Source organism: Longimicrobiales bacterium, assembly GCA_029245345.1.
GTDB lineage: Bacteria > Gemmatimonadota > Gemmatimonadetes > Longimicrobiales > Gaopeijiaceae > CALFPJ01.
This window is the reverse complement of the sequence record JAQWPM010000012.1, coordinates 171,829-633,201: the sequence shown is the minus strand read 5'-3', so window position 1 is coordinate 633,201 and position 461,373 is coordinate 171,829. Positions and strand designations below refer to the sequence as shown.

417 protein-coding genes, 1 tRNA gene and 2 pseudogenes (2 of these 420 cut by a window edge) are annotated in these 461,373 nt (G+C 61.6%); 248 read left to right on the top strand and 172 right to left on the bottom strand.

Annotated features, from left to right (window positions below; translation table 11 throughout):
• The 4 genes in view from P8L30_05885 to P8L30_05870 are tightly spaced (at most 1 nt apart) and all read left to right on the top strand, a layout consistent with a single transcriptional unit that may run on beyond the window.
• Positions 1-232 carry the 3' portion of a hypothetical protein gene (locus P8L30_05885; GenBank protein MDG2239714.1) on the top strand. The gene continues 380 nt to the left of window position 1, outside the view, so 232 of the gene's 612 nt are visible here — the last part of the coding sequence; its start codon lies beyond the left edge, outside the window; its stop codon occupies positions 230-232.
• Complete coding sequence (locus P8L30_05880) at positions 232-789, top strand: hypothetical protein (protein ID MDG2239713.1); 558 nt, start codon at positions 232-234, stop codon at positions 787-789. Before P8L30_05885 ends, P8L30_05880 begins: the two co-directional genes overlap by 1 nt.
• Positions 789-2,219, top strand: coding sequence for a Dyp-type peroxidase (locus P8L30_05875; GenBank protein ID MDG2239712.1), 1,431 nt, complete (start codon positions 789-791; stop codon positions 2,217-2,219). Before P8L30_05880 ends, P8L30_05875 begins: the two co-directional genes overlap by 1 nt.
• Before the next feature lies 1 nt (position 2,220).
• Positions 2,221-3,156: a hypothetical protein gene (locus P8L30_05870; protein MDG2239711.1), complete on the top strand. Its 936-nt coding sequence runs from the start codon at positions 2,221-2,223 to the stop codon at positions 3,154-3,156.
• Positions 3,157-3,189: 33 nt separating this feature from the next.
• Here P8L30_05870 and P8L30_05865 read toward each other — a convergent pair whose 3' ends face one another.
• The 4 genes from P8L30_05865 to P8L30_05850 are packed head-to-tail and all read right to left on the bottom strand — an operon-like array spanning position 3,190 to position 8,650.
• A complete protein-coding gene (locus P8L30_05865) occupies positions 3,190-6,585 on the bottom strand; it encodes a GMC oxidoreductase (protein MDG2239710.1) in 3,396 nt (1,131 codons plus the stop codon).
• Positions 6,582-7,436: a metallophosphoesterase gene (locus tag P8L30_05860; GenBank protein ID MDG2239709.1), complete on the bottom strand. Its 855-nt coding sequence runs from the start codon at positions 7,434-7,436 to the stop codon at positions 6,582-6,584. The genes P8L30_05865 and P8L30_05860 overlap by 4 nt, the downstream gene beginning before the upstream one ends.
• Positions 7,433-7,900 carry a cyclic nucleotide-binding domain-containing protein gene (locus P8L30_05855; protein MDG2239708.1) on the bottom strand — a complete coding sequence of 156 codons (468 nt, stop codon included), beginning with the start codon at positions 7,898-7,900 and terminating at the stop codon, positions 7,433-7,435. Before P8L30_05855 ends, P8L30_05860 begins: the two co-directional genes overlap by 4 nt.
• A 3-nt stretch (positions 7,901-7,903) precedes the next feature.
• Positions 7,904-8,650 (bottom strand): nucleotidyltransferase domain-containing protein, encoded by a 747-nt coding sequence (locus P8L30_05850; GenBank protein MDG2239707.1) that lies wholly within the window; start codon positions 8,648-8,650, stop codon positions 7,904-7,906.
• A 135-nt stretch (positions 8,651-8,785) separates the two neighbouring features.
• Here P8L30_05850 and P8L30_05845 point away from each other — a divergent pair, with 135 nt between their 5' ends.
• From P8L30_05845 to P8L30_05825, 5 genes are read left to right on the top strand one after another with little or no spacing between them, the layout of a single operon-like run.
• Positions 8,786-9,376: a phosphoglycerate mutase family protein gene (locus P8L30_05845; GenBank protein MDG2239706.1), complete on the top strand. Its 591-nt coding sequence runs from the start codon at positions 8,786-8,788 to the stop codon at positions 9,374-9,376.
• Between the two features lie 55 nt (positions 9,377-9,431).
• Complete coding sequence (locus tag P8L30_05840) at positions 9,432-10,583, top strand: ABC transporter permease (GenBank protein MDG2239705.1); 1,152 nt, start codon at positions 9,432-9,434, stop codon at positions 10,581-10,583.
• A 2-nt stretch (positions 10,584-10,585) separates the two neighbouring features.
• A complete protein-coding gene (locus P8L30_05835; protein ID MDG2239704.1) occupies positions 10,586-11,353 on the top strand; it encodes an ATP-binding cassette domain-containing protein in 768 nt (255 codons plus the stop codon).
• 1 nt (position 11,354) lies between these two features.
• Entirely contained in the window at positions 11,355-12,314 is a 960-nt protein-coding gene (locus tag P8L30_05830) for an MlaD family protein (GenBank protein MDG2239703.1), read from the top strand.
• Positions 12,311-12,904 (top strand): PqiC family protein, encoded by a 594-nt coding sequence (locus P8L30_05825; GenBank protein MDG2239702.1) that lies wholly within the window; start codon positions 12,311-12,313, stop codon positions 12,902-12,904. The genes P8L30_05830 and P8L30_05825 overlap by 4 nt, the downstream gene beginning before the upstream one ends.
• Positions 12,905-13,409: 505 nt before the next feature.
• Here the strand turns inward: P8L30_05825 and crcB are convergent.
• Positions 13,410-13,787, bottom strand: a complete 378-nt coding sequence (gene crcB, locus P8L30_05820; GenBank protein MDG2239701.1) for a fluoride efflux transporter CrcB — start codon at positions 13,785-13,787, stop codon at positions 13,410-13,412.
• A complete protein-coding gene (locus P8L30_05815; GenBank protein MDG2239700.1) occupies positions 13,784-14,677 on the bottom strand; it encodes an alpha/beta fold hydrolase in 894 nt (297 codons plus the stop codon). The genes crcB and P8L30_05815 overlap by 4 nt, the downstream gene beginning before the upstream one ends.
• Before the next feature lie 163 nt (positions 14,678-14,840).
• Between P8L30_05815 and P8L30_05810 the strand changes: the two genes are divergently transcribed.
• The 3 genes from P8L30_05810 (at position 14,841) to P8L30_05800 (ending at position 17,960) form a co-directional block, all read left to right on the top strand.
• Positions 14,841-16,127, top strand: a complete 1,287-nt coding sequence (locus P8L30_05810; GenBank protein ID MDG2239699.1) for an MFS transporter — start codon at positions 14,841-14,843, stop codon at positions 16,125-16,127.
• A 123-nt stretch (positions 16,128-16,250) separates the two neighbouring features.
• Positions 16,251-17,447, top strand: a complete 1,197-nt coding sequence (locus P8L30_05805) for a BamA/TamA family outer membrane protein (GenBank protein MDG2239698.1) — start codon at positions 16,251-16,253, stop codon at positions 17,445-17,447.
• 72 nt (positions 17,448-17,519) lie between these two features.
• A complete protein-coding gene (locus P8L30_05800) occupies positions 17,520-17,960 on the top strand; it encodes a VTT domain-containing protein (protein MDG2239697.1) in 441 nt (146 codons plus the stop codon).
• A 15-nt stretch (positions 17,961-17,975) separates the two neighbouring features.
• Here the strand turns inward: P8L30_05800 and P8L30_05795 are convergent, their stop codons facing one another.
• Positions 17,976-20,099, bottom strand: a complete 2,124-nt coding sequence (locus P8L30_05795; protein MDG2239696.1) for an aconitase family protein — start codon at positions 20,097-20,099, stop codon at positions 17,976-17,978.
• 199 nt (positions 20,100-20,298) lie between these two features.
• Between P8L30_05795 and P8L30_05790 the strand changes: the two genes are divergently transcribed.
• Complete coding sequence (locus P8L30_05790; GenBank protein ID MDG2239695.1) at positions 20,299-21,600, top strand: hypothetical protein; 1,302 nt, start codon at positions 20,299-20,301, stop codon at positions 21,598-21,600.
• A gap of 142 nt (positions 21,601-21,742) precedes the next feature.
• On the opposite strand, the gene P8L30_05785 is transcribed toward P8L30_05790, so the two are convergent.
• Positions 21,743-23,143, bottom strand: coding sequence for a sodium-dependent transporter (locus P8L30_05785; protein MDG2239694.1), 1,401 nt, complete (start codon positions 23,141-23,143; stop codon positions 21,743-21,745).
• Positions 23,144-23,279: 136 nt separating this feature from the next.
• Between P8L30_05785 and P8L30_05780 the strand changes: the two genes are divergently transcribed.
• The 6 genes from P8L30_05780 (at position 23,280) to P8L30_05755 (ending at position 31,542) form a co-directional block, all read left to right on the top strand.
• Positions 23,280-24,308: a BMP family protein gene (locus P8L30_05780; protein MDG2239693.1), complete on the top strand. Its 1,029-nt coding sequence runs from the start codon at positions 23,280-23,282 to the stop codon at positions 24,306-24,308.
• Positions 24,305-25,792, top strand: a complete 1,488-nt coding sequence (locus tag P8L30_05775) for an ABC transporter ATP-binding protein (GenBank protein MDG2239692.1) — start codon at positions 24,305-24,307, stop codon at positions 25,790-25,792. Before P8L30_05780 ends, P8L30_05775 begins: the two co-directional genes overlap by 4 nt.
• Complete coding sequence (locus P8L30_05770) at positions 25,789-26,808, top strand: ABC transporter permease (protein ID MDG2239691.1); 1,020 nt, start codon at positions 25,789-25,791, stop codon at positions 26,806-26,808. Before P8L30_05775 ends, P8L30_05770 begins: the two co-directional genes overlap by 4 nt.
• Complete coding sequence (locus P8L30_05765) at positions 26,801-27,730, top strand: ABC transporter permease (protein ID MDG2239690.1); 930 nt, start codon at positions 26,801-26,803, stop codon at positions 27,728-27,730. Before P8L30_05770 ends, P8L30_05765 begins: the two co-directional genes overlap by 8 nt.
• Positions 27,731-27,830: 100 nt before the next feature.
• Positions 27,831-30,494, top strand: a complete 2,664-nt coding sequence (locus tag P8L30_05760; protein MDG2239689.1) for a PIG-L family deacetylase — start codon at positions 27,831-27,833, stop codon at positions 30,492-30,494.
• Positions 30,495-30,498: 4 nt separating this feature from the next.
• Complete coding sequence (locus P8L30_05755) at positions 30,499-31,542, top strand: substrate-binding domain-containing protein (GenBank protein MDG2239688.1); 1,044 nt, start codon at positions 30,499-30,501, stop codon at positions 31,540-31,542.
• A gap of 146 nt (positions 31,543-31,688) precedes the next feature.
• On the opposite strand, the gene P8L30_05750 is transcribed toward P8L30_05755, so the two are convergent.
• From P8L30_05750 to P8L30_05720, 7 genes are all read right to left on the bottom strand, one after another.
• Positions 31,689-31,892, bottom strand: coding sequence for a hypothetical protein (locus P8L30_05750; GenBank protein MDG2239687.1), 204 nt, complete (start codon positions 31,890-31,892; stop codon positions 31,689-31,691).
• A 219-nt stretch (positions 31,893-32,111) separates the two neighbouring features.
• A complete protein-coding gene (locus P8L30_05745) occupies positions 32,112-33,788 on the bottom strand; it encodes a sodium:solute symporter (protein MDG2239686.1) in 1,677 nt (558 codons plus the stop codon).
• Between the two features lie 12 nt (positions 33,789-33,800).
• A complete protein-coding gene (locus P8L30_05740; GenBank protein ID MDG2239685.1) occupies positions 33,801-33,932 on the bottom strand; it encodes a hypothetical protein in 132 nt (43 codons plus the stop codon).
• Positions 33,933-34,399: 467 nt separating this feature from the next.
• On the bottom strand, positions 34,400-36,823 hold the full coding sequence (locus P8L30_05735; protein MDG2239684.1) for a prolyl oligopeptidase family serine peptidase: 2,424 nt from the start codon (positions 36,821-36,823) through the stop codon (positions 34,400-34,402).
• Positions 36,824-36,830: 7 nt separating this feature from the next.
• Positions 36,831-37,919 (bottom strand): ATP-dependent 6-phosphofructokinase, encoded by a 1,089-nt coding sequence (locus tag P8L30_05730; protein MDG2239683.1) that lies wholly within the window; start codon positions 37,917-37,919, stop codon positions 36,831-36,833.
• Between the two features lie 130 nt (positions 37,920-38,049).
• The gene (locus tag P8L30_05725) at positions 38,050-39,192 is read right to left on the bottom strand and encodes a hypothetical protein (protein MDG2239682.1); all 1,143 of its coding nucleotides are present in this window, start codon (positions 39,190-39,192) and stop codon (positions 38,050-38,052) included.
• On the bottom strand, positions 39,189-40,625 hold the full coding sequence (locus tag P8L30_05720; GenBank protein MDG2239681.1) for a CsgG/HfaB family protein: 1,437 nt from the start codon (positions 40,623-40,625) through the stop codon (positions 39,189-39,191). Before P8L30_05720 ends, P8L30_05725 begins: the two co-directional genes overlap by 4 nt.
• A 198-nt stretch (positions 40,626-40,823) precedes the next feature.
• Here P8L30_05720 and P8L30_05715 point away from each other — a divergent pair, with 198 nt between their 5' ends.
• Together P8L30_05715 and P8L30_05710 are read left to right on the top strand one after the other, a co-directional pair.
• On the top strand, positions 40,824-41,510 hold the full coding sequence (locus P8L30_05715; GenBank protein ID MDG2239680.1) for a CsgG/HfaB family protein: 687 nt from the start codon (positions 40,824-40,826) through the stop codon (positions 41,508-41,510).
• Positions 41,510-43,303 carry a caspase family protein gene (locus tag P8L30_05710; protein MDG2239679.1) on the top strand — a complete coding sequence of 598 codons (1,794 nt, stop codon included), beginning with the start codon at positions 41,510-41,512 and terminating at the stop codon, positions 43,301-43,303. The genes P8L30_05715 and P8L30_05710 overlap by 1 nt, the downstream gene beginning before the upstream one ends.
• Positions 43,304-43,571: 268 nt before the next feature.
• On the opposite strand, the gene P8L30_05705 is transcribed toward P8L30_05710, so the two are convergent.
• A complete protein-coding gene (locus tag P8L30_05705) occupies positions 43,572-44,342 on the bottom strand; it encodes a hypothetical protein (GenBank protein ID MDG2239678.1) in 771 nt (256 codons plus the stop codon).
• Positions 44,343-44,500: 158 nt separating this feature from the next.
• Here P8L30_05705 and P8L30_05700 point away from each other — a divergent pair, with 158 nt between their 5' ends.
• Positions 44,501-45,292: a DUF1080 domain-containing protein gene (locus P8L30_05700; protein ID MDG2239677.1), complete on the top strand. Its 792-nt coding sequence runs from the start codon at positions 44,501-44,503 to the stop codon at positions 45,290-45,292.
• A gap of 246 nt (positions 45,293-45,538) precedes the next feature.
• Here P8L30_05700 and P8L30_05695 read toward each other — a convergent pair whose 3' ends face one another.
• Positions 45,539-46,183, bottom strand: a complete 645-nt coding sequence (locus P8L30_05695; GenBank protein ID MDG2239676.1) for a DUF2911 domain-containing protein — start codon at positions 46,181-46,183, stop codon at positions 45,539-45,541.
• A 233-nt stretch (positions 46,184-46,416) separates the two neighbouring features.
• On the opposite strand from P8L30_05695, the gene P8L30_05690 reads away from it, so the two are divergent.
• The 4 genes from P8L30_05690 (at position 46,417) to P8L30_05675 (ending at position 48,406) form a co-directional block, all read left to right on the top strand.
• Positions 46,417-47,379 carry a protein phosphatase 2C domain-containing protein gene (locus P8L30_05690; GenBank protein ID MDG2239675.1) on the top strand — a complete coding sequence of 321 codons (963 nt, stop codon included), beginning with the start codon at positions 46,417-46,419 and terminating at the stop codon, positions 47,377-47,379.
• A gap of 120 nt (positions 47,380-47,499) precedes the next feature.
• Positions 47,500-47,868, top strand: a complete 369-nt coding sequence (locus P8L30_05685; GenBank protein ID MDG2239674.1) for a hypothetical protein — start codon at positions 47,500-47,502, stop codon at positions 47,866-47,868.
• Positions 47,869-47,940: 72 nt separating this feature from the next.
• Positions 47,941-48,156 carry a hypothetical protein gene (locus P8L30_05680; GenBank protein MDG2239673.1) on the top strand — a complete coding sequence of 72 codons (216 nt, stop codon included), beginning with the start codon at positions 47,941-47,943 and terminating at the stop codon, positions 48,154-48,156.
• A gap of 121 nt (positions 48,157-48,277) precedes the next feature.
• A complete protein-coding gene (locus tag P8L30_05675; protein ID MDG2239672.1) occupies positions 48,278-48,406 on the top strand; it encodes a hypothetical protein in 129 nt (42 codons plus the stop codon).
• Between the two features lie 87 nt (positions 48,407-48,493).
• Here the strand turns inward: P8L30_05675 and P8L30_05670 are convergent, their stop codons facing one another.
• Positions 48,494-49,678, bottom strand: coding sequence for a hypothetical protein (locus P8L30_05670; protein ID MDG2239671.1), 1,185 nt, complete (start codon positions 49,676-49,678; stop codon positions 48,494-48,496).
• A gap of 143 nt (positions 49,679-49,821) precedes the next feature.
• Between P8L30_05670 and P8L30_05665 the strand changes: the two genes are divergently transcribed.
• Positions 49,822-51,159 carry a HupE/UreJ family protein gene (locus tag P8L30_05665; GenBank protein ID MDG2239670.1) on the top strand — a complete coding sequence of 446 codons (1,338 nt, stop codon included), beginning with the start codon at positions 49,822-49,824 and terminating at the stop codon, positions 51,157-51,159.
• A gap of 79 nt (positions 51,160-51,238) precedes the next feature.
• Positions 51,239-52,267 carry a peptidyl-alpha-hydroxyglycine alpha-amidating lyase family protein gene (locus tag P8L30_05660; protein MDG2239669.1) on the top strand — a complete coding sequence of 343 codons (1,029 nt, stop codon included), beginning with the start codon at positions 51,239-51,241 and terminating at the stop codon, positions 52,265-52,267.
• Positions 52,268-52,275: 8 nt separating this feature from the next.
• Here the strand turns inward: P8L30_05660 and P8L30_05655 are convergent, their stop codons facing one another.
• The 6 genes from P8L30_05655 to P8L30_05630 are packed head-to-tail and all read right to left on the bottom strand — an operon-like array spanning position 52,276 to position 60,480.
• Positions 52,276-53,919 carry an HD domain-containing phosphohydrolase gene (locus P8L30_05655; GenBank protein ID MDG2239668.1) on the bottom strand — a complete coding sequence of 548 codons (1,644 nt, stop codon included), beginning with the start codon at positions 53,917-53,919 and terminating at the stop codon, positions 52,276-52,278.
• Positions 53,916-54,839, bottom strand: coding sequence for a hypothetical protein (locus P8L30_05650; protein ID MDG2239667.1), 924 nt, complete (start codon positions 54,837-54,839; stop codon positions 53,916-53,918). Before P8L30_05650 ends, P8L30_05655 begins: the two co-directional genes overlap by 4 nt.
• Before the next feature lie 60 nt (positions 54,840-54,899).
• Positions 54,900-57,182, bottom strand: coding sequence for an adenylate/guanylate cyclase domain-containing protein (locus P8L30_05645; GenBank protein ID MDG2239666.1), 2,283 nt, complete (start codon positions 57,180-57,182; stop codon positions 54,900-54,902).
• Between the two features lie 53 nt (positions 57,183-57,235).
• Positions 57,236-59,119 (bottom strand): caspase family protein, encoded by a 1,884-nt coding sequence (locus tag P8L30_05640; protein MDG2239665.1) that lies wholly within the window; start codon positions 59,117-59,119, stop codon positions 57,236-57,238.
• 2 nt (positions 59,120-59,121) lie between these two features.
• Positions 59,122-60,030 carry an MBL fold metallo-hydrolase gene (locus tag P8L30_05635; GenBank protein ID MDG2239664.1) on the bottom strand — a complete coding sequence of 303 codons (909 nt, stop codon included), beginning with the start codon at positions 60,028-60,030 and terminating at the stop codon, positions 59,122-59,124.
• A 57-nt stretch (positions 60,031-60,087) separates the two neighbouring features.
• Positions 60,088-60,480, bottom strand: coding sequence for a hypothetical protein (locus tag P8L30_05630; GenBank protein MDG2239663.1), 393 nt, complete (start codon positions 60,478-60,480; stop codon positions 60,088-60,090).
• A 282-nt stretch (positions 60,481-60,762) separates the two neighbouring features.
• Here P8L30_05630 and P8L30_05625 point away from each other — a divergent pair, with 282 nt between their 5' ends.
• From P8L30_05625 to P8L30_05600, 6 genes are all read left to right on the top strand, one after another.
• Positions 60,763-61,941 (top strand): cyclic nucleotide-binding domain-containing protein, encoded by a 1,179-nt coding sequence (locus P8L30_05625; protein MDG2239662.1) that lies wholly within the window; start codon positions 60,763-60,765, stop codon positions 61,939-61,941.
• A gap of 47 nt (positions 61,942-61,988) precedes the next feature.
• Positions 61,989-62,288, top strand: coding sequence for a metal-sulfur cluster assembly factor (locus P8L30_05620; protein ID MDG2239661.1), 300 nt, complete (start codon positions 61,989-61,991; stop codon positions 62,286-62,288).
• A gap of 119 nt (positions 62,289-62,407) precedes the next feature.
• Positions 62,408-63,361 (top strand): phenylacetate-CoA oxygenase subunit PaaI, encoded by a 954-nt coding sequence (locus P8L30_05615; GenBank protein ID MDG2239660.1) that lies wholly within the window; start codon positions 62,408-62,410, stop codon positions 63,359-63,361.
• Entirely contained in the window at positions 63,358-63,783 is a 426-nt protein-coding gene (locus P8L30_05610) for a metal-sulfur cluster assembly factor (protein ID MDG2239659.1), read from the top strand. Before P8L30_05615 ends, P8L30_05610 begins: the two co-directional genes overlap by 4 nt.
• Positions 63,784-63,814: 31 nt before the next feature.
• Complete coding sequence (locus P8L30_05605; protein MDG2239658.1) at positions 63,815-64,033, top strand: hypothetical protein; 219 nt, start codon at positions 63,815-63,817, stop codon at positions 64,031-64,033.
• Complete coding sequence (locus tag P8L30_05600; GenBank protein ID MDG2239657.1) at positions 64,030-64,818, top strand: phenylacetate-CoA oxygenase subunit PaaI; 789 nt, start codon at positions 64,030-64,032, stop codon at positions 64,816-64,818. Before P8L30_05605 ends, P8L30_05600 begins: the two co-directional genes overlap by 4 nt.
• Before the next feature lie 265 nt (positions 64,819-65,083).
• Here the strand turns inward: P8L30_05600 and P8L30_05595 are convergent, their stop codons facing one another.
• Positions 65,084-65,644, bottom strand: a complete 561-nt coding sequence (locus P8L30_05595; protein MDG2239656.1) for a hypothetical protein — start codon at positions 65,642-65,644, stop codon at positions 65,084-65,086.
• Positions 65,645-65,753: 109 nt separating this feature from the next.
• Between P8L30_05595 and P8L30_05590 the strand changes: the two genes are divergently transcribed.
• Complete coding sequence (locus tag P8L30_05590) at positions 65,754-66,461, top strand: hypothetical protein (protein MDG2239655.1); 708 nt, start codon at positions 65,754-65,756, stop codon at positions 66,459-66,461.
• Positions 66,462-66,510: 49 nt separating this feature from the next.
• Here P8L30_05590 and P8L30_05585 read toward each other — a convergent pair whose 3' ends face one another.
• Positions 66,511-66,828 carry a hypothetical protein gene (locus P8L30_05585; protein MDG2239654.1) on the bottom strand — a complete coding sequence of 106 codons (318 nt, stop codon included), beginning with the start codon at positions 66,826-66,828 and terminating at the stop codon, positions 66,511-66,513.
• Between the two features lie 18 nt (positions 66,829-66,846).
• On the opposite strand from P8L30_05585, the gene P8L30_05580 reads away from it, so the two are divergent.
• The 9 genes from P8L30_05580 to P8L30_05540 all read left to right on the top strand — a co-directional run bounded on the left by P8L30_05580 (position 66,847) and on the right by P8L30_05540 (position 74,955).
• On the top strand, positions 66,847-68,289 hold the full coding sequence (locus P8L30_05580) for an aminotransferase class V-fold PLP-dependent enzyme (protein MDG2239653.1): 1,443 nt from the start codon (positions 66,847-66,849) through the stop codon (positions 68,287-68,289).
• On the top strand, positions 68,286-69,098 hold the full coding sequence (locus P8L30_05575) for a type II CAAX endopeptidase family protein (GenBank protein ID MDG2239652.1): 813 nt from the start codon (positions 68,286-68,288) through the stop codon (positions 69,096-69,098). Before P8L30_05580 ends, P8L30_05575 begins: the two co-directional genes overlap by 4 nt.
• 6 nt (positions 69,099-69,104) lie before the next feature.
• The gene (locus tag P8L30_05570; GenBank protein ID MDG2239651.1) at positions 69,105-69,518 is read left to right on the top strand and encodes a hypothetical protein; all 414 of its coding nucleotides are present in this window, start codon (positions 69,105-69,107) and stop codon (positions 69,516-69,518) included.
• A 73-nt stretch (positions 69,519-69,591) separates the two neighbouring features.
• Positions 69,592-70,050, top strand: a complete 459-nt coding sequence (locus tag P8L30_05565) for a hypothetical protein (protein ID MDG2239650.1) — start codon at positions 69,592-69,594, stop codon at positions 70,048-70,050.
• A gap of 30 nt (positions 70,051-70,080) precedes the next feature.
• Positions 70,081-70,398 (top strand): tetratricopeptide repeat protein, encoded by a 318-nt coding sequence (locus P8L30_05560; protein ID MDG2239649.1) that lies wholly within the window; start codon positions 70,081-70,083, stop codon positions 70,396-70,398.
• Positions 70,395-70,529 carry a hypothetical protein gene (locus tag P8L30_05555; protein ID MDG2239648.1) on the top strand — a complete coding sequence of 45 codons (135 nt, stop codon included), beginning with the start codon at positions 70,395-70,397 and terminating at the stop codon, positions 70,527-70,529. Before P8L30_05560 ends, P8L30_05555 begins: the two co-directional genes overlap by 4 nt.
• A 121-nt stretch (positions 70,530-70,650) precedes the next feature.
• Complete coding sequence (locus tag P8L30_05550; protein ID MDG2239647.1) at positions 70,651-70,851, top strand: hypothetical protein; 201 nt, start codon at positions 70,651-70,653, stop codon at positions 70,849-70,851.
• A 186-nt stretch (positions 70,852-71,037) separates the two neighbouring features.
• A complete protein-coding gene (gyrA, locus tag P8L30_05545) occupies positions 71,038-73,551 on the top strand; it encodes a DNA gyrase subunit A (GenBank protein MDG2239646.1) in 2,514 nt (837 codons plus the stop codon).
• Between the two features lie 330 nt (positions 73,552-73,881).
• On the top strand, positions 73,882-74,955 hold the full coding sequence (locus P8L30_05540) for a hypothetical protein (protein ID MDG2239645.1): 1,074 nt from the start codon (positions 73,882-73,884) through the stop codon (positions 74,953-74,955).
• Positions 74,956-75,271: 316 nt separating this feature from the next.
• On the opposite strand, the gene P8L30_05535 is transcribed toward P8L30_05540, so the two are convergent.
• The 4 genes from P8L30_05535 to P8L30_05520 all read right to left on the bottom strand — a co-directional run bounded on the left by P8L30_05535 (position 75,272) and on the right by P8L30_05520 (position 78,050).
• The gene (locus tag P8L30_05535) at positions 75,272-75,943 is read right to left on the bottom strand and encodes a CoA pyrophosphatase (GenBank protein ID MDG2239644.1); all 672 of its coding nucleotides are present in this window, start codon (positions 75,941-75,943) and stop codon (positions 75,272-75,274) included.
• A gap of 107 nt (positions 75,944-76,050) precedes the next feature.
• Positions 76,051-76,728 carry a radical SAM protein gene (locus P8L30_05530; protein MDG2239643.1) on the bottom strand — a complete coding sequence of 226 codons (678 nt, stop codon included), beginning with the start codon at positions 76,726-76,728 and terminating at the stop codon, positions 76,051-76,053.
• On the bottom strand, positions 76,721-77,665 hold the full coding sequence (locus P8L30_05525) for a proline dehydrogenase family protein (GenBank protein ID MDG2239642.1): 945 nt from the start codon (positions 77,663-77,665) through the stop codon (positions 76,721-76,723). Before P8L30_05525 ends, P8L30_05530 begins: the two co-directional genes overlap by 8 nt.
• A gap of 19 nt (positions 77,666-77,684) precedes the next feature.
• A complete protein-coding gene (locus P8L30_05520; GenBank protein MDG2239641.1) occupies positions 77,685-78,050 on the bottom strand; it encodes a hypothetical protein in 366 nt (121 codons plus the stop codon).
• A gap of 154 nt (positions 78,051-78,204) precedes the next feature.
• On the opposite strand from P8L30_05520, the gene P8L30_05515 reads away from it, so the two are divergent.
• Both P8L30_05515 and P8L30_05510 read left to right on the top strand, forming a co-directional pair.
• On the top strand, positions 78,205-79,242 hold the full coding sequence (locus P8L30_05515) for a zinc-binding dehydrogenase (protein MDG2239640.1): 1,038 nt from the start codon (positions 78,205-78,207) through the stop codon (positions 79,240-79,242).
• Positions 79,242-79,571, top strand: a complete 330-nt coding sequence (locus P8L30_05510; GenBank protein ID MDG2239639.1) for a nucleotide pyrophosphohydrolase — start codon at positions 79,242-79,244, stop codon at positions 79,569-79,571. The genes P8L30_05515 and P8L30_05510 overlap by 1 nt, the downstream gene beginning before the upstream one ends.
• Here P8L30_05510 and P8L30_05505 read toward each other — a convergent pair whose 3' ends face one another.
• Positions 79,572-80,051: a nuclear transport factor 2 family protein gene (locus tag P8L30_05505; protein MDG2239638.1), complete on the bottom strand. Its 480-nt coding sequence runs from the start codon at positions 80,049-80,051 to the stop codon at positions 79,572-79,574.
• The gene (locus P8L30_05500) at positions 80,018-81,166 is read right to left on the bottom strand and encodes an aminotransferase class V-fold PLP-dependent enzyme (protein ID MDG2239637.1); all 1,149 of its coding nucleotides are present in this window, start codon (positions 81,164-81,166) and stop codon (positions 80,018-80,020) included. The genes P8L30_05505 and P8L30_05500 overlap by 34 nt, the downstream gene beginning before the upstream one ends.
• 92 nt (positions 81,167-81,258) lie before the next feature.
• On the opposite strand from P8L30_05500, the gene P8L30_05495 reads away from it, so the two are divergent.
• Genes P8L30_05495 through P8L30_05485 form a run of 3 tightly spaced genes read left to right on the top strand, consistent with a single transcriptional unit; the run spans position 81,259 to position 85,213 of the window.
• Entirely contained in the window at positions 81,259-82,461 is a 1,203-nt protein-coding gene (locus P8L30_05495) for a glycosyltransferase (GenBank protein MDG2239636.1), read from the top strand.
• Positions 82,458-83,669 (top strand): tRNA epoxyqueuosine(34) reductase QueG, encoded by a 1,212-nt coding sequence (queG, locus tag P8L30_05490; protein ID MDG2239635.1) that lies wholly within the window; start codon positions 82,458-82,460, stop codon positions 83,667-83,669. Before P8L30_05495 ends, queG begins: the two co-directional genes overlap by 4 nt.
• Before the next feature lie 59 nt (positions 83,670-83,728).
• Positions 83,729-85,213, top strand: a complete 1,485-nt coding sequence (locus P8L30_05485) for an aminotransferase class III-fold pyridoxal phosphate-dependent enzyme (protein ID MDG2239634.1) — start codon at positions 83,729-83,731, stop codon at positions 85,211-85,213.
• 126 nt (positions 85,214-85,339) lie between these two features.
• Here P8L30_05485 and P8L30_05480 read toward each other — a convergent pair whose 3' ends face one another.
• The 4 genes from P8L30_05480 to P8L30_05465 form a co-directional block, all read right to left on the bottom strand.
• On the bottom strand, positions 85,340-85,717 hold the full coding sequence (locus tag P8L30_05480; protein MDG2239633.1) for a DUF2911 domain-containing protein: 378 nt from the start codon (positions 85,715-85,717) through the stop codon (positions 85,340-85,342).
• Positions 85,718-85,988: 271 nt separating this feature from the next.
• The gene (locus P8L30_05475) at positions 85,989-86,189 is read right to left on the bottom strand and encodes a hypothetical protein (protein MDG2239632.1); all 201 of its coding nucleotides are present in this window, start codon (positions 86,187-86,189) and stop codon (positions 85,989-85,991) included.
• A 48-nt stretch (positions 86,190-86,237) separates the two neighbouring features.
• Positions 86,238-86,399, bottom strand: coding sequence for a hypothetical protein (locus tag P8L30_05470; protein MDG2239631.1), 162 nt, complete (start codon positions 86,397-86,399; stop codon positions 86,238-86,240).
• Between the two features lie 238 nt (positions 86,400-86,637).
• Complete coding sequence (locus P8L30_05465; GenBank protein ID MDG2239630.1) at positions 86,638-87,255, bottom strand: hypothetical protein; 618 nt, start codon at positions 87,253-87,255, stop codon at positions 86,638-86,640.
• Positions 87,256-87,446: 191 nt separating this feature from the next.
• Here P8L30_05465 and P8L30_05460 point away from each other — a divergent pair, with 191 nt between their 5' ends.
• Positions 87,447-87,857 carry a hypothetical protein gene (locus tag P8L30_05460; GenBank protein MDG2239629.1) on the top strand — a complete coding sequence of 137 codons (411 nt, stop codon included), beginning with the start codon at positions 87,447-87,449 and terminating at the stop codon, positions 87,855-87,857.
• 4 nt (positions 87,858-87,861) lie between these two features.
• Here P8L30_05460 and guaA read toward each other — a convergent pair whose 3' ends face one another.
• Positions 87,862-89,679, bottom strand: coding sequence for a glutamine-hydrolyzing GMP synthase (gene guaA / locus P8L30_05455; GenBank protein MDG2239628.1), 1,818 nt, complete (start codon positions 89,677-89,679; stop codon positions 87,862-87,864).
• A 180-nt stretch (positions 89,680-89,859) separates the two neighbouring features.
• On the opposite strand from guaA, the gene P8L30_05450 reads away from it, so the two are divergent.
• From P8L30_05450 to P8L30_05425, 6 genes are all read left to right on the top strand, one after another.
• Positions 89,860-90,900, top strand: a complete 1,041-nt coding sequence (locus tag P8L30_05450; GenBank protein ID MDG2239627.1) for an iron dependent repressor, metal binding and dimerization domain protein — start codon at positions 89,860-89,862, stop codon at positions 90,898-90,900.
• Positions 90,900-93,113, top strand: coding sequence for a ferrous iron transport protein B (gene feoB, locus P8L30_05445; protein MDG2239626.1), 2,214 nt, complete (start codon positions 90,900-90,902; stop codon positions 93,111-93,113). The genes P8L30_05450 and feoB (P8L30_05445) overlap by 1 nt, the downstream gene beginning before the upstream one ends.
• 137 nt (positions 93,114-93,250) lie before the next feature.
• Positions 93,251-94,069, top strand: a complete 819-nt coding sequence (locus P8L30_05440) for a mechanosensitive ion channel (protein MDG2239625.1) — start codon at positions 93,251-93,253, stop codon at positions 94,067-94,069.
• A gap of 126 nt (positions 94,070-94,195) precedes the next feature.
• A complete protein-coding gene (locus P8L30_05435) occupies positions 94,196-94,483 on the top strand; it encodes a FeoA family protein (GenBank protein MDG2239624.1) in 288 nt (95 codons plus the stop codon).
• Positions 94,484-94,511: 28 nt separating this feature from the next.
• Positions 94,512-96,422 carry a ferrous iron transport protein B gene (gene feoB, locus P8L30_05430; GenBank protein MDG2239623.1) on the top strand — a complete coding sequence of 637 codons (1,911 nt, stop codon included), beginning with the start codon at positions 94,512-94,514 and terminating at the stop codon, positions 96,420-96,422.
• Between the two features lie 120 nt (positions 96,423-96,542).
• Positions 96,543-97,229: a hypothetical protein gene (locus P8L30_05425; GenBank protein ID MDG2239622.1), complete on the top strand. Its 687-nt coding sequence runs from the start codon at positions 96,543-96,545 to the stop codon at positions 97,227-97,229.
• A 163-nt stretch (positions 97,230-97,392) separates the two neighbouring features.
• Here the strand turns inward: P8L30_05425 and P8L30_05420 are convergent, their stop codons facing one another.
• Entirely contained in the window at positions 97,393-98,841 is a 1,449-nt protein-coding gene (locus tag P8L30_05420) for a hypothetical protein (GenBank protein MDG2239621.1), read from the bottom strand.
• A gap of 74 nt (positions 98,842-98,915) precedes the next feature.
• Between P8L30_05420 and P8L30_05415 the strand changes: the two genes are divergently transcribed.
• Together P8L30_05415 and P8L30_05410 are read left to right on the top strand one after the other, a co-directional pair.
• Positions 98,916-99,599, top strand: a complete 684-nt coding sequence (locus tag P8L30_05415) for a hypothetical protein (GenBank protein MDG2239620.1) — start codon at positions 98,916-98,918, stop codon at positions 99,597-99,599.
• A gap of 110 nt (positions 99,600-99,709) precedes the next feature.
• Positions 99,710-102,817: a hypothetical protein gene (locus P8L30_05410; protein ID MDG2239619.1), complete on the top strand. Its 3,108-nt coding sequence runs from the start codon at positions 99,710-99,712 to the stop codon at positions 102,815-102,817.
• Positions 102,818-102,915: 98 nt separating this feature from the next.
• On the opposite strand, the gene P8L30_05405 is transcribed toward P8L30_05410, so the two are convergent.
• Together P8L30_05405 and P8L30_05400 are read right to left on the bottom strand one after the other, a co-directional pair.
• Positions 102,916-105,969, bottom strand: coding sequence for an aminotransferase class III-fold pyridoxal phosphate-dependent enzyme (locus P8L30_05405; GenBank protein MDG2239618.1), 3,054 nt, complete (start codon positions 105,967-105,969; stop codon positions 102,916-102,918).
• Positions 105,970-106,082: 113 nt separating this feature from the next.
• Positions 106,083-106,304, bottom strand: a complete 222-nt coding sequence (locus P8L30_05400) for a hypothetical protein (protein ID MDG2239617.1) — start codon at positions 106,302-106,304, stop codon at positions 106,083-106,085.
• A gap of 13 nt (positions 106,305-106,317) precedes the next feature.
• On the opposite strand from P8L30_05400, the gene P8L30_05395 reads away from it, so the two are divergent.
• On the top strand, positions 106,318-106,611 hold the full coding sequence (locus P8L30_05395; GenBank protein MDG2239616.1) for a hypothetical protein: 294 nt from the start codon (positions 106,318-106,320) through the stop codon (positions 106,609-106,611).
• 13 nt (positions 106,612-106,624) lie between these two features.
• On the opposite strand, the gene ettA is transcribed toward P8L30_05395, so the two are convergent.
• A complete protein-coding gene (ettA, locus tag P8L30_05390) occupies positions 106,625-108,307 on the bottom strand; it encodes an energy-dependent translational throttle protein EttA (GenBank protein ID MDG2239615.1) in 1,683 nt (560 codons plus the stop codon).
• A gap of 179 nt (positions 108,308-108,486) precedes the next feature.
• Entirely contained in the window at positions 108,487-108,723 is a 237-nt protein-coding gene (locus P8L30_05385; protein ID MDG2239614.1) for a hypothetical protein, read from the bottom strand.
• A gap of 101 nt (positions 108,724-108,824) precedes the next feature.
• Here P8L30_05385 and P8L30_05380 point away from each other — a divergent pair, with 101 nt between their 5' ends.
• The gene (locus P8L30_05380) at positions 108,825-108,953 is read left to right on the top strand and encodes a hypothetical protein (GenBank protein ID MDG2239613.1); all 129 of its coding nucleotides are present in this window, start codon (positions 108,825-108,827) and stop codon (positions 108,951-108,953) included.
• Between the two features lie 182 nt (positions 108,954-109,135).
• The gene (locus P8L30_05375) at positions 109,136-109,609 is read left to right on the top strand and encodes a response regulator (GenBank protein ID MDG2239612.1); all 474 of its coding nucleotides are present in this window, start codon (positions 109,136-109,138) and stop codon (positions 109,607-109,609) included.
• Between the two features lie 62 nt (positions 109,610-109,671).
• On the opposite strand, the gene P8L30_05370 is transcribed toward P8L30_05375, so the two are convergent.
• The 9 genes from P8L30_05370 to P8L30_05330 form a co-directional block, all read right to left on the bottom strand.
• Positions 109,672-113,148 carry a hypothetical protein gene (locus P8L30_05370; GenBank protein ID MDG2239611.1) on the bottom strand — a complete coding sequence of 1,159 codons (3,477 nt, stop codon included), beginning with the start codon at positions 113,146-113,148 and terminating at the stop codon, positions 109,672-109,674.
• Between the two features lie 73 nt (positions 113,149-113,221).
• Entirely contained in the window at positions 113,222-115,345 is a 2,124-nt protein-coding gene (locus P8L30_05365; GenBank protein ID MDG2239610.1) for a BatA domain-containing protein, read from the bottom strand.
• Positions 115,342-116,265 carry a DUF58 domain-containing protein gene (locus tag P8L30_05360; protein MDG2239609.1) on the bottom strand — a complete coding sequence of 308 codons (924 nt, stop codon included), beginning with the start codon at positions 116,263-116,265 and terminating at the stop codon, positions 115,342-115,344. Before P8L30_05360 ends, P8L30_05365 begins: the two co-directional genes overlap by 4 nt.
• Positions 116,266-116,274: 9 nt before the next feature.
• Positions 116,275-117,315 (bottom strand): AAA family ATPase, encoded by a 1,041-nt coding sequence (locus tag P8L30_05355; GenBank protein MDG2239608.1) that lies wholly within the window; start codon positions 117,313-117,315, stop codon positions 116,275-116,277.
• A gap of 44 nt (positions 117,316-117,359) precedes the next feature.
• Entirely contained in the window at positions 117,360-118,178 is an 819-nt protein-coding gene (locus P8L30_05350) for a DUF4159 domain-containing protein (GenBank protein ID MDG2239607.1), read from the bottom strand.
• Positions 118,175-120,817, bottom strand: coding sequence for a tetratricopeptide repeat protein (locus P8L30_05345; protein ID MDG2239606.1), 2,643 nt, complete (start codon positions 120,815-120,817; stop codon positions 118,175-118,177). Before P8L30_05345 ends, P8L30_05350 begins: the two co-directional genes overlap by 4 nt.
• The gene (locus P8L30_05340; protein ID MDG2239605.1) at positions 120,814-121,836 is read right to left on the bottom strand and encodes a hypothetical protein; all 1,023 of its coding nucleotides are present in this window, start codon (positions 121,834-121,836) and stop codon (positions 120,814-120,816) included. Before P8L30_05340 ends, P8L30_05345 begins: the two co-directional genes overlap by 4 nt.
• A complete protein-coding gene (locus P8L30_05335; GenBank protein ID MDG2239604.1) occupies positions 121,833-124,118 on the bottom strand; it encodes a hypothetical protein in 2,286 nt (761 codons plus the stop codon). The genes P8L30_05340 and P8L30_05335 overlap by 4 nt, the downstream gene beginning before the upstream one ends.
• Before the next feature lie 47 nt (positions 124,119-124,165).
• On the bottom strand, positions 124,166-125,047 hold the full coding sequence (locus P8L30_05330) for a DUF4159 domain-containing protein (protein ID MDG2239603.1): 882 nt from the start codon (positions 125,045-125,047) through the stop codon (positions 124,166-124,168).
• Between the two features lie 147 nt (positions 125,048-125,194).
• Here P8L30_05330 and P8L30_05325 point away from each other — a divergent pair, with 147 nt between their 5' ends.
• Positions 125,195-125,416 (top strand): hypothetical protein, encoded by a 222-nt coding sequence (locus P8L30_05325; GenBank protein MDG2239602.1) that lies wholly within the window; start codon positions 125,195-125,197, stop codon positions 125,414-125,416.
• Positions 125,417-125,496: 80 nt separating this feature from the next.
• Here P8L30_05325 and P8L30_05320 read toward each other — a convergent pair whose 3' ends face one another.
• Both P8L30_05320 and P8L30_05315 read right to left on the bottom strand, forming a co-directional pair.
• Entirely contained in the window at positions 125,497-125,724 is a 228-nt protein-coding gene (locus P8L30_05320; GenBank protein MDG2239601.1) for a type II toxin-antitoxin system PemK/MazF family toxin, read from the bottom strand.
• Entirely contained in the window at positions 125,721-125,894 is a 174-nt protein-coding gene (locus P8L30_05315) for a hypothetical protein (protein ID MDG2239600.1), read from the bottom strand. Before P8L30_05315 ends, P8L30_05320 begins: the two co-directional genes overlap by 4 nt.
• 361 nt (positions 125,895-126,255) lie before the next feature.
• On the opposite strand from P8L30_05315, the gene P8L30_05310 reads away from it, so the two are divergent.
• Entirely contained in the window at positions 126,256-128,478 is a 2,223-nt protein-coding gene (locus tag P8L30_05310) for a DUF5916 domain-containing protein (GenBank protein MDG2239599.1), read from the top strand.
• A 262-nt stretch (positions 128,479-128,740) separates the two neighbouring features.
• Here P8L30_05310 and P8L30_05305 read toward each other — a convergent pair whose 3' ends face one another.
• Genes P8L30_05305 through P8L30_05295 form a run of 3 tightly spaced genes read right to left on the bottom strand, consistent with a single transcriptional unit; the run spans position 128,741 to position 130,577 of the window.
• Positions 128,741-130,036, bottom strand: coding sequence for an NAD(P)-binding domain-containing protein (locus tag P8L30_05305; protein MDG2239598.1), 1,296 nt, complete (start codon positions 130,034-130,036; stop codon positions 128,741-128,743).
• Entirely contained in the window at positions 130,033-130,263 is a 231-nt protein-coding gene (locus P8L30_05300; GenBank protein MDG2239597.1) for a hypothetical protein, read from the bottom strand. The genes P8L30_05305 and P8L30_05300 overlap by 4 nt, the downstream gene beginning before the upstream one ends.
• 38 nt (positions 130,264-130,301) lie before the next feature.
• Positions 130,302-130,577 carry a hypothetical protein gene (locus P8L30_05295; GenBank protein ID MDG2239596.1) on the bottom strand — a complete coding sequence of 92 codons (276 nt, stop codon included), beginning with the start codon at positions 130,575-130,577 and terminating at the stop codon, positions 130,302-130,304.
• A gap of 275 nt (positions 130,578-130,852) precedes the next feature.
• Here P8L30_05295 and P8L30_05290 point away from each other — a divergent pair, with 275 nt between their 5' ends.
• The 4 genes from P8L30_05290 to P8L30_05275 are packed head-to-tail and all read left to right on the top strand — an operon-like array spanning position 130,853 to position 138,843.
• Entirely contained in the window at positions 130,853-132,109 is a 1,257-nt protein-coding gene (locus P8L30_05290) for an NHLP bacteriocin system secretion protein (protein ID MDG2239595.1), read from the top strand.
• Positions 132,106-134,304 carry an NHLP family bacteriocin export ABC transporter peptidase/permease/ATPase subunit gene (locus tag P8L30_05285; protein MDG2239594.1) on the top strand — a complete coding sequence of 733 codons (2,199 nt, stop codon included), beginning with the start codon at positions 132,106-132,108 and terminating at the stop codon, positions 134,302-134,304. The genes P8L30_05290 and P8L30_05285 overlap by 4 nt, the downstream gene beginning before the upstream one ends.
• The gene (locus P8L30_05280) at positions 134,304-137,351 is read left to right on the top strand and encodes an NHLP bacteriocin export ABC transporter permease/ATPase subunit (protein ID MDG2239593.1); all 3,048 of its coding nucleotides are present in this window, start codon (positions 134,304-134,306) and stop codon (positions 137,349-137,351) included. The genes P8L30_05285 and P8L30_05280 overlap by 1 nt, the downstream gene beginning before the upstream one ends.
• Before the next feature lies 1 nt (position 137,352).
• Positions 137,353-138,843, top strand: coding sequence for a TolC family protein (locus P8L30_05275; protein ID MDG2239592.1), 1,491 nt, complete (start codon positions 137,353-137,355; stop codon positions 138,841-138,843).
• 23 nt (positions 138,844-138,866) lie between these two features.
• Here the strand turns inward: P8L30_05275 and P8L30_05270 are convergent, their stop codons facing one another.
• The 3 genes from P8L30_05270 to P8L30_05260 form a co-directional block, all read right to left on the bottom strand.
• On the bottom strand, positions 138,867-139,394 hold the full coding sequence (locus P8L30_05270; GenBank protein ID MDG2239591.1) for a cyclic nucleotide-binding domain-containing protein: 528 nt from the start codon (positions 139,392-139,394) through the stop codon (positions 138,867-138,869).
• A gap of 556 nt (positions 139,395-139,950) precedes the next feature.
• Positions 139,951-142,209, bottom strand: a complete 2,259-nt coding sequence (locus tag P8L30_05265; protein ID MDG2239590.1) for a penicillin acylase family protein — start codon at positions 142,207-142,209, stop codon at positions 139,951-139,953.
• A gap of 148 nt (positions 142,210-142,357) precedes the next feature.
• A complete protein-coding gene (locus tag P8L30_05260) occupies positions 142,358-142,969 on the bottom strand; it encodes a DUF2911 domain-containing protein (protein MDG2239589.1) in 612 nt (203 codons plus the stop codon).
• Between the two features lie 303 nt (positions 142,970-143,272).
• Between P8L30_05260 and P8L30_05255 the strand changes: the two genes are divergently transcribed.
• The 5 genes from P8L30_05255 to P8L30_05235 all read left to right on the top strand — a co-directional run bounded on the left by P8L30_05255 (position 143,273) and on the right by P8L30_05235 (position 148,597).
• On the top strand, positions 143,273-144,865 hold the full coding sequence (locus tag P8L30_05255) for an arylsulfatase (GenBank protein ID MDG2239588.1): 1,593 nt from the start codon (positions 143,273-143,275) through the stop codon (positions 144,863-144,865).
• A gap of 116 nt (positions 144,866-144,981) precedes the next feature.
• Positions 144,982-145,395, top strand: a complete 414-nt coding sequence (locus P8L30_05250) for a hypothetical protein (GenBank protein ID MDG2239587.1) — start codon at positions 144,982-144,984, stop codon at positions 145,393-145,395.
• Positions 145,396-145,551: 156 nt separating this feature from the next.
• Positions 145,552-147,873, top strand: a complete 2,322-nt coding sequence (locus P8L30_05245) for a DPP IV N-terminal domain-containing protein (protein MDG2239586.1) — start codon at positions 145,552-145,554, stop codon at positions 147,871-147,873.
• A gap of 224 nt (positions 147,874-148,097) precedes the next feature.
• The gene (locus tag P8L30_05240) at positions 148,098-148,319 is read left to right on the top strand and encodes a hypothetical protein (GenBank protein ID MDG2239585.1); all 222 of its coding nucleotides are present in this window, start codon (positions 148,098-148,100) and stop codon (positions 148,317-148,319) included.
• Entirely contained in the window at positions 148,316-148,597 is a 282-nt protein-coding gene (locus P8L30_05235; GenBank protein MDG2239584.1) for a CPXCG motif-containing cysteine-rich protein, read from the top strand. The genes P8L30_05240 and P8L30_05235 overlap by 4 nt, the downstream gene beginning before the upstream one ends.
• A 59-nt stretch (positions 148,598-148,656) precedes the next feature.
• Here the strand turns inward: P8L30_05235 and P8L30_05230 are convergent, their stop codons facing one another.
• Positions 148,657-149,124 carry a peptidylprolyl isomerase gene (locus P8L30_05230; protein MDG2239583.1) on the bottom strand — a complete coding sequence of 156 codons (468 nt, stop codon included), beginning with the start codon at positions 149,122-149,124 and terminating at the stop codon, positions 148,657-148,659.
• Between the two features lie 87 nt (positions 149,125-149,211).
• Here P8L30_05230 and P8L30_05225 point away from each other — a divergent pair, with 87 nt between their 5' ends.
• The 5 genes from P8L30_05225 to P8L30_05205 all read left to right on the top strand — a co-directional run bounded on the left by P8L30_05225 (position 149,212) and on the right by P8L30_05205 (position 155,406).
• Positions 149,212-151,167, top strand: coding sequence for a hypothetical protein (locus P8L30_05225; protein MDG2239582.1), 1,956 nt, complete (start codon positions 149,212-149,214; stop codon positions 151,165-151,167).
• 164 nt (positions 151,168-151,331) lie between these two features.
• Positions 151,332-151,568, top strand: a complete 237-nt coding sequence (locus tag P8L30_05220) for a hypothetical protein (protein ID MDG2239581.1) — start codon at positions 151,332-151,334, stop codon at positions 151,566-151,568.
• Positions 151,569-151,606: 38 nt separating this feature from the next.
• A complete protein-coding gene (locus P8L30_05215; GenBank protein ID MDG2239580.1) occupies positions 151,607-152,938 on the top strand; it encodes an asparagine synthase-related protein in 1,332 nt (443 codons plus the stop codon).
• Between the two features lie 20 nt (positions 152,939-152,958).
• Positions 152,959-153,924 carry a radical SAM protein gene (locus P8L30_05210; protein MDG2239579.1) on the top strand — a complete coding sequence of 322 codons (966 nt, stop codon included), beginning with the start codon at positions 152,959-152,961 and terminating at the stop codon, positions 153,922-153,924.
• A 3-nt stretch (positions 153,925-153,927) separates the two neighbouring features.
• Positions 153,928-155,406, top strand: coding sequence for an FAD-dependent oxidoreductase (locus P8L30_05205; GenBank protein ID MDG2239578.1), 1,479 nt, complete (start codon positions 153,928-153,930; stop codon positions 155,404-155,406).
• A 24-nt stretch (positions 155,407-155,430) separates the two neighbouring features.
• Here the strand turns inward: P8L30_05205 and P8L30_05200 are convergent, their stop codons facing one another.
• Both P8L30_05200 and nudC read right to left on the bottom strand, forming a co-directional pair.
• Positions 155,431-156,354, bottom strand: a complete 924-nt coding sequence (locus tag P8L30_05200) for a hypothetical protein (protein MDG2239577.1) — start codon at positions 156,352-156,354, stop codon at positions 155,431-155,433.
• 69 nt (positions 156,355-156,423) lie between these two features.
• The gene (gene nudC, locus P8L30_05195; GenBank protein ID MDG2239576.1) at positions 156,424-157,221 is read right to left on the bottom strand and encodes an NAD(+) diphosphatase; all 798 of its coding nucleotides are present in this window, start codon (positions 157,219-157,221) and stop codon (positions 156,424-156,426) included.
• Positions 157,222-157,517: 296 nt separating this feature from the next.
• Here nudC and P8L30_05190 point away from each other — a divergent pair, with 296 nt between their 5' ends.
• From P8L30_05190 to P8L30_05175, 4 genes are all read left to right on the top strand, one after another.
• The gene (locus tag P8L30_05190) at positions 157,518-159,875 is read left to right on the top strand and encodes a DUF5916 domain-containing protein (protein MDG2239575.1); all 2,358 of its coding nucleotides are present in this window, start codon (positions 157,518-157,520) and stop codon (positions 159,873-159,875) included.
• Positions 159,876-159,972: 97 nt separating this feature from the next.
• Entirely contained in the window at positions 159,973-160,188 is a 216-nt protein-coding gene (gene infA, locus P8L30_05185) for a translation initiation factor IF-1 (GenBank protein ID MDG2239574.1), read from the top strand.
• Between the two features lie 176 nt (positions 160,189-160,364).
• Positions 160,365-160,571, top strand: coding sequence for a hypothetical protein (locus P8L30_05180; protein ID MDG2239573.1), 207 nt, complete (start codon positions 160,365-160,367; stop codon positions 160,569-160,571).
• A 506-nt stretch (positions 160,572-161,077) separates the two neighbouring features.
• The gene (locus tag P8L30_05175) at positions 161,078-161,362 is read left to right on the top strand and encodes an HU family DNA-binding protein (GenBank protein MDG2239572.1); all 285 of its coding nucleotides are present in this window, start codon (positions 161,078-161,080) and stop codon (positions 161,360-161,362) included.
• Between the two features lie 124 nt (positions 161,363-161,486).
• On the opposite strand, the gene P8L30_05170 is transcribed toward P8L30_05175, so the two are convergent.
• From P8L30_05170 to P8L30_05160, 3 genes are read right to left on the bottom strand one after another with little or no spacing between them, the layout of a single operon-like run.
• Positions 161,487-163,028: a DEAD/DEAH box helicase gene (locus tag P8L30_05170; protein ID MDG2239571.1), complete on the bottom strand. Its 1,542-nt coding sequence runs from the start codon at positions 163,026-163,028 to the stop codon at positions 161,487-161,489.
• Positions 163,029-163,043: 15 nt separating this feature from the next.
• The gene (locus P8L30_05165; GenBank protein ID MDG2239570.1) at positions 163,044-163,346 is read right to left on the bottom strand and encodes a hypothetical protein; all 303 of its coding nucleotides are present in this window, start codon (positions 163,344-163,346) and stop codon (positions 163,044-163,046) included.
• A 39-nt stretch (positions 163,347-163,385) separates the two neighbouring features.
• Positions 163,386-163,997: a DsbA family protein gene (locus P8L30_05160; GenBank protein MDG2239569.1), complete on the bottom strand. Its 612-nt coding sequence runs from the start codon at positions 163,995-163,997 to the stop codon at positions 163,386-163,388.
• Here P8L30_05160 and P8L30_05155 point away from each other — a divergent pair.
• Complete coding sequence (locus tag P8L30_05155) at positions 163,975-165,258, top strand: pyridoxal phosphate-dependent aminotransferase (protein MDG2239568.1); 1,284 nt, start codon at positions 163,975-163,977, stop codon at positions 165,256-165,258. The two genes, P8L30_05160 and P8L30_05155, sit on opposite strands and share 23 nt — an antisense overlap.
• 15 nt (positions 165,259-165,273) lie before the next feature.
• Here the strand turns inward: P8L30_05155 and P8L30_05150 are convergent, their stop codons facing one another.
• Both P8L30_05150 and P8L30_05145 read right to left on the bottom strand, forming a co-directional pair.
• A complete protein-coding gene (locus P8L30_05150) occupies positions 165,274-166,155 on the bottom strand; it encodes a fructosamine kinase family protein (GenBank protein MDG2239567.1) in 882 nt (293 codons plus the stop codon).
• A complete protein-coding gene (locus P8L30_05145) occupies positions 166,152-166,718 on the bottom strand; it encodes a low molecular weight phosphotyrosine protein phosphatase (GenBank protein MDG2239566.1) in 567 nt (188 codons plus the stop codon). Before P8L30_05145 ends, P8L30_05150 begins: the two co-directional genes overlap by 4 nt.
• 99 nt (positions 166,719-166,817) lie before the next feature.
• Here P8L30_05145 and P8L30_05140 point away from each other — a divergent pair, with 99 nt between their 5' ends.
• The 3 genes from P8L30_05140 to ilvA are packed head-to-tail and all read left to right on the top strand — an operon-like array spanning position 166,818 to position 169,712.
• Positions 166,818-168,077, top strand: a complete 1,260-nt coding sequence (locus P8L30_05140; GenBank protein MDG2239565.1) for a DEAD/DEAH box helicase — start codon at positions 166,818-166,820, stop codon at positions 168,075-168,077.
• 4 nt (positions 168,078-168,081) lie between these two features.
• Positions 168,082-168,492, top strand: coding sequence for a hypothetical protein (locus P8L30_05135; protein MDG2239564.1), 411 nt, complete (start codon positions 168,082-168,084; stop codon positions 168,490-168,492).
• Positions 168,489-169,712, top strand: a complete 1,224-nt coding sequence (gene ilvA, locus P8L30_05130) for a threonine ammonia-lyase (GenBank protein MDG2239563.1) — start codon at positions 168,489-168,491, stop codon at positions 169,710-169,712. Before P8L30_05135 ends, ilvA begins: the two co-directional genes overlap by 4 nt.
• Before the next feature lie 318 nt (positions 169,713-170,030).
• Here the strand turns inward: ilvA and P8L30_05125 are convergent, their stop codons facing one another.
• Positions 170,031-170,978, bottom strand: coding sequence for an alkaline phosphatase family protein (locus P8L30_05125; protein ID MDG2239562.1), 948 nt, complete (start codon positions 170,976-170,978; stop codon positions 170,031-170,033).
• A 93-nt stretch (positions 170,979-171,071) separates the two neighbouring features.
• Between P8L30_05125 and P8L30_05120 the strand changes: the two genes are divergently transcribed.
• On the top strand, positions 171,072-171,437 hold the full coding sequence (locus tag P8L30_05120) for a cupin domain-containing protein (GenBank protein MDG2239561.1): 366 nt from the start codon (positions 171,072-171,074) through the stop codon (positions 171,435-171,437).
• A gap of 74 nt (positions 171,438-171,511) precedes the next feature.
• On the opposite strand, the gene P8L30_05115 is transcribed toward P8L30_05120, so the two are convergent.
• On the bottom strand, positions 171,512-171,943 hold the full coding sequence (locus tag P8L30_05115) for a hypothetical protein (protein MDG2239560.1): 432 nt from the start codon (positions 171,941-171,943) through the stop codon (positions 171,512-171,514).
• A 38-nt stretch (positions 171,944-171,981) separates the two neighbouring features.
• Positions 171,982-173,928, bottom strand: a complete 1,947-nt coding sequence (locus tag P8L30_05110; GenBank protein ID MDG2239559.1) for a PQQ-binding-like beta-propeller repeat protein — start codon at positions 173,926-173,928, stop codon at positions 171,982-171,984.
• A 151-nt stretch (positions 173,929-174,079) separates the two neighbouring features.
• Here P8L30_05110 and P8L30_05105 point away from each other — a divergent pair, with 151 nt between their 5' ends.
• Both P8L30_05105 and P8L30_05100 read left to right on the top strand, forming a co-directional pair.
• Positions 174,080-175,090 (top strand): alpha/beta hydrolase, encoded by a 1,011-nt coding sequence (locus P8L30_05105; protein ID MDG2239558.1) that lies wholly within the window; start codon positions 174,080-174,082, stop codon positions 175,088-175,090.
• A complete protein-coding gene (locus tag P8L30_05100) occupies positions 175,087-175,635 on the top strand; it encodes a prolyl-tRNA synthetase associated domain-containing protein (protein ID MDG2239557.1) in 549 nt (182 codons plus the stop codon). The genes P8L30_05105 and P8L30_05100 overlap by 4 nt, the downstream gene beginning before the upstream one ends.
• Positions 175,636-175,650: 15 nt before the next feature.
• Here P8L30_05100 and P8L30_05095 read toward each other — a convergent pair whose 3' ends face one another.
• From P8L30_05095 to P8L30_05075, 5 genes are all read right to left on the bottom strand, one after another.
• Positions 175,651-177,138: an amidase gene (locus P8L30_05095; protein MDG2239556.1), complete on the bottom strand. Its 1,488-nt coding sequence runs from the start codon at positions 177,136-177,138 to the stop codon at positions 175,651-175,653.
• 1 nt (position 177,139) lies between these two features.
• Positions 177,140-179,425 carry a tetratricopeptide repeat protein gene (locus P8L30_05090; protein ID MDG2239555.1) on the bottom strand — a complete coding sequence of 762 codons (2,286 nt, stop codon included), beginning with the start codon at positions 179,423-179,425 and terminating at the stop codon, positions 177,140-177,142.
• On the bottom strand, positions 179,422-180,132 hold the full coding sequence (locus tag P8L30_05085; GenBank protein ID MDG2239554.1) for a c-type cytochrome: 711 nt from the start codon (positions 180,130-180,132) through the stop codon (positions 179,422-179,424). Before P8L30_05085 ends, P8L30_05090 begins: the two co-directional genes overlap by 4 nt.
• 92 nt (positions 180,133-180,224) lie before the next feature.
• Positions 180,225-184,337: an amidohydrolase family protein gene (locus tag P8L30_05080; GenBank protein ID MDG2239553.1), complete on the bottom strand. Its 4,113-nt coding sequence runs from the start codon at positions 184,335-184,337 to the stop codon at positions 180,225-180,227.
• An 11-nt stretch (positions 184,338-184,348) separates the two neighbouring features.
• A complete protein-coding gene (locus P8L30_05075; GenBank protein MDG2239552.1) occupies positions 184,349-184,903 on the bottom strand; it encodes a hypothetical protein in 555 nt (184 codons plus the stop codon).
• Between the two features lie 215 nt (positions 184,904-185,118).
• Between P8L30_05075 and P8L30_05070 the strand changes: the two genes are divergently transcribed.
• Together P8L30_05070 and P8L30_05065 are read left to right on the top strand one after the other, a co-directional pair.
• On the top strand, positions 185,119-185,454 hold the full coding sequence (locus P8L30_05070) for a hypothetical protein (GenBank protein ID MDG2239551.1): 336 nt from the start codon (positions 185,119-185,121) through the stop codon (positions 185,452-185,454).
• A complete protein-coding gene (locus P8L30_05065) occupies positions 185,454-186,329 on the top strand; it encodes an arginine deiminase family protein (GenBank protein MDG2239550.1) in 876 nt (291 codons plus the stop codon). Before P8L30_05070 ends, P8L30_05065 begins: the two co-directional genes overlap by 1 nt.
• A 31-nt stretch (positions 186,330-186,360) precedes the next feature.
• On the opposite strand, the gene P8L30_05060 is transcribed toward P8L30_05065, so the two are convergent.
• The gene (locus tag P8L30_05060; protein ID MDG2239549.1) at positions 186,361-187,713 is read right to left on the bottom strand and encodes an aldehyde dehydrogenase family protein; all 1,353 of its coding nucleotides are present in this window, start codon (positions 187,711-187,713) and stop codon (positions 186,361-186,363) included.
• Between the two features lie 111 nt (positions 187,714-187,824).
• On the opposite strand from P8L30_05060, the gene P8L30_05055 reads away from it, so the two are divergent.
• Together P8L30_05055 and P8L30_05050 are read left to right on the top strand one after the other, a co-directional pair.
• Positions 187,825-188,598, top strand: coding sequence for an endonuclease/exonuclease/phosphatase family protein (locus tag P8L30_05055; protein MDG2239548.1), 774 nt, complete (start codon positions 187,825-187,827; stop codon positions 188,596-188,598).
• Between the two features lie 91 nt (positions 188,599-188,689).
• The gene (locus P8L30_05050; GenBank protein ID MDG2239547.1) at positions 188,690-190,462 is read left to right on the top strand and encodes an amidohydrolase family protein; all 1,773 of its coding nucleotides are present in this window, start codon (positions 188,690-188,692) and stop codon (positions 190,460-190,462) included.
• A gap of 13 nt (positions 190,463-190,475) precedes the next feature.
• Here P8L30_05050 and P8L30_05045 read toward each other — a convergent pair whose 3' ends face one another.
• The 4 genes from P8L30_05045 to P8L30_05030 are packed head-to-tail and all read right to left on the bottom strand — an operon-like array spanning position 190,476 to position 194,555.
• Positions 190,476-191,411: an AEC family transporter gene (locus tag P8L30_05045; protein ID MDG2239546.1), complete on the bottom strand. Its 936-nt coding sequence runs from the start codon at positions 191,409-191,411 to the stop codon at positions 190,476-190,478.
• Complete coding sequence (locus tag P8L30_05040; GenBank protein MDG2239545.1) at positions 191,408-192,367, bottom strand: aminopeptidase; 960 nt, start codon at positions 192,365-192,367, stop codon at positions 191,408-191,410. The genes P8L30_05045 and P8L30_05040 overlap by 4 nt, the downstream gene beginning before the upstream one ends.
• Positions 192,367-193,341, bottom strand: a complete 975-nt coding sequence (locus P8L30_05035) for an aminopeptidase (GenBank protein ID MDG2239544.1) — start codon at positions 193,339-193,341, stop codon at positions 192,367-192,369. Before P8L30_05035 ends, P8L30_05040 begins: the two co-directional genes overlap by 1 nt.
• Before the next feature lie 20 nt (positions 193,342-193,361).
• Positions 193,362-194,555, bottom strand: a complete 1,194-nt coding sequence (locus P8L30_05030; GenBank protein ID MDG2239543.1) for a cation:dicarboxylase symporter family transporter — start codon at positions 194,553-194,555, stop codon at positions 193,362-193,364.
• A 109-nt stretch (positions 194,556-194,664) separates the two neighbouring features.
• On the opposite strand from P8L30_05030, the gene P8L30_05025 reads away from it, so the two are divergent.
• Positions 194,665-195,525, top strand: coding sequence for an NAD(P)H-binding protein (locus P8L30_05025; GenBank protein ID MDG2239542.1), 861 nt, complete (start codon positions 194,665-194,667; stop codon positions 195,523-195,525).
• Here the strand turns inward: P8L30_05025 and P8L30_05020 are convergent.
• Positions 195,440-196,750, bottom strand: a complete 1,311-nt coding sequence (locus P8L30_05020) for a hypothetical protein (GenBank protein ID MDG2239541.1) — start codon at positions 196,748-196,750, stop codon at positions 195,440-195,442. The two genes, P8L30_05025 and P8L30_05020, sit on opposite strands and share 86 nt — an antisense overlap.
• 173 nt (positions 196,751-196,923) lie before the next feature.
• Here P8L30_05020 and P8L30_05015 point away from each other — a divergent pair, with 173 nt between their 5' ends.
• The 6 genes from P8L30_05015 to P8L30_04990 all read left to right on the top strand — a co-directional run bounded on the left by P8L30_05015 (position 196,924) and on the right by P8L30_04990 (position 203,439).
• Complete coding sequence (locus tag P8L30_05015) at positions 196,924-199,005, top strand: S9 family peptidase (protein MDG2239540.1); 2,082 nt, start codon at positions 196,924-196,926, stop codon at positions 199,003-199,005.
• A 6-nt stretch (positions 199,006-199,011) separates the two neighbouring features.
• Complete coding sequence (locus P8L30_05010) at positions 199,012-199,902, top strand: hypothetical protein (protein ID MDG2239539.1); 891 nt, start codon at positions 199,012-199,014, stop codon at positions 199,900-199,902.
• Positions 199,899-201,377 carry an SLC13 family permease gene (locus tag P8L30_05005; protein ID MDG2239538.1) on the top strand — a complete coding sequence of 493 codons (1,479 nt, stop codon included), beginning with the start codon at positions 199,899-199,901 and terminating at the stop codon, positions 201,375-201,377. Before P8L30_05010 ends, P8L30_05005 begins: the two co-directional genes overlap by 4 nt.
• Before the next feature lie 116 nt (positions 201,378-201,493).
• The gene (locus tag P8L30_05000; protein MDG2239537.1) at positions 201,494-201,955 is read left to right on the top strand and encodes a hypothetical protein; all 462 of its coding nucleotides are present in this window, start codon (positions 201,494-201,496) and stop codon (positions 201,953-201,955) included.
• 9 nt (positions 201,956-201,964) lie between these two features.
• Positions 201,965-202,579 carry a YceI family protein gene (locus tag P8L30_04995; protein ID MDG2239536.1) on the top strand — a complete coding sequence of 205 codons (615 nt, stop codon included), beginning with the start codon at positions 201,965-201,967 and terminating at the stop codon, positions 202,577-202,579.
• Positions 202,580-202,587: 8 nt separating this feature from the next.
• Entirely contained in the window at positions 202,588-203,439 is an 852-nt protein-coding gene (locus P8L30_04990) for a DUF5777 family beta-barrel protein (GenBank protein ID MDG2239535.1), read from the top strand.
• Positions 203,440-203,449: 10 nt separating this feature from the next.
• On the opposite strand, the gene P8L30_04985 is transcribed toward P8L30_04990, so the two are convergent.
• Both P8L30_04985 and P8L30_04980 read right to left on the bottom strand, forming a co-directional pair.
• Positions 203,450-203,626 (bottom strand): hypothetical protein, encoded by a 177-nt coding sequence (locus tag P8L30_04985; GenBank protein ID MDG2239534.1) that lies wholly within the window; start codon positions 203,624-203,626, stop codon positions 203,450-203,452.
• A gap of 118 nt (positions 203,627-203,744) precedes the next feature.
• Entirely contained in the window at positions 203,745-204,017 is a 273-nt protein-coding gene (locus P8L30_04980) for a hypothetical protein (protein ID MDG2239533.1), read from the bottom strand.
• Positions 204,018-204,262: 245 nt separating this feature from the next.
• Here P8L30_04980 and P8L30_04975 point away from each other — a divergent pair, with 245 nt between their 5' ends.
• Both P8L30_04975 and P8L30_04970 read left to right on the top strand, forming a co-directional pair.
• Positions 204,263-205,780 carry a peptide MFS transporter gene (locus tag P8L30_04975; GenBank protein ID MDG2239532.1) on the top strand — a complete coding sequence of 506 codons (1,518 nt, stop codon included), beginning with the start codon at positions 204,263-204,265 and terminating at the stop codon, positions 205,778-205,780.
• Between the two features lie 90 nt (positions 205,781-205,870).
• Complete coding sequence (locus tag P8L30_04970) at positions 205,871-206,395, top strand: DinB family protein (GenBank protein ID MDG2239531.1); 525 nt, start codon at positions 205,871-205,873, stop codon at positions 206,393-206,395.
• Here the strand turns inward: P8L30_04970 and P8L30_04965 are convergent.
• Positions 206,392-207,834 carry a sulfatase gene (locus tag P8L30_04965; protein MDG2239530.1) on the bottom strand — a complete coding sequence of 481 codons (1,443 nt, stop codon included), beginning with the start codon at positions 207,832-207,834 and terminating at the stop codon, positions 206,392-206,394. The two genes, P8L30_04970 and P8L30_04965, sit on opposite strands and share 4 nt — an antisense overlap.
• A gap of 209 nt (positions 207,835-208,043) precedes the next feature.
• Between P8L30_04965 and P8L30_04960 the strand changes: the two genes are divergently transcribed.
• Positions 208,044-209,681 carry a beta-N-acetylhexosaminidase gene (locus P8L30_04960; GenBank protein ID MDG2239529.1) on the top strand — a complete coding sequence of 546 codons (1,638 nt, stop codon included), beginning with the start codon at positions 208,044-208,046 and terminating at the stop codon, positions 209,679-209,681.
• Positions 209,682-209,805: 124 nt separating this feature from the next.
• A complete protein-coding gene (locus P8L30_04955; protein ID MDG2239528.1) occupies positions 209,806-209,949 on the top strand; it encodes a hypothetical protein in 144 nt (47 codons plus the stop codon).
• Here the strand turns inward: P8L30_04955 and P8L30_04950 are convergent.
• The 3 genes from P8L30_04950 to P8L30_04940 are packed head-to-tail and all read right to left on the bottom strand — an operon-like array spanning position 209,946 to position 212,774.
• The gene (locus P8L30_04950; GenBank protein MDG2239527.1) at positions 209,946-210,881 is read right to left on the bottom strand and encodes a GGDEF domain-containing protein; all 936 of its coding nucleotides are present in this window, start codon (positions 210,879-210,881) and stop codon (positions 209,946-209,948) included. The two genes, P8L30_04955 and P8L30_04950, sit on opposite strands and share 4 nt — an antisense overlap.
• Positions 210,882-210,921: 40 nt before the next feature.
• Positions 210,922-211,935 carry a D-cysteine desulfhydrase family protein gene (locus P8L30_04945; GenBank protein ID MDG2239526.1) on the bottom strand — a complete coding sequence of 338 codons (1,014 nt, stop codon included), beginning with the start codon at positions 211,933-211,935 and terminating at the stop codon, positions 210,922-210,924.
• Positions 211,932-212,774: a histone deacetylase gene (locus P8L30_04940; protein ID MDG2239525.1), complete on the bottom strand. Its 843-nt coding sequence runs from the start codon at positions 212,772-212,774 to the stop codon at positions 211,932-211,934. The genes P8L30_04945 and P8L30_04940 overlap by 4 nt, the downstream gene beginning before the upstream one ends.
• A gap of 196 nt (positions 212,775-212,970) precedes the next feature.
• Between P8L30_04940 and P8L30_04935 the strand changes: the two genes are divergently transcribed.
• Both P8L30_04935 and P8L30_04930 read left to right on the top strand, forming a co-directional pair.
• Entirely contained in the window at positions 212,971-215,334 is a 2,364-nt protein-coding gene (locus P8L30_04935) for a carboxypeptidase regulatory-like domain-containing protein (GenBank protein MDG2239524.1), read from the top strand.
• Positions 215,334-216,299: a hypothetical protein gene (locus tag P8L30_04930; GenBank protein ID MDG2239523.1), complete on the top strand. Its 966-nt coding sequence runs from the start codon at positions 215,334-215,336 to the stop codon at positions 216,297-216,299. Before P8L30_04935 ends, P8L30_04930 begins: the two co-directional genes overlap by 1 nt.
• A gap of 119 nt (positions 216,300-216,418) precedes the next feature.
• Here P8L30_04930 and P8L30_04925 read toward each other — a convergent pair whose 3' ends face one another.
• Positions 216,419-217,102, bottom strand: a complete 684-nt coding sequence (locus P8L30_04925) for a metal-dependent transcriptional regulator (protein MDG2239522.1) — start codon at positions 217,100-217,102, stop codon at positions 216,419-216,421.
• Between the two features lie 152 nt (positions 217,103-217,254).
• Here P8L30_04925 and P8L30_04920 point away from each other — a divergent pair, with 152 nt between their 5' ends.
• The 3 genes from P8L30_04920 (at position 217,255) to apaG (ending at position 218,528) form a co-directional block, all read left to right on the top strand.
• Positions 217,255-217,581 (top strand): hypothetical protein, encoded by a 327-nt coding sequence (locus tag P8L30_04920; protein ID MDG2239521.1) that lies wholly within the window; start codon positions 217,255-217,257, stop codon positions 217,579-217,581.
• The gene (locus P8L30_04915) at positions 217,581-217,898 is read left to right on the top strand and encodes a prepilin-type N-terminal cleavage/methylation domain-containing protein (protein MDG2239520.1); all 318 of its coding nucleotides are present in this window, start codon (positions 217,581-217,583) and stop codon (positions 217,896-217,898) included. The genes P8L30_04920 and P8L30_04915 overlap by 1 nt, the downstream gene beginning before the upstream one ends.
• Before the next feature lie 201 nt (positions 217,899-218,099).
• The gene (gene apaG, locus P8L30_04910; GenBank protein ID MDG2239519.1) at positions 218,100-218,528 is read left to right on the top strand and encodes a Co2+/Mg2+ efflux protein ApaG; all 429 of its coding nucleotides are present in this window, start codon (positions 218,100-218,102) and stop codon (positions 218,526-218,528) included.
• On the opposite strand, the gene P8L30_04905 is transcribed toward apaG, so the two are convergent.
• Positions 218,525-219,595: a hypothetical protein gene (locus tag P8L30_04905; protein ID MDG2239518.1), complete on the bottom strand. Its 1,071-nt coding sequence runs from the start codon at positions 219,593-219,595 to the stop codon at positions 218,525-218,527. The genes apaG and P8L30_04905 overlap by 4 nt on opposite strands.
• Positions 219,596-219,718: 123 nt before the next feature.
• Here P8L30_04905 and P8L30_04900 point away from each other — a divergent pair, with 123 nt between their 5' ends.
• The gene (locus tag P8L30_04900) at positions 219,719-219,910 is read left to right on the top strand and encodes a hypothetical protein (protein MDG2239517.1); all 192 of its coding nucleotides are present in this window, start codon (positions 219,719-219,721) and stop codon (positions 219,908-219,910) included.
• Positions 219,911-219,967: 57 nt separating this feature from the next.
• Here the strand turns inward: P8L30_04900 and P8L30_04895 are convergent, their stop codons facing one another.
• Both P8L30_04895 and P8L30_04890 read right to left on the bottom strand, forming a co-directional pair.
• Positions 219,968-221,764, bottom strand: a complete 1,797-nt coding sequence (locus tag P8L30_04895) for a hypothetical protein (protein MDG2239516.1) — start codon at positions 221,762-221,764, stop codon at positions 219,968-219,970.
• Positions 221,761-224,529 carry a pitrilysin family protein gene (locus P8L30_04890; protein ID MDG2239515.1) on the bottom strand — a complete coding sequence of 923 codons (2,769 nt, stop codon included), beginning with the start codon at positions 224,527-224,529 and terminating at the stop codon, positions 221,761-221,763. Before P8L30_04890 ends, P8L30_04895 begins: the two co-directional genes overlap by 4 nt.
• A 197-nt stretch (positions 224,530-224,726) precedes the next feature.
• On the opposite strand from P8L30_04890, the gene P8L30_04885 reads away from it, so the two are divergent.
• From P8L30_04885 to P8L30_04875, 3 genes are all read left to right on the top strand, one after another.
• Positions 224,727-225,170 (top strand): acetate--CoA ligase family protein, encoded by a 444-nt coding sequence (locus P8L30_04885; GenBank protein MDG2239514.1) that lies wholly within the window; start codon positions 224,727-224,729, stop codon positions 225,168-225,170.
• Positions 225,171-225,208: 38 nt separating this feature from the next.
• The gene (locus P8L30_04880; protein MDG2239513.1) at positions 225,209-226,795 is read left to right on the top strand and encodes an amidohydrolase family protein; all 1,587 of its coding nucleotides are present in this window, start codon (positions 225,209-225,211) and stop codon (positions 226,793-226,795) included.
• Between the two features lie 664 nt (positions 226,796-227,459).
• Complete coding sequence (locus tag P8L30_04875; GenBank protein ID MDG2239512.1) at positions 227,460-228,434, top strand: deoxyhypusine synthase family protein; 975 nt, start codon at positions 227,460-227,462, stop codon at positions 228,432-228,434.
• Here the strand turns inward: P8L30_04875 and P8L30_04870 are convergent.
• From P8L30_04870 to P8L30_04860, 3 genes are all read right to left on the bottom strand, one after another.
• Positions 228,431-228,787, bottom strand: a complete 357-nt coding sequence (locus P8L30_04870) for a hypothetical protein (GenBank protein MDG2239511.1) — start codon at positions 228,785-228,787, stop codon at positions 228,431-228,433. The two genes, P8L30_04875 and P8L30_04870, sit on opposite strands and share 4 nt — an antisense overlap.
• A 6-nt stretch (positions 228,788-228,793) precedes the next feature.
• Positions 228,794-230,092, bottom strand: a complete 1,299-nt coding sequence (locus P8L30_04865; GenBank protein MDG2239510.1) for a M20/M25/M40 family metallo-hydrolase — start codon at positions 230,090-230,092, stop codon at positions 228,794-228,796.
• Positions 230,093-230,171: 79 nt separating this feature from the next.
• Positions 230,172-231,923: a hypothetical protein gene (locus P8L30_04860; GenBank protein MDG2239509.1), complete on the bottom strand. Its 1,752-nt coding sequence runs from the start codon at positions 231,921-231,923 to the stop codon at positions 230,172-230,174.
• Positions 231,924-232,118: 195 nt separating this feature from the next.
• Between P8L30_04860 and typA the strand changes: the two genes are divergently transcribed.
• The 9 genes from typA to P8L30_04815 all read left to right on the top strand — a co-directional run bounded on the left by typA (position 232,119) and on the right by P8L30_04815 (position 242,973).
• Positions 232,119-233,966, top strand: a complete 1,848-nt coding sequence (gene typA / locus P8L30_04855) for a translational GTPase TypA (protein MDG2239508.1) — start codon at positions 232,119-232,121, stop codon at positions 233,964-233,966.
• 456 nt (positions 233,967-234,422) lie between these two features.
• Positions 234,423-236,084, top strand: a complete 1,662-nt coding sequence (locus P8L30_04850; protein MDG2239507.1) for a M14 family zinc carboxypeptidase — start codon at positions 234,423-234,425, stop codon at positions 236,082-236,084.
• A gap of 242 nt (positions 236,085-236,326) precedes the next feature.
• Positions 236,327-236,845: a thioredoxin family protein gene (locus P8L30_04845; GenBank protein ID MDG2239506.1), complete on the top strand. Its 519-nt coding sequence runs from the start codon at positions 236,327-236,329 to the stop codon at positions 236,843-236,845.
• Between the two features lie 83 nt (positions 236,846-236,928).
• Entirely contained in the window at positions 236,929-238,485 is a 1,557-nt protein-coding gene (locus P8L30_04840; protein ID MDG2239505.1) for a fused MFS/spermidine synthase, read from the top strand.
• Positions 238,476-238,850, top strand: a complete 375-nt coding sequence (locus P8L30_04835) for a cupin domain-containing protein (protein ID MDG2239504.1) — start codon at positions 238,476-238,478, stop codon at positions 238,848-238,850. Before P8L30_04840 ends, P8L30_04835 begins: the two co-directional genes overlap by 10 nt.
• 4 nt (positions 238,851-238,854) lie before the next feature.
• Positions 238,855-239,373 carry a deaminase gene (locus tag P8L30_04830; GenBank protein ID MDG2239503.1) on the top strand — a complete coding sequence of 173 codons (519 nt, stop codon included), beginning with the start codon at positions 238,855-238,857 and terminating at the stop codon, positions 239,371-239,373.
• A 577-nt stretch (positions 239,374-239,950) separates the two neighbouring features.
• Positions 239,951-241,063, top strand: a complete 1,113-nt coding sequence (locus P8L30_04825; GenBank protein ID MDG2239502.1) for an alanine--glyoxylate aminotransferase family protein — start codon at positions 239,951-239,953, stop codon at positions 241,061-241,063.
• A complete protein-coding gene (gene serA, locus P8L30_04820) occupies positions 241,060-242,658 on the top strand; it encodes a phosphoglycerate dehydrogenase (GenBank protein MDG2239501.1) in 1,599 nt (532 codons plus the stop codon). The genes P8L30_04825 and serA overlap by 4 nt, the downstream gene beginning before the upstream one ends.
• Before the next feature lie 96 nt (positions 242,659-242,754).
• On the top strand, positions 242,755-242,973 hold the full coding sequence (locus P8L30_04815) for a hypothetical protein (GenBank protein ID MDG2239500.1): 219 nt from the start codon (positions 242,755-242,757) through the stop codon (positions 242,971-242,973).
• Positions 242,974-243,028: 55 nt separating this feature from the next.
• Here P8L30_04815 and P8L30_04810 read toward each other — a convergent pair whose 3' ends face one another.
• Positions 243,029-245,950, bottom strand: coding sequence for an FAD-linked oxidase C-terminal domain-containing protein (locus tag P8L30_04810; GenBank protein ID MDG2239499.1), 2,922 nt, complete (start codon positions 245,948-245,950; stop codon positions 243,029-243,031).
• 93 nt (positions 245,951-246,043) lie between these two features.
• On the opposite strand from P8L30_04810, the gene P8L30_04805 reads away from it, so the two are divergent.
• The 6 genes from P8L30_04805 to P8L30_04780 are packed head-to-tail and all read left to right on the top strand — an operon-like array spanning position 246,044 to position 252,060.
• Positions 246,044-247,222, top strand: coding sequence for an aminotransferase class V-fold PLP-dependent enzyme (locus tag P8L30_04805; GenBank protein MDG2239498.1), 1,179 nt, complete (start codon positions 246,044-246,046; stop codon positions 247,220-247,222).
• The gene (locus tag P8L30_04800; protein MDG2239497.1) at positions 247,222-248,220 is read left to right on the top strand and encodes a TRAP transporter substrate-binding protein; all 999 of its coding nucleotides are present in this window, start codon (positions 247,222-247,224) and stop codon (positions 248,218-248,220) included. Before P8L30_04805 ends, P8L30_04800 begins: the two co-directional genes overlap by 1 nt.
• A 22-nt stretch (positions 248,221-248,242) precedes the next feature.
• On the top strand, positions 248,243-248,791 hold the full coding sequence (locus P8L30_04795; GenBank protein MDG2239496.1) for a TRAP transporter small permease: 549 nt from the start codon (positions 248,243-248,245) through the stop codon (positions 248,789-248,791).
• Positions 248,788-250,074, top strand: a complete 1,287-nt coding sequence (locus P8L30_04790) for a TRAP transporter large permease (protein ID MDG2239495.1) — start codon at positions 248,788-248,790, stop codon at positions 250,072-250,074. The genes P8L30_04795 and P8L30_04790 overlap by 4 nt, the downstream gene beginning before the upstream one ends.
• Positions 250,071-250,850 (top strand): enoyl-CoA hydratase-related protein, encoded by a 780-nt coding sequence (locus tag P8L30_04785; GenBank protein MDG2239494.1) that lies wholly within the window; start codon positions 250,071-250,073, stop codon positions 250,848-250,850. The genes P8L30_04790 and P8L30_04785 overlap by 4 nt, the downstream gene beginning before the upstream one ends.
• A gap of 4 nt (positions 250,851-250,854) precedes the next feature.
• Complete coding sequence (locus tag P8L30_04780; protein ID MDG2239493.1) at positions 250,855-252,060, top strand: CoA transferase; 1,206 nt, start codon at positions 250,855-250,857, stop codon at positions 252,058-252,060.
• Here the strand turns inward: P8L30_04780 and P8L30_04775 are convergent.
• Genes P8L30_04775 through cyoE form a run of 4 tightly spaced genes read right to left on the bottom strand, consistent with a single transcriptional unit; the run spans position 252,057 to position 254,858 of the window.
• Positions 252,057-252,278 carry a hypothetical protein gene (locus P8L30_04775; GenBank protein MDG2239492.1) on the bottom strand — a complete coding sequence of 74 codons (222 nt, stop codon included), beginning with the start codon at positions 252,276-252,278 and terminating at the stop codon, positions 252,057-252,059. The genes P8L30_04780 and P8L30_04775 overlap by 4 nt on opposite strands.
• A gap of 6 nt (positions 252,279-252,284) precedes the next feature.
• Positions 252,285-252,737, bottom strand: a complete 453-nt coding sequence (gene merB, locus P8L30_04770) for an organomercurial lyase (protein ID MDG2239491.1) — start codon at positions 252,735-252,737, stop codon at positions 252,285-252,287.
• A complete protein-coding gene (locus P8L30_04765) occupies positions 252,734-253,909 on the bottom strand; it encodes a P1 family peptidase (GenBank protein ID MDG2239490.1) in 1,176 nt (391 codons plus the stop codon). Before P8L30_04765 ends, merB begins: the two co-directional genes overlap by 4 nt.
• A gap of 58 nt (positions 253,910-253,967) precedes the next feature.
• A complete protein-coding gene (gene cyoE / locus P8L30_04760; protein MDG2239489.1) occupies positions 253,968-254,858 on the bottom strand; it encodes a heme o synthase in 891 nt (296 codons plus the stop codon).
• 352 nt (positions 254,859-255,210) lie between these two features.
• Here cyoE and P8L30_04755 point away from each other — a divergent pair, with 352 nt between their 5' ends.
• The 11 genes from P8L30_04755 (at position 255,211) to P8L30_04705 (ending at position 266,330) form a co-directional block, all read left to right on the top strand.
• Positions 255,211-255,894 carry a hypothetical protein gene (locus P8L30_04755; GenBank protein ID MDG2239488.1) on the top strand — a complete coding sequence of 228 codons (684 nt, stop codon included), beginning with the start codon at positions 255,211-255,213 and terminating at the stop codon, positions 255,892-255,894.
• Between the two features lie 69 nt (positions 255,895-255,963).
• Positions 255,964-256,239, top strand: a complete 276-nt coding sequence (locus P8L30_04750; GenBank protein ID MDG2239487.1) for a hypothetical protein — start codon at positions 255,964-255,966, stop codon at positions 256,237-256,239.
• Positions 256,236-258,068 (top strand): Xaa-Pro dipeptidyl-peptidase, encoded by a 1,833-nt coding sequence (locus P8L30_04745; GenBank protein ID MDG2239486.1) that lies wholly within the window; start codon positions 256,236-256,238, stop codon positions 258,066-258,068. Before P8L30_04750 ends, P8L30_04745 begins: the two co-directional genes overlap by 4 nt.
• 230 nt (positions 258,069-258,298) lie before the next feature.
• Positions 258,299-258,766, top strand: a complete 468-nt coding sequence (locus P8L30_04740) for an arsenate reductase ArsC (GenBank protein MDG2239485.1) — start codon at positions 258,299-258,301, stop codon at positions 258,764-258,766.
• 59 nt (positions 258,767-258,825) lie between these two features.
• Complete coding sequence (locus P8L30_04735; GenBank protein MDG2239484.1) at positions 258,826-260,403, top strand: response regulator; 1,578 nt, start codon at positions 258,826-258,828, stop codon at positions 260,401-260,403.
• Positions 260,400-262,247 (top strand): ABC transporter ATP-binding protein, encoded by a 1,848-nt coding sequence (locus tag P8L30_04730; protein ID MDG2239483.1) that lies wholly within the window; start codon positions 260,400-260,402, stop codon positions 262,245-262,247. The genes P8L30_04735 and P8L30_04730 overlap by 4 nt, the downstream gene beginning before the upstream one ends.
• The gene (locus P8L30_04725) at positions 262,244-263,197 is read left to right on the top strand and encodes a lysophospholipid acyltransferase family protein (protein ID MDG2239482.1); all 954 of its coding nucleotides are present in this window, start codon (positions 262,244-262,246) and stop codon (positions 263,195-263,197) included. Before P8L30_04730 ends, P8L30_04725 begins: the two co-directional genes overlap by 4 nt.
• 168 nt (positions 263,198-263,365) lie before the next feature.
• Positions 263,366-264,124, top strand: a complete 759-nt coding sequence (locus P8L30_04720) for a glycosyltransferase family 2 protein (protein ID MDG2239481.1) — start codon at positions 263,366-263,368, stop codon at positions 264,122-264,124.
• On the top strand, positions 264,121-265,050 hold the full coding sequence (locus P8L30_04715) for a DUF3108 domain-containing protein (protein ID MDG2239480.1): 930 nt from the start codon (positions 264,121-264,123) through the stop codon (positions 265,048-265,050). Before P8L30_04720 ends, P8L30_04715 begins: the two co-directional genes overlap by 4 nt.
• Positions 265,051-265,258: 208 nt before the next feature.
• Complete coding sequence (locus P8L30_04710) at positions 265,259-265,582, top strand: hypothetical protein (GenBank protein ID MDG2239479.1); 324 nt, start codon at positions 265,259-265,261, stop codon at positions 265,580-265,582.
• Between the two features lie 145 nt (positions 265,583-265,727).
• Entirely contained in the window at positions 265,728-266,330 is a 603-nt protein-coding gene (locus P8L30_04705; protein ID MDG2239478.1) for an isoprenylcysteine carboxylmethyltransferase family protein, read from the top strand.
• Here the strand turns inward: P8L30_04705 and P8L30_04700 are convergent.
• The 7 genes from P8L30_04700 to P8L30_04670 form a co-directional block, all read right to left on the bottom strand.
• Positions 266,308-267,177, bottom strand: a complete 870-nt coding sequence (locus tag P8L30_04700; GenBank protein MDG2239477.1) for a hypothetical protein — start codon at positions 267,175-267,177, stop codon at positions 266,308-266,310. The genes P8L30_04705 and P8L30_04700 overlap by 23 nt on opposite strands.
• A 6-nt stretch (positions 267,178-267,183) precedes the next feature.
• Complete coding sequence (locus P8L30_04695; GenBank protein ID MDG2239476.1) at positions 267,184-267,741, bottom strand: thiamine pyrophosphate-dependent enzyme; 558 nt, start codon at positions 267,739-267,741, stop codon at positions 267,184-267,186.
• A gap of 297 nt (positions 267,742-268,038) precedes the next feature.
• Positions 268,039-269,043: a glycosyltransferase family 9 protein gene (locus P8L30_04690; GenBank protein MDG2239475.1), complete on the bottom strand. Its 1,005-nt coding sequence runs from the start codon at positions 269,041-269,043 to the stop codon at positions 268,039-268,041.
• A gap of 68 nt (positions 269,044-269,111) precedes the next feature.
• On the bottom strand, positions 269,112-269,876 hold the full coding sequence (locus P8L30_04685) for a lipopolysaccharide kinase InaA family protein (GenBank protein MDG2239474.1): 765 nt from the start codon (positions 269,874-269,876) through the stop codon (positions 269,112-269,114).
• 5 nt (positions 269,877-269,881) lie between these two features.
• Complete coding sequence (locus tag P8L30_04680) at positions 269,882-270,709, bottom strand: hypothetical protein (GenBank protein MDG2239473.1); 828 nt, start codon at positions 270,707-270,709, stop codon at positions 269,882-269,884.
• Positions 270,706-271,125, bottom strand: coding sequence for a hypothetical protein (locus tag P8L30_04675; GenBank protein MDG2239472.1), 420 nt, complete (start codon positions 271,123-271,125; stop codon positions 270,706-270,708). The genes P8L30_04680 and P8L30_04675 overlap by 4 nt, the downstream gene beginning before the upstream one ends.
• Positions 271,122-272,741 (bottom strand): hydantoinase B/oxoprolinase family protein, encoded by a 1,620-nt coding sequence (locus tag P8L30_04670; GenBank protein ID MDG2239471.1) that lies wholly within the window; start codon positions 272,739-272,741, stop codon positions 271,122-271,124. The genes P8L30_04675 and P8L30_04670 overlap by 4 nt, the downstream gene beginning before the upstream one ends.
• Before the next feature lie 137 nt (positions 272,742-272,878).
• Here P8L30_04670 and P8L30_04665 point away from each other — a divergent pair, with 137 nt between their 5' ends.
• The 12 genes from P8L30_04665 to P8L30_04610 all read left to right on the top strand — a co-directional run bounded on the left by P8L30_04665 (position 272,879) and on the right by P8L30_04610 (position 284,655).
• A complete protein-coding gene (locus P8L30_04665) occupies positions 272,879-273,211 on the top strand; it encodes a hypothetical protein (GenBank protein ID MDG2239470.1) in 333 nt (110 codons plus the stop codon).
• 278 nt (positions 273,212-273,489) lie between these two features.
• On the top strand, positions 273,490-274,587 hold the full coding sequence (locus P8L30_04660; protein ID MDG2239469.1) for a N(4)-(beta-N-acetylglucosaminyl)-L-asparaginase: 1,098 nt from the start codon (positions 273,490-273,492) through the stop codon (positions 274,585-274,587).
• 511 nt (positions 274,588-275,098) lie between these two features.
• A complete protein-coding gene (locus P8L30_04655) occupies positions 275,099-276,211 on the top strand; it encodes a tetratricopeptide repeat protein (GenBank protein MDG2239468.1) in 1,113 nt (370 codons plus the stop codon).
• A 5-nt stretch (positions 276,212-276,216) separates the two neighbouring features.
• Positions 276,217-276,957, top strand: a complete 741-nt coding sequence (locus P8L30_04650; GenBank protein ID MDG2239467.1) for a zinc ribbon domain-containing protein — start codon at positions 276,217-276,219, stop codon at positions 276,955-276,957.
• Entirely contained in the window at positions 276,935-277,417 is a 483-nt protein-coding gene (locus P8L30_04645; GenBank protein MDG2239466.1) for a hypothetical protein, read from the top strand. Before P8L30_04650 ends, P8L30_04645 begins: the two co-directional genes overlap by 23 nt.
• 64 nt (positions 277,418-277,481) lie before the next feature.
• Positions 277,482-278,546 (top strand): 3-isopropylmalate dehydrogenase, encoded by a 1,065-nt coding sequence (locus tag P8L30_04640; GenBank protein ID MDG2239465.1) that lies wholly within the window; start codon positions 277,482-277,484, stop codon positions 278,544-278,546.
• A gap of 18 nt (positions 278,547-278,564) precedes the next feature.
• The gene (locus P8L30_04635; protein ID MDG2239464.1) at positions 278,565-279,827 is read left to right on the top strand and encodes a hypothetical protein; all 1,263 of its coding nucleotides are present in this window, start codon (positions 278,565-278,567) and stop codon (positions 279,825-279,827) included.
• A 35-nt stretch (positions 279,828-279,862) separates the two neighbouring features.
• A complete protein-coding gene (locus P8L30_04630; GenBank protein MDG2239463.1) occupies positions 279,863-280,942 on the top strand; it encodes a type IV pilus twitching motility protein PilT in 1,080 nt (359 codons plus the stop codon).
• Positions 280,943-281,002: 60 nt separating this feature from the next.
• A complete protein-coding gene (locus P8L30_04625; protein MDG2239462.1) occupies positions 281,003-281,569 on the top strand; it encodes a DinB family protein in 567 nt (188 codons plus the stop codon).
• 102 nt (positions 281,570-281,671) lie between these two features.
• Entirely contained in the window at positions 281,672-282,877 is a 1,206-nt protein-coding gene (locus tag P8L30_04620; GenBank protein MDG2239461.1) for an acetyl-CoA C-acetyltransferase, read from the top strand.
• 7 nt (positions 282,878-282,884) lie between these two features.
• Entirely contained in the window at positions 282,885-283,727 is an 843-nt protein-coding gene (locus tag P8L30_04615; protein MDG2239460.1) for a hypothetical protein, read from the top strand.
• Positions 283,728-283,776: 49 nt separating this feature from the next.
• On the top strand, positions 283,777-284,655 hold the full coding sequence (locus tag P8L30_04610) for a 3-hydroxybutyryl-CoA dehydrogenase (GenBank protein ID MDG2239459.1): 879 nt from the start codon (positions 283,777-283,779) through the stop codon (positions 284,653-284,655).
• Between the two features lie 710 nt (positions 284,656-285,365).
• On the opposite strand, the gene P8L30_04605 is transcribed toward P8L30_04610, so the two are convergent.
• A complete protein-coding gene (locus P8L30_04605; protein ID MDG2239458.1) occupies positions 285,366-285,515 on the bottom strand; it encodes a hypothetical protein in 150 nt (49 codons plus the stop codon).
• Between the two features lie 7 nt (positions 285,516-285,522).
• Positions 285,523-287,583 (bottom strand): polyphosphate kinase 1, encoded by a 2,061-nt coding sequence (gene ppk1 / locus P8L30_04600; protein ID MDG2239457.1) that lies wholly within the window; start codon positions 287,581-287,583, stop codon positions 285,523-285,525.
• Between the two features lie 381 nt (positions 287,584-287,964).
• Between ppk1 and P8L30_04595 the strand changes: the two genes are divergently transcribed.
• Positions 287,965-288,216, top strand: a complete 252-nt coding sequence (locus P8L30_04595; GenBank protein ID MDG2239456.1) for a hypothetical protein — start codon at positions 287,965-287,967, stop codon at positions 288,214-288,216.
• Here P8L30_04595 and P8L30_04590 read toward each other — a convergent pair.
• A complete protein-coding gene (locus P8L30_04590) occupies positions 288,204-289,529 on the bottom strand; it encodes an APC family permease (protein MDG2239455.1) in 1,326 nt (441 codons plus the stop codon). The two genes, P8L30_04595 and P8L30_04590, sit on opposite strands and share 13 nt — an antisense overlap.
• Before the next feature lie 219 nt (positions 289,530-289,748).
• Here P8L30_04590 and P8L30_04585 point away from each other — a divergent pair, with 219 nt between their 5' ends.
• Together P8L30_04585 and lepB are read left to right on the top strand one after the other, a co-directional pair.
• Positions 289,749-290,159, top strand: a complete 411-nt coding sequence (locus tag P8L30_04585) for a hypothetical protein (GenBank protein ID MDG2239454.1) — start codon at positions 289,749-289,751, stop codon at positions 290,157-290,159.
• A gap of 93 nt (positions 290,160-290,252) precedes the next feature.
• Positions 290,253-291,041: a signal peptidase I gene (gene lepB, locus P8L30_04580; GenBank protein MDG2239453.1), complete on the top strand. Its 789-nt coding sequence runs from the start codon at positions 290,253-290,255 to the stop codon at positions 291,039-291,041.
• 78 nt (positions 291,042-291,119) lie between these two features.
• Here the strand turns inward: lepB and rpsU are convergent, their stop codons facing one another.
• Positions 291,120-291,320, bottom strand: a complete 201-nt coding sequence (rpsU, locus tag P8L30_04575; GenBank protein MDG2239452.1) for a 30S ribosomal protein S21 — start codon at positions 291,318-291,320, stop codon at positions 291,120-291,122.
• A 65-nt stretch (positions 291,321-291,385) separates the two neighbouring features.
• Positions 291,386-292,132, bottom strand: a complete 747-nt coding sequence (locus tag P8L30_04570; protein ID MDG2239451.1) for a hypothetical protein — start codon at positions 292,130-292,132, stop codon at positions 291,386-291,388.
• 316 nt (positions 292,133-292,448) lie between these two features.
• On the opposite strand from P8L30_04570, the gene P8L30_04565 reads away from it, so the two are divergent.
• The 5 genes from P8L30_04565 to P8L30_04545 all read left to right on the top strand — a co-directional run bounded on the left by P8L30_04565 (position 292,449) and on the right by P8L30_04545 (position 295,182).
• Entirely contained in the window at positions 292,449-293,336 is an 888-nt protein-coding gene (locus tag P8L30_04565; GenBank protein MDG2239450.1) for a hypothetical protein, read from the top strand.
• A gap of 113 nt (positions 293,337-293,449) precedes the next feature.
• Positions 293,450-293,911, top strand: a complete 462-nt coding sequence (locus P8L30_04560) for a hypothetical protein (GenBank protein MDG2239449.1) — start codon at positions 293,450-293,452, stop codon at positions 293,909-293,911.
• A gap of 364 nt (positions 293,912-294,275) precedes the next feature.
• Positions 294,276-294,482: a hypothetical protein gene (locus P8L30_04555; GenBank protein ID MDG2239448.1), complete on the top strand. Its 207-nt coding sequence runs from the start codon at positions 294,276-294,278 to the stop codon at positions 294,480-294,482.
• Positions 294,483-294,606: 124 nt separating this feature from the next.
• Positions 294,607-294,936, top strand: a complete 330-nt coding sequence (locus P8L30_04550) for a hypothetical protein (protein ID MDG2239447.1) — start codon at positions 294,607-294,609, stop codon at positions 294,934-294,936.
• Between the two features lie 30 nt (positions 294,937-294,966).
• On the top strand, positions 294,967-295,182 hold the full coding sequence (locus tag P8L30_04545; GenBank protein MDG2239446.1) for a hypothetical protein: 216 nt from the start codon (positions 294,967-294,969) through the stop codon (positions 295,180-295,182).
• A 108-nt stretch (positions 295,183-295,290) separates the two neighbouring features.
• Here the strand turns inward: P8L30_04545 and ssb are convergent, their stop codons facing one another.
• Entirely contained in the window at positions 295,291-295,719 is a 429-nt protein-coding gene (ssb, locus tag P8L30_04540; GenBank protein ID MDG2239445.1) for a single-stranded DNA-binding protein, read from the bottom strand.
• Between the two features lie 196 nt (positions 295,720-295,915).
• Between ssb and P8L30_04535 the strand changes: the two genes are divergently transcribed.
• The 4 genes from P8L30_04535 to gyrB all read left to right on the top strand — a co-directional run bounded on the left by P8L30_04535 (position 295,916) and on the right by gyrB (position 300,227).
• Positions 295,916-296,701, top strand: coding sequence for an enoyl-CoA hydratase-related protein (locus P8L30_04535; protein ID MDG2239444.1), 786 nt, complete (start codon positions 295,916-295,918; stop codon positions 296,699-296,701).
• Between the two features lie 143 nt (positions 296,702-296,844).
• Positions 296,845-297,969 (top strand): DNA replication and repair protein RecF, encoded by a 1,125-nt coding sequence (recF, locus tag P8L30_04530; protein ID MDG2239443.1) that lies wholly within the window; start codon positions 296,845-296,847, stop codon positions 297,967-297,969.
• On the top strand, positions 297,936-298,271 hold the full coding sequence (locus P8L30_04525; GenBank protein MDG2239442.1) for a DUF721 domain-containing protein: 336 nt from the start codon (positions 297,936-297,938) through the stop codon (positions 298,269-298,271). The genes recF and P8L30_04525 overlap by 34 nt, the downstream gene beginning before the upstream one ends.
• A 33-nt stretch (positions 298,272-298,304) precedes the next feature.
• On the top strand, positions 298,305-300,227 hold the full coding sequence (gene gyrB / locus P8L30_04520) for a DNA topoisomerase (ATP-hydrolyzing) subunit B (GenBank protein MDG2239441.1): 1,923 nt from the start codon (positions 298,305-298,307) through the stop codon (positions 300,225-300,227).
• Positions 300,228-300,354: 127 nt separating this feature from the next.
• Here the strand turns inward: gyrB and P8L30_04515 are convergent, their stop codons facing one another.
• Positions 300,355-301,743 (bottom strand): ATP-binding protein, encoded by a 1,389-nt coding sequence (locus P8L30_04515; protein ID MDG2239440.1) that lies wholly within the window; start codon positions 301,741-301,743, stop codon positions 300,355-300,357.
• Between the two features lie 152 nt (positions 301,744-301,895).
• On the opposite strand from P8L30_04515, the gene P8L30_04510 reads away from it, so the two are divergent.
• Positions 301,896-304,082 (top strand): glutamine synthetase III, encoded by a 2,187-nt coding sequence (locus P8L30_04510; GenBank protein MDG2239439.1) that lies wholly within the window; start codon positions 301,896-301,898, stop codon positions 304,080-304,082.
• 101 nt (positions 304,083-304,183) lie between these two features.
• Here P8L30_04510 and P8L30_04505 read toward each other — a convergent pair whose 3' ends face one another.
• Positions 304,184-304,555 carry a carboxypeptidase-like regulatory domain-containing protein gene (locus P8L30_04505; protein MDG2239438.1) on the bottom strand — a complete coding sequence of 124 codons (372 nt, stop codon included), beginning with the start codon at positions 304,553-304,555 and terminating at the stop codon, positions 304,184-304,186.
• Positions 304,556-304,704: 149 nt separating this feature from the next.
• Here P8L30_04505 and P8L30_04500 point away from each other — a divergent pair, with 149 nt between their 5' ends.
• The gene (locus tag P8L30_04500; protein MDG2239437.1) at positions 304,705-307,836 is read left to right on the top strand and encodes a PD-(D/E)XK nuclease family protein; all 3,132 of its coding nucleotides are present in this window, start codon (positions 304,705-304,707) and stop codon (positions 307,834-307,836) included.
• Positions 307,837-307,865: 29 nt separating this feature from the next.
• On the opposite strand, the gene P8L30_04495 is transcribed toward P8L30_04500, so the two are convergent.
• Entirely contained in the window at positions 307,866-308,831 is a 966-nt protein-coding gene (locus P8L30_04495; protein ID MDG2239436.1) for a pyridoxal-phosphate dependent enzyme, read from the bottom strand.
• A 111-nt stretch (positions 308,832-308,942) separates the two neighbouring features.
• Here P8L30_04495 and P8L30_04490 point away from each other — a divergent pair, with 111 nt between their 5' ends.
• Positions 308,943-309,356 (top strand): hypothetical protein, encoded by a 414-nt coding sequence (locus tag P8L30_04490; GenBank protein MDG2239435.1) that lies wholly within the window; start codon positions 308,943-308,945, stop codon positions 309,354-309,356.
• A 30-nt stretch (positions 309,357-309,386) separates the two neighbouring features.
• Here P8L30_04490 and P8L30_04485 read toward each other — a convergent pair whose 3' ends face one another.
• The gene (locus tag P8L30_04485; GenBank protein ID MDG2239434.1) at positions 309,387-309,851 is read right to left on the bottom strand and encodes a thioesterase family protein; all 465 of its coding nucleotides are present in this window, start codon (positions 309,849-309,851) and stop codon (positions 309,387-309,389) included.
• 134 nt (positions 309,852-309,985) lie between these two features.
• Here P8L30_04485 and P8L30_04480 point away from each other — a divergent pair, with 134 nt between their 5' ends.
• Both P8L30_04480 and P8L30_04475 read left to right on the top strand, forming a co-directional pair.
• Positions 309,986-311,245, top strand: coding sequence for an aconitase X catalytic domain-containing protein (locus P8L30_04480; GenBank protein ID MDG2239433.1), 1,260 nt, complete (start codon positions 309,986-309,988; stop codon positions 311,243-311,245).
• Positions 311,239-311,646: a DUF126 domain-containing protein gene (locus tag P8L30_04475; GenBank protein MDG2239432.1), complete on the top strand. Its 408-nt coding sequence runs from the start codon at positions 311,239-311,241 to the stop codon at positions 311,644-311,646. The genes P8L30_04480 and P8L30_04475 overlap by 7 nt, the downstream gene beginning before the upstream one ends.
• Here the strand turns inward: P8L30_04475 and P8L30_04470 are convergent.
• Positions 311,633-313,027, bottom strand: coding sequence for a Na+/H+ antiporter NhaC family protein (locus P8L30_04470; GenBank protein ID MDG2239431.1), 1,395 nt, complete (start codon positions 313,025-313,027; stop codon positions 311,633-311,635). The two genes, P8L30_04475 and P8L30_04470, sit on opposite strands and share 14 nt — an antisense overlap.
• 92 nt (positions 313,028-313,119) lie before the next feature.
• Here P8L30_04470 and P8L30_04465 point away from each other — a divergent pair, with 92 nt between their 5' ends.
• The 4 genes from P8L30_04465 to P8L30_04450 are packed head-to-tail and all read left to right on the top strand — an operon-like array spanning position 313,120 to position 319,557.
• Positions 313,120-313,467 (top strand): TIGR04076 family protein, encoded by a 348-nt coding sequence (locus tag P8L30_04465; GenBank protein MDG2239430.1) that lies wholly within the window; start codon positions 313,120-313,122, stop codon positions 313,465-313,467.
• 17 nt (positions 313,468-313,484) lie between these two features.
• Positions 313,485-314,528, top strand: coding sequence for an aldo/keto reductase (locus P8L30_04460; protein ID MDG2239429.1), 1,044 nt, complete (start codon positions 313,485-313,487; stop codon positions 314,526-314,528).
• The gene (locus tag P8L30_04455; GenBank protein MDG2239428.1) at positions 314,529-316,088 is read left to right on the top strand and encodes a trypsin-like peptidase domain-containing protein; all 1,560 of its coding nucleotides are present in this window, start codon (positions 314,529-314,531) and stop codon (positions 316,086-316,088) included.
• Between the two features lie 52 nt (positions 316,089-316,140).
• Positions 316,141-319,557, top strand: a complete 3,417-nt coding sequence (locus tag P8L30_04450) for a UvrD-helicase domain-containing protein (protein MDG2239427.1) — start codon at positions 316,141-316,143, stop codon at positions 319,555-319,557.
• 15 nt (positions 319,558-319,572) lie between these two features.
• On the opposite strand, the gene P8L30_04445 is transcribed toward P8L30_04450, so the two are convergent.
• The 3 genes from P8L30_04445 to P8L30_04435 all read right to left on the bottom strand — a co-directional run bounded on the left by P8L30_04445 (position 319,573) and on the right by P8L30_04435 (position 324,262).
• Positions 319,573-319,827, bottom strand: coding sequence for a hypothetical protein (locus tag P8L30_04445; GenBank protein ID MDG2239426.1), 255 nt, complete (start codon positions 319,825-319,827; stop codon positions 319,573-319,575).
• Between the two features lie 89 nt (positions 319,828-319,916).
• Positions 319,917-322,622, bottom strand: a complete 2,706-nt coding sequence (locus P8L30_04440) for a prolyl oligopeptidase family serine peptidase (protein ID MDG2239425.1) — start codon at positions 322,620-322,622, stop codon at positions 319,917-319,919.
• 92 nt (positions 322,623-322,714) lie between these two features.
• A complete protein-coding gene (locus P8L30_04435; protein ID MDG2239424.1) occupies positions 322,715-324,262 on the bottom strand; it encodes a CRTAC1 family protein in 1,548 nt (515 codons plus the stop codon).
• Between the two features lie 209 nt (positions 324,263-324,471).
• On the opposite strand from P8L30_04435, the gene P8L30_04430 reads away from it, so the two are divergent.
• On the top strand, positions 324,472-324,861 hold the full coding sequence (locus P8L30_04430) for a hypothetical protein (protein MDG2239423.1): 390 nt from the start codon (positions 324,472-324,474) through the stop codon (positions 324,859-324,861).
• Here the strand turns inward: P8L30_04430 and P8L30_04425 are convergent.
• The 3 genes from P8L30_04425 to P8L30_04415 are packed head-to-tail and all read right to left on the bottom strand — an operon-like array spanning position 324,844 to position 327,521.
• Positions 324,844-325,047, bottom strand: a complete 204-nt coding sequence (locus P8L30_04425) for a hypothetical protein (protein ID MDG2239422.1) — start codon at positions 325,045-325,047, stop codon at positions 324,844-324,846. The two genes, P8L30_04430 and P8L30_04425, sit on opposite strands and share 18 nt — an antisense overlap.
• A complete protein-coding gene (locus tag P8L30_04420) occupies positions 325,040-326,143 on the bottom strand; it encodes an aminotransferase class I/II-fold pyridoxal phosphate-dependent enzyme (GenBank protein MDG2239421.1) in 1,104 nt (367 codons plus the stop codon). Before P8L30_04420 ends, P8L30_04425 begins: the two co-directional genes overlap by 8 nt.
• Positions 326,136-327,521, bottom strand: a complete 1,386-nt coding sequence (locus tag P8L30_04415) for an amino acid permease (protein MDG2239420.1) — start codon at positions 327,519-327,521, stop codon at positions 326,136-326,138. The genes P8L30_04420 and P8L30_04415 overlap by 8 nt, the downstream gene beginning before the upstream one ends.
• Before the next feature lie 158 nt (positions 327,522-327,679).
• Here P8L30_04415 and P8L30_04410 point away from each other — a divergent pair, with 158 nt between their 5' ends.
• The 4 genes from P8L30_04410 to P8L30_04395 all read left to right on the top strand — a co-directional run bounded on the left by P8L30_04410 (position 327,680) and on the right by P8L30_04395 (position 334,490).
• Positions 327,680-328,240, top strand: a complete 561-nt coding sequence (locus tag P8L30_04410; GenBank protein MDG2239419.1) for a nitroreductase — start codon at positions 327,680-327,682, stop codon at positions 328,238-328,240.
• A 69-nt stretch (positions 328,241-328,309) separates the two neighbouring features.
• Positions 328,310-330,454, top strand: coding sequence for an acylase (locus tag P8L30_04405; protein ID MDG2239418.1), 2,145 nt, complete (start codon positions 328,310-328,312; stop codon positions 330,452-330,454).
• Positions 330,451-331,881 (top strand): M20/M25/M40 family metallo-hydrolase, encoded by a 1,431-nt coding sequence (locus tag P8L30_04400; protein MDG2239417.1) that lies wholly within the window; start codon positions 330,451-330,453, stop codon positions 331,879-331,881. The genes P8L30_04405 and P8L30_04400 overlap by 4 nt, the downstream gene beginning before the upstream one ends.
• Before the next feature lie 893 nt (positions 331,882-332,774).
• Positions 332,775-334,490 (top strand): carboxypeptidase regulatory-like domain-containing protein, encoded by a 1,716-nt coding sequence (locus tag P8L30_04395; GenBank protein ID MDG2239416.1) that lies wholly within the window; start codon positions 332,775-332,777, stop codon positions 334,488-334,490.
• A gap of 17 nt (positions 334,491-334,507) precedes the next feature.
• On the opposite strand, the gene P8L30_04390 is transcribed toward P8L30_04395, so the two are convergent.
• Entirely contained in the window at positions 334,508-336,172 is a 1,665-nt protein-coding gene (locus P8L30_04390) for a hypothetical protein (GenBank protein MDG2239415.1), read from the bottom strand.
• 187 nt (positions 336,173-336,359) lie between these two features.
• On the opposite strand from P8L30_04390, the gene P8L30_04385 reads away from it, so the two are divergent.
• The 4 genes from P8L30_04385 to P8L30_04370 all read left to right on the top strand — a co-directional run bounded on the left by P8L30_04385 (position 336,360) and on the right by P8L30_04370 (position 342,205).
• Complete coding sequence (locus P8L30_04385; protein MDG2239414.1) at positions 336,360-339,065, top strand: hypothetical protein; 2,706 nt, start codon at positions 336,360-336,362, stop codon at positions 339,063-339,065.
• A gap of 111 nt (positions 339,066-339,176) precedes the next feature.
• Positions 339,177-339,800, top strand: coding sequence for a rhodanese-like domain-containing protein (locus tag P8L30_04380; protein ID MDG2239413.1), 624 nt, complete (start codon positions 339,177-339,179; stop codon positions 339,798-339,800).
• Between the two features lie 72 nt (positions 339,801-339,872).
• The gene (locus tag P8L30_04375) at positions 339,873-341,030 is read left to right on the top strand and encodes a serine hydrolase (GenBank protein ID MDG2239412.1); all 1,158 of its coding nucleotides are present in this window, start codon (positions 339,873-339,875) and stop codon (positions 341,028-341,030) included.
• Positions 341,027-342,205, top strand: a complete 1,179-nt coding sequence (locus P8L30_04370; protein MDG2239411.1) for a DUF1343 domain-containing protein — start codon at positions 341,027-341,029, stop codon at positions 342,203-342,205. The genes P8L30_04375 and P8L30_04370 overlap by 4 nt, the downstream gene beginning before the upstream one ends.
• Positions 342,206-342,239: 34 nt before the next feature.
• On the opposite strand, the gene P8L30_04365 is transcribed toward P8L30_04370, so the two are convergent.
• Together P8L30_04365 and P8L30_04360 are read right to left on the bottom strand one after the other, a co-directional pair.
• Positions 342,240-342,605, bottom strand: a complete 366-nt coding sequence (locus P8L30_04365) for a hypothetical protein (protein MDG2239410.1) — start codon at positions 342,603-342,605, stop codon at positions 342,240-342,242.
• A gap of 23 nt (positions 342,606-342,628) precedes the next feature.
• Positions 342,629-343,054, bottom strand: a complete 426-nt coding sequence (locus P8L30_04360; protein ID MDG2239409.1) for a hypothetical protein — start codon at positions 343,052-343,054, stop codon at positions 342,629-342,631.
• Positions 343,055-343,145: 91 nt separating this feature from the next.
• Here P8L30_04360 and P8L30_04355 point away from each other — a divergent pair, with 91 nt between their 5' ends.
• Positions 343,146-343,682: a GNAT family protein gene (locus P8L30_04355; GenBank protein MDG2239408.1), complete on the top strand. Its 537-nt coding sequence runs from the start codon at positions 343,146-343,148 to the stop codon at positions 343,680-343,682.
• Here P8L30_04355 and P8L30_04350 read toward each other — a convergent pair.
• From P8L30_04350 to P8L30_04325, 6 genes are all read right to left on the bottom strand, one after another.
• Complete coding sequence (locus P8L30_04350) at positions 343,679-343,831, bottom strand: hypothetical protein (GenBank protein ID MDG2239407.1); 153 nt, start codon at positions 343,829-343,831, stop codon at positions 343,679-343,681. The two genes, P8L30_04355 and P8L30_04350, sit on opposite strands and share 4 nt — an antisense overlap.
• An 8-nt stretch (positions 343,832-343,839) precedes the next feature.
• Positions 343,840-345,414 (bottom strand): hypothetical protein, encoded by a 1,575-nt coding sequence (locus P8L30_04345; protein ID MDG2239406.1) that lies wholly within the window; start codon positions 345,412-345,414, stop codon positions 343,840-343,842.
• Positions 345,415-345,487: 73 nt separating this feature from the next.
• Entirely contained in the window at positions 345,488-346,960 is a 1,473-nt protein-coding gene (locus P8L30_04340) for a sodium/solute symporter (protein ID MDG2239405.1), read from the bottom strand.
• Positions 346,957-348,237 (bottom strand): MFS transporter, encoded by a 1,281-nt coding sequence (locus P8L30_04335; GenBank protein ID MDG2239404.1) that lies wholly within the window; start codon positions 348,235-348,237, stop codon positions 346,957-346,959. The genes P8L30_04340 and P8L30_04335 overlap by 4 nt, the downstream gene beginning before the upstream one ends.
• Complete coding sequence (locus P8L30_04330) at positions 348,230-349,729, bottom strand: acyl-CoA synthetase (GenBank protein MDG2239403.1); 1,500 nt, start codon at positions 349,727-349,729, stop codon at positions 348,230-348,232. The genes P8L30_04335 and P8L30_04330 overlap by 8 nt, the downstream gene beginning before the upstream one ends.
• Positions 349,730-349,904: 175 nt before the next feature.
• Entirely contained in the window at positions 349,905-350,114 is a 210-nt protein-coding gene (locus P8L30_04325) for a hypothetical protein (protein ID MDG2239402.1), read from the bottom strand.
• A gap of 86 nt (positions 350,115-350,200) precedes the next feature.
• Between P8L30_04325 and P8L30_04320 the strand changes: the two genes are divergently transcribed.
• Together P8L30_04320 and P8L30_04315 are read left to right on the top strand one after the other, a co-directional pair.
• A complete protein-coding gene (locus P8L30_04320; GenBank protein ID MDG2239401.1) occupies positions 350,201-350,446 on the top strand; it encodes a hypothetical protein in 246 nt (81 codons plus the stop codon).
• A 111-nt stretch (positions 350,447-350,557) separates the two neighbouring features.
• The gene (locus P8L30_04315; protein MDG2239400.1) at positions 350,558-350,797 is read left to right on the top strand and encodes a hypothetical protein; all 240 of its coding nucleotides are present in this window, start codon (positions 350,558-350,560) and stop codon (positions 350,795-350,797) included.
• On the opposite strand, the gene P8L30_04310 is transcribed toward P8L30_04315, so the two are convergent.
• Positions 350,794-353,580 carry a PAS domain S-box protein gene (locus tag P8L30_04310; protein ID MDG2239399.1) on the bottom strand — a complete coding sequence of 929 codons (2,787 nt, stop codon included), beginning with the start codon at positions 353,578-353,580 and terminating at the stop codon, positions 350,794-350,796. The two genes, P8L30_04315 and P8L30_04310, sit on opposite strands and share 4 nt — an antisense overlap.
• A gap of 507 nt (positions 353,581-354,087) precedes the next feature.
• On the opposite strand from P8L30_04310, the gene thyX reads away from it, so the two are divergent.
• The gene (gene thyX / locus P8L30_04305) at positions 354,088-355,065 is read left to right on the top strand and encodes an FAD-dependent thymidylate synthase (GenBank protein ID MDG2239398.1); all 978 of its coding nucleotides are present in this window, start codon (positions 354,088-354,090) and stop codon (positions 355,063-355,065) included.
• A 4-nt stretch (positions 355,066-355,069) separates the two neighbouring features.
• Here the strand turns inward: thyX and P8L30_04300 are convergent, their stop codons facing one another.
• Complete coding sequence (locus P8L30_04300) at positions 355,070-356,437, bottom strand: NAD-dependent succinate-semialdehyde dehydrogenase (protein MDG2239397.1); 1,368 nt, start codon at positions 356,435-356,437, stop codon at positions 355,070-355,072.
• A gap of 156 nt (positions 356,438-356,593) precedes the next feature.
• On the opposite strand from P8L30_04300, the gene P8L30_04295 reads away from it, so the two are divergent.
• Complete coding sequence (locus tag P8L30_04295) at positions 356,594-357,139, top strand: asparaginase domain-containing protein (protein MDG2239396.1); 546 nt, start codon at positions 356,594-356,596, stop codon at positions 357,137-357,139.
• Position 357,140: 1 nt separating this feature from the next.
• On the opposite strand, the gene P8L30_04290 is transcribed toward P8L30_04295, so the two are convergent.
• Together P8L30_04290 and P8L30_04285 are read right to left on the bottom strand one after the other, a co-directional pair.
• Entirely contained in the window at positions 357,141-359,042 is a 1,902-nt protein-coding gene (locus P8L30_04290; protein MDG2239395.1) for a hypothetical protein, read from the bottom strand.
• Between the two features lie 82 nt (positions 359,043-359,124).
• Positions 359,125-360,000: a response regulator gene (locus tag P8L30_04285; GenBank protein MDG2239394.1), complete on the bottom strand. Its 876-nt coding sequence runs from the start codon at positions 359,998-360,000 to the stop codon at positions 359,125-359,127.
• Positions 360,001-360,149: 149 nt separating this feature from the next.
• On the opposite strand from P8L30_04285, the gene P8L30_04280 reads away from it, so the two are divergent.
• Positions 360,150-361,970, top strand: coding sequence for a DegV family protein (locus tag P8L30_04280; protein MDG2239393.1), 1,821 nt, complete (start codon positions 360,150-360,152; stop codon positions 361,968-361,970).
• Positions 361,971-361,988: 18 nt separating this feature from the next.
• Here P8L30_04280 and P8L30_04275 read toward each other — a convergent pair whose 3' ends face one another.
• The gene (locus tag P8L30_04275; protein MDG2239392.1) at positions 361,989-362,426 is read right to left on the bottom strand and encodes a hypothetical protein; all 438 of its coding nucleotides are present in this window, start codon (positions 362,424-362,426) and stop codon (positions 361,989-361,991) included.
• A gap of 143 nt (positions 362,427-362,569) precedes the next feature.
• Positions 362,570-363,829: pseudogene (gene rho, locus P8L30_04270) on the bottom strand (transcription termination factor Rho).
• A gap of 183 nt (positions 363,830-364,012) precedes the next feature.
• On the opposite strand from rho, the gene P8L30_04265 reads away from it, so the two are divergent.
• From P8L30_04265 to P8L30_04220, 10 genes are all read left to right on the top strand, one after another.
• Positions 364,013-365,173 (top strand): site-2 protease family protein, encoded by a 1,161-nt coding sequence (locus P8L30_04265; GenBank protein ID MDG2239391.1) that lies wholly within the window; start codon positions 364,013-364,015, stop codon positions 365,171-365,173.
• Positions 365,174-365,323: 150 nt separating this feature from the next.
• Complete coding sequence (locus tag P8L30_04260; protein ID MDG2239390.1) at positions 365,324-365,677, top strand: hypothetical protein; 354 nt, start codon at positions 365,324-365,326, stop codon at positions 365,675-365,677.
• Positions 365,678-365,767: 90 nt separating this feature from the next.
• The gene (locus P8L30_04255) at positions 365,768-366,547 is read left to right on the top strand and encodes an ABC transporter permease (protein ID MDG2239389.1); all 780 of its coding nucleotides are present in this window, start codon (positions 365,768-365,770) and stop codon (positions 366,545-366,547) included.
• Positions 366,544-367,293: an ABC transporter ATP-binding protein gene (locus tag P8L30_04250; GenBank protein ID MDG2239388.1), complete on the top strand. Its 750-nt coding sequence runs from the start codon at positions 366,544-366,546 to the stop codon at positions 367,291-367,293. The genes P8L30_04255 and P8L30_04250 overlap by 4 nt, the downstream gene beginning before the upstream one ends.
• The gene (locus P8L30_04245; protein ID MDG2239387.1) at positions 367,290-368,282 is read left to right on the top strand and encodes an MlaD family protein; all 993 of its coding nucleotides are present in this window, start codon (positions 367,290-367,292) and stop codon (positions 368,280-368,282) included. Before P8L30_04250 ends, P8L30_04245 begins: the two co-directional genes overlap by 4 nt.
• Positions 368,283-368,290: 8 nt before the next feature.
• Positions 368,291-368,764 carry an NUDIX hydrolase gene (locus P8L30_04240; GenBank protein MDG2239386.1) on the top strand — a complete coding sequence of 158 codons (474 nt, stop codon included), beginning with the start codon at positions 368,291-368,293 and terminating at the stop codon, positions 368,762-368,764.
• A complete protein-coding gene (locus P8L30_04235) occupies positions 368,757-370,013 on the top strand; it encodes an AI-2E family transporter (protein ID MDG2239385.1) in 1,257 nt (418 codons plus the stop codon). The genes P8L30_04240 and P8L30_04235 overlap by 8 nt, the downstream gene beginning before the upstream one ends.
• A gap of 53 nt (positions 370,014-370,066) precedes the next feature.
• Positions 370,067-371,071 (top strand): NAD(P)/FAD-dependent oxidoreductase, encoded by a 1,005-nt coding sequence (locus tag P8L30_04230; GenBank protein ID MDG2239384.1) that lies wholly within the window; start codon positions 370,067-370,069, stop codon positions 371,069-371,071.
• Positions 371,072-371,150: 79 nt separating this feature from the next.
• A complete protein-coding gene (gene trxB / locus P8L30_04225) occupies positions 371,151-372,164 on the top strand; it encodes a thioredoxin-disulfide reductase (GenBank protein ID MDG2239383.1) in 1,014 nt (337 codons plus the stop codon).
• Positions 372,165-372,179: 15 nt separating this feature from the next.
• Positions 372,180-373,139 (top strand): glycosyltransferase, encoded by a 960-nt coding sequence (locus P8L30_04220; GenBank protein ID MDG2239382.1) that lies wholly within the window; start codon positions 372,180-372,182, stop codon positions 373,137-373,139.
• A gap of 804 nt (positions 373,140-373,943) precedes the next feature.
• On the opposite strand, the gene P8L30_04215 is transcribed toward P8L30_04220, so the two are convergent.
• Positions 373,944-374,699, bottom strand: a complete 756-nt coding sequence (locus P8L30_04215; GenBank protein MDG2239381.1) for an SDR family oxidoreductase — start codon at positions 374,697-374,699, stop codon at positions 373,944-373,946.
• Between the two features lie 72 nt (positions 374,700-374,771).
• On the opposite strand from P8L30_04215, the gene P8L30_04210 reads away from it, so the two are divergent.
• Positions 374,772-375,482 (top strand): SDR family oxidoreductase, encoded by a 711-nt coding sequence (locus P8L30_04210; GenBank protein MDG2239380.1) that lies wholly within the window; start codon positions 374,772-374,774, stop codon positions 375,480-375,482.
• Positions 375,483-375,593: 111 nt separating this feature from the next.
• Positions 375,594-376,982, top strand: a complete 1,389-nt coding sequence (locus tag P8L30_04205; protein MDG2239379.1) for a class II fumarate hydratase — start codon at positions 375,594-375,596, stop codon at positions 376,980-376,982.
• Positions 376,983-377,088: 106 nt separating this feature from the next.
• Here P8L30_04205 and P8L30_04200 read toward each other — a convergent pair whose 3' ends face one another.
• Together P8L30_04200 and P8L30_04195 are read right to left on the bottom strand one after the other, a co-directional pair.
• The gene (locus tag P8L30_04200) at positions 377,089-377,796 is read right to left on the bottom strand and encodes a carboxypeptidase-like regulatory domain-containing protein (GenBank protein MDG2239378.1); all 708 of its coding nucleotides are present in this window, start codon (positions 377,794-377,796) and stop codon (positions 377,089-377,091) included.
• Between the two features lie 345 nt (positions 377,797-378,141).
• Positions 378,142-378,279 (bottom strand): hypothetical protein, encoded by a 138-nt coding sequence (locus P8L30_04195; GenBank protein ID MDG2239377.1) that lies wholly within the window; start codon positions 378,277-378,279, stop codon positions 378,142-378,144.
• A 168-nt stretch (positions 378,280-378,447) separates the two neighbouring features.
• Here P8L30_04195 and P8L30_04190 point away from each other — a divergent pair, with 168 nt between their 5' ends.
• Positions 378,448-379,320 (top strand): deoxyribonuclease IV, encoded by an 873-nt coding sequence (locus P8L30_04190; protein MDG2239376.1) that lies wholly within the window; start codon positions 378,448-378,450, stop codon positions 379,318-379,320.
• Here the strand turns inward: P8L30_04190 and P8L30_04185 are convergent.
• The 4 genes from P8L30_04185 to P8L30_04170 all read right to left on the bottom strand — a co-directional run bounded on the left by P8L30_04185 (position 379,317) and on the right by P8L30_04170 (position 383,142).
• A complete protein-coding gene (locus tag P8L30_04185) occupies positions 379,317-380,177 on the bottom strand; it encodes a metal ABC transporter permease (GenBank protein MDG2239375.1) in 861 nt (286 codons plus the stop codon). The genes P8L30_04190 and P8L30_04185 overlap by 4 nt on opposite strands.
• Before the next feature lie 31 nt (positions 380,178-380,208).
• Positions 380,209-381,297, bottom strand: coding sequence for a metal ABC transporter substrate-binding protein (locus P8L30_04180; protein MDG2239374.1), 1,089 nt, complete (start codon positions 381,295-381,297; stop codon positions 380,209-380,211).
• Positions 381,297-382,721 (bottom strand): hypothetical protein, encoded by a 1,425-nt coding sequence (locus tag P8L30_04175; GenBank protein MDG2239373.1) that lies wholly within the window; start codon positions 382,719-382,721, stop codon positions 381,297-381,299. Before P8L30_04175 ends, P8L30_04180 begins: the two co-directional genes overlap by 1 nt.
• Before the next feature lie 88 nt (positions 382,722-382,809).
• Positions 382,810-383,142 carry a hypothetical protein gene (locus P8L30_04170; protein MDG2239372.1) on the bottom strand — a complete coding sequence of 111 codons (333 nt, stop codon included), beginning with the start codon at positions 383,140-383,142 and terminating at the stop codon, positions 382,810-382,812.
• Between the two features lie 180 nt (positions 383,143-383,322).
• On the opposite strand from P8L30_04170, the gene P8L30_04165 reads away from it, so the two are divergent.
• The gene (locus tag P8L30_04165) at positions 383,323-385,566 is read left to right on the top strand and encodes a DUF5916 domain-containing protein (GenBank protein ID MDG2239371.1); all 2,244 of its coding nucleotides are present in this window, start codon (positions 383,323-383,325) and stop codon (positions 385,564-385,566) included.
• 144 nt (positions 385,567-385,710) lie between these two features.
• Here the strand turns inward: P8L30_04165 and P8L30_04160 are convergent, their stop codons facing one another.
• Both P8L30_04160 and P8L30_04155 read right to left on the bottom strand, forming a co-directional pair.
• Positions 385,711-385,893 carry a hypothetical protein gene (locus P8L30_04160; protein ID MDG2239370.1) on the bottom strand — a complete coding sequence of 61 codons (183 nt, stop codon included), beginning with the start codon at positions 385,891-385,893 and terminating at the stop codon, positions 385,711-385,713.
• A 44-nt stretch (positions 385,894-385,937) separates the two neighbouring features.
• On the bottom strand, positions 385,938-388,115 hold the full coding sequence (locus P8L30_04155) for a DUF5916 domain-containing protein (protein ID MDG2239369.1): 2,178 nt from the start codon (positions 388,113-388,115) through the stop codon (positions 385,938-385,940).
• Between the two features lie 452 nt (positions 388,116-388,567).
• Here P8L30_04155 and P8L30_04150 point away from each other — a divergent pair, with 452 nt between their 5' ends.
• The 16 genes from P8L30_04150 to P8L30_04075 all read left to right on the top strand — a co-directional run bounded on the left by P8L30_04150 (position 388,568) and on the right by P8L30_04075 (position 401,233).
• On the top strand, positions 388,568-388,993 hold the full coding sequence (locus P8L30_04150; protein ID MDG2239368.1) for a 6-carboxytetrahydropterin synthase: 426 nt from the start codon (positions 388,568-388,570) through the stop codon (positions 388,991-388,993).
• A 2-nt stretch (positions 388,994-388,995) separates the two neighbouring features.
• The gene (gene folE / locus P8L30_04145) at positions 388,996-389,580 is read left to right on the top strand and encodes a GTP cyclohydrolase I FolE (protein ID MDG2239367.1); all 585 of its coding nucleotides are present in this window, start codon (positions 388,996-388,998) and stop codon (positions 389,578-389,580) included.
• A complete protein-coding gene (locus P8L30_04140; protein ID MDG2239366.1) occupies positions 389,577-390,290 on the top strand; it encodes an SDR family NAD(P)-dependent oxidoreductase in 714 nt (237 codons plus the stop codon). The genes folE and P8L30_04140 overlap by 4 nt, the downstream gene beginning before the upstream one ends.
• Positions 390,287-390,709 carry a 6-carboxytetrahydropterin synthase QueD gene (gene queD, locus P8L30_04135; protein MDG2239365.1) on the top strand — a complete coding sequence of 141 codons (423 nt, stop codon included), beginning with the start codon at positions 390,287-390,289 and terminating at the stop codon, positions 390,707-390,709. The genes P8L30_04140 and queD overlap by 4 nt, the downstream gene beginning before the upstream one ends.
• A 12-nt stretch (positions 390,710-390,721) precedes the next feature.
• Positions 390,722-391,351 carry a hypothetical protein gene (locus P8L30_04130; GenBank protein MDG2239364.1) on the top strand — a complete coding sequence of 210 codons (630 nt, stop codon included), beginning with the start codon at positions 390,722-390,724 and terminating at the stop codon, positions 391,349-391,351.
• Between the two features lie 91 nt (positions 391,352-391,442).
• Complete coding sequence (locus P8L30_04125; GenBank protein MDG2239363.1) at positions 391,443-391,898, top strand: hypothetical protein; 456 nt, start codon at positions 391,443-391,445, stop codon at positions 391,896-391,898.
• Positions 391,899-391,921: 23 nt separating this feature from the next.
• Entirely contained in the window at positions 391,922-392,341 is a 420-nt protein-coding gene (locus tag P8L30_04120) for an OsmC family protein (protein ID MDG2239362.1), read from the top strand.
• A gap of 4 nt (positions 392,342-392,345) precedes the next feature.
• Entirely contained in the window at positions 392,346-394,190 is a 1,845-nt protein-coding gene (locus P8L30_04115; GenBank protein ID MDG2239361.1) for a long-chain fatty acid--CoA ligase, read from the top strand.
• Positions 394,191-394,300: 110 nt separating this feature from the next.
• On the top strand, positions 394,301-395,365 hold the full coding sequence (locus tag P8L30_04110; protein ID MDG2239360.1) for a tetratricopeptide repeat protein: 1,065 nt from the start codon (positions 394,301-394,303) through the stop codon (positions 395,363-395,365).
• Positions 395,362-395,886 carry a macro domain-containing protein gene (locus P8L30_04105; GenBank protein MDG2239359.1) on the top strand — a complete coding sequence of 175 codons (525 nt, stop codon included), beginning with the start codon at positions 395,362-395,364 and terminating at the stop codon, positions 395,884-395,886. Before P8L30_04110 ends, P8L30_04105 begins: the two co-directional genes overlap by 4 nt.
• 96 nt (positions 395,887-395,982) lie before the next feature.
• Entirely contained in the window at positions 395,983-397,542 is a 1,560-nt protein-coding gene (locus P8L30_04100; protein MDG2239358.1) for a transglutaminase-like domain-containing protein, read from the top strand.
• Positions 397,543-397,579: 37 nt separating this feature from the next.
• The gene (locus P8L30_04095) at positions 397,580-398,431 is read left to right on the top strand and encodes an ABC transporter ATP-binding protein (protein ID MDG2239357.1); all 852 of its coding nucleotides are present in this window, start codon (positions 397,580-397,582) and stop codon (positions 398,429-398,431) included.
• Positions 398,428-400,131: a hypothetical protein gene (locus P8L30_04090; GenBank protein ID MDG2239356.1), complete on the top strand. Its 1,704-nt coding sequence runs from the start codon at positions 398,428-398,430 to the stop codon at positions 400,129-400,131. The genes P8L30_04095 and P8L30_04090 overlap by 4 nt, the downstream gene beginning before the upstream one ends.
• Before the next feature lie 85 nt (positions 400,132-400,216).
• The gene (locus P8L30_04085) at positions 400,217-400,699 is read left to right on the top strand and encodes a TerB family tellurite resistance protein (GenBank protein MDG2239355.1); all 483 of its coding nucleotides are present in this window, start codon (positions 400,217-400,219) and stop codon (positions 400,697-400,699) included.
• 70 nt (positions 400,700-400,769) lie between these two features.
• The gene (locus tag P8L30_04080; GenBank protein ID MDG2239354.1) at positions 400,770-400,919 is read left to right on the top strand and encodes a hypothetical protein; all 150 of its coding nucleotides are present in this window, start codon (positions 400,770-400,772) and stop codon (positions 400,917-400,919) included.
• 71 nt (positions 400,920-400,990) lie between these two features.
• A complete protein-coding gene (locus tag P8L30_04075) occupies positions 400,991-401,233 on the top strand; it encodes a hypothetical protein (GenBank protein MDG2239353.1) in 243 nt (80 codons plus the stop codon).
• A 12-nt stretch (positions 401,234-401,245) separates the two neighbouring features.
• Here the strand turns inward: P8L30_04075 and P8L30_04070 are convergent, their stop codons facing one another.
• The 4 genes from P8L30_04070 to P8L30_04055 all read right to left on the bottom strand — a co-directional run bounded on the left by P8L30_04070 (position 401,246) and on the right by P8L30_04055 (position 404,996).
• Positions 401,246-402,817, bottom strand: coding sequence for a DUF445 family protein (locus P8L30_04070; GenBank protein ID MDG2239352.1), 1,572 nt, complete (start codon positions 402,815-402,817; stop codon positions 401,246-401,248).
• Positions 402,818-402,821: 4 nt separating this feature from the next.
• On the bottom strand, positions 402,822-403,523 hold the full coding sequence (locus tag P8L30_04065; protein ID MDG2239351.1) for a hypothetical protein: 702 nt from the start codon (positions 403,521-403,523) through the stop codon (positions 402,822-402,824).
• Positions 403,524-403,788: 265 nt separating this feature from the next.
• Positions 403,789-404,208 (bottom strand): DUF1499 domain-containing protein, encoded by a 420-nt coding sequence (locus P8L30_04060; GenBank protein ID MDG2239350.1) that lies wholly within the window; start codon positions 404,206-404,208, stop codon positions 403,789-403,791.
• A gap of 8 nt (positions 404,209-404,216) precedes the next feature.
• A complete protein-coding gene (locus tag P8L30_04055) occupies positions 404,217-404,996 on the bottom strand; it encodes an SIMPL domain-containing protein (GenBank protein MDG2239349.1) in 780 nt (259 codons plus the stop codon).
• Between the two features lie 117 nt (positions 404,997-405,113).
• Here P8L30_04055 and P8L30_04050 point away from each other — a divergent pair, with 117 nt between their 5' ends.
• Entirely contained in the window at positions 405,114-406,100 is a 987-nt protein-coding gene (locus P8L30_04050; GenBank protein MDG2239348.1) for a sugar phosphate nucleotidyltransferase, read from the top strand.
• A gap of 34 nt (positions 406,101-406,134) precedes the next feature.
• Here the strand turns inward: P8L30_04050 and P8L30_04045 are convergent, their stop codons facing one another.
• Entirely contained in the window at positions 406,135-407,364 is a 1,230-nt protein-coding gene (locus P8L30_04045; GenBank protein MDG2239347.1) for a M20/M25/M40 family metallo-hydrolase, read from the bottom strand.
• 163 nt (positions 407,365-407,527) lie between these two features.
• On the opposite strand from P8L30_04045, the gene P8L30_04040 reads away from it, so the two are divergent.
• The 6 genes and pseudogenes from P8L30_04040 (at position 407,528) to P8L30_04015 (ending at position 412,416) form a co-directional block, all read left to right on the top strand.
• Positions 407,528-408,763, top strand: a complete 1,236-nt coding sequence (locus P8L30_04040) for a LeuA family protein (GenBank protein ID MDG2239346.1) — start codon at positions 407,528-407,530, stop codon at positions 408,761-408,763.
• A 58-nt stretch (positions 408,764-408,821) separates the two neighbouring features.
• Positions 408,822-408,971, top strand: a pseudogene (locus tag P8L30_04035) (winged helix-turn-helix domain-containing protein).
• A gap of 69 nt (positions 408,972-409,040) precedes the next feature.
• Entirely contained in the window at positions 409,041-409,898 is an 858-nt protein-coding gene (locus P8L30_04030; protein MDG2239345.1) for a 3-oxoacyl-ACP reductase FabG, read from the top strand.
• Positions 409,899-409,938: 40 nt separating this feature from the next.
• Entirely contained in the window at positions 409,939-410,493 is a 555-nt protein-coding gene (locus P8L30_04025; protein ID MDG2239344.1) for a TRAP transporter small permease subunit, read from the top strand.
• The gene (locus P8L30_04020) at positions 410,490-411,788 is read left to right on the top strand and encodes a TRAP transporter large permease subunit (GenBank protein MDG2239343.1); all 1,299 of its coding nucleotides are present in this window, start codon (positions 410,490-410,492) and stop codon (positions 411,786-411,788) included. The genes P8L30_04025 and P8L30_04020 overlap by 4 nt, the downstream gene beginning before the upstream one ends.
• Positions 411,789-411,792: 4 nt before the next feature.
• Positions 411,793-412,416, top strand: a complete 624-nt coding sequence (locus P8L30_04015) for a hypothetical protein (protein MDG2239342.1) — start codon at positions 411,793-411,795, stop codon at positions 412,414-412,416.
• Between the two features lie 288 nt (positions 412,417-412,704).
• On the opposite strand, the gene dctP is transcribed toward P8L30_04015, so the two are convergent.
• The gene (dctP, locus tag P8L30_04010) at positions 412,705-413,838 is read right to left on the bottom strand and encodes a TRAP transporter substrate-binding protein DctP (GenBank protein ID MDG2239341.1); all 1,134 of its coding nucleotides are present in this window, start codon (positions 413,836-413,838) and stop codon (positions 412,705-412,707) included.
• On the opposite strand from dctP, the gene ggt reads away from it, so the two are divergent.
• Positions 413,828-415,711, top strand: a complete 1,884-nt coding sequence (gene ggt / locus P8L30_04005; protein ID MDG2239340.1) for a gamma-glutamyltransferase — start codon at positions 413,828-413,830, stop codon at positions 415,709-415,711. The two genes, dctP and ggt, sit on opposite strands and share 11 nt — an antisense overlap.
• Positions 415,712-415,796: 85 nt before the next feature.
• Complete coding sequence (locus P8L30_04000) at positions 415,797-416,348, top strand: cytochrome c-type biogenesis protein CcmH (GenBank protein ID MDG2239339.1); 552 nt, start codon at positions 415,797-415,799, stop codon at positions 416,346-416,348.
• 5 nt (positions 416,349-416,353) lie between these two features.
• Here P8L30_04000 and P8L30_03995 read toward each other — a convergent pair whose 3' ends face one another.
• The 7 genes from P8L30_03995 to P8L30_03965 form a co-directional block, all read right to left on the bottom strand.
• Positions 416,354-417,571, bottom strand: coding sequence for a 6-bladed beta-propeller (locus P8L30_03995; GenBank protein ID MDG2239338.1), 1,218 nt, complete (start codon positions 417,569-417,571; stop codon positions 416,354-416,356).
• 63 nt (positions 417,572-417,634) lie between these two features.
• A complete protein-coding gene (locus tag P8L30_03990) occupies positions 417,635-418,573 on the bottom strand; it encodes a branched-chain amino acid transaminase (GenBank protein MDG2239337.1) in 939 nt (312 codons plus the stop codon).
• Positions 418,573-419,364, bottom strand: coding sequence for an SDR family oxidoreductase (locus tag P8L30_03985; GenBank protein MDG2239336.1), 792 nt, complete (start codon positions 419,362-419,364; stop codon positions 418,573-418,575). Before P8L30_03985 ends, P8L30_03990 begins: the two co-directional genes overlap by 1 nt.
• A 5-nt stretch (positions 419,365-419,369) precedes the next feature.
• Complete coding sequence (locus P8L30_03980) at positions 419,370-419,756, bottom strand: cupin domain-containing protein (GenBank protein ID MDG2239335.1); 387 nt, start codon at positions 419,754-419,756, stop codon at positions 419,370-419,372.
• Between the two features lie 128 nt (positions 419,757-419,884).
• Complete coding sequence (locus P8L30_03975) at positions 419,885-420,334, bottom strand: FtsX-like permease family protein (GenBank protein ID MDG2239334.1); 450 nt, start codon at positions 420,332-420,334, stop codon at positions 419,885-419,887.
• Positions 420,335-420,373: 39 nt separating this feature from the next.
• Positions 420,374-421,393, bottom strand: a complete 1,020-nt coding sequence (locus tag P8L30_03970) for a hypothetical protein (GenBank protein MDG2239333.1) — start codon at positions 421,391-421,393, stop codon at positions 420,374-420,376.
• On the bottom strand, positions 421,390-422,982 hold the full coding sequence (locus P8L30_03965; GenBank protein MDG2239332.1) for a hypothetical protein: 1,593 nt from the start codon (positions 422,980-422,982) through the stop codon (positions 421,390-421,392). Before P8L30_03965 ends, P8L30_03970 begins: the two co-directional genes overlap by 4 nt.
• A 389-nt stretch (positions 422,983-423,371) precedes the next feature.
• On the opposite strand from P8L30_03965, the gene P8L30_03960 reads away from it, so the two are divergent.
• The 5 genes from P8L30_03960 to P8L30_03940 all read left to right on the top strand — a co-directional run bounded on the left by P8L30_03960 (position 423,372) and on the right by P8L30_03940 (position 427,289).
• The gene (locus P8L30_03960) at positions 423,372-423,983 is read left to right on the top strand and encodes a hypothetical protein (GenBank protein ID MDG2239331.1); all 612 of its coding nucleotides are present in this window, start codon (positions 423,372-423,374) and stop codon (positions 423,981-423,983) included.
• Between the two features lie 29 nt (positions 423,984-424,012).
• Positions 424,013-424,528, top strand: coding sequence for a hypothetical protein (locus P8L30_03955; protein MDG2239330.1), 516 nt, complete (start codon positions 424,013-424,015; stop codon positions 424,526-424,528).
• A gap of 51 nt (positions 424,529-424,579) precedes the next feature.
• Positions 424,580-425,593, top strand: coding sequence for an isocitrate/isopropylmalate family dehydrogenase (locus P8L30_03950; GenBank protein MDG2239329.1), 1,014 nt, complete (start codon positions 424,580-424,582; stop codon positions 425,591-425,593).
• Positions 425,594-425,638: 45 nt separating this feature from the next.
• Positions 425,639-426,010, top strand: coding sequence for a hypothetical protein (locus tag P8L30_03945; protein MDG2239328.1), 372 nt, complete (start codon positions 425,639-425,641; stop codon positions 426,008-426,010).
• Positions 426,011-426,104: 94 nt separating this feature from the next.
• Positions 426,105-427,289 carry an acyl-CoA dehydrogenase family protein gene (locus P8L30_03940; protein MDG2239327.1) on the top strand — a complete coding sequence of 395 codons (1,185 nt, stop codon included), beginning with the start codon at positions 426,105-426,107 and terminating at the stop codon, positions 427,287-427,289.
• Positions 427,290-427,335: 46 nt separating this feature from the next.
• On the opposite strand, the gene P8L30_03935 is transcribed toward P8L30_03940, so the two are convergent.
• On the bottom strand, positions 427,336-428,520 hold the full coding sequence (locus P8L30_03935) for an aminopeptidase (GenBank protein MDG2239326.1): 1,185 nt from the start codon (positions 428,518-428,520) through the stop codon (positions 427,336-427,338).
• A 224-nt stretch (positions 428,521-428,744) separates the two neighbouring features.
• Between P8L30_03935 and P8L30_03930 the strand changes: the two genes are divergently transcribed.
• Both P8L30_03930 and P8L30_03925 read left to right on the top strand, forming a co-directional pair.
• Positions 428,745-429,212, top strand: coding sequence for a YaiI/YqxD family protein (locus tag P8L30_03930; GenBank protein ID MDG2239325.1), 468 nt, complete (start codon positions 428,745-428,747; stop codon positions 429,210-429,212).
• A gap of 313 nt (positions 429,213-429,525) precedes the next feature.
• Positions 429,526-429,598: transfer RNA gene (locus P8L30_03925), tRNA-Lys, on the top strand.
• 241 nt (positions 429,599-429,839) lie between these two features.
• On the opposite strand, the gene P8L30_03920 is transcribed toward P8L30_03925, so the two are convergent.
• Entirely contained in the window at positions 429,840-430,241 is a 402-nt protein-coding gene (locus P8L30_03920; protein MDG2239324.1) for a hypothetical protein, read from the bottom strand.
• Between the two features lie 502 nt (positions 430,242-430,743).
• On the opposite strand from P8L30_03920, the gene P8L30_03915 reads away from it, so the two are divergent.
• Both P8L30_03915 and P8L30_03910 read left to right on the top strand, forming a co-directional pair.
• Positions 430,744-431,775 carry a hypothetical protein gene (locus tag P8L30_03915; GenBank protein ID MDG2239323.1) on the top strand — a complete coding sequence of 344 codons (1,032 nt, stop codon included), beginning with the start codon at positions 430,744-430,746 and terminating at the stop codon, positions 431,773-431,775.
• A gap of 454 nt (positions 431,776-432,229) precedes the next feature.
• Positions 432,230-432,601: a DoxX family protein gene (locus P8L30_03910; GenBank protein ID MDG2239322.1), complete on the top strand. Its 372-nt coding sequence runs from the start codon at positions 432,230-432,232 to the stop codon at positions 432,599-432,601.
• A gap of 46 nt (positions 432,602-432,647) precedes the next feature.
• On the opposite strand, the gene P8L30_03905 is transcribed toward P8L30_03910, so the two are convergent.
• Positions 432,648-434,036, bottom strand: coding sequence for a CapA family protein (locus P8L30_03905; GenBank protein ID MDG2239321.1), 1,389 nt, complete (start codon positions 434,034-434,036; stop codon positions 432,648-432,650).
• 246 nt (positions 434,037-434,282) lie between these two features.
• Here P8L30_03905 and P8L30_03900 point away from each other — a divergent pair, with 246 nt between their 5' ends.
• The 4 genes from P8L30_03900 (at position 434,283) to P8L30_03885 (ending at position 441,087) form a co-directional block, all read left to right on the top strand.
• The gene (locus P8L30_03900; protein ID MDG2239320.1) at positions 434,283-436,577 is read left to right on the top strand and encodes a prolyl oligopeptidase family serine peptidase; all 2,295 of its coding nucleotides are present in this window, start codon (positions 434,283-434,285) and stop codon (positions 436,575-436,577) included.
• Positions 436,574-438,214: a DUF885 family protein gene (locus tag P8L30_03895; protein ID MDG2239319.1), complete on the top strand. Its 1,641-nt coding sequence runs from the start codon at positions 436,574-436,576 to the stop codon at positions 438,212-438,214. The genes P8L30_03900 and P8L30_03895 overlap by 4 nt, the downstream gene beginning before the upstream one ends.
• Positions 438,215-438,649: 435 nt before the next feature.
• Positions 438,650-439,039 carry a hypothetical protein gene (locus P8L30_03890; protein ID MDG2239318.1) on the top strand — a complete coding sequence of 130 codons (390 nt, stop codon included), beginning with the start codon at positions 438,650-438,652 and terminating at the stop codon, positions 439,037-439,039.
• A gap of 104 nt (positions 439,040-439,143) precedes the next feature.
• Positions 439,144-441,087, top strand: a complete 1,944-nt coding sequence (locus tag P8L30_03885; protein MDG2239317.1) for an endonuclease/exonuclease/phosphatase family protein — start codon at positions 439,144-439,146, stop codon at positions 441,085-441,087.
• 25 nt (positions 441,088-441,112) lie between these two features.
• Here the strand turns inward: P8L30_03885 and P8L30_03880 are convergent, their stop codons facing one another.
• The 3 genes from P8L30_03880 to P8L30_03870 form a co-directional block, all read right to left on the bottom strand.
• The gene (locus P8L30_03880) at positions 441,113-442,384 is read right to left on the bottom strand and encodes an aminotransferase class V-fold PLP-dependent enzyme (GenBank protein MDG2239316.1); all 1,272 of its coding nucleotides are present in this window, start codon (positions 442,382-442,384) and stop codon (positions 441,113-441,115) included.
• Positions 442,381-443,733 carry an aminotransferase class I/II-fold pyridoxal phosphate-dependent enzyme gene (locus tag P8L30_03875; protein ID MDG2239315.1) on the bottom strand — a complete coding sequence of 451 codons (1,353 nt, stop codon included), beginning with the start codon at positions 443,731-443,733 and terminating at the stop codon, positions 442,381-442,383. The genes P8L30_03880 and P8L30_03875 overlap by 4 nt, the downstream gene beginning before the upstream one ends.
• Positions 443,734-443,893: 160 nt before the next feature.
• Entirely contained in the window at positions 443,894-444,097 is a 204-nt protein-coding gene (locus P8L30_03870; protein MDG2239314.1) for a hypothetical protein, read from the bottom strand.
• Positions 444,098-444,280: 183 nt separating this feature from the next.
• Between P8L30_03870 and P8L30_03865 the strand changes: the two genes are divergently transcribed.
• The 5 genes from P8L30_03865 (at position 444,281) to P8L30_03845 (ending at position 452,296) form a co-directional block, all read left to right on the top strand.
• Positions 444,281-444,970, top strand: coding sequence for an ABC transporter ATP-binding protein (locus tag P8L30_03865; protein MDG2239313.1), 690 nt, complete (start codon positions 444,281-444,283; stop codon positions 444,968-444,970).
• A complete protein-coding gene (locus P8L30_03860) occupies positions 444,967-447,516 on the top strand; it encodes an FtsX-like permease family protein (GenBank protein MDG2239312.1) in 2,550 nt (849 codons plus the stop codon). Before P8L30_03865 ends, P8L30_03860 begins: the two co-directional genes overlap by 4 nt.
• A complete protein-coding gene (locus P8L30_03855) occupies positions 447,513-448,670 on the top strand; it encodes a lipocalin-like domain-containing protein (GenBank protein MDG2239311.1) in 1,158 nt (385 codons plus the stop codon). The genes P8L30_03860 and P8L30_03855 overlap by 4 nt, the downstream gene beginning before the upstream one ends.
• A gap of 97 nt (positions 448,671-448,767) precedes the next feature.
• On the top strand, positions 448,768-449,877 hold the full coding sequence (gene ychF, locus P8L30_03850; protein ID MDG2239310.1) for a redox-regulated ATPase YchF: 1,110 nt from the start codon (positions 448,768-448,770) through the stop codon (positions 449,875-449,877).
• A 106-nt stretch (positions 449,878-449,983) separates the two neighbouring features.
• Complete coding sequence (locus P8L30_03845; GenBank protein ID MDG2239309.1) at positions 449,984-452,296, top strand: DUF5916 domain-containing protein; 2,313 nt, start codon at positions 449,984-449,986, stop codon at positions 452,294-452,296.
• A 13-nt stretch (positions 452,297-452,309) separates the two neighbouring features.
• Here the strand turns inward: P8L30_03845 and P8L30_03840 are convergent, their stop codons facing one another.
• The 3 genes from P8L30_03840 to P8L30_03830 are packed head-to-tail and all read right to left on the bottom strand — an operon-like array spanning position 452,310 to position 455,173.
• Positions 452,310-453,014 carry a hypothetical protein gene (locus tag P8L30_03840; GenBank protein MDG2239308.1) on the bottom strand — a complete coding sequence of 235 codons (705 nt, stop codon included), beginning with the start codon at positions 453,012-453,014 and terminating at the stop codon, positions 452,310-452,312.
• Position 453,015: 1 nt separating this feature from the next.
• Complete coding sequence (locus P8L30_03835) at positions 453,016-453,501, bottom strand: DUF6265 family protein (protein MDG2239307.1); 486 nt, start codon at positions 453,499-453,501, stop codon at positions 453,016-453,018.
• 22 nt (positions 453,502-453,523) lie between these two features.
• On the bottom strand, positions 453,524-455,173 hold the full coding sequence (locus P8L30_03830) for an amidase family protein (GenBank protein MDG2239306.1): 1,650 nt from the start codon (positions 455,171-455,173) through the stop codon (positions 453,524-453,526).
• Between the two features lie 86 nt (positions 455,174-455,259).
• Between P8L30_03830 and P8L30_03825 the strand changes: the two genes are divergently transcribed.
• Positions 455,260-455,439 carry a hypothetical protein gene (locus P8L30_03825; GenBank protein ID MDG2239305.1) on the top strand — a complete coding sequence of 60 codons (180 nt, stop codon included), beginning with the start codon at positions 455,260-455,262 and terminating at the stop codon, positions 455,437-455,439.
• A 271-nt stretch (positions 455,440-455,710) separates the two neighbouring features.
• On the top strand, positions 455,711-457,009 hold the full coding sequence (locus tag P8L30_03820) for a DUF4105 domain-containing protein (GenBank protein MDG2239304.1): 1,299 nt from the start codon (positions 455,711-455,713) through the stop codon (positions 457,007-457,009).
• A gap of 5 nt (positions 457,010-457,014) precedes the next feature.
• On the opposite strand, the gene P8L30_03815 is transcribed toward P8L30_03820, so the two are convergent.
• Positions 457,015-458,319: a M20/M25/M40 family metallo-hydrolase gene (locus P8L30_03815; protein ID MDG2239303.1), complete on the bottom strand. Its 1,305-nt coding sequence runs from the start codon at positions 458,317-458,319 to the stop codon at positions 457,015-457,017.
• A 368-nt stretch (positions 458,320-458,687) separates the two neighbouring features.
• Between P8L30_03815 and P8L30_03810 the strand changes: the two genes are divergently transcribed.
• On the top strand, positions 458,688-458,930 hold the full coding sequence (locus P8L30_03810; protein ID MDG2239302.1) for a hypothetical protein: 243 nt from the start codon (positions 458,688-458,690) through the stop codon (positions 458,928-458,930).
• On the opposite strand, the gene P8L30_03805 is transcribed toward P8L30_03810, so the two are convergent.
• The gene (locus P8L30_03805) at positions 458,927-459,082 is read right to left on the bottom strand and encodes a hypothetical protein (GenBank protein ID MDG2239301.1); all 156 of its coding nucleotides are present in this window, start codon (positions 459,080-459,082) and stop codon (positions 458,927-458,929) included. The genes P8L30_03810 and P8L30_03805 overlap by 4 nt on opposite strands.
• A gap of 102 nt (positions 459,083-459,184) precedes the next feature.
• Here P8L30_03805 and P8L30_03800 point away from each other — a divergent pair, with 102 nt between their 5' ends.
• On the top strand, positions 459,185-460,630 hold the full coding sequence (locus P8L30_03800) for a serine hydrolase (protein ID MDG2239300.1): 1,446 nt from the start codon (positions 459,185-459,187) through the stop codon (positions 460,628-460,630).
• A gap of 293 nt (positions 460,631-460,923) precedes the next feature.
• Here P8L30_03800 and P8L30_03795 read toward each other — a convergent pair whose 3' ends face one another.
• On the bottom strand, positions 460,924-461,178 hold the full coding sequence (locus P8L30_03795; GenBank protein MDG2239299.1) for a M48 family metalloprotease: 255 nt from the start codon (positions 461,176-461,178) through the stop codon (positions 460,924-460,926).
• A 14-nt stretch (positions 461,179-461,192) separates the two neighbouring features.
• Here P8L30_03795 and P8L30_03790 point away from each other — a divergent pair, with 14 nt between their 5' ends.
• Positions 461,193-461,373: the 5' end (the start) of a 4Fe-4S binding protein gene (locus tag P8L30_03790; GenBank protein MDG2239298.1), read on the top strand. Its footprint extends 1,946 nt past the window's final position; 181 of the gene's 2,127 nt are visible here — the first part of the coding sequence; the start codon lies at positions 461,193-461,195; the stop codon falls past the right edge of the window.

Here is a 461,373-nt window from a genome sequence, read left to right as displayed (position 1 = left end):
GTTCCCGAGCCCACCCCCCGCGGAGCCGTTGAAGAAGTGGATCGCCATGAACAGCATGGATGGGGGCAGCTACTACTGCGGGTACCCGCAGGCGAGCACGCGGATGGTGAAGGGCGCGCTGGCCACCGGCGACGCCTTGGGCGGGCTTATAGCGGACTCGGAGAGGCTCGGCGCGGACGAGTTCAAGGTGCGCTATGAGCAGTTCCTCTCCAGCGTACAGGGGCACCTCTGATGGGGGAATCGCGTAACCGCACGGGAACCGCGTACGCGCTCACCGTCCTGACTGCGATCCTTCCGGGCCACGAAGAGAAGCTTCGTCAGACCATCGAGAGTCTCCCCCTCGGAGAGGACTCTCCACTGGCGCGGCTCGGAACGATCCACACATCACGCATCCAGATTGTCGACCACCTGGTCTACCAAGGAGCCCCGCAAAAGCGGGACCAACTCCGTTCGAACTACCTGGTGTTCACGGCGGCCTTCGATGGCGCGGATCTTGATGTCTTCCTGGCTTCCATCGCCGACAAGCTACCGGCGGCGGCGGACTCTTGGTGGCGCCATTGCGTTGGGTATCCCGGCTTGAAGGACCGCGCAGCCTTCGGCCATTGGATCCGGCACAACCAGCTGCACACGTCCCTGTTCGCCGTGGCGTCCCCCAACCGCAGTGTTTCCGATGTGGTGGACAGTCTCGCCCTACGCGAGCAGGTGCTGGAATTCGCGATCGCCAATCAAGGGGTGGACGCAGTGGAGCTGCAGAAGCGGTTTCGTACAACCTTCGTGGAGGGTATCTGATGCAGAAACGTCGGCAGGCCGTAGGTTCCGGTGGGGAGCGACCCCTTCTGCAGCGTCGCCCCCTCAATCTTCCACGACGCCACGAAGAGCAGTCCGAGGTCGAAGCCGCCGACATCCAGGGGAACGTGCTGCGCGGGTATTCCCACCCGATGGCGGCGTACATCTTCCTCCGCATCGATGACGTGGCCAAAGGCAAGGCACTCATCGACAGGATGCTCCCCCGTATCACGACGGGTCAGCCCTGGTGCGACACCGCCCCCACCACGGCCATCCAGGTCGCTTTCACGTATGCGGGTCTTCAGCGCCTGGGTGTTCCCGACGAGATGCTGGCTACGTTCCCGGAGGAGTTCCGAGAAGGCATGGCCGCCCGGGCCGAATCCCTCGGCGATCGCGGTCCCAGTGCCCCGGAGCAGTGGGAGTCCGGTCTGGGGACCGGAGAGGCCCACGTGCTCGTGACGGTATGGGCCGTGGACAACGAGCACCTGGACGCGGTGCGCGAGGAGTTGCGGCAGGTGGGAGCCTCCGCGGGCGCCACAACGGTGATCAACGAGACCCGGGCGGAGGCCCTCAAGCACGGACGTGATCACTTCGGCTTCTTTGACGGCATCTCGCAGCCCGCCGTGGAAGGAACCGGGGTCCAGGGGCGGCCCGGCGACGGCCAGCCCAACGGTGCAGGCGGTTGGCGGGACGTGGCCACCGGGGAGTTCGTGCTCGGGTACGTGGACGAGGACGGCACCCTTCCCGACGCTCCCGCGGAGCCGTTCCATCGGAACGGTACGTTTATGGTCTACCGGAAGCTGCAACAACACACCGCTGCGTTCAGGAGGTCCATGGAGGAGCAGGGGGCGCGCTACCCGGGCGGAGCGGAGATGCTCGCTGCCAAGGTTGTGGGGCGGTGGCGCGACGGCACCCCGCTGAGCACCTCTCCGGAGGCGCCGGACGCCGACGTGTCCGCGGACCCGCTACGTATCAACGACTTCTCGTACATGGACGATCCCAAGGGGCTCAAGTGCCCCATGGGGTCGCATATCCGACGTTGTCACCCGCGTGATTCCGAGGGGTTCTTCGGTGGGCGGCTCACCAACAGGCACCGCATCATCCGGCGTGGGCGTTCCTACGGCCCGGTGCTGCCCAAGGGGGCCGCGGACGACGGGCAGGACCGGGGACTCGTCTTCGTGTGCTTCAACACCAGCATCTGGCGTCAATTCGAGACCATCCAGAGCCTGTGGTTGGACGATGGCGACCCCTTCGGCGTCGGCCCCGATAAGGACCCCCTCATTGGATGTCCGGCGGACGAATCCGGCAAGATGACCATCCCCGGTAAGCCCCCCTTCTTCCTCACGCCTCTACCCCGCTTCGTAACCCTGCGGGGGGGCGAATACCTATTCCAGCCGAGCATGGCCGCGCTTCGCTGGTTGGCGGACTTTTGATATGAAGTCTTGGATCGTTCGTGTTTTGGTGATCGTGGTCGCCATGTTCGGCGCCCTCGTCGTCGCTTCTTGTGGCGACGACATCACCGGGCCGGATCCGGTGGTCGACGTGGAGGCACGTCTCTTCGACGCCATGAACCGGGACGACTACGCGTCGGCCGGGGACTTCGTCGGAGAGCTGTGGGAACTGCACGACAAGGACCCCGAGAACCATCGAACCACGTTCCTGCTCGGAGCCACCGCGCTCTGGTGGCTGGGAGAGGTGGCTCGTCCAGAAACGGTCAACGGGCTTCAGGTCGTCGCTCAGGCGATTCCCTTGATTCTGGAGAGCTTCTTCGACGTCATCCTCAACGACGACCGGAACGGGCCGGGGGCCAGCGGTCTGTTGGGCGCCTTCCTCTTCGAAACCGGCTTCGACCGGGCCCAGGGGAGCGCGCTCGTGGACAGCGCTGCCAAGTATGTACCCGAGGTGGGCTTCTTCCAGCAGATGCACATCCGCCGCTTCGCCGCGGCCGACGACACGGTCACCGCAAACGCCATCGAGGCCGGCTTCAAGTTCTGGGAGTACTGTGCCGGAGTGCCCGTCGACCGGGACAACCCGGACTTCACAGATCTAGTGCGGCTGCCCACCGAAGCGATGCCCGAGGGCTTCTGCTGGGGGTCGCCGCGCGTTCCGCACGGTTTCGAGGGTAGTTGGCTGATCACGGGCGACCTGCTCGTGAAGGGAGGCCATCTAGGTGCAGCCAAGCGGGCCTACCTCAACGCCCGCCTGGGCGTCAACTACGACCGGTGGAAGCACAAGGACGAGTTGGAATCGCGTCTCTCGGAGGACCTCGAGGCGCGTTACGCGACGTATTTGAACCGGAACCCCGAGCTCTGGGCACCCGTCGGCCTGCCGCCCTTCTCGTGCACTCAGTGCCACGCCAGCAAGTTCTGACCCTGCGATAACAGAGCCGATTGGGCCGGGGCTCTACGAGGAGGTCTGCCGCTCCAGGTGCTCGAGGATCAGCGGGAAGACGTCGCGGGCGGCGTCCTTCCCGATGAGGCAGTCCATATCGCCGTAGTCGGGAATCACCGTGTGGTGATAGAAATCCGGCCCATTGGCGTCGGCCAGCGCCGCCATGGTCGCCTGCGTGCTCTCCGGAAGGAAGCACGCATTGTCCGCGCCGTGCAGGAACGTGATAGGCAGGGCCAGACGGTCCAGGTCCCGTAGCCAGGACCCCCCGGTGGCGCGCACCGCGTGCCCTTCGCGCACCATGCGCGCGAGGTGGTCGAAGACCTGGAGGTTCACGACCCCAAAAAGTTCGTGAAGGGCTTCGTGCGTCGCCAGGTTGATCTGGTCGTGCTCGTAGAGCGGTCCGTACATGAAGGTGATTCGTCGGCATACCGGGCTTGAGCACCGTTCCTCCAGCTCGACTGGGAGGAGTCTAAGCCCCACGTCGAAGAGCCTGTTCTTCCACCCCTTGGTGCCACCCCCGTCGGCGCGCAGGGACTGTTGCCCCAGCGCCTTGATCACACCAGGAAGGTAGAGTCCGGCTTTGACGCGGGCCGCCCGTTGCGTGACGACGTGGAGCCCGCCCTGTGAGCACACTGCGGAGCGCACCCCCTGGAGCCCCCCCACGATCGCCATGAGCAGGGTCGTCGCTCCAAGGCCGTGGGCGACCACGTCGACCGCTGCCGCTCCCGTGAGCTCGCGGACCTTGCCCACCGCTGCGGGGAGATCCTGCTCGGCGATGAGGTCGGCCGTGAACTGGTCCTCGGAGCCGGCGATGTCGATGCTCGCGCGGCTGTCCAGAACCCACACGTCGTACCCGCTCGCGGCGAGGTACTCCACGAGGTTCACATCCACCGTATCCACCGCGAACACCTGTCCGGACATGCCCAGGCCGTGGACCAGCAGGACCGGTCCCTTGGAGCCACCTTCATAGCGCACCAGCCGAAGCGACACGCCGTCGGCCGTACTGAAGTAGTGCGCATCCGGGGGATCGACCACCAATTCCCTGCGCGTCCTGGCCGTGGCTCCCGGATCGAGTGTGCTGCGGGGCGCGAGCACCCCACCGTACGTATCGTACAAGGCACCGGCGAAGAATTTCCCGAAGTCGGCCATGGCCTTCAGGCGCCGGGCGATCCCCCCGGCGTTGGTGATCTTGAACGTCCGGAGTTGCTTCGAGAAGTCCTTGGTCTTGATGCGAAGGACGCCACGCCCGACCACTGGGCCCGATTCATCTTCTCCCTCGTGGACCGACACGAACAGGGTGGTGGTGTCCGACCAGACGTCGAAGCCTCGGTCATCGTGGATACGCTTGAAGCCGTGCAGGAAGAACGTCCGGCCGTCGGGATGCTCCATGGGCATCTTGTACGTCATCCGCCGCGTACGCACCTCGTCGGGGTCGACCGTCAGGAGGTGGAACGTGCCCTTAGTGACGCTGAACGGCTCCGTCGACAGCGCAGGAACCGAGACGCTCCCGTACAGGCTCGCGCTGTGGTCCGGCCGGCGCAGCATGTCGTACAGGTCGTCTGAGTTTACCGTGAGCGTGAACTCGAGGGGCGAGTCGGACTCCTTCCCCTGCTCCGCGGCCTCTGCGAAGTCCAGGTCCGACCCGAGGGAGAAGAACCCCCTCATGGCCTCGGTGAACTGAACGCCGACTCGCTTCTCCACGGACGCGGCCCTGGGGGCAGACGGGAGGTCGTACGGGATCTCCCATCCGCGATCACGGGCGATGAGGTCGGCGGTCCGCTCTGCCAGGGCGGAAATCGTAAGCAACGGGTTGACCCCCAAGGAGCGCGGAATCACGGACCCGTCGGAGACGTAGAGCCCGTCGTGGACCTGGTCCCCCGACTCCCCCGAGAACACTCGGCCCCGGTGGTCGACTACGCCCGTCTCCGAGGTCTCGCCCATGCCGCAGCCACCCAACGGGTGGACCGTGACCAGGCTCTTCCCGGCGAACTTCGTCCAGAGCGGGTTCGTGACGTACGTGCCTCCCAGGGCAGCGGTAGCCCGGAGCAACTCGCCGTTGATTTTGTCGAACACGGCCTGGGATCCCACGCCGGGCCACGCGATGCGAACGCGGTCATCCGCCAGATGGATCCGGCCAGCCGAGTCGTCGTGGGCCATGACGAGAAAGGTCTGCGTGTTGCCGACGGCGCCAGTGCTCCCACCAGGCACGAGTGCCTGGATCTCCCGGTACTTCTCCTCTGCGTAGTCGCGCAGGCCGGCGTCTGTGTCCTCGCCGACCGCCCGGGAAGCCATCAGCAACGCCGGGGCCAGAATGGGGCCGAGAGTCGAGGGGATAACACCTTCCTCGATGATCATCCCGTCGTTCAGCCGGTCCGTTCCTCGTAGGTCGATAACCGACGTGATGCAGGGCCCGGGCCCTTTCTTCCCGCGCGTGCTTCCCACGCCCACGCCACCGATGAACTGGTCGGCGTTGTAGGCGAATCCGAGCACATCGCCGTTGCCCGTGAACCCCTCCCCAAGCCGGTCAGACACGGGCAGGCCGGATTCCCTCGAGCGGAGCAGGATTTCCGTGCTTCCCAAGCTACCGGCCGCCAAGACCACCACGTCGGCCGCCACGAACAGGCCGGGCGCGTTGAACCGCTTCGGACCCGCCTCCAGCAGATCGAAGTGGACGACCCACCGCGTGCCCCGACGCTCCACACGGCGCACGGCGGTGCACGTGAAGATCTCCGCCCCGTGGTTCCGTGCGTCGGGGAGGTAGTTCATCATCAACGTGTTCTTGGCTCCCACGTTGCACCCGCCGACGCAGTTGCCGCACGAGTTGCATGCGGGTTGCTCGACCCCGACGTGGTTGATCCGATCTTCGAAGTTCACCGTGATAGGGAGCCGCTCGAACCTGGCGCCCATGGCCTGAGCCGACTTCTCCATGGCCTGGAGCTTCGGAGGAGACTGATCCGACGGTAGGGGCGTGGGGCGGAGCATCTCCTGGGCACGCCGGACACCCTGGGCGACCCCATGCTGGACGTCCGCGCGGATCGCGTCGGGCCACAGTGGATCGGCCCACACCCGCTCGTCCGGAGGAATGGCGACGTTGGCGTTGATGAGCGACGTACCCCCGAGCCCGCATCCGGACAGCACGCTAATGTCCGGGTTGATATGGAGGTCGAACAGCGCTGTCGAGGAGCCGATCCGACGGTCGGGCGAATCCGCCTGAATCTCCCGAAGCCCCTCTGCCGAGTTCTCGGGGAAGTCCCCGGGGTGACGCTCCTCGCCGCGTTCGAGGAGGCACACGCGGCGTCCTGCCCGCGCAAAGCGGCTGGCGGCGATGGCCCCGCCGTAGCCCGACCCCACCACCACCACGTCGTACTCCCTCGCCAACTGTTCGATGGGTGTGGCCAGGTTGCTCATGCGCTCTGTTGGACCTCTGAATGGGTGTGGTCGTCCTTGGGTGCGGCAGCGGGAAACGGGTCCCCGTTCTGGGTCAGCTCCTCCACCGACCCAAACCACTCCTGTCCGTTCGAGATGGCGACACAGTGCGGCTTGGAGAACCACCCACCTGTGTTGTAGTAGCGGGCGCCCGAGGACAGACGCACAGTGCCGGCAAGGTGCGTATGCCCGAAGATCACCGTGTCGAAGCCACGGGCACCGACCTCCTCAGCACCCTGGCGGAAGCAGTCGCGTTCTCCCTCGATCACCTCACCGGGACGGTCCTTGTTCCGCTGCGCCTTGGTCTTGAACCCGGACAGAAGGAACTCGGCGAAGCCGATGATGGCGAGGTTGAGGTCATGGACCCGATCGTAGAACGCGGGGCTCACGCTGATAGCCAGCAAGCCGATGAACGTGAACACCGAATATGTACGGGGGAATTTGAGGAACATCCCGTCGTACATATGGCCGTGCTCGATGCGGATCCGCTTGTCCCCACAATGCACGTTCAGGAAAGGCACCACGGTCAGCCGGCCGATGTCGCTGAGGAAGTGCTCCAGCACGATGTCGTGGTTGCCCACGGTGTGGTAGATCTTGCGATCGGTCGCCCCGAACTTGAGAAACAGGGGCGTACATGCCGCCAGGTCGCCCGTGAGTTGGGACAAGGCCATCTGTTGGATGTCCACGCCATCGCCGTTGATGCAGATGGAGTAGTTGTTTTCGATGGCGAAATGAAGGAAGTCCATGAACGAGCGGCGAGGCCGGTGGAGTCGGTTCCCGAGATGGACGTCCGAAACCACGAGAAGGCGGTCCTCGGTGACCGTGGTGTTCATGGCTCCGTCTCTTCGTCGGGTCTGGACGCGGCGTACTCCGACGCAGCCGTCATCATGAAAGAGGAGCGTGCCAGCCGGTTCCCGAACTCGGCACCCGCCACTCTGAAGACGAGCTTGTCGTTCAGTTCGCGGACCCTTCGGCTCATTTGCTGGAGCAACTCGAAGGCGAACGTGGGGTCCCGGCGGATCTGGAGCAGGAGCGAGCCGGGCCGAAAGACCACGAGGGTGGTTGCACCACACGCGCGCGCATCGGCGCTGCGAGGCAGGCCCTCCAGGAGAGACATCTCGCCGAAGAAGGCGCCCCTGCTCAGCAGGGCAAGGCGGACCTCGTGTCCCCCCACCTGCTTGACGATCTCCACAGCCCCGCGCTGGATGACGAACATCTCTCGGGTCTCTTCGCCCTCCCGGACGATGATGTCACCGTCGGCGAAGGACTGCGTTTCGTGGTGGGAGAATTTCTTCATGGGTCAGGATGGGGAACCGGCGACGGTGCCCTCGGGGGGAATCCGGTCGATGAACGTCCTGAGATGCCGCGCGAACTCATGGTATTCCACGACCAGTGGAGCGGTGATGGACACCTGTGGGGGAGTCCGGGCACATTTCGCCTCGTAGCAGAGCAGCATCGGAGCCGGGTCCGCCCCAATGAGTTGCGCCGCCGACTCGATGACCTCCATCGTCTTCAGCGGCGCCTTGCGTCCGCTTAAGCGGAGAGCCGTCCGCATGTACGCCGCGAACGACGGGGTCCCGCTGACGAGGAGATTGCCGAGTTCCCGTGGGTCGTTCGCCGCCAGGAGTGTACGGAGACGAAGGTGCAGGATCGTGTCGCGGATCTCGTGCTCAGCGTGGAGGCGCACTTCGTGGTACTTCGGTGACGCGGCGGCAACGGGATCTCCTCCGTAGAGAACCTTCCGCGCGTCCTGCATGTCCGCGATCTCGAGGGCGAACGTGTCGCCCATTCCACCCCATTCTTCACAAGAGAAGATGTGCGGGGGCGTGTTTCCGGCGCGGACCCACTGCTGGAGCATTGGGGCTGCGGCCGCGAGCTGTTGTGCGTCGACCTCATCCAGCAGGACGAGAACGTTCACGTCGCTCATGCCTGGAATGGCTTCACCCCGAGCGACCGAACCGAACAGCACAACGCTTCGCAGGGCACTGCCGAAAATAGTGACGAACTGCTTCGACAGTTTCTCAGCGGTCGACAGAGGGTCGAGCATGGGGCAGTGCGAGTCGAATGAGGAATCGAAAATCGGTGGGGCCGAGATGGGCCGATGGTATGGAAGAGGGTATGGGAGAGGCAGGCAGGCAGCAAGCATAGCGCGGTCCCGCTCCGGCAGCGTTAGGATGGCGCCATGTCAAGTCGCATCTACCTGCTCCGTCACGGCCAGAGCCAGGCCAACGTCACAGGTCTGGTGGCCAGCAACCGAACCAATGCCGCCGCCGCTTTTGGGCTGACCTCCCTGGGGCGTGACCAGGTGCGGGCTTCGGTGGGTGCCGCGATGGCGGCGGGTGAGCTCCCCCCGGGGTGTCCCATCGTGTGCTCTCCCCTTTTGCGCGCCGTCCAATCGGCGCAGGAGGCAGCGGCGATCCTCGGTGGGGACGTTCGGGTGGACGATCGGCTGATCGAGAGGGCCTTCGGAAGCCTGGAGTTGGGGCCCGACGACGCGTACGAGGGCGTCTGGTCTGAGGACCGTGAAGATCCGGGACATGAGCGATGGGGCGTCGAGAGCACCCGGGCGATCCTGGAGCGGGGAGCCTCACTTCTGCGGGAGTTGGCGGAAGGTCCGAACGCCACCGTGCTGAGTACCCACGGGGATGTCGCGTCGGTGCTGTTTTGTGCCTCCCTCGGCCTTCCGCTGGGCCGACACCGCGAGGTCGGGCCCCTGGCCAACGGTGAGCTTCGGCTCTTGGCGCACGGCCTTCCGCCCGCCCGCCCCGCCTGAGCCGGCGGGCGCGCCGTCTCGACTCCGTCCCTCGCGCAGAGACTCAGTGGCGGCCATGTTGGCGCGTATGTCCTCCCAGTCGACTACCCCGGTGTACGGCCTCGATCGCCGTGTGGACGAGTCCATCGTGGTCCGTCTCGGGGGAAGTTGGGCACTCGCCCAGGGGTTACGGGGGGCAGACCTCCTCGAAACGGCTCTCGTTGACGAGCGGCCGGTGGCCATCCGCTTCGACACGGATGATCTGGGGGACTGGGACAGCAGCCTGCTCACGCATTTGGTCGCGGTCTCCGCTCTCGGCAAGGAGTACGGCGTCGATGTCGACACCTCGGGGCTGCCGCTGGGACTTCAACGACTCCTGTCGCTCTCCCAGGCCGTTCCGGCCCGGCCCGACGCGCGCACGGCGACGACGGGCAGCGACTTCATCGACCGCGTGGGAGAGACCGCCCTCCAGACCCACCGCGTCGCGTGGGAAGGGGTCGACTTCGTCGGCGACCTGACCATCGCGTTGGGCAGAGCCCTGCTGGGCCGCGCCCGGTTCCGCGGGTCGGACCTCGCGCTGCTGGTCGAGCAGAACGGCTTCGAAGCGCTACCCATCGTGACCCTCGTGACGTTCCTGCTGGGACTCATCCTGGCGTTCGTAGGCGCGGTCCAGCTCCAGACGTTCGGCGCCACGATCTACGTGGCCGATCTCGTCGGCGTCGCCATGGTGCGGGACATGGGGGCCCTCATCACGGGCATCGTGATGGCCGGCCGCAGCGGTGCGGCGTTCGCGGCGCAACTGGGCTCCATGAAAGTGACCCAGGAGACCGACGCGCTCACCACCATGGCCATCTCGCCGATGGAGTTCCTCGTGGTGCCGAGGGTGTTGGCGCTATGCCTGATGATGCCCCTCCTGACGCTCTACGGCGACGCGATGGGCGTCCTGGGCGGCGGGTTCGTGGGCCTGACCATGCTCGACCTCTCGGCCATGGAGTACCTCCGTCAGACCAGCACCGCGGTGAGCCTGACGGACGTCGCTGGCGGAGTCCTGAAGGGAACCGTGTACGGAATCCTCATCGCGATCTCGGGCTGCCTCAGGGGGATGCAGTCGGGGAAGAGCTCGTCGGCCGTGGGTGACGCCGCTACATCGGCGGTGGTGACCGGGATCGTGAGCATCATCATCGCGTGCGGGATGTTCGCCTTCGTCTTCTACACGTTGGGCATCTGACTGTGCTTTCGTCAGGTCCGGTCCAGGATACGGCGGCCATCACCGTCCGCGACGTGACGATGGCGTACGGCGACTTTGTGCTCCAACGCGACCTCGACTTCAGTATCGCCAAGGGGGACATCTTTGTCATCATGGGCGGAAGCGGGTGCGGCAAGAGCACGTTACTGCGTCACCTCGTGGGCCTGAACACGCCGGCCAGGGGAGAGGTCTACTACGGGCCGGAGAGCTTCACCGCGGCGGAGCCCGCGCGTCGCCGTGAGATCTTGCGTCGTGTCGGCGTCCTGTACCAGAGTGGGGCGCTCTGGAGTTCCATGACTCTCGCGGAGAACGTGGCCCTCCCCCTCGGCGAGTTCACGGACCTCAGTCCCAAGGAGATCCGGGAGGTCGCCTCCCTGAAGCTGGCGCTGGTCGGGCTTTCCGGCTTCGAGGACTACCACCCGTCCGATATCAGCGGAGGCATGCAGAAACGCGCCGGGCTGGCACGGGCCATGGCCCTGGACCCGGAGATCCTGTTCTTCGACGAGCCGGGTGCCGGGCTGGACCCGGTGAGCTCGGGGCTCCTGGACAACCTGATCTTGGAGCTACGTGACAGCCTCGGTGCCACCGTCGTGATCGTCACCCACGAGTTGGCGAGCATCTTCGCCATCGGCACCAATAGCGTCTTCCTGGACGCCGAGAGCCGCACCATAATTGCCAGCGGCTCCCCTAGTGAGCTCCGTGACCATTCCGAACACGAGCGTGTTCGTCGATTCCTGCGAAGGGAGACCTAATTTGAGTCGCAAGGCCAATCCTACCCTCATCGGAGCCTTCGTCCTCGGAGGGGTGTTCATCGCGGTCGCCGCAGTCGTGGCGTTCGGATCGGGTCAGTTCTTCCGCGATACCCAGGCATTCGTCACCTTCTTCGGAGGATCCGTGGCCGGCCTCGACGAGGGCGCACCGGTGAAGTTCCGTGGAGTCGAGGTCGGGGAGGTGACAGGCGTTCTCCTCGACATCCCCAACCTGGAGCGTGAGAGCGGGGACGTGCGTATTGCCGTCGTCTACGAGTTGGACCGTGGACAACTTGAAGCGAGGGGAGCCACAGTTCGGCTTTCGGACCCATTCAACATCGACACCCTCATGGCGCTAGGGGTCAGGGCCGAACTGTCCACAGAGAGTCTGGTCACCGGGCGGAAATACGTCGCCCTCGACTTCGTTCCGGCTGATCCCGTGTCTTTTGTTCCTGTGGTCGGCCTGGGGTACCCGGAGATTCCGGCGATAAACACCGGCCTGGATGGAATCCAGGAGGCGCTTCAGGGCATCATCGCAGATCTCGGCGCCGTTCCCCTGGACTCCCTGGTCAACGCCGCCATCGGGGCCCTGTCCGAAATCGGGACGCTGGCTTCTTCGCCGGAGCTTGGTCAAACCGTGCGCTCCCTGCCCGGCGCCGTGGAAGGCCTGAACGCGGCGGTGGCTGACCTCCGGGGTCTGATGGTCACCGTCGACTCGTCCCTCATCCCCATCCGGGACGGTGTACTGGCCACCGCCCAGCAGACGACGTCTGCGATGCATCAACTGGAATCCACGCTCCAGGAAGTCGGCGAGACCCTGGAGCCTTCCTCACCGGCTTCGGTGCGATTCGAGGAGGCCATGCGGGAGTTGAGCGCGGCGAGCCGCGCCCTCCGGGATCTTGCGGAGTTCCTGGAGCGGAACCCCAGCGCCATCCTGAGAGGCAAACCTGGAGGAGGACGATGAAGAAGATCTCACTGCTGGTCGGAGCATTGTTCGTGGCGGGGTGCCTAGGTCCCCGCCCCGACCCGTCCACGTTCTATCACCTGACCGCCGAGGCTTCGCGCGGTGCCTCCGCCGTCCCGGTGAGGGTGGGTCTCGGGCCCATCACGCTCCCTGGCTATCTGGACCGCCCCCAGATGGTCACCCGGATGAGCGAGAACCAGGTCGGGCGTTCGGAGGCCGCCCGGTGGGCCGAACCGCTCTACGACAACATATGGGGGGCCTTGGCGGAGAACCTGACGCGCTCGATCCAGCCGGAGTCGGTCGTCGCCTTTCCGTGGCACCCCTCCGTCGGCGTCGACTACGGGGTGGCATTGGACTTTGCCCACTTCGAAGCCGACAGCTCCGGAGTCGTTCGGCTGGAGGTGGCGTGGAAAATCACCGACGACCGTTCGGGGGCGGTGCTCGAGCGCCGGGCGACGGTGCTGGACGAGGACACTGAAAGAGACGGGACTGAGGCGAAGGTTGTCGCCCTCAGCCGGGCTCTGGCGCGCCTGAGTGACGAAATCGCGGCGGGCCTTCGGCACGTCCACAACCAGCGCGGCGCACGGTAGGGTGTGAGAGGTAGGGAGGGAACGTGTCAGAGCCGCTGGAGGGGAGGAGGCAGGGAGGCTCGATGGACCGGAGAGCCAGCGAGGGGATGCTGTACGGAGCCGGTCGGATGCTCAGATGGGCGAAGTAGTCGGGTAGGGATTGATCGAAGACGAATTCTGGGGTCGCCATGACAGAGCCTGCGCGGGCTTCCGGGGGGCTCCCATGGATCCAGCGGACCCGAAGCTGCTCCCTCTAGTTGCGCACCGTTTGGCGGCCCGTCGGCGACGGAGGGATCTGCACCGGCCCCGCGCTCTATCGTCCGCCTGTTGCTTGTAGCACGATCCCATCAAAGTGTAGCTTCTAACACACCACAGCTCGCCAGGGCTGGTCGGACAGCAGAAAAGCCTCTGTGTTTCAAGGATTTTTGGACCTGGTCGCTCTTGTTTCGAGTCCTGCAGCGACCATAAAGAAGCCCGCAGCCGATTCGTCGGCTGCGGGCTTCTTCTTTTTTGGTGCTTGTATCGCTCAGCCCCGTGAGACGAACGCCGTCGCCAGCGACATACCGACGGCGAGTGCCAACACTCCGAGCATCACCGATCCTGCCAGGTAGCCGCCGGCTCGCCACAGCTCTCCATCTCGCACCAAGGCGACCGCTTCGTAGCTGAAGGTGCTGAAGGTGGTGAAGGACCCCAGGAATCCGAGGGCGACGAACTGTCGGAGTTCGACGGAGACGTTTGCTTGCAGCCACACCAGTACGAATCCGAGCGCCAATGACCCGCTGACGTTGACCGCCATTGTGCCCCACGGAAACTCGCTGCCGGTCATGTTCTGGACCCAGCCAGAGGCGACGTATCTGGAGATCGCGCCCAGCGGGCCACCGATCCCGATGATGAGGAGTGTCACTGCGAGGCAAGGCTCGTGGTTGAAGGGATGCTGCCCAAGAAGTCCTTGATCGCTGCAGAGATCTCTACGGGACTGTCTTCCTGGATGTAGTGCTTCGCGTCGAGGCGGCACACTTGAGACCTCACGAAGTCCTCCCGGAAGCGATCCATATACTGGCGAGGGAAGGCGAGGTCATGGAGACCCCACGTCAGCAGAAGAGGGACATTTCTCAGCTTGTCCTGCACCTCGTCGGACAGATCGCCGAGCCACAGGGAGGCGTCGATGAGTTGCCGCGGGAACTCAGCCGCCCCGATTCGTCGTTGGCCGGTTGGCAGCGCTTCGCGGTAGTGATCCATGACCTCCTCCGCGAGAGGGTGTTTCACCGCCATGGGCATGATCTTCTCGACGAAGAAGTTCTTCTTGAGGATCTGCGTTTGCATGGGCGCCGCCGACATCGCGTACGCGAAGCCCTTCATGGTCACCGTGTCGATGGGCCAGTACCACGTGTTCCCCATCACGAGTCCGCGCACTTTGGGCAGGTTGTCCAGTGCGACACGCATTCCGATAGGTCCGCCCCAGTCCTGACCCATGATGGTCAGGTTGTCGAGCCCGAGGTGCCTCACCAAGTCGCTGACGACCTCGGCGTGTTCGGCCGGCGTGTAGTCGTAGCTGGCGGGCGCTTCGGAGAGCCCGAACCCTGGATAATCCACCGCGATACAGCGGAAGTGCTGCTTCAGGCGGATGATGATTCCGCGGTACAGGAAGCTCCATGTCGGGTTCCCGTGGAGGAAAAGGATCGGGTCACCGACCCCCTCATCTACGTAGTGCACCTGGCCTACGCGGCTGTCGAACCACTTCGACGCGAACGGGAAGAGGCGGCGATCAGGTGTGAAGGGTGGGATGTAGCTCAACGTGGCTACTCCAGGGGAAGTTGTTCCGCTAGCCGGCCTTACGATGCCGAAACCCGGTTAGTGACGAAAGTGGAGCCACGTATCCTGACGTATGAGCGAGCCACTAGGCCAGCCCCTAGGTTGTTGCACGTCGCATCAGCGCAAAGGTAAATGGAGTGTCTGCATGACAGAGCCCGCCGAGGCTGCCCGAGGCTTTTGGAAGACCGTCTTCACGAAGCCGGTGATGTCATGGGCTCTCTACGATCTGGCGAACACGATCTTCTCCATGAACATCGTGTCGTTGTATCTGGCGCTGTGGGTTCTCGACATGGGTGGGACCGACGCGACCTGGGGGTATGCGAACAGTCTCGCCATGCTCCTGGTCTTCGTCAGTGCCCCGATCCTCGGGGCGCTCTCCGACCAAGCAGGCAGGCGTTTGCCGTTCCTCAAGCTGTGCACCGTCGCTTGTGTGATCTGTACTGCGGCGCTCGGCGTGGGTGGGCTTTGGGTTACGCTCGGCTTCTTCGTCGTCGCCAACTACTTCTTCCAGGCCAGCCTGATTTTCTACGACGCGACGCTTTCGGTCGTGAGTACGCCGAAGACGAAGGGAGTCGTGGGTGGCTTCGGGGTCGGAATCGGATACCTCGGCTCGTTTATTGGTGTGGTTACTGGCCTGGTCCTTCTGGATCGGATCGGACACGTGGGCATCTTTCGGGTGACCGCTCTTCTGTTTGCGTTCTTTGCGATCCCGATCTTCATCTATGTGAAGGAGACAGGGGTACACACGAAGGTGCGGCTCACCCTGAAGACGGCAGGGAAGGCGTTGCGCCAGGTCAAGGATACGCTGCGCCATCTGCCACGATATCGCGGCCTCGGGCGATTCTTGTTAGGACGGGTCTTCTACACCGATGCCGCGAACACGGTGATCATCTTTCTGGGGATCTACACCCAAGAAGAAGCCGGATTCGACACCACAGGCACTCAACTTCTCATGCTTGCGGCGATCGTATCTGCGGTGCTCGGTGGTCTCATTCTCGGCTCGGTGGTCGATCGGATCGGACCCAAGCGGACGTTGAACTTCGTTCTCGGACTATGGACGGTCGCTCTGGTCGGTGCCGTGGCGATTCCCGTGTTCGGGCTTCCCGTTGCCACGTTCTGGGCCGTCGCATGTGTCGCCGGAGTCGCACTTGGAGGGACGTGGACGGCAGATCGCCCGTACATGTTGATCTTGGCACCACCAGGGCGCCTGGGTGAGTTCTACGGCCTGTACAGCATGGTGGGTCGCTTCGCCGCCATCATTGGACCCGCCATGTTCGCCCTCGTGTCCCATACCTTGGGCTGGGGTCGCCCCGCAGCGATGGGGAGCCTTCTGGTCTGGATTCTGATCGCGTGGGTGATCCTCAGGAAGGTGACCGACGAGGAACGCGACTGGGGGCCGGAGGATCTTCTGCCTCCGGAAGTCGCCGGCTAGGAGACCGCGGCTGCGGAGCGGCCGTCGTGAAGGCTCGACCTACGTCACCCTACGTATCGAACCCGCTTTGGCCGTGAGGTATGTTTTGGGGTCCAACCGAAGGGGATTAAATCGGAGGATGGCATGACTCGCTCCACGAAAGCCCGATTCATTGGTACGCTCGCCCTTGCCTGCCTTGTGCAGCCGGTCGATGTGGGGGCACAGGAGAGACCCACGGGACTCGAGGTCGGAGCCTTGCCAGCCATCACCTTCGATGCGGACGAAGGGTTCGGATACGGTGCGCTTGTCGAACTCTATCAGTACGGAGATGGTGCCCTGGGTCCGTACATGTGGTCAGCCCGGCCGACGGTCTTCCTGACCACAGAAGGGCGACGGGACTTCACACTGTTCTTCGATGCGCCGCATCTGTTGCCGGACGGATGGCGACTCGATGCCTTTCTCGGTACTGAAGAACAGATTGCGACTCCGTACTACGGTGTTGGCAACGCCTCTGCATACGACGAAGCGTTGGACTTGGAGGATGGCCCAAATCCGTTTTTCTACAGATTCGGTCGCAACAGGCGGAGCGCCACGTTCAATCTCCAGAGGCCTTTTGGAGAGTCCAAGTTGCGTGGGCTCTTCGGCGCGGGCTTCGTAAATACAGACATCACGGACGTCCCTGAGGGAGACGGTACGACGCTGTACGCCGGAGAGATCGTGACCGGCGAAGATTCGGAGTGGACGAATTACGTTCGGGCAGGGTTGGTCTGGGACTCGCGTGATCGTGAGACCGGGACACGAAGTGGCGCCTGGACGGAGTTTCTGTTTCAGCGCGTGGATGAGCAGTTCGGTGCGGATCGGAGTTACTCGCGGTGGACCTTCACCGACCGGAGGTATCTCTCGATTGGCTCGAAGCTGGTCTTCGCACACCGATACTTACTTCAGGGTGTCACGGAAGGCGCGCCGGCACACGACTTGTTCCGGGTGCAGACGTCCTTCAAGCAGCAGGAAGGGCTTGGGGGTGCCAAGACCGTGCGAGGTGTTCTCAAGAACCGCTTTGCTGGACGTGGGATGGTGGTATGGAATGCTGAGCTCCGGTGGCGAGCGGCGGAATTCAGATTGATCGGGAAACCGTTCCATGTGGTTCTTTCGGCGTTCGTCGACCAAGGCAGGGTGTGGGATGGTGACGTGCAGCTCTCCGAGCTCATGACAGACCTTCACCGTGGCTTTGGTGGGGGGGTGCGGATCGGCATGGGTGAGAACTTCATCATCGCCGCAGACCTCGGCCGTTCGGCCGAAGCCGGTATGCCCATGTACATCGGATTGGGATATCTGTACTAGGGGCTGGGGCCCACCCAATTCCTTCGGAGCCGTCGCCAAACCGCACGGCATGATACACCTTTGCCGATGGATTTGAGCGTCATAATCGGGGCTGCACTGACGTGTGCGGCGGGTGGAGCGTTTCCTTGGATCAGTTCTGAAGCGGTGATCCTAGGTGCAGCTCTGGTACTGCCGGTCGATCAGCTCCCGGTGCTCGTCCTTGCCTGCGCCACCGGCCAAGTCGTCGGCAAAACCGTTCTTTATGGGCTGACGCGGTGGGCTCCTGAAAAGCTGCCCCGTCGCGCTCAGGCGCTTCTGGCGAAGACGGAGCCCTGGCGGAAAAAGAAGAAACTTCTTGGTGCCGGGCTCTTCTCTGGAGCACTCGTGTCGGTGCCTCCGTTCGCCGTAATAACGCTAGCCTGCGGCACTCTGCGACTCCCGTTCCCCATCTTCATTGTGGCCGCGTTCGCGGGAACGGTGGGGCGGTATGGAGCGATTCTTTGGTTGGCCGTGCGAGCTGGGATCGGTACGTAGTCCCGACGGGCCGTCCTAGATGGTAGTGAGCTTCCGTGCGCTGACGGGCTTGAATGCCTGCCCAGGTGTCCAGCTCGTCACGTGACCGGTCACAGCGCTCGCGGCCACGGAGTACGGCGAACCCAGATAGAGATTTCCTGGCCCTGAGCGGCCGGGGAAGTTCCGGTTCTGAGAGGAAATCGAGACTTCATCAGGAGACGTTGTCACGCCAGGACCGGCCGCGATGCACGCTCCGCACCCGGGCTCAATGAATTCGGCGCCCATCTTCTCGAAGAGCTCCAGGTAGCCCTTTTCCCTGCAGTACTCACGAACCTCCGTCGAACCACACTGGATGAAGACGTTTACATCCGGGTGGGCGGTCAGGCCCTGTGCGTCTGCCTCCGCGAACACGGCGGCGTACATGTCCATGTCCTCTTTCTTGCCCGCAGTGCACGAGCCCGCATACGCGATGTCGATGCGGATGGGGTCGCTGCCCAACTCGTCGATGAAGACACCGTTGCCTGGATCGTTCGGAAGCGCCGCCATGGGCCGAATAGCGGAAGCGTCGATCTCGATGACCTTCACGTATTCGGCGTTGGGGTCGCTCTGCATGCCCACGATCAGTTCTTCGGCGCGAGCTCTGTCCATGCCGCGTTCGTTGACCATGAACTCGACGGACTTGTCGTCCGCCGCGATGATGCCGGTGAACGCACCGACCTCGGCCGCCATGTTCGTCATGGTGGCACGTTCGTCCACGGACAGAGCTTCGACGGCCGGCCCCGCGTACTCGACGATCTGGCCGATCGCGTGCCCGTCTCGAATGTACGGATGCCGGAGGATCTCCAGCATGTAGTCCTTGGCGGTCACGTTGTTTGCAGGTTCGCCTGAGACGACGACCTTGAACGACTCTGGTACGCTGACGCGGACGTCACGGGTGATCCAAGAGTTGAAGATCGCCGTGGTGCCTACTCCGAATGCGACGGCTCCAATGGCACCCGCGTGTGGTGTGTGGGAGTCGGTCCCGATCACGAGCATTCCCGGCTCGGCGTACTCTTCGAGGATCTTGGAATGGCAGATCGCTTGGGAGCCGAGCTTCTTGCCCATCTGTTCGCCGTAGAGCTTCACGCCCTGCTTTACGGAGAACTCGCGCTGTTTGACCTCGAGCTCCTTGGCGACGTCGAGCAGGCCCTGCTCGATGCGCTCCTGGCTCATGACTTTCTCGAGAAAGGTCAGGTGGTCCCGGAAGAACAGGATCGAATCAGGATCCACGACTTTCGCGTCCTTTCCGACTTTGTCCTCGAAGAAGATCGAGGCCATTGGGGTGACGTATTCGTGGCTGAACCGGATGTCCGTTTGGTAGAAGCCCGCGTCGCCCGGCTGTACCCAGGGGACGCCAGCCTCACCCTCGGCCGCATCGGTGACCAAGTGTTTGGCGAAGATCTTCTCCGCGAGCGTCATGGGTCGCGTCGCCGGAGGAGCCTGGAGCGTAGTGGCTCCTACGCCGGTGTGTCCGCCCTGCGCAGCGCTCAGCGGGATCGACACTTTGCCTTGAAGGCGTGCCACGTTGAACTCGAACAGTCCACCGAATTCGATGATCTGCCGGGTGATGTCGTCCTTGCCGGCGGTGAATTCCTCGAGCTGGATCTCCTCCCCTGCCTTGATGCGGTCGATGATGCCGAAGTCGTTCGTCGCTAGAACTCCGAGGTTTTGACAATTCTCGTTGTAGATACGCTCGATGCTCTCAGCGACCACCACCTTGATGCCCGAGTGCAGTTCGGCGTAGGGACTCGCCTCGCGGCTACTGCCCTTTCCGCGACGCTTTCCCGCGACGGAGCAGACGAAGCCGCCGTTACGAACCGCGTTGCGTTCTACCGGATACTCCGTCTCCCCGGTGGACTGGTTCGTTGTCCGTAGCCCGAGGTAGGGGAAGTCGCCCAGCGTCTCGTCATAGAAGAAGCAGATGTAGGCTGGGGTGATTTCATCCGTTGAGATCTGATCTCGTAGTTGATCCTTCAGCTCGTCGGTCAGCTCGACATTCAGGTTGTCGTAGAGCTGTCCCTTCACCAATTCGGCGTCGTCCAGCAGGTAAAGGATTCTGCCTTCGAACTTCAGGGTCGTCGGCCGCTTTTCGATTGGCCTTTCTCGGAGATCTTTGATCATGCGCGCCTGTTCGGTGGAGCCTCCAAGGGAGGTGGAGGGACCCGAAAGGTGTTCGCTCATCCGGCCGAAGCAAGACCCTTGGGGCCTCGATCTTTGGGGAGGGCGGCTATCGATGCGTCCTGGCAGGCAACCCTGAACAGGCCATGATTCATCTACAACTGTCGGAGATGTAGAACTGAAACCGAGAAGGGATGGAACCGTGAGTCGTTTCGGTGTTGGAAGAGTGCTTGTGCTGGCTGCCGCCGTCTTGGTCGTTTCCGGCGGCGCATTGGCCGCGCAGGAGGTCATCGATTTACCGGCTGCCGATCGTCGCCTCAACGCAAACTTCGACGAGGTCTTCCGGGTCGGGTCAATGAACGGGGAGTTGTGGGAGACGTTCGGTGAGGTGTCCTCCACGGGGTTCGACGCTGAGGGCTACCTCTACATCTTCGACCGGCAAGCGACCCGTATCGTGAAGGTCGATCGGGATGGGAATCATGTCAGCGACATCGGTAGGGCAGGAGAGGGCCCAGGTGAGATGCGAATGGCGTTCGGTTTTACCGTCATGAGGGACGGAACGGTCGTCGTCGGAGATCTGGGACATCGGGCCTTCACCCTGTACGGATCCGACGGGGAGTACCTGAGGTCTGTATCCATGGGCGCTCCCGGATCCATGAATATTCAGATGGGCCCGTACCTTCCGGATCCTGATGGAGACGCCGTCTATATAGGTGGTGAGGGAGGCATCCAGATACGTATGGGAGGTCCGGGTATGGCCGAGCCAACCACGCGACCCATCGAACGACTCGCGTTGACCGGTGAGACGACCCTATCCGAAGTGGTTGCAGAGGGTTGGCTGCCCCCGCCGCTAGAGGCCACCGAGGGCCGTACCCTTGGGTCGGGTGGCGGCGGGAACTTCCAGATTTCGATGCCTCCGCCGCGCGCGTTTGAGCCCGAACTGCTCGTCTCGGTCGTGGAAGGCGGGGTGGCCTACGTCGACTCCTCCGCGTACGAGGTGAACGTCACGGATGCGAGCGGGTCGCGCGTGCTGCGACGCTCGATCGTGCCAGAAGCAGTGACGCCGTCCGTGGAGGACGCCGAGCGTGAGCGCAAGATCGCTGAGATCGAAGAAGAGAGCAGTGGAGGCGGTGGCCGGGTGATGATGATTGGCGGTGGCGGCGGAGGTGGATCTTCGAACATGTCGATCGACCCGGACGATATGCGCAACATGCGACTCGAGTCGCTCGAGAACCTCGTCTTCTTTCTGGAAGTTCCGGTGATCCGAGCGCTGGCGTCGAGCTGGGGTGGGACGCTCTGGGTGCAGAGGCGCGGGGACGAGCCTGTTTCCAACGGGGCCATCGATATCGTCTCTCCCGACGGAGGATACGTGGGGACCTTCGCAGCTGGCGAAACGTCGATCCCGAGTTCGTTTGGGCCTGACGGGTTGGCTGCGTTCATCGAGATGGACGAATACGACGTCCCCACGATCGTGGTCCGCCGCCTGCCTGGGGCGATCAACTAGGACGCAGTACGAAACACGAGGGTCGCCCTAGGTGGCCTGCCGTGAGTAGTGGTGCCGGTCGCGATTGGACGCGTCGACCAGCGAAGTCGAAGGGATGGCAGCGACAGCTGCCATCCCTTCTTCGCGTCAGAAGCGGTCTTCTCTAAGCGAAGTCCACACCGAGCATCACCGCGATAATGATCGCCGCCACCGCGATCGGCGCGACGTAGCGGATGAAGAAGCGCCAAGCGCCGTACTTGAACCATGCAGGCTCAGTACCGTCGACTAGCTCCGCCTCGGTCTCCTCGCGAGTCATGAACCACCCGGCAGCGAGCGTGACCGCAAGCCCCCCCGTAGGCAGCATCCAGTTGCCCACGAAATGATCCATGGTGGCGAACCAACCCATCTTATTCGGGTTCCCGATGTCGAAGATCTGCCACGTCGAGAAGAAAGGCGTGTCGCTGAAAGAGAGTGCCGCGCAGATCGTGAACACGAAGACGGCCGCCCCAGACAACATGGTCGCCTTGGAGCGTTTGAGTCTGTGTTCGTCGATGACATACGAGACCGTTACTTCGAGCATCGCGATTGTCGACGTGAGTGCCGCAAATGCGACGAGCACGTAGAACAACGGCGCGAGGATCGTCCCGAATGGCACCGAGGTGTAAAAGAGCTCGGGTAGCGAGATGAAGAGCATGCCCACCGGAGAGGACCCGACCTGCTCACGCATTCCTGCGACCGAGAAGATCACCGAGAACATGATGATGCTCGCCACGATCGCGATGGCCGTGTCGAGCAGCACGATCCACCCGGCCGCTTTCACGATGGATTGGTCCTTGGCGAGGTACGATCCGTACGTGATCATTGCGCCCATGCCCAGCGAGAGCGTGAAGAACGCGTGCCCAAGCGCTTCCAGGACGCTGCTTGGCTCGAGCTCTGCGAAGTTCGGCCTGAATAGGAAGCTCAGGGCTTCCCCGGACCCATCCATTCCGAGTGCGCTTACGAGCAGCAGTAAGAGGATACCGAAGAGGATCGGCAAGAAGATTCGGGCGACGCGCTCGATCCCCTTCTGGATACCGAAGTACACGACGCCGACGGTCGCGATACTGAAACTGAGCGAGAGACCCAACTGCAGACCGATCTTGCTCACCTGTTGCCCGAAGACGTCCCCCATCGCGCCCGCCGCGGTGAAGCCTCCCAGGCTCCACTGGACCGACTTCCAGAAGTAGAAGAGGGACCAGCCCGCGATGACCGTGTAGTAGCTCAGCAGAATGAAGCCGCACAACACACCCCAGAGTCCGACGACGCCCCAGGCCGGGCCGATGGCCTCCTTAAAAGCGGGGACCGCACTCTTCTGCGTTTTCCGCCCGATGATCAGTTCGGCCATCATGATGGGCAGGCCGACTGCGGCGATGCAGAGCAGATAAACAAGGACGAACGCGCCGCCGTCGTTGTCCCAGGTGATGTAGGGAAATTTCCACAGATTCCCGAGTCCGATGGCGCTTCCTGTAGCGGCCAAGATGAAGCCCAGGCTTGAGCTCCAATTGCCGCGTTGCTGCTCGTCCATTCGATAACTCCGGGAAGGAGGTGCGGACCCATGTGGCGGGTACGCTGAATGGGCGACAACATACTGGGACCTTTGAACTCTCAACAGTCAGCGGTTTACTGTCAGTGCGTAAACTAATTCCTCTCCTGGAAACCGCATGAAGCGTCGATTTACGACCGTCTTTTTCGTCGCCTGCGCTGCGATCGTGGCCGCTTGTGGCGGCGCGGAGTCGGACGCGAGCGAGGACGATGTCTTCCGCGTCGCGCTGCTCACGGGAGGACCCGTCAGCGATGCTGGCTGGTACGCGGGAGCGTACGAAGGACTCCTGCTCCTACGGGACCAGATGGGTGCGGAAGTCAGTCATCAGCAGACCCGTACGCCCGCCGAGTTTGATGAGGCATTTCTCTCCTACGCATCGTCGGGATACGACCTCGTCTTCGCGCACGGCTTCGAGTATCAGGACGCGGCGATTCGGGCAGGCGAGCAATTCCCGAACACGATTTTTGTGGTCAGTGGGGGAGGACGGTTCTCGGCGAATGTCGTGCCTCTGATCTTCCAGCTCGAAGAAGCGACCTACGTCGCCGGAATGATGGCTGGAGGTATGTCACAGAGTGGCGTTGTGGGCATGGTGGGTGGGGTTGAAATCCCACCGGCTCAGAGCACGTTCCGGGCTTTTGAGGCGGGAGCTCGAGCCATGAATCCCGAGGTCGAGATTCTCGAGGCCTTTGTCGGGAACTGGGAGGATGTAGCGGCGGCGAAGGAGGCCACGATTGCGCAGCTCCAACGCCGTGCCGATGTCGTGATCCACAATATGGACGGCGGCTCCTTCGGGATCTTCCAGGCCGTCCGCGAAGCGGTCGCAGCCGGAGGCACGGTGTGGGCGCTCGGCATGAACAACGACCAAAACCATGTGGCTCCCGACGTCATCTTGGGGAGCGCGGTCATTCGCATCTCTCAAGCGTTCGCCGAAACGGCCCTCGCGTGGCAATCCGGCGAGTTGGGTGGCGCACCCATCTACGCCGGTTCGAGCGGCGAGGTGATCGACTTCGTGGTGAATCCAGCAATGACGGACCGCGTCCCGGCCGCGTTGCTCGAGGCGATAGACGAGGCACGAGCCAGCATTCGAGCCGGCACGCTCGAAGTGCCCAGTGTGCCTTTTGTTGAAGGCGGGCCCGGGGGGTCGTGACCAGAGTCCTTGCTCGACTCGACGGCGTCGTACGACGCTTTGGATCGATAACCGCGCTCGACGGGGCTCAACTCGAGCTGCGGGCCGGTGAGGTACACGGTGTCCTGGGAGAGAACGGAGCAGGCAAGAGCACGCTCCTGAACGTCCTTGGCGGACTCGTGCGGCCCGATTCCGGGACCGTATCCATCGAGGGCGTCCCCGTGACGATCGCGAACCCTCGAGATGCGTGGACCCACGGTGTCGGCCTCGTCCACCAACACTTCAAGTTGGTCCCGCGCCTTACCGTAACCGAGAACCTCACCCTCAGCATTCGGACCGCGCACACCGGATGGAGACTTCCGCTTGCGGATGTGAAAGAGCGAGCCCGAGCTCTGATGGCCTCGACCGGCCTCGACGTTCCGTTGGACGCGGACGTTGAAGACCTCGGCGTAGGCGATCGGCAGCGTGTGGAGATCTTGAAGGCGCTGCTCCGGGGACCTCGGGTCCTCGTTCTCGACGAGCCGACCGCTGTTCTGGCTCCCCCAGAGGTCGAGCCGCTCTTCGAGCTGCTGCGGAAGCTTGCGGACGAGGGGCGGAGTGTCGTCCTCGTGGCTCACAATCTCGAGGAGATCTTGTCGATTGCGGATCGAGTGACTGTCCTGCGGGAGGGTCGCTCGGTTCTGACCGCGGAGCGACGGGAGGTGACATCAACTGGCCTTGCGGCAGCCATGGTGGGGCGCGATGCAGCTGTGCCGAGCCGCGTTGCAGAATCGACGTCGGTTTCTAACGAGACGGGCGGCTCGCCGATCGTCGCGTCGTGCGCGTCGGCTCACGTCCTTGGGCCGCGCGGGGAGGTTGCGCTGGAGGATGTGGATCTCGAGATCCGAAGGGGCGAAATCGTGGGCGTCGCAGGGGTTGCTGGGAACGGCCAACGCGAGCTGGCGCGCCTCTTCTCTGGACGTACCGCTCCCATACGTGGCGCTGTCGATCTGCCGCCTCGCATTGGCTTCATTCCCCAGGATCGAATCGAAGAGGGCCTGGCGCTCGATCTTGATCTTGCTGAGAACGTTGCGCTGCATGAGCATAGAATGACGGATTCCCGGCTTCTCGACTGGACCGAGATCCGCGCCTCCACTGAGCGGATTGTCCAGGACTTCGACGTCCGAACGCCCGACACATATACACTCGCTCGGGCGCTTTCCGGGGGGAACCAACAGAAGCTTGTCGTGGGCCGCGAGATCCGTGCCGCCGGCGATTTGCTCGTGGCCGAGAACCCCACACGGGGCTTGGATGTCGTTGCAACAGGCTTTGTTCGCGCCCTCCTCCCGGAACTCGTTGCGGCACCCGACGGGCCTGGTGTTCTGCTTGTGTCGACCGACCTCAATGAAGTGATCGAACTCTCGGATCGGATCTTCACAGCTGTGCGTGGCCGACTGATTGAGATCCCAGCAGACGCACGCACCCGGGACAGCATCGGGTCCGTCATGCTGGCCGGCACGGTATGAAGCGCCCCGGCCCGGTGGTGGCAGCTGTCGTCGCTTTGCTAGCGACCACGCTTGTCGCGGCCGGATCGTTGTGGCTAGGGGGCTTCGATCCTCTCCAGGCCGGGGCTGCGCTTGTGAGGGGTTCGGTCGGCAGCCCGACTGCGTTGACCATCACGATGGTGCGAGCGGTCCCGCTTATCCTCACTGGCTTGGCGGTCTCTTTAGCCTTTCGGGCAGGTGTCTGGAACATCGGAGCTGAGGGTCAGTTGTACGCTGGTGCCATCGCGGCGGTCACGGTCGGGATCGGTGGGGCGGGGTTGCCGGCTCTGATCTTGGTTCCGCTCGTGCTGCTCGCCGCCGCATTAGCCGGGGCGCTCTGGGCTGCGGTGCCGGCGTTCATGCGGGTCCGACTCGGGGTCGGGGAGGTGATCACAACGATCCTCATGAACTTTGTCGGGGTTTATCTCGCCGCGTACATGGTGAGCGGCCCGCTGCAGGAGGCCCGTGGGATCTTCCCGCAAACGGACCCCATAGCGGACGCGGCGCAGCTCCCGATTCTCCTTCCAGGGACCCGCGTGCACATGGGCATCGTGCTTGCAGTCGCTGTAGGTGCTGTGATGTGGGTCGTCTTCAAGCGGACCCGATTCGGCTTTGCGGTACGAGCGGTTGGCTCTGCGCCGAAGGCGGCGAGAATCGTCGGTCTCATTCCTGTGGATCGCGTCATGATCATCAGCTTCCTGGCATCAGGCGCCATCGCGGGCCTCGCGGGCGGCGTCGAAGTCGCCGGGGTCACGTTCGCGCTGTATGCGGACCTATCCCCGGGGTGGGGATACACAGCGATCGCCGTTGCCCTCTTGGGTGGACTTCATCCGATCGCCGTTATCGGAACGGGTCTGCTCTTTGGTGCCCTCGGGTCCGGGGCGGCCGCGATGCAGCGGGATGCTGGCATCCCTCTGGCTTGGGCGTCAGCTGTCGAGGCTCTCGTGATTCTCTCAGTGCTCGCAGTCGATCAGGTCAGGAGGAGGACCGATGCCTGAGTCTCTCGCCCTGATCGCCTTCCTTGAGGCTTCGGTCCGTCTTGGCGTCCCTCTCGCCTTAGCGGCGATCGGAGAGACGATCACCGAGCGGAGCGGCGTGATCAACATCGGCCTTGAGGGGTCGATCATATCAGGCGCGTTGGGCGGGGCACTCGGGGCGCTTTGGTTGGGTGGAGCTTGGGGCGGGTTGGTAGTCGGAGCACTCGCCGGACTCTTCGTCGCTCTCGTGTTCGCAGCTTTTGCCATCGGTCTCGGTACAGATCAGATCATCACCGGTACGGCCATCACCCTCGGTGGCCTTGGTTTCACTGGAGCGATCTACCAGGCGGAGTTCGGCGCCACGGGCACAGCCCTGACCCTACCCACGCTTTCCGAGATGCCTATTCCGGGCCTGTCGAGCCTGCCCGTGATTGGCTCAGCACTATTCGACCAGGCACCCACCACTTATTTGGCCTATCTCCTCGCCCCGACCCTGTGGTACTTCCTCTTTCGTACCCAGTGGGGCCTCGAACTTCGGGCTGCCGGTGAAGAACCAGATGCTGCGGCTGCCGCAGGTGTACGTGTTCGGCTCGTTCGATTCTGGGCCACGGGCTTCGGGGGCTTACTCGGTGGCATCGCTGGAGCCCATCTCTCGCTCGCCCACGCGGGTACGTTCACCGAGAACATGAGTGCGGGGAGGGGCTTTATTGCGATCGCCGTGGTGGTTCTCGGACGATGGAATCCTCTTCTGGTCTTGATTGCGGCTCTGCTCTTCGGGGCCGCGTCTGCACTGCAGTTCCAGGCTCAGACGTTTGGCTTGGATTTGCCCTATCAGCTCTTCCTCGCTTTCCCATATCTGCTGACTCTGGCGGCTCTGGCTGGTTGGGTGGGGCGAACACGGGCGCCGGCCGCGTTGGCTGTGTCCTGGCCTCGCCGCCGCTAGGGGGAGCAACTTGGGGCCTATTGGGTGTCCTGAAAGGCAAGCTGCCCTCTATACTTGTGCCCCTAAGTAGCTCGATCGGCGATTCGAGGTTGGAGTGACAATGCGGTTGAACGGCATTCGGAGTCTTTGGGTGATCGCTGCTGCGGTCACACTGCTGGCCGGTGGCCCCCTACATGTCGTGGCTCAGTCCATGGATGGAACGGGTCTCGTGGCCACAGGCCTGCTGTTGCGCCAGATGGAAGGCGTCAAGCGGGTCCTGATGGTGGGCGCACACCCCGATGATGAGGACACTCCGATGCTCACCGTTCTCGCGCGTGGCCATGGCGCTGAGACGGCCTACCTATCTCTGACGCGTGGTGACGGGGGCCAGAATCTCATTGGCCCCGAGTTGTGGGAAGGGTTGGGCATCATCCGGACCGGAGAACTCGAGGCTGCGCGCGAACTTGATGGCGGAGAACAGTTCTTTACACGTGCGTTCGACTTTGGGTACTCCAAGTCTTCCGATGAAGCGCTGTCGTTGTGGCCACGTGATCAGATTCTATCGGACGCCGTCTTCGTCATCCGGAAGTACCGCCCGCATGTCATCGTGTCCGTCTGGTCGGGCACGCCCGCGGATGGTCATGGTCACCACCAAGCTTCGGGGATCCTGACGCGGGAGGCCTTTGAGGCCGCCGGCGACCCTACGCGATTCCCGGAGCACTTCGCCCAGGGCGTCGAGGCATGGAGGCCGGGCAAGCTCTATCTCTCGTCCCGCCGGCGCGGAGGGGGAGCGGACGCGCAGTCCTCCGTCCTCTTCCATGTGGGCGAGATCGATCCGCTTCTTGGAAGGTCGACGCTGCAGCTCTCGGCATTGAGCCGAAGTCAGCACCGTTCCCAGGACATGGGCTCTGCTCAGACGCTGGGTCCACGCATGGCCGGGGCCAACTTCATCGCGGGGCACGTCGAAGGCCCGGACGACGAGATGTTCGGCGGAATCGACACGACCCTGGTTGGACTCGCCTCCAACTTCGACGATGACGTGGCTCGAGAGGTCATCGTCCATCTTGAGGCGTATCGACGGGATGTGGCGATCGCACGGGCTACCCTCGGACTCACCCCCGCGGAGGTCGTGCCGCGCCTCGCGTCCGCGCTCCGTCATCTCGGACAAGCCAGCAACGTCGGTGGGTCGTCCGACCGCGAGTTCCGAGAGGTCATGGCGCAGAAGAAGACTGTGGCGACCCGCGCCCTCATGGCTGCAGCGGGTATCGTGCTCGACATCCGCTCTGGGGATGATCTGATCGTGCCGGGGCAGACCGTCGAGGTTCGGGCTCAGCTATGGAATGGGAGCCCGTTCAGTCTGTGGCTCCCCGAGGTTGAGCTACTCACGGCGGTAGCCCGCACCGTGTCCGAGGTGGCCGTAGAGGGTCTTGATGAGGACGGCCGGGTCGCGGCGGGTACCCTCGCTACTTGGCGCTACGAAGTTCGCATTCCGGGTAACGAAGCACCTTCGCGACTCTATTTCTTGGAGTCGGAGCGCCCAGGTACGTACTACGATTGGCCGGAGGCCTTTGACAACTGGGGTCTGCCGCGCAACGGGCCGACGCTCGAGGGTCGCGCGCGCTTCTCGTTGCTGGACGGGGACGACCCTGTGGGCGCGCAAGTGGAGGCGACCACCCCTTGGCGCTTTGTCGGAGTGAACCAGGCCCGCGGGGAATTCGTGAAGCCCGTGCTTGTCGTGCCTGCCGTGTCACTACAAGTGACACCGGGTGGACTCGCCTGGCCGCAGAGTCGGACGGAGCCACAAACAGTCACTGTGCTCGTTCGTACCGAGGCTGGAGAGGGAGCGTCTGGAGACCTGACATTGTCCGCACCCGAGGGGTGGACGGTCACGCCGGCGTCTCAACGGTTTGCGCTGGCGTCGGCTGGGGCGGAACGTTCGGTGAGCTTCGAGGTGCGACCCAACGGCGCGCCTGCACCCGGTGAGCACGTGATTCGAGCGGTCGCTGCAACGGACCGGTCCATGAGTTACTCGGAGGGGTACACGCTGATCGACTACGAGCACGTCGAGCGTGCGTTGCTCTATACGGAGGCGGTCACGAGTCTCACCGTGGTGCCCGCGACCGTCCGAGAGGGCGTCCGCGTCGGATACATCATGGGCACTGGGGACGACGGACCCACGGCGATCCGGCAGATGGGTGGCTCCGTGGAGCTCCTTTCCGAGGCGGAGGTGCGTGACGGCGCGTTCGGAGACTTCGACGTGATCGTCTTGGGAGTCCGCGCCTACGAGGCGCGCCCTGATGTGAGGGCCGCCAACGACCAGATTGTCGATTTCGCGAGGGACGGCGGCACAGTCATCACTCAGTACAACCAGTACCAGTTCTCTAGTGGCGGATATGCCCCGTACGAGTTGACGATTGGGCGCCCGGCCCCTCGAGTAGCAGACGAGACCGCGACGGTGACTGTCCTCGAGCCTGGGTCGCCGCTCTTCACGACGCCCAACCAGATCACCCAAGACGACTTTGATGGGTGGGTGCAGGAGCGAGGGCTCTACTTCGCGAGTGAGTGGGGGGAGGAGTACACACCGATGATCGAATTGAACGATCCCGGGGAACCCGCCCGTCAGGGGGCGCTGCTCGTGGCCTCTGTTGGGGAAGGGGTCTACGTGTACGCTGCGCTGTCGTTCTTCCGACAATGGGCGGGCCGCGTTCCAGGCGCCTACCGGCTCTTCGCCAACCTCGTTTCGCTAGATGCCCAGGAATGGGCGGAGTTTGTTGAGGGGCGTTGACCGAATGAGATTCGAAAAGAGCTTTCGGTGGTGTCTCGGGCTCGCGACGGTGGCGTATGCCGCCACAGCGTGCCGTCCGTCGACGGACCAAATCCTGGTGGTGTACTCGCCGCTTCCCATTGCGGTCGTGGAGTACGCCGAGGAACGCTTCGAGGAGATGTGGGCAAACGTCGATGTACGCATCGTCCGTATGGACGACGCTGAGGCGATGGAGCGTATCGCTTCCGGGCGAGGGGATGGTGATGTGTGGTGGGGGGCTGCGTCCGCTACCCTCCAGCGTGCGGCCGCCGACAGCTTGCTCGCGCCGTATAGGCCGTCGTGGGTCGAGGCGGAGTCGAATATTGTCGGAGTCGATGCAGAAGACCGATGGCAGGTCGCCGCAGTATCTCCATTCGTCGTTGCGTTCAATCGCGAGCTGACGCAGCTCACCCGAGCTCCTCGCGACTGGGTGGATCTCTACCATCCGAGGTGGCGCGGCGAAGTCGCTTTTCTAGATCCCGCACTGAGCGACAATGGAACTGCGTTTCTGACAGGTATGCTCGAAGGGTCTCTGGCCGACGGCACGGACGAGATCGAGGGCTTCGATCGTCTTCTGAGACTGGACGCGACTCAGGGGATGTATGCGAGCGATGAGGAAGAGGCCGTGCGTGCCCTCGGGACCGGAGACGCCGTCGCCGCGGTGCTGCCGCTCCACGCAGTGGAGCGCCTAAGGCACGAGTACGCCGACTGGCTCCACTACAGACACCCGGATTCGGGCGCGCCTGGGCTTATCCGAGGGGTGGCGATGTTGTTCGGGGCTCCCCAGCCGGAGACTGCTATGGAGTTCATCGAGATGGTGGGCGGTGATGTCGCCGCTGAGGTTGCCGTGCAGACGTGGTGGTGGCCTGCTCGCGGCCCGCTCTTCGAAGCACGTCTGCCAGATGATCATTTCCTCCCGGGCGAACCCCTCATGTGGTTCGGGCGCCCTGCTGCGGTGGTCGCTCAGCTGTCGATTTGGGTCGAGCGATGGGAAGATGAGGTCAGAGGGAAAGGGAGGAATTTCTACTGATGGCGAGTGAATCGAGGAGTATCGTAGGTCGCGTCGCGGGGCTCGCGCTCGAAGAACGCTTGGCGGGGCTTCTCCCCCTGGGCGCTTCCGCGACGCCCCCTTTTGATTCTCCGGCGAGCGTCACCCCGTCACCACCCGGCACACCTTCATCGATTGAGGGTCGAATTCATCTCAGGGGATTCTATAGATCCGGTCATCGATGACCGGATCGGCTGATACTTGCCAGGGAACGTGAGGTTGCCAAGGTAGCGACCGCCTCCGTCGAAGATGTCCCAGGTGTTGGATCCGAGATTCTGAGGATGGAATTCGCCCTCGCCGCGCAGGTTGTCGCCGCTGAGGATCCGCTGCACTCAAATCGACCCACGCGGTCCGTGAGAAAGAGTCACGAAGGCTGGATACCTCTCAGCAAATTGAACTGTGGCCAAGTAGGCGTCGGTCGCCGTTGCCGGCGCACCTTGTTGAGCGATCAACTCACGCATCTCGCTGAGAAAGACCCGCTGGTCCCCCTCTGTCACTGACCGCCCGGTCCCAAGTCGAACCCTGCCGTTCTTCTCCGTGGACGCCTCGGTCTACGCTTCCTGGGAGTCTCCGTTGCCCAATCCCCCCAGGACCAATCCCACCACCACCACCGTCACCGCACCGATGACGTTGTGCCATAGGAACGAGACATCGGGTGCCCCGAAGGTCACGGCTGCCACGACACCCATGCCGGAAAGCAGTCCTACGAACGCTCCCATGCCCTTGGCACGTGGCATCATCGCGAGAAGGAAGACGCCCAGGATCGAGCCATAGAAGAACGACCCGAACCGATTCACGACCTCGATGAGCGACCCAAGGGTCGCCGCGTAGGTCGCGACCGCGCAGGCGAAAAGCCCCCAGAAACCCGTCGCGATCTTTGAGATTTTCAGATAGTGCGCGTCGTCGGCTTCGGGTTTATACCACCGTCTGTAGAAGTCGATCACACTCGTTGTAGCGAGTGAGTTCAACTCCGCCGCGATGCTCGACATGGCCGCGGCGAGCACGCCGGCTATGAAGAGCCCCGTCAGTCCGATGGGGAGTTCGGAGAGCACGAAGCGTGGGACGATGTAGTTCACGTCGCGTGACGCTTCGCCCGTGACCTCCTCGGCCATCACGAGGGCCTCACCGCGGATGACCTGCATATCCGCTTCGCGAGCGACGAACGCTTCCATGGCGGTCGCCGCTGTTGCGTCGTCTCCGGCATCTGCGACCGACATCGCCGCCTGCTCACGAAGTGTAAAAATGTCGTCGTACCGGTCTTGCAGGGCGTCGTAGGCCGCCCCGCGTTCGGCTACGACAGCCTCTTCGTGGGCCGGGTTGAAGAGCAACGGGGGCTGCACGAACTGGTAGTAGACGAAGATCATCACACCGACCATGAGCACCAGCGCTTGGAGCGGGATCTTCCAGTAGGCGCTCATGAGTAGCGAACTGCGCGCCTCGTCCACGGACTTTGCTGTCAGGTAGCGCTGAACCTGGCTCTGATCCGTTCCAAAGTACGACAGCATGAGGAATGTCCCGCCAATGATGCCCGACCAGAACGTGTACGTCTCGTTCAGATTGAACGAAAAGTCGAACGTCTTGAGCCTCCCAGTCGAGCCAGCAATGCGCAGCGCGTCGTCAGGAGTGACCGGCATTTGCATGACGAGAACCACCATGATGCCCAACAAGGCGATCATGATGAGCACCATCTGTTTGACGTCTGCCCAGGCCACCGCCTGGACGCCCCCGATCATCGTGTAGATCACGGTTGGAACACCGATCAGCAGAACGCTCCACACGAGTGGGATCCCGAATACCGCGCTCAGCACCACTCCTGGGGCAGCCATGATCGTCCCGGCTGACATCCCACGGGAAAGCAGGAAGAGGAACGCGGTGAGGGAGCGGGTCTTGGTGTCAAACCGGCTCTCCAGGTACTCGTACGCTGTGTAGACACCCGACCCATGAAGGAACGGTACGAGGGTGACCCCGAGAATGACCATCGCGATCGGAAGGCCGAAGTAGAACTGCACGAACCGGAGGCCATCTGTCGCACCTTGGCCGGGCGTGCCGATCATCGTGATCGCAGATAGCTGGGTAGCCATCACGGACAGGCCAACGACCCACCAAGGCAGGCTCTTACTCGCTAGGAAGTACCCTTCGAGGGTGTCGGTCCCTTTGGACTTCCGGAGACCATCGATAATGACGTACGCGAGGTAGACGACAACGATGAGCCAATTGATCCAGTGCACGGTCGGACTCCCTTAGACGTGGTAACGCATCTGGAGGAGCCAGAGCATCGCGAGCGCGATAAGCTGGACCGTGAGCACGCGGATAAGCGTGTTCTTCAACCTGGCCCGTGTGTCGGCGGGAGTTTCGGTGTCGTCAGGCGTCATGGGCAGTTCCGAAGCGGCGGGATGTGCGACGGAAGCTCCGGGAGGCCGACGCATGGCGCAAGCATGCTGCGGATGGGTCGTAATTCGAGCTGAGATGGCGCGGTGCTCCGGGGCGGACCGTCGCTACAAGAGTGGGTGATGAGAATGAGATTCGAGCGGGCTTTTCTCTTGGTGAGTGGCGTGTTTGCGTTCGGGACGGGCGTTACGGAGCGTCCGCCAACGCGATCGGATCTGTGCCAGTCCAGCTTTAGTGGATCCGGGGATTGCCGCTTCGATGATTGGCGTGCGGATGGCCGTAGCCTTCGCCTCAGGGCTCATCCCGGCTGTCCGCGCCTTCAGGACCTCAGGACCGACTCAGCTGGAGCTGAGCGTTCGGCTGCCTAGTGAGGTCCGGCGAAAAAAAGAGAGGGCGCCGGAAAGACTGTCGGCGCCCTCTCTTTATCCCCCACGACCCTAGCGTCGTCGCGTCAGTTTCCGGCTCCTCGAACGGTGCAGAAGCCACCCTCGGCTGTGCATCCCGGCTCCCGCAGCGTCCGTTCGAAAAGCTCGTAGATCCGGCGGTACTCGTCGGTCCACGATGTCGGTTCAGTGAATCCGTGGCCCTCCACGGGGTAGACCGCGAGCTCCCAGTTCTCCTTGCCCAACTCGATGAGCCTCTGAGACAATCGGACCACGTCCGAGAAGTGCACGTTGGTGTCGACCATGCCGTGCAGCATCACGAGGTGCTGATCCGCTCCGAAGTTCTCCGCGAAATAGATCGGAGACGACTGCTCATAGGCTTCAATGTCGTCCTGCGGTTGATTCAGGATTCTGCTGGTGTACCCATGGTTGTAGTGGGCCCAGTCGGTCACGGACCGGAGCGCTGCTCCGGACTTGAAGGTGTCTCCGGAGGTGAAGAGGCCCATGAGCGTGATGAATCCACCGTAGGACCCACCATAGAGCCCGATGCGAGCCGGATCGACGCCTTCACTCGCAGCGAGATACCGAGCGCCGTCGACCTGGTCGGACATGTCCTTCCCGCCCATCCACCGATAGATCCCCGTCCGCCATTCAGCGCCATATCCGGCAGAGCCCCGGTAGTCGATGTCGAGCACCGTATAGCCACTCGCGGCGAGCAGCTGATTGAACTGGTATTCGCGGTAGTACGACGACCAGTAGTTATGGACGTTGTGGAGGTATCCAGCGCCATGAACGAAGATGACCGCGCCGCCGTGTGACTCAGCGCCCATGTCCGACGGCCGATAGATCCTGGCCGGCACCATCGTACCGTCCTCCGCTTCGAAGCTCAGGATCTCCGGCTTGACCCACGGGAATCCACTCCATTCTTCGGTGGGCGACTCGGTGATCTGTCCCATTTCGGAGCCCGATTCTGCGTCTGCGACGAAGAGTTCGGGCGGATGATTAGCCACGTCGTGCACGACCGCCATGCGCTCCCCGTTCGGAGCGAGCGTCCCAACGAACCGCCCGTCTCCTGACGTGACCTGCTCCCTATCCGAGCCGTCGAAGTCCATCCAGAACAGGTGCTCGTTGAACGGCGACCCCTCGTTCGTGCGCAGGAAGAAGCGGGACCGATCCTCCGGCATGCCCACCGAGAGTACTTCCCACTCTCCACTCGTGAGTGCCTGCTTGTCCGAACCGTCGGCGTTCACCGCGTAGAGGTGAGCGTAGCCCGATCCTTCGCTCACGTAGTAGATGCGGTCCGTCCCCGGCACGAAGCCGACACAGAACGCGAAGCACGGGCCGGCGACCCATGCATCGTCACGTAGATGGTCGAGCATCGTGCGCTCGCCTGTGGCGGCGTCCACAGACCAAAGCCACCGGTCTTTGTTGTCTGCGGAAACGGCGAAAACAAATGCCTTCGTCCCAGCGTCGTTCCACTGCGCGTTATTCGGCCGGGGCGTCCCCTCACCTTCGTAGCCTTCTGGAGCGAGGTCGATCCAAGTGACTTCGCCCGTGGCGAGGGTGACAACTCCGATCCGCTGGGCGCCCTGAGCGTCCCCGACCTTCGTCCGAACCGTGAGGTCCCGCGTGTACCCGTCATCGGTGACCCAGTCGGGCACGATCGTCTGCTTCGACCCTTGCGACTGCTTCACCGCTCGGAGTAGGGCGTACTCGCCCGTGCGGGTTGGGGTCATGCCTTGGGCGCGCTCTCCGGCCCCCACATAGATCTGCTCTGGCTCACCGATCGACCCTGCTTCGCGGATCGAGTCCTGACGAGCCTGACGCACAGCATCCCTGCGGATATGCGCGAACAATTCGAGCTGCTGGTCTTCCAAGAAGCCCCGCTGGCCCTCGGCGTCTTCTTCGTCTCGAGGTGCGGGTCCGTTGGCCACTCGCGTGAGTTGCTCCAAGGTCCCGGATTCAATCCCCAGTCGGAACAGATTCCCGCCACGCTGGAAGAGGATCGACTCGCCATCGGACGAGAAAATTGGTTGACCCTCCCCGTCCGCGGTGTGCGTCAAGCGGCGGACATTCATCGACCGTCGATCGACCAAGTACAGATCTCCGCTGACGGACGAGATGCGCCATCGCTGATCGGCAGAGATATCCCCTCCGGCCAACAGAGGTGCCATCTCGCGCATGGTCTCTCCATTGACGATTTCGGGCTCGCCGCCGTCCGCGCTGACGCGGTAGCTGGAGCGCGGCGCGTCCCAGGCCATGCCTCCGGGTCGCCAACTGAAGTAGATCCATTCGGAGTCGTCCGTCCATCGGATCTGCCCCGGGGCAACGCCGACGTTCTCCTCGGCGCGCATGATGTTCCGAATGGACAGCTCGAACTGTTCGCTCCGGACGACCTCAGGTACGTGGTCCGCCACACTTTGCGCGCTGACGAGGGCAGGAGTGCAAACTGCGACGAGCGCGGCCAATAGACCGTTTGTGACTCTCTTCATTTTCTCTTCAATCTCCCATGCAAGTGCCAACGGCCCGCGCAGTTTCGATGATGTCGCTGTCCAAGGGGACAGTCTTTATTCTCGCTATCGCCTGTTCCAGCGGAACGGCGAGCACTTTGGGCGGATTGAGCGCGACCATGCACCCGAAACAGCCGTCCATCACCAGCTTGACCGCTGCAGCTCCAAAGCGGAGCGCCAGCAAGCGGTCATAAGAGTTGGGGCCGCCACCGCGCTGGAGGTGGCCTAGGACGAGGTGCCGCGTCTCCCTGCCGGTCCGCTCATGAATATCATGGGCTACCTGCTCTGCCATTCCACCCAGTCGTTTCTGGCCGTCGTCTTCCTGTTTGAACAGAGGCTTGCTGCCTTTGGGGAAGGCCCCTTCCGCGACGACCACAATCGCGAATTCTCGCCCGCTGGCGTAGCGATCCTGAATTTTCTCGCAGACGATATCCATGTCGTAGGGGATCTCCGGGATCAGGATGACATCCGCAGTTCCCGCGACGCCTGACGACAGCGCGATCCAACCGGCGTTCCGGCCCATCACCTCGACGACCATGACTCGCTGATGTGATTCCGCGGTGGAGTGGAGCTTTCCAATCGCGTCTGTGGCCGTGTCGACTGCGGTATGGAAGCCGAAGGTCACACTCGTGGCCTCGAGGTCATTGTCGATCGTCTTCGGGACCCCGACGACCTTGAGGCCCTTCTGAGAGAGTGCGTGTGCGATCTCGAGCGAGCCGTCGCCGCCAATTGAGATCAGAGCGTCGACCTCGAGTCGCTCCAGGGCATCGACCACCTCTTGCGACCGGTCCATGTACGTAACGGCGCCGCCGTCGGCGCGGATGGGCCACTTCAGTGGGTTCCCCCGGTTCGTCGTGCCGAGGATCGTGCCTCCGAGGTGCGTGATCCCCCGGACGGACCGGCGGTTCAAGGTGACGACCCCGTCTTCCTCGAACAGCCCGTCGTAGCTGTCCTTGATCCCGAGGACCTCCCAGTCCATCTGCTCCGCCGCCCTAACAACTGCGCGGATGACGGCGTTGAGGCCGGGAGCATCCCCCCCGCCGGTGTTCACGGCGATGCGTTTGATGTTCAGATTCATGGCCTGGCCGGGCAGACGTGCCACCAAAGAAAATGGGCATCCGGCTTTGAAGCCGGACGCCCATACTAGCGGCTATCCCCGAAAGTCCGCGAGAGCTCGGAGATGCGAGGCGGGGGAGGTTACTCCCCCGTCAGAATATCCATCGGACGGTACCTGAGAACTCAGCCCCCATGACGTCCACTCCGGCCCCGGTGGCGTCGATGATAGAGCCGTAGAGAATGCGTAGCTTGGGGAAGAAATCGTAGCCACCGAAAAGACGCATGGGGAGATCTCCACCTGCGGCCAGCATCCAACCTGAGCCGGGGTCCGTGCCGTCGGGTTCCGTACGGTCTTGCAGTCTGAGGTCGATGTGAGGACGGAATGCGAAGCCACCGCCGACCTGGATCGAACCCATCACGCCAACGACGAGCATGTTCTGCTTCGGCGTTGCGATCGCGGTGTCCCCGACGATCGCTCCAATGTTGTCCACGATGGAAAGGGTCAGGTCGCCAGTCTCACGAATCACGTCTGCAGCATACACTGTCCATACTCCAGAACCTGCGCGGAACGCATACGTTGCGTCGAAGCGGAGTCGATTGCCTGCCTGGAAGAGGTTGATCCCGTCCGCCTGGTCCGATTCGTACTGCCGGAATGTCGCACCAAGCGTGAGCGTATTCGTACCGATGTTCCGATCGAGGCCCACCCGGATTCGGGTCTCATTGCCCGGCCGGTATGACAAATCGAGGTCTGTACTCGGTTCGAACTCTCCGCGCACCGAATAGGCTCCGGCGAACCCGACTCCCCATCCGCCGACTCGGGCGGCAGTGGCCAGGGCCGACGTGAACCCGGAACCGCTTCCCCACGTGGTTTCGCGGAAACCCAATAGGTCCGTGGCGAGCACGGACGCAACGATGGCTTCCTCTCCAGTGTGGGTAGAATTGCCGGTGGGGATGCCTGCGCCGAAGCTAAGCAGTGCCCAAGGCGTCACTGAATAAGAGAGCTTCAGGTGGGTGTCGGTCACCCCGGACATCGTAAAGCGGGTGTTGTCGCGCTCGATCTCGCCCTGAGCCCAAGCGGTCGAGAGGTCCACCGAAATCGCGTCGGTGATCGGGAACCGCACGGCGACCGGGACCATAAAAAGTTGAACCGCGTCCGCGCCCAAGCCAGCATCGAACGTGTAGCCCATAAAATTGGACCCGACGCCCATCGTGCTGTTTTGCGCCGAAGCTGGGACCGCTAAGACCGCGGCTACGAAGGCCGCTGCGATACCGGCCTTCAGTGTCCGGGCGATCATTGGCCACCTCTGCCCGGTCTCAGGATGACGATGCGAATCTGAGCCTGTGCAACTGTCGTCACGCTTTCTTGGCCTTGAGACTCTTGAGCTGCATCGCTGCGGTCCTCACCGGTCGTGGTCGCCGCTGTGTTGTCACTACTCGTAGTTGAGCCGAGGTCGAGGGTCCCTGAGGTCCGGGTTGGATTGACCGCGTTGGAAGCCTCACTCAGCGTCTGCGACGTGGCAGTTGTCGTCCCTCCGCCGGTGGTCGCACCCGTCGTGGTCGTTGTTGGTGGCGGAGCTACTGATCCGCCAGAACCTGTCTCACCGGTCGACGACGCGGTCGTTGCGATCTGGGCTGTCGTTGTGGCGGCAGCTTCGTCCATCACCTGCGATTCCTGAGCCTCGGTTGCCGCAGCGCTGAAGCTAGGGTCGAGTTGCTGCGCCTGCTCGAACTCAGCCTGTGCGGCCGCATAGTTCCCGTTGTCCTTCTCACGAAGTCCGCGCCCGTAGGCGAGGAACGCCAGCAGGTTGTCCGTGCGGTTGTCAAGAATTTGCTGCTGCTCACCGGGGGTGAGCGTCACTCCGAGCACTTCCTGGATGGTGCGGAAGACGAGTTGCTTCTCCATATCGAAGATGTTTTCCAGCGCCGCTGCCTCGTTGACCTGACCGGCCGAAGATGCGCTTGCCACGTTCAGCACGTCCTGCGAGACGGCGATTTGGTCGCCCGCCGGAGTGAGGACTCCTTGTACGACGTGCTCAGCCTGAAGTAGGCGGCCAGCGCGTGCGCCGGTGCCTGGCTCGGAATAGCCTGCCTCGTTCATCCCGATCTCGTCCAGGAGCGATTGGATCTGGGCACGCTCCAATACGATGAGCGCGTTGGAAACGGCGAAGTCCGTTGTCATCATGTCCGCTAGGGCATAGATCAGCGGCTCGAGGTTGGCGTCCGTGGAGTTGAACGCGAACGGCATGACCGCCACCGACCGAGGCGTCGGCGCCGTCGTGAGAAGCTGCGACTCGTTCGCCAAGGCGGTCTGCGACCGCTCCTGCAGCATGTTCTGCGCGACGAACTGGAGACGGTTGCGCAGTTCGTTCTTCAATTCCTCGGACCGTCCTACGTTGAGGTACTGGTTGTACGCGTCACTAGCCGCGGACCAATTGTGCAGCTCCTCATGTACCATGCCTAGGTAGAGTAGCCCGGGGCCGGATTGGTTTCCGGAGTCCACAGCAGCCTGCAGGGTCATTCGCGAGCCTTCAAAGTCGTTCGTTTTGAAGAGCGCCATTCCCAACTGGACTTGGAGGTCCGTGTCGAGAGGGTTTGCGGAGAGCTGCTGACGGATGCTAGGAATGTCCGCAGGGCTTACCTCGGGGATCGAATACGCGCACGCGCCGAACGCCAGGGATAGGGACAGCGCGACCAGAGAACGACAGCCGACTGAGGGAGCGTACCGCATAAAAGGCTCCTAGGAGAAACCACTAAAGATGAAATCACGGAGAGTGCGAAAAAAACATCTTCTCGCATCTCCGATGAGGCCTGGGTTAAATTACGAAATAGAGTTTGGGTGGGCAAAGGATTTCTCTTTTTGACCCGCCCGTTGCAGCTTAAGATATGCAGTCTTTATGGGGGTTCAGCCCCTTTTGAGGAGGTTTAAGTGCGCACCTACAAGACCGTTCTTGTTGCCGTGATCGCGATTGCGGCGCTAAGCGTTCAGGATGCGTCTGCCCAGGATCCGGCAATCCCGACCATCGCCGTGATGGATTTCAACGGCTTCATGCTCGGCGACGGCGGCAGTTCCGTGAACCTAGGCAAGGCGGTGTCCGCCATGCTCGTGACAGAGTTCAGTGGCCGTGAAGGGATCGTGGTTGTGGAACGCCAGGCGCTCAATGACCTCCTGCAGGAGCAGCGACTGGCGCTGTCCGGCCGGGTTGACGAGAGCAGCGCTGTTGAGATCGGCAAGCTGCTGGGAGCCCAGTACATGTTCTATGGGCAGGTCGCAAGCATTGCGAACAACCTGCGAATCGATATCCGGGCAGTCGATGTCGAAACGTCAGAGATCATATCTGTACTCAAGAAGATGGATCAGACGAGCGAGCTGCTCTCAGTCCTCGTGAGTATCGCCGATGAATTCAGTAGCGAGCTCGAACTCGTTGCACCGTCCAATAGACCTGGAGTTGCCAGGATCCCGGTCCCGGCGATCATCGCGTTCAGTCGGGCGGTGGACTATGAGGACAAGGGTGAGACGGCCCAAGCAGTGGAGCAGTACAATGCTGCGCTTGAGCTTTACCCGGGATACATCGATGCCGAGCGTGCCTTGGTTCGACTGGGAGGCGGTGAATAATGCGTATCAATACTCTGAAAGTTGTGGTGATTCTGCCGACGTTGGCGTTGGCGCTGGCCTTCTTGGCTCAACCCGTGGACGTCGCGGCCCAAGCCATCTCGTTTGAGGGTGAGTTGCCCCGGGCTATGGTTTTCATTCAGGAGGACGGCCGGGGGAAGGTTTCGTCGCGGGAGATGACGAGCTTCCTGCGGGAGGCCGGATTCCCGGTTATTGATCCGGCTCTGGCCATCGACGAAGCGGCACAGAATCTGGTGACCGCGGCAATGAACGGGAACGATGGTGCGGCGACGCAGCTCGGTCGTGACTGGGGAGCACAACTTTTGATTCTCGGGGTCGCGGACTACGCGACGCGCCCCGACCCGGTGGACGGAACTCTGATCACCGCGACCGCGGAGGTTTCGGTGCGGGCGCTTCGCTTGGACCACGGCGACGTCGTGTCGGAGGCTGTGGCGAGTGGTCGCGCTCTTGAAGCGACGGACCAGGCTGCGAAGGCGAAGGTCGTCCGCCAGGTGACGCAGGATGTCATCACTCAGTTCATCGGCGGCGTGATGAACGATTGGTCAGCGCGTACTTGGATGGAAGCAGCGTACTGGAATCTTCCCGAGCCCGGTTCGGTCGAGCATGCGACCGCTTCGCAGGCCGCCAGCACTAATGGCGGTGGCGGTGAAGCACCAGGTGTTGCCGTGATTCGAGCTGACGTGAAGCCCGCTAGTGGCGCGGCGACCCGAGGTATCGGTGTTGTTGCAAAGGGTGGCAACAGCCTCTCTGGAGTGACGAACACGGTTGAGCTCCGGGGCGTCGTGGTCGGAAACACGAGCGGGGTAGAGGTGAACGGCGCGCCTGCGCTGCTGGAACCACTCGATGCCGAAGAAGCGGCCCGGATCCGTGTGGATCCGGCTGAAGCTCAAATCTTCCGTCGTGAGTTCACGCTCCCTGTCAGTCAGGACAGTGTTCTGATCGTCGCGAGTGGTACTGACGGCTCCACGACTCAGGCCGTAGCTGCACCGCGCATCGACAAACGTTGGGCGGTGGTCGTCGGTGTCGGTGAATACCAGTCCGAGGAGATTCCAGACCTGGAAGGTGCGCCCATGGATGCTCGGGCGATCCGCGATTTCTTGCAGAGTGATGCTGCGGGTCCGTTCGACGAGGTACTCTACCTCGAAAACGAACAGGCAACCGGGGCTGCGATGCGCGAGGCGCTCTTCGTGTTCTTGCAGCAAGCGGACTGGGACGACTTGGTCGTCATCTACTTCGCGGGACATGGTGCGCCGGATCCGGGCCGCCCGGACAATCTGTACCTGTTGCCTGCGGACTCGGACCTGAACGCGTTGGCGTCCACCGGATTCCCGATGTGGGATGTTAAGACCGCGCTACGCCGTCAGATCTCATCAGAGCGGGTAATCGTGATCGCCGATGCGTGTCATTCGGCCGGTACGGCGGACGGTGATGCGGTTGGAGGGGGTGGCAGCAACGCCATCTCGGGTGGATTTGCGCAGCTCTTCACCCCGTCCCGCCGCTTGATGATGACGGCAGCGGACACGAACGAGTTCGCTCAAGAGGACGAACGGTGGGGTGGAAACGGTGTGTTCACCCACTTCCTTCTTGAAGGGTTGAAGGGTGCTGCAGATGCCGACAATGATGGCATCGTGACATTCACCGAGGTCTTCGATCACGTTTCGAACAACGTTCGACAGGCGACCAACGGTCAGCAGAATCCACAACGAAGTGGGTTCGGGGACATACCGTTGGCCATCGTTACCGGTGGTAGCCAGCCGGACGGCCCTGGCGGCTGACGAGCCCCTTCGTCCGGCCGTAGAATATGAAGAACTGCCCCGCCCTATTGGGCGGGGCAGTTCTGCATTCACCCGCACTTCTCGGGCCAGGAGTTGCCGGGCATCAAAGGAATGCGCGGGGTCTCTGAGGGGGTCCTTCTCAGTGTTCCTAGTGGACGACCATCAGCTGCTCGACGGCGGCCAGCAATCCGGTGGGACGTACCGGCTGAGGCATAGTGTGCGCCGCCCCGATGATTGGCACATCCGCGTTGATACCTGAGAGGACTGGCTAGTGGTTGCCAGCCGTCGAAAGTTCCAAGGTCAGCGTCTGAATTTCGGTCGATCCGGGCTGGCTGCTCCCTCCGACATGGATCATCGAGAGCGTCGTGGTCTTTTCGATGCGCTCAGAATGCACGACGTACCCCAAGTCGAAGTCGAACACGAAGGATCCTTCCCGTGCGCTCTCCCGAGTGATTTCCATCCTGGCATCTGGCCCGAGCATGGGTCGGTCGATCGTCGTGCTGCCGCCACCTTCTGTTGAGAACGTGACGGTGATCAAGTTGTCCTCGATTGATTGGACCTTGAACAGAGTGGCTTCTGCGAAGTCGAGATCGATCTCCGCAATCCGGTAGGTGACCAACTCCGCCCACTCGTCTCTTTCTCTGACTTCCGCTTCGGGTAGGGGGAAGAAGGAAATCAGTGTGAGGCCTTCGAGGGCGGGTCGCCAATCGTTCTTATCGATCCCGAGCTCCGAGAGGGTCACGGACCCGACTGCGGGCTCGCCTTCGCCCAGATCGAGTCCGTACTCAGCTTCGAAAGCGTCCCCCGCTTCACGTACGTCGATCGACAACCCGATCGTGTCGGGACCGACGCGATACTGCTCTCGTCCACCCACTTCACCGACGATTTGGAGCACGCCGACGTATTCAATGCTGTGAGCCCGAACCCTCAGCGTCGTGTCGGCGGTAGTCGTGTACTGTGCCGAGACAGGCGAGGTATGAGCTGCGACTCCCAGGATGAGCGTGGCGAAAGCTAGGAGTGTTGTGCGACGTGATTCCACAGGTCTTCTCGTAGAGGCGGTATGTGAATATCCGAAGTGTATTCGGAGTCCACATACCATGACAATGGTCAGGTCATCTGTGCTAAGAATGGATGGCGGCCCGCCGAGGTGTGCTCTACTGTGCCCTGTTCGCACCCTCCTCGAGACACGGAGCTCTGATGTCACGTCGCCTCTTTTCTGTCATTCTGGCTCTGTTATTGTCCGGATGTTCGGCAGCGTCTGAGGACACTGGAGCGCCGGAGCCCGCATGGGTTGAACTCTTTGACGGCGCCACCCTGGACCGGTGGATCGTGAAGATCGCAGGCGCCGAGACCGGGGACGATCCATGGGGCACCTTCCGGGTCGAGGATGGACTTCTGACCGTCGGCTACGAACAGTATGGCAGCTTCGATGGCCGTTTTGGGCACCTCTTCTTCGAAGAGCCGTTTTCGGACTACGAACTCCGGGTCGAGTACCGTTTCGTCGGCGAACAGGTGCAGGGTGGGCCGGGATGGGCACTGAGAAACAGCGGCGTGATGTTCCACGCCCAAAGCCCCGGATCCATGCTTCGCGATCAGGATTTTCCGATCTCACTCGAAGCTCAATTCTTGGGCGGCAATGGGGTGGAAGACCGCCCGACATCCAACCTGTGCACTCCCGGCACCCATGTGGAAATTGCCGGAGAGTTGGTGGAGGCCCATTGCATCACGGCGCAGGCTCCGACCTTTCATGGAGAACAATGGGTCACGGCTGATTTGATTGTCCGTGGTGGTTCCTCCATCGTTCATGTGATCGATGGGGACACGGTCTTGGCCTACGGTGTTCCGGTGATTGGGGGCGGAGTTGTGGATGGATTCGACCCCTCCGAGAAGGAAGATGGTCGTGCTCTCACCTCCGGGTTCATCGCGTTGCAGAGCGAGAGTCATCCCATCCAATTCAGGCGCGTCGCCCTGAGGCGTCTCAGTAACTAGCCTCCATCAAGCGGCGTTCAGTGGAGCGGTTCCCGGAGGCTAAGCGCCTGCGTGCTCGACCGAACCAATTTGGATTGCGGGTGCTAAGGGGTGTGCGGTGGTTTTTGTCTTCATGGTCGGTCGGGTCAACGTCCGGCTCGACGTTTAGTTTCACACTGCCGCTCGCGCTTCCGGGCCCCACATGAACAAAACCCCCGAAGTGCGAAGGCACCTCGAGGGCTTTGTGTCATGAACTGAGCGGCGTGGTCAGCCCGCGGGATGTACGTGAAATCTCACCTGCGTGTTCTCCCACTCGAGCACGATGTCGCCCATTGTGTTGTCCGCGTCGCCGTCAAAGCTATAGCGGAGCGTCTCGACCCTTTCGTCAATCGCGATCGTCGCCGCGGTGAAGGAGCCGAGTTCAGTCGCACGGACCTCGTCACTGATGGGGATGCCCCAGCGCTCGAAGTTCGAGTTGATGAAGAACTCCCATTCGTCGGCGCCCGGCGCCGCGTAGATCGCATAGCTCCCGGCCTCGAGAGAGACACCGCCGACGGAGGCAGGACCCGTAAGGTGAAGAGCCGTCGGCTCGTTGGCTCCGGCACGCCATAGGTCCCCATAGGGAACCAGCGTCCCCATCACTTCTCGCTCGTTAGCGGAAGGGGCCCCGTAGCAGAGCTTGGCTGAGCCACCCTGGTATGCGAATTCCGTCTCATTGAGTGGACTCGGGCGGGCGGTCGTGGCTTCCTCGAACGTTGCGCCTTGGAGATAACACTCCCCAGCGGCGACTTCGATAGCCGGAGCGGCTGCCATTTCTTCTTCCATCGACATTTCGTCTGTCGCTTCTCCGGCGCACGCTGCGGCGAGTAGGACAACACCCGTGAGGGTGGGGAGGGTTTTATTCCAGCGCATTCGTAGTGTCTTCCTTTTGGTTTGAGGCAAGATTGCCGGCGGCCCCACACATCCACTTCCACGCCGTCGTTCATGCCTCGCCAATCTATTGTCTTTCGGTGCCCGGATAATGTCGCGATATCCAGTCTGCGCAACCGTAAAGCCTGAGACTTAGCTCCCGCGTTCTGCTTGCTCTGCGGCTCGCTGACCTCTATTTCTGCCATAATCCAGAAACCTTTTTCGAGGTTAGCAAGTTGGCGAATCAGCCCCGGCTCGCCACGGAGTCGATCGCCGGCCAAAGGCCGTATCAGGAAGACAACGTTTTTGCCAAGTCGCTGGACGACGGGCGTACGCTCGTCGCCGTAGCAGACGGCATGGGTGGCCATGCGGCTGGTGATGTTGCCAGCGCGCTTGCCATGGAAACACTTGTCGATGCGATCGAAGCCGGGCAGTCACTCTCCAGCGCGTTCACCTTCGCCAACTCTGCCGTGCACACGAAATCTCGTGAGCCCGGCAAACAGGGCATGGGAACAACGCTCGTCGCGGCCCTCGTCAACGGGGGTGAGTTCCACGTCGCCAACGTGGGCGACAGTCGTTGTTATTTGATGACCGGCGACGGTATTCAGCAACTCAGCGAGGACCATTCGTTCGTTGCGGAAGCGATGAAGCGGGGACAGTCCGAAGAAGAGGCGCTCACTTCGAAGTTCAAGGACGCACTCACGCGTTCGATCGGAATCGATGAAGAGGTGCAGGTCGACACCTTCGGCCCGTTCCCGGTGGAGGATGGTACGGCCCTCTTCCTTTGTTCGGACGGCCTCTACAAGGTGATGAACAACGATCGCATTCGATCCTTGTTCGGATTGTCAGGTGGTCCGCGGGGTGCGGCTCAGAGCATGGTCGCGACGGCCTTCGAGGACGGCAGCGACGACAACATCTCTGTGGCCATCGCGGAATGGGGTGAGGTGACCCGCGAACGTCAGATGGGTACGATGCCTATCGAGTTTGTGCCGCCGTCTGCAGATGACGGTGCCGATGAGGCAGGAGCAGCTCCGGCGGCTCCGATCGCTCCCGAGTCACCGGCTCCCGAAGCCGAGGCGGCGACGCCGGCAGCCGCTGCGCCAGTGGCAGTCCAGGCCGCGGGACCCCCCATGGGCCTGATCCTCGGGATTGGTGTGGTGATCATCACCGTCGCGCTGTATTGGGTCCTAGGTCGCTGATCAGACGCTCAGACCTGAATGCAATAAGAAAGAGGCCCCACTGCTACGAGCAGTGGGGCCTCTTTCTTTCCTTTGAACCGCGGTGAAATGGGCGGCGCTCTCGAGGCGTTGGAGGAAGCAATGACGTTCCCGGAGCCAGGGCATCACGCGTACCTACGTGGCGCCGAGGCCCAGTGTGCTGTTGGTCGTGCCGACGAGGGAAGAGGCACGTTGGCCATCCTGAGTCGAGAGGTGAACAGGATGCCTCCGGGTGATCGCCCAATGATCAATGCCCTCAAGTTCTACTATGAGGGAATGTGCAATGAGGGTGATTTCGATCGGACCGAAGCCGTTGCGGCCAGAGTCGGAGCGGGAGCTGCGGCCATAAGAGCCTACGACGAGTTCATCGCCGCCGCCGTGGGCGTGTCGCCAGTGACGCCGGCGCTCCAGTCGGCCCTGGATGACGCTGAGGCCCGTAAGACGGGCATCCGACAGAGAATCAGGGGCTAACGAGCCTCAAGTCTGAAGGTCATGGAGCCGAAGCTACACGGGTGAGCTCCCTTGTGGCTTGGATAACAACACGTGGCTCCTCTCACCAATCCCAACACGTCCCTCGGTGTAGCCTTCTTGGTCGGTCGCACTGTCTGGTTGTTCGTCGTCGCGTCGCTCCTGAGTGTTCCTCGTGCCGCGAAGGGTCAGGGTAATGTGAACGTGGTGGACTCGCTCGCGAACCTTGTCGTTGAGAATTTCGCCCCGATCCCTTTCTTCTTGACGGTCGGAGCTGGATTCGGTCAGTGACGCGACGCGTGTGCTCACTGCACGAGTCCGGAAAACACGGACTCGTGCACCGGGCATCTCAGCCTCGGGAAACGTCTCGGGTACGGACTCGCTATCGGTATTGACGCGAGTGTATGGAAGCGTGGCCACCCCGGCCGTTATTGTGAACTACAATGCCGGGACATACGACCTCGTCCCCGCGGAAGGCGTGCTTCAGCGTGACGCCCGCCATGAGGATCTCGAAATGGGCTTCGGACTGACGATTCGGTAACGACCCACTGAGCTGGAATAGAAGCGGCCCCACCCGGTTGAGGGTGGGGCCGCTTTTCAGTCAGAATGGCCGTGCGGCCTCAGTCGATCAGCGGCCGGGCCAAGGCGCGCCTTGATTCTCCGCCGTCACCGCACCGATACCCTGGTACAGGAATTTCTGGACGCGCTTCCCTTCGTAGGTCTCGGTCGTGTAGATGTTGCCCTCCGAGTCCGTCGCGATTGAATGGACCGCGAAGAAGAGTCCGGGTTGCCGGCCGCCATCGCCGAAGCTCGTGAGAACCTCAAGCGACTCACGATCCATGATGTAGACCTTCATGTTCTTGCCGTCGGCCAGATACATGTACTTCTGAGCGGCGTCCCGCGAGAACGCGATGTCCCAGGTGGATCCGTCGCCAAGCGTAAGTGGTGCGATCTGCCGTTCCGTCACGTAGGTGCCGTCCTTCCTGAAGACCTGGAGTCGGTCGTTCGGGCGGTCGCAGACATAGACCAAGCCATCGTTCGTCGGCTCGGCGCAGTGTACGGGGCTGCGGAACTGAGTGATGAGTGGAGCGTTCGGGTCGTAGCGGCCCATGTCTTCGTCGCTCGGCACATTGCCGTACGCCCCCCACATACGCTTGATAGCACCGGTCTCCATATCCAGCACCGCGACGCGCTTGTTGCGGTAGCCATCGGCGACGTAGATCTCGCTGGCCTCGGCGTCGAACGCGATCTTGGCGGGTCGACCGAAGTGCTCCATCGAGTTGCTATCGAGGTCCGTTCCTGGGATCCCGTACTCGGCGAGGAAACGCCCATCCTTCGTGAACTTGAGGATGTGTCCGTCCCCTGCCCCGTTTCCACCGATCCACACGTTGTCCATCGGGTCGATGCTGATCCCGTGGTTCGATGCGGGCCACGTATATCCCTCACCCGCCCCGCCCCAGGAATCGATGAGGTTTCCGACTGGATCGAAGACCAGCACGTAGGGAGCTGGCAGGCAGCACTCGCCGGTTGGCGGGTCCGTTGCAGCGCCGATCTCAGTCCGTTCATTGAGAGGCGCCTGCCGGTGGATGATGTAGACGTTGTCCTGGGAGTCGATCCCGACACCGACCACGGACCCAAGAATCCAATGGTTGGGCAGCGGTTTCGGCCAGAACGGATCGACCTCGAACATCGGGGCATCGACTCGGTCCGCGGAGGCGACGTCGGCGTAGTCGTCGAGGGCGCTCGATGCGAATCCGAGACCCACAATGACGGTAACCAAGACGAGGCCGAGTAGCAGATTGCGCTTCTGCATCATCCTTCTCCAATGAGCGAACAGCAGGACAGATTGTATGAGTGCGTGGATAGGCTACGCACCGTGCCGACTTCCTGCAATCGGGGTGAGGACGCCGACACGTGGGGCTAGCCGAAGATCCCTTCGACACTCACCATGTTCGCATGAGTATTCCTGATACCACGCGATCGCGGCGCATCGCGGCGATCGTCGTTGCGCTCGTGCTCTTGGTGCCCTCGTGGCCGGAAGCCCACGAGATCCCCGCGGATGTCACAGTCCAAGCGTTCGTGAAGCCTGAGGGCTCCATGCTCCGCTTCCTGGTGCGAGCTCCCTTGGCTGCGATGCGGGACTATGAGTTCCCCGTGGAGGGCCCAGGGTACCTGCAAATTGACCAGGTAGATCAGTTGATTCGAGATGCGGCGATGCAGTGGATCGGGGAGTACGTCGGCTTCCAAGAAAATGGCATTGCCCTGCAAGAGGTCGAGTTCGTTGCTGCCCGTATATCGGCGCCGAGTGATCGTTCTTTCTCCAGCTACGATGTTGCATTGGAGCATATGGCTGCGCCCAGGCTCACGAACGACGTAGAGCTGCCTCCTGGCCAAGCCATGCTGGACGTGCTCTTCGAAGTACCCATTGCCTCCGAGTCATCCGACTTTTCGATCGATGCCCGAATGGCACACTTGGGACTTCGGACCGTGACGGTGCTCCGATTCTTGCCCCCGGGAGGGGCCGAGAGGGCGTTCCAGTACTCCGGAGATCCCGGGGTCGTCCGGCTCGATCCACGGTGGCATCAGGCGGCGTTGCGGTTCGTCTCTCTGGGCTTCAGCCACATCCTGGATGGCATTGACCACCTCCTGTTCCTCTTCTGTCTGGTGGTGCCATTCAGGAGCTTCTGGAGCCTCGTGCCGATCGTCACAGCGTTCACTGTGGCCCACTCCATAACGCTCATCGCTTCGGCGCTTGGATTGGCCCCCGACGCTCTCTGGTTTCCGCCGCTAATCGAGACGCTAATCGCTCTGTCGATCGTCTTCATGGCGTTCGAGAACATCCTTGGGGCCAAGCTCGCCAGGCGATGGATGATCGCGTTCGGCTTCGGGCTCGTGCACGGCTTCGGATTTTCTTTCGCGCTGTCTGAATCACTGCAATTCGCGGGGACACATCTGATCACGTCGTTGCTCTCCTTCAACGTGGGGGTCGAACTCGGTCAGCTTTTTGTCTTGGCGGTTACAGTACCCTTGCTTGGGCTTCTCTTCCGCAAAGTCCTCCCGGAGGTTGCGGGGATCATGGTGCTGTCAGCAGTCCTTGCTCACACCGGGTGGCACTGGATGCTCGAGAGGGGGAGCGGGCTCTTACGCTTCACCTTCCGCGCGCCAGCCCTAGACGCTGTGTTTGCTGCGGCAGCACTCCGTTGGATGATGCTCGGACTGATCGTGTTTGGGGCGGCCTGGATCATGCGACTCGGCTACGCTTGGGTCGACCGGCGTCGGGTAGGCACCCCCTGATTCCTGGCGCGGATACGGCTGCGTCCCCACTCTATTGCCCTTGATCATGCACGTTGAACACTCCGTTGGAGGTATTGGCATGACCCGTTCGCTTCGTCTTGGTGCGGCTGTCGCCTCACTGATGCTTGCAGTCCCCGCAGCTGAGGGCCTGACAGCCCAAATGACGGCTCCAAACCCCTATGAAACTGTCGAGGGAGTTTGGGCTGAACTCCCTGATGGGCGTACATGGGGCTCGACGAGCGCCGTCTATCCGGCTCCCGATGGAATGTCCATCTGGGTGGCCGACCGGTGCGGCGCGAATTCGTGCGAGGACTCGGACGTCGATCCGATTCTCCGCTATGACCTCGACGGCAACCTTCTAGCCAGCTTCGGGGCGGGTCAGGTAGTGTGGCCCCACGGGATGCACGTCGACACCGAGGGCAACGTTTGGATTGCGGACGCCGTGGGCTTCGGTGAGACGCCGGAAGGGCGCGGGCACGTCGTGCTCAAGTTCAGCGCGGAAGGTGAGTTGCTCATGACACTTGGTGAGGACGGCGTGGCCGGGACGGACCGGCAGCGTTTCACCAGACCGAACGATGTCTATGTCGCGTCGGACGGGAGCATCTTCGTGGCGGACGGGCATCGAGGTCGCGGCGAGGCCAACAATCGCATCATGAAGTTCGATGCGGAGGGCAACTTCCTCCTGGAGTGGGGCACAACGGGGGGAGGCACCGGTGAGTTCGACGAACCGCACGGCCTTGCTATGGATTCAGACGGCAGGTTGTTCGTTGCGGATCGCTACAACAACCGGATCCAGATCTTCGACCAGGAAGGCGCGCACCTCGCGACCTGGACGCAGTTCAGCAGATTGAGCGGCATCTTCATCAAGGACGACGTGCTCTACGCTGCAGACTCCGAGTCCAACATGCGGCGGAATCCGGGATGGAAGCGCGGCATCTATATTGGCGACGCGAAGACCGGGTGGGTGACGGCCTTCATCCCCGATCCCGAGCCGGACCAAGATAACTCCGGTACGAGCGGGGCGGAGGGCGTCGCCGTCGATGCCATGGGGAACGTGTATGGAGCCGAAGTCGGGCCGCGCATGCTGAGGAAGTACATCCGCCGGTAGTAGCGGGTCTAGAACTCGCGCCAGTCCTTTTCGAGGACCTTCTTGTAGATCTGATGTTCTGCGAAGAGCTCGACGATGTTTGACTCCAAGCCGCCCTCCTCGGCTTCCCATCGGAGAATCTGGAGTGCCTTCTCGACGGGCATTGCTTTCTTGTAAGGCCTATCGGACGCGGTCAGGGCGTCGAAAATATCGCACACGGTCATGATGCGGGTTTCGAGCGACAGGGCCTCTTTGGTTACGCCGTCGGGGTATCCCTTTCCGTTCAATTTCTCATGGTGGCCGCGAACGATCTCAGCGATTCGTGACAGTTCGTCCGTCCACGGGATGTTGAGTAGGAAGTCGTACGAGTGCACCACGTGGGACTCGATTTCTTTCCTCTCCGCTTCATCGAGCGTGCCACGTTTGATAGAGAGGAAGTGGAGCTCGTCCGCGGTGATATACGTCTGCTCGTTTCCATCCGGATCAACGAATTTGCGCTTCGCGATGTCCTTGAGGATTCCCGCTGCGTCTTCGTCGAGAACCCGTGGGATGTTGGCTTGCTCGACGGCCTCGCGGTACTGGCGGAGTGTCTCGAGATCTTCCTGCAGCTTCGCCTCGATCTCGGGTAGCTCGTCCCCGGCACTCGTTGGGCCCGTGGCGGCCTGCAGCGTCAAGGCCTTCGCGTTCGCTGCGTCGGCTTCCAGAGTCTTCTTGATGAGGCCGAAGCGACTCTCGACGCGTGCTTCCATCTGGGGAGGCAACTTCATCTCCTTCACGAGGGTCGCCTCTCGCACCCCGATTTTACCGAAGTCGTGCAACAGTCCGGCATAACGCAGCTGTTTCATCTCCTCGGCAGTGAAGCTGGCGTCGGCGAACGGCCCCTCCGTCTGTTGATTGATGACTTCGGCGGTATCGCATGTGAGCTCCGTGACTCGAACGGAGTGCCCGGATGTCGCGGGGTCTCTTCGGTCGATCGCGGTGACACTCGCCTTGATGAAGCCTTCCAGGAGGTTTTCGATGTCCTGGTATAGCTGGCCGTTTTCGATCGAGACGGCTGCCTGCCCTGCTAGCGACGACACGATGTTCACTTCTCGCTCGGAGTAGGGCAGGACCCACTTGTCCGCGTCCTCGTCCGTACGGATCTCCGCGCTCGGCTCGGTCTTGCGATTGATGAGTTGGAGCACACCTACCGTACGGTCTTTGTGATCGACCATCGGGACGGTGAGCATCGACTTGGCACGGTATCCATTCGCCTCGTCGAATCCCTTGTTGAAGCCGTACGGCGTGTGGGCGGGGATCTCATACACGTCGTCGATCAGGAGGGGCTCGGCTGTTAGGGCCGCATAGCCGGCGATACTGCGGTCGTCGAGTGGAAGCGTGAAATTGGGCGTCGACAACTCCGGTAGTGTGTCGTTCTGGCTCCGGAGGAAGTGGAGTACGTCCTTTCCATAGGCGTCTTCCTCGACGAGGTAGAGGCTGCCAGCGTCTGACCCGGTCAGAGTGCGAGCCTGGGTCAGAATCAGCCCCAAGAGCCGATCGGGATCGCGCTCGCTCATGAGTGCCATCCCGATCTTGTTCAACTCGCGGAGTGCGGACCGCGCCTGAGTCAACTCCTCTCGGGTTCGTTCCAGCTCCTGCTGAAGCGATATGTCGTTCCCGTTGTTGTCACTCATCGCATTATTGCGTCAGCCTTGTCGAACGCAACACGTGCATCGGCCTCGCGGCCCAACGTGTTGAGGATCTCACCACGCAGCATGTAGAGGTCGCCACTCATGCCACCTTGGCCCTCGAGGTCATTCATGGCCTGATCGGCGTCGTAGAACAGTTCTAGGTCACGGAGTGCGACCACTGTCAGGAAGAGCCCGTCGTCCATCGGGTCGAGACCCAGGAGTTGGATCTCGTCCATAAACGAGGTCAGTTCGGCGAATGCGACGATGTCGATGACACGGAATTCCTGCTGGGGCAGCGGTCGGCCACCCCTTCTTCCCCCTACAAAAATCGTCCATGAATACGTTGCGCCGAACTCGAGCGGTTCGAGATCGTCGGGATATGTCCAGGTCGTGTCTGTGCCAATTTCAAAAATCTCAGGGCGTCCGCCGTCGACCTTCCTGAGCATCAGTTCGTAGATCTGGCCCTCACTGGCGGTCCACACAAAAGTCGGCCGGTCTGAGTTGATGGTCAGTCCGTTTCGCGGAAGGACGAGCGCGGTTTGTCCAGGAATCGGCCGGATCATGCCCTGACGCCCTCCAGCGGTCGCGTCCGTGGAAGCGGCCTGAGCGAGCGTAGCCATGGCGCGCTGGAACAGGTCACCCGTCGTGCCTCCCTGAGGAGCCCTGACGGTGGTCGCTTCCGTGATCTGTTGAGTGGCGCCTGATGGCACGATGAGCGTCGCACGAGCGCCGGTGCCGGGAAGAACTTCGTCGCCAACCGACAGCCGAGCACCGGCTGTCGCCGGTCCAGGAGCTGCGCCTCCCTGACGTATCTGAACATCCCCTTGGACGCGAATGATCAACGCCGCCGGAGAGTCTTGAGCAGCCAAAGGTGCAGCGGCCACGAGGGAGATACCGACGAGCATGTGTAGGAACTTCCGCATTTTCCTCTCCACTTCTTTTAACGGGTCAGCCGAGGGCTGGTCCCCTATCTATCTAATCTTCTACTTTGTCGTCCGTCGCACCACGAAATCCCAATCGGGCGGCGGCGGATCTTCAAGGTGTGCAGCACACCTCTCCGCGTACACCCGACACGGACCATCGTCAGGGCATGCCGCGAGTCCGGCTAGGAACTGGTCTCGGGCCGAGGTCCAATCGTGCTTCTTGTACGCTGTCATCCCAAGGTCGTACGCCGCAACTGCTTTCTCTTTCGCGTCTGGGAGGGCCACTCCGGTCAACTCCAGCACTTCATACACCTGAACCGGCTTTTTCTTGCCCTTCACCGCGATCAGGTCGAGCTCGCGAATGCGAAAAGCGTTGGTGTCAGCGGCATCCAGCGTGAATTGTGAGCACATATTCAATGTGTCATACGACTTGTTCGCGGGCTCCAGCCGGGCAGCCAGGTTCACTGCATCCCCGATTGCGGAATAATCGAATCGGTTCTCACCGCCCACGTTGCCAACGACGACCTCACCGGTGTTCACACCGATTCTGACAACCAGATCTTCGTGGTCGGGGTCGTTCGCAGCCCAGCGTCGATTGAGTTCGCCCATTTTTCGCTGAGACAGGATCATCGTCCGAAGCGCTTTGTTTGCATGGTCCGGCACATCACGCGGGGCGTTCCAGAACGCCATGATGGCGTCACCGATGTATTTGTCGAGCGTGCCTTCTTCGTCCATGACGACTTGGGTCATCTCAGTGAGATACTCGTTGAGATGTGCCAGGAGGTCGGCGGGGTCCATCCGTTCGGAGAGCGTCGTGAATCCGGCGAGATCTGAAAACAGAATCGACAGGTCTCGTTTTTGACCGCCGAGTTGAAGCTGCCCTGGGTTGTTTGCCAGGTCCGCGACGACGTCTGGCGAAACGTATTTACCGAATGCGCCCTGAATGAAGCGCCTCTCTTTCCCCTCAATAACCGCCACGTAAGCGGACGAGTTGACATAGGAGAAGATGGCCGACAGAGCAGGGAGAACGATCGGGACCCAGGTGAATCGCTCTCCAAGAGAGAAGTAGGTGACTCCGGGTCCATATGCGCTCCCGGTCCAAGCCCAGAACGCGTAGATCATCAGACCTAGGACTGCGCAGATCGTCGTTGCGCCGCCCCACCCGGGCCCCAGCCAGAATGTGATGCCACCGGTGAGCAGGGCAGCGAACAAAAGAAGGAAGATTTCCTTCGTGTCACTGAGCGGCGTCACGTACTCCCCGTCCAACATGTTTTGCACTGAATTGGCATGGATCTCAACACCGTACATCCAGCTGTATTGTTCAGTTGCGGTGACTGCCGCTGATCCCTGGGCTACGGTCGCTGTCGTATCTGGCAGAGGGGAGTATTCGAAACCGTAAAACGGCGTCCGGAACTTGTCTTCATCGTGCCAACCGGTCCCGATCAGGACGACTTTGTCCTCGAACGCCTCCGGCAGGAAGGCTGCGGTGAGTGGCACGAAGAACGATCCGAACGTTTGGAACGTGCCCGGCGGACCACCCTCTACTGAGCTCGATGGCGGCCCGACATAACGGATCATGAAGGGGATTACGTTGCTTTCTGAGGCAGCATTTTCTTCAAACCAATCTCCCGGAACCCTCCCTACGTTGTCCGGCATCCCGGGAATCGGGACCCGTCCCAACTTGCGCGTTTCCAGCAAGAGTGAGTCGACGTCGAAGCCCTTGTAGTGGCCGTACATCGCGAGCGCGAACGACGGCTCCAGCGTGCCTGCAGACCGAGCGGCGAGAGTGCCGGAGCGGAACGTCTCGAACGCGGTCGGGAATTCAGCCGTCCCGATATCCGCGGCTACGTCGGCGAAGTAGGGGTGTGGGGGGAACGATACTGGCCCAGAGTCCGTGACCTGGATTGGGGTGACGAGTACGACGTTGCCCGCACGCTCGATTGCAGCTTGCAGCAGGCCGTCACCATCTTCAATCGCTTTCAGCCGTGGGTGGTAGAGCTTGTCTAGAAAGACATCGAGTCCGATGGTGCGTGCACCCGCCCCCGCGAGGGCGTCGATGACCTCGGCGATGTGGGCGCGCGAGGCCGGCGAGTACCATGCCCAGCCATCGAATTCGTCCATGACCGTGTAGTCGTCGAACAACACCATGACGACGTCGCTGTCCGACGCCCGTTCACCCACCCCAGATTGGAAGGACTCCTCAGTCGTCCGTTGGCGTGCGTCGAGAAGCCGATTCTCTAGCTGCTCCACGCCAGTTAGGCCGCCGAAGGTTTCCGACAGCGTCGCCAAGCCTGCGGACACAACGACGATGAGGGCCAGGGCCAGGAATCGACGGTATTTCACAGCCGTTCCTGGCCCTGGTCGCCGATCTTGGATCGGCCTAGTTCGGCCATTACCTAGTTCGTGATCTCGTACACGATGGAAGCCGTAGCCCACGAGTCGAGGCGTACCGCGCCATCGCTCATGCCGGCTGCCTTCTGCACCGCAGCCGTCACGACCTGCGCGAAGTCGGAGCCGCCAAATGCGTACGTCTCACCGGAACCGATCGTGATGTCGAGCGGCTCGTCGGTCACGAAGGCGCGGACCATGCCACGCCCGACCGGCTCGAGAAATTGGAGGTCTACTCCGCTGTCAGCGCTCGGGTAGTCCAGCGTTCCACCCGCTTCGATGCGCATGGACGGCTGGTCGCCATTCGGCAGCAGCATCGCGACCGTTCCGTCTGTACCGAGGTCGACCAGTGTGACATATCCGGCTCGTTCTGACTTGATGGTGAACCTCACGGTCTCGCCAAGCCCGAACGATGTCCGGCCTTCGGTCATCGCGAGCTCCACTCCGTACTGCTGACCGGGGTTTTCCATGTCGGCGAGGCGTCTTGCCGCCGCTTCCCGTAAAAGTGCGTCTGCGACAGGGGCGCCGGCGTCGGAACCGACCGGAAGGCCCCCGTGTCGAACGAATCCGTCGGCTCCCACAACGCGTGTCTCGTTTCCGAGGCGTCTTAGGATGAGGTGGCTGAATGCGTCCTCCTCTTCGATCAGGCGGACATCGGCTGCGCCATTGAGAGCTTGCCGCAGCGAAGAGATCGCGTCGGAGTCTGCGCTACCGATGTTCACCAGGAGGGGCGTATCCGAGTAGCGGAAGCCGACGAGCCGAGCGAGATCTCCCTCGCTCGCAGAGCCTTCCACCACGTTTACTGTCGTGGTGCGCTGGCCGATCGTCGCTACGACAAGCTTGGCCCCATCTTCAGTCTCCAGTACTGACCCCGGAGTGAAGCCGAGAACCATTCCGCCCGCCAGTTCGGCTGTCGAGCCACTGGTGCTCGTGATGGGAATCATTCCTTCGACGATACCGTCGTCGCCGTCTTCCACGAAGAAGATCGGGAAGTTCTTCAGGGCGACGTCCTGAGAGATTTGCGGGTCTTGCTGGAAGCGTGCGCGTTTTAGTGCTTCGTACGCGTTCTGGAATGCGTCTTCGTATGTGTCGTCCGAATCTGCCCGCCACAGTTCACGCACCATGTGAGTCGTGAACGCCCCGCCGTGGAACGGCTCCTGGCCGTCGCCGGCGGGAAAGAACGCGTCTACAGCCTGCTGGAACGGCTCGGCTGCGGCCAGTTCGAGGACACGCGCGCCGTCCGCGTCGAAGCCAGTTTCGTCATCTTGGCCCGGCAATGCACGGCGTGACACCGTGGACGGCTTGTCGATGGTGTTGATGTCGCGACCCAAGAGTCGGCCTCGACTGAACGGGGTCACGGCACGGGTACCAGTCCCCGAATTACAGTTGTCTAGGAACACGATCACATTGTCCGACGGCAGCATGGTGAGCCAGTCGTTGAACACGTCGTCGCTGATGTCGAACTCCGTGCTTGAAGGATCGACGTCCGCGGGTGCCAACGTCTCGTCCAGCCCGTCGTCCTCGTCGCCACTTTCATCCCACATCTGAGAGCCGTGTCCGGCGAAGAAGATCGTGATCTGATCGCCGGGCCGTGCGTTGTCGACGAGCCATCCCGTGATGCCCTCTTCCATGGCGGCTCTGGTGGCCTCCTGGTTGAGAAGCATGAGAATGTTCTCTTCCGGCACGTTGTATTTCATGAGCAACATATCGCGAATGCTGCGCGCGTCGTGCTCTGCGCCAGGCAGGTCGCCGCCTTCGGCGTCGGGGAAGTTGATGTAGTCAGAAATGCCGACCACAAAAGCCCATCGTGTGGAGGCAGTCCGGTCGTCAGGGCCAAAAGCCATGAGCGGAACGATCATCACCATCACGAGCAAAGAAGCAAAACCTCTCACGTCTATTTCTCCAGCTTGATATCGATTCCTTCCGCGGCCGCTTCCATCTCAACGGCACTCCCCCTTGCGAGAGCATCTTCGCGGACGCGGGTCACGATCTCGTCGAGCTCGTCATCCGAGCGCGTGGGATCGTGATGAAAAAAGAGGAGTTTCTTGACTCCTCCGTCCTCGGCCAGCTTCAACGACTGGCTGAAGGTCGAGTGACCCCACCCTTTCCGAGTCGGGTACTCCTCATCTGTATACATCGAGTCATGGATCAATAGATCCGCGTCCCGGACAAACTCAACGAGCCGATCGTACCAGCCGTCGTCCACTTCATATATGTCGCCTTCGATTTCGTTGTCAGGGATGAAGCAGATGACTTTGCTGCCCACTTCGATCCGGTACCCGATTACATACGAGGGGTGCTTGACTCGCATGGTCTTGAGCGTGGCACTGCCGACCTGGAGTTCACCTTCATTCAAATGCGCGAAGGACATCGTCGCAGCGACCACCCTGAAGGGGACCGGGAAATAGATCGGTCCCATCTGGCCTGCGAAGAGGCTTCGCACATCGATGTTGTTCTGCTTGGGGCCCGTGATCTTGAGCTCTATCTCCGGGTGATACAGCGGCAAGAAGAACGGGAAGCCCTGGATATGATCCCAGTGGAAGTGCGTCAGGAATATGTGATACAGCGTCCCTGGGTCTTTGACCAACTCCAATCCCAATAGACGAAGCCCCGACCCGGCGTCGAAAATCAGGCGGGTATCCCCGGACCTGACCTCGAACGAAGTCGTGTTGCCGCCGTATCGGGCGGTGTCTGGCCCCGGGCTCGGGATCGAGCCACGGGTGCCCCAGCACCGTGCGATGACTGCGTCGTCTGAGCCTTCGGCTAGCTCAGCCGAAGGCGCCGCCTCGGGTTGGAGGGTCAAAGGTCCTTGTCTCCCTGTGTTTCGGATACGCGGGCAAACCCGCGCCGCATTTTCAATTTACACGATGTTCGTTGCAGATAGCGAGGATTCTTGCGGAAGAGAGAGCCGGCCGAAGCAGATCAGCCTTGCGCGGTTCAACGCCGGCAGGCTTTCGGGCAGGCCACGATCCTGACGATCACGGTCTCGTTCGTCGAAGCACGACGAACCGGAAGCGGTTTGCCAGGTCGAATGCCTCCCCCAAGGCGGCTTGCTGCTCTTGGCTCCGCACGAGCGTACCCGCCTGGGGCCCACCAGGCTGAACATCGGTACGAACGCCAACGCCGGCCCAAACGTAGGGTTCGCCAATTCGTCCGGTGCCGCAGGGCCGTCCATGCAACTCGTAACGACAACCACCATTGCCAGGGCCACGGGCACGAAGATCCGAGCGGCACGGGTGTCGAAGTACCACATGATCACTTACTCCGGCGCTCGGACCGATGGTGCGGCACGGCGCAGTGTTCGGGACAGCTTCAGGCCAGCGGCGGGGCTGAAGACTTGGAGGAAGACGATGCAGGGGAAGGTCCAACTGCGACCACTGATCCCAATCTGCCCACTCAGGCGCGTCGCCCGCGAGAAGCTGTGATGCGCGGCCTTCCCGTGCCCTTTCCACCGCTCTTCTCCATCTCCTATATTGGACCGCCTTCAAGCAACGAACCAACGAAATTGCCTTCCAATAGCCCCCAAAGGCGAGTCGTGTCTGAAAACGCTCACGGATGGTCGACCGAAGAGGTCCTGGATCTAGTTCAACAGGTCGATCTCTTCAGAGGCCTCCCCGACGATGACCTACGTGGAATCGCTGCGATCGTGGGCGGTGAGACCATCGGAGCAGGCGAGTCGCTTTTTGAAGAAGGCGCGCCAGGAGAGGCGTTTTATATCGTGTTCCAGGGCGCCATTGAAATTTCGAAGACCCGCGCCGATGGATCACAAGAGAGGCTCGCTGTCCGCCGAAAGGGCGAGGGTTTTGGCGAAATGGCCCTGCTCAATGACGCGCCGCGTTCGGCCACCGCCAAAGCCTCTGAGACCACGCAGTTAGTAACGGTATCGCGCGATGCCTTCCAGGCCCTCTTGGGCGGGGACTCTTTGCCGCTCCGCATGATGCAGGTGCTTTCCAAGGCCTTGCGCGCGCTAGGCATTCGCTTCGCGAGTAAGGAAAAGGCCCAGGAAAAAACGTCGAGCGCCCGCACGGACGCTCATGCGATCAGCCGGGTTATGCAGGCAGGCTTGTTGCCGAGAACGGCGCCCAAGCTCGCGGGCCACGACATCGCCGCCGGCACGACGACCGAAGATCAAGGCCGAGGTGGTTCGGTTTGGGATTGGGTCGACTTGCCGGATGGTCGAAAGGCAGTGATCAGCATTGACGTTGCTCAGGACGGATTCCCAGCGGCGTATCATCTAGGTACGGCAAGGGCCGTGATTCGGGCCGTGGCGTCCACGTCCACGTCCGTGGCCGACTTACTCCGTCACGCAAACGAGGCTCTTTCGAAGGCGAGCATCGATGGCCTGGACCAATTCGTCCAGATGGGGGTTCTGGCGGTGGGCGAAGAAGGGCTTGAGTGGGGCAGTGCGGGGAAGGTGCCAGGCGGCATCATCCGGCGCGACGGCACTTTCGAGCAATTCGGTGCCCAAGGGCCTCCGCTCGGAATGATGGGCGGCTTCAAATACAACGTGCAGAGCTTCGCTTTGAACGGCGGTGACACGGCGTTCGTGCTGTCGCATGGATCTCAAGGGCTTTTTCTAGGGGCTGCTGATCTGTTGGCGCAACTTCATGGAAAACCCTCCGGTGAGATGGTGTCATCTCTCCACAAGGCGATTCGTAAGGCGCAAGGCGACAACCGTACCGAGACTTCAGTTCTTTTCGTTCGAAAGCACTAGGGCGCCGCTCGGGCGGGCGCTCTTCTACGACTAACCAGGAAAGCGCCATGTCAGTTACGGAAAAGGACATCCGTACTGCTCTCAAGCAGGTGATGGATCCGGAGTTGGGTTTGGATCTCGTCGTGCTCGGGCTCATCTACGACATCGACATCACAGACGCGAACGTGAAGGCGACCATCTCTTTGACGTCGCCGTTTTGTCCCGTCGCTGGACAGATCGTTGAGGATGTAAAGACAACGATCCAAGCGGTGGAGGGTGTCGATGAGGCAGAGGTCGAGCTCACGTTCGAACCTGTTTGGACCCCGGACCGTATCAATCCACTCATCCGGGCGTCGCTCGGGCTCTGAAGTGAGCGGTTGGGATTGGTAACTCGTGTTGGCGGCGTCTTGCCGGCGCAGCCCAGTCTCATAGACTTATCACACTCCGTCGTTGACCGGAATGGAAGTGTCATAAAGCTAGGGGCAGTATGTCGCAGTTCACCGAAGAAGAACTGATCGCGAAGGTCCAGGACGGTTACATCGTCGAGTCTGTGGACGAAATGACCGAGGGGTACCGCAAGGCACTCCGAGTTCAACTCACCGTCCAGGCCGACACTGAGCTCATGAGCGCCCCGGCGTATTGGATGGCGGCACGGTATGCGCCGTCTACCAACACTCAGGTCAGCGCCCATGCGATCATCCAAGACGAACTAGCGCACGCGAACATCGCGTACCGCTTGCTCGAGGACATCGGGGAGTCCAAAGAACACTTGGTCTACGGGCGGCAGCCTCACGAATTCAAGCACCCTTATGGCTTCGATCAGCCGTTGGACAATTGGGCAGAACTCGTTGTCGCGACCGGTTTCTTCGACCGTGCGGGTATCACGCTCCTGACAGACGTTCATGAGAACACCTCCTACGGGCCGCTCAAGAGAGCCCTGGTGAAAATCGGGATGGAGGAGACGTTCCACCTGCGCCACGGCGAAGTGTGGATGAGACGTCTTTCGAAGGCGGGCGGCGAGGCGAAGGAGATGGTACAGCGCTGTGTCGATTGGATGTTCCCAATGACCATCGAGTGGTTCGGGCTTCCTGACGACATGAAGCGGCATTCGGGTCAGCTCGACTACAAGCTCAAGGGCCTGACCAACGATCAGCTTCGGCAGGTGTGGATGGCTTCCACCGTTCCCCTGTGCGAGCAACTCGGTCTCGACGCGCCTGCTCATTGGGACGAGGAAAAGGGTGAATACGTGCTCGACTATCCGTTCCCGTGTCAGTACAACGAGGAAGAAAAGCGGTGGATGTTCGAGGAAGGCGAGATCAGTTGGGACACCGTCTTCAAACGGTGGAAGGGACGTGGACCAATGAACGAGATTTATGTCGAATCAGTGCAGCGTTCACGCGGTGACGTGAAGCGGTTGCTGAATGGGAAATCTGTCGCGTGACGGTAGTACTCCCCATCAGTCCCCGGTTAGACGCGGGTCTGCCTTTCGCGGTCACCTCACACAAGAGTGGTGGGCGTGACGTATGGACTGGGCCACTCACCGAAGCACCTGCGGATCCGCTGGCAGCTACTTGGGACGCACTGAACGAGGTGCTGGATCCCGAGATTCCGATCAGCCTCGTAGAGCTAGGCCTGATCTATGGGGTCGATCTCGAAGCTGGAGTCGCGCGTATTACGATCACGTTCACCGCGACGGCATGCCCCTGCATGGAGTTCATTCGTGAAGACATCATGGACCGACTCGAGATCGAGGCGTGGATCGATACGGTGGAGATTGAAGAAGTCTGGAGTCCGTCGTGGACCAATCAAATGATTACGGAAGAAGGGCGTCGTAAACTCAAGAGCTACGGGGTCGGCGCCTAAGGCGCTCGGGCCGATTCAGAGAAGAGAGATCATGTTGGAGATTGTCTACGACGTCTTCGCCCGGAAGAACCGCGGGGACCAACTGTCACACATCGGTTACATCGACGCCCTCGACGACGAGACTGCCAAGGTCTATGCGTGGGCCACGTACTCGGAAGAGAACTGGTTTGAGATGTGTGTCGTGCGACGAACGGATGTGATTCCGGTGAACAGGACCGATGGGATTTTTTCCCAAGGAGGGGTCACATGAGCGATTTTGTCGACGTGGGGGCCCTGAATGAGGAGCAGAAGGGGGCCCTCAGGCGCCTGATTCTGCGACTGGCAGACTCCAAGCGTCTGATGGGGATTCGTTACTCGGATTGGATCCTCGGCGCGCCCTCTCTAGAAACGGGTATCGCCACGTCGTCCATGACTCAGGACGAATGGGGTCACGCCCGGCTCTTCTACGCGATGCTCAAGCAATTGGGAGACGATCCGGTTGTGGCGGAGCATGACCGAGCAGCCGAGGAATATGGCAATCTCGGCATCTTGGACGCCCCTGCCGAAGATTGGGCCACCTTGGTCTCTGCGATGGTCATCGCAGACGGAGCCTTGTCTGCGGCCCTTCGGGGATTCGCGACGGGCACGTTCGAACCCGCAGCGAACCGCGTGCCGAAGATGCTCTCTGAGGAGGAATTCCACGTCAGTCTCGGCAAGGCCTGGTACGGCCGGCTCGCGGAGGCTTCCGACGAAGCAAGGGCGCTTCTACGAGCGGCCACTGAGGCGCATCTGCCGGTCGCTTTGGCTTGGCTCGGTACCGAGGACAGCGCAGGGAAGATCCTGGCGGACGCCGGGGTCACGACCACGGCGGTGGACCTCGTTGCCGATTTCAAAGCTGCTGTGAGGGATACACTCGCCGCTGGGGGTGTCGATATCGACGCAGCGGAACCATCTGCTGATTGGGACGACTCGAGGGGCCGTGGGTCGGGCTGTCCCGACCAGGATTCGATCGAGCGTGCTCGTGGCGACCGTAATCGGGCGCTGTTGGTCGAGTAGTGTCTATCGAGCCCCCGTTCCGCAGCACCGATCCCAAGACGGGCGCAGATCGTGCGACGTCCGGCTCGAGTGCACGTGACCATGAAATGCCGGACAACATGCCGCGCGACCCAGAGTGTCCGTTTTGTGATGGCCATGACACGGAGATCATGAACGCCTGCGGTTCTCACGCATCTGTGAGTGCCTACTGGTGCCGACCTTGCGGCTCACCTTTCGAGATTATGAAGTGGCGGGGTTGAGTCGCTCCTGACCGCGGGACGACGGGTTACGCCTCGACCAGCTCCACATCTTCGAGAAAGTCCTTCAACGGGTTTGCGACGGCGACCGCACGCTCGCGGATCGCGTCCGAAAGGGCGTCGTTCATCTCGTCCGGGTCGACTCCCTCCAAATGCCGCGACACCGCGTTGCCAAGTTGGCCGTCGGACTCTGCAGCGGCCTGGTGGTACTCGGCGTACCGGGCGCTCACGCGCTGCTCGAACAGAGGTAGCTGGACTGCCGGCGTTCCGTGCTGCACCATGTCCTCAAAAATCGCCTTGTGGAGGGCATCGAGTCCGGCCCGAATTCGCTGGTCCGGAGCCCGCCCGAGAAAGGCAAGCTGCGCTCCCCTCGTATGCGCCCACATGAAAAAGATCAACACTTCTTCGGCCGCTGTGTCATATGCGGCGTCTTCGACGTCAGATAGAGTGTCCACATCCGGGAGCGGCGTTTCGACGTCTTCCCGGGAAAGGAAATCAGAGAAGCTCTCCCAAACGAGCGTAGCGAGACTGTCACCCAACTCGCCTGGAGTCATCGTTTGGGGGCCGTGGAATCCGTAAGTTTCGTCCATAATTGTGCTCGACTTGCCTTCAACCTCTTGCGTCGTACGAGAAGTACCCCCAATTCCGATCTGCGACTCAAGAGTGTCAAGGTTTTCGATTCGTGCGAAGAGTAGGTAGATGATCCGACATGCGAGAGAAGTCAGCGGTAGCGCTGTATGTTCGCTTACCAGGGCCGCCCTGTTGGTGGGACTGGTAGTTCTGGCTGCCTGCGCCGTCGCCGTGCCGGAGTTACCTCAGCCACGCCCGATCATCATTCACTCGGGTGCCCGGCTGCGTGTCGACCACGAGCGGATGAAGGTCGTCAACGAGTGGGTTATCGACGAGCAAGACAACATTGTTCAAGACCCTTCCTTTCTAGTTGAGACTCAGCCCTCGACGAGTGAGGTTTACCTTTGGGAACGGCTTGAGATCGAGGGCGACACGGTACGTACGCCGGTCGATGTCCGGTCTGTGGACTCACGCCTCGTCCACGAGATCTATGCACACTTGCACCTGATGGTGGACATGGGGCGCCAAGAAGAGTGGCTGCCAGAGGCTCCAGCCGCGGTGGAGTACGACCTGGAACGCGCCATTCTTCTGCGGTCCGCCGACGCCTGGGTGTTGGGGCGCACCGTGTTCGACACTCAGCCGTATGGCCCGCTCGACGAACTCATGTACGCGAACGAGGCGGGCTATCTCGATGCCTTCATCTTCACCGCGCGGCCGGCGGAGTTTGCCCGTGCGCGTACCGAATGGGCTCGCGCCAACCCCAGTAGGGTGGACGAATACCGGAGCTGGTTCCTCGACACGTTCAGTCGTGAGCCGCCGGGACTAAGATCCAACTGAGGTAGGTCTTCGCCGAGACGATTTGGCTTCAGCTAGATTGCGAAGCCTGTCAGACGGGGCGGACTTCCCAGCGTAGTCCGATGGGGCCACCGTCACCGATTTCGTCGATGTGCAGGTCGACGCGACCCGTTCTGGCGAGGCGGTCATCACTCGGCTTGCCGCCGAACAGCGCAAATTCAATGACCTTTATGCGGCAGGTCTGTCCTTCAGGACCCGAAGCTGTCATCTCGGCGTCCTTCAGGGACTTGATGGACGGTGCTTCCCCCGACTGAAGTCGGAGGCGTAAGATTCGGCCGGAGTGTGGGGCGTCCATCGCGTCGAGAACGCGAAATACGAGGCCCTGACCGGTAGCGGTTTCAGCTGACATGAGAGGAAGATTATCGGCATGACGTTGCCGGCGGAAGACGGAGATCGTAGCGAACTCCAAATGACACCCGAGAAAATGCTCGAACTCGCCCAGCGCGCCGCTGAACTCGTCGTGGAGCGGATCCACAATTTGCCCGGAGAGGCAGCGTGGGTCGGAGGTTCTCGCTCGGAGCTCGAGCCACTGATGCGTGAAGATCCCCCGGAAGAGGGTCGCCCCCCGGAGGAAGTGCTCGAGCGGGCTGCTCGCGAAATTCTTCCTGTTGCGGGTCGGGTCGACCACCCGCGCTTCTTCGCCTTTGTGCCGTCGTGCCCCACTTGGCCGGGAGTTTTGGCAGACTTCATGGCTGCAGGGCACAACGTGTTTCAGGGCACTTGGTTGGGCGCGAGCGGACCCAGTCAGCTCGAAGTGGTGGTTATCGATTGGTTCCGAGATTGGCTCGGATATCCTGAGACCGCCGGCGGTCTCTTCACGAGCGGAGGATCTGCAGCCAGCCTGGACGCCTTCGTCGCGGCCCGGGACACTGCGGGTCACCCGGAACGTGCGACGGTCTACATGAGCGACCAGAGTCACACGGCGCTCAGTCGAGCTGCGACGATTGTGGGCGTACGGCCAGAAAATGTGCGAAAGGTGAAGGCCGACGACTTGTTCCGCATAGATATGGAGGAACTGAAGCGCTGCGTGGCGGAGGACCGCGCAGCGGGCTTCACCCCGATCGCGATTTGTGCGAATGCCGGGACGACGAATACCGGTGCCGTCGACCCTCTCGGCGCGATGGCCGACTACTGTGAGGCGGAGGGGATTTGGTTCCACGTTGACGCGGCTTATGGAGGCTTCGCCATCCTCACGGAGAAAGGGAAGGTGCTGCTCAAGGGTCTGGAACGTGCAGATTCGATCGCGATGGATGCGCACAAGTGGCTCTTCCAGCCGTTTGAGGCGGGGTGCCTGATGGTGAAGGACGTGCGCAAGCTGGAAGAGTCGTTTTCAGTTCATCCGGAGTACCTACAAGACACGCAGTGGGGCGTGGATCATCCCAATTTTGGGGACCGCGGTCTTCAACTCAGTCGGTCGTTTCGGGCACTCAAGGTGTGGATGTCGATCCAAACCTTTGGGATGGCCGCATTTCGCCGCTCGATTGGACAGGGCATCGAATTGGCTGCGCGCGCCGAGGAATATATCCGATCGAGTGACGTGCTACAGATCGCCAATCCCGCTTCCTTGGGTGTGGTGTGCTTCCGAGTGAATCCTCGCGGTCTCGATACTTCGGACAAACGGATGGAAGGACTGAACGTCGATGTCCAGGAACGGATCATCGATGAACAGATCGCAATGATGTCTTCGACTCGTTTGCGCGGCCTCTACTCTCTGCGGCTCTGTATTCTCAACCACACCACCACATGGAAGGACGTGCGCGAGACGCTCGAGACGATCGAGCGGTTCGGCGTGGAGTTGATGCCGGAGTGAACGGACGCCCGCCGCTGTCTCGTTTTACATCCGCGGTGCTTTGGGCAGGGACAATCCTGTTTTGGGTCGTTCTATACGGACTGACATCTTGGGGCGGACTTGAACAGACCGACGCGGTCCTTTCCGCTGTGCTGTTCGTGGTGCTGCCGGCCTTGGCCGTCGGGCAGGCTCCACTCATGGCCGATGCGCACATTGATCGTTTGCCTGCGTATTGGAGTTCGATCGCGACACTCTGGATATTGGGCACGCTCAGTTGGCTCGTGGGCACCCGGGCAGATGGACTATCCGCGATCGGGTTCGTGTGGACTTCGGGTGCTTCGATCCTGCTGTGGAGCGTGATTCTGACGGTCGTAGGGCTCGTCACGGTCGGCTCTTTCCGGATCGTTGCGCTCCGTCTCGGGTTGCACGAGACACGCGTGATCCGGGAGCTCCTGCCCCGTACCAGGGAAGAGAAGGGCGTCTTCTTCCTTCTCTCGATCGCCGCCGGCGTAGGCGAGGAGGTCGCATATCGTGGTTACGCGATCCCGCTGCTCATTCCCGTACTCGGGAGCCTCGGGTCGGTAGCGGTAACCTCCATGATCTTCGGGTTGCTGCATGTTTACCAGGGGACGCTGGGGGTTCTTCGGACAGCCGTGATGGGCGGATTTCTAGCGTGGGGTTTCCTGGCTTCGGGGAGCCTGATTCCGCCCATCATCGCTCACACGCTTATCGATATGCTGGCCGGTATCGTGCTCGCCGAGCGGCTCTTGTTACCTCCGAAGGAAACCGGTGTAGAAGTGCCCGGACCCTCACTCACACTCGAACGCTGACACTTCATGGATGTCGATCTCGCTCTTCTGGCTGACGCCGCCACGATTGATGGCTCGGGGAAGCTCAATATCCTCGGAATCTTCGACCGCATCGGGACGGGGTCTTTTCCAGCTCGCCACCCTCGCATGGTGCTGATCCTACGCTTCTCGGCAACTCTGAATGAGATCGGCCGGCACGACATCGGGATTTCATTGAAGGCGCCGGATGGAGCTGAGTTGGTGCGTGTAGATGGAGAGATGCAGCTGGGGCCAGGACCTGGTGGTGTCCCCGGCATGATCCGTGTGCCACACGTCCTGAACCTCGACGGGTTGGTCTTTCCGAAGCCCGGGCCGTATGCCTTCGACGTGTGGGTAGACGGCGAGCATCACGTGTCGTTGCCACTGACCGTCTATGGTCCGGAGACCACAGCCGAGGCCTGACGCGGAAAAGCTGGACAGCGATGGCGCTTGCAGAAACAAGAGCGGGTGCCGATAAGTAGACAGAAAGTAGGGTATGCCCAACGGTGTAGCCCACGCCCCGGAGACCATTGTGATTCTTTACTTCTCATTCGAAGAGCTGAGAGCGCTCAAGGCTGGCGCGGACGTCTTCCTCATCGAGGATGGTCCGTCTAGTGCTGCTGTGCTCGCTCCGTCAGAGAAGAAGGAACGCGTGGAAGCCCTTATTCAGGTGCTAGTGGGCGACCTGTCTGTGTCGACGCTCCAGGAGCTCCGAGGCGTCCAGATGGCCATCCACGCGATCGTGGAGTGCCTTAGGGTCGAGATGGAGGCTGTGGTTGTCGCAACGCATGCTGCGGACGAGGGAGCGGTCGGTGCCTACTTCGATTTCGCCCATGCCCTGATCGTGTCTCATCGGATCGATGAGATGGCCAGCGAGATGTCCGCTATGATCGAGCTGGTAACCGGCGAACTCCCCACGCATGGCAGCGCCAGAGAGTTCCGTTTCCCAGATTAATCTGCGCAGCCTCTCCAAACAGGATCCGTTGTGTCCAATGACCGAATAGCTTCGCTCGAGCGAATGCTCGAACGGAACCCCAATGACTCGCGCATCCGTTTTGGCTTGGCGCTCGAATACCTCAACTCGGGTGATACCGAATCCGGGGTTCGGGAACTCCGAGCGTATCTCGATGCTTCTGACGATGAAGGCAACGCATGGGGACGCCTCGGGGCGATTCTGAAGGACTCCCAGAAGGACGATGAGGCCCGTGAGGCCTATCGCCATGGAATCGAAGCAGCGAACCGACACGGCCATCCTACGATGGCCGAAGAATTCGAAGAGATTCTTGATCGTTGGAATCTGTGACCAAAGAAAACGCACAGCTGAGCACCGGCTTTGAATCAGAAGCGTTGCCGCATCTCGATGCGGTATATCGCTTTGCGCTCAGACTGTCCGGTGCGCCGGATCTGGGCGAAGACCTCGTTCAAGAGACCTAATCGGACGCGTAGTGCCATGTCGGTGACAGAGAAACTGAAAACCATGTTTGGTGGAGCGGGACCCGGAGTCGAAGCCATGGTGGCGGGATGATTTCCTGCGAGGAAGCCCTCGCGTTGGTGCATGAGTTCATCGATGGATGAGTTGGGTGAGGTCCCCCATACACGAGTCCAGGCGCACTTCGACGTCTGCCAGGGGTGCTATCCCCACCTACGCTTGGAAGGAGCCTTCCGAGACGCCGTTCAGCGTGGGGCCGCGGGACAAGGCGCCCCGCCGGATCTTAAAGGGAAGCTCCTGGAGGCGTTGGCAGAAGCGGACGATTAGTCGCTCGGTCGGAACGTGGTAGGGTCGGAGATCCTGAATGATCCCTTCTCCCCGGCCTGCCGCAAGGGGCTGGGTTGCCAGCCTTACGAGAAGGTGAGAACCTTGGGACCGCGGAGCTGCCCCTGTGCCAATTCCGGCGTTCCCAATGCCCTGTAACACTCTCTTCTGAACCCGTCCGGAGACGGAATGGCCACGGCCTCTAAGCGGGAACGCATCCTTCCAAGACTCCTCGAAGAGGAGATGCGCGAGTCGTTCCTCGACTACTCGATGAGCGTGATCGTTCAGCGAGCGCTCCCCGATGTTCGAGACGGCCTCAAGCCGGTGCACCGCCGGATTCTCTACGCGATGTACGAGCTGGGACTTAATCCAGACAAGCCGTATAAGAAGAGTGCAACCGTGGTCGGAAACGTGCTGGGTAAGTACCACCCGCACGGCGACTCTGCCGTGTACGACACGCTCGTACGCATGGTGCAGGACTTCTCGCTACGTATGCCGCTCATCGATGGACAGGGCAACTTCGGCTCGATCGATGGGGATTCCGCCGCTGCGTATCGGTATACGGAAGCTCGCCTCGAAGCGATCGCAGTCGAGCTGCTCGACGATATCGGAAAAGAGACGGTCAACTTCCAGCCGAACTTCGACAATCAACTCGAAGAGCCGATCGTTCTACCGGCGCGTTTCCCGAACCTGCTCGTAAACGGCTCGTCGGGGATTGCTGTGGGAATGAGCACGAATGTGCCTCCCCACAACCTCCGTGAGATTGCGGCTGGCGTACGTCAGCTCGTGGTGGATCCGGACTGCACAGTCGACGATCTGATGCGGCACATCCCGGGTCCGGATTTCCCCACGGGTGGGTTCGTGGTCGGGCGTGAGGGCATCGACAAGATGTACCGGGAGTCGCGAGGCCGCGTGATTATGCGGGCGCGCGCGATGAAAGAGTCGAGGCGAGGTGGACGGGAACAACTGGTCGTCACAGAACTTCCGTACGCGGTCTCCAAGACCAAGATTATTGAACAGATCGCAAAGCTGGCGAAGGCGGGGCGTGCGGAAGACGTGTCGGACATTCGGGACGAGACGGATCGTGACGGGATCCGTCTGGTGATCGAACTGAAGCGCGGTGCGCACGCTGGAACGGTGCTCAACATGTTGTACAAGCGGACCAGCCTTCAGACCACATTCGGGGCGCACTTGTTGGCGCTCGATGACGGTCAGCCGAAGGAGTTCGACCTCAAGCGTATGCTTGAGTGTTTCCGGGACCATCGGGTTGAAGTCATCCAGAGGCGTTGCCGGTTCGAACTGGAGAAGGCTGAGGCGGAGAAGCACGTCCTGGAAGGCCTCCTCGCCGCCCTGAAACACATCGACGAGGTGATCAAGATCATCCGTGGCTCCAAGGACCGGAGCCAGGCACGAGAGCGCTTACGGGACCGTTTTGGCCTCAGCGAAATCCAGGCCGACGCCATTCTGAACATGCGCCTGGCGAAGCTCACCGCATTGGAGCGGTCGCAACTCGAAGCCCGCCTCGCGGAGCTCGCGGCGGTCATCAGCGAATTGAGGAAGATCCTCGAGTCCGAGGAGATTCAGCTCCAGGTCATGCTGGACGAGCTCGCTGAAGTCGTCGAGAAGTATGGGGACGCTCGTCGCACAGTTCTCTTGGACGACGAGGACGCCCAGGCGGACGCGCCCGCCGCCGTGGAGGCTCAGCTCGCGGACGAAGACGTTGTGGTCACGCTATCGGCGCAGGGGTACGTCAGCCGGATTCCCATGCACCTGTATCGACGCCGAGTCGGTTCTGGGAAGGCCCTCGCGGGTATGGAGCGGTACGAAGACGACTACCTCGAACGCTTATTCGTGGCGCGCACCCAAGGCTGGATTCTGACGTTCACAGAAGGCGGACACTGCCACTTTCTCCGTGTGGCGGACGTGCCGGAGAGTGCGCGTGCATCTCGCGGAAAGTCTGTGTATTCACTGCTTGACGGTGCGGACCGAAGCGACAAGATCGTATCGATGATTCCAGTCGACAATCTCTCGGTGGAGGGACGTTTCCTCGTATTTCTGAGCAAGCTCGGGACCATGAAGCGGACATCATTATCCGAGTTCTCAAATGCCCGCGCGAATGGTATCAAGGCTGCTGGCGTGAAGGGTGGTGACGTGATCTTGGATGTTGCGATGTCGGACGGCACGGCGGAACTCATGTTGTTGTCGCGTTCGGGGCGGGCCATTCGATTCCCCGAGGAGCAGATCAGCATCGTTGGTCGGACGGCAGCGGGCGTTAAGGGCATGTCGTTGAAGGACGACGAGGTGATCGGCATGCTTTTGATCCGGCGAGACTCGACGGTGCTCACGGTCAGCGAGGACGGTTTGGGCAAGCGCACGCCGATCGACGACTTTCCACTCCAGAACCGGGGCGGCATGGGCAACCTGTTCACGCCAACGTCGGGTGATGTGTCACCCATCGTTTGCGCCTTGGAGGTCATGGAGGCCGACGAGGTCATGATCATTACAGCCGGCGGGCAGGTCACCCGTGCGGCTGCCGACTCGGTACCTGTGCAGGGGCGCCGGACCCAAGGAAAGAGCATGGTAGCGATCCCCGAGGGTGACCGGGTCGTCGAGGTTACACGGGCGTCCGGACGGGGTGGGGCTCCCGCGCGCGACGATGTCGGCGAAGAAGAGAACGAGGGTCAGCTGGACCTTCTCGGCTAACCTTATCTCCTGGGAGCCTCTGGCGGGACGCGGGTAAGTAAGCCCTCTTCGGGTAGTCGCCTCAGGATACCCACAGTGAGTTGTGTGAACTCGGGGGCGATATCGTCAGCGGCGCACCGAGCGCCTCTCGATCCGACCTCACGTCCCTCGAGACGGCATCCGCAAGAACCCGGATGTGCCACATCGGCTGAGGGGTCAGATTATTGGGGCCGACTCTGCTCGGGCAGTTGCTTTGACCCGAAGCGGAGCCGGCCATGAGTAAGGAACGGAAGGCCCCATGCGGCTGAACGGATAAACGATTTCATAGCTTTTTACAGAAGGATGCGCTTCGTGAACCATCGATCTCTCTTCATAGCGATCTTCGCCCTCATTGCTTCCGCCTGTGCTGGCGAAGAGGCACCGGAGGCGGCGACCGAATCCGCCGCGGCGGCTCCCAATCTGATTGTGGCCGGCGAGACCCACTTCAGTAATCTTCGACAGCTCACCCACGGTGGTCAAAACGCCGAGGCCTATTGGGCGTTCGACGGATCTGCTCTGATCTATCAGGCCAAGAAGGACGATCTGGAGTGCGACCAGATCTTCATCATGGAAATGGCCAGTGGTGAGTCGGAGATGGTCAGCACGGGCGAAGGACGTACCACCTGCTCGTACTTCTATCCGTCGGGCGAGCAGATCGTCTACTCATCCACGCACCATCATGACGCATCCTGCCCGGTCGAACCGGATTTCACGATGGGGTACGTCTGGCCGATCTATCCGTCCTACGACGTCTTCATCGCGAATGTTGACGGCTCCGACCTTCGTCAGCTGACGGATACCGACGGATATGACGCAGAGGCGACCGTGTCGCCGGCCGGGGACAAGGTGGTTTTCACGAGCATGCGTGACGGTGACCTCGAGCTGTATTCGATGAACTTGGACGGGTCTGATGTGCGCCGACTCACGGATCGTCCGGGCTATGACGGCGGCGCCTTTTTCTCGCCAGATGGCTCTCAGATCATTTGGCGGGCGAGTTACCCTGAAGGGGAGGAACTCGCGGACTACCAAGGCTTGTTGGCTGAGGGGCTGCTTCGCCCCGGAGAGCTCGAGATCTTCGTGATGGACGCCGACGGATCCAACCAACGTCAGGTCACGAATGTCGGCGGAGCAAACTTTGCTCCCTACTGGCACCCGGACGGCGACAGGATCCTATTCAGCTCGAACCACCAGGACGAGAGCGGCCGTGAGTTCGACATCTTCATGATCAACCTGGACGGGACCGGGCTCGAGCAGATCACGCATTCGGCGGAGTTTGATGGGTTCCCGGTGTTCTCGCCTGACGGGACGCAGTTGGTGTTGGCTTCGAACAGGAATAACGGCGGAAATTCGGATACGAACATCTTTATCGCAGACTGGATTAACTAGCAGGCGGGGTTCTCCGGATACAGCAGGTCGAAGGCCTCCGCGCTAGGGCGCTGCGCGGGGGCTTTCGGTTGTCCGGGGGTCTGGTGACTTGGGGCGGGGGGCTTAGTTCGTTGTCCGCTTCGCTCCGAGGCCAAGGCCTCGAGCCTAGCGCGGAGGCCTTCGACGCGCTGTATCCGGACGGGTAGCGTTGGATTCCGCGGTCGTTTCTTGGGGGGTCACGGGGGGTGCTCGCTTCGCATCGCTACCGGGCTCGCTGGCGCATCGCGGGGGGTGCTCGCTTCGCATCGCTATCGGGCTCGCTGGCGCATCGCGGGGGTTAGGCGCGTGGTTCCTTCTCGGCGGCGGGGGGGCTCTGATGGTCGGGTGGGTTGCCGCCCTTGATTGTGGAGCGGGTGGCGGCTGCTGTTTTTTCCAGTTCGAGATGGGGATAGATCTCTAAGAACTGGGTGATTATCCGGAAGGTGAGACCCCAGACGACCTCTCCGGCGATCCGGTAGCAGGGGAAGTCTCGGGGGCCGCTCGGGAGTAGGATTTCGACCGTGGAGAGTGCTACGGGGTCTCGGAGTTCGTCTATGGGGACCCAGAACACCTCTGCGACCTCGTAGCTGGCGACGTGGGCTGTGGCCAGGGCGCCGATGCCGAAGACGAAGGGAGTGATCGTCAGGGTCGGTAGGTGAGGAGACGATGGTGCTACATCGTCGAGTCGGCCCAGCGTCCTGCCGAGGAGTTTGAGATCGAGGCCGACTTCCTCCATGGCCTCCCTCATCGCGGTGTCGACGATGTCCATGTCATCGTAGTCGCGGCGGCCGCCAGGTAGGGCCATGTGCCCGGACCACGGGTCACGCTCGGACTTGGCGCGCTTGATGAGAAGAACCTCGAGATTTGGCCTGGCTCTTAATACCAACGAAACTGCGGCCTGTAGCCGGTCGCCTTCCTGAATGGGCGGATCTTGCGCATCACTGGCGTAGGACGCGAGTGCTTCGCTCAACACCCAGAATCGGGAATCGTCGTTTGAGGGCAACGTGAAGATTTCTGGAAGTGGGGAGTGTTTAAGCTTAGATCAATGACCCGGAGTGCGTTCAGGCATGCTCGCCTTCACACCCCTATAGTGTCTGGCCCCCAGATGAGCTTGTGCAGTTGTATTTGGAAACGCACCGGGAGTCCGTCTTCAAGAATCCATCCGGTGAGTGCCTCTAGGTCGATATCACCCCAAACGGGAGAGACCAGAAGCGCTCGAAGCGTGCCTTCATCGAGGCGGGTGTCGAGGCCTCGGTCTCGGATGGTGTCCCGGGTCCACTCGTAATCCTCGCGGTCCTTTACGACGAACTTGATTTCGTCTTTGCCGCTGAGGTGATCCAGGTTGCTCCACATGTTCTTCCCGACCTCGCCGGACCCCGGGCACTTCAGGTCCATAATGATGTGTGCTCGGTCATCGACAGGGGCGACGTCGAAGGCGCCCGATGTCTCGACGAGGACGGTGTAGCCGTCGTCCAGAAGCAGCTCGATCAGGGGAAACGCGGCTTTGTGCGAGAGCGGTTCGCCTCCGGTTACTTCCACCACCTTCGCCGAGTGGCTTCGGACCTTGTCCAGGATTTCCGGGAAGGTCATCCGGGTCCCGCCGTGAAAGGCGTATGCAGTGTCGCACCAGGTACAACGGAGCGGGCACCCCGTGATCCGGACGAACGTGCAAGGCAATCCGGCCCAGGTCGACTCACCTTGGACCGAGTGGAAGATCTCGGTAATGCGGAGGAAGGGCTCCGGGGCGTCAACCACGTTTTGGCCACATGAAGCCGAGCGGTGATTCCCGTACAACACTTCCTGCCATGAAGAGCATGTTCGCCGGACGTTCCGCCAGCCTGCGCATCAGGTAGGGGTACCAGTGCGACCCAAACGGCACATAGACGCGCACGTTGTAGCCATCTCTGACGAGCTGCTTCTGTAGGTCGCGCCGCACGCCGTGGAGCATCTGGAACTCGAACGTGCTCTTGTCGATGCCTTCCTTTTGATGAAAGTCCACAGTGGCTTCGATCATTGGATCGTCGTGTGTGGCGATGGCCGGATAGTTGCCATCGGCGAGCAGCATCTTCATGAGGGCGACGAAGTTTCCATCGACTCGATCTCTCTCCTGATAGGCCACCGATGCCAGTTCGGCGTAGGCACCCTTGCAAAGCCGGACACGGGCTCCGAGTTCGTTCATGCGCGCTACGTCACCCGCGCTCCGCTTCATGTACGACTGAAGCACCACCCCGATCTCGCGCCATCCGTCCGACCAGAGATTCTCAAAAGCGTCGAGGGTCTGCTGTATGAAGCCTGACGATTCCATATCGAATCGAATGAACAGGCCGTCGCTCTTCGCGCGATCCAAAACGCGGCCCAGGTTGTCAGCCAGAAATGACTCGGAGATTTCTTGTCCGAGTTGGGTGAACTTGAGCGAGACATTCGCCTTGAGTCCTTCGTCCGCGATCCGGTCGAGGACTTGGAAGTAGACGTCGGCAGCTAGCCGCGCGTTTTCCTCGTCGTGGACCGACTCGCCAAGGAAGTTGCCCGTGGCCATGAGGCCCGATGCTTCGGCCTCTTTGATGCCGCGTACGAGGTCGTCCACTGTCTCGCCGGGGACGAAGCGTTGTGCCATACCGCGCAGCGGAGTCCTCGTCACCACCGTTTTGGCGGCGCCGGACTGGCTGAGGTAGATCAGGCTCTTTCTGAGCATGCGATCCAGTCGATTGTAGTCAGTTGTTGTCTGCGAGTTCGCGCTGTGCGACGAGTGCTTCTTCGAGGAGCGCCTGAACCTCGTATAACGTCAGCTCGCCGAGCTGATCCTTCACGTCCTCCGAATTCGCCCCCTCGTGGAGCGTGTCGGTCTCGACGTGTCCCACGATCCCTACTCCGGTTTGCGCCCACCGGGGGAAGACGAGGTATCCGCTATACGGCCTACGCAGGTTGCTCGTCTGTTCAACCTCGACGGACACCGTGTACGGATGCCCGTCCGATCCCTCGTAGGCCGGCGGCCGGTTGTGCACCGAAAAGTAGCCGCCGAGTGTTTGATCGGGGGCATGTTCTTGGTCGTCGCCTGACTGGGCGTGGTCGTCGGACATGGGGCCTTTGCTGGTCAAAAGAGGCCGTCAAAAAAGATCTGTCGACCAGGCTCGAAGCTAGAATATCACGATCTCTGCGGCTACTGAGCGGCTTGGTTGTGACGGGGTGCGCCGGGCTCTAGACTGACGAACCTCGAAACCGATTGGAGCCTTGATGCCCCGAAAGATGCGCGCTGCGATCTTCGCTGAAAATGGCGGTCCCGATGTCGTCGAGATCAAGCAGGTCGCCATACCCGTACCCGGGCCTGGTGAGGTGCGGATCAAGGTGGAGGCGTCCGCGATGAACCATCTGGACCTTTGGGTCCGCCGGGGCTTGCCGATTGAAACACCGATGCCGCACATCGGCGGGTCTGATATCGCCGGTACCGTGGATGCGGTCGGGCAGGGGGCTGATGCGGTGCCGCTCGGCACCCGAGTAGTGGTCGACCCGTCGATCGGCTACGAGTGGTACAACGGTCAAGGCAGGGGGCCTTCCTTCGAAGATCCGCCGTTTCAGATCATTGGTGAACACACACAGGGCGGTTTCGCCGAGTATTCGGTGGTGCCTGCTGCCAATCTCCTGGAGGTGCCTGATCAGGTATCGTCCGAAGTGGCCGCTGCTGCGGGATTAGTGTTCGTCACAGCCTGGCGGGCACTCATGACCCAAGCCCAGATCCGTGCGGGGGAGTCCGTCTTGATCACCGGCGGCTCCGGCGGGGTCGGTACCGCTGCCATCCAGATCGCGGTGAAGGCGGGGGCCAAGGTGTATGCGCTGACCGGTGGTGCGGAGATGGTGAGACGCGCCGAGCAGCTGGGCGCTCACAGGGTGTATGACCGCCACAAGGTCGACTTCTCTCGAGAGATCTGGAGGGACACCGCGAAACGCGGCGTGGACGTGGTCTTCGACACGGTGGGTGAGGCCGTGTGGCCTCAGTGCCTCAGGGCGTTGGCGGTTGGCGGTCGATTGGTGACTTCGGGCGCCACGACCGGCTCTCGTGGGGTGACGGAAATTCGGGCGATCTTCTGGAAACAACTCCACATCATGGGGAGCACGATGGGATCGCCCGCAGAGTTCAGAAGAGTCATGCGTCTTGTGTTCGATGGTTCACTAGAACCGGTGATTCACTCGACGATGCCGCTGGACAAGGCACGCGAGGCGCACGCAGAGCTCGAGGCCGGCCAGGTCTTCGGCAAGATCGTGCTGGTACCCTAATGGCCATGGACATCAAAGAGGCTCAGGCCCGGGTCGATGCGTGGATCGGACGCTTCGAAGAGGGCTATTGGCCGCCGCTCACCAATCTGGCCCGCCTGATAGAAGAGGTCGGCGAGCTCGCACGTGAGATGAACCATCGCTTCGGCCACAAGACGAAGAAGGCCGAGGAGCCGGATCAGAATCTCGCCATCGAGCTAGCAGACATCCTCTTCGTGCTGATTGCGATCGCGAATGAGCAGGGGATCGACCTCGAGGAGGCTTTCGAGCAGGTGCTGACCAAGTATGAAGAGCGAGACTCGGACCGTTGGGCGCCGGCTCAGCCCAAGTAGCTAGTCGGCCAGCGTGTAGTGTCCGTGAATACAAAGCCATCGGTCACCCTCTCGCACGAATACCCGTGTCGACTTCCCCCGCGAGGTGCTGCGCTCGCGGGTCTCGATCGAGATGCTGGAGTCGGTCCAGTAGTACGTAATCCAAGCTACGTCCCCTACGACTGTGACTTCCGCCTGGTGCATCTCGGTGTGGATGTTCATGCTCCGTTCGATCCAACTCGCGACGCTCCGTAGCTCGTAGTCTTTCCCTTCGTTGAGGTAGGTGTCGGTTTCGCCGAACGAGGTGAAGTCGTCATGGACGTACGTCGCGTATCGAGCGACGTCTCCCTGTTCGATCGCGTCCCACATGTCGACGAGCGTCTGCTTTACCGCATCTTCGGCAGACTGCGCGCGAGCGGTTTGCGGAGCCGACGCTCCGAGGGCGGCCGCGACGGCGACCGCTGTGGTCAGACGGAGTAGCTTGCGAGTGTGGCCACGCATCGGTCTACCTCTTCTTTCGTGTTGTAGTAGTGCGGACTGATTCGAACAAAGCCCGGTCGATAGTCGACGATCACGCCGTGCTCCGCCAAGTGTTTTACTGCCCCTGGGGGATCCTCGTGGCGCACCATGACGATTGATGTGCGCCGATCTGGCTCTGGAAGGCGGAGCGAGAATCCGGCTTCGCTCGCACTCCCGATGAGGTGGTCGGTCAGCATTGTGTTGCGTTCAAGTACGGTGGAGAACCCGACCTCGTCGATGACTTCTTGTCCGCCGAGAGCCGTGTGGACCGTAGGAAGGGCCGGCGTGCCGAGTTCAAATCGTCGAGCGTCTGGGCGGAACTCGAAATTTTCGAGGTCGAAGTCGAACTGTTTCTCCGCCGCAAACCACGATGTGATTCGCGGCTCGAGGGTTCTGGCCAGTTCGTCGCGCACGTACAGGTAGGCGAGTCCAGGGCCTCCACACAGCCACTTCAGGGGTCCTCCGGTATAGAAGTCCACTCCGGTCTCGGACAGATCGAGCGACACTTGGCCCACACCCTGATATCCGTCGATGAGCGAGTAGGCCCCGGCATCGCGGGCGATCTTCCCAAGGGCCTGCAGGTCTTGTTCGTATCCGGTGGTGAAAAAGACGTGACTGGTGGCAAGGAAGAGCGTCCGCTCATCAACTGCTTCAGCGAACTGCTCGGGGTCGATTCGGATTCCGTCCGGACTCTTGAGCACGACCAGTTCGATCTCGGGCTTCACCGCCCACTGGTATGCGAGGGTTGGGAAGTCGAGTTCTGTGCAGATAACCCGGTTCCGTTCCCCGTCGGGCACGCTCTGGGTAACCACGGATAGGGCGGCGGACACGGATGGGAGAAGGGCGGTCTCCTCAGTCGATGAACCCCAGAACTCAGCCACGCGTCCGCGAAGATCCTCGATGCGTCCTAACCAATGGCCGTACCAAGCCGAGGCGCCCATGTCGTGCCAGCGTTCCTGGAACTCATCGAGGTACCCTTCGGACCGGCGGGAGAGTGCGCCCAGTGAACAGGAGTTCATATACGTCTTCCGGGAAAGGATCGGGTACTCGGCTCGCACAGACTCCAAGTCGAAGGGTTTCGTGTGCGGCTCGCTCATCTAGGACTCCTTTGGATCGTTGTCGCTCGGCGGCGGGACGATAGGTCCGGTCGGTCCGGCTCCGCCAGTTGGCCTTTCGCTGTATGCTGGACATGGCGCAGGTTCTCCGGACGCTCAGCCAAGCTCATATGACCATCCTACTCCTAACGCTTCCTTGGATCGGCGTCCTCGTCTTTCTGATCTTCGTAGTCCGCGTCCCGAGCGAGCTGCCGGAGGCCGGAGCGTTGGACGGCGAGAGTGCGCCGAGTATCTCGGTGATCATACCCGCTCGGAATGAGCGCTCGAACATCGCGAACTGCATCGCTTCGCTGACAAGGACGGACTATCCCGACTTCGAGATCATCGTGGTCGATGACCGAAGCGAAGACGACACGGCGGCCATCGCGCGTTCGGTGGCTGTGGGTCAGGCCAGTCGTATTCTTGTCATGGACGGAGCCGAACTCCCGGATGGGTGGCTTGGAAAGCCGTGGGCTTGTTGGCAGGGCGTGGGCGCTGCGGCCGGAGAGATTCTGCTCTTCACCGATGCGGATACCACACATGGGAGCTTGCTCCTCAGGCGCGCGGTAGCCGGTCTCCAAGAAGATGGCGCGGATCTTCTCACAGTCCTCGGGCGCCAGTTGATGGAGTCGTTTTGGGAGCGTCTGGTCCAACCGCAAATCTTTCTGACCATGATGCTTCGCTTCCCTCGAGTGGAGGCGTTGGTCCAGAACGACGATTGGCGAGATGCGATAGCGAACGGGCAGTTCATCATGATGCCGCGTGCTTCCTACCATGCGATTGGTGGTCACGAAGCGGTGCGAGGCGAGGTCGTGGAAGACATGGCGCTTGCACAAACTGTGAAGCGTGCCGGATTCAAGGTCCGTGCAAGAAGTGCGAAGCAGGACTTCGCGACCCGCATGTACCGATCGCTTCCCGATCTCATCGAAGGGTGGTCCAAGAACATTGTAATGGGGGGACTCCAGAGCGTGCCTCACGCAATCCGCCCGATCATCTTGCCGCTATCGCTCCTGGCGGGAATCGGTCTGTGGATTGCTCCGCCTGTGCTGCTAGTGGCGGCGGCCTTCGGATTTGGTGGGCCGCTTTTGCTTCAATGGGCAGGGGCCGCCTACCTGTTGAGCGTGGTCGTGTTCAGCCTCTTCACGGCTATTATGAAGGGGCCGCCGGCATACGGCCTTCTGTATCCGTTAGGTGCTGCAGTAGGCTCGTTCATCTTCCTGCGGTCCTGGGTTCGTGGTCGCAACGTCGAATGGAAGGGCCGAAAGTATACCTTGCGAGATATTGCGGAGATTCCGTGACGGAGGCGGACTCAGGTCGAAACTCCGAACCCACATCGCGTCTCGCGACTGGCCTCAAGGCCCAGGCGCGTGAACTGGGGTTCTCGCTCTGTGGGATTACGACAGCAGATGCCACGGACCACATGGCCTTCTATCGCGGCTGGATCGAAGAGGGCCGCCACGGAGAGATGGCGTATCTCTCCAGGGAAGACTCTCTGTCCCGTAGGGCAGACCTAAAGACGACGCTTGAGACTGTGCGGAGTGTCGTCGTCGTGGCTCATGAGTACTTCGTTCCGGACCCAGATGGTGTGCCTGGAGACCCGTCCCGAGGAGTGATTGCGCGATACGCTCGGGGAGATGACTACCACGATGTCGTCAAGAAGAAACTCCTCACTTTGGCGCGGTGGGTGGAAGGTCAATCGCCTGGTGCACGGGGACGAGCGTATGTGGATACTGGCCCGATTCTCGAGCGTGACCTCGCTCGTCGCGCTGGGATTGGCTGGTTCGGTCGGAACACGATGCTGATCAACCCCACACGTGGCTCGTACTTCTTCGTGGGCACTTTGCTCCTAGATGTCGACCTTCCGGCGGACGAGCCGTTCGAGGAAGATCGGTGCGGTACGTGCAGCGCCTGTCTCGACGCATGTCCGACCGGTGCTTTGATGGGCCGCGACGGGTCCGGCGCGCCGGTGATGGATGCGACCCGGTGCATCTCATACCTCACCATTGAGTTACGGGGTGCGATTCCTATGGAGCTTCGTCCACTCATGGGGAACCGTGTCTACGGGTGTGATATCTGCCAGGAAGTGTGTCCCTGGAACGATCGTTTCGCGGAGCCAACGGGGGAGCCCGCGTATTCGGCCCGCGACGGACTCGACGGTCCGGAGTTGATCGAGTTGGCGGAGCGACTTCTCGGTGCCGATGAAGAGAGCTTTAGGGAGCTTTTTCGAAAGTCTCCCATCAAACGGGCCAAGCGCGCTGGCCTTCTGCGGAATGTTTGTGTGGCACTGGGGAACTGGGGAGCGGAGGACGTCGTCCCTGTCCTCCGAGTAGGGCTGAGGGACGAGTCCACGCTCGTGCGTTCACATGCCGCGTGGGCGCTCGGCAGGGTGGGTTCGCCGGCTGCTATCGAGGCACTTTCCGCTCGATTTGAGGAAGAGTCGGATGCGTCCTTGTTGGATGAAATCGGTCGCGCGCTGAACATGAGCGATACGAAACCTGCGGTGTAGGAAGAGCCTAATTATCTTTCGCCAACCATTCCCTCGTTCTGAACAACTGTGAGGCTGCTTTGGCCAGCGTTCTCGAACAATTGAAAGCGATCCGCTCAGCCGGTGGCGAGCGGCGCACCGCCGGACTCTCCGACGATACCGTCTGCACGTTCTGCCAGGACGACGCGACCCTGGTCGATGCGGTAAACGCAGCGACTCAGGAATTCGAGCTGTTGAAGCAGGAATTTCCAGAACTCATAGGGAAGTCCGAGTCAGAGCAGATTGGAGAAATTCAGGGCAGCTTCGTGAACTTTTACGCGGACGACACGGTGAATCCGTATGTGTCGCTTGCGGCTCGTGGCCCATGGGTGATTACGACCAAGGGCGCGGTCGTGCACGACAACGGTGGATACGGGATGCTTGGCTTCGGGCACCTCCCCGATGCGGTCGTCGGCGCGATGAGTAAGCCACAGGTGATGGCCAACGTCATGACCGCCAATGCGTCTCAGTTGAGGCTAGCGAGGGCGCTCAGGAAAGAGATTGGCCATTCGCGTGATGGCGACTGTCCGTTCAGTGACTTCCTAGCCATGAACTCCGGGTCCGAGTCGGTCTCCGTGGCGTCCCGCATTTCGGACGTGAACGCGAAGCTCCTCACGGACGAGGGTGGCAAGCACTCAGGCAAGCGAGTCAAAAAGATTGCCCTCGAGGGTGGCTTCCATGGACGGACAGGGCGCCCCGCGCTGTTTTCCGACTCGTGCCGGGGAGCGTACGAGACACACCTCGCGACGTACCGCGATCGGGACGATCTCATCACCGTGCCGGTGAACGACTCGGACGCGATGCGAGCGGCCTTTACGAAGGCGGAGGAAGACGGTGTCTTCATTGAGGCGGTCTTCATGGAGCCCGTGATGGGTGAGGGTAATCCGGGGATCCGCATTACGCCGGACTTCTACGCGACGGCCCGTGCGCTCACGATGGCCAACGATGCCCTCCTGCTGGTCGACTCGATTCAGGCGGGGCTGCGTGCCACCGGAGACCTGTCGGTTGTCGACTACCCGGGTTTCGAAGAGCTCGATGTACCCGACATGGAGACGTATTCCAAAGCCCTTAATGCCGGACAGTATCCGCTCTCGGTGCTTGCCATGACGGAGCGTGCTTCAGGTCTCTATCGAACGGGCATCTACGGAAACACGATGACTGCGAATCCCCGGGCGATGGACGTTGGCGCCGCGGTTCTGGGCATGGTGACCGACGAGATCCGCACCAACATCGTCGAGCGTGGTCACGAGTTTGTCGAGAAGCTCAGGGCGTTGGCAGCAGAGTTGGACGGGCCGATCACCGGTGTGCAGGGGACCGGACTACTCTTCTCCTGCGAATTGGACCCCGCCTACAAGGCGTATGGCGCCGGGAGTTCGGAGGAGTTCATCCGTCTGCACGGCATCGGCGTAATCCACGGCGGTGAGAACTCACTCCGTTTTACGCCGCACTTCTTGGTTTCGTCCCAAGAGGTCGACCTGATTGTCGAGAACATCAAGAACGCGTTGGTGAACGGCCCTCGTAGCTGAGTGAGCGCGGCTTTTGTTCGCGAATTATGCAGTCGATCAGCCTGCGGTGAAGGGCACCCAATAGACGACGTCTTCCCAGCGTAGCTCGATGCGTCCGCCGTTCGCGTCATCGGGGATGACGCGGATCTAGAAGACCTCGACGTGCTCGTCCAACGAGTCACGCCGCATCGTGATTCCTGCCTGGTTTTCGGCCTCGTCGTAGCTCTGCCCACCCTGGCCTGTCCGACGGTTGATGATCAAGGTTCCGCCGTCCGCTTCGGGGAACGACGAGAGCGTGTAGAAGCCAACGGGGATGACCTCTCCGTCGATAGTGATGTCGCGGTCGAAGCCGAATTGAGTGGCTGAGTTCGCTCCGGTGCGCCACCACACGCCGTATGCGAGGAGGCCCACCGAAGACGTTTCGCCCTCGGCGCACAGGTGTGCCGTAGCCGCCGCTGAACTGAACGCCTGCAACGAAGTCCGTGACCTCGCCTCGCCCGGAAAGTTCACCCAGAGGACGATCACCGAAGGCCAACGCCACGGTGGCTTTGTCCAAGGCGTGGTACTCGACACGGGTCAGGTCGTAAGCCCGGGTCGAGCCCGTGCCGTCCAAGGAGAGAATGAGGCCCTCGGCATCGACCGACATCGTGGATAGGCCCCGACTCGGGTGCAGGAGGCCCCAACTGCCGTCCGTGTTTGCGATCAAACCGAAGCTTGATCCGCGGCCCGTGAAGGTGGAGACCGCGTCCTCAAAACCGCCTTGGGAGGCTTGCCACCAGAGTGCTGTTTCGGAGGGCTAGTGGAGCATGTCCACGAACGGTACCGAACCGGGTGCTGCGTCGAAGGCGTTGGATTGCTCCTGCCCGCGGCTCATCGTGACCCTGTTCGCTCCGTCTTCGCCGAGCACGAGCTCATCGGACCGGATCAGTTCGCCCGTGTTGTCACCGCAGGCGTAGGCCTTCCCGGTATACCCGGTGAGTTCTCCGGCCTGAGACATGGACAATGCGTATTCCCCGAAAGTCTTTCTGGCTCCCCGAATGAGCGCCTATGCCTTCACGGTGCCTTCATCGAATTCGATCCACTCGACGGCCAGGGTATCGTCACCCATTAGGGTCGTATAAGCGGCCTGTTCCGGGCCGTCCGTCGCGCCGTCGCCACATCCCATAGGCATTAGGGCGGCGACTGCCGCGAGCCCGTACTTCTTCATTTGCTGTCTCCTCGGGAAACGTGGTCAGGTATTCGTAAAGATCGACAGCTAGGGACTCTTGCTGGCCTTCGGGACTTTCTCGGGGGTTGAGATCCCGCTTCGGATTTTCTGAACGCCGTCTTCGCGGAGAATCTTCGTGCCTCCTGCGGCCTGGTGCGGTGCGCAGCTATCTGGTCGGAAGGCACGGTAGATCTCGCCTCCCAGCCGGGCGAGCTAGGTCCCGGTGGGACTCGATGATCTAGTGGCTGTGCTCGTGGGTGTGGTCGTGCCGCCCTTGGTGGAAGACCACATGCATGAGGGACCCGCTCACAAATGCTTGGTACAGCGTGACCCCAGCTCCGTGGTCCGTTCCCGAGAGCCCGGCCCCGAGTACATATCCGCCCAGGGTTGCTAGCACGACCGCAAAGACTCCGGTCGCGGCAAGACCCACCCCGTGACGTGGCCGAATTAGCCACCAAATAACCAATCCGACCGGGATTCGATGGAGAATGGTGGCGAGAGCGAACGGCACAGGGATGTCGCCGTCTCCAGGGCCGAAGGCGGCCCCTTCGAGGAGCGCGTGAAGCACCAGGCCAGAAAGACCAACCACGAGGGCGAGGTTGTCGGTGTGGGTCTCCAGCGCGCGGGACGCTCGCTCGAACACCGTCGGAACGAGGATACCCAGCCCCAACATGACGATAGGCACAAAGCTCTTTGTGTCCCAAGCATGGGGAAGTACCTGCCATGCGACGAGCACGGGGACGGCGACGTACACGAATCCGTCTACGAGTCGTACAGCGGAGGGGCGGTCGTGGAGCCAACCGTAGATGACAGGGCCGAGGATCGGCGCCGCAAGGGCGGCTACCAGATAGAGCATGGTGTTTGAGGCTTCGACTCTGTCCGACGCGATGAGGGTGTAGGAGGTGGGGAAGATGGGGTACTACCCTGGTGGCTGTACACCTCCGGGAACGCCGGCGCCTTTCAGGGGGATTACTTCGTCGCAACGTGCCTTGAACGAACGCGTAGGTGTCCGTTCGAGGGTCTTGGAAACGAACGGAGTGAGATCGAGTGAATATTCGTGCGTGGGTTCGACGTTTGTGGGTGCTTCTTTTCTTGGTTGCGGTTGCAGCATGTGCGGATGAGGAAGGTGCCCCGCAGGCCGCGACGGTCATCGTAGAGGCCGACTCGGCGGAGCCTCTCTTGTTGATCGTGTCGACGCGGTTCGAGGTCATCTCGAGTGGGGAGGTCGTCTTCCAGGACATCGACACGATCCCGATCACCGGAAATCACAGCGAGACGTTTCAGCTCAATTCAGCGGCGCGCTTCACTGCGATCCTCAAGAACGACTACGAGACGGTGGAAGGTGCGCGCCTCTCCGTGTTGATCGATGGCGGCCTCGAGTACGATGAGACGGCTTTGCTCGGGCAGGGCGGTTTCCTTCAGTATGTGTATCGCTTCCAGACGAACGGGATCTTTTAGCGGGTTACTCCCACTCGATGGTTCCCGGTGGCTTGGACGTGACGTCCAGTGCGAGCCCGCTGATTCCGTCCAGATCTAGGATCGCCGCGCACACCTCTCGGAGCAGGTCGGTAGGTAGCTGAACTGGAGTCGCGGTCATGGCTCGAGCCGAGTGGACGGGTCGCAAGATGATTGTTTCTCCGTCCGAGTCGCCAAGGGCCAGCGGGGCCAGGACCGTTGGGCACTGCCACACGTCGTTGTAAACACCGTGGTCCCGTAGCGCGTCCATGACGATTGCGTCCGCCTCGCGAAGGATGTCCAGACGGGCTCGGGTGACTCTCCCCTCCACCGCGCGGGCTTGGTTTGGGTGACCCTCGTCTACGTTCCAGACGCATCGGTTGATCCCGGGGACCTTGGCGGTGAGCGACGATACCGCTGCGATCAGCGTGTCCCATGGGACGTCTCCGCTGAGCAGGACAGGGTGTTCGTAGGCTCTCACGTCGGCCTTCACTCCGACGGAGCGGATGGGGAGTAGGCACGCCTGCAGCCCGTATGATTCCGCGATGGCTTCGGTCTGCGGAATGAGGTCTTCGAAGCCCTCGGTATCTTGGGTCCCGTCCGAGCAGAGAAGGCGGACGCCAAGGCCCGGGCCTGGGAATGGATGCCGCCAGAGTGCTTGATGTTCGATTCCCATCCGCTCACCCAGCTCGCGTACCTCGACCTTGTACAAGTCGGCCAGTGGTTCCACGACCTTCCCGGCTTGGATCATTTCCTCGATGATCGGGACACGGTTGTGATGCGTCTTGATCGTCTGCGCGCGCTTCGTTCCGCCCGTCTCAATCGTATCGGGATAGATCGTGCCCTGGCCCAGCAGGTGGTGTTCGATGCCGAGGCGCTCGGCTTCGTGCTGGAAGACCTTCACGAAGCTGTCGCCGATGATACGACGTTTGGCCTCGGGCTCGATGGCATCCGCGAGCGCTGCAAGGAACGTGTCGCTCGCATCGACGAAGTGGAGGTTCTGATCTAGGCCGATTTCGGTGAACATGCGGAGCACGCCAGCGCTCTCGTGGAGGCGCATCAGCCCGTTGTCGATATGCAGAAGGTGGAGTTTCTCTGGCCCAAGAGCCTGGCCGAGGAGCACTGCGGCCACCGTGGAGTCCACCCCGCCCGAGGCGAGCAAGAAGACCGAGCCGTCACCTACGTGTGCTCGCACGCGTTCGATCTCTTCGTCCAGGAATCCGTCCATGGACCAACTCACTTCACATTTGCAAATCTCGAACACGAAGTTGGCGATCATGTCGTCGCCATGGGTGGTGTCGTCCACTTCGGGGTGAAACTGGAAACCGTACCGCCGTAGCTTGTCCGACCCGATGGCGGCGTAGCGATGTTCGCTCGCAAGACCCGTGATGCTGTGACCGATCTCCTCGAAGTCCGGACCCACTGAAATCACCGAGTCGTAATGGCTCATGAACACCTGCTCGACGTCGTCCAACCCCTTGAAGAGTGGGTGTTGGGCGTCCAAGTGAAGTTCGGCCTTTCCCCACTCGCGCCCCCCGTGTTCCACTTCCCCGCCGTAGTGCTGTGCGATCTGCTGGTGGCCGAAGCAGAAGCCCAAGATGGGGACGTCGAGGTCGTAGATTTCCTTGGTGTACTCAGAATCTTCGCCGTGTGAAGCCAGGCTCGGGCTGCCCGAAATGACGATGCCCTGATAGTGCTGGAACACCTCGACCGGGTCTTCGGGCTGTCTGATCTCAGCTCGTACGCCGCGGCGCCGAATCTTGGTCGCGATGAGGTGAGCGTACTGACCACCAAAGTCGATGACGGCGATCGTGTCGTGCGCCAAGTCGGCTCCCGGGGGGAAGGGTGTAGTGTGCGACCGTTCAGCCGCTGCATGCGAGATGCGCCGAATCTTGTCGTTTCGTGACCTCAACGGAAGGTCCGGTAACTCGGGTTGACTTTGGACGAGGTGCGACTAGATTTAGGCAAGCCTAAATATTGTCCCACTCTTCTCGAAATCCTTCGCATGGTCGATCCGGCACTCGCGCTGGCTGTATTTGCACTCCTCATGGTCGCAGGAATCGTACTGTTCTGGCCACGTCGAGGCGTGGTGGCGCGCATTGTCGAGTATTCCCGACTGACGGACCGTGTGAGGCTCGAAGACGCGCTCAAGCATGTGTACATGTCCGAGCTGGCAGGGCGCGTCAGCACTCTCGAGAGCTTGGCGGGGCGCCTCGAGATTTCGACGGCCAGGGCCGCAGACCTCCTCACGCAGCTCACGGACGTCGGCATGGTGCAGGCTGGTCAGGACGGGCCTCAACTTTCTGACGCTGGCCGAGAGTCGTCGGTGCGGCTTGTCCGGACACACCGCCTTTGGGAGCGCTACCTCGCGGACCGGACCGGGATTCCGGCGGTGGATTGGCACGATGAGGCGGAGCGTATGGAGCACAGCCTGTCCAGCGAACAAGTCGAGACGCTGTCCTCCCGGCTCGGGCATCCTAGATGGGATCCGCACGGAGACCCGATTCCCACGGCGACCGGCCATATGCCGAAGTTGGTAGACTTAAGTCTGACGGGCGCGCCCGTGGGTCGCACCATCGAAATCGCGCACTTGGAGGACGAGCCGCGAGAGATCTACGACGCGTTACTCAACGAAGGACTCGCGCTTGGCGTGAGGCTGGATGTTGTGGGCCGTGATGATCGCGGAGTACTCGTACATGGTGCCGGGCGGGATTTCGCGGTTACGACGGTGCTTGCTCGGAATGTGAGCGTTCATGTCCTACCCGAGGGGTCCAGTGCCGACCAGGCGCTTGAAACCCTGGCGGACCTCAAGCCCGGCGAGGCGGGCAGCGTTCTAGGTCTGTCGTCAGCCTGCCGGGGGCCGCAGCGGCGGAGACTCCTGGACCTGGGGGTCGTACCGGGAACCATCGTGAGTGCCGAGATGTCGTCGGCCGCGGGAGACCCGGTCGCTTATCTGATTCGAGGCGCGCTTATCGCCTTACGAAGCGCACAAGCGAGCTGGGTCACTATTGAGCGAGTGGTAGACACTTCCGGGGTCGCGTCCTGATGAAGGGCTTCTCGGCAGACCCCTGTGGGTCGTGTGCGGAACACCGTGAGCAGAGCCTCGTTCGGCTCGGGTTGAGTCCCGAGAAGTGGGACTATCTCATTGCGTTGGCGGGGAACCCCAACGTCGGCAAGAGCACGGTCTTCAATCAGCTGACGGGACTTCGGCAACACACCGGCAATTGGCCTGGGAAGACTGTCGTCCGGGCAGAAGGCGTATTTGCTCATGAGAGCCACCGTGTAAAAGTGGTCGACCTCCCGGGGACGTATTCACTCCAAGCCGGGAGTGTGGATGAAGAAGTCGCACGTGATTTCGTTCTCTTCGGCAGACCCGATGTCACGCTCATCGTCGTCGATGCGACGCGGCTCGAGCGAAACCTCAACCTCGTCCTACAAATTCTGGAGATCACCGACAAAGTCGTCGTTTATCTCAACTTGATCGACGAAGCTCGCCGCCATGGGATCGCGGTCGACTCCAAGAAATTGGAGAAAGAACTCGGCGTCCCGGTGGTCCAGGGGATCGCTCGGGAGGGCGTTGGGATCGACGAGGTGATGGAGGCGGCTCATGAGGTTGCGAGTCGGAGCGCGGGTGCTGGAAGGCGAACAGTCGAGGCACACGCCCCCGAAGTCGAGGTGGCGATCGGCACACTGGCACCCGTAGTTGAAGAGCACTTCCGCAACGTGCCGAACGCTCGATGGGTCGCACTTCGGCTTCTGAACGCGGACGAGGCGGTCGAAGAAGCCGTCCGTTCGGGAGAGCTGGGGCACCTCACAGGTCAAGAAGTCGCTGAGATACCGATTCCGGAAGACGCCGGCCGACAGGCGGTTCTTGAGTTAGCTACTCGGTTGCGCTGGGACCTTCCTCCGGACTTTCACGACCTCGTGACGCAGCGTTCGTTTGAGGCTGCTCAAGAAATGGCTGGACGAGTGCAGTTGGGAGGTCTCAAGAAGGCCGGTTTCGTTTTCGATCGGAAGCTCGACGCCTGGCTGACGAGCAGGGTCTTCGGATTCCCACTCATGCTCCTGATCTTAGCGGCCGTCTTCTGGCTGACGATCGAGGGAGCGAACGTCCCGTCTCAGATGCTCGCGACGCTGCTCATCGACAACGGACATACCTGGCTCAAGGGCATTGCAGCCGCTCTGGCTCTGCCTTGGTGGTTAGACGGGTTCCTGCTAGACGGCGTATATCTCGCGACCGCATGGGTAATTAGCGTGATGCTTCCGCCCATGGCGATCTTTTTTCCGCTGTTCACATTGCTCGAGGACTTCGGGTATCTCCCGCGCGTTGCGTTTAATCTCGATTCGATGTTTCGGACCGCTGGGGCGCACGGGAAGCAGGCCCTTACGATGTGTATGGGTTTCGGCTGCAACGCGGCAGGCGTGGTCGCCACCCGAGTTATCGATTCTCCACGCGAACGACTGATCGCGATCATCACGAATAACTTCAGTCTCTGTAACGGGCGGTGGCCGACTCAGATCCTGATCGCCACGATCTTCATTGGTGCTTTGGCGCCTCAACTCGGTGGCGTGGTCAGTGCCATGGCTGTGGTGGGCATAGCACTGTTCGGCATCGTCATGATGTTCTTGTCATCTTGGTTGCTATCGCGGACAGTGCTGAGGGGCGAGGCGACCAGCTTCAGCCTCGAGCTTCCTCCGTATCGTCCGCCCCGGATCATGCAAACCCTCTACACGTCGATGATCGACCGCACGCTGATCGTTCTGTGGCGGGCCGTGATCTTCGCGATCCCCGCCGGAGCGGTGATCTGGCTGATCTCGAACATCAGTGTCGATGGCGCGAGCCTGGCTCAACATTCTGTGGAGTGGCTCGATCCTCTCGGACTTCTCCTCGGATTGAATGGCGTGATCTTGGTCGCCTATGTGGTTGCGATCCCGGCCAACGAGATCGTGATCCCGACGATCCTGATGCTCACCGTGCTCACGGGAGGCATCGCCGGTGGGGAGGGTGCAGGAGTCATGTTCGAATTGGACAGCGTCGGCGCGACGGGCGAATTATTGAGGGCCGGTGGGTGGACTTTGCTGACGGCTGTGAACGTCATGCTGTTCAGTCTGCTCCATAACCCATGCTCCACCACGATCTACACGATCTACAAAGAGACCCGGAGCGCGAAGTGGACCACGGTGGCCACACTCATGCCGGTCGCGATGGGTGTCACGGTGTGTTTCCTGGTAACCCAGGTGTGGCGGCTCCTGGCCTAACGGGGGTTGGCCGCCGCCCGCCGGGGTAAGGAATGTGGGCTCCAGGAGACCTGCTGCTTCGTGATCCTGTGCTGTATGTTTTGAGATGCCGTTCCCGCGGCTTGTTCTCCAGGATCCCATAGCGGAGTCGTTCTCCCATGCCCGATGTCGAAACTCTCATGACCCTGGCCACCTCAGTCACTGCGGCCTGGGTGCCGCGAGTTCTCGGTGCCCTCGCTGCGCTGATCTTCGGTTGGATATTCGCCGGGTGGGCCAAGCGCTTCACGCGGAAGGCACTCCAGGCCTCCCACCTCGACGATATCCTCATCCCGTTTATCGCGGGCATGATCCATGTCTCGATCATCGTCTTGGTCACCGTCGCCGCGATTGGCGTTCTCGGTGTAAGCACCGCTTCGTTCGTTGCCGTGCTCGGTGCTGCAGGGCTGGCCGTAGCCCTCGCTTTCCAGGGCACGTTTTCGAACTTCGCGGCCGGGGTGATGCTCCTGACGTTCCGACCCTTCAACGTGGGTGACTTCGTTCAGGTGGGTGGGACCTCTGGAACAGTCCGTGAGGTGGGGATCTTCACCTGTATGCTCACGACGGGGGACAATGTTCAGATCAGTGTTCCGAATGGGCAGATCTTCGGTTCGACCATCACAAACTTCTCAGCTAGCGAGACTCGTCGTATCGACCTTGTGATCGGGGTCAGCTACGACGACGACCTCGGGGTCGCGATACGCACCTGCATGGATGTGCTAGCCGCCGATTCGCGTGTGCTCGATGAACCTGAGTCGGTCGTCGCTGTTTCCGAACTGGCCGACTCGTCCGTGAATCTCGTCGTCCGTCCCTGGGTGAACGCCGAGGACTACTGGGCTACCCGCTGGGACCTGACGCGCGCCCTCAAGGAGAACCTCGAGGCAGCGGGTTGCAACTTGCCGTACCCGCAACGTGACGTGCACATGCACCAGCCGGGCTAAGAGCGTCCTTGCCCGGGTCGGTGGCTGCCGACCCGGGCCGGGCCTTTCGCGAATGCCCCGTCTGCCCGATCTTGTCCCTGACGCTGGTTGAGAATCGTTCTCAACACTATTCGGTTCAGAAAGACTATGCCAGAATCCCCACAACAAGCTGATAGCCTGCATTCTGCGGACGAGTACGTCAGTCTCATGGACGTCGAGATCACGACCCCTGTGGAACTCGTGAGTATCGACCTGACTCCTGAAGAGGCTGGGCCCCTACTCGATCGCGGGATCGTGCCAGGCTGTTTGTTGTGCCGCATCGGGCGTTCGCCCTTCGGTGATCCCGTGGTTTCTGCGGACGGTACCTGTTTCGCGCTCCGTAAAGAGACCGCTCGCTGCTTGAGGGTTCGTGCAGTGAGTGGGTCGAGCGCCTGACCCGAGGTCCTAGAGCGGTGACAAGCACGTGAAAGATGCCCGCGGTTTCGCGGATGCTCCGATAGCCCCACCGCCGCTCAGTGCCATCCCGCTCGTGGCGGTGATCGGTCCGCCCAACTGCGGTAAGACCACGCTGTTCAACCAACTTACGGGTTTGCGGCAGAAGGTCGCGAACTATCCGGGCGTCACGGTTGAGAAGCACTTCGGCGTCGTGGAACTCGCGGACGGACGTTGCCTCGACTTGGTGGATCTGCCAGGGGTGCATGGGCTGTCTGCTCGGACGCTCGACGAGAGGGTCACCGTCGACGTTCTGCAGGGCCGGGTGGAGGGCATGCGACCTCTCGACGCCATCGTCGTCATCGTCGACTCGACGAGTCTTGAGCACGACCTCATGCTCCTCGAGCCAGTTTCTGAATTCGGACTTCCGACGCTACTCGTCTTCAACATGGCGGACGAGTTCGACGCCCGTCGTGGGGCGCTGGATGTCGACACCTTGGCGAGTGAGATGGGTGTCGAGGTCTGTCGTACCAATGGGCGGACCGGTGAAGGCGTCGACATCGTTACCGACTACCTGAGCAAGGTAAAGATCCGGACGGGCGAGCTAGGACATCCTCTGATTGGAGCGGGCGCTCGACCAGGGAGAAGACTCCCAACGGTTGACGCCATGATCGCCCGAAGGGCCCAGATCGCTCGCGTCCTGAAAGCCTCGGACTATGTGCCTCCGGGCCCGTCGGCGTGGACGGCTCGGTTGGACGCGATCTTCCTCCACCGGTTCTTGGGGCCGGCCGCGTTTGTCTTGATGGCCGCCTTGGTGTTCCAGGCCATCTTCACGTGGGCCGTTCCGGGAATGGACCTCGTCGAGTTCTTGGTGAGCACGTCAGGCGAGTGGGTGGGAGGGATTCTCCCCGACACGTGGTTTCGCTCCCTCTTGATCGATGGTGTATGGGCCGGTGTAGGTGCGGTCGTGGTATTCCTGCCTCAGATCCTCGTGCTCTTCCTATTCTTGGGCATCCTCGAGGATTCGGGATATCTGGCGCGTGCAGCTGTGATCGCCGATCGGCTGATGTATCGCGTGGGCCTTCAGGGCCGGGCCTTTTTGCCGCTCCTTTCCGGCTACGCCTGTGCTGTGCCAGCGATTCTGGCTGCACGAGCGGTAGAAGACGAAAGGGATCGAATCACGACGATCTTTGTGACTCCGTTCATGACGTGCTCGGCCCGGCTCCCCGTATACGCGCTCTTGATCGCGGCGTTCATCCCTGCGGAGCCCGTTCTGCCCTTCTTGGGCTCTCGTGCTGTCGCGCTCTTGTCCCTCTATGCACTCGGGATCGTTGCTGCGATCGGGACCGCGTTTCTTCTTCGTAGAACGTTGTTGCGGGCCCCGCGCGCCTCTTTTGTGATGGAGCTTCCTCCGTATCGAGTGCCGACGCTCCGGTCACTGGGGGTTCGGCTATGGGATCGCTCCAACATCTTCCTGCAGAGGGCCGGACGCGTGATCATGGTCGTGACGGTGGTGCTGTGGGTGCTCACTCAGTTCCCACGCACGGATGGCGGGCCCCCGGACTTCGAGTCCAGCGCGCTCGCTTGGTCCGGAAAGCTGATCGAGCCAGCGATTGCGCCACTGGGCTTCGACTGGCGGATCGGCGTTGGACTCGTCTCTTCCCTAGCCGCACGGGAAGTGATCGTCGGAACGATGGGCATGATCTACAGTGTGGAGAACGCCGATGAAGCTTCGTTCGAGCTGCAAGCCGCGCTCCAAGAGCATTTGGATATGCCGGGGGCGATCGCCCTGTTGGTGTTCTTCACGTTTGCGCTTCAATGCGTGTCGACGATTGCGGTCATGCGCAGAGAGACGAACGGATGGAAATGGCCCATCTTACAATTCGTCTACATGCTCGGGCTCGCCTACGCGGGGGCATTCATCGCGTTCCGGGTCTTTTAGGCCGCCACCGAGTGCTCTTGTTGTTTCGTTCAGGGCGTGAATGCCTATCTTGATAAGAGGAACCGCGCGGGCCGTATTGCGACCCCGCTCATACCTCCTTTTCCATCCATGGAGAACCTGATGAGAAAGAGTATTCTCACCCTTGCTGTTGCTGCCTTCATCGCTCTTCCGGGCGTGGTGGCCGCGCAGGGCTTTGGCGTCGCGGGACGTGCCGGAACTCTGGGAATCGGTGCAGAAGGCGCCTTGGCCTTTGGTTCGTCGCTGGTAGTTCGTGGCGGTGTCGGCCTAATGCCCTTCGAGGTCGACCCAACGAGCTTCTGGGACGTCGGGGAAGGGGTTGAGGCGACCCTCACGCTGCCTGAGAGCTGGTACAACGTCGGACTCGACCTCTACTTGGGCAGCAGTTTCCGCATTGGTGGCGGAATGCTCTACAAGCCCGATGATCCGACCATCGCGGGGACGTTGACCGGTACGGCCTCGATCGACATTGGTGGCGTGACCTACACCGCCACTGAGGTCGCGCAAGTGACCGGAGCACTCGTGTCGAAGAAGACCGCTCCGTATGCGCTCATCGGCTTCGGAAAGCACACTTCGGCCGGCATTGGACTCTTTTTGGATCTTGGCGTCGCCATGCTGGGTGAGCCTGATGTGCAGTTGAATGCAACGTCCACGCTCACGGGTGCTGCGCTCGTCCAGTTGAACGATCAGTTGGACATTGAGGCGCAGAACCTGAAGAACGACGCCGGTACGTATCTGAAGTACTGGCCGATCATCAACCTTGGCCTGCGCATCGGGGTAGGGAACTAGCCCGACCCGATTCGTGACAGAAGGGAAACGTCCGTTCGGTCTTGGGGCCGAGCGGGCGTTTTGTTATCTGAGAGCGTCTTCGACGGCCTCTACGAGCCGCTTTATTTAGAACGGTCGGGCCGGCCCCGGCCGCAGGGGTGTCCGTCGTCTCGATGCTCCGACCCTATTCGGGTATGGCTTCGGGGGCAACGCGGGCCGGGTCTTTCCGCCACAGGCGATGCGCCATGATCGCGACTGATGTGAGGAACGCCGGTTCGATCATGAACTTGAAGCGAACGTTTTCGCCTAACTCCATGGCTGACGTGACGATGATCGTGTATCCGACGATCGCCGTGATGAAGAACAACACCCGATCATCAAGGATCGTTTCGCTTGCCTGCCGAATCCCTTTCGTGCGTCCGATGAATTGCCACGCATAGAGCAGCAGGAATGCAGGGAAGAGCAGGAAGTAGATCGACCCGAAATACCCACGTCCTAGCTTCGCCTCGATTCTTGCCGCAAGCGGACGCAACAAAAGCCATTGTTCTAAAGAGGCGTGCCACCTTATGCGATCGCGGTTCGCTGCGAGGTGGCTGAATCGTGACGTAGGGTCTGAGAAGTTTCCGTACGCGGTGAAGATATTGCGGAAGTACTGTCGTGGCGTGTGACGAATGAGCACGATGGCGCTTGATCGATACGCCTCGGAAATCGCGGGTTGGTTGACGTTCTGGAAGTCGTCCCGGGACAACGACTCTACGCTGCTGACATTGTCGAAGCCGATCCGTCGATACGCGGAGGGAGGTGTGAACGGAGGGAAGGTCACGACGTCGTGCAGCTCGCCGCCTTCGTAGAGTTCGTCTAGCAGGTCTTGGTCTTGGTTGAACAGTGCCACCCGCCAAAGACCGATGCCGTACCAGCTGCTAGTGCCGAAGAATCCGTGCTGGAGTTGGTTCTTTCCATACCATCCCAGCGGAGCCAGGAGTGCTAAGGACAGGACGATCACTTGCCGGCGCGTGACGCCCTTGAGCGTACCCCAAAAGGTGATCCCGAAGAGCAGGGGGAGTAGTGCGTGGTACACACTGCGGGTCATGGTCAGCACAGAAATGACGCAGATGAATGCGACCATGGCCCAGCGCGTGTTGTCCTCCTTGGACCGCGCCAAGAGTTGTGCCGCGAGCATGATGAGGAAGGCACAGGCGGTCGTGTAGAGCGCGTAGGCTTCGAGAAGGAAGAGCGCAGGGTGGAGCGCTAGAACCAGACCCACAGTGAGCGCGAGCCGGCGTGAGCCGGTGGCACGCGCCGTGATCCCAAGCCCCATCACGCAGATGCCTGCGCCCAGGCCGATGTGCAGACACTGCAGCATCACCATGTGCAGCGAGCCGAAGGTCTGTACCAGCACCGCACCGAGCGTATTCCAGAGTGGCGGCTGTGTGTGTAGGAACCAAATACTCTCCAACGCTCGATCCAGCAGCAGATCGGTGGGTAAGTTTTGAGAGAACCAACCCCACGTGTCCGGACCGAAGTCGTGGACGACGGACACACCTAGGACCAGCCAGTAGAACAGGGCCAAGAAGACGTGGACACCGGCTACGATGTAGCTGTCGCGTGTGATGCGGGCTGGGTCGGAGAGCATGGCTTAGACTAGCTCGCAGTGGGTGGGTGCGACATCGTTCGCGTGCGGGGTCAGTCTGTCACCAGGAGCTTGGCTTGAGTGGTATCACAGAGCATCGATTCATCGCTACTGAGTCTTCCGGCGAAGTCAGTGCGATCCTCACCCGACCGGACGACGCGACGGCGCTATATGTGTTTGGTCACGGTGCCGGAGCCGGCATGAGCCATGTCTTCATGGAGTCGGCTTCAAAGCTATTGGCGGATCAAGCGATCGCGACGTTCCGGTACAACTTCCCCTACATGGAAGCAGGACGGAGGCCCCCCAATCCCCGGCCGATTCTACTCAACACCGTTCGTTCGGCCGTGGCCGAGGCTGCCGTCCTCGCTCCTGACCTTCCGCTTCTTGCCGGGGGAAAGTCCATGGGCGGCCGGATGACGTCTCTGGCGGCTTCGATAGAGCCACTAGACCGGGTCGCCGGACTCGCCTTCTTTGGTTTCCCGCTCCACGCTTCAGGCCGAGACTCCACAGAGCGAGGGGCACATCTCTCGGACGTGGCTCTCCCCATGCTCTTTATGCAGGGGACTAGGGATAAACTCGCGAATCTTAATCTGCTTGGACCCTTGCTTCAGCAGGTGGTGCCGGCGCCGACGCTTCACATCGAAGATGGTGCGGATCACGGTTTTCATGTGCTCAAACGTTCTGGGCGCACGGATGAAGAGGTCGTCATGTCGTTGAGCGCCGCGCTCGCCGCCTGGGCGGCGGGGGTTGCCGGGCCCTAGCTCGCTCGCTCGTGCAACAGCGCACGGGCGCACTCGGGTGTCCTTGTTGTTGACCCTCGTTCGACAGGGCGGCATTCTGACCGTCCCCCCAGATGGTGGAGAACCCTCGCATGACCCCGCAAAACATCCGCCCGCACAGTCGGGCTCGACTGCTTTCGATTCCGCTCCTTCTCGCCGCGCTCGCATTGCCCGCTTTTGCGGACGGCGCTGCCGCTCAGATGGCCGCCGATGGTCCGACGATCGAGAGCACTTTCGCTGGACTCAGCTACAGGAATGTCGGGCCTTCCCGCGGTGGTCGGGCCACGGCGGTCGCCGGGCACCGGGACCATCCCTTCACGTTCTATATGGGCGCGACCGGTGGTGGAGTCTGGAAGACCGAGGACTATGGCAACACGTGGCGTCCGATCATGGATGGCGTCCTCGAAACGGGGTCGATCGGATCGATCCGCGTGGCGCCCTCGAACTCAAACGTCGTCTACGTCGGCACGGGTTCGGACGGAATCCGTTCCAACGTGATCATCGGGAAGGGCGCGTACCGCTCGAATGACGCAGGCCAGACTTGGGACAAGATCGGGCTCGAGGACATGGGCCAGATCGCTGCGATCGAGATCCACCCGACGAACCCGGACATCGCCTACGCGGCGGCGCTTGGGAACCCGTGGGCGAACAACCCGGACCGGGGCGTCTACCGCACGCGTGATGGGGGGCAGAACTGGGAGCAGGTGCTCTTCGCATCAGACTCCACGGGTGCCGTGGACCTCGAGTTGAACCCTGCCAACCCGAACGAGATCTATGCGGCGATGTGGCGGGTCACACGCCAGCCGTGGACGATCATCTCCGGTATGGAGCACTCGGACGAAGAGGATGGGATCTGGAAGTCCACCGATGGTGGTGACACGTGGCGCATGGTCAAAGAGGGCCTACCGACGGGACTGATCGGGAAGATCGATCTCGCGGTGACGGCTGCTGCGCCGAACACGGTGTACGCGCTCGTCGAGACGACGGACCCGAATGAGGGGCTGTACCGCTCCAACGACTTCGGTGAGACGTGGGAGATGGTGAGCAACCAGCGCGGCATCATGAACCGCCCTTTCTACTACACGAACGTGGACGTCGACCCGACGGATGTGGATCACGTCATTATCAACAACGAGGGTATGTACGAGTCCTTCGATGGTGGGCGGACGAACCAGCGGAAGAGTACGCCACACGGCGACAACCACGACGTCTGGATCAACCCGGACAACCCCGACATCTGGGTTCAGTCCAACGATGGTGGCGCCAACGTGACACTCGACGGCGGTACGACGTGGTCGACTCAGTCCAACCAGCCGACGGCGGAACTCTATGCAGTCGACGTGGATGATCGTTTCCCCTACTGGCTCTACGCGGGCCAGCAGGACAACTCGACGATCATGGTTCCGAGTGGGCCGCCCGAAGACGGTTCGGCCGGCGGCCATCAAGGGAACTGGAAGGCGATTGGAGGCTGCGAGACCGGCCCTGCCGTTCCGAAGCCGGGTGACCCCGACATCGTTTATTCGAACTGCAAGGGCCGCTTCGGCCGCTACAGCCACACTACGGGGCAGGAAAAGCAGTACTACGTCGGCTTCCAGAACCTGTATGGCGTAAACCCCGCTGAGCTGAACTACCGCTTCCAGCGCGTGGTGCCCATCGAGGTGTCTCCGCACAATTCGAGCACGGTCTACCACGGTTCGCAGTTCGTCCACAAGACGACCGACGAGGGTGTGACTTGGGAGCAGATCAGCCCGGACCTCACGGCGTTCCGGCCGGAGCGCCAGATGATCTCCGGTAGCCCCATCACGCGGGACATCACGGGTGAGGAGCACTACTCGGTCCTTTACGCGATCGAAGAGTCGCCAGTGCAGGCGGGTGTCATCTGGGCCGGTTCCAACGACGGCCTCGTGCAAGTCACGCGCGATGGCGGGCGGACCTGGAAAGACGTTACGCCGTCTGACATGGAGCCTGAGGGACGCATTCAGACGATCGATCCTTCCCCGCACGCTGCGGGCAAGGCGTACTTCGCTGCCTACAGGACGCTCCTTGGCGACCTGACGCCGTACATCTACAAGACCGAAGACTTCGGTGAGAGTTGGACGCTGCTTACGCCAGGCGACAACGGCATTCCGGCCGACTTCGCGACGCGCGTGATTCGCGAAGACCCGGTTCGTGAGGGCCTACTGTACGCGGGTACCGAGTTCGGCATGTTCGTCTCGCTGAACGACGGCATGAACTGGGAACGCTTCCAGTTCAACTTGCCGGTGACGCCGATTACGGATATCAAGCTGCATCAGGGCGACCTCGTCATGTCGACGATGGGGCGGGCGTTCTGGATCATGGATGACCTGTCGCCACTCCGTCAGGTCGACCAGGCGATGGCCTCAGACGGGCCCTTCCTGTTCCAGCCGGCAGATGCGCACCGTGTGCGCGGCGGCGGTCGGGGTGGATTCGGTGGTGGGACGCCCGATCAGCCTCAGTATGCAGCCAATGGCCCGGTCATCGACTACGGCCTGCCGGCCGAGGCGTCTTCCGTGCAGTTGGAGATCGCGAACAGCGCCGGTGAAGTCCTGAGGACCTATCAGTCCGGCGGAGCCGGTGTCCGCACCCAACAGGCGCAGGAGATGCGCGGTCCCTTCCAGAGGGCCACGGGTGGTCCCACGCTCGCGGCGACCCAGGGTGTCCATCGCTTTACCTGGGACATGACGGTCCCGGGTCCGAACGGTTCACAGCGCGGTGGGCCGATGGTCGTTCCGGGTACGTACCAAGCTCGCCTGACGGTGGACGGTCAGACCACGACGCGTGACTTCGAACTCCTCATGGATCCGCGCGTCGAGGCTGACGGCGTGACCATGGCGGACCTACAGGCACAGTTCGATCTGGGCCTCGAGGTCATTGCCGCGATCGAGGATGCGGGTACGACGATCCAGACCGTGAACGGCGCCATCGAGCGTGCCGCGGACGGGAGTGATATCGAGACCCAACTCCAGGAAATCGAATCCGCTTTGGTTACGGATCGGACGATCACGAGCTACCCGACGCCGATGCTGGCGGACCAGCTCTCCTACCTGTACGGCAACACGCAGCGGGCGGATCAGAAGCCTGCAGCGGACATGGAGGAGAGGCTCGTTGAGTTGGTACAGGAGTTGGAGGTGCACAAGGCGCTTCTCGAGCGCTTGATGCGGTCCATTACGGACCGGTAGGCGTTCCCTCTAACCTTCCCTGCGCAATCGAAGGCGGCGTCACCGGAAACGGTGGCGCCGCCTTCTGTTTGTGGGTTCCTGCGCGAAGCCGGTACTACTTAGGTGAGGTCGCCAAACGTCGAGACGACGTCGTGCGTTAAGACGGTATCCATCTCTGCGCACACGCGCTCCGCGTCGGCTCTTGAGAACGTCATCGGGGGTTTGATCTTGATGACGTTGTGGTCGCGGCCGTCCGTGCTGAGGAGAATTCCCCGGAGCTTCATCTGCGCCACCACGTATGCAGCCACCCGTGGAGCCGGCTCGAGCACCTCTCTCCTGTGCACGAATTCGATGCCGAGGAAGAGCCCTCGGCCACGGACATCGCCAACGACGGGGTGCGAGGCCGCCAAGGCTCCGAGACCTGCCTTGAGGCTTTGTCCGACTTCGGCCGCGTTGGCTTGAAGCCCGTCGTTCTTGAGCGCATCGAGTACGCCCAGACCGATGGCGCACGACACGGGGTTTCCGCCGAAGCTGCTGAAGTACTCCATCCCGTTATCGAATGACGACGCGATCTCGGGAGTCGTCACGACAGCCCCGAGCGGGTGCCCGTTCCCCATGGGTTTTCCGAGTGTGACGATATCCGGAACGACACCGTGGGATTCGAAGCCCCACATGTGGGACCCCATCCTTCCGAACCCGATCTGGACCTCGTCCGCAATACACAAGGCTCCCGCGGTGCGGGCGTGGGCATACGCGGCTGCAAAATAACCTTCGGGCGGCTCGACTTGGCCACCGCAGGAGAGAATCGCTTCGGCAAGAAAGGCGGAGGCTCCGGCCCCGCGTTCAACCAGTGTGGAGAAGGCTGCTTCGACGTGGCCTGCGAACCGAGTCGCCCGCGCCGGGTCGTCCTTGCGGTACAGCCCTCGAAAATCATCCGGCAGGGGAGCGGTCACGACCCAATCCGGTGCACCCTTCCCTCCCGGACTCGAGTGCTTGTAGTGACTCACATCGACCAGCGCTTGGGTATTCCCGTGATAGCCACCCTCGATGCTCACCACACCAGTCGATCCGGTATGCGCTCTCGCCATGCGCAGCGCGAGTTCGTTCGCCTCGCTTCCCGAGTTCACGAAGAAGCAGACGGACAACGGATCCGGCAGCGTCGCCGACAGTCGCGTCGCATACTCGACTACGTGTTCGTGGAGGTAGCGTGTGTTCGTGTTCAGGACCGCCATCTGCGCCTGACCCGCCCGAACGACTCCAGCATGTTCGTGCCCGACATGCGCGATGTTGTTCACACAATCGAGGTACTCGCGGCCCATGACGTCGTAGAGGTACGTACCGCGCCCGCGAACGATGTGGATCGGGTCGTCGTAGGAAAGGCTAAGGCTGGCCCCGAGCACCTCGTGCCGTCGAGCGTCTACTCCGACCGGTGGGTGGAAGGTCGTTTCGCCAGGCAGCCGCAGAATCAGATTAGGATCGGGCGATATCGACGCCCAGACGTCCATCTCGCGCGGAAGGGCGACACCGGGGAACTCACCGTCGAATCCCAACAGGTCGGTCATGATCTGGAAGTGCAGGTGGGGCGGCCACCCTCCGTTTTCAGGATAGGGGCCGATGCGCGCAATGGTCTGCCCGGCCTCGACTGGGTCGCCGGCCGCGAGGTTGCCGACCGAAGTGCGCTGAAGGTGGCCGTACAGCGTCCAGAATGGACCGTCCGGGCTGTCGTGCTCCAAGATGACAGTGGGGCCGTAGTCGAGCCGATCCGAATTGTCGCGGACGCTCTTCACTCGGCCCCCAAGTGGGGCATGAACCACCGCGCCTGGCTCACTGAACAGGTCGATACCTAGGTGAATCGTTCGCCGTTCTCGGGGATCGCCCTCTCGTCCAGCAAAGGCCGGTGTGAGGTAGAACGCCCTAGGCTCGAGAAAGCGGCCGATGCCTAGCGTGATTCCCTTCGCTCGCATGCCTCGGAAGACACGGTCTGTGAAGTCTGCGGTGTCGTCCGTATCCCGTCCGTTGAGGTCGTAACTCGCCACACTGAGGTCGAGGACGCCGATCTCGCTCTGGTCTTCAGGGAGGTCCATCACCTGATGGAACGACTGCGTCTTCAGCCATGTGACGAGGCCAGGGCTACGCTTGCTCGCCGCCAGGCCACAGGCCTCGCGGAGCACGCCTGTGGCGACCACATCCGACACGGCATCGAGGGCCCGCAGCATGTCCCAAGCGGGTTGTTCGGAGACTAAGTGATAATCGTCGGACTCACCCGATTTGCGCCGCCAGGCCGCTATGCACACGCTCTGCCCTAGCCGTGCCCGAACTAGGGCCATGGTGACGTCCAGCTCTTGTTCGAGCAGCTGGTGCTGTGCGTTGAAGCCTCTGGTGATGGCTGCAGCCGCGGCAAGCGGGTCGTCCGTCCCGAGAATGGCGTAGGCGATCGTGATTGCGAGATCAAAGACCCTAGGCGCGGAATGTGCGTCGCCGAGATCAATGATCCCAGTGACGCGGCGGGTGCCGTGGCCAGCCTCGGAAACGAGAACGTTGTGGTCGTTCACGTCGCCGTGGATGACCTGCGAGCCCAGGCCAAAGAAATCAAGCTCTTTGGCCTTGAAGAGAGCGAACGCTCGTTCAATGAGCAGCTGCTGTTCACCTTCCAGCAGGTCGAGCCCTTTCTGCATCACCTCGCCTGCGTTCCCTAGGGCCCAGTCGAAGTCGACTCGGTGAGGCGGGTGGTCCGGTACTGCGCCCAGCGCGCTGTCGAGGTCAGCAACGCGACCTCCGAGGTCTTCGAGCAAATCGAGCGAGCGGGGACGCACCTCAGCGAGCAGATCTCCCGTCAGGAACTCCACGACGCGGATGCGATGGACTGTCCCCTTAGCATCCGTGTGCTGGACCATCAGTTTGCCGTTCGAAGCTGGCACGACACCCGGGACGAGGCCGTCTGTTTCCCGACTCAGCAGCGCGATCATGTCGGTTTCGAACTCGAGAATCGGCTGCGGCTCTTCGGGCGAACTGACCTTTACTACGTAACGTGACCCGTCCGAGTCCGTCAGCAAAAAGTTGCAGTCCCGCTCGCCGGGAAGCGGTGAGAGCGTACCACCCAGTCCGTAGTGCTCGTTCACAGCAGCGAGCGCTTCGGCGGCGTCGAGATCGGGACGGTTCTGGATACGGATCATATAGTGCTAACGTGAGGAGCGCAGGTCAGGCCAGGCAAGCGATACGATAACCGAAGTCGCCTCACCTGAGGCCCTCCGTGCGGAGCGCAGCGCCGACTTGTTCGCCGTTCAGCTCAGTCCGTGCGCAACGCCTCAGTCGGGTCGACACGGGTCGCCCACCATGCCGGCAATGTCTCTGCCAAGCCGGCGATCGCGAGAAGGGCAATCGCAACGCACACGTAGATCGATGGTTCACGAGGAGACACTTGGAACAACATCGGCTCCACGAAATAGCCAAGCCCCAGGGAAGCCAGCAACCCGATGCCGATCCCATAGCAGCTGCTTGTAATGCGCATCCTGGACCTCGGCATGCGCCAACGCCTCCGCGAGGAGCCGCTCACGGGCCTCGGGAGTGCTGATGATCTCAACGATTTCGTCCGGGCCCTCTTCGGACGTGGGGTCCAGGTCTACTATTGGCACTCAGACTCGTTGGACAGGGGACACAAGCGCGACGGAGCCATAATAAGCCCGGGAGACCCCCGTGCTGTCATTCGCTCCTTTGGATTGACCGTCCTACGGCCTGAAGGCCTCGGTGAGTTGAGGCCCTGGACACCCGAATATGCGCCGCAGGCGAAAAGTGGCCTGCCCACGCTCTTCGAATGAGCACTTATGTGTTTTAGTCGCGTACCAACTTCCGGTACTTTATGCGGTGCGGTTGGATCGCGTCGGCACCTAGGCGAGCCCTCCGGTCGTCTTCGTACTCCGAGTGGTTCCCCTCGAACCAGGTCACCTTGGAATCGCCTTCGAATGCGAGGATGTGCGTCGCGACACGATCCAGGAACCAACGATCGTGAGAGATCACGAGGACACAGCCTGCGAAGTCCAGAATGGCGTTTTCGAGCGCCATCAGGGTGTCGACGTCTAGATCGTTTGTCGGCTCATCGAGAAGCATCACGTTGCCACCTTCTTTGAGCAGCTTCGCCAAGTGCAGGCGATTCCGTTCACCACCGGACAGCACACCGACCTTCTTCTGTTGGTCGGCGCCTCGGAAGTTGAACCAGGACAGATAGGCTCGAGAATTCACCTCAGCTCGGCCGAAGTAGAGAATGTCTGCGCCCTGACTGACTTCTTCGAAGACGGTCTTGTCTGGGTCTAGAGCATCTCTCGACTGGTCGACATAGGCCAGCTCAACGGTCTGGCCCAGCTCCATCGCCCCGGCATCCGGCTGTTCCTGGCCCACGATCATTCGGAATAGTGTGGTCTTACCCGCACCGTTCGCTCCGATGATTCCGACGATGGCTCCAGCCGGCACATCGAACGAGAGCTTGTCGACGAGCAGTGTGTCGCCGAATGCCTTTGTCACGGCATCTGCGGTGATCACCGTCTTCCCCAGCCGAGGCCCTTTCGGGATCAGAATTTCCGCAGTCTTCACCTGCTCGCGTTCGTCGGCACTCAGCAAATCCTCATATGCGCTGACACGCGCCTTGCCCTTTGCATGGCGGGCTTTCGGCGACATCCGAATCCAGTCCAACTCCCGGCCCAGCGTCCTCTGACGAGCCGACTCCTGCTTCTCTTCGATTCGGAGGCGCTCCTGTTTCTGCTCCAGCCACGACGTGTAGTTGCCTTCCCACGGAATGCCTTGTCCACGGTCGAGTTCCAGAATCCACTGCGCCACGTTGTCCAAGAAGTACCGATCGTGGGTGATGGCGACGATGGTGCCGGAGAATGCAGCGAGATGGTGCTCGAGCCACGCCACCGACTCGGCGTCCAGATGGTTTGTGGGCTCGTCCAGCAGAAGCATGTCAGGCTGCTCGAGAAGAACTCGGCAGAGAGCCACGCGCCTGATCTCACCTCCAGAGAGGGTCGTGACGTCTGCATCGCCCGGCGGCAGCCGAAGCGCGTCCATGGCGATCTCGACATGCCGATCCAGCTCCCAAGCCCCTGCAGCATCGATCCGGTCCTGCAGTTTGGCCTGTTCGTCGATGAGAGCTGTCATCTCATCGTCGGTCATGTCTTCGCCGAACTTCAGGTTCACCTCCTCGAAGCGCTTGAGGAGGTTCCGCGTCTCCGCCACGGCCAAGTCCACGTTGCCACGCACATCGAGACTCGCGTCGAGTTCGGGCTCTTGGGAGAGGTAGCCGATCCTCGTGCCCTTCGCAGCCCACGCTTCGCCCAGGAAATCGGTGTCCAGTCCGGCCATGATGCGCAGGAGTGAGCTCTTACCTGATCCGTTCGGCCCCACGACGCCGATCTTTGCGCCGGGGTAGAAGGACAAGTTGATGTTCTTGAGGATCTCCCGCTTCGGTGGGACGATCTTCGAGAGGCGGTGCATGTGGTATATGAATTGCGGTCCGGACATGGTCGAAAAATCGTTCAGATGTGGGCACTAGGGATGTTTCCCCGGGGGCCGAGAATCTAACCCTGAGGCTCCTAGTGGGTGAGCCCGTTCTCTCCGGTCTCATGCCGCCCCCAGGGATGCCTCGACCCGAGCGTTCAGTTCACCCTGGAGTGTGCGGCGACTCCATCGTCCGATTTACCTTATGTGCTGAGCCAGAGTCCGACGTGCTTCCCCTCCAACTCAATGAAGAGAAGGCTGTCGTCCAAGGAGGGCAGGGTACCGGTGAAGTAGTGTCCGGGTCGAGCCGAGACGACGGCTCCCTGAGTGGTTTGATCGAGGCGAAGCTCGAACGGTGCGTCCGGAGTCCGACCCCCATGACAGCCAGATTGCCCCCCACCTGGGTCGATTGTCGCTGCCAGCGGGAACCGGCGCTCCACTTCGGTGGGATCGGTCAGGACTCGGTAGACTTTGTCGGGGGCGGGGCGGGACCTCGTGGTCGATCGCGATGAAACGAGTGCCTTCGTCAGAATGCTCGGTCATGTTCTTAGAAGTTGCTTCTCTTCCTGTCCTCCACATGCTCGACCCGTCCGTGTTTTTCGAGCGTGCGGATGTGGCCGTTGGCCTTCTGCCGGGTGATGCCGAGATCTTCGGCGATCGTCGTAGCTGATCCGGCAGAATGCAGCGACTTCAGGACTTTTAGGCGCAGGGGGACTCATGATGGTCGCCGCCTGTTCCGGGTCGCTGATGATGTCCATGACACATATCGTCGTCAGGACGTATCAAGTGGATCGGTTGCGCTCTATGGCTTTAGTATCGAATTTTATTTTCTTGCCCCTATTGAGAAATTCCTTGCCAGCGCTCGTTGAGGCTGGCGACCCTCTGAACGATCCCACGGCCCTTGCCGTAACGGCTGATATGGTTGATCTGACTAGTAGTGCAGACCGGGAGACCCAAACGGTGTTGGTCGTCGATGACGATGAGGCCGTTCTGAGTGTTGCGGCGAAAGTGCTCTCGCGCGGCGGGTATTCGGTGCTCTCCGCGAGCGGAGGCCACGAGGCTCTGGAACTCGCTGAGGCCGCTCAGGGACAGGTATCGCTCCTGCTGTCCGATCTTATGATGCCGGAAATGAGCGGGCGGGAGCTCGGAGAAATTTTCGAGGGGCGTTACCCCGAGATCCCCATCCTGTACATGTCTGCGTACACGGAGGACGAGGTGATCCTCCAGGGTTTGCGGTTCTCGGAGGTCAACTTCATGCCCAAGCCCTTTACTGTGGACGGTCTTCTGTTGAAGGCCCGCGAGGTGATCGAGCAGGGAGAAGGATAAGCCCGAGGAGTTGGACCCCCCGGGCTTTGTTACATCCCTGATCTGGACGCCGTATGCGTTCCCTAGTTGTTGCCGCCGCCGCCCGAACGTCCCCGAGCAAGCGCGCGGTAGTACTCCTCCACGAGCTTCCGGTATCCGTCGGGCACTTCGTCTGACCCGGAAAGCGTCGCACCTCGATCCGCATCGCCCTCCACATCACGGCGGAGGCCGAACTCGAGCCGTTTCAGCATGTCTAGGATCTCCTGTTGCAGCATCCGGAGCTGCGCGGGGTCCGAGTATGTGCCCTCTCGTTCCAGCCGGTTCATCGCAGCAACGACGGCTTGGAGATCCTCCGCGCTATACCCGGCTTGGCTGAGCTGGTTTTGCAGGTCGCGGGCCTGGTCCGATCTCTGCCCGGCTTCGTTGCGGAACTGGCGAATCTCCTCATCCGTGAGCGGCCGAGGGTTCGAACGAACTGCGCCCCCACCACGATTCTGGCCGCCGGCTGGATTCATCGCTCTGCCTCCGCCCTGACCGCCCTGCTGCTGTCCACCTTCCTGTCCTTGGCCTTCGCCGCCCTGTCCTTGTTGGCCTTCGCCGCCTTGTCCTTGTTGGCCTTCCTGGCCCTGTTGGCTCTGCTGAGTCTCTTGAAGCCTCCGATCCATCGACTCCATGCCGCGAACCAGCTCGCGGGCCGCGTCGAGGGCCTCTTCAAGGGGGTTGGTTTCGTTCTGGCTGGAAATGCTCGCAGCCTGTTCGAGGCGGTCTCGGAGTGCCTGAAGGTCGGCTTCGATGTTCAACTCGAGGGTCACGGCTGACTGCGGGTCCCACTGTTCGATGGTACCGCGGGAGTATTGCAATTTCTCCTTGAGCTTCGATTCTCGGATCTGCTCTGCCGCGTCCTGAAGCGCTCGCGCCGCTTCGGGGTTGTCGGCTCGGCTCCCTGCGGCGGACTGATCCAGCTCGCGTTCGAGTTCCTGGACCGCTTGGGTCATCTGGTCTTTTCGCTCGCGCAGTTGGTTGATCGTCGCAGTGCGCTCCTCGCCGCTCGTCGGCAGTTCCCGGACGCGGCGCTGCACCTCCCGCTGCTGCTGCTGTAGCTCGTCGACGCGTTGGATCGCGTCTTCTGCGTCACGGCGGGCGCGTTCGGAACGGGCGTCCTCCAGCTCTCGCCTCGCGTCCTCCAAGCGACGAAGAGCCGAGTTCGCTTCGCTTGTACCAGACGCACCACCCTGCGACGCGGCCTGACGCATCGACTCGGCCGCTTGGTCCAGTTGACGAGCTGTTTCCTCCAGCTGCGGGTCGTTGTTTTCTCGGGCCAGTCGCTGCAGTTGCCGCGCTGCCTCTTCAGTCTGGTCGGCGAGATCACGCTGAGACTCTGCAGCAGAAGCGGAGCCGCCCTGCTGGCCCTGCTGAGCCCGCCTGCGTTGGCGTTCAGCTTCTTGTTCCTGTCGGCGCGCGAGTTCCTGGAGCTCTTCCATGAGTGCGTCGACCTGATCATCCGACTGCTGCTGTTCTCCTCGGCGAACGGTTTCGTACTGGTTCTTGAGCTTGTCGAGTTCCAGTTCGAACAGATCAGCGAGGTCTTCGGCCGCGGCCTGGCTTCCGCCACCACCGCCACCGCCGCCCTGTTGCTGCTGTTGCACGTAGCGCTCGTACGTCTCTTCCGCCTGCTGTAGGTAGCGCAGTGCGGTTTGCTCGTCCGGCAGCGCCTCACGGAGCTCCTCGGTGTCGAGATCGGTCTGCGCCAGCGTCATGGCTTCGACGGCCAAGGGTAGGATCGCGGAGACATCTCGGAAGCCCGGATCGGTTTCGGTCAGGCCCCTGTTCTGCATGCGCTCCAGCAGTGTCCCCACTTGCTCCATCAGCCGACCCTGCGCGAGCGACACCGAGACCACGTTCTCGCTGAACTCATTTTCGCCGTAGCTGTCTCTCTGGCGGATCAGATTGAAGGTGGCGGAGATGATTTGGCGCTGAAGCTCGGAGAGCGCGGCTTCAGGTTCGCCGCCACCGCCGCCACCGCCACCGCCGCCTTGTTCTTCACCCTGGCGGAATGCGATGTCGAAGGGGCGCACATTCAGGAAGAACATGTCGCTCTCGATGGACTTCGCACTGCCGCGGTTGTCGCGAACGACCGCGTAGTACGAGATCAGGTCGCCGGGCTCGAGCTCCCACTCTTCCAAGAAGAGGGTGTACCCGGTCGAGACTTCGGGAAGCGGGGTTCCGCTGTTTCTGAAGACGCTTGTTGTGTCCTCGGCTCCACCATTCACGGAATAGACCAGTCGCACATCTCCGATCCCATAGTCGTCCGTTGCTCGGACTTCGAGATAGACCTCCTCGATTGGGGAGGCGGGGACGTCCCGGCCTGGAGTCGTGAACTGAATCGACGGCTGGTTGTCGGTGAGGACGTCGATGGTGTACCCGGGAGACGCCGGCACGAGTTCGCCGTTGTCACGTGCGAGTTTGATCGAGTAGAAGCCTTGCTCGGAAACCGTGAAGCGGGCGACGAGTGAGCCATCTTCCGCCGTTGTGAGTTCCTCGGCAGGGTCCCCGTCCAAAAGAAGCTGACCACCCGACGTGATCATTGTGGGGTGGATCTTCAGCTCGACTACGGTCCCAGGAAGCGCTGCAACGTCACCGCCGTCTTCTCGAGTCCGAGGCGGTAGGCCGGTGTAGCTCGGGAAGTAGTAGGTCAGGTCCAACTGGTCGACGTACGGAAGGTCCGCCACGTCGATTGTATACGTGGGCGATCGAATGCCGGTGGATTCCACGAAGTACTCGGTCCGGTCGTCCACACCCAGCAACAACGCTTCGAATCCTCCCGCGTCATCCGAGAGCATACTCAAGCGCTGGAAGCTCTGATCCGGTCCGGTGCGCGTGAAGATCGAGACATCACCTGCTTCGAATCCACTGAGGGCGGCTGTGACAACCTGATCGGTGCCGCGCGCGATCGTCGTGTCGCCAGGAAACACGGCCACGGCATATGGGTTCACCGCGGCGGCGTCGGTCATGGGCAGCAAGAGTGCCGAGAGGCCGTTCTTGAGGTGCGAGGGCCCCGCCAGCGTCAACAGGACCGCCGTTACGGCGACTGCCGTGAGAGCGCCGCCGAAGCGGTATAAGGCAGACTGCTCGACGCGACGACCGTAGTGGACCTTCTTCGCGCGTTCGAGCGCGCTCGCTACGAGTTCATGTCCGAGGGTAGGAGACGCGCTGTCTCCTGCCTCGAGGGCTGTCACTACAGCGTGCTCGAGAGATGGTTCGTGCTCTTCCAAATAGAGGGCGACTTGTTGGTCGCTGGGGCTGCGGAGCAGTGGACGGAGAACGAACCAGAATGATGTAAGTGCGAAGGTTCCCCAGGTCAGCGATCGGAGCCAAACCACGGCACCCGCTGAGAAGCGCATCTGCTCCAGCCCGACTGCAGAGAGGAAGAGTACCGCACCAGTGATGGCTCCCACCCACGTGAGGCCGCTCAGAAATATCCGGGCGCGCCAGCGCCAGCGGACGCTGCGAACAACATCCAAGATCCTGCTCTGTGCCATTCGTCTGTCTGAATTCTGCATGTCCCTCTCCTTCATCCGTCTACCCAAAGTACGGAGCTTGTTGCCCCGTCACTACACACCCACCCTCCGCCTTCTAACCCGCCGCGAGCCCCACACTCCCTTTCCGAGACACCCAATTGGAGATGAGTGTTTCCGTAACGAAGAGTGCGAATGCCGCAATAAGGAGCCAGCGCCACCATGATTGTCTGCGTTCCTGGTCCTCGCGGCGGAGATCTGTGCCGTCCGCGAACTCTGGACCCGCCTGGGGCCCGACGCTCGGGGAGGTGATCTGCGCCACAAGTTCTTCGGGGTCCAGTCGGGCGAGGCCCGACTCTTCCAATTCGACATTTACTGCAATCACGAACGGCCGGTCCGGGTCAGATCCCGGCGGGCGCACGGTGTAGAATCCCGCCTCATCCAGTGACAAGTAGCGCGGACCGAGTTCGGCCGGAAGCGCGATGGACGAGCCTGACGGTGTCAGGGCCACTTGCTCCACTCCGTTCACGAATCCCGCGGCCTCTGCCGAGACCAAGCCAGCGGCCTCGAGTGCGTCCGGGTCCGCGAGGTCCACGACTTGGCCCACGTTGAACCAGGGGAGGGCCTCTGAGCGTCCGGTGATGTACTCGGACAGCCGGTGCACGAAGGGCAGGTAGACGGGCTGAAGCGCGAGATCGTTCCAGAACGAATCCAGCGTCGACGTCCAAACGAGAATCGTTCCCTGCCCGTGCTTGAGCTCCGCGAGTGCGATCGAACCGTCGTCGAAGCGCGCGAGCACGGTAGCGGAGTCACTCGGCGTGAAGCCACGAGCCCGGAAGAAACGCGCACCCGTGAAGTCGCCACTGCGGGGGCCCGAGAAGGCTTCGAAAATCGGATGGCCGTACTCCAAGAAACCGAGCCGGCCGCCGCGTCCCTGCTGACGGTCCTCTGCATTTTGGATCACGCCTGGAAGGAGGTCCGCCGCGGATGCTGGCCATCCTCCTGACTGTCCTAGAGCGAGAAGGACACCACCACCGTTCTCGACGAAGGTGCGGAGTCGTTCCGCCGAGCCCCCGTCGATGCTCGCGTCATTTAGGATGACGCCGTCGATACCGTCCAGATCCTGCGGCCGCACACCGTTCGCTCGCCGGAAGCGGATATCGAATCGCCCGTCCTCAGAGATCTCCAAGGCTCGGCGGAGATAGAGGCTCGCGTCGGCGCTTGTCGACCCGCCTTCGATTACGAGCATCGACATCGCCGTACCCGGCGAGACGACGAAATGGCGTGCATCATCGGCCGGCAGTCTGTCCGTCGGCACGCTTACTGAGCCGCGAGTGTGTGGGCCTGAGAGCGTGAACGGCTGGAACGTCACCGTTGCGGCCCCGTTCGGTTGAATCGTGACGGCTCTGGTTTGGATCTCCTGCCCGTCGAGCTCCAGCGCGACCCTAACCTCTCTTGGAGTGTCCCCACCACGGCGAGCCAGGCGCGCCGTGGGTGTGACACGCTCCCGACCTTGGATTGCCTCCTTGCCCAATGCGATGTCGGTGACCTCGATGTTGTCGAGGACCGGCACTGGGCCGAGGGGCACTGTAGTGACCACGGAGCCCGGTGGCAGGTTCACGCCCTCGTCACCGGTCCACCCTGTGCGTTGAAAATCGGTGAGCAGGATCACTTCGCCACTGGGGAGCTCCGATTCTTCGATGATCGTCTGGGCGACCTTCAAAGCCGGACCGTAACGAGTGACCGAGGCTCCGACTTGGACGGTGTCCAATGCGCCTTGCAGACGTTGCCGATCCGAGGTCGACCGAGCGATGACTCGGGCGCCCTGACCGAAGGTGACCAGCGAAGCCCGATCCAGCGGCCCGAGGTCGTCGAAGACCTGACTGGCTTCTTCAAGCGCTCGCTCGAATTGGTCGCCGACCTGCATGCTGTAGGACTGGTCGAGCAGGACCACGACCTCGCGTGGTCCGTTCGCACCTCCGATTGCAAGCGAGCCCTGTTCGAAGAACGGTCGGGTGAACGCAAATGCAACCAGAGCGAGGGCGAGCGCGCGCATCGACAGCAGGAACCAGTGCTGAATGCGTCGCCGTCTCTGCTCCTGGAACGGGATCTTCTCCAGGAACATGAGTGATGGGAACTCGACCACGTTTCGGCGCTGCCGACGCGTGAGGTGCACCACGATCGGGACCACGACCCCGGCCAAACCGAGCAGGAAGAGAGGAACAAGAAGACCGAGACTCATCGTTTCTTACTCAACCGTTCGCGGGCCAGCAGGTATTTGAACAACGCGATGTCCAACGGCTGGGAAGTGTCGAGCAACTGATAGTCGATGCGGTTGTCGGTGAAGCGTTTCTCGACTGTAGTCAGGTGGGCACCCATCAGTCGCAGGTAGTCTTCCTTCAGGCGTGCTGGAACGACGGGTATCTGCGCGCCGGTCTCTATGTCTTGGAACGCTGATGGATCCTCGAACGGAAAGGTCAGCTCGGCGGGATCCAAGACGTGGAACACGATCACGTCGTGGCCGCGGGCACGCAGAGGACCGATCGCCTCCAGAATGTCATCCGGCTCTTCATATAAGTCCGAAATGACGACCAAGATGCCCTTCCGCCGTAACAACTCGGCGACCTTCAAGAAGGGCGCATTAAGTGAGCCTTTGCGCGCCGGCTGTGCCCGGTCTAGCGAGTGAAGAATCGTGTCGAAATGTTTCATCGACGGTGGCACGTAGTCGACGATGTCCTCGTCGAATGTGACCAACCCCACTCGGTCGCGCTGTCGGTTTGAAAAGAACGACAGGCATGCCGCGAGATAGCGAGAGTAGTCGAGCTTCGTGACCGAATGGCTCCCGTACTTCATAGAACTCGACACGTCGAGCAGCACGGCGAAGTTCGCGTTCGTTTGGGCCTCGAACAGCTTGATGTAATGCCGATCGGAGCGAGCGAAGAGTCTCCAGTCGATACGCCGGATGTCGTCCCCCGGCATGTACGGTCGGTGCTCCGCAAAGTCCGTGCTGAACCCGAGGTGTGGGGAGCGGTGCAGGCCCGTGAGGAATCCGTCGACTACTGTGCGCGCGAGCAGTTCCAAGTTGTTGATCCGAGCGAGTACAGCCGGATCGAGGAACTGCGCGCCGCCTGAGGCGGCCGGAGCTTTCGTGTGTGCGGGCAAAGGGGTCGCCTACATCCCTGAAGTGGGGACAGGGACGTGCTCGAGCAACCGGTCGATGATCTCGCCTGTTGTGCGACCCTCGGACTCCGCGTGGAAGTTCGTGAGAATACGGTGCCTCAGGACCGGGTGTGCCAGTGACTTGATGTCGTCGAACGACACGTGGTAACGGCCTTGAGTGAGCGCCTTCGCTTTCGAGCCGAGCACCAAGTACTGAGCGGCTCGGACGGACGCGCCGTAGGCGATCCACTTTTTCACGAAGTCTGGTGAGTCTCCGTTCGCGCTGGGACGGCTGGCCCGAACCAGGTTCACGGCGTAACGGAGCACGGACTCCGAAACCGGAACGCGGCGAACGAGTTCTTGGAAGGCGAGAAGGTCTGGCCCGGTAACCGCGTGGCTGAACTCCGGCTTCAAGATGCCCGTCGTGCTGCGAACGACCTCCATCTCTTCTTCTTCCGAAAGGTGCTCTATGACGATCTCGAACATGAAGCGATCGAGTTGTGCCTCAGGGAGCGGATACGTTCCTTCGAGTTCGATGGGGTTCTGCGTCGCAAAGACGTAGAACGGCTCCTTGAGCGTGTACGTGTGGCCCTGGACTGTGACCCGGTGCTCCTGCATAGCCTCGAGCAGCGCTGCCTGGGTCTTTGGCGGAGTCCGGTTGATTTCATCCGCGAGCACGATGTTGGAGAACACCGGGCCGGGGGCAAACACCATCTCACGACGACCCGTCTCGGAGTCTTCCTGAATGATGTCCGTTCCAGTGATGTCCGACGGCATCAGGTCCGGGGTGAACTGAATACGAGAGAAGTTCAGATCCACGACCTGGGCGATGGTGTGGATGAGAAGCGTCTTCGCGAGGCCCGGCACACCCATGAGCAACGAGTTGCCGCCTACGAAGAGTGTGAGGAGGACCTCCTCGATGACCTGTTCCTGCCCGACGATCAGCTTGCGAAGCTCGCTGATTATCTGCTTGCGGCCATGCTTCATCTTGTCCGCGAGTGCTACGTCGTCGGCATTGTCGAGTTCGACGGTTCCGATCGCGTCGTCAGTCAAAGGTCCTCTCCGTATCAGTATTGGCGCCTAGGCGCTTTTGTGGATCAGTGTGTGAGGGCGTACACGATATAGTTGACACCTAGCTTGTACGCTTCGTTTTCCAAGTCGATCGGGGCGTAGCCCTGACCGCTGTATTCCCAGTACTCAGCGATGTCGTTGTTGAGGTTCAACAACACCATCATGCGCTTCGTGGGGTCGTTGTCCTCGAAGATTGCGTAGTACTGGACGTTTCTGGGCCCGTAGGGCGGAATGACCTTGAGCGGATCGATTCTAAAAAAGGAATCGAAGATTTCGTGATCGTGATCGAGAGACACGAGGAGGAGCCCAGGGAGTGCGCGATCCATGTGGAACGCGAAGTTCTGGAGTTCGTAGCCGCGCTCGTTACGGGTGTCGTCGACGATCAGGAATCCACCCTTGTTGAGGTAGGCCCCCAGGTTGGTGATTTCCTCGTCAGTCGGATTCCATGATCCGACCTCGACGATATAAGCGATGGGATACTTGAAGAACTCAGGGTCATCCAGCGTGATGACGTTCGAACCCTCGGTCTGGGAATCGACGAACGTGGTCTCGTTGAGGATCTGCAAAAAATTCCTTTCGGCCCGGGGGTAGTCGTGCGCCCATGCGGGTTCGCGGCCGCCTCTTCTCCGTCGCCCAAAGCCCGCGAGGCCGCTGTTGCCCACGTCGTAGCGTATGCGTACGAAGTGGTACTTGGCGTCGTACGGTGCGTTGATGTCCTGATACGACTGCGGGGCAGGCGAAGCCGCGGTTGGAAGGTCCGCCAGTTCAGGGCCCGGACGAGCCGACACGTAGTACGTCGCGGCCGATCCCACGACGAGCAGAGCAGCGAGGCTTCTTACAATCATGATGTAGCCCCATTGCCCGAGCGCAGCAGTAGGAGGAGTTCGAGCGCTGCGTCGTAGTTGGGTGCGATATCGAGCGCCTGGAGAACCGCTCGGCGGGCAGATGGCGTGTCGGATGCACGCTGATGCGCCAGGGCGAGCAGGTAGTACGCTTCGGCCATATCCGTCGGATTCAGCGCGACCACGGCCGCGCGCTCTCTGACCGCGCCGGTGTAGTCACCGACGTTGTCGTGGAGATTGGCCAGTCGTTCGTGCACTTCGACTTCATACGGCCACACGAGCACGGCTTTGTCGAGCGCTGCGGCCGCTGCCTCAGGCCGCCCGAGCTGTTCGAGCAGATCCGCTTGCAGGACCAGAGCGTTGTAGTTCGACTCGGAGAGGGAATTGAGTCGGTCGAGTGAAGCCGCTGCGCCTTCAATGTCTCCACGCGAGCGATACACCTGGGCGAGCCACCAGAGCGGACTGTCCGGACCTGAATAGTCAGGGAAGATGCGGAGCGCCTCGTCCAAGTGAGACTCGGCTTCGTCCCACCGTTCTTCAGTGACCAGCGTTACCCCTAAGCGGATCCGTCCGAGTAGGTCGCCCGGGTGGGTTCGAACGAAGGTCTGTAAGGCTTCGACGCCGGCGGACTGATCGGGAGTCTCTCCGAGTTCGACGAGGCCCTGGAGCGGGCTGCGGAACCGCTCCTGTAGGTAATCCTCGAATTCGTTGTCGAAGTCTTCGATCGAGCAGCCGAGGACCGATTGGAACAGATCTGGGGTGGTGGCGCCGTTCTTGTAGCCCTCAAGCATGTCCCGGATGGCTTGGAAACCGTACTGCTCTTCGAGGACCTGAAAGACCAAGGACGCTTGGTAGTAAGAGAAGATGACCTGCTGCGGAAAGTCCGGCCGCATGAAGCCGTCATTCAATTCAGAGACCTTTTTCAGCTCGCCGTCCCGCAGCGCCTGCAGAAACGGGATGTTGGGCTGATGTCCCCAGCCGCTGCGCGCCTGCCGTTGCTCATGGACGGCAAGCCCTTCTGAGAACCAACGAGGCACACGGTTGTCCGTCATGCCCAGGTGGAACGTGTGGGACAGTTCGTGCCAAAAGACTGAGGCCCAGTTGTAGTCGCCGACGGCGCGTGCAGCCGGTGAATCCATTACGAGCACCGAGCCAAAGCTGACGCCCAGGGCGCCAAGCCCAGCCTCGCCCAAAGTGCGCACTGAAAAATCTGCGTGACTCGGGAAGAACTCGGCTCTCACAGGGAGTGGCGGCTCCACTCCGTAGCGCTTCGCTAGGGAGTCGTAGGCCTCTTCAGCGATCGGGGCGAGGTAGGTGGCCAGCAGGTCAGCTTCAGTCCCGTGTAAGAAGAGTTCGAAGTGTTCGGTCGGGTGCACTTCAAAGCGCTCGAAGGTGTCGAGCAGATCCAGGGTGTTTTTGAACCAAGGGTTGAAAGGATCGCCCGCGAATGCCTTTTCGATGTTGGCGTGGCCTTCTTCTATATCTCCTACCCTGAGCTGGTTCATTCCGAGCAGGCCCCAGGCTTCCCATGCGGCATCGTCTAGGGCGACAGCGGCTTGGGCACGCTCTACGGCTTGGGCGTACCGGCGGGTTTGCACGGAGATTTCGGCAAGCTCGGTATCCAAGGCGGCGTAGCGCGGGTTGATATCGAGCGCTCGGCTGCGCGTGGCCTGGAACGCCGCCAACTCTCCCGCCACCAACTGGGACGCGGCGAGTGTGGTGAGCGCGATGAGCGACTGCGGGTTCACAGCCAGTGCGGTCTCGGCCTCTTCCTTCGCCTCTGCGATACCTTCCCGAGTCAGGTGTTGGGCGGCGATGATCGAGCGTGCCTCGACGTGATTCGGATTGATCTCGAGGATTTGGGTGAGGACGCTGCCGGCACCTGGCGCGTTGTCGAACGAAAGTGCCTTCGCCATGCCCAGGAGAGCACCTGGATGACGCGGATTTCGTGCGAGTGCCTTTTCGTACTCGGTTTTGGCCTCGGGGCTCGAGTACTTCTCCAGGAAGAGGTCGCCAGCCCGGACACTCGGCTCCGACCAGCTCGCGTCCAGGCTCGTGGCTTCGTCGAAGGCGCGCAGGGCATCGCCGAACATGGCGGACTCATTTCGGCCCAAGTAGTGAACGGCCCGACCCACTGCGACGAGATCAGTCGCACGCAGACGCCCGTCCGCGTTGTTGTAGATGTCGATGAAGCGGTCGAAGCGCTGCATGGCGTCATTGATCTGGCCACGGCCGAAGAGAAGCTCAGCCAGATTCACCTCTGCGGTGAGCGCGTCTGGCGCTCCGTCGTCGACTGCGTGACGGAAGGCCGCCTCTGCTCCGTCCAAGTCTCCGCGTAGGACGAGTACTGCCCCTAGGCTGTTGGCCATGGGCAGCGCGTCCGGTGCGGCACGAGCGAGTTCTTCCGCGAGTTCGTACCTCCCTGTCCACGTGAGGAGCTCCACGAAATCTGCTCGAGCCTGCCAGAGTGTTGCGTCCTCGCGCAGGAGCTGCCGGAACGTGTCCTCAGCACCTTCGTAGTCTCCGCTGCGCATGGCCGTGCGGGCATCACTGCCGGACGAGTTAGCCGGCTGAGTGTCTTGGCCCGAGACGGGAACCGCGCATAGCAGTGCGAGCACAGGTAGGAGTCGCGCCGTCTTCAAGCGCCCCCTCCTTCCAGTGCTCGGATCTCGCGGTTCTTGAGCGCCAACTCTACGAGCAGTTCCTCGAGCTGCCCGAGGTACATCTCTTCGTCCATCGCGTCACGTACCTCGCGTAACTCGTCCATGCGTTCTTGGATCTCGGTGCGCTCTTCGTAGAGCTGCGCGAGTGCGGGATCGTCGGGCACCTGACTTGCTGTGCCTGAGACTCCGCCCAACTGGAACGTCGCAGCCAACGGGCCGTCCGGGCCTGAGAGCCCCGCTTCATGCGTGCCTTCGCCGTCCCCATTGTCGTCGAGGACGGCGTGCTCGGGGAGGAGTTCGTTTCCCTCTAGGTAGTACCGTTCCGTTTCGGCGCGTGCGTAGAGGAAGGCCTCGAGCAGAGAGGTGCGCTCGTCCTTGTCCAGGTCCGCCTCGTCCGTCGTCATGGCTTCCACGAAGAACTGCGGAAATTCTGTGGCGTTCCGTTCTCGCTCGGTTTTCGTGGCCGTGATGATGATTCGGTTCGGACCAGAGAGCGGTGCGACGAACCCGCCGCTGGCGCTCCCTGTGTGCACGAGCGCCAGCGTCTGCGTCGGGAACGCGATCAGCCCGGTCTGGAAGTCCGTTGGAGTGAGGTCGGGGCCTGAGAGATTGAATTGAGCCTCGTTCCGGGCCGACGTTCCGTGGCCGATCAGAATCACGAGAAGGCGGTCCATCGGCTGCGCTCGCTGCGAGATCTCGCCGAGTGTCTGGAGCACGTTCGCGCGTGTCGACTTGGCTGCTATGACGTCGGGAGCTTCCGCGGGCTTCTCGCCCAGGTAGGTCACGTTTTCAGCGGGTATTCCGTGTCGAACAGTGAGCGCAGCCTTGAGCGCCAACGCTTGAGTGTGAAAACGCGTCCGGTATTCCTGGGTTCCGCCCAGTCCCACAACGATCACGGCGTGGGTTCGACCTTGAGCATCAGCCTCGCGAGGTGTCGAGAAGGTTGAGGCCACTGCGAGGATCGCGACACAGATGCGGAGTGCGCGACGGGAGATCATACCAGTCCCCGCATGCGCCGGAACGCCCATTCTGCACCCATGAGGCTGAGCATGAGGAAGAAGAGGATTGGCATGTCCCACAGATCCATCTCTTCGACCAACGTGACCCCGGCACCCGTGACTGTGATGTCTTCAGGGAGATTCTCGATGTTGTCAGGGGTGTAGTACTGCCCCCCGGTGTCGTCCGCGATGCGCTGGAGCGTCTGCTCGTGGCGGCGCGCCCCGAAGAACTCTTCGTTACTGGGAGCCGTGTGGAGGTACGTGACGTCGGTGCCGAGGACCTCCTCACCGCGCATCGCCGTGACTTCCACTTCGTACTCGCCATCCTCGACTGGGCGGAACTGGACTTCGTACTGCCCGTCACGGTCCACGGTCCAGCCGACCGGAACCTCTTCTACCGACCCAGAAGGACTCGTAATCTTGGCGGTCACGGAAGCGTCGTTGACCTCGATGAAGGTGGAGTCGCCCACCGATGCGGTGAGCCGGACACTTTCACCTGGCTCGACCTGCTCTTGATCCGTGACCACGCTCACGGCCTCCGGCACTCCGTCCACCAGCCAGCGTGTGACCTGCTGCCAGAACGATTCGTGACTCTGGTCTTCCAACCGGACGTCAGCGTGCATCTGCCAAAGCCAAGAGTCCTGAATGGTCAGAGCGATGGATTTTCCGCGACCGTAGCGCTGGAAGGCCATAACGATCTGATCGACGGGCAACGCATCACTCGAGCCGAGGAGCAGGGATGTCGCTCCGGGGCGGAGCTCGGAGATCGGGTTCACGGTGGTCACGGGAGGAAGTGAATCCCACCGCGCTGCTACGCCTGGACCTTCTTCATTGAGCTGGACCGCGGTGTGCGCCAGTCCTGCCAGTGTAGGTGTGACCTTCACTTCTGCGAAGAAGTTCTCCGGTCCGCCCGTGGACTCCTGCATGATGATGGGCATGACCTCCTCGACGGGGGTCCCTTGCCATCCACCTTCCGCGAAGGCTGAGCCGCCGCCAAGCATGAGCAGGCCGCCGCCCCGTTCGGAGACGAAGTCTGCGATCATCTGGAGTTGATCGTGCGAGAAGAAGGACGCCTCCACGCTCCCCAAGATCAGCGCGCGGTAGCGGTACAATTCCTCGCGAGTCGCTGGGAATCCGAACTCGAGTTCGGTCCCGTCGTCCACGTCCAGCCTTAGGAATTTGGCTTCGGCAGTGCGCTGTAGTGTGACAACCTGAACATTCTCGTCGTCGTCTACGGCTCTTCGGATGAACTTGAGCTCGAAGCGGGGTTCACCCTCGAAATAGAGGATCTTCTCCCGTTCGCCGCGCACTTCGATCTGAACGTCACGAGCGTTGTTCTCTTCGACGCGCTCACCGGGTTGAGTCGGGATCCTGAAGCGGACCTTTCGGGGCCCCGCACGATCGAGTTCGAAGCTGATGCGCGCGACTACGGGTTCGCCGTCTGCTCCGAGGTCGACCGTTTCCTCAGCGAGAATGCGTAGTTCGTCTTCCACGATGATCGGTACGCTGGTCCGCCCGAAGCCTCTCTGTGTGATGACCACGTCCACGAGGAGGGACGATCCTTCGAGGACCGCGCGAGGCATTTCGACCCTGCCCAGCTCGATGTCGGGGGTGATGGCGTCCTCGCCCAGCCCGACGGTGAACACCGGCACTCCTGCAGCCTGCAGCGGAACGAGCGCTTCAGTGAGTGGTTCGTTTTCGTTGTCCGCTCCGTCCGACACCATCACGAGGCCCGACAGTGGTACTCCGGCCAACTCTTGGCGGGCGGCATCTAGCGCGCCGGCCAGGTCGGTGTGGGTGCCGTCGTACGTCAGTTCTCCAGGGCCGTCGATTCGACCTGCGACGTCAGAGAATCGGAAGAAGCGAAGAACGAATCGCTCGGAGAGCTCGTCGAGAAGCTCGCTCTCACCTGGCGTGAACGCTTGCGTCACGAAATCGGCTCGTGTGGCGCCGTTGGCGTCTTCCAGGCCCATGCTGCGCGAGTCGTCAATCAGCACGCCCAAGAAGTTCTGTTGCGGCACGATCGTGGACAGGATCAGGGCCGGCTGCAGGAGCGCGAAGACGAGCACGGCGAGGAGCATCACGCGGAGGGTGGCCATGATGCCGCGATCCATGACGCTGCTCTTCCCGCGCGCGAGCGTATAGCTCGCAACAGCACCTGCGCCTACGACTGCCCCGACCATAAGCCAGAAGCGAACAGAGCCCGGGGCACCAAAAGCGAATTCTCCCTGCTCGAAGACGAGCGGGCGGTACTTGAACAGGAACTCGAAAATCCTGCTCATGCCTGGACTCCTCGGGCGCCGATCTCAGGTCTCATTCGTTCGGCTCCTCAGTGGCTCATGGCGTAGACGATCATGTTCGCACCTATCTCATAGGCGTACGTCGAATACTTGAGTGGATAGTACGGGTCCTCTGCCCACTCCCAGGCGTCTCCGAGGTCTGTGTTGAAGTTGATGATCACGCTCAGACGGCCGTCATCGTCCATCATGCCCCGGACCGCGGCGCGACAGCCGTAGCACTCTTCCGTGGGACGGCCGCGGATGCCACGACCCCGGGCTGGAACCTGCATGACCTCGTCGATCTGGTAGTACGCCGAGTACAACGGATGTTCGATCCCGATATCGATGATCGGCCGATCGGGATAAACCCTACGGATGTTGTACTCGAAGATGTCCCACTCGCGAGAGCCCCAGAAATCATCGACGATCAGGAAACCCCCTGCGTCGAGGTACCCGCGAAGGCCTTCGACTTCGGCGTTCGTCATATCCATGCCGCCCACCTCGACCGCATAGAGCACCGGGAAACGACGCAGCTGCGGGTCGTCCAGGCGGACCGCGTTGTCCCAGTCATAGGCATTCAAACGGACCAGTCGTTTCAGCACGACGAGGAATTGCTGATCACCCTTGGGATAGTCCGTGGCCCAGGACTGCCTCCAGCCGCGCCCGCCTCGGTAGCCGGAGTAGATCGCCCGGGTCCAGTAGAACGGGTATTTGCCTGGGAGCTCACCCTCGACCATTCGCGGCTGGCGACCGTCGTAGGCGCCGTTGGGCCGAGCGGCCGTGGGTGATTGCTGCGGCGCCTGTTGGGCCATATAGGATGACCCCAGGGTGATCTCTGCTGTGCGTTCCTCTCCCTCGTATGTGCAGGCGCCGCTCAATAGCGACACCGCTACAACGGCCAGCGCGGAGCTGGCTTGGGTGGGAAGCCTCATATGCAGCTTATTTCCTGGAAGGTCCGGCGGCGGGTTTCTTTCGTACGGTCCCTTGGAAGGGAAGGTTCCTGCTGCCATCTATCGACACGTGTAGGCGGGTTCTCGCTGAGTTTTGTTAGGTGAATCTCCTTATCGCTACTGACGTAAGTGGGTATCCCAAGACGCGCAAACCTGCTCCCAGATAGATATGCCCCCCAAAAGCCCCTTACCGTCGCCTCTCGTGACGTCACGCTTCGTGACTTCGCGATCTTCCAGCTCAAACTGGTCCTGGATGGAGGCAAGGATTTCTTCTCGTTTTGGGCTTCCATCGTTGCCGTGACGCTCGACTTCATCGCTGGCAGGGGAGGACACGCTGATTGGTCAGATTGAGCAGTTCGTGCGTGGTGGGGATGAGCCTAAGGGGAGCGTGAAGCCGCCGGAGCCTCCGCTCTAGGCAGAGAGCCTTCGCTCTACAGGTCCAGCACCAACTTCAGTCCAGCGTCGACTCGTACCATGAGCTTCCGCGGAATGCGGCCTGCCCGCTCCGCCAAGTAGCTCTCATCGAGCGTCACGAGCTGCGTCACGTTCGCGACGGAATCCGGCGGTAGGCCGGTCTTGCTGGTGGGAAGCAGGACGTTGCCCGGCACCGCGACGAGTCGAGGGTTCGAGGTAAGAGCGATGCCTAGGGTCGTCTTCAATCGACTCCGATTGAACGTGTCCGCTTAGCGGTGATGTCCTGGCCTCTGTCCTTCACCAGGTATTCGGCGACCGCTGTGGAGTAGAACTCGCTGCGCGAAACGCCCAGGTCCAAGGCGAGTGCATCTGCCGACTCGAAGACGTCGTCCGGGATGGAGATTGCTGTTTTCATACCCATAGTATGCGCGGGTATAACTCCTGTTGCCATGTGAGATGATCCGGATTTCGAGCGATGGAGGGGGTGCTCCTAGATGGGCGCCGGGTGGATCCTCTATCTACTACCGAACGGGTTCGAACCTCGTGAGACGAGATGTACGCGCCGGCGCCGTTGGCCGAAGTCGTTGGCATAGGCCCCGTGGAGGTGGTGGTGAGTTGGTTCACGGAATTGCGTAAACGGATGGGCGAGGGGAACTAGGACCCCGCGGGGATCTCACTGCTTTCGCATTTCGGCGTTCCCTCTACATTCGGCCTGCCTCCCTCCTCCCTCCTCCCGCCTACACTACCACGCTCACTTCCCTTTGAGGGTATTCGCTTTGCGTAGGCATTCCGCGCTTCTCGCTTTCTCTGTGGTAGCGCTTTCCACCTTTGCCGCTGTCCCCATCACGGTGCAGGCCCAGTCCGTCCTTCCCAACGTGATCACCGACGCCGAGCGGCCTCGGGTTCGTGCAGTCGAGGTGACCGAACCCATCGAGGTCGACGGCTGGCTGACCGAGTCGGTATGGCGGGGCCAGGCCCTGGGCGGCTTCATCCAAGCCGAGCCGCGAGAGGGTGATCCCGCGACGGAAGAGACGGAGGTCTGGGTCGCCTACGACGGCGCCAACCTGTACATCGCCGCGTATCTGCACGACTCGCAGGAGCCCATCGTCAACGACATCCGGAAGGACTTTGGCGAGTCGACGCAGGATGTCTTCCAGGTCATCCTCGACACCTTCCGCGACCGGCGAAACGGGTACGTCTTCCTGACGAACGCGGAAGGCGCGCGGGGTGATCGCCAGGTGGCCAACGAGGGGCGCGAGATCAACGCCTCTTGGGATGCGATCTGGCGCGTCGAGACTCAGAAGGTCCAGGACGGTTGGACGCTCGAGATGGAGATCCCCTTCCGGGCCCTCCGCTTCGAGCCGGGTAGCGACGCATGGGGCATCAACTTCGGGCGCACGCTTCGCCGCAACAACGAAGCTTCCTATTGGGCGCCCATCCCGCGTGCCTACACGTTCAACCGTCTCTCCCTCGCCGGCGACTTGGAAGGTCTCCCGTCCACGTCACCCGGCCGGGACCTGCGGGTGAAGCCGTTCGTGCTCGGAGGCACGGTGCGCGAGACGGGCGGCACAGACTTCGAACGCCAGAACGAAGTCGGCATCGATGTGAAGTACCGACTCACCGAAGGCCTCACGCTCGACGTTACCGCGAACCCTGACTTCGCTCAGGTCGAGGCGGACCAGCAACGGGTGAACCTGACACAGTTCTCTCAGTTCTTTCAGGAAAAGAGGGAGTTCTTCCTAGAGAACTCAGGTCTGTTCTATGTAGGCGATGCCGCGCGTAATCTGCGTATCAGACTCACGCCGACCCCCGACGAAGATCTTCTGCTCTTCCACAGCCGAAGCATCGGGATCAGCGACGACGGCCGAGCCGTGCCTATCCGGGCGGGGACTAGGGTCACGGGTCAGGCCGCAGGCCTCGTCATCGGCGCCCTTTGGATGCGCACCGACGAATTCGGAGGAGCACCCGGCAATGACTATGCGGTGGTGCGCGTGCGAAAAAATGTTCTTCGGGGCTCTGACATCGGCGGGATCGTGCTTCTGCGCGACGCCGTGGGCGATGAGTCCAGCTACAACCGTGTCTTCGGGGGAGACGCGTACATCCGGTTCCCCGGAGAGATCGATTGGAGCACTTATGTGGTCGGCTCCGAGTCACCCGCGTTCGATGACGGCCAGTACGCGTGGCGCACTTCGATCAACCGCGAGGGCAATTTTCATCACCTCAAGTTTGGGGCGATGGAGCTTGGTGAGGGCTTCACCAACGATCTGGGGTTCTTCAAGCGGACTGGTGTCCGGAAGTGGTTCGCCGACTGGGGTATTAGGCCCAGGCCTGAATCGTTCAGGCGCTTCGGCGTGCGAGAGATCCATCCGCACATCACGTGGAATCTGTACGATGACCTCGACGGCCGGATCCGCGCGAAGCGTCTACACAGCGGTGTGACGTTCTTCCTGGAAACGGGCGGCAACATCCAGCTCGCGATGGACAAGTCGACGGAGCGTATCGACGCACCCTTCACGATCGACTCTCGTGTCGACGCGATTCCCGTTGGGCGGCACGATTGGGAGTCCTGGGTTCTCTCCGGTAGCACGAACTCGAGTCGCGTGCTCTCGTTCAACTATCGATTGACGCAAGGCGGTCTGTGGACCGGTCAGCAAAAGGCCTTCTCTGGCGGATTCACGTTCCGCCCGTCCTACCAATTCCGGACGACGATGAGCGTCAGCCATACGGATATCGATCTGAAGCAGCCCATCGCCGAGTTTACGAAGACGTTCTGGACGTCGCGCACGAACTACTCGTTCAACAAAGACATGTTCATTGATGCGCTCGTTCAGTTCGACCCGGCGACGAATCGACTCAACTCCAACGTGCGTTTCAACCTGATCCACTCGCCATTGAGCGATCTGTTCGTCGTATGGAATGAGCAGCGCTTCGAAACGGGCGAGGGGATCATCCCGGGGCGTAGTCTGACGGTGAAGTTCACGAAGATGTTCGCGTTCTAAGCGTTACGGTGGCCGCTAAGACGGCGGCGACCCAGACCCCTCCGACACCAGGCGTCCACCTCGCACCGTAGCACCGACCATAAATCGTGAACGGGCTTGGCCCTACCTTTTACAAACGATTAATCGAGTTCCTCAAGGCGATGCCTGTTGTGCCTGGTGGGGGCAACGAGCCGGATTCACAGGCTACAATGACTCCGGGCGGGTCGACTTCGGTCGGCCCACCCGGTTTTTGTTTGCTCTGTCCATTCCGGCTCGTCGGCGACTAGGCCCTCAGGGCTCGAGCAGCCTTGTCCAGCGCCTTCTCGTACACATCGCCTTTCACGTAGTACGCGTGTCTTGGCGAGTCGAGGTACTGGCGGCTGCCGCGGAGGTGCGGACGGTCCGTCGCGCGCAGTGCGTCGAAGGCGCTGCGGGCTTGATCGGATAGGGCAGGGTCTAGGTAGGCGGCGATCATCTCGGCCTGTTGTCCGTACAGCCCGTACGCCCCTCCATCTGTCTCGAACGACCCCATGAAGAAGAGGTCGGGGTGCCTCCGGTGGAACGCACGGAGGTAGAGGTCGATGATCCCGTCCCGCTCGTCGACGTCGTCCTCGGAGAGAAAGGGGAAACGGCGCTCGTAGCCGGTCGCCCAAACGATGAGGTCGATGCCCTCTGTCGAGCCGTCGGCGAACCGCACCGTCCGGCCATCGAGCGCTGTCACGTCACCCCTCGCCTCGATGTCACCATGTCCGAGGTGATGCAGGATCTGTGTATTGAGGATCGGGTGCGACCTGAGGATGCCGTGGTCGGGCTTCGGCAGGCCGTATTTCGTGAGGTCTCCGACGAGAAACGTGTTCATCAAAAATCCGAAGACGCGCTCTTCGAGCCAGCTCGGTAATTGCGGGCCGTTGTGTGCAAAGACGTCAGCTGGCTGTCCGAAGATGAACTTCGGCACGAAGTAGTAGCCCCGGCGCAGGCTGAGAAATGCCTTGTCCGCGTTTCTCGCGGCGTCACACGCGATGTCCGCGCCTGAGTTGCCGGCCCCGACAATGAGCACCCGTTTGCCTTCGAATTCCGCGGGGGAGCGGTAGTTGAAGGAGTGGTAGTCCTCCCCTTCGAACGATCCGGCGAGTTCAGGAAGGCGCGGGATCCAATTGTTGCCTGCTGCAACGCACAAGGCCCGGTACGAGCGCTCTTCACTGGAACCGAGCGTCACCGTCCAGCCACCCTGTTCGTGCCGAGTGGCCGATTCGACGCGCGCTCCGAACGTGACGTTTTTCTCCAAGTCGTGGTGCCGCGCATACGACTGGATGTACTCGAAGATCTTGTCGTACCGTGGATAGTCCGGGAACGACTCCGGCATGGGGAAATCTGGGAACGCGGACAACGTCTTCGACGAAATGAAATGTGCCGACTCGTACATCGGTGTCTCGTCTCGATCGATATCCCAAATGCCACCGACCTGTCGGCCGGCGTCCAAGATCTCGAAGGGGATTCCGCGTTTCTTGAGGGCTACGGCGGCCAAGAGGCCGCCGGGACCGGCTCCGATCACGCAGACGGGTGCGTTGGGGTCACTCATGAGGCCAAGATGTGCGGATTTGCGGTAGTCGTGATTTCGGTCCGGAACCGCTCGGGCCCGATGACCGCAGCCAGCTCGGGCTTCAGGGTCTTGAGCGCGACTTTCCGATTGTGTTTGACGTCCTCGGCGAGGTATACGGATGCCATACTGCCCTCACCGAGCTTTCGTTCGATGCGGTACTTGCCGTCTAGGGCCGAGTCGAGGCGTTCTGTATGTCCGTCAGTCATAGGCGCCAAGATGCGACCAAGCAGTCGATGCGGCTATCTCAATGTCGCTCGAACAAGACCCCTTTTGTACGCCCGTTCCCAGTAATGAGCCCGGTGACGTCCCCATTGGCCGCTTGCTGGAAGTCGACCTCAGCGAACGGGAAGGCACCAGAGAAGACCGCGCCGGTCCGGTGGGTAAGATCAATCGGCTTCATGCGCAGGTGCTGGAGCACGAGGTGGTTTCCGTCTTCGTCTTCGCTCTCTTCGAGGCCAACGTTGGCCCAGAGCTCCAGCTCGCGAGAGAAGTCACGCCCCACGAAGCCCTCTAGGGACACTTTGATCACCTCGAAGTGGAAGACGATGTCGACGCTCAGTTCGCTGATGGCAACGGTGGAATTTGAGGTCGTAGTCAGCTCCAGCTTCCCCTGACCTTGGGGCAGGGGTAGAGCGTCAAGGCCGTCATGGGGGCTGTACCGGGAGAACCGGTTTGCTCACGAGACGTCCGCGCTCTATATCATCTTGGCCGTTTCCCCTGCCCCCTTGATCGCAGCTGTAACACCATGAGCAACGGTGTCCGGTTCCTTTGGGCAGATCCTCTGGAGGCAGGGCCATGACCCGTCCGTCCATCTTTCGCCAGGCGGCACTCGACCGGCTTTCTAGCCCCGAGCAACTCGACCGGCTCATGCAGGTCACACTCCCCTCCGGATGGTTCGCGCTAGCCGGTGTCTGGATGGCGGTGGGCGTGACGATCCTCTGGTCGATCTTCGGCTCGATCCCCACCACCGTGTCGGGTTCGGGCATCATCATGAGTTCCGGCGGGATACGTGAGGTCGAAGTGCTGGGGAGCGGTGTGGTAGAGCAACTCGCAGTCGCGGAAGGGGACCTCGTCGACGTGGGTGACTTGATCGCCCGGATCGGGCAACCTCAGCTGAGGCAACAAGTAAACCAAGCGCGTGAGCGGCTAAGCCTGCTTCAGGAGGAGCGAGTCACTCGAGAGAGATTCACGACCGCCAACACTGATCTCGAAGGCGAGACGCTCGATCGTGAAACCCTCGATATGGAGCGGCAGGTCGTGGTCGCGCAGGAGCGAATCGCTTGGCTCGAGGGTCGTGTCGAGGCTGAGCGGGAAGCGCGAGAACTAGGCTTGATCACCGAGGGTTCGGTACAGAACACGCTCCAACTCTTGGAGGCGTCTCGGGGGGAACTCAATGGGCTCAACCTGGCGCTCCAAAACAACGACCTCCGCCGGCTGCTGCTCGAGAACCGATCTGTAGAGACGATGGATCAGATGGACGAGCGCATCCGGGAGGCGGAGCGCGCGTTGCAGTCGCTGGACTTGGAGTTGGAGCGGACTTCCACGGTCTCGAGCCCCTATCGTGGATACGTGAGGGAGTTCCGGACCGACGTCGGGCAACTCGCCACTGCTGGGCAGGCGATCGTGAGCCTGGAGATGGCAGATGCGCCGCTCCACGCGGTGATCTTCATTCCCACCGAAGGCAAGAAGATTCAGCCCGGAATGGAGGCCCACGTCTCACCCTCAACGGTACGTCGAGAGGAGTACGGCTTCATGGTGGGTGGCGTGACTTTCGTCTCCGCTCAGCCGGCAACCCCAGCCGGCATGCGCCGTACCCTCAACAACGACATGCTCGTGCAGCAGCTCTCAGCGCTGGGCGCGCCATTCGTTGTCGAGGTGGCTCTGGAGCGTGACGAATCTACCGTCAGTGGCTTCCGCTGGTCTTCCCGCCGCGGACCGCCAATCATCGTCGAGAGCGGCACTTCGGTGATGATCGACATCGTGGTGGCTCGACGTAGGCCGATCAGCCTAGTGCTACCAATCTTTCGCAACGCCCTCGGACTGGCGGTGTGAGCCTCCGCGATCAGGTCCGGGCTTTCCTGGGGCGACGCCCAAACAAGACGCGGACCCTCCTCCAAATGGAGGCGGTGGAGTGTGGTGCAGCGGCTCTCGGCTCGGTGCTGGGATACTACGGGCGGGTCGTCTCCCTAGAGGAACTGCGAACGGCATGTGGCGTGTCGCGTGACGGAGTCACCGCGAAGAACATCATACGTGCTGCACGGAGCTACGGGCTCGAGGTCAAGGGGTACCGAAGTGAGATCGCGGGGCTCGAAGAGAACACCACGCTCCCGGCTGTCCTCTTCTGGAACTTCAACCACTTCCTCGTCCTAGAGGGATTCGACGAAGACCGCGTCTTCCTGAACGACCCGGCGACCGGGCCGCGAACAGTGACACGTGCGGAGTTGGACGAGGGTTTTACCGGTGTGGTCTTGACCTTCGAGAGAGGCCCCGACTTCGTGGAAGAGGGTTCGGAGCCTAGCCTGATCCAGGCGCTCAAGGGTCGGCTCGCTGGGTCCGAGACGGCAGTCCTATACGCGATTCTCGCGGGACTAGCGCTGGTCTTTCCAGGCTTGATTGTGCCGACGTTTTCGAGGGTGTTCGTCGACCAAATCCTGATCCAACGACTGGATTCCTGGGTTGTGCCACTCCTCACCGGCATGGCGTTGACCGCAGTTCTTCGCGGCGTACTCACGTGGCTCCAGTCCTACTATCTGCTCAGGCTCAAGACCAAGCTCTCGGTGGCGCACTCGGGCCGTTTCTTTTGGCACGTGCTGAGGCTCCCCATCGAGTTCTACAGCCAACGGTATGCCGGCGAGGTCAGCCACCGCGTGCAACTCAACGACGGAGTGGCTGCACTCCTGTCGGGGAAGCTCGCGTCCACCGCCATCGACCTTGTCATGATCGTGTTCTTCGGCGCGCTCATGTTCATGTACGACTGGGCACTCACGCTTTTGGCCATTTTCATCGTGAGCTTCAACTTGCTCGCGATGAAACTGGTGTCCGCACAGCGGATCGACGGCAATCGTCGACTTCTCCAAGAACACGGGAAGTATGAGGGTGCCCTCATGGGCAGTCTTCGGAATATCGAGACACTTAAGGCGACCAGTCGCGAAGCCGATCTGTTTTCGAAACTCGCCGGCTATCAGGCCAAGCTGGAGAACGCCTCTCAGGACCTGAGCATCAAGACGCAGGTGCTCCAGCTCGCCCCATCGCTGCTGACGGGAATCGGAAACGCGGCTGTCCTCGGCTTCGGCGGTTACCGGATCATGCAGGGGGATCTCACAATGGGGATGCTCGTCGCATTCCAGAGCCTCCAGCAGAGCTTCGTCGGGCCTGTGACCAATCTCCTTGGGCTCGGGGCGAAACTTCAAGAGATGGTCGGTGACATGACCCGCCTCGATGACGTTCTCCGTTATCCGGCGGACCCCCAGGTGTCGACGGGACTCGAAGCCTCTGAAACCGACCACGCAGCAGAGAAACTCACCGGCCGCGTCGAACTCAAGAACCTCACATTCGGATACTCACGTCTAGCAGATCCACTGATCAGCGACTTCAGCCTAACCCTGGAGCCTGGGGCGAGGGTCGCACTCGTAGGGGCTTCGGGATGCGGAAAGTCGACGATAAGTAAGCTCGTAGCTCGACTTTACGAGCCATGGTCTGGAGAGATCCTCCTCGACGGAACCCCGTTGAGCGATGTGCCTCGGGCAGTGTTCACCTCTTCTCTGGCGTTCGTCGACCAGGACCTCACGCTGTTCGAAGGGTCGATCCGAGAAAATCTCCTGATGTGGGACGAAACCGTCCCTGACTTGCACGTCATTCAAGCCGCCAAAGATGCCATGATCCACGACGCCATCGTGGAACGCCCAGGAGGGTACGACAGCAAGCTCAAGGAGGAGGGATCCAACTTCAGCGGTGGTCAGCGCCAACGCCTCGACATTGCGCGCGCGCTTTGCGGGAATCCGCGCATACTGGTCCTTGACGAGGCGACCAGTGCGCTGGACGCCGTTACCGAGAAACAGATCGACGAGAACATCCGCCGCCGAGGCTGCACGTGTATCATCGTGGCACACCGGTTGAGCACGATCCGTGATTGCGACGAAATCATCGTGCTCGACGGCGGAAGGGTGGTGCAGCGCGGGACGCATGAGGCACTCGTTGCGGACGGCGACGGATGGTACACCCAGCTTCTGAGCTCGGAGGCCGGATGATGCCCGAATCCAAAATGGCTGGGGTGAGCGCGTTCATCCAGGCGCTCCGCGCGACCGGTGAGATCCACGAAGCTGGGGGCAATTCGCCGGTCTTGCTCGAGGAGCCTGGCCTGGTCTGGACGGTGCTGAAGGGGAAAGTGGACGTCTTCGCGGTGCCGGTCCACGATGGTGAGGCAGGAGGGCCCCGCGACTACCTGTTCAGCGCATCATCGGGTGACGTGTTGTTCGGAATGGAGCCTGAGTGGGCGGACGAGGTAGGGCTACTCGCCATTGGAGGAGTTGGTGCGGCCGTCTTACGATCGACCATCGACGACTTCAAGAAGCTCGCGGACCAGCACCCCTCGGACGCCTGCGAGCTTGTGGACCACTATGTCCTGAACTTCGCTGAGGCGGTCGCACGCCGTGGCACCCCACGCTTGGACGTCCTGCTGGAGCCGGGGCTGAGCTACGAGTTGTCGAAGGGCGCTGACCTGGCGGCCAAGCGAGGCGTCGTGTGGACAAGCGTGGCAGGAGGCTCGCTGCTATTCGACGCGTACCGCACCCTTCCTATTCGGGTCGAAGACGGCCCTTTCCCGCTGGGAGCGGGCGCTTGGGCCCATGCCAAAGAAGACGTCACAGTCTCAGTCTTCGAGGCCGCCGACGTCATGGAAAACGGCGACATCTGGCACGGCCTCCAGTCGTTCAATCGTGTCGCACTCGAGTGGGCGCAGGTGATTCTGCTACGAGACGGAGCGGAAGCGCGCGCGCAGCTCCAGGCTCGCCTGGAGGCGGATCAACTAGCGAACACCACGGCGCTGACCGACTTGGCCAACATCCTGACGGACGGCGAGGCCCCGGTGGAGGACAGCGGAGGGGATCACGTGTTGGCCGCGTGTCGCCTGGTCGGGGATGCGCTCGGCATCGAGCTCAGACGGGCGGGCTCCTGGGAGGCAGGCGGCAGTCCGATGAGTGCGGTCCGGGCCATCGTTCGCTCGTCCTCGGTGGGCCATCGGCAGGTCGTTCTGACCCCGGGATGGTGGACGCGGGACCAGGGGCCCCTTTTGGGCTTCGTAAAGGAGTCCAAAGAGCACCAGCCCAACTCTGACCTCGATGCCGCTCAGGCGCCTGCGACGTCATCAAACGGCCAGAGGGAGTCCAGGGTCACTGAGGTCGAGACATCCTGGGAGGACGGCAGCGACGACACACGACTTATTCCGGTCGCGCTATTGCCTACGAGGGTAGGCGCCTACGAGCTGGTCGATCCGCGCGATGGGACCCGAGTACCGGTCGACGAAGCCACAGCGGCAACCCTCGGGCCCTTCGGCCTTCAGCTCTACCGCGGTCTCCTCACGAGCAAGGTCACCCTGAAGGACCTCTGGAGTTTCGTCACCTTCGGGGTGCTCAACGATGCTAAGACGATCATCGCCCTCGGTGTCGCCGGAGCGATGCTCGGCCTGCTGCTACCTCTTCTCACGGGCTACCTGTTCGATAGCGTGATCCCAGGAGCAGACCGGCTCGGCCTCATCAACGTGTTCGTGGCCCTGGCGGTCGCGACGGTGTCCGGCGCAGCGTTTGAGCTCACCCGGGGAATCTCGGTTCTCCGCCTGCACACGCGGGTCGGAGCGGCGCTTCAAATGGCCGTCTTGGACCGATTGATCCGGCTCCCGCTCCCGTTCTACGGACGGTTCTCCGCCGGTGACTTGGGGATGCGGGCCTCGAGTATCAACGCGATCGGCGAGGCGCTGAGCGGGTCGACGCTTTCGGCTATCCTAGGCAGCTTCGTTTCGGCCGCGTCCTACGTCCTGCTGTTCTACTACAACGTCACTCTCGCGCTGCTGGCCACGGTCATCCTAGCCGTCAACATCGCCTTCTCTGCGGCGACCGGGTACTTCATGCTGAACTTCTCCCGCGAGCAGCAGGAAGCACAGGGAAAGCTCTCGGGGCTGGTGCTCGAACTGTTGAACGGAATAGCAAAGCTGCGTGTCTCGGGGACCGAAGCGCGCGCCTTCTCGCGGTGGGCGAAGGCTTATCGCCGTCAGCAAGCGGTAGCGTTCCGCGTTGGGTTCTTCGCGAACAACGTCGTCGTGTTCAACTCGGTTCTCTCTATCGCATCGACGCTCGTCATCTTCTGGGCCTACACAGTCATTGCGGCGGACCCGGCCGGTGGGATCACCACGGGCCAATTTATCGCCTTCAATGCGGCGTTCGGAGCATTCATCAGCTCCGGAATGCAGCTGTCGCAGACGGCGATCGGCCTTTTGGGCCTGATCCCACTATGGGAACGAGCCAAGCCGATTCTGGACACGGAACCCGAGGTCGACTTCTCCAAGTCCGACCCAGGAGAGCTGGCTGGGCGGATCGAGGTCAGTCACCTGAGCTTCCGCTATTCGGAAGACGGTCCCTTGATCCTAGACGATGTGTCTTTCGAGGCCGCTCCGGGAGAATTCATTGCGCTCGTAGGCCCCTCGGGCGCTGGGAAGTCGACGGCGCTGAGAATCCTCCTAGGGTTTGAGAGGGCGGAGAGCAGCTCAGTCTTGTTCGACGGTCACGACCTAGCCTCGGTCGACGTAACGGCAGTCCGGCGGCAGGTTGGTGTTGTGCTGCAAAGCAGTTCACTCACATCTGGGGACATTTTCTCGAACATCGTAGGCTCGGCGACCCTCACCATCGACGACGCGTGGGACGCAGCCCGTATGGCCGGCATGGAGGACGACTTGAAGGCGATGCCCATGGGTATGCACACCGTCGTCTCCGAGGGAGGGGCGACGTTCTCTGGAGGTCAGCGGCAGCGCCTACTAATCGCACGTGCGTTGGTCACGCGGCCGCGCATTCTCTACTTCGACGAAGCGACAAGCGCCCTGGACAACCGCACCCAAGCCATCGTCAGCAAGAGCATCGAGGGACTACACGCCACTCGCATCGTGATCGCTCATCGACTCAGCACCATCCGCGAGGCGGATCGTATCTATGTATTCGACGCCGGCCGGATCACCGAAGCCGGATCATACGACGAGCTCGTGGCACGAGACGGCCTCTTCGCGGAACTTGTCGCACGGCAGGAGATATGATGTGACGAGGATCCGCCGATTCGCCTCACTCGCTACGCTGGCCTTCTCGCTGCCCTCCGGGCTCTCCGCCCAGGATCCCCAGGGTACGCTTGCTCAAGTCGAAAGCCGGACCCTCGTCGAACTGGTCGCGGCATTGCCCGGGCGTCCCACAGGGCTCCAGATGCTCGTTGGAACCGCGTTGGAACGGAGCCTCGATCTCGAAGGAGAGATCTTCAACCGACGAATCGCCGAGGCGAGTGTCGACATTCAGGGGGGACTCTTTGATCCCTCGTTTCGGCTCGGCAGCTCGCTTGCGCGGAGCGCGACGCCCGGAGTTGCGTCTGCGCGAGCGATGAGTGCCGGCCTCGGCGCAGTCCTGCCCTGGGGCACAGAACTCGGGGTGGACGTTAGAGGGGGCCGCAACCTCGGCCTCATCAATGACCCGTCATCCGTGTACGACTCGGATCTAACGGTGACACTTTCCCAGCCGATCTTGGACGGCTTCAACGTCAACGACGCCCGATACCGAGCGGCTCAGAGGCAGCGCAGGGCCGCCGAGCACGCACTGGCGAGGGCAACCGAGCTGGTCATCGCACAAATCGAGACCTTGTACTGGTCGCTCGCGGAGACCGAGGCGCTCGAGGCTGTGCGACAGGGATCGTACGAGCTCGCCCAAGCGCTTCTGTTCCGGAATCAGCAGCTTGCAGAGAGAGGGCTGGTCGCCGCTGTCGACGTCCTCACCGCCCAGAGCGGTGTGGCACTCCGCCGTGCGAGCCTGATCGACGCGAAGCGCCGAAGACTAGATGCATCGGACCGACTGGTCTTCGCGGCATACGGAGCGGGAGCGGCTCAGCAGCTCCGAGGGGACACCTTGCCCGTGAAGACGACGACGACGCTGCTCGGGGGTGACCCGATCGATGTGGAGCGACCCAATGCCGCAGCGGAGGCCTTGACCCGGCGCGGCGATGTCGCGGCTGCCCGTGAGTCCCTTGCCGCGGCGTCCGAATCTCTCAGGGAGAGCACCAGCGGACTGCGTCCGGGGTTGTTCTTGGACGGAAGCTGGGCAGCAGCAGGAGGCGGAGCGAGCGCCAGTAGTCTCTTCGGGGGACTCAGCAACAATGCGGCATGGAGCCTGGGACTCCGTTTTGCGGTGCCCCTGGGCAACAGATCCGACCGCGGTTTCGAGAGAGTGGCAACATGGACCGTCGGCCTTCGCCAAATCGACCTCAGCCTCTCGGAAAACCTAGTGCTCCAGGACGTGCGAGAGGCCACGCGCGCCGTACGCTCTGGGATCGAGCGCCTCGCGGCCGGTGACGAGGCCGCGAGGCTGGCTGCAGCGCAGCTTGTCGCTGAGCGGCAACGCCTCGACCTGGGGCTGGGCGACTCGTTCCGACTTTTGGAGACGGAGGAGAACGCCGTCCAAGCCGAACTCGAATCCGTGCGCTCCCGCTACGACCTCGCTCGGGCGACTACCAGGCTGCGTCTCGCGAGGGGCGAGATTCGGGCACCATAAGCGCCGTCCCCGCCCTGTAGGACTCAGTTCGTTCCGAGTTGACGCAAGACGCGATGGAATCGGTCGCCGGCACGCGAGAGAGCGTCCAATCGATCGAGCTCGAGCTCGTCGTCCGCGGACGTTTCGTCCGAGTCAGCCGATTGACCTTGGACCAAGCGAAGGGTGCCGCGGAGGCGGTCCGCCAGAAACGTGGCCAACGCCAGGTAGAACCTCGAGGCGAATTCCTTATCCGTCTTGAGCTTGGCCCGAATGACGTCACGAGGGATCTCAAGCACATGGGACTCCTCGACGGCGGTGACGGTCGCCGTGGCTGAGTGATTATCCACGAAGGAGATCTCACCCAAAACCTCTCCAGCTCCGATCCGCGCGACCTCGACGCTGTTGACCACCACAGAGAAGCGCCCGTCTAGGGCTAGGAAGAGCGACTCGACGTCGCTGCCCTGTCTTATCAACACCTCACCGGAGGCGTAGGCTTTACGTGAGCCGTTCTCCGACATCCACTTGACGTCGTTGTCGTCGAGCTCGGCTAGGATGTAGAGTACCTTCTTCATGTGCACCTCAGCTTCCGTGACTGGCCCGGTATCGTAGCTTCTTTGTCTCGACACGACGAGCAGTCGAGGGACAAGGCTGTAGATAGGTTCGATACGGGTTCCGACGATAGACTCGCTGCGCGCCTGCCCTCACGTTGCCAGGGAGCACGCGCCGTCCTCCGAATCTTCCTCCGGGCGATCGGCACAACGTTCAGCCGTGCGAGTCCCGGAGCGCCCAACGATGCCCATTTTGGTCGCTAGTCGCTCCCGACCACCGTCACGCCCCACGAAGCCCTCTAGGGACACTTCCATCACCTCGCGACTGGCTTGATGAGCGGAAGCCCAAGGACAAACTCTTTGCGGTCGCGGCAGCGCTGGATCACGACCTCGAGGCTGTGGAGCAGTGTTACGACGACAATCCCGGGAAGGACCGCACGAAATCGGATTCGACTCGTTAGGCGACCACCACGACTACGGGTGCCATGTCATCGACTCGGTCGATGATTGTAGGGCTGCCCGGCGAATGGTGATTCTGGCTTCAGTGCCAGAAATGGTCGTGCGTTAGAGGGCGGACCCCCTACCGCCCTCCTGGCCGGTAGGTTTCCTCTGCCACTGCGTCCACATCGGGCCGGTAGAACCGCACCGTACGAAGATCACCCGTCGCGTACCGCTCGATCTGGTCGGCGAAGTGCGGCGAAGAGGGATCACCGGACTGCCCGCCTGCACTGACCGCGCGGGCTCTCACCGAGTCTCCGAACGCTACTACGGCCACGAAGCTGTTCCCACGTGTGCCGTAAATGCGCTTGGTGCCATTAAAGGTCCGCTGGCCGTACGCGGCGAGCGATCCCCAGCGCGCAGACGTAAAGCCTACCGGTACGCTCGCACCCTCGTCGTCGAACGGCTGAACGATGTCTCCGGTCAGGCGCTGGAATCGGTTGATCTCACCCCAGGGCGTGGCCCAGCTCCCGAAGTCCTCTTCAAGACGCGTCACGGCGTCGGCGAGCGCGCCTAGCTTCACTGTAGCTGAGGCCCCCGCGGCCATATAGTCGTAGACGTCGACCCCTGCCTGGTCCGCTGCATCTGCTATCTGTGAGAGAAGCGTATCTCCATACGCGATGGCGACGGATGTCGGGATCGATTCCGCCCCGAAGCGCAGGTCCCATCCCCTCAGCGCAGCAACAGGCTCAGCGAGACGAGCCTTGAGCGGGTTCGAATTCGCGGTCCCGTCCCAAGCGGCCACCAGTGCCGGGACGATGTCTTCGAAGCCGGGGAGGTAGCTGTCATAAGCGGCGTCGATCAGCCGCTGCAGGTTGAAGTCGGTCCGGCCCGGAAGGACACGCAACGCGTGCTCGCCGCGGAAGTTCTCTCCGTATGCATCCATATACCTAGGGTAGTCGCTCTTTCGCGGGCTGGTGGAGCCGATCACTGACCACGGATGGTTGTTCGTGTTCTGCAGCCATCCTGTAGATGGATTCACGATCAGTGGCGATTCCTCGACCGTGTGAATGCCCTGGTACTCGGTTGCGGCCGTCATGCCGCTGACGGGCTCACTCCAATCGAGGCTCTCGTCACGAATCGGAACGTAGTTGGCCTGGAAGTACGCGATGTTGCCTTCGGCGTCCGCGAAGACCGTGTTGTTCGACGAATTCGTGTGGAGGCGCATGGTCTCCAAGTACTCGTCATAGTTCGCGGCTTTGGTGCGCATGTACGACTGGGTCAATGCGTCGACCGGGTTGTTCATGAGTTGGACAGCGACCCACCGATTCGCATCGCCGCGCACGATCGGGCCGTGGTGGCTGGAGTAAGCGGTGACGGTGCGCTCGCCAGAGCCGCCCGATCCGTTTGTGTAAGGAAGGGTGATCTCGCGCTCCTCCATCTGGCGCATCTCGCCATCGTACGGATACCAGACGCCGTCCTCACGGACCTCTACATCGTAGTAGTACTCATCGACCGCATCCGCCCCAGTGGACGTGTGCATCCACCCTGCGGTCTCATTGAAGCCCTGATAGACGAAGAACTGACCCCAGGTGGATGCTCCGTACGCGTTCAGGCCCTCTTCGCTGACCATGTGATGTTCGGCTCGGAAGTAGAACGACGTGTGTGGATTGATGAGCAGCAGCGCGTCTCCATCCTCCGTGTTCGACGGAGAGATAGCGAAGCCGTTTGATCCGGTGGGCTCCACGGTCGGGTCCAGGCCAGGGAGGAGGCTTAGGCCGGAGTAGCTCGCCGGATCGATTGAAGCCAAACGATCGAGGCCAGGGTCGTGCTTTGGCGCCGATATCGCGGCTTCCTGAGCCGGACCACCGTCTCCATAAAAGTCCTCGAGCATCTTGAGCGAGGGGCGCTCCATGTCCCCACCGATGCTTCCTTCGCTGAAGCTCAGGGCCATCCAGGGCTCGAAGCGATCCAGTACCATCGGCTCAACACCCGGATGGGTCAGCAGGTAGTAGTTGAGCGCTGCAGCCCATGCGTCCATCAACTCCCGGAGCCAGGGCTCTGCGGACGCATATTCGTCCTGAAGCACCTTGGGGTCGATGAACAATTTCATGCGGAGGTCACGCCAGATCTGAGACTCTCCTTCTGCTTCAGCCAAGCGGCCCTGGCTGTTCAAGAAGTTGACTTCGATGCGGGGGAAGTCGTCTTCCGCCTGGGCGTAGACCATGCCAAATACGGCGTCCGCGTCCGTCTCGCCGTAGCTGTGGGCGATGCCCCAATCGTCCCGCACGATGGTGACGCGGTCCGCTCGGGCCGACCATTCGGCCATCTCTGGTGAGGGACCGTCGATGGGGCCGCAGGCAATGACAACGAGGAGCAGAGCAAGAGCGAGTTTCTTCATGATCAACGACCCTCGTCGTTAGGGATGCGACTTCCGACGGCTTCTAAGTCGTCTGTTTTGTCGTCGCGAACGTCGAATAAAATAGCATTGCCGGACGCATCCGTGATGCTTTCCCGGAAAGCGCCACCCGCGAGCATGACCGCTCCGTTCATCGTGGTGCCGTCGGTGAAGATGCCCTCAGCCTTGGGGGAAGGATCTTTCTCCACTCCCCATCTCCGAGCACGTTGTCGAGCAACAGGTCGCTGACCGTCATCTGGCCGGTCTCGTTGTTGTCGATGATCTCGACGGGGTGTGGTGTGCGTTGGACGGTCCAGTACGCATTCATCGAGGAGCGTTCCTCGGGCGTCATGTCAGGATCTGCCGCCATGAACGCCTGATCCATAGTCCGGTGAGGCACGTGGGACAGTGAGGTGTCCGCATACAGCATCAGCGGCCAGCTGTCATTCTCGTGCGGCTGAAGCCACAACGAGTACGCTCCGGCGGGGATCTCGGCCTCCCCCAACTTGAAGTCTGCCGATACTTCGAGTTGCGTCGCAGCGTTTGTGCATGGAGTCCACACTGCCGTCCAGGGCACCAGTCCACCGAAAACGGGCTCACGCCCAGGGACAGAGGGGCGAGCGTATTCGATCGAGATGGTGGTTCCCGAAATCACCTGCTCAAGAGTCTGTGCCTCGCTTCCATGCACTTGGGCGGCATGGGGCGCCGCCGCAGCCATGAGTAGACCGGCGGTGAGGACCAAGGACGTTCGCGAGAGGCGCACGGGAATACCCTGCTGCTCCGAGGTTCAGGCGGAGACTAGAGAAGGGGACATCCTTCCTGCCAAGGTCGGGGGCACTTGGTGTCTTCCCAATCGTGCATCCTCATTGAGTTGCTCGGACACGTCGCCCTCCAGAGTTGAGGCCAATGAAGCCTTTTTGAGCGGAATGCTCGTCCCCTGGATTGTCGTGGCCAGTCAGGCGCCGCAGTTCGCGTTGTGATGCACGGGGCGCCTAGGTTGGTGCCCGCGGCAGAATCGCGGAGCCGCCATATCCATTCGACTGGGAGTTCGGTGGGAATGAGAGGAATGAAGTTTGTGCTGACGGGCTGCCTGCTCGTGCTCGCATCGTGCGCGGACGGGTCGGCGCCTCAGCCGCGCCCTAACGTCCTGCTGATCGTCGCGGACGACCTTGGTTACGCGGACCTCGGTGCGTTCGGCGGTGACATCAGCACACCCAACATCGATGCGCTTGCCCAAGAAGGGGTGCTCTTTACCGGGTTCCGCGCGGGCCCTTCTTGCGGACCGACGCGGTCGATGCTTCTCACCGGAAACAACAACCACGTCGCGGGGATGGGCCAACAGGCCGCTTCGTTCGACACCCCTGGTTATGAAGGCCACCTCTCTGATCGGATCATTCCTCTGCCTCGGCTGCTACAGGAGGCTGGCTATCACACTTATATGGTCGGCAAATGGCATCTGGGAAATGCTCTGGAACACGGTCCGGCCGCGGCAGGCTTCGAGCGCTCCTTCACCCTCGTGCCGGGTGCCGCGAGCCACTTCGGGCCGTTGGGTTTCGGCCAAGGCACATCCGTTTATCGTGCCGACGGCGTCGAGGTCAGTTGGCCTGAAGGTGCGTACTCCACCGAACTGTATACCGATCAGATCATCGATTTCATCGATGCGGATCGGGACGACGGACGTCCCTTCTTCGCCTTCGCGTCGTACACTTCTCCGCACTGGCCGCTGCAGGTTCCCGACGAGTATTTGGACATGTACGCCGGCCAGTATGACCAGGGCTACGACCGGCTCCGGGAGGAGCGATTCGCGTCCCTGAAGGCCGCGGACATCATCCCCCCGTGGTCTGCTCTCCCGCCGCGCAACGAGGCAGTGACTCCATGGGCTCAGTTGACCCCGGCCGAACAACGCAGCGAGGCGCGAGAGATGGAGCTGTACGCCTCGATGCTTACGAACCTGGATGACCACGTGGGGCGTCTGGTGGTGCATCTCAAGGAAAGCGGCCTCTACGAGAACACGACCATCGTGTTCATGTCCGACAATGGTGCCGCGGCAGAGGATTTCTACGTCGATCGGCGCTTCTCAGAATTTCTGCAGGCCAACTACGACAACTCATACGAGAACATGGGCCACCCGGGGTCTTTCGTGTCGTACGGAGTCCCCTGGGCTGAGGCCGGATCCGCGCCCTTCAGCCGGCACAAGACCTTCTCGCGGGAAGGAGGCCTCGCGGCACCGATGATCATCTCGGGGGCCGGAGTCTCGGGGGCGGGTGTCATAGACCGCTCCTACCTCAATGTGATGGACATCGCTCCAACCGTTTTGGAACTGGCCCAAGCGTCCTACCCGACCGACGGATCGGTTTGGCCGATGCTCGGTGAATCGATGGTCGCCCACTTGGGCGGATCCGTGGACGCGGTCCACGCCGACGATTACGTGACAACACTTTATCACGAGGGCCGGGCTTATGTGCGCCAAGGCAAGTGGAAGCTCGTGACCCTGGACCGTCCGTTCGCTGAGTCGGGCTTTCAGTTGTTTGACCTAGGGGTCGATCCTGGAGAGACGAACGACCTGTCTGAAGTCGAACCGGAGCGCTTCACATCAATGCTGGAGCTTTGGCGGGAGCAACGTGAAGAACTCGGGATTGTCCCGCTCGAGGAGCGGTAGAGGTTGATACCGCATTGTGCCCTGCGGAATTTGCGTTTAACAAACGATGCGTCTGAAGGGTCTTATTCCGCAGCCACGCTGGCGCCCCGTTTGAGACCCATCCATGGAGTTCGTTTATGAACCGTCGCGTATTTTCAGCCGCCCTCGTTGCGGCGGCCTCGCTAGTCGCGGTGCCGGTTGCCGCACAGGACATGTCCGGTAGTTGGGAGATCACTTCCGAAGGCCGACGCGGTCCGCAGACCTCCACCATGACGATCGTACAGGCCGATGGTGCCCTGACGGGCTCGATGAGACTGACCATGGGTGGCGGTCGTCGCGGGGGTGGTGGCGGTGGTGGCGGTGCGCAGGAGTTCGAGATCAGAAAGGGTGAAGTCGACGGGAACACGTTCAGCTTCACTGTCGTGCTCTCATTTGGTGGAAACAGCATTGAACGAGCCTACTCAGGCACCTTCGATGGTGACTCGATGGAGGGGACTGTCGAGGGCGGCCGTGGTGGTGGGCAGCCGTTCACCGGGAGGCGGCGCGGATAGCCGTTCCGACCCACGAGTAGTAGACTCGGCGGCGGGCTCCAGAGGGGGTCCGCCGCCGCTGTATTTCACGGCACACGATCTCGTTGCGTCGGCCCCCAGGCGTGTTCGATCTTGCGGGATACCTGACAGTCAAACTAGTACGTTCCGGAGGAAGTCATGCGGCCCTTCGCCGTTTTGTTGCTCTTCGCCCTCGTGGCGACGCCATCACTCGCGCAGAATACGCCGAGACAAGTCACCGCAGAGGATTACGCTAGGGCTGAACGTCAGCTGCAGCAGCACACGTCTCCTTTGGTATTTGGCGGGGCCGTAAGCCCGAACTGGATGGACGACGGTCGCTTCTGGTATGAGAACCAGACGTCCGAGGGCAGCGAGTTTGTTCTCGTCGAGCCGGCGGAGGCTCGTCGGACGGTCGCTTTCGATCATCAGCGCATGGCGGCCGGGCTCAGCACCGCCGTGGGCCAGACGATCTTAGCGGGCTCGATCCCGGTCTCGGGCATGATGTTCGCAGGCGGTGCCATCGTGCTCGATGTCGATCTCGACGTCGATGCTCCATCACGCTTCATCTGCGATCGGTCGTCGTACGCATGCAGTCGCACGGATGTCCCTCGCGCCCCCGGTCGGTCGCGCACAGAGGTGTTCGCGCCCAACGGTGAACACTCGGTGTTCATCCAGGATCACAATTTGTGGCTGCGAGACTTCGACAGTGGTGATGAGTCACAACTGACCTTCGACGGCATTGAAGACTTTGGATACGGCACGAACAACGCGGGCTGGACACGGGGCCCCGGTCCGATCGTGAAGTGGTCTCCGGACTCGCGAAGGATCGCGACGTTCCAACACGACTCGCGTGGTGTGGGCTTCATGACGCTTACGAGCACCGGCGTAGGCCACGCAGAGGTCGATACGTGGCGTTATCCGATGCCTGAGGATTCGGTCATCTTCCGGATCAGCCGCGTCGTGGTCGACCTGGACCGCTCTGTTGGCGATCAACTCGTGCGGCTCCAGATGCCGCCCGATCAGCATCGCTCCACCTGCAGCGACCACGTCGCATGTGGCGGTGCCTTTGGTGACGTGGAATGGGCTTCGGACAGCGAGTCACTCGCCTTCGTCTCAAGCTCGCGCGACCACAAGAGCGCTCAGCTTCGCATCGCTGACCCGGCCACCGGTGCGGTCCGTGATCTCTTCGAGGAGGTCGAAACGACCTTCTTCGAGTCCAACGGCTGGCGCTACCTGTCGGACTCTGAGGAGATCGTCTGGTCCAGTCAGCGGGCCGACTGGAGCCATCTCTACCTGTACGACACGAATACCGGTGCGGTGAAGAGCCAGGTCACCTCGGGCGATTGGAACGTGCTCTCTATTCTCGCCGTGGACGAGGAACGCCGAGAGATCACCGTGCAAGGCAACGAGCGCGAGTCAGGTGATCCGTACTTCTTCTATTACTACCGCATTGGACTCGACGACGGGGACGTGACCCTCCTCACGCCGGACAGTGCGAACCATACCGCTTCGTTTTCGGCTGATGGCGATTTCCTGGTCGAGACCTATTCCACTCCGGTCATCCCACCGGTCACGGTCCTGAGGGATCGCGACGGAGGCCAAGTGATGGTGCTCGAAGAGGCGGATATGTCCGCTCTTCAGGCGTCCGGATGGCAGCCCCCCATGCCGTTCAGCGTGAAGGCTCGCGACGGTGACACCGACCTCCACGGATTGTTGTTCCGACCGAGCAACTTCGATCCCAATCAGAAGTATCCGGTCGTAAACTACCAATACCCCGGCCCGCAGAGCGGCAGTGTCGGCAGTCGGAGTTTCCGCTCGTCGCATCGGGATCTCCAGGCGATCGCCGAGCTCGGCTTCGTGGTCATCGAACTCGACGCCATGGGCACGCCGAACCGCTCAAAGACCTTTCATGAGGCCTATTACGGCAACATGGGAGACAACGGACTCCCAGATCAGATGGGTGGCATCACGCAGCTCGCGGAACGTCACGAGTGGATCGATGCCGAGACGGTAGGGATCTTCGGTCACTCCGGGGGAGGATTCGGTGCCGCCGATGCGATCATGCGTTATCCAGGATTCTACGACGTCGCCGTTTCTCAGGCCGGGAACCACGACAACCGAAACTACGAGGATGATTGGGGCGAGAAGTGGCAGGGCCTTCTGGAGGTGAATCCGGACGGCACCACCAACTACGACAATCAGGCGAACCAACTCTTAGCAGAGAACCTGGAGGGGAAGTTGCTCATCGCGCATGGGACGTTGGACACCAACGTGCCGCCCTCGAACACGATGTTGGTTGTGAATGCTCTCATTGAAGCGAACAAAGACTTCGACTTGCTCCTGCTGCCGAACCGCGGGCATGGGTTTGGCAACGAGCCCTATATGATGCGTCGTCGGTGGGACTACTTCGTTCGGCACCTCTTGGGTGCGGAACCGCCGCAGGGGTACGAAATCGGCCAGTTGCGGAGGCCGATTGGATAACGTCACCGACGAAATAGTCCCCGATGGTGTCGGGGCGCCGACAGACGAGCAAATCGACGCCTACGGGCTGACTCACCGCGGGCTTAAGCGATCCGTGAATCAGGACCAGTTCCTCGTCCGCGAAAGAAGTGGTCGACGCGGGGGCCCTACAGCCCGAGCAGGCGGCCCGGACGCGGTGGGCACGCGCGTTGTCGAACTCCCTCGGAGGATCGGAGTCGAAGCCCGTGGTCACGGCGCTCGACAATGATTGGGATATCGTCCACCTGCTGTGCAGTGACGGACTCACCAAACACGTGTCTGACGAACTCATTCGTGAGCGGCTCACGAACATGACATCGTCTCGTCAGGTCTGTGAGGACCTGCTGCAGGATGCACGAGAAGGTGGCGGAACCGACAACGTCACCCTCATAGTGGGGAGAGCGATCCCCAAGGATGATGGAACATGAGTTCAGACGATCTCTTGTCCGCCCTGTTCGGCGGTGGCGCGCCGGCAGAAAAGAAAGACGATATCGACCCCGACGAGGTTGAGGAATTCGAGGTTGGCGGAGCCGTCGATTGTTACTGCCCGCACTGTGGAGAGTCCATGGAGATCTTTGTCGACCCGGCAGGGGGCGGATTCCAGGAGTACGTCGAGGACTGCTCGGTGTGCTGCCGTTCGTCGTCGGTGAAGGTCACCGTGGACAAAGACGGCATGTCTTTCGCGGAGTTGGCTCCGCTGGACTAAGAAACGGCGCCCGAGCCGTGAAGCCCGGACGCCGTTCGCCCTACTGAAGTCGGTCGAGTCTACTCAGAGACCGTCAGCTTCGTCATCACGATGTCTTCGGTCGGACGGTCGCCGGGACGGGTCTGCGTCTTCCCGATCGCCTCAACGACATCGAGGCCCTGCGTGACCTTCCCGAAGATCGCGTGCTTCCCGTCCAGCCAAGGAGTCGCGGCCAGCGTGACGAAGAACTGCGAGCCGCCTGTGTTCGGGCCCGCATTCGCCATCGAGAAGGTGCCTAAGTTCGTGTGGGCCAAGCCCGGTGCGAACTCGTCGTCGATCTGATAGCCGGGGCCGCCGGTTCCGGTGCCGTCGGGACATCCACCCTGGATCATGAATCCCTCGATCACACGGTGGAAGATCAGGCCGTCGTAGTACCCCTCGCGCGCGAGCTTGAGGAAGTTGCCGGCAGTGGCAGGTGCGACGTCTTCGAACATTTCTGCCGTGAACGTGCCCTGAGTTGTCTCAAATGTGACGGTCGGATTGGCCATAGATTCTCCGTAGAAATTGGGGGCCAAACGTTACCAAGAGCCGGGGGTGATTGCCAGGACATGCGCGGGTGACCTAGTGTGGGCCACATGGATAAGACCAGCCGTTTCAGGGGGCGGTTCGCCTCCACCACGCTCACGCTGCTCGCTGCCGCGTGCGCACCAGCGCTCAAGCTCACGCCGAACGACGCGCCCGTTGTACTCCAACACCAAGTGCTTGAGGCAGCCGATCCCGGTCAGCCCGGGTCGTACGACGTCCTGACGCTCTACTACGGGAGCGGGACGGACAAGAACAGGCCTGAGTACAGGGACTCGGTTGCGGTTACGACGGAGACCGTCGATGCATCCAAAATGGTCAGTCTTGGCCCGTCGGCTGACGAGCGGAATGACTATTGGGGCTTCACTCCCAAGGACATGCCGCTTAACGCGCGGGTTTGGTACCCTGACGGAGATGGGCCTTTCCCTCTCGTTCTGGTCGTGCACGGAAACCACAATGAGAAGGACTTCTCGGACCCTGGGTACGATTATTTCGGTGAACTACTCGCGAGTCGTGGATACATCCTGGCGAGTATCGACGAGAACTTCATCAACGGGGGCATCCGCGGCGAAAATGACGCGCGCGGGTGGTTCTTGCTCAAGCACGTCCAGCTCTTCGATGGGTTCAACGACGAAGACGGAAATCCGTTTGAGGGCAAGGTCGACATGAGCAACATCGTGCTCATGGGCCACTCGCGAGGAGGTGAGGCCGTCGCGAACGCCGCTGCCTTCAACAATCTCAAGCACTACCCCGACGACGCGTCCCTGGGTTTCGACTTTGGGTACGACATCAAGGGCATCGTGTCGATCGCGCCGGTGGACGGACAGTATCTGCCCACCGGGCGCCCCGTCGTGGTCGAGGACATGAGCTACCTCACTTTCCACGGCTCCCACGACGGTGATGTGACGAGCTTTCACGGGCTTCGCATCTACGATCGGCTGAAGTTCAACCAGACCGACGACTTCCACTTCAAGTCGGCCGTGTACGTGTATCGGGCCAATCACGGTCAGTGGAATACCGTCTGGGGCTCACATGATGGCGGGCCGCGCAGCGGACGCTCGCTCGACCTCCGGGGGTTGATCCCACAGGAAGACCAGCGGCGCTTCGCAGAGATCTACGTGTCTGCCTTCCTCGAGGTCGTCACGCGGGACAATCGCGAATACCTCCCGATCTTCAGAGATCATCGGGTCATCGGTCAGTGGCTCCCAAACACCATGTACATCACACGCATGGAGACCAACGCGGATCGAGTTCTGGCGACCTTCGAAGAAGACATCGATGTCACGACTGGCACGGAAGCCGGGATCGTTCTTCGGGGTGATTCGCTCGCGACGTGGGCCGAGGAAAATCTCAAGCTTCGCTCGAGCAACCGCAGCGGCACATCGGCATCGCAGGACAACCAGGCTGTCCGGCTCGGATGGAACAACCGAATCTCGGGGCCTGACACGACCCGAATGGGGCCTCCTGCTACGTACGTCCTTGAGCTGGGAAACCGCGTGGCCGCGCGCTGGGCGCTCGGCCGCCGACACTCGATCAACTTCCAGCTCGGGCCAACCAACGGTATGCCCGGCCCGAGGAAGGATCCGACTCTGGCCACGACGGAACCCTCCGACGATGACCGCGGGTCACGCGGCGGCGGAAGTCGCGGGGGCGAAGAGGATGATGAGAAGCCGCCTGTCGACCTCAGTGTCGAGCTAGAGGACGCGGCCGGTCGGACGGCCAAGGTCACCCTCAGTGAGTACGGTGCCATTCGCCGCCCGCTCGAGACTTATGTCATGCGGCGGGGTGATCTAGAAGCCCAACGCTTTGCTGACAACTGGGATCTCATTCTCCAGTCATTCGCGATCCCGCTCACAGACTTCATGGATGCGAACGCGGACTTAGATGTGAGGCAGCTTACCGCCGTGCGATTCGTGTTCGACAAGGCCACTGCCGGTGAAGTCGTCATCGACCAGATCGCGTTCGCGGAGCTGGATCCCGCCTTCTGGAGCGCCCGGGTTGAGCGTTAACGAACCGCGCGTGGCCGCTCGGGCCGCACGATGACGGAGCTTCGGGAAAGCGTTGCAGAGCCTTCCCTGACGCCGAACTGCGGCAACTCATCGCTCGCTGGCCCAGTGAGGTCGCAAATTTCAAGAGCATCGAAGATGGATATGCCGAGGTCACACGAAACTACTTGGCCCCGTTCATCGTCGAGCGCGCCGATCTCCCTCCATTTTTTGTCGGAGGTGTGGTCCTGGAGTCGGGTCAACTCGTCGACAGTGACGATACCGCCGTGCTGAGTGCGCTTGGATTCTACCGACGCTTCGCCTGGGTCGTCCGCTTCTGTTCTGTTTTTGAATGGACCAGCTCGGAGTGTTACGACCTGCTCGACCGCACTGAAGCACGGCTCGTCGAGGTGCTCGGCGGGTAGCAGATACAACCTGGAACGCACACCGAAACTGAACTGTTATGCACGCTAGAAATGTCCCACTGAACCGCGTCGTCGACCTCACTGACCCTGACAAGAACGTCATCTTCAACCTGACGGTCGATCAAGCTCGTGAGCTCGTCCGCACCGGTCCTGCAGAAGCCGTAGAGACCATCGACGGCTCCTTCGCGCTCGTCACTGTCGATGGCATCAAGGTCCGGCTCGCTCGGTCCATGGATCGGCCCCTCAGGCACTTCATCGCAAAGCTTGTGGACGGCCCGTGCCTCGTCGTCGCAGACCGTGTGGACACGATTCACGCCTGGCTTGCCGACAATGACATGGCGAATCAATTCCACCCGTACTACACGCGTATGGTGCCGGCTCACTACGTGACTGAGATCCAACTGCTCGGGTGCCCCGATCCGATCCCGACGTTCGAGCGTTTCTTCGATCCGCCTAAGGGCACAGCGACCGACGACCTCGAGACCTTGGGCGAGCGGTACATCCGGGCCGCCTATGAAGAAGTGAAGAAGTGGCTCGACCATCAGGCTGCGGAAGGCCCGCTCGGTGTGTGCTTCTCAGGTGGTATCGATTCCGGGGCGATCTTCTTGTTGGCTCGTCAGGCCCTCTTAGAGCGCGGTGAGGCCCCTCAGCGCTTGAAGGCATTCACACTCTCCGTCGATGGCGGGGGAGCCGATGTCGAGCGTGCGCGCTCGTTCCTCGAACAGCTCGATATGGCTGTCTTCCACGAGGCGATCGAGGTGGGGAGCCAGGACCTCGATTGGCGGGAGACCATCAAGGTCGTGGAGGACTACAAACCCCTCGACATTGAGGCCGGGACCATGGGTCTCGCACTCGTGCGCGGCATCCGTGAGCGCTACCCAGACTGGAAGCACCTGCTGGACGGCGACGGAGGTGACGAGAACCTCAAGGACTATCCCATCGAGGAGAACCCAGAGCTGACGATTCGCTCCGTGCTCAACAACTCCATGCTGTACCAAGAAGGGTGGGGCGTGCACAGCATCAAGCACTCCCAGACGTACAGCGGAGGACTGAGTCGTAGCTACTCGCGTACCTACGCACCGGCCGCCACGGAGGGCTTCAATGGCTTCAGCCCGTTCACACAGCCACAGGTGATCCGTGTGGCTGAGTCGATCCCGTTCATCGAATGGACTGATTGGGATCACGAGAAACTCTACGAGCTGAAAGGCCGCTTCGTCGCTGCAGGAATCAAGGCCGTTACCGGACTCGACATGCCGGTCTTCGAGAAGTGCCGATTCCAGCACGGTGCGGTTGGCGAGGACACGTTCGGGTCGGCCTTCCCGAGTGATCCGCTGGAATACCGGCGGGCGTTCGCAGCGCTCTACGACTAGTCGGGCCGGACCCCAGCGCGATGGCTGAGCCGACTTCGATGCCGCCGGACATGTCGAGCGCGGAGACGAACAGCTGGATTCGTTCGCTCAGAAGTCCGAAGCCTGATCTCGATGCGTGGAAGCCCTATGCCTTCGAGGTAGAGGACGAACTCAGTCGTGGTGGGTCCGTCGACCCGACCGGCACCGTGTTCATCACCAACCGTGAGTGCCCGTTCACGTGCCTCATGTGCGACTTGTGGCAGTACACGACGGATGAATCGGTCCCTTTGGGCGCCGTCGACGCTCAGGTCGAAACAGCGCTCGCGATGATGCCTGACATCAGGCACGTGAAGCTCTACAACGCTGGCAACTTCTTCGACGATAGGGCGATCACGCCGGAAGATCGCGCGGCCGTTGCGGCCCGTGTTGGCGGCTTCGAGACCGTAGTGCTCGAGAATCACCCCAATCTTGTAGACGACCGCGTGGCGGGATGGAGGGACACCGCCGGCACGAACGTCGATGTGGCGATGGGCCTCGAGACGATTCACCCGGATGTGCTTCCTCGTCTCAACAAGCGGATGACCGCGGATGACTTCGAATCAGCCACGGCGAAGTTGCTCACCGTTGATATCAACGTGCGCGCGTTCGTCCTCGTGCGTGCGCCCTTCATGACGGAGGAAGAGGGGGTCGAGTGGGCGTGTCGGTCCGTCGAGTGGGCGTTTTCAGTGGGGGTCGAATGCTGCTCGGTGATACCGACCCGAGCGGGGAATGGAGCGCTGGATGCCCTGGCCGCCTCGGGCGAATTCGCGCAGCCCTCGCTCGCTTCGCTCGAAGAGGTTGCGGACCACTGCGTGGGGCTCGGTAAGGGCAGGGTGTTCGCGGACCTGTGGGACGTCGACCGAATCGCAGCGTGTCCAGACTGTCTGGCAGCTCGGGTCGATCGCCTGCGGACGCTAAACCACACCCAGCAGGTCCTGGGACGCATAGTGTGCGCGTGCGGCACGTGAGCGATGACTGACATCTGTGATGTAGTGGTGATCGGCGGTGGCTTCGGAGGCACCCTAGTCGCGATGTGCCTGGCGGATCAGGGCCGGGACGTCGTTGTCATCGAGAGAGAGACCCATCCTCGGTTTGCCATCGGGGAATCGTCGACCCCGCTCGCGAATTGGGTGCTCCGGGATCTCGCGAATCGGTATGGGCTCGATGAACTGCATCCCCTCACGCGATACGGCACGTGGAAGGAGGAGCACCCCGAAGTCGGAGTAGGCCCAAAACGTGGGTTCAGCTTCTTTGCGCACCGAGCAGGGAAGCCCTTCGCGCCCTGTGATGACCGGTCCAACGAATTGCTCGTGGCCGCGAGTCCGTCAGAGGCCGAGGCGGACACTCAATGGCTCCGCTCAGACGTCGACGGCTTTTTCGCGGAGCGAGCGAGGTCCCGTGGCGTCGAAGTACTCGAAGCAACTGAGGTGGTCGAGGCCCGGCGTGATCAGGGGTGGCGCCTGGGTGTCAGGGCCAGTGACGGTTCGGTTCGGACGCTCCGGGCGGACTTCGTCATCGATGGGTCGGGCGGTGGGAGTCCCATTCCCGGAGCGCTTGGTCTGAAGGACGATCGGGCTACGCTTGCTACCAGCTCCCGGGCGCTCTTCGCTCACTTCGAGGGAGTGAAGCCCTGGGCGGACGTCTACGAATCAGTGGGTGGGAATACCGGGCCCCATCCGTTTCCCTCGGACGACGCGGCGCTCCACCACGTCTTGCCGGAGGGCTGGATGTGGATGCTCCGCTTCGATCATGGAGTGACGAGCGTGGGGGCTCTGCTCACCTCGGACGAGACCGGCCTGCCAGCCGAAGAGGAATGGAGCCGGCTGCTCGGGCGGTATCCGTCCGTTTCAGTCCAGATGGCGGAAGCTCGATCGCTTCGGCCCCTGGCGCGGACCGGGCTGCTTCAGCGGCGCCTTCGACCCGCTGCGGGGCCGGACTGGGTGCTCCTTCCGGGAGCTGCCTACTTCATCGACCCGTTCCTCAGTCCTGGGAATGCCCACACGCTCTTCGGTGTGGAACGGATCGCTCGAATGTTCGAGTCCTGGCCGAATACGGAGAAGATCGCGAGTGCCCTCTCACGGTACGACGAGGCGCTCCAGCGAGAGATCGACTTCCTCGACGCTCTCATCCATGGAAGTTACTCCGCCTTCAACTCCTTTTCTGTGCTATCCGCGTTCAGCATGTACTACTTCGCAGGCGCGATCTGTAGTGAGGTTCGGCGGGAGAAGGGCGAGGCCGAGCCCTCAGATGGGTTCCTGTTCACGCACGACGACGAGTTCCGGTCACGCGTCCATTCGGCGTACTTGGACGTTTTGAATTTGACGAGTGACGGGCCGGCGGAGCCTGAGGCCGCCGCCAACTTTGCTGAGCGCGTGCGCGTCGATATCGAGCCCTTCAACCCGGCGGGTCTGTGTGATCCGGGGAAGCTGAACCTGTACCCGTACGTGTAGGCGCAGGCGTGCGTTGCCCGCGTGCTACCGCCAGCGAACCCCGAACCGGTGTGTCCCCGATGCTCCGCTGACACCGACGGGCTGGAAGGCCCACTCCAGGGTGATGTCATCGCCCCAAAAGGCGAAGCCGAAGCTCGCCGGACTCGCGTCACCCTCTACGACGCGACGCGCTCCGACTCGGGCCACGAAGGTCCGTCCCCGAATCGGCCAGTACCCGACCTCGATGCCACCCGCCGGGATCATTTCTTCGCCCACGTAGGTCACTGCGCCGGTGAAGCCCAGGTCGAAGATGCCGAGTTGTTGCCCATAGGCTCCGACTCCCAACGTGAGTCCATCCGGCCGTGCTGCCGCAGTGCCGCCGAACGACAAATCCTCCCCCAAGTTCCGGTAGGTGAGTCCCGCAGTGAACGGTCCAACGGAGGTGGATACGCCCACATCGAGGAGCACTGTGGCATCACGTGAGGAGCCGATCCGCTCCTCTACGAACTTGGTGGCGATACCCACGTCGATGCCCTTGATGTCCCGAGCGATCCCGATGGTGGCGATCCGCTCAGACACTGGGGTTGCACCCAATGTGAAGAGGTGATCCTGCCCGCCCGGAGCCACTTCCGTCGGAAGGGCCGAAGCGCCTCCGAACTGCAGCGACTGCAATCCGATGCCGATGCCGATGCCGAACCACTGCATTGCCGCGGAGGCCGTCGTCGAGGTGCTCTTGGTCCCCCAACGTTGGATGTCGAGCCCGAAGCCGGAGGCGTTGCCCAACAACGAAGGGTGGTAGAACAGCGCGTCCGCATGATTCGCATTCATCATGTAGGCGTTGCCCAGGGCCATGGCCCTGGTGGACGCGGGCAGTTCCGCGATCCGCGGGAGCGCGCCCTGGGTCTGTGCTAATGCGGCGGAGGCCGAGATCAGGCTGAATAGAGCGATCAGAAGCGCGGTCTTTCGCATCGTTACTCGATGTGTGTGTTGGGGGCACCCCAACCTCGGGGTGTGTACGCCACTACGGCAATAGCACGGCTAACCGGAGGCCCTCTGAACGAAGTCCTCGACCAGTGCTCGCGCGATGGACATGGGATGCGGCAGGTCTGGGAGATCATCTGGCGTGAACCATCTCGCGTCTTCGATTTCTTCCTCTGCGATGTGGATCTCGCCCTCCACCCAGTCCGCGATGAACCCCACCATGAGCGAATGCGGGAAGGGGTGCGGCTGACTCCCGAAATACCTCACGTTCGTCAGTTTGACCCCGACCTCTTCTTCCACTTCGCGGTGAACGGCTTCTTCGAGCGTCTCGCCGGGCTCGACGAAACCGGCCAGGGTCGAGTAGACGCCTTCAGTAAAGTGAGGGGACCTGCCCAGGAGCACTTCGTTTCCGCGCTGCACGAGCACGATCACGGCCGGTGCTAGACGGGGGAAGTGCAGCTGCCCGCATGCGGGGCATGCCATCGCCTCGTGTTGGTGGTGGCGCGTGGCAGGGGTGCCGCAGCGAGAACAGAAGCGATGGGTGCGCAGCCAGTCGATCTTCTGCCGTGCAGTGCCGGCGGCCCGAAAGAGCTTCTCGGGTACGAGCGCATGGGCCGCTCGGAGCCCGACGAGTTGGAAGCCCTGCTCCGGTTCGAAATCGTCTGCAAGGTCCAGCGCCCAGCAAGGGCGGCCATCCACGCGCGGGACGCCCGCGGCCGCTTCTGCCACCCCCCAAGCCGGCTCGCCGATGAGGCCTGCGACCTCACCTCGGGTCGGTACCCTGAGGCCGTCCGCCTTGGACACCAGGAGCATGCTGGATCCCGCGAAGGCGAATGCCCAGTCAGAGGCGCTCATCGTTTCTGCACCCGATCCAGAACGTGATTCCGATGGCACTCGGGGCACACAAGGAGGATTCGGTCACGGACATACGCTACATCCGTCCGTGGTGGTACGTCTTGCTGGTCCATCGGCACATGACACTCCGGGCAGTTCGGCAATAGGCCTACGCGGGCGTCGCGTGCGAGCGCCCGGGCCTGGTCCGATGTAAAGCGTTCTGGAGTCGTCATATCAGCAAGACCCGGCGTGGGTGTGTCCTCTAAGGGTCACTATATTACACGACTGCTCTACAATTTGAGGGATACACGCCACCAATGCTGTTAGAACTGGCGCTTTCTATAGCTGTTCTGGGTCCGAAGGGACCTGCCGTCGACACCGTCACATACAATGGCGTCGACGCTAAGACCGAAATCGAGACCCCCTCCGTCGAGCGAGCGGGAATCGACATCGACGGTCGTCTGGACGACTCCGCGTGGGAGTCGAGTGCACTGCTCACGTCGTTCACACAGTTCGACCCAGTAGAAGGTGCGGCCGCATCGCAGCGGACTGAGGTCCAGGTCATCGTTGATACCGACGCCATCTACTTCGGAATCAAAGCCTACGACGAGGATCCCAACAGCATCCGGGCGACGCTCGCCGAGCGTGATTCCTACACTCGCTCCGACGACTACATCCGCGTAATCCTCGACACGTTCAACGACTCTCGTCGAGCCTATGTGTTCACGGTGAATCCTCTCGGTGTGCAGCACGACGGGATTTGGAACGAGGGTGGTGGGAGCGCCGGGCGGAGAGGGAACCACGGAGACCCGATCGACGTCAACCCCGACTTTTTGTGGGAGTCGGAAGGCAATCTCACCGAGTGGGGCTATCAGGCTGAGATCCGAATACCGTTCAAGAGCCTGCGTTTCCCCGAGCTCGCTGAGCAGTCTTGGGGCCTCCAGATCGAACGCAACATCCAGCGCAACGGATACAAGAGTTCGTGGGCGCCCCTCACAGCGAATGTTGCGAGCCGCCTGGCTCAGAACGGCAAGCTGAACGGGCTCCGGAATCTGGACATGGGCATGTTCATGGAGATCAATCCGGTCGTGACCGGGAAACGTCTCGGCACTCTGGACGATCTCGGGGTCTTCGGTCACGACGACTCTCAGAGTGACTTCGGGCTCAACGCCACATATGGCGTGACGTCGGATCTCACCCTGGACGCCACGTACAACCCGGACTTCAGTCAGGTCGAAGCAGACGCTGGACAGATCTCGGTCAACGAACGCTTCGCCCTCTTCTTCCCAGAGAAGCGTCCCTTCTTCTTGGAAGGCACCGAGATCTTCGGGATGGCGAAGCAGCTGATCTACACCCGCTCCGTGGCCAACCCCGTTGCGGGTGCCAAACTCAGCGGAAAGGTCGCCGGCCTGAGCATCGGGTACCTGGGCGCTGTGGATGAGTCGTTCGACAGGGACGCTCCGAAGACACTCGTGAACCTGCTTCGCGTCCGTAAAGACGTGGGCGCGTCGTCTACGATCGGTGCGGTGTATACGGACCGATCCGTGAACTCCAACGAATACAACCGAGTCGCTGGAGCCGATGCGCGCTTCCAGGTGGCAGGGCGGTACACGTTCACTGCGGTGGGCGCGACCAGCTTCACGGACACTCCGGACCTCGCAGGGCGTGAGACTGGCCGGATGTTCTACGCCCAGGCGGAGCGGGCCGGCCGTACCATGAAATTCAGTGCCCAGATCGAGGACACGGATTCTGACTTCAACGCCGGCTCGGGTTTCTTCAACCGCGTGGGCGATACCCAAATCCAGTCCCGTACCGAGTACAACTGGTTCGGTGAGACTGGAGCGTTCCTAGAGCAGTTCGGCGGATGGTTCGAGGCGAAGGGCTACTGGGACCACGAAGACTTCTGGGACGGCGACGGGATGGAAGAGGGCGAGGTTCAGCTCGGCTGGAGGTTGTCACTTCAGGACAACATCAGCTTCTGGGGAACTCATCAGCGCTCGATGTTCTCGTTCGCACCGGAGTCCTATAACGGGCTCTTCGCGCAACAGGCGAACGGTTCGTTCTCACCGTTTCAGGCGGACCAGTCTTTGTTCGAGAACCTCGGGTCGACGATGGTGTCGCTCTGGGTGAACAAGTGGGAGCGTGTCCGCGGAAACGTGCGCTACACCTTGTCCGAGACTCCGATCTTCGATCGCACGTTCGGGGTCGCCGTCGAACTCGCGGATTCCCGCTCCACTTCCGTCACGCTCAACCTGTATCCGGTGCACGCGCTGGTCATGGAGCTTGGGCTCCGCCAAACCACGCTGACTCGGAAGGATGGCGTCGAAGCTTCGTCGGCCATCATTCCGAGGATCCGGGCTCAGTACCAGTTGAGCAGAGCACTCTTCGTACGTGGCATCTTCGAGTACTCGAGCCAGGAAAGGGTCGGGCTCCGAGACCCCGAATCGGGCATGCCGTTGTTCACGTGCACGAGCGGTGACTGCACGGAGCGCGGGGGCTTCGAAGGGTACGATTTCCACATCGAAGGGCTCGTGTCCTATGAGCCGTCCCCGGGGACCGTGTTCTACGTGGGGTACACCCGGCAGATGGAAGACACCGGCTATTTCCGGTTCCGCGAGGTCAAGCCTCAGGCGGACGGGCTCTTCATCAAGCTGAGCTATCGCTTCCGGAGGTAATGACCAGGGCTGTTCCAGCCCGAGGGCGTGTTGCACTACCAGTGCGGCGTGTGTAAGGTACGCCCGCTAAACACCTTAAAGCAGGCGAAGATTACGGGTGGGAAAAGATGCGATTGAAATTGAAGGCACGGTCAGCGAAGTGCTCCCGAATGCAACGTTCCGGGTCTTGCTCGAGAATGGCCATGAGGTACTCGCGTACCTATCGGGGAAGATGCGTCAGAACTATATCCGCGTCCTGGAAGGCGACCGTGTGAAGTGCGAGCTGTCTCCATATGACCTCTCGCGTGGCCGAGTGACCTACCGGTACAAATAGGCGGAACCACATAGCAGTTCGTCGCTTCGTGCGACTGAGCCCGCACCCCTCAGGGGCCGCGGGCTCTTTCAGTTATCCGCCACTCCTCGGGACTCGCCGAGCGAAACCCCCGCTTCGCGGCACCCGTAGGGTCCCAAATCTGAATGAACTTGAAGAAGTGCTTGGAGGTTTTTGAGATGCGGACGTTTGCAGCAGTGTCATTCGCCGGCGTAACCGGACTCGTGCTTTTGAAGTTCTTGCTCGGGATCATGTTCCCGCTGTTCGGCATGTTCATCGGGATCTTGGCGATGACGATGAAGTTTGCGCTCATCGCGGCGGTTGGTTTCTTCGTCTACTCGATGTTCAAGAAGCGCCAGAAGGCTGATGAGATCGTGGTCGAGTAGACTCGACTGAGCAGGAATAGGAAGGAGCCCCGGGGACATATCTCCCGTGGCTCCTTTTTTCGTTCAGGCGTGTTCGGTCAGTTCACGTAGGCTTCCAGCTTCGTGCTCGCCGAACGATTGATCAGGAGGTATCCCGCCGTGCCCACAACGACGAGGACTCCTATGGGCTAGGAAAGCCCAGAGAAATCGGGGCAGAAAGCGTATCATGGTTTCTTAAGTCGATACTCGGGCAACTCGTTTCCGAATTGTGGAGTCGAAAACGCAAATAGCCGTCTCAACCTGCCAGGAAGCTAGGAGTTATGCGGCATTTTGATGATTTGTCTCTTGACCTGCCTTCCGGGCACACTTACCGTTGGTTCAATTGTGATCCGCAGGGCCAAGAACACTTGAATGATGCGGCTTTTCAGGTGATCTGGTAGCGAACTGGAGCAAGCGCTCTAGGCCTGCAAGAAGGGCGGCTTCGGCCGCGACATTTAAACACTATTCTTGTTACTAGGAGCAGCCTAATGAACAAGTCCGATCTCGTGGACGAACTTGCCAACGCGACTGGCATGACGAAGGCCGATGCATCGCGTGCAGTCGACGCGCTTTTTGCCCCGTCCGGCGGCATTATCTCCGCGGCACTCAAGGGTGATCGCCGTGTGCAGATCACCGGTTTTGGTACGTTTGAGTCCAAGCACCGGAAGGCCCGCATGGGCCGTAATCCTCGCACGGGTGAAGCAATCCAGATCCAAGCTACGAAGACCCCCGGCTTCCGCGCCGGTAAGGGTCTCAAAGACGCGATCAAGTAAAAAGCGTTGGTACGTCTGGCTAGCCGGCGCCGCACCGGCTGACAGACACAATGAAAAAAAAGAGGCCGTACCCCTTCGGTGGTGCGGCCTCTTTTCTTGTGCGCTGCCTAGGAAAGCGCTGGCACTAGCGGGTCGGAGGGCCTTGTCGCGATCCGCCGCCGCCTCTCTTGGGCCGATCGAAATCGGCTCTCACGGCCCGTCCTGAAATCGTGGTGCCGTTCAATGACTTGATGACCTGTTGAGCCATGTCGTCGTGGACCTCAACGAGCGTGTGGCTCTCCTTGATATCGATTCGGCCGACCGCCTCGCCGTTCACGTTGGCTTCGCCGGTAATCGCCCCCAAAAGGTCTCCTGTGGTGACGCCGTCCCGTTCGCCCACGCCCAGAAAGAGTTTGGCCCAAGCCGGCTGGGCACCCGGGGCGCGAGGTGCCGGAGGTACCGCGGCGGCGGCAGCGCCGGCGCCAGTGCCTTTTCGCAACAACGCCACCGCCGCCGCCGCGATCTCGGCTGGCGCGAATTCGGTGAACAGCGGTTCCAAGGCCAAAAGGTAAGGCGCGGTGTCTTCCCTTTGGACCGCTTCGCGCAACATCGAGTGGATCTGCGCCACAGCGTTATGCGAGGCATCTTCTGCCGGCGGCGACGGAATCACCGTGTAGCCGGTCTGTCGCGCCGTGGCGCGGAGGTGCGGGATCTCACGGGCGAGGACTACGACAAGGTTCGTCTCGGACAGCGCGTGCCGGCGATCCATGGTGTCGGAATCGGTCGGTGCGTCACAGCTGAGTACGGCAACGCCTTCGACGCCCTGAACGGCCTCTCTGGCCTCTAGCGCGTCCACACCGAGCCATACAGGCACCGAGGGGTCTCCGGGCGCCCCTGCCACGTACCCGTGTAGCGTGAGGTAGTCTCCGACGTCGGCTGCCCGGTCCTCGCCGCGGCAGAATACCAGGACGTGTCGGAAGTTGTCCGCTAGGAGGCTATCGACGAGCTCCAGTACGGCGGCTTCTCTGGGCTCGGGTGCGATGCGGAACCGAAGCGTGCCGCGCTGAGGCCCATCCTTCGAAGAGGTGTCTTCACCCGGGAGCGTCATCGCACGTTTGACGTTGGTGTCCACGAAGGCAGCGACGCCTTCTGTCACCGGCAACGCGGTCACGACCCGCTGGCACTCTTTCGGGAGGTACTCGAGGACACGCTCTACTTCATCGACTCCTCCGAACGCCTCCATCTGCGTCATTTGTTCGATGATCAGAGCCTTGACCGCGTCGAGCTTGATCGAGCCGTCCTTTGTGGCGGCCAAAACATCAGCAGGTGTCCCGAACAGGAGTGTCGCTTTCTCCGGAAGCACCCAATGAGAGCCGAGGGCGGCGACCGAATGACCGGTCGATGCTGCCAGGCGTCCCACCGTTCCAGCCAGATGGTCTGCTCTCTCAGCCGAAGGCGCCAACACGATGGCCTGCGGTAGGGCTTCGCCCACCTCGATCCGATCGAGCAGTGCCGCGCTCCATGTGATGGTAACCCCACTGCCGGGGCCTGCCGCGAGTAGGAGGTTGTTTCCGCGTCGAAGCACGGGCACGGCTGCTTCCTGCAGCGGCGTTGGAATTTCGATCCCTTCCGAGGCAAGCGCCTCGGCTAGCTCAGGTCTGAGCCCGAGCTCTTCAAAAGAGTTCACTTTTTATTAGGCCGTTTAGCTCGGCTCGCCGGACCCGGGACCACCGCGGTCACCTGGCTCGTACGGCATCTGGTTCAGGAGGCGCTGAACTTCGTAGTCCATGCGAGAGGTACGCAGCCGGTCCGTCGTCGCAACAACGTCCGTATACGGGCCGTGCCGGTGTGCGGTCACCGTGACAGTGCCCTCCGCTCCGTTGTAAGTCGCGCTGTGGCCCGTGCTCTTCGACTGCGTGAGGCCGAGCATGTCGGGGAGAAACTCCTCCGCTTCGGCCAGCACTTCAGTCGGCGCCAATGCCGTCTTCCGCTGATATCCTGCCATGGTGCCCGTTCTGGGTTCAGGTCGCACTGTAAAAGGCCGTTACCGGCCGGCTAGTAAGGTGCCGATGGCAGCCTGGTTGTGGAAGCCCTCGAGGCGCGTGTCGGGTGTTACCAAGCACGGGACGATGCTGACTCCGGCGGCATCAGCCGTTTCTGTCAGGTGCCCGGCCTCGGCCTCGAACCGGTCCACGTCCAAGACTGCCTTCGTCTCCGTGTGGTCCAGGCCCAAGCTTCGGCCGATTCCCACGAGAACGTCGACCCTTCCGATGTCGAGTCCCTTCACGAAGAAAGCGTTGAAGATCTCCTCAAGCGCGTCACGCCCCAGTCCGCTTGTTTCCGCGTGCAAGAAGAGTTCGTGCGCCTTCCGTGACCGGGGAACCAAATGCGGCACGAGGAGAGACTCCGCCGTGAGTGACTGCGCTTCTGACCAACGAGACGCCCAAAATGGGTCTGTCGGGTCCGTGAGCTCTGCCGGGGCGGGGCGTAGCTCGAAGGGCACGCGTGTCACGCGAAGGCCGGACTCGTCCTCCACGGCCCGTATCTCGCGGTCCATGAGGAAGGACACGGGGTCGACGGCATCGAAGTAGTATTTGGGTAAGGTGGCGATCATGGCCGCAAAGGTGTCTCCGGTGTTACCAATCGACCAGGGCATTGCCCTGCTTCCGACCCGCTTCCCTGGCTATACTCTGAACCCGCAGATACTCAGTGAGGCAGACATGCAGTACAGCTCAAACATCGAGACGCTCAAGCCATCGGCCACCATTGCCGTCAGCACGCTGGCGAAAAAGCTGGCCGGCGAAGGCCGTGATGTCGTGAATCTGAGTGCCGGTGAGCCGGACTTCGACACGCCCATCTTCATTGCTGATGCCGCCGTACAGGGTATCCGAGACGGCCGGACGCGGTATACGCCACCTGCGGGGCTTCCGGAACTGAAGAGTGCGATCGCGGCGCATTTGGAGGCGCGCGCGGGGCGGGCCATCGATGCGAACGGGGTCGTGGTCACCGCTGGTGTGAAGCAGGCGCTGTTCAACGCGTTCTTCACTCTGTTTGGTCCGGGAGACGAAGTGCTCATCGCGGCCCCGTACTGGACGACGTATCCCGCGCTGGTGTCCATCTCGCGTGCCGAGCCGATTACGGTCTTCGGCGAGGAAGACAACGACTTCAAGATCACCACCGCGGATCTCGACCGAGTGGTGACGGACCGTACGCGCGGGTTGGTTTTGAACACTCCGTGCAACCCGACCGGAGCGGTCTACACTCTCGACGAGCTCGACGCGATCGCGCAGTGGGCTCGCGACAAGAAAATTTGGGTCGTCAGCGACGAGATCTATCGCAACATCTATCACGACCCCGCGCATGAGGCTGCACCGGGTTTCCTGAATTTGCCGGAATCGTCCGTGGGTGATTTCGTGCTCGTAGACGGTGCTTCCAAGAGTTATGCGATGACCGGATGGAGAGTCGGCTTCTCGTATTGCTCCAACGATGTGGCGAAGAAGTTCACTGCCTTGCAGAGCCAGATCACCTCGAACACGACGACGCCGTCACAGGTTGCCGCGATCGAGGCATTCTCGAATGTCGAAGCGGCCTCGGAGTCCATGCGGTCCATGGGTGAGGCGTTCAGGCGCCGTCGGGATCTCGTGACTGCCCGCATGACCGAGTTCATGCCCGATCTGCCTTTCATTCGCCCGGAGGGAGCGTTCTATCTGTACTTCCGTGTGGATTCTCTCTTCGACGACGAGATCCAGGACGCGACCGCGTGGTGCGGCCGTCTGCTCGAAGAGCAGGGAGTGGCGTTGGTACCTGGCGCTGCCTTCGGTGATGACCGCTGGGTGAGGATGAGCTATGCGGCGGCCGACGAAGTCCTAGAAGATGCTCTGGGTCGGATTGCTGCGATGGTTGGCGCGCCGGTCTAGAATCCTTCGGTCGGGTTACGCGAGCCCTGCCACCACTCGCCTCGTCGCTGCCAGCGACGCCGGGACGTAGGAGGCGCCGAACAGGTTCACGTGGACGAGCAGGAAGTAGAGCTGGTACAGGTCACGCCTAAAGACCTCGTATTCGTCCGAGATGGGGGTGACGCTGTCGTACGCGTCGTAGAAGCCCTGACCGAAGCCTCCAAAGAGTTCGCTCATGGCCAGGTCGACCTCTCCGTGCCCACGGTACACCGCTGGATCGATCAACACTGGAGTGCCGTCTTGTGCAGCGTAGGTGTTGCCGCTCCACAGGTCGCCGTGTACGAGCCCTGCCTCGGTGATGTCCCTGAGGGCCGCTGGAATGACCTCGAGGACCTGATCCATGGTCGTCTCGGTCAACAGCCCTTGCTGGCGAGCGAGGTCTAATTGCGGAGCGATTCGCTGATCTCGCCAAAAGTCCGGCCACGTTGCTGTTGCTGCGTTGGATTGGGGCAGAGACCCGATCCAATTGTCCCGGTTCCATCCGAAGTCTTTGGATGCCGCCTGTCGGTGCACCGCGGCGAGGCCTTGGCCGAGGCTCTCTTGGTAGGATGGGGTCGCGGCTCCTGGAATGATGTATTCCATAAGGAGCCACGCAGTGTCTTTGTCATCGACCCCGTGGGCCAACGGCTGCGGCACGCGTACTCCGGACACGTTCGCTAGTGCGGACAGGCCGTCGACTTCTGCTTCGAACATCCCAGGACCGGCGCTTCGGTTCGATTTCAGGAAGTAAGATCGCCCGTCAGAGCTGTCGACGCGGGCCGTGTCGTTGATGGACCCCCCGCTGACCGGTGTGGCCCCGATGATAGAAATACCGAGGGCGTCTTCGACAGATGCCGAGAGCTCTTTCGGGAGGTTCACTCAGCTCGGAGGCGGTGCAGAAGGCCTTTGCATGAACGCCTTACCATCTTGTAGACATTCTCGAAGCCACTCGCGCCGCCGTAGTAGGGGTCGGGTACTTCGTCGCTGTCAGGCTTGTCTTCGTAGGAACGTAGAAGCTGGATCAGGGCATGGGAGCCCTCTCCATCACGCATGCGTTCCAAGGTGTGGAGATTGTCTCGATCCATCGCGATGATGTAGTCGAAGTCTGCGAAATCCGCGGACCGAACCTGGCGACCGCGCGAGTCGAGGCCGACCCCATGCTGTTCCGCCACGAGGATCGATCGGGCGTCGGGACGCTCGCCGACATGCCAGGATCCGGTACCCGCGCTGTCGATCTCGAACTGATCGGACAGGCCTGCTTCTTCCACGAGATGGCGGAAGACGCCCTCGGCGAGAGGGGAGCGGCAGATGTTGCCGAGGCAGACAAAAAGAACAGACGTAAGAGCGGGCGCGGGTGAGGTCGCGGCCATCGGACTCTGGGTCAGAATGTTGATCGATCTGAGGCCGTCTGCCCCAGTAGAGGCGGCCAACTTGCCGCTCACCCTCACCCTTGGCAAGAAAGCCGGTTACTTTTTCACGATCCGTTGGTGCGCACGGTTTACTTCTCTCTTAAGCGCACTCCCGTGCATCGAGATGCCTGAGTGGAAGTCACTCATTTCAACCAGTTGAACCTGTCCGATGATCGCCTCGCAGCGATCGAAGCCCTCGGATGGAGTCTCCCCACGCCAATTCAAGCCCAAGCGATCCCCGCGGGCCTGGCTGGTACGGACGTCGTGGGCATTGCCCAGACCGGAACCGGCAAGACCGGAGCTTTCATGATCCCCGCGCTCGAGAGGGTGACCGCGGGTGGTGGGCTCCAGGTTCTCGCCCTGTGTCCGACGCGTGAACTCGCACAGCAGGTGTGTGACGATTCCATCTCGCTGTCCAAGGGCACGAACATTCGGACCGAGGCCATCTTCGGAGGCGTACCCTACCCACCGCAGATCAAAGCGCTCGAGGAAGGATACGAAATCATCGTCGCCACGCCCGGGCGCTTCATTGACCACATGCAGTCGAGACGCGTGGACCTGAGCAACATGCGGTACCTGGTGTTGGACGAGGCGGACCGTATGCTCGACATGGGCTTCCGGCCACAGATTGAGGACGTTCTGAGAGGAGCACCGGGTAAGCGCCAGACCATGCTCTTCAGTGCAACGATGCCGAATGGCGTGCACGACCTCGCGCTGCGGCTCACCAAGGACGCGGTCTGGATCGAAGCCACGCCTCCAGGGACGACTGCGGACGGCATCGAGGAGTTCTTCTACTCGGTCAAGCCTGAGAAGAAGCCGGACCTCCTGCGATCGCTGATCAGCGGACCGGAGTGGGAGCAGGTCCTGATCTTCACCCGGACGAAGGCCGGTGCCGATGTACTCGACGCCATGCTGCAGCGTGAGGGCATCAAGACGGATGTGATGCACTCCAATCGCGCCATGAAACAACGGACGCGCGCGCTCGAGCGGTTTGCGACCGGAAAGGTCCGTGTCTTGGTTGCGACCGACGTCGCACAGCGTGGCCTGGACGTCGAGGGCATCAGCCACGTCGTGAACTATGACGTTCCTCTCGACCCGGAGGACTATGTCCACCGGATTGGTCGAACCGGCCGAGCCGGCGCCACCGGCACCGCGGTGACGTTTGTGACTGCGGGTGACTTAGGTGCCCTCAAGAGCCTCGAGCACCGGCTCGACCGAGTGGTGGAGCGTATTCACCTTCCGGAATTCGACTACGCGGGGACTCCGCAGACGGAGTCGCGCGCCGCTGCTCGGCGAGCGGGCAAATCCCGCACTCCCGGTGGCATGGGTACCAAGTCTGCCTCTGATCTGAGCCCGGAAGAATTGGCCGAGCTTCTCAATCCCGGATCCTGATTCGATGATGTTTCGCCGTTATGGGACCTCTTTTCAGAGCGTTGATCTGAACTTCGACTCCAAAGCGCTGAATGAGGTCGGCTTTCGCCGGAATCACCAAGAATCGATTCCCAGCGAGGACTTCGAGACTGGCTTCCCGAAGCTCTCCACCCACGAGCTCCTCGCCGAAGCGGAGGGGGATGTGCAGGACCATACGGAACAGGTGCTGTTGGATCGCCTCCAGGAGCAGGTCGAGAAGCTGATCGAAGGGCTGAGCGACGGTGAGTTCCTCGTCATTGAGAATGAACAGGGCCACGACTACCCCAAGACGCGGCAGCAGACCTCGAATGTGATCGTAGAAGGGGAAAACAAGCTGCACTTCGACTACACCATCGCTCCGGCGCTTCGCGTTGCGGTACACAGCCGGGGAGTGTGAGTCAGCTCGGACCCGGCCGCCCGGCGATCGTAGCGGCCGCCGAGCGTATTCGTGATGGGATTGTTGCGACGCCGTGCACCCAGACTCGAGCCTTCGGGGACGTAGCAGCGGGTTCGCATCACCTGAAGTTCGAGAACCTCCAGCGAACGGGTTCATTCAAGGACCGGGGCTCGCTCAATCGGTTGCTTCAGCTTTCTCCTGACGAACGCGCACGGGGCGTAGTAACGGCCAGCGCGGGCAACCATGCTCAGGCGCTAGCGTACCACGGCGGTCGCCTTGGCATTCCGGTCACCGTCGTGATGCCCGAGAACGCGCCGCTCACCAAGGTGGTCAACACGAGGGGATTCGGTGCTCGGGTGATTCAGTCCGGAACCATCTTGGACGACGCGGCGGTCGTAGCGAACCGTCTTGTCGAGGAAGAGTCGTTGGTGATGGTGCCCGCTTTCGATGACCACGCGGTGATCGCAGGGCAGGGCACGATAGGCCTCGAGATTCTAGAGCAGGTGCCGAATCTGAATCTGCTCGTGGTACCGCTTGGCGGGGGAGGGATGATCTCCGGGATCGCACAGGCGGTGAAGGAAGTGAAGCCGAGCGTTCGGATCGTGGGCGTGGAGGCGGACGCCGCCGCGTCGGCTATGGCTTCACGGGCCGCTGGCGAAGTCGTGAAAATTGCTCACTCCGACACGCTCGCTGACGGCATCGCTACGAAGCGAGTCGGAGACCTCACGTTTCCCATGATCGAACACTACGTGGACGACTTGGTGTCGGTCGGTGAAGAGGAGATCGCTGCGGCTATCCTGCTGCTTCTCGAGAGAAAGAAGACCGTTGTGGAGGGCGGGGGTGCGGTCGGGGTCGCGGCTCTGATGACGGATCGTATTCGAGTGGCCGAGGACGACACGGCGGTGTTTGTCCTGTCGGGCGGAAACATCGACATCAACATGATCTCTCGGATCATTGACCGGGGGCTGGTCTTCGACGGCCGTCTCGTCCGGCTGTCCGTTACGGTGAAGGACCGCCCTGGTTCATTGGCTGGCCTGTCGCGCGCCGTCGCTGACATGGGGGGCAACGTGTTGGAGACTGTCCATCGTCGTGCGTTTGCTGACATCTCCGTTGGAGATGTGGGCATCGTGATACAGATGGAGACTCGGGGTCGGGAGCACGCTGAGGAGATCGTTCGCGGCCTCGAAGCGCTCGGGCATCGAGTGGAGCAAGCGAACTAACACGAAGCGTGCACGTCGGTAGGGAAATCCCCCACAGTCACGTCCATGATTTCCCGACGGAAGTGTCCCGATCGAACCGGTATCCTTGTCGTACGCATTCAAGGGCCGTGAACACTGACGGGCACCTGAGGTCCAGCAACCTCTACCCGCCCCTGTCGGGCCGGCCCTGGGTTCACCGGAGGTTCAGGGCAGGAGTCTTCGGTGAATCGAAATCGATTAGGGGTGCCTGTTGGCGGGAGGGTCGCAGGTGCCGCTGCCGGGCCCAGTGAGGTGAAAGCCTCGCTGGGCCTTTTGTTCGTCCAGTGGTTTCGTCGGGTGCTACCGCGCGAGACCCACGGCGCGTCCATCCAGATCCCATGCGGGATCGATCTCCAGCCCGAGGTGCGTCAGGGCGGTGACGGGGATATCAACGATGAACGTGGAGTCGGTCAGGAGACCACGCCCGGCGGAGAGACCACTCGCGAGGTAGTAGATCGTCCGCTCTTCCGGCGTGTCGCCACCGTGATCGCCGTCGATTGTGCGTCCGTGGTCGGTGCTCGACAGGATGAGCCAGTCCTCGTCGTCGTAGGTGGCACGCGCCTTCACGGCAGCCATGAGAAGACCCACGTGATGGTCAGCGACCCGGATCGCTTCGCGGTACTCGTCCCCAATCGATGCGAAGTGATGGCTCGTCTCGTCGGGATTGCCCAGGTAGACAAAGAGAGCGTCCGGATTCGATTCCGCGAGCGCTTCCACGGTGAGCTGAACCGACATCGAATCAGCCTCGACCCACCCGTGCTCGTAACCATCGAGCACGATCTTCGTGTCGATGTTGTCGCTGATCGTGTGCCGTTGATCCTCGGACGCGCCAAGCGGCGTCCAATCCATCACAGCGAACGTCTCGAGTTCCGGGCGAATCTGTTCGATGCGCGTTAGGAAGTCCGGATACGTTTCGAAGCGGTCGTTCTCGAAGTTGTTTCCGGTGACTCCGTGCTTGGCAGGCCAGACGCCGTTCAACATGGATGACCACCCGGGTCCGCTCACAGAGGGGTACCCCGTCCGTGCTTTATCCGAGAAGATGCCGTTGGCAATCAGTGCATCGATGTTAGGTGTCGCGACGGCAGCGAGCACGTCCGGGCGAATCCCGTCGATCCCGATCAGGAGGACCTTCGGGGTCAGATCCGTTCTTGCTTCCTGATCCGTGCCCTGCCCGCAGACGGTGAAGTTGATGGTCGCGAGGAGTGCCAGCGCAATGAGAGAGTTGGATGGGGTCTGTCGTTCGAGCACGTTACCTCCGAGTGAAGAAATCGACCGGTCGATCGGTTGGCTCGGACCGGCGCTCGCCCCCACATTGGGACACAACCACCACAGGAGCCAGTAATGCCCGTCCAGCACGCCGAAGCGTTGCCGAAGCAACTCGTGAAAGCAGGAACCGAGACAGAGATGCAGGTGCTCATTGGGCCGGACCAAGGCCCCAACTTCGCGATGCGACGCTTCATCATGCAGCCTGGCGGCGGCATGCCCATGCACACGAACAAAGTAGAGCACGAGCAGTACGTCTTGAGGGGTGGTGCGCGGGTCGTGATCGGGGATGATGTGCATCAGGTGAAGACTGGGGACGTCGTCTACATCCCAGCCGGAGTTCCGCATACCTATCAGGCGAATGCGGGGGACGAGCCCTTCGAATTCCTTTGTGTCGTGCCGAACACGCCCGATACCATCGAGTTGGTCGAAGAGGGCTGCTGACCTAGTGGACGCCCACGTGCTATTCCGTCGCCTGCGTGAGAACGCGCATGTCGTCGACGCACTCACGCGCGGTGTCAGCGACGAGCGGGCCCGGCTGCCTCCAAGAGATTCGACGATTCTTTCATGTCGACGCCATAGGCGGCGAGACCGATTGAGAGGGGCGCGATCTCGGCAAGAGCCAATTCGACTCGGTCCGCGGTAATACGACCTCCTTGCAGGTTCGTACCGAGCAGCAGGACTGAGAAACGTCCGTGACCTAGGTGCCCCGCGAGGTCGGAGGTCCGGGTGGTCTCTTGGAGTTTCGCTCCAATGGTTCGCAGGCCGCCAGGGTCCCCCGTCTCCATGTCCGATGTCCCGATCGAGATCAAAAGAATGGTGAGCGTTACTCCCCGGTCGCCGGCTCCGGACAAGTAGCTGTAACCCAATTCAAAGTGCAGCCGATTCGCGAGTCCGCTCGGTCGATCCGTGAGCGCAGGATGGCCGATGGCGTCTTCCCTGCCAAGCATGTCTGCTCCGTTTGGTGCCGAGGGAGGGCGCCTAGATCCTAGGGCTGAGATCCATCCCTCGGTAAGGCGAGCGCCACAAGTTCTGCCGGCTCTCCTCCTCCTCCCACCGATACGACGATGTACTGCCGTCCCCTGTGCATGTAGGTCATGGCAAGTCCGGCCTCCGCGTTCGGAAGATCGATCCTGGCTACGATATCACCGGTAGCTTTGTCGTACGCCCGATAGACCGGATCGCCCGACATGCCCTCGCCGGCGAACAGGAGCGTCTTTGTCACGAGTGTGCCGGCTCTCGAGATCTTCCCGGTGCGGGGAAGGGTGGAGGGGTCGACTTCCAGCCTGCGCGCGATATGCGGCGGCGTGTCACCGTTGGGGACCATCCATGCGTGTTCTCCAGTGGACAGATCGATCGCGGTGATGCGACCCCATGGCGGCTTCACCAGGGGTACTCCAGGCGCGATCTGGGCGTTCTTCCGCCCTTGGATGTACCGCATGTCGGAACGATCGCCGCCCTCTATTAGGGAGAGCACGTACGGGTTGGTCTGTGAGCCGATGTACAGGAAGCCGGTCTCGGGATCGAGTGCGCCTGCTTCCCAGTTTCCGCCACCTGTGGAGTGCGGGAGCATGAGCGTTCCTTCCGTCCCGTCTTCTTCCACTTCCAGCGAAGGGGGTGTGTAGAGCGGCCCCATGCGAAAACGGCTGGCGACTGCGACCGCACGGGCGCGGATCTCCGGGGTGAAGTCGAGCAGGTCGTCCTCTGTGAAGCCGGCTCTGTCGAATGGAGCGGGACGGGTCGGAAACGGTTGTGTAGGCGAGGTCCACTCACCCGGTACGACGCTCTGTGGGACTGCCCGTTCCTCGATCGGCCAAATCGGCTCGCCACTGATTCTGTCGAAGACGAAGACAAAGCCCTGTTTCGTGATCTGGGCCACGATCTTCTTGGATTCGCCAGCGATTTCGATGTCCGCCAGGATCGGTGCGGTCGGGTTGTCGAAGTCCCAGATGTCGTGGTGAACCGTTTGGAAATGCCAAACAACTTCACCTGTCCGGCTGTCCAAGCACACGAGGCTCGAAGAGAACAGGTTGTCACCGGGCCGGTGACCGCCGTAGAAGTCTCCAGTGGCCGCCTCAGTAGGCAAATAAACGAACCCGGTCTCAGGGTCGAACGACATCGCAGCCCAAACCCCGGCGTTCCCGGTGTACGCAGCGGAGCCCTCCTGCCAGGTCTCAGCTCCGGCTTCACCAGACTCGGGAATCGTCTTGAATGTCCAGAGAAGTGCACCGGTTTCAGCGTCAAAGCCACGGACATCGCCCGGCGTGTTGCTTCGCGACGGCGGTTGGGAGCCCACGTGCTGAGCTGAACCCACGACGACGACATCCCCAACTACTGTGGGTGGAGAACTCGCCCCGATTGTGCCGACAAGGTCGATGCCGTCTCGGACACGATGCCCTCGCATGAGATCGACTATGCCGCCATCTCCAAAGGCCGCCTCAGGGCGTCCGGTCTCGGCGTCGAGCGCCACGAGATGATATCCGGGCGTGATGACGAAGATGCGACCGGTCCCGCCTCCGTTGTCCCAATATCCGACCCCGCGACCGGGGTTGGCTCGGGGCGCCGACCGCAGACGTTCCCCCTCGTCCATCGACCAGGTCCACAACGTCTCTCCGGTGCCCGGGTCGATTGCGACGACCGCGCGCCGAATACCCGCCGTGGCGTACAGCGTCCCGTTGACCATGAGCGGTGTCGTCGCGCTTCGAATGTACGGGTTATAGCCGAAGTTCCGCGCGTTCCAACGCCAGACGATTTCTAGGTCTGTGGCGTTCGACGCGTCGACTTGGTCGAGGGGAGCATATCGGGTGTGACCGGCGTCTCCCCCGTAGACACTCCATTCGCCATCTAGGGCGCCCGCCTGGGCTCGAAGCGCCGCCGGGTCGGCCACGAGAAGAGCATACGCGAGAACGGTCACCACAGGACTGCGTCGAAGCATCGAATGAACTCGGACGTCTGGGGTAGTGGAGTACGAATCCTGGCGGGGAAGCTAGGAGAGCTTCGTGCGCCCGCCAGATCCGCCCGCTTCGTTGCCGAGCCTGACGGGCCCGACTACCGTTGGGCGCGTTCGATACCCCAGCTGTGACTCCATGAAGACATCATCCATTCCGGGCTTTCTTTTGACCCGGCCGGGCCGAGATTGGCCCAAGGTCGCCGTGGCAGCGCTGATGATCGCGGTGCTTCTCGGCCCGCGGGCGACCGTGGCGGAGAGATGGGTCGAGCCGGATGTGGGCGGTGACGTGGATGCGTACTTGGCGGCGTCTGAGGCGGCGGTGCCTGGCATCAAATCTGGCGAGGCGAAGTCCGTACTCTGGGCGGATCCAGAGGCCCGGGAGCGCACACCGCTTTCCATCGTTTACTTGCATGGCTTCTCAGCGGACCGGCATGAGATCGATCCCGTGCCACGTCTGGTTGGTGAAGCGCTCGGCGCCAACGTGTATTATGCGCGGCTCGCGGGGCATGGCCGCGACGCGGCTGCCATGGGTGATGTCGGAGCGGAAGACTGGCTCGATGACGCCGCCGAAGCGATGGCTGTCGGACGTGCGATCGGCGAGCGAGTGATTCTGATTGGCACGTCGACCGGAGCCACGCTTGCTACGTGGACCGCCGCTCAAGAGCAGGCTCGCGGAGACATAGCCACCCTCGTCCTTCTCAGTCCGAACTTCGGACCCAATTCGGCGGCAGCTCAGTTGTTATTGTGGCCGTGGGGCAACCTGATCGCGCGGGTGACTCTCGGTAGTGAACGTTGCTTCGAACCCGTCAGCGAGGCACAGGCGCTTCATTGGACCACGTGTTACCCCAGCAGCGCGCTGCTCCCGATGATGGCGGTCGTGGAACGGACTCGCACGCTCGATCTCGATGAAATCACTGTCCCCACATTGATGATGTACTCGCCGGAGGATCTCGTCGTCGACCCGGACGCCTCTGTCGCGATGTTCGGGCGCATGGGCGGTTTGCCAAAGCGTCTGCTCCCGACGGCTGCGGCCGAACGTGGAGGGTACCACGTCCTGGCCGGCGATATTATCTCGCCCGAGTCCACAACGAATGTCACCGGAGTTGTTCTCGATTTTGTCACGGCTGCGATCGGAGATGCGCGGTGAGCCAAGGGCTCCTCATTGATGGTACCGCCCCACTGTCTGCCTTCGAACTACTCAAGCGCCTCGAAGATCTCGGGATCGTCAGCCGGACGTTCGAGCACGATCCGGTCTTTACCGTTGAAGAGGCCAAGGCGCTCCGAGGCTCGATCGAGGGCGCTCACACCAAGAACCTCTTCGTGCGGGACAAGAAGGGGACGATGTGGCTGGTCGTTGCCCTCGAAGACCGTGTGGTGGACCTCCGTGCACTCGCCGAGGCGCTCGGACACAAACGGTTCTCGTTCGGTAGCCCGCAACGCCTCATGAGTTACCTCGGCGTGATCCCTGGGGCGGTCACTCCATTTGGGGTGGCAAACGACGTCACCGGAGCCGTTCAAATTGCGCTCGACGAGGGCCTGAAGGCGTTTCGGGTCTGGAACTTCCACCCGCTCGACAATGCCATGACAACTGCTGTCTCACCCGAGGGGATGCTGAGATTCCTCGGCGCTGCGGATCATGCGCCCCGCTGGGTGGACATCGCGTCACTCCAGCGAAACGACGCGTCCGGGTAAGCGGGGGGGGGACGGTTACATGTCGGGGCGTCGGTCGAACCAGGGTCGGGCCGTCTCGAGCTGACCTGCCAGGCGAAACAGCGACGCTTCGTTTCCGACCGAAGCCACGAAGTGGACGCCGATGGGCAGGCCCTCTGCGTTCCAGAAGAGCGGGACCGACATCGCGGGCTGTCCGGTTGCGTTGTAGATGGGCGTCCAAGGGATGAAGTCGAACGCGGTCGACGCAGCCTCCTCTAAGAGGCCTGCCCACTTGATGAGTCGACCTGACCCCAGTGCACCTAGGATCTTGAGTTGTGCAATCTCCATTGAGGTCGGCATCAACGACCCAATCTTTGCCGGCGGCGTGGCTAGAGTGGGCGTGAGGACCATGTCATACCCCTCGAAGAAGCCACCGACGCTTCGACCCACCCGCTCCATGGTACGGAGCGCCGAAGCGTACTCGCCGGCTGGGAGCGCCTTGGACAACAGTCCGAGAGCCCAGGTCAGCGGCTCCAATTCGTGACGTCGAGCTTTTCGGCCGAGATACGCTTCTGCGTCGCGTATGTCTGCTCCGAGCTCAGAGGCGACCATTCTCAAGAAGGCTTGGGAGAACGCTGCACCGTCGATCTCCGGAGCGTCTTCTACGAGGTCGTGCCCCAACTCGGTGAGAAGAGACACCGCGTCCTCAACAGCAGCTACACAGTCCGGATCGACGGAAGAGCCCATGATAGGCTTCGTGCTCCACGCGATGCGGAGCTTGCTGGGGTCGGATCCCACCTCCTCCACGAACGGGCGGTCCGGGAGGCGGATCTCATAGGGCGCGCCGACGTCTCTCCCGTGGGTCGCGTCGAGCATCGCTGCGCTGTCGCGAACCGAGCGTGTGAGGACGTGTTCGACGACAGCGCCTCGCCAGAGTTCCCCGAAGTCAGGGCCGGTCGGGACTCGGCCGCGCGTGGGTTTCAGGCCAAAGAGGCCACAGCACGATGCAGGAATGCGAATTGAGCCACCCCCGTCGCCGCCGCCAGCCATTGGCACGACACCGGCCGCCACCGCTGCCGCGGAGCCACCGCTCGAACCACCCGGGGTTCGGCTCGTGTCCCAAGGATTGCGGCAAGCTCCCCACAGCTCGGATTCCGTGAACGGTGTAAGGCCCCACTCTGGTAGGTTGGTCTTCCCGGCGACGGACACACCAGTCCGGCGAACTCTCTTCGCCAGCTCGCTGTCGTGGTCCATGACGAGGTCCATGAGCAACCGGCTCCCCCCCGAGGTAGGGTGTCCGGCGTAGCTTGAACATAAATCCTTGGCCAGAAACGGGACGCCACAGAAGACACCCTCAGTGCCGCCACGCTCCGCGGTCTGCCGCGCATCTTCCTCCATGAGTCGGATGACAGCGTTGAGCGCCGGATTAACCTCTTCTATCCGCGCCAGCGCCAGCTCGAGCAACTCGACAGCGGTCACTTGACCACCACGTACCATCACGGCCAGCGCAGTGGCGTCGTGCGAGACGTATTCGTCGTGGGTCATGTCAGCCCCCTACGGCTTGTTCCAAGTCTGCGAGCATTTGACGGGAGTTGGCGTGGTCCGGCCGGAATTCCACCGCTCGGCGTGCGTGCGGGAGTGCTTCGGGCAGACGGTTGAGCTGAATGTAGGCGCGTGCCAATTCGAAGTGGCCGACGCCAAGCCCAGGGTCTGCCGCGACGGCCGCGGCGTACGCCTCCGCTGCGTCGTCCAGCCGATCGGCACGACGGTGCAGATTGCCCAAATTGAAGTGGGCGAGTGCCTCGTGCGGATTGAGCGAGATGGCCTGTTCATACGCTTGGCGTGCGCCGGCCGGATCCCCTTGGCCAGCCAATGCGATGCCCAGGTTGACCCAGGTGAGCGTGTGGGACTGCTCAATCGAGAGGCTCAGTCGGAGTGCCGAAACTGCCTCGCCGAACGACTGGGTCTGATTGTGCATCTGTCCGATTGCGCGGAGGATCCGGGGATCGGCCGGTCGCAGCTCGAGGGCCTTGTCGTAGGCAGCAACAGCACTCGTTGCATCTCCAGCGTCACGATCCCGATCACCTAGGAACCCGAGGGCAAGGAGCCAGCGTCCTCTCAATGCTTCGTCGTCGTCCGCTTCCGTCAGCGCGTCGACGAGCTCAGCACGGACCTCAGGTTGATTCCCACTCGTGTAGTGCAGAGCCGCGAGGGCCAGGGCTCGAACGTCCATGTCGACGTTCGAGGCGAGCGTGCTCAATCCGGACCGGACCTGTGCGGGTAGGGTTGGGTCGTCCGGGCGCAGATACCCGTCCACCAGTCGGCTGAGGCCTTGGAATTGGATGAGCGGGTCCGTCACGTCTGGATGCAGGAGCATTTCAGCCGCCTCGCTCACGTTGCGGGCTCGTAATTCGTCCACCAGGCCGGAGACCCCGGGTCGGTGTGGTTTCGGTTCACCCCATCGCTCCCGTACCTCACCCTCCAGTTGCAACGTCGATCGGTCGGTGTGGCATTGGGCGCATGCACCAACGAGTCCGAGATCTCCGTCGAAGACGGGTCGGGGATTGGCGATGGTGTGGTCCGAACGGCCGAATGGGATGTCGTTCCCCAACTCAGGGTGTTGCAGGTACGGCATGTGGCACGAAACACATTTGCTGCCGTCAGTGCCTTCAGGGTGGAACGTATGCGCCTCCACGTCGACCGCTTTGGAGGCATGGCACGCCGTGCACTGGCCGTCGTCGAACGGACTCGCCAGGGGCTCACGATTGATGTCCCAGTAGTTTTGTGAGTGCGGCTCGTGACAGCTTACACAGTCCATGGGTCCCTGGAGGTAACAAGCGCTCGCGAGGTGATTGCCTTGATATGCGAACGACTGAACACGTCCATCCGCGAAGTAGGGCCAGTCGCCGAGCACTGGAAATTTGAGGGCGTAGTACTGCTCAAGAGGCTCGCCTGGCAGGTAGCCCTCCTTTAGGACGTCCTTCAGCGCGTGGCATTGGAAGCACACGCCCAGGGACTCGTCCTTGTCCAGGTACGCCAAGCTGCGGATCCCGATGTCCCCGTCGTCCGCGAAGCCGGGACCTTCCGCCATGGCCACGTGCTCACGTCCCGGGCCGTGACACGATTCACAGTTCACCTGAAGTGTGGTGTACTGGGTGTCGTATCCGACACCCACATCGAGAGTCGTCGTGATTTGGCTCCCGTGGCACTCTTGGCAGTTGGCGTAGCGGGCTACGGTCCCAATGGGCCGGATCGGCGGCCAATCGCCACAGTCGCTCAGTGCCATGGCGGTCGTGATTGGAACCCATCCCTGGTTGGTGCGCGACCCCGTGTTGCAGAACCACTCTGCCGCTCCCAACGACCAATCCCACGGGAGAAAACGCTCGGTCCCGTCGGCCACACGGGTTATGAATCCTTGCGTGCCGCCCCCAATCATGTGTGCGCCCCCAATGACGCCGTCGACTCTATAGACGGCGTCGCTGTGCCCGTCCTGCTGAACAGCGAATTCGTAAATACCGCCCCGAATGCGAGGGGTGACGGTACCGTTCTCGAATCGGATGGGAACAGCATTGAATGGAGCGATGATGACATCGCGGCTCGGCTCGCCACCCGCGCGCCCGTGCGTGGATTCGGTCCAGACGTCGTATTGGTCGGAGTGGCAGTCGGCGCACGCTTCGGACCCCAGGAAGTCCTCTCGCTGGACGATGGCGGGTGCTCGAGGCATTGGGTCGGGGAATGCCAGGAGCGTGGCCGTCTGCTGTGGGGCATCACTCCCACAGCCGACAACAACGAGGACGAGCGTGAGCCCCAGGGCGTGCTGCAGTGCTCTCATCGAACGGCTCCGTTCGACCAGGGCGGCCCTTCGCAGGCGCACAGAGTCCGGATATGAGCTACCAGAGCTCGGATCTGGGTAGGTGAGAGCAGCTCGCCGAACGCGGGCATGAGATTGCTCCGATCCAACACGAAACCACCCGCCGAAATGCCGTCGTACAGGGTGTCATCTGCCCGGGCGCTCATAAGAGCGGCGTCCGCGTGGGATGTAGGCGACGTCGGGAGGTTCGCCGCATTCCATCCGTCTCCCGCTCCAGATTCTCCGTGGCACGCTTCACAGTGTCGAGCATAGAGCGCAGGGCCGTCCTCCAGGGTGCCGGGGGCCAGTGCTGGGGGCGCCTGTGTCGCGGCTGGCGGAGCGGCCCTCGAGGAAGAGATAGTCATGAGATACGTCGCGAGCCTACGCGCCTCGAGGGCCGGCATGGGTTGGCGAGGCATGAGCGTTCCTGGAACGGTGCCAGAAGGGTTCTGGATCATCCGGACCACGTAGTCGAGATCTGAACGATCTGCGAGCTGGTCCAATGCCGGGCCGATCGCCCCTCCTTCCGATCCCAACCGATGACACCCGAGACAGGCGAGGCGGTCCTTCAGGAAGCGCTCAGTACGACTCCGCTCGAACGCTGTCAGTTCGGCGTTCCGGGGACTCTGGGCGTCGACGATGGACGGCGACCCCAGAACGACGGTTGCGACTAGAAGGAAGGCACGCATGGGAGAACGCTCTGGCGCTCGCTCGAAGGTGTCAAGGCAGGACGCCGGCGTCGACCCAGTCCAGAGTGCTGCTAAATACTTGCCGATGGCAATTAGTTGAGTCGCACCACCTTCACGACTACGGCGGGCGTCAGTGGGGCCGCACCAGCTTCTTCAGAACGGGTTTCGAGCGTCGCCGTGTAGTCTCCGGGCTCCACCAAGGGGAGCGGTCCCCGGCGCTGGCCGGCTTCGTCACTCGGTTGAATCCGTAGATCCCATGTCGCGCGTTGAAGGCCTGCCGCATTCGTCACGTCGACTTCTGCGATCACTTCACCGGCTGCGTCGCGGATTGCGATCACGAGTTCTGCGTCTTGAACGGGCTCTGAGAGGTAGTAGGTGAGAAGCGCTCCAAAGTCGGGATTGAGCGCCACGTACTCGCCGGCACCCGAGCCCGCGCTGTAGTACCTGAGCTCATCGTACACCGGTGTCGGCCGGGGTTCGAAAAGCGTGGCGTCGTCCGCGAGTACTTCCGGTGTGATCTGTCGGAGTGGCGTGTAGTCGTCCAGCACATAGAACCCACGGCCAAACGTCGCCACCACGAGATCGCCGACACGTTCCTGGATTTCGATGTCTCGGTACGGGATCGTGGGCGCTCCCCCCGTCAGTTCATGCCAACCGCCGCCCCCGTCGAGCGTGAAGAACAAGCCGAATTCGGTTCCTAGGAAGAGCAGATCGTCCCGCTCGGGGTCTTCCTCCAGCACCCAGGTAACGTTCCGAGCCGGTAGATCGGAAGCGATGGATGTCCACGTCGCGCCGCGGTCGTTGCTGCGCATCGCGTAAGGTGTGAAGTCACCCCGTTTGTGGTTGTTGAACAGGGCGTACACCCGATCAGGGTCGTGACGTGAAGCCACGACGTCGGACACATAGATGAGCTTCGGAATGCCGGGGAACGCATCCATCTCAGTCCAGGTCGTCCCACCGTCCTCACTGCGTTGAATGAGGCCGTCGTCTGTTCCTACATACAGGAGGTTCTCGTCGAAACGCGATTCGCTGAACGAAACGCCGATCCCGTAGTCGTTCGTAAAGACGTTCTTCCAGACCGCGTCCTCCGGCCACACGCGCCCCATGACCGGGAGTGTGTCACGGTCGATCCCGCGACTGAGGTTCGGACTCAGCACCTGCCAGTCGTCTCCGCGGTTGTCACTGCGCAGGAGCCTGCTGCCGAGAGCGTAGATACGCTCGTTGTCGTAGCGACTGATAACGAGCGGGATGTCCCAGTGCCACAGAATCGTGTCCCCGTCGAACGCCTGCGGCGGAGCGATGCTCGTGCTCAGGCTGGTGCTCATATCCACACGCTGAATGCGTGCTCCTTGGGACATGCCGTACACGATGTCTGGATTGGTCGGGTCGATGCGTGCTTGGAAGCCGTCCCCGCCTACGATGCGCGTCCAGTCAGAGGATCGTACGCCAAGTGACACTCGGCTCCGTGAAGGGCCACCCATGGTGCCGTTGTCTTGTGTGCCGCCGTACACCCAGTAGAACGGTTCTCGGTCGTCGATTCCGACGCGGTAGAACTGGGTGATGGGGAGGTTGTTGTGATGGCGCCAAGTACGCGCCCCGTCGAACGACTCGAACAGACCACCGTCGTTCCCCAGCATCATGTACTCGGGATCGTCCGGATCGAAGATGATCTCGTGGTGGTCCGAGTGGACGCCGCGTGTCGTCAATTGCTCGAAGTGCACGCCTTCGTCCGCGGTGCACTGGATGCGCACATCGACGGCGCACAGGCGCCCAGGTCGGTTCGGGTCAGCGAAGAGTTCTCCGTAGTACTGAGGGTCAACGACCACGTAGTCGCTCTGCTTCACCCACGTCGAACCGTAGTCGCCTGACCGAAAGAAGCCACTCGCATCGCCTTGGGCGGCGACGAGGGCGTACACGACACCGGCCTCGTCAGGGGAGACCTCGAGCGCGATCCGTCCGAGGTCGCCGCCCGGGATCCCATCCATGATCTCTTCCCACCTGGTACCGCCGTCCTCCGAGCGGAAGATTTTCCCCTCAGGGCCTCCAGCCACGAGCAGTCCGACGTGTCGCCTGCGTTGGTACGACGAGGCATACATCACATCTGGATTGAAGGCATCAAAGACGATGTCCGCGATGCCCGTGTCGTCGGAGACATGTAGCACGCGCTCCCAATGCGCACCGCCGTCCGTGGTCTTGAAGAGGCCCCTGTCTCCACCGGCCGCCCAAAGCGGCCCCTGGGACGCGGCGAAGACCACGTCAGAATCGCGCGGGTCCACGAGGATGTCGCCAATGTGCTCCGACTCGAGAAGCCCCATGCGCCGGAAGGAGGCGCCGCCGTCTACGCTCTTGTAGATGCCGTCGCCATAGCTGGCGCTGCGCTGGGATGCGTTTTCACCGGTTCCAATCCACAACACGTCTGGGTTCACGGGGTCCAACGTGACCGCGCCGATGGAGAAGGAACCGTAGTCGTCGAAGATGGGCGTCCAGGTTGTTCCCCGATTGTCTGTCTTCCACACGCCTCCGGACGAAACTCCGACGTACCACACATTCTTGTTGGTATGGTCGATCGCGACGTCGCTGATTCGGCCCGTGGTCAATGCTGGACCGATGCTCCGCAGCGCCATGCCATCGTATGTGGTTGGCGGTGCCGTCTGCCCCCGGGAGAGGACTGTGCCGGACAGGGTGCCGGTCGGCTGCCCGGCATCGACTGCGAACCTTCCGTTCACGAGGACCCAGCGCATGCCCGTGGCAAGTAGGGCGGGCTCGGCGAATGTGGCGACGTCGCGAACGGTTCCTGGATCGAAGACAGCGATGTCGGCGAAGGCCCCCACGCTGATCTCTCCGCGTCCCGAAAGCCCGAACACCTCGGCCGGCTGGGAGGACGAAGCTTGGATCATCCGCGCCATGCTGATCACGGAGTCTTCCAACACATACGTCCTGATCTTCTTCGGAAAGGTGCCGTATTTCCGAGGATGCCCGCCCGAGCCGTCTGATCCCGTCATGACGAAGGGAGAACTCATGAATGTTGCGATGTCGTCTTCGTTCATGTTGAAGGACGCCACGCCCGCTCCGCCATCTCGCACGATGCGGATCGCTGCCTCGATCGGATCGAGACTCCACTCGTCGGCGATTTCCTCGAGCGTTTTTCCTCTGAGCTCTACGTTGCGGCCGCCCGTGATGAGCAATGACCCGGCTCCACCGCGACGGCGGAGGTTGTCGGTCATGTCCGTGACGATACGCTCTCGGGTGTCTGCGTCCTCTAGGCGCGCCAGGAGTGTCTCGGTTCCTCCGGCCTGAGCCCAGCGCGGTAAGAGCGAGGCATTGATGGACGACCCGCTCGCCGTGTAGGGATACTGATCCGCGGTCACGCGCTGACCGTCCGCCCGGGCATCGGCGATGAGCTTCAAGACTGCCTCGCTCTCGCCCCACACATCAACGCCGAGGGCTTTGATGTGGGAGATGTTCACGGCGAGTCCCGCTTCTCGCCCAATGTCGATCGCTTCCTGGACCGCCGCGATCAGCCCGATTGTGTACGAACTCTCGTCGCGGAGGTGGGAGTCGTACACGCCGCCGTATCGCGCGGCGACCTTGGCGAGCTCGATCACTTCAGGCGTGGTCGAGTAGCTCTGTGGGTTGTAAAAGAGTCCGGTCGACATTCCAACGGCGCCGTCTCGCATGGCTTGGTCGACTAGGCCGCGCATCTCGTTCAACTCAGGGGGGGTGGGCGCGGCATCGCTCGAACCCAAGACGGTCCCTCTGACCGATCCGAAGCCGACAAGTAATGCTGCGTTGGTCCCGATCCCGAGGCGCGCATACGTAGCGCTGGTCTCTCCCACCGCGTGCGTCCCATGACCGTCGTTGCCCACGACCACGGTGGTTACGCCCTGCATGAGATAGTTACGGTTCTCTCGGCGTATGCGATTGTCGCTGGCGAGGTCTCCCTGAGCATGCGCGTGCGGATCGATGAAGCCAGGTGAGACGACCAAGCCTTGGGCGTCCAGAGTCCGGTGACCGTAGACCCCGTCTGCACTTGCATCGCCCACGAAGGTGATTCGGTCTCCGATCATGCCGACGTCGAGTACCATGCCGGGCCCGCCGGAACCGTCGTAAACGAGTCCGTTCCTAATCAGGACGTCGACGGTATCGGTGGCCTGCGGAATCGTCGTAGTGGCGAGTGACGCGAGCAGCAGCGCGATCGTGTTCATGCTTTCGTTCCTCAGGCCTGGGCGGGTTCGTCCTCCGGGGCCTGTTCGGGGAGATAGATATGTACGGGGGTGCCGGTACTCATCGTGATGCGCCCTCCACCTGGCATCGCATCACGAGCATTCAATACCAAATTCAGCAGAGCACTGTTGAGTTGGTTCGCGTCGGCCACACAAACGGGCGATGGCTCCTCGAGGTCGTACTCGAGCACCATTGCGTCACCGAGCGTGCGTGCGAGGAGGCCCTGAGTCCCCAGTACCAGCTCGTTGAGGTTCAGCATCTTGGGTGCCAAAGGTTGCCGGCGCGAAAATGCCAGCAACCGGCTCGTGAGGTCGGCCCCGCGGTTGGTTGCCGCAGATGCTTGCGACACGAGTTCGACGCCCACGCTCTCAATGCGGTCCGCGGTGGCATGAGCGTCGGCGAGAATGCTCGCCGTGGTCGTCTCGAGCGCAATGTCTCGCTGGTCTCCCGACGACCACAAAAAGAGGATGAAGACAGGCGACATCGTGAGAACCACGAGCGCCATCAACCGTGACGTGATGCCGGATCCGTGGCGTCGGTTGCTCAACGTGCGCCTTCATCCCGGGGGGGACTGATCGTTCTCGGTGGTCATCATCAGCTGATAATGCGCCGGGCCTCAGGGTCTCACCAGGGACAAGAGTCCGCAGTCTGCTTGTCTCTTCTGGCCTCGGTCGCCAATCTGGCGCCCGACCATGTCTCGCAATCAAGAGAGACCATGCGCTTTTCCGAAACAGTCTCTAGCCCTCCGCGGCACACCACGCGTTGAGTAGCAGGAAAGCCCTTGGCTTCTGGACCGGGCTGGCTCTCGTGGGCCTCTTCGAATTTGCGCTTCTGCTCGCCACGGTCACCGTTCTGGTGCTCTGTGCGTTCACCGCGGCCGCGCAGATCGTTTTGATCCGGCGCGACCCCGAGCTGTGGGGTGGGCCAGATGCCACGCGCGCCATCGTGACATCTGTGGTCGGACTTACGTTTGGAGTGCTCGCGATCGTCTGGGCCGGGTCCACTTCGATCGTGATGGGAGGACTCCTTCTCCTTCTTGGTCTTCCATTCTACTTCTGGAGTCGGTTTCGAGCCGGCCGTCTAACCGAGAGTGCCTGATGTATCAGTCCGACGTAGCACCCATGCGGCGTGTTCTGTTGAAGCACGCGCGTGATGCTTTTCTGAGCGGATCGCGGATCGACGAGCAGTGGCGTGATCTCAACTACCTCGGGGCCCCGGACTTCGAAGAGGCGTGTCGAGAAAGTGACGCATTGGCCGTGCTGCTCGAAGAACTCGGAGTGGTCGTCGAGTGGATGCCCCCATCGGATGTGGGCATGGACTCTCTCTACGTGAGGGATGCGTCGATTGTGACCAACGCGGGTGCCATTCTCTGTCAGATGGGGAAGGGTGCCCGGCGGGGTGAGCCTGCTCGACACGGTGCCGAGTACGTCGAGCTTGGCGTACACGTTCTCGGCGCGATCGAGGGCGACGGCACCGTTGAAGGCGGGGACGTGACCTGGCTTTCGTCGGAGTGCCTGGCCGTGGGCCGCGGCTATCGCACGAACCAAGACGGCATCGACCAACTGCGCTCACTCTTGCCTGATGAGGTGGAGTTGCTCGAAGTGCCGCTCCCGCACTGGAAGGGACCGGGTGACGTCTTTCACCTCATGTCCGTGATCAGCCCACTCGCCGAAGACCTGTTGCTCGTGTACTCGCCGCTGCTGCCCGTACCGTTTCGGGAGTCACTTCTCAAACGGGGGTTCTCGTTGGTCGAAGTGCCCGACGCAGAGTTCCATTCCATGGGGTGCAACGTGTTGGCGGTCTCGCCCCGAGTCGCCGTCGCGGTGGATGGTAATCCAGAGACCCGCGTGCGTATGGAGGCGGCCGGTGTCGAGGTACATACGTACCCTGGTGAGGAGATCAGCCAGAAAGGATGTGGTGGCCCGACGTGTTTGACGCGCACTCTGGAGCGGGACATGGGCGGACCGTTCTAGGCGCGGCCCGACACTTCAGCATCCTGAGCCGCTAGAGCGGCGCGGTGACGACCCGCGCCTGAGTGAATTGCTTGTGCCCGTCAGGTGACTTGTGGAAGCCTAGGCCGCTCTGCCGAGCGCCGACCCAAGGCGTGCCGACCGCACCACCTGCCGCCCGATTCATCCCGATCATACCGGCGGTCAGTCTTCTCGCGACGGCCGCTGTGTCGTCAGTGTCCTCCCCGAACACGACGGCACCCAAGCCGAAATGAGTGTCGTTCGCTTTGTCCACTGCTTCATCGACCGACGAGACGCGGGTGACAAAAGCGACGGGTCCGAACGTCTCGGTGCAGGCGATGTCCATGTCCTCCGTGACATCGGTGAGCACAGTCGGGATGATGAAGTTGTCGTGATGACCCTCACCGCCGACCAAGACCTTGGCACCTGCCGAAATTGCTGCGTCCAGTTGGGAGAGCACGTGGTCTCGCTGAACCGAGTTCACCATCGGGCCCATGTCAGGGTTATCCATGCCGTCGCCGATCTTCATTGTGGCCGTCATCTCCGCTAGAGCCGACTCGAACTCTTCGGCTACCGAGTCCAATACGAAGATGCGCTCTGTGGAGACGCAGACCTGACCGGCGTTTCGGAAGGAATTCCACATCGCGAACTTAGCCGCCTTCGTGATGTCGGCGTGCTCGAGCACGATCATGGGGTCCTTTCCGCCGAGCTCCAGCACGACGCGCTTCAAGGTGCCGGCGGCCTCCCGCATGATGTGTTTCCCGACTTCCCGGGACCCGGTGAAGGCGATCATATCAACGTCAGACTGAACGATGGCTTTGCCTTGATCGTCCGCGCCGTGAACAACGATCAGAACGTCCTCAGGGAGCACTTCGTTGAGTGCGTCAGCGTAGGCCTGGCCACACAGCGGAGTCTCTTCAGACGGCTTGAAGATCACAGTATTTCCGGCTGCGAGCGCCGGGAGGATCATCCAGGCCGGCATCGATATCGGGAAGTTCCAGGGTGTGATCGCACCCACAACGCCCAGCGGATCGTGATAAATCGTCGAGCGCAGACGAGGGTCTTCGACGACCTCGGGACTGAGTGCTGCGACCATCTCATCCAGCTCGTGGTCCATGTGCCCGACCGACTTCGCTTCACCCACTGCTTCCTTGAGTGGTTTGCCCATCTCGCGCGTCATGATCTCGCCATTTGCTTGCGCCCTCTCGGCGAAGATCGCACTCGCCTTCCTGATGACCTCAGCGCGTTCCTCGAGACCGAGAGCATCCCAACCCTTCTGCGCTGCACGGGCGCGTGTGACCAGAGCCGGGATCTCGGATGCGGGCGTGACCCGGACTTCGCCCACGACCTCGCCGTTGGCTGGGTTGTATGACTTGAGGATTTCCATGTGACTCTCGGCAAGCTCGTTGTGGCGTGGGGGGAGTAACACTGAGATGATTGCGGTGGGTCCACGACGCGGCAAGGACATGTTCGAAGGGCGGGAATTGAGTGAAGACTGATGTGCAGAGGTAGCCGCTTCGTGGTCGGGTTGTTCGTGTTGCTCGCGTGCGCCCCTCCATCTGTCTCGGCACAAGCGACGCTCCGGGTCGCGGCGTACAACATCAAGCACGGCCGCGGTATGGACGAGCAGGTCGACTTGCGGCGTATCTCCGAGGTCCTCCGGGGCCTGGATGCCGACGTCATAACTCTTCAGGAAGTCGACAAGAACACGGAACGGACGGGTGGCGTAGATCAGGTCGCTGTCTTGGCCGAACTGCTTGGCTACCAAGGCTTCCACGGAGCGCACCGACCGTACCAGGGAGGTGAGTACGGCAACGCGGTGCTGACTCGACTTCCGGTGGGACGCGTGATCACCCATCAGATCCCAGAGGCTGCGGGGAGCAAGCTCGCTGTTCACGAAGTCCAGATTGCAGGTGGGCCTCGAGGTGTCATCTCGATCGTGTCTGTTCACTTGGCGGGTGCGCCTGAGGAGCGATTTGCTCAGGCCGACTCCGTGACCAAGCTCTTTGCAGAAGCCGAACATCCCGTGGTGCTGGCCGGCGACTTCAACTCACGCCGGGGCGACCGCGTCATGGGTCTGTTGAGGGACTCTTGGCAAATCCTCGACAAGGGTGGTGACGCGAATACGTTTCCATCTGATGCGCCCGACCGCGAGATCGACTTCGTATTGGTGCGTCCCGCGGGCACGTTCGAGTTGATTAAACACGTCGTGATCGACGAGGCGGTCGCTTCGGACCACCGTCCGATCCTAGCGGTGTTCAGGGTCTGGTAGGGTGTTCTATTCGCGACTCATCCCGAGTGTCGCTGGACACCCCGCACGCGCGCGCCCACTCTGACCGTCCTGACTTCCACTGGAGAACCTGATGTCGATTCGGATCCCCGACGTTCGTGTCGTAGTGACCGCGCTGGCGACCACGCTCGCACTCACGCTCGCAGTGGCACCTTCTGCCTCTGCTCAGTCGTTCGATCTCCTCATCCGCGGTGGCCGCGTACTCGACGGCACCGGCAGTCCATCCATCAACGCGGACGTGGGCGTCCGTGACGGGGTGATCGTGGCAGTGGGTGATCTCGCCGAAGCCACCGGCTCGCGCACAATCGACGCGACCGGCCGTTTCGTGACGCCGGGGTTTATCGACATGCACTCCCATGCAGACCGAGCCCTGTATTCGGGTAATGCCGCCCTGCGGAGTGCCCCGAACCTCGTAGCTCAGGGAGTCACGACCCTGGTCTTTGGGCCAGACGGTCGGAATCCCACGTGGCCGCTCAGTGACGAGATCGCCGGGTACCGCAGTGAGGGCATCGGTCCGAATGCGATTCCGATGGTCGGACACGGCACGGTGCGCGGCGTCGCCATGGGAGACGACTACACGCGTCACGCCACCGACGCTGAGATTGCCACGATGGTCGCGGAGGTCAGAGGAGGCATGGAGCAAGGGGCCTGGGGCCTCGGGGCCGGCCCCGAGTACCGGCCCGGACGATTCTCCACGACTGAAGAAATCATCGCCTTGGCCCACGTCGTCGCCGAATACGACGGCTTCTACTACTCGCACCAACGCAGTCAGTCGCCGCTTCCGCTCTGGCTCACTCCGAGTATGGTCGCGGACTACACCCCGCCGCCGACGTGGCCACCGGGATGGCGCCTGACCGCCACGGACGGGATGAACGAGACGATCCGCATCGGGCGGGAGACCGGAATCCGTGTGGTTGGTTCACACATCAAGGCGAAAGGCCCGACTACGTGGGGCCAGTCGGCCACGGATGTGATGGCGATTAATCGCGCACGAGCTGAAGGCGTGCAGGTGTATCTCGACCAGTACCCGTACGAGACGTTTGGCGGTGGTTCGGTCGAGGTCGTGCCGCGCTTCTACTACGCCCCAGTCGGGACGGAGCGGAGCGGTGGTTTCGACGATCCCATGTGGAACCGTCGTGACTTTGCGCCGAACTATAAAACCAACCTACAGGCCCATCTCGACGATCCAGTTCTGCGTGAAGAACTGATCACGGACACGCAATACATCATCGACCTGCAGGGTGGGGCAGAGCGGCACATCATCGTGCAGGCTTCGAGTGACCACCTGGTGGGACGAACGCTTCAAGACGTAGCGGACGAGCACGACATGAGCCCGGTCGACATGGCGATCCACTTCGCGATCGCGATGGGCACGCCGCAGAACCGGTCAGGGGTTCGTTATCGCGGAATCGCGGGCTCGCCCGAAGACGTCGAGCGCTACATGACGCAGGAGTACACCGCAACGTCCACGGACGGTGGTGTCGTGGTCGACCCTGGACCGGGCCGACATCCGCGCTACTTCGGCACGTATCCGCACAAAATCGCGACTTATGTGCGTGACAAAGGCACGATCACGTTGCCGTTCTTCGTTCGATCGTCGACCGGGTTACCGGCACAGATCATTGGGCTTCCGGACCGAGGTTATGTGCGCGTGGGCCAGAAGGCCGACCTCGTGATCTTCGATTTCGAGGCCGTACAGGACCACGCGACGATCACGAATCCGGGCGGCCACAACGAGGGCATCGAGTACGTGTTCGTGAATGGAGAAGCGGTCGTGGATGGTGGGGAATTGACCGGGGCGTTGCCGGGTGAGGTGTTGCTGCGGCACGAGGTCAGAGGGAGATAACCTCTCACGGGGGTCACGCACCCATCAGCATCATCCAAACGGAAACTGTCACGACTGACATCGCAGAGGTGATCAGCACGGTCCGGGCTGCTACATCGGGAGCGGCGTCGTACCTGGCGCCAAATAGGTAGACCATGGCCCCGCTCGGCATGCTGGCCATCACTACTGCCACCTGAGCCCATGGGGTTCCCAGGCCCAGGACCGGCACCGCGATGATCCATGCGAGGGTAGGGTGCACGGCGAGCTTCAGCGCGGCCATCGACAGAGCGGGCTTCAGGTCGCCAGACAGCGGGTACCCGCCCAGCGACAACCCCAACGCAATCAGTGCACACGGGATGGCGATGGCTGCGAGCGGGGCTATCGCGGAGTCGATCAGGCCCGGTAGGGTCACGTCGAAGTAGTACGCGATCAGCCCGAGGGTGAGGCCTAGAATGATGGGGTTGGTGAGCACGTCGAGTAGAAGCTGCCACAGTCCGGCGAGGGATCGTTCGCCTTGGCCTCGGCCGGTCTGAATGAGCACGACGGAGACCGGCAGCAGCGTAATCGAGTGGAAAGCGATGATGAGGAAGACTGGGACCGTGGCCTCTTCTCCGAACGCGCCAAGAAGGAGCGGGATGCCGAGCATCACGGTGTTTGAAAATCCGGCGCCCATCCCGTAGATCGCCAACTCAGCGCGTGGCCGCTTGAACCCATAGTGTGCTACCCCGAGCCCAGCGCCGTATGTCACGAAGGCCGCACCGTAGAACGCGAGCAGGAAGCCCCACTGGATCTCAGCGGGGAAGTTCGTGCCGAGCATAGTCCTGAAAAGCATGACCGGGATGGCGGCGTTGAAGACGAACAATACGACTCGTTTCGTCCCGCGGTCGCCGACCAGGCCAGCTCGCCGAACGAAGAAACCCACCGCAACGACACCGAAGACAGGCGCGACCATGGTGATGAGTTCGATCATCCGATCAGAACCTCACCATCGCGGACCACGACCTCGTCATCGATCCACACGGTGGGATCACGGCAGATTGCGTCGAAATGTGTCTTCGCCGACACCGGTCCGCCCAAGTTGGCCGACGTCCCGACGCCGATGTGCACGGTCCCGTTCACGCCCTCGTCGTTCAGCATCTCACCGGTGAAGTCCGTGCAATCCAGATTCAGGCCGAACGCGAACTGAGCCAGGTTGTAGACCCACCGGTCTTCTTGCGCCGTGAGGAGCTCGTCGAGGAAGTGGGCCTGTTCGCCGCCCTCGATGCTCGTCACGAAGCCCTCCGAAATTCGGAAGGTCACCGGCTCACGTGTGACGCCGACATCGTAGTAGGGAATGGAGCCGTCACAGACGAACACCCCTTCGCCGCTCTCCTGAGTTGGCGAGCAGTTGGCCTCGATGTTTGGAACGGCACTGAAGCCCGGTCCGTCGAGCAGGCACGCGTGGCTGTTCCCTGTCACGCCTTCTAGGCTCATGGTGAGGTCGGTGCCGGCTGGGTTCGTGACCCTCAGCGTCGATCCCTTCGTCAGTCGCTGGGCGAGAGCTAGACATGTGGGCTTTCTGGCTGCGAAATCTGTAAAGAGGCCGCCCGACTCCATCATGCCTTCGGTAAAGGCCGTCATGGATAGGACGCGTGCGCCCTCTCCGATCGCCTCGCGCACGGCCCGTGTGTGGGCGATGGCGAGGGTGACGGGCAGGAAGACGACATCGGCCGCCTTGAGTGCAGCCGCGACCAACTGGCCGGGCTCTGCATTGTCGATCGCGCGTGGGGGCGGCATGAGGATGCTGGGGATGCCTCCAGTAGCCTCGACTTCTCGTGCCAGTTCCCGAGCGATGGCTATGCGCTCGGGGTCTGTGACGATCGCGACGTTCTCACCGACTTGAATGTTGGCGCAGGTGCGGACGAGGATCTGCGCGCCCGCCTTCATCAGCCGAAGATCTCCTTGTTCCGCTGGATCACACGCCCGTCGACCTCGATGGTCGGCTCCCAGACAAGCAGGTCGTAGTGCGTTGGTGCGACGACGTCACCGCCCAACGTGTGACTCGTCCCGATCCCAATGTGGATCGTGCCCACGACGCCTTCGTCTTCCAGCATCTCACCGGTGAGTCGCGCGTTCGGGTTCAGGCCCACACCCAACTCAGCCACGTTGAAGCAGAGCGGCTCATTGAAGGACTCCAGGTGCGTGCGAAGCTGATCTGCCTGAGCACCACCCGTCATCTCCACAATCATGCCGCCTTCGACTCGGCACGTAACCGGTTCATCCAGAATCCCAATGCCGAGGTAGGGCACGGAGGCGTCAGAGATGAAGACACCTTCGGCGCTTCCGGTGACCGGAACGACGTTTACCTCGATGTCCGGAATCGGTGCGAGGAAGCCGGGGTCGGGAATATTGGTAAGGACGTTCGCCGTCCGTCCTTCGATGGAGAATTTCAAATCCGTCCCGTTCGGAGACGTGAGATGGACGGTGCTGCCGCCCGTGAAAGCGTCCCCGATCTTTTGGCACACTGGCACCTGGGCCGCGAAGTCCGTCTCGAGGAGGGCAGGACTCGTCATGACGTCGTCTGTGTAGGCGGTCATGAGGCACGCCCGGGCCCCGTTGTCGAGCGCAGTCCGCATGGCTCGGGTATGCGTGATCGAGATCGCCACGGGAGTGAAAATCACATCAGCCTCAGCCATCGCGGCTGCAACCGGAGCAGGAGGCTCGTTTCCGTCAGCCCGATTCACGGGCATTACGGACACGGTGACCTCGGCCCCGGCCGCACGGGCGACTTCCGCGACGGGCGTCGCGTACCGCTCCATCGTGGGGTCGGTCACGACCAGCACTCGTTCGCCGGGTTGCACGCGTCCGTTTACGTGGACCAGCTGTTTCGCTCCGGGAATCAACTTCTCAATGTCGGACATGCGCGTGCGTTGGTTGAGTGTCAGGGTTCAGCTGCAGTTGGTGGGCCGAACCATTCATCGAATCGGGCGTCGAAGACGATCGCTGTGTAGCCATCATCCGTGCAATTGGTTGCTGTTCGGAGCATGTCGGGGATACCGCCGGACAGAGCGATCCACGTCGCGATGAAGTCACCCTGCGCCTGAGCGTCGAGCCCGAGGATGTTGGCGAACAGTGTCGCGCTCCACAGCGCGGTGCCCATACCGGCCGGGAGTCCCGGAGCGGCGATCGTGAACAGAACCACGGCCGGCCAGGCGGCGAGCAGCATGAGCCAACTCAGCTCGAGCCCGAAGATGTGCGTGATTACGAAGGGGCCGTACGCGATGTACGCCAACGCGCTCGCATCGAGGTTCGCCACTGCTCCGAACGGAATGATGAAGTCAGCGACTTCATCCCTCACCCCGATCTTCTTGGCATTGGTCAAGTTGACCGGGAGCGTTGCGAGTGAGGACGTCGTACCTGCCGCGAACAGCGCGGTCGGCACGTAGTACTCCGTAAGGATTGGTCGAAGCTTCCTGCGTCCGACCCTCTTCACGAGCACGAACGTGTAGAAGGTCCACCATATGGCACACAGAGCCGCCGTGTAGGCCGTCATGGTCAGGTAGTGTGCGACCCCAGCGCGGGCGCCGAAGCGAACGCCCAGCGTGATCCCGAAGAGTAGGATCAGGGGGAGCATCACGTACGCGAGGCCGTCGCCGGCATTCTCGATGGCGTCGGCCACTCGCTTCAGCACAGCGTAGGTCTTGTCGTGCTTTGCCCCGAACAGACCAAGTCCGACTCCGACGACGATCGCGATAAGCGGGAGCGATGCACCGCCCTGTCCGAAAGACGCCAGCATCGCGGACGCTTCCGTCCACGCGCCGCGCCCATTCGTGGAGAACGGGATTCGGAAGATCAAGGCGGATGTCACCAGGGCGATGGCGCCAGCGACGATCGAGGTCCCCACATACCACAAGACCACTGCACCGGCGAAGCGACCAGCGAGTCCGCGGCGTAACAACGTCGCGACTGCTGGGCTGAGCGCGGCCAGGATGAGGACTGGAACCAACATCACGACAAAACGAATCAGAGTGCCGGTCGCGGACGCCAGGGGGGCGAGGAGGTCCGGCATCAGCCCGCCCGCGGCTAACCCCACGACGAGCGCGAGAAAGGTCCAGACGTACTTAGGGATTTTCACTCCTGCGGCCATGGGTCTCCTAGGTTGCGCATGAAGTGCCGCCTTTGGCGGTGCGATGCAAGTGGATGGCCGGGTTGGCCCGCTCAATCTCAACGCAGTATCGTGCGATATGAGCGAGAGAATCTTGGTAACCGGCGCGACCGGAACGGTTGGAAGTGAGCTCGTCCGCCTCCTTGCCCAAGCGGGAGCCGAAGTGAAGGCGGGCACGCGGCGTCCTGCACACGCGGCCGCTCTGGCGGATAGCAGCGTGGAAGTCGTTGAACTCGACTACCGTCAGCCGGCCACGTTCGATGCCGCGGTCGAGTGGGCGGATCGGGTCTTCCTCCAGCCGCCTCCGTTCGATCCCGATGCACACGAGACGCTCGTTACACTCCTCGATTGGGCAGTGCAGGCGCGAACCGGTCACGTGGTCACGCTTTCGGCCATGGGGATGGAGCTCAGGGACGATCTTCCCATCCGCCGCCTTGAACGGCACATCGAAGCGTCTGGGGTCGATTACACCTTCCTGCGCCCGAATTTCTTTATGCAGAATTTCGGAAGGGGTTTTCTCGGCGAGCGCATCCGCACGTCGGGATCGTTTGCCATGCCTGTCGCTGATGCTCGTGTGAGCGTCGTGGATGGTCGTGATGTGGCAGCGGTCGCCGCGGCGTGCCTGACGGCAGGTGGCCACGCGGGCCGGGCGTACACTCTGACCGGCCCGGAGGCGCTCACGCACGCTGAGATCGCAGACTTGATTGGATCAGCCGTGGGCAAACCGGTCGAGTTCGAAACCGCCTCGGATGAGGACATGCTGGGGTGGCTCACAGACGCGGGCTGGCGTGGAGACGTCGCGGGCGTGGTGATCGCGCTGTATCAGTCCGTCCGAGCGGGTGTTCGTGCGGACGTTACCGGGGACGTCGAGGCCGTACTCGGGCGGGCACCGAAGTCCTTTGCGGACTTTGCGCGCGAGCAGGTAGGAAGCTGGAGCTAGGAGCCACAAAAAAGTCCCTGGGAGCTGAAATCGGACCGTACAACACGTTCAGTTCTGGGATAGGCGTCAGGCCCAGTGTGACGACGCGATGTCCGAAGATGGACGCCAGGACGCCCCATCGACTTCCGTTCGCGCGCTCGAGCTGTCGGAGCTCACTCAGCACCGCGAGATGGGCGACATCGGCGGCAGAGGGCGTCGTGGATACAAGCGAGGCGCAGTAGGTCTGAACCGAGCCCCAGCTGCACCCGTGTCCCGCGCCTAAGACGTGCATGAACTCATGCATGACCAACTGTCCGTCCGACGCGAAGCCGATCGAGTCGAAGTCCATGACCGCATAACTGATGTCGGCGCTGATCAAAAACAAATCCTCTACAAACGTGCCACCCCAGCTCCGCGCATCGGCAGACAGCGAGTAGATCTTCGGATCTGGCTGGTTTAGGCGTGTAAACGCCCGCACTGGGATCGTGCTGTCGACTTGGACAAGGATGCCGTGGTTCGGGCGTCGCGTGCCGCCCAGGATCTGGATGTTCTCGATTCGTTCTGGGACGAACGCGTCGAAACCGAGCGCAGATTCCATGGCGTCGATGTTGGTCCAAAACGCGACGGAGTCCGCAGCGCTGATGTCCCCTGTGGATCCCGGGCGATCCAGTGCGACCTGAATCGGGAAATCCCCCTCAGGCCAACTCCGGATCTCACCGACCCATTGGGAATTGTCCTCGACGACCTGCACAAAGCCGTCTTGGCTGTATGGGAAGTAGAAGCCCCAGAACGAAGGCATCACTCGGGAGTCTGCTGCGAGCTCGGGGTCTATCGGCACCGTCGTCCCGGCATAGTCCCCCGACTCGATCGTCCAATTCTTTGGAGCCAGGACGATCTTGGCGGTGCCACCACTAACGTCGCCGGGTGTCATGAGCGCCCAGCCCGGGTGCATGGGCTCATTGGGCCCAGGCTCGAGCGTGAGAGTGCCGAATCCGGAGACCGCTTCCGGAATCATCACCTCAGCGAGTCCGTTCGCGTCCACGGCGGCCGTCAGGTTTTGCTCGCCCCACACCACACGAGCGGTGATGTCGCCGTACGCGGTGACCCCGGGTGCAATGACTTGGACCGTGATCGACCCGAATGGCTCGACCGGGTCGACTGGGCCTGGAGCAGAATCGCCACACGCACTAAGCCCAAGGATCGCCACGAGAAGACTCGTGAGGGGCTTGTCCAGAAGTGTGCGCACGGGGAGCCGTTTGCGGCTAAAGGCCGCGGCTGTAAGGGAATTCGCTTTCGATGTTCATACGTCGCGCGGGTACGAGTGTTTCCTCCCTGGTCCTTAGTCTGGAGGAGGCGCTATTCTGGCTCCCTCGACTACAAGGACGACACACGTCGCCCGAAGAACACGGATGAGGCACCATGAAGGCTCGCTCTGCTACGATTTCGCTCTTCGCCGCACTTCTTCTTGCGCTGCCGGTGGCCGCGCAGGTCAACGATCAGGCGTCGGATAAGGACCGTCTCCAATACCTCGACGTTTTCGAGATGGAGGTCGCAGCCGATCCCCGGATCTCACCGGACGGCTCTCGCGTCGTGTATGTGCGCCGCGGCTCGGATATCATGACGGACCGGAGCCGGACGGCGTTGTGGGCGATCGACTCCGACGGTGCCAACCACCGTGCGCTTACCGACGGCAACTCAGCTGTCGACTCGCCGCGATGGGCGCCCGATGGAAATCGTCTCGCGTACATCTCGTCCGAGGGTGGATCGAGCCAGCTCTTCGTTCGATGGATGGATACCGGCCAGATCGCCGAGCTCACCAATGTGACTGAGTCCGCTGGGAGCATCACGTGGTCGCCGGATGGCAACTGGATTGCGATGACCATGTTCGTGCCGGAAGCCACTCCGACCTTCGCAAGAATGCCGCCGCGCCCTGATGGCGCCGAGTGGAATGTGCCCCCCGTTGTCATCAATAAGATGCGGTATCGCTCGGACGGTCGTGGTTATCTGGAAGACGGGTACACACACATTTTCGTTCTCCCGGCCGATGGCGGAACGCCGCGGCAGGTCACGAGTGGCTCGTACAACCACGGCGGCTCGCTCTCCTGGTCGCCTGACTCGCGGGCCATCGTGTTCAGCGCGAACCGAGACGATCCCGATTTCGACGTTCGCAACAGCGAGGTCTTCGAAGTCTCCGTGGAGACGGGTGAACTGACGCAACTCACGGACCGGTTCGGGCCGGACGGGAGTCCGATTGTTTCGCCGGACGGGTCCCAGATCGCGTACACGGGTTTTGACGACCGCTATCAGGGTTATCAGGTCGGGCACTTGTACGTGATGAATCGGGACGGCAGCGGAAGCCGCATGGTCTCCGATCTCGATCGGAGTTTCGGTGGACTGAATTGGGCTCAGGACGGTCGTGGCCTCTTCTTCCAGTACGACGACCAGGGCATGACAAAGGTCGCCCACGTGTCGCTGGACGGTACGGTGACTGATCTGGCGGACGAAGTCGGTGGTGTGGGGCTAGGCCGGCCGTACGGGGGCGGTTCCTATACCGTGGCAAACAACGGACGGTTCGCCTTCACGGTGAACTCGACGCAGCGTCCGGCCGACGTGGCCATCGGCCAGCGGGGCACAGAGGTGCATCAGATCACGCAGCTCAACGAAGATCTGCTGGGTCACAAAAAGTTGGGGGCTGTCGAAGAGATCTGGTGGGATTCCTCGCACGACGGACGTCCGGTGCATGGTTGGATCGCGACTCCGCCCGACTTTGATCCGTCCAAGAAGTACCCGCTCATGTTGGAAATCCACGGTGGTCCTTTCTCTAACTACGGGCCGCGTTTCGCACCGGAGATTCAGTTCTATGCAGCAGCGGGATACGTGGTTCTCTACACCAATCCACGTGGCTCGACGAGTTACGGCGAGGAGTTCGGAAACCTCATTCATCATGCGTACCCCGGGTACGACTATGACGACATGATGTCCGGTGTCGACGCGGTCATCGACCGCGGGTACATCGACGAGGAGAACATGATGGTGACCGGCGGTAGTGGTGGCGGTGTGCTCACTGCGTGGATCGTCGGGAAGACGGATCGATTCCAGGCTGCTGTTGTGCAGAAGCCTGTGATCGACTGGATCAGTTTCTCACTTACGTCGGACGGATACTCGTCCTACTACCAGTACTGGCTCCCTGGCCCGGTCTGGGAAGAAGGTATGCTGGAGCACTACTGGGAGCGGTCGCCGCTATCACTCGTCGGCAACGTGACGACGCCCACCATGCTCATCACAGGTGAAGACGACCTTCGTACCCCCATGGGTCAGTCCGAGGAGTACTACCAAGCGCTCCAAATTATGAAGGTCCCGACGCAGCTCGTGCGAGTGCAGAATTCGTATCACGGTATAGCGAGCAGTGCACCGTCGAACCTGATTGCTAAGGTCGCCAACGTGCTCGAGTGGTTTGAGCGTTATAAGGCGAACCAGCGTGTCATCAGCGACAACGATTAGGCGCGCGTGACACCTTCCAGATACGAACACCAAGGGGTCGCGTCGACCAAGGTCGACCAATTCGAATCCGTATTTCGAGCCGCATCCAAGATCCAGTTCGAATACGACGAAGTCGAAGTCGGATCGGTGTTGATCATTAGTGATGGCGACGAAGCTGCGGCCACGGCGTTCGGGGACCGGGTCAAGTCCTATCTCAGTGTGCTGGAGAGAGGCGAGAACGTGCGCTGGCGCGTCGTGCACGGCGCCCAGTTTGCGTCCGTTCCGGAGCTGCTCGGCTTGGTGGAGGAAGAGCGGCCGGGACTGATATGCACGTATCGGCACCTTCACAGTGACTCTTGGCAGTGGCCCTACACGTTGGGTGAGTTCGTCGATGTGCTCACGCAGGTGACCACCACGCCCGTCCTCGTCATGCCCCATCCAGAGCAAGAGATGGAACGGTCCGTGGCCAACACGGACGTGGTCATAGCGATGACGGACCATCTGGTGGGAGATCATCGCCTAGTGAACTGGGCTGCGCGCTTCACGAATGGGGAAGGGAAGCTGGTCCTGGCGCACGTCGAAGACGACCTAACCCTCGATCGGCTGATCGAGACCATCGGGAAGATCCCGACCATCGACACTGACGAGGCCCGTGACAGTATCCGCGATCGCCTGGAGCGAGACGCTTCGGACTACATGACGAGCTGTAGCGATGCCCTGGGTGGGGCGGGCGTGCCTGTCACGGTTGAAGCCATCGTCACTTGGGGGCATCACCTGAAGGAGTACCGACGGTTGGTCACGGCGCATGAAGCAGACTTGCTCGTCATGAACACGAAGGACGAGGACCAATTGGCGATGCACGGTCTCGCATATCCGCTCGCGATCGAGGTGAGGTCGATACCATTGTTGCTTTTATGATGCGCTTGATTGCGACGTTCGGAACGGCGTGCTGCGCTTTGTTCGTGCGCCCGGCGTTTTTGGCTGCGCAGGGTGGGGGAGCCCCCGCGGCCGAGCATGTGACCCCCGAAGTCCCTATGGGCATCACGATGCTCTTCGCGGGCATTCTCGTCGCGATGATTGTAAGCCTCGCGCTCGAGGAGAAGCTCCACGCCAAGAAGTCGCTGATCGTCGGGTTGTTTGCAGTGATATCCCTGTTGCTGGGGGCGATTCTGCTGCCGCTTCCGTATGGCCCTTATCTGATTGGTGGGCATCCGCTGGCTATACCGGTCTACATCCCAGCCATTGACTGGGGTGTGATCACCATCATCCTCGGCGCCAGCCTCTTCGTGGATGTGACGTCGCGTTCAGGCCTCTTCACCTGGATCGCGATTCGGCTCACGAAAGCCTCTGGTGGAGATCCGGTCAGGCTTCTGTGGCTGTACGGCTTGATGACCGTTGTGTTCAGCGCGGTGCTCAACAATGTCACGGCCATGATCATTGTCGGTTCGCTGACGGCAGTGTCTCTGGAGAAGCTGGACCGGCGCGACAAACTGCTTGGTTTCCTGCTCGTTGAAGGGCTCCTCACGAATATCGGTGGACTCCTGACGCTTATCAGTTCGGTGCCGAACATCATCGTGGGAACAGCCGCCAGCATCAGCTTCGTCGCCTTCTTCATCAAGGCGAGTCCGTTCGTTTTGGTCGCGACCGTCGTGACGCTCTTCATGGGAGCAAAGCTCTTCAAGATAAGTCCCCTCGCGGATGAGGCCGCGAAGGAGGAGGCACGTTCGCTCGTCTCGGGATTCGACGAGAACGACGGCATCGAGAGTCGTGGTTTTTTCTGGTTCGCTGCTGGCATGTTGATCCTCTTCATCATCGCGATCGCGACCACGTCGGTCATGCCCTACGTGTCTAATCTCGGGATGGGCTTCGTCGCGATGGCGTTTGCCGTGGTGATGCTGGTCCGCTTCAAGTCCGAGGTCGATCAGTTCTATCGTACAGTGGACTGGGACCTACTGGCCTTCTTCGCGGCGCTGTTCGTAGTGATCAACGTCATGGAGCATGCCCAGGTCTTAGGACTCATTGGGCAGGGCGTAGCTCACATCGTTGATCTCGGCCCCACGCTCGGCACTGGCGCGGTGATGGTCGCGACCGCGGTGTTCAGCTCCGTGACGGACAACATCCCGCTCGCGGCGATGCTCGCGAAGATCATCTCAGGCATGCCGGTGGACGGCATGGTGCGCGGGCCGACGGATCCGCTGTGGTGGGCGGTCATTTTCGGCGCGAACCTCGGTGGGAACATCACCCCCATTGGTTCGGCTTCTACGCTCGTCGCCGTGACGATCATCCATAAACACGGGCTGAAGCTCTCGTTTGGTGGATTTGTCGGGAAGGCACTCCCGTTCGCGCTGGCTCAGATCGCGATCGCGCTCGTCTATATCCTGTTTGTGGCATAGTCAGAAGCGGACTCGTCTTATACGATGAAGCTCTTCGTAATCGATCGGCAAAGCTGGGGTTATGTGCCGAATCTTTATTCGTCGTCTCGACAATCACTCATCCATTGGAGCGTGCTGTGGGCCGTCTTCGTCAGGTCTTCTTTTTAGTCGTAGTCACCGCCTTCCTCGGCGCGTGCGGCGGAAGCGAGAGCCCCACCGACCCGATTGGTGATGGGGACGGCAACAACAATGAAAACGGCTCTGTGACTCGGACCATCAAGGATAGTCCGTCGTTCGCCGCGGATATCCAAGAGATATTCACTCGGATCGGATGTACCGCGTCCGGCTGCCACGGGGGTAGCGCGGGAGGACTCACGCTGGGCAGTAACGCCTCGACAAACCACGCCGCGCTTGTCGGCGTTCAGTCGTCGGTAGGTGACGTGTACGTCATAGCGAACGATGCTGTGAACAGCTACTTGGTGAAGAAACTTGAGGGGACTGGGAGTGGGGCGCGTATGCCGATCGGTGGCAGTAAGCTCGACAACATCGATCTCACGAACATCAAGAACTGGATCAACAGCGGTGCTGCCAATAACTAGGCCGGCGGTTTGATCCCGAGACCATCAGGATCGACCTACGCAGCGGGGGCGCTCCTTCTCGGGGCGTTGCTCGGGGCGGGTCCCGTCTCGGCACAGCAGGAATATCGGATCAAGCTGGAGGCAGACCGGCTGGTGCGGTTTACTTCGAGCGCCTCGATAGAGGAATTCGACGGTGTGACTGATCGGATCGACGGCTTTGTCGCGCTCAACACTGATATGCTTTCGTCGGAATCGGGCGGCGACGACACCGAGTTCTACTTCGAAGTAGATCTGGCCAGCATAGACACTGGGATTGGTCTCCGGAATCGTCACATGCGCGACAACTACCTCGAGGTTGAGGAGTTTCCGTACGCGGCGTTCGGGGGGCGAATCGCCCGGGCCGCACCGTTGAACGACGGCGCGTTCCGAATCACGTCGCAGGGCACGTTTGGGGTGCACGGTGTCGAACGGGACCAGGCCATGACGTGTGACGTGTCACCCGACGGAGCAGGATACCGGGTCCAATGTGAGTTCGAGGTGCTGCTCTCAGATCACGACATCGAGATTCCGAGTGTGATGTTCCTTAAGCTGAACAACGAAGTCCAACTCACGCTCGACTTCTATATCGAGCCCGTGGAGGGTTAGTGGTGAGAATGCCTTTGAGTCGTGCGGCGTGGGTCGGAGTTCTCTCGGTTGTGTTCCTACCCGCGATTGGGGCAGCGCAGGAGCGACCGGAGCGTTTTGAACGACGCGAGCAAGCCACCGAGATTCCGGTGACGGTATTTCACTCCACGCAGGCTGCGAACCTGCCGACGGCGGAGACCTTGGCCAAGGGCGAGGTACTCTTCGAGATCTCGCATCGGTTCTTGCCCGCTGTGTCCGATGGAGCCGATGCGCTGTGGGGTTTCGATGGACCGGTGTACAACCGCTTCGGACTGGCCGTGGCGGCGACAGATCGGGTGATGTTCGGCCTTCTGCGCTCCAACCTGGACGACAACCTCGAGCTCAACGCCAAGGTGCGTCTGTGGGACCGCCGCTCCGGCACCACGTCGTTCATGGTCGGGGCGATGGGTGGCGTGGCCTGGAACACTCAGACCTCAGTGCCCGCGGACGACAACGAGTCGCAGGCATATGGGCAGCTCATGCTGAACGTGGCCTTTGGGAGCAATGTGGCCATCGGCCTCGTGCCGACGCTCCTGCACAACCCGGTGATCGACGACGCGACGTCTGAGTCGCTTCTCCTCATTGGGGGCCATGGCCAGATCTATCTGTCCCAGCACACCAGTCTCTTCGCGGAGTGGATCAAGAGTGCTCGGCGCGCGGACCTGGAGTTCGACTCCGGCACGTTCGGCATCGAGTTGGAAACAGGGGGGCACTTCTTCAAGCTTCTGCTCACGAACCAGCCGCGCATGAACCCGACTCAGTTCCTGGGCGGCACTCCGTTCGACTTTACGCCGGACGAGTGGCGTGTAGGCTTCAACGTCACCCGCGTGCTCGCGTTCTAGTGGTGTTCGCTTAGAGCCCTGTTCCGAAGTACTCGACGAGCAGCACGTAGAGAACACCCGCGATCACGACAACCGCGGCCATCTTGAGCAGCTTCTTGAGGATGGCCCACACCATCATCGCTACCAGTAGCAGGATCGGGATGAGGAAGAGTGGGTTGGCGAGCAAGTACTCGATTACGGCCGTCATAGTGGCCTCTCTTTGCGGTGACTTCGGATACTCGCCTAATGAAACGAGGACCCGACTGACAGTCCAGTCGGGTCCTCGATCCCTACGGAGGCCGGGGCCTCTTTGTGCCGAGAGTGTCCTATTTACACCTGGCCCTCTTGCCACGGACCCTGCAACTGACGGTGTCGGTGACGCTGTGCGAGCCAGTTCCGTCGCCCACGGTCAGAGTCACGTCGGCGCCGTCCGCGAGACGTACGAGGATTCGACCAGGCGCGACCCGATCGTTCTGCTGCTGTACGCTCAGGGATGGACCCGGGGCGACATCGGTGGGGCCGACCGCTTGGTCGATGTCCTGACAAGCGGCAGCGAACACCAGCAGTGTCGTAAGTCCGAGGACGTGTCTGCGATTCATGGTTTCTGTGCGGTAGTGGGCGGGAGTGACAGTCGCATATTAGGGTGGGCCCATGCACAATCAGAACTATTACGAGATTCTACGTAGTGAGGTCGGCTGGTTCGCGAATGGCGTGGGTGTGTGCCCCCGGCTTAGGTTACGCGCCAATATTCAATGAAATCAGGCCCCTCGAAGTGGCGTAGACCCGTGACGTCACTCGAGAGTCATCCAAATCGGAGACGAATTTGAGCACCGAATCGGCGACAATGGGATCACAGCCTTCTGAGGGGACCTTCTTCGGGCACCCTCGGGGCCTGGCGACGCTCTTCTTCACGGAGATGTGGGAGCGCTTCTCGTACTACGGTATGCGCGCGCTCCTGACGCTCTTCATGACGGCCGCGACCACCAACGTCATCACGAAGGGTGACGGCTCGATCATCGAGAATGGTGGATTGGGCCTAGACGTCGCGACGGCGGGTGCCATCTACGGCATGTATACCGCGCTCGTGTACATCTTGGCGCTGCCCGGCGGGTGGGTCGCTGACAACCTCTGGGGCCAAAGAAAGGCGGTCTGGGTCGGTGGTTGGATCATCGCCCTCGGTCACTTCACGATGGCCGTACCGAACACGAGGATGTTCTTCCTGGGCCTAGTCTTCATCATCATCGGGACGGGCCTACTCAAGCCGAACGTCAGCACGGTGGTCGGTGAGTTGTATCCGGAGGGAGGGGCGAGGCGTGACGCCGGCTTCTCCGTCTTCTATATGGGCATCAACCTCGGCGCCTTCTTCGGACCGCTCGTGACTGGATTCCTCGGTGAGGGCTACCACTGGCACTGGGGCTTCGGAGCCGCCGGAGTCGGTATGGTGCTCGGGCTGATTCAGTATCGGATGGGCGCGGGATATCTCGGGGATGCGGGTCTGCTTAAATCGACTGATGCACCTGAGGTGATCAAGGCTCGTGAGAAGAAATTCTTCATGACCTTCTTCAGCGTCGTCGCTGGAATTGCCGGGTTCGCCTTCTTGGTGTCGAACGGGACGATTCCGCTCTCTCTGACCCAGATCGCACAATATCTGGGATACAGCGTGCTGATCTTGGTGGCAGGCTACTTCGTCTACGTGTGGACGGCTGGGGGGCACACGGTCGAAGAGAACAAGAAGATGGGGGTCATTTTCTGGCTCTTTATTCTCATCGCGATCTTCTGGTCGGGCTTCGAACAAGCCGGAACCTCGCTCAACATCTTCGCCCGAGATCTCACGGATCGGAACATCATGGGCTGGCTCATGCCGGCTTCGTTCCTACAGTCCGTGAACGCGATGTTCATCATCATTCTCGCGCCCCTGTTCGGCAGTCTTTGGATCGCGCTCGAGAAGATACAGAAGAACCCGTCCATTCCATTGAAGGCTGGAATGGGACTTCTGGGCCTGGCCATGGGCTTCTTCGTGTTGGCCTGGGGTGCTGCGAACGCATCGCCAGACAACCTCGTGAGCCCGGCTTGGCTCGTCGTGACGTACTTCCTGCACACGGTGGGTGAGCTATGCATCTCGCCAATCGGACTGTCGGCGATTACGAAGCTGTCTCCGGTGAACCGGGTCGGTCAGATGATGGGTATCTGGTTCGTCGGCGCGGCTCTAGGCAACCTCTTCGCTGGGCTGATCGGTGGTTCGCTGGTCGATCTCGAAGCGGCTGCGCTCTTCCGGACTGTGGCCATGATCATCGGCTCTGCTGGGATCGTCGCGCTCATTGCGGCACCTCAGGTCAGGAAGCTGATGGGGAACCTGCGGTAGCGCAGAACTGAATAGATGGAGCGGGCCCCGGGGTAGTCGCCCTGGGGCCCGTTTCTATTTCCGTCACACGCCATGGACTTAGGAGCGAACATGTCTGGAAGTATCAAGAGCCTTAGCGGCTTATTCGCCACGAGCAACTTCATGATTCCGTTCGTCTTGGGTGACCTCACGGACGACGACGCACGCAAGCGATCTCGTGGGGACTCCGGACCGTCCATCGCTTGGGCAATCGGTCATCTGATGCACTCGCGGATTTGGGTGCTGAATCTCTTGGGGATTGAGCGCGACAACCCGTATGAGGAGGCATTTGGGAAGGGTGCGGCCACGGACGGGGCCGACTATCCCCCGCTCGGCGAACTTCGAGAGCAGTGGGACGCAATCGATGCCGAGTTCATTGGTGCTCTCTCAGAGCTGAGCGAAGAGGTGCTCGACACCGTTCTCGAGGAGGGCTGGCACGCGGAGCAGACCAAGCGGGATCAGGTTGTTTTCTTTGCCTGGCACGAGGGCTACCACATGGGCATGATCGGCGCACAAAGAAAGGCGATGGGTTATCCCGGTCCCGCTGAGCGCATCATGGCCGTGCGGGCCGAGTCATCGGAGTCGGCGGAAGGCTAGTTCCGCGCGGTAGGCATGTTCGCGCCGACTTTGGCGCGCCAGGCGTGGAGCCGGTCCTGCAGTCGCTGCGTGTCTTCTGGGCGTTCAGTGGCCAAGTCGTGGTCTTCGCTGAGATCTGTCGCTAGGTCGTAGAGTTCTACGCTGCCGTCCTCGAACCACTCCACGAGTTTGAAATTACCCGCACGTATCGCGCCGCCTGGACGATTTCCGGAGCCGTGGTAGTGCGGGAAGTGCCAGTAGAGGGTGTCGCGGGCTGCTTCCCCAGCGGTCAGGGCGGCGGCAAGGCTGACCCCGTCGACATGTTGTTCCGGTCGGGCCGGCAGGCCGGCCAACGCCAGCAACGTTGGGTACAAGTCGGTGCTCGACGCCGGATGGTCGGACACGAGGCCTCCAGCGGGCACCCCTGGAGTTCGGACGATGAGAGGCGCTCGAATACCACCTTCGTAGAGCCAGCCTTTTCCGGCGCGCAGGGGCAAATTTGAAGTCGCCTGGGTGGGACTCCTTCGCATGAGCGTCGAGAGTCCGCCGTTGTCGGACACGAACATCACGATCGTGCGTTCCCACAATTCGAGGTCATCGAGCGCATCCAGGATGCGGCCCACGCTCTGGTCGGTGCTCTCGATCATGGCGGCATAGGTGGGGTGGTCTTGGCGGAGTTTCGTCTCCGCTTCCCGTTCCGCCTCGTAATCGGCCTCGGTGACGGGTCCCAGGTCTTCGGCCTTGTCCGCGTATCGTGCGGTCACCTCAGGCTTCGCCTGAAGCGGGGTGTGCACCGCGTAGTGCGAAAGAACGAAGAAGAACGGTTCTTCCTGGTGCTCGGTGAGGAAGTCGATCGTCACGTCGGTGAGGCGATCCGTCAGGTACGTGCCCTCGGGGTCGCCGTCGAGGTCCGGCACGTTCGTGACGGCGTAATTCGGATTCTCGTAGGGCGGAAAGTACGCGCCAGGCTGGCCGGCTTCGTTGACCGCGAACATGTAATCGAAGCCCTGCGCATCTGGGAGGAACTCAGCGCCTCCTAGATGCCACTTCCCGACGTAGCCGGTCTGGTATCCGGCGGCTTGGAATGCCTCGCCTACGGTGACCTCAGAGAGCGGCAGTTCCCGGATGTACTCGGCTTGGTCGAGGAGGCCGCTCTGTTCGCCGCCGATCCAATTTGTCAGGTCCAGTCGGGCGGGGTGTTTGCCCGTCATTAGGCTGGCACGCGTGGGCGAGCACACTGAACTGGCCGTGTAGAAGTCCGTGAAGCGCACGCCTTCTGATGCGAGCCGGTCGATGTTGGGGGTTTCGTAGAACGTGCTTCCGTAGGTGCCACTGTCCATCCAGCCCAGATCGTCGATGACGATAAGGACGACGTTGAGGGGCGGGGGATCCGCGGGTGTGCACGAGCAGGTGCCGAGCGCTATCAGACAGGTCGTTGCGATTGTCGCTGCTGGACTCATTTCCTTCCCTTCGATGCAGGCTGGGCGGTTTGGAGTGGCCGCGAGACATCATATGCGGCCGTGCGGTCGCTCGACATCTACGGGGCTCCTTCTGGGGCTGTGAGTCGGCTTGCCAAGGTCGGGCGTGGGGGTCATGGTGCGGGCCGCCCTGTGACGCAGTTCGGATTCGTCACATCAAACCACCCAGGCCCATCTTCTTGATGCACTCCATGCGACTTCTCCTTTCGTTCTTGGTTCTTGGCCTGGCCACGGTCCTTACTACGGGTTGTGACGAAGCCCCGGCTGAGGCGCCGCATTCGATCATTCCGCTGCCGACCGCTTTGGCATGGACGCCCGCCGACACGTTCCTGGTGTCAGAGTCGACGTTGGTGGTTTTCGATGCGGGCGATCAAGACGGTCAGGCGATTGGACACTTCCTAGCCGACCTCATCGGAAACAATCCCGACACACGTCCGGCGGTGGTCGCGGACACGTCTTCTGCGGTCGGAGCCTCCGGGTCGATCCGCCTGACCCGTACCGATGCTGACCAGGAATTGGGCGCCGAGGGCTACGAGTTGTCGGTAACCGCTGGGAACGTGACGGTCCGGGCACCGGAGGCCGCCGGGCTCTTCTACGGCGTGCAGACGCTACGACACCTGCTGCCCCCTCTCGTGGAATATGCGGGCGCGTTCCCACAGCCTCTGTGGGTTCCCGGTGTTGAGATCTCCGACGCTCCACGGTTCGTGTGGCGCGGGCTTATGCTCGACGTCGCGAGACACTTCCTTGATGCGGACGACGTAAAGCGTTTCATCGACTTGGCTGCACTCTACAAGGTGAATCGACTCCACCTCCACCTGTCTGACGACCAGGGATGGCGCGTCGAGATTCCCGGCTGGCCGAGGCTCACCGAGTATGGTGGCCAGACCGAGGTCGGGGGAGGGGCCGGTGGCTTTTACACCATTGAGCAGTACGAAGAGATCGTTCGCTATGCCGTGGACCGCTTCGTCATGGTCGTTCCCGAGATCGATATGCCCGGCCACACGAACGCTGCGCTGGCGTCGTATGCTGAACTGAACTGTGATGGTGTCGCTCCGGAGTTGTTCATCGGCACCGCGGTCGGCTTCAGCACCGTCTGCGTGGACCGCGAGTCCACGTATGACTTCCTCGACGATGTGATCCGCGAGATCAGCGCACGTACGCCCGGAGAGTACTTCCACGTGGGCGGAGATGAAGTCCAGCGACTGACCGAGGACGAGTACGCTGCGTTCATCAACCGAGTGCAGGGTATCGTCGGCTCGTACGGGAAGAAGATGGTCGGCTGGGACGAAGTCGCCCTCGCGGACCTGGTCGCAGGCTCCGCTGTGCAACTATGGAGGCCGAGTTGGCCCTATCCGGGAGTAGAACGGGACTCCGCTGCGGAAGGGCGATCTGCGGCTTTCGAGGCCGGGATTCTTGCCGCAGTGGAGGCTGGCGCGGGCGTCATTCTGTCACCGTCGAATCGCGTCTACCTTGATCTCAAGTACGATTCGTCGACTGCGCTCGGACTTACGTGGGCCGGTATCCCGAACGTGCGCGACGCCTATGACTGGCGTGTCACCGAGCTCTTTCCCTCGCTCCCATCTGACGGGGTTTTAGGGATCGAGGCCCCGCTCTGGTCCGAGACGGTCACGAACCTCAGGGATTTCGAGTACATGGCGTTCCCCCGCCTCGCGGGGGTAGCGGAGTTGGGTTGGTCGGCTGAATCTGCGATCGAGTGGGACGAGTACCGTCTGAGACTCGGCGCACAGTCCGCGAGATGGACTGCGTTAGGCCTCAATTTCTTCAGGTCACCGCTCGTGCCGTGGCAGGTGGGGCCGCCCAACCGCTAGGACGTAGGTGGCGGGTCCTATTCTGCCTGTAGGGTCTCCAGTGGGTCGGTCCTGTTCGCGATCGCCTCTAGTATGCCGGAGTTGGCGACTGCACTTCTTACCGCTCGAACCCACGGCCGAAGGATTGGAGAAGGGCAAGCTCCTCTTCGAGCTTCGGGGCCACAAACTCACGGGCAAATGGTCGCTCTCGGACCCACTGTTCGGTGTCCTCGAGTCAGAGCCGGATCTCTTGAGCGCCTGGCAGCGCCTCACTACGTGGTTCGACTAGGGGATGACGATCGGGTCGTTTACCCGATTGCGGCCGTCCCGTTTTGCCTGGAGCAGGGCCTGGTCCGCGGTGTTGTAGAGCACTTCCATGTCCGTGCCGTCGTCCGGGCATGTCGCGTAGGAGGCAGACATGGTCAGGTTGAGCTTGTGTCTGATAGGAGGTGAGGCTTCCCTCACCACGTCGACCAACCGTTGGCTAACCGCTCTAGCCAGATCGGGGTGAGTCGCCGGGCAGACGATCGCGAACTCTTCTCCGCCGATCCGAAACGGCATGTCCGCGGCGCGGGTGTGCAGGGTCAGAATACGACCGATCCATGACAAGACTTCATCGCCCACGTCGTGTCCCAGGGTGTCGTTGATCGACTTGAAGTGGTCCAAGTCGAGCAGGATCAAGGAGAAGGTCTCCTGGTAACGGCGTGCCCTGTCACATTCAATCACCATCCTTTCATTGAACGCGCGCCGGTTCAGAAGGCCGGTCAGTGTGTCGCGGATCGCTTGATCGCTGAGCCCGCCGATCTGTTGGTCCGCTTGGTAGATCCGGACAGAGAGCACCTCCAACAAGTTCAACGCGACTTGAGGGCGGTCGAAGACCAGCTGTTTGAATTCGGACTTGTCCAACACGAGTGCTTCCACGGGGCCCACCGAGCGAACGGTGGCACTCCGGGGTTTGTCATTCAGCAGGGCCATCTCGCCGAAGAAATCTCCAGGTCCGAGTCGGGCCAATTCGACCTCCAAAATCCGAGCGGGATACAGCACCTGGACGTGCCCGGAGACGACCACAAAAAGGGACCGTCCTGGCTCACCGATTTCGACGATCGCTTCGCCAGCGTCGAAGTGCTGAAGACGTGCAGCACCGCCCAGACGTTCTAGGTCGTCAAACGCCAGACCTTGAAAGAGGGGGGCCGCACCAAGGAGTTCCGCATTGGAGGGCATCAGGAAAATTTAGCACGGCCATCCTAGGGTGGAAGCCTAGTCAGTAGTTGATGTTTCGGGCTAACAGCCCGGGATGCCCGCCGGTGTGGAGGAAGATCACTCGGTCACCTGGGCGTGCCTCGTTGTTGCGAACCCAGGCACACAAACCCGATCCAGCCTTGGAAGTGTAGGTCGGATCAAGCACCACGCCTTCGCCTTTGCCGAACATATGGGTCGCCTCGACCGCTGCGGGGGTGGGGATCCCGTATCCCTCCCCGACCTCCGAGTCACAGCACTCGAGTTGGTCGACGAAAAGTGGTCCGTTCCACTCCAGTTCCCGGGCGCTATCCGCTGCGATGCGAAGCGTAGTGTTTCGAAGCTCTGTTTCAGTCGCGTCGGCGCTGACTCCGATCAACACAATGTCGGCCCGGTCCAGGATAGAGATCCCCAGGAGGGCCCCCGCGAGTGTGCCGCATGAAGAGCTTGGCACGAAGATCACTGTTCGGTTAGGGCGTGCGCCGAGGCCGTCGAGCTGTTTGGCGAGCTCGACCATGGCATTGACGTAGCCCAGAGAACCCAAACCGGTGGAAGCCCCGATGGGTACGACCAGTGGATGCTCGCCAGCACTGCGAAGCTCCTCCGCGTACGCCTCCATGTGTGGTGTGCGATCTGCGCGGTCCTCCACCGTGATCACTTCGGCGCCGAAGAGTCGATGGAGCAGGGCGTTTCCGCTCGGGTGTGCGGGTTCCGGACCGCTCAGGACAAGTGTGCACTTCAACCCCAGGCGTGCCGCGGCAGCCGCAGTCACCCGACAGTGGTTCGATTGAGGTCCGCCCGCCGTCAGCAGGTGGGTTACCCCATCGAGTCGCGAAGCCGCGAGTTCGAATTCTAATTTGCGCACCTTGTTTCCACCCAGCGCGAAACCGGTTTCCGCATCCATCTTGATCCACAGATCCAGGTTGGGGTCACCCAGTTCCCGTGCGAGCCTAGGTGCGGGCACCAGGGGCGTCGGAAGATTCGCTAGCGGGAGTCGTTCCCAACGGTTCAGGCGGTCCAGAGCGGCCGGGTCGGTCATGGTGTGGTTCGTCTCAATGAAACCCGGGATGCGGCCCGGACGGTGTGTTCGTGAATGTCGACGGTGTCCGCCACGGTGGCCGCGTAGCCTCCGGACATGACCACCGCTACGGGAACTCCGGCGGCCGCGCAGCCCTCGAGCACGAGACGGTCTCGCTCCGCCAATCCCTCTTTGGAAACACGCAGGCGACCGAGCTTGTCTTCTGCATAAGGGTCTGCTCCTGCGATGTAGAAGGCGAGGTCGGGGCCATGTTCGAGCGCTCGCCGGATTCCCATGGAGGTCGCCTCGAGATATTCGTCATCCTCGCAGCCGTCCGGGAGTTCAAGGTCGAGATCACTCGCCTCCTTCCGGAAGGGGAAGTTGTTGGCTCCATGGACGGAGAGTGTGAAGGTCGAGTCGTCGCCCGAAAAAATAGCAGCCGTCCCGTTGCCTTGGTGAACGTCCAGATCCAGCACAGCGAAGCGTTTCGCCGTGCCCTCCGTCTGTCGTACTCGAACCGCGACGGCCACATCGTTGAAGACGCAGAAGCCTTCCCCGTGAGCCGCGAACGCGTGGTGCGTTCCGCCCGCCATATTCGCTCCCACGCCGTCTGTGAGTGCTGCGCGGCTCGCCGCCATCGTGCCCCCAACTGACCTGCAAGAACGTTCCACCAGTTCAGGAGACCACGGAAATCCGATGCGCCTCACTTCCTCTCTCGACAACGCACCGGAAAACACGTCGCTGACGTAGCGCGGCGTGTGCACTCTCTCGAGGTCCGCGCGGCTGGCGGGGTCTGGCACTCGGAGATCGATCCGTTCGACATCCGACATGCGCTCACGCAGCATGCGATATTTTTCCATGGGAAACCGATGCCCTGCCGGCAGCGGGAGAACGAAATGGTCGCAGTAGTAGGCTTGCACAGAGCTCAGAGCTAATGAGGGCACTGACAGGCCCTCGGACGGTATAGAGGGCGCACGTTAGGACAGATGGCGGCGGGTTGGAAGAAGAGGCCCGTCGTTCCTTCCATGGCAGCATCTTCGATCAGTGAGGATCGCAGTGCAGATAGATAGGTGGATCTCCGCGATTCTTGTTGCGGCGGCACTCGCGGCGACGAGCGCACAGGTGCTCGAAGCCCAGGTCGGCACCGTGCAGGGTAGGGTGCGAGACGAGGAGGGCTCTGCGGTTTATGGGGTCACGATTCGCATCATGTCCGGTGGAACGACACTGGTTGCTGCAGACACGGACCGTCTGGGCCAGTTCAGGTTCGAATTCGACCGGTCGGGGATCTACCGGCTCCTAGTGCAGGGACTCGGCTATGCGGAACTCGACGAGACCGTGACACTCGCCGCGGGCGAGACGATCGAGCTTGATCTGCGCGTGAATCGGCAGGCCATCGCGATGGAGGGTATTTCCGTAGAGGCCGAGCGGAGCCGGGAGCGTGTCCGCTTTGAAGAGGTCGGCGGGGCGACGGTGCGGGAAATCGATCTCGCGGACCTCCGGTCGTTGCCGGGCGTGATCGAGGCGGACCCTATTCGGGCGGTAGAGGTGCTCCCGGGCGTGGTCTCCACGTCGGACTTTTCGGCGTCCTACCACGTTCGGGGAGGATCGGCTGATCAGAACCTGATTCTGCTCGATGGCGTGCCGATCTTCAGTCCGTTTCACCTGGGTGGCTTCTTTTCTGTCTTTAACGCGGACATGCTGGATCGGGCCGAACTCCAGTCCGGTGGTTTCGCAGCGGAGCACGGTGGTCGGGTCTCTTCGGTGCTCCAGATTGAGAGTGACGCGGGAGATGGGGAGACAAAGATCGACGCGGGAATTTCTCTCCTCGCCACGCGGATCGCGGTGGGAGGACGCCTCCCCGATGGTGTCGCGAATGCGCTCGGAATGGCCAACCTGAAATGGCGTGCCTCAGGGCGCCGATCGTACTTCGACGTGCTCTTGAAGCCGGCCTTCGAATTTCCGTATCACCTCACTGATGCTCAGACCGTGATGGAAGGATGGACCCACGCTGGCGACCGAGTGATGCTGACCGGGTATACCGGGGCCGACGTTTTGGATCTCACGCGATTCGACCCAGAGGACTTCCCACTCCGCATCGATTGGGACTGGGGCAACGATGCGGCGGGCGTACGCTGGACCCGGGCCAGGCGCGGTGGAGGTTCGTTGGACGTTCGAGCGAATTTCAGTCGATACGGTACAGGTCTGAATTTTCCTGACTTTGGGGACACGCAGTTCTCCAGTCACATCCAACAGGCTCAGGCTCGCGTTGATCTCGACACTCGCCCCAGCGCGAAGCTCGGCCTCAAAGTCGGTGCCGCGCTCGAGAAGACGTCGTACCGGAACCTCTTTGAAACCGGGGGCACGGTCTTTGGGAGCGGCGAGGGTTCTGGCGTGCTTCTGGGTACATACGGACAGGTGAACTGGAGTCGTCCGAGGGAGTGGCTTGTCGAGGCAGGACTCCGCCTCGACACGTACCTGCCGGACCCGGGCGAGACCATTCGAGAGTTGGCGCCGCGTGTGGCGATCAAGCGTTTCTTCTCCAACGGGGACATCGCCCTGAAGTTGGCGACTGGGCGCTACACACAGTTCGTGCATTCGCTTCGCGACGAAGAGCTGCCTCTTGGGTTGGACATTTGGGTGACCTCCGGACAACGAGCGCCGCACGTCGTGTCGGACCAGGTCCAGCTTGGCCTCGAAGGATATATCGATGAAGAGTGGTACTGGTCCGTCGAGGCTTACGTGCGCTCTTTCAACGGGGTTGTCGTATTCAATCCGGCGGACGACCCGAACGACGAATTGGACGATATTCTCGCTGGAGAGGGGCTGTCCTACGGCACGGACTTCATGGTCCGTAAGGGGACTGGGGACGTAACCGGCTGGGTCGCACTCTCGTTACTCAGGGCCGAAAGAACATTTGCGGATATCCTGTCGCCGTTCCCGTCGCCGCCGGATATCACGTACTCCCCCATCTTCGATCGTCGCATGGACTTGGATGTCGTTCTGCGATATCCGCTTCCTAGGGGGTGGACCGGGGGGCTGCGCTGGAACGTTGGCACGGGTACGCCGTACACGCGGGCGGTTGGCTCGTATGCGTACTACTCGCCGCAATTCGTACAAAGAGATGGCCGGCTCGACTGGGCCGGCGCGAGTGACGCGACGGACGGGTTCGGCGGGTACGCAGTCGTGCTCGAGGATCGCAACTCCTCTCGTTATCCCACCTATCACCGCCTCGACGTGAGCTTCCGCCGAGACTTCCCGAAGTCGTGGGGCACGCTCACTCCTTACCTCAACCTCGTGAACATCTACAACCAACGGAACGTCCTCTTTTACTTTTTCGAGTACGACCGAGTCCCCCCCACAAGATCTGGAATTTCGATGTTTCCAATCTTTCCCACGTTCGGCTTTGAGGTGCACTTCTGATGAGGCGGCCCAAAGGATGGATCGGATGCTTGGGGCTCTGCCTCGCCCTTGTTTTGTCTGCCGGTTGTGAGCTGCAGGAGAGCACAATAGTAGACGTCGAAGACGTGGTTGTGGCCGAAGTGTATGTCGAGTTAGGACAAGGACTTTTCGGACAGAACCGGGTGATCGCGTTCCTTCACAGAACGGTAGGTGGCCTGGCGCCTGGCTTCAGCGAGGTGCCGGGGGCCCGAATCGCGCTTATCCGTGCCGATGGATCGACCTTCGAGTTCGCGGAGGCGTCGATCCAAACCTGTGCGGCGACGTTGCCGGTGGAGGGGACTGGGTCGTGCTATTGGCTCGCGCCGGCGTTGTCCGCGCAGATCAATCCGGGCGATCCTCTGGAACTGACCATCGCTCTTCCGGGAGGCGGGGTGCTCCGGAGTGCGACCGTAGTGCCTGGGGATTTCGGTGTCATCGGTATTGCGGAGGGGGCTCAATGCGTGTTGCCACCAGAGACGACGATGGAGGTCATGTGGTCTACGTCGCAGGGGGCCTGGGCGTACATAAACGAGACTGCGATTTCAGGCATCCAAGCCGCACTGGTTCCGCTCGGAATCGAAGTGGATGCGGATCCTCTGGTGTTGTTGGGCCTCAGTGTGTCCGCTTCCGACACCACGATCATCTTCCCTGGTGAGTTCGGCATCTTCAACCGGTTTGAGCTGGATCAGGCGCTGGCCAACTTGTTGCAGGAGGGACTTCCGGCCGGTACGCGAGCCCGGGTCACCATTTCCGCAGCGGACCGCAACTACGTGAATTGGGTCCGCGGGGGGAACTTCAACCCGTCGGGCCAAGTGCGCGTTCCCAGTATGGTCGGCGACGGCACAGGCGTCTTTGCGGCCGCCGTCACGCGTACCTTCGAGGTTGTGGTCGATCCGGACTCCCACGGCGGACTCTATTCCGTCCCGGCTTGCCTCGTGAACCCCTGATTCCGAAGTGGTCTCCTAGGTTCGTTCGCTTACGAGACCGCGCACCTTTGTGACCAGAAGGTCTACTGCCACCGAATTGTAGCCCCCTCCTGCGACCCCCAAGATCACGGGCCGGCGCGTCACGGGGCCGACCCGTCTGGGACGACGAAGATCTTGCGGGCGAGGTCCTTCGGGACAGTCACGGCGTCTCCGTCTTCTCCGACAGTGAGCCCGACTTCACCCGCGTTGGAGGGGGCGGCGTTCACAATTACCGATACGCCGGGAACCAGGCCGTCATCGGCCATCGACCGCAACTCGGCCGCCTCCTCGTCCTGCACCGCTCGAATTCGCAGTCGTGAACCGGGCAGCGCGTCGGCGAGCGTCGCCAGGTCGGTCGCCTCGATCTCCCCAGCCCGCGTTGGGATCGGAGCGCCGTGAGGATCGTGGCTGGGCGAGCCGAGGGCCGCAGCCATCCGATCGATGAGATCGTCGGAGGCCGCGTGCTCCAGTCGTTCGGCTTCGGCATGCACGTCGTCCCATGCGAAAGCGAGTCGCTCACAGAGGTACGTCTCCAGGATCCGGTGGCGGCGGAGGACCCGGAGGGCTTCTCGTTCGCCCCCTCGTGTGAGGCGGACGCCTCTGTATGGCACGTGCTCCAAGAGTCCTTCCTCGGCGAGCCGCTTCACCATTCCGGTGACGGAAGCCGGCTGAATGAGCAGAGCTTCCGCGATTGCGCTCGTCGACGCAGCTTCGCCAGCCTCGGAGAGGCTGTAGATCGCCTTTAGGTAGTCTTCGACGGAGCGGGAGAGGGCGCGGGGGATCATGCTGACGAAACTAATTCAGAGCCGATGCCTTCGTCGAGAGCGTACGAGCTTGCCCAAGGACTTTTGTACGGTGCTTCGAAACTTGAAGAAAGCGTCAGGCCAGGAAGCGGCTGACGCTGTTGCTGCTGTGCTCACACAGGCCGCGGCCCGTGATGAGGCGCAAGGCGAGAGGGCCTAAGCCTAAGAAACAGCCTAAGTGGATGCTGCCTCTTGGCATCAATCTGGGTGTGTCCGCGGTGTGCCTACTGATTGCGCCTCCGGCCTGGGTCATCGTCATCCCGCTAGAGTCGCTGCCCCTTGAAGAGCAGGCCGAAGACATGTGCCTGGCCGTTTATCTGCAGGCTCAGTGTCTCGTCGGTGATGAGGTCATCACCAACGATTCCGCCCAGCCGCTGAACGAATGGGTCAGCGCGGGGGCCACCGGCAAACTCCTGGGGGGTGGTGATGGAGCCAAGGCAAGAGTTACGGAGAGATGGTGATGCCACGGAAGTTGAAGTTTACACTCATCGAGTTCATGGTCACCGCGTCGATCGTCGGCATTCTCTCAGGTCTCGCTATACCGAATCTGCGTAGCATGATCTTCCGTGCCCGAGCGACTGAAGTCGCAGCGGACATGGATGTCGTTCGAGTAGCCGCATTACAGCACAGCGCCACCATGAATACATGGCCGGCCGAAGTCGCTTCGGGGGTCGTTCCGGCCGGACTTGTCGGATGCCTCCCGGAAATGTTCCTTAGACAGGAACGGGTATCAACTCGACGACGAGAACCGGACTCTCCCTCAGGGGGTGCCGGGTGATCCGAGCACGACCGTGTTGATTGGTGTAATCGGTTACTGCCGAGGAAGATGATCTTGGCAACGCGATTGCAGAGTTTCTGGGTAGTTCGATCGTCTTCTCAGTCGGTAACACCCACACGATCGTGATCGATCGGATTTAGCGCTCGGGACTCGTGGCCTTTGGCCTGCTGCGCGCACGAGCGCCTTCTGATAGAATCACGTATGCGATACGAGCAATCGACCGACGGCATCCGCGTGTGCGTTCAGCCGCGCTTCTCCCTCGCCGACTCAGATCCGGCAGACGGGACGTTTGTGTTCTCGTACGAGATCGAAATGGAGAACGAGGGCGACGATGCAGCGCAGCTCTTGTTCCGCCACTGGTTGATTCACGACGCCGCCGGAGACGACACCGAGGTGGATGGCGAGGGCGTTGTTGGCGAGCAGCCGCACCTGAATCCCGGGGATTCACACGAATACCGGAGCTACTGTGTGTTACGGTCGCCCGTCGGCTACATGGAGGGGTACTACACCTTCGGACGGCCGGACGGCAGCCAGTTCCGGGTGGAGGTCCCGCGCTTCGCGCTCAGTGGGCCCTTCGTGCTTCAGGTGCCCCAAGATGAAGACGACGACGAATCGCCGGTGATGAACTAGCTGGATTCGGACTTTCTCGGCAGAAACGTGCCGGCAGCCAGGGCGAGCCACAGCGCCAAGCCAATCATGAGCCAGTTCGTCCTCGACCGGAGTCGTCCCAGAGTGTCGCTCGGTGGCGGAGCGAGGATCGTGACAAAGCTGTTTGGGGTCAGCCTACGGCTGACGTATTGGGAGAGCCCAGCCCGCGTTTCCACCAGTCCGGATGTCGTGAACGATGGAGGAGGGTCGGGTAGAGCGGCGACCGCGGGGGCGGGTGAGTCTAAAGTTGAGGCCTCTACCGCTCCGTCCGTTACGAGCACAGTCGGGAAGCCGCTCATGGCGTGCACCGACTCTGGTGAGCCCGAAACGTCGAGCGCCTCAACCACTGCGAGGCTCCGGGTCAGGTCTCGAGCTAGGAGGGTGCTCGCGGCTCGCTCGAAGTCTCTCCCGACCTGAATCGCCAGGACTATGGACGCGACGACTGGAACTGCTGCGAGTAAAAGAACCGCTGCGCGGTCTCGTTTCCTCCTCGACATCCCCCCGCGCGCGCGGAGCATCAACAACCAGCACGTTAGGGACGGAAGAACCAAGAGGAGCGCCATGACGATCCTCAGCCCAGGGGGGACTAGCGGCGCGGAAGGGATGGGTTCGGCATAAGCGGAGAGTATGGCCGATTCCCGCGTGGTCGACCCCATGACCAACAGCGCCCCGGCGCCAATCGCGTGGCCCACGGGACTATCCGCGGCGTCCCCAAGCTGCCCCGGAGTGAGCGATGCCAGAGCAGGCGCCGAGTCCGTGGCACCTAACAGGGAGCCGTCGGCGAAGATCGCGATCCGGGCCCCCGTCATGCGGCCGACCAAAGCGACTGCCTCCAACGCGGCTTCTGCCGCTGCCCGGGACGGTGAGGATGCTTCGGTGTCAGCCTCAGGGTACTGATTCAGCGTGCCGATCGCGAGGCGCGCGGTTCGGAGAGCAGATTCGTGCCGGATCTCACCCTGAGCCGCAGTGGCAGCGCGCTCGCTTCCCCACATCACGATCGCCGATGGAAGTACTACTACAGCCAGAAACCGCAGAATTGGGTGCTTCACAGGCGGTTACCGCGACTCGACACACCGTCGGTAGCGTAAACAGACGGTGTATGCCGGTGCGCAGTTTGGTTATCGTTTGCGGCTTGCACCCATCTTACCCTCGGAAAGTCCAATGGTGGGAATGTGAACGATTCTGTTGCTGTCGACGCCAAACGCATCCTTTTGCGTTATGGAGCGCCGATTGCTGTACTAGACAATGTTACCGATGAGCACCGGGTAGAATTTGCCCGTGCTATTGCAAAGACCCCGCTGGCCGATCGTGAGCCGCTCCTCAAGGAGCTGCTCATAGAGCACGGCTACGTCGAGGCGCCCTGATCGGCAAGTAGCGCCTATGTAGAGAAGGCCGGAGGGCGATTCGCTTTCCGGCCTTTTTTATTCGGTGAAGAACTCGATTTCCCGATCGCCGTCGAGCGGGACCTGAATCCGCGCACGGATGCCGTCGCGCGCGGGTGTCGAGTCCAGTTCTGCGAGGTCACCGTCCACCCGGGCGGAGGTTAGGCGTCCCCCGGGGAGCAACGGCTCCAGCAGCACCACCGGAGGCACTCGAGCCACCTTGGGTTCGAGTTTGAATCGGTGGATGGCTCCTTCGCGCTCGTAATGCATGCTGATTTGGGCGTCACCGAGTCGGAGTCCCGAGACGCCGAACGACGTCAGGTGCGCCGGGAAGGATGGTGCGAGGCGGGTCCGTCCCGAGGGCGCGTCAGGTAGGTAGCCGAGCAGCCCATATACGAGAGCGCTGAGTAGGGCCCCCGCTACGGGCGCCCCGATGCCCGTGGCTGATTCCGCCCCGTCCCAGCTTCCGGGGCCTCCGGGGCCACTCTTGAGCCCTTCAGTGAGCGCTCCACGCCAGGCGGTCCAAGCGGTGTCCGGATAGCTGGGGAATTCAGCCCAAGCCGACACCATACGATCCAATTCGAGGCTTCCAGTAGGCGGGGGTGACGCGCCGTGCCTCAGGGCTCCAGCGAGAAAGGCGACCTCTGTGCTGGAAGTCACCCCTGCCATGGGTAGGCGTCGTCGTCCCCCGACGGGAGCGATCTGCGAAGAAAGCCCACGGACGGATTCGATCTGCTCCGCGCTCTCCGAGTACCGAAGTGCATCGGCAATGCTGTCAATCGTGAGCGTCCCGAGGTCATGGTGACCGGCGCTCAGCCGTCCAGGTTGGAGAAGGAGCCCTTCCGCACGCTTGCGCACGTACCGTGCGTCCCCGGTACCAAGCCCGATTCGAGCCGCCAAGAGGTCGGCGAGTACCGGAGCTGGCCACGCCTCCTGCTCTCCACCGTTCTCGGCGTCCATGAGAAGTGCGAGTGCCCTTAGGGCAGAATCCTTGTCGCCACTCGCGAGTGCTCCCGTGCCCGCCCAGAACGCATGTGGGGCGTTCGTGTGCCCCGCTTCCGCGACGGGTCCGGACAGTCTGCATTCGGCTAGTGCATTGCGGAGGCGGGTCGCTGCCCAGGCCACCCCGTCGTCGATCTCTGGAAGGCCTGTAACCGTGTAGAGCACATCGTCTGCGGGTGAGGTGGCTCGAACGGAGTGTGCGTTGACGTGCGCGACCGCATTGAAAGCGGAGCGCACTTGTTCGGGCCGGCCAGCGGCGATCACGAGTGTAATGACTCCATTCGGTACCAGGTCGTGTGCCAACTGCAGGCCTCGCCCTTCATCAGACGGGCGTACAGCCCAGGCCCCGTTCGCACCGTGGACACCGACCGCGACACAGAAATCAGGATCCTCAGCATTGCGTGCGACGACCACGTTGCTATCCGAATTGTATTCGCCGCCGCCACCCGAGGGCAGGTGCAGCTTCAAGCCAGTACCGGCGCCGCCGGACCATTGGACGGCTACCAGGGGGAGAGTCGGTGCCACAATCGCGGACTCGATACACATCCCGTTCGGCCCCGTGACCTCTCGATGTATCAACCCGGGGGTGGCTACAAAATTCACCGCAGAAGCAGCTTCTAGGGTGACGCCTTCGGCGACGATTCTTCCGCACAACGCGACACGGTCGAATCCGCCCCGGAGGTTCCCATCGGCGAAGCCGAACTCTCCCTCGATAAGGAAGGGGGACGCGGCGGTGGTGCCAGACGCCGCCAGTGTCGGTACCACCGCCCCAAAATTCGGAATCGAATTCGGAAGCTCAGGGAGTTCGAGCTTCGGGTTCGTTCGGTGGGTCACCCGATCGGGGTCCTCGTCTTCGCGAAGTCACCCGCCTTCACCATGGTGATCTTCGCTATGTCCAGCCGGTCACGTATCGCTTGGTTGACCTCCTCCAGTGTCACCGAGCGCACACGCTCTTCCATTTCAGCGTCGAACATGGTCGTGCGGTCGAAGTACAGACCCGATGAGAGCGACGCGGACAGTCCGGAGTCCTGAGCTCGAGATAACTGAGCCCCTTCGAGCCAGCCCTGCTGAGCCGTGGCCAATTCCTCCGCGGTGAATCCTTCACTCAGCACCTTTTCAAGTTCCTCGACGAACGCGACTTCGAGCGCCGCAGCGTTTTCTGGGGCGTAGATGGCAACTGCGGAGAATTGCCCTACGGGGTCGATTGGGTGACCAGAGATGCCTCCGCCCACTCCATAGCTGAGCCCGTCTTCGACACGGACCCTGGTAGCGAGGCGCGAGTTCAAGATGCCACCACCAATCATATACCCCGCCATGATCAAAGCTGGATAGTCTGGATCTGTGTCACGCAGCTCGAAGTTCTGTTGTGCGATGAAGAATGCGTTTGCCTTGTCCGGTGTCTCGATCGTGATGTTGTTGGCTGGTGCGTCGTAGAAAGAAGACGCGATGCGCTGGTACGGACGCGGACTCTTCCAGTCTCCAAACGCCTCTTCGAGCGCGGCGCGAACTTCTGCTTCATCGAAGTCTCCCACCACGACGACGTTGCCACTCTGGGGCCCCCAGAAGTCTTCGTAGAACGCTTTGGCGTCGTCGAGCGTGGTCGCCGCAACCGCGGCGATCGCTTCATCGATTGTCTCGGTGTAGTTCGGGTGTCCGACGGGCCATTGCTCCATATGCCGCGTCAGCTCGATCGAAGCCAGGGGCTGCGGCTCAGTCCGTTGTTGGTCCAGCCCGGAGAGCTGCTGGTCCTTCATGATGTCGAACTCGGACTGTGGGAACACCGGCTCGCGCACGAGTTCACCCATCATCGCGATGACCTCGCTCACGTTGTCACGGACGGTCTGGAACTGACCCACCGCTTGGGTCGGCCCCCCGCCCACGGAGCCCGAAGTCTGGAGGCGATCCAGGTCGTCTTGGATCTGTTGCCGGGTGCGGCTCACTGTTCCTCGCATCAACATGGATCCGGCGAAGCCACCTGCTGTGCCTCGCCCCATGAGCGACTCTTCGTCCCCGAAGTGCAGACGGATCCGGACGTACGCCACGTCGCCGCGTGTCTCTTTCGGCAGAAGTGCGACCTCCATGCCGTTTGAGAGCTCGAAGCGAGTGGTGCGGGCTTCGATGTTATCCGGTGAGGGGTCGAACCCCTCGCCCTGGGCGACCGCTTCGCCGCCTGTATACCCGTCGAGCATCGCAGCGATGTCGGGCATGTCGGGAATGTCTGCTTGGTCCGGATTCTCAGTCGGGTAGAACAGACCGACGGTGCGGTTGTCAGGCTTGATGTATGCCTGTGCCACGCGGTTCACGTCGTCTGCCGTGATTTGCTCGACGCGGTCGCGGTGGAGGAAGAAGAGGCGCCAGTCACCCATCGACGACCATTCGGACAGTTGGAGCGCGATCCCCGAGGACGAATTGAAAGCTTGACGCATTCCGTTCATGAGTGCCGTCTTGGCTCGGTCGACTTCTTCGCCGGTGATCGGGCTCTGGAGCACGCCCTCTACGGTCGCGTTCATTTTACCGAGAGCGTCGCCGAGGTCGTTTTCCGTTGGAACTACTGCGAACGTGAGAAGCGGACCTGCCTCGCGAAGCTGGAATGCCGAAGCCCCAGAAGCAGTGGCGATCTGGGTCTCGACCATGGCTTTGTAGAGGCGCCCCGACGGGGTGTCGCCCAAGATGAACGAGAGCACCTCGACCGCTGCGAAGTCCGGGTGTGACCCCGGCGGGACGTGGTACGAGCTGGTCGCGAACTGGATTTCACCCGAGCGTCGAAGCGTGACCCGACGCTCCCCGTCCTGAATGGGTTCCGCAGTGTAGGTGGGGTATAGCGTATTGCTTCCCGTCCGATCTGGAGTCGGGATTGCTCCGAACTTTTCAACCACGAGGCTGAGTGCCAGTTCGGCGTCGAAGTTGCCCGCCACGACCAGCATCGCGTTGTCGGGCTGGTAGAATTTCCGGTAAAACGCCTGAAGCCGTTCGATTGGCACACCTTCGATATCGGAGCGAGCTCCGATCGTCGACTTCCCGTAGTTGTGCCAGAGATACGCGGTTGAGAGCGTCCTTTCAACGAGGATGCCAAGAGGGTTGTTCTCGCCAGACTCCATCTCGTTGCGCACCACCGTCATCTCGGAATCGAGGTCCTCGCGCTCGACGCGTGAGCTGACCATCCGCTCTGACTCGAGGTCAATCGCCCATTCCAGATTGTCATCGGAAGCGGGGAATATCTCGTAGTAGTTCGTTCGGTCAAAGATCGTGGTCCCGTTCGGCTGCGCCCCTCGTTCATTGAACTCCTGAGGGATGTCCGGGTGGTTCGGCGTGCCCTTGAAGAGCAAATGCTCAAGGAGGTGCGCCATCCCCGTCTCACCGTACCCCTCGTGTCGTGAGCCAACGAAGTACGTGACGTTGACCGTGACCTGCGGCTTGCTGGCGTCAGGGAAAAGCAGCACACGCAGGCCGTTGTCGAGCCGGTATTCGGTGATGCCTTCAACAGAGGTGACGGGTTCGAGACTTGCCGCGCTCTGCTGAGCAACGATCGGGGTGGGGACCGCGGCGACGGCTGTCGCGACCAGCGCACCCTGCAAAGGACGGGGAAGTCGGAAAGTCATTCTGGTCATGCTCCTCAGGCGGGGTCCTCTGCCCTGAGTGGGGCAGTTTTTAGTCTACCCGCAGAGGGCGCACTCTGTTCAGTCGGATGCACATCTATCGTCGGATGGCTTTTCTCAGTATACGTGTGCGACACCATTCACCAGGGAGGCTTCGCGACGCACCGAAGGCCTTGTCCTGTCTCTCTTTTTCGTGAACAATGTCCGAAGATCGACCCGACACCGCTGGTGTCGCAGAAGAGCCTCTTCTCTCGAGTAGAGAAGGCTCGGTTCTTGTACTCACGTTGAACCGCCCCGAACGCCTCAATGCCGTGAGTCTGCCGATGTACCGCCGCATCGAGGCTGAGATTCGGACCGCTGACGCCGAGAAGATCGTGAAGGACGTCACGCATCGGGTTCTCCCGATCACCGAGGGAGATATCTCTGAGATGCTGACTGATCTCCGGATCTTCCCCTTGTTGGACGGAGCCCGAGGGCGGCCGAAAGGGGATTTTGCGGCTGTGGTGGCAGCAGCAGCAGTGAGTAATTGCCTCATCGCACACCCGAGTGTCGTGGAGGTCGAAGTAAATCCTCTCTTCGTATACGCCGAGGGAGCGCTGGCCGTCGACGCTCGCCTGTTCGTCAGCCCGCCGGATCCTTCGTAGACTGACGATGAACAGCTAATCCTGAAATAAGAATCGACATGACTACACGCGCATTGACCCTACTCGTATCTCTGATTCTTCTGGTCGCGACCAACGTCGCTGCGCAGGATCGGACGATTCTCATTCGAAATGGCCGTGTCCTAGACGGCAGTGGAAATCCGTGGGTTTATGCAGATGTACTGATTCGCGGGGACCGCATTGAGGCCGTGGGGAAGCTTGGAGATGTGCAGGCTGATGAGGTCATCGACGCCGCCGGTCTTTATGTGACGCCGGGATTTATCGACACGCACTCCCATGCTGGCCCGGGGCTCGCGTCTCCTGGCCTGAGTCATGGAGAGCCCCTCTTGGCCATGGGCCTCACTACGATCTTCGCCAATCCGGACGGGGGTGGCTCGTCGGACCTTGCCGGCCAGAGATCGGAGCTTCTTGAGGACGGCCTCGGGGTGAATGTCGCTCAGCTGGTGGGCCATGGCTCGGTCCGGGGGGAGGTCATGGGGTCTGCTGACCGGCATGCAACGCCAATGGAACTCGAGCGCATGAAGGCCATCGTCCGCGATGGAATGGAGGAGGGCGCATGGGGCCTGTCCTCTGGGACGTTCTACGTTCCCGGGAATTACGCTCCTCCGGAAGAAATCGAGGAGTTGGCGAAGGAAGTTGCTCCCTTCGGTGGATCATACACGAGCCACTATAGGGATGAGTCGACATACAGCGTGGGCCTTATTGCCGCGGTGGACGAAGTCATCAACGTTGGGAGGGTAGCGGGCATCCCCGCAGTGCTCACCCACGTGAAGGCCCTCGGACCGTTTGTGTGGGGTTACGGCGAAGCGATCGTTCAGCGTGTGGAGCGCGCCCGGGCAGAGGGTGTGCAGGTCTTCGCCGACCAGTATCCGTACACGGCGTCGGCTACCGGGCTTGAGCCGGCTCTGTTGCCCCGCTGGTCTCAGTCGGGTGGACGCGACTCACTCCTGGTACGGATGGCGGACCCCGAGACGATGGCCCGGATCCGAGAGGGCATGGTCGAAGGACTCGCGCGCCGCGGCGGAGCAGATCGTATCCAGTTCCGGCGCTACCGGGTCGACGAGTCGATCGAAGGTCGACTGCTGAGTGACCTTGCGGAGGAACGAGGCCAGGACCCGATCGATACCGCGATTGATCTCATCCGAGCTGGGAGCGTCAGCATCGTGTCCTACAACATGAGCGACGCTGATGTCGAAACGCTCATGGCGCAGCCGTGGACCATGACCTCATCCGATGGGGACTTGGTGCCAATGGGTGAGGGCGTCCCACACCCGCGTACGTACGGGGCGTTCGCTCGGAAGATCCGACTGTACGTGAAGGAGAAAGGCACAGTCACGCTGTCCCAGGCCGTGCGAAGCATGACATCCATGCCTGCTCAAGTATTCGGAATGCAGGACCGAGGCATGATTCGCCCCGGGATGATCGCCGACGTTGCCGTGTTCGATCTAGACAAGGTCCGTGATGTGGCGGAGTTCACGGACCCGCACCACTACTCTGAAGGCATGGTCCATGTGCTGGTGAACGGTGAGGCCGCGATCAAGGACGGCACGTTTACCGGAGCCCGACCGGGTCGAGTCCTGCAGAAGAGGAGTCGAGGAATCTCCTAGAGACCTTCGGCTAGTTGCCCCAGCGGAACCCCGAGGGCTTGTTCTTGTCGTCTTGCACGTCCGAGTCACCCCACTGAGAGCTTTGTGGGGCAGGCTTGCTGGGCGTCCTGGGACCCCCCCGCCCAGCGAAGCCCGACCGGCCGCGCTTTGGGCTGTCCGCGCCTGGTTCGTCGTCGGAGAACCGGAATCCAGATGGGTGTGATGGTGGTGTCGGGAGGGGCGGGAGCTCTTCGGTTTGTTTCCAATCGAAGCCCATGTTCTCCCCAGTCTCATCGGCACCCCAGTGGAACCCCGAGTCATGTGCGATCTGGCGCCCCGGGACGTATTCGGGACCGGTGCGACCCACGCCCTGCCATTCGCAGTCGGCGCACCAGCGAAGTGTCAGCCAACGAGTCATCGGACGGAGCCACAACGGTGCCACAATCCCTTCGGTGCGGTTGGTGCATTTCGGGCAGAACTGCGCCGTCGGGAATCGCTTTAGCCAGGACACCAGAATGGCGGCCCAAGTAGCGACGAGAAGAGTCGCCAGGGTGGTTGAAAGCATGACGTGTGAGAAGGGCCTGAGAAGAAGGACTAGTAAAGGATACGCGCGCTGCGCACGCTATCGCCAGGAAAAATGCGTTGCTAGGATTGCGACAGTCATCCCCGAGCGAGGAATCACCAGTTGAGCGACATAAGACGCTTTCTTGAAAAGCACTACCGCCACTTCAATGCGCGCGAATTGGTGGAGGCCGCGAAGGCCTATGAGGAGCACGTCGATGCCGGCGGGAAGATGATGGTGACCCTTGCGGGTGCCATGTCGACGGCGGAGCTCGGCATCATCCTCAGTCGCATGATTCGAGCTGGAAAAGTGCACGCGATTTCCTGCACCGGCGCGAATCTCGAAGAGGACGTCTTCAATCTCGTAGCCGCACAGGAGTACGAGATCGTCCCGTCGTGGAGAAGTCTCTCAGAGGGGGACGAACAGGCTTTGTACGATCGGGGCATGAACCGAGTCACCGACACGTGCATTCCCGAGACGGTCATGCGCAACATCGAAGGACGGCTCGTCGATTGTTGGCAGCGCGCCGCCTCCGCCGGCGATCGAAAGACACCTGCCGAATTTCTTTTCGAAGTCCTGGATGACCCGACGTTGTCAGAGCACTACCAGGGGGATCCTGCACACTCTTGGATGTTGGCTGCCAAGGAGATGGACATTCCTGTGTTCGCCCCCGGCTGGGAGGACTCCACGACGGGTAACATCTTCACGGCGAACGTGATGGCGGGGAATGTGGCGAACCATACGTGTGTGAAGTCGGGCACGGAGCAGTTTCAGGCCTTGATCGAATGGTATGAGCAGCATCATGGAGGCGGGGCGCACCCGTCGGTCGGCTTCTTCCAAATTGGAGGAGGCATCGCCGGTGACTTCGCGATCTGCGTTGTGCCTTGCATCATTCAGGACCTGCAGCGCGAAGTCCCGTTCTGGGGGTATTTCTGTCAGATCACGGACGCACAGCCATCGTACGGTGGGTACTCCGGCGCCCCGGCGAATGAGAAGATCACCTGGGGAAAACTCGATCCGTCCACGCCCAAGTTCGACATCAACTCAGATGCCTCCATCGTTGCGCCGTTGATCTTCGGGTACGTGTTGGGCGACTAGCCTGCTTCAGCAAGGAGCAGAAGTTGGTCCGCTCTGAGCGCCCCGACCAAGGCCTGTTCGACGCCATCGCGGCCCCAGGTCACGACGGGCAACTCGGTCCCCTGAGGGCCTCGGACAGGGATGGCGCCCGCGCCCGGGCACCTTCTCGGGGGACGACGTAGTGAGAAATAGCGGCGCCGTCCTTTCTCGTAGACGATCATTGCGCCGCGCCGCCCCTCGGCGGAGGTGCCCCCCTGGTCGCCGGCACACGGGTGCCGAACCAGGGTCGCGTCGAGGGACGTGCTGGACACCACGCCGAGTTGCCCCTTCTTCGCGACGGCCTTCGCTAGCGTCCAACTCGAGACCGCGTCCACTTGGTCCTAGGAGATGGGGCCTGCCAGGCCCGCTTCTGCCACGACCAGCATGAGGGCACGTTGGATCGCGAGGTGTCCGTCGCGATTGATCCAGTACTCTTCCGGTGCGTGACCTGCGCCGCCGATGCCACCCCTGCCGATCGTGATCGCCGGGATGCCCAAGGAGATGGGGATGTTCGAGTCTGTCGATGAACGGGACAGCTCACCCTGCACTCCAAAGAGCGCCGTTGTGGCCAGCGCTCGTTGGACCAACGCAGCCGACGGGTCTCCTTCTCCACTCGGGCGATCCCCGATCTTGGCGGGGTCCAAGGTCAGAGCCGGTCCGTCACGCCGAAGTTCGTTTTCTTCGGCCAGGCCACGCTCCATTGCCGTGAGAAACGCGCGTTCGATAACGGCGAGACTCTCCGGGCTGACGGAGCGCATGTCGACTTCCATCCACGTCTCGAATGGGATCGAATTTACGGAGGTGCCGCCGCCCATCCGTCCGACGTTGTAGCTAGTGCGGGGCCCGCTCCGCGTGAGTGTGTCGGCGGCGTTCTGAAAATGGCGTACCGCGCGACTCATCGCGTGGGCTGGATTGGCGAGCCCGAACGCGCCCCAAGAATGCCCCCCTGGGCCCAAGAACGTGGCGCGATATCGGACTGAGCCGAGACCCATCGTTACGAGCCGGGCCAGGCCACCCCCGTCTACATCAATCCACACGTCTGGGGCGTCCGCGCCGTCCCGAAAGATGTGTTTCATGCCTCGGAGGTCGCCGAGGCCTTCTTCTCCTACGACCCCGACGAAGATGACGTCCTCGTTCGTCTCGATTCCTGCGTCTTCCATCGCCCGCAATACCGTGAGGACCACCACGAGCCCGCGTGTATCGTCTCCGATGCCGGGAGCATAGAGAGTGTCGCCCCGTTGCCGGACCGTGACGTCGGTGCCCTCCGGAAAGACTGTGTCGAGGTGTCCGCCGAATCCGATAGTGCGCGTGCCCGTTCGTCCCTTCCGGAGACCGATCACATTGCCGACCTCGTCGGTCCACACTGAGTCGGCTCCGAACTCACTCAGCAACTCGGCATAACGTCGACCACGAACTTCCTCCATGAACGGCGGTGCCGGGATTTCGGTCAGCTCGATGAGTCGTTCTATCGACCAGGCGTCAAGCGCCTCGACCAGTCCCATGGCTGCCCCGATCACGGGTGCGGCGGCGAGCTGGCGGGCCTCGTCCGTGTATTGCTGGGACGCGGTCTGGGCGGAGAGGGCTGTGGCGGACGCTACGCAGACTGAGCAGACTGCGAGTGATCGGATAGTGCTGAGCACGAGAAAAAACTCCGTTGGTCGAGGTGAACTCGAAAGTTTTGTGCCCGGACTCTGTCCGGCAAGGCCACTGGGTGTAGTTCTAGTACGCCTCGATCCCTCTCCGGAAACGCCGGGCATCGGCCATTCGGGAGGTTCCGCCCAAGAATCGGATTCGATTCACCTCGAACGTCACTCGGAAGATCGGCGAGCCATCATGTCCGACCGGAAAGACGATCTCCGGCCGCCAAATGGTCCGGGACTCGGCGGGGAGTGCGATCCTCAGCCCAAAGCCGACGCTTCCGACCCAGTCGGTGTCCGCACCGTACGGAGCATCTCCTTTCCAGACCTGGCCCGCGTCAGCGAACAACGTCGCTCCCAAGCCGAGCGTCCTCCAGGAAGGCCAGCCGAATTGGATGCGATCCTCCAGCACCAAGAGAAGGCGGGTACCTCCAGGGTGCTCGTCGTCCCGTAGAGATCGAACTCCCTCCCGGCCACCGAGTGACAGCTGAAACGGCATGGTAGTTCGCCAGCCCCCTCCCATGGACGCCTTAAAAAAGATCGTCTGATTGCGCAGCCAATCAGCTCTCGCCCACAGTGCGAGGTCGATCTCGCCGAGAAGGTCTCGCCAGTCGCCCTTCGAGTATCCAGCCTCCCAGGTAGTCGAGAACCTGATGATGGATTGGCGGACAGGTACGGTCAGCGTGGAGTGCCACCTGGCATATGTGTCGTCTGCATCAGGGACTCCGTCGGGAACGAAGATTCCTAGGGAGCGACCAATAGTGAGTCCGCCAAGGAACCCGAGGGGAACCACTTCTCGCTCCCGTACGGCGTCGAGCCCCACGTATTCCTGGTAGCGATAGCGACGGGTGCCCACATGGAGCGCGAGGCGCGTTGCTCCGCGCCCACCGACTTGGCGCATGACATCGTCCGAAAGGCTGGCCTCGCCAGTCGTCGCCCCACCGAAATCTTCATTCAAGACCAGTTCGGGCGCTCCAATCTGCTCAATGATCGTTCGATCCAGGCTTAGCCCCAGGATCCAAGATTTGCCCGGATCTCCTAGTCGAGTCGCAGCGGCGAGTTCGAAGTTGTTCCGCCTCATCGGGACCAGAACATGAGAAACGGCTTCGGCCCCACCCGTCGTGAAGCTGAAAAAGCGAGTGTCCCGATCGATGGTTTCCGAGCCGGAAAATCGATTGGTCTCCCCAACGAAGCCCGCGTTGATCTGTTGGAAGAAGGATGACCCTCCTCGGCTGCGACCCACTCGTGCCTCGGCGTCTGTCCGCCCGAAGAAACGGGGGGTGAAGAGCCGGACGTTCTGATCACGAACCTCCCGCCGCTCTCGGTGTGTCACCTCGGCGCTTATGCCGTTCCCGAGAAAGTTCTCCTCGGTGGCCTGAAATCGTTCGATGTTCAGCCCGTCGTCATAGGAGAAGCCGAGGTCGATTTGAGTCGACCATTCATCTCGCGTGACGACGTGGACGATTTTGCCGACCCCGATTGAGTCGGTTGCGGTAACGCGAGCTTCCCCGAGGAAGGGGTATTGGTCCAGGAGGCGTTGTGACTCCGACAAGAGGAAGGGGTCGAAACAGTCGCCTTCCTCGAACACCAGCTCTCGTCGGATGAACGATTTCGTCGTCTCGATGTGGAGTAGATTGGCAGTTCTGAAGACCCACCGGAGCAGGCGAGGTTGGTCTTGGGTCGTGGGATAGATCGACTGGTTGTCGATCGATATACGCTGGATGATGCCTTCCGAGCACACCGGAGGATGGGCGTCCTGACTCCAAGCGGGCATCGCTGCCGCGAGAAGGACGAGCAGTGTAAGGCCGGAGGTCCGGAGGAGAAGTTGGATCATGATCTGGGTTAAGGTGAGGTGTTCAACGTATAAACGATCTGGGCCCTGGATGTTGCGCGTTCGTTTTGTCGTGCTCCGGTGGGGAGGCGTCGGACGCTCCAAGAATCTCACACAGTGGGAATTCCCATTAGCTTTAAAGGCTATACACCCGAACGATACGCGCCGTCCACATAGTGGTGCCTGTAGGTCATAACTATGCCAATCCGCAATATCGCGATCATCGCACACGTCGATCACGGAAAGACCACTCTCGTTGACCAGATGTTCGGTCAGGCAGGGGTCTTCCGTGAGAACCAGGCCGTCCAAGAGCGCGTGATGGACTCCAACCCGCTCGAGCGTGAGCGCGGGATCACCATCCTCGCCAAGAATACAGCTGTGCAGTGGAACGACGTGAAGATCAACATCGTCGACACACCGGGACACGCCGACTTCGGTGGTGAGGTCGAACGCATCCTCCGCATGGTGGACGGCGTCGTTCTTCTCGTGGATGCTGCGGAGGGTCCGATGCCGCAAACCCGCTTCGTGACGCGTAAGGCTCTGGATCTCGGCATCCTGCCCATGGTGGTGATCAACAAGGTCGATCGTCACGATTCGCGGCCGCACGAAGTGCACGACGAGGTACTCGAGCTCTTCATGGATCTCGAGGCGACCGACGAGCAGCTCGACGCTCCGTTCCTGTATGCGGTAGGCCGTGACGGCTGGGCATCTGAAAGCCCGGAGGCGACCGGGGGAGACCTCAAGCCACTTTTCGACAAGATCGTCGAGTACTTCCCGGCTCCCCAGGTGGACCAGAACGGGCCGTTCCAGATGCTCGTGTCGACGCTCGACTACTCGTCTTATGTCGGCCGGATCGCCATTGGGCGCATCGAGCGAGGCACTGTGCAGGTGGGAGAGCGCGTGGCGCTTCTCGCGCTCGGGGAACACGGCATGGTCGTGGACGGCTCCCAGGCAGAAGAAGCCCGTGTTTCGAAGCTCTACACCTTCAGTGGTCTGGATAGGATCGAGGTCGAGGAGGCGAAGGCGGGGGACATCGTTGCCCTGGCGGGACTCGACGGGGTCGAGATCGGCAAAACCGTCACCGATCCGGAGCACCGGGACCGCATGATGGGCATCGCGGTGGAGGAGCCGACGCTGTCGGTCGATTTTACCGTGAACAACTCTCCGTTTGCTGGACAGTCCGGAAAGTTCGTGACGACGCGGCAGGTCCGTGAGCGTCTCGTTAAGGAGCTGGAGCGCAACGTCTCGCTTCGGGTCGAGAATACCGATCAGCCGGACACATTTACGGTCAGCGGCCGTGGTGAACTCCACCTTACGATTCTCATGGAGACGATGCGCCGCGAGGGCTTCGAGTTCCAGGTGTCGCGTCCGCGCGTCATCACGAGAAAGCACGAGAGTGGTGAACTGCAGGAGCCGTATGAGGAGGCCGTGGTCGAAGTGCCGGCAGATTTGGTCGGCACCGTGATCGAAAAGCTTGGTGGTCGGAAGGGTGAGATGACCGAGATGCGCCCCATGGGTGATTCCGGCACGACGCGCCTCCGTTTCCGGATCCCGGCTCGCGGACTCTTCGGGTATCGCTCTGAGTTCATGACGGACACCCGCGGCGAAGGCATTCTGCACCACCAGTTCCACGCGTGGGGCGGTTGGGCTGGCCCGCTAAAGGGTCGCTCACGAGGCGTGCTCGTCGCGGACCGTTTGGGTAAGTCGGTCGGCTTCGCGCTGTTCAACCTTCAGGATCGCGCAACGATGTTCGTCCCGCCGGGTGTCGACTGCTACGGCGGTATGATTGTCGGTGAGAACGCACGTTCGGACGACATGGACGTCAACGTGAGCAAAGAGAAGAAGCTCACGAACATGCGCACCACGTCATCCGATGAGAACATCAAGCTCGAGCCGCCACGTCAGCTTACGCTGGAGTTAGCGCTCGAGTTCATCGAGGACGACGAGCTCATCGAGGTTACGCCGGACAGCATCCGTCTTCGGAAGCGCGTGCTCGATCCGAACATGCGTAAGAAGGCGGCCAAGAAGGTGAGCCAGCTGGCGTAATGAGTGAGCCGGACACCCCGTGGCACACGGTGCCGGAGGACTCGCCGCTCTGCCACCAAACGAGGTGAACGCCTCCCTGTGCATCGATTCCGACTTTGGTCTGCTGGCCGAAGAATGTTCCGTCGGGGGCCGTGAATGTCGCGACATCGGTCGCCGTCCCGTTCGTGACCCGAACGACGCGCATGGACCGGTGCGTCTGAGCCGTGATCACTCATCCACGGCCTCGTCGATTGGGGCGACTGGTCCGGTGTCACCCCCGCATCCGTAGGCTGCGACCAAGACTGCTACTGCCACTCTCCGCCCGATCGACCTCATTCTGTGCACCCATTTCGAATGTGAACCGTGACCCGCTCCGTGAAGCGCAAACCATTGGCTGCTCAGCCTGGTTCCAGGTCGGTTGCAACACCCGGACCGGGGCCCTACGATCGCGGCACTGACTCATTCTGAGGGTGTCCAATGAACGTGAACACGGCCCGTGGCCTCCATCGATCTGCTCGCTCGTTCCTAGCTGCCGCGGTCGTCGCAGCAGTGCTGGCTCCCGCCGCCCAAGCTCAGGTGGCGTGGTCCCCGGCTGAGGAGGGGTATCCACGCACTGCCGCGGAGTTGAATGGGTTCACGGCGCACACTCGGCATCTAGAGATGTGGGACTACTTAGAGTCGCTTCGAGCGGCGTCTACCGAAATGCGCCTGGGGACGTATGGCGAGACTCGGCAGGGTAGAGAGTTAGCCTACGCCGTCTACAGTCGTCCGCTGGTGAGTGAGCCCTGGGAAGCATGGGCGCTCGGCCGGCCGATCGTCGTCCTGGCGGCGAACGTCCACGGCGGCGAGCGGACCTTCAGAGAGGGCTTGCTGGTTCTGATGCGCGACTTGGCCACGCCGGGCACCGCAGCCAACGACCTCCTCGACGAGGTGACGATCGTGATTGCGCCGCAGATCAATCCGGATGGATTCGAGGCGTCTGAGTTCGGTTCTCGTGGCAATTCGTGGGGCATCGACATGAACCGCGACTACGTGAAGCTCGAACAGCCCTCGATCGCCAACTACATCGCGAATGTGATCGGCGCATGGCGTCCGCACATGTTCGTTGATGGCCACAACGGTGGTTCGCGGCCGTACAACTTGAACTACCAGTGTCCCAGTCATGCGGATCCAGCACCGGAAATCTCTCTCCTCTGCGACCAGGAGATCTTCCCAGCGATCGATGCCAAGTTGGAGGCGGAGGGCTACAAGTCCTTCTACTACACCGGCGGTGATGAGTACCAGTGGCGTGTTGGTGGATCACAGGCGCGCATCGGACGCAACTACGGCGGCTTCGTGAATTCGGTCGGGATCTTGTTCGAGGCGCCGAGTCAGCTCCTCGAGGTCGGGGCCCGCGCCGGGTATCTCGGTTATTTGGCCGTTGTCGAGTATGCGGCTGAACATGGGGATCGCCTCACCTCTGTCATTGATGCCGCGCGGGCCGAGACGATCGCGATGGGCGCTGAGCCACGCGGTGATATCACCGTAGCGATGGAGTACGGGCCGGAAGATTACACGGTCGACTACGAGCTCGTGCCTAATGGCGGGCGCGGTATCCCTCCGGGTGATCCGGTAGAGATTCAGCAGGTCACCGGCGCCCAGATCATGAAGAAGCCCGTCGTGCTGGCGACCCGCGAGCGTCCATGGGCCTACCTACTCCCTCGTGAAGCGAAAGATGCGGTCGCGATGTTGCGACGACACGGAATCACGGTCGAGCAACTGAGCCAGACGACGTCCCTGGAGGTCCAGGCGTACACCGTCGCCGGGGTCACCCACGAACGGGCCTACAATCATGCGGCGGCTACCAAGGTCGAAGTGGGTGAGGTCCTGACGATCCAAGAGACGTTCCCCGCCGGCACGTATGTCGTTCCCACCGCGCAGTACCTGGGCCGCTTGGTTGCGCACATGCTCGAGGTCGAGACCGAGGACAACGTCGTGTACTGGAATACGATGGACGGATGGATTCCGAGGGAAGCGACTCCCGCTGGTCGGGGCAGGGGTGGACGCGGCGGCGGGCAGGCGCAGGCTGCCAGGCCTCCCTTTGTGCCGATCTATAAGGTGATGGCACCGGTGGCTCTGGGGACGCGAGTGATCCGGTAGCTGGTTCGGCGCGAGCCGCCCGTGCACCGCGGTGCGGTTGGGTCGCGTGGCTCGGTGCTGGCTGGGGACCCTAGCAAGCCGGGCTCGCGCCCGAAGCACACCCACATCAACGCCGCGGGATCGCTGGTATGCCGCCCTTGGCAATGACTTCCAGCACCCGTTCGGATTTGGTACGGAGAAGGTCATATTTCTGCTTCGCTCCGCGGGATCGCTGGCCGGGCGCTTTCATTGATGGAGTCGCAGTGGACGATCAGAGATTTCAGATGGCTCCGACCTTCGAGCGTTATCTCGAGGTCGTCGAGAAGAACAAGGATCTCTGGCGCGGCGTGTACGATCGTGTCCGACTACCGGACGACTTGGTCGCGGAAGCCCGGACCATTCCCGGAGATTGGTATCTGGTCGCGCTGTCGGAGGACTGGTGCGGTGACGCGGTGAACACACTTCCTGTGATCGCGCGTCTCGCCGATGAATCGGGATGGGACTTGAGAGTCATGTCGCGAGACGACAACGATGACCTGATGGACTCACACCTGACGAACGGACGTGCTCGCTCGATTCCAGTCGTGATCATCTACGACGACGACTTCAACGAGATCGGGTGGTGGGGCCCCCGGCCGGGGGAGATCCAGGCGTGGCTCATGGATGAAGGACTCTCCATGCCAACGCCGGAGCGTTATAAGCACGTTCGGCGTTGGTACGTGAAGGATCGTGGACGGAGCACACTTCAGGAATTGCTCGGTCTCTTGAATCGAGTTGCGTAGCACGATTGCTCTGCGGCAACACACGGCAGACTTTGCGGGGTCCGGATCGTTCGGTCCGGGCTTTTCGCGTTCTTCTACGATGTATGTCTGACTCGATCGATACCCACCCGACCGAAACTGAAAACACGCCGGACGACTCGCACGAGCTCAAGTCCGACGCGACACGTGTACCCGTCAATCGCGCGGGGATCTTCGTGCTCGCATTCGCGTCTGGCTTCGCTGTCCTCACCATCGAAATTGCTGGCGCTCGACTGATCGCCCCGGTGTTTGGTTTGTCGGCGGTACCTTGGACTGCGGTAATTGGAGTGATCCTCACCGCCCTCGCCTTCGGAAGTCATCTAGGTGGGCGGTTGGCGGATGCCGGGAAGGTGCCATTGGCGGCGGTGCTCATGGTCGCCGCGGTCACTGCCGCGCTCCCCATCGTCGGAGCGAGCTTTCCCTGGATGGCTCGAGGTGTCCTCGGTTTCATTCCCGGCGCGGTGGTGAGCGCCTTGTTCCTCTTTGCACCGTCGGTTTTGTGCCTCGGGGCCGTAGTGCCCTATCTGGTGCAGGCCGACACGCATGACCTGGGCAAGGTAGGACGACGGGCTGGCGACGTGAGTGCGGCGGCCACAGCAGGGTCGATCCTGGGATCCTTCATGACCGGCTTTGTTCTCCTGCCCATGTTCCCGCTACCGGTCCTCATGGGCCTGACTGCTGTGCTGATTCTCTTTCTGGCTGGCCTTGCTGGGGCCGTGCTCGGAAAGCGTGTTCCAACCCAATTTTTGGTGTTGACGGCGCTCGGCGTGGGGACGTTGGCCGCCGCTGTTTCCCAACTTCCTGTGGACACGTTACTGAAGAAGCAGACCCTGTATTCGTCGGTCGCGGTTACAGAGCGGAACTGGGGTGATGGGGGCGGTGCCGTACGCGAGTTGTGGCAAAATGGCGGGTCCTCGTCTGCTGAGTACGTCGAGTCCGGGGCTCCGGCGCACTCCTATGCTCTGGCCAGCCTTCAGATTCTCCAGCCGGTGATGAATCGAGTGGAGTCGGCGCTGGTCTTGGGCGGGGCTGCGCTGTCGCTTCCCGTCGCGCTCGAGCGCGCACATCCGGGTATGCGAATCGACGTGGTCGAGATCGACCCGGCGGTGACAGAGTTGGCGGAGGAGTATTTTGCGTTCCGCCAGGTCGACTACCCGACCATCCGAGTCATTCACGACGACGCACGAGTGTTCATGCGGTCAAGTGACACCAGGTATGATCTTGCCTACCTCGATGTGTTCGACCATCTGCTCACGGTTCCGTGGACGATGGTGACCGAGGAAGCTCTGCGTGCGATGTCCGAACGGCTCGGAGCTGAGGGCCTCTTCATGGCGAATGTGTTGTCGCCGCTCAGCGGGGCCGGAACCGCCTTCCTTGAACGATTCACCTATACGCTCGAGTCGGTCTTTCCGGAGGTCCGCATTTACCGCGCGAACCCGGGATACGGTCTGCATGTGACGCAGAACCTCATCATAGTGGCGGCGAGTCAGCGCTCGACATTACCCGGAGGCGAGTGGGTTGAGGCGCCGGTCGCTTCTGTTGGACCACCGCTGACTGATGCTTGGGCCCCAGTCGAGTACCTTCAGGCAAAGATCTTCTTGGAGGGATTGGGATGGGAATGAAGTCGTTCAACCTCTTGGCCGAAGCCGAAGCCCTCACGACGCTCTGGTCTCCCAAGGTCGTCGGGCGTGTAAACGACTCCTTCGTGAAGGTCGCGAAGGTGCAAGGGGAATTCGTCTGGCATGCCCATGAGCATGAAGATGAGATGTTCCTCATCCTCAAGGGGCGACTGCGCATCGAGATGGACGAGGGTCCTATCGAACTCGGAGCCGGTGACGCGTTTGTCGTACCGAAGGGCATGCGGCACAATCCTGTCGCTCAAGAAGAGTGCTGCCTCGTGCTGATCGAGCCCGTAGAGACGACACACACGGGAGACGTGGTGACCGAGCGAACGAAGTCTATCGAAGAACAACTGAGAGAGGACTGAGGCGATGTCGCTGATTTACAAGGATGGAGTTCCAGGCAACAAACATCCACTCAACGTTGTGGAGGTGGGTGACGATGCCGTTGCTAGTGTCGACCGCGTTGAGAGACCACCGCTTTTTGAAGTGTACATGCGCATGGCCGAGGAATTGGCGAAGCGGTCTACGTGTGCTCGGCTACAGGTGGGTACCGTGCTGACCGATGCGAACCTGGAACACGTCGTCTCGATCGGCTACAACGGCAATGTCCGGGGTTTCCCCAACCGGTGCGATTCGGACGAGGCCGGCAAGTGCGGCTGTATTCATTCTGAGATGAACGCCCTGGTTAAGGCGCCGGGTGAGTTACGGGACAAGGTCGCCTTCCTCACCGCGAGTCCCTGTATCATGTGCGCGAAGCTGATGGTCCAAGCCAATGTGGCCTACGTCTTCTACCGCGAGACCTATCGGAATCCAGAAGGACTCGACGTATTGGACAAAGCAGGGGTTACGGCGGTGTGTTACACCCGCTGGAAGGACTCCTGGCGTTAGGGCGTTTTCGCCCGGTTGTTGCACGGGATCACAGCGATCGACGGAAGGCCTTCTTGGCTTCCAGCTTCAGGCGCTAGGCCGCCGGTTCGGAGCAGAAGCAGCGTTGCCACGATGCCCCACCGCACGAAGGCGTTCCGCCGTCGCCCGGCTCCGGGCTTTCCTCCGATGACTCCAATGTTGTGCTAGCAGGCTCTGTTCCGACTTGGACGAACGCCGTCCCGAGGGCCACCGGCAACCCGATGATCAAGAGGACGAGTGCCATTCCAGGGAGCCATTCCGGGAGGTTAGCTGTCTCGACCACGGTACCCACGACCTGGGGCGCACCCCATGATGCCGCGAGGTAAATCCCCAGGGCCTGCCACAGAGATCTGCGGTGGATTTCGTGGGGCAATTTCGGGGATTGGGCACGGCGGACATGCGGAGTTCGGGTGGGTTGCGGAGAACATGCGGGTGCCACGAGCGATCCTACAAAGGAGCGCGCTGACAACTGGTAAACATCGGCCTCCTCGTTAGCTTCCTCGGACCTTCCTTATGCCGATTCTTGACACGAATGCCCCCCACGCGCGGAGCATATTCTTTGAGCCAGACCGCTTCTGACGGTAGCGAGACTCCCTTCGGTCGCTTCTTCCTCCCTGGTCCGACGGAGGTCCGCTCCGATGTCCTCGCGGCCCAGACTAAGGCGATGATCGGACACCGAGGGCCTGGTATCCAGGAAGTGATGGGGCCACTCCAAGAAGGCCTCAAGCAGGCGTTCTTTACGGCCCGGCCCGTCTTCATCTCTAGCTCTTCAGCGTCTGGCCTTATGGAAGCTGCGGTTCGGAATGGAGCTTCCAGCCGCGTGTTGTCGCTCGTGAATGGGGCCTTCAGTCAGCGCTTCGCTTCGATCGCGGTGGCGTGTGGACTCGAAGTAGACGAGGTCTCCGTTCCGTGGGGCGAAGCCCACGATCCCTCCGCTGTCGCGACTGCCCTCGAAGGTGGTGACTACGACGCGGTCACAGTGGTGCATTCGGAGACCTCAACCGGCGCGCTCAACGACCTTCCAGCCATCTCTACCGTTGTGAAGCAGCATGCAGACACGCTTTTGCTGGTCGATTCAGTCACAGGGTGCGGTGGGGCCGAGCTTCGCACTGACGCATGGGGGCTCGACTTCGTTCTGACGGGGTCACAGAAGGCGCTCGCGCTTCCACCCGGCCTGTCGTTCGGTGTCGCGTCTGAGGCGATGATGGAGCGTTCGGCTTCTGTAACTGGGAAAGGCTTCTACTTCGACTTGGTCGAGTTCCAGAAAAACATCGAAAAGCTCCAAACGCCTACGACGCCTGGCTTGAGCACGATGTATGCGCTTCAGGTCCAGCTCGATCACTTCGCGGAAGAAACCATGGAGGGCCGCTGGGCCCGCCACACCTCCATGGCCGAGCGCACACACGCTTGGGTTGCTGAGATGGCGGCCAATGGTCTGCCCCTCTCAGTCATGGCCCCGGAAGGGTGTCGCTCTCCCACGGTCACTGCGGTTCAGCTGGGCGAGGGATTGAGCGGACCCCCGATCGTGAAGGGGATGCGAGAGCGGGGCTGGGTGGTTGGTGGGGGCTACGGGAAACTGAAAGAGACGTCCATCCGAATCGGACACATGGGCGACCATTCGCTCGACGAACTGAACGAACTTCTCGAAGTATTGACCGAGGTGATCCTATGACGCCGACCTTCAAGGTGGTCGTGACAGACAAGGTGTCTGACACTGGCCTCGAGCCGCTTCGGGCAGACGCTCGTTTCGAAGTGATCAAGATCGACGATTCGTCTGACCCGGCCTTCGCCGAAGCTCTGAAGGATGCGCACGGCCTAGTCGTGCGGAGTGCGACCAAAGTCGGCGGGGAAATGCTCGCACAAGCGGAACACCTCCGAGTCATTGGCCGTGCCGGCGTAGGTGTCGACAACATCGACTTGGGGGCGGCCACGGAGCGGGGCGTAGCCGTTGTGAACGCTCCGGCGGGCAACACCGTCTCCGCGGCGGAACTCACGATGGCTTTGATCCTGTCGATGGTGCGAAAGGTCTCCGCGGCTGACGCGTCGATGCGCACCGGCGCGTGGGAGCGGTCGAGCTTCAAGGGGGTCGAGCTCCGAGGGCGGACACTGGGCCTCATCGGCGCCGGAAGGATCGGCGGTGAGGTGGCCCGCCGATGTGCAGCCTTTGGCATGAAGGTCATGGCGCATGATCCGTACCTGACCGCGGAGCGTGCTTCCGGTCTGGGCGTAAGCCGTGCATCGCTCGACGATGTCATCGAGAAGGCTGATGTGATCTCCCTTCACGTCCCGCTCACCGACGACACCCGTGGCCTGATCTCCACGGAAACGCTTGGACGCATGAAAGACGGTGTGTTCATCGTGAACGTGGCGCGCGGCGGTGTCGTCGACGAGGCGGCGCTCGCTCAGGCGCTTCACGACGGCCAGATCGCGGGTGCGGCCTTGGACGTGTACGAGAACGAGCCTCTTGAAGAGGGCAGTCCCCTTCGGGAGGCGCCCAACATTGTGCTTACCCCACACCTGGGCGCGTCGACACCGGAAGCGCAGGAACTCGTGGCCGTGGAAATCTCTCAAGCGGTGAGGGCCGCGTTGGCGGAAGGGGATCTCTCCCGGGCGCTCAACGCACCCGCCATCAGCGGTGATGCGCTGAAGGCGCTTATGCCGCTCTTCGAGCTCGGTCACAAGCTGGGTCGGCTTGCATGCGCTCTGGCGCCAGGTGGGATTACAGGAGTCGAAGTGCGTTACGGAGGGGAGTCGGATGAGGCTGTGCAGCCCCTCACGTCGTATGTCCTGGTCGGATTGCTCGAGAGGGTTCTCGGGCAGGATGTGGTGAACTTCGTGAGCGCTGCTCACCTAGCCCGTCAGCGGGGCATCGGGATTTCGAGGGCACAGCTCGCGAGACACAAATCGTACACCGAGTTCGTGGAAGTCATCATCAAGGGTGAGAGCCAAGACTTCAGCGTCGCGGGCGCCCTCCTCGGGGAGGGACACCCCCGCATCGTGAGAATCGAGAAGTACCACGTGGACATTGTGCCAAGCGGAGCGCTCATCGTGCTCAAGAACCACGATGTGCCTGGAGTCATTGGCCGGGTCGGCACCCTCCTTGGGAACCACGAGATCAACATCGGAGAGTACCATCAGTCACGGCTCTCCCGTGGAGGCGACGCGCTGGCGGCCATCGCGGTCGATGCGGACGTTGCACTCGATGTACGCGAAGCCCTGCTCGAACTTGAAGAGGTGTCCTCAGCAGTAGTGGCGCGGCTGGGTTAGGACATATCTAGTGATTCTATAGGCGGTCCGGATGGTCCTGGCCCGCAGCAGCCCAACCCGAGTGAATCGATGCTGAGCGATCTCTAGATCAAGAAATTGACCCGCCACTCCCAGGTGTACGACGTAGATGACGACGGCCAGATCGACGCCGGAGACTTCGAGCGGGTCGTGGAGAATGTTCGAATCCTGCGCGGAGAGCCCGATCACGGTGGAATGATCAGCAGAGCGGAACGGATGAGTGTCGCCGGTGAGTTCGATCGAGGAATCGACCCTGATGCTCCAGGAAACCTGCTCTTCGGGTCGTTCGGGATCTAAATCGCTCTGCCGCGTCGCGCGGCGAATAAGCCGACTAGCCGAAAGGGCGAGAGCTCTAGGGTTCGATCTGCTTCTGAAGTGCGTCTCTGATTATTTCGGCGGGGTGTTTCGCCTCTCTCCCGGTGCCGTCTGTGATCTGAGCACGGCAGCTCGTACCGGCAGCGACGATCGCTACGTCGGGGCCGGCCTCCCTAACGGCGGGGAGGACATCGAGATCTCCGATCGCCATTGAGACCTCGTAGTGTTCTTCGTGATATCCGAACGCTCCAGCCATCCCGCAGCATCCCGACTCGATCAACTCGGCGTCGAAGCCAGGAATCCGGTTGAGTAGCCGTGCGGTGACGTCTGCGGACCCCGCCGCTTTTTGATGGCAATGTCCGTGGACCTTGGCGGACCCACTCTGTTGGACGAAGGGCAACGTGATGCCTGACTCCAGGTCGGCATCGATTGCCTCCTCGAAGAGGATCATGTTGTCCGCTACTCGACGGGCGTCCTCCGTGGGGATGAGGCGAGGAAGGTCTTCCTTGATGGTGTAAACACAGCTGGGCTCGAGGCCTACCACCGGTATCCCATTGGCAGCGTATGGCAGCATCGCGTCGATGACTCGGTGACCTTCCTCCCGTGCTTCGTCGAGTAGTCCGGCGCTGAGGTACGTGCGGCCGCAGCACAGAGGGCGACCTTTGGCCCGGACGCCGCCGGACGTTTGTCGGGTCTGGGAAAGCACGTCGAGGGCAGCCCGCGCGACCTCGGGCTCGAACCAACGCGTGAAAGTGTCGACGAAGAGTGCCACGGCGGGGAAGGCATCTCCCGGGCCGAGGGTGCCGTTGGCCTCACTCTTTCGCCAGGGGTGCGAGGACCACTTCGGAAGTGGGCGTCGCGAGGAAATTCCGAGCCGCGACTCGGCCAAGCCTCTAAGCAGCGAGTTGGCGCCGCCAATATTCACGAGCGGCGCCAGGCGACTGAGCATGGAGGCTCGTCTAGGGAGATCTGCGAGAAGGCGCTCGCGCGCCGAGATTCCGTGCTTCCGATTTTGGTGGTGGAGCCATTCGAGCTTCAGCGACGCCATGTCGACGCCGGTGGGACACTCGCGTTTGCATCCCTTACAAGAGATACACAGCGACATGGCCTCGGCCATTTCGGGCGAATCGAGTCCGTCCTCTCCCAGCTGTCCGGTAAGCGCGAGCCGGAGGGCGTTCGCCCGCCCTCGGGTCGAATGTCGCTCGTCTTGCGTGGCACGGAACGACGGACACATCACGCCCGGATCCGACTTTCGGCATGCGCCGTTGTTGTTGCACTTCTCCACTGCGGAGAGGATCCCGTTGTCCTCGGACCAATCCAACACGACGGGGAGAGCCTTTTCGGCCCGCCCCGGAGCGGACTCCGCGTACGTTTCGTTGTACCGGAAAAGGCTCCGGTCATCCATGCGCGGTGGGTCGACGATCTTTCCAGGGTTCATGAGCCCGGACGGATCGAAAGTGCGCTTAACATCACCGTAGAGCGTGGCCATGCGGTCCCCCAGCATCGTTGCGAGGAACTCTGATCGCAGGAGCCCGTCGCCGTGCTCACCAGAATGTGTGCCTCCGTATCTGCGCACGACCTCGTGGGTCTCCTCAGCGATGGCACGCATGCTGCGGATGTCGTCCGGGTCCCTGAGGTTTAGGGCAGGACGTACGTGCAGACACCCAACCGAGGCGTGTGCATACCAGGTGCCCGTGGAGCCGTGGCGCGCGAAGATTTCTTCGACGCTCGTTGCGTACCCGGACAGATGCTCGAGAGGGACGGCGCAGTCCTCGATGAACGAGATCGGCTTCTTCGGCCCCGCCATGGACATGACGATGTTGAGGCCGGCCTTCCTCACGCTCCACACAGCGGCCTGCATGGAGGCCGTCTCCGCCCGGACCACTCCGCCGGGATAGCCGAGTTCGCCTAGGAGGTCCGCGAGCTGCTTCAACTTCCCGGAGAGGTCGGCACCGGCCGTCTCTTCTGCGAACTCCACGAGCAGGAGCGCCTTCGGGGCTCCTACGACGAACGTCGACAACGCGGACCGGAACTCCGGTCGCTCGGCCGCGAGCGTTAGGACGTTCTCGTCTACCAGTTCCACGGCACTGGGCGCGAGCTCGACGATGTGCTGTACCGCATCCAGAGCTCCCAGCAGAGTGGGGAAGTGGCACACGCCTAAGACGCGGGTCCGCGGTACAGGGGCGAGGCGTAGTCTGAGTTTGGTGAAGAAGGCGAGCGTCCCTTCCGAGCCCACAAGGAGCTGCGCCAGGTTTTCGTGCCCCGGAGCGAGGCGATCGACGGCGTAGCCGGCGACGTTACGCATGGCCTTGGGAGTGGTCCGGGCGATCTCGTCAGCATCCCGCGCGTACAGGGCGCGAAGTGCCGTGAGTTCGTCAGGGATGAGCGACCCCTCAGAGCCGCCTTCACCCAGCCAGAGGCGGCGCCCGTCCGGTAGCACGGCTTCAACCGCCGCAACGTTGTCGATCATCATCCCGTACTTCAGGGACCGAGACCCGGCGCTGTTATTGCCCGCCATGCCTCCCAGGGTCGCACGGTTGCTGGTCGACGGATCGACCGGGAACCAGCTGCCGTCTGGCTTCAGGGCCGAGTTGAGATGATCCAAGACCAGCCCTGGATCGGCGTCGACGTGGTCCTCTCCCACGACTTCGAATGCCGTGAGGTGGCGACTCACGTCCACGATGATGGCCCGGCCCACGGTCTGTCCGCACTGAGACGTGCCGCCGCCGCGCGGAAGAACAGGGGCGCCCTCCTCGCGGGCGACCGTCATGATCGCTTCTACATCCTCAGCGGATCTCGGAAAGACCACACCCAATGGTTCGATCTGATAGTGAGACGCATCAGTCGAATACAACCCGCGAGTAAATGCGTCGAAACGAACCTCGCCCCGGATCGCACCGCGGAGTTTTCGTTCAAGGTCTGCGTCGCCGGGTGCGCGATCGGTGCTCAGGCGGCTCATGGGTGTCGGGGCGTGGGGTACCGTGTAAGTTGGTTTTTCTCTTGGGCGGCAACGTATGCCACCCTACCCCCAGTCGCACCTGAGCCAAGTACCGTGACCTACCGCAGCGGACGACACTTTCTGCAGCTCCCCGGCCCGACCAACGTGCCGGACCGGGTGTTGCGTGCGATGTCCCGCCCGACCATCGACCACCGAGGCCCGGAATTCAAGGAACTCACAGGTCGGCTCTTAGCGGAGTTGAAGTGGCTCTTTCGGACCAAACACCACGTTCTCGTGCACCCGTCGTCCGCGAGCGGAGCCTGGGAAGCGGCGATCACGAACACGCTTTCGCCTGGAGACCGGGTCGTTGTCTTCGATCAGGGCTTCTTCGCGGAGAAATGGGCGGCCGTGGCCGACCGCTTCGGGCTCATCGTCCAACGTGAGCCCTGGGAACCGCGTCGTGGCCTCGCGGCCGACGCAGTGATCGACGCTCTGCGCGCCGATCACATCAACGCCATCAAAGCGGTGTTTGTCGTTCACAACGAGACGTCGACGGGTGTGACCAGCGATGTCGAAGTGATTGGTACGGCGATGCAGGAGTCGGGACATCCCGCCATGCTTTTTGTCGATGCGGTTTCGTCTCTGGCTGCCACGGACCTCCAACACGACGCTTGGAGCATTGATGTGACGGTATCCGGATCGCAGAAGGGGCTCATGCTTCCTCCGGGACTGGCATTTCTCGCGATCGGGCCGCGGGCGCTCGAGGCACGAAAGGCCGCGACGCTCCCTCGTTCGTACTGGGATTGGGACGACCAGCTCGCTGCGAATGAGCAGGGGACTTTCCCGTACACGCCCGCGACGAACCTCCTTTACGGACTTGAAGAGGCGCTCGTTATGCTGCGTGAGGAAGGACTCGCCAACGTGTTTCAGCGACACGCACGTCACGCACGGGTGGCGCGTACGGCGGTCGCTGCGTGGGGCCTCGACACCTTCGCGTGGAACCCGCTTGAGGCGAGTAATGCTGTGACGGCAACAGTGATCCCGGACGGCTTCGACGCCGACGAACTGAGAACGCTGATTCTCAACCGATATGACATGTCGCTGGGGACGGGGCTCGGGCCCTACAAAGGCAAGCTCTTTCGCATCGGGCACCTGGGTGACTTCAACACACTGACGCTTATGGGTGCACTTGCTGGCATAGAGATGGGACTGGCTCTGGCCGGGATCCCGCATCAGCCGGGGGGTGTGCGCGCTGCCATGGATTTCCTGACTACTGAAGGTGGAGGGACGTGATGTCTCGGTTCCGCACTGTGGCGACGACCGCTGCGTTTGTGGCGATTTCGCTCGGTTCCATAGGATGCGTCGCTGAAGGGGACGGTGGCCCGATCGAGCTCAAGTTCGGACATGTCGGGGAGCCGGGATCGCTCTTCGCTCTCTCGGCGGAAGAGTTCGCGCGCCGAGCGAACGAACGTCTCGACGGCTATGAGGTCGTTGTTTTCGGTTCCAGTCAGCTGGGTGGTGACGAACTTCTGCTACAGAAGATCAAACTGGGCACCGTCGACTTCGCCCTCCCGTCCACGGTGATGTCGTCCCAGATCGATGCGTTTGGCCTGTTCGAGATGCCCTATCTCGTCGTGGATCGGGAGCACATGAGGGCCATCGAGGAGGCGGTCGTATGGCCTGATCTCGCACCGCTTGCGGAGGCCGCGGGGTATCGAATGCTCGGTGTCTGGGAGAACGGATTTCGCCATGTGACGAACAATGAGCGGCCCATCACTGCTCCGGCCGACTTGGCGGGCATCAAGCTTCGCACTCCCCGCGGAGTGTGGCGGGTCAAGCTCTTCCAAGCTTATGGAGCCAACCCGACGCCGATGGCTTTGTCCGAGGTCTTCATTGGGTTGCAGACTGGTGTGATCGACGGACAAGAGAACCCGCTCGCCCAGATATGGGGCTCCAAGCTGTACGAAGTGCAGGACTACTTGTCCATGACGGGCCATGTGTACACTCCTGCCTACGTGGTGGTGTCTCCGAGTCAATGGGATCGGTTGTCCGACGATGTTCGCCAAATCTTGGAAGAAGAGGTCCGGTCCACGCAGGCGTTCGTGCATGAGACGGCGGCCCGGTTGGATACGGAGTTGCTGACGTCCGTCCGTGATGCCGGCGTGGAGGTCAATTCGCCGGAGCGTGCGGCCTTCGTGCAGGCGAGTACGGGGCTCTACGAGGAGTTTGACGCGACCGTGGAGGGTGGCGGAGACTTAGTCCGGCGAGCCCTCGACTCAGGATCGAATTGACCCTCACTCGCTCCAGCCACTCGTGAAACCAGCCGTCTTCCGAAGTCGACTCCGGGTCTTCCTGGAGACGATCGTTCTGGTCCTGATGGTGGCTCTTGCCGTCATCGTTGTGGTGGGCGTCGGGTTCAGGAAGGCGGGGGCGTCACTCGTCTGGTACGACGAGGTTGCCTCCATCATGCTCGCCTGGCTTACCTATTACGGAGCCGCTCTCGCTGCCCTGAGTCGATCGCACATCGGCATGCCGACGCTCGTCGACAAGATGCACGGCAATCTCAGGAAGGGCGTCGTGCTGTTCGGCGAAGTCGTCGTGATCGCCTTCTTCTCCGTGCTAGCCTGGGCGGGCGTACGTGTCTTCTCCGTTCTGGGAGGGACTACGCTCGTGTCTCTTCCCTGGGTGCCGACCGCGGTCGCTCAGTCGGTGATTCCCATTGGTGCGGTGCTCTTCATCGTCTCGCAATTGTTGTCGCTGCCAGATGCGCTGAGGGAGCCAGTCGCTGAGCCTGACGAGGAGTTCGCGTATGTGGCGACGGCCGAAGCTGATGGGCCGGCGAGCTCTGGAGCCGACGCATGAGTCTGCTCGGAATTGGCCTCGTGTTGCTGTTGTTGGTGGTTCTCGGGATCCCGATCGCGATCTCTCTCGGAGCCGTGGCGGTGCTGGCCATGATCACGGGGCCCGGTGGGATAGGTTCGCTACCCAACGTGGGTCTCGTGATGTACAGCGGGTCCACGTCCTTCCCGCTCATCGCGATTCCGCTCTTCATCTTGGCCGGCGCGATCATGAACGCGTCGGGTATCAGTACGCGATTGATCAACTTTGCCTCTGCGTTGGTCGGTTTCATCCGGGGCGGTCTGGCGATGGTCACTATCAGCGCCTCGCTCTTCTTTGCAGAGATCAGCGGATCGGCGGTCGCGGACGTGGCGGCGCTCGGATCGATCCTGATCCCAGCCATGAAACGGAAGGGATATTCGAAGTCGTTCGCGGCTGCAGTGACATCCTCGTCTGCGACCCTCGCGGTGATTATCCCTCCGTCGATCCCGATGATCCTCTATGGGGTGATGTCTGGATCGTCGATTGTCGAACTCTTTGTTGCTGGCATCATCCCAGGGGTCCTAGGCGGCCTCATGATGATGTTGGTCGCATACATGTTGGCCCGGAAACGTAATTTTCCTAAAGAGCAGATGTTCAAGCTCGAGCGCGTTTGGGAAACGGCTAGGGAAGCGGCGTGGGCCCTTACACTTCCGGTCATCATCCTGGGCGGGATCTTCAGCGGATGGGTTACCGCCACGGAAGGCGCAGGGCTGGCCGTCGTGGCGGCGATGTTCATTGGCGGTGTGATCTACCGAGAGTTGGACCTGCCGCATCTCAAGAAGGCGATTCTAGAGGGGGGCACGCAGACCGCCGTCGTGATGCTGTTGGTGGCTGCGTCCGCGCTGCTCGGGGATTACCTGACGGAGGTCCGGGTACCGCAGCGAGTGGCGGAGGGCATCATGGGTATGACCCAGGACCGTTGGGCCATCCTACTTCTGCTGAACGGCTTCTTCCTGGTCATTGGGCTCTTCCTTCACTCTGCGGCAGCCATCATTCTGGTCGTGCCCATCGTGATGCCTTTGGTAACGGCTGCAGGCATCGATCCTGTACACTTCGGACTCGTCGTGACCCTCAATCTTGGCATCGGGCAACAGACGCCGCCTGTTGCCTCGGTCCTCGTGACCGCGTGTTCCGTCGCCAAGGCGGACATCTGGCAGGTGAGCAAGGTCAACGTGTACTTCGTGGCGGTGCTGCTCGCTGTGCTTCTGCTCGTGACCTACGTTCCGGCGATTCCGATGTTCCTCGTGGAGATGTTCTACCGATGAGCACAAGAGTCCACGTAAAGATCGACGCAGGCATTGCCGAGATCCGTCTCGACGGCCCAGACAAGCACAACGTGCTTGGTATCGCTGGTTGGCGGACCCTAGCAGAAGAGTTCGAGACGTTGACGAAGAATGCGGATGTTCGGTGCGTCACGATCCGAGGTGTGGGTGGGCGCGCCTTCTCCGCCGGATCCGATATCTCGGCCTTCGAAGCTCAACGAACTGCACCGGACGACGTGAAGGGATACTCGGACGCGATCGGCACGGCGCTCCATGCCGTTTGGAACTGTCCACACCCAACGATCGCCATCGTTCAGGGACTCTGCGTGGGCGGGGGCCTAGAGATCATCAGCTGCTGTGACGTTCGAGTCTGCGAGGCATCGAGCCGATTCGGGGCCCCCATCAATCGGCTCGGCTTGACCATGTCGCACACGGAACTCGATCCGCTGGTGCGGCTGATCGGAGCTGGGGCGGCGCTCGATCTTCTCCTCACGGGGGAGCTCGTGCCTGCGGCCGGAGCACGGCGTATCGGGCTTGTAAATCGCGTGGTGCCGGATGGTGAGGTCCGGACGCGCGGTCGCGAGTTGGCGGAGCAGATTGCCGCGGGTGCTCCTCTTGTGAATCGTTGGCACAAGAAGTTCATCCGCCGGCTCGAGGACCCGACGCCGCTTAGCGATGCCGAGCGCGCCGAGGCACACGACGCCTTCCAGACGGACGACTACCGTGAAGGCCGCGAAGCGTTCGTGGAGAAGCGTAAGCCGACGTTCACCGGAGAGTAGGTCCATGCTGTCGGCACTGTCCGGAGTCCGAGTCGTCGAACTCAGCCACATTATGGCAGGCCCTGTCTGTGGGCTCCTTCTCGGCGATCTGGGCGCCGACGTCATCAAGGTGGAACGTCTCCCTAATGGGGACGGCACGCGTGGATTCGTTCCGCCAGACGTAAAGGGCGAATCTGCAGCGTTTATGATGCTGAATCGCGGGAAGCGTGGGGTTGCTGTGGACCTGCGTTCCGAAGAGGGGCGGTCGGTGGTACGCCGGTTGGTAAAGGATGCCGACGTGATCATCGAGAACTTCCGTGCCGGAACGATGGAGAAGATGGGGCTCGGCTACGATGACCTATCAGCCATCAACGAAAAACTGGTCTACTGCCAGATCACGGGATTCGGCTCGACGGGACCGATGTCGAACCGAGGCGGCTTCGACCTGATCGCTCAGGGTTATTCGGGGCTCATGAGCGTGACCGGGGAAGGGCCGGGACGGGCACCCGTGAAAGTGGGTGCTCCGGTGACCGACATTACTGCGGGTATTCTGGCGGCATTGGGTGTGGTGTCCGCGCTTTTTGAGAGAGAGCGGACAGGGAAAGGGCAGCACGTCGACACGTCCCTTTTTGAAGCTGGAATCACGCAGACGTTCTGGCAGAGCGCGATCGCGCTCGCAAGTGGAGTGTCACCCGGCCCCATGGGGTCAGCTCACCCCCTCGCCGCCCCGTATCAGACCTTCCCGACGACCGACGGGTGGATCAATGTGGGTGCCTCCAACGAGGCGACTTGGACTCGCCTCACCCAGGCGCTGAATGCGGCCGAGCTCCACGAAGACCCGCGCTTCAGCACTAATCCGGACCGAATGGCACACTTGGACGAATTGGTCCGTGTGCTCGCGCCGCATTTTCTGAAGCGCTCCACGGAGAGTTGGCTGGAACGGCTTCAGGACGCGGGCGTTCCAGCCGGCCCGATCGCTTCCGTCGGGGAGATGATCGAAAATCCCCAGACGAAGGCTCGGGGCATGGTGATCGACGTCGAGCACTCGTCGCTCGGTTTGGTACGTTCGCTGGGTTTCCCCGTGAAGATGTCGGGATCTGGCCCTAAGGAGGACGCGGAACCGCTCCGGGGCGCTCCCCTTCTAGGGGAGCATACTCGCCAGGTGCTGGCCGAGGCTGGCTTCACGGGTATGGAAGTGGATCGACTGATCGGAGCCGAGATCGTCCGCTAGGGCTCGATCAGGCGCCACCACGCTCCGGTGAGCCCGAGTTCATCGAAGATCGCCTGTCCTGCCTCGGCGGAGAGGCCTCGCCACCCCGCTTCTAGGCGCCCTGAATACCACGGCTGGGCGATCGCCCACATCGTCGCGAAGTCGATCATCGCTCCGAACCCATGTCCGGTGCGTTCGAGCCATGCCGTCACGTCCCCTTCCGACCGGAAGGCAAGCATGTTGCTTCACGTGAAGCCGATGTTGGCCCACGCGTCCCGGATGGGGACGACCATGTGGATGACGCCGTCGTCTCCCGCGAGTTCGCCGTCTCGAATCCCGAACTCCAGTGACGTACCGCTCTCCGCGCACCGCGTGCGAATCCACCCGTCGGTGCCGGCGATAGCAGGCACTCCGAACGCATCCCAAGCGCATGGGGCGTAGGTGGTCATGACGGGAGTCTCTACTGGGTACGCCGACTCCACGTCCGAGTAGGGATTCGCCCACCAAACGCCCGATCCGTCCGGATGTGGCGCGATCTGATGCGCTTGATGTAGTCGTTCGAGGGACTCGGCCATCCGTTCAGGGGTGCTCTCGAAGGTCTCGGCCAAATCCCTTAGGCTGGGAGCCTTCCCCGTCGCGGCAAAGCTCTGGTACACCGCTGTCCGCACGAGCCAATCGACGTCCGTAGGCGGGGTCATCGGATCGCTCGATAACGCTGCAGGATTTCGATGGTCTCGTCGAGGGGGAGCGCTTCAACCGTTCGCCCGTTGCTCGTCACGGTCGTGGCCTTGAGGAGCGAGTTGTACACGGCCTCTTCGGTGGATTCCACTGCAGCCTCGAAGAGCCCGCTCATGCTGCCGTTCGCCAGGTCGTCGAATGTATGCTCGCCGGGAGTCGTCGAGCGACGGACACCGTTGGCGGTCGAGAATGCGATGACGTAGTCCCCGGATCCGTTGCTGGCATACGAACCGGTCCGAGCTAGTCCCATGATTGCGCGGGCTGCGAGTCGCTCGAGGTTTCGGGCTGAGAGAGGGGCGTCCGTGGCGACCACCATCATGATTGAGCCCCACTCCTGGACGTCGGCTTGCGGGTCGTAGTCTTCATCGTGCCCCACCTGATTGGCGAAGGCGTATTGGCCGAGCTCAACACCCACCGGAGCTCCTCCCATCTGGAGGATGCCACCGAAGTTCGATTGAACGAGAACCCCGACCGTATAGCCGCCCATCCCTTGGGGAAGCACTCGGCTGCTGGTGCCGATTCCGCCTTTCCAACCGAAGGCAGACGTTCCTGCTCCTGCCCCCACGACGCCTTCCTCGACCGGGCCGTCCGTGGCGGATTCGAGTGCACGGATGACGTGAGCGGGTTCGATCGGACGGTTCCGAATGTCGTTGAGGCCCCCGTCGTTGGTCTCACCCACAACAGCGTTCAGGGACCGGACTTCTTCCATGCCGTCCAGCCCGAGCATCCACTCGACCATCGCGTCGGCCGCTTTCCAGACACAGAGCGTGCACGTGAGCAGGATGGGCGTCTCGATTTCGCCGAGTTCGCGGATCTGCGTGACCCCGAGGAGCTTCCCGTAGCCGTTCCCGACATGGATCGCAGCGGGCACTCGGCTGAGATATGGATTGCCCCCGTGAGGGAGGATCGCCGTAACCCCGGTCTGGACGCGCACGCCATCTGAAACCGTCGTGTGCCCGACTCGGACTCCGGCGACATCGGTGATCGCGTTGTGAGTACCGGGAGTGAGGACGCCTACCGAGAGGCCGATGTCGCGGGCGCGAGGGCGATCATTGCTCTGACCGACGACTGTATTGGCCAGCAGGGTGAGCGATGACACTGCGAAAACCAGCGCGAAGGTGAAGCGGCGCACGGTGTGTCCTCCGGGTTTGCGACTGCGGCCAGCGAACAGGGGTCGCTCGCTCTTGTTCCTACATACGAATGGTGTCGAACAGCATGAGCACCAACAACAGGGGGTGGTATAACAGGGAGCCGAAGAACACGCGCCGGGCCGTTTCTTCAGTCAAGTCTTTCGCAGCTCCGACCGCGCACGCTACAAAGGCCAGGCCCAGAACCACGGCTCCGCCCGCGTAGATCATGCCGGTGTATCCGAGGATGGTCGGAGCCAGGCTCACCGGAAGCAGGAGCCCGGTCGCCACCATCATGTGTCGACCGATCACCCTGGCGCCGCCCTGCGGGATCAGCTTAAAACCGACCTTCGCGTAGTCCTTCTGGAGCATCCAGGCCAGGCCGAGGACGTGAGGGAGTTGCCATAGGTAGCCGATGGCGAACATCCATCCACCGGCTGAGTTGAAATCCCCTGTTCCTGCGGTCCAACCAATCAGCATTGGCAGGGCGCCGGGAAACGAGCCGGCGAGTGTCGCCACGTACGAGCGCGATTTGAGGGGCGTGTATACCAGGTGGTATATCGCTGCGCTCAATCCCGCGAGCGCTGCCGGTACGATTCCGACGAGCGTTCCTAGGTAGAACAGGCCGCCCACCAGAAGCAGTGCACCGAACACCAGCGCCTCGATCGGATTCAGCCGGCCGGAGGGCAAGGGCCGGGTCCGTGTCCGATGCATCACCGCATCGATGTCACGCTCCATATACTGGTTGAGCGTGAGTGCTCCGCCGGTCGCGATGCCCGTACCGAGCATCGTGTGAATCGCGAAGAGCATGTCGATCGTGCCGCGTGACCCCACGAAGGCGCTGACTCCCGCCGTGATCATCACGTACCCAGCGATTCCGGGCTTGGTCAGCTCATAATAAGCGCGCAGGCGCGAGTCATTCGCGGTGTCGGACTCGGTCGTCGGTTCGGTCATGAATCCCTAGAAAGAAGAGCCGGCGACCCCCGTTGGGAAGTTGCCGGCGCATCAGGTAGCAAAATCTACCGAGGGCTATTCTGACCGCAACGCCCTGACGGGGTCCACACGGCTGGCTGTGCGGACAAGGGATATAAACGGCCAAGATCGCGACCTCGACGACGTCAGCTATGACAACGAGTACGCGTCCGTTCCGGAGAACCATGTTGACGACACGCTCGTCAGCCGGAGCCAAGATACTACATACCGAATGCAGTTTTGATGGAAGTTACGAAGTAGAGACTGTAGTGTCCGAAACACCCCCGCGTACGTCTCTATAGTATTAGGTGGATGCACGTCAGACCGGACGGACATGAACGAATTGCACGACATCAAGGCGAAGGACCGGAGGCGCCAAGAGCGAAGCATCTGGCGTACAGGCCTGCTCATGTCCGTTCTCGTCCATCTACTTCTCTTCTTCGGATGGCAGGGGGATGTGATCCCGGTTTCTCCGTTCGCGGCCGCCGGACCGAGAGCGGGTGACAACCGCGCGGCCAAGGGCGCGCTCATGGCCATGAACATTCGGACGCCTCCCACGGTGACGCCCATTGTGCCGCCTCCCATTCCGATTCCCACCGACATCGCGATCGACCCTGTTGAATTCGAAGACATGACTGAGACGGACTCGGCGTCCGTCCTCGGTGAGGCGCCAGGGCTGGACGACGACGGACCAGGGCTGGAAGAGGGCGAGGGCGAGGGTGATGGAGGAAATGCGGATGAAGGCTTCTTCAGCCTCCAGCCACCTAAGCCGCGGAGCATGATCATCCCGCCGGGCGATCGGGGACTACGCGGTACCGAGGTGCAAGTGCGGGTCTTCGTTAACGAGACGGGTCGCGTCGTCGCTGACTCCACCCGCCTCGACCCTCCGACCCGTAACGGCGATTTCAACCGACGCCTGGTGAGTCAGGCATCCGAGTGGATGTTCCGGCCTGCCATGCAGGAAGGGAAGGCAGTGGCATCGTGGTTCCAGTATGACATCAAGATTGGAAACGACTGACCAATGCGGGACGGGTAGCCTTCTTGACATATTAAACTCCACGAAGACCCAGGGTCGTTCTCATCGCCCTTGCGCGCAGTCGTCGCGGAGGTCGATCCCAACGCCATCGTGCGAGACCTGCAGTCGCTCGACGGGATCTTCTCCTTCAACGCCTTGGTCCTGGGGTCCAAGAGAAGCGGCCTCGTCACGACTATCGCTCGGCGGGCCGTGATGCAGCTCTCGATCGGCATCCTGATCGGTGGCACGATCTCCTTCGTCACGTTGCCCCGGTGCGCGCGGCGAGCGAGCGGTGCATGTTGGCTGAGTACCGGCATCCATCAACACGACCCGAGAGTGTTTTCATGAGTGATGCGCCTCGTTGCGTCCTCGTCGCCAGCGTCTGCCTAGTCGCAGCCACCCCCGCCTCGGCACAAACCGTCCCGGTCTTTCAGGACGGCCAAGCACAAGTCGTCGAGGCCTTCGCCGACACTGCCACCTGGGTGCGCCACCACCTGTGGGTCGAGACCGAGTTCGACTCAGACGGGGACGGTGAGTTGGATCGTGTACACGTGGATGTGACTCGGCCGGGGGCCACCGAGACGGAGGGCCTCAAGGTCCCGGTCGTCTACGAGTCCAGCCCCTACTACTCGGGCACGGGCGGTGTGGACCTCAACTACTTCTGGGACGTCCGTCAGGAAGTTGGTGATGACCCACCAACGCGTACGCCGATCCCGGATATCTCACATCGGGCCGAGCAGCCCCGCATTTCGGGTTCACAAATCGCGACGTGGGTGCCCAGAGGCTTCGCGGTCATCCACTCGCAGTCGCCTGGCACCGGTCAGTCGCAGGGGTGCCCCACCGTTGGCGGCGCCAACGAATCACTCGCACCCAAAGCGGTGATCGACTGGCTGAACGGTCGCGCGCGCGGCTTCACAAGCGTGCGTGGCGGTAACGAAGTCCACGCCGACTGGGCGACGGGCAAAGTCGGGATGACCGGGACGTCATACAACGGCACGCTTCCGCTCGCCGCCGCCACTACAGGAGTCGACGGTCTAGAGGCCATCATCCCCATCGCACCGAACACATCGTACTACCACTACTACCGGTCCAACGGACTCGTGCGTTCGCCCGATGGCTATCTGGGTGAGGACGTGGACGTGCTCTACGACTTCATCAACAGCGGCTACCCTGAGACCCGGGACTTCTGCAACGCGACCGTCCGTGACGAACTGATGCAGGGGAGCCACGACCGTCAGACTGGCGACTACAACGATTTCTGGGCCGAGCGTGACTACCTGAACCACATCGACGGCGTGAAGGCTGCGACGCTCATGTCGCACGGCTTCAACGATTGGAACGTCATGCCCGAGCACAGCTACCGGATCTCGCAGGCGCTCAAGGATCGCGGGGTGCCGGTGCAGATTTTTTACCATCAGGGTGGGCACGGCGGCCCGCCCCCGATGGCACTGATGAACCGCTGGTTCACGCGCTACCTGTTCGGGGTGGAGAACGGAGTGGAGGACGATCCTAAGGCGTACATCGTCCGTGGCCAGGACGGGCGACTGAACCCGACGGCTTATCCGGACTATCCCCATCCACAGGCAGAAGGTGTGAGACTCACCCCTCGCGGAAATGGCAACCGTGTCGGAGCGCTCTCCACCGACCGTCTGAGCGACCACCCGCCAGAGTCGGTCTTTGATGATGTGTCGCTCGCAGGCGGCGTGCTCGCCTCGGCAGCTGAATCCGACTCGCGGCTCCTCTATGCGACACCCGAGCTTCGTGAGGACCTGCACCTGTCGGGTCTGACCACAGTGAGGATCCGTGTGGCGGCGAATACTGAGGCCGCAAACCTGTCCGTTTGGCTTGTCGCGCTTCCCTGGACGGACAGCGAATCCATCAACGACAACATCATCACGCGTGGTTGGGCTGATCCTCAGAATGCGACTTCGCTCAGGACCAGCACGCCGCTCACTCCGGGTGAGTTCGTAGAGCTCGAATTCGACCTGCAGCCTGATGATCAGGTAATCCCCGCGGGTCAGCGCATTGGGCTGATGATCTTCTCGAGCGACCGTGACTTCACGCTCTGGCCGGAGCCGGGCACGGAGCTGACCGTGGACCTGAACGGGACGTCGATTTCGCTGCCCGTCGTGGGCGGCGTCGAAGCGTACAGTCGGTCGACACGGCCGATCAGCTAGGCCCGCGACTCAGTGGGAAGCGGGGCCGCCGGTATCCAGCTTGCAACGAGGGCTACGACGAGCAATGCCACCGAAAAGGATTCATACGTCAGAGGATCAGTCGCGCTCACGCCATACAGCTGCGACGCGAGCAACCGGCTCAGTCCGGAACGGTTGCATGTCACGATCCAGGCCCGGAGTATCGAGGAGACCCTATCCCTGACGCGCTACGCCGACCGACGTCTTACGTTATGAACTTGACGTTCACCTCGGAGCAGTCTGACTGGCGAGCTGAGGCTGAAGCACTCGCATTGCTGGGCGCGCGGCACATCCTCTTCTTGTGCGTGGCGAACTCCGCTCGGAGCCAACTCGCTGAAGGCATCGCGCGACGAATGGCGCCGCAAGGCGTGACGATTTCGTCTGCTGGGTCAGAGCCGTCCTTCGTCCGGCCACAGGCCGTCCTGGTCATGTCCGAGATCGGGATCGACATCTCGCGCCATGCTTCCATTGGGATCGATGAAGTCGAGCGGCCGGTCGATGCAGTTGTCACTCTGTGCGCCGAAGAGGTCTGTCCGGTGTGGCTGGAGGACGCGTGGCGAGCCCATTGGGGGCTTCCGGACCCGGCCGGTGCAGGGAGCTCACGAGAGGAAGAACTCGACGCCTTTCGTGCCGTTCGAGATGAACTGCAACTGAGGCTCGGAGTAGTGTTCGGTAGCTAGCGCCCCATTCGCGTCTTGTTCCCCTGGGGTCCGCCTCTCTCACCCTGTACCTTCTCGGCATGGCTATTAAGACTGCCCGCGGGGGCAAAAGAATACTCTGGGTCGACGATGAGATCGTCCTACTCAAGCCACACCTCCTGTTCTTGCAGGCGCGCGGATATCATGTCGACGCCATTTCGAACGGGGACGATGCGCTCGAGCTACTCAAGAAAAACGCGTACGATCTGGTGCTCTTAGACGAACAGATGCCCGGTCGGACCGGTCTTGAGGTTTTGGGAATCATGCGACGACACGATCCGCATCAGCGGGTCGTCATGGTCACCAAGTCCGAAGAGGACACCACGATGACCGAGGCGATTGGGCGGCGCGTGGATGATTACCTCGTGAAACCAACCAGTCCGCGGCAGGTCCTCTCGGTGGTCACGCGTATTCTGGAGGGGTCTTCAATCCGCCAACAGCGTGTGGCGCAGGACTTCGCCGCCCGCTTCGGGCGGCTCTCGACACTGCGTGAGGACGCCCGCACGGCGGACGACTTCGCGCGCGTCTTCACCGAACTGACGGATTGGCACATTTCGCTCGGAGAGGCTGGGGAAGACGGTCTGCTCGATACCGTTCGGTCCATGATGGACGATCTGAGACGTGACTTCGGCGTGTGGGTCATTGATCATTACGCGCGTTGGATGGCGGGCTCTGAAGATCGACCTCGCTTGTCTGTCGACCTGGTCCGCGAGTTCCTCGTACCGCGACTTGGCTCGGATCCGGTGTACTTCGTCGTGTTGGACTGCATGCGCTTGGATCAGTGGAGAGTGATCGCGCCACTCTTGACGGAGTACTTCGAGATTGAGGAGACGTACCACTACTCGATCTTGCCTACCGCGACGCCCTATGCCCGCAACGCCATTTTCTCTGGCCAATACGCGGATGAGATCGCCAAGAAGCGACCTGAATGGTGGGATCAGTCGGACGACGAAGGCTCACTGAATGCGTTCGAAGACAAGCTCCTCTTCGAGCAATTGAGGCGTATCACGGGCCGCGACGTGCATGTGCATTACGAGAAGATTTTTTCGGACCGGCAGGGCGAGCAGGTCAGGGCGCGTGTGAAGTCCGCGCTCAAGAAGCCGGGTGCTGTGATCGCGATGGTCTTCAACTTCGTGGACCTCATGACACACGGCCGCTCGGAGTCGCCCATCCTAATGGAAGTGGCCCGGGATGAAGCTGCTCTCCGGGATCTGACCCGCTCCTGGTTCGAGCGATCGACCGCCTTCGAGGTATTGAAGGCGGCTTCGCGGCAAGGCCACCATGTGATCCTCACCACGGATCACGGATCCATTCTGTGCCAGCACCCGACCACGGTGTTCGCCCGGCGCGACGCGACGAGCAACCTACGCTACAAGTTCGGACAGGACCTGCGGGCAGAGGTGTCGTCAACGGTTTTCTCGACCTCTGACGAGAAACACCTACGGATTCCCGCTGGGAAGTTGGGCATGATGTACCTGCTGGCTGTCGAGGACTTTTTCTTCGTCTACCCGACGAAGCTCAGGGAATATCAGGCGCGTTACCGGAATTCGTTTCTTCACGGTGGCATCAGTCCGGAAGAAATGATTGTCCCCGTGGCGAGCCTGACCCCAAGGCGATGAACCTGGCCCCGACCGCGGGCGGATCCACCTACCTCCGCATCCTCGCATTTCTCAAGCCTCACGCGGGTGTTCTCGCCGTAGCCATTGTGGCGACGGCGGCTTTTGCGGTGCTCGACGCGTCCGTCTACATCCTGCTGATTCCGTTCATCTCGGCGCTCTTCTTGAGTGGAGGTGGGGTGGTGACGTCTACCGGGACCGGCATGGAGCGGCTCCTGGATGCGACCGTCTACCGGTACGTCGATTTGTCCGGGGACCCCCTTGTCGCGATCGGACGGATCATCGTGCTGATCATCATCGTCTTCGCGGTGAAGAACGTCTTTCACTTCACGCGTACCTATCTGGTTGCGAGAGCGGAGCAGGGCGTGAACCGAGACGTTCGCGACCAAGTCTACGATCACTTGGTCGAGCTCGATCTTTCGTTCTTCGGTCGGGTCCGCATGGGCCAGATCGTCAGCCGTCTGACCACAGAGGTCGAGCAGGTGCGCACGCTCGTGACTGCCGAGTCCTCGAAGCTGCTCTCCGCAGTTTTTGAATTCGGTGTCGCACTATTGGCCATGCTTCTCATTTCATGGAAGCTCACGGCGGCGGCATTCATCGTGATCCCAGGAGCCATGATTATCTGGGGCCCGCTCGTGAACGTGCTGAGAAAGCGAGATCGTCGCGTGCTGCACCTAGGTGGTGAGGTGAATGGGCACGTTCAAGAGACCCTCGCGGGGATCCGACTCGTGAAATCCTCGTCGGCAGAAAGGCGGGAGAAGGAGCGATTCCGCGGCCTGACGTCAGAGTATTATCGCCACTTCCTTCGGGCCGAATTTGCCCGAGCCGCCGCGGCGCCTATGACCGAGATGTTGGCCGCCGCCGGGACCGTGATTCTTCTCTGGTTCGGAGCTCGTCTCGTGATTGCTGGAGACATCACCGGCCCGGAATTCGTCGGTTTCCTCGGGCTGTCCATGAAACTCTACTCGCCCGTGAAGAACGTGGCCAAGTTCCCGGCCACGGCTCAGCCCGGACTCATCGCCGCCGAGCGGGTCTTCGAGTTCTTGGATGCCCCTGCAGAGATTACGGACTCTCCAGACGCGAAGCCGATCGCGGGTTTCTCCGAAGCCGTTGTCTTCGAGGATGTCGGATTCGCCTACGGGGCGGGTGAGTCCGTTCTGTCCGACGTCTCCTTTTCCGTGAGTCGGGGAGAAGTCGTTGCGTTGGTCGGTCCGAGCGGAGCCGGAAAGTCGACGCTCGTCGATCTTTTAGCGCGCTTTTTCGAGGTGTCCTCCGGGCGCATCATGATCGACGGGACCGACATCAAAGACGTGCGGATGGCGGAGCTCAGGGGTCTCATGGGCATCGTGTCTCAAGAGACGGTGCTCTTCCACGATACGGTCAGGGCCAACATTGCGTATGGCCGCCCCGAGGCTACGGAAGAGTCCATCGTCGATGCTGCGAAGGCGGCACACGCCCACGGCTTTGTCTCGGACATGACCGATGGTTACGACACGGTAGTGGGCGAACGTGGCGTCGAGCTTTCTGGGGGGCAGCGCCAGCGTATCGCTATCGCTCGGGCGCTCCTTAGGGACCCGCCCATCCTCATCTTTGACGAGGCCACGAGTTCGCTCGATACCGAGTCCGAGAGGTTGATCCAGGACGCGATCGAGCGACTTGTCGAGGGCCGCACGGTATTCGTTATCGCACACCGAATTTCGACGGTACAGTCTGCTGACCAGATCCTGGTGATGGATGGTGGCCGGATCGTCGAACGAGGCGACCACATCTCGTTGTTGGCGTTAAATGGCCTGTATCGTCGGCTCTACGAACTTCAGTTCGACGGGTCATCAGGGCCGTCGGTGTGAGTCGAAGTCGCCTGAAGGATGGCCTGGAGATCGGCATATTTCGAGTTGTTACTGGCATTTTGGCACTTCTGCCGGAGCGTTGGGCGATGGCATCGGGGGCGGCTCTCGGATGGTTTCTCGGCTACGTGCTCAGAATCCGGCGGTCTGTGGTCGACGAACACTTGTTGATGGCGTTTCCTGACGAGACCCCGGCGTGGCGGGCCCGTGTGGCCCGAGACGCGTATCTGCATGTGGGACGGGAGACGGTCGCGATCTTCCTGCTGAGTCGGCTCACTCCAGAGCAGCTCAACCAACGAACGACCATGGTCGGCTTCGAAGCGTTTGAGAAGGCGATGCAGTTGGGTAAGGGGGTCATTCTCATGACCGGCCACCTTGGAAATTGGGAGATCGGGGCGGCCGGCTTTACGACACGCGGGGTGCCTTTCGACGCTGTCGCGAAGAGTATGGAAAACTCCCGATTCGGTGACGAACTGATGAAGGCCCGAAAGGGCGTTGGCATGGGTGTGATCAATGTGGACGAGGCGCCTACGGGAGTGATGGACGCCCTGAGGGCCGGCCGCGCGGTCGCGATCCTCGCGGATCAAAACGCTCACCGTGGTGGGATCTACGTGCCCTTCTTCGGTAAGCTCGCGTCCACTGCTCGTGGGCCGGCGCTCTTCGCTCTGCGCAGCGGGGCCCCGATGATGCTTGCAATACCGTTACGAGATCCTGGGCCGAGCCCGAAGTACACGGTGAACATCGAACCCATCCAGTTCGAGGCATCCGGGAACCGTAAGGCGGACATCGAAGGGCTGACCATCGCCCACACCCGCGCATTGGAACGCGCCATCCGCAGGGCTCCCCATCAGTACTTCTGGCACCACAAGCGCTGGAAGAAGCGGCCGGACACCGAAGTCGATGACGGAGCCCCACCTTATTCTAGTGATCCCGATGTTGCCGCCTTCCGGTGAAGCAAGGTGAGGGAGTGACCGACGAGGCGAACCCGGGGCTGATTCCCATTACCTTTTTTGGCTGATCAGGAACCGCCCGAGGGGCGGCCTGTATAAGTGGTTGAGTCCGATGCACATACGAAGGTGTGTTGGACAACGCGTAATGAGATTCTTCAATCCCGGCTCATCGTGATCTACGTCTGCGTCCCGGCACATAACGAGTCCGACACCATCGGAGTTCTTCTCTGGAAGGTTGGGAAGGTTCTGGGTGAGTTCGACCGTGATTATCGGATCGTGGTGCATGACGACGCATCGACGGACGACACGAATGAGGTCTTGAGTCGATATCGCAGGGCGTTGCCGCTCACGGTATTGAAGTCAGATGAACAGCTTGGCTACAGCGGATCTGTGGAGCAGCTTCTCCGGTGGGTCGTGAAGGAGGCTCCTTACCCGAAACGTGACTGCGCGGTCGTGCTTCAGGGTGACTTCACGGAGAACCCCGAAGACATCATTGGTCTGGTGAAGGTTTTGGAGGGCGGAGCAGATATCGTGGCCGGCGCGGTTGACCCCGGGGCGAATGATCTGCCCCGTGGGCCGAGGCTCGTACGTCGCTTCGCACGCACTTTTCTTCGCGGGGTGTTTGGTAAGTCTCCCGTTTCCGATCCGCTCGTTGGGCTGCGAGCATACCGCGTCATCGTTCTTCGTAAGGCACTTCGTGACCTTCCGACGACGACGCGTTTCGTGGAGACGGACGGGTGGGCGTCCAACGTGGAGTTGCTCGGCAAGCTCGCCCCCCATGCCCGGCGCATTGCGGAGGCCCCGCTTGCGCTGCGCTACGATCTCCAGACTCGTGAGTCACGTTTTCAGGCATTCGGGACCTTTATGGCCTTGGCTCGACTGCGTGGCGCGAGGCTTTGGAAAGATCGACCGGACTCGGAGGCTGCGTGAACACCCTTTCGGGGCGGAATCGTCGTGTCCTGAGTGCCGCACTGGTTGCTGGCGCCCTCGGTTCCCCTGGGCTGGTGGCTGCCCAAGAGGAAGTGATGGCGTACGATCAGCGGGCGGCTCTCGACAGCCTCGCGTCCGAGTACCCGACGGACTCGGCGGCGGCGTCGGTGCCGTTTGGGCCGGGCGAGCACATGATCTACCGGGTCGAGGTCGGCTGGTTCGACGTCGGGGAGGGACACGTTTCGGTGGAGGCGCTGGATACCGTACGCGGCAATAACACCTACCGCGCTGTCATGGAGTTCGGCGGGTCATTGCTGGGCCTCAAGGTTCACGACGTGTCGACCAGTTTCTTTGACATCGAGACGCTGCAGAGTTGGCGTTTCCTCAAGGTGTCGGACCAGGTCAGCTACCATGGGACGCGCCACTACGAGATGTATCCGGGTGAAGGCAGATGGGTACGGCCGGACAAAGAGATCGAGTCGCCGGATCACACAGGTGACCTAGGATCTTCTTTCCCGCTCGACGACCTCTCGTTCATCTACTTCCTGCGACAGATGGACCTTGAGGTAGGACGTTCGTATTCGATCCCGCGCTACTTCAAGGACGATGGCAACCCGGTCGTGATCAACGTCCTACGGCGCGAGCTGAAGAAGGTCGACGGTGGGGAGTTCAATACGATCGTTGTTCAGCCCATCGTCCAGACCGACGGACTCTTCGGGGAAGGCGGCGAGGCGGAGATCTACCTGACGGATGACGACCGCAAGATCATGGTCTACATGAAGTCGAACATCCCCCGGTTTCCGGGAGCGTTGGAACTGTACCTGAAGGACTATCAGCCCGGTGTGCCTTTGCATCCGGACGCGAGGGAAGTGGCGGCGGAGGGTCGGGCATCTAGGGCGCAGGTGGACCCAGCTACGAACCGGTGAGCGACGAAGCCGCCCGCCCGTATTTCCCCGCTGAAGACGACGTCTCGCGGTTGAAGACCATCGAAGAAGTGGGTGGCCGGGTCCTTCGACGACTTCCTACGTGGCCTACCGTCGATTCTCGAGGCAGATTCATCCGATCTGTCGCTCGTGGTATCGCTTCGGCCATCCGGAGCCAGAGGGGGGTCGTCTCGCTGCTCGGTGGCCATCCATGACTACGAAGTGGCTCGCTGGGGTGCGACCTCGTGAAGACGTCGAGATCGGACTCGTCGACGGGACCTTCGGGCTGGCAGAAGAGACCGGCCGCGAGATCATCCATCAGCACCCCGCCGCGGATGGCGCAGCGATCGGGCAGACATCTATGAGCGACTTCCGACGCATGGCCGGATACTTGCCCGAGGTCGATGACGTTGGATTCGTGCTCAACGTCGGGTCGGCCGTGATCATGCAGAGATGCTTCTCAAGGCCCTCTCCATGGCGTGGAACCTCAACGCAGTCGCGCCGCGGAAGTTTGGCGCCGCCGACTTCGACATGATCCGGTATTATCGGCCACGTATGAACGTGGTGCAGCGTCCAACGCGGAGCGCCGGTGGAAAGAGGTGTCAGGTCACCGGGCATCACGAGATCATGATCCCGATGTTGGCCTGGGCCGTTGAAGAGTATCTGACATCAGACGAGGCATGACCGAAGGCCAAAAGCCGCCGGCACGTCTAGATGGCGCTGATCCGGAGGTCTCGATCAAAGACCCTCGGAAGATTCGCACGAGGGCCGTTTGGCTCCTCGTTCTCCCTTTCCTGTGGTTCGCATCTCCGACGCCGTCGTTGCTTGCCACTGGGCACGTGCTCGCCGGACTCGGGCTGATCATCCGAGCCTGGGCCGCAGGGACCATCCACAAGGATTCGGACCTCACGACGTCTGGCCCGTACGCGTTCACGCGCAATCCACTCTACGTGGGCAGTTTCTTCATCGGGCTCGGAGTCACGTTGGCCGGGGGGCATTGGATTTGGCCCGCGGTCTTTTTCGTGTTCTACACGCTCGTGTACGGGCGGACGCTCGCCTACGAGGCCGAGGTGTTGAGTGAGCTGTTTGGTGAGAGGTTCGACGAATACAAGTCGAACGTCCCAGCGGTATTCCCGCGGCTGACGCCGTACCGGCCCATCCAATCTGATGTGGCCGGTGGATTCAGCTTTGCGCAGTACCGCCGTAACAACGAGTGGGAAGCACTGCTTGGAGCAATGATCGCCTTTATGTATCTGGCTACTAAGGCGATGTGGTTCGGTTGAGCACCTCGACCGAGGTCGAAACCGAGTAGTCCACGAACTTCGTTACCACGGCCCCCCGGAAGGCGTCATCGGCTTCTACGATGTCTTCACCGGTGAGCACAGCTCCGACCCAGCCTTCGGTGTGCCACGCGCCGGGGCCCTCGAGTTCGGGGAGCCCGCCTGCGTCAGGGAAGGGCCACGGCGAGACATACCAGTACCACCCCTCATAGCCGCCACCCATTGGGGCCATGCCTACGCCTACCGTCTTCGTGGCATTCCCGGATTCGTCCGACGCTACCGTGAGCAGCGTGGCGATGTCGAAGTGGTGGGGCCAACAGCGCACCGGGGACCCGTGAGCATGTCCGTCAGCGAGAGGCGTGAGGATTCCTGCGGCCGACTCGTACAAGCATGCCAGCGTTGAGAGTTCGGCATCCATGTCTGCGGAAAACGGTTCGCCACGTCCTACCGCGTGTTCCGGCATCTCCCATCCGGGTTTGTCGATCTGGGTGAGTCGGCCCATGTAGTTGGCGAGCCCCGTCTGCAGCCACTCGTAGGCGTCCGCCATCGTCTTGCCGGCGAGGGGGAGCGATCCGAGTGGCTCAGCTGTGCGGTCCAAAAACCGGAGAGTGATGTCCTGAACGTGGAGTGCCACGCGGAACGGATAGGCGCCGCCGAAGGGTGCGCCAACCAACTCGCCCCGGTCTGCATCCCACATCATCGCGAGGTGACTGTCGTCGTCCTGCGCTTCCGCAAACGTCTGTCCCGCGGCGGCGAGCACCTGCGCCGCCCAGTGGAGCTGGATGGTGGCGTCGCGGAGGGCAGCGGGCGCTACGGAGCCCACGCGGGTCCAAGAATCAGAACGTGTCATGTCGACTCAGATCAGTTGTGCGTCAGCGAGGATTTCGACGAGTGCGAGTTCGTCGTGGGCGATGGCCCGTTTGAGCGCGGGCTCGGCTTCGCTCTCCACTCGAATCCCGATCGTGCCGCAGAGTTCCGCATACGCGGCGAAATCGGGATTTGCCAGGGACGTTTGCCACACCTCCCCATTCCCCGAGCGCTGTTCTTTCGAGAGTTTGCCCAACTCCGAGTTGTTCAGGAGCACATGGGTGATGTTCATTTCGTACTTCACGGCGGTCGTCAGCTCGGCGAGGTATTGGCCGAGGCCTCCGTCTCCGGAAACCGACACGACCTGTCGGTCAGCGAAGCGTCCGTCCTTGTTCTGGGTCGCGGTCCAAGCACCGAAAGCGGCGGGTAGCGTGAATCCGATCGATCCGAGATACCCGGACATCAGGACCGCCTGACTGTGGCACTCGAAGGAGTAGGTGTTGTTGCCGACATCCACCGGGATGATCGCGTCCTCGGGCACGAGGCCGGAGAGCGCCTGGAAGACCGTGGCGGTACGCTCCTGTGCCGGTTCCTGTGGGAATCCCACATAGACGCCGTCCTCCCGGGCCTCGACCGGATACGTCGTAACGCCATCGTCTTAGGCCCCGGCCGGAAGGCCAGTCGTTGGGTGAAGGTCCCACTCGTGCCACGGGCAGCGCAGCCAGCCGTCCTCGATCGAGCCTGCGCCTAGCGGCCGGCCTTGGTGGGGGCACGTGTTGTCTGACGCGACGTAGGTGCCGTCGCGATGGGTCATGCAGACGGTGGCGAGGCGGCAGGTGACCGCAGCTACCCGTCCTTCCGGCAACTTCCTTTTCCGCCATTTGGCCCCCAGGATGACTTTGGATCAGCGGACCGGATATTGCTCGACCGCCAAGGAAACCTTCTCCAACACGCCATCCACGGTGATTCGTTTCATGCCGTCGCGATAGGTGTGATCCAATGGATACTCCTCACCAGGGAATTCGGCGTATCCGTCCACGACCAGATCTTGGTATTTGGCGTATGGGCCGGTCCGTTTGGGATTGGTGTACCCATAAAGACCCACGACGGGGGTTTCGAGCGCCCGGGCGATGTGGAGCGGGCCCGTATCCGGACTCACGAGGAGATGTGCGCCTTCCAAGAGCCACACCAGCTTCCTTAGGTCATCACCCAGGGCGTCGACCACGTTGGCCTTGGTCGAAGCAAGGACTTGGTCGGCCATGGCCCGTTCCAGAGCTGATGGCCCGCCGATCAACACCGGCTGCATGCCATGTTGAGTCTCGATCTCTTCCAGGACTCGGGCGTACCCCTCCGAACTCCAGTTCTTATCGGCCTTGCTCGTTCCTACGACGACCGCGCAGGCCGGCTTTTCGAGTCGGGAGAAGAAAACGCTTTGAGCGTCCACTTCTGCTTCGCTCAGGCGGATGTCCCACCGGACCGGCTCGGGGTCGATACCGAGGTAACGAACGAACTCCAGGTACTGATCCTGCACATGGTGCTGGCCCGACTGCGGAATCCTGCGGTTGGTGAAGAGCCACTGAGCATCCCGCGCCCGCAATCGATCGAATCCCAGTTTTACGTCGGCGTTGGTGAGCCCTGAGATCAGGCCTGCTTTGAAGTAGACCTGAAGGCCGATGAGCAGGTCAAAACGTCGGCCGGCCAGTTCCCGCTTGATGTCGCGGAAGCCGGTCCACCCTCTCAGGCCGCGTCGACGATTGAATACTACGAAGTCATCGATGGCCTGGTGGTCTTTCACCAATAGGTGCGGCACCGGCTGGATGATCCAAGTGATGCGCGTATCAGGCCACGCTCGTTTGAGGGCATTGGCCACCGGGAGCACATGGACAGCATCGCCGATCGCCGAAAGCATGACGATGCAGATTTCACGTGGAGGTGGTCCTGACCATCCCTCAGTCACGTTAGTGGTGGTCGATTTTGTCACGATGCGTCGGTCTGTCCGGCCTGAAGCATCGCCCATTCAACATCGTCCAACGTTCGTCCCGACGTGTCTTCGAGCTTGCGTAGCGATCGCTCCAGCCGAGCTCTCATGCCACCGTCCATAGGTGGGCCGTTGAGCGGCAGGACAGCTGCTCGGTCCAGGTCTATTACGTGGGTTGCTCCTGATTCACGCTCGATCAGGATGTTCATCGCATTGAGGTCCGCATGTACGATGCGTGCGTTCTCGAGCATGCGAAGGAGCTTGCCGGCGCTCCAGAGAGCATCGGCCTTGGGTCGACCGTCACTCTCGGAAAAGAGAACGTCTGCGAGGCTGACTGCATCGGGGACCAGTTCGGTCACCAGGTCCGCCCGGTAGAACACCCCCGCCGTGTACATCGCTCCGGCGATGATCGCAGGAGTCGGTATCCCGCGCGCGCGCGCTTCTGCGTTCGCTGAGAGTTCTTGGTCCGGGCGTGCCGCGCCAACTGCCACGTACCGATCGTCGAGGACCGTCGCCATAAGGCCACCACGTTGATAGTGGCGGACCGCCCATCTCTCCATTCGGTCCGGTCCTGGGGCGGGCGCGGGAACCGAGTAGACGGTTCCGCGGCCCTTGAAGGTCTCAACCCCGTCCTCTCGTGAAGCCCATTCGTGGAGGGTGGCGCCCGATCCCAATACGGAATCAGCCCAACCGGCTGCTTCCACCCAAGAGAAGCCCTCGGTGCCTTCAGCGGCGAGCACCGTGTATCCCCGGGGCAGCTTCATGCCCCTTACCTTGTCGGCCGGCTGAAGGTCTGGACTTCGGCTTCGGTCCACGCCCGCGAGAAGACGAGGATCTCGTCGATCTCACCGACAAACGGCATCGTCTGATGGACGGTGTTTCCTTGGTGGGACTCGAATCCGATGAAACACGCATCGCTCGGGAATAGGTCGCCGGAGTTCCATGACCCGAGCTCACGAGCTTCGTCTGAGCGGAGATGAGCCGCCGCGTCCGTGAGTTCCCCGTTTACATAGAGAGCCGCCGTCGATGGGTCGAGCAGCTCACCCTTCGTGCCTCTCAGTACTGTGACCACGGATGCCCAGGCGCCCTTGGATACGGCCCTTTCCTCAGATGACCAGCCACCGCCCTGAGTATCACCAAGGCGGTAGCGGTTGGTTGGGAGGACCCACAACGCCCACTTGTCGTCACACGCGACCACGTGCTGGTGAAGGCCCAGCGAGTCGACGAGCATCCAGGCGGCGACAGTGAGCGGGCCATCCAGGTCGAACGCCGGGTCTTCAGGCAGGTCGATTCGATCCGCCGTGGTGCGGAAGATCCGTGCGCCAGAGACGGGGCCGGGTCCCTGGCCACCCGAAGTATTGCCGTCCTCGTCGCCCGGAAACGAACCATGAAGACCATTCGGCCCAAAGTCCCGCAGGAGGCCGCTTTCCGTGAGGGTCGTCATGTCGTACGCGGCCACAAGTCCGTCCTCACTGATCCATTCGGAACCGGTGGGGCGCTCGGCGGTGACCCCTGAATATGAGAACGCGGCCATTTCTTGCCCGCCGCACGCAGCGAGGACAACTGCCACGCCAAGCGATACGGCACGAAGAGTCACGCTTCGGCGGGTCCTTCCGGGACCTCCATGAGGAAGACGCCAGGACCCTCGAGGACCTGACCCTTCACTTTCACGCGGAACGTGTATTGGCCCGCGTGAGGAAAGACGACCCCATCCATGGGCATGACCAATTGCGATCGCGATGGCGGGTGCCCTTCGGCGGGGATGCTCACTTCGGTCTCACCCTCGACGGTCAGCGAGATGTTGCCCTCGTCGTCCTCCAGGTCTGCCTTGAAGATGTAACGGCCATGGTCTGATCGGTCCCATTCGAGCACCAAGACCAACACCAACATCTCTTGTTTTGCCGGAAATCCAGGCGCTGACAGATCATGGTAGACGCCGTGGAGGTCGATTTTGCCCTCGGGTGTCGGGTTGGCGTGATCGCAGATCGCCGCATAGCGGAGAATACAACTCATGAATCTTTGTCTCGTTTAGAATCAGGGGTGCCCCAGCCGCCGCCGCCCGGCGACCGGATGCTGATGATTTCGCCGGCCTCGATGGAGAACGTCGCTTTGCTGGGGAGGTGTTCCTCGACCCCGTCCCGAATGATCACGTTCTGCCCTGGCGCCCCATCGGAGCCGCCCCGCGCCCCCGACGGACCGACCGCGCGGCGTTCTGCTAGGAGGGCGACCCGTGCCGGTCCCAAGAGCATTAAGTCCCGACGGAGGCCGTCGCCTCCGGGATGGAGCCCGTCACCCCCGGAACCGCGTCGGATTCCATACTGTGTGACCCGATACGGATATGCGTGCTCGAGTGCTTCGATGGGTGTATTGAGCGAGTTCGACATGTGGCAGTGCACCGCGGATAACCCAGGCCCGGTCGGACCCGCGCCCATTCCGCCCCCGACCGTCTCGTAGTACGCGAAGGGCTGACCGGTCCGCGGGTCGATGCCCCCGACCGTCGTGTTGTTCATAGTGCCTTGCGAGAGGGCAGGCATTAGGTCCGGAAGCGCCTTGGCGAAGCCCCGAATGAGCACGTCGGTGATGCGTTGGCTTGTTTCGACGTTCCCTGCCGCGACGGACGCGGGAGGCCTCGCGTTTACGATCGATCCCTCGGGTAACTTGAGTTCTACTGCGGACATCGATCCGCCGCCCGCCGGAAGCGGTTCTCCTAGGAGGGCTTCCACCACACAGCGCACGACATAACGAGTTGCTGAGGACGTGATCGCAGCGACTGCGTTCACCCCGCCCGGCACCTGAGGTGACGACCCGGCGAAGTCGATCGTTAGGCTGTTCCCAGCGACTGTCATGGTCGCCTTGATGGGGACTGGTCCGGATCCGAAGCCGTCGTCCTCGATGGCGTCCTCGGCATGGTACGTCCCGTCGGGGATCAACTCCAGACCTGCTTTCACCAGCCGGTCTGCGTAGGCAATGAGGGCGTCCATCGCAGCGAGGGTCTCGTCGACACCTCTTCGCTCGGCGATCTCCAGGAGTCTCGTGGTCCCCGTATGGAGTGCGGCGAGTTGGGCGTCCAAGTCGCCTCCACGCTCATCGGGGGTCCTCACGTTGGCCAGAATCGTGATCCACAGATCTTCGTTTCTCGTGCCTTCCTTGTAGAGGCGGACCGGCGGAATTCGAACGCCTTCTTCGTAGATCTCGCGAGCCAGCGGCATAGAGCCGGGGGTTGATCCCCCGACGTCGCTGTGATGCGCCCGTGAGGCGACGTAGCCCAGGAGGCGGCCGTTCGAGCTATGAATCGGCGAGATCAGCGTGATGTCGGGGAGATGGGTGCCGCCCTTGAAGGGATCGTTCAAGCACACCACGTCGCCGGGTGCGAGCGCCCCCAACTCGGACAGGGCCGCCTCCACGCTCATTGGCATGGCGCCTAGATGGACCGGCATGTGGTCGCCGAGTGAAACTGCTGCCGCCTCAGGGTTGAAGAGGGCGCATGAATAGTCCCTCCTCTCTTTGATATTCGGAGAGAAAGAGGCGCGTTTCAATGCGGCGCCCATTTCTTCGGCCAAGGCGGTGAACAAATGCCGAAAAATCTCGAGCGTTACGGCGTCGGGAGCTGAGGAGTTTTTCAACGTCAAGAACCCGAATTATTCAAGGCGACCCCAGGGGTTTGGTCGGAAACAGGACTTCATTTACGTTATAAGGCTAATGCAAAACCATTGTGTCAAAAGGCGCACCGAACGTGTGCGCACAAGACCGATAAACGGAGGCCGATTTGGGCAAAGAGAAACTCCTGGAGCGAGCACGCGACGAGCTGTTTAGCCATATCAATCGCTGTGGCGTCCTACGGGCTGAAGAGGACGATCAAAAGCATTGGATGGATGAAACCACCGATTACATCGGCGAGCGTTACCCCGATCTGACCGATGGCGATCTCAAGAGTCTTCACGAGATCGGTATACGCTTCTGCCGCCCGGCCATCGCACATGGTCCGCGCAGTGGCGCCAGGACGCAAGGCGACGCCCCGGTGGCTGAAGAGGCTCCGGTGCTCGAGGAAGCTGCACTGGAAGAGGCTCCAGAGCTCGACGCTGCCGCGGTGGCTGGATAACCGCTAGCTCGCAGTAACTTTAAACGGAGCGGGGAAGCCTTCAGGGCTCCCCGCTTCTTTTTTTGTGCTCAAGACCCCTGTTTTGGGGCGATCCCTTGATTTCCTGGGGAATGGAACCCGCTGGGTATGTAGGACGCGGCCCGGCTGGGGACATCGGGAGCTCTGAAAGGGGTTCTTTCCCGTGGAATCTCCTGGCGTTCCTTTGAGTTTTGGGTGGCGAGAGCACTTGTTCCCGCATATAATGCGCCCGCCACCACGCAGATTTTGGGAGGAGGCACTTGAGCACAAGACGTGACTTCATCAGGGCGTCCGCCGGAGTAGGGGCGGGGGCGGCGCTCGGTATGTTCCCAAAAACGTTGCAGGGGGCTCCGAATGTCCTGATCCGAAGGGTGACCCCAACCTGTGTAGCTTCATCGAACGGGCTTGATTCGGTCGCTCGGGCCATCGAAGAACTCGCGAACGGTGCCTCCACGATCGAAGCTGTGGTTCGGGGCGTGAACTTGGTAGAAGAGGACCCTCGCGATACCTCGGTTGGATACGGCGGCCTCCCGAACGAGGACGGTGTGGTTCAGCTGGATTCCTCGCTCATGCATGGGCCGACGCGTGGCGCCGGTGCGGTTGCTGCGATCGAGGGGATCAAACGGCCTTCGCTCGTTGCCTTGGATGTCATGCGTTACACCGACCACCATCTCTTAGTGGGGGAGGGTGCTCAGCGCTTTGCGGTATCGATGGGCCACAAGATCGAAGACCTCGTTACGGACGAGTCGAGGCAGCGTTGGATTGAGTGGCGCGCTCGATTGACCGACCGGGACGATTATCTGACTCCTGCAGAGTCGCTCGAGCCTATTGGCAGGATGCGTGAGCCGGATGAATTCGGTGACGGCCTGCTCGACTCCCACGACGGATATCGTCCGCAGGGTACAATCAACTGCGACATCGTGGACAGAAACGGTGATATCTCGTCGGTGACTACAACGTCGGGTCTTGCCTACAAGATCCCCGGCCGGGTGGGCGATTCGCCCATCATCGGTGCGGGTCAATACTGCGACAACGACGTCGGTGCTGCGGGCTCGACGGGTCGTGGTGAAGCTGTGATCAAGTCATGTGGAAGCCACACCATCGTGGAACTCATGCGAAACGGCATGCATCCGAAGGATGCCTGCTTGGAGGCGCTGCGCAGGATCGTCCACCTGACGATCGAGCCGCGTCTACAAGATGAAGACGGACGTCCGAACTTCGGCGTCAACTACTATGCCGTGAATAAGAACGGCGAGTACGGCGGGGCGGCCATTTGGTCCGGCGCGCGTTTTGCCGTCAGCGTAGACGGTGACTCGAGGCGTGAGGACTCGGCCTATTTATTCGAACGTCGCGCGTAACGCCGGCGCTGTTACCGACTGCCTACCACGGTGCCTAGATAAGGGGGAGTGGATTGACTGATGCGCTGCAGCTCGAAAACCAAAAGCAGCTGCTCAAGAATTACTATGCAGGCCTGCAGATGGAGTCTCCAAACGGGGGGTTCTTAATTCTGCTCGTCATCAAGCCGCTGGAGGACGGAAGTGCGACGGCATTTTTTGAGTGCAGCGCATCCTCGTTGCGTTACGAGATCAAGATCCCCAAAGGGGGACGTTCCGAACGTAAGGCAGTCAAAGCGGTGTTTGATTCCGGGAAGGATCCGATCTGTCCCAGGCATGGGCAGGGTGTCCGGTTAGTCCGGGCGGGGAAGAACTTGGTATGTAGCCAATGCGGGGTGACCTACGCGCGAGTGTAGGCCGTTTCGACGCCCGATGCGTCCCAAATGTCGGGTGGTACCGCCCCCAAGCGGGCATTACATTGGACGCGAACTGTCCACACTGAGCGATCGACTGCGATCGCCAAGGAGCTCAATAAATGCCCGAACGTTTCCTCAGCTCAGAGGAATACGACGAACAGGCACACAAGCTCTACAACGACGGTGATTATGAGGGGGCCCTTGAGATGTTGAAGGAGGGCCTCTCGCTGTATCCAAATGCCGTGGAACTCTATGTCGGTCTTGGATATGCGCGGCTCGCACGCGAAGAGTATGCGTGGGCTCGCAGAGCGTTCCAACAGGCGGTTGGCTTGGATTCCAGCCACGAGGATGCCTTGGTTGGTTTGGGCGAGACTCTCCTGCGCTTCGGGGAACAAGAGGCCGCCTTGAAGCTGTTCGAAGAAGTAGCATCGATGGGCTTCGACGACGATACCGAGCTCATGCTCACCATGGGTCGCGCGCTCTATCGGGAGGCTCTGTACTCCCAATGCCGTGACGTCTTCGCAAAGGCCGCAGCCTCGAGGCCGGACAGCGCCGACGCAGCCGCTTCGCTCGGTTATGCGCTCCATCGGCTTGGAGACGAAGTCGGCTCAGGTCGTCAGATCCGTCGTGCGCTGAGAATCGATCCGGACCTTCATGAGGCCCGCATCTACTTGGGCCACCTACTGTACGACCGTGGAGATTGGGAGGGTGCACTCAGAGAATTCGAGCGTGTGCCTCCGGTCGAACACTGGGACGCTTTAGCGGTTTGGCGGCTCATGGAGTTGAAGCGTTCACTGTGGCATTTGGAAGCCGGAGACTCCAGGATGTCGCCGTGGGAGGAGCGCCTGAACGAGCTGGAGGAACTCGACGACCCGATCGACAGATTGCTGGCAGAGGTCGAGTCGAAAATGCGTGGTGTGGATCCCGGTGACTATACGGACCCGAGTCAGACGGAGCTCTTCGAGCGCAGCCAAGCCAACGAATCAGAAGAAAGACACGTCATACGCCTCAACGACGGTCACCAGATCAGAGGCAACTGGTACGAGATCGTTCGGCAAATGCGGGACCAGGCCGGTTTCTCTCACGAGACGGTGGCGCACTACATGCGCAGGCTCGCGGAGCGGTGGCATGAACAAGATGGGGTGGAGCTCCCCTTCACGGAGCCGGAGGTTTTCGTTCGGGCTGCTGTTGATGCGGGACTGTTACGACTCGAAGTCGAATCCGAGGAGTAGGGAAAATGGAGGACACGGGGACATTGCTCGAGCGGTTCCATGCTGTTTTGGTCGAAGAAATTCGCAGTCAGCGGCCCGAATACATCTCAAGTCCGTTTACCGTCGCGGAGATCTATCAAAATCTCGTCCCTTATGGATCGCATCGCGATCGCATCGGGGTCGAGATGAACGGTGATTACGAAGACGCCCTCCTCCGACTCCTCGCCGGTGAAGGAGGCTTCTTGGTTCTCGACTCGGACGCAGCCCTTCGTAACCTGCGTGAAGAGCTCGAATCGTCGAACCCGAACACAGGGCTCTACAGAGAATTTGCGGCCGTGGATGTCCGCCTCAATTCGGATGCGGTGGATGGGTCGCATGGAGCCGTCCAGCCAGAGCTGGCCTCCGACGAATTGGTGTTTCTCGACGACGAGCCCGAGCCCGAGCCCGAGCCTGGAATCGAGGCCCAGGATGAGGTCGAGATCCGTATGTTGGACGAGCTGGCGCCGCCGGAAGAGCCGGCGGCCGATGACTTCTTCGCAGAGAACGGCGTGGATGACACCCCGGCGGATGAGACGACTGCCAACGATGTGGCGGACACCCCTTCGGCGTGCCGGTGGTGCAGAGCCGACCTCCCTCAGCGGACCAATGTCAATTTCTGTCCGTTTTGTGGACAGGACATACATGTGGTCCCGTGTCCGAACTGCAGCGAGGAGCTCGAGCCAACGTGGAGCTTCTGCCTGGCGTGTGGAACGGAAGTCGCCGGTTAGCGGTGGACTCCGCGCGAGCCGGTGGGTCAATGCCGCGCTCGCACTCACCTGCGTGACTCTCTTGGCTGCGTGTAAGGCTGATCCTGAACTTCGGCCAGATGCGCTCCTTCGGGAAGAACTTGGCCTTACCGACTACGACGAGGTCTACCAGATCTCGATCACTGGCGGCGCCGTCGAAGTGGCTGAGCCTGCCGAGACCACGGTTGAGGGAGGTGCGTATGTCGAATTTGTCACCACGGATTGGCTGGTCCACGAGATCATCTTTGAGATCGACGGCCTGACTCCTGAGGCTCAGGACTTCCTCGAGCGCACAGATCAGGTCGCTTCCCCTCCGTTGTTGCGGCTCGACAGCCGATTCGTACTCGACTTCAGGGAAGCCCCGGCGGGCCGGTATCCGTACGCTGTGGAGGGGAGCGGTGCGAGCGGGCGTGGGGTGGTGATCGTGGTAAAAAAACCGTAATCTGCCGGTACGCCGACGAGGTTTGTCCTCTGTCGATCCTCTTCACAGTTGTGACCCCCTGAGCATGCCGAGAATCGCCCTCATTCCCGGAGACGGCATAGGCGTCGAAGTTGTGCGCGAAGCGCGTCGCGTCCTAGATGCGATCAATGATGCGGAGGGCCTGGGCTTCGAGTTTGTCGACTGGGATCTCGGCGCAGATCGTTACTTGCGTGACGGCGTCACGATTACCGACGATGAGTTCAAGTCGTTGTCCGAAGATCATGACGCGGTCCTTCTCGGCGCCTTGGGGGACCCTCGAGTGCCCAGCAATGTGCACGCTAAGGACATTCTCCTTGGCATGAGATTCAAACTCGACTTGTACGTGAACTTCCGGCCTTGTGTGCTTCTCGCTCCGGACCATTGCCCTCTTCGCGACGTCGAATCTCTCCGCCTCGAGACCTTTCGCGAGAACACCGAAGGCGCGTACACAGGCATGGGTGGGACGTTCAAGACGGGCACGGCCGACGAGGTCGCGATCGAAGAGGACGTGAATACACGGAAAGGCGTCGAGCGCATCATTCGAGCGGCCTTCGATTTTGCACACACGCGTGGGCGGCACCACGTCACGCTGGTGGACAAGTCCAACGTCCAACGTCACGCCGGAGGACTGTATCGGCGGGTCTTCGCTGAGGTGGGTGAGGAATACCCGGCCATCGAACAGGATGCGATGTACGTGGATGCGATGGCCATGGACTTGGTGCGGCGACCGGAGCGATATGAGGTCATCGTCACGTCGAATCTCTTTGGCGACATCATCAGCGATCTCGCCGCTGAAGTGACCGGGGGTCTCGGGTTAGCTCCTTCCGCCAACATCCATCCTGGCCAGAATGCGCTCTTTGAGCCGGTTCACGGGTCCGCTCCAGACATTGCGGGCCAGAACCTCGCGAACCCTATCGGGGCTATTCGTTGCGTGGCATTGATGCTTGATCATTTCGGACACGCCGAAGCGGCTGAGCGGGTTGAGGCGGCTGTCGCTGCTTCGGCCCGAGAAGGAAGGACGACACCGGATCTCGGTGGCGACCTCGGTACGGATGGCGTCGGCCAGTGGATCACCGCCCAAGTGGTGGGGAACACGGCCGCAACCAACTAACGACAGACGGAATCCGAGATGGCTGAACGACGCACGATCGGCCAGATCCTGATGGGTCTGGGACGGATCACTGAAGATGACTGCGCCAGGGCTCTCGAGTATCAACGAGACAACGGGGGCTACTTCGGCGAGGCGCTTGTCGAGTGCGGCTTCCTTACGGCGGAGGAGCTCGAATGGGGTCTCGCATCTCAGTTTGACCTTCCGTATGTGTTCCCAGAGGCCGACTCGATTGACCCAGAAGCTGCGGCTTTGGTCACGCCCGAGTGGGCGCTCGCGAACCTGACGCTCCCGATCATGAAAGTGGGGGATCTGCTCACTGTAATCGTCGATTCGCCCATCAAGACCCGGGCCGTGGACGAACTGAACGCCCGTACGGATCTGGAGATTCAGTTGGCATTGGCATCTGCGAGCACGATTCGCGGATTGATCCGGGATGTCTACGCGCGCGGATCCGCAGCGGAAGAATCCCAGCGACCTTCGGCCATCAACCTCTTCGATTCGATGAGCTTGGCGCTCGAGGCAGCCTCTGGCCGGTTCGGGATCTCGACGAGGGGGCACCGATCGTGGTTCTGGTACGATGACAGCGGCACGATCCGTCGACGTCCGCTGGAGGCCCTGTGGGAACAGGAGATGGCTCAGCTTTTTGATCCTTCACCTATGGCTCAGGTTGAGGGGCAAAACAGGGCCAGGTGGATGGGTGAACTGTCGCGGGCGGGCATCGTGACGCCGGTTGAGGCTAAATACCTTTCGGACGAGTCGGGCCACGAGTTCTTGTTCCAGCCGACTCAGGAACTCTCGCTGCTTTCGGATCGCTTCGCGTTGCCGAATCCAGGCATTATGTCCGAGATCCGACTTCTGGCTCGATCGGGCTCGGCCCGCTTCGTAGTTACTGCGGACCCGCCCGAGTTGGGGCACGAGATCCTTCCACACCTTCCTCCACTACTGCTCGATCCGTCGTGGCGGAGTATCTACATCAATGCGAAAGACCAAGCCGCCGCAGATGAGGCGTTCAGCGTCAAGATGCCGAATGAGCCCGACCAATGGTCGGAGGAACTCGAAGCTCTGCGGGCGTTCCACTTCGACGTGGTCACGGTGGATTTGACAGGGAATCAGTCGTCGTGGGCAGGAAGCGCGCTCGACGTGGCTTCTGTGGCGTTCCTTTTGTGGCAGGTCGATGAGGATCGTAAGCCGGCTTATGACGCCGGGATTCGTTGGGAAATGCACATCAAGCGAGAAGAAGGCGACCACCTTGAGTGGACGCTTGAACCGCTGCACGGTTAAACAGACTGACTTGAGGCCAACGGAGATGCCGTCACATGGCGCAGATTGATCAATTCCTGAAGGTCCTGTTCGAGCAGGGAGGCTCCGACCTCCACCTGACGGTGGGTGCTCCCCCGATCATGCGCGTTCATGGACACATGCAGCGGCTCAAATTCCGTGACCTCAGCGGCAAGGACATGGAGTCGTTGGTCTATGAGATCATGGATGAGGAATGGCGTATCCGCTTCCTCGACACATTGGACTATGACTTCGCGTATGAGATTCCGGGCATGGCCCGATTCCGAGTCAATGTCTTTTGGCAGCGAAAGGGCTTGGCGGCGGTCATGCGGACGATTCCGTCCGACATCCTGACCTTCGATCAACTCGGACTTCCGGACGCCGTCCGGAAGTTCTGCATGCTGACCAAGGGGCTCGTGCTTGTGACGGGGCCCACGGGCTCGGGTAAGTCGACGACGCTCGCGGCGATGGTCGACCTCATCAATGAGGAACGCCAGGAGCACATCCTCACCATCGAGGACCCGATCGAGTTCACGCACCCGAATAAGAAGTGCTTGGTCAATCAGCGTGAGATTTCGACGCATACGAAGAGTTTTGCCAATGCGTTGAGAGCAGCGCTTCGTGAGGATCCAGATGTCATTCTGGTCGGTGAGATGCGCGACCGGGAGACCATCGAACTCGGGATCACCGCTGCGGAAACCGGTCACTTGGTGTTCGGTACGCTCCACACCTCATCTGCGCCCAAGACCGTCGACCGCATCATCGGCGTATTCCCATCGGATCAGCAGGCGCAGATTCGGGCCAAGCTCGCCGAGTCACTCAAAGGCGTAATTGCGCAGGTCCTCTTGAAGACCAAGGACGGAAAGGGCCGGCGGGCCGCGCTCGAGATCATGGTAGGCACCCCGGCCATCAACAATTTGGTCCGTGAGAACAAGATCCATCAGATCCCGTCGATCATTCAGACGGGTAAGAAGGATGGGATGCAGCAGCTTGACCAGCACATTCTGGAGTTCCTCATGTCCGGTGTGATTACGGCCGAAGAGGCTTATATGAAGTGCAACAACAAGCAGGCATTCAGGCAGTATCTAGATGGATCGCCCTCAGAAGAACTCACATAGGGGGTCCTCGTGAAGTCCCGACAGGGGCACGGGTAGGGTGTTCACGGTGAGGACCATCCCATGATCCCTACATCTACTTCCGATGTCCCGAAGCTCATCAAGTCGCTTCAGGAGCAGACGGTCGAAGTGGAGGAAATCTTCTCTGCGTATTCACCGGACCAGTTGCTTTGGAGGCCGAACGAGCAAAAGTGGTCGGTGGCTGGGCACGTGGCGCACATGTGCATCGTGAACGAGCCCTATATCGAGGCGATGCAGACCTGTGTCATGAAGAACAAACGCCGCAAGTCGGACGGCCCGTACAAGCATCCCTGGTTTGGGCGCTGGTTCGCTGGCCAGATGGAGCCGCCTCCGAAGATGCGCATGAAGACCGCGAAGGAGATGAAGCCGGACCCCACGCTCGAGAGCCCTGACGTACTGGAGCGCTTCCTTCGGGTTCAGGGAGATATCTCTCAGGTCGCTGCGGACGCTAAGGGCTTGGATCTCGGAAAGGCTCGATTTTCGTCCCCGTTCATGAAGCTCCTCCGCTTCTCGATGGGTACCGGCTTGGGCACTCTGGACGCGCATAACCGCCGCCATATCTGGCTCGCCCGTGAGGTGATCGACTGGGATGGCTTCCCGGGAAGCTGATCGTTGGGTTGGATGACCCGATGGGGGTGAACAGGGCGGCTCTGAGGGGGTAGCTCTCGGTCCGACAAACCCAAAGCTCTCCCTTCATCAGATAGAGGCTCCATGGCTACCCAGGGTCACCCGCGTGATGTCGTCGTTCTGTCCGGCAAACGCACTGGATTCGGAACGTTCGGTGGTTCGTTGAAGAAGTTCACGGCTACGGATCTCGGTGTGATCAGCAGTCAGGCCGCTATTGAAGCTGCGGGCATCTCGGCCGACCAGGTCGACCATACTTTCTTCGGTAACGCCCTCCAGACTTCGGCCGACGCTATTTACCTGGCCCGCCACGTTGCACTCCGTGCCGGTGTCCCGCAGAAGGCTCCCTCCCTCACGGTTAACCGACTCTGTGGTTCGGGCTTCGAAGCCATCGTTCAGGGCGCGAAAGAAATCGTTCTGGGCGAGGCCAACGTTTGTCTCACCGGTGGCACCGAATCCATGAGCCAGGCTCCGCATGTTGTACGTGGCGCCCGCTTCGGGAGTCTCCGCTTGGGGCCAGCAGGGAAGCAGTTCGAGGATCTGCTTTGGGAGTCGCTCATGGACACGAATTGTGACCTGACGATGGCCCAGACGGCTGAGGAGCTCGCAGATCGGTATGGCATCACGCGCGAAGAGGCAGACCAAGTTGCGATGAACTCGCATCAGCGGGCGCAAGCCGCTTGGGACGCTGGGTACTTCGATGCGGAGATTGCCCCGGTCACGATCCCTTCGCGAAAGGGCGACACGATCTACGCGGTCGACGAGCATATTCGTGCGGACACGACCATGGAGGCGCTTGGGCGTCTCCGTCCGTACTTCAAGAAGGACGGACTCGTGACTGCCGGTAACGCTTCCGGACTCGGTGACGGATCCGCCAGCGCGGTGCTTGCTGGTGGGGACTATGCGGAAGCGAATGGCCTGACCCCGCTGGGACGTCTCGTCTCGTGGGGCTTCGTTGGCGTTGAGCCGCAGATTATGGGCATCGGTCCGGCTCCTGCAGCACGACTGGCTCTCCAGAAGGCAGGCCTCACGCTAGACGACATGGACCTCGTCGAGGTTAACGAGGCGTTCGCGCCTCAGTACATGTCCGTGGAGAAAGAGCTCGGCCTCGATCCTGAGAAGACCAACGTGAATGGGGGCGCCATTGCGCTGACCCACCCGTTGGCTGCATCCGGGTCCAGAATCACGATCCATCTCTTGCACGAACTAAAGCGCCGCGGCGGGAAGTATGCGCTGGGCTCCGCGTGCATCGGTGGTGGTCAGGGCGGTGCCGTGATCGTAGAGGCGCTCTAGGCGGCCGATGACTGACGAACCTGGAACCAGCCTTACCCGGCGGGAGTTCGACGCGGTCATTCGACGGGCCGCCGAGCTGTCGTCCGCTGATGGAGCGGGTGATGGTTCGTTGTCCGAAGTGGAGGTATTTCGGATTGCGGGCGAAGTGGGACTGAGTTCCGAGCATGTAAGACAGGCGCTAACGGACGTGCGGACAGAAGGCCTGGACGTCGGCGTCGTCGATCGGATCTTTGGGCCACTCTACGTTCGGGCGGCCCGAGTAGTGCCTGGTACCAGCTGGGATCTGACCGCGAAAATCGACGAGTTTCTCGCAGGCTCGCAGTTGCTGCAGTCGGTACGGAGGACTTCAGAATTGCTCCTGTACCGACCTTCAGTGGACTGGGCGTCTCAGATCGCTCGTGCCGCGAGCTTCACTTCAAGGAAGTACTATCTCGCTTCGGCGAAGTCGGTCGAAGTCCACGTCACATCGTTAGAAAACGACCGGTCGCGGATCGAGTTCGTGGTTGATCCTGGGACTCGTGACGAGAGCATCATCGGGACCGGGATCGGGGGTGGCTCTGCAGGCCTAGCCGCCGGGTCTTTGGCTGGGTGGGGACTGGCCGCGCTTACACCGGTCGGCCTCGCGGTCGGGGTGGGTATCGTGCTGGGGACGGGGATCGCGACGGGTATCACCTACCTCGCAGGCGCTTCACACAAGAAGAAGCTGGGCGAGGTGCAGATGGAGATTGAAGGAGTGCTCGATACGCTTGAACGCGGCGAGTCCCTCGAGCCTCCTCCTGCATCTTGGAGACGTTGGGTGAAGCGACACTTTCATGGTGTCGCTCGGGACGTGATGCAGGACGAAGCGTAGAATTTATGAACCGGCGCCCGGCGCCGAATACACATAACGGAGAAGCAGAGTGGATATCAGCAAGGTGGGGGTGGTCGGATGTGGCCTCATGGGCAGTGGCATCGCGGAGATCGCAGCCAAGAGCGGCTTCGATGTTGTGGTACGTGAGATGAACGACGAGCTGCTTCAGAAAGGGCAGGCCCGTATTCAGAAGTCGATGGACCGGGCGGTCAAAAAAGAGAAGCTCACTGCTGCGGATCGCGATGCAGCGGGGGCTCGCCTGAGTTACACGACTCATGTGTCCGATCTGGCTGAGTGTGACATCATCATCGAGGCCATCGTGGAAGAACTCGACGCCAAGAATGCCCTGTTTGGTGAACTCGATGGTATCTGCGGTGACAACACGATCTTCGCGTCGAACACCAGCTCCCTGACCATCACCGATATGGCCGCGGCCACGGAGCGAGCGGATCGTTTCGTGGGGCTGCACTTCTTCAACCCGGTCCCGGTCATGAAGCTCGTCGAGGTCGTGAAGACCATCGTGACGAGCGCCGAGACCTTTGATAGGGCCCACGCCTTTGCGAAGGCGCTGGGCAAGGTCCCGATCGCCGCGAAAGACAACTCGGGTTTTGTCGTGAACCTCTTGCTGGTTCCCTACATGCTTGACGCGATCAGGCAGCTGGAACGAGGTGTCGCGAGCATTGAGGACATCGACACGGGAATGGCGCTGGGTTGTGGTTACCCAATGGGGCCGTTCATGCTGTGCGACTTCGTCGGTATCGACACGCTCTACAAGATCAGTGAGATCATGTTCGACGAGTATCGGGAAGAGCGGTACGCCCCTCCGCCATTGCTCAAGCGAATCGTCGCGATGGGTCGTTACGGCCGAAAGACCGGTATGGGCTTCTATGACTGGTCTGGTGATAAGCCGGTGGCCCTAGAGCTCTAGAGCCTCTGCCATGGTTGGGCTTCTAGGGTCGATTCGTGACCCTGGGGGTCACACCTGGTACGGTGAGCCGGAGGAATTTGCTGTCGCGACGGCGCTGCAGGATCCGATTTTAGACACTGGCCCCTGGTAGAGTGAGCCCATCCTGTTGTGTAGGGACAGGGCCCCATGATCGTAGCGTACGTCTCAGACCCTTAGGTCCGAACGGTTGTGCAGAACGCTGCAGACCCGGAAGAAGACGTTGTGCTATGAGTTCGCCTTGCTCCAGCTGCGGTGGAATGGGGTTTGCCTCGACTGACCGTGCTGGCCGATGGGACTCGAGGGCCGCTCGTGGGTGTACGCTCGGATGTCCCCGTGTTGGAGTTGGGCCAGAGGGCTTCTGGTCCGTTGGGAAAACGAATGTCGCTCCTCCCAGTTGCCACTGCGGCGCATTGTTTTTCTGACCAGCCGCCTTCAAACGGTGATCGACGAACAGGCTCAGGGAGCGTCTTGGGTCGACAAGTGCCTGGCGGATCTCAAGGGGGCAGGTACGCCGCTGCCCATGCCCCTGTGCGCGTTTAGTCGCCGGATTCTCGAGTTCCCTACGCACTACGAGGGCCTCCACGCCATCGCGGATGTGTGTGAGATGACGCGAGATGGACTAAAGGCGCGGTTCCGGCGTCGCGGGTTGGAATCGCCGTGCACGTACCGGCGGGGGGCGTCAAACGCGGTCACTACGATTCTTGGGTGCAGATGGCCGAGAGTACAGCTTCCGGTCCGTAGACAAAGACCCGAGCCCGGTCTTCGGCTCGCTCCTCAGGGAGACGTTCATCGACGATCTCGTTCAGGACGTGATCAGTGCGGCACACCCACTGTGGGCTCACGTGGCTCTTACAGGCTTGCTACAAAGTCACGGAACACGGCTTGAGCGCGCAGCGGCGCTTCGTCGTTGCGCAGATAAGGGTTCGTACCGTCCGCCTCGATCGAGCGGGCCTTCTGATTGTCGGCCAGCTGAATGTCTAGGAGCTTCGCCAGCTGCCGTTTGACTTCGGGGTCGTAGACGGGGATCGCAACCTCGACGCGCCGTGACAGATTCCGCTTCATCCAGTCGGCGGACGCGAGGTACATGCGGTCTTCTCCACCGCTGTGGAAGCGGTAGATCCTCGGGTGCTCGAGGTATCGATCGATGATGCTGCGCACACTGATGGTCTCACTCTGCCCGGGAACGCCCTGGAGGAGTCTGCAGATTCCACGAAGGATGATCTCCATGGGCACTCCGTCACCGGAGGCGTCATAAAGCGCTCGAATCATCTTGGTGTCCTCAAGCGCGTTCAGCTTCAGCGTGATCCCTGAAGGCAGTCCTTGCTTGGCCGCCTTGGCTTCGTCCTTGATGAGTCGCTTCAGACCCTTTCTCAGTGTAAAGGGCGCCACGAGGAGGTGTTGCGTCTCAGGCTCTTCGATCTCGCCGGCCAAGAACATGAAGACCTGTTCTAGGTCTGCGGTGATACGCTCATCCGCCGTGAGGATGCCGTGGTCCGTGTAGATCTCCGCGGTCTTCTCATTGAAGTTGCCTGTCCCGACGTACCCGTAGTGTCGGACGCTGGCCCCTTCGTTCCGTGCCACCAGGCAGATCTTTGCGTGGACTTTGAGGCCGCGCATCGAATAGAGGGTTCGAACACCTGCCGCCTCCAAGCGCTCAGCCCAGTAAAGATTCGACTCTTCGTCGAATCGAGCCTGAACCTCCATGAAGACGGTGATCTTCTTCCCGTTTTCCGCCGCCTTGATCAGCGTCGAGAGTACGGCCGAGTCTCTGGCGACTCGATACACGGTCAGCGAGATGGCCGTTACGTCCGGGTCTTCGGCCGCCTCATCGAGGAAGCGGACAAAATGGTTGAACGACTGGTAGGGTGTGTGGATGACCTGATCGGCTCCTCTGACCAGTTCGAGGATCGAGGGGGCAGTCTCCAGGGTCGGGTGGGGAATTGGGGGCCAGTCCGGATAGCTAAGGTCGTCACTCCCAAAGCGGGGGAAGCCCATGTAGTCGCTCAAATTGTGATATCGGGCACCCAGTATGAGGTCTTCTTCCGCGAGGCCGAGTTCATGCTGCAGTGTGTGCACGAGGACGTAGGGCATGCTCATGTCGTACAGGAATCGACTGGGTAGGCCGGTGTCTCTCTTCCCCAAGCTCTGGCGGATCGCTTCAACGAGGTCGACCTCGAACTCATCGTCCACGTAGAGCTCCGCATCTCGGGTGAGCTTTAGAGCGTAGCTGCGGCCTACTTCTTTCCCAGGAAAGACCTCATCCAAGCAGTACCGGATCACATCGTCGAGGAACATGACTTCGTGATTGTCACCCCGCGACGGAAGCGTGATAAATCGGGAGACTTGCCCCGACGGCACTTCAACCAATTGATAGGAGGGTGTCCATGAAGTCTGGACACCGTCGGTTCCGTCCCACACCTCGACCGCGAGGTAGACCTTGTTGTTCTTGAGGAAGGGCGGACCATCACTTCCTCGAAGTGGTGCGGGATCGAGATGATGGGCGATCGTGTCGCGGAATGTGGAACGAAGAAAGTCGTCATGTACGGGATCGACGGTTTCTTCGTTCACAAGGTTAATGCCCGTAGCCCTCATTTCGTCCATCAAAGGACCGAGGATGCCCCCGTACCGCTCCTGCTGAGTCATTACAATGCGGTGTATGTCATGCAATAGTCGGTGTGGCTCGATCCCGAACTTCGCATACCCGCCCTTACCCAGGCGCAGCAGGCTTCGGAGCGAAGCGACCCGCACTCGGAAGTACTCGTCTAGGTTCGACGAGAAGATGCCGCAAAAGAAGAGTCGCTCGAAGAGCGGGACTGCTGGGTCGGCGGCTTCTTGGAGGACACGTTCGCTGAACGCCAACCAGGCCGTTTCGCGATCGACGAGCTGATATTTGTCCGTCTTCTCTGACACGGGTCTTTCCGAACGGAGGTAGGAAAGTCTCAAACTTGCGATGAAGATAGTGTCGACGCTGGGCCGGCACACGCGGTTCGGTTTTGGATTGCATCTCGACTCGGAGACCCACACGGTGTGTCGGGCCCGATGAGTGGTGCCGTTGGAGGCTCGGGCCACAGGATTGAGGAAGGGAGAGCCAGGATCAAACGTGAAGGCGACTTAGGGTGATGCGAGAAGAGGTGCGCGAAGGCAGGCGAGCGGCGTGGGGACGTGGCAACAGAACCTGGCTCATTGGTTGGTTGGCGGCTGGATCGTTCTGGGACGGCCCACAAGGCACCCGCGGGGGCGGGGGGAGTTTGTTTACAGGCCCTCTGCTGGTGCATCACTACGTTCACAACCGTGGGCTATGACAATGTCACCCCCGTGACGGCGGCTCAGGTGGACTACTCGAGGGTGCAGCACGGCCTCGGCCACACAGATGAGACGTTCCGCTACCTAGATGAGGCCGTCGACAAGGGAATCGGCTCGGTCGTATTCCTTGCTAAGAACCTCTGGGTCGAGTCGCTCAGGTCAGGCCCGCGATTCGACGCGCTCCTGAATCGTGTCGCACATCCGTCGATGCGGTCTTTTGAGGCCACTCAGTTCGACTGATTTCCGCTTCGCGGCATGCGCCGCTGTGCGACTTCGTGCCAGACCAGGCCGAGCGCTATGAGTGTCAGCCCGGCTGCCCAGATCGTGGCGTCCACGAAGAAGGCCAGACCGAGACAGCACACCAGTCCTGATAGAGCTGTCCACCTGGGGTATCGTCGGTCCGGCTCGGGCAGGCGGAGCGCGGCCAAATTCGTGAGCGCGTAGTAAACGAGAACGGTGAATGCCGAGAACGACCACGTGGTCACCACGCTCCCCGAACTGGCTAGGACGGCGATGATCGTTGCCACGAGGAGCACTGCGCGGACCGGTGATTTCTCGGGTCCGGCGACGTGTCCCACACTACGTGGTAGGTCTCCTTGGCGTCCCATGGCGAAGGCCACCCGCGACAGACCCAAGAGGAGGTTCAGCAAAACTCCGGCCATCGCGGTGACCGCAGCGATCCCGACGACCCAACTCACTCCAGGCACGGGGAGAAGTCGGGCCACAACGACCAGCGGCGCCGTCTCGGCGTCGGTCGCCGACGTGAGGCCCTCTGCGCCCGCCGTAGAGACCGCCACAGCGGTGACTACGGCGTAGACCACCATGGTCACCACGAGCGTGGTAATGATGGCGCGCGGGATATTCTGGGAAGGTTCCCGTATCTCCTCACCCAGAGTGGCGATACGCCCGTATCCGGTGTACGCGACGAACATGAGGGCAGTGCCGTGGAGTAGTCCTCTCATGCCGCCCGTCATAGGGTCCAGCAACGGTTGAAACGGAGCCAGGCCCCGCTCGAACATCCCCGGGAATCCGATCAGTACGAATGCGGAGAGCCCGGCCAGGGTCACGGATACGATGACAGCGTTCGCAGCATTTGACCGACGGATTCCGCCCGCGACGACCGTGGTCAGCACGGCGAGTAAGCCGAGAGCCAACGCCACCCGAGGGAGGGTCCCGTGCACGCCTGATGCCGACAGGACGTAACCCGAGAAGCCGAGGGCCGCGGTCGCAGCCGATGCCGACTTCGCCCATAAGAACATCCATCCGGCAGTGAAGCCGAGACGGGGGTTGAGGTAGCGGTAGCCGTAAGCATAGGTCCCGCCACTGACCGGATGGGCCGCAGCGAGCTGAGCACTGGACAGACCGTTCAACGTGGCGACAATCGCAGCCAGGATGACTGCGAGCACGACTCCTGGACCCGCTACACCCGCCGCGATTCCGATGCTCACGAAGATTCCCGTTCCCAGGATCGAGCCCAATCCCATGAGGACGGCGCCCGGAACTCCCACGACCCGTGCGAGGGTGCCGCTAGGAGTGGTCGATGGCCCGTTCATGACGCTCACTCCTGCGGTGGGGGAAGTTGCGTCGAATAATCTGGCTTCCCCAAGGAATGGGCGCGATAGGGATCTACGGAGTGTTGGCGCACCATGTCTCGGTGCATAAACGCGAGATCGGGGTCCGGATGGCGTTGGGTGCTCAGCCTGAGGTCGTAGTGGGAGGAGTGGTGCGGTCCAGGCCTGACTCTAGCGGGCATTGGGATCCTGTTCGGCAGCGTGGCTGCGGCTGTGTCGACGCGGTACTTGGAGTCACTTCTGTTCGCGGTGTCATCGCGGGCTCCATGGGCCTTTATGGTTCCGGCTATCGCGCTTGCAGCGGCCGCCGTTTTGGCGGCCTGGATCGCTGCGGCTCGGCAAGGACGGCTGCCGCCCGCAGAGGTTTGGATTCCGCTTCGTCGGCCGCGACGTGCTCGCGGGTGGGACGGCGTTTCAGGACGTGGGGGCCGCGCTCGAGTATCGCCGCATTCGGCGACTGGCTGTATGCCGTTCATCGTAGATGGCCGAGAGACGTCGCAGGCTCAGGTGGCGACCCTCGCACCAGAGAAAATGTCACCCGTAATCGTACTCATGCGCGGGGAGGCTATGCGCCTCCTAGGGTCTATTGGACAGCGAGCGGCTGTCTTCTGATCCGATGGGTCGTCGGCCAGGGCCTGTTATCACACGCGAACGAGTCTATCCTTTTGTGTTGTGTTGTGTCGGAGTCCTCGGACGGAGCGGATGTTGGGTAGGAAGACGAAGAAAGGGAGCGTAGACGATGACGAGGCCGCTGACAGCCCGAAAGAGTCTGCAGCGCCTGATAAGAAGCGCCGCCGCCGCGGCAAACAGGAGACCGAGGTCAATGCGCTGACCGAGTGGATCAAGTCGCTCGTGGTCGCGTTCGTTCTGTTCATCGTGATCCGCACCTTCCTTCTCCAAACCTTCGTCATCACGTCGGGGTCCATGGAGGGTACGCTGCTCGTGGGCGACATGCTTGTCGCGAATCGTGCCGCTATCGGTGCTCGGATTCCCGGCACTCAGGCGCACGCTCTTGGATACTCGCGACCTAAGCGTGGTGAAGTCTGGGTATTCGATCCACACCATGAGATCGACATGAAGCTGGTGAAACGCCTCATGGGTCTTCCCGGTGACACCCTCGAGATGCGCGGCGCGACTCTGTTTTTGAACGACCAGGCCCTGGATGAACCGTATGTGAACTCGAACACCGGCCAAGACGATCGGCACCCGGACTTTGAGTGGCAGCGGGAGCACTTGGTGGCGGGTGTCGACCGGGATTCGTATGTGCCCTCGCGACACCATTGGGGGCCCATCGTGATTCCCGACGGGCACTACTTTATGCTGGGCGACAACCGGGACGAGAGCCTGGACTCGCGCTACTGGGGTCTGCTGGAGTCATGGCGCCTCGAGGGGCGCGTGGTGTTCACCTACTTCTCGTACAACGCGGATTCTTACCGACCCTTTCCTGCGTTGCGAGAGATTCGCTGGAACCGAGTGGGCCGCGGTGTCCATTGAGTTGCGACGGCAGGTAGAAACAAAAAAACGGCCCTCCCGTGAGGGAGGACCGCCTTTTGGCTGGCCGAACAAAGCGCGTTAGGCCTTGCCGCGACGTTGCCGTCTGCGCTCGCGACGAATCGCCGCTTCGCGCTTCCTCTTCCGCTGAGCACTCGGCTTTTCATAAAACCGGCGCTTACGGAGTTCGGAGTAGAGGCCTGACCGCTGCACTTTGCGCTTGAAGCGTCGCAGTGCTCGGTCCAGACTCTCGTTATCCTGGATGACCACTTCCAAGACAATCACCACCTTTAACGTTGGTCGGAAAATAATTAGCTCACAAAGCTAAATCGGCTGCCTGCTTGTGACTAGGGCAGGCGCCCTTCCCGATGCAGCGTATGCGTATAGAGGCGGTACGCCTCGGAATTCGCCAGGTAGTCCCTGACCCAGGTGTCGAAGTCCGGGAGAGGCAACATTCGCTCGATGTGATCCACCACCATCATCGCGAACTGGACCTTGTCGCTGGCGCGAAAATCTACGCTTTCGCCGGCTAGGATCTGGTCGACCGCCTGTTCGAAGTCAGTCGGGTCCACCAAGCAGATAAAGTGGGAGACCTGGTCCAGGCGATACGATGCGTACATCGACCTCAGCTGGTCCAGTTCATCGCCGCTCGGCACGATCGTCGCGTCAGTGGACCAATCTCCAGCGATCTCCTGAGCGTTCTCTTTGAGAAGCGTCCGGAAACGACCCCGAAGTTTGCTCTCGTCTCGGCCGCTTCGTTTCCGCGTATGCAGAGCTGAGTCGAGGAGGCCAGCGAGAAGGGGTCGTCCCAAGCCCCGCGCCTTTTCGTGAACTTCGGCTTCGGAGTCTTCGATCAAGATGTCGGCCGTGCGGACCTCGTCCTCGTTCGCTTCTCCGCTCCCAGGGCGGAAGGAGAAGTAGCCGTGTATGAGTCCATCACCTGCCGCGAACGTGACTAGGAAGCACGCCCAGGACTCGCTTTCCCGCTCAATGAAGGCCACGGACCGCCTTCGTTCGCTGACTGGGGAACCACTCCGCACGTCCGGTTGATCTCGGTTAGGAGCCTCGCGAGCGATGTGGTTGCCTTGAGTCATGGAGGCGTGTTGAATGCGGATTCAGAAGATCGGGCCGGGCTTCCAGTGGAATTGCCCCCGCAAGATGACCGGCCGACCAAGTCGGAGCAAGGCGTCAGTCCCTTCGGTCGCCCTCCGATATATGTTTTCCTTGCCTTTTTCGTAAACATATCATTATCGTTGAGGGCCGCCGGATACGGCGCGATGCAAAAAAGTGTTGTAACTACTGGGTATCGTCCCAGCGAAAACCCTATCTGACCCGGCTTCTAGCCGGGTTTCTTTTCCCAAAAAATCGTTGGTGAGCCTTTCGGTCGCCGACGATGGACGAGACAGGCATATGGATCCGAATGCACAGACCTACGCCCGGCCCGAGGCGATGGGAGATGTTCCGGGGATCTGTGAGCTCCCGCTTACGCGCGCCGTGGTGCAATACCGGGATGTCCATGAGATGGACAATCCGGGTGGCCGCATCGAGGACATCGGCCTCGCTCTAGTCGTCGAAGGACGGTATGCCGCGTCTTCGGAGGTGATCGACCTGGGGAGCGGAAGCGTGAAGGTGCTCGATCTCAGCACCGAGCTCGTTGTTCTCGATTGGGTCTACGAGCCCACTCTGGACCACATAGCGAGTCTGATCACGGCAACCGCGTCCACGCAGGAAGAAGAGCCGCTGCGGCGATACGCGTTAAAGCTGGGACTACGAATCCTGGAAAGGATCGGCTTCGGTCCGCTCACGCGCCCGACCTTCCTGCGGATCGGCTTCAGGGACATCTGCCGAGACTTCGATCTCCACGAGGGCACGTCCATCCGCTTCGTTCTGGGGCCGGGGCGCCTTACTCGAGCCTACCTGGACTATGACCTATGCGCGGTGGTCTTCAAGACCGCGATGCGGCACCCGGATCCGCAACTCGAGCACGCCTTGACCGAGGCCTTCCCGACCGCCGATCTGTGCCGGTACGATCCGGACGGGGAAGCAGATTCAATCGAGTATGAGGCTCGTTTCGCGCTTCCGACCTCATTTGCTGAAGCGCGGGTCCGACTTGGCGCCATGAGGAAGGGGTTGTCGGCCCTCATGGCCCGATTCGAGCCAGCTCGCTTCGACTCGCTCGCGCCGCTCATCGAGACCCTTGGAGAGCGAGAGACGTTGGGCAGGGTTCAGGTTCAGGAGCCCTCGGCTCAGGCCGTCCGGATCGCTTCGTCGGACGCTGGCGCGCAGGCGATCCACTAACGGTGATCGGTGATCAGCCTTCTTCAGGTGAAGGCGTCGGGCTTCCGGGCCCTGATCGTGAGGAACTCCGTCACCGCTATCAAGCCTATCGACGGAGGCAGGCTGGGAAGCTGATGCATCTCATGCCCAGGGATGCGGTACGCCCCATGGTGCGGGCTGCACGGGCAGCCGGCTTCGACGTAGCTGGGGAAGAGTCATTGGACCTACTCACGCGCTTCTGTGAGTCGCTTTTGCCCCTGCCACCCTTCCTGGTGTGGGAGGCAGACCGCTTAGAGAATCCAGACGCCCATCTCATTGATCTCGACGACGCTCCCGAAGCGCCGACCGCTCAGGCGCCGGCGACCGTGGAGGTGCGTCCGGTCTCGTATCGCGGCGAGCCGTGGTTGGCGCACCTGATGTCGTTTCGAGATGGGTCGGGCTGGCGAGGCTTCATCGCGTTCCGAGAAGTGGACTCAGGGCGCGTGCACCGGACGGCGATGATTTTCCAAGAAGCGGACCCTTCTGACCTCCGCGACCGCTTCAACGCGTTCGAAAACGCATCCCTCGAAGCCTTTTTGAGGTCGACTCTCCCATAACGCATTTATTGCAAAAAATGCGTTACGGACTGAAGAGCATTTTGCGAAGGGGTCGATTCCCAAACTCCGTGCTACGCTTGCACTTCCGTGAACGGAATCGTGAACATTTTAAGCTGCGATGTGTTTTGGGAACACTTGATTTACGGAAATCAATGAAATCGTAACCTGTTGTGGGGTAACGAGTTAGGATTCATGGCATTTCTTGGCGTAAGGGGTTGCGCGTCCCCAGAAGTAGCTTTAGAGTGTTGCTCACCACGAGGTGGCCGGCACCTCCCCTCCGTTACCGTCGCATGTTAATTCACGATCTGGGCGGTATCCAAGAAACACAAATTTTTCAACTCCGACCTTAGGGCGAGGTGTGTCTATGTGGGAGACGAGTACTGTACAGCTCAACGTGCGGTTGCCGCGCGATATCGCTGCTCAGGCCGAAGAGGTCCAAAAGACCGATCCGGAGTTCTTGAGCCGTGTCGTCCTGTACGGTCTAACCCGTCGTTCGATCTACAGACATCTACGTGAGCAAGGGGAGCAGGATCAGCCGCCCGCGCAGGAGGCCCCGCAAGCGGTCTCATAAAACGGCGCGAAATACTTGCGTAATTAGGCCCTCCGGTTCATACCTTTGGGCGCGATCGACCCCTCCGGAAGACATCGCGCTCGGCGAGGCCGGGGGGTTTTTCATGTCCAGCGGGAGGACCGCCATGGACGCAGGCGACACAGGTTCTGATGAACCACTAGAAGTCCTGCGCGCCAAGTACCTCGATTACTGCTCTGCGCAGGTCGCGGATCTCCTTCTCTATCTGAGTCCGGACGAGATCTATCTGCTCGCCCAACGGGCCTATCGAGAAGAAGGCGGCGAGGGCGACCTCACGTACGTGGAGATGGTGCGCATCGCTACGAACTGGTTGTCGTGTCGCGTCGCGCTACCCCCGTTCGATATCTGGCTTGTCGACTACCGGGCGAATCCCGATAGCTATGAGGAGTACTTCATGGGGCTTTGGGAGACCGAAGCCAAGATTGAAGCGAACTAACCTCACCGAGGCCCTCCCCGCATCTAGATCGTGAAGACAGTGGCCAAGCTCTTGGCCGGGCTCAGTGCTGTCCTAGTACTGGCTCTCGGGCTCGCCTACTTCCTCGCAGGGCGCCGGATGGGTGCCAGCTATGAGGGGCCGATCGCCACGGTCACCCGAGCGAATCTCACGCCCGGAGAGGCTGGGGTAGCATCTTCGTATCGAACCGATCGTGATTGGGTTCGTGCGATGCGGCATGATGATTGATCACGACGCACTCAGCGCCGCGGACTTTTCACAACCCGAGGTCGGTGTCACGGCGTGTCCTAGCCAGGGGCTCTGCCGCCCTTTCAGTCGGTCGTTGGAACGATCGGCCTAGAAGGGCAGATCGCCGTCGGTGTCGCTCGCGGGAGGCTGAGGTGGGGCACCGCCGCCGCCCGGGAAGCTCCCGCCGTCGCCACCACCACCGGAGGTTGAACCGAGCATGACCATCTCTTGGATCACGATGTCGGTCCAGTACTTCACGACACCTTGGTCGTCCTGCGTCTGGGAGTACTCTACACGACCCTCCACGTAGAGTCGGTCACCCTTCTTGACCCATTGCTCGACGATGTCGACTAGGCGCCCGAAGAACGTGAGCCGGTGCCACTCGGTCTTTTCCTGTTTTTGGCCGGAGCGATCGGACCAAGACCGGTTCGTTGCCAGAGAGATCTTGGCGACACGGGCGCCGGACGACGTCGCCCGAATCTCCGGATCGTTTCCGACGTTTCCTATCAGCATCACTTTGTTCAGGGACCGGCTCATGTACGCTCCTACTTCGGACCTCGTGGTCCGATTCGAGACGAGAAAACACGGCGTGAAAGACACCGCATGGATACCGCAGTCAACACTCGGATGGCGCGCTAAGGTAAGGGCTGGCCCTCCGTTTTTCCATCGTGCGACGGGTCGCTATCTTGCACCGTTGAGACAGTCCAACGCGCAATGAGAGGTAGGACCTAGCATGTCTGATCTGACGTACGTCCGAGTCGAGTGGGACGGCGACATCGCCATCGTTTTTATTGACCGCCAAGACAAGCTCAATGCGCTCAACTCCGAGGTGGTCGGCGAGCTCGGCCAAGTCTTCAAGGGCTTGTCCGAGGATGACGACGTGCGCGGTGTCATTCTCACCGGCGCGGGGGAGAAGGCATTCGTGGCGGGAGCCGATATCGGCGAGCTCGCCCAGATGGACTCCCTCTCAGGTGTCAAAGTCAGCAGGGACGGCCAGGACGTGTTCCGCTACATCGAACGCTTCCCGAAGCCCGTGTTGGCTGCCGTCGGTGGATACGCCCTTGGCGGTGGCTGTGAGCTGGCCTTGGCCTGCCACCTCCGGGTGGCCAGCGAAAACGCGCGTTTCGGTCTCCCCGAAGTGGGCCTTGGTATCATCCCGGGATACGGCGGGACGATTCGTCTCGCGAGGCTCGTGGGCTTGGGCCGAGCGATCGAACTCACGCTGACCGGGGACATGGTTGGAGCGGAACGCGCAGAGCGGATCGGGCTCGTCTCGGCGATCTACCCAAGGGATACGCTGTTGGGTGACGCCAAGACGTTCATGCGCAAGATCACCAAGAACGGTCCGGTAGCTATGCGAATGGCGCTCGAGTCCATCTACCACGCCCTCGATACAGCTACCGCGGATGCTTTGGATTTCGAGTCTTCGCTCTTCGGATTGCTCGCCTCCACAGATGACATGAAGGAGGGCATGGCAGCCTTCCTCGAGAAGCGAAAGGCCGACTTCCAGGGCCGTTGAGTTGGCGGGCCTGAAATGGTAAGCGTGACGCGCTGAAAAGCGTTCTGCTGCAAGCGTTTGTGGGGTATGCGGCGGGCTTCTCATTGGGCCCGTGAACAGTTAAATTGTCCCATGCATTCAGGGACTCTCCCAGCCTTCGGTCCGTGCGTCTGAGCGGGCTAGCTATTCGCCACTTCCGCAACCTCGGAAGTCAGGAACTTGAACTTCCCTCCGAGGGTGTCGCTTTGATTGGCGACAATGCTCAAGGGAAGTCCAATTTCCTCGAGGCGATCTATTATCTGGAGACCTTCCGTTCCTTCCGCGGGGCCCGCGATGAGCAGCTCGTGGCCTTCGACGAAGGCGTGTTTCGAGTCGCCGGGACTATGGAGTCATTGGAAGACGGAAGTTCCTCCCAAGTCGTGGCGGCTGCTTTTGAAAAACGAGGCAAGAGAAAGAAGGTCTCGTTGGATGGCGACGAGCCGGACAGGATTGGCGACGTATTGGGACGCCTCGCGGCGGTAATCTTCTCGCCCGCCGACATTGAACTGATCAACGGCGGACCGTCGGAACGGAGACGTTTTCTCGACATCGTGCTTTCGCTCAGTGAGTCCGAGTATCTGTCGGCACTCCAGGATTACAAGAAGATCCTGTCTCGGCGAAATGCTGCGTTGAAGGACGGACGAGCGGGATCGGTCGTGGGCGCCTGGAACCCCGGACTCATCAAAGCGGGGGCCGAGGTCATGTTCTCGCGTCGGGGATGGGTTGCGGAGCGCGAAAAGGCCTTCCACGACTACTACCAGCGGGTCTCGGGGAAGAAGGCCGCGCGGATGACGTACCGGCCGAACGTGACGATTGAGAGTGCTGGCACTCAGGAGGAAATCGCCGATGCGTTCCGCTCTTCGCTTCAGGAGTCCGCGGAGCGAGAGGGTCGCCAGGGGACGACCGTTGTCGGACCTCACCGGGACGATCTCCGCATTCGGCTTGAGGACGCGGACGAAGAGATAGATTTGCGCGCTTATGGCTCCGGCGGACAACGTCGCACGGCTGCGCTTGCACTCCGGCTCGTAGAAGCACGGACCATCAGGGATACACGTGACCAGCGTCCCTTGGTGCTCCTCGACGATGTGTTCGCCGAGCTCGACGAGGGACGTAGCGAGAGAATTTTGGACTTGATGGAGACAGAGGATACGGGCCAGGTCGTCATGACGGCTCCCAAGGAAGCAGACGTGAAGATCCGGCGGGATTCGCTCCCGCGATGGAGGATCGACGCAGGGAAGATCGTGACGTGAAAGGCAGGGGGCCGGTAAAGGTCGACGCGGTCCTTTCGGGCCTCCTCGACAAACACGGTGTGAAGAAACAGGTCGAGCGGATGGGTGTGCTCGATCTTTGGGATGGCTTGGTCGGAGAACACGTGGCGGCGGTGACGAAGGCCAAGGGCGTTTCGGACGCCACGTTGTTCGTGGAAGTGCGCACCAGCGCATGGATGATGGAGTTGAACCTGATGAAGCGGGACTTTCTGCAGCGCGTGAACGAAGCGATGCCGGACGTGCCGTTGGAGAAGATCGTCTTCGTGCTTGCAGAGACGGAGTAATCGAGCAAAACGCTTAACGCTCACGGGGCGGACATGGCAGAGAAGAAGAAAGACGATTACACCGCCGGACAAATCCAAGTCCTCAAGGGACTGGAAGCGGTCCGGAAGCGGCCCGGTATGTACATTGGGTCCACGTCCGCGCGCGGACTCCACCACCTCGTGTATGAGGTGGTGGACAACTCGATCGATGAAGCGATGGCCGGGCACTGCTCGGGCGTCTTCGTGACGATCCACGACGACAATTCGATTACTGTCGTCGATGACGGGCGCGGCATTCCAGTTGACATCCATCCGACCGAGAAGGTCCCGGGTGTCGAACTTGCCATGACCACGCTGCATGCGGGTGGAAAGTTCGACAAGGATACCTACAAGGTCTCTGGTGGACTCCACGGTGTGGGTGTGTCCGTGGTGAACGCGTTGTCCGTCTTCCTCGAAGTCGAGATCAGCCGCGACGGAAAGAAGTACCACCAGCGGTACGAGCGCGGCATCAAGGCCAAGGATCTCGAAGAAATCGGGAAGGCCAAGGGGTCAGGCACCAAGGTCTGGTTCAAGCCGGACGACGAGATCTTCACCGAATTGGTGTATTCGTTCGAAGTGTTGTCGAACCGATTACGCGAGTTGGCGTTCCTCAACAAGGGGCTGAAGATCACGCTCGCAGACGAGCGGAATGGTCAAGAGGCCGAGGAATACCAGTACGAAGGTGGTATCGCAGAGTACGTCGATTATCTCCGGGGAAGCCGTGGGGCGCTGCACGACAAGATCTGCTACTTCGAGACGTCGAGGCCCGAGGCAGAAATTGAGTGTGCGCTCCAATACGACCAGGGCTTCAGCGAGAACACACACACCTTCGTGAACAACATCAGTACGCACGAAGGCGGTATGCACCTGACCGGCCTCAAGGCCGCGCTCACGCGTACCATCAACGACTATGCCCGCCGCAACAAGATCTTTAAGAAGGACGAGGGCCTTTCTGGGGACGACGTCCGTGAGGGTCTCACGTGTGTGCTGAGCATCCGTGTCATGGAGCCGCAGTTCGAGGGCCAGACAAAGACCAAGCTCGGCAACAGTGAAGTGCGTGGCGCCGTCGAGGCAGCGGTAAACGAGCACTTGGCGACGTTCCTGGATGAGAATCCGAAGGCAGCGAAGGCTGTTATCGAGAAGTCTCTTCAGGCTGCCCGAGCGCGTGAAGCAGCGCGGAAGGCTCGCGATCTCGCACGCAAGAAGAGCTCACTCGAGGGTGGCGTTCTACCGGGCAAGCTCGCGGACTGTTCGATCTCGGACCCGTCGCTGTGTGAGCTCTATATGGTTGAGGGTGACTCTGCAGGCGGGTCGGCCAAGCAGGGTCGCGATCGAGGATACCAGGCCATTCTCCCGCTTAAAGGAAAGATCCTGAATGTGGAGCGGGCTCGCATCGACAAGATCCTGTCGAACGAGGAAATCCGGGCCATGATCACCGCGATCGGCGCTGGAATTCGTGAGGAGTTCGAACTAAGTAAGGTGCGTTATCACAAGATCGTCATCATGACCGATGCCGACGTGGACGGAGCGCACATTCGCACCCTCTTGCTGACCTTCTTCTTCCGGCAGATGCGGGAGTTGATCGACGCGGGGTACGTCTACATCGCGCAGCCGCCGTTATACCGAGTTCACAAGGGTAGGCACGACTTCTACGCCTACTCGGACAAGGAGCGGGACGAATACATCGAGCGTATCAGTGGAAAGAGCGGCGAAGGCAAAGGCATCAACATTCAGCGCTACAAGGGGCTCGGTGAGATGAACCCCGATCAGCTCTGGAAGACCACGATGGATCCCGACGCGCGGACGATTCTTCAGGTGCAGATCGAGGACGGAGCGATCGCTTCGAACCTCTTTGACCGCCTGATGGGTGACGAGGTCGAGCCTCGTCGCCAGTTCATCGAGAAGAACGCCAGGTACGTGAAGAATCTAGACGTCTAGTCTTTCGCGAATACGGATGGCCGTGCTGGTGCGGATAGCCGGCTAAGAGCGATACAACGCGGGGCGGTTCCCCCCACTCGATGACCCAGGTGAAAGGGTCACTTCCGTTGGTCCACGCGTTCGACGGTCATTCGTCTGCCATGCCGGCAAGAACACCCGGACCGATGATTGATGCGTTGTGGCGCTTCGCGACCGCCCGCTTGAGCGCCCGTGGGGGCGGGCGAGCGGTGAAGAGAATGCGTTGACGATGCTCACGCCCGAAGCCGTATCGGTTTTCCCGAATGGCCTCATCGAGTGCCGTCAATGTTTCTCCGCCATGGGGGACCTGCCTCCAAAAACAGTTCCCGTAGAATGCAGCCCCCGAGCCCAGGATTCCAGCAGAATCGATTTCATACCCAGAACCCCAGAGGCTCCCCGACTCGCGCGCGTTCGATCCAAAGACACCGAGAGCATCGTGGGCCATGAACTGGCGACAGATTTCAGCGAACACGTTGTGTGTGTGATCATCGCGACTGGGCCGGATGGCGTCATTCAGGTATGACGTCGAGTCACCGCGCGTATCGTTGAGCCGCGGAAGTACGAAACGATGCCAAAACGCCAGGAACGGATCTGACACGCGATAGCGGCGCGACCGGCTCCTAGGGCCGGCATCGAGCGAACGACGAGTGCGTACAAGGCCCAGCCCCTCTAAGCGATGCAAGTAAGGTGCGACCTGGCCGCTGGTGGTGAGGTCGGGTACTCCTCGATGCACGGTAGCCCAGTCCGTCTCTCCTCCGGCTAGGGCGGAGAGGACGGCGTAGTAGCGGGTCGGGTTCTGCACATCACGCTCGATCCAGTCCCGACCCGCGTCGGCGAGCACCGCCCGCGGCTCTAGGAGCAGATTCCGGATGTTGGTCGACAGAGTGACCGACCGGTCTACGGATCGTAGGACGTTCGGAATGCCGCCGAACGTTCCATACGATCTGACGAAGTCGCGAGGTGTCGTGCCAGGGAGGAATGGGAGCGCTGCGCGAAACGACAGGGGCTCGACGTTGACCTCGCTTCCGAACGTACCGGCCAATCGCTCTCTGCCAATGGGAGCGGATGTATGAGACGCCGTCACGATATGGAATGTGCGGTCCTCCGCTCGGGCCCGCTGCAAGGTAAGGGTGACGGCATCCGAGATTCGTGAACGACCGTGCACGAGCCTGTATGCATCGTCGAGGACGATTACAAAAGGCCTCCCCCCCGGCTCAGCGAGCGCCAGTGCCGCATTCAAAAGGGCTGCCCAGTCCCCTGGCGGACCTTCCGTGGAATCGAGTCGGGCGCCCAATGCTTGCCACAAGGATGCCTGTTGTGCCTCGTCGGCTCGCGGCGCGCAACGGAAGTGGAGCGCTGGATAGTCTTGGAGAACTCGTTCAAGGAGTGCTGTCTTGCCTACTCCTCGGATCCCCGATACGTGTACGAATGATGCTTCCCGGCGGTCCAATATGGACCGCAGGCGGCCCATTTCCCGCGTTCTACCTTGAAGATGCATGCCCGATACTACAGGGATAGCTACGACTTTAGCAATATTAGCGTAAAAAAATTTAGGCAAAAATAGGAGAGTTGCCCATTGAGTCGGTCCGTGGTGCTTGCGAGGTTCTCTCCCAGAAGATCGAGCCAGCGCCTGACCAGGAGATGCCGCCCATGAGCCGTGTGATCCCCCGCTTCGACACCTTGGCTGCAGCCAAGTATTCGTCTGCTCCCGTCGCAGAGGGTGGCGAGCAGAAGCGTATCGTTCTCGAGGACGTGTTTGGAGAGAACGTCTTCGGCCTCCATCAGATGAAGTCACGGCTGCCGGAGCCGCAGTTCCAGGCCCTGCAGTCCACGATCCAAAACAGCACGGACCTCGACCCTTCCGTGGCCGAGGCAGTGGCCATCGCGATGAAGGAGTGGGCCCTCGAGAAAGGCGCCACACACTACACGCACTGGTTTCAGCCGCTCACGGGTTCGACTGCGGAGAAGCACGATTCATTCTTGAAGCCGACTGGCGATGGTCGGGCCATCACCGAATTCAGCGGCAAGATGCTCGTCCAGGGCGAGCCAGACGCGTCGTCATTCCCGTCGGGCGGCCTGCGCGCGACTTTCGAGGCCCGCGGATATACCGCGTGGGATCCGACGTCTCCCGCATTCCTGATGGAAGGTCCTGGAGGCGCGTACCTGTGCATCCCTACGGCGTTCGCTTCGTGGGCCGGTGACGCGCTGGACAAGAAGACCCCTCTGCTGCGCTCCATCCATGCGGTCGACCAGCAGTCGCGTAGGGCGCTCAAGCTGTTCGGGTCACCGCCGAAGGCCGTGCGTGCGACGTGCGGCCCTGAGCAGGAGTACTTCCTTATAGACGAGGAGTTCTTCTATCGTCGACCGGATCTGATGACGGCTGGCCGGACGCTGTTTGGCACGAAGCCGCCGAAGGGTCAGGAGATGGACGACCATTACTTCGGCTCGATCCCCGCGCGGGTCCTCGAGTTCATGAATGAGGTGGAGTTCGAACTCTACAAGCTGGGTGTTCCGGTGACGACACGTCACAATGAGGTCGCTCCGGGGCAGTTCGAGATGGCGCCTATCTACGAAGATGCAAACCCAGCAGCCGACCATCAGCAGCTCATGATGAACACGCTGCGTCGGGTGGCTCGCAACTACGGACTTGTGTGCCTCCTGCACGAGAAGCCGTTCCAGGGCATCAATGGTTCAGGGAAGCACTTGAACTGGTCTCTAGCCACCGAAGACCAGAATCTGCTCGAGCCCGGAGAGACGCCGCATGACAACATGCAATTCCTCTTCTTTATCTCTGCGACTCTGAAGGCCGTCGCGAGACACCAGGACCTACTACGGGCGTCGGTCGCCCATGCGGGCAACGATCATCGCCTCGGTGCGAACGAAGCGCCGCCGGCCATCATTTCCGCGTTCGTGGGTGACCAGCTTCGGGACATCTTCGAGCAGATCGAAAGTGCCGGGGAGGCCAAGACGAGCACGCCGAACGGCTTGATGGGCCTCGGGGTGAACGTTCTGCCGCGTCTGCCGAAGCATGCGGGCGATAGGAACCGGACGTCCCCGTTTGCATTCACGGGTAACAAGTGGGAGTTCAGAGCACTCGGCTCGTCGCAGAGCGTCTCGTTCCCCGCGACGATCCTGAACACGATCGTAGCCGAAGCCATCGACGAGTTGTGCACGAAGCTCGAGGCTGATCTCTCGAACGGCACTGCATTCGATGAGGCGCTGCGTGCGCTACTCGCGAGCGAGATCCCCGAGTTCAAGCACGTTGTATTCAACGGTGACAACTATTCGGACGAGTGGGTGGTCGAGGCCGAAAGCCGCGGCTTGCTGAACCTGCGTACCACGATGGACGCGCTGCCGAAGCTCGTGGACGAAAAGAACACGGCTCTCTTCGAGAAGTACGGGGTGCTGTCACACCGTGAGCTCGAGTCGCGATACGAGATTTTCGTGGAGCAGTACTTCATGACGATCAACATTGAGGGTGAGACCGGCCAGCACATGGCGCAGACCATGATTCTGCCGGCAGCGACCCGTTACCTGGGCGAATTGCTGACGACCGCTGAGCGGGCGGACGATGTCGGGCTGAAAGCCGACGGCGTCTTGGTCACAGCCAATGCGGTGATGGCACTGGTCGATCAACTCACCGAGAAGCTAGCTGTCCTTGCCGAGCGGAATCAGGACCAGGGCGGTGACGACGTGGTTTCCAAGGCGGAGCACATGAGGGCAAATATTATTCCTGCCCTCAAAGAAGTCCGGGATGTTGTCGATCGCCTGGAGCGGATCGTGCCGGACGACCTGTGGCCGGTGCCGACGTACCGCGACATGCTCTTCGTTAAATAACCGACAAGAGACGCGCTTGGCGCGTCGCTATTCCGGGTGGTGTGCTCCCGCTGGGCCTCTGCGCGGACGGGGGGGGACTCCTGGTGCCATTCCGGCACTCCTCACGGTACGGAGATGGCCTCGAGCGCTACATCTAGGTTCACGGGAATGACGTGACAGTCGTCCTCGTTGACGACGAGACCTGACTGCATCCATGTATGGTATCCCTCTCGGGCGATCGAGACCTCGTAGGTGCCTGCTCGCTCCCAGGCACCGGCCATGGTGTTCCCGAAGGCCTCAGTCGAACGTTCCACATAGTCGCCTTCCCGGATGGTCAGCGTGGAGCCAGCGGTCAACGCGTTGCCGCTCAAGGCGTCCGTTATTGTGACGTTGATCCCGGCCCGGGCCTCTTCTGTGCAAAAGATCGGCTCAGTGGTGCCGCAGGCGCCGACGGTTAGGAGAGTGGCAAGTAGGATTCGTCGGTAGAGTCGCATGGCGTTCTTCGTGGCGGGAGGTAGAGCAATCGGCGCTCAATGATAGAACGAGCGGTCCGTCTCTCATGTGACGTGTCCGGGCCTCCTCCCGCCCGAGGCGTACCGGACCTATCTTGGCGCGTCACGCGACCTCGCACGCCCGGGAGTGGATGACCACCTCCGCTGCACCTCACCTTGTTGAAGCTCTGGCCCGAGTGGCTCAGCGGCGTCCGGTAGCCCGCAAGCTGATCGTCTCCCCGACGTTTGGTGGAGGGAGAGAGCTACTGCGACGCCTTTCCTTGGATCGTGCGGGGTGGGTGGGCTTTGAGGTCGTGACTACGCGTCCATTGGCGACTCGGCTCGCGCGTGAAGAACTGGAACGGAGCAGTCTTCGGATTGTCGATGCGTTCGAGCAGCAGGCCCTCTTGGACGAAGCGCTTGATTCCGCCCTCAAAGGTGAGGGGCCAGGGCTCGGGGATCTAGGAGAAGGCGTGGGCTTTCGTGAGAAAGTGCATGGTGCGGTCATCGCGATGAGGCTGTCCGGGATCGGGCCTAAAGAACTCGACGCGGCCCGGCTTTCCGATTGGTCCAAGCGCCTCTTCCTACTGCGCGTTCTCCAAAGGTACGAGCGGCTCCTGGGGGGAGAGCGGCGGGCTGATACAGCGTCCATCTTTAAGCGTGCGCTCGTCGCCCTGGAAAACGAAGGGACTCGTATGCCGGAGTCCTTAGGTGCGGATGAGCTTCTCCTGCTCCCCGGATTGAGCACGCGTGGATTGACCGGACGGCTGTTGACCGCGCTCCAGGCCCGGGGGGCGAAGGTCTTGGAGACAGATCCGGTGGTCGGACTCGAGGTGCCGGACGCCGTCTTGTGGAATCGCCACGCGGAAGGCGGTGCGGCCTCCTATCTGTATAGCCCTGATGAGTGTCCTGGGGATGTGGAGATGAACGAGACGTCACTCTTCCACGCTTCGTCCGTGACGGACGAACTAAGGGAGGTCGTGCGTCGGGTCGCCGCACGAGGCATCGCTTGGGATCAGGTGGAGATCGTGACTCCCGATCCAGCTGCCTACGGCTCGGCGATGCATGCGTTGTCCGCACAATTGCGGTTGCCGGTGACCTATGCGGTCGGCCTCCCCGTAGAGCGGACGCGGCCGGGGCGGGTGGTGCGGGCGTATCTCGATTGGATCGAAGAGGGCTTCCAGGCACACACCATTCGCCGCCTCCTCGAGGCGGGTGACCTGAGGCCTCGAAAAGCTACTGGACGCCACGCTGCTGCGGCGTTGTCTCGGCGGTTCCGGAGCCTGCGGATCGGGTGGGGACGGAAGCGGTATCGCACTCAGATCCGTTCCGGGATCGAAGCCGTGGAAGCCATGCGGCCTGGGAAGTTCGAGACGGAAGAGGTGTTCACCCGGCGGCGAGATCGGATTAAAGGTGAACTCGAAGCTCTTCAGTCGATCCTCTTCCCGGCCTTGAAGGCGACGCCCGATGTTCCGGACCGAATGGGCGAGGGAGGTCGGCCGGTCTCTCCTGCCGAAATCGCTCGAGGCCTGCGCGCGTTTCTGCGGCGGGTGCCGAAGGGTGACGGTGCGGACCGGAGTGCTCGGGACGAGGTCGTTCGGGTTCTCGAGCGGGTGGAGGCGACACTACGAAGGAGGACGGAGTTCCGCGCTGCGGTGACGATCCTGCGTCGTTACCTCGAGATCCGGGTGCGTGCTCCAAGTCCGGATGGTGGGTCGGATGATCCCGGTGCACCGTGGTCTTCCGAGGGTGGCCACATGCATCTCTCGGATCTAGAGCATGGTGGATACACAGGTCGGCCGTTCGTATTCATCGTCGGTGCGGATGCAGAGCGTGTTCCCGGAATGGGCGTGCAGGATCCGGTGTTGTTGGATAGCGATCGACGAGTCTTGGGAGAGGGTCTCCCAACGTCATCGGAGTTGCTCCGCGAGCGGGTATTCGGCTTTGCTGCGCTCTTTGCCCGGATCAACCAAGCGGAGGTTACGCTGAGCTACGGGGCATGGAAGGCGACCGAGGCTCGCGCGGTGAGTCCCTCTCCCATTCTCCTTCAGGTTCTTCGGCTCGTCCGGCAGGACGGCCACCTCACGTTCGAGGATCTTCACGCCGAGTTGGGGCGTGTCGTGTGTCGCATTCCGGCCGGAGACCGGCCGCCTCTAGATGTCGACGACATTTGGATGAAGGCGCTGGGATCCGGCAAGGTCATGCGCCGCGGCGTGGACCACGTGAGGGCGGCTTTCGGCCGACTCGATGCCGGCTTGACCACCCAAGCAGCGAGACGGGAAGGGGTCCCCGGGCCAGCCCACGGGGTAATTGAACCACGACCCACGGAACTAGATCCCCGCCAAAATCCGGCCCTCGTTTTGTCTGCGAGCCGCCTGGAAGACCTCGGTACGTGCCCGCTCCGTTATCTGCATAAGTCGGTTCTGAAGGCCTACCCCCCCGACGACCCGGAACTCGATCCAGAAAAGTGGCTCGATCCGTTGAGACGAGGCGGTCTGCTCCACGAGGTCTACGAAACCGCGCTGCGTGAGGCACGAGAGCAGAAGCTCAGACTCGATGACACGGCGTTCGAGTCGCTCGCTCTGGAAACGCTCGGCGCCAGTGTCAAACGTCTCGAGCGTGAGGTCCCAGTGCCAGGCGAGGGTGCGAAGCGTCGTGAGGTCTCCGGGCTCGAAGACGATGTGCGCTCGTTCGTACGCATGGTTCGGCAAACGACTGCCCCTTGGGTCGCGCTGGAGATGAAGTTCGGGATTGGAGATGACGATCCCGTAGTTATGCCGTTGGAAGAAGGTGAGGTTCGCTTACGGGGCGCGATCGATCGCGTGGACGAGAATCTCGAGGGTGTGCACGTCGTGGACTATAAGACGGGTATGCCCCACGACTTCGCGGCCGGAACCGGGGCGTTCAACGGAGGTCGGCGCCTGCAACACGCGCTCTACTCGTTCGCGGCAGAAAAGCGTTTGGGTGGGGACGTCGTCGCTGGAGAGTACCATTTCCCGACGCGCCGAGGAGAGAATCAAGCGTTCGTATTCCCTCGAGTGGCCTTGGCCGGTGTCGGGACGTTGGTTGGACACATGCTGGACACCGTAGCCAGCGGGAGCTTTGTCCCGACAGAACGAGCGGACGACTGCCGCTTTTGCGATTTCTCAGAGGTGTGCCGTTCTCGGACGCTGTCGTTCGGGAAGATGGAATCGCCGCTCTCCGACTGGTCGGAAGAGCACCTGAACACAGGCCTCTGGCCCGCCTTCGCCCAACTCAAGCGAGTGAGGACCTTCGAGGACTGACGCTCTCGCGTTGGGCTGACGAAACGGCGCTAAGGCGTTCCGCCTTCGAGAATCGTGGCCAGTACGTTTCCATCGATGTTGCCGCCGGACACTACAGCCACGATCGGGCCGTCCCCTTCATCGACGCCCTGCATCGCTGCGGCGAGGGAGGCTCCTCCGGCGCCTTCAGCGACCACGTGAGTTCGTTCGGCCAGGATCCGAATGGCTTCGCAGATGGCTTCGATTGAAACGACCCGACTTCCCGCCAGGAGACTGGATGCCAAGGGCCACATTTCCGGAAGGACACCCCGTCCACCGATCCCGTCTACGAAGGTGGGCACACGATCGACGTCCACAGGTTGTCCGGCTTCGAACGACGCGTTGAGCGGCGCAGCCGTGTTCACCTCCGCGGCGTAAGTCGGAATCTCTGGGTGGCCAGCAACCATTGCGGATGCGATGCCACAGGAGAGCCCCCCGCCTCCGAATGGAACGACTACTCCTGCTACTTCAGGCAGTTGCTCCAAGATCTCGAGGCCGACTGTTCCGTTTCCCGCGATCACATGCGGATCGCTGACCGGGTGCACGAAGAAACCATGTTCGTCCGGGTGCCCGTGGTCTCGCAGTACTTCCCACCATTCGTCGAACGGCACGGTGACGGCCGTTGCGCCCAGGCGAGCGATCGCCGCGAGTTTCGTTTGTGGCGCACTGTCTGGCACGATGACTCTACATGGGATGCCGAGTCGCCGTGCGTTGAAGGCAACGCCTTGAGCCATATTGCCGGCGCTCCCCGTGTAGACTCCTCGGGCCAGGACGTCCGGATCGGCTAGGGCCATGGCATTCGCCGCCCCGCGGATCTTGAAAGAGCCGATGGGTTGGAGGCACTCGAGCTTGAGCCAGATCTCCCGCGAAGGCCCGCGCACGTCGAGCCGTACCAGGGGAGTACGGAACGCCACGTCCGAAATGCGGTCGCGGGCAGCCTGGATGGCGTCGAGTTCGATAGGTGCGATCGGAATCATGTGCACACGATGGCCTCTGAGGGATGGCATTGCTAGCTTGGCGCGCCGGGACATTACCGGCCCGGATGTGCTACAATTTGTTGCTGGCCAAGACTCGAAAAAGCCGTTTTAATGAAGACACGCTTGTTGACCCTGCTTTGCGTGACCGTCGTCGGTTGCAACGCCGCGAGTCCCTCCGCCCTAGAGGACTTCAATCCCGCGTTGTTGCAGGGGAAATGGTCCTTCGTGTTTACCAGCGCGATCTGTACGGTCCCTGACATCGAGGCCAGTTTCAGTCACTTCCGCCCAGCGGGGGCGATCCCCGCCAGCATCAGGTTGATTGGGTCGTGGCAGGTACGCGGGGAACCCGCTGCTTTCGATCTCGAGGGCACCCTTGGGCGTGACACGGGCGAGATCTATCTGGAATTGACCCCCGGCTCCAAGAGCATGCAGGGCCTTGTTCTCGACAACGACAATCTCGCCTTCGTCTACACGGACACGTCGGTCGGGTGTTCGGCGCGGGCTGCCGCCCTCAGGATAGAATAGATCTAGGACTTCGAACGATGCCCTGCGGAGTCAGGGTGTCGCCGGAACGCCTAGCTCTGCTCGCGCTTCTTCCACCGTCATGAGGTAGGGGCGCATCGCGTCGAGAAGCGCTTCCGGCAGAGGGCGAGATTCGATGGAGTCGCGGGTCGTGCACACGAGAACCTCATGCCCGGTGACCGCTAACTGATGGGCGCCTTTGTGGAGCACATCGAAGTTGATCTTCACCGAGCTCGTTCCGAAGTGAGTGAAGTACGCGGCGACGCGTAGCTCGTCGTCTAGGCGGGATGGGTAGTGGAAGCTCGACTCTAGATGCACCCGGGGAAGCCAGATGTCGAACCGGTCGAAGACTTCGCTGTAGGGGATCCCGGCCGCCCGGAAAAGCTCCATTTCCGCGATCTCGAAGAAACCGACATAAGCGCCGTAGAAGATGATCCCTGCTTTGTCGACGGCGGACCACCGCACGCGTTCGTCGACGGTGAAGAGCTTGGCCCTCATTTGAGGTCCTCTGATGTGATCAGGATCGTGATTCCGCTGAGTCCTCCAACACCTGGAGATTGTCACAGCGGGCATTACTGAATCTAACCGTTCGCCCCCTGGCCCTTCTCTCTGTTGAGGGCCAATCTGGGGCCATGCTACTCCACCTGACCCAGAGCGAACGCGACGCACTCAACGGTTCCGACGGTGACGCCACGGCGATGGCTATGCGCATCGTGGTGGCCGCGGGAGATCTGTTGGGTGCCGACTCCTTGGTGGAAGTCTCTTCCGCCCACATCGACGGGTGCCTACATCACGGTGATGGCGGAGTCGAGTTTGCAGAGGCGTTGGTGCGTGGCGGAGGTAGGGTCGCAGTGCCGACCACGCTGAACGTGGGGGCCTTGGACCTCCTCCATCCTGGAGCTGTGCGAGCCGACGCACACAAGACCGACATGGCTCGCCGACAGATGAACGCCTACGTAAAAATGGGTGCCGAGGCGACGTTCACCTGCGCCCCATATCAGGTGGGACACGAGCCTGGCGTGGGAGAGCAGGTCGCCTGGGGCGAGTCCAATGCGATCGCTTTTGTGAACTCGGTCCTGGGTGCTCGCACCGAGCGGTATGGTGACTTCCTCGATGCGTGTTGTGCGATCTCCGGACGAGCTCCTTTCTACGGTCTCCACAAAGAGGAGAATCGGCGGGCTCGCGTTGTCGTTGACGTCTCGCGGGTTCCTGCTTCGCTCAAGGCCCGTGATGTCTTCTTCCCCGTCCTCGGTACTTGGCTCGGACTCGAAGTCGGGCAAGAGATCGCCGCCATCGTAGGGCTCCCCGAGTCCGTCACGCGCGACCAGTTGAAGGCTCTCGGCGCGGCCGCTGCGTCGACGGGGGCTGTCGCGCTCTTCCACGTGGTCGGTGTCACTCCGGAGGCTCCTACGCTGGAGGCGGTTAGTGGTGGTGAGGTCTTGCCTCTAATCGAAGCGACACCAGACAAAATCATGCCCGCGTTGGAGCGCTTGTCGACGGCGCATCAGGCGGACGGGGTCGATGCGATTGCGGTGGGCAGTCCTCACTTCTCTCTCGACGAATTCGATTCATTGAGACGCTTTCTAAGCGGCCGTCACCTGTCGATCCCGTTTTATGTGTGCACTGCGCGGGGGACGCTCCGCACGTTGGACGAACGCGGGCACACCAAGGCTCTTCGAAGCGCGGGTGTCGAGATCATCGCTGACACATGCGTGGTGGTGACACCGATCCTGCCCGCCGTGAATGGCGTGCTCATGACGAACTCGGGGAAGTTTGCGCACTACGGGCCGTCGAACACGGGGTACGAGGTGTTGTACGGGAGCCTGGAAGATTGTGTGGAGTCGGGGGTCCAGGGCCGGGTCGTGCGCGACGCGGAGGTGTGGTCGTGGTAACCGGACGGCCCCTCATTCCAGGGCAGGCGTCAGGGCCGCTCCTACGTTTGGATCACCCGATCAGCTTCTGGGGCGGAGTCGATCCGGTGGCGGGCACGATTGTCGATCCGCGGCACCCGAACTACGGCCAGTCGATTGCTGGCACCGTGCTAGCGATCCCCGCTGCGGTAGGCTCTAGCTCTTCGAGCGCGATCATGCTCGAGTTGGTACGAGAGGGGAATGCGCCTGCCGCGATTCTCATGGGAAAGGCCGACGCCATTCTATCTCTGGGTGTCGTCGTCGGCCGCGAGCTCGGATATGCGTCGGTGCCGATGTTTGAGGTCTCCGTAGAGGACCAGCGAGGCCTCACGGTCGGAGCGATGGTGAGCGTCACCGAAGATGGTACGGTCACTCAGGCGTAACGGGTTCTTTCGAGTCTCGGCGTCCCCATCCCGTCGCGATCGCCACTATGATGACCACGAGGAGTGCCCACGAGTGCACGTTGTGCACCCCGACGTTCCAAGGCGAGAGCCGTGGCATGTCCCCAGCTCCCGAAGTGAGCGAAGCCGCGAGGACGACCGGAATGAAGAATGGGAGCAAGAACGGGTACGTGCACACGACAACATCGAGGATGTTTGCGCGCCTGTAAGCTCCGATGCCGGCGGCTTCGCCCACGTCTTTCGCGAGTTCGCCCACCGTAAGAATGGCCACGGTCGAATGGGTCGTGAGGACCGTCGCGGCAGTCACGGATCCGAAGATCCACCATTCGGCCTGCTGGGCTTGGGCCGCCTTCTGGCGAATCCAAGTGATCAAGCGATCAAGAAGACCCGCTGCTTCGACGCCGCCCACGAGTCCCATGAGAAGAATAGTGAAGACCGAGACTCCGATGGCTCGCCTCATTCCGTCTAGGATGAGTCCTGTGGCGATGAAGTTGTCTCGGTCGATGCCGATCAGGTCGCCCACCCCGAAACGCCCCAGAACCATACCGAGAACTGCTGCGGTCACGATTCCGGCGATGAGTCCTGTTACCAGGTGGCTTCGGCGAACGAGCAGAGTGAGTACCAGAGCTGGTACGAGCAACATGGTGAGGCCGGCGGCGTCGGGTGAGATGTCGAGCGTGACCGTCGCCCCTCCTTGGGCACCCCCGAAGATGCCGAAGACCGTGATCGCGATCGCGGCTGCGGGCAGGGCGTATCGCAAGCGAGACCGAACGACGCCTCCCAGGTCTGCCTCCTGCGTCGTCGCCGATGCGATCGTCGTGTCTGAAATCGGTGAGACGTTGTCGCCGAAGGTGGCCCCTGCGATGATCGCCCCCATCAGGAAGGCCGGGTCCGCGTGGAGGGCGGCACCCGCCGGGTAGAGCAAGGGCGCACAGACCAGAAGCGTTCCGAGGCTCGTTCCGGTCGCGACCGAGAACACCACGCACACCAGGAATGCGGCTACCGCGTAGCCTCCGCCTGACACACCCATCACGCTCGTTGCCCAAACCAATGCGTCGACGAGTCCGCTCTCGCGAAGGAGAGTCCCAAGGACTCCGGCCAGGATCCAGGCCAGCACCATGATCATCACGAGGCGCCGACTCATCCCGTCTACCACAGCGTCGGCGTATGCGGATCGGTCGTGAGCCAGGCCCAGTCCGGCGATGAGGGCCAGCAAGACGATGGGCCAAAAGCCTGTTTCGTCAGGTGCACCTGCCAGCCCGAGCCAAGAAATTCCGGTGAGAAAAACCACGAACGGCGCGAGTGCACCGCCCACCCCTCCGAAGAAGGTGAGTTTCGCCGTCGGCTCTGAGGGATCTCTCAAGGGGACCATCGTGTTTGGGTCGCGGTAAAAGGGTCGTGCTCCGGCCGGCGGAATCCTACGTTGCGGGCACTCCCACTGAAAGGAAACAATTGGTGCCTTCACTTGACGACTTCACGCTCTACGATCTCAGGGTTGAGGTCGTGGCGAGCGACCAGCCCATGGTGTGTAACCACAAGGTCGGCGACTACTTCGAAGTCTCCGGTGAGAACATGACGCTGCCCGCGGGACAGAGTTTTCCGTTCTACTCGCTCGCTGCCCTACTACCGCTCCTGCCCGCGAAGCAGCGACAGACGCACCCGAACGACTGGATGACCACCGATAGGGACGTCGCTTGCCCGGATCCGCTGTGTGGCGGACGCTTTCGCATCACACGAATAGGCCAGACCACGTTCCGGCACGGCGACGTTACGCGTGTTCCTCTCGGAAAATCAACCGCTTGAACCCCGACCCAAGTCGTATGGAATTTGGGACGCTCGCGGGGGACTACTCGGTCTCCCGGATCATTCACGGCGGGTGGCAATTCTCTGAAGGCCACAGGCTCTCTGGGGAGGCCATCGATTCCACGGTCGACGTGCTCATGGCTTCCGCCGAGTTGGGCGTGACGACCTTTGACTGTGCTGACATCTACACCGGTGTGGAAGAGCTGTATGGGCGCTTCCTGAAGAAGTGGGCGTCCACCTCGACCGCTTGTGCGCTCCAGGTGCACACCAAATTTGTACCCGACTATGATGCGCTCGAGCAGTTGGACCGTTCTTACGTCAATGACATCATCCATCGGTCTTTGACCCGACTCGGGATCGAGCGGCTCGATCTCGTCCAGTTCTACTGGTGGCGGGACGACGTGCCAGGCTCCGAGGACGCGGTGGAGTACCTCTCCGACCTGCGTGATGCGGGGAAGATCCGGCATCTCGCAGTGACCAACCTCGACGTGGAGAGGATCGAGAGGGCGCAGGACGCGGGCGGGCGACTGGTGTCGAATCAAATCCAATACTCGCTCCTGGATCGGCGAGCTGAGGGAGCGCTGACAACCTATGCGGTGCAAAAAGACATGGGTCTCCTCTGTTTTGGAACCCTCGCCGGGGGCTTTCTGACGGACCGCTGGCTAGGTGCTCCGGATCCCGCCGCGAGCACGAATCGTTCGCTCGTTAAGTACCGACTCATCATCGATGAATTCGGAGGATGGGATGCGCTACAGGCGCTCCTTCGCACTCTGCGCGAGGTGGCGGATGGGCATGAGACGGATATCGCGTCCGTAGCTCTTCGTTTTGTGCTCGATCAGCGGGCGGTGGCGGCAGTGATCGTTGGAGCGACCCGATTAGGACAGATGGAGCGTAATCTCGGCGCCTTTCGATTCGCTCTGACAGCGCGCGATAACGATCGGATCCGCGGACTCATCGACGCTGCTCCGGGGCCCTCCGGTCCTGTCTTCGGGCTCGAACGTGATCGCGACGGTCGCCATGGCCGGATCATGCACTACGACCTGAATGCAGAAGGTGTGTAGGTGACCAGCGGTCACACTCACGGACTGCCGGCACCCAGTGAGGCGATCCTTGTCGTCGTGTTTTTGTCTGGCAGTCGTAGGGGCACGACCGTGCGGTTGGGCGGAGAACGTTCATGTGTGGGGACGGATCCGAGTTGTGCGGTCCGTATTCCTTCGGACACTGAACCCCTGCCCCTGCCGCACCATGCCACCCTGACGCGCAGGGGCGATACCTACGAGATCACGACATCTCCCGACGCCGAAGTGTGGGTGAATGGTGAGGCTGTCGAACATCTCGTTTTGGCGTCCGGTGACGTACTCGAGATCGGACGCGATGGAGCGCTACTCCGTTTCCGGATCTATGAGGCGGGCATCGAGCCGTACAAGTCACTTCCGCAGGTATTTGAGGACTGCTTGGAGTGTGCGCGCATGGAACAGACGGTGGTCCGGAAGGCCTCCTCTTTTGCGACTGGCGTGCCCCGTGAGTTGGTGACGAACACGTCTCGATCGTTCCGAGCCTTCATGGTGCTCGCGCTCCTGTCTCTGACAGCCGCCATCGTCGTGCTGGGGAATCGGAATGCTGAACTGCAAGATCAGTTGACCGATGAGATTCAACGGGTGGAAGGACTATCCGCCCTCGTGGAGACAGCGAGCGCCCAAAAGCTGAACGCGGATGATCTCGCGGAGGTGGCCACGGAGTTGAGGGCCACGCGGGACCGGGTCGATTCACTAGAAGCACGCTCGACCGCGAATGCCCGTGTCGTTGCGGCGGCGGCTCAAGCCACGCTGTTCCTGCAGGGGTCCTATCAGTTCATGGAGCCGGGTACCGATCGGCCGCTTCGAATGATCCTGGGCCCAGATGGAAGACCTGTTGCGAATCCCTTAGGGCATCCGGCGCTCAGTTTGGAGGGAGAGGGGCCGCCGCTCGAGATATTCGTAACTGGAACGGGCTTCGTAGCGAGCGCCGATGGCCTCGTGGTAACGAACCGCCACGTCGCGATCCCGTGGGAATTCGACGACGCGGCCCGTGGGATTTTGGCCTCAGGCTTCAGGGCGGAGTGGCATCGATTCGTGGGTTACCTCCCCGACATCGCGGGTCCTTTTGATGTCGAGTTGATGGTCGCGGCCGACGATGCGGATCTTGCGGTGCTGGAGGCAGTGGACATGTCCGGCCGACTTCCTTTCGTCTCGCTCGCGAACGCTGCCCCCGTTCCGGGTGATGCGGTGATCGTCGTGGGGTATCCGCTTGGATTGAGGGCTCTCATGGCTCGCAGCGAAGCTTACTTCGTGGCACAGCTCCAGAGTGATGGCGTCGTGGATTTCTACGAACAGGCGGAACGTTTATCCCTAGCGGGCTTCATGCAGCCGCTGGCCACGCGAGGCATCGTGGGTCAGGTCACTTCTGCCCGTGTTGTTTATGACGCTGAAACCACGAGCGGGGGGAGTGGCGGTCCGGTCCTGACGCTTGCAGGTGAGGTCGTGGCTGTGAACACTGCGATTCTCCCCGAGTTCGGCGGCTCCAACCTGGGCGTACCGGCAGATCGGGTGCGGGCGTTGCTGGACCGCGCAGAGGGAAATTAGCGCGCCCTTGGGACACCTTCCCCCAGACCCCTGCCGAGACCACATTGCCGCGATGACCGATAACGCAGTGGTTTCACTGCCTTTTCACGACGCGCCCGCGCGCGAACGCATCTCGATCGACCTCGAGATGAATCTCCTCGTGGAGGCCGGGGCCGGCTCGGGCAAGACTACCGAGTTGGTTTCTCGCATGGTTGCGCTGGTCGGGTCCGGAAAGGCCACGGTCGAGGAAATTGCGGCCGTCACGTTCACACGAAAAGCTGCTGCGGAGCTGCGAGAGCGTTTCCAGATCCGTCTCGAACACCGGGTCCGAGAGGAAGCGGGTGGTGGGGGTGATGATCTGCTGCGAGAGCGGCTTGCGAGGGCTCTCGATGACATCGATCGGGTTTTCATCGGGACAATCCACGCGTTCTGCGCTCGGCTCCTTAGAGAGCGTCCGTTGGAAGTCGGTCTGGATCCGGCGTTTCAGGAACTTCCCGTCGAAGAACGAATTCGGGTCCGGCGCCATTTCTGGGAGGCGTACCTCGAACGGCTCGTCCGCGATGCCGACCCGATCCTCGAAGAGTTGTCCGATGCCGGACTACAGCCATCGCGTCTCTGGGGGCTCTTCAATCACTTGGTCGAAAATCCCGACGTCGACTTCCCGACGGATGAGGTGGCTTCTCCAAAACCGTCCGAGCTGACCGAGGTCTGCGGACAGCTTGAGGAACTCGTAGATCGCGCATGGGAGCTGATGCCGGACCACGAACCACAGCGGAGTTGGGATCCTCTCCAGAAGAAGCTACGGACGCTCCACTTCACCCGCGATGTCACGGGGTGGAAGAAGCCTCCGGAGCTCTTTGATGCTCTGTCCAAGTTGTGTAAGAGTGGATCGACTCCTCACAAGATCACGAAGAACCGTTGGAAGGATGGGGACTTGGCGAAGGCCCTATGCGACAACGTGAATGCGTTCGGGGTCGGGGACACACCGGCTCACCGTTTGGTGAACCGATGGTACGGTCACCGGTATCGGCTGGCTGTCCGGCTCGGCCTTCACGCGGCGCGAGACTTCGCGGCGCACCGGAAGCGCACGGGGCGGCTCGACTTCCAGGACCTGCTGGTGCTCACGGCGGATCTTCTGCGCGGAAACAACGATGTCAGAAAACAGTTAGGGCGCCGATACCGCCGGATTCTGATCGACGAGTTCCAAGACACCGATCCACTCCAGGCCGAGATCATGCTGCTCCTCGCCTCCGAGCCGAATGAGGAGGAGCCGGAAGGTGATGAGCCGCCGCTCACCACGGATTGGAGGTCTGTCGCGCCGCGGGAGGGAGCTCTTTTCGTGGTGGGGGATCCCAAACAAAGCATCTACCGCTTCCGCCGCGCGGACATCCAGCTTTATGGCTTCGTGAAGGACCGTTTTCGGGACTTCGGGGACGTGCTGGAGCTTACCACGAACTTTCGTTCACGCCCTCCCATTGGGGATCTCGTGAACGAGTTGTTCCAAGAGGAGGGGTTCTTTCCTCCTGAGGCTACGCCGGAGCAAGCTTCGTTCGAGCCGCTCAACACACGGCCTCCCCAGAACGATGAGCCGGACGGGGTCTTTTGGTACGCCATCGCTCCGGAAGGAAGAACGAATCGGGGTGCGGCTGAAGACGATGCGGGTCGCATCGCGACTTGGATCGCCGAACGGCTGGCCTCCGGTGAGCGCACTGCTGGTGACTTCCTGATTCTCACACGTCTGCGTTCGAACATCGCAGTCTACGCCAGAGCGCTCGAAGGGCACTCCGTTCCCGTGCAAGTCACCGGAGCCGGTGTCGGAGTCGAGCAGGAGCTCCGCGAACTCCAAGCGTTGCTGGAATGTATGATCGACCCGACGAATCCAGTGAAGGTACTGGCTGTCTTGGTCGGGCTGTTTTTCGGCATCGATTACGAACGTTTGGTCCAACACCGTTTGGCGGGTGGCGCCTTCGAAATTATTCGACCTCGGGGTGGCGGGCACCCCGACGTGGATGCCGCGCTCGAGGTATTGGGTGTCTGGTGGAGAGCGGCCAGTACCGGACCAGCCGACGTGTTCGTCTCTCGTGTGACCAGCGAACTCGGCCTTCTGCCCTTCGCCGCGGCAGGTGACCTTGGCTCGTTACGCGCTGGGGCGTTGCTCTACGCCCTGGACGCGGTGCGGGCGGCTGCGCTGGCCGGAGACGCCTCCTTGCCCGGTGCTCTCGAGGCCCTGCGCGCCGCCCTCGATCTTTCCGAGGCTGAGGCACCGCTTGAGCCTGGAAGGCCTGATGTGGTGCGACTCATGAATCTGCATCAGGCGAAGGGGCTTGAGGCAGAAGTCGTCGTGCTCGCGGACCCGACCGGGGCTCGGGCCAGAAATCCTGAAATTCACATGAGCCGAGGCGAGGACGGCACGGCCCTGGGTTATCTGCGCGTGACCGAATCGCGCGGAGGCTGGGGAGGCGACCAGGTTCTCGCGCTCCCGGAGGGTTGGGATGAGAAGGATGCGAAGGAGCGTGGTTTCGAAGCGGCGGAGGAGGTGCGCCTGCTGTACGTAGCCGCTACGCGTGCGAAGAAAGAGTTGCTGGTGGCCCGTTGGCCCGGGGGACCAGGCCGGTCGCCGTGGAGGGCGCTGGACGGGTGGCTGGACGAACGGGCCGAAGAGCTACGGCTGTTCGCGGTCGAGCCGCCCGAACCCGATGTTGTCGATCTGTCTCCAGAGGACGCGCATGCCGCGGCGGAAGCAGCGCAGCTTCGCTTGGAGGAACTGAGAGCGCCGTCGTTCAGGCACCGATCGGTGACCGAAATCGCCAAAGGAGATCCATCCCACGCGACTTCGGACGTTCCATCTGGGGAAGCTGTGCCCCGCGGAGCATTTCGAGGATTTTCATGGGGGAGTGCCGTCCACGGGGCGCTCGCCGCAGCGGCAGCGGGCGTGTCGTCAGAAGCGCTTCGGGTGGTGTGTCGTGATCTGCTGATCGACTACGAGCGTCCGAAGGATGACCACGGTGACCCCACTGAATTGATGGAACTGTTGGCCGTGGTGGAAAAGGTGTTCGCTTCGAAGTTGTGGGCGCGTGCACAAGCTGCGGACAAGGTCTTAGCCGAGGTGCCGTTCTCCGTTGTCCATGTGCGCGAGACCGCCGCCGAGCAGCCCCCCGTGGAAGCGACAGAGCTCACCAAGGGGAAAAAACAGCTGGACCTCTTTGGGATGGCGATCGAAGCACCATCTCCGGCGCGGGAGCAAAAAGAGGAGTCGGACGTTCCAGAGATCCTGGAAGGTGTCATCGATCTCGCGTTCCGCGAGAAGGGTGGCTGGGTCATCGCGGACTATAAGACTGACGTCGGCACCGACCCCGACTTCGGCACACGTGTGGATGCGTATCGCCGCCAAGTCGATCTCTATGCGGAGGCTTGGACCCGTCTGACCGGTGATCCCGTGAAGGAACGAGTGCTGTTCTTCACAGCTCAGGACAAGATCGAGAGCTGGTAGTTCGGGCGTCAGCGACTATCGTCTCCGGACGATCTCCAGATAGGTCTGCGACACGCAGCGCACCGGACACTTGATCATCGCCTGCTCGCATTGGAGGAGGCTGATGCTCTGAATGGAAGCGGGAGTTTCAAGCCGCAGGTCCTCTTCGTCTATCCGGTGACCGTCCGCGAAGATGTCGGTGACTCTGTTCATCCAACCGGGGTGAAGCTTCGTAATGGTGTCCATGGCGTTCGAGTATCGGCCTGGCACGAGGTCTTCGGCGGTGATCATACGCGTACTCTGTCCGCGCGCACTTCCGCCCCTCACGCACCCGCCCAAGAGGAACAGCGCTGCCAGTGCACAGGCGCGCGGTCGTCAGCTCACGAAATCACTCGTCTCGAGCTTTCCCGCCCTTTGCGAAGGAACGGCACGCCGTCTGTGATCCATTCTGGAGCAGGAAGCCCCATGAGGTAGTGATCGAAATACTGCTTCATCCGAGTCTGGAAGTCCTTCTGGTTCGCCTCCTTCGCCAGATGGTGTGGTTCGTCGGGGTACGAAAGCAGAATGACCTCTTTCCCGAGTCGGCGTGCCGCGGTGTACATCTCGAGGCCCTGATTCCAGTCCACAGCTCCGTCCTCCGTACCATGGAGAATCAGAAATGGTGTCTCGATGTTCGGCGCGTGATGGACCGGTGACTGACTGATCCAACGCTCCATGTCGTCCCACGGCTGGTCGCCCATGCGGCCCTGACTGAATTGGAGAATGGGACCGTTTTGATTCCCGGAGCGTTTGTAGAGGATGTTGTTCATGCTCATGAGATTCGTGAGCGGAGCGCCCGTAATGATCGTCTTGAACATGTCGGTTTGCGTGAGGATGAACGACGTCTCGTATCCTCCCCAAGAATGGCCCTGCAATCCGACAGCTTCCGGATCGGCGTAGCCTAACTCGATCGTCTCTTGGACAGCGCTCACGACATCGTCCAGAGCCGAACTTCCTGGGTAACCGTCGTCGTACACGATGTCGGGCATGAGGACGGCGTACCCGTTGCTGGCGTACGTCGACATATGCGGTCGATCGTCATAAACCGGCATCGAGAACTGATGGTGTCGCTGCGACATCTTCTCGTAGAAGTACACGATGGTCGGGTATTGTTGACCTTCGACGTATCCGGCGGGCAAGGCGAGCGTGGCCTGCAGGTCATTGCCGCGATCGTCCGTGTAGTCGACCAAGACGCGGCGGCCCCACGCGAACTCTGCGATCTGCGGATTCGCATCAGTCACCTGAGTCGGATTCCTGAAGCCGGTGTCAGCAGTCCAATAGTCAGGGAATCGCTCGAAGGTCTGCCGCGTGAAGATGACGCGGTCTGCATCGGCTGCTTTACGCACCTGCCCGACCATCTCGTCGCTGAACAGGAGCGGCTCCGGCGCCTGGCCAGGGCGTGCGCGGAAGTAGCCAGACTTCTTTGTCCATTCGCCGTATGCGGACAGGATCGTCTGATCTGGGTCGACGAAGTCGGCTTCTGGATCGAGGCGAGCCATGCGGAAGCGGATGCTCTCGGCGTCGCCCATGCCGCCTGTAAGGTTCAAGGCGCTCCCGCCATCGAGGGCGACCTGCCACACGTCCCATCTGTCGTAGAGGAGAATCGACCCGTCCTCGGTCCAGCCCGCGACACCATGGGCCGGAGCCTCGTTCACTTGATCGAACTCGCGGTTTACGAAGTCGACACCGGATTGCTCAGAGAGATTCGTGCGCTCCATCGACGCGATCTCCATGGCGTGCACTTCTTCGTCTTGGAGAAAGATGAACCACTCGCCGTCCGGAGAGGTCCCCATCGCGCGGCGGAGGCCGTTGACCATTTCACGCTGTTCGCCGTTTTCGAGGTCTATGCGCACGTAGTCCACGAGTCCTCCGGCTACGGTCAGGTCATCCAAGTAGCTGCCAGTGTGTCGGCCGAGCCCCCAACGTCCGTCGTCTGTGATGTCGACCCGCTGCATCGCGTCTGTGGCTAGGCGTACGAAGCGACCGTCATCCACGTTGTAGACGGAGGTGTAGGTAGAGCGGCGGTCCGCGCTCGCCTGGACCATCTGCACGGACTGGAGCCGGTCGTCTGCCCAGTGCCAAACGTCGACGTTCGGCCCCTCTTCATCGTCTTCGTCGACGTCCGCTTCCTGCTCCTTGATCCCGAGGACGACACGATCCCCGTCCTGAGTCCACCGCGTGTTCGCGAGTTCGGAAAGCACGAATCCCGCGGGGAAGGACGTATCGTCGGACGGGTCGTACGTCGACGTGTGAGGCGAGCCGCCCAGGCCGGAAGCGATGACTAGAACGTTTTCCCGTTGGACGAAACCCTCCTCTTCGGATCCACGGAGCGCGACCAGTCCCGTGCCCGCATCGTTCCAAGCCAGGTCGTCGTATTTGTGCGAGCCAGTGTCGAGCGGACGAATCCGTCCGTCACTCGGAGTGACCAGGTAGAGCCCATTCCCCGACATCGCATCTGCGTCGACGAGGTATGCCAAGCGATCCCCGGCTTCGTTGAAAGAGAAGCCTGACACGTTCCCGAAGCTGAGCATCGTCTCTTGGGTCAAGTCGCGCAGAATGAGATCGGAACCCTCATGTTCCGCGTCCGCGTCGGACCTCTCGCGATGAATTGCGAGGAATCGCCCATCTTCGCTGAAGGCGAACGAGCGCACAGAGGACTCCTCGGATTCCTCGCCCGTCGCGAGATCGATGAGATGGAGTGCCCGCCGGATTGGCTCTCGTTGTTCGCGGAGTGGGTCCGCTTCCTCTTCGGGGGGGGAGGTCAAGAACGCCACCCAGCGCCCGTCATTGGAGAAGGCCGCCACGGTCCCGTTCATCGCCTCGTGCGTGTCGTCTCCGTCCAGCGATCGCACAAAGAATGTCGCGTCTCCGTCGTTCGGTTGATGGGCGTAGGCCATCCATTGTCCGTTTGGGGATAGCGATACCTGAGTGATCCGGCTCCAGGCCCCGTAGTCATCAAGGGTCAGGGGGCGTTGGGCCTCCTGGGCCACTAAGGCGGGTGCGGATATGGACAGGAGGCAGGCGGAAGCAAAGACAGCTCTGTTCATGCGATTCTCGAGCGTTGCGAACATCGAAATACGAACGGATTCCGATGCTGCGGCCTTATAGGGGGTCGCACAAGCGCCCAGCGTATTGAGCGCTAGCGCGCGACCTCGCCGTTTTGGCCCACGCGAAGCTCGAGAACACGGCCTCGGTACTCAGCCGGGTCGACATCGGTGACCGTAGCTGTGAGCCTCTCGCCTCCCGCCAGAATCGTCACCGCGACGTCTACGGGTTGTGCCCCCGGGAGTCCGAAATGAACCGGGAGATCCGACTGCGAGTCGTACCCAGAGCCCGAATCGACGAGTCGCAAGCCGAGAAGCTCGTCCGTTCCTGCCGCGAAGAGCCGTACCTCAGCGCCAGTCCGGGTAGCTGCACCACTCCCATCCAGCACTCGCACCTGGAGAGACTGTCCAGCGAACTCGGGCCGCAGGAGGTTTTGCAGAAGAAGATGGACCCCGTCCTCCGGAGCGCCGTTCACCGAAAGATCGAGGTCCCCATCACCGTCGAAGTCGACCCAGGTAGCTCCATGGTCCAGCGCTAGGCCCGCGAGGTCGGACGGGAGGACGTTCACAAACGTCTCAGTGCCTTCTCGCCGGAAGAGATAGTCGGGGTATTGGACGCCGCCCGTCACGGTGCCGTTCACAAAGAGGTCCTCAGTACCGTCGTGGTCGAAGTCCCCCCAGATGCAACTGTCGAACCGGGCGTCGACACGAAGACCGAGCGCTTCTCCGACTGATTCCCACTGCCCGTCGCCCGCCGAGCGTAGGAGTTCGTTCGGACCATAGTTGGCGAAGAAGAGGTCTAGGTGACCGTCTTTGTCATAGTCGACAGCGCAGGGCCGAACTGTCCCGAGCGCCTCGTCTCCCACGCCGCGCCCGCCGCCAGCCACGGGTGTTCCGGGGGCGACATCCGTGAAGTGTCCCGCGTCCTGCATGAAGAGCCCGTTGGCATCGCCGTTCATGTTGCCGACGATCACGTCGAAGTCGCCGTCTTGGTCGAAGTCGGCCCAGACCGCGCCTACGGTGCGCCGCGTGTCACCAATGCCGGACTCATCCGTGACATTCGCGAAGTGGGGGCTGGAGCCAGGGCCGTCATTGCGAAAGAGCTGGTTGGCTCGGTCCCGCATACCCAGAAACAGGTCGAGGTCAACGTCACCGTCGTAGTCCACCCACGAGGCTTGGCGAGTCGTCCCCTCTGCTAACTCGAGCCCCGTCTCTGCCGCCACATTCACAAAGCCGTTCTCTCGGTCGTTCCGGAACAATGCCGTGACCGGAGCATCGCCCGCGTAACCCAGGAGTAGGTCGGGGTCTCCGTCGGCGTCGAAGTCTCCCCAGGACGACGTGCGCACAGATCGCTCCACCGCCAGACCAACATCAGCTGCGACGTCCACCCAGTCACCAGCGCCGACATTCATGTAGAGCCGGGACGGCGTGCCGTTGAAGCCCACGAACCGATCGGGGTCCCCGTCACCGTCGAAGTCCGCCCATGCGTCGGAGAGTGTTCCGCCGGAGTTGAAGAGCTCGTTGGCCACTGCGGCGAACGCCACAGGCTCAGGTGCCCGCTCGGTGTCTGCGCGAAGCCAGAGTATTGCGACGACGCCGAGCGCGAGAGCGCCGGCTCCGAGGACTGATTTTAGGGTGTTCATATGCTGTGTGGGCCAAGCCTGGGCATGCGGTGCTCCAAGTTGAGTCAGGCAGGTATGCTGGCGTTTGTGCGGGGTCTTCGGCAAGGCCCGGTGTTGGAGGACAGTGCGCGCTCCGGTCGTCACCCGATCTCAGGGATTGCATCCCTTCGGACTGAGCAGCGAAGATTCGGGCCGCGCCGGGTGATCCGAAGACCAGCAGGAGGTGTGTTATGGGCCGAGCAATCGGTGGTGTGATCGCGGCGTTTGTACTGTGGACCGTTTTGTGGTTGGGCTTCAATCAGATCGCCGCGGTCGCGTTGCCAGAGATCATCGTTACGGGACAGCCGCTGACGCACACCGGCGTGTTGATCGCCTGCATCATCTACAGCGTAGTGATCTCGGTTGTGGCCGGATTTGTCTGTGCCTCTGTGAAGAAGGAGTCACCTATGAAGACCGTTTGGGTGTTCGCCCTGATTCAGTTGGCCGTCGGCATCTTCGTCGAGTATACGTATTGGGATCTCATGCCTGCCTGGTACCACATCGTCTTCTTGGGTCTGATCGTACCGGCCACTGTGTGGGGCGGAAGCGAGAAGAAGGACGACTCAGCGGCTACTGCCTAGGTCGATTCGGCGGATCACCAGGGGCGAGAGAGGAGCAGGATGCCTGTGGAGGTCTTCGACGTCGTTCACATAGAGATAGCGGCCGTCAGGACTCACGCCGATGTCGTTCGGGTAGCTGAACGAGGCCTCGTGTGCTGCGCCGTCGTGAGGATTTAAGGACGCTGACGCTTCCGAACCGTTACACATCACCAAAGTGTGTTGTTAAGGCGCGTCCCAGTGCGGCGAGGCCGTCTTCTAGGACATCCCGTTCTCCAGCCACCGCCACCCGAAAATGCGCTGGGGCTCCGAAGTACGATCCGGGCGTCACCCCGACATCGAAGTCGGCTGCCGCTCGGGTGACGAAGGGCCCCACGTCCTCCACTCCTTGAATACGGGGAAAGGCTACAGATCCACCGATGGGTTGGACCCATTCCAGCCTGGGGTGGGCTGCCATGAATTCACGCATGATCGCCTGGCCCGGGTGAAGGACACCTCGGGCACGCTCCAGTAGCCCATCCAACTGTTCGAAGGCGAGGACGCCGAGTGTCTCGGACGGGATCGAGCCGACAGCGTCGATGACGTCCCGCACTCGGTTGATACGTTCCACGGTCTCGGGGTCCGCAAGCACCCAGCCCACCCGGATACCCGCCAGGCCATAGGACTTGGTAAGGCTGTTCGTTGAAATGAAGACGTCGTCGCGTGTGGCGGCTGGCGAGTTATCGACTCCCTCCAGCGCATCGAGATAGACCTCGTCAACGATGACCTTGGCTCCGACTACCTTCGCCAGCTTACCGACCTCCACCAGTGCTTCCGGTTCGGCGTACGCCCCAGAAGGGTTGTGGAGGTTCGTGAGGACGATGGCGCGGGTCTCGCTCGTGATCGACGCAGCGACCTCGTCCGCGTCGAGTGTGAACCCTTGCTCCCATCCACGCTGGAATGTCGTGACGTTCGCGCCCAAAAAGCGGGCAGCGCCCATGTGTGGATCGTACCCTGGCCATTCCACGAGCACCGTGTCACCGGGACGGACCAGAGCTGCGAGAGCGAGGTAGTTGGCCCCTGACGCTCCGGGTGCCGTGGCTACGCGCTCAGTGGCGACCCCAAAACGAGATGCGATCGCTTCCACCAAAGGTGGCCAGCCATCGTCGTTCCGTCCGTAAATCTCCAGCGCGTCTCGTGCTCCAGGAAGCTCATCCATCGAACAGGGCAGGAGGTTGGAGCCCGTGAGGTCGTACTTGGCTTTAGCGTGGTGCTTGGCCCACGTCATATAAGGTGCCCAAGTCTCTGGAAAACGTGTGTCAGACATCGATGGAAGTCTCTGAGGTATCAGCGCCGCCCTTACCTACGAGCTGCGCGTTCCAGTAGAAGTAGGCCGGGACCCCGGCCGCGAGTATGGCGAATCCGATTCCGGAGCGTACCGGGTTGTTCCAGAGCACACTCCCCAGAATCAAGATTGATACGGCAACGAAGAGTCCCGGGACCAGTGGGTACAAGGGGGTCGCGAAGACGCCTTCGGGGCGCTCAGCGAGAGGGATTTTCTTCCTGAAGACGAACAGAGATGCCCCAGCGAGTCCGAAGAAGAACCAGTCGGCCGACACGACGTAATCGACGAGCTGCGCGTACGAACCGGTCGTCACGAGCACCACCGCCCAGACGGACTGGATGACGATGGCGACAGAAGGGGTGTCGTACTTCGGATGTAGTCTGGCGACGCGCTCCGGGAAGAGGCCGTCCCGGGCCATCGCGTAATACACGCGAGTCGGTGCAAGCATGGTCAGGTTCAAGAAGCCGAAGGTCGATACCGCGATGCCGAGCGTGATCAGGAAATTCCCAGTTGTGCCAAACAACAGGTCGGCGACATCTGACGCGGGCGTGAGCGTGTTCGCGAGTCCTGTGTGCCCAAGGACTTTGAGGTACACGAAGTTGATGAGTCCGTAGACGAGCACGACGAGGGCGGTTCCGGCGAGGAGCCCAACGGGCATGTCGCGAACCGGGTCCTTCATTTCCTCCGCCACGTAGTTGGCGTTCTGCCATCCTCCGTAGGTGAACATGATCGGGATGAGTGCCGCGCCGAACGCGAACAGCAGCATTCCGCCCCCCGGTCGGACGATCGGCTCGAGGGCGCCAGCTGCTGCACCGATGGCCGCCTCGGCTCCGGTCTCCCGAATCGGCAGGAAGAGTCCGGCGAAGATCAGCAGGCCGATCGGGATCAGCTTCAGGATGACAAATGTGTTCAGCACCCGGCTGCCCGGTTTCACACCGACGTAATTCACCGCCGCCACGACGACGATGCCGAGCACCGCCAGGATCTGCCCGTCTGCTCCCGTATTTCCGACCAACCGGAGCGTGTATTCGGCGAAGGTTATTGCGACTGCCGCGATCGCGCCGCCCTCGATCATCAAGAGGAGGCCCCAGCCGTAAAGGAAGCCTGCCATGGGGTGGTAGGCTTCGCGCAGGTAGGCGTAGTGTCCGCCCGCTTTGGGGAAGAGCGTGCCGAGCTCGGCAAAGGTCAGGGCACCGGCCAGGGCGACTACCCCGCCGGCCAACCAAGCCGCCATGACGAGCGCGGGCGAGTCGAGACGCTGTGCCACGATATACGGGTTGATGAAGATGCCGGCACCGATGATTCCACCGACCACAACCATCGCGGTATCGAACCGACCCAGTTCTTTTCGAAACGACACACCCGACTCCTTGTGAAGGACCCGGGAGGGTAGAGTGGATGCCCGGTATTTCGCCAGCCTGAGCTGGCTCACAGCAGGGCCGAGGGCTTCTCAAGTGTGCCCTGTGTTCACATGATTCCGGTCTTACAAACCTTCCATCGTAACACGAGGAAATTCGCATGTCGGTCATGGACGTCATCGCTTCCAGGCGCTCGATCAAGAACTTCACAGATCGTGCGATCACCAATGAGGAGATCGAGCGGTTGCTCGGTGCGGTCTGCTGCGCACCCAACCACCGGATGACGGAACCGTGGCGTTTTTACGTTCTCGGGCCGGAGGGGCGAGCGGCTTACGGAAAGGCGCTAGGTATGCGGAAGGCGAAGCGCGTAGAGGATCCGGAGGCGGCGCAGGCTGTGATCGACAAGGTCTCACGCGTACACCGTGATCTCCCGGGGATGCTCCTCGTGGCGATCGCGCAGGACGAGAATCCCGAGATCAAGGAAGAGGATTACGCGGCCGCTTGGATGGGCATTCAGAACCTGAGCCTGGCCGCGTGCGAGATGGGTCTGGGTACTCACCTGAAGTCCGGCGCGATCATGGATGATCCCAATGCCCGTGGTCCTCTGGGTGTGCCGGACGGTGAGCGGATTATCGCGTGCATCGAGCTGGGTGAGCCTGCGGAGACTCCGGCAGGGAAGGCCCGCTGCGCCGCGTCCGACTTCACCACCTGGGTGCCCTAGGCCGGGCAATTGCGCGCCCCGGTGAGGTGTCCGACCCTTAGTGCCTCCTCAGGCCATATATAGGTACACATGACACGTCGACTCTTCTTCGTCGCGCTCGTGGGGCTGTTCGTCACGTCCTGCGCCCCCAGCAGTGAGAGACCTGACTCCAATGAGATCCTTTGGGATTCCTGGGGGGTGCCGCACATCTACGGCGTCAGCGATGCCGACGTCTTCCGTGGCATGGGTTGGGCCCAGATGGAGAGCCATGGCGACCTCATCTTGAGGCTGTATGGCGAGGCGCGTGGTCGAGCGGCTGAGTATTGGGGTGAGGACTTCCTTCCCATGGACCAATACCTCCGTATCATGGGTGTCCCGGGTCGCGGGGCAGAGTGGTTTGAGGGCGAGTCTCCCGATATGCAGGCAAACCTCGAGGCTTTCGCCGCTGGAGCGAATGCGTATGCCGAAGCGCACCCAGAGTTGATCGCGGACGACGTTGAGGTCGTGCTTCCGGTCACGCCAGCGGACGTGCTGTCGCACGCCAATCGCGCCATGCACTTCACCTTCATGGCAAACGCAGGAGTCATGCGGCAGGCCGGCGCAGCAGTGGCCGAGCGCACGGCGATGGGGCCGGCTCCGTTGGAGCAGTCGCAGGAAGAGTGGGCCAGCCAGATCGGATCCAACGCCTGGGCGATTGGACCGAGCAGGTCTGCGAGCGGGAACACGATGTTGGTCGCGAACCCGCACTTGCCGTGGGCGGGGCTCTTCCTGTTCTACGAGATGCATTTGGTCGGCCCGACCATCGATACCTATGGGAGCACCCTCGTTGGGCTACCCGGGGTCCTGATCGGGTTCAACGATCAACTCGGCTGGACGCACACGGTGAACACCTACGATGGCGCCGACCTGTTTCGCATGGACCTCGCCGATGACGGCTATCTATTCGGTGACGAGGTCAGGGCGTTCGAATCACGAGATGAGACCATTCTCGTGACGGGTGCGGGGGGCGGCCTGAGAGAGGAGACGCTCACAGTCAGGGAGTCGGTCCACGGGCCCGTCCTCGCGGCCGGAAGTGGGCGTGCCGTTGCGCTGCGGGTCGCTGGGCTCGAGCAGCCCGGCGTCGTTGGCCAATGGTGGGACATGGCGCGTGCTCAGAGCCTCGCGGAGTATGAAGCCGCACTGTCCCGTCTTCAGATCCCGATGTTCAACGCGATCTATGCGGATGCTGAGGGACACATTTTGTACGTGTTCAACGGATCTGTACCCGAACGATCGATGGGTGACGTCGGTACCTGGCGCGGAGTAGTCGACGGGAGTGACCCGTCCACGCTCTGGACGACGTACCACAGCTACGACGAACTGCCGCGCGTCCTCGATCCCGAGAACGGTTGGCTCCAGAACGCGAACGACCCCCCTTGGACGTCGACCGTGCCTCAAGCACTGGATCCGAGCGACTTCCCGGCCTATATGTCGCCGACAGGCATGGCGTTCAGACCGCAGCGCAGCGCCAACATGCTCATCAACGACGAGTCGATCACGTTCGATGAGGCCCTGGCCTACAAACACTCGACGCTGATGGAGTCGGCGGACCGTGTCCTGAACGACCTGTTCGCGGCGGCGGAAGGCTCTGACGACGAAATGGTGCAACAAGCGGTCGCGGTGTTGTCTGCCTGGGACCGGACCGTCAGCGCGGACAGCAGGGGAGGAATTCTCTTCGAGGCATGGCTCCAGGCCTGGGTACGATCTGGATCGTCGTGGGGCTTTGGCTGGGACGCCGCGATGCCGTCTGGCACACCCTATGGGATGGTTGACCCGGAGCTCGCAGTCGCTCTACTGGCCGAAACTGCAGCCAGAGTGGTCGCGGAGCGAGGTTCGCTCGACGTGGCATGGGGGGATGTCCACCGTGCGAGGCGAGGCGACTTCGATGTGCCTGTCTCGGGCGGCCCTGGTGACCCCCATGGCGTCTTCCGGGTCGCCGAGTTCCAGCAGCAAGCGGATGGAAGTCGGGTCGTGAACCACGGAGATACCTACTACTCCGTCATGGAATTCACGCCGGACGGGGTGAACGCCCGCGTCCTGCTTGCGTACGGGAATGCGACGCAGTCCCACTCGCCCCACATTGGCGATCAACTTGAGCTGTATTCGAGACAAGAAATGCGGACCCCGTGGAGGACACGGACCGAAATCGAAGCGAATCTGGAATCACGCACTGATATGAATGAGGATGGACGATGAAGCCGACTTACCGTGGGTTATTGAGTGCCTTTGCAGCCGTGGCGGTCACCGCAGCAGCCGTTGATGCGCAGACGTTGCCTCCCCAGGAACACCAGGAGTTGGCGCGGTCCATCTTCGCTGAGTTGATCGAGATCAACACGACGAATTCAGTGCGCGGCGACAATACGATCGCGGCGCGGGCTATGGCCCAGCGACTGTTAGATGCCGGCTTCCCTGCGGAAGACGTCCATGTCCTGATCCCCGATGATTCGCCTACGAAGGGCAATCTCGTCGCGCGATTCCGAGGTCGGGACTCCAGCCTCAAGCCGATTCTGTTGCTTGCGCACATCGACGTGGTGGAGGCGCTGCCCGGTGATTGGAGCCCGGACCTGAACCCCTTCGATTTCCTCGAACGTGAGGGCTACTACTACGGCCGCGGCGTGACGGACAACAAAGACGAAGCTGCGATCTACACGGCCAACTTCATTCGGATGCGCCAAGAAGGCTTCGTCCCTGAGCGTGATATCGTCTTGGCGCTGACGGCTGACGAAGAGGGCGGTCCTCGCAACGGCGTTGTGTTCCTCCTTGAGGAGCACCGAGATCTCATTGATGCCGAGTATGCGCTCAATGAGGGCGGCGGTGGCATGGCTCAAAACGGTCGGAAAATCTCCAACAATGTTCAGGCTGCAGAAAAGAAGTACCTGAACTTTCGGTTCTCGGGCACCAATCCTGGTGGTCACTCTTCGCTGCCGGTGCCAAAGAACGCGATCTATGACCTGTCACAGGCCTTAGTGGCAGTGCAGAGCTACGATTTCCCTGTGATGCTCCACGAGGTCACCGAGCAGTTCTTCGGGCGGTCCGCCGAGCTCGTGGGCGGTGAGATGGGCGAGGCCATGCGCCGCATCGTTGCGAATCCGAATGATGCGGATGCGGCGGAGACGCTCTCCGTCGAGCCCGGTTACAACTCACGCCTTCGCACGACCTGCGTCGCGACGCTTCTCGAAGGCGGCCATGCGCCGAATGCGCTCCCGCAGCTTGCGACCGCGAACGTGAACTGCCGCATTTTCCCGACGCACGATCCCGAAGACGTGCTTGTGAGACTCCGGGAGATCGCAGCTCCCTTTGATGTGACGGTCGAGATGGACGGCGCGGCCAATCCGAGCCCGCCGTCTCCGTTGACCGACGAAATTCTCGGCCCGATTGAGAGAGTCACCGAACAGATGTGGCCAGGGGTGAAGGTGCTCCCTGTCATGTCGACGGGTGCAACGGACGGTCTGTATCTGCGGAAAGAAGGCATCCCGGTCTACGGCGTGAGTGGCCTGTTTGGTGACATGGACGACGTGCGGGCACACGGGCAGGACGAGCGGATCAGTATCCAGAATTTTTTCGAAGGACAGGAGTTTCTCTTCCGTCTGGTGAAGGCACTCTCTGGCGGTGGGATCGCTTAGGAGCGTGGCTCCTCGTCCACTCCTGTCGGAGCACGATCAGGGCGCGAGCCTCGTAGAGGTTTCTCGGGGAAGCCGGATCTTTTGGGAGCCTCGGTGCGTGACCGCGGTCATACGTCGGTATCGGATTTCGGAAACGAGAGGGCGGCCGGTGCCATGCCGACGATCGCGTACCTCTCTTCGTCGACTTGGAAGCTCCTCCCAATCACATCTTGCGAAGATCCGTATTGGTCCCGCCAACGTTCATATGCGACACGTCCCCGCGTGGCGACGCCGTCCACAGTTAGGCTCGTGCGCCGCATGTCGTGCGCGGCGAGGGCTGTGAATGCGGAGGTGGTGCTTCTCCAGTTCAGTTATTTGGCGGGGGCGCAGGGAGCACGAGCCACAACAGGAAGCGAACAACGGGTGGTGGCATGCCTATTCCGCCCAGGTGGCGAGCGAGGCCGGTGACGATTCGAGGCCTGCCGACAGCTTGGCCATCCGATCGCGTGATACCTGGAGGAGGAGTGCGCCGCTTGGGCGGAGCATGGAGTACTTACGGCGGCGGCCACCCCGCTCGGCTGAGGTTCCTCCACGCTTGAGGTGATCAGGCGGGCAGCTTCCAGTCGCTTCAATACGGTGTATACCGCGCCGGCGCTCACCTCTCAACCGGTCCGTGATACGATCTTGCAGCGGATCGAGGCTCCATAAGCGTCAGTGCCCAGAGAAAGCAGCGCATAGAGTATGAGTTGTTCGAACTCGCCGAGTGCCTTTGCCCTCCAGTTGACTCCTCTTGTTTTCAATATGAACCAAATGGAGGGGGAAGGGTTGTGAACGTCTAGGAACCGTCGGGTGTCGTAGTCGTATATGAAGGTGGTATTCGCATCACTTCAGTCGTCGGCATCGACGCAACTTCAATGCGCTCAACACGTTTCTTTCTCGTCTTTGTGGTCCTCTGCGGGTTCCTCTGGAGTCCGGCAGTCAACGCACAGACCGTGCTGCTCAGGGTCATCGATGCCGAGACATCGCAGCCTATCTTCGGCGCCTTGGCCTATCTGGACGACGGACAGGGGTCGACGGTGAGAAACGCCCTGACCGACGAGCGAGGTAGAGCGCTCTTCGTGGGTCTGGCCCCGGGTATGTATCAGGTACGGGCCGAAATGATCGGGAAGGGGGCGGGCGAAACTGAGATCTTCGAAGTGGTCGCCGGTGCAACAGTTGCTCGAGAGCTCCGACTCGAGTCGAGAGCGATCGTTTTGGAGGGCATCCAGGTCGAGGCAGAGGGTGGTCGCTGCTCGGTACGTCCGGAGCAGGGCCTGATCATAGCGGACGTTTGGGACGAGGCGCGAAAGGCCCTCTCAGCGGCGGCGTTTACGGACGGCCAAGAGGTGTATCGATACCAGACGGAGCGTTATACGCGGGACGTGGATCCGAACACGAAGATCACTCGGGAGGAGCAGCGGCGGCGTTCCTCTGGGTATCTCCGGACCCCCTTCGAGAGCCGACCTGCAGAGGACCTTCTGGAGAACGGCTTCGTTCAGACCGATGACGATGGCGATCTTTATTTTGCCCCAGACGCCGACGTGCTCCTCAGCGACGCATTCCTTGACACGCACTGTTTGCGGCTTGCGCGTGGCCGCGAATCGAACGATGGGCTCGTTGGCCTCGAGTTCGAACCCGTGGGTAATCGGAATCGTGTGACCGATATCGCGGGCACCATTTGGATCGATCTCGACTCGTACGAACTCCGATATCTGGAGTACGGATACCGGAATCTCAATGCCGATCTGACTGCACCCGACGTGGGCGGACGAGTCGATTTTCGGCGCCTTCCGAACGGCAATTGGATCGTGCCGGAGTGGTGGATTCGGATGCCGACCGTGGGTTATGTCCGGGACGCCTCCGGTCGGCGCCAACCGTATCTTGAAGCGTATAGAGTCATGGGCGGGATCGTCACTGAAGTGCAGGAGTCCGGCGGTCGGACCGTCGTTCGGGCCGAAACTGGGACGATCGAAGGCATCGTCCTCGACAGTTTGGGTGCCGAACCCCTGCGAGGCGCCCGGGTCGGCGTCGTGGGGTCCCCGCAGTCTGTCTTCACGAACGCGGAGGGACGTTTCGCGATCCCGGGCCTGACGGAAGGGACCTACCAGCTTCACTTCTCACATGCCCGGCTCGAGATGATGGGTTACGTGCCGGAGCCGGTCGTCCAAGAAGTCGTGAAGGGCGGGGTCGCTGCGGTCCGTTTCATGATGCCTTCGATTACGGACATTGCATTCGAGGCATGTCGGGACCAGGTGGTCGATGAAGGCACGTCGCTGCTCCTGGGCTGGGTGCGGGATGCGGCGACTTCACGGCCCATGCCCGGCGCGGCGGTACAGGTGCGTTGGGAGAAGGTCCGCATGGTCAACGTCGGCCTTGAGAATGCTCGCATCACCGGGGAAACCATGTCCGGCTTCCAGGTGAATGCGGACGAGGAAGGGCGCTATCGGATCTGTGGCGTTCCCGCAAACGAGCTTCTAACGATCAACACCATCATGGACGGCGTGGAGTTGGCTGGTGACACGACGAGCATCGACGAATTTGCCGCGGCGAAGGTGTACATCCTCGAAGTTGTCAGGGAAGAGCGGCGCTAGAGCGACACTCCTGTCAGTCAGCCGCCGAACAACACCCCAATGCCCTGTTCGAAGATGATGTCGCGGGGAATTCCCATCGCATCGAGCCGGTCCAAGTCAGCCTGAAGCTCGTCCGGAACGAGCCCTTTTTCTTCCATGAGCTGATCGACACCTTCGTAGTCGCCGTTCCCCTGGAGCGTGAGAATCAGTTCGCTCAGCCCATTCACGGCCTCGCTCATCGCGGGGAAGTCGACGCGGTAGGTGCCGGTGACATCGTTACGACTGAACGCGCCGTTTTCCTGGAAGTAGTTGAAGCGGACCATGTTCGCTTGACCATGGGCGCTAGAGGCCCCAAAACGGACTGAGCGGAAAATCCCCGCCAGGAAAGTCACGTAGTGATCTTCGATCGTTCCCTCGGTCAGCTCACCTCGCTCGAAGAGCTGTGTGACCATGTAGAGCCCGACCACGTCCGCCTTGCCTTCTTCCATTGGGGACGCGTGTTCACGTAGTGCAGTCCGGACCGTTCCGCGCCCATTGAGCGTGTTCTTGATGCCGAGTCCGTGTGCGACTTCGTGGAACATGGTGTTCCCGAAGAAGGCATCGAACGTGATGTTGGCGCGCTGGTCCTCCACAATCAGTTCTGCCGCGAGCGGCAGCATGATTTCGTCGAACTTGGCCTGCATCGCGTTCTTGAGCTGGAGCCGCCGTGTGCCCTTGGCCAGCTGAACTTCTTCGTCGTTCGGCAGGTTGATCGCGATCGTTTTCGACCCGGCGTTGGCATCGCCGGCGTAGTAGACGACGTCGTAGGCGTTCAGGTCAGAGTCGGTCCCAGGCGTTTCCGCCTTGAGACGGGCGTCCACCGGGAGCCCGCGCTGGAGGCTTGGAAGGAGTGCCGCGAAGTGGGACAGCCGGTCGCTCCACGCCTGGTCCTTGATGAGCACGTAGCCCTCATGCGCCGCCTTATACCCGAAGAGTTGATCTTCGTAGTTCTCGATGGGACCGATGATGACATCGATCGGGTTGTTCTTCATGTCCATCCAGGCCATGTCACTCGCTCGGTAGTCGTCGGACCCGAGCGCATCAGCACGAAGACGCAGGTAATTGGCAAGGCCGGGGTCCGACGCCAATTCGGCGGCTTCGCGGAGCTTCGCGGCGGCAGCCATGTGCTGCTCGGCGAACTCCTCGTGGTAGGGCACGGCGACCAAATCGCCATCGCCATCGCGACGCACCAACGTGTAGAGACTCTGCAGTTCTGGGTTCGTCTCGACCGCGATTTCGAACTCCTCCTGCGTCATGTCTCGGGGATAGATGTTCGCGCCAACAGGCTTCGCACTCACTCCCTCGATGAATGCCGCGTCGGCGTGCAGGCGATCCCAGGGCCCGTAGTTGATGCGCAGGTACTCGAGCGTGGCCGGGTCGTCGTGGGTCAGCACTTCGGCCGCCGTCCGGTCACCGTAGGCCTGCTGCCAGAACACGTCGTCCATCGGCTGGACGGCCTGAATGAGCAGCCGGACCACTTCCTGGTCATTCTCGGAGAGATGTGAGACGTCGGCTTCGAGCCGCACCATGGCGTATTGATCGAGTAGCGCATGCATCCTTTGGTGCTCCTCGGTCTCTTTGGGATCCTCGGCCTCCGTTCCGCCACATGCGGCGATGGCGGTGAGAGCGAGCAACACGAGAACGGATCGACTACGGGTCGGCATGAAGCACTCCGGGCGGGGCATTTTCTGCACGTAAGCAAGCTATGACGGGCGGCTCTGAACGCTAGTATCCCCAATACGTTGCACGGATCGAGCTGTGACCCTGGCGACGAGGAAAGGATGCTGCATACGTTGCGAGTCAGCGCCAGTTCAGGCGCTTATCCGCGTCCTGTAGAACCGGTTTGTTCTCATGAAGATCTCGCTCGGCTTCCGCTCCGCTCCTCTGTGCGCACTGCTTCTTACCGGGATCGTGCTGTTCCCCGCGTCAGGCCGGGCGCAGGAAGACCGCATGTCCGCGACCGAGCGACTCGATGCGTTCGCTGCGCATGAGGCGCTGGTGGAGAACTCGCGGTTCGGCGCGCTCCCTTGGCAGCACTTGGGCCCGACGAACATCTCCGGCCGCGTCGTGGACGTGGCGGTCGCGGAGCCGCGCGGCGGCACGTACACCATGTATGTCGGAGCCGCCGGTGGTGGCGTGTGGAAGACGGAGAACGAGGGGACGACGTGGACGCCTGTTTTCGAGAACGAGGTTACCGCCTCAATCGGCGACATTGCGATCACGCCGTCCGACCACAATGTGGTTTGGGTCGGGACCGGCGAGGCCAACATCTTCCGCAGCTCGCACATCGGGAATGGGATCTACAAGTCGACTGATGCCGGTGAATCATGGACCCACATGGGCCTCACCGAGACGGGTACGATCGCCCGGGTCGTGGTGCATCCGACCGACCCCAACACGGTCTGGGTCGCCGCGAGCGGTCAGGAGTATCGCGACAATCCCGAGCGGGGAGTCTACAAGACCACGGACGGGGGACAGACGTGGGAGAACGTCCTCTTCATCGACGACATGACGGGCGCGATCGACGTCGTCATTCACCCGGACGATCCGAACACGCTGTATGCAGCGACGTGGCAGCGGAGGCGCTCGAAAGGGAACGACCCACGTAACGAACCGGCCTTTTCCGGGTCGGATGATCTCTTCTCCGGCTCCGGCGCCTGGAAGAGCACCGATGGGGGATCCAACTGGAATCAGGTGAACAGCGGTCTGCCAGACGCCCGGTTCCGGGGGCGTATCGGCATCGATATCGCACGCTCGCAGCCCGAGACCATCTACGCCTTTGTCGACAACTACGAGATTGCACGCGAAGCCCCAGCCAACGCCACGGACGCCTACGGCCGACCACGCGGAGGGATCATCAAGGGTGCCACCGTCTTCCGCTCGGACAACGGTGGTGGGTCGTGGCGGCAGACGAGTGAGAGCACACCGTATATGGAAGGGCTCGGCGGGACCTATGGGTGGGTCTTCGGGCAAATGCGCGTCGATCCGCAGAATCCCGACAGGATCTATGTGATGGGCCTACGGCTGAACGTGTCTGAGGACGCGGGAAAGACGTTCCGGCCCATGAATGGAATGCATGCCGACCACCACGGGTTGTATATCGACCCAAACAACACGGACTACCTCGTCAACAACAACGACGGTGGTGCCTATGTTAGCTATGACCGGGGGGATAGCTGGCGTTTCTTCGTCGAGTTGCCGTTGGTCACGTTCTTCAATGTGAACTACGACAAGGGCGACCCGTTCCGGGTCTATGGCTCGGTCCAAGATCACGGGTCGTACAGTGGAGTCGTAGACCTGACCAATGGGCGGCACGCGATCCCAGCGGTCGAGTGGCGCGGTGCTCCGGGTGGAGAGGGCAGTCACCATGCCATCGACCCGACGGACCCCAACATCGTTTATTCGGCTGGCTTCTACGGGACCATCTCACGGACCAACGTCTCGACGAACGAGAGCACGTCGATCATGCCGCGAGTCCCTGCGGGCGAACCGCCGCTCCGCGGCCAGTGGCTCGCACACTTCATCCTGTCTCCGCACGATGCGAACACGATCTACCACGGAATGAACATGGTCTTCAAGTCGACCGACCGTGGAGACACTTGGGAGCGGATCAGCCCTGACCTGACCACGAACGATCCGGAAACTCAGGGAGACATTCAGTTCCAGACGATCGTAGCGCTCTCGGAGTCACCCATCAGGGCCGGCTTGCTGTATGCTGGGACGGACGACGGCCGGGTGCAGGTCACGATGGATGACGGCGGAAGTTGGACAGATATCTCCGCAGGGCTCCGCTCCGCTCGCTTCACGTCTGAGGTGGTGGCGTCGGCCTATGACGAAGGCACGGTATATGTCACTCAGAACGGCCGCCGGAGTGATGACTACGACGCGTTGGTGTGGAAGTCGACCGATTACGGCCAGACCTGGGAGAGCATCGCGGACGGCATTCCGTTCGGGCCGGTGAACATCATTCGCGAAGACCCCAAGAACCCCAATCTCCTCTATTTGGGGAATGACGTCGGGGTGTATGTCTCATTGAACCAGGGACAGGAGTGGGAGGCACTCAGCAATGAATTGCCCGGCACCTTCGTGCACGACTTGGTCGTGCATGATGAGCAAGACTTCTTGATTGCCGCGACGCACGGACGCGGCATGTTCGCGTTAGATGTTCGCCAGCTTCAGAAGGTGACGCCTACGGTTGTGGCGTCCGTCGCACACTTGTTCGACGCCGAGAACGGAGCGCTGCCGGCAGGTGGAGGCCGCGGTCGCGGCGGCTTCAACTATGAACGGGCCTACGTCCACTATTGGCTCGGAGATGATGCGGCCGTCACGCTGGAGATCCAGGACGCACAGGGGTCGATGGTCAACGTTCTCGAGGCCGGCGGATCCGCAGGACTGCATCAGGCAGAGTGGGCGCTGGACCGATTGGGCGGGAATCAGGGAGGGAGGGGAGGTGGATTTTTCCGCCGGCCGAACTTCGTGGAACCTGGCGACTACACAGCGGTCTTGACGGTCAATGGCGTTGAATACCGGACCACGCTTACTCCGGGGCGTCGATAGTGAGGTAAACGGGGTGGCGCGAGCCAGGCGCCGATCGTCGTCCCGGCCATCCCTACATCAAAGTAATGAGCGACCACGACCGACCTGCCAGGCCCGGGAACGGTCAAAGAGATGTGCCGAACGATGGGAATCGGCCCGTCGACTGACGTCGTCATCTACGACGATTGGGGCACACTGTTCGCCATCCGATTGTGGTGGGTGCTTGCCTACTACGGTTTCGACCGGGTTCGTGTACTCGATGGCGGGTGGCAGGCTTGGGTCTCCGCAGGGCTGCCCGTGAGCTACGAGGTGCCCGACGTGCGGGAGGTCGAGGATCTCGACATCGAGGTGGATCCTCGACGGATTATTGGTCGAGCAGAACTTCAGAGGCGCCACGCGGACGAGGACCTGCAGGTGCTCGATGTCCGCTCCGAGGACGCGTTCAACGGGGTGGTGTTTCGTGGCAACAAGCGGAAGGGTCGCATCCTTGGAGCCACGCACCTCGAGTGGAATCGACGGCTCGAAAACTCGACCGACGCTCAGGCCGTTCGAGTCCTCCGTTCCGAGAATGAGGTAGACACACTCATCACCGGTGCACCTCTCGATCTTGCGCTGGAGGTCGTGGCCCACTGTCAGGCGGCGGTCCGCGCGACGCACACCGCGTTCGTGCTGGAGGTGATGGGGTACCCGCTGGTCCGCGTGTACGATGGGTCCATGGAGGAATGGGCCAACCGAACGGATACGCCACTCGAGTAAGAGGGTGGCGGGGCGCGACCCGGCCACCCATTCTCGGGGCACGGCCCGTTCTCAGCTTAACCTCCGATTTCCATGCTCTTTCGTCGTACAGTGGATGCAACGCTGTTGTTCATCCTCTCGGCTGCTTTGGCACCGCTTGAGGCTCAGGACCGAACCGAACTGGTCCGCACCCTTCAGGTGCATCTAGACTCCCTGACGGAGCACTCCGCTTTCCCAGGACTGACGCTCGGCGTCGCTCTAGCGGACGGATCCTCCTTAGGCTTTGCGGCCGGATGGTCGGACACAATCGCCCATCGCGAGATGCGGCCCGAAGACCGGATGCTCCAAGGGAGCGTTGGGAAGACGTACTTCGGTGCCATTGCGTTGCAGTTGGCGGCTGACGGGCGGTTGCCTCTGGACTCGAAGCTGTCGGACTACCTTGGGAACGAGCCTTGGTACGGCGGGCTCCCGAACGGTGCGGATGTCACGATCCGGCAGCTCATGAGCCACACGAGCGGAATCGTGCGCTACGAGTTCAATCCGCAGTTTCTGCAGGACCTCACAGCGGATCCCATGCGGACGTGGACTCCCGCGCAGCGGGTCGCGTACCTCGACGGTATGGAGGCGCCTTTCGCGGCCGGGGAAGGCTGGGATTATTCGGACACCAATTTTGTCCTCGTTGCTATGGCCGTGGAATCCGTCACCGGTCGTCCCATTTACGATGACATCCGACGAAACCTCCTCGACCGACTCGAGCTGGAGAACACCGTTGCTTCGGATCGTCCTGATGTGCCTGGTATCGCGAATGGGTACGCCGGGACCGAAAACGGATTTGGCGCCTTCGATGCGACGGTGCAAGACGGTCGTCTGGTGTTCAATCCCCAGTTTGAATGGGCCGGCGGGGGGTTTGCTTCGACCACCGAGGACCTCGCCATTTGGACCAAGCACGTGCAGGAAGGCAGGGCGTTCAACCCGGTTATTCTTGAGGACTTCCGCGCGGGCACCCCAGCGCCTCTCGGCCCGGAGGGCAGCTACGGTCTGGGCGTCATCATGATGGAGCTACCGGCGGGTACCGCCTGGGGCCACAGCGGTTTCATGCCCGGCTACCGGACCGAAGCCTACTACTTCCCTGAATACGGGTTCGCATTGGCGCTCCAGGTGAACACATCGGACGGTGCCGCTTTCGGTCAGTCCCCTCTGCGGATGCTCAACGAAATCGCTGAACGCGTGAAGGTGGGGGTCGGCTCGTGAGCTATGTAAGGGTCGACACGGGTGTGGAGCGCCTGGTGACTGGTGCCGCAGAGCATCTTCGCGGACGCAGACTGGGCTTGATCGCGCACCCCGCGTCCGTGACGTCCAAACTGGAGTTCTCGGCTGACGTGATGATCCGCGCCGGCTTCGATTTGGTGGCGCTCTTTGGCCCCCAGCACGGTGCCAGGGGTGAGAAGCAGGACAACATGATCGAATCGGATCACTACCTAGACCCGGTGACAGGCTTGTCTGTTCACTCCCTCTACAGCGAGATGCGGAAGCCTAGTCCGGAGATGCTTTCGGGGCTCGACGCACTGGTGTTCGACCTCCAGGACGTGGGGGTTCGCGTGTACACCTTCGTGTGGACCATGGCGTTGGCTATGGAAGCGTGCGCGGAAGCTGGAATCCCGTTCGTTGTACTCGACCGCCCGAACCCCGTAGGCGGGCGCCGTCGGGAGGGACCCGTGCTCCGTGTGGGCTTCGAGTCGTTCGTGGGACTTCATCCCATCCCGTTGCGGCATGGCCTGACCTGTGGCGAACTCGCGCGCTGGTTGAATGAGGTGCGAGGGATCGGCTGCGAACTGGAGGTGATCGAGTGCGCTGGCTGGTGTCGGTGGATGCACTGGCCGGACACGGGGCTCCCGTGGGTATTTCCGAGCCCAAACCTTCCGACTCCAGATTCCTCCGAGGTCTATCCCGGCATGGTCTTGCTTGAAGGGACGAACCTCTCAGAGGGGCGGGGCACGACGAGGCCGTTCGAGCTGTTCGGCGCCCCCTACTTGGACGCGGACGCGATGGGTGCGCGCCTCGCGGGCGCAGGTTTACGGGGAGTGACAGTCCGTCCCTGCCACTTCGAGCCCACGTTCCAGAAGCATGCGGAATCCCTGTGTGGGGGTGGGCAACTTCACGTGACCGATCTTGACTCGTTCGAGCCTGTCCGTGCCACGGTCGAGATCCTACGCGCCGCGCGTGCTCTGGCACCGGCAGAATTCGGTTGGCGTCCACCTCCGTATGAGTACGAGGCAGATCTCATGCCCATCGATATCCTGTGGGGTCACGACGGATTGCGGTTGGGCGTCGACGCGGGTGCGACGACGGACGAGATCCTCGCAGGTGTGGACGAGGAAGTGGCCGAGTTCAGCACGTCGGTAGAGCCGTTTCTACTCTACGAGTAGCGCGGGCTCTGAGTAACGCAAGTGTTCTCTGACCTCAGGCGAGATCGCAGCCCTGGGTCTGGAAAAAGTCCTCTTCAATTTGCAGATCCAGCGTGTCGCCGGGGTCGACGCTGATTTCACGCGTCGTGCATTTGCTCCCAGCGAGAATATTGATTTCGATGCGCAGGGGCTCCGACCGCTCCCAGGGAATCGAGAACACAGCGTGAGTTTTTCCTTGGACGATACCCAGTCCGGTGCGTGAGCCCAGCCCGATCACATAAAGCCGCGCTTCATTGAAATTCGAATTCTGCACATGAAGCCGAATGACCCGCTCGGCCACCGGTGTCCGTGTGAATGGATCCTCGCGCACAACGAGCGGGCCGGCCGAAGTGCATCCGAAGGAAGTGACGAGCAGCGCCACACACGTGACGACTCTAGGAGTGGTCATCGCCGGTTACCGCGGCACTCGGTGAGCCCGACGTTCGCTGGGATGTGCAGCTGGATCGTCGCCCCGGGATCTGCAGCGAGTTCTCCAATGCGGCATTGCCGTCCTCCCACGATGTCGATTCTGAACTGAACCGGCACCGCGAAGTCCCAGGCAATCGTGAACTCACGGTTGGTGTTTCCGGTGACTTCACCGAGTCGAATGGATTGACCTTGGCGAATCGCGAATACGGTCAGGTCATTGAAGTTCAGATTCCGGACCTCGATGTTGAGTCGTCCAGGAGCGTCGGCACGACGCCCGTTGAAAGGGTCATCGGGAGCCCCGCCTAGGCCGAGACACCCGGATAGAACGAATAGCGCGATCAGTGCGAGGAGCGCGATGAGGGCGGGACGGCGACGGCGTGTAGCCAAGGGGATGCTGCTCACTTATCCATGTTATGATGCGCAACGGTTCCAGGCGAACCCTGATTCTCTTGCATGATCTACCCATTCGTTAAGACGATGGAGACCTTACCAAGTGCACGACTCCTTGGTGCTGGAAACCGAACGGCTCGCCCTCACTGCGATGACGGCTCCTGCGCTACGTGCGTGGCTCGAGAAGGATGCTGAGGCGTTGCGGACGCTCACCGGAGCATGGTTCCCCGAGCCGGTGGAGTCACCGCCATTGTTCGGAAAGGACCTCCCCATGTTCTTGGATCGGATGGAGGAAACCCCGGCCGAGCTCGGGTGGTGGGTCTGGCTCGTACAACGGAAGGACTCTCACCTCGCGGTAGGCGTTTGTGGCCTAAGTGGCCGCCCGCTGGATGGAGGGACGATGCTCGGCTACTCGGTTTATCCGGAACACGAGGGCCACGGCTACGCGACGGAGGCATCCAAGGCACTGGTTGCCTGGGTGCTGCAACAGCCGGGCGCCTACCGAGTGGATGCGACGGTTCCCGTCGCACACTCTGTCTCGATCAGTATTGCCGTGAAGCTCGGCATGACTGAAGTAGGGCGAGACTCCGACCCCAAGGTGGGTGAGATCGGGGTGTATCGATTGGAGCGGTCGACCTAGCTGCCCTGGACTCGCCTCAACTCGGTCACGAAACCAAGACCATACGAGGGTGCAACGGCGGCGGCGCGTTTGGTGACCGAGGCCGGAATGCCGAGGTCGGCGAGAAGAAGGTCACCGACTTGGGACGCGAGGAGTCCCGGTATCGGCATCGAGGCCACTACGCTTTGGCGAGCCCCCTCGAGCGTAGCTCCTCATCGAACGCGACGAGGTCGAAGTCGTCTTCGTACCCTACTCGGTCGGTCGCGGGCAGGTACTTGTCGAACCGTGCCTCGTCTCTGCTCAGTTCGCGGTCGAAGAGCTTCAATTCGCGGTCGCCAGCCTCCCCGACCGAGTCCCCGGTAGAGAACACGACTTCACCCAGAGAGCGCTTCTCAAGCTGGAGCTTACGACGCACCGTCTCGCTGGCGGTGAACTGTTCTCGGATCGCTGGGAATTGAAACCGAGTCACGCCAGCCTCGTCGACAGAGACGTCTGCGTCGAATTCGGCGGCTAGGTCGTCCACGGCCCGGTCGATCGATTTGGCGTCCACACCCTTCATGCGCTCGGCGATGTAAAAGCCGACTTCGTCGGACCGGACCTCGGCGTTTCCGCCCAGCGCACGCGAGTACACGAGCCCGAGCAGGACCTTCCTGATGTTACGGGCGATCCTGCGCTTGTTCTCCCGCTTCACGCCCCACATCCGAAGCCCAGGCACGGCGAAGAACAGCGCCGAGAACACAACCGGCACCAACACCAATCCGACGTACGCCGCAGGGCCACCAATTCCCAATCGCGGGAAGATGAACCATGGCGACGTTACGGCGGCCGCGAGTGTAAAGGCGTTCATGCCTACGACGATCGCGTTGTTCTTGGCAGTGTTTCCGGTCAGCTCCTGCTGCGGCTCCAGCCGGAGCCACGCCGGGTGAGGCTCTTTGGTCGAAGCCTCGTGTGTACTCACCATCACACTCGGGAATGCGTAGACCAGTTCGCCGTCCGGCGACACGACGGCCTCGCCGTCATAGGCACCCAAAAGACGACCCATTTCGTCTTCCGCCTCATCAACAGGCAGGCCTGTGTGCTCCACCAATTCGGCCGTCGTGATCACGCCGCTCCGGGCGCGGATCAGGCGGAGTGTCCCGCGGTCCAGCTGGTTCTGCGTGGGCTGGGGTTTGTCGGGCCCGAACACGAAGGCGAACACCTTCTTGTAGAAGGGCGACCGGTCGTCTTTGTGGAGCTGGCTTTCCCAGCGGTGTCCGTAGTAGGGCCGGCCGATACGCCATCGGGGCGTCCAGATGTAGTACCAGAGCCAAAAATTGCCCATCGGGAAGTGCCGGTGTCCGCCACCACCACGCCGGCCGCCGAGTCCCCCCCCGCGTGAGTCGCTGTTCTTGTTTGCTAACAGTGCCGCGATGACGAGTGCCACAAAGATCAGGAAGTACACGACCAGCATGATGACGATGGTTGCTTTGAATCCTGCCGTGAGCACTGACGTCGTCTGCCGCTTCATTCTAGCCAGGACAGGCTCGGTCCCACGGGTGATCAGCTTCTCGTCGAAGCGGTAGAGGAGCTCTCCGGAGTCGGACACGTCCAAGTGGCCGCGGTGCGACTCAAGGAGCCCCTTGAGGGCCACTCGAACATTGTCTGCGGCCAGGCCGGAATCGGAGACGACATCTCCGACCGTTCCATGCCCCTTCAAGCGGCGGAGGGAGGCGAGGATGTCTGCTTGGTCTTCGGCTATGGCGAGGGTGCTCACGTGTGCATCTGCTCCGGGGTGATCTTCGTATGGAATGACTGCTACTACGGTGTGCCGGGAGGGATCCTTCGACTTACCCGTCGGCGGCCTCCATCAATGCCACCACCTGCTCACTCGCTGCGTCCTCGCCGACGTAAGACAGCCACACGTAGATCCCGGTGGACAGAGCCATGGCAGGGAATATCTGGTGGACGATCTCTGAACCCGGAACGAAGCCCCACGTTAGGAGCACGACGATGCCGGTGATGAACGACGCGATGACGGCCTGCCCGTTTCCACGCTTCCAATGCAGGCCAAGCACCAGGGCTGGGAAGAAGCAGGCGCCGTAGAGCGCTCCGCTGAAAGCTGTGAGTTCCACGATGCCGCCCGGGGGATTGAGCGAAATCAGCATGGTGACAAAGGCGAAGAGCGCGACCCATCCCTTGGTCCAGAACATCTCCTGAGTCTCCGAGCGCCCGGGCTTCAGGATCGAGACGATATCCCGCTCCGTCGTGGACGCCATCACCAAGAGCACGCTGTCGAGCGACGACATGGCGGCCGCCACCATCGCGACCAGCAGGAAGGCGCTGGTTCCCTGTCCGAACACCTCTGAGAGAAGGTTCGGTATAACGAGATCGGTGTCTTCAATCCCCGATGGGAAGATCTTTCGCGCGTAAAGCCCGACCGGAATCAGGAGCGAAAACACTCCCGCGAAGGTGAGGGAGGACACCCACATGGCGGTGCGCGTCGCCTTGTCTCCTTCCAGTGCGAAGAACCGCGACAACTGGCGGGGTTCGACTGCGAATTTTATGAGGCCCGCCACCATCGTCCCGATCAGGACTGGAATGGCCACGCCTCCTCCCCAGGTGAACAACTCCTCTCCCCCGGGCTGGCTGCGCACTTCGGAGAAGGCACCGAGACCGCCAGCCGCGTTGACCGTGCCGAAAAAGAGCAGAACTGCCGCTAACATCATCACCACGCCCTGGACCGCATCAGTTTTTACTACGCTGATAAAGCCCCCGATCATCGTGTATGTCATGACAACGAAGAAGACGATGACGATCGAGATCTTGTAGGGGATCTCGAGAAAGACCTCGACGAGGTTTCCAATACCCTTGAAGACTGCCGTCATGTAGAAGAATGACGCGGCGATCACGATCAGAGCTGCGAAGATGCGCGCGGGCGTGCTCCCAAAACGGAACCCGATAAAGTCCGGCACCGTCAGGGAATCCATCTCGGCGGTGAACGATCGGAGACGAGGAGCGACCACGAGCCAAGAGAAGACGCTGAATGCCACGGCCATCGGGATGAATAGCATCCAGGGCACGCCCCAGGCATACGTTCTGCCACTGAAGCCGACGAATGAGTTGGTGCTGGCGTACGTCGCGAAGAATGACAGCCCGATGACCCAGCCACCCATGTTGCGTCCGCCGACGTAGTAGTCGGCCAGGTCCTTGGTTCCTTTCTTCCCGGCCCACGCGTGGTGTGCGAGCATGACGGTGTAAAGCAAGAGCAGCGAGTGAACCATCCAATACTCGCGCAGATTGCCGAGGACAGCGTCGATCATCCGGACTCCGGGACGTGTTTGTGTGGTGGCGTGTGGGGAAGATGGGTTTCGTACATCCGAATGGCTACGACCAGGCCCGAGACCGCGGTAAGTCCTGCAACAACCCAGATCGCCGTCTCGATCGACGTCGCGTCGGCTATTCCTCCGGCTATCAAGGCGCCAGCCGCGAAGCCTAGATCCCGCCAGGTACGGTAAACCCCGACGGAAGACGCGCGCCATGACGGGTGCGCCACGTCGCCGACCGCAGCCAGCAGCGTCGGGTACACCATGGCTGTACCGAGTCCTAGCAAGACCGCGGCGCTCAGCCAGGCGCCCATGCCGGTGAGGCCTGCGAACATCGCAATCGCCACGGCCTGGGTCAGCATTCCGGCCACGATGAAGCGCTTTCGTCCGTGCCGGTCCGACATTGCACCGGTGACGATTTGCCCCATGCCCCAGACCGTGGGATAGGCCGCCGCGAGCACCCCGATTTCTGTGATGTTCAGTCCATTGCGCGCGAAGTAGATCGGCAAGAGTCCCCACGCGAGGCCGTCGTTCAGGTTGTTTACCATGCCGGCCTGACTGCATGACGAGAGCGCAGGGTCCTTGAAGCTGGTCAGCGTGAAGATCTCACCCAGACTGGGCCTCCGGGGGGGCGGCTCATCTGAAGTGTCCCGCGTGCGGCTCTCTGCCTCAGCATGCCCTTGGGTTTCGCGCACGAAAAAGAGAGACAGCCCGAGTCCAAGCCCGACGAAGGCCAGCCCCAAGAAAAACGGGGCCGGGCGTAGTCCCGCTTGCTCGGCGATGTAACCGGTCGCGAGGGCTGTCGCGGCGATCGCTAGGTAGCCTGCGGCCTCGTTGAGGCCCATTGCGGTGCCACGGTGTTTAGGCCCGGCCAGATCGATCTTCATGATCACGGTCGCGGACCACGACAGACCTTGGTTCACACCCAGAAGCACGTTCGCCAAAATGACCCAGTTCCAACTCTGGGCGTAGATCAGGAGAAGCGGCACCGGCAGGCCGAATAACCACCCTGCAAGCAGGATCGGCTTGCGCCCGAACCGGTCGGCGAGTGCCCCTGCCACGAAATTGGCTGCGGCCTTCACGACTCCGAACGCCATGATGAAGGTCAGCGTGGCGGTCATCGCGGTGATACCGAAGTCCTGTTCCGCGAGAAGCGGGAGGACCGTGCGCTCCTGACCGATCATCCCGCCGACAAGCGCGTTGACACCCACCAGGAGTGTGAATTGCGGGAGGTTTTCCCTCAGGCCCAGACGAATTGGGCGAGCACTAGCCATGCTGAACGAACAGCTCTTGGATCGCCGGCTTGGTGACCTTGCCCATCGCATTCCGGGGCAGGTCGTCCACGAGGAGAATGTCCTTGGGCACCTTGTAGGGCGCCAAGCGCTCCTTCGCGTAAGCTCTCAATTTCTCGGAGTCAAAGGCGCTGGAGGGGTTCCGGACCACGGCTGCGCACACTCGGTCCCCCCAGTCCGAGTCGGGGACGCCGACCACGGCGCAGTCGGCCACAGCAGGATGGGTTCTCAGGACGTCCTCGATCTCGAGGGCGGAGATCTTCTCTCCACCGGTCTTTAAAATGTCCACGCTGGACCGGCCGAGGATCCGGTATGCCCCATCCGAGATGGCCGCCTGGTCGCCGGTGCGGAACCATCCGTCGTCGGTAAAGGAGGCCGCTGTCTCTTCTTCTCGTCTCCAGTATTCGGCGAAGACAGCGGGGCCACGGACTTGAATTCGTCCTGCAGAATCGCCCGATACCGGCTGGTCGTTGTCGTCCACCAAGCGAACCTCGATCCCCGGCAGCGGGTGACCGACATGACCCGGACGGCGCTCTCCTTCCAGAGGGTTAGAGAGGCCCATGCCGATTTCCGTCATCCCGTATCGTTCCAGGAGTCTCTGGCCGGTGATCTCTTCCCAACGTTCCAGTGTCGGAACGGGAAGTGCCGCCGATCCGGAGATCATCAGGCGGCATGACTTGGCCCCGGCACTCCACGCCTCACGTGTCGGTGCGTCTGCGTCCTCCCAGGCTTCGATCAGACGTCGGTAGATGGTGGGCACAGCCATGTAGAGGGTGACATCACACCGGGACAGGCGCTCCCACACGTCGACTGGGTTGAAACGCGGGAGTATCTCGCACAGAGCGCCGTTCCACAGGGCAGACGTCAGGATGTTGACGATGCCATGGACGTGATGAAGCGGCAGGTGAAGCAGGATGTGGTCGTCAGGGTTCCACGCCCAAGCTTCCGACAGGGCTGTCACCTGCGCGGAGACGTTGCCGTGGGAGATCACGACACCCTTTGGCCGGCCGGTGGTGCCTGACGTATACAACATGATGGCCGGTCGAGCCGGCAGAAGGGTAGGCAACTCGCCCACCGGTCCATCGGCGACGAGCGCGGGCGTCTGTAGGACCGGGATGGCCCGACGATCGGCCGCAATGTTGATGCGGTCTAACAGCTTCGGATGGGCGACAAGGGCTTCGGGCTCTGCGTCACCGAGGACATAGTCCAGTTCGGTCGACGGATGCGAGATCGCCATGGGCACCGCGAGGCCACCTGCGCGCAAGATTCCCCATTGGGTCACGATGTGCTCCCAACTCGGTGGAACCAAGAAACAAACGCGAGTTTCCTCTAGATCGTCCCGTCCGGCGAGCAGTCGAGTTGCCACCGTCGCCGAGACGTCCAAAAGATTGCCGTACGTAAAAACGCCTTCGGGGGCGATGATGGCGGTTCGGTCGCGGAACGTCTCCGCGCGCTCGAACAATGACGGTGTCACCGAGGGGTGCTCCGGGTCGTGGTGTAGTGAGTTTCCGCTGACTGGCCGCTGCCAGCCCTCGCAATTGGACTCTCGGCGGCGGGTGTGCGCAACCTCGCCAACCTAAAAGGGGGGGACGGAAAAGGACCGCCGCTACAAATCGCGGCGGCCGCCCTGAATTCTGTCCCCGTAGATGCTAGCGGCGGAAGCGGAAAAAGAGGACCGCCCCGACCAAGGCGAACCCGATTGCCGCCTTCATTATGGAATCATGATCCCACTCTTCACTGTTGGGTGGGAAGCGCTCGCGCACCTCTTGGTCCTGATGGATGGAGCAAAACGAAGTGTCGCCCTTCGCGTCACGACGGCACTGGTCGCCCTTCTTTGTCTTTCCCTGGCACTGACCCACGGGTGACCTCCTCCTGGTGTCTAGCTTACTACTACGAGAAGAAGGCCGATGTGGTTCACTCGGCGATCTCCGACCTAGATTCCGTCATGCCTCATATCAAACAGATCCCCGTCGGGGAGGCCACCGGTCTCCTCAAGAAACTCTTCGACGAAGCGCTCGAGCGAGCAGGTCGGATATGGCACATCGTGCATATCATGAGCCTGAACCCCCGAGCGATGGATTCTTCGATGAAGTTTTACGCCGCCATTATGTTCGGGCGTTCGCCCCTGACCCGATGGAGGAGGGAGATGTTGGCGGTCGTCACCTCGAGGACGAACGACTGCTTCTACTGAACTCAGGCGCACGCGCACGACCTCCGGGAAGAGGTCACGGAGCTGTTTAGGAGTGACAACGAGAGGGACGACTTCGTTCACGCGATCGCGCGCGATTGGCGAGAGGCCGACTTGAGTGAGGCGGATCAAGCGTTATGTGCCTACGCGGTAAAACTCACGCACGACCAAAACGGTGTGGGTCCGGAAGACCTCGATGTGCTGAGGTCACACGGATTTGACGACTGTGCGATCCATGACGCGACTCAGGTGATCGGATATTTCAACTACATCACGCGGATAGCGGACGCTCTGGGAGTGGAGCCCGAGGACTTCGTCCGTCCCTGGGGACTCGACGCCGGTGCTGCGAACTAGTCTGAGGAGACGGGTAGACTGCGTAGGAGGTCGGCCAACGCAAAGCCCAGCTCCTGTGGCGTGAATGGTTTGGCCAAAAAGGCCAGCCCCGATCCCGGTTCGAAGTCGAACGCCCCCGATTGATCCTGATATCCGGAGATGAACAGGGTCGGAAGGTCCGGGAAGCGGAGACGTAATGCGTCAGCGAGTTCCGGTCCTTGCATACCGGGCATAATCACATCGGTGACCAGCGCCGAGAGAGACGCCAGCGCCTCGTCTGGAAGGTCGAGGGCTGCGTCTGCATTTTCGGTCTCGAGGACGTCATACCCTAGCACCTGGAGGGTTCTGACCACGACGACCCGGACGCCTTCCTCGTCTTCGACCACGAGGACGCGGGAGCCGTCCCCGCGGGGGACCTCCGTCTGTCCGATCGCTCCGACCTTGATGGGATCACTTCCCTCTTCTGGCACGAGAAGGGTGACCGTGGTGCCACGACCGAGTTCCGTGTCGATCGAAACGAATGCGTCGTTCTGTTTCGCTAGACCGTAGACCGCAGCAAGGCCCATCCCTGTTCCGATCCCCATCGGTTTGGTCGTAAAGAAGGGCTCGAAGACTCGGTTCAACACCTCGGGGGGGATTCCGGGCCCCTGGTCCGTGATGGAGAGAGCCACGTAGGACCCGGCTCGCAGTCCTGGGACTTCAGAGGCCTCATCCACGGATACGCTCCGGGCGGACGTCTTGAGGAACACCGTTCCTCCATCCGTCTGCGCGTCCCTGGCGTTCACGATCAGGTTTTCCAAGACCTGTTGCAGATGGCCCGGATCTGCCGAAACGGACGGGAGTTCGTCCTCTTGTGACACCTCGAGCGCAAATCGCTCCCCTAAGATCGTTTTGAGCCCAGGGTTGAGCGTGTCGACCAACTCATTGAGGGAGATGACCTGAGGCCGGTACATCTGCTTTCGACTGACGGCCAAGAGGCCACGTGTCAGTTCTGCGGCGCGCGCTGCCGACTCGAGAATCGCATTGATGCCTTCCGTGAGGTCGGGGTCGTGCTCAACCTCGCTGCGGATCATTTCTCCACGCCCTTGAATCACCGTGAGGCGGTTATTGAAGTCGTGCGCGACGCCCCCAGCCACTTGCCCCATAGCTTCCATTCTCTGGGCTTTCCTGAATTGCCCATCGAGTCGGCGGCGTTCCGTGAGATCTTCGGCTATGACCTCGATGGCGATGTCGCCACTGGCTTCGACGAAGCTGCTGATGAACAAACGCATATAGAGGCGCCTGCCATTCGGCGTCTGCCACTGAGTCTCAATCGGGTGGGATGCACCGCCGGTGAGGGACCTCTCTACGTGGCGGTCTCGGTCGGCCGGCTCCACATAGAAATCGCGGTCGGTCCAAGTCAGGGCAGTGGCCTTGTCAGCGCCGAGCAGCTTTAGGAAGGCTGGATTCGTATCGAGTATCTGTCCGTCCATCGAGGCGACATAAATGCCGAATGCGGCATTTTGTAAAATGGACTGATACCGCTCTTTGACCTTCTCTATTTGGCGCTGCGCGGAACGAGCTTCGGTCACGTCCATAATCTCTCCGACCAACCGCACAGGTGCTCCGTCCGGATCGTTTACCACGTAACAGCGGTCGGAGATTTCGGCCCATTCGCCATCTGCACGGCGCATTCGGTACGCAGATGTCCAGTGCTCGGTTTTGGATGCGAGGGCCTCCTCTATGCGGGCACGCACCTGCTCTATGTCTTCCGGGTGCACTCGGTTCGCCCAGAACACCATCGCCTCCTCGGGCTGGGAAGCGACGCCTCCGAACATCTCGAAGAAGCGTGGGTTGCATTCGATCTGATTGGTGCCCAAGTCCCAATCCCAAAAAGCGTCGTTGGTCGAACGCATGACCAAGACGCTGAGGTCGGCGCTTGCAGCGGCGTGCGCCTCCGCTCGCCGCCTGCCTTGGAGGAGGGCGTTGTATTGCCGTGCTACGTCGGCGATTTCAGACGGGCCCGACTCCGTCAGGACGGCATCCAGACTGGGTTCGACCGCCTTCATCTGCTCGCTTAGTCCAGAGAGCGAGGTTTGGATTTGCCGGTTGATGATGCGCGCGAAGACGAACACGAACATCAGCGTGAGCGCGGCCAGGCCCAGCTTCGGATACAGGCCCGAGATCGTGGGGCCGTAGATGATGGACGTCGGGAGACCGGCCCACACGATCCAGGGAGTTCCTTCGATCGCTGTATACCCGAAGAGGCGGCGCACACCGTCGGCGCTTTCGGTCGTGTTGTAGCCAGTGAGTAGGGAGATGTCCGAGCGCTCGTCCGGGTCGTCGAGGGGGAGCTTTCTGCTGACCCACTCCTCTGGGTCGATGGACCGGGCGATGACCGTGTACGTAGTATCTGTAATCGTCAGCAGGGCTCCCTCAGGCAACGGAATCTCCACGAGTGCCTGAAGATGGGCGATCCCCAGTGGGACGCTTAGGGTGCCGGTGATCTCATCTTCGTCGCCACGAATCGGAACCGTGATAGAAGTGAGCAGGAACGGGGAAATCGGCCCCGGGGCGGGTGCGGCGATAGTGTAGGTGCCCGATTCGATCGCTGCCTGTACCCAGGGACGGTCCGAGTTGTCCTGACTGAGGTCGTCCGGAAGAGGCACCGCCGAACACACGAGAGGCCCGTTGACCCGGTTCACGACCAGATTGGTCACGTGCGGAAGGGCTTCCACGACCGGGGTCAACGCCGCGAGGCATTGCTCAGGGTCGAGCGCTCGCACTTCGGGATTCGCGACGAGTTCGCCCGCGATCTCGACCACGCCGTGAACGTATTGTTGAACTGCGGCCGCGGTGGACCGTGCGAATTGGTCCGTTTGGCCTTTCGCTTCATCTAGATTCGAATTGAACTCGGTCCAAATTGTATAGCCAGCAAGGAACACGAGGGGCAGGGCTACACCCCTCACCAATAGGGTGAGGCGAGTTCGAATGGACGGCTCAGTCTGCATTATTCAACGTATACCGACGCTGAAGAGACGATTCTGCAAGTTGCGGTGAGATTCGCGTCCCCGCCAGACGAAGGGGCCCCGTAAGGGTAAGTGCGTATGCTTAATTGTTGTCCAACAATCTTCGCCACAAAGTTCAAAATATCAAGCTCGTGTCTAGCTATTATTTGGCATTGTTAGACGTGAATGTACAATTGGGTATGAAAGAAACAGAAAAGGCCAAGCATCCGAAGATAGCCGCCAGCGCGTTTCTTTCGGTGTGCGACGGCCCGGCTATATTCGGTCTACCGACAGCGTCAAATGCACCCTAACGCACATGATGGCATGGAAACGAAGAGGCCCACAAGCCCAGCAGCTGAGGAAATCCTCGGTGGCTATTTTCCCGCGCTCGATCACGGATTCGTCTCGCTGGTCGACTACATGGGATCAGACGAAGACGTAGAGCGGGCAGCGCGCGTCAGCTACGGATATGGCACCCGGAAGGTGTCCGCGACCCGAGGCCTGATCCGGTATCTACGCCGGCATCGGCACACGACGCCCTCTGAGATGGTCGAGTTCAAGTTCCATTGTGCGATGCCGATGTTCGTGGCGCGTCAGTGGATCCGGCACCGCACGGCTTCCGTGAACGAGTACAGCGGGCGATACAGTCTGATGCCGCTTCTCTTCTACATGCCGGAGCGCGAGCACTTTGCGCTTCAGAGTAAGGAGAACAATCAGGGCCGTGACGCGGACGCATCCGACGAACTGTATCAGGAAGCGGTCCAGCGTTGGGACCGGCTCAGAGAGGACGCTGCGGGTGGGTACACGTGGATGGTCGGTGAGGACGTCGCTCGCGAGGTCGCTCGGATTGATCTTCCGCTTTCGACCTATACCCAGTGGTATTGGAAGATCGACTTACACAACCTGCTGCACTTCTTGTCGCTCCGGGCCGATCCCCATGCTCAATGGGAGATCCAGGTCTTCGCCCAGATTATTGCCGGAATGGTGAAACGTGTGGCCCCATTGTCCTACGAGGCTTGGGTCGACTACGACTTGGTTGGACAGCCCATGAGCCGCGGAGAGCTCGCCGCGTTATCTCAACTCGTCGAGGCGAGTGACGACGGACTCGCAGCGAAGTCGGGTGCCCACCTGAGCGCTGAACAGCTAGCAGAAGCGGGCCTGTCCGGCCGGGAAGCCCACGAACTCATCGAGAAGCTCAAGACGCCCGGGCGGCCGGACTTTGAGCTCGACATGTCGACCATGCGGTCTGCCGAGGACGTTGCCAAAGAGATGTTGGAGGCAGTGCCGGACGCGCCGAAGTAAGGACCTACTTCACCCACACTGTTTTAGTGTTGGTGAACTCGAGGATGCCGAGGGGAGACAGCTCCCGGCCGTATCCGCTTTGTTTGGTGCCACCGAAGGGTAGCCCGGGGTCTGACTTCACGATCCCGTTCACGAAGCAGTTGCCCGCGTCCAGTTGTTCGGCGGCGATCTGCTCCCCGCGAGCGACGTCCGTCGTGTAGATGGAGGCGCCGAGTCCGAATGACGTGTCGTTTGCGATACGGACGGCATCGGCTTCGTCTGCGGCTGGAACGATCGAAGCCACCGGCCCGAAGAGTTCCTCGGAGTACGCTGCCATACCCGGGCGAACGTCTGCCAGAATCGTCGGCGGATACCACGCTCCTGGCTGGTCCGGAACCGTGCCCCCCAAGACCAGTCTGGCTCCGGACGCCACGGACCGAAGGACCTGGTCGTGGAGGGCGTCTCGAAGATCGAGCCGCGCCATGGGGCCGATGTCCGTGTCGTCTCGGAGCGGATCGCCCATGACGGTTTTCGACATGGTTGCGACGAGTCTCTTCTCGAAGTCTTCCCGGATGGACTCCACCACCACGAACCGTTTGGCCGCGACGCAGCTCTGGCCGGTGTTGATCAAACGACCGAGTGCGCAACTGGCTACGGTCAGCTCCAGGTCTGCGTCCGCCAACACGACCGAGGGGTCGCTTCCGCCCAACTCGAGGACACATTTCTTAATGGCTGCACCGGCCCTGGACGCGACTGACTGTCCGGCGCGCACGCTGCCCGTCAGGCTGACGGCACGGATCCGCCGGTCGTCGATGACGGTGCCGGTCGTCTGGATGTCGGTAAAGACGTTCGCGAAGAGCCCATCCGGATATCCAGCTGCTGAGAACAGCTCCTCGAGAGCCAATGCACAGCCCGGTACGCTCGGGGCATGCTTGAGTAGGACCGCGTTGCCCGCGGTCAGCGTCGGGGCTGCAAAACGCACCACCTGCCAGAACGGGAAGTTCCAGGGCATGATGCCGAGGACGACTCCTAGGGGTTGATGCGTCCAGTAGCTCTTGCTCGCGTCTGTGTGTGCAGTCACCGGGGAGAGAGCCGCCGGTCCGTTCTCGGCGTAGTACTCACACACCGTGGCGCACTTTTCCGCCTCAGCGATTCCCTGGCTGAGGGGTTTTCCCATTTCCAACGTCATGAGCCGGCCGAATTCGTCCGCTCGGGCGCGCAGCATCCCGGCAAGAACCAGGAGTGGGGTCGTGCGGTCCTGCACCGACTTAGACCGCCACTCCATGTGCGCCGCGTGTGCTCTCCCGACGGCGTCCATAGCGTGAGCGGCCGTGTGAGGCTCGTGTGTTGAGATCAAGTCCCCAGTGGCGGGATTGATAGCTTCGAAGTTCATGGCGTGTCCGGTCGGAGGAGTCGCCTCTAGGGTATACCGCGACGCCCCTCCCGCAACCGCTCGTGGACACGATGTTCGGTTGGCGCGAGCCTGGCGGATCCAGGCGGCCTTGAGGAGTTTTCCACCGCACCCATCGACTTAGGGAAGGGGAAATCAGTGGCACACGGGAACGACGAAGTCGGGGCCGATCAGGCTTCTCGGAGCCGTAGGCTCGGACCCATTCGGTTGTTTGTAACCGGCGGGACGTTCGACAAGGAGTACGATGAGCTTCACGGCACACTCGACTTCCGTGGTACGCATCTGAAGCAGATGCTCGAGCTGGGTCGGAGTCGCCTGGACGTGAAGGTCCGGACGCTGATGCTGGTCGACTCGCTCGACATGACAGACGCCGATCGCGACCTCATCGCGAGCAGCTGCTCAGATGCTCCCGAGCCCCACATCGTCATCACTCATGGCACAGACACCATGGTGGATACCGCGCGCATCCTGGCTGAGCGAGTGCGGGACAAGACCATCGTTCTCACCGGGGCGATGATCCCGATCGCGTTCGGTTCCTCGGATGGCCTGTTCAACCTTGGCGGGGCGTTGTCCGTCTCACAGGTACTTCCGCCCGGAGTGTACGTGGCCATGAACGGTCGGGTTTTCGACTGGGACAACGTCCGAAAGAACCACGACACCGGAGTGTTTGAAGCCCTTCGGTGATCTAGCGGTTGTTGCCGGGGTTTCTGCCTCCGCCTCTCCGACCACGCATGGTGGGGGAGAAGCGGAGGTCCCGGGCTTCACTCAAGAGACTTTCGAACCGACTGTCGCGGCGAAGGTCGTCCCAGACCGGATCTGAGCGCAGCGTGAGCAGGCCCGGTTCGGCATCTGCGAGTGCAGCGGCGAGGTGCGTAAATGCCGCGTCGTCGTCGCCCATGCCGGCGTTGGCGGCAGCGAGGTCTATGTGAGACACGTGGCCGCCTGCTCCCAGCTCGGTGGTGAGTCGACCGAGCGTCCAGGACCAATAGCCGGCGGCTCCGCTCTCAGCGACCGCACGTTCGAGCGTCTGGATATCTGCGGCGCTCGGGGCGCCAAAGGCACCAGATTCACTCCAATCTCTGGACGCTCCGACCGCGCCCATAGGATCTCCTCCAGACATGTGCGTCCGCACCAAAAGGCCCCAGGCTGGAGTGGACTCCGGGTTGGCCGAGACGACGTCTTCCAGGAGCTCCGTGGCGTCACCAAACCGACCCGCGCCCAACAGCTGTCGCGCGGCTCCAGCCCGTTCAGCCAGTCCGTCTCCTTCCCCACGCACCATCCGCAGGCGCACGAGCCGCTCGAGTTTGTCTCCGAGTCCCGTCAGGGCGTCGACCCAAGTGGTGTCGAACGCGCTGATGTCCATGACGATCGAATCGGCCATGCCAGGGATCGACACGACGTGCACCATCGTGGGCTGTCCCTCCACCGGAGCCTCGGGCATGAGGCGCGGGATGCTACGCTCAATGAGGGACAGCACTTCGCGAGTCTCAATAGACTGAGCGTCCATCTCGAGCGATTGAGCCGCTTCTTCACGGGCGAGCTGTACCTCTACGGGGTTGGCCTCGCCGTCCTCCATGTCGACCATGAAGCGGGCACTCGCGATTCCTGTGAGGGCTGGCGCGAAATCCGGGTCGTTCTGTACCGCGTCCTGGAAGTAGTCGAAGGCCATCCGGTACCCTTCGGGCGTGCCACGTTCGTACTCATAGCGGCCCTTCAAGTACGCCTCTTGGACCATCGGCTCGACGTTCATGGCCACTTCGGTGAATGCGGTTTCGGCGTGTTCACCTTCGATTTCGTGCACGACGGCGTGGGCGATCTCGGTTTGAAGTGCCAAGACGTTCGTGACCTCGCGGTCGAACTGAAGCGTCTGGATGTGCGAGTCACTCCGAGCGTGGATGATCTGAAGAGTGACGCGCACTTGGTCACCCACGCGAGTCGCCGATCCCTCGATGAGCGCGTCCACACCCAACTCTCTACCGATCTCCGGCGCGGACTTGGTGGTGCCGGCGTACTGAGTCACCGAGGTCCGGGATACGACCCGGAGACCTTCGACCATGCTCAGCTTGGCAATCAACTCCTCGTGCATTCCGGCGGTGAAGTACGCCTGGTCACCCCCCTCTGAGAAGTCGGCGAGGGGGAGGACCGCGATCGAATTGATGGCCTCGGACGGGTCGTAGATCGCCAACTCCACCGGCGTGCCTGCGACGTCCGTCGAGGCGGGTACCGTGAAGATCCCCTTGGTCGCGAGCCAAGCGCCGAGTCCACTCATCACCGTGACGGTGATCACGAGCAGGGCCAGGCGCGGAGCCACGCTGTCCGCTCCATCACCCTCTGTGCGCTTGATCCCGTCAGCCGTGATATCGAAAACCCACGCCAACACGGTTGCCGGTGGGAATCCGAGAGCAACGACGATCACCAAAACCCGCAGGCCGGCCTCACCTAACCCAAAGGCAGGAAAGACGATTTCTGCCAGCTGTAGCACGACGAAGGCCACCGCCGCGTACCCAAGCGCGAAACGCACCACATGTCTGCGGCGCATCTCTGCCATGAACTGGCCGAAGGTGGAGGGTTGTTGGTCTTGGCTCATCGTACTGCGTTAGACGGATGTGGGGTGCAGAAAGTTAGATGCACACCGTGCCGGATGGCGTTGCAAGCCTTCGGCACCTCCGCTAGGACAGGCCAGCGAGTGGATTGGCACTGCGCCGGCGAAGGACCGCCTGAATGCGAAGTAGGAAACGCGGCGCGTCGGCCGGTTTTACCACAAAATCGTCGGCTCCAGCTTCGAAGAGTTGCATCTCTATCGCAGGATCCTCCGACCCCGTGGCGACGACTACGGGCAGCGACGCAGTCGCGACCCGCGAGCGGATCCGCTGCAGGACCTCGAGTCCGTGCATCTCCTTCATCTGCAGGTCTAGGGTGACCAGAGCGAACGGGTCGCTCCCCGCAAGTAGCTCTAGCGCTTCGGGACCGTCGGACGCTTCCGATACGCGGAAGTCGGCTGTCTCGAGCATCGTTCGCATGAGCAGTCGCATGGACGCATCGTCATCAACCACCAGAATGTGGGGTCCGCCTTTGGCCTCGAGGGTGAGGGGTGGAATCTCGTGTCGGAGTTTGCCCTCGTCCGGATAGACCGTTCGGACCAGAGCACTCAGCTCCGACGGCGGCGCCACCACGAATTGGACCGTCCTGGCTGCGATGCTCCCGATCTCTCGCTCGGCGGCCAGGCTGACCGGGTCCGCCGTAGCCACCATGATACTCCGATCGCCGTATTGAAGCGGGACCACGTTGAGCTTGCGGGCCACCACGCCGGGAATCAGTCGAGAGGCGTGAGCGTCGGCGCTGTCGAGATCTGCGACCTCGAGCCGATAGTGGGCCGCGACGAGCTCCGTAAGATGCTCCGCGGAGAGTCCGGTTCGCATGGCGACCGTGTCCCAAACCGCGACCAGGTCGGTATCTGAACCGATGTTCAGTTGGTCCGCGCCTTCGAGGCCGGCCTCTCGTACGACGGGTACGAGCCAGTGTTGAATCATTGGCGCCTGATCCAAGGTGCTACTCCCGCAGGTTCCACTCAGGTGCCCCGATGATGGAGCATCGAATGAAGGTGTGTGGGGGCTCAGTGGGGTCGAGATGCCTTATCGCGTCCACTTCCTTAGATTCGGCGCGATTTCCATATTGACCGCCTCCCCGCTGCTTGATGCAAATCCGATACCTGGATGGTCCCCGCCTTAGGCGATCCCTAATCGCGGCCTGCGATTACGCGCAGCGCTTCCGCGGCGAGTTGAACCGTATCAACGTATTTCCGGTTCCGGACGGAGATACGGGAACGAACCTGGCATTGACGGTCCAGTCCATTGCGGACCACCTGAGGAACCACCGAGCACGCTCCGTTTCGGTCGTGGCGAGTGAAGCCGCTCAGGCCGCCGTACTCGGAGCCAGGGGCAATTGCGGGATGATGCTCTCCCACTTCCTCCTGGGCTTTGCCGAGGACCTGGAGGGCTACGATCGAGTCGAAACCGCGCGATTCGGCCAGGCGTTGGACGCTGGCGCGAGGAACCTCTATGACGCTTTGGAGAAACCGGTAGAAGGGACCATCCTCACGGTCATCCGTGACACAGCGGATGCCGCGGGGGAGTCAGGGGCTCCTGACTTCGTACCGCTTCTTGAGCTTCTCGTCGAGCGGGCGCGGGACTCACTCGCGAATACCCCGGAGTTGCTCCCGGTCCTAAAGAGGGCCGGGGTCGTAGATGCCGGCGCCAAGGGCTTCGTGAGCTTGCTCGAAGGGGTGCTCCTTCTCGTGAACGGAGATCCGATTGTCGCCGCCTTGGCCTCTGGCACTCCGGCCGGGGACGAAGGAGTGGCCGGCATCGATTATCCGGAGGACGAGGAGCAGTTCCGCTTCTGTACCGAGGCGCTTGTTCGAGGAGAAGACCTTCCCACTCAGAACGAGGTACGCGCCGTTCTTCGTGATATGGGCGATTCTCTCATCGTGATCCGTTCCGCAGATATCCTGAAGGTCCATGTCCACACGGACGCACCGGACGGAGTCTTTGACTACCTGCGTGGCCTCGGCGAACTGGTAACGCACAAGGCTGAGGACATGCGAGCCCAGCACGAAACTGTCCAGAGAGCTGCGCGGGGTCATATCCAGTTGGCCCGCCGGCCGATGGCGATCGTCACAGACTCCGCATGCGATTTGTCAGAAGAGCACGTCCGGGCACACGGAATTCACGTGACGCCCCTTGTTCTTGTGGACGGCGACAAGATGTATCGAGATGGGATCGATATCACGGCCGATGAGTTCCACAGCATGTTGGCCGAACAGGAGGCACTCCCGACTACGAGTCAGCCGGCCCCGGCCGACTTCATCGATTCGTACGCACGGGCCGCCGAGGAGGGTGAGTCCATCTTGGGTGTGCTGGCTTCTTCGACTCTCTCGGGGACCTTTGCCTCGGGAGAAGCGGCGGCGTGGCGCTTCGACAGTACCCGTGTGCATTTGGTCGACTCGAAAGGGGCGTCGCTTCTCGAGGGACTCATGGTCCTCAAAGCCTGCGAACTGGCGGAGTTGGCTTGGGAGCCGGAGGACATCGTTGAGGAGTTGGATCGGGTGCGCCGCCAGTCGGGGATCCTGTTTACAGTGCAGACGTTCGAGCGACTGATTCGGTCTGGACGGGTGGGCCGAGGCCGAGCTCTACTGGGGCGCTTCCTGGGCATCAAACCGATTCTGGGACTCGACCAAGAGGGACGGGTGGCACCCGTAGGGAAGGCGTGGGGGAAGGGTCGGGCCAAGGGCGAACTCATGCGGCTCCTGAGGGACAGGATTCCTGCCGGAACGAAAAATGTTCGCTTTGGCGTCGTGCATGTGGGGATTCCAGAGGTCGTCCCGCCTATCACCAAGCAGCTGCGTGAGTGTTTCGGAGAGCACACTGAAGTGCTGTCGGCTCCGGCGACGCCGGTGATCGCTACGCATTTGGGGATCGGTGCGTGGGGCGTGGCTTACCTCGTTGAGGACGACTAGTCCCTCAACCGCTCCGCGCTACTTTCGGCGCTGCTTCCCCAAGACCAGGGCGTCGTAGGTTACGCGCTGAGCTGAACTGAGGTCCGTGGGGAGTCCGACCAGGATGGCGCGCACCTTGGGGTCATCCGGGAGGTGCAGTACCAGGCGACCGTCCATGGGTGCTTCGTACGGGTGGGCGCGACCCGTCTCGTCAATGCTCACCGTCCGCCCCACTGCTGCTGCTTCAGCGAGCGTGCGCCCGTATTCGGCCCAAGCGACCAGCGGCTCGACCTCACCTGAGGCCACCTGCGGGATGAGCGTGTCGCGGTAGTACGCGACGGCGTTTTGGTACCCCTCAGCATTGGAGCCTTTCAATTCACGGAGCCGTTCGCGATAGAACTCACGGGGATCGCGGGAGTCCGAGGCATCAATGGCCTCTTGTAGGCGTCGGTCGGCTTCGGCGGTCAGGTCAGTCATGGCGCGGAAGGATCGTGCGCGAATGCGGTAAGGTCAACGATCGGCACCGTCTGCTCTGAACAGGACATCGTTGGCCGCCAGATCACGACGAGGCATACGTCAGGTCAGGATACGAGCCGATACGGCGATGCCGAAGACTGACGTCAGACGCCTTGGACCATGGCGTCGAGGAAGTCGGCGTTCGTGTCGGACATGCTGATGCGGGACAACAAGAACTCGATGGCCTCAGCAGGTGGCATGTCTGCCAGGAAATTCCTTAGCAGAGACACGCGGTTCAATTCGGTCGAGTTCAAGAGCAGTTCTTCCTTGCGTGTACTCGACTTGTTCAGGTCGATCGCAGGATAGATCCGCTTGTCGGAAATGAAACGATCCAGCACCAGCTCCATGTTTCCGGTGCCTTTGAATTCCTCGAAGATCACCTCATCCATCCGGCTCCCAGTGTCGATCAGAGCGGTGGCGATAATGGTAAGGGATCCGCCGTTTTCGATGTTCCGGGCGGCACCGAAGAAACGTTTTGGCTTCTGGAGTGCATTGGCGTCGACGCCACCCGAGAGGATGCGCCCGGAATGCGGCATGGTCGAGTTGTAAGCACGGGCCAGCCGCGTGATGGAATCGAGAAGGACCACCACGTCCTTCCCTTGCTCCACGAGTCGCTTGGCCTTTTCCATCACCATGTCGGCGACCTGCACGTGCCGCTTGGCTGGCTCGTCGAAGGTGGACGCGATGACTTCTGCGCCCACGTGCTCCACCATGTCGGTGACCTCTTCAGGCCGCTCGTCGATGAGGAGCACGATGAGGTGAACCTCGGGCGAGTTTTTCGCGATGGAGTTTGCCATTTGCTGCAAGATCGTCGTCTTACCCGCTTTTGGAGGGGAGACGATCAACCCGCGCTGTCCCTTCCCGACCGGAGCGATGAGGTCGATCACTCGCATGGCGATCGCGCTGTCGTCTCCGTCTACTTCGAGTCTCAAGCGCTTTTCAGGGTATCCCGGGCGGAGGCTCTCGAAACTCAGGCGCTGCGGCGCATCGTCTGGATTCGCTCCGTTGAGCGACTCGACCTTTAGGAGTGCCAGATAACGCTCACCTCGCTTCGGCGGCCTGACTTGGCCCGAAATCGTATCGCCCGTGCGCAGGTCGAAGCGTTTGATCTGCGAGGGGCTGACGTAGATGTCATCAGGCCCGTGGAGGTAGTTCCAATCTTGCGAGCGGAGGAATCCGTACCCCTCTGGAAGGATCTCTAGGACACCCTCTCCTGTCAGAACGATCTTGGCCTCCAGCAGCCCCTGCTCGATCTTGAAAATCAGATCTTGCTTGCGGAGGCCACTGACGTCGCTGATGTTCAGTTCATCCGCGAGGTCGTGAAGATCGCCGACCGTCTTTTTCTTGAGTTCAGTAGTGTCTACAGGGAACTCCGGGGGGCGGAGTGGCCACTAGGCGGGCCAATACGGGGGGATAAAAACAGAGGAACGACCTGCATAGGTCGTTGAGTGTTCAACTAATCCCGGTGGCGGAGTGTTCCCCACGAGTGGGGCGGACCGGGTCCACGTGAGTGGTGCAGATGTCTTTATGGGAGTAATGCCACAGTAATGGCCCTCCGAAAGGCAGGCAAGCCTGATCCAGGGCTCTGGTTGACGCTTCTAGAAGAGTATCGGCTGACTTCGCTTCCGAATGATACCCTTCTCGAGGGGACTCTTCGGGAAGATTTGTCCGGTGCCTCTCCAGAGGTCCAGGATGCGATACGAGAATGGCCTGCTGCGGCGCATCTTCACTATGAGGACGGTAGGACCCAGGTGGCTTTGGTCTACCATGCCAAGGACGAGCGTAGCCGCGGCCCATGGATTCATCTGGCTCTCTTCGCGGCGACGATGGTCACGACCATGGCGGCGGGTGCACTCATGGTCGGGTTGGATCCGTTCGACACAGAGGTCCTCAGACTTGGTGCGCTAGCGATCCCCTACCCGTCGGGGCTCAATCTGCGCGCATTGTGGGTCGGAGTCCCGTTCGCGTTCCCGTTTCTAGGCGTGCTCTTGGCCCATGAAATGGGGCACTACGTCGCGGCGAGGGTGCACAAGGTTCGGGCCACCTTGCCCTACTTCATTCCGTGCCCGCCGTACTTCTCCATCATCGGGACCCTCGGGGCGTTCATCAAGCTGAAGGGGCCGACCATCAAGCGAGCCGTACTGTTCGACGTCGGCGCGGCGGGCCCTCTCGCGAGTTTTGTGGTGTCGCTGCCGCTGCTCGCGATCGGTCTCATGCTTTCCGAGGTCGTGCCCGGCCGTGCGACGGGTTCGACTCCCTTTGTGATCCAGTTTGCGGGCCAGTCGGTGTGGCTGGGCAATGGGGTGATCACCCACGTGATGGGTTCGATCTTCGCCCCGGGAGTGCTCGGAGAGGCTCCCATTCTCCTCCATCCGTTGGCGCTCGTCGGCTGGCTGGGGTTGTTCGTGACCGCTCTCAACCTCTTGCCCTTGGGGCAACTGGACGGGGGCCACATCCTCTATGCGCTGGCCCCCAAACAGCAGAGCCGTGCTTCCAAGGTGTTCATGGTGGCGCTGCTCCCACTTGGGTTCTTGTGGTGGGGCTGGTGGGCCTGGGCCGCACTGATCGCAGTTCTACATCGCGGACGCATGAATCACCCCCCAGTGGTGCAGCCTGAGAAGCACATCGGGTTGGTGCGTCGTTGGTTGGGATTCGCGCTGGTTTTGATATTTTTTCTGACATTTGTACCGGTCCCACTGGACCTTTAGCCGGAAAAAGCTCAGCGGGCGACCGCCTAAGGTCTTTCTGTTTCAATCGATTTTCGCGGTACCCCCTGCGCAAAAACTTGACAATTCAAGAGCGGATGAAAACATTCGTTTACGATTTTTAGGGATTTCCCCTCTCGTGGAGGAGGCGGGGTGGCGCGACACAATCGAGAAGGCAGTGGAGCCGACCAATGCGGCTTCCAATATGGGGTCAATTATCAGCCTGATTGGCTGAAATTGGTCAAGGTGACGAGACAGCTCGACACAGGCCGACAGTCCACCAAGGCTCTGTTTAGGAACCCGGTGCGCGGTGCGCAGGCGGAACCCAGCGATCGCATTCGAACGCGAATCGTCTCACACGATCAGTCTCTCGATTTCGAGGTCTCGATTACGGATCCTCGTGCGGCCGTGAAACGAATTCGGGTCGCGTACATGCTGCCCGGTGAGAACGGAGTACTCGAGGAGGTCGAGTTCACGCTCGAGTGCGAGGAAGGTCCCCGCGTTTAAGGTGGCACGAGCTTTGCAACTTCGACGGCTTCCCGACCTAGGTCGGGAAGCCGTTTTTTCTTCGCTTCTGCGATTGTGTATACTCCGTTCATGAACTTCGTCACCGGTCCCGTCCGAGCCGTGGGACGGTTCGCGATCCGGACCGTCAGTGCCCTAGGCCGTGCTGGCTATCTGGCCAGGGATGCCGCGCGCGCGCTGGTGAATGGTTCGCAGTGGTTGCCACATCTCCTCCCGCAGATGGTAAAGGTGGGGGTCGAATCTGTCCCGATTGCGCTCTTTATAGCGACGTTCACGGGGATCGTCCTGGCGCAGATGGCCGAGTACACGTTCACCGGGGCGGTACCGCTCTATTTCGTGGGGACGCTCGTCGGCAAGACCATGGTCTTGGAGTTAGGGCCCGTTCTGACGGGATTAGCCCTTTCTGGACGTGTCGGGGCCAACATTGCTGCTGAGATCGGCACCATGCGCGTCACCGAGCAGATCGATGCACTGGAGACGTTGGCGTACGATCCGGCCGCGTATCTCGTCGTGCCTCGTGTCGTTGCCGGGGTGCTCATGTTCCCGGTCGTGGTCATTCTCGCTGACGCGCTTGGGGTCTTCGCTGGCTGGGTCACCGCACAGGCGCTCCTCGACATGTCCTCGTTCGAGTTCTTGAAGGGCCTTCGTCTCTACTTCGATCCGTGGGACATCCAATTCTCGGCCATTAAGTCGGCGACATTCGGGCTCACGGTCACGTCGGTCGGGTGCTTCTTCGGTTTCCATGCCCGAGGCGGCGCGGAGGGCGTGGGACAAGCTGCGACCCAAGCCGTTGTGGTCAGTAGCATGATCATCTTGGTGCTGGATGCTTTTTGGGCGGCGGTACTGCTATGAGCATCGAACTCATTGGCGTCCACAAGGCATTCGGCGTGAATCAGGTGCTCAAGGGCTTCACCCTGTCCGTACAAGACGGTGATACGCTTTCGGTGATCGGTGGCTCGGGGACCGGAAAATCTGTCGCGCTCAAACACATTGTCGGCCTCCTCCGTCCGGATCAGGGTGAAATTTGGGTGGACGGGGAGAACGTGAGTCGTCTCGACCTCGAAACCCTCTACGTGCTGCGAAGAAGGGTTGGCTACGTCTTTCAGTTCGCGGCGCTTTTCGACTCGATGACCATTGAGGAAAATGTCGGGATGGGGCTCCGCCGCATGTCCGACATGACTGAAGCCAAGATTCGCAGCCGAGTGTTTGATTGCCTCCATCTGGTGGATCTGGACGGGTACGGGGATCGCTTTCCCTCTCAGCTGTCTGGTGGCCAGCGAAAACGTGCCGGCTTTGCGAGGGCCATCGCGACGGAACCGAAGTACCTGCTTTACGACGAGCCGACGACCGGTCTTGATCCGGTTACCACCGCGGTCATCGATGAGCTGATCGTCCGGATGTCGGACCAACTGGGGGTTACTGGGGTGGTGATTACACACGACATGACCAGTGCCTTCAGGATTTCTGACCGCGTCGCCATGCTCTACGATGGCCAGATTCGCTTCGAAGGCACGCCCGACGAGGTTCGGAACGCGACCGATCCGGTCGTGAGGGGATTCATCGAGGGGAGGCCCGAATTGTTGGAGTCGGCTACATGAATCGCAGTAGAGAGTTGATGGTTGGGGTCGTCATCATCGTGTCTATTGCTATCGCCGTGCTCGGGACGTTCTTCTTGAATGGCGCGAATTTCGGACGCCCGCAGGCTTCGACCGATGTACTGCTTCGTAATGTGGGCCAGCTCAACCGCGGCAACACTGTGAAGTACCTCGGCGTCAACATTGGCGTAGTCGACGAGATCGGTGTCGACGGGGCTGCGGTCCGGATCACGCTGATGGTGGACCAAGAGGTCATGCTCCCGGAAGACGCTGCAGTCATCCTTGGTCCTGAGTCCATGTTCGGGGACTGGCAGGCGGAGGTGGTCTCTCGTGCCGAGTTCCCGCGATTCCCGTTTTACCAGTTGCCTGAGGGTACGCCGAGCGGAGTGCTGCCTGGGTATGCGCTGCCGGAACTCTCTCGCCTTACGGCGTCTGCTGAACAAATCGCGGACAACGTCGCGGGTCTGTCAGACCGACTCGAACTTGCCTTCAATGACTCCACGGCTGCGGCTCTCGCTTCGGCGATTGGCAACCTAGAGGAGATCAGCCTCGAGATTCGGGATCTCGTCGTGCAACAGTCCGCGATGGCGAATAGTGTGACCGCGAGTGCCGACAGCGCGCTGAACGAAGTGGAAGCAGCGTCTGTGGTGGCCCGGCGCTCGTTCGAGCGTATCGAAGCCATTCTCACCGATGCCCAGATCGATTCGATCGTGGCCAACATTCGATCGGCATCGAGCGGGATCGACGCGATTGCCACGGACATGTCGGCGGCGACGGGTGGCATGGCGGGCACGTTTGAACGAGCCGATTCCGCGTTTGCTCGTATGGATCGAATCACGGCGATGATCGAGTCGGGTGAAGGTGCGATCGGCCGATTGCTCGTAGACTCGACGCTGGCGGTCCGCGCGGAAGATGTGCTGGGCCAGCTTGCTCTTCTCCTTGAGGACGTTCGCGCGAATCCGCGCCGGTACGTCCGACTCTCGATCTTCTAGGAGCGATCGTGGCACAGCGCCCAGTGCCCATTCGGGTAGAGCGAAGTGCGGGTGGGGTTGTGGTTCGTACTACCGACGAGGGCACTTTCGCTTTGGTGATCCGCGATCCGTACAGGAATTGGGGGCTTCCGAAGGGACATCTCGAGGAAGGCGAGGAGCCCCATGAAGCAGCGCTCCGGGAAGTGAGCGAGGAGACCGGATTGACGGACCTCCGTCTGGGGCCCGAGCTCGTCACGATCGATTGGTATTTCCGTTCTCAAGATGCGCAGGTCCACAAGTTCACCACATTCTACTTGATGGATTCGGACTCGGGTGAGCCTGTGCCTCAACTCGAAGAGGCCATCACCGAGTGTGTTTGGGTGCCCCTGGAGGATGCGCCGAAGAAGATCACGTATGACAATGCGCGTGAAGTGATGAAGGTGGCGATACAGGCGGTGGGGGAACGGGGAAAGAAACCCAAGTCGGAAGTCGAACGTGGATAATCAGCAGACCCAACTGACTGTGTGGCGCGTGGTCGAGGGAGCAGCGGTGCTCCTCGTTCTGGGGTTCTTTCTCGTTGCGACATCGGACATTCTGAACCCAGTCATGCTACTGGCTCTACTATGGGCCGTGCTCCTCCCATTCCGAGGGAAGGAAGGCCATACGGAGCTCGTCAGTCTTGCTGGACTCCTCACGCTTATCTGGCTGCTTTCGACCACAGGCTCCCTTCTAGCTCCGTTCGTGTTGGCGATGGTGCTGGCCTATGTCCTCGACCCGCTCGTGGACGCGCTTGAGCAGAGACGCGTCCCCAGAACAGCCGCTATCGCGCTTCTGACGTTACCTGCGGTTGGGTTACTCGGTGTTCTGTTCTTGTTGGTTTTGCCCTCCGCGATTCAACAGCTCGGCGAGATCGTTCAGGCCGCCCCGCTCCTCTTCGAAAGGATGGCTGGATGGCTGGAAGCGAGTCGCGAACGATTGCTCTCGGTGGACTTCCCGCTCATTGACGAGGAGGCCCTGCTTGAGCGTTTGCGTAACGTGGACTCAGCGGTGGTTGTGGCGTTCCTTCAGGAGCGGCAGGAGGCCCTGACCACCTGGCTGTGGACCGGGGTTCTCGGTGTAGGGCGCGGCTTCGGTTCGATGCTCGGGCTTGTCGGCTATGTGGCTCTGACCCCCGTCCTGACCTTTTACCTGCTGCGCGACTGGGACGGACTTACCGCAACCGTTGCAGGACTGCTCCCCGCCGACAGACGTGAGTCGTTCGTCTCGTTTACCTCAGGCTGTAACAACCTGATCTCGCGATATCTGCGGGGGCAGGTGACCGTGGCGATCGCGATCGGGCTCATTACGGGTCTTGGGCTTTGGGTCGTCGGATTCCCACACGCGGCGACGTTGGGTCTGATCGTCGCGATCTTCTCCGTGGTTCCCTATCTGGGTCTGATTTTGTCGGTGATCCCGGCCATCTTCATTGCCCTTGTGAGTGGCAGCGTCGGCATCTCGCTAATCAAAGTGGCTGGCGTCTACATCGTCGCTCAGCTGCTCGAGAGCACTGTCATCAGTCCCAGAATCGTCGGTGAATCGGTCGGCTTGCATCCGGTGTGGGTCGTGCTCGCGCTCGCGCTGGGAGGCTTCTTCTTCGGCTTCGTCGGGCTCCTGATCGGGGTCCCCGCAGCGGCTGTCACCAAGCTGCTCATCGTAGGCGGACTGGAGCGCTACAAGGCCTCTGATTTCTATCGTGGCGCACCCGCGTCGTAGCCCGTCCGGGGCCCGTTGGATGGGCCTCGCCGTCCGGTTACACTTGAGCCTTCATGGCTAACGATATTCGAGATATTACGATCGTCGGCGGTGGTCCTACGGGGCTTTTCGCCGCCTTCTACGCGGGCATGCGCGGCTCCTCGTGCCGCATTGTCGATTCCTTGCCCGACCTCGGGGGACAGCTCACCGCGCTGTATCCTGAGAAGTACATCCATGACGTGGGTGGCTTCCCGAAGGTTCTAGCGAAGGACTTGGTGAAAGGACTTGTGGAGCAGGCGCTGCAATTCGATCCCGAAGTGATTCTCGATGAACAGGTTGGGGAGGTCGAACGAAAGGACGACCACTTCGAGATGCGGTGCGCGAACGGAATTTATCTGACCCGATCCATCGTCATCGCAGGAGGCAAGGGAGCCTTTGAGCCAATGCCGCTCAAATGTGCCGGCTACGAGGACTTCTTCCAGAAAGGCATCGAGTACGCGGTAAAGGACCCAGAGTCGTTCCGAGACAAGAAGGTCATTGTCGTGGGTGGCGGGGACTCGGCGCTCGATTTCGTTCTGATGCTCAAGGGCATCGCGTCCTCGATCTCACTGGTCCATCGCCGCGACGGATGGCGCGCACACGCGGCTTCTGTGACTCAGATGGAAGCCGCCGCCGAGGCTGGTGAGATCGATCTTCGGACGTTCTATGAAGTACGAGAGGTCCACGGAGAGGACGTCGTGCACAGTGCCACCGTGTTCGACAACCGTACGGACGAGGACGAGACCGTCGAGTGTGATGTCGTGTTGTCCTGCCTCGGCTTCAAGCCGGACCTTGGCCCAATCAAGGCTTGGGGACTGGAAGTCGAGAAGAACCGCATCAAGGTCGATCAACTCATGGCGACCAATGTGGACGGGATCTTCGCCGCGGGTGACGTGGTCGATTACGAGGGGAAACTCGACCTCATTGCGACGGGATTTGCTGAGGCTGCGGTGGCTGTGAACAATGCGGTGCACTTCGTGGACCCGAGCGCTCGCGTGAACCCGGGTCACTCGACGAACATGAAGGTCTTCAAGGAATAGCCCGGTCGGGAACCCCCGGGAATTGTGATGGTGTGGAGGGCGTCCTGCTCTCCCCGCGACAACGACAGGCAGAGCAGAAATGACCGAAGTACGTGAGCGGGAGACCGTCGTCATCATTGGGTCGGGGCCAGCCGGCTGGACCGCGGCTATCTACGCCGCGCGCGCCCAGATGGAGCCTTTCGTGTTCGAAGGGGCTGGTAGCCGCACGATGATCCCGGGGGGGCAGCTAATGTTCACGACCGAGGTCGAGAACTACCCGGGATTCAAAGAAGGCGTGATGGGGCAGGATCTCATGATGGAGATGAGGGAGCAGGCCCTCCGTTTCGGCACACGTGCGATCTGGGAAGACATCGTAGAGATCGATGTGGAGCAGTACCCGTTCCGCCTTGTCTCCAGTGGTGGCAAGGAGGTCTTCGCCGACTCCGTGATTCTCGCGACCGGTGCGAATGCTCGCTGGCTCGGACTGCCCAACGAAGAGAAGCTCGCCCAGTCCGGTGGAGGCGTGAGTGCTTGTGCGGTATGCGACGGTGCTTTGCCCGCGTTCCGTGACCAGGTGTTGGCCGTCATTGGTGGCGGAGACTCGGCCATGGAAGACGCACTCTACCTCACGAAGTTCGCGAAGGAAGTGGTCGTCGTTCACCGCCGTGATGAGTTCCGCGCATCGAAGATCATGGCGGAACGTGTGCTCAACGACCCGAAGATCCGTGTGGAGTGGAACAAGACCGTCACGGACGTCGTGGGTGAGGAGATCGTTACGTCGCTCAAGCTCGAAGACACGGTTACCGGAGAGGCGAGCGAAGTCGCTGTCGGCGGGCTCTTCGTGGCCATCGGTCACACGCCGAACACGGCCTTCCTGAACGGTGTGGTGGCGCTCAAGGACAATGGGTACGTCGAACTGCCGGAGGCGTGGCGGACCGTAACCTCAGTGCCGGGCGTCTTCGCAGCGGGAGACGTCTTCGACGATTTCTACCGCCAGGCAATTACCGCGGCTGGAAGTGGCTGCATGGCAGCACTAGAAGCCGAGCGTTGGCTGGCACACGGCGGACCCGATGCCCAGGCCCATGCGGACGACGAGTTGGTCACGGCCGGCTGAGCGCCGCACCTCGTCGTGAGTGCCGAGCGTGCAGAGACCGGGGATGTGCGACCGACAGTCTCGGTCATCATGGTGTGTTACAACGGGTCGGCTCTCTTGCCGGAGAGCCTCGCCGGTCTGAAGGCTCAGAGCTTCGAGGATTGGGAGCTCGTCTTCTGGAATAACGGATCCCATGACGGCAGCGCGGATCTGGCGCGTGCGTTCGACACGCGGACTCGGGTACTGGGTGGCTCGGAGCGACTCACGCTTGGGGCCGCGCGGGGGAAGGCCCTCCAGGCTGCACGCGGAGACTTGATCGCGTTCCTAGACCACGACGACCTGTGGCGTGCCGACAAACTCGAGCGGCAGGTCGAGATCATGACGGGGAGCGAGATCGGGCTCTGTTATTCCGATTGTGAAGTCATCGACGCGGAAGGCACTGAACTCGGCCGCTACGCGCGCCGGGTGAAGCCGCACGAGGGCAGAGTCCTCCACCCTCTCTTGGTCGAGAACTTTATCCCCACGGTAACCGTGATGATCTCGCGGGAGGCGTACGAGGCCGCAGGGCCCTTCGATCCGACCCTGAACATGCCGGCGGACTACGAGCAGTGGCTTCGGATGGCTCGAGGTTCTGAGGTCGTGTTCGTAGGTGAAGCGCTGGGATCGTACCGACTCAGCCGCGGGAGCCTCACGAGTGACCTGGACCAAGCGTACCGCCAGGTGGACGCGCTCTATGAACGACTCGCTGCGCGCAGCTCTGATGGGGTTGAGTCCCGTTGGATCTCACGCGGGTGGGCCTGTCATTATTGGAGGTGGGCCATCCGCGGTTTGCTGGAGCGGGGGCGTCCTGGTGAAAGCCTACGTCGATTCGTTGCCGGCTGTCGGGCCGCGGGCGGCCCCGTCCTCGCGGTCGTGGATTTCGGCCGCTTTGCGCTCGGGCTCATGCACGGCGTGGCCGTTAGGGCGGAGATGATCCGCGCGCGTCGCGACGCCTAATTCCGAGGGCACTTTGGATTGCGTCTGCGCGTGGCGATCTTGGTCGTGCCGGACGGATGTTCCGAGTCCTATGCCCCCGAACCGCGATGCATATGCTACCGAGGCTTTCCTACACCTTCGACTGAATGGAAGTCGTCGACCGCCACGGGTGGGTGGAAGGGATGACCATGAAGTCCTACGGCAGCCACATCGGATTCAGATCTGACCAGCCGGGGATCATCGAACAGTTCCACGACCTGTTTCCGCCGGGTTGGGAGCGGTCCGACCACGTCGAGGTGCGTCGATTGTATTCGTTACGTACCGGTGGGGCATGCCGTACAATGCGCTGTCGAGGCTTCCGTTGCAGCTTTGGGACGCCACGGTCCGAACTGCCCGCGCCGTTGGAGGCGCACCCGCCAGGTTAGGGGGCCGCAAGCGCTTGAGTGAGTCTTGATGAGACACTGGTGCTGGGAGACTTCCGAAAGTAGGGGTCGATCTGCGTGATCCCGAGGACATGACTCCTCAGGTTGCCGATCGGATCTTGCACTGTGGCCCCTACGGGCTCGCGGTCCTTGATGTGTTTGCGAGTTCGATCTGTTCACAAACCGGGAGTTGGTCTGCAAGGCCTCTGCGACAACGACGGTGAATCAGGCCGGCTCCGACGAATCATTAGGCGCCCCCCATCGGTGTTCTTCCCGCGCCGGTCGCGGTCGAGGTGGGAGACGAGTTGGAGAGGTTCTACCACTTCGGCGGGATGGAAGCGGAATCGCGTTGTGCCAAGACCTCGGGTCGTTGGGCGGTGACCCTCTTGGGTCCTGGTGGCATCTAGCTAACAGGTGGACCCGCAGGGCCCAGCAACCGTCCGCCATCGACGGCGAGGATCTGGCCGGTGACGAATTCTGCCTTCGCGAAGAAGAGGACGGCCTGGGCCACGTCCTCTGGAGATCCGATTCTTTTGAGCGGCGCGGTCTGTGCGAGCGCCGTCCGTCGATCCTCTGGCCAGTCGTCCGGTGGCAGCACTGCACCCGGGGCGATCCCGTTCACTCGTATCTCAGGTGAGAGAGCACGGGCTTGCAGACGAGTCAGATGAGCCAAAGCGGCTTTGGCTACCGAGTGGGCGGGGTATTCGGTCCACGGCTGGAACGCGGAGAGGTCTGTGATATTCACGACGCTCCCACGGGATGTCCGGAGGAGGTCAGCGGCGGCCCGCACGAGCAAGTGCGGAGCCCTCGCGTTGAGGGCCATCACCCGATCCCAGTTGTCTGCGTCCACGTCGAGCAGATCTCTACTGTCGAAGCTCGCTGCGGAATTCACGAGTAGGTCGAGTCTGCCGAACTCCGCCTGGACCGTGGACACGACCACCTCGGAAGCCACTGGATCGGCGAGATCCGCGGACAGGGTATGACATCGTCTTCCCATGGCGTTGATTTCTTCACGGAGAGACTCCGCGTGTGCCGCGGATGAGCGGTAGACAGCCATGACGTCATATCCGGCTCGTGCCGCCGCCAGACTGATGGCCCGACCTACCCGTACGGCGGCCCCCGTTACTAGGGCAACACGTTGCGAAATTTGCTCAGTCATGTTCACACTCATAGCCTGCGGGGGCCTGGGTCGGCCAGTGCATTCTTCACGCGAAAACAGAGAGGTCGAAATATGCCGGATCTAACCGGCAAGGTCGCCATCGTGACTGGTGGCACCAAGGGTATCGGACGGACTGTCGCTGAGCACGTCCTGTCAGCCGGAGGTTCCGTAGCGATATGCGCGAGAAACGAATCTGAGGTCCATGCTGTTGCCGCTGAACTCGGGGACTCGGCTTTCGGGGTCGTGTGCGACGTTGCGAAGCCTGATCAGTGTGCACAGCTCGTTGCGCAGACCATTGAACGATTCGGTCGCCTCGACCTACTGGTGAACAATGCCGGCCTAGGGATCTTCAAGCCGATATCCGAGATGACGGTCGATGAGTGGCAGATCCAGATCGACGTAAACCTGGGCGGCGTGTTCTACTGCTCGAAGGCTGCGCTTCCTCATCTGAGCGCGAGCGGGGACGGCTTCATCGTGAACATCGCCTCGCTTGCCAGCCGCAATGCTTTCCCAGGCGGCACCGGGTACAATGCGAGCAAGTTCGGAGTGCTGGGACTCACGGAGGCCATGATGCTCGACGTGCGCTACGACGATGTGCGGGTCAGCATCGTGATGCCCGGCAGCGTCGACACGTATTTCAATGGCAACGAGCCAGAGGGCGGCCGTACTTGGAAACTGCATGTTGATGACTGTGCCTTGGCCGTGATGCAGCTACTGGCGTATCCGAAGGAAGCGCACGTGAGCCGCCTGGAGATGCGACCCAGCCAGCCGAAGAAGCGCTGATCCGCGAGCCCCTTTAACCCCCTCCAGGCTAGGGTAGATTTCGTGATGCCGGCAGGCCGCGGTGGGTCTGCTCTTCACGTTCGCATCAGCGACACCAAAGACACGGCTCCCATGGCTGACGGATACAGAATCGAGAAGGACTCTCTCGGCGAAATGCAGGTCCCGGAGGACGCGCTCTACGGCGCCCAGACTCAGAGGGCCGTCGAGAACTTCCCTATTAGTGGTCAGCGTTTCGGTCGCCGCTTCATCGAGGCCCTCGGTCTCATCAAGAAGTCGGCTGCGCTGACGAACGCCGAGCTCGGCCATGTCGATCAGGACATTGCTGACGCGATCGTGGCGGCTGCCGATCAGGTCATCGCGGGCGACTACGACGACCAGTTCGTGCTCGACATCTATCAGACCGGCTCGGGCACGTCGTCCAACATGAACACGAATGAAGTGGTCTCTCACCTGGCCACTGAGATTCGCGGCGATGCGGTTCACCCGAACGACCACGTGAACTTCGGACAGTCGTCTAACGATGTGATCCCCACGGCGATTCATGTCGCGGCCCGGGTCGCCATCGAGCACGAGCTCGTTCCGGGACTGGAGCACATGCAGGCGGCGCTGTCAGCGAAGGCCACCGAGTTCGACGGCATCCTCAAGTCGGGCCGCACGCACCTCATGGACGCGACGCCGGTGCGGCTCGGCCAAGAGTTCGCCGGGTATGCCAAGCAGGTAGAGAAGGGTATTGCTCGGGTGAAGCGGGCTGCGGAAGAACTGGAGGAACTCGCACTGGGTGGGACAGCCACCGGGACGGGGATCAATACGCACGAAGAGTTCTCGCCCAAGACGATCGCGCGCATCGCTGCGGCGACGGGCATCGCCTTCCGGGAGGCGGAAGACCATTTCGAAGCCCAGGCCGCGAAGGACGCCGCTGTGAGTACTGCTGGTGCCCTCAACACGGTGGCCACGAGTTTCATGAAGATCGCGGACGACGTTCGCTGGCTCGGGTCTGGGCCGACGTCGGGGATTCATGAGGTCAAGCTGCCTGCGATTCAGCCGGGCTCCTCGATCATGCCCGGTAAGGTGAATCCCGTCATGTCTGAGGCGATGATGATGGTCGCCGCACGGGTCATGGGGAATCACACCACGATCACAGTCGCCGGGCAGCGCGGGAATTTCGAGCTCAACGTCATGATGCCTGTTTTGGCTCAGGCGCTACTCGAGTCGATCACGCTCCTTGCCAACATCGCGGTGGCGTTCACGGACAAGTGTTTGGTGGGGATCGAAGCCAACGAAGCCCGTGCTCAGCAGCTACTGGAGCTCAACCCGTCCATCGCGACCGCACTCAATCCGTACATCGGGTATGACCGGGCCGCTGTCGTGGCGAAGACGTCTGCGAAGGAGCATGTGAGCGTCCGCGACATCGTCGTCCGTGAGGACCTTTTGCCAGAGGGTGTCGACATCGACGAGGCGCTCGACGTGCGTGGAATGACCGAGCCGGGACTGCCCGACTAGCGGAACGTCGGGCCCAGAACGATTGGAGAGCGCTTACGCGGTTCGAGGCCGGCCCACCCTTGGGTGGACCGGCCTCAACGTAGCTATCCTGTTCGGGGTGGCGTTTCTAGAACAGGACAGTCACAGGCTGCAGTCGCGTTTTCGCCGCACGTTCCATGAAACGCGTTGTGTACGCGCGGATGTGTCGACCTTGGCCGAACACTTCCACCATGTGCAGTTCGTGCGGTGCAATTGCTGCCAAGTAGTCCATTCCGCCTAAGATCTCGAGCTCATCGACCACAATCGTAGGTTCGACATTTCGGCCTCGGATTCTTAGGCAAATGTCGGCACGGGCATTCGAGGCGCAGCGTTCGCGTGCCGAACCCACTCGGAAAGCCACGAAGTCCAACACCGTGGGCTGGGATGTGCTTGTGAGAGCGGTGCGGTCGTACATGCGCACACTGGTTGCGTTTCCGTTCCGTCTTGACTGGAATCGATCTGTCACGACCTGAAGGCCCTCGAGAATCATGGGCTGAGGCGCCATCCGGAGTTGTAGCGGGGCTGCAGCAGAGATCTGCCCTTCCCAAACCAAAGTCTCGTAGCCGATCTGCTCCGCCCTGATGGAGTAGGTCCCGGCCCCGAGGTCAGGGATCGCGAAGCGTCCGTTCTCGTTTGTGATCGAGCCCCAGTCGGAGCCCGTCAGCGACACGAAGGCGCCAGCCAAGGCTTGCCCGTTCGAATCGTCCACCACCGCACCAACGAGGTCGAACGCTTCCGACTGGATCTCCTGGCCTATGCCTTCGCTGGCCAGAAGCGCAACGGCGATCAGTGCCATTATCAGGCAAAGCGCCGGTCCCCTCACGCCCACCCGTCCCTGCAGTCTCAATTCGTTCCTCGCAAATAACATCTTCCGACCCCCGTGTCGCTGAATACGGCTCCATGCCGTACGAGGGTTAAATGCAATGCGTGTGCCGTTCGGCGCTCGGGAATCCCCTGGCCGTTAGATGGTCATGCATCACATTGCTTTACAACGACTTATGCAGAGACGCCATGGCCGTGCCCGCCGAAACGGGCCGTCTGAGCCACCGTTCGGACTGTCACGAAACGAGGACACTTCTCCACGAAAACGTCGAAACGGCAGGTCGAGTGACAAGAAACGGGTGACGATAGGTGCAAGCACCTACCACCCATCTTGGTACGACCAGTGTTGGTATTGGATGACTTGAATGAGTTCGGGCTTCGGGTTCCGCGGAGCCGGGGGGGTACGGACCATCCGTCCGTCCCTCAAATCGATGTATCTGTCGGCCGCTACGTGCATGAGAGGCCTCCTGATTGATGATGTTCGATGTGGAGCGCACAGTGATGCTGTAACACATTGATGTACAATGACGTACGGGCACCGACGGATTTCTAGAGTCTTGGTTCATTCAAATTTGGCACAGGGCTTCCGTTCCCCTTTCGGCAAACTTTGCAGAGCTTCGAGGCCATGAACGAAAAAAATGCCATCTCAGACGAATTGGGCGCCCACGTTTCAGCTGGAGGGGGCGTGCAAAACGCTCCAGCCCGCGCGGCGGAGATCAATGCCGCCAACATCCAACTCTTTACTAAGCAACCGAGTCGGTGGGCTGAGCCGAAGATCGATGAAGCGACCGCGGAAGCTTTCAAGGCAGCGCGTGAGGAGCATGGCGTTGTATTCGCGGGCGCTCACGATTCCTACCTGATCAACCTCTCGTCTCCAGACCGGAAGTTGTGGCGCATGTCGCAGCGTTGTTTTCAGGGCGAACTGCAGCGGTGTTGTACGCTGGGGTTGGACTTCATGGTCACGCATCCGGGGAACGCAACGGACAAGGATCCTGAGGCCGGACTCGTGAGGAACGCCGAAGGAGTCACCGAGTCTCTCGAGGCGGTTGAGGGTGGGACGCGTGTGTTGCTTGAACTCACGGCCGGATCTGGCACCAGCGTGGGGGCCACCTTCGAGAACCTCCAGGCCATCATCGAAGGTATTCCCGAGTCCCAGCGGCATCGTGTTGGCATCTGTTTCGATACCTGTCACGGGTATTCAGCCGGGTACGATCTGGTGAATGACTATGACGGCGTCTGGGATGCATTCGATGAGATCATCGGACTCGACCGTCTAGGCCTGATCCATATGAACGACTCGCAGCATCCGTTCGGGTCGCGCAAGGATCGTCACGAAACGATTGGGGCAGGGACCTTGGGCGAGGCGCCGTTCCGTAGGCTCATGACGGACGAACGTCTTCGCCACGTGCCGAAGATCCTGGAGACACCGAAGGGCGACGACGGTGCTGCTGCAGACATTCGTAATCTGGAGCTACTGCGCAGCTTCCGGACTTCCTAGCTGTCTGACGACTCGTCCATGAGTGCCCGAACCACGATCTCGCCTTCTGCCCTCATGCCCAATATGGGGCGAAGTGCAGCAGCCACGACGAGAACGAGCCCGAAGAAGCACACCAGGAGCGGACCCGTCGGGAGGTCCATGTAGAAGGACGTCCCGATCCCTCCTACGACCGCGATTGTACCCGCGAACCATGCAATGAGCAGAGCTCGGCCGAACTGGTTCGTGTACAGGAACGCGATCACAGCTGGGATGACCAGTGCGCTGAATACCATCAAGACGCCGGCGACCTCCACCGAGAAAGCGATCACCACCCCGAAGGTCACGTAGAACAAGAAGTCCCAGAGGCGGATATTTCCCGCTTTCTCTGGGGCGAAGGTCACCGCGAGGAAGCGGCGTCGCAGACCGTAGTGAATGCCGCCGATGACCGCGTAGACGACGGCGATCTTGATGATGGCTGGCCAGTCGATCCAAATGAGCGAACCGGTGAGCGTCTCACTCACGTGTTCAGCTCCTTCGGCGCTGAGGCCCGCGAGCAGAATCACCGCGGCTGAGGCTACCACGTAGGAGGTCCCGATGATGGCTTCCTGCGGAACGATCGACTTCTCCATTCGTGTGAATGAGAAGATCAATGCTCCGAAGAGGGTGAAGCCCAAAGCGAACGCCAGAGACATGGCGCTTCCGACCTCGAAGCCGACCAACAGCCCAACGGTCGTCCCGAGGGCGGCGATCTGCGCGAACGCGAGATCCACGAAAATTACGCCTCGTCCCAGGACGTGGAGTCCCAAGTAGGCATGAATCGAGAGGATCACGAGTCCGGCCACGATGGGCGGGATCATCAGATCGAGGTTCTCGAACATCAAATGGTCCGGAGCGTTGGATGGTGGATGATCACTGGTTTCGGAACGCCGCCGCGAGTTCGGTCACCCACGTCTCGACGAGTGTGAAATAATCGTCGATTCCTTCGCGCGCACCTGGAGACAGGGGCACCTGGACGAGGGTCGCTTCGCCGCGCCGCGCGACTGTTTCGACCTTGCCCCGGTCGAAATACGTGGCGGCCAACATGACGTCGAGGTTCTCGGTCTTCATTCGGTTGATCAGCTGCGCGACATGTCCTGGAGTGGGGGAGATCCCGGGCTTCGCTTCCACGTAGTCCGCGCATGACACGTCGAAACGGTCTTCGAAGTATGCCCAGTTCTTGTGGTAGCAAATGATGTCTTGGCCGCGGAACGGTTCAGCACGTGCGAGCCATCCTCCGAGCTCCTTGATGAGCGGGTTTCCCTCATACTCATTTGCTTCGAGGAATGTGAAGAGTGTCCCGCCATGGGACAGTTGTTCCAGTGTTTCTCCACCGATCAGCTCGACCAGTCGTGCTCCGAAGAGTCGGTTGTACAGGCGCTCCGTGAAGTCCGCCAATCCGGCATCGAACACCGCAGCCCTGTCTGGGGCGACGCGCTTTAGGCCAGTCGTGATATTTCGGGCTATCTGCAGCGTGCGTAGCGGATCCGTGGTGAGGTGCGGGTTCCCATAGATGTGCACGTCTCCGCCGCTACGGTCTGCCGAGACCGGCACGTCGAGCAGCGCGATGCCTGTGTATGCGGTGATGTAACCGCGTGCTCCTTCTATGACGTCGCCGTTCCCGGCGCGATCGAGGAGGGTGGGCACCCATAGTTCCAGGTCGAGACCGGTGGTGACGAACGCGTCGGCGCTCCTGATATCCCTCGCGAAGCTGGGCTTGGGGCGCACGAAGTGTGCGTCCTCGTTCGGATTCGCGATCGCGGAAACTTCGACCTCGCCGCCACCGATTTCCCGGACCAATTCTGCATAGATGGGCAGTGTGGTCACGATGCGGAGCGCCGCGCGGTCGGGATCCGGCGTTTCGGCTGGTACCGCTGCAAGCAGGAGTGTGCTGAGGAGGGCAGTCGCGAACACTGGGCGCGTCTCCCGGCGGGCGTTCCGGACAGGTCTTGTGACGTTCATTAGTAGGTCTCGTGCTTGTGGGGACCCATCGCGAAGGTCACTTGGAATAGGAAGCGACCCTGTCGTACCGTTTCGAAACTGCGTCCAACGAGGTCGTACTCGGCGCGCAGGCGTACGTACTCGCTCTGCCACCAGGTGAGCGTCGGAGAGAAGAGCCAAGCCGTCTCCGTCGGGTCCTCGGGGTTTTCCGTGCGGTCGAATCGGACACCGGCCAACCAGTTTTGGGACAGTCGGACTTCGCCTAATCCCCAATATCCGATCGCCCGCTCGAAGCCCTCCTCATCGTCTTCGTCGTCGTGGTCTTCGTCGTCGTGGTCGTCGTCGTCATGGTCGTCGTGGTCATCATTCTCCTCATGGCTTACGAGACCCTCCAAGGCCATGACACCGCCTCGAAGGGTGAGTCCGCGATACCGCGACTGCCCCGGAGGACTCCAATTCAGAGCCGCTTCCAGGCCGTAGAGGTTTCGGTCCATGAAGTGCTCTTCGTCTTCGTAGGATCCGTTTAGCCAGCTCGCTCCCAGGTCGAAGTCGACGGATGAAGACAGATTCCAGAACCCGTTCAGGTGTGTCAAAACGGAGAGGCGGCCGGACTCGCCGAACAACGTTTCGTTCTCGCTCCGCGTGAGTTCTACCGTTGCTTCGTACGTGCCACCGAGGGGTGAGAACGGCGCGAGCCAGTGCATCGATGCGCCAGTTTGGGCGAGCGACTCAGCCCCGACAAACGCGAGGTGGGGGAGAGAACGGGTTTGGAAAGGAAGGGCATGGCCGTGCCATCGGTTCATTTGGCCGAACTGCTGGAAGAACTTCCCCACCTTGAGGCTCGTGCCACCAGGTAGGCTGACCCACTCGATGTATCCCTCTTCGACGGCGAAGCCACCACCACCTTCTTCCGCGTGGCCGTGCCCATGATCGCCGTCCGCGAACGGTGAGAATTCCCCACCCTCAATGTGTCGGGACAGGAAGACCTTGGCCCGTGAATATGGATCCAGATTCGAAATGATCGAGATCTCGAACTCGCGTGCGAAGAAGTTGTCCTCGTCCGTGTCGTCCTTGTTAATGTGCGCGAACACGTCCGAGTTCACACTGATCTCGGGGTTGAGTGCCTGAAGCGAGCGTTGGCGGCCGACGAACTCCTGGTTCTCGTCTTGTGTGGTCGACGGCGCGCCTCCTGCAGCTGCTGCGGCCGCCGCAGCTGCTCTGAGATCAGCGAGGGCATCGGTCGCCTCTTCTTCCTGACCTCTTTCCTGGAGTCTCGCTACTTCCCGACTCAAGCTGTCGACGAGGGCTGCCAGGCGGGCGACCTCCGCGCGCACAGAGTCAGGCGACGATTGGGCAGACGCGAAGGATGGTGCGGTGGTACCTACCAGCAGTAGAACTGCGATGCGGGTCCAGCTGAATGCCGGGTGCCGAAATGGATGGTTCATCGTGCGATGGATCTCCCTAATCTGTACCTGTGACGTGCGCGCCCTTAGTGGGCGCACGGATGACGACCGGTATGCGGCCGCTAGTGCGTCAGGTCAGGGGAGGTCCTCGTGTCGGGTGCCCGTCCATGAAGACGGAGCGCGAGGCCTCTAGGGCTTCCACGGGGGCGGAAGCCAACACGATGGCGTGATCGTGCGAGATCTTCGTCGATGCCGAGGCAACAGAGAGATTCGCACCAACCTGGGTGCACACTGTGTGGTCGTGTGCGGTTGGGCACGTCCCTGGGGCGTGCTCGCTCTCCACCACAGTCTCGGCCGCGAATTCATCGCGTTCGAGTGCGGGCACCGCGACGCTCAGAATCACCAAGAGCGCCGGGAGCCAGGCCGCGAGGGCCTTCCGGAGTGCGTTGTCCCTATGCCTCATAGTTACTCAGGCTAATTCACACCTATGTGTCGCGTCAACGAAGTCATGCTGGGCGGGGTCGTTGCTCTGGTACCCGTTGTGCCTAACAAGAGTTGCGTGAGTCCCTGTTCGGGCGTGGAGAGGTACGCGAGACGCGGTATCCTTTCTACGTTAACCGCTATGCCAACAATATCTTATGCCATGAAGCGAGTGCTCCTCGCTGGCCTGACTGTGGCTTTAATATCGACTCCCCTGCTCGCGCAGGAGGAACTCGTCGACCGATCGCGGTCGATTCCCATTCAGATCGCTCGGCTGACGTCAGCGGTTGTGATCGACGGCGTTGTCGACGAGCCCGCATGGGACGCAATCGCTCCGCTCCCGATGGCGATGTACTCGCCGGTATTCGGTGGTGCACTCACTGAACGTAGCGAGATCCGGCTCGCGCACGACGACGAGTATTTCTACGTGTCCGGTCGGCTCTTCGACTCCGATCCGAGCGGGATCCGTACCAACACGTTGTATCGCGATCTGTATAGCGGTGACGATCTCTTGGCGTTGATTATCGACAGTTACAACGACTACGAGACCGCCTCTTGGTTCATCACGAACCCGGCTGGTGTGCGGAACGACAGGGCCCTCTCCAACGACGCCGAGTTCAGTGGCGGTATGCCGATGAACTCCGACTGGAACGCTCATTGGGACGTTGTGACGACCCAGAACCAGGAAGGGTGGTTCGTCGAGTTCCGGATTCCGTTCTCGACGCTCGGATTCCAGGCCGTTGACGGTCAGGTAACGATGGGGTTCAGCACGTACCGGGTGATTGCTCGAAAGAACGAACGCCAGATCTACCCGGCTATCGAGCCCATCTGGGGAAGGATCGGCTTTGCGAAGCCGTCTCAGGCCCAGCGAGTCCAGTTGCGCGATGTCGTGCAGTCCAAGCCGGTGTATGTGACTCCGTTCTGGCTGGGCGGCATGACTCAGCGGCCGTTCCTCGCTTCTCCTCCAGAAGTGCCATCCACCCGCTGGCGGACGAACGACGATCCGATGCGCGAGATGGGGCTGGACCTTCGCTTTTCGCCGACGTCGAACCTCGCACTCGACCTGACCGTGAACACGGATTTCGCGCAAGTCGAAGCAGATGACCAGCAGGTAAACCTGACGCGCTTCGCGCTCTTCTTTCCAGAGAAGCGGCAGTTCTTCCAAGAACGCTCATCCACCTTCCAGTTCTCTACGGGGGGCTTCACGGATCGCCTCTTCCATAGCCGGCAGATTGGTCTGGTAAATGGCCAGATGGTCCGCATCTATGGAGGCGCTCGGGCCGTGGGACAGTTGGGCGGGACCGACTTTGGGTTCCTGAACATGCAGACTGCGGGCGATGAGAATCGGGCTGCTGAGAACATGGGTGTCCTCCGGCTGAGTCAGCAGGTGCTGAATCCGTATTCCTCGGTCGGTGGCATGCTGACCACGAGGCTCGGATCCGGCGGGAACGACAATATTGCGTACGGCGTGGATGCTTCGATCCGTGTCACGGGAGACGAGTACGTCACCGCGAAGTGGGCTCAGACCTTCGATGAAGTCATCGACGAAGGCAGCGCGCTCGATGCCGGCTTGTTCGTGGCACGCTGGGAGCGCCGCAAGGATGCGGGACTCGGATATTCGGCGGAGTTCCGCCGAGTGGGTGAGGACTACCGGCCCGGGCTCGGTTTCCAGATTCGGCGCGACTTCCTCTACTACGGTGGGAGCGGGCAGTACCGGCACTTCATGGATGATGCCTCATCGGTACGGAGCGCTGCCTTCATCGTGCGCGGAGCCAACTACCTCCGCCTGGACGATCGGTCGGCGGAGTCACGCTCCGTGATGCCCGAAGTGAACATGGAGTTGAGGAACGGCACTCAGATCACAATTGGTGCAACCTCGACCTACGAGAGCCTGGATCGCGACTTCGGCATCGCCGACGTCGTCGTTCCGATTGGGGACTATTGGTTTCACGAAGCGCGCGCGCGCTTCGAACTGCCGCGAGCATTCATGGCTCGTGGTGACGTCGAGCTCACCGGAGGGTCGTTCTACGATGGCACTCACTTGGGCCTGAAAATCAACCCGACGTGGACGCTCTCGAAGAACCTGGAACTCAGTGGTGGCTACGAAGCGAACCGCATCTCCTTCGGAGACCGCGACCAGGCTACCACAATCCACGTCGGGAAGGCCAAGGTCCAGCTGGCGCTCGATGCGAATCTCTCGTTCAGCGTGTTCGCTCAGTACTCGGACAACAGCGACCTGACCAGCATGAACATGCGCTTCCGGTACCACTTCAGTGAGGGTACGGACCTGTGGATCGTGTGGAACGAGGGCCTATATATGGATCGCGCGAACGGGATGGACCCGCGGCTGCCGCTTTCCGCGGGACGTCAGATCATGGTGAAGTACTCACACGCGCTGATCTGGTAGGGGCGGGCCAGTGTCTTTCGTGAAGAAGGGCCCGAGGCGGTGACGCTCCGGGCCCTTCGCACATGTCGGTTTATGTGAGTGACGCCTAGCTGATCACCCTCCGCCAATTCGTAATGATCTTCGGCGCGTCTTCGAGCAGGTCATTCAAATCTGAGATGACTCCGCCTCGGTCAGGACTTCGAGCTGCCCGGCGGTGCTTCGGACCTGAGTCTCATTGGAGAGATTCTTGCCATCGATTGATTCGAGGAGACCATCCACCTGGCCCTCGAGATCTACAATCGTGCCGATCACCTGATTGAGTTGTGTCTCGAGATCTCGTGCGCGCATGGCCGCGGTGAACCCCTGCCGCCTACGCTTTCACGGGCTCTGCGTTAGAAGGCCAGCATGTAGGTCAGCTTCACTACGCCCGTCCGGCGGAGCCAACGGCTCTCTCGTGGGTCGAGGAGGTCCTGCGTCAGATACCCCGAGTCGAAGACGAGGAAGAGGTCGCTCCCCGGAGTATGGATCCAGTTGATGCGGATGTTGGCCTGAAGTGTCTCCGAGACGTCGTCCCACTGCACCAGGGCATTGGCGAACAGGTCGCGCGATACGGCGGCGAGCACGTTCATGCTCATCAGGGTCGTCGAGAACGCACCGTCCTGCACGGGGAGATCGACGTTGTTGCGGCGCGCCGAGCCCGTGACTGTAAGGTTCGGGCCGGTCTTCCAGGTGAGCGATCCGCCGTATGTAGTCCGTGTTCCGTTCCAAAAGTTTCCGAAGGAAGCGTTCACCCGTCCGGACAACGTGTTGCTTTGGCTCGTCCGACCGCTGAGGTCTACGGAGGAGAACTCGTAGTCACCCGAAGTGAGCGGGCGTCCCTGGATGGATGCTGCCTGGTCGAGCCGCTCGAAACGCCTGCGCGCGTTGAACGACAAGACGCCGCCATTCTGTAGACTCAGCATGTTGTGCCAGAGTTGGCTCGTCGACTGCTTCGATCCGTCCTGGCCGTTCACCCAATCGAAGACAGGTGCACTGACCAAGGATCGGGCCCATGCACTTCCCTCGAAACGAGGGGTGAACGCGAGCGTTGCGTTGTACTTCACCATGTCTCGGCGGCGGACGAAGCCGAGGCCCGGGTTGAAGTCGGCGTCGACCGTCTGGACGCCACCGCTGACCGAGTAGGATTGCCGCGGCTGAAGATTCACGTTGAGTGCGGCAGCGGAGGACGTTCCGTTGTCGGAGTCCCACACGTTCGCGAACCAGCCGTCCGCACTGCTGCTGTTCATGAAGCGCACCTGAGCGTCTGCGCCTACGACTCGGTTGTGGCCTTCGGAGTTTTGGATGCTCGTGAAGATCCCGCCGACCGTGGTTCGTGGGAGCACGTCCGCGCGTAGCCGGATCACAGAGTTGTTCGCTCCCTTCGTCACGTCAGTTCCGTTCGTGAGGTCATCCGTGTTGAGCGTCAGCACCCCGATGGACAGGGGGCCGGCCTGACCGGTAACGCGTCCTCCACCGATGATGTCGTTCCCGAGTCCGATGCGGCGGCTGAAGAACATCTCGGTGTCGCGAGCCTTTCCGAACTGGAACAGTCCTGCGCGTTCTAGGAAAAACTCCCGCTTCTCCGGAAAGAACAGGCTGAAGCGAGTGAGGTTGATCTGGACGTTGTCGGATTCGACTTGCGCGAAGTCGGTGTTGTAGGTGAGGTCCAAGGTCACGCTCGACGTGAGTGCGTATTTGAAGTCCACCCCGATGTCATCGAGGACGTCCGTGTCTTCGGAGCCCCCGAATTTCTGTGCCCCGACGATGGCGAAGGGCTTTAGCTCCATGTGGCGCCCTTTTCGCAGATCACGGAGCCCGCGAAGCGTCGCGTACTGTGAGACGTTCGTGATGCCGCCCCGAAAATCCTGAGGGATGTGAGGCCACATCACTTCTTCGTTCTTCCTGCGGATGGCGCGCCGGAACGCGATGCCCATTTCGGGTGCGGTGGCGTCAGTGAAGCGGATCGTCGTGAAGGGGATCGCAACCTCGAGCGTCCATCCTTCGGACGTGATACGCGCTTCACTCCTGTATACGCCCTCCCAGTTCCAGTCCGCTAACGTCATCGACTCGTCACTGAAGAGGGCGTCGCCCTGCGTGCCGAATGAGTTCAACTCGAAGATGTATGCGTTACGGTCATCGTTGTACGTGTCCAGCGCGATCCAGATGTGGTCGTCTTGGTCGATGCGGCCCTCGCGTTGGAGAATGCTGCGCCGAATCAGTTCAGGTTCTGAGTCGTGGAAGACGAACCCGAAGTACAAGTTGTTCGCGTCGTAGGCGATTCGGACTTCGGTGTCCTCACTCGGGGCGCCGCCGTCTACCGGCTCTCGCTGCCGGAAGTCGGAGATGACCGGGGCCGACGCCCAAAGCGGCTCGTCGAGCACTCCGTCGATCTCTGGGGCCGACTCCGCGAAGACCGCGAGCGCGAAGGCGTCAGCGCTCGACGTCGGGGAATCAGACGGGACGACTTGTGCCCCTACGGGAACCGCTAACACGAGCACCGTCACCACACTCCGCCACAACGCTTCGTACATCGGATCTTCCTTCCGGTGTGGGTCGCTCAGCGGAGAAGGTGAGGAAGTGCTGAGTGTACCAGAGAAGAATATGGTGGAAGGACGCTTGTAGGTCTTGACCCCGTTGGCCATATTCGGGCATCGCATCGGGGGGACACGTATTGAGCCAATGCACCGAAGCCGGGACTGACTCTCGAGTCGGCCGCTATGCCCCGGAGGAGGGGAAAGCGAAAGAATCGGGGAGGTCACCTTAAGTATTATCCCGGGCTTCAATCCACCCCTCCCGTTGCGCTACGAGTGGGCCGATGCCTCCCCGCTTACGGGGTTGGGTGTCGGCCCTCTCGGCTTTTGGGGCCCCTTAGAATCCCTCTGCCGTGCCTGTTCTCGGCCTTCTTGTCCATCCACCCTGGTGCGGACCCAGGGGGCTACCGTAGGGTAGCCGTGTGTCCGCGTCGGATCAGGGAGACCCGTAAATGCCCGTAGTTCTTGCCACTCGCAGCGTCCATTTCAGCGCCGCGCATCGGTTGTACCGGTCGGACTGGTCCGACGAACGAAATATCGAAGTGTTCGGTGACTGCTCAAACCCGAATTGGCACGGGCACAATTACGACCTCGACGTCTCCGTTGCAGGGCCCGTGGATCCGGAGACCGGCTTCGTGATGGACCTCAAGCAGCTCAAGGACCTTGTCGGATCCAGAGTGTTGGTCGACGTGGACCATCGAAACTTGAATACAGAAGTAGAGTGGTTGTCGGGTGTGATCCCGACTACAGAGAACCTTGTGGTCGCGATTTGGGATCGGCTCGCACAGTCGCTCCCGGACGGGATTCGGCTCGCCAAACTCGTCTTGCACGAAACCGCACGGAACTCTGTGGAATACACAGGAACTGAGGAGCAATAGACATGTCAGAGCTGTCCGGGGCGTCGTTCGAAGATCTCGTCGCTGAGATGATTCTCAGGCTTGGTGAGGACCCTGACCGCGAGGGGCTAAAGAAGACCCCTGAACGGGTGGTGAAATCACTTTCGTTTCTGACCAAGGGGTATCACGAGACAGCTGAGGGTGCGGTTGGTGACGCGCTCTTCGAGGAACACCACCGGAACATGGTGGTCGTGAAGGACATCGAGATCTACTCGCTCTGCGAGCACCATATGTTGCCGTTCTTCGGCAAGGCTCACGTAGCCTATATCCCGGACGGCAAGATTCTCGGACTCTCGAAACTGGCACGAATCGTGGAAGTCTACGCCCGCCGGCTCCAGGTTCAGGAGCGCCTCACCGAACAGGTGGCACAGGCTCTGTGGGAGACGACAAGTCCACAGGGTGTCGGTGTCGTGATCGAGGCGTATCACCTGTGCATGATGATGCGCGGAGTGCAGAAGCAGAACTCGAAGACGATCACATCCGCAATGCGCGGGTCCTTCCTTGAGGACCATCGGACTCGGGATGAGTTTCTTCGCCTGACCACGAACGTCCACCAACCGATGTCATGACCGTGAATCTCCAGGGCCGAACCGCGCTGGTCACAGGTGCGACTCGCGGAATCGGCAGGAGCATAGCCGAGGCGCTGGCAGAGACCGGAGCACGCGTATGGTGCCTCGCGAGATCCGAACAAGACGTGACCGCTGTCGCGAAGAAGATTGGCGGAGTCGCCATCGTCGCGGACATCACGGACGACGTTTCAGTCTGGGATGCACTCGACTACATGCAGGAGACCATTGGAGGCGCGCCGAACATCGTGGTCCACGCTGCTGGCATGTTCGATGTCGAGCCATGCGTCTCTGAGACCGTGAACGGCTTCGACGAGCAGGTCGCGGTGAACCTTCGGGGTTCATTCTTGGTCACTCGATCACTTCTCCCTTCGATGCTGGAGCGAGGCGAAGGACTGATTGTGCACATCGGCTCGACCGCCGGTCGAAAGGCCTTTCCCGGGAATGCCGCGTACTCTGCGTCCAAGTTTGGACTCCGAGGCTTCCACGAAGTGCTTCTCGAGGAAGTTCGGGGCACAGGGGTGCGGGCGACGCTTCTCGAACCCGCTGCGACGGATACGTCGATTTGGGATTCGCTCGATCCGGACAACGACCCCGGCCTGCCAGTCCGAGCAGACATGATGCAACCGGACGACGTTGCTGCTGCGGTTCTTTTTGTTGCGACCCGCCCTGAGTCCATCCGGATTCCACTTCTTCAGATCGAGCGCTCATGACTCGATTCGCGTTTACCGTGAGCGCTCAGGCGCATTACGACGCGGCACATTTTCTCAAGAACTACGACGGAAAGTGCCGGCAGCTGCACGGCCATCGATACGTCGTCGAGGCAGCTGTCCAGTCCACGGAGTTGGACGATTCCGGCATCGCGTTCGACTTCGTGGATCTGAAGGGCGCGCTGCGAGGCGTCGCGGACGAGTTAGACCACACAAACCTCAATGACTTGCCGCAGTTCCAAGAAGTAGAGACGAGTGCGGAGAACCAGGCCAAGTACTTCTTTGAGGAACTGGGCCGACGGCTTCCTGCTGATATCGCAGAGGGTCTGCTGTACGCACGCGTGTGGGAGTCGCCCACCCAATGGGCCCAGTACGGTCCGGCCGACGCGCCGCTTCTGGCACCGCAGGCGCCGACCGGCTGATCCCAAGCACGCATGCACATTCTCTTAACCGATCGCCTGAGTTGCCCCAGGTGTGGGCCCGAGTTCGGCCTGATCTTGCTTGCCAACATCATGGCGAATCGCCGGGTACAAGATGGCACGCTGGGGTGTCCGAATTGCCGGGACGCTTTCTTGGTCGAGGACGGCTTCGGAGATCTTCGGGCGCCGCCGCGACGGGTGATGCTGTCGGGGTTGGCTGGCCCTTCTCGCGCGCCAGAGCCCGAAGAAGTCCAACGACTGGCCGCGCTGATTGGGGTCGCGCAGGGACCGGGGACGATCGTCTTGGCGGGTGAACCGGCCGGGCTCGGCCCATCCATTGCTTCGATGCTCGATGGTGTCGACGTAGTGGGGGTCGACGCAGACTTGCGCCTATGGGATGACGATGCGCGTTGGAGCCGGATCGTCTCGGCCCCGAACCTCCCTTTCTTCTCTCGGGTGATGCGCGGCGTGGCTGTTGATGGCCGAATGGGCCAAGCAATGGTCCTCGAGGCCGCACGCGTGTGCGCTCCGCTGAGTCGAGTCGTCGTAACCCAGGCGCCCGACCAGGCGGCCGGGTGGCTCGGGAAGGCAGGCCTCGACTTGATGGTCGCCGAAGCCGGAATCGTTGTTGCTGCGCGCCATTGAGCCGCAAAAGGCCGTTGCGCCGGCGCACGGGCCGATCCTAAGTTCTGACGGTCTAAAAGAGACCCTCTAGCCCCTTTTTTTTGGCCATCGTATGGCGTTCTGGAACAAGTTTTTCGGTGACGACGACACGCGTCGCGTCGACTACTACCGAGAGGGCGTCGAGCTCCTCACAGACGGCAAGTTCCATGAGGCTCTGACCTCATTCCGCCTCGCACTGAAAGAGGCGCCGGGTGACGCGATCGTTTTACAACAAATCGCGATCTGCTATACCCGCATTGGGATGACCGAAGAAGCGGCCAAGACGTATCGGCATGTGCTGCAGAAGGATTCCAGCGCGAGCGGGGCGCACTACGGCCTCGCGTTCATTCTCATCGGGGGGGAGCACCCTCCTGAAGCGATCCCGCACCTCGAGGCATTCCTCGCGCATGCGCCCGAGGATCCCGAGGCTCAGGAGCACATCGATCACGCGCGGGCGAAGCTTGCTCAGATGCGTGGCGAAGCACATGACGCTCCCTCGGAGCCGCAGCATCCTGATGAATTTCTCTAGACACTTCCCTAGCGGCTGGGCCTATGCAAACCTCTAACGTCCGGAGCGTCCGCCTACGGTGGACGGGCCAAGACCTCGTCTTCCGCGGAGGTGCCGACGGTGGACCCGAGGTTGTGGTCGACGGTGGCTCCAAGGCGGGCGCGTCGCCCATGCAACTTCTTCTTCTGTCTGTCGCAGGCTGTATGGCGATCGACGTGAGGGTGATCCTCGACAAATCCCGTGTGCCGCTCGACTCGATGGAGGTTGAAGTGGTCGGTGAGCGGACGGAGACTGAGCCCCAGCGTTTCTTTGCGATTCAGCTCATCTATCGATTGAGCGGGCCCTTGGAAGAACACGAGGCGAAGCTGCAGCGAGCTATCGACCTGTCGCGTGACAAGTACTGCAGCGTGCTCCACACGCTCGATCCGGGCATCGACTTCGACATCAGCATCGAGCGAAGCTGAGGCCATGTCGACGACGCTGACACACACCGCGAACGAAATTCCAGTTCCTGAGGGGACACTGGTCGATCTGTTATTTGAGGGCGTGAAGCGTCACGGCGAGCGGACTGCGCTCGAGTATGTGAGGCGCCCCGGTGAGCTTGAGGGCCATTCGTACCAAGAGGTGCTCGCGAAGGCGAAGAACGTGGCCGCTTCCCTCGAGGTCCACGGGGTTACGCGCGGCGACCGCGCGGCGATCCTGGCAGAGAACCGACCCGAGTGGGCGATATCCGACTATGGCTGCCTGTGTGCTGGAGTCATCGACGTCCCGGTGTACGCCACGCTGACAGTACCCCAGGTCGCGTACCTCCTGAAGGATTCGGGGGCAAAGCTCGTCTTCGTGTCCACGACGGAGCAGATGAACAAAGCGCTCGATGCCGCGGCTGAGTGTGCGCATGCCGTACAGGTAGTGGTCTTCGAGCCGAAGGGAGAAGTACCTGAAGGGGTCTCGACGTGGGCGGACTTCTTGGCAGACGGTGCGGAACTCGCAGCATCATGGTCGGCCCAGCAATTCGAAGCACGAGCTCGGCAGGCCGAACCGCACGATTTGGCGACAATCCTCTATACGTCAGGTACGACTGGAGACCCGAAGGGCGTGATGCTGACGCACAACAACGTGTCATCCAACGTGCGTGCTTCCTGCATGGTCCTTTCGATCGGGGAGGATGACAACACGGTTTCTTTTCTCCCGCTGTGCCACATCCTTCAGCGAATGGTCGACTACCTCTTTTTCTGGACAGGGTGTCGGCTCGCATACCCCCAGTCGATCGAGACCCTTCTTGGGGACATGAAGGTGATCCGGCCGACGGTCGTCGTGTCCGTGCCCCGGATCTACGAGAAGATCTACAACGGGGTCATGGACGCTTCGGGCTTCAAGGTGAAGCTCATAGGGTGGGCGGTCGGTGTGGCCGATCGTGTCGCCGACGAACGTCTAGCGGGAAGGAAGCCCGGAAGCATACTAGCGCTTCAGTACGGGCTAGCGGACAAGCTTGTCTTCTCGAAGGTGAAGATGGCTGTCGGTGGTCGACTCCGTTTCTTCGTGAGCGGCGGTGGTCCCCTAGCGCCAACTCTGAACCGTTTTTTCTATTCGATCGGGATGTTGATCCTGGAGGGGTACGGCCTCACGGAGACCAGCCCGGTTACGAACGTGAATACGCTCAAAGACTTCCGGATTGGAGCAGTGGGGTTGGCCGTTCCGAGCACGGAGGTAAAGATCGCCCAGGACGGAGAGATCCTGGTACGTGGGCCACAGGTTATGAAAGGGTATTACAACAAACCTGAAGCGACCGCGGCTTGCATTGATGCAGATGGATGGTTTTCGACCGGGGACATCGGCGAGATTGATGCCGATGGGTACCTGAAGATCACGGATCGTAAAAAGGACATCATCGTCACGGCCGGCGGAAAAAACGTCGCCCCGCAGCCCATCGAGAACCGCCTTAAGACGAATCGATTCTTCGAACAGGCGGTGATGGTGGGGGACAAACGACACTACTGTGCCATGCTCATCGTTCCGGCCTTCAGTGCCCTCGAAGAGTGGGCCACCGAGAACGATATCTCGTTCGTAGATCGTGACGCGCTCGTCGCCGACCCGACTGTCGTGAAGCACATGCTGACGGAAATGAAGGCGATGCTGAGGGATTTGGCTTCCTTCCAAACACCCAAGAAGATCGCGCTCCTTAGTGAGGAACTGACGATCGAAAACGGATTCCTGACCCCGACCCTCAAGGTGAAGCGTAGTGTGGTCTACGAGCAGCTCGGGGAGGTCATCAACCAGCTTTACACTGAAGAAGCGGTAGATGGGGTTAGCTGATTGGTGAATGCAGTTGAGACCCCCAGCGTCGTCACCGTCCTCATGGTTATGCCGGACACTGGAATCGATCCCTGCCTGACATGGGTGGGCACCGAGGTGGGGGGCTAGTTATGCCGCAGAAGCGAAAGAAGAAGCTGCAGGAGGAGGCCTCTGACGAGAGCCAGACAGAGCTTCTGTCCGAAGTGGCAACGGCAGAAGCGGCTGTGATCCAGGCCTCTGAGGTGACCCCGGAACCTGAATCTGTCCGGGACGAAGTCGGCGAAAGCAAGGATGCGGGAGGAGTGGGTATCCCAGCGGAAAAGAAGGCCCCGAAGAAGAAGCGTCCCCGAAAGAAGGCTGCCAAGAAGAAGGTGCCCGAGCCCGAACCGGAGGCTGAGCCGGAGCCTGAACCTGAACCGGAGCCCGAGCCCGAGCCTGAACCGGAGCCCGAGCCCGAGCCGGAACCGGAGCCGGAGCCGGAGCCCGAGCCGGAACCTGAACCGGAGCCTGAACCGGAACCAGAGCCGAGCGTTGTGCGTTTCGAGCTGGTCGCCGAGGAGGGCGCACAAGTCCCCGCGCCTCCGGCAGGAGAAAAACTCGCCCGGGCGAAGGAACTCGTGCAGAGCGGCCGAATCGAAGAGGCTGTAGACCTGTACCACGAGATTCTGACGAAGAATCCGGCGAACCTGAAGGCCCGGAATAACCTTGGCGTCCTATACGACGAAATGGGCAAGGCTGCCCTCGCGCTAGAGCAGTTTGAGGCGGCGCTGGAACTCGAGCCACAGAACGTCGAGGTGCTGACCAACTATGGGTCGACACTCGGTGCCGCGGCTCGGTACGACTTGGCAGAAGAGATGCTTCGGCGTGCGACCCGGCTGAGTCCCGAGAGCATTGGGGTCAGGGCAGCGCTCGGCATTCTGCACTTCCGTCGCGGCATATATGCTCAGGCGGAAATCGAGTTGCGATGGGTGTGCGACCAGGACGCGGAGTACGGGCCGGCGTTCTACTACCGAGGAGAAGCGCTCAATCGCCTGAATCGATACGACGAGGCTATGTCGGTCTTGGAGCAGGCGATCGAGTGTCAGCCAACCAACGCAAAGGCATACTACACGCTGGGGCACCTCTACGACCGAAAGCACATGGATGAGGAAGCGGCGCTCATGTATAAGAAGGCAAGAGAGTACCAATCCGGATGATCAGGGTCGAGATCGGGGCGCTGCATGAGAGTGATGTCGAGAGTGTACTTCGACCGATCCGCTCGGACCTCGCTCCTATCACAGCCGCGAGCCGGGACCTCATGGTTGCTGCTGGCGAGCCGATGCAGGAGCGGCTCGAGCAGATGGGCATGATCCCGGTCGGGGGGGCCGTCATGACCCCCGCAGGGGACCTGGGCGCCGACTTCGTAGTCCATATCGTCGTGTCGGCTCCTGACGAACCGGAGAATACGGCCTCCGTTCAGAAGGCACTCGGGAACGGACTCCGACGGGCCGCGGACCTGGGCATCGAATCGATGACTATGCCGCCCCTCGGAATGGGGATCGGCGCGCTCGAGGCCGAAGATTCGGCTCGCGCCATGTTGGAGATTCTCTTCAATCACCTGGATGAAAGGGTGCCACCGTTGGACCTACGGGTCGCGGTCGGCCATCAGTACGAAGCGGATATTTTCGGGCAGATCGTCAGGGAGTTGGCTGGACATCGTACCGAGGCGGACGGCTGACGGATGCGTACGCGGGATCGAAGCAGAAATGTTCGATGTACTGTTCGAGTACGCTAGGCCGCAGCGACGGGTGGGTTGCGTGACTGGAGGAGTCGGATGAGGAAGCAAGTCGTTGGCGTTGGCGTTGTGCTCGTGTGGTTTGGCATGGTGGGGCTGCAGGTGCGCCGGGAATACTTCCAGCCGGAGTTGGTGCGCCTAGCTGAGGCTGCGCTATCGCTCGCCCCAGGGATCAACTTCTACTCGCTTACGATGGGGAGCCGGACAGTCGGGCAGGCGACGTCTCGGTTGGATACCGTCCCTGACGGTTTCGAACTTGAGGATGTGATGAGCCTCGAGTTGCCGGCCCTCGGCCAGACGGGAACCGCAGTCGCCCGTACTCGAGTCAAGCTCGGTCCCTCCCTCACCGTGCAGAGCTTCGACTTTTCGTTGGACAGCGAAGTGGGGCGCTTTCGAGCGACGGGTGTGCTCGGACCGGACACGACCCTGGCTGTCACGATCATGTCTGCGGGAAGCGAGCAGAACTTGAGCTTCAAGCTGCCTCAGCCTCCTGTGATTTCGAACGTGGTTCCGATACGCATCGCGATGGGTGAAGGTTGGGAAGTCGGCGCGCGTCATCGTCTCCCGGTGTTCGACCCGACCAGCCTGAGCACCCGGACCGTCGAGGTCCGCGTCCTTGAGCACGACACACTGTTCGTAACGGACAGTGCCTCCATGGACGCGGAGACAGGTAGGTGGTCCTCCGCCCACATCGACTCGATTCCAGCGTGGAAGATCGCGGAGATCTTCGGCGGAATTCAGGTCGAGAGCTGGGTGGATGAGGACGGTCGCATCCTAGAGGCTTCGAGCCCGCTCGGATTCTCAATGCGGAAGACCGAGTACGAGTTGGCGCGCCAGTCCCAGGAGGATGCTCGCCTCGTGGACGCGGACCCCATCGATGACGACATCATCTTTTCCACCGCGGTTCAGAGCAATATTGACCTGTCCAATGCCGAACAGTTTGGCGAGTTGCGATTCCGCTTGACCGGAGTTGATCTCACCGGCTTCCAATTGGATGGAGGTCGCCAGGAGCTAAGAGGTGACACGCTGATCATTCGCCGTGAGGCGGGCGATCAGTTGCGCACCGACTACCGGCTGCCCTACGCCTTTATGGATCTACGTGAGTCTCTCGAACCTGAGCCGCTCATCCAGAGCGATGACGAACGCATTATACGCCGTGCGAGAGAGATTACGGCGGCCCGCAGCAGCTGGTCCCAGGACCCGTCTCGGGTCGCCCAAGAGTTGACCCGATCGGTATACGGGATGCTCGAAAAGCGAATCACGTTCTCGGTGCCCAATGCCGTGCAGGTTCTCGAGACCCTGCAAGGTGACTGCAATGAGCACACGGTGCTCTACGTTGCGCTGGCACGTGCTCTCGGATTGCCTGCGCGAACTGCTATCGGGCTGGTCTACGTGAACGGCGCCTTCTTCTATCACGCGTGGCCCGAGGTGTGGCTGGACGAATGGGTGGCGGTCGACCCGACGTTCGGCCAATTCCCCGCGGACGCATCGCACATCCGGTTCGTTATTGGCGGGCTGGCCCAGCAAGTTGAAATCGTGCGCCTAATCGGCAATCTCGATATCGAAGTCATTAACACCGCCGCGGCTCAGGTGCCGTAGCGCAGCCATCGATTCTCCCCTCGCATAAAGAGACTCAGTGAGCGAAGAGCAGGGTAGCGAAGCAGAAGAGGCCGACGTGATCGCGCCGCGCGATGAAGCGCGTGAATCCAGGGGTCTCATGCTCGAACTGAAAGCGGTCCAGAAGCGGTACGGTGGTTTCACTGCAGTGAAGTCATTGGACTTGGCCGTGCCGCGTGGTGAGATCTTTGGCTTCCTCGGCCCCAACGGAGCCGGGAAGACGACAACGATTCGTATGGTTGCCGGTGTTCTCCGGCCTTCCGGTGGCCAGATCCTCGTGGGTGGAGCTGACCTGGATGAGGACCCCGAGACCGCGAAGTCCCGCGTGGGATACATCCCCGATAGGCCGTTCCTGTACGAGAAGCTCTCCGGGGGTGAATTCCTGCGGTTCGTGGCGGGACTGTGGGGCAGGGAAGGCGACGAGGTCGAGGCACGTGCGGATCGCCTCTTGGAGCTCTTTCAGCTCACGCCTTGGAAGAACGAGCTCATCGAGAGTTATTCGCACGGCATGCGCCAGAAGATTCTCATCAGCTCTGCCCTCATTCATCAACCCGAGTTGATCGTCGTCGACGAGCCGATGGTCGGACTGGACCCGAGATCAGCCCGTTTGCTCAAGGATCTAATGCGCACGTTCGTCGACAACGGAGGCACGGTGTTCCTGTCGACACATACGCTGGAGGTCGCCGAGGCGCTCTGTGATCGGATCGCGATTATCAATCAGGGCGAGATCATCGCACTGGGTACCATGGACGAACTGCAGTCGCAGTCCGAGACCGGTGGGGCCCATCTCGAGGAGATCTTCCTCAAGCTCACGGGGGGTGAAGCGATGGTCGATGTCATCCAGGGTCTCAAGGAGGCCATCGCCCGGTGAGTGGAAGTCCGCTCCCCCGTTCAGCGGGGATGCTTTGGCTACTTCGTCCGAAGATTCGGACGAAGATCACCCGGGCTCGCACCTCGGAGGGAAAGCTCTTCAAGGGCCTCCTCCTTGGCTTTGTAGGGCTCTTTTTCTGGTCGTTGATCTTCGCCGTGATCTTCCGGATGCTGCTCTACTTCCGTGGCACTCAGGGCATCGGGGACCTGCTCTCGAGCAAACTCTTGGGGATAGCGTTCATCACGTTTCTGATGATCCTGATTCTCTCGAACATCATTACGGCGCTCTCGACGTTCTTCCTGTCGGAGGACCTGGAGCTCGTTGTGGCCGCACCCGTTCAGGCAGAAAAGGTCTACGCAGCTCGTCTCATTGAGACCGTTATCGACTCGTCGTGGATGGTCGGGTTAATGGCTGTGCCGCTGCTCACGGCGTACGGGGCGGTATATGCCACGGACTGGAAGTACTACATCCTCGCGATTGCGACCGTAATCCCCTTCCTGATCATTCCAGCGGTGATCGGGAGCGGAATTACACTCCTGCTGGTGAACGTCTTCCCGGCTCGCAGAACACGTGACCTGCTCGCACTGATCGGACTTTTTGCGGCGGCAGGTGTCGTTGCGATGTTCCGGTTCTTGAGACCGGAGCGCCTGATGCGGCCGGAGGAATTCCGGGACCTCGTTGATTTCGTCGCCGTGTTGCGGACCCCCACGTCCGTGTGGCTCCCCAACGAGTGGGCCGCCGACGCGCTGATGTCCTACCTGGGCGGGTTCTTCGATTGGTTCCCGTTCCTGTTTCTGTGGAGCACCGCAGCGGCCTTCTTCGTGTTCGGCGCGTGGATGCACCGCAGGTTCTATCAGGCCGGCTTCTCTCGCGCCCAAGAGGGTGCGGAGGTCCAGGAAGGGCGCGAGCGCTCCGCTGTTCTCGATCGCCTTCTGAAGAACGCTACACCAAGCACACGCGGGTTGGTCTCCAAGGAGATTCGGATCTTCTTCCGCGACACCACCCAGTGGTCGCAGCTGATTCTTCTGGGAGTGTTGGTTGCGGTTTATGTGTACAACATCACGGTGCTGCCACTCTATACCGGTGAAGAGGTGTCATTCCTCCTCATCAACGTCGTGTCGTTCCTGAACCTGGGATTGGCGGGATTCGTCGTCGCCGCAATCGCTGCCCGCTTCGTCTTCCCCGCCATGTCCATCGAGGGCCGGATGATGTGGCTCTTGAGGTCTTCGCCCCTCGATGTGCGTCAGCTCTTCTGGTCGAAGTACTGGGTCGGGACGGTGCCCCTGCTCGTCGTCGCGCTGCCCCTGATCGTTGTGACGAACATCGTGTTGGAAGCGTCGATGTTCATTTTGGTGCTGACCACGGTGACCATGATCGGGATCACCTTCGCTCTCACTGCTTTGGCGTTGGGCTTGGGTGCCCTGTACCCCAATTACGATACCGAAAACGTCGCCGAGATTCCGACGTCTTTCGGGGGGCTGCTCTTCATGATGTCCGCAGTGACGTATCTCGCGGGTGTTGTGGTGCTGGAGGCTTGGCCTGTCTACCTCTTCCTGCAGTCGCGAATGCAGGGTGGAGAGGCTCAGGTGAGTATGACTCCACTCATCCTGGGGGTCAGTGGGGCCGCATTGTTGACGGGACTGGCTGTGTTCGTGCCCCTCAATGCTGGTGTGAAACGAGTAAGGTCGATCGACTTCTAGAGTGCTCTGAGGCGCCTGTGCACACCCTTTCCCTTCGGGTTGGGCGGGCGACATTCGGCGTCGCATAACGGACCGGGAGATCCTGATGCTGCAGGCCATAAAGAACTTTTTCACGTCGTCGATGTCCCCTTCACCTCAGGCCGATACCTCGGCCAGTCGGAAGGACATCCGTCTCGCGGCGTGTGCCCTCATGCTCGAGTTGGCTCAGGCGGATGACGAGTTCACCGACGGTGAGCGCCAGCACATAGAGTCGGCGATCCGGCGCCAGTACGGTCTCGATGCGTCCGAAGCCGACAAGCTGATCTCGCTCGCTCAGGAGGCTCGGGAAGAAGCGGTCGATCTCTGGCAATTCACCAACCTGATCGCAGATAACTATTCGCTCGGTCAGAAGATGGTGCTTGCTGAGATCATGTGGGGATTGGTGTACTCGGACGGTGATCTCGCCGATAAAGAAGACTATCTCATGCGGAAGATCTGCAACCTGCTCCGACTGGAGCCCGGATACCTCGCGGAGGCTCGGAAGCGAGCCGAGAATGATGGCCATGGCATGATGACCGAGGCTGACTGAAGAGGGGTGACATCCCTCCTCGTCTCGGGCATATTCTCTGAACCACCTTCACCTCAGGAATGACTGAACCATGCGCGACTTGGTCCCCGGCGGATACATCTTCACCCACTTGGTGTTCTGGACTGTCATCGGGATGGTCGCCGTCGGCACGAATGCCGTCGCCATCATTCTTTCGATCGGTCTTGGCCTGCTTGCTTTCGAGAGTGTCACGAAGAGCTGACCTTATCGTTGTTCGAGGTGTAGCGTGGGCGTCCCTTCTCAGGGGTGCCTTTATTTTTTCAGAGGTCCTGAATGATCCTCTCTCTCAAGATACTCGGCGGAGTCGCCGCGTTGCTCCTCGGGCTTTGGTTCGGCAGGCCGGGCCGTCCGCAGACGGCGGAGGATTTCGAAGAAAAAATGGCCGCGGGCCCAGGAAGGCGGCGGAAGGTGAAGAAGCGGTTCATGGCCATCGCCTGGCTTCATCGCCAGGTCACCCATCGGTCCATCCGCCGGGAGCGTGGCTTCGGGATCAAGGCGCCCGACGACCACTCCTGAGCCGGGTCGGGGTTAGCTCATCACCCTGTCGATAACGACGAGCATGGCTCCGATAATGGCCCCCAGTAGGTAGCCGAGGCGCACGATTAAGACCAATTCTCGGTCGGTCACTTTGCGCACGATCTCTTCGAGCCGCGGCATCGGGAAGTGGAGAACCTTCTCCTCCACACGCTTCGATACGTCGATTTGTGCGACCACGGCGGGAACCTGCGTTTCCAGCCACTCCCACACCGGGTCACCGACGGCTTCTTCGATACGCTGAGGACCATTGTCGGGAAGCCAGCGGGAGGGTGTGCCGATCGGCTTTTCAAGCAGGCCTCGAACCATCTTCCTGACACCTTCACGGGCGGCATCACGAGCGGTATCCGTGCGGGCGGCGGCGACCATCATTTCGGAGATCCGCTCTTCCGGCACTCGGTCCAGTATGTCGCCCCATGTGCGAGCTCCAGCTTTTTCCAGGCCTGAGTGGAGCTTCTCGACCAGGAAGTCACGCGTGCCGGGATCTCTAGCCATCCCAACCACCCATCCGGAGAGCGTGTTTTTGGTCTCGATGACACTTTGGTCCTCAGAATTCCCAAGGACCTCTGCCACGGGGCGGCGGAGAAAGTCGACGATGGCCTCGTTCACTCCTCGGGCCATAGCCTCCTGGACCACCTGATCCCGAAGGATTTCTGACAGACGCTCAGATCCCTCTGCTTCAATGGTGTCGAGCACTTTCTCGACCGTGTCCTCGGTCATCACCAGGCGTGCCACCACCCTCTGATGGAACTTGAGGTCGCTCAGGAAGCGGTGAAGGAGATCGTGGAGTGTGGCCTCGAAGCGCGCGCGGGCCGTCTCGTCCTCGAGCAGCCGACCGAGTCGTTGGGCGGCCAAAGGGAGGTATCCAGCGATCGCCTTTTCTACGGACCCGATGAGGCCGAGAGGAAGAATCTGCTCGAAGGTCCGCCCGGGCTCGAGCAGGCGCTTTGATGCTCGGTCCAGGTAGTCGGCCACAGCGGCGGTGAAGTCCTCGCTCTCTACAGCATTGAGCAACCACTCTTCAACTGCCGCCTCGACCGCCTCCCCTCGAGCAGGCGTGAGAATCCCACCGATGGGTTCGTCCCGAATCGCCTCGACGAGGTCGGTCGCCCGCCGTCCCATCGACTCTTCAAAACGCTCAGACTCAAGATACTCGTCGAGGTTGAGAAGCCCCTTGTCGATTGCGTCGTCGATCAGCTCTTCGAGGTTGCCCATGACCTGCTGTGGGATCAGCTCTCGTAGCGAACCTCGTTCTGTGTGCAGCACGCCCTGAAGGAAGCCGCTGAGTCGCTCGTCGAAGGCCGAGCGGAACGTCTCATCCGTGAACGTCTCGGTGAGGTCTTCGGGAGTGAGCAGCCGGTCTCCCACCGTACGCCCGATGGCGGCCGCGAGACGCGGCTGGTTCTTCGGGATCGCGCCCTGGAAGAACTTGATCTTCCACCGCTTGAAGAGTGTGGGTGCCTCATACGGATGGAAGAGCATCCAGATGGCGATGGTGTTGGTTAGACCCCCCGCCAGGGCTCCGAACCCGATCTTGAGCAATACTTCGGTGACCTCTGGACTCACGGGGTCAGCGCCTTTCGTGGGTGAAGAGGCCTCGTACGGGAAACGTGCGCTCCTCGATGAGAAACGTACCCGAAACCTCGAATAATGCCCGCACGGGAAGGATTGGGCCGTCGCCGGTGCCCGGAGTGACGTTGGCCGATGTCACCTCCAGAGTGCCCTGAACGTTGCCGTCTGTGCTGGAGATCGTCCATGAGGTCGGGACATCGCGGCGTGCAGGCTGGAACGCGCTCGTTTCGGTCCACTCTACTGTGAGGTCGTGCCACTGGAGGTCCCGGAAGTCCAAACGAGCCCATCCCAGATACCCCGGCGACTGTTCCGAGTCGTGCTCCGCAGTGCCTTCAATGACTAGTTGGAGAGAGTCTCCTGAGGTCAGAAAAGCCCAATCACCGCCCCGAGGCGATTCCGCGGAGGAGCCACGGGCCATGTCGAGGACCATCCCCGATACGCGTTGATCCGACAGATACAGGGATCCCTCGAGAAGCTGAAAAACTTCTCCGCGCGGGCCCACCCATTCGGTCAGCACCGTGCCCAGCGCGACCTCCAAATTTCTTGACCCTTCCTCGAAAACGATGCCCTCCAAAGCGTCTCCCTCTCGAACGACCAGTCTGAGATTTCCGTATGGTAGGACGCGAGCGGGTACACGTGTTGGTGGTGTCTCCCACTCCTCGGCGAAGAACGCCTCCCACATCCCATTGCGGTTCAGCAACCCGCGCGCCTCCCTCACTACCGTGCCGGGACGCGTCGAGGTCTCTAATAACCAGGGGACCACGAAGGTGCTGTCACCGAGGAGGGTCGTGAACACAAAGTTCCGTTCGTAGGATTTGCCCGGTAAGTTTCCGGGTGAGGTCGCGGCGGGGGAGCCTTGCGGGGTCGTTTCGAACTCCGCGTCGGGCTGTCCACAGCCCACCAGTGCCAGGAGCCCCGCCGACAAGGCGGCGGATCTGAGTGGCCTCCTCAATTCTGAAGATCCATCATTCGGTGTCCGACCATTCCGGGGGCGTGGTGGGATCTAGGATCAGTCCTGGCGCCGGATCGAGTGCTCGATCCAACCTCTTCATGAAGGCCCCGATCTTGCGCGGATTCCGTCCCAGGTCAGGCTTTGCGTTCCGAGCCTGCGCGCGGATGTCGACTCGCGTCTGAGCGTTTTCGTCCAAGCCCACTACGACGGTAATGTCGTCGATGACCTTCAGTACCATCGTCTGCGCCTCGATGTCTATGGTCCCGGCCTCATCGTTCGATGCGGTCACGGTCCAGCCACGCATTCCGCCTTCGGCGATCGCCAAGGCTGCAGACCACACGGCATCGAACGGGATCGCATAGGTACGCCCGCGCAGCCGGCCGTCTTCAGCGGATGGATCCGTCTCGGCATGGCTCTGTGTTAGGCCTCTCAAAACGGGAGTCAACGCTGGGAGATCTCCGGCCCAAGGGCGAACCGAACCGTGACAGTGGAGGACACGGTCTGTTCGGTGGGTTCTATCGGGGTGGAGTCGCGGTACTGCATGAGTCCGCCTGCCTCCCTCGCGCTCCCAACGGGTCGTGACCCCAGATAGACCTCTAGCGCGGCGCCCAGTTCGTGCCCGAGCGCCACAGCAATGGTCAACGCCTGCCTACGCGCGTCCCCTACGGCCTGAGTCAGCGCCTCAGCTTCTGCACCGTTTGTATTCGAGGCGCTGAACGAGAGTCCAGACACTCGATTGGCCCCAGCCTCGATCGCGATGTCGAGTACTTGGCCTACGACCGTGACGTCATCCAACGTGACTCGAATGTTGTTGGCTGCCACGTAGCTGGAGATCTCTGCCGGCCGATTCCCATCCGCGCGGGTGTATTCCGGTCTCAGCTGATATCCGAAGGTCTCTATGCGGGGCGAGCCGAGTCCGGCCTCCCGGATAGCACCGAGGACGCTCTCCATGAGGGTGGCGTTGCCACTGGCTGCCTCTGCGGCGCTCGGGCGACGCGTCTCCACCGCGAACGACACATGTGCGAGGTCAGACTCCACCGAAACAGAGCCCGTCCCCGAGACCTCAATGAATCCCTGTTGGGCTGCCTGCACCGCGATTCCGGTTGCGACTTCGTACACATGCAGCCTGTCCGCACCTTTCGCGACCTGAGGTTGGGCGCCGGCCTGCATGCCCCCGCAGGCGGCGAGCAGCAGAGTCAGGGGGGTGATTTGTAAGGTCATTTTCGTTGAAGTCCCAACGGTCGGGAGGTAACTAGGTCTACACAGCGCTTTCGTGGACCCTTATAGTGTGGCGCTGTCGAACGACCCCCGCTACGCCCTGAGTCAATGAAAGCTGTCATGCCCTTGGCCGGGAAAGGCACGCGCCTCCGACCGCACACCTTGCATACCCCCAAGGGCCTGATGAAGGTCGCGGGCAAGCCCGTCTTGAGCTTCCTCATGGACGACCTGGTTGCGCTTGGCGTCGAGGAGATGGTCTTCATTGTCGGCTATCTCAGAGACGAGATGCGCGAGTGGATCGAGCGCGAGTACCCGAACGTTCGTGGCCACTACGTGGTTCAGGAGGTCCAAGATGGGACTGCGGGTGCGGTGGCTCTTGCCGAGCCGTACATCGACGAAGAAGTGATCGTCGCGTTCCCTGATGCAGTCTTCGAAGTCGACTACGGAATGATCGCGCGGTTGGGCGAGGAGTCGTCGGGGCTGATCTGGGCGAAAGTAGTCGAAGACTACCAGCGTTACGGAGTGATCGTGACGGACGACGACGGCAACATGGCGCAGATCATCGAAAAGCCGTCGGAGCCGATCTCGAAGTTGGCGAACATCGGCCTTTACTACATCCGGGATCATGAACTGCTTTTCCGTGGCGTGCGACATACGCTCGCCGCCGGACCGGGGAAGCAGGGGGAGTTCTTCCTGACGGATGCGTTCCAGTACATGGTGGACCATGGTGCCAAGCTCGTGCCGGCTCCAGTAGAGGGCTTCTGGGACGCGGGGAAGCCTGAAACGCTGATCGAGACCAACCAACACCTCATTGAGGGCGAGCTGGGCGGTGTCGACCCGTCTGCATCAGTTGAAGGCGCTGAGCTCGTGGAGCCCGTTCGTATCGAGGTGGACGTCGTTGTCCGTGGCGGCACCATCGGGCCGGGTGTGACGCTCGAAGCCGGGGCGCGGGTGGAGGGATCGACGCTCGTGAGCAGTGTTGTCGGGCCGGGAGCGGTGATCGAGAACAGTGACCTGCACGACTCGATCGTGGGAGCACACTCTGTGATCAAGAGTGCTTCAGGATCCATGTCCGTGGCGGATCACTCGCGGTTTGAAGGTGCTTAGAGGGACTCGCTAAAGGGGCTCTCTAGGGAGGGGGTCAGCCCATCCCGTCCAGCGTCATGAGCGTCAAGATCGCGCGTTCAATGCCCAGAGTGCCGTTGGTGTTGTCGTACCACTCATCAAGGGTATGCGCGCGCCCCATTCCGCCTCCAGCGCCTAGGGTCACACTCGGAATGCCGAGCGACATGGGCACGTTCGCATCCGTGGATGAGGGGATCAGCTGCGCGCGGTAGCCCAGTCCTTCTGTGGCTGCGATCGCCGCTTGCACGAGAGGCGCCTGGGCCGATGTGGAGCCGCCAGGGCGACTCCCGATGTCCTCAATGTCCAAGGTGAGCGCAGCACTCCCTTTTTTGCGCCGCGAGTTTTCGTCCGCAATGGCTAGAGTGAGGCGCTCGTGCACGTCCTGGTCGAGGGAGTCGAGTCGTCCCTCGGAAGTACTCCTGACCTCCATTTCTAGCCACACGTCTTCAGGGATCGCGTTCACACTGGTCCCGCCCGCGATTCTGCCAACTGTGAGGGTGGCCCCTTCGCCTGGCTTGATCCGACGCAGGGAGGCGATTGCGTCCCCCAGCGCGTGCAGAGGATTCGCCAGACCGAAGTCGGCCCACGAATGGCCTCCCGGCCCTGTCGCCGTGACCCGATAACGTCGGGAGCCCACGCCCGCGTTCACGATACTCTCATGACCTGCGCCATCGAGTGAGATGAAGCCGCACGCGTCGTTTCCGGCTCCGTCGACTCCGAACAAGTGCCGGACGCCCCGCAGGTTCCCGACACCTTCTTCCCCGACCGTTGCTACGAAGAGCACCGGCGAGACAAGACGAATGCCGGCCTGGGACATGGTGCGGGCAACAGCCAATAGAGCTGCCAGTCCGCGTCCATCGTCACCGATCCCTGGACCGTGGAACCGGTTCCCTTCACGCCGCACTCGCACATCTGTGCCGGCTGGAAAGACCGTATCCAAGTGGGCCGACACGACGAGTGGGGATGGCCCCGGCCCCGGTTCGGCCAGCCAGCCGCACACGTTTCCAACGGCATCGGTGGTGATGTCGACAAGTCCGGCGTCCTCCATGAGTTCGCCCATACGGACTCCTCGAGTCGCTTCGCCGAACGGAGGTGCCTCGATTTCAGTCAGTTCGACCTGCTCCGAGAGAGTACGTTCGTCGGTATCGCGGAGTGTGGTGCGGGCGACAGAAAAGTGTGTGCTGGCGCGCGCGCGTTGGGCTGCTTCGAGGGCCGGATCTCGTTCAGGAAGGGCGTCTTCGGGCATCGGGACCTGGAAGGTTGTTGGTTGCAGCGCCGCTCAGGGCGCGGCCTTGAGTCCGAAGATAACCACCCGGCCCGACAGGTTCTCCCTCCCGGCTAGGGAGATGTGGCTGGGGTCTGTTAACTTCACCGTGCTGCTGACTTCGGCAACTCAACAGGGGGACTTCGTGTTGAAAGAGAAGGACTTGATCCATGACTGGAACCAGTCCGAGTCGAGCTTCGACTGGTCTGCCGTCGGCGAGATCCAACTCGATGATGAGACCCTTCGTGACGGGCTGCAAAATTCGTCCGTGGTGGATCCCTCGATCGGGGACAAGATCGAGCTGCTCCACCTCATGGATGGGCTGGGCATCCATACGGCCGACATTGGCCTCCCGGGCGCTGGGCCACGCGCGGTGAACGCCGTCCGCGGCTTAGCCCAGGAGATCGTGGACTCGGGTTTGTCCATCACAGCGAACTGCGCGGCCCGGACGATGATCGCGGACGTAGAGCCGATCGCTGAGATCAGCCAATCCGTCGGCGTCTCCATCGAGGTCTGCACGTTTATTGGGAGCTCCCCCATTCGGCAGTACACCGAGGAGTGGACGCTCGACAAGATCTTGGCGACCTCGGAGGAGGCTGTGACCTTCGCCGTTGCCCAGGGTCTGCCCGTCCTGATGGTGACGGAGGACACCACCCGAACTCGCCCCGATGACCTAAAGGCGATCTACACTGCCGCGATCGAGTGGGGAGCGAAGCGGCTCTGCCTCGCGGACACGGTTGGGCATGCCACACCGGAAGGAACGAGGGCCTTGGTGCGCTTTGTCATCGAGGAAATCGTCGAGCCGTCCGGAGAAGACATCGGCGTCGACTGGCACGGGCATCGTGATCGTGGATTCGGGCTGGCCAACGCGCTGGCCGCGATCGAAGCCGGTGCTACGCGGGTTCACGGAACGGCTCTTGGAATTGGAGAGCGGAGCGGCAATACGGAGATGGACCTGCTCCTGGTCAACCTCAAGCTCCTCGGCGTGCACGACGCGGATCTAACGACGCTTCCGGAGTACTGCCGGCTGACCGCTAGAGCCTGCGGAGTCCCGCTGGTCCATTCTTATCCGGTTGTTGGTGAGGACGCGTTCCGCACCGGAACTGGCGTTCATGCTGCTGCCATCGTGAAGGCGGAGGCCAAAGGAGATGCCTGGCTGGCCGATCGCATCTATTCGGGTATTCCCGCGTCGATGGTGGGACTTCGCCAACGTATCGAGGTCGGGCCGATGTCGGGTCTGTCGAACGTGAAGTATTGGCTCCGCGAACATGGGTTCGACCCAAACGACGATGCGCTCTGCAGCCGCGTGTTCGACGTTGCGAAGAGTACGGACCATACCCTGAGCGAGCAGGAGATCAGAGCCGTTTGCGCGGAGAGCTAGCGTGACCACTCAGCCGGCTCAACGCGGTGGATGAGGGGTCCTCGAGAAGGCCTGGGATGTCCAGGTAAGTGTGTCGGAACCAACCCACACCCGCACTGTCGACATGCACGTGCGTCGGCTACGCGCCAAGCTCGGAGAGACGGGAGCTTGGATCCAGACGATTCGGGGCCTTGGGTGCCGGCTCAGGGTACCTGAGGGAGTCCAGTAGGACTTCACGTTAGCCCGTTCGCGCGCCGCGCCGTTGCCAAGGCGGGGGGGCGGGGCATACGGTGTTCCCATGTCAGAGAACCCGTTCTCAGAGTCGTCCTCGGACGCGGTAGAAGCGCTGCTCGACGAGGTCACCCAGGAAACTCAACCGCAGCCACTTTTCGATGCGAGTCACCTCCGCGGCCAGATCGCGATCATTACGGGTGGGTCCAGCGGGATCGGACGGGCTGTGGCGTTGGAACTCGGTCAGTGCGGTGTCGATATCGCGTTCTGCTTCCTCGACGCCGGGTCACAGTCTCGACTGGACGCTCAGGCGGTGGCTCGAGAACTACGCCAACACGAAGTCCGTGTGTTCTTCCGCGAGTGTGACGTCCGTGAAAGTCAGGATGTGAACTCGTTCGTTGCCGAAGCCACTGAAGAGCTCGGAGGTGTTCAGATCCTCATCAATAACGCTGGAATCGGGCGCGATCGAGCGATGTGGCACATGCAGGACCACGAGTGGGAAGCGGTGGTGCGGACCAATTTGGACGGAGCTTTTTTCTTTACCCGCGCGGTCACTCCGTTCCTGAGAGCTCAGGAGTACGGGAAGATCGTGAACGTGACGTCGGTACACGGCATCAAGAGTGAGTTCGGGATCTCGAACTATGCGTCGTCCAAGGCCGGCTTGATTGGCCTTACGGAAAGTACGGCGATCGAACTCGGTCCTAAGAACATCAACGTGAACGCGGTGGCCCCCGGGTACATTCGAACCACGAGACTCACGGAGGGTGTCCCTTCCGAGAACCTGGATCGGGCACGCGAGCGTTCGGCGCTCGGACGGCTTGGTGATCCTCAGGACGTGGCAGGAGCGGTGGTCTTCTTTTGCTCCGAAGCGGCTCGTCACATCACCGGAGTGGTACTTCCGGTTGACGGCGGCTATCTGCTCTGACGGCATTGCCCGCATCAACGTCCGCGCCCATTCTCCGCCCATGGAAATTCTGAAACGGCTCGCCAATCTGGTCGACGGACTGAACGACAAGATTGGCTACGGCATCAAGTGGTTGACCTTGATCATGGTGTTGGTCGGCGCGGGCACGGCTGTCCTTCGCTACTTCGGGCGGGGCTTGGGGCTTTCGCTCAACCTCACGCCGCCCACCGAACTCCAGTGGTATCTATTCAGTCTCATCTTCCTGCTGGGCGCGGCGTACGGACTGAACCAGAACGTACATGTCCGCGTCGATGTGCTCTACGAGAAGCTGAGTGCCAAGAAGCAGGCGTGGGTCGACCTGGTTGGAACCGTGATTTTTTTACTCCCGTTCTCCCTAGTCATGCTCTACCTGTCGTGGCCGGCGGTTCGCTCGTCGGTGCAGCTCATGGAGACCTCGCCGGACCCCGGTGGTTTGCCCAGGTGGCCCATCAAGATCGTCATCTTGTTCGCGTTCGGGTTGCTCGCACTCCAAGGCTTCAGCCAGATCGTGAAGCAAGTGGAGATCATCCGAGGCGTCGCTCCCGAGCCGGATGAGAACCCGGAGGTGCACGCATGAATCTCTGGGGTCCGGCGATGTTCGGGGTGGTCCTGATGATGATCTTCAGTGGGTATCCCGTGGCGTTCGCGCTCGGGGGGACCGCGCTGATTTTTGCTGGACTGGCTTCTCTGTTCGATCTGTTCCCGCTGCCGCTCTTGTTCGCGTTACCCGAGCGCACGTTCGGAACGATGTCGAACCAGGTCCTGCTCGCGGTTCCGTTCTTCATCTTTATGGGTACGGTGCTCGAGAAGTCCAAGCTGGCGGAGCAACTACTCGAGACGATCGGCGTCCTGTTCGGACGCTTCCGCGGCGGCCTCGCGATCGGGGTGGTGTTCGTGGGAGCCCTGCTCGCGGCGGCCACGGGTGTCGTAGGGGCCAGCGTCACCGCCATGGGCCTGATTTCCCTGCCGGTTATGCAGCGAAACGGGTACGACGAGAAGCTCAGCCTAGGTGTGATCGCAGCGTCCGGGACCTTGGGTCAGATCATTCCGCCGTCGATCGTCCTGATCGTCCTTGGCGACCAAATGGGCGTCAGCGTGGGCGATCTTTTCCGTGCCGCCTTGGTGCCAGGCCTGATCCTGACCGGAGGGTATGCGGTCTACATCGCGGGCTTGGCCATCGTGAACAAGACCGTCGCGCCCGCGCTTCCCGAGTCGATGCGACTGAAGGGCTTTGAGCTCTTAAAGCGAGTCGTGCTGTCGTTGTTGCCCCCTCTCGCGCTCATCGTTGTGGTGCTCGGGAGCATCTTCGCGGGTGTCGCGACCCCGACTGAAGCGGGTGCACTCGGTGCCGTAGGTGCGATGGTACTCGCGGCGTTGAACCGGCAGTTGTCCATGAAGGCGCTGAATGCCGCGATGGAAGAAACCAGCCGCCTCACGATCATGGTGGTGTTCCTCCTCATTGGTTCGACGGCCTTCGCGCTCGTCTTCCGCGGGTTGGACGGCGATCTGTGGATCGAGGGACTCCTGACGGGGATCCCGGGTGGAGCGCTCGGATTCCTCATTGTCGTGAACGTGGTCGTCTTCCTGCTCGGGTTCTTCATCGACTTCTTCGAGATCGCCTTCATCATCGTGCCGCTTATCGTGCCGGCCGCCTTGGCACTCGGAGTCGATCTCACTTGGCTGGGAATCGTTCTCGCGGTGAACCTCCAGACATCGTTCCTGACACCTCCCTTCGGGTTCAGTCTGTTCTACCTGAGAGGGGTCACCCCGAGCACGATTTCCACGCAGTCGATTTATCGTGGTGTGATTCCGTTTATCGTGATCCAGGTTGTCGTACTCGCAGGCGTCGTCTGGATGGCGGTGCCGAAGTAGAACGATGTCCGGCGACTTGAAGACCGTTTGGACGGGCGGACGACGAAAGCTGGGGGCGGACCCGCTATTCGGACCGTGGGTGAAGGCGATCGGGACAATCCGGCTTCCCGTGGCGACCGAAGAGCCGTTCTTCTACCTGGCTCGGGCCATCTGTTACCAGCAGCTCGCCGGTGCGGCCGCATCAACGATCCACGGACGTTTTTGTAAGGCCCTCAAAGGCGAAGTGACGCCCGCGAAAGTGCTGCGCGTCAGGGAGACGACCCTGCGGGGCACTGGGTTGTCGCGAGCGAAACTCGCTGCGATCCGCGATCTCGCCCAGAAAGTGCGCTCCGGGGAGGTCGAAATTCACGACCTGGACGAGCATACGAACGAAGAAGTGATTCGTCGTCTCGTGCTCGTGAAGGGGATCGGCGAGTGGACCGCTCAGATGTACCTGATCTTCAGGCTCTTCAGGCCTGACGTGTGGCCCACCGGTGACCTCGGCGTGCGCGCTGGTTACGCAAAGGTCCATGGCCTGGGCGAGTATCCGACACAGAAGGAGCTCGGGCCGCTCGGTGAACCCTACGCTCCTTGGCGGAGCGCTGCTGCGTGGTATTGCTACCGGGTACTGGATATCGAAGCGCCCTGATCGAAGACGTTTCATCCACACTGTGGATTGTGTTGGAGAGCGATCGGGCTCTTCGGCGTGATGCAGGGCCCGTTTTTCGACGTGTCGACTACGGACCCGGCGACGTTCGTTGTAGCGCCCGTCCTGCTGGCCGCAGTGAGCCTGTTGGCGTCTTGGCGCCCGGCCAGGCGGGCATCTCGAGTGAGCCCGGTTGAGGCGCTGCGTTCGGGGTAGAGCCTGCGTGAGGGTGCAGATAAAAAAAGCGGACCCCGACGAATCGGGGCCCGCTTTTTCTTTGCCAAACTGGAGTTAGCCGATCGGATTCCCGACTCTCGGGAAGGCGAACTGAGCGTAGCTCAGCTCGTTGCCTGCCGCGTATGGGAACGACATATCCCTGAAGGCCTTCCAAGACTGGTAGACCTCGTTGGTGACCGCGTCCCCGGCCGCCTGCTCCTCCAGGAAGTCCATGGATTCGGTCCAGGCTGCTTCCATGATCTCGTTCGGGTATTCCCGGACGATCACACCGTGCTCGCTGGTCAGGACGTTGAGTGCTGCCGGGTTCGCCGCATCGTAGCTGGCGAGCGTGCTTGAGATCGTCTCTCCGCACGCGGTTCGAAGTATTGCTTGATACGCAGCCGGTAGCTCGTCGTATGCGGCCTGGTTCGTGAGCAGGCTCATTGTCACGCCCGGTTCCCACCACCCTGGGTAGTAGTAGTTCTTCGCGACCTGGTGGAAGCCGCTCTTCAAATCGTCGTGAGGGCCGACCCACTCGGTAGCGTCGATCGCACCGCGCTCTAGGGCGGGGTAGATCTCGGCGCCGGCTAGCACTTGCACGGTCACGCCTAACCGGGTCATGATCTCGCCGCCCATGCCCGGAATGCGCATGCGCAGACCCTGAATGTCGGCCAGGCTGTTGATCGGCTCGCGGAACCACCCACCCATTTGTCCACCCGTGGACGACACGGGGAAGGTGATGAGGCCGAAGTCAGCGTAGATGTTGTTTAGAAGATCGAGTCCGCCTCCGTGATACAACCACGAGATCTGTTGGCGGCAGTTGAGGCCGAACGGCACCGCAGCATCGAAGGCAAGGGCAGGGTGCTTTCCAGTGTAGTAGTAGCCAGGCGAGATGCCGCACTGGACTGTGCCTTGCATGACTCCGTCCATGACCTGGAGTGGGGGCACGATCTCACCGGCAGCGTAGACTCGGATGTTGAAGTTGCCGCCCGTCATCTCGGAAACACGCTCAGCGAGCCGCTCGCCAGCACCGTAAAGGATGTCCGCGCCGGGCCCGAAGCTCCCCGTAAGGCGCCAGTTAACGCGAGGTCCGGAGACGCCCTCCGCCGAGACACTACCGCCGCCGCCGTCGCTCGAACACGCGCCCAGTGCAGCCGCGCCCGCTCCAACTCCCGCCTTCTTGAGAAAGTCCCGTCTCTTGATCGTCATCCCGTACAGCCTCGATGTCTTGGTTCAGCAGCCTCAGAGGGCCAATGAAGTAACCCGTGGCGCGGTGTCGGGCAATCCAAAGGCGGGGCGGCTGGCGCGACGGGCCGGCTCGTCGGATCTTGCGGTCTTCGCTGAGGTTTTGGACTTGTTCTTCGAGGTTTCGATGCGTACCAATCGTGCGTGGCACATCGCCGCACTTCTGACTGTCGCCTTTTCGCTCGTAGCCGCGCCTGCAGCCTTGGTGGCACAAGCCTCTGAGCCTGTCCGTGCCGGCTCCGGGATGGTCGTGTCCACGCAGTGGATCGCCTCAGAGGTCGGCCGCGACGTGCTCGCTGCGGGTGGAAACGCCGTGGACGCCGCGATCGCCACAGGCTTCGCGTTGGCCGTCACGCATCCCTCTGCGGGCAACATTGGCGGGGGCGGCTTCATGGTGATCCGCTTCCCGAACGGGCAGTCCACCGCAATCGACTTTCGCGAAAAGGCACCGCTCGCCGCAGACCCGTTGATGTGGTTGGACGAAAACGGGGAGTACTCATCTCAGATCCACCACCGCAGCCATATGGCCGTAGGCGTCCCAGGTACGGTCGCGGGCTTTGACAAAGCGCACCGGCTCTACGGCGACATGAATTGGGAGCGGCTGGTCTATCCCTCGGTCGCGCTCGCACAGGACGGATTCGAACTGAGTGGTCGCCTGGCCGGTGGGTTGAGTCGGCTCGTGGAGCGCACGAATGCTCATCCAGCGACGGTGGCACAGTTCTCAAACAATGGGACGCCATTCGGAGAGGGCGAGACGTTCCGGCAAGCCGATTTGGGCCGAACCCTCCAACGCATCATGCTCAATCGCCGCGATGGGTTCTACAGCGGCGAGACGGCGCGCCTCATCGCGGAAGAGATGGCCGCGAATGGTGGGCTGATTACCGAAGCCGACCTCGAACTCTATGAGGCTAGAGAGCGCAGCCCCATCAAGGGTACCTACCGTGGGTACGACATCATCTCGATGCCGCCCCCGAGTTCTGGTGGGGTGGCCATGGTCACGATGTTGAACATCCTCGAGGGATACGACCTGCCGTCGCTCGGGCATAACACTGCGCCGTACATCCATCACCTGAGTGAGGCGATGCGCCGCGGCTTCAAGGAACGAGCACAGTACTTGGCCGACCCGGACTTTGTGGACATGCCGATCTTTGAACTGACCAGTAAGGACCACGCTGCCGCGTTGCGGGCTAGCATTTTGCCGGACATGGCGACCCCGTCTCAGCCCTCGGATATCACGATGGGCTACGAGAGCCCGGAGACCACGCACTACTCAGTCGTGGATGGAAATGGGATGGCGGTTTCTGTCACGTACACTCTCGAATCTGGCTATGGCTCGGGGATCGTCGTGCCCGGTGGTGGCTTCTTACTCAACAACGAGATGGGTGACTTCAATGCCGGACCAGGCCTGACGAACGAAACCGGCCTCATCGGGACGACCCCGAACCTCGCGCGGCCCCAGCAGCGCATGCTCTCCTCCATGACGCCGAGCATCGTTGCGAAGGACGGGCGTCTGGTCGCTGTGGTCGGTAGCCCCGGTGGCCGCACGATCATCAACACGGTCATGCAGGTGATCCTGAACGTGGTCGACTTCGGTATGAACATTCAGGAAGCCGTGAACGCCAAGCGTATTCACCATCAGTGGTTGCCGGACCGGATCCGCATCGAAGGAGATGGTGCTTCGGCCGATGCCATCACGGCGCTTGAAGCGATGGGGCACACCGTCCAGATGGGTGGTGGGCAGGGGACTGCGCACTCGATCATGATCGACGCTCGGACCGGTGAACGGTTGGGTGCCGCAGATCCGAGGAATCCGGACGCTGGGGCGAGAGGGAATTGAGGGTCCGAGTCACGGTTTGTTGTAAATTAAAAATGAAGAACACGCTTAGAGACTGCTCCTGTTGGTTGATCGGTAGGGAAAGACCATGAGACATATGAGAACCGCGGTCGTTCTGACGGCCATGTTCACCTTTGGCGCAGCCGGCATGGCTGCCCAATCCACCGGGCCCTCGCACGCAGGGTATGACCCGAACGCCCCGCGTGACGGGCATTACCACAACGGCGAACTCGGTGAAAAGCTTCTCATTCTTGAATCGAATCTGAAGTGTGATTGTGGATGCGGGCTCGACGTGCACTCGTGTCAGTTCCAGATGCAGTGTGGGACGGCTCCGGTCTGGTCGGTTCGCATTCGGGAGGCGCTCGAAGCCGGGGAGTCGGTTGATGTGATCCAGGCAGGATTCGTTGCCGACTTCGGAAAAACCGTGTTGATGTCGCCACCGGCCGAGGGCTTCAATCTCATCGGCTACTTTCTACCTGCGATCGCTATTTTGACCGCGGGCATGCTCTTGGGCCTGCTCACACGGCGCGGGACGCGCCGTGAGGACATGGTGCCGATCGAGGTGCTCACAGACGAAGATGCTGCCCGCCTCAGCGCAGCCATGAAGAAGCTCGATTCGCTGGAGAGCCCTGACTGGTAGGTCGGTTAGCGCGTCAGGTCCCACCGCTCGACGTACTCGACGTCAAAGTCGTCCTGGGTTCGCCCGAGAATATAGTCGGGACCGATCTCGAAGACTTCTAAGTCGCTCGGTGTCTCGACGAAGCCCAGCACCCGGCCCTCACGGTCGAAGACGGTCCAGATGACCTGTTCGTCTCCAGGGAGTTGGTACTCCTGGACCCACAGGTGGCCGAGCGGATCCGACTTCACATCTGCATAAGCGGGGAAGGCGTCCACTAGCGGCATTTCCGCGACCCTCTCCATCTGCTGAGCACGCTCTTCTGGGTCGCTGTCGGTGTAACGTTCCAGGAAATAGGCGTTTAGTTGATCCTGGGTCGGTGATGAGGCCAGATGGCCTCGCCGGATGATGCGGGTCGGCACCCCGTCCGGATCGAAGGCCTGCAATTCGTAGGTGTCGGTTGCACTTACGACGACCTCGGCACCCCACGAGGTATGCACTGTGTTCCGCCCGAACGGGTGGGTGTTGACGGACATGAATCCAGGCCCGGCTACCACGAACGCCTCTTGTCCCGGAAATACACCGAATGACTGCGCGTCCTCACCGTCCGGGGAGATCGTGGCGTGCTCGTAATCAGACCGGGTCAGCCCGTCCGGAATTTCACCTACGGGGAAGATCGCTCCGGACCGCACAAGCAGGCGCCCGTTGGACAATATCCCTCGGAACTGTGGAGCGACGAGGTCTTCGTTGTCATGGAGGGCAAAAGTCCGCCCGTGGACTCCGTCCAGCCCATAGATCGAGATCCGGCGTTGCCGGGAATCGAAGGCCATGATCGAATCACCAGCCCATGCGTCGATCTCGATGATACCCGTGAACTCGCCGGGTCCTTCACCCTCGCGGCCCCAGGAGGCCAGGTGAAGTCCTTCGTCGTCGAAGACCCGCATCTCGTTCGAGCCTCGGTTGACCACCACAATGCGCCCATCCTCGAGTCGCATGGCGTCGGAGACCCGGAAGAGCTGGTAGGCATCCTCACCCTCGAGTGTGCCAATCGAGACGGTCGGGCTGGCTGAGATACTCCAAGGGAGTCTCGAGTTCGGCTGCGGCATGTCGTTCTCGACGATCGTGACGCCCGCGCTGTCGCGAACCACCGACTGCGGTGCGGATCGAGCGTCGTTCGAGTCGGCGCACCCCGCCATGAGCCCGCCTGTTACCACGACAACGAAAATGAGTCCGGTCTTCGTTCTCATCGTCCCATCCACTATCTGCTCCCGAGACGACTGCCCCGGAATCGTCCGAGTGTTACGACCCCGTCAGTCGTTCACATAGGTCAGGAAGTTGTTCGGATCGTCGTTCTCACCCCGAACCGTCTCCCAGAAGTGTTTCTGCAATGCGAGACCGACGGGCCCTGCGGTTCCCGCTCCGACCGGAATCCTGTCGACGCTCCGAACCGGGGTCACTTCCGCGGCCGTGCCTGTGAAGAAGATCTCGTCCGCTGTGTAGAGGCTCTCTCTAGGGACATGCTGTTCACGGACCGTGTAGCCGAGGTCGTTTGCCAACTGGATGACTGCGTGTCTGGTGATGCCGTTGAGCGATGTCCCGTCGAGGAACGGTGTGAGGACCACGCCATCCCGCACGAGGAAGATGTTCATCCCGCTGCCCTCACTCACGAGCCCATCGGGCCCAAGCGCGATGGCGTCCACGTACCCGTTCTCGATCGCTTCCATCTTCATGAGCTGGGCGCTCACATAATGCCCCCCCGCTTTGGCGGCGACGGGGATCGTGTTGGGATGCGCCCTCCACCACGTCGACACACAAACGTCCACACCGTGTTTGAGCGCCTCTTCACCCAGGTAGGCTCCCCAGGGCCAGGAGGCCACATAAGAGTCGATGGGGCTGGCGTATGGGTTGAGGCTGATCGAACCGTAGCCCCGAAGGATCATGGGGCGGATATAGCAGGAATCCAGCTTGTTCCGTCGCACGACTTCGAGGATCGCCTCCTTGAACTCCGGAGGGCCGTAATCCTCTGGAGTCATGCGATAGACCTTCGCCGAGTCCATGAGGCGCCGGAGGTGCTGGTCCAGCTTGAAGATTGCTGGGCCCTTGGGCGTCTCGTAGGCACGAATTCCCTCGAAGACCGACGTGCCGAACTGGACGGCGGTACTCAGAAGGTGAAGCTGGGCATCGTGCCAGCCGATCATCTCACCGTTTTTCCAGATCCAATCCGATTCCTGAAAGCCGACAGCACCCATCAGTACAGTCCTTTAATCCAGCCGCCGTCCACAGCGACTGATTGTCCGGTTACGTAAGAAGCCTGCTCAGAACATAAGAATGCTGCTACCGCGCCTAGCTCTGGCGGGTCCCCCAGACGCCCCATGGGAATCTCGCCCTCCCAGCTCTCGTACGCGCCTTCAATCGTGAGACTGTCACGTTCGGCGACGGCTTCGGCCAAGTGGATCAGCCGCTCTGTGCGGGTGAACCCTGGCAGAACGTTATTCACCGTCACGTTGAACGAGGCCACTTCGTTGGAGATCGTCTTCGCGAATCCGGTTACGCCGGCCCGAATGGAGTTGGACAAAATGAGACCAGCCACGGGCTGCTTCACAGAAATCGAGGTGACATTCACGATGCGGCCCCAACGCTGCTCTTTCATCCCGGGCAGTACAGCCCGCGTGAGGTTTACCACACTCTCAAAGTTCTGAGCGATGGCTTGGCTCCAGACTTCGGCGGAGTGATTCTCGAAGGGGCCGGCAGGTGGACCGCCCGTGTTGGTCACTAGAATGTCGATGGTGCCAAACGCTTCCTGAGCTGCCGAGACTACGGCGTCGACGCCGGCCGGATCCGTCAGGTCAGCCTCGACCATCTCGACGCGAACCCCTGATGCGGCAATGATCTCACTCTGGACTTGCTGGAGCTTTTCGGAAGACCTGGAGTTGATGACCAAGTTGGCGCCTTCCGCGGCGAGCGCGTCCGCGATGGCGCGCCCGAGCCCCGAGCTCGAACCACAGACGAGGGCTGTCTTACCCTTGATGCCGAGATCCATGTAGGTCAGTCCTCGTCGTGGAAGTAGGAGTCAGATCCGTCCAGCCAGTCTTCGCGCGGCGGACTAAAGACATCCAGGTCGAACGTGTCTTCGAGCGCTTCCGCCCTATGCGGCACGTGGGACGGCAGGTAGAGGACCTCGCCGGCGCCGACTACACGCTCGTGATACCCTTCAGTGCCCTCGTCGCCGATCCAGAAGCGGAGCGAGCCGGTCACTATGTAGGTCAATTGTTCGTTCTCGTGACTGTGTTTCGGTACGATCGCGCCTTTGTCTAGGTAGACATGGGCGAGCATCATGCGGTCTCCGGTGAAGAGCCTGCGCGTGATGTTCTCTTTGACCGTCTCCAGTGGGATGTCTTCCCACTTCTCGTGGCGAACGCCGGTGTCGCTCATCTGTGCTCCAGGGTCGATTGGCGGACCGGCCAATCGGCGGCTGGAGGCCGCCGATGTCAATGGCGACTGCGACTTCGGTCTGGCGGGGGGCGCCGCTTCTTTGCGCGGCGCCCCCGCTCAGACTTCGCTTAGTCCCTCAGTGAGGTCGCTGCGTCCACTCTGCTCGCTCGCCTCGCTGGAAGCCAGGCCGCCAGCGTCACCGTCGCGAAGCGGACCGCGGCCGACGCTCCGATGACCAGCGGGTCACTGGGTTCGACCTGGAAGAGGAGCCCTTGAAGCGCTTGGGCGAGCCCCGCAGCGATCGCTGTGCCCAACCCGATCCCGATCAGCACGATGCCGATTCCTCGCGCCAGGACGAGCCAGATGAGTGACTTCGGACGTGCGCCTAATGCGATCCGAATGCCCATCTCTCGGACTCGTTGAGACGCACCAAACGACACCAGGCCGTTGAGCCCGACGGCTGCGAGCAACAACGCGAGCCCGGAGAACGCTGCGATCAAGGCTCCGACGCAACGGCGGTCTGGAGGGGCTGCGGCGTCGGGTTCGCGCCCGCCCTCACCCTGCACGTGCAGCATCATTGAAGGGGAAGAGTGAGCGAGTGCGGGGTGTTAGGCTTGCTACTCCGGAAGGACCGCCACGCCTAGCGTGAAGACACCCACATCCGTGTGCCACACGATGTCACCGCTCGCGAGATCGACGGCCACGACTCCACCGCGAGACCTCGTGTTTCCTTCGTACGTCACGTAGGCGATCGATCTGCCCGGAGACAGAGCCACCCCGTGCGGATTCGCACCAGGTATCACCACGGATCGTGTCCCCCCCCTCAGTAGATCCACGATCGACACGGTGCCCGCCCCACGGTTGGCGACCACGGCTCTATCCCGTCCGACCTCGATCTGAGCTCCCCCGTCGTCCGTGGAAAGAAGTGTTCGAGATCCCGGGGTATTGAGGTCGACGTCGACGACATGCGGCGCCGCCCCGAGGGTAAGGAAGAGTCGGCTATTGTCGCGCCATGCGACGTTCATTGGCTTGGCTCCAGCCTCCGTCGACAGGCGCTGGAAGTCGCTGAGATCTGCCGCGTCGAGGATCACGAGCTGATCGCCGCCGGCGCACGTCACTGCGATGAATGCTCCGTCCGGTGAATACGATGCATCGTGCGGAGCCGGACACACCTCAGGTGATGCGTGGATCGTGAGGTCTCGGGTGTTCACAAAAGCGACCCGGCTGTTCACACCGCCGCCACTCAACCAGTAATCGGGGACCGCAGCCATCTCGCCGTCGGGCGAAAGGCGGACGCGCGCGGCGCCGCTCGTGGGCAGCGTGACTCGTCCCACCAGGCGCAGCCCCTCCGATTCATACTTCCACAGAGTGGGTTCGCCATGGGAAAGAGTGACGTAGAAGTGCTGGCCGTCCGGCGAGACCGCGATCCCGTGGGGTTCGTCTCTTTCCCCGGGCCGCGGATCCAACCACAACGAGTCCAGCACCTCGCCCGTCGCCGCGTCTAGGACGAAGACCTGATCTGTGAAGCCTGAGGTTACGAGAAGCCGCCCGGAGGGCACTTCGGCACAGCCGGCCGCAACAAGCGCTACGGCCACGGACAGGACGAGGCGGTGCAGTGCGCCGCCCGACCCGATCATCGCGGTGGCTCGAGCGCGATGAGCCCTTCGTTCATGTCGGAGACCCACAGGAGGCCCTGGTGGAGCTGCGGTGCCCAAGAGCATGTGAAGGCCGTGGAGCGATCGCACTCTCCGAAACCGAAGTTGTAGAGGGCCCGGGTGATCTCGCGGCCTTGTCGGTCGAGCTGGCCCATCAGGTCTCCACTCACATCCAGCGCGCGAAGCCCTTGGCCGTACCAAGCGAGGTAGAGCGTCGACTGTGCTTCATCCAGCCAGAAGTTGTGCGGTGGTTGGTCCTTAATCTCATATGTCGCGACTTCGCGGGGCTCACGAAGGTTACGGACGTCCACAACGTGCATGACGCCGGGTGCCGAGAAGTCCTCCTCGCCGACGAACACATACCCAGCCTCCGGCCAATACCACGCGTTGTGAGTTTGTCCGGACAAGTCAGAAAGACGCGCGACCTCGACTGGGGCAGAAGGAGTTCCGCCTGCAATGCCGTGTCCGACGTCGAGAATGATTAGGCCTGCGTTCCAATGAGACAGGAATGCGAGCCCGTCTCGGACATACACATCGTGCAGGAACGATTCGCCCGCCCAGAATCGGGCGGCGACGGTGGGGAGGGATGGGTCGGAGATATCGAGAATCCGAAGACCATTTCCTATGCCGTCCACGACGAGGTACGCGTAGTCACCGTCGATCCACACGTTGTGCACACCGGACTGCAACTCATCCGTGAATCGGCCGACAACCTCCGGCTCAAGCGGATCCGTAAGGTCCAGGATGGTGATGCCATTGAGCCCATTCGCGGATCCCTCGTGCGTCGCGATCGCCAACGTTCCGTCCTCGCGCACTTTCACGTCATTCACCGTTCGTGCGTCGAGCTCGAGGGTGGACGACAGAGTCGGCGAGGTCGGGTCCGCGATATCCCACACGTTGAGCATGTTGCCCAAGCGCACCGAGTCGCCGACCTGGCGCGATCCCCAGGTGCCCGAGTAGGCCACGTCACCGTGCAGCCAAAGATCCGAGGTGAAGCGCAGTGTTTCCCTCGCGCGACCCACTGTTGTGAACGCTCCCCGGAGTCCTCGCTCAGAGACGTTGAAGGTCACGGCATCCTCCGCGTCGCCGACCTGGGCCGTGATCGTGACTGTGCCCGACTCGTAGGCGACGAACTGACCGGTCGCACCCACGAAGCCCGCGGTCGCGGGATTCAGCGTCCACGTAACCGGAGCGCCCTGAACCAACTCGCCGGCGTCGTCTCGTACCTCCACAGCGAGTCCGACGACATCGCCCGTCCGAATCTCCGTCGTGGACGTTGAGAGCGTCAGGATGGCGGCGGCTTCTTCTTCGGCGCTCAGCACCGTGAAGTGGATGGTCAATTGAGCGCTGATACCACGGAGGCAGGAGCCAAGCCAATGAACCTCGCATGGCCCGACCCCACCGCTTGCGACGAGTACTGCGTCGTAGAAACCCGGCTGAAGTGATGCTTCGTTCGTGATCCCCAAATGGATCGTGCGTGTGTCCCCCGGATTCAGAGTGGGCACTTCCGCCGGATCGCTGGTGATGTGCACGCCTGGCACCGTTGCGCCTGCGAGGTCTTGAACGGCCACTGAAATCATCTCGACGGGGCCGATGGACTGGCCTCCTAAATTCCGGATGTCAACTTCACCCTCACGGAGGGGTCCTAACTCCAGCATGGTCGCTGAGAAACTCAGCTCCGGCGGAAGCTGGGGCTCAGACGGCCCCCCACACGCCGCCCACGCCAAACCCGCGCAAAGTGCGGCCAGGAGACGGTGGGTCGATGGCATGGTGGGCACGTGACTCATGACTGAAGGTGACGGAAGAGTCCTCCCCAAGAAGGACCCCTACCCTGAAATACGCTTCACGGGGTGAAGGTTGGCAAGGCAACTGCCGAGCTTCAACAGCTAGGGTGCCTTGTCTAGCTTACTTGGCTGCAACGTATCGGTGTAGCAGGCGACAAAACGAGGAGCCTCGGAACATGGGCATCGGCCGAACATCCACGACAGGAATTGCGCTCGCGTTGTTGGCGATCGGGCTTGCCTCCTGTGGTGGTAATCCACCGCCGCCTCTGCCGGGAACGACGCGTGGGGCGCCCCCTGACCTTAGAGGGCGCCGAGTGATCGTACTCCCGGTCCAGCAAAACCTGGGTGTCGCAGGTGATATCGATGCAGAAATGGCCTTCGGGCTTCAGGATAAGACCCGAGAGGTTACGTGGATCTTGGACGCAGAAGTCCAAGAAATTCTCAGGCGTTCACCGGGAATCTCAGCGGGGACGCGTGGCCTCCCGGTAGGACACTTCTTGTTGGCTGAAGTGCAGCGGGTCGGGGAGCCCCTGTATGGGAACTTCCGAAGAATGTCAGCGCTGGTGGACGCCGGGATGATTCTCCTCCCGGTTCAGGCTGTAGTGAGCGCCGTTGAGGGTGAAGACCCGCGGGTCGAGCTTGCGGTCGCTCTTATCGATTCACGCACCGGCAGAGTGGAGTGGTTCGCAATAGTGGAAGGTGGTGCGTTTCCGGCCGGTGATCCTCGTGGCATAGCGTCCGCTGTGGACGCTTTGGCCCGGAGGTTGCTGTGGTACGTAGGTGTGTGACCGGAATCACGTGCGAGGAAAGTGAAATCATGAATCGGACGACGATGAAGCGATATATGGGGGGCATCCCTCTCGCGGCTGTACTCATGGGCCTGGCATGCACCGAGGTGGATCTCACGGTGCCTTCCGCAGATGAGGTCGAGTCGTACTACACGGTGACCAGTAATCTCGAGAGCCGCGTGACCGGCAACGTGGCCACGATTCGCATCAGCCAGAGCGCACAACAGCTCCGGCGTGGTGGTTCGTTGTGGGCCAAGGTCGGCCCGTACATCTACCTGTTCTCGGACGAAACGCACCAGCTCTTCGCGGCGTTTCCCGGACTGGCCGCAGTCCGGGTCGTAACGACCGTAGGACAAGCTGAAGTAGCCACCGTGCTTCTCGCACGGGACGAACTCACCGACGTGACGTGGAGGCGAGCCAAGAACCTCGCTGGGCGCGTCAGAGTCGAAGGTACAGAGCGAGTAACGCTCCTTCAGGATCTGGTTCGGTGGGGTGAACAGCACACCGAATTCGAGTACAACGCCCGGTATACACGCAGCCGTTAAGCCTCGCGTACGACGCGGGGTGATGGTCGCCACAACTCCATATAGAACGAAATGTCTCAGACCATCACAGTGATCCCGGGCGACGGAATTGGCCCTGAAGTCACGGACGCGACGCTCACCGTACTCAAAGCCGCTGGCGCGGACCTCGAGTACGACATGCAGCAGGCCGGACTCATCGCGCTTCAGGAGCAACGCAACCCGCTCCCCCAGAGCACGCTTGATTCTGCGGAAGAGCATCGGATCATGCTCAAGGGTCCGCTCACGACCCCCTCGGGTTCCGGTTTTCGCTCCATCAACGTCGAGATGAGAAAGGCGTTCGACCTCTACTCCAACGTGCGGCCCGTTCGGACTCTCGTCCCCGGGGGGCGTTACGAGGACATCGACCTCGTCCTGATTCGTGAGAACACGGAAGGGCTATACGTCGGTGTTGAGCACTACATCGGCATGCACGGGGATCCGAGAGCGGCAGCTGAGTCGGTCATGATCATCACGCGCTTCGGTGCCGAACGGATCTGCCGGTGCGCCTTCGAATACGCTCGCGCGAACGGTCGCAAAAAAGTCACCCTGGCCCACAAAGCCAACATTCTGAAATACACCCAGGGGCTGTTCCTCGACATCGGGCGGGAGGTCGCGAAGGAGTATCCCGACATCGAATTTGAGGATCGCATCATCGATGCAACGGCGATGCTTCTCGTCCTCGATCCGTACCAATTCGATGTCCTCGTTATGGAGAACATGTTCGGTGACATCTTGTCGGACCTCATGGCCGGGCTCGTCGGTGGACTCGGCTTTGCGCCGGCCGGTAACATTGGGACTGACGCGGCCATGTTCGAAGCCGTGCACGGCTCAGCGCCTGATATCGCAGGGCAGGGCGTCGCGAATCCGACCGGCCTCTTGATGTCAGCGTGCATGCTTCTTGATCATGTGGAGCAGGAGGACGTCGCGACGCGCATTCGCGCTGCGGTGGATCATGTGATCATGGGCGAGACCCACCGCACCGTGGACATGGGTGGAAACGCCGGCACGAAGCAGTACACTGAGGCGTTGGTCCGAGCACTCAGCTAGAAGGCGCGCGGTACCTGGCACATCTCAGCAACAGACAGGAGTCCCATGGCTCGGAAGAAGACCACGTGGCGAGACCGGTTTCCCGAAGAGGTGACCTGCGTCCGCTGTCTTGAGGTTCAACCCCTAGTCGACGTGGACCGACTCCTTTGGTGCAAGGACTGCTGTGCCTCGGCTCGCAACCGGGCTGGCTGGTGGGGCTGGCTGGGGGGGCTGGTCTTCGGCGGAGCGATCTCACTCTACATCTGGATCGTGATTCGCCCTACGGACCTCGTTATGGGTGGGTGGTTTGGTACAGTCGCGATGGCGATCTGGCTCGGAGCGAAAGCGTGTCGTGAGCTCGCGTACGGAATCATGCGCTTCTCGAACGACCGCGCCGTGGACGCCGTGCCGCCAAGCCTCACGGAACTCGAGGAGTAGCGATTCGACTGTCGGATTTCTTCGGTCCGAGCGTTACTTTCTAGCTAACAAAGGCTTCGAGCCTTCCAATTCCGTCCGACCAACCTGACCGGCCATGGCCCGCTTCGAAGGCATCGACTTTTACGACATCGACGCACTCCTCTCTGAAGAGGAGCGCATGGTACGTGACACGATCCGCTCTTGGGTCGAAGACCGTCTCATGCCTATCATCGGTGATGCGTACATCAACCGGTCGTTCCCCACGGAGCTGATCCCGGAGATGGGGGAGCTCGGTGTGCTCGGTGCGAATCTCCCGGAGAAGTACGGGTGTGCTGGCCTGAACAACGTCGCGTACGGAATCATCATGCAGGAGTTGGAGCGGGGTGATTCCGGTATCCGTTCCTTTGTGTCCGTTCAGGGCGCGTTGGTCATGTACCCCATTTTCGCCTTCGGAAGTGAAGAACACCGCACCGAGTGGCTGCCGAAGTTGGCCACTGGAGAAGCGATCGGGTGCTTCGGCCTCACCGAACCGGACTATGGCTCGAATCCGTCCGGAATGATCACGACGGCGAAAAAAACTGACGATGGCTGGCTGTTGAACGGCGCCAAGATGTGGATCACCAACGGTTCGATGGCCGACGTCGCGGTCGTCTGGGCGCAGACAGGTGAGAGTGGAGACACGAGGAGTATTCGTGGTTTTGTCGTTCCTACCGACACGCCCGGATTCAGCGCCAAGGACCAGAAAGGCAAATTGTCGCTCCTCGCGTCAGATACGAGCGAACTCGTGTTTCAGGACGTTGCGCTGCCCGACAGTGCGCTCATGCCGGACAGTGACGTTGGCCTGAAGGCCCCGCTCATGTGCCTCACGCAGGCGCGCTACGGGATCTCATGGGGTGTGGTCGGTGCGGCGATGGCGTGCTTCGACGAGGCGCTCTCGTACGCGAAGCAACGCGTCATGTTCGACACCACGATCGGGGCCAAGCAGATCCAGCAGGTTCGCTTGGCGGACATGCTTACGAGTATCACCCAGGGTCAGCTCCTCACGTATCGCTTGGGTCGCATGAAGGACGAAGGGACGATGACTCCTCAGCAGGTTTCGCTCGCTAAAAGAGCGAACTGCGATATGGCTACGGATATCGCGCGTGAAGCGCGTAGGCTGCTGGGTGCCAACGGTATTCTCGCCGAATACCACTCGATGCGTCACATGGCCAACCTCGAGTCGGTCTACACGTACGAAGGCACGCACGACATCCACTCGTTGATTCTCGGCCAGAAGTTGACCGGTACGAGCGCCTTCTAGGACCGACCCGTGACAAAGTAGGGGACGGCGGACCACGACTGGGCGCTTATTTCACCAGCCGTCCCGCGTCGACCCAGATGTCGCCGTCTATGGTTACCGTGGCGTCCACGAAGAAATTCCAACGGACGTATCCGCCGCCGACGTTTCCTCCGAGCTCGGTGTTGTCCCCCAACGAGAGGCGCACCACGCCGGCCCCGTATCCATAGTACGGAATCCAGCTCTCGCCTTCCGTTGGGATGGCGAGCAGCGGGTTGAAGCCGAGCGCGAATTCGCGGAATGCACGTCCAGCGGGCCCTGCGTTGTCGATCTCTGACATCGCTGCATCGGCACCGACGTCCGCATTGAGCGAGGTCATGACCCCGCGCTCGAATTCCAACGTCAGGTTCTGTGTGGGCTCACCATTCCACTGTGAAGGCGGGAAGACGATCGTCCCGTTCACAGTCTCTTCGATGGGGGCTACTCGAATCGCTCCGGCAGGCAGCTCGATTTCGCGATCGATGAGATTTCGGCCCTGTGCGGCCCGTGCAGCGCTCGCATTCCCATCTTGTTTCGTGACCGGGCGATCTCCGATTTGGAATGAGATATCGGTGCCGGCCGGGGTCGTCACTCGGACCGTCGATCCCCGCGAGGCTTCTTCGAACGCGAGTTGGACGGCAGCCAGTGCGGTGTAGTCCGTGTCTGCGAGCACGCCCTGGTAAAACGTGTCGACCATACCGTCGATCTCACGCTCTGCGCCGTCAATGTCGTAGGCGCCCAGCCAGTGGAAGTGCACCGTCCGTCCAGTGTCACCTCTGAGAACGTCCTGCATGGCCGTGTAGACGCGGTGCCCTGTATTTGCGCCCGGCATCATGACGGCAGCGTCCACGTCCGCGAGCAATTCCCCGAGTTGTTCGTTCGGGGCCTCGTGGAGGTTCGCAATGAAATCGGTCTCCCACTCGGCTGGCAGACTGCCGGCCTCGGCGAAGGCGCCTAGATCGACAGCTCCTGCCGCGGTGATTCCATCGCGCAGGGGCTGCACTAACCCGTCGAATCGACCAGGCACGCCCACGAGAAGCACTCGTTCACCGGCCTGTAGGCCCAATTGATCGAGGATGTGGCCGGCGGTCCGCTCGAAATCGATTCCGCCGCCCACGGCGACCTGGGTCGCGGACTCCTGAGCTTCGTCTCCGGCTTCACCCCCACAGGCTAGGAGGACGGTCGTCAGTGTCAGGACTGCGGCGAAGGCGCGCATGGAATGTCTCGCTTCATTTGAAGGCTTCGCCCATCGGGCTTAATCGGGATGGGCCACACCGATATCTAGCACTGTGACGTCGGGGTGCGCGACTCCGGGTTCGGCCTCATCTTCCTCGTTGCGCAAAACCCCTCTCGCTCTGGAGGCCTTGAAGGCCCTGATGCGTCTCTCTTCTGTTTGGCATCGCGTTCATCTCCGCCGCTGAGCCAGCAACGATTTCGCCCATGCCCAGGATCTTCATCGACGCCGACTCGTGCCCGGTTAAGGACGAGACCTACAAGGTTGCGAAGCGTTGCGGGTTGGATGTGGTCCTGGTCGCAGCCCAGTGGCTACGAGTTCCAACCGAGCCCTGGATTTCGCTGGAAGTGGTAAAAGACGAGGGGCAACTCGACGCCGCAGACGACTGGATCGTTGATCATGCGGAGGAACAAGACATCGTGGTCACTGAGGACATCCTCCTCGCGGGTCGATGCCTGGAGAAACGCGCCCGAGTCGTGAGCCCCCGCGGGAGAGTCTTCACGACCGATTCGATTGGGGAAGCCATCGCGATTCGGGAGTTGATGGCAGACCTGCGCGAGACCGGGGAAGTAACTGGGGGTGCGGCGCCATTCGACAAGCGCGACCGCTCCGCCTTCCTGCAGCGGCTCGACGAGCTGGTACAAAAGTCCCTGCGCGCGGATCCGCGTATCTAGAGCAGAGGCCCGCGCGGTTCTGCGCGCGCTCGTTTCGCCCAGGCCCACCGCGGTCTCCGACCTTACGACCTGCCTCCCAAGCGTGAGTATCGATCCTACGTCCTCGGGCGGCTCGCAGGGGGTGTGGACCCCCAGGGACACGACTCCTTACCTACGATGCGGGATCCTTTACGGAATTGTCTGTAGGACGAAGTCCTATTGTCTGAGGGGAAGTTCCCCGTACGGAAAAAGCGCTGCCGGAAGAGGTTGACCGTTTCGTGCCCCCGGGTACCTTTTACGGCTCCAGACTGAGTTCCTCGTCTGGGCAAATGCCGCCTCGCTAGCTCAACTGGCAGAGCAACTGACTCTTAATCAGTAGGTTCGGGGTTCGAGTCCCTGGCGGGGCACTTGTTGCAGAACAATGACTTACGAGAACGGCTCTCCGTCGCACGGAGGGCCGTTTCTTGTTGTAGGGTCCGCATAGGGTCCACGTTACGAGCTCCGCGCAGCGGCTATTTCGCTCCTGGATTGCGAGGTCCCGCCCGCCCGCCGTCGTTGGTGCCTTCCAGCGTCCGTCCTCGTCGGCATCCCATACCGCGACCCTACGCACCACATCGGGGTTGAACTCGAAACGGTACGCCTCGACCCTCAGCTTGGGTTGGCACGAGCCGTGGCCTGCTCCTTTTCGACCTGTGCTAGGCGTTCATTCTTGAGAGACGCCTCTCGCGCGCTGGCCTCACCTTCGCCCTGAGCTTGAGCGAACGTCTCCTCTGGGGTCTCGCGAGGGACCGGCTCAAGCTGGACCTCGACTCCCTGCTCGTCAGCGGCGGCGACGATGTGGCCCCTGCCTCCGCGGGCGCGCACGAACGACAAAATTCTTGAAGCGCCCGAATGCAACTTGGCAAATAACACACCGACTCCGTACAGGGCTACCCCCAGCCCAAGCAGCCAGAAGCCGCCCCCGATCAACGACGGGAGGACCGACAGCACGAAGGGCGCTACCGCGACGCCGACCGCGATGATTAGGATCAGAACATCGAGTTGGAGCATGAAAGAAAGGAGCCCTTGTGTAGCACGCTCCGAGGACCGTCGTCCCGAGCGGCGTATCGGTGCGTGCTAACTCATAACTATGCTGCGCGGCCCTGACCTGTCTCGTCAGATTATCCGGCGCAGCCGCAACATAGTCCGCTCCACGAAGAGTAGGACAGAGCCGGCTAAGCAGCACGGAGCGTGGGTGGAGCACCTGCGGTTTACCGAAGTGTGCCGGTTTGTGTGCCACTCAGTGTGCCATCTGAGCCGTGCCTACCCTAACTGCGAAGAACTAGGTTGAAGATCAGGGTGGTTAAGTCGTTGCTCAGATGCACCCTGCGCTGTCGTGCATGACGGGACAGGAACCCAGCCGAACACCACCTATTCTGACTCTTAATCAGTAGATTCGGGGTTCGAGTCCCTGGCGGGGCATAGCCGGGAGTCCACGGAAGACGTGGGCTCCCGGCTTTTTGTACACGCCTGACCCGATTTGCGTGGCCGCGCCCAGGCTGTAGGATCTGGTATGTCTAGAATCTACCCGAGCCTCACTGCCCTCCTGCTGGGGACCCTGTCCGTCGCCTGCGGCCCCGGGCCTGCTGACTCCATGGCGTCTTCGGCGGCCCGATCCTCCGCCCCATCCTCGCCCGAGGTCACCCCTGTCGTCTGGACTGAAGTCGACGCCTTGGATGTCGAGGCATTCAACGCGGACATCGAGCCGGGCAAGTTGACGTTGGACGTTGGCGTTTATTTCCCGTCCAACCTCGACCCGGAGTACGACATGGTCACGCTTCCCCGGCTGATGGAGAGCCTGGAGGCGGCTAAGGAGATCTACGCGCCGACGGATGTACAGATCCGGCTGCTCTGGGTGAAGACGGGGGAGTTGGACGCGAGCCACCTCGCGATTCAGTCGAATGAGGTTCCGGGCGTACCGAACGGTGGGTACGTGAACATGTATGAGCATGCGCGGCGGGATCCCTCGGTCCCGACCAGGGGAGCGCTCGACGCTTTCGAGGCGATCGTGGAGCCGACGGCCGATGCCCACCGCACGGTCTTCCTCGTCGTGCTCCAGGACGTGTTCTATCCGTTCGCGGAGGTTTCCGAGGGCCGGAACTGGGTGGTTAAGTCGGTACGTACGGCCGGCCTGTCCTGGCCGACCTACTCCTACGTCGGGACGCTACCGCAAGACTTCCGGGGTGTGATTACGCTGTCGAATCTGAAACGCCCGGGGGGTCGGTCCGTGCGCACCGTCGCCCACGAGATTGGGCACAAGGCCATGAATGTGAGCCACGAGTATCGGGAAACGCATCCGGGGCACGAGGTCTACGCCGATGGTGGTCTGATGCTCTACGGCGACGGTGAGGAGATCCCATCCGGCGAGGCGGGCCGGTGGCATCTGGAACGGCTGCGGCTCTCCCCTTTTCTCTACCGCCTGGGTGAGGACGGATCGAAGCAGTGGAACCCGGACTACGAGGAGGGCGGACACTACTATGACCCGCTTTACGGTGATTACGTGGTGCGCTTTGCGGGCGTCCCTCCGATTGCGGAGGGTTGGTAGGCCTCGGGAGTGCTTCTGACTGAGGCGTTGACCGCGGAGACCGGCATGCAGGATAGTCCGTGCGGAACTGCCCCCCCACACCTTTCCGCTAGTGGCTCAGCGTCGGTGGCAGTGTAATAGAGGGGGGAAGGCACTGGCCTTTCGCCTGTCGCCGGACCGCAGACTATGGGTCCGACGCCCTGGTTAACGAACGGTCTATTGAGACCCTAGATAGAGTTCGCTCCCTATCCGTCGCGTTCAGAAGCCTAGCTGAGACGTGCGTCGAGCGATTCGACTCAAACGGTGGGGGCGGCGAACAAGATGGCCCCGATGATTACCATAGGACCTGACATGGCTTGTTGGGAGGGCACCTCTATCATAGGATCCGGCGACTCCCCGAAATCGCTCACGACCTCCGGAGCAGTCGCGAGGGAGAAGAGAAGTTCTATGCGCTCACACGGACCGGAGTTACCTCGTGCCCTCTTTTTTCATTCCAGACGTTCTCCAACTCCTTGCTGGCTTGGGCCTCTTGAACGTTTGGCTGCTGCGCCCGCGCTCCGCCACTTCGTACCGAGGCGGTGAGGCACAGACGCTGAAGGAGGAGTTCGCCGCGTATGGGCTGCCCGCCGCCGGCCTCTACGTGGTGGGCGCGCTCAAGATCACGGCGGCTCTGATGTTCATCGCAGGTATCTGGCTTCCCCTCCCTGTGGAAATCGCGGCCGGGGTAGTGGCCCTGCTGATGGTCGGAGCCCTCGCTATGCATGCGAAGGTCAAGGACCCGATGCTCAGATCCCTCCCGGCAGCCCTCATGCTGATGATGACCCTGGGGATTCTCCTCCTTCGGTAGGGTCAGGGCCGCGGCGCGGGCACGTGGGACGACACGGCGGCTTTCTCTACCTCCGCCAGATACCTATACCGTCCTCATAGCTGATCTCAGTCCCCAACGGCCTCGATAGCTCCGCGAGGTGGGCGATGATCTTTCGCCCTAGCTCAGGCGGGGCGAGTCGGGGGGTCCCCCGTTGCGACCGAGGCTGCTTCCAGCCGAGTTCGACGGGGTAGAAGCGAATCTCAGAGGCTTCCGTGCCCTGGAAGGTCACGACGGCCACTACGCTTTCGTACCACTCCGCTCCCGTCGGGAAGCCCGTGGTCGCCTCGCCATGCTCGTCGACCCGGAAGCGGCTGTCGTAGATCTCGGACGCCAACTGGTCGAGCGGGATTCCGTAACGGTCGCGCTGATCCGAAGGCATCGGGTCGATCGTCTCGTTTTGGAAGACGAAGTTGCCCAGCGAGTAGAAGATCGGGCGACCCTGGTAGATCTCGACGCCCCGCAGTTGATGCGGCCCGTGAATGATGAACGCGCTCGCCCCGGCGTCGATGGCCTGATGCGTGAAGTCCACCATCCACTCGGGCGGCGTGACGGATGCGTTGCCGGGCTCGTGCGAATGGCTGTTCACAATCACGTAGTCAGCCTGATCCGTCGCGTTGCGCACCTCATGCAGAACTCGGTCGCGATCTGTTTCGTTGAGGGTCACGACCACCCGATCGACCGATCCTGGAAACACTGTCGCGCCGAACACCCGCAGCGGAGCAGATACGGTTTGAGGAGCCGTCCCGCCTTGCGACTGGGCGGCTGCGCGAAGCGCATCCATGGTGGCAGGCGCGCCTTCGTTGCGCCGGTTGAGGCGCAGTGCATTGATGCCTGGCCGCCCCCGGACCTCGGGTCCCGCGCGTCCGGCTCGTGACATGGGTGTGTGTGTCGAAGCCATGCCGATGAGCGCCACTCGTCCTCGTCCGGTGTCCAGGTATCCGGGTCGACTGGCCCAGGCGAGGTTCTCGCCTGTCCCGGCGTGAACGAGTCCCATTTCGTCCATGAGTCGATTCGTGACCCGCATCCCTTCCACGCCGTAGTCTGTCGTGTGGTTGTTGGCGCGGTTGAAGATGTTGAAGCCCATGCCAACCAGGTCTTCCAGCGTCTCAGGGGACCCGACCTCGTAGTTGCCACCGTTCTCCGCGGCCGGCCAACCGCCGAAGTCCTGCAGCCGGAAGATCGACTGCTCGAGGTTCATGAATGCCGCGTCCGCCGCCCGAATGATATTGGCCATGTCATGGAAGGCCGGGTCACCCGGGTGGTCGAACGGAGAGAGGCGACGGTTCATGATCGCGTCCCCGACCGCCGCGAGCGTCCAACTCGTGCCTTCCTCTATGGGCGAGAGAGTCTGTGCTTGGAGCGGTGCGGCAGACGCGAGCGAGGCGGCAAGGGCAAGCAGGGCGACCGAGCGCATGAGGTTCTCCGGGACGAGGTCAATTGACTCACGTATAGGTTGCTGGTCGCCCTCAGGCCAGCGCAGGCCGCCATTCCCATCAGTGCTTCGACAAGAAGATCCAGCTGTGGCAAGCGCGTGAAGACGTTCGGTGCGATGCGCGCGCCCCGAAGCGCCGTTGTGAGACCTGCTGACTTCTCGCAGGTTGGCAGCCTCGAGCAAGTCACGGGTCCGACTCCAGCGGACCGGGATCCAGGAGATCGATCGATGCTGTTCCGCGCCACTTTGTCCAGATGGATGCTGAAGAGCTGCGCGACGGCGTCGTTCGGTGCTCTGATTGTGCTCGCCTCCCTTCCCTCTCCGGCGCAGGGCCAATCGGGGCCCCCACCCGAAACGGTGCCGAAGCTCACCCTCGATCGGCTGTACTCGCTGCCGAACCTCATAGGGACCTCACCTAAAGGGTTCGCGTGGTCGGCCGATGGGGATCACGTGGCGTTCCTGTGGAACGACGAAGGCCGAAACCTCCACGACGTGTGGGTGCTCGACGTGAGGGACCCGAGGGCCGAGCCGCAGCGAGTGACGCGGGTGCCACAGGTCGATGCTTCACCCGCCGACCTCGCCGACGAGCTCGCCGCTGCAGAAGCCACGGTGCGGACTGAGGGTGACCGGGGCGTGAGCTCCGTCCTCTGGCACCCGGACGGAGAACAGCTGCTCTTTAGTAGAGGCGGTGATCTCTGGCTCGTTAGCCCCGGCTCCGAACCACGCCGGGTGACCGAGACCCCCGCGGGGGAGGCGCAGGTGGCGTTCTCCCCAGACGGGAACAGCCTGGCGTTCCTCCGGGGAGGAGATCTCTGGCTCGCTCCCGTTGCCGATCTAACATCGGACGCAGTTCGTAGGACGAACATCGCGGGCAGCGGCGTGCGGCTAACCAGCTACAAATGGTCTTCGGACGGATCGAAGATCGCGGTGCTTGAGGTGGACGATCGTGATGTGGCTGTGCGCGGTATCCCTGACTACTTGGGCGAGGAGACCCGTCTGGTCGAGATCAGGAGAGCCTACCCTGGGGAGGCGGCGGGCGGGCAGCGACTCGGTCTCGTCGACGTGTCACGGAGTGGTCCCGGTGCTGACGACATCCAATGGATCAGCATGGGCGAGGGAGTGGGAGAGGGCGGTGAGCCGGACATGCTGCTGGACTACGACTGGGCGCCGGACGGTGACTGGCTCGCCATCGATACCAGCGATCTCACTGCGAAGGATCGTCGGATCTTCGTTATGGACGTCCGGAGTGATGCGGCCGCCGCGACGCTCCACGTGCGTGAGCAGGAGCCGCTCAACGAGACGTTTTACTTCTGGCGCATCGCGTGGTCGACGGACTCACGGATGCTCTACTACCTCTCGGATCGTGAGCAGGACTATCACGTGTGGTCGGTCGTGCCGTCGGACCCAATGGCCGCTCCCGTTCAACTCACCCAGGGCCCTTGGGCGGTCGCCTCGATGCACCCGGTGGAAGACGGGTTGATCGCGGTGGGCAATCGAGGAAATGCGGAGGAGCGACACCTCTTCCGAGTACAGAATCGTGGGGGTGAGCCCGCGCCGCTTACGGAACGACCGGGCACCCACACGCCTGTGATATCGCCCGACGGACGCTACGCCGCCGTCGCGTTCTCGAGCGACGACACCCCGCCCGAACTCCTGCTCACCGCGCTGGGCTCTGAGCGGAGTGAGCGCCGGATCACTCAGTCACCGGTGGATGACTTCTCAGACTATCGGTGGGTCGTGCCCGAGTACGTCACGTTCCGTAGCCATGTAGATGGGACCACGCTCCACGGCCGCCTCACGTTGCCGCCCGACTTCGATCCGACGCGCAGCTATCCGGCCATTCTCGGCTCGGTCTACACCGAGAGCGTGCGCAATCAGTGGGGCGGACGGACGGCACACCCAACGTGGGGCCTGGATCAGTACCTCGCCCAAGAGGGATATATCCTGCTCAACATCGACATGCGTGGCAGCTGGGGTCGAGGCCGGGAGCATCGTAGGGGGATTCGTCTCGACTACGGCGGCATGGACATCGAGGACCTAGAAAGCGGCGTGAACTTCCTAGGCACCCTCGGATACGTGGACATGGACCGTGTCGGCCTGTGGGGATCCAGCTACGGCGGACTCATGACGGCTATGTCGCTCTTTCGGAAACCCGGGCTATACGCTGCGGGGGTCGCGGGGGCGCCGGCGACGAGCGTGTATCATGCGCTCATGGGTCAGATGGCGGTGATGCTGGCACCCGAGGACTCTCCTGCCGAGTACATCGACTCTTCGCCGTTCATGCATGCCGCGGGGTTGGAGGATCCATTGATGATTATCCACGGTATGCGAGATCGCGTCGTCCTCTTCAAGGACTCGATCACGCTCGTGCAGCGGCTGCTGATGCTGGGCAAAGACGTCGATCTCGTCGCGCTTCCGAACTCGGGACACGGCTGGGACAACGAGAGCCTGGTGCAGACGCGCTTCGCCTTTAAGAAGCTGGTCGACTTCTTCAACCTTCACCTCGGGGAGCCGGGATCATGACGCGCACTTTGGCTGTGACAGCGACGCTGCTGATGACCGGATTCGTGCTGGTGGGAGATGCCCAAGCACAGTCGGACGCTGGATGGGACGATCTCGTAGCACTCGATTCCGAGCTCAGCACCCTCAGGCGGCCGCATAGGCAGAACGGGGTTCCGCAGTTCGGTCCCGGCGCCATGGCATCGCGAGCCCAGTCCATCACGGATGTTCAAGCCGGCCTAGCGTCGCTGGACGCGACGAACTGGTCAGTGTCCGGCAAGGTCGACTACCTGCTCGTGTGGGCGAAAGCGAACGGAATGGAGTTTGAGCATCGCGTGACCCGTCCTTGGCAAAGGGACCCAATCCTGTATCTGGACCAGGTCAGGCGTGTGCCGTATATCGACCTGCCGCTCACGGGTGAGGCCGCGAGCCGATGGCGCGAGTCCCTCGAAGCCGTTCCTGAGCTCCTCCGGCAAGCGGAGGCGAACCTCGACGATGCGTCCGGCGAACTCGCGGGTCTGGCAATGTTCCATCTCGACAACTTCGACGGCGTGGGGCAGGGGCAGCCGTATCGCGACGAGCCTCCCGGCGGGACCATCGCCTGGTTTGCGGATTTGTGTGAGCGCGTCGAAGAGTCTCAATCCCAGGATGCCCAAGCTTGTGAGGCCGCCCTCGAAGCGGTCGTCGGTTACCGGGATTGGCTGGTGGCGGAGCAGCCAGGTATGCGTTCCTCGGCCGGCATTGGGAGCGACAACCTGGAGTGGTACTTCCGCAACGTGCGGCTGCTGCCGTATGGCGTGACCGACATCGTGCTGCTCGGGGAGCGGGAGTTCCACAGATACCGTGCCGCGTACGAGATCGTGCGCAACCGAAACGCTCGTCTTCCTGAACTCGAACTGACGCGTTCGGCGGAGCAGCACGAGGCGCGGACACGGGAGGCCGAACGCCAAACCCTTGCTCTGATTCGCGAGCAAGAGCTACTGACCCTCCCGGACGACCTCCCTGACGCTTTCGATTCGGACACGTTCTGGAGCCCGCGGGCTCTGACCGATCGCCACTTCTGGGAAGAACTGCAGTTCCGCAACGCGCTCAACAACCACATCCATGCTTCAGTGCCTGGACACCGGTTCGACGGGCTGTTGGCGAGGGCAGGCGAGAATCCCATTCGGCGCGGTTACGGTGACAGCTCTCGAGCGGAGGGCTGGGCTACGTACATCGAGGAGATGTTCGTGCTGGCGGGGCTCACCCGCGACGTGCCGCGAGCAGACGAGCTCTTCTATGTGGCGCTTATGAAGCGCGCGAGCCGGATCTATGCTGAGGCGAGTATGCATGCCGGCAGCTTCAGCCTGGACGAGGCGAACCGCTACATGATCGACTTCGTACCGTACATGGAGGAAGACCTCGGTCGCTACGACCTGGAGGGCTATTTGCGTCGTCCTGGGTCAGGCAGCGGATATATGATCGGAAAAATCCAGCTTGAGAAGATGCTGTCCGAGCAGGCCTTGGAACTCGGTGACGATTTCAAGCTTGGAGCCTTCCACGACGAGGTCCTGTCGCGCGGCATGATCCCGCTCACGCTCATTCGCTGGGAGATGACGGGCGCGGATGACGAAGTGCGGACGCTGTGGCAAGCGGCGACCGGTGGAGAGTTGGGGAGGTAGTGTTGAGCAAGGCTTGCGGCCTTCTGCTGGTCGGCTTGTGCGCACTCCAAGTGTTGCCGGGCGGAGCTCAAGTCATATCTGGGATTCTGGTCGATTTAGACGTTGAGCCATCGGCGGCCCCTGGAACTGGGGCATTCTAAGGAAACAAGACGATGGTTTGACCGCCTCCGGGGCGGGGGGTGGGCTGGCCCCAGGCGCTGTGTGGTCGGACGGTATTGTACAGCCCCCCCCTGTGGCACCTAGCCACACCTAGTTATCCACCGTTTTGCGCGTCCTGAGTTGCGGGTCTGAGTGGCGCGGATCAGAATGAAGGCATGAAGAAAGCAGTTGCGTTCAGTGCACTATTGTTTTCACTGCTTTTGGCGAGTTGTGGGGGAGACAAGTAGTCCAACCAGTACCACTTCAACGCCTGTGGCGACGTCGATCACCCTTTCGGTGACGAGCCTTAGCCTCGCCTCGCTGGGTGTGACATCCCAGCTATCGGCTACGGTCAAAGACCAGAATGGTGCGACGGTGAGCGGTGCCACGGTGGCGGCGGGCGACCGTCTCGGCACTCACTATGGGTCTGAAAGCAACAGCGACATAGCAGTAGGGATTGTTACGCCCGATGGATACATGCTCGTGTCTTATTTCGATGTGATGACCGATGATGTCTTCCGGGACCATGAAGCTCGCGGCGCATCTTCCAGGTCCGATTCTGTCATTACAGCGGCTGAACGTGATGCTGATCCTCTCACGTGTGAAGGAGAGGAGTTCTCAATTAGCGGGACTCTACCGCAGTGGTTCGACCTCAATGTGACCTCAAGTTCTTCTCGCCCGCAGTGACCCATAAATAGGAGGGTGCCCGGTACTGGGGTCGCCCTCACTGGCGGCGGTTACGGTGCCCCCACAACCTTCGGACTCCTGTTCCCCGCTTCAGAAGTCGTTCCATGCACGTAGCACGCCAGGTTGCCCTGCTCGCCCTCGCCTTTCTGGCCTGTCCATTGGGCGCGGATGCGGCCCTTTCTGTCATAGTGCAGGTGGCGTCGGCCCCGGGCACCGCGGCGCAGGCAGGGCCGGGGCCGGTCGCCCGATTCAGATTCGATGGGAATGTGGAGTCGGCCACGGGTACCCGCGCAGGGGAGGCTGGGGCTACCGGAGCCTCATTCGTCGATGGCCTCGCTGGGCAGGCAGTCAGCCTCAGTCCGGACCGTGCGTCGACGTTCCTGACTCTCCCCCTCGCCTCGTTGGGCAGTGGAAGTGACTTCTCGATTCGATTTTGGGTTCGATCCGACGCCGGTTCAGACAGACGCTTTGTGGTTCTGTCGCAAAAGAAATTCGCCGACAACAGTCTCGCGTCGCAAAAAAACCCAGGCTGGGCCTTCTACATGTCGGGGGGCGCCTGGGCATGGACTGCGGGCGCGGGTTCACGCCGCATCACGTATGAGCGTGACAACGGAACGCGCATGCCCCTCAACGACGGCAGGTGGCATCAGCTAGCGATGACTCACAACAGCGCGTTGTCCGAAATCCGGTTGTTCTATGACGGCGTGAATTGGGTGACCTACCATGTGAGCGACTCGGATGGGTTCGACTTCACAAGCTCGAGTCCGACTGTTGTGGGTTGGGACGGACGGGACGCTCCGACACATACTGACATACTCCCGGCCATCGAGGCAGGCGCGCGAGCGCTTCAGGAATTTGTCGATGCCTTCAGTGACTCCGGGATCGGCGGACTCGATCCGGACGACTTTGTACGGGCGATCGTGGATCCCCGCGAAGTGTTCGAGGAGATGGTCTCTGCGGGGGCGGTGCAGCGAGGGGCGGCCGGAACTGATTTCCGAACTGCCATGGAGGCCGCAGAGTGGGAGCCGGTAAGCCGAGCCGAGTCGGCGCTGATGCAAAGCCCCTACACCATCCATCAGGCGATGGAATTCATGGAAGCGGCCCCGCTCGCGAAGATCTACTCGCTGGTAGACGGAAGCGTGATGATCCATCGGGAAGCGGCTGAGAGATATGCGGAACGGGAGAGGCTGACCACGCCCGAATTCGAGATGGACGACCTCGCGGTCTGGCACCGCGTGTTATCTGCCCACGAGGTGATGGACTCCTACGCCGGCTACTTCCGGCCGGACCCTGAAGTGATCGCAGACAACCTCACCTCGTTGACGGCGGCGGCTTGGAACATCTGGCACGGCGGAAAGCACTTCACGATGCCTGAGCACGGATGGGATTCTCGGGTAGCCGTCGCGAATATGCTCAGGGAAGAAGACGTGGATGTCGTGATGATGCAGGAGACTTATTCGTCGGGAGATTTCATTGCTGCGGAGTTGGGCTACTACTTTGCCACAACGGTCGACTGGGACTATCTGAACCAGGGGGCCAACATCTCGGTCCTCAGCCGCTATCCCATCACTGAAGTGCACGTCCAGGAAGACACGCCCTTCAACAACGTGGGTGCGAGGGTCGCGATCAGCAGAACCCAGGATCTGTACGTGATGTCCAACTGGTACGGTATGGCCCAGTTCCCGACGGTCTTCGACTCTCACCAGACGCGCTTCGAGCAATCAGATAGCATTCCCACGCTCTTTGGCGGTGATTTCAACGCGGTGCCGCATACGGATGGTGGAGACAGTCCCGCCTCGGTGACTCTGCTCGACGCTGGATTCACGGATGCCTTCCGCAGCCTCTTTCCGGATGTTCAGCGGTACCCCGGGCCCACCCACAGGAATGGTCGGAGGATCGATCAGCTGTTCTATAGGGGAGCCGGGCTCACCAACACGTCGACGCGTGTCATCACCACGCATCCGGACGGATTCCCGTCCGATCACAACATGATCCTATCGAGATTCGACCTGGACTACTCGACCTACGAGACGGGCCTGCACCGGTAGAGCCGCGTTCGCATCAGAGTGTGTGTCACGAAGCGTGGTTCTTGAGCGCTTCGACCAGAAGATCCAGCTGTGGCAAGCGCGTGAAGACGTTGGGCGCGATCCGCGCTCCCTGCTCGACTCCGACGGTGAAGATCCTGTAGCGGTCCCATAGCGCGTCGACCAGCTCGGTGGGACTCAGCCCATCCACGAGCACGTTGGCGATCGCACACGACTGCTCATCACCGAGGGGCGTGTTGATATGGATGCCGGACACGTCCTTCACCTGCTCAACCCAATAGTTCTTGAGGTACCGAAGCCGAGCCTCTTTTCGAGCGCCGCCAATATCTTCGTGGAAGCGGACCGCGTCTTTGATTGCCTGGTCCGTCCCCTGCGGATGCGTACCGATGTGGTGAAGCTTCTCGATGTCGCCGCTGCGGGCGTTCCTGTCTCCGAAGAGCGGCCACACTTTTGGAATGTGCTCGCGCTTCACGTACAGAAGCCCTGTGCCCAAGGGACAGCCGAGCCATTTATGCAGACTGCTGCCCAGGTAGTCGGCGCCCAGGTCGGGGACCTTCCAATCGAGATGCGCGAAGGAATGCGCCGCGTCGACGATGACCTCTATGCCCCGGCCATGAGCCATATCTGAGATCGCCCGAACGGGAAGTACCTGTCCCGTGAGGTAGATCATGTGTGAAACGAGGATGTAGCGGGTCCGAGGTGTGATCGCCTCTGCGTAGGCCTGGACCACCTCGTCCTGGGAGGTCGGCAGCCACGGGAGGTCGATGACCCGGTTCACGGTGCCGTAGCGCATGGCGCGTTGTTCGAGCGCCTCCTGCATGGACGGGTATTCGCGTGAGCAGTAGAGGACCTCTTCGCCCGCCTCGAGGGGGACGCCTTGCAGCACCACATTCAGTGCCTCAGTGGTGTTGCGTACGAAGGCGAATTCCTCTGGCGGAATGCCTGCGAAACGCCCGAAGACCGTTTTGAGCTCTGCGCGTTCCTCGGCCATGAGCCTCCGCATATAAAACGACGGAATCTGGTTGATGCGCCGGAGGTTCTGGACTTGGGCCTCGACGACCGGGTCCGCCGCCGGGCTGAAGAAGCCGCTCTCGAGGTTGATGAACCCGGAATCCTGCGTGTACGCCCGTTGGATCACTTCCCAGTATGCCTCGTCCTGAGCGACCTGTTGGGGAGTGCGGGCACCCGCGACGCCTTCCAATTCTTCCGGGGAAAGCGCAGCTGAAGCGAATCGAGGCGTGCCTAGCGCGCCCAGTGCCGCGCCCGCGGCGGTTCGGACGAAGGTTCGTCGCGTTGTCATGACCGTGCGTCGCCGTTTGTGGAAGAGCCGTGTCGCTGTCGCTTCGCTTTCACGAACGCCCCGAGCCGCTCCATGGCCACGCTGAGCTCCTTCATGGACACACAGGGATACACGACCCGGAACATCCCTTTCTTGGTGTGCCCAAAACCCACACCGGGAGTGAGCAGCACGCCGCTGGTCCGATACAGCTCCTGCCACAGATCCAAGTCCGCTTGCCCCGAGTCGCCATCCATGAACTCCGACAGGTCGATCCAGACGAAGAGGCTGCCGCGACTGGGTACGTAGGGGATGTCGAGGCGCTTTAGGGCGCCGACCACGACGGCGTAGGCCTCCGTGAGCCGCCGCTGATTCTCCACGACATACGACGTCATGAAGTCGTCGTCGGTGAGTAGATGCTGGAGAAGCCACTGCGTATGATTGGACACGGTGTGGCTCAGATTGAGGTTCTCGTATGCCTCGAGAAGCGCTGCGTTGTGCGAGTAGAGGAGCCCCACGCGGAAGCCTGAGATGCCGAGGTCCTTCGAGAGTGCGTACCAGAGGTGGAGGTACTCGCTCTGCTTGTCAGCCATGATGCTGGCGAAGGAATTGAAAGCCACATCGTCAGCGTAGTCGGCCTCGATCTCCGGGTGCCGCGTGTCGATGAGGGACAGCCCGTACAGCTCGTTCACGACCAAGTGCACCTCGTGCTTGATGCACCAATCGGCAACCTCCGACAGCGTATCCAACGAGTAGATGCCGCCGGTCGGGTTATCAGGTGTCGTCAAGATCAACATGCGGAACCGCTGGCCTGCGGTTTCAATCTCAGTTCGTGCGTGTTCGAGGTGGCGGACGGTCAGAGCGGGGCCATCCGAGATCTCGGACACCTCATGGTGCGTCACCAGGTCGTACCGCTCGACGCCCGAGAAGCTGCCGATATCCTGGCTGTAGACCGGATAACACGGCGCTGGGATTGCTGCGGCATCGCCTGCATCGGCGAGGATGAACGAGGTCATTTCGATGACACTCGTGGCTCCCGCGGACACTGCGAGCTGCTCTGGGTCCACGGGGCACCGGGTCAGGTGACGCGTAAGGAAGTGCGCCGCCGCACGTCTGAACTCCAGGGACCCTCGCATGGATGTGTAGCCCGGCACCCAAGCCGCGATGGTCTCCTCAGTGGTGATCGACTCGATCTTGGCTCTGAGGTCGGACCAGCTGAGGCGGTTCTCTGCCACGTTGAGCGGTAGCGCCCCGGTGGGGTTCTCCGTCGGGTGATACGCGTTCGCAACTGCCTCGTGGTAGGCTGCGTGATCGATCCGGAGCGGATTGTTGGCTGCGAGTGCACCGCGGCTAGAGAGCGAAGAAGTCGTCATGGCCCGCAAGCTTCGCCGTCCGGACGGAAGAGTAAAGAGGTCGGCACGCTTCTTGAGGTTGGGGTGGATGTGACGGACGAAGGAAAATATCGGGGAGCAGCTTATCCGACGAGGCATGTGGCAACTTCTTGGCCGTTGCCGTCGTAATGGTTGAGAGGCGTCACTCGCCGCCGAGCACGACCTTCACCCATTCGGAGGCGAATTCAATGCTACTTCGAACGTTCGCGATGACGGGAACCGCAGCTTTGCTACTCATGCCCTCGGCCGGAGGCGTGTCCACAATACGGCCGGCAACGAGCGGGCGACCATTCTCGACGCGCTGAATGCCTTCCGCGCCGCCGGCTCGACTGCCGGGGGGGGGCATCACGCGGGCGTATGGAGTCGCAGCTGAGAATTACATCGAAAGAGGGAACAACCGGCACGTAAACGAAGACGTATGCGCTGTGACGATGCGGTTGCGATTCCTGCCCCGGCTCGAGAGCGACCGCCTCAATGGGAAACTTGAGTGCCGCCGGGGGTAGATGGTCGTCCCTCCTTCGGCACGACTATGCACAGACCCCCGAGCCTTCAGGTTACCGCCCTTCGAAAGAGCTATCTCGAAGGGGGTCGTTCCCACGTCGTTCTCGACGGCGTGGACCTGACGCTCCAACCAGGTGAGAGAGTCGCGGTGTTGGGGGCCTCCGGTTCAGGAAAGAGTACGATCCTCAACTTGGTCTCCGGTATCGATCGCGCAGACTCGGGTGAGATCAGTGTCGGTGGGGTGAGGGTCGACCAGCTGACAGAGCACGAGCGGACCATCTTTCGTCGAGAGAGAATCGGCTTCGTCTTCCAGGCCTATAACCTGATCCACACCCTAACGGTGCTGGAGAACCTCCTTCTGCCGCTGGAACTCAAAGGGCCGCTGCTGAGCCGGGAGGTCGATCGAGCCCGCGCACTCCTAGATGATGTCGGGCTACTCGATCGGGCGGACGCTTTCCCGGATCGTCTCTCCGGGGGAGAGCGTCAAAGGATCGCAGTGGCCAGGTCGCTGGTGCACGAGCCGACGCTGATCCTCGCCGACGAGCCGACTGGGAGCTTGGATGAGGAGCGAGGTGAGCGGATCGTCGATCTTCTCGAACAGATGACGAAGTCCGGGGACGGGAGTTTGCTCCTCGTGACCCACAGCAACGACTTGGCGTCGAGAATGGACCGCATCGTGCGACTCACCCACGGCCGCCTCCTCGAGAACTCTGAGTGAGACTGGCTCGCAAGGCGAGTGCACGTCACCTGCTCGGGCACCCTGGGCAATTGGCTTTATGTGTCTTGGGCGTGGTGATGGGTGTGGCTGTCGTGGTTTCCATCGACCTGGCCGTCCAAGCATCACAAGCGGCTTTTCGAATCTCGACGGAAACCGTGTCGGGGCGATCCACGCACCAGATTGTCGCGGGGCCCGGGGGCATTCCGGACTCCATCTTCAGAGATATCCGAGTTGGTCTAGGCGTGCGCGGATCTGCGCCGATTGTGGAAGGATATGGGCGCTCCGACATGTTCCCAGGCGCCGCGCTGAGGCTGTTGGGTGTCGACCCGCTCTCTGAGGCACCGTTCAGGAGCTTCTCGTCGGGAGGGCGCGTCGGTATCGATGTCAGTCGTCTGCTCACTGTCCCGGGCGCGGTCGCTCTATTGGGAGACGCGGCGCGTGAAGCCGGAGTCGAAGAGTCGGACACGCTTCTGGTTCGTATCGCCGGCCGGCCGGTGTCGCTCACGGTGGTGGGGCTCATTGAGGTGGACGACGAATCCGTCCGCTCCGGACTGCGTGACGTGCTCGTCATGGACATCGCTGCTGCGCAGGTCGCTCTAGCGCGCCCCGGCGTCCTGGACCGCATCGATCTGATCTTGCCCGCAGGTCAGGAGGGGGTCGAACTCGCGGCACGGATCAGGGGGGTCATGCCGGCGTCTGCGACGCTCGAGTCGACCGGTACCCGGACCGCGGCGATGGCCGGCATGATTGCTTCGTTCGACCTCAATCTTCGAGCGTTGAGTCTTCTGGCGATGGTCTTCGGGATGTTTTTGATCTACAACGCCTTGAACTTCTCAGTGATTCAGCGGCGCGAACTATTTGGTCGGATGCGTACGCTCGGGGTCACGAAGAGGGATGTTTACGCCACCGTCCTCTGGGAGGCCGTGGCGATCGCATCGCTCGGTACGGCGTTGGGGTTGGTCGTCGGAATCGGTCTGGGCCGAGGTTTGGTCGGGCTTGTGACCCAGACGATCAACGACCTGTACTTCGTGGTCTCAGTAGAGGGGCTCTCGGTCCAACCCTGGGGCCTCGCGAAGGGGGTCCTGCTTGGACTGGGGACGACACTGCTCACGGCGATTCCGGCCGCGCGACTGGCGGCGGAGGCGCCTCCGCGTTTGGCGCAGACTCGCTCCATCGTGGAGGAGAGCGCCCGCGAAGTGACCCCGAAGGTCGCGGCAGCCGGAGTCATCTCGATGAGCCTGGGTGCCCTCGTGCTGACTTTGTCTGCTCGAAGCGTGATGATCAGCTTGTTGGGCTTGTTCTTCATCATGATCGGCCTAGCGCTCGTCGCGCCGCTCGGCATGTTGTGGGGCCTGCGCTTGATCTCCCCTATTGTTGGTAAGGTGGGAGGTATCCTGGGGGTCCTCGCTGTGCGGTCCGTTCAGACCTCGCTGAGTCGGACCGCTCCCGCCGTTTCTGCGCTTGTGATCGCCGTGGCAGTCTCAGTGGGCCTCGGCACAATGATTCAGAGCTTCAGGGGCACCCTCGTGAGTTGGCTCGATCACACGCTGCAGGCCGACGTGTATGTGTCCCTGCCGTCTGAAGTCACCTCACAGGCGAGTGGCTCCCTCCCGCCTGATCTAGTGGCTGACTTTGTCGGTCATCCTGCGGTGGTCGGGCGAAGCACCTACCGAGGGGCGAATGTGGCCGCACCGTGGGGCTCTCTCCGATTGGTTGCGCTGGAGCTGGATCCACGAGGGGAGAGCGCCTTCGACTTCATCGAAGGTGATCCAGTCCAAGCGATGGAGGCCTTTCGCGATGGGGGTGCGGTCATCGTCTCCGAGCCGCTCGCATTCCGACACAGGCTGGAGGTTGGCTCCAGCGTGTCGCTGCGGACCGAGACAGGCCCGCACCAATTCCAGGTGGCCGGCGTATTCTATGACTACGCCTCGGATCAGGGGGTGATGATGATGAGCCGGTCCACCTTTGACCGGTACTGGCTGGATCGCGACGTGACCTCACTCGGCCTCTTCCTGGGCGACGGAGTCGACCCGGACAGGGTCGCCCGCGAGTTACAGGCCACGATCCGACCCGAGGACCTCATCGTATCGGTCCGGTCCAACCGCACGTTGCGCGAGGGCTCATTGGAAGTCTTCGATCGGACGTTCCAGGTCACTGCTGTCCTGCGCGTCATTTCTCTAATCGTAGCGTTTGTCGGTGTGCTCGGAGCTCTGATGGCTCTTCAACTCGAGCGTGCCCGGGAACTCGCGGTGCTCCGCGCCAATGGACTGACCCCCCGTCAGGTGTGGGGATTGGTCACCACTCAAACGGGGCTCATGGGCTTGGTCGCGGGTGTTTTGGCGCTCCCGGTTGGGGTGCTCCTCGCTGTGGTGATGATCCATGTCGTGAATCGACGTTCCTTTGGGTGGACCCTCCAAATGGAACTGGGAGGAGACGTCGTGTTCCAGTCCCTCGGCCTCGCCCTTGCGGGGGCTCTTCTAGCCGGACTCTACCCGGCCTGGAAGATGTCCCGCACGCTTCCGGCGTTGGGCCTGAGAGAGGAATGACGGTGTTTAGGTCGCTGCTGATCGGGAGTGCGTTGCTAAGCGTGGTATCCTGTGTGCGACCACCCGATGACGGTGATACCGGGCTCACGCTTGCCGCCACGTTGGGGGGCGCTGACACCGCTGGATACGCCCGCGCCACGGAGGTCAGGACTTTCGTGTTCCCGGGTGACCACGGGCCCCACCCAGAATTCCGCACCGAATGGTGGTACGCGACGGGCCATCTGGAGTCAGAGGCCGGTAGGCGTTTCGGATACCAGTTCACGCTCTTCCGAAGCGCGTTGGCCCCCGGAGCTGTCGACTCCCCGTCTGCCTGGGCGACGAAACAGGCGTACATGGGACACTTCGCGATTTCAGATATCGATGGGTCGGGCTTCGTCGCTCGGGAGCGGTTCGCTCGGGGTGCGGCTGGGCTTGCAGGAGCGCGGGCCGAGCCGTTGAAGGTGTGGCTCGAGGGCTGGGCTTTGGACGGCTCCGGATCCGGGGATGGCTTCCCATTCACCCTGGTCGCGGAGGACGACTCGATAGCCATCGACCTCGTGCTCTCGGAGGGCAAGGGCATCGTCCTCAATGGCGATAGAGGGTTGAGCCAGAAGGGCCCTGAGCCGGGGAACGCGTCGTATTACTACTCCCTCCCCCGAATGCCCACGACCGGCTCCGTTCGGGTCGGCTCCGAGAAATTCGACGTGGTTGGAGAGTCGTGGCTCGACCGCGAGTGGAGCACGTCGTTGCTCGGCGACTCACAGGTTGGGTGGGATTGGTTCTCGCTTCAGTTAGATGATGGACGCGAGCTCATGGTGTTTCGCATTCGACGCGCGGACGGATCTGCAGCTGCGGAGAGCGAAGGTGTCCTCATTCATGCGGACGCACGGACGACTCGGCTTGCCTGGGGGACGGACATCCAAGTCGAGGAGCTTTCCTCCTGGAAGGCCCCAGATGGGAAGGCTGAATACCCTTCCAGGTGGATCGTCAGAATCCCGGAAGAGCAACTCGAGTTGGAAGTAGAACCCTTCTTGGAGGACCAGGAGCTGCGTTTGGCCTTTCGTTATTGGGAAGGTGCCGTGCGTGTCACGGGGTCGGGTCCCACAGGAGCTGTTGCGGGCCGTGGATATGTGGAGCTCACCGGATACGGAGGCTCTGGGCCCAACTGGAGGTAGGTCGGTCCCATTGGTGACCACCCCGCTTCTTACTAGCCTCCTTCTTTCGCAGAAAGTCGACCTCTGCCGCACTCATAGATCCTCACCCCTCCGTAGAATGCTCAAGGTTGGAATTGTAGGCCTCCCGAACGTTGGGAAGTCGTCGCTCTTCAACGCGCTCACCGCTGCCGGTGCGCCCTCCGAGAACTACCCGTTCTGTACGGTCGATCCGAACATTGGCACCGTCGAGGTCCCGGACATTCGGCTCGATTCGATCCACGACATCGGTGGCTCGAAGCGTCGCGTTCCAACCGTCATCCAGTTCGTGGATATCGCGGGCTTGGTCGAAGGTGCCTCTGAAGGCGAAGGCCTCGGCAACAAGTTTCTCGGCAACATTCGTGAGGTGGACGCTATCGCCCATGTGTTGCGCTGCTTCGATGACCCTGACGTCACCCATGTGCTTGGCGACGTGAACCCGGTCACGGATCGTGAGATCGTAGAGACGGAGCTGGCCTTGTCCGATCTCGATACCGTGCAGCGTCGGCTCGAGAAGGTCGAAAAGAAGGCGAAATCGGGTGAAAAGGAGGCGATAAGGGAGAAGGTCGTTCTCGATGCGGCCCTCGATGCACTTTCCGCAGGGAAGCCGGTGCGGTCTCTCCGTTTGAGCCCGGAAGACGCGCTCATTTTGAAGGGCTTCCAACTCCTGACGGCTAAGCCGGTTCTTTACGTGGCCAACGTCGCCGAGGGCGACTTGCCCGAGGCAGAAAACGACTGGACTCGTGCGTTGCGCGAAGCCGTGGCCAAGGACGTCGCGGAGGGTTTGGAAGAGGCGGTTGTGACGGTCTGCAGCACGCTTGAATCCGAGCTGTCTGAGATGGAGCCCGAGGACCGGCAGATGTTCTTGGAGGACATCGGGGTCGTGGAGTCTGGACTGACCTCCCTGATCCGAGCGGCATACGAACTGCTTGGGCTCCTCACCTTCTTCACCACGGGTGAGCAGGAGAGCCGTGCTTGGACCGTCCGCACGGGCAGCAGCGCACCTCAGGCGGCCGGGACCATCCACTCGGATTTCGAGCGTGGCTTCATTCGCGCGGAGACGATCCACGTGAACGAGTTCGAGACGGTGGGGTCGTGGAAGGCCGCGCGCGACACCGGTGTGCTTCGGTCAGAAGGGAAGGGCTACACCGTGGTGGACGGCGACATCATGCTCTTCCGCTTCAACGTGTAGGGACGGCCGGAATCCCTTGCGGGATAACGCTATTGTTGGCTTGTGTGTCCGCAGTGTGTCCCGGCCGGTGGTTTTAGGTCCCCTCAACGACTGTCATCACCTTCACATGCATTCACGAAATCTCCTCACGGCTGTCGGATTCTCGGTAGCTGTTTTGTCGTCGCCCGCCCTCGTCGGAGGGGGACTTCTCAGCGCACAGTCGTTGCCTGCCGTCATTGGGCTTGAGGCCGGGGTCCAGGCGCCTGAGCCAAGGGGCGTGTTGGACCTGCCGCGTCTCTCTGGGCCGATCGTCGTGGACGGAGTGGTCGATGAGTCGGCCTGGGCCGGTATCGAGCCGCTCGCGCTCACCATGTACGAGCCCTCGTTCCGTGGAAGCAGCGACCGGCGCATCGACTTGCGCCTCGCCTACGATGACGACGGCATCTTCCTCGCCGCGCGCTTCCATCACGAGGATCCTTCCGACATCCGCGCTTTTTCGGTCACCCGGGACCGCTGGTCCGGTGACGACGGCTTCGGGTTGCTACTCGACACGTTCAACGACAACGAGAACGCGCTCCGTTTCGTTGGACTCCCGTTGGGCGGCAAGATGGACATGAGCATCACAGGGGACGGTCAGCGGGAAGGTGGCGGGGGGAGAGCGGGCGGACCGAGCGGTTCTTCGTGGAACACGTTTTGGGACATGAAGACCCGCATCACCGAGGACGGCTGGGAGGGAGAGATGCGCATCCCTTTTTCGAGTCTTCGTTTCGAAGAGGGGCCTGACGGCTCAGTCGTCATGGGGTTGATGGCTTATGCCTATGAGCCGGCGGCGGGGGCGCGCTGGACCTTCCCGGCTATCCCCCGAAGCCGGCCCTATACTCAAGTTTCGGCTTGGCAGGATGTGCGGCTGCAGGGTGTCGAACCGAGTAGCCCGGCCTATCTAGCACCTTATGTACTCGGGGGCTCGGTCATGAGCACGTCGCTGCCTGAGGGTGGGAGCGCCTACTTGGCGACGACGGAGCGGAGCTACGAGTTCGGCGGTGATTTGAAGGTCACGCCGACTTCGAATCTGACTCTCGATCTGACCGTCAACACAGATTTCGCCGCGGTCGAGGCGGATCAGCAACAGGTGAACCTGACTCGCTTTTCGCTGTTCTTCGATGAAAAGCGCCCGTTCTTTCAAGAGCGTGCCGGGATCTTCGCGTTCGAGACTGGGGCAGACCAAGGGGTACTCTTTTACTCTCGGCGCATCGGTCTATCTGACGGACAACCGCTTCGCATTCTCGGCGGGGCTCGACTTGTAGGTCGGGTCGGCAGTTGGGACGTAGGTCTGATCCAAATGCAGACGCAGAAGACCGCTGCGCTCGCCTCCGAGAACTTCGGCGTGCTCCGCGTACGCCGGAGCGTGTTCAACCCGAATTCCTTCATGGGCGGCATGGTGACGAGCCGCGTGAATACAGCCGGCGTATACAACGTCACCTATGGAGTGGACGGGCAGTTCCGCATAGCCGGGGACGAATTCGTGACGCTCAAATGGCTGCAGACCATGCAGGGCGGAGACGCTTTGAGTGATGCTGCCGCTACCGGACTCGATGCAGGCCGGATCGTGGTGGATTGGACCCGTAGACGCGTCGAAGGCTTCAGCTACAAACAGAGCTTCGTTTGGTCGGGGGAGTCTTACGACCCCGGAGTCGGTTTCGAAACTCGCGAGAACTTCAGTCGCGGGCAGAGCGACTGGAACTACCAGTGGTTCCCGGGCGAAGAGTCGGAATTCCGGCGCGTGTGGATGGGGGTTCAGAGCAACGTCTGGTGGCGCAATGTGGACGACCGCGTGGACACCGGTCAGTTCCAGCCGTTCCTCACACTCGAGACCAAGCCTGGGGCGACGCTGCGAGTCTCGACCAACTCCGCGTATGAGGACGTGCCGACGCCGTTCGTGTTGTCGGACGAGGCGGATATCCCGGCTGGGAGTTATTGGGCTCATGAGGGTGCGGTCCGATTCATGTCTCCTCGTGGTTGGACCATCCAGCCGAGTGTGACAGCGACTGCCGGAGATTTCTTCGACGGGACGAGGGTCGGCCTGAACACGGGACTAGGCTGGGCCGTGAACCGGTACGTAGACCTTCGTTTTGGGTGGGATTGGAATCGGATCCGTTTCGACGAACGGAGTCAGAGTTTCGACTCGAATCTGCTGCGCCTCACCGCACGCGGGGCGCTCGACACGCACCTATCAGTCGACATGTTCGTCCAGTACAACTCGCTCACGGAACAGGCCACGACCAACGCACGACTCAGGTACAACTTCCGCGAAGGCCAGGACCTCTGGCTGGTTTGGAACGAGGGGCTGAACATCGAGCGGAACGTGTTGGGTGTGCCTCGGCTCCCCCGGACTTCGGCGCGGACGCTGACCATGAAGTACACGCACACGCTGATTCTATAGTGGGGCCGGGCGGCTAGTCCGTCTTGTCCCACGCGACGAACAACCAGTCGGTGTGCTCTTCAGCCACTAAGTCGTTCTCGTACGTGACCGGCACGACCTCCACGACGTCGAAGCTGGCGCGCAGCGCGTCCACGAAGGGTGAACTCTCGGCATACGACCACACCGCGAGGATTCCTCCGGGCTCCAGGTGAGGCTTCGCCCTGAGTAGCCCGGGACGCGTGTAGAACGACTCGTTGCCGGCTCCGAGGTGGTCGTCGGGCGCATGGTCCACATCAATGAGGATTAGGTCCCAGTGCTCGGTCGCGGCGTCGTGCAGGGTCGCGTAGACATCTCCCTGGCGGACGCTTAGGCGCTCGTCAGAGTTGAGCTCGTCAGACAACGGGATCAGGCCGTCCCGTGTGAAGCCGACCACCTCCGGGAAGAGCTCGACAACGGCGACGCGGTCGACACGGTCCGACTTCAGCGCCTCCGCGGCGGTGTACCCTAGACCCAGCCCGCCTACGAGGACGGACAATTCGTTCCCAGGATGCCGCTCGATCGCCTCGTTGGAGAGGGCCCGCTCGGATACGGTGATGTAGCTACTCATCAGCAGCTGGAGATCGAGTGTGATCTCGGTGATGACCGTACCGGGTCGCGAAAGGAGTTCCCGCCTTCGCAGGCACAGGTCGCCCAACGGGGTCTTCTCGTAGGCGAGGACTTCTAGGTTCTGTGCGCACATGTCAGGTACTCAGTCCGGGGCAGGCCGCGCGTTCGAAAGTAACAACGAAGGCGGGTTCCACATCTTGGTAGGCCCTGAACGCTCTGGCGTGCCCCGCATCGGGTCCTTCCGGTCGATATTCGATGGTTTGCGGAACATTGTGTGTGCGATTCTCAAATCGAAGAGTCGGCGCCGTCGCCTCTGCACTAGTGAAGTCGGGTGTCGGCTGACCAGAGGGTGACTCGGAAAGCACGAGAGTCCCGTCTGCAATGTGGACGAGCCCTGATTCCCACGACGCAGGTCGGCCTGTACGAACGACGCGGGCCATGCCGAGCATGATCCCTCCGGCTGGGGCCAGCCAGATCTCTTTGGACCGCACTCCACCGCGGTCCTGCACCAAGCAGCTCTCCATGAACGCTGTGGCCTCGAGTGATTGTGCATCCGTCGACTGAGGAGACAGTGGAGCCAATGTCACCGCTAAGAGGAATGCGAGCCTGAGTCTGTTCATAACGTCTGTCGGATTTCGTGGACTACCGTGTGCCGGTCAGAGGGGGAGTCGATGGTGGGGGACGTCGGTGCCTCGTCGCCTGCTCGTACGCGTAACTGATTCGGATCAGGGCAGGTTCACCGAACGGTCGCCCAAGCAGCTGCAGCCCAGCCGGAAGCGTTCCGAATGAGAAGCCCATGGGAACGTTGAACGCTGGGAACCCGGTCGGGGGCGAGAGCGTCCCGCTGTTGGCACCGTACGTCGTGTTCTGATCGCCGATCAGGCGAGGCGGATAGTTGTAGGTCGGATAAACGAGGACATCGATATCGGCCTCGTCCATTGCTGCGATGACCGCGGCTTGGAGCGCTTCGGTGGCCGTCCAGTATTCTGCCCATTCCTCGTCCTCCTCGGGTGCGCCCTCCTGCTCGACGGCGCGAGCCAGGCTGGCTCGAAGGGGCGGGTAGAAGTCTCCCGAGTCGAGCACGTCCCTCATGGTCTTCACGGGAGACTCCGGCCGCGTCGCCATATACGTGTCGAAGTCGTGGCGCCACCGTCCGATTCCCGGAATCGCTCGACGTAGGCTGTCCAGATGTGGGATCTCCACGGAGTCGACGATGACGGCACCCGCGGCTTCCATGTCCAAGAGCGCTTGTTCGATGAGCCCGAGAATCTCCGGGTGCACCGTGCGGGGCTCTGGCGGATCGTCGTCTTGCTCCTCCTGCTCCGCTTCGGTCGTGTCGCGTTCGAAGGGTGTCGGCTCCGGGCCGGTCTCCTCTGCGTCGGCTACCTCGAAGAAGTCGCGGAGCACGCCGATCCGTGTCCCTGACAGCCCCGCGCTGTCCAGGAACGCGTCGTAGGAGTCTGGGATGTTCCCCTCGCTCAATGCGGTGATCGAATCGGCTGGGTCGTGCCCTGCGATCACTTGCAGAACCGTGACGGCGTCTTCGACGGTTCGCGCGATGGGCCCTCCCACGTCACGGGCCGAGTTCAGCGGCGCTATGCCGTCGCGGCTGGCCAGGCCTTGAGTCAGCCGAAAGCCCACGAGCGCCTGATGTGACGCAGGACCCCGGATGGAGCTGCCCGTGTCAGTGCCGAGGCCGACGGTCCCGAGATTTGCGGCTACGGCTGCCGCTGTCCCTCCGCTTGAGCCAGCAGTCACACGGCGAGTGTCGTACGGATTTCGCGAGTGCCCCGGCAGGACCGAACTCACTGTGTAGGCCCCGCTGGTCGCGAATTCGGCCAGGTTGGCCTTAGCCAAAATGATTGCCCCGGCCTCACGGATCATTCGCACCTGGTATGCGTCGTCTGGCGGTACCGAGTGTTTGAGCGCCAGGATCCCGTTCGTGGTCGGCAGATCGTACGTGTCGTAGTTGTCCTTTACGATGACTGGGATCCCGTGGAGAGATCCCACGAAGCCGGAAGAGGCGTAGATCGAGTCCAACTCACGTGCCCGCGCCAGCGCCTGGTCGTTGACGGTAATGAGTGCGTTGATCGACGGTCCGTTCTTGTCGTAAGCCTCGATGCGATCGAGGTAAGCCTGCACCAAGGCCTCCGCGGTAATGCGTCCGTCTTCCATGGCCGTGTGGATGTCGGCGATCGTGGTCTCTTCGACGACGAACGCCGGTTCACACGCGGCAAGCCCGAGGACGACCATGCCGAATAATGTCAGCCGTCGTAGGTAGGGGAGCGTCATCGTTTTCATATGCTGCCTGGCCAAATTAGGTGAGCCCAAGGGGGCAAACATGGGGCCTGCTGCCTGGCTGCACGAGGGATAGTGGGATGGGTCAGGGGCATGTGTGGATGGACACCGAAATCGCAGGGGAGGCTGGGCGGAGTGGGGGGCCGGATCAAATCGGATATAATGATCTACTTCTGCCTGAGGAAGTTGGAGATATCGCGCCAGGCGGAGATCGGATCTTCGCAACTCACTACGATCCGTTCGACGTGCCAGGGTTGTAGAACTGATTTTGACCTAAAGAGGTCGGGGCGTGTGGTGAGCCCTGATCGTTCACCTGACAATCAATAGTGCAGCCGCAGGACAGGTTGTGCCTCGCGGCTACGCCGTTCTATGATCGCACTGTATGCGTAGCACTATGTGAAACCAGGTTAGGGAGCCTCGTGTTTCCCCGACTATGACGACGTACACATGCCTCGGGGGAGGTGCCCATTGAACCGCTGGGACCGGGCCAGCCAGAGCCAGTGTTCGAATTTGAAGGAGCTAAGTAATTCCATGCGATGCATCGGCCAGGGCGGATTCGTGAAGAGGGTGCTCTTGAGTCTTTTCATGCTCTCCGTGGGGGCACCAGGAGCCGTTGCTCAAGCGGCGCCAGAGGGACCACCAGCCGAGGGCACCGTGCAGCCGCGGGAGCCGGGGTCCCAACTCCGCGTGTGGCTGATCACTGCCGCGCCAGGGGATGCCGTCTGGGAACGCTTCGGCCACAACGCGATTCGTGTGCTCGATACGGAGACCGGATGGGACGCGTCGTACAACTGGGGCATCTTTGACTTCAATCAACCGGGCTTCGTGCCGCGGTTCCTCAAGGGCGAGATGCTGTACATGATGGCCCCGTACCAGACCGAGCCGATGATCGACTCGTATCGGGAGACGGACCGCCAAGTGATCATGCAAGAACTCGCGATGACTTCCGCTCAGAAACTGAGCCTCCGCGACCTCGCCAACGTCAACTCGCTCCCCGAGAACCGGGAGTACTTCTACGACTATTTCCGCGATAACTGCTCGACGCGTATCCGTGACCTGCTCGACGAAGTGTTGGGCGGTTCACTGTTTGAACAGATCGGTACTGTGGACAATGACCTCACCTACCGCACGCATACGCGTCGACTCACCCAGATCGATCCCATCGTGTTCACGGGGATGGACGTTCTGCTCGGCAGTCCGGGGGATGTCCCGATCTTCCAGTGGGAGGAGATGTTCCTCCCTATGGTGCTCCGAGATGCGATCCGAGATGCGACGACGACGGATGCGGACGGGAACGTGATTCCGCTGGTCCTTAGTGAAGAGGTGGTTGTGTCGTCAACGCGGACCCCAGAGCCCGCTCGGGCCGACTCGTGGTTCCTCCGCTTTTTGTTGGTCGGGGTCGGCCTTGGTGGCCTCTTGGCTTGGTCCGGTACCAAGGCAGCGTCGGGGTCGAAGCCTCTGAGCGCACTGTTCGGGACGATGGCCGCGGCCTGGAGCTTACTGGCCGGGATTTTTGGTCTCGTGCTCGTTCTGGTGCTGCTGACCGATCACTGGTCGATGACCTGGAACGAGACCGTACTGCTCCTGAACCCCGTGTCACTTGGACTCGTGTTCCTGGCGCCGTTCGCCGCCATGGGCCGGACGAAGGCGGGTGTCCGGGCTGCCTTGCTGAGCAAGGTCGTAGCCGGGATCGCGTTGGTCGGATTGGTCGCCCAAGTCATGCCGTCCACCCCGCAATCGACGTGGATGCTGATCGCGTTCTTCCTTCCGATTCACCTGGGCGTGGCGTTCGGGCTGCACCGCCTCGCCCGGACCGCTACCTCCAGCTGACGGACTTAGGCACCCGGTCGTAACGTGAGCCGATGCATCAGCACGGCCGCCCGTTTGGTCTGGATCGCCAACGTCGGCAAATCGATCCACTCTTCGACTGTGTGCGCGTTGCCGCCACCCGGGCCTAGCCCGTCCAAGGCCATGTCGACGAGGCCGGCTGTGAACGAGACGTCGGCCGCGCCCGCGTTGCGGGGATCCACTGCTGCTACTTCGCCCATACTCAGGTCCTGACTTACCTGACTGAACCGCGCGAGCAGGGCGTGGTTGCCATCGGTCGGTGCGAGTGGCGGGTAGCCGTCGCTGAACGTGATCGACGCTGAGGTGCTCGGCAGGTTCTCCGTCGTGGCCACCCGCATTGTCGCGCGTGCTTCTTCCAGTTGGTCGAGCGTGATCGTTCGGAGGTCACCCGTCACCACCACGCCTTCGGCGACCACGTTGCTCTTCCCGAAGGCGGAGCCGCCTGACGTGAACGCATCGTATTCCACATCGGTCCCGCCTAGGATGACGCCTGGGTTGAATGTGAGCAGCGGCTGCCCGGCGAGTCGGTCATAAAAGGCGGTGAGGATCCGAGACGCCTCGTAGATCGCTCCGGCGCCCACTTCGGGCTGGAAGATTTGAGAAGAATGCGCGGGGTTGCCTCCAACCTCGAGCCTCCACCCGGTCGATCCCCGGCGGGCCACGACCGCCGTCGCAGGATTGCCGTCGCCGTTTTCGAACGCAATCGCGATGTCGGCCCACTCGGCCGCGGCGATCAAGTCTGCGCGGGCGAGGTCGAGCGGTCGGCCGCTGCGCTCTTCGTCGCCGGTCATCACGATGGTGATGCTCATCCGGTCCAACTGTCCGCTGACCTGAAGAGCTTTGAGCGCATGAACGATCACGACGTTGCCGCCTTTCATGTCGACCACGCCCGGTCCGGTGGCGCGGTCACCATCGCGCACGAAGCTCTGGAACGGGCTGGTCGGCTCGAAGACCGTGTCCAAATGTCCAATCAGAAGAAGCTTCGGACCTGATCCCTCCCGTCGCGCGACCAAGTGTCCCGCTCGCTCAAACGATGCGCCGTCGATCCACTCAGTTTCGAAGCCTAACCGGTCGAACTCCTCCCGGAAGAGCACGCCGATTTCGCGCACACCGTCGAAGTTCATGGAGCCACTGTTGAGGTTCACGGTTCGTTCGAGCAACGCGATGGCCTCTTCGGCAGCCGCGTCTACCTCAGACGCGATACGCCGTTCGACGTCAGAGAGGCTCTGCCCCATCAAGGGAGTGACGAGCGCGATCGTCAGCAGACCGGAAAGAGAGAGTCGGGCTTTCATGATGTCTCAGTGTTCAAGCAGTGGGATCGGATAAATGTAAGACAGTACTACTGGCTGCTCACGCACCTACGACTCGCTGGACGCCATCCGAACCTACGCGAGGCTGAGCGCGAGGCGTGAGGGGTAATCAATAGCGCCCGGGACGAGCGGGCGAAGATCGCTGCGGTCGAAGGCGACCTCACCGGACGACACAACCCCACGCTGATCGACGCTCAGAAGGCAGCACTCGTATAAGGGGAAGACGTTCCTCGCCCGAAAGGCGAAGCCGGGTTTGGCACGGCTCTAAGGAGATTGAGGTCGCCCAGTGGCAGGACGGGTGGGCGCCGACGGTACTACAGCTCAGGAAGGAAGGTCTGAGCGACAAGGTGATGTCTCAGCTCGACAAGGAACTCTCGCGTCACACCCGGTTGGGTTCCGCGCTGAACAAGCGCTGGGAGAACGGCATCCCCGGGTACGAAGGCCTGTTCGACAACAAGGTGCGTTCGCTCAAAGCGTCTGTGGTCAGCTTGGCGTTCACGCTGATCAGGATCCGCGAGTGGGTGAGCGTGAGGAGAGCCCTCGGTGTGCTAGGCGAGATCTCTGCGTTTCGGGACGGACTGCCAGAATTCTAGAACTCGCCCGCGAGGACATCTCGGAATGGCTCGAAACCGTGTAGGGCCGAGACGAAGAGCTTGAGAGACTCACACACGAGACCATTCGTCTGGAAGCCGAAGAGGATGTGGATCGGCTGATTGGGGACACGGATCCCGGCCAAGCTATTCAATCGTCGGGCCCAGGATGAACCGTCCTAGAGATGGTCGCGCGTCTCAAGAGGTCGGCGTATCATGCGCACTCCATCTGACCAGTCCGCGCACCGGCCCGCACAATGAAACGAATCCTATTCGCGATCATCGCAGTCCTCCTTCTCGCTCCGTCTGACGCTTCGGCCCAGAGGGGCGGTTTCGACTACTGGGGACCCCAACGTGAGATGGTGCAGCGAGGGGTCCAAGCGATCCTGCAGTGCAACGGTCTCTTTACGTCGAACCGGACGCTCGAACAGGTCTTCGACCAGGAACTCGCCTACGTGAATCGGGATGTTGGCACGCCAGAGGCGGGTGACTTCGAGGTGGACTGGGATCGCAAAGCGGTAGCCATCGGGACTGAAGATGGTGTCCCCGTCATGAGAGCTGCGTTCAGGGACGGGATTGGGTGCGTGATCATGCCCCCGGACCAGACTTGGGAAGACATCGACGGTCTGCCGATCCATCCCATGCCGCCCATGGCCGGCGACGCTTCGCAGATTGCTTGGCCGGACGGTGACCTCATCGGGGGCGCGACGAGCGCCACAGGCGTGGATTGGGAGGCCCTCATGGGCGCGTCTGATTGGGCTTTCGACCGGGAATCACCCGAGCAGGTAACGCTCAGCCTCATGGTCGTGCATAAGGGACAGATCGTGCACGAGCGGTATGCGCCGGGCGTAGACATGACGACCCGCACCCGCACGTGGTCGACGGCTAAGAGCATTGCAGTGACTCTGGTGGGGATGTTGGTGGACGAGGGGAAGATGTCCTTGGACGATCCCATTGGGCTGGAGTGGCTCCCTCAGCAGCAAGCTCCTGAAGGAGATCCGAGGAACCAGATCACGCTTCGGCACCTGCTCAACATGTCGAGCGGTCTCGAGACCGTGGACAACGGGGGCATGGAGTACGCGACCGGTTCAGGGCTGTCGTACTGGGCAGGTATGAGTTCGGTGGAGGGTGCCCTGTCCCGTGCGGCCATCCGTGAGCCCGGCACGAGCTGGGATTACGAGAACTACGATACGCTCCTCGGCGTGCTCGCGATGAAGCTCGCGATTGGGGACGACGAAGAGTATCTGACTTTCCCGCGTCGCCGGTTGCTGGACAAGCTCGGCATGCGTAACACGCTCCTGAGCACGGACCGCTTCGGCGACTTCATTCTCAGCAGTCAGGTCTACACGAACGCACGAGACCTTGCGCGCTTTGGCCTCTTATACCTGAACGGTGGCGTGTGGAATGGGGAGCGTTTGATCTCCGAAGATTGGATCGACTTCACGCGGACCCCGGCCCCTGCCACAGTAGATCGCGGGCAGCAGTATGGTGGGCAGTGGTGGTTGGTCCCCAACGACCGGACGGACGTCCCGGCGAACGCGTATTCAACCGCTGGAAACCGGGGTCAGTTCACCATCGTTGTGCCCACGCACGACCTCGTGATTGTCCGCCGCGGCTTGGATTACGGACGGCAGGGATTCAACCGTTGGGACTTGACGCGCGAGGTCTTGAAGGCGTTCCGTCCGGCGACGGACGAGCGCTGAGGTTTACTCGAAGACCCGCTTGATCCGCCGGTCCGCCGGCAGGACATCGTAGGGGTCGACGCGGCTCATCCGGGAGAGAATGACAGGTCGAACGCGAGTGCAGGCTGCACGAAGCGTTCTTCCAGAAAGAGACCCTCTCGTGGGTAAGGGCCATAGACCATTCCGTTGAGTCGATCTAAATAGGTGTCGCGGTTCACCGTCCCGCCCGTACTCGGGCCGCCAGCCGCGATGAGGTCCGAGATCTCCGCCGACTGATCTGGGACACTCCGTGACGGGCTGTGACGTGTCCGATCTCATCGGCCGAGCACGCCCACCAACTCGGCTTCCGACTCGAACTGTGCCAAGATGCCCCGGGTCACGTAGGTCAAGCCGTCAGGCAGCGCGAACGCGTTACGGCGTCCCGTTGCGGCATCCAAGCACGAGGCTGTGGGAGCGCATCGAACGGCGCGCTCTTCGCCCAAAGATACTCCATCACCCGCAGTGATTTTCGCCTTTTCTCGTTCCGTTTTCTCTTCCCTCGCACCGTTTGCGGGGCCGGGGGGTGGCACCTATGCTCCGCCGCATGAATCGTGTCCTCTCGCCCGTTTTCGCGGTGCTCCTGCTCGCATTGGCTCTGTGCCCCAGTCATAGCTCGGCACAACGTCTCCGCGATATCGATCCGACTCTGCTGCAGGCGGTGATGCCACAGGCGGAGCGATTCTCGGACCGCGCCGGTGAGCCTCTTGTCATGCAGGCGTTTCGGA

Bases quoted from the DNA above. Each gene is read 5' to 3' on its own strand.
- serA (MDG2239501.1), top strand. From the start codon at position 241,060: ATGACGCCGACCTTCAAGGTGGTCGTGACAGACAAGGTGTCTGACACT.
- P8L30_04925 (MDG2239522.1), bottom strand. From the start codon at position 217,102: ATGATCCCCCGCGCCCTCTCCCGCTCCGTCGAAGACTACCTAAAGGCG.
- P8L30_04375 (MDG2239412.1), top strand. From the start codon at position 339,873: ATGCTCTTTCGTCGTACAGTGGATGCAACGCTGTTGTTCATCCTCTCG.
- ssb (MDG2239445.1), bottom strand. From the start codon at position 295,719: ATGAGCCGGTCCCTGAACAAAGTGATGCTGATAGGAAACGTCGGAAAC.
- P8L30_04990 (MDG2239535.1), top strand. From the start codon at position 202,588: ATGCCTTTGAGTCGTGCGGCGTGGGTCGGAGTTCTCTCGGTTGTGTTC.
- P8L30_05780 (MDG2239693.1), top strand. From the start codon at position 23,280: ATGAAGCGTCGATTTACGACCGTCTTTTTCGTCGCCTGCGCTGCGATC.
- queD (MDG2239365.1), top strand. From the start codon at position 390,287: ATGACTCGATTCGCGTTTACCGTGAGCGCTCAGGCGCATTACGACGCG.
- P8L30_05500 (MDG2239637.1), bottom strand. From the start codon at position 81,166: ATGAGCGAGCCGCACACGAAACCCTTCGACTTGGAGTCTGTGCGAGCC.
- P8L30_04710 (MDG2239479.1), top strand. From the start codon at position 265,259: ATGACTACGAAGTGGCTCGCTGGGGTGCGACCTCGTGAAGACGTCGAG.
- P8L30_04675 (MDG2239472.1), bottom strand. From the start codon at position 271,125: ATGAGTTGTATTCTCCGCTATGCGGCGATCTGCGATCACGCCAACCCG.
- P8L30_04950 (MDG2239527.1), bottom strand. From the start codon at position 210,881: ATGCCCTCCAATGCGGAACTCCTTGGTGCGGCCCCCCTCTTTCAAGGT.
- P8L30_04000 (MDG2239339.1), top strand. From the start codon at position 415,797: ATGAGACATATGAGAACCGCGGTCGTTCTGACGGCCATGTTCACCTTT.
- P8L30_04745 (MDG2239486.1), top strand. From the start codon at position 256,236: ATGAGTGATGCGCCTCGTTGCGTCCTCGTCGCCAGCGTCTGCCTAGTC.
- P8L30_04850 (MDG2239507.1), top strand. From the start codon at position 234,423: ATGAACGTGAACACGGCCCGTGGCCTCCATCGATCTGCTCGCTCGTTC.
- P8L30_04050 (MDG2239348.1), top strand. From the start codon at position 405,114: ATGCCCTTGGCCGGGAAAGGCACGCGCCTCCGACCGCACACCTTGCAT.
- nudC (MDG2239576.1), bottom strand. From the start codon at position 157,221: ATGAGCGCCTCTGACTGGGCATTCGCCTTCGCGGGATCCAGCATGCTC.
- P8L30_04195 (MDG2239377.1), bottom strand. From the start codon at position 378,279: ATGCACGTAGCGGCCGACAGATACATCGATTTGAGGGACGGACGGATG.
- P8L30_04495 (MDG2239436.1), bottom strand. From the start codon at position 308,831: ATGATTCCGATCGCACCTATCGAACTCGACGCCATCCAGGCTGCCCGC.
- P8L30_05080 (MDG2239553.1), bottom strand. From the start codon at position 184,337: ATGAACACGATCGCGCTGCTGCTCGCGTCACTCGCCACTACGACGATT.
- P8L30_04210 (MDG2239380.1), top strand. From the start codon at position 374,772: ATGCCGGATCTAACCGGCAAGGTCGCCATCGTGACTGGTGGCACCAAG.
- P8L30_04505 (MDG2239438.1), bottom strand. From the start codon at position 304,555: ATGCGACTCTACCGACGAATCCTACTTGCCACTCTCCTAACCGTCGGC.
- P8L30_04380 (MDG2239413.1), top strand. From the start codon at position 339,177: ATGTGCCGAACGATGGGAATCGGCCCGTCGACTGACGTCGTCATCTAC.
- merB (MDG2239491.1), bottom strand. From the start codon at position 252,737: ATGACCCCGCCTACGGACGTCGATTGGCTCGTGCGGACAGCGGTGTAC.
- P8L30_05045 (MDG2239546.1), bottom strand. From the start codon at position 191,411: ATGATCGAACTCATCACCATGGTCGCGCCTGTCTTCGGTGTCGTTGCG.
- P8L30_03985 (MDG2239336.1), bottom strand. From the start codon at position 419,364: ATGGATCTCGGCATCAAGGGTAAGACAGCCCTCGTCTGTGGTTCGAGC.
- P8L30_04435 (MDG2239424.1), bottom strand. From the start codon at position 324,262: ATGAACACCCTAAAATCAGTCCTCGGAGCCGGCGCTCTCGCGCTCGGC.
- P8L30_05630 (MDG2239663.1), bottom strand. From the start codon at position 60,480: ATGTGGTACTTCGACACCCGTGCCGCTCGGATCTTCGTGCCCGTGGCC.
- P8L30_04390 (MDG2239415.1), bottom strand. From the start codon at position 336,172: ATGCCGACCCGTAGTCGATCCGTTCTCGTGTTGCTCGCTCTCACCGCC.
- P8L30_04785 (MDG2239494.1), top strand. From the start codon at position 250,071: ATGAGCACAAGAGTCCACGTAAAGATCGACGCAGGCATTGCCGAGATC.
- P8L30_03990 (MDG2239337.1), bottom strand. From the start codon at position 418,573: ATGGGTGCTGTCGGCTTTCAGGAATCGGATTGGATCTGGAAAAACGGT.
- P8L30_04385 (MDG2239414.1), top strand. From the start codon at position 336,360: ATGAAGATCTCGCTCGGCTTCCGCTCCGCTCCTCTGTGCGCACTGCTT.
- P8L30_04175 (MDG2239373.1), bottom strand. From the start codon at position 382,721: ATGAACCATCCATTTCGGCACCCGGCATTCAGCTGGACCCGCATCGCA.
- P8L30_04525 (MDG2239442.1), top strand. From the start codon at position 297,936: ATGGAGGATCGACGCAGGGAAGATCGTGACGTGAAAGGCAGGGGGCCG.
- P8L30_04485 (MDG2239434.1), bottom strand. From the start codon at position 309,851: ATGAGGGCCAAGCTCTTCACCGTCGACGAACGCGTGCGGTGGTCCGCC.
- P8L30_05380 (MDG2239613.1), top strand. From the start codon at position 108,825: ATGTTCTTAGAAGTTGCTTCTCTTCCTGTCCTCCACATGCTCGACCCG.
- P8L30_04690 (MDG2239475.1), bottom strand. From the start codon at position 269,043: ATGCTTTCGGCGATCGGCGATGCTGTCCATGTGCTCCCGGTGGCCAAT.
- P8L30_04110 (MDG2239360.1), top strand. From the start codon at position 394,301: ATGCCGCAGAAGCGAAAGAAGAAGCTGCAGGAGGAGGCCTCTGACGAG.
- ychF (MDG2239310.1), top strand. From the start codon at position 448,768: ATGCTCAAGGTTGGAATTGTAGGCCTCCCGAACGTTGGGAAGTCGTCG.
- P8L30_03950 (MDG2239329.1), top strand. From the start codon at position 424,580: ATGTCTCAGACCATCACAGTGATCCCGGGCGACGGAATTGGCCCTGAA.
- P8L30_05710 (MDG2239679.1), top strand. From the start codon at position 41,510: ATGCGTATCAATACTCTGAAAGTTGTGGTGATTCTGCCGACGTTGGCG.
- P8L30_04080 (MDG2239354.1), top strand. From the start codon at position 400,770: ATGCGCGACTTGGTCCCCGGCGGATACATCTTCACCCACTTGGTGTTC.
- P8L30_04790 (MDG2239495.1), top strand. From the start codon at position 248,788: ATGAGTCTGCTCGGAATTGGCCTCGTGTTGCTGTTGTTGGTGGTTCTC.
- P8L30_05165 (MDG2239570.1), bottom strand. From the start codon at position 163,346: ATGGCAGGATATCAGCGGAAGACGGCATTGGCGCCGACTGAAGTGCTG.
- P8L30_05470 (MDG2239631.1), bottom strand. From the start codon at position 86,399: ATGAAGAAGTACGGGCTCGCGGCAGTCGCCGCCCTAATGCCTATGGGA.
- P8L30_05205 (MDG2239578.1), top strand. From the start codon at position 153,928: ATGACTGACATCTGTGATGTAGTGGTGATCGGCGGTGGCTTCGGAGGC.
- P8L30_05700 (MDG2239677.1), top strand. From the start codon at position 44,501: ATGTCACGTCGCCTCTTTTCTGTCATTCTGGCTCTGTTATTGTCCGGA.
- P8L30_04450 (MDG2239427.1), top strand. From the start codon at position 316,141: ATGACCGATAACGCAGTGGTTTCACTGCCTTTTCACGACGCGCCCGCG.
- P8L30_04960 (MDG2239529.1), top strand. From the start codon at position 208,044: ATGCGACTTCTCCTTTCGTTCTTGGTTCTTGGCCTGGCCACGGTCCTT.
- P8L30_05735 (MDG2239684.1), bottom strand. From the start codon at position 36,823: ATGAAGAGAGTCACAAACGGTCTATTGGCCGCGCTCGTCGCAGTTTGC.
- P8L30_03865 (MDG2239313.1), top strand. From the start codon at position 444,281: ATGCACAGACCCCCGAGCCTTCAGGTTACCGCCCTTCGAAAGAGCTAT.
- P8L30_05370 (MDG2239611.1), bottom strand. From the start codon at position 113,148: ATGCAGAATTCAGACAGACGAATGGCACAGAGCAGGATCTTGGATGTT.
- P8L30_03920 (MDG2239324.1), bottom strand. From the start codon at position 430,241: ATGCTCCAACTCGATGTTCTGATCCTAATCATCGCGGTCGGCGTCGCG.
- P8L30_05175 (MDG2239572.1), top strand. From the start codon at position 161,078: ATGAACAAGTCCGATCTCGTGGACGAACTTGCCAACGCGACTGGCATG.
- P8L30_04395 (MDG2239416.1), top strand. From the start codon at position 332,775: ATGCGCTCAACACGTTTCTTTCTCGTCTTTGTGGTCCTCTGCGGGTTC.
- P8L30_04300 (MDG2239397.1), bottom strand. From the start codon at position 356,437: ATGAACTTCGAAGCTATCAATCCCGCCACTGGGGACTTGATCTCAACA.
- P8L30_05035 (MDG2239544.1), bottom strand. From the start codon at position 193,341: ATGTCCGACATTGAGAAGTTGATTCCCGGAGCGAAACAGCTGGTCCAC.
- P8L30_05495 (MDG2239636.1), top strand. From the start codon at position 81,259: ATGGCGCAGGTTCTCCGGACGCTCAGCCAAGCTCATATGACCATCCTA.
- P8L30_05040 (MDG2239545.1), bottom strand. From the start codon at position 192,367: ATGAAGGCGGGCGCGCAGATCCTCGTCCGCACCTGCGCCAACATTCAA.
- P8L30_04930 (MDG2239523.1), top strand. From the start codon at position 215,334: ATGAGGCGGCCCAAAGGATGGATCGGATGCTTGGGGCTCTGCCTCGCC.
- P8L30_04650 (MDG2239467.1), top strand. From the start codon at position 276,217: ATGGAGGACACGGGGACATTGCTCGAGCGGTTCCATGCTGTTTTGGTC.
- P8L30_03960 (MDG2239331.1), top strand. From the start codon at position 423,372: ATGGGCATCGGCCGAACATCCACGACAGGAATTGCGCTCGCGTTGTTG.
- P8L30_04015 (MDG2239342.1), top strand. From the start codon at position 411,793: ATGTCCGGCGACTTGAAGACCGTTTGGACGGGCGGACGACGAAAGCTG.
- P8L30_05785 (MDG2239694.1), bottom strand. From the start codon at position 23,143: ATGGACGAGCAGCAACGCGGCAATTGGAGCTCAAGCCTGGGCTTCATC.
- P8L30_04180 (MDG2239374.1), bottom strand. From the start codon at position 381,297: ATGAACGTCACAAGACCTGTCCGGAACGCCCGCCGGGAGACGCGCCCA.
- P8L30_05060 (MDG2239549.1), bottom strand. From the start codon at position 187,713: ATGGAAATCCTCAAGTCATACAACCCAGCCAACGGCGAGGTCGTGGGC.
- P8L30_05605 (MDG2239658.1), top strand. From the start codon at position 63,815: ATGTTGGAGATTGTCTACGACGTCTTCGCCCGGAAGAACCGCGGGGAC.
- P8L30_05475 (MDG2239632.1), bottom strand. From the start codon at position 86,189: ATGTCTCAGGCCGGAGAACTCACCGGGTATACCGGGAAGGCCTACGCC.
- P8L30_04975 (MDG2239532.1), top strand. From the start codon at position 204,263: ATGGGATCACAGCCTTCTGAGGGGACCTTCTTCGGGCACCCTCGGGGC.
- P8L30_05450 (MDG2239627.1), top strand. From the start codon at position 89,860: ATGGTCGATCCGGCACTCGCGCTGGCTGTATTTGCACTCCTCATGGTC.
- P8L30_05365 (MDG2239610.1), bottom strand. From the start codon at position 115,345: ATGAGTCTCGGTCTTCTTGTTCCTCTCTTCCTGCTCGGTTTGGCCGGG.
- P8L30_05225 (MDG2239582.1), top strand. From the start codon at position 149,212: ATGGATAAGACCAGCCGTTTCAGGGGGCGGTTCGCCTCCACCACGCTC.
- P8L30_04970 (MDG2239531.1), top strand. From the start codon at position 205,871: ATGTCTGGAAGTATCAAGAGCCTTAGCGGCTTATTCGCCACGAGCAAC.
- P8L30_05565 (MDG2239650.1), top strand. From the start codon at position 69,592: ATGCCCAACGGTGTAGCCCACGCCCCGGAGACCATTGTGATTCTTTAC.
- P8L30_05050 (MDG2239547.1), top strand. From the start codon at position 188,690: ATGTCGATTCGGATCCCCGACGTTCGTGTCGTAGTGACCGCGCTGGCG.
- P8L30_04730 (MDG2239483.1), top strand. From the start codon at position 260,400: ATGAACCTGGCCCCGACCGCGGGCGGATCCACCTACCTCCGCATCCTC.
- P8L30_04055 (MDG2239349.1), bottom strand. From the start codon at position 404,996: ATGACCTTACAAATCACCCCCCTGACTCTGCTGCTCGCCGCCTGCGGG.
- P8L30_05255 (MDG2239588.1), top strand. From the start codon at position 143,273: ATGAAGTTTGTGCTGACGGGCTGCCTGCTCGTGCTCGCATCGTGCGCG.
- folE (MDG2239367.1), top strand. From the start codon at position 388,996: ATGTCAGAGCTGTCCGGGGCGTCGTTCGAAGATCTCGTCGCTGAGATG.
- P8L30_04280 (MDG2239393.1), top strand. From the start codon at position 360,150: ATGCAAATCCGATACCTGGATGGTCCCCGCCTTAGGCGATCCCTAATC.
- P8L30_04625 (MDG2239462.1), top strand. From the start codon at position 281,003: ATGATCCCTACATCTACTTCCGATGTCCCGAAGCTCATCAAGTCGCTT.
- P8L30_05510 (MDG2239639.1), top strand. From the start codon at position 79,242: ATGGCCATGGACATCAAAGAGGCTCAGGCCCGGGTCGATGCGTGGATC.
- P8L30_04125 (MDG2239363.1), top strand. From the start codon at position 391,443: ATGGCGTTCTGGAACAAGTTTTTCGGTGACGACGACACGCGTCGCGTC.
- P8L30_03935 (MDG2239326.1), bottom strand. From the start codon at position 428,520: ATGCGCGCCTTCGCCGCAGTCCTGACACTGACGACCGTCCTCCTAGCC.
- P8L30_04535 (MDG2239444.1), top strand. From the start codon at position 295,916: ATGTCTGATCTGACGTACGTCCGAGTCGAGTGGGACGGCGACATCGCC.
- P8L30_04700 (MDG2239477.1), bottom strand. From the start codon at position 267,177: ATGACACGTTCTGATTCTTGGACCCGCGTGGGCTCCGTAGCGCCCGCT.
- P8L30_05400 (MDG2239617.1), bottom strand. From the start codon at position 106,304: ATGCGCATTACAAGCAGCTGCTATGGGATCGGCATCGGGTTGCTGGCT.
- P8L30_05880 (MDG2239713.1), top strand. From the start codon at position 232: ATGGGGGAATCGCGTAACCGCACGGGAACCGCGTACGCGCTCACCGTC.
- P8L30_04640 (MDG2239465.1), top strand. From the start codon at position 277,482: ATGCCGAGAATCGCCCTCATTCCCGGAGACGGCATAGGCGTCGAAGTT.
- P8L30_05845 (MDG2239706.1), top strand. From the start codon at position 8,786: ATGTCAAGTCGCATCTACCTGCTCCGTCACGGCCAGAGCCAGGCCAAC.
- P8L30_05520 (MDG2239641.1), bottom strand. From the start codon at position 78,050: ATGTCCGACGACCACGCCCAGTCAGGCGACGACCAAGAACATGCCCCC.
- P8L30_05280 (MDG2239593.1), top strand. From the start codon at position 134,304: ATGCCCGAATCCAAAATGGCTGGGGTGAGCGCGTTCATCCAGGCGCTC.
- P8L30_04165 (MDG2239371.1), top strand. From the start codon at position 383,323: ATGAAGCGAGTGCTCCTCGCTGGCCTGACTGTGGCTTTAATATCGACT.
- P8L30_04515 (MDG2239440.1), bottom strand. From the start codon at position 301,743: ATGCATCTTCAAGGTAGAACGCGGGAAATGGGCCGCCTGCGGTCCATA.
- P8L30_04130 (MDG2239364.1), top strand. From the start codon at position 390,722: ATGCACATTCTCTTAACCGATCGCCTGAGTTGCCCCAGGTGTGGGCCC.
- P8L30_03820 (MDG2239304.1), top strand. From the start codon at position 455,711: ATGCGATGCATCGGCCAGGGCGGATTCGTGAAGAGGGTGCTCTTGAGT.
- P8L30_04565 (MDG2239450.1), top strand. From the start codon at position 292,449: ATGGATCCGAATGCACAGACCTACGCCCGGCCCGAGGCGATGGGAGAT.
- P8L30_04275 (MDG2239392.1), bottom strand. From the start codon at position 362,426: ATGACTGACCTGACCGCCGAAGCCGACCGACGCCTACAAGAGGCCATT.
- P8L30_04980 (MDG2239533.1), bottom strand. From the start codon at position 204,017: ATGAATCGCAGACACGTCCTCGGACTTACGACACTGCTGGTGTTCGCT.
- P8L30_05740 (MDG2239685.1), bottom strand. From the start codon at position 33,932: ATGACGCCTGACGACACCGAAACTCCCGCCGACACACGGGCCAGGTTG.
- P8L30_04570 (MDG2239451.1), bottom strand. From the start codon at position 292,132: ATGACTCAAGGCAACCACATCGCTCGCGAGGCTCCTAACCGAGATCAA.
- P8L30_05730 (MDG2239683.1), bottom strand. From the start codon at position 37,919: ATGAATCTGAACATCAAACGCATCGCCGTGAACACCGGCGGGGGGGAT.
- P8L30_03830 (MDG2239306.1), bottom strand. From the start codon at position 455,173: ATGACGCTCCCCTACCTACGACGGCTGACATTATTCGGCATGGTCGTC.
- P8L30_03870 (MDG2239314.1), bottom strand. From the start codon at position 444,097: ATGCCCCCCCCCGGCAGTCGAGCCGGCGGCGCGGAAGGCATTCAGCGC.
- P8L30_04445 (MDG2239426.1), bottom strand. From the start codon at position 319,827: ATGATCACCGCCGAAGACCTCGTGCCAGGCCGATACTCGAACGCCATG.
- P8L30_05720 (MDG2239681.1), bottom strand. From the start codon at position 40,625: ATGCGGTACGCTCCCTCAGTCGGCTGTCGTTCTCTGGTCGCGCTGTCC.
- P8L30_04780 (MDG2239493.1), top strand. From the start codon at position 250,855: ATGCTGTCGGCACTGTCCGGAGTCCGAGTCGTCGAACTCAGCCACATT.
- P8L30_05795 (MDG2239696.1), bottom strand. From the start codon at position 20,099: ATGATCAAAGATCTCCGAGAAAGGCCAATCGAAAAGCGGCCGACGACC.
- gyrA (MDG2239646.1), top strand. From the start codon at position 71,038: ATGGCCACGGCCTCTAAGCGGGAACGCATCCTTCCAAGACTCCTCGAA.
- P8L30_04205 (MDG2239379.1), top strand. From the start codon at position 375,594: ATGGCTGACGGATACAGAATCGAGAAGGACTCTCTCGGCGAAATGCAG.
- P8L30_04115 (MDG2239361.1), top strand. From the start codon at position 392,346: ATGTCGACGACGCTGACACACACCGCGAACGAAATTCCAGTTCCTGAG.
- P8L30_04945 (MDG2239526.1), bottom strand. From the start codon at position 211,935: ATGACCGACCCGGCCGCTCTGGACCGCCTGAACCGTTGGGAACGACTC.
- P8L30_04025 (MDG2239344.1), top strand. From the start codon at position 409,939: ATGGAAATTCTGAAACGGCTCGCCAATCTGGTCGACGGACTGAACGAC.
- P8L30_03940 (MDG2239327.1), top strand. From the start codon at position 426,105: ATGGCCCGCTTCGAAGGCATCGACTTTTACGACATCGACGCACTCCTC.
- P8L30_04405 (MDG2239418.1), top strand. From the start codon at position 328,310: ATGACACGTCGACTCTTCTTCGTCGCGCTCGTGGGGCTGTTCGTCACG.
- P8L30_03855 (MDG2239311.1), top strand. From the start codon at position 447,513: ATGACGGTGTTTAGGTCGCTGCTGATCGGGAGTGCGTTGCTAAGCGTG.
- P8L30_05305 (MDG2239598.1), bottom strand. From the start codon at position 130,036: ATGAGTGACCCCAACGCACCCGTCTGCGTGATCGGAGCCGGTCCCGGC.
- P8L30_05505 (MDG2239638.1), bottom strand. From the start codon at position 80,051: ATGCGTGGCCACACTCGCAAGCTACTCCGTCTGACCACAGCGGTCGCC.
- P8L30_04200 (MDG2239378.1), bottom strand. From the start codon at position 377,796: ATGGCACTGATCGCCGTTGCGCTTCTGGCCAGCGAAGGCATAGGCCAG.
- P8L30_04140 (MDG2239366.1), top strand. From the start codon at position 389,577: ATGACCGTGAATCTCCAGGGCCGAACCGCGCTGGTCACAGGTGCGACT.
- P8L30_05350 (MDG2239607.1), bottom strand. From the start codon at position 118,178: ATGATTGTAAGAAGCCTCGCTGCTCTGCTCGTCGTGGGATCGGCCGCG.
- P8L30_05290 (MDG2239595.1), top strand. From the start codon at position 130,853: ATGACCCGTCCGTCCATCTTTCGCCAGGCGGCACTCGACCGGCTTTCT.
- P8L30_05335 (MDG2239604.1), bottom strand. From the start codon at position 124,118: ATGAGCAGGATTTTCGAGTTCCTGTTCAAGTACCGCCCGCTCGTCTTC.
- P8L30_03945 (MDG2239328.1), top strand. From the start codon at position 425,639: ATGGCTCGGAAGAAGACCACGTGGCGAGACCGGTTTCCCGAAGAGGTG.
- P8L30_05270 (MDG2239591.1), bottom strand. From the start codon at position 139,394: ATGAAGAAGGTACTCTACATCCTAGCCGAGCTCGACGACAACGACGTC.
- P8L30_05870 (MDG2239711.1), top strand. From the start codon at position 2,221: ATGAAGTCTTGGATCGTTCGTGTTTTGGTGATCGTGGTCGCCATGTTC.
- P8L30_04030 (MDG2239345.1), top strand. From the start codon at position 409,041: ATGTCAGAGAACCCGTTCTCAGAGTCGTCCTCGGACGCGGTAGAAGCG.
- P8L30_04230 (MDG2239384.1), top strand. From the start codon at position 370,067: ATGGCTAACGATATTCGAGATATTACGATCGTCGGCGGTGGTCCTACG.
- P8L30_05230 (MDG2239583.1), bottom strand. From the start codon at position 149,124: ATGGCCAATCCGACCGTCACATTTGAGACAACTCAGGGCACGTTCACG.
- P8L30_04170 (MDG2239372.1), bottom strand. From the start codon at position 383,142: ATGAGGCATAGGGACAACGCACTCCGGAAGGCCCTCGCGGCCTGGCTC.
- P8L30_05670 (MDG2239671.1), bottom strand. From the start codon at position 49,678: ATGCAGAAGCGCAATCTGCTACTCGGCCTCGTCTTGGTTACCGTCATT.
- P8L30_05650 (MDG2239667.1), bottom strand. From the start codon at position 54,839: ATGCGGAAGTTCCTACACATGCTCGTCGGTATCTCCCTCGTGGCCGCT.
- P8L30_05825 (MDG2239702.1), top strand. From the start codon at position 12,311: ATGAAGAAGATCTCACTGCTGGTCGGAGCATTGTTCGTGGCGGGGTGC.
- dctP (MDG2239341.1), bottom strand. From the start codon at position 413,838: ATGACGATCAAGAGACGGGACTTTCTCAAGAAGGCGGGAGTTGGAGCG.
- P8L30_05770 (MDG2239691.1), top strand. From the start codon at position 25,789: ATGAAGCGCCCCGGCCCGGTGGTGGCAGCTGTCGTCGCTTTGCTAGCG.
- P8L30_04185 (MDG2239375.1), bottom strand. From the start codon at position 380,177: ATGTTCGAGAACCTCGATCTGATGATCCCGCCCATCGTGGCCGGACTC.
- P8L30_05420 (MDG2239621.1), bottom strand. From the start codon at position 98,841: ATGCTCTCCGACCCAGCCCGCATCACACGCGACAGCTACATCGTAGCC.
- P8L30_03955 (MDG2239330.1), top strand. From the start codon at position 424,013: ATGAATCGGACGACGATGAAGCGATATATGGGGGGCATCCCTCTCGCG.
- P8L30_04500 (MDG2239437.1), top strand. From the start codon at position 304,705: ATGACCACCTCCGCTGCACCTCACCTTGTTGAAGCTCTGGCCCGAGTG.
- P8L30_05660 (MDG2239669.1), top strand. From the start codon at position 51,239: ATGACCCGTTCGCTTCGTCTTGGTGCGGCTGTCGCCTCACTGATGCTT.
- P8L30_03930 (MDG2239325.1), top strand. From the start codon at position 428,745: ATGCCCAGGATCTTCATCGACGCCGACTCGTGCCCGGTTAAGGACGAG.
- P8L30_05110 (MDG2239559.1), bottom strand. From the start codon at position 173,928: ATGCTTCGACGCAGTCCTGTGGTGACCGTTCTCGCGTATGCTCTTCTC.
- P8L30_05805 (MDG2239698.1), top strand. From the start codon at position 16,251: ATGACTCGCTCCACGAAAGCCCGATTCATTGGTACGCTCGCCCTTGCC.
- P8L30_03895 (MDG2239319.1), top strand. From the start codon at position 436,574: ATGACGCGCACTTTGGCTGTGACAGCGACGCTGCTGATGACCGGATTC.
- P8L30_04250 (MDG2239388.1), top strand. From the start codon at position 366,544: ATGAGCATCGAACTCATTGGCGTCCACAAGGCATTCGGCGTGAATCAG.
- P8L30_04550 (MDG2239447.1), top strand. From the start codon at position 294,607: ATGGACGCAGGCGACACAGGTTCTGATGAACCACTAGAAGTCCTGCGC.
- P8L30_04460 (MDG2239429.1), top strand. From the start codon at position 313,485: ATGGAATTTGGGACGCTCGCGGGGGACTACTCGGTCTCCCGGATCATT.
- P8L30_05300 (MDG2239597.1), bottom strand. From the start codon at position 130,263: ATGACTGACGGACATACAGAACGCCTCGACTCGGCCCTAGACGGCAAG.
- P8L30_04120 (MDG2239362.1), top strand. From the start codon at position 391,922: ATGCAAACCTCTAACGTCCGGAGCGTCCGCCTACGGTGGACGGGCCAA.
- P8L30_03975 (MDG2239334.1), bottom strand. From the start codon at position 420,334: ATGATGCTGCACGTGCAGGGTGAGGGCGGGCGCGAACCCGACGCCGCA.
- P8L30_05015 (MDG2239540.1), top strand. From the start codon at position 196,924: ATGAAGGCTCGCTCTGCTACGATTTCGCTCTTCGCCGCACTTCTTCTT.
- P8L30_05405 (MDG2239618.1), bottom strand. From the start codon at position 105,969: ATGATCCGTATCCAGAACCGTCCCGATCTCGACGCCGCCGAAGCGCTC.
- P8L30_04430 (MDG2239423.1), top strand. From the start codon at position 324,472: ATGGGCCGAGCAATCGGTGGTGTGATCGCGGCGTTTGTACTGTGGACC.
- feoB (MDG2239626.1), top strand. From the start codon at position 90,900: ATGAAGGGCTTCTCGGCAGACCCCTGTGGGTCGTGTGCGGAACACCGT.
- P8L30_05210 (MDG2239579.1), top strand. From the start codon at position 152,959: ATGGCTGAGCCGACTTCGATGCCGCCGGACATGTCGAGCGCGGAGACG.
- P8L30_05725 (MDG2239682.1), bottom strand. From the start codon at position 39,192: ATGATCGCCCGGACACTGAAGGCCGGTATCGCAGCGGCCTTCGTAGCC.
- P8L30_05005 (MDG2239538.1), top strand. From the start codon at position 199,899: ATGATGCGCTTGATTGCGACGTTCGGAACGGCGTGCTGCGCTTTGTTC.
- P8L30_04555 (MDG2239448.1), top strand. From the start codon at position 294,276: ATGTGGGAGACGAGTACTGTACAGCTCAACGTGCGGTTGCCGCGCGAT.
- P8L30_05245 (MDG2239586.1), top strand. From the start codon at position 145,552: ATGCGGCCCTTCGCCGTTTTGTTGCTCTTCGCCCTCGTGGCGACGCCA.
- P8L30_04510 (MDG2239439.1), top strand. From the start codon at position 301,896: ATGAGCCGTGTGATCCCCCGCTTCGACACCTTGGCTGCAGCCAAGTAT.
- P8L30_05085 (MDG2239554.1), bottom strand. From the start codon at position 180,132: ATGCGTGCCTTCCTTCTAGTCGCAACCGTCGTTCTGGGGTCGCCGTCC.
- P8L30_05695 (MDG2239676.1), bottom strand. From the start codon at position 46,183: ATGCGCTGGAATAAAACCCTCCCCACCCTCACGGGTGTTGTCCTACTC.
- P8L30_04630 (MDG2239463.1), top strand. From the start codon at position 279,863: ATGGCGCAGATTGATCAATTCCTGAAGGTCCTGTTCGAGCAGGGAGGC.
- P8L30_04880 (MDG2239513.1), top strand. From the start codon at position 225,209: ATGACTACACGCGCATTGACCCTACTCGTATCTCTGATTCTTCTGGTC.
- P8L30_04755 (MDG2239488.1), top strand. From the start codon at position 255,211: ATGAACGAATTGCACGACATCAAGGCGAAGGACCGGAGGCGCCAAGAG.
- P8L30_03900 (MDG2239320.1), top strand. From the start codon at position 434,283: ATGCTGTTCCGCGCCACTTTGTCCAGATGGATGCTGAAGAGCTGCGCG.
- P8L30_04740 (MDG2239485.1), top strand. From the start codon at position 258,299: ATGAACTTGACGTTCACCTCGGAGCAGTCTGACTGGCGAGCTGAGGCT.
- P8L30_05435 (MDG2239624.1), top strand. From the start codon at position 94,196: ATGCCAGAATCCCCACAACAAGCTGATAGCCTGCATTCTGCGGACGAG.
- P8L30_05550 (MDG2239647.1), top strand. From the start codon at position 70,651: ATGAGTTCATCGATGGATGAGTTGGGTGAGGTCCCCCATACACGAGTC.
- P8L30_05755 (MDG2239688.1), top strand. From the start codon at position 30,499: ATGAGATTCGAAAAGAGCTTTCGGTGGTGTCTCGGGCTCGCGACGGTG.
- P8L30_04920 (MDG2239521.1), top strand. From the start codon at position 217,255: ATGAGGCGCAAGGCGAGAGGGCCTAAGCCTAAGAAACAGCCTAAGTGG.
- P8L30_04245 (MDG2239387.1), top strand. From the start codon at position 367,290: ATGAATCGCAGTAGAGAGTTGATGGTTGGGGTCGTCATCATCGTGTCT.
- P8L30_05340 (MDG2239605.1), bottom strand. From the start codon at position 121,836: ATGATCTCCCGTCGCGCACTCCGCATCTGTGTCGCGATCCTCGCAGTG.
- P8L30_04290 (MDG2239395.1), bottom strand. From the start codon at position 359,042: ATGAGCCAAGACCAACAACCCTCCACCTTCGGCCAGTTCATGGCAGAG.
- P8L30_05265 (MDG2239590.1), bottom strand. From the start codon at position 142,209: ATGAAGAAACTCGCTCTTGCTCTGCTCCTCGTTGTCATTGCCTGCGGC.
- P8L30_03800 (MDG2239300.1), top strand. From the start codon at position 459,185: ATGAAACGAATCCTATTCGCGATCATCGCAGTCCTCCTTCTCGCTCCG.
- P8L30_04190 (MDG2239376.1), top strand. From the start codon at position 378,448: ATGAACGAAAAAAATGCCATCTCAGACGAATTGGGCGCCCACGTTTCA.
- P8L30_04965 (MDG2239530.1), bottom strand. From the start codon at position 207,834: ATGAGTCCAGCAGCGACAATCGCAACGACCTGTCTGATAGCGCTCGGC.
- P8L30_04045 (MDG2239347.1), bottom strand. From the start codon at position 407,364: ATGCCCGAAGACGCCCTTCCTGAACGAGATCCGGCCCTCGAAGCAGCC.
- P8L30_05025 (MDG2239542.1), top strand. From the start codon at position 194,665: ATGAGCGAGAGAATCTTGGTAACCGGCGCGACCGGAACGGTTGGAAGT.
- P8L30_05600 (MDG2239657.1), top strand. From the start codon at position 64,030: ATGAGCGATTTTGTCGACGTGGGGGCCCTGAATGAGGAGCAGAAGGGG.
- P8L30_05760 (MDG2239689.1), top strand. From the start codon at position 27,831: ATGCGGTTGAACGGCATTCGGAGTCTTTGGGTGATCGCTGCTGCGGTC.
- P8L30_04490 (MDG2239435.1), top strand. From the start codon at position 308,943: ATGAAGACACGCTTGTTGACCCTGCTTTGCGTGACCGTCGTCGGTTGC.
- P8L30_04685 (MDG2239474.1), bottom strand. From the start codon at position 269,876: ATGAAGCTGCCCCGGGGATACACGGTGCTCGCCGCTGAAGGCACCGAG.
- P8L30_03880 (MDG2239316.1), bottom strand. From the start codon at position 442,384: ATGACAACGCGACGAACCTTCGTCCGAACCGCCGCGGGCGCGGCACTG.
- ettA (MDG2239615.1), bottom strand. From the start codon at position 108,307: ATGTCCGGACCGCAATTCATATACCACATGCACCGCCTCTCGAAGATC.
- P8L30_03825 (MDG2239305.1), top strand. From the start codon at position 455,260: ATGGGTCAGGGGCATGTGTGGATGGACACCGAAATCGCAGGGGAGGCT.
- P8L30_05580 (MDG2239653.1), top strand. From the start codon at position 66,847: ATGACGTTGCCGGCGGAAGACGGAGATCGTAGCGAACTCCAAATGACA.
- P8L30_04100 (MDG2239358.1), top strand. From the start codon at position 395,983: ATGAGGAAGCAAGTCGTTGGCGTTGGCGTTGTGCTCGTGTGGTTTGGC.
- P8L30_03845 (MDG2239309.1), top strand. From the start codon at position 449,984: ATGCATTCACGAAATCTCCTCACGGCTGTCGGATTCTCGGTAGCTGTT.
- P8L30_03905 (MDG2239321.1), bottom strand. From the start codon at position 434,036: ATGCGCTCGGTCGCCCTGCTTGCCCTTGCCGCCTCGCTCGCGTCTGCC.
- P8L30_05425 (MDG2239622.1), top strand. From the start codon at position 96,543: ATGAGAAAGAGTATTCTCACCCTTGCTGTTGCTGCCTTCATCGCTCTT.
- P8L30_03815 (MDG2239303.1), bottom strand. From the start codon at position 458,319: ATGAAAGCCCGACTCTCTCTTTCCGGTCTGCTGACGATCGCGCTCGTC.
- P8L30_05215 (MDG2239580.1), top strand. From the start codon at position 151,607: ATGCACGCTAGAAATGTCCCACTGAACCGCGTCGTCGACCTCACTGAC.
- P8L30_05840 (MDG2239705.1), top strand. From the start codon at position 9,432: ATGTTGGCGCGTATGTCCTCCCAGTCGACTACCCCGGTGTACGGCCTC.
- P8L30_04265 (MDG2239391.1), top strand. From the start codon at position 364,013: ATGGCCCTCCGAAAGGCAGGCAAGCCTGATCCAGGGCTCTGGTTGACG.
- P8L30_03970 (MDG2239333.1), bottom strand. From the start codon at position 421,393: ATGATCGGGTCGGGCGGCGCACTGCACCGCCTCGTCCTGTCCGTGGCC.
- P8L30_05395 (MDG2239616.1), top strand. From the start codon at position 106,318: ATGCGCCAACGCCTCCGCGAGGAGCCGCTCACGGGCCTCGGGAGTGCT.
- P8L30_05810 (MDG2239699.1), top strand. From the start codon at position 14,841: ATGACAGAGCCCGCCGAGGCTGCCCGAGGCTTTTGGAAGACCGTCTTC.
- P8L30_04620 (MDG2239461.1), top strand. From the start codon at position 281,672: ATGGCTACCCAGGGTCACCCGCGTGATGTCGTCGTTCTGTCCGGCAAA.
- P8L30_05330 (MDG2239603.1), bottom strand. From the start codon at position 125,047: ATGAGGCTTCCCACCCAAGCCAGCTCCGCGCTGGCCGTTGTAGCGGTG.
- P8L30_04440 (MDG2239425.1), bottom strand. From the start codon at position 322,622: ATGAACAGAGCTGTCTTTGCTTCCGCCTGCCTCCTGTCCATATCCGCA.
- P8L30_04020 (MDG2239343.1), top strand. From the start codon at position 410,490: ATGAATCTCTGGGGTCCGGCGATGTTCGGGGTGGTCCTGATGATGATC.
- P8L30_03840 (MDG2239308.1), bottom strand. From the start codon at position 453,014: ATGTGCGCACAGAACCTAGAAGTCCTCGCCTACGAGAAGACCCCGTTG.
- P8L30_05865 (MDG2239710.1), bottom strand. From the start codon at position 6,585: ATGAGCAACCTGGCCACACCCATCGAACAGTTGGCGAGGGAGTACGAC.
- P8L30_04840 (MDG2239505.1), top strand. From the start codon at position 236,929: ATGTCTGACTCGATCGATACCCACCCGACCGAAACTGAAAACACGCCG.
- P8L30_05860 (MDG2239709.1), bottom strand. From the start codon at position 7,436: ATGAACACCACGGTCACCGAGGACCGCCTTCTCGTGGTTTCGGACGTC.
- P8L30_04215 (MDG2239381.1), bottom strand. From the start codon at position 374,699: ATGACTGAGCAAATTTCGCAACGTGTTGCCCTAGTAACGGGGGCCGCC.
- P8L30_03885 (MDG2239317.1), top strand. From the start codon at position 439,144: ATGCACGTAGCACGCCAGGTTGCCCTGCTCGCCCTCGCCTTTCTGGCC.
- P8L30_05200 (MDG2239577.1), bottom strand. From the start codon at position 156,354: ATGCGAAAGACCGCGCTTCTGATCGCTCTATTCAGCCTGATCTCGGCC.
- P8L30_04335 (MDG2239404.1), bottom strand. From the start codon at position 348,237: ATGGCTAGTGCTCGCCCAATTCGTCTGGGCCTGAGGGAAAACCTCCCG.
- P8L30_04705 (MDG2239478.1), top strand. From the start codon at position 265,728: ATGACCGAAGGCCAAAAGCCGCCGGCACGTCTAGATGGCGCTGATCCG.
- P8L30_05570 (MDG2239651.1), top strand. From the start codon at position 69,105: ATGGATGTCGATCTCGCTCTTCTGGCTGACGCCGCCACGATTGATGGC.
- P8L30_04155 (MDG2239369.1), bottom strand. From the start codon at position 388,115: ATGTACGAAGCGTTGTGGCGGAGTGTGGTGACGGTGCTCGTGTTAGCG.
- P8L30_04590 (MDG2239455.1), bottom strand. From the start codon at position 289,529: ATGAACGGGCCATCGACCACTCCTAGCGGCACCCTCGCACGGGTCGTG.
- P8L30_05315 (MDG2239600.1), bottom strand. From the start codon at position 125,894: ATGAAAACAGCAATCTCCATCCCGGACGACGTCTTCGAGTCGGCAGAT.
- P8L30_04160 (MDG2239370.1), bottom strand. From the start codon at position 385,893: ATGCGCGCACGAGATCTCGAGACACAACTCAATCAGGTGATCGGCACG.
- P8L30_05585 (MDG2239654.1), bottom strand. From the start codon at position 66,828: ATGTCAGCTGAAACCGCTACCGGTCAGGGCCTCGTATTTCGCGTTCTC.
- P8L30_03995 (MDG2239338.1), bottom strand. From the start codon at position 417,571: ATGAGAACGAAGACCGGACTCATTTTCGTTGTCGTGGTAACAGGCGGG.
- P8L30_04835 (MDG2239504.1), top strand. From the start codon at position 238,476: ATGGGAATGAAGTCGTTCAACCTCTTGGCCGAAGCCGAAGCCCTCACG.
- typA (MDG2239508.1), top strand. From the start codon at position 232,119: ATGCCAATCCGCAATATCGCGATCATCGCACACGTCGATCACGGAAAG.
- cyoE (MDG2239489.1), bottom strand. From the start codon at position 254,858: ATGACCGAACCGACGACCGAGTCCGACACCGCGAATGACTCGCGCCTG.
- P8L30_04890 (MDG2239515.1), bottom strand. From the start codon at position 224,529: ATGACTTTCCGACTTCCCCGTCCTTTGCAGGGTGCGCTGGTCGCGACA.
- P8L30_04425 (MDG2239422.1), bottom strand. From the start codon at position 325,047: ATGTGTAACGGTTCGGAAGCGTCAGCGTCCTTAAATCCTCACGACGGC.
- P8L30_05665 (MDG2239670.1), top strand. From the start codon at position 49,822: ATGAGTATTCCTGATACCACGCGATCGCGGCGCATCGCGGCGATCGTC.
- P8L30_05525 (MDG2239642.1), bottom strand. From the start codon at position 77,665: ATGCTCAGAAAGAGCCTGATCTACCTCAGCCAGTCCGGCGCCGCCAAA.
- P8L30_04350 (MDG2239407.1), bottom strand. From the start codon at position 343,831: ATGCCGATACCGGGACTCCTCGCGTCCCAAGTCGGTGACCTTCTTCTC.
- P8L30_05235 (MDG2239584.1), top strand. From the start codon at position 148,316: ATGAGTTCAGACGATCTCTTGTCCGCCCTGTTCGGCGGTGGCGCGCCG.
- P8L30_05250 (MDG2239587.1), top strand. From the start codon at position 144,982: ATGAACCGTCGCGTATTTTCAGCCGCCCTCGTTGCGGCGGCCTCGCTA.
- P8L30_03980 (MDG2239335.1), bottom strand. From the start codon at position 419,756: ATGAGCGACACCGGCGTTCGCCACGAGAAGTGGGAAGACATCCCACTG.
- P8L30_05655 (MDG2239668.1), bottom strand. From the start codon at position 53,919: ATGAGTGACAACAACGGGAACGACATATCGCTTCAGCAGGAGCTGGAA.
- P8L30_05620 (MDG2239661.1), top strand. From the start codon at position 61,989: ATGTCAGTTACGGAAAAGGACATCCGTACTGCTCTCAAGCAGGTGATG.
- P8L30_05465 (MDG2239630.1), bottom strand. From the start codon at position 87,255: ATGCTCTATCTGGTAGCCGCCCTTGCGGCGCCGATCCTCGGCCCTGTC.
- P8L30_05765 (MDG2239690.1), top strand. From the start codon at position 26,801: ATGCCTGAGTCTCTCGCCCTGATCGCCTTCCTTGAGGCTTCGGTCCGT.
- P8L30_04655 (MDG2239468.1), top strand. From the start codon at position 275,099: ATGCCCGAACGTTTCCTCAGCTCAGAGGAATACGACGAACAGGCACAC.
- thyX (MDG2239398.1), top strand. From the start codon at position 354,088: ATGGAAACGAAGAGGCCCACAAGCCCAGCAGCTGAGGAAATCCTCGGT.
- P8L30_05160 (MDG2239569.1), bottom strand. From the start codon at position 163,997: ATGCCCTGGTCGATTGGTAACACCGGAGACACCTTTGCGGCCATGATC.
- P8L30_05440 (MDG2239625.1), top strand. From the start codon at position 93,251: ATGCCCGATGTCGAAACTCTCATGACCCTGGCCACCTCAGTCACTGCG.
- P8L30_04560 (MDG2239449.1), top strand. From the start codon at position 293,450: ATGCATCTCATGCCCAGGGATGCGGTACGCCCCATGGTGCGGGCTGCA.
- P8L30_03835 (MDG2239307.1), bottom strand. From the start codon at position 453,501: ATGAACAGACTCAGGCTCGCATTCCTCTTAGCGGTGACATTGGCTCCA.
- P8L30_05055 (MDG2239548.1), top strand. From the start codon at position 187,825: ATGTGCAGAGGTAGCCGCTTCGTGGTCGGGTTGTTCGTGTTGCTCGCG.
- P8L30_04255 (MDG2239389.1), top strand. From the start codon at position 365,768: ATGAACTTCGTCACCGGTCCCGTCCGAGCCGTGGGACGGTTCGCGATC.
- P8L30_04105 (MDG2239359.1), top strand. From the start codon at position 395,362: ATGATCAGGGTCGAGATCGGGGCGCTGCATGAGAGTGATGTCGAGAGT.
- P8L30_04915 (MDG2239520.1), top strand. From the start codon at position 217,581: ATGCCACGGAAGTTGAAGTTTACACTCATCGAGTTCATGGTCACCGCG.
- P8L30_05120 (MDG2239561.1), top strand. From the start codon at position 171,072: ATGCCCGTCCAGCACGCCGAAGCGTTGCCGAAGCAACTCGTGAAAGCA.
- P8L30_05065 (MDG2239550.1), top strand. From the start codon at position 185,454: ATGTATCAGTCCGACGTAGCACCCATGCGGCGTGTTCTGTTGAAGCAC.
- P8L30_05685 (MDG2239674.1), top strand. From the start codon at position 47,500: ATGACGTTCCCGGAGCCAGGGCATCACGCGTACCTACGTGGCGCCGAG.
- P8L30_05410 (MDG2239619.1), top strand. From the start codon at position 99,710: ATGACCCCGCAAAACATCCGCCCGCACAGTCGGGCTCGACTGCTTTCG.
- P8L30_04830 (MDG2239503.1), top strand. From the start codon at position 238,855: ATGTCGCTGATTTACAAGGATGGAGTTCCAGGCAACAAACATCCACTC.
- P8L30_05095 (MDG2239556.1), bottom strand. From the start codon at position 177,138: ATGACCCACGACGAATACGTCTCGCACGACGCCACTGCGCTGGCCGTG.
- P8L30_03810 (MDG2239302.1), top strand. From the start codon at position 458,688: ATGTCTCAGCTCGACAAGGAACTCTCGCGTCACACCCGGTTGGGTTCC.
- P8L30_04800 (MDG2239497.1), top strand. From the start codon at position 247,222: ATGTCTCGGTTCCGCACTGTGGCGACGACCGCTGCGTTTGTGGCGATT.
- P8L30_05115 (MDG2239560.1), bottom strand. From the start codon at position 171,943: ATGCTTGGCAGGGAAGACGCCATCGGCCATCCTGCGCTCACGGATCGA.
- P8L30_04635 (MDG2239464.1), top strand. From the start codon at position 278,565: ATGGCTGAACGACGCACGATCGGCCAGATCCTGATGGGTCTGGGACGG.
- P8L30_05595 (MDG2239656.1), bottom strand. From the start codon at position 65,644: ATGGACGAAACTTACGGATTCCACGGCCCCCAAACGATGACTCCAGGC.
- P8L30_04340 (MDG2239405.1), bottom strand. From the start codon at position 346,960: ATGATCGACGCTGTCCTCGGCAATCTGCGCGAGTATTGGATGGTTCAC.
- P8L30_04810 (MDG2239499.1), bottom strand. From the start codon at position 245,950: ATGAGCCGCCTGAGCACCGATCGCGCACCCGGCGACGCAGACCTTGAA.
- P8L30_05180 (MDG2239573.1), top strand. From the start codon at position 160,365: ATGCGGACGTTTGCAGCAGTGTCATTCGCCGGCGTAACCGGACTCGTG.
- trxB (MDG2239383.1), top strand. From the start codon at position 371,151: ATGACCGAAGTACGTGAGCGGGAGACCGTCGTCATCATTGGGTCGGGG.
- P8L30_04400 (MDG2239417.1), top strand. From the start codon at position 330,451: ATGAAGCCGACTTACCGTGGGTTATTGAGTGCCTTTGCAGCCGTGGCG.
- P8L30_05090 (MDG2239555.1), bottom strand. From the start codon at position 179,425: ATGAGAGCACTGCAGCACGCCCTGGGGCTCACGCTCGTCCTCGTTGTT.
- P8L30_05615 (MDG2239660.1), top strand. From the start codon at position 62,408: ATGTCGCAGTTCACCGAAGAAGAACTGATCGCGAAGGTCCAGGACGGT.
- P8L30_03875 (MDG2239315.1), bottom strand. From the start codon at position 443,733: ATGACGACTTCTTCGCTCTCTAGCCGCGGTGCACTCGCAGCCAACAAT.
- P8L30_04480 (MDG2239433.1), top strand. From the start codon at position 309,986: ATGCTACTCCACCTGACCCAGAGCGAACGCGACGCACTCAACGGTTCC.
- P8L30_05135 (MDG2239564.1), top strand. From the start codon at position 168,082: ATGATGTTTCGCCGTTATGGGACCTCTTTTCAGAGCGTTGATCTGAAC.
- P8L30_05850 (MDG2239707.1), bottom strand. From the start codon at position 8,650: ATGCTCGACCCTCTGTCGACCGCTGAGAAACTGTCGAAGCAGTTCGTC.
- P8L30_04420 (MDG2239421.1), bottom strand. From the start codon at position 326,143: ATGTCTGACACACGTTTTCCAGAGACTTGGGCACCTTATATGACGTGG.
- P8L30_05190 (MDG2239575.1), top strand. From the start codon at position 157,518: ATGCTGTTAGAACTGGCGCTTTCTATAGCTGTTCTGGGTCCGAAGGGA.
- P8L30_05105 (MDG2239558.1), top strand. From the start codon at position 174,080: ATGAAGACATCATCCATTCCGGGCTTTCTTTTGACCCGGCCGGGCCGA.
- P8L30_04085 (MDG2239355.1), top strand. From the start codon at position 400,217: ATGCTGCAGGCCATAAAGAACTTTTTCACGTCGTCGATGTCCCCTTCA.
- P8L30_04320 (MDG2239401.1), top strand. From the start codon at position 350,201: ATGCCTCATATCAAACAGATCCCCGTCGGGGAGGCCACCGGTCTCCTC.
- P8L30_03915 (MDG2239323.1), top strand. From the start codon at position 430,744: ATGTCTAGAATCTACCCGAGCCTCACTGCCCTCCTGCTGGGGACCCTG.
- P8L30_05875 (MDG2239712.1), top strand. From the start codon at position 789: ATGCAGAAACGTCGGCAGGCCGTAGGTTCCGGTGGGGAGCGACCCCTT.
- gyrB (MDG2239441.1), top strand. From the start codon at position 298,305: ATGGCAGAGAAGAAGAAAGACGATTACACCGCCGGACAAATCCAAGTC.
- P8L30_04885 (MDG2239514.1), top strand. From the start codon at position 224,727: ATGTCCGAAGATCGACCCGACACCGCTGGTGTCGCAGAAGAGCCTCTT.
- P8L30_04860 (MDG2239509.1), bottom strand. From the start codon at position 231,923: ATGATCCAACTTCTCCTCCGGACCTCCGGCCTTACACTGCTCGTCCTT.
- P8L30_04410 (MDG2239419.1), top strand. From the start codon at position 327,680: ATGTCGGTCATGGACGTCATCGCTTCCAGGCGCTCGATCAAGAACTTC.
- P8L30_04985 (MDG2239534.1), bottom strand. From the start codon at position 203,626: ATGACGGCCGTAATCGAGTACTTGCTCGCCAACCCACTCTTCCTCATC.
- P8L30_04940 (MDG2239525.1), bottom strand. From the start codon at position 212,774: ATGGAAAAATATCGCATGCTGCGTGAGCGCATGTCGGATGTCGAACGG.
- P8L30_04150 (MDG2239368.1), top strand. From the start codon at position 388,568: ATGCCCGTAGTTCTTGCCACTCGCAGCGTCCATTTCAGCGCCGCGCAT.
- P8L30_04615 (MDG2239460.1), top strand. From the start codon at position 282,885: ATGACTGACGAACCTGGAACCAGCCTTACCCGGCGGGAGTTCGACGCG.
- P8L30_04775 (MDG2239492.1), bottom strand. From the start codon at position 252,278: ATGCTTGCCTTCCGGTCGGAAGGGGACGTGACGGCATGGCTCGAACGC.
- P8L30_04735 (MDG2239484.1), top strand. From the start codon at position 258,826: ATGGCTATTAAGACTGCCCGCGGGGGCAAAAGAATACTCTGGGTCGAC.
- P8L30_05855 (MDG2239708.1), bottom strand. From the start codon at position 7,900: ATGAAGAAATTCTCCCACCACGAAACGCAGTCCTTCGCCGACGGTGAC.
- P8L30_05590 (MDG2239655.1), top strand. From the start codon at position 65,754: ATGATCCGACATGCGAGAGAAGTCAGCGGTAGCGCTGTATGTTCGCTT.
- apaG (MDG2239519.1), top strand. From the start codon at position 218,100: ATGCGATACGAGCAATCGACCGACGGCATCCGCGTGTGCGTTCAGCCG.
- P8L30_05515 (MDG2239640.1), top strand. From the start codon at position 78,205: ATGCCCCGAAAGATGCGCGCTGCGATCTTCGCTGAAAATGGCGGTCCC.
- P8L30_04075 (MDG2239353.1), top strand. From the start codon at position 400,991: ATGATCCTCTCTCTCAAGATACTCGGCGGAGTCGCCGCGTTGCTCCTC.